The organism is Alteromonas oceanisediminis (genome assembly GCF_018474025.1).
GTDB lineage: Bacteria > Pseudomonadota > Gammaproteobacteria > Enterobacterales > Alteromonadaceae > Alteromonas_E > Alteromonas_E oceanisediminis.
The window spans coordinates 115,904-500,058 of the sequence record NZ_JAHCTA010000002.1 but is presented as its reverse complement, the minus strand read 5'-3'; the positions used below and the strand labels follow the sequence as shown (position 1 = coordinate 500,058).

At 48.3% G+C, this 384,155-nt stretch carries 333 protein-coding genes, 6 tRNA genes, 1 other RNA gene and 1 pseudogene; 142 read left to right on the top strand and 199 right to left on the bottom strand.

Annotation, left to right across the window (positions count from 1 at the left end):
* Nucleotides 1-353: 353 nt before the first annotated feature.
* Nucleotides 354-1,178 (bottom strand): CDP-diacylglycerol--serine O-phosphatidyltransferase, encoded by an 825-nt coding sequence (pssA, locus tag KIU71_RS05420; RefSeq protein ID WP_214130142.1) that lies wholly within the window; start codon nt 1,176-1,178, stop codon nt 354-356.
* A gap of 303 nt (nt 1,179-1,481) precedes the next feature.
* On the opposite strand from pssA, the gene xdp1 reads away from it, so the two are divergent.
* On the top strand, nt 1,482-2,402 hold the full coding sequence (gene xdp1 / locus KIU71_RS05415; RefSeq protein WP_214130141.1) for an exosortase-dependent surface protein XDP1: 921 nt from the start codon (nt 1,482-1,484) through the stop codon (nt 2,400-2,402).
* A 112-nt stretch (nt 2,403-2,514) separates the two neighbouring features.
* Nucleotides 2,515-5,313 carry an XrtA/PEP-CTERM system TPR-repeat protein PrsT gene (prsT, locus tag KIU71_RS05410; RefSeq protein WP_214130140.1) on the top strand — a complete coding sequence of 933 codons (2,799 nt, stop codon included), beginning with the start codon at nt 2,515-2,517 and terminating at the stop codon, nt 5,311-5,313.
* 33 nt (nt 5,314-5,346) lie between these two features.
* Here the strand turns inward: prsT (KIU71_RS05410) and clpB are convergent, their stop codons facing one another.
* The 3 genes from clpB to rluD all read right to left on the bottom strand — a co-directional run bounded on the left by clpB (nt 5,347) and on the right by rluD (nt 9,747).
* Nucleotides 5,347-7,917, bottom strand: coding sequence for an ATP-dependent chaperone ClpB (gene clpB / locus KIU71_RS05405; protein WP_214130139.1), 2,571 nt, complete (start codon nt 7,915-7,917; stop codon nt 5,347-5,349).
* 116 nt (nt 7,918-8,033) lie between these two features.
* Entirely contained in the window at nt 8,034-8,774 is a 741-nt protein-coding gene (pgeF, locus tag KIU71_RS05400) for a peptidoglycan editing factor PgeF (protein WP_214130138.1), read from the bottom strand.
* Nucleotides 8,767-9,747: a 23S rRNA pseudouridine(1911/1915/1917) synthase RluD gene (rluD, locus tag KIU71_RS05395; RefSeq protein WP_214130137.1), complete on the bottom strand. Its 981-nt coding sequence runs from the start codon at nt 9,745-9,747 to the stop codon at nt 8,767-8,769. The genes pgeF and rluD overlap by 8 nt, the downstream gene beginning before the upstream one ends.
* Before the next feature lie 185 nt (nt 9,748-9,932).
* Here rluD and KIU71_RS05390 point away from each other — a divergent pair, with 185 nt between their 5' ends.
* A complete protein-coding gene (locus tag KIU71_RS05390; protein ID WP_214130136.1) occupies nt 9,933-10,697 on the top strand; it encodes an outer membrane protein assembly factor BamD in 765 nt (254 codons plus the stop codon).
* A gap of 97 nt (nt 10,698-10,794) precedes the next feature.
* Here the strand turns inward: KIU71_RS05390 and KIU71_RS05385 are convergent, their stop codons facing one another.
* From KIU71_RS05385 to KIU71_RS05375, 3 genes are read right to left on the bottom strand one after another with little or no spacing between them, the layout of a single operon-like run.
* Nucleotides 10,795-11,457, bottom strand: coding sequence for a ChrR family anti-sigma-E factor (locus tag KIU71_RS05385; protein WP_214130135.1), 663 nt, complete (start codon nt 11,455-11,457; stop codon nt 10,795-10,797).
* A complete protein-coding gene (locus tag KIU71_RS05380; protein WP_214130134.1) occupies nt 11,450-12,064 on the bottom strand; it encodes a sigma-70 family RNA polymerase sigma factor in 615 nt (204 codons plus the stop codon). The genes KIU71_RS05385 and KIU71_RS05380 overlap by 8 nt, the downstream gene beginning before the upstream one ends.
* Nucleotides 12,065-12,122: 58 nt before the next feature.
* Nucleotides 12,123-12,689 (bottom strand): LON peptidase substrate-binding domain-containing protein, encoded by a 567-nt coding sequence (locus tag KIU71_RS05375; RefSeq protein WP_214130178.1) that lies wholly within the window; start codon nt 12,687-12,689, stop codon nt 12,123-12,125.
* Between the two features lie 182 nt (nt 12,690-12,871).
* Here KIU71_RS05375 and KIU71_RS05370 point away from each other — a divergent pair, with 182 nt between their 5' ends.
* From KIU71_RS05370 to KIU71_RS05345, 6 genes are read left to right on the top strand one after another with little or no spacing between them, the layout of a single operon-like run.
* A complete protein-coding gene (locus KIU71_RS05370) occupies nt 12,872-13,315 on the top strand; it encodes a nuclear transport factor 2 family protein (protein ID WP_214130133.1) in 444 nt (147 codons plus the stop codon).
* An 8-nt stretch (nt 13,316-13,323) separates the two neighbouring features.
* Entirely contained in the window at nt 13,324-14,046 is a 723-nt protein-coding gene (locus KIU71_RS05365; protein ID WP_214130177.1) for an SDR family NAD(P)-dependent oxidoreductase, read from the top strand.
* Nucleotides 14,047-14,051: 5 nt separating this feature from the next.
* A complete protein-coding gene (locus KIU71_RS05360; protein WP_214130176.1) occupies nt 14,052-15,317 on the top strand; it encodes an NAD(P)/FAD-dependent oxidoreductase in 1,266 nt (421 codons plus the stop codon).
* Nucleotides 15,314-16,069 (top strand): DUF1365 domain-containing protein, encoded by a 756-nt coding sequence (locus KIU71_RS05355; RefSeq protein WP_214130132.1) that lies wholly within the window; start codon nt 15,314-15,316, stop codon nt 16,067-16,069. The genes KIU71_RS05360 and KIU71_RS05355 overlap by 4 nt, the downstream gene beginning before the upstream one ends.
* 2 nt (nt 16,070-16,071) lie before the next feature.
* Nucleotides 16,072-17,325, top strand: coding sequence for an SAM-dependent methyltransferase (locus tag KIU71_RS05350; protein WP_214130131.1), 1,254 nt, complete (start codon nt 16,072-16,074; stop codon nt 17,323-17,325).
* Nucleotides 17,326-17,329: 4 nt separating this feature from the next.
* Nucleotides 17,330-17,794 carry an EVE domain-containing protein gene (locus tag KIU71_RS05345; protein ID WP_214130130.1) on the top strand — a complete coding sequence of 155 codons (465 nt, stop codon included), beginning with the start codon at nt 17,330-17,332 and terminating at the stop codon, nt 17,792-17,794.
* On the opposite strand, the gene KIU71_RS05340 is transcribed toward KIU71_RS05345, so the two are convergent.
* Nucleotides 17,795-18,745, bottom strand: a complete 951-nt coding sequence (locus tag KIU71_RS05340; RefSeq protein WP_214130129.1) for a flagellar motor protein MotB — start codon at nt 18,743-18,745, stop codon at nt 17,795-17,797. It abuts the gene before it with no gap.
* 3 nt (nt 18,746-18,748) lie between these two features.
* A complete protein-coding gene (gene pomA, locus KIU71_RS05335; RefSeq protein WP_214130128.1) occupies nt 18,749-19,513 on the bottom strand; it encodes a flagellar motor protein PomA in 765 nt (254 codons plus the stop codon).
* Nucleotides 19,514-19,719: 206 nt separating this feature from the next.
* Between pomA and xseB the strand changes: the two genes are divergently transcribed.
* From xseB to dxs, 3 genes are read left to right on the top strand one after another with little or no spacing between them, the layout of a single operon-like run.
* Nucleotides 19,720-19,968 carry an exodeoxyribonuclease VII small subunit gene (gene xseB, locus KIU71_RS05330; protein WP_214130127.1) on the top strand — a complete coding sequence of 83 codons (249 nt, stop codon included), beginning with the start codon at nt 19,720-19,722 and terminating at the stop codon, nt 19,966-19,968.
* A complete protein-coding gene (locus tag KIU71_RS05325) occupies nt 19,961-20,860 on the top strand; it encodes a polyprenyl synthetase family protein (protein WP_214130126.1) in 900 nt (299 codons plus the stop codon). The genes xseB and KIU71_RS05325 overlap by 8 nt, the downstream gene beginning before the upstream one ends.
* A gap of 4 nt (nt 20,861-20,864) precedes the next feature.
* Nucleotides 20,865-22,733, top strand: a complete 1,869-nt coding sequence (gene dxs, locus KIU71_RS05320) for a 1-deoxy-D-xylulose-5-phosphate synthase (RefSeq protein WP_214130125.1) — start codon at nt 20,865-20,867, stop codon at nt 22,731-22,733.
* Here dxs and KIU71_RS05315 read toward each other — a convergent pair.
* The 10 genes from KIU71_RS05315 to lpxD all read right to left on the bottom strand — a co-directional run bounded on the left by KIU71_RS05315 (nt 22,718) and on the right by lpxD (nt 31,012).
* Entirely contained in the window at nt 22,718-23,203 is a 486-nt protein-coding gene (locus KIU71_RS05315; protein ID WP_214130124.1) for a phosphatidylglycerophosphatase A family protein, read from the bottom strand. The two genes, dxs and KIU71_RS05315, sit on opposite strands and share 16 nt — an antisense overlap.
* Nucleotides 23,193-24,164, bottom strand: coding sequence for a thiamine-phosphate kinase (gene thiL / locus KIU71_RS05310; RefSeq protein ID WP_214130123.1), 972 nt, complete (start codon nt 24,162-24,164; stop codon nt 23,193-23,195). Before thiL ends, KIU71_RS05315 begins: the two co-directional genes overlap by 11 nt.
* Before the next feature lie 5 nt (nt 24,165-24,169).
* Complete coding sequence (gene nusB / locus KIU71_RS05305; RefSeq protein ID WP_214130122.1) at nt 24,170-24,592, bottom strand: transcription antitermination factor NusB; 423 nt, start codon at nt 24,590-24,592, stop codon at nt 24,170-24,172.
* Nucleotides 24,589-25,077 carry a 6,7-dimethyl-8-ribityllumazine synthase gene (gene ribH, locus KIU71_RS05300; RefSeq protein ID WP_214130121.1) on the bottom strand — a complete coding sequence of 163 codons (489 nt, stop codon included), beginning with the start codon at nt 25,075-25,077 and terminating at the stop codon, nt 24,589-24,591. Before ribH ends, nusB begins: the two co-directional genes overlap by 4 nt.
* A gap of 83 nt (nt 25,078-25,160) precedes the next feature.
* A complete protein-coding gene (gene ribBA / locus KIU71_RS05295) occupies nt 25,161-26,261 on the bottom strand; it encodes a bifunctional 3,4-dihydroxy-2-butanone-4-phosphate synthase/GTP cyclohydrolase II (protein ID WP_214130120.1) in 1,101 nt (366 codons plus the stop codon).
* A gap of 45 nt (nt 26,262-26,306) precedes the next feature.
* Complete coding sequence (locus KIU71_RS05290) at nt 26,307-26,972, bottom strand: riboflavin synthase (protein WP_214130119.1); 666 nt, start codon at nt 26,970-26,972, stop codon at nt 26,307-26,309.
* 28 nt (nt 26,973-27,000) lie between these two features.
* Nucleotides 27,001-28,149, bottom strand: coding sequence for a bifunctional diaminohydroxyphosphoribosylaminopyrimidine deaminase/5-amino-6-(5-phosphoribosylamino)uracil reductase RibD (gene ribD / locus KIU71_RS05285; RefSeq protein WP_250207264.1), 1,149 nt, complete (start codon nt 28,147-28,149; stop codon nt 27,001-27,003).
* Nucleotides 28,139-28,588 (bottom strand): transcriptional regulator NrdR, encoded by a 450-nt coding sequence (gene nrdR, locus KIU71_RS05280; RefSeq protein ID WP_214130118.1) that lies wholly within the window; start codon nt 28,586-28,588, stop codon nt 28,139-28,141. Before nrdR ends, ribD begins: the two co-directional genes overlap by 11 nt.
* Nucleotides 28,589-28,594: 6 nt before the next feature.
* A complete protein-coding gene (gene glyA, locus KIU71_RS05275; protein ID WP_214130117.1) occupies nt 28,595-29,854 on the bottom strand; it encodes a serine hydroxymethyltransferase in 1,260 nt (419 codons plus the stop codon).
* A gap of 123 nt (nt 29,855-29,977) precedes the next feature.
* The gene (gene lpxD, locus KIU71_RS05270) at nt 29,978-31,012 is read right to left on the bottom strand and encodes a UDP-3-O-(3-hydroxymyristoyl)glucosamine N-acyltransferase (RefSeq protein ID WP_214130116.1); all 1,035 of its coding nucleotides are present in this window, start codon (nt 31,010-31,012) and stop codon (nt 29,978-29,980) included.
* 130 nt (nt 31,013-31,142) lie between these two features.
* Between lpxD and ettA the strand changes: the two genes are divergently transcribed.
* Complete coding sequence (gene ettA, locus KIU71_RS05265) at nt 31,143-32,810, top strand: energy-dependent translational throttle protein EttA (protein WP_214130115.1); 1,668 nt, start codon at nt 31,143-31,145, stop codon at nt 32,808-32,810.
* A gap of 44 nt (nt 32,811-32,854) precedes the next feature.
* Here the strand turns inward: ettA and KIU71_RS05260 are convergent, their stop codons facing one another.
* Together KIU71_RS05260 and radA are read right to left on the bottom strand one after the other, a co-directional pair.
* Nucleotides 32,855-33,277, bottom strand: coding sequence for a hypothetical protein (locus KIU71_RS05260; RefSeq protein ID WP_214130114.1), 423 nt, complete (start codon nt 33,275-33,277; stop codon nt 32,855-32,857).
* Nucleotides 33,278-33,417: 140 nt separating this feature from the next.
* Nucleotides 33,418-34,788, bottom strand: a complete 1,371-nt coding sequence (gene radA / locus KIU71_RS05255) for a DNA repair protein RadA (RefSeq protein WP_214130113.1) — start codon at nt 34,786-34,788, stop codon at nt 33,418-33,420.
* Between the two features lie 184 nt (nt 34,789-34,972).
* Between radA and KIU71_RS05250 the strand changes: the two genes are divergently transcribed.
* Together KIU71_RS05250 and KIU71_RS05245 are read left to right on the top strand one after the other, a co-directional pair.
* Nucleotides 34,973-37,486 (top strand): PilZ domain-containing protein, encoded by a 2,514-nt coding sequence (locus KIU71_RS05250; protein ID WP_214130112.1) that lies wholly within the window; start codon nt 34,973-34,975, stop codon nt 37,484-37,486.
* 197 nt (nt 37,487-37,683) lie between these two features.
* A complete protein-coding gene (locus KIU71_RS05245; RefSeq protein ID WP_250207263.1) occupies nt 37,684-38,685 on the top strand; it encodes a catalase family peroxidase in 1,002 nt (333 codons plus the stop codon).
* Here KIU71_RS05245 and serB read toward each other — a convergent pair.
* A complete protein-coding gene (gene serB, locus KIU71_RS17785; RefSeq protein WP_250207262.1) occupies nt 38,671-39,795 on the bottom strand; it encodes a phosphoserine phosphatase SerB in 1,125 nt (374 codons plus the stop codon). The genes KIU71_RS05245 and serB overlap by 15 nt on opposite strands.
* Nucleotides 39,796-39,952: 157 nt before the next feature.
* Here serB and KIU71_RS05235 point away from each other — a divergent pair, with 157 nt between their 5' ends.
* Nucleotides 39,953-40,510: an AhpA/YtjB family protein gene (locus tag KIU71_RS05235; RefSeq protein WP_214130111.1), complete on the top strand. Its 558-nt coding sequence runs from the start codon at nt 39,953-39,955 to the stop codon at nt 40,508-40,510.
* A gap of 6 nt (nt 40,511-40,516) precedes the next feature.
* On the opposite strand, the gene KIU71_RS05230 is transcribed toward KIU71_RS05235, so the two are convergent.
* The 10 genes from KIU71_RS05230 to rpoE form a co-directional block, all read right to left on the bottom strand.
* Entirely contained in the window at nt 40,517-41,329 is an 813-nt protein-coding gene (locus KIU71_RS05230) for a TatD family hydrolase (protein WP_250207261.1), read from the bottom strand.
* A complete protein-coding gene (gene pdxH, locus KIU71_RS05225; protein ID WP_214130110.1) occupies nt 41,302-41,943 on the bottom strand; it encodes a pyridoxamine 5'-phosphate oxidase in 642 nt (213 codons plus the stop codon). Before pdxH ends, KIU71_RS05230 begins: the two co-directional genes overlap by 28 nt.
* A gap of 15 nt (nt 41,944-41,958) precedes the next feature.
* Nucleotides 41,959-42,858 (bottom strand): GTPase Era, encoded by a 900-nt coding sequence (gene era / locus KIU71_RS05220; RefSeq protein WP_214130109.1) that lies wholly within the window; start codon nt 42,856-42,858, stop codon nt 41,959-41,961.
* Nucleotides 42,855-43,550, bottom strand: coding sequence for a ribonuclease III (gene rnc / locus KIU71_RS05215; RefSeq protein ID WP_214130108.1), 696 nt, complete (start codon nt 43,548-43,550; stop codon nt 42,855-42,857). Before rnc ends, era begins: the two co-directional genes overlap by 4 nt.
* Complete coding sequence (gene lepB / locus KIU71_RS05210; RefSeq protein ID WP_214130107.1) at nt 43,550-44,461, bottom strand: signal peptidase I; 912 nt, start codon at nt 44,459-44,461, stop codon at nt 43,550-43,552. The genes rnc and lepB overlap by 1 nt, the downstream gene beginning before the upstream one ends.
* Complete coding sequence (lepA, locus tag KIU71_RS05205) at nt 44,461-46,257, bottom strand: translation elongation factor 4 (protein WP_214130106.1); 1,797 nt, start codon at nt 46,255-46,257, stop codon at nt 44,461-44,463. Before lepA ends, lepB begins: the two co-directional genes overlap by 1 nt.
* A 200-nt stretch (nt 46,258-46,457) precedes the next feature.
* Entirely contained in the window at nt 46,458-46,931 is a 474-nt protein-coding gene (locus KIU71_RS05200) for a SoxR reducing system RseC family protein (protein WP_214130105.1), read from the bottom strand.
* 2 nt (nt 46,932-46,933) lie between these two features.
* Complete coding sequence (locus KIU71_RS05195) at nt 46,934-47,974, bottom strand: MucB/RseB C-terminal domain-containing protein (RefSeq protein WP_214130104.1); 1,041 nt, start codon at nt 47,972-47,974, stop codon at nt 46,934-46,936.
* 21 nt (nt 47,975-47,995) lie between these two features.
* Nucleotides 47,996-48,601 (bottom strand): sigma-E factor negative regulatory protein, encoded by a 606-nt coding sequence (locus KIU71_RS05190; RefSeq protein ID WP_214130103.1) that lies wholly within the window; start codon nt 48,599-48,601, stop codon nt 47,996-47,998.
* 53 nt (nt 48,602-48,654) lie between these two features.
* Entirely contained in the window at nt 48,655-49,233 is a 579-nt protein-coding gene (rpoE, locus tag KIU71_RS05185) for an RNA polymerase sigma factor RpoE (RefSeq protein ID WP_214130102.1), read from the bottom strand.
* Nucleotides 49,234-49,429: 196 nt separating this feature from the next.
* On the opposite strand from rpoE, the gene nadB reads away from it, so the two are divergent.
* A complete protein-coding gene (gene nadB / locus KIU71_RS05180) occupies nt 49,430-51,094 on the top strand; it encodes an L-aspartate oxidase (RefSeq protein ID WP_214130101.1) in 1,665 nt (554 codons plus the stop codon).
* Nucleotides 51,095-51,131: 37 nt separating this feature from the next.
* On the opposite strand, the gene KIU71_RS05175 is transcribed toward nadB, so the two are convergent.
* Complete coding sequence (locus KIU71_RS05175; RefSeq protein WP_214130100.1) at nt 51,132-51,476, bottom strand: hypothetical protein; 345 nt, start codon at nt 51,474-51,476, stop codon at nt 51,132-51,134.
* Between the two features lie 103 nt (nt 51,477-51,579).
* Nucleotides 51,580-51,831: an FAD assembly factor SdhE gene (locus tag KIU71_RS05170; RefSeq protein ID WP_214130099.1), complete on the bottom strand. Its 252-nt coding sequence runs from the start codon at nt 51,829-51,831 to the stop codon at nt 51,580-51,582.
* A gap of 197 nt (nt 51,832-52,028) precedes the next feature.
* On the opposite strand from KIU71_RS05170, the gene ygfZ reads away from it, so the two are divergent.
* The gene (ygfZ, locus tag KIU71_RS05165) at nt 52,029-53,006 is read left to right on the top strand and encodes a tRNA-modifying protein YgfZ (RefSeq protein ID WP_214130098.1); all 978 of its coding nucleotides are present in this window, start codon (nt 52,029-52,031) and stop codon (nt 53,004-53,006) included.
* A 12-nt stretch (nt 53,007-53,018) separates the two neighbouring features.
* Nucleotides 53,019-53,495, top strand: a complete 477-nt coding sequence (locus KIU71_RS05160; RefSeq protein WP_214130097.1) for an FKBP-type peptidyl-prolyl cis-trans isomerase — start codon at nt 53,019-53,021, stop codon at nt 53,493-53,495.
* Between the two features lie 6 nt (nt 53,496-53,501).
* On the opposite strand, the gene KIU71_RS05155 is transcribed toward KIU71_RS05160, so the two are convergent.
* Entirely contained in the window at nt 53,502-54,047 is a 546-nt protein-coding gene (locus KIU71_RS05155; protein WP_250207260.1) for a GspH/FimT family pseudopilin, read from the bottom strand.
* A 145-nt stretch (nt 54,048-54,192) separates the two neighbouring features.
* Here KIU71_RS05155 and nadE point away from each other — a divergent pair, with 145 nt between their 5' ends.
* The gene (gene nadE / locus KIU71_RS05150; RefSeq protein WP_214130095.1) at nt 54,193-55,038 is read left to right on the top strand and encodes an ammonia-dependent NAD(+) synthetase; all 846 of its coding nucleotides are present in this window, start codon (nt 54,193-54,195) and stop codon (nt 55,036-55,038) included.
* Nucleotides 55,039-55,054: 16 nt separating this feature from the next.
* Complete coding sequence (locus KIU71_RS05145) at nt 55,055-55,393, top strand: P-II family nitrogen regulator (RefSeq protein ID WP_214130094.1); 339 nt, start codon at nt 55,055-55,057, stop codon at nt 55,391-55,393.
* A 30-nt stretch (nt 55,394-55,423) separates the two neighbouring features.
* Here the strand turns inward: KIU71_RS05145 and KIU71_RS05140 are convergent, their stop codons facing one another.
* The 11 genes from KIU71_RS05140 to murJ form a co-directional block, all read right to left on the bottom strand.
* Nucleotides 55,424-55,900, bottom strand: coding sequence for a type IV pilin protein (locus tag KIU71_RS05140; RefSeq protein ID WP_214130093.1), 477 nt, complete (start codon nt 55,898-55,900; stop codon nt 55,424-55,426).
* Nucleotide 55,901: 1 nt separating this feature from the next.
* Nucleotides 55,902-59,990: a PilC/PilY family type IV pilus protein gene (locus tag KIU71_RS05135; protein ID WP_250207259.1), complete on the bottom strand. Its 4,089-nt coding sequence runs from the start codon at nt 59,988-59,990 to the stop codon at nt 55,902-55,904.
* Nucleotides 59,991-60,027: 37 nt separating this feature from the next.
* Nucleotides 60,028-60,606, bottom strand: a complete 579-nt coding sequence (locus tag KIU71_RS05130) for a PilX N-terminal domain-containing pilus assembly protein (protein WP_250207258.1) — start codon at nt 60,604-60,606, stop codon at nt 60,028-60,030.
* Entirely contained in the window at nt 60,603-61,478 is an 876-nt protein-coding gene (locus KIU71_RS05125; protein ID WP_214130092.1) for a PilW family protein, read from the bottom strand. Before KIU71_RS05125 ends, KIU71_RS05130 begins: the two co-directional genes overlap by 4 nt.
* Complete coding sequence (locus tag KIU71_RS05120) at nt 61,475-62,131, bottom strand: pilus assembly protein PilV (RefSeq protein ID WP_390881770.1); 657 nt, start codon at nt 62,129-62,131, stop codon at nt 61,475-61,477. The genes KIU71_RS05125 and KIU71_RS05120 overlap by 4 nt, the downstream gene beginning before the upstream one ends.
* Nucleotides 62,132-62,315: 184 nt before the next feature.
* On the bottom strand, nt 62,316-63,260 hold the full coding sequence (ispH, locus tag KIU71_RS05115; RefSeq protein WP_214130091.1) for a 4-hydroxy-3-methylbut-2-enyl diphosphate reductase: 945 nt from the start codon (nt 63,258-63,260) through the stop codon (nt 62,316-62,318).
* A gap of 29 nt (nt 63,261-63,289) precedes the next feature.
* Complete coding sequence (gene fkpB, locus KIU71_RS05110; RefSeq protein ID WP_214130090.1) at nt 63,290-63,745, bottom strand: FKBP-type peptidyl-prolyl cis-trans isomerase; 456 nt, start codon at nt 63,743-63,745, stop codon at nt 63,290-63,292.
* 27 nt (nt 63,746-63,772) lie between these two features.
* The gene (gene lspA, locus KIU71_RS05105) at nt 63,773-64,276 is read right to left on the bottom strand and encodes a signal peptidase II (RefSeq protein WP_214130089.1); all 504 of its coding nucleotides are present in this window, start codon (nt 64,274-64,276) and stop codon (nt 63,773-63,775) included.
* Nucleotides 64,269-67,094 (bottom strand): isoleucine--tRNA ligase, encoded by a 2,826-nt coding sequence (gene ileS, locus KIU71_RS05100; RefSeq protein WP_214130088.1) that lies wholly within the window; start codon nt 67,092-67,094, stop codon nt 64,269-64,271. The genes lspA and ileS overlap by 8 nt, the downstream gene beginning before the upstream one ends.
* Nucleotides 67,095-67,113: 19 nt before the next feature.
* Complete coding sequence (gene ribF / locus KIU71_RS05095; protein ID WP_214130087.1) at nt 67,114-68,043, bottom strand: bifunctional riboflavin kinase/FAD synthetase; 930 nt, start codon at nt 68,041-68,043, stop codon at nt 67,114-67,116.
* A 119-nt stretch (nt 68,044-68,162) separates the two neighbouring features.
* Nucleotides 68,163-69,728 carry a murein biosynthesis integral membrane protein MurJ gene (murJ, locus tag KIU71_RS05090; protein WP_214130086.1) on the bottom strand — a complete coding sequence of 522 codons (1,566 nt, stop codon included), beginning with the start codon at nt 69,726-69,728 and terminating at the stop codon, nt 68,163-68,165.
* Between the two features lie 236 nt (nt 69,729-69,964).
* Between murJ and rpsT the strand changes: the two genes are divergently transcribed.
* The 5 genes from rpsT (at nt 69,965) to KIU71_RS05065 (ending at nt 76,721) form a co-directional block, all read left to right on the top strand.
* Nucleotides 69,965-70,228 (top strand): 30S ribosomal protein S20, encoded by a 264-nt coding sequence (gene rpsT / locus KIU71_RS05085; RefSeq protein WP_214130085.1) that lies wholly within the window; start codon nt 69,965-69,967, stop codon nt 70,226-70,228.
* 151 nt (nt 70,229-70,379) lie between these two features.
* Complete coding sequence (locus KIU71_RS05080) at nt 70,380-71,792, top strand: M20/M25/M40 family metallo-hydrolase (protein WP_315853242.1); 1,413 nt, start codon at nt 70,380-70,382, stop codon at nt 71,790-71,792.
* 153 nt (nt 71,793-71,945) lie between these two features.
* Nucleotides 71,946-72,758 carry a UDP-2,3-diacylglucosamine diphosphatase gene (locus KIU71_RS05075; protein ID WP_214130084.1) on the top strand — a complete coding sequence of 271 codons (813 nt, stop codon included), beginning with the start codon at nt 71,946-71,948 and terminating at the stop codon, nt 72,756-72,758.
* Nucleotides 72,759-72,781: 23 nt separating this feature from the next.
* Nucleotides 72,782-74,512: a GNAT family N-acyltransferase gene (locus tag KIU71_RS05070; protein ID WP_214130083.1), complete on the top strand. Its 1,731-nt coding sequence runs from the start codon at nt 72,782-72,784 to the stop codon at nt 74,510-74,512.
* A 106-nt stretch (nt 74,513-74,618) separates the two neighbouring features.
* A complete protein-coding gene (locus tag KIU71_RS05065) occupies nt 74,619-76,721 on the top strand; it encodes a TonB-dependent receptor (RefSeq protein WP_214130082.1) in 2,103 nt (700 codons plus the stop codon).
* Nucleotides 76,722-76,800: 79 nt separating this feature from the next.
* Here KIU71_RS05065 and dapE read toward each other — a convergent pair whose 3' ends face one another.
* Both dapE and KIU71_RS05055 read right to left on the bottom strand, forming a co-directional pair.
* Nucleotides 76,801-77,976 carry a succinyl-diaminopimelate desuccinylase gene (gene dapE, locus KIU71_RS05060; protein ID WP_214130081.1) on the bottom strand — a complete coding sequence of 392 codons (1,176 nt, stop codon included), beginning with the start codon at nt 77,974-77,976 and terminating at the stop codon, nt 76,801-76,803.
* Nucleotides 77,977-78,373: 397 nt separating this feature from the next.
* Nucleotides 78,374-80,263, bottom strand: a complete 1,890-nt coding sequence (locus tag KIU71_RS05055; RefSeq protein ID WP_214130080.1) for a SurA N-terminal domain-containing protein — start codon at nt 80,261-80,263, stop codon at nt 78,374-78,376.
* A 270-nt stretch (nt 80,264-80,533) separates the two neighbouring features.
* Here KIU71_RS05055 and KIU71_RS05050 point away from each other — a divergent pair, with 270 nt between their 5' ends.
* Nucleotides 80,534-81,127 carry a hypothetical protein gene (locus KIU71_RS05050; RefSeq protein WP_214130079.1) on the top strand — a complete coding sequence of 198 codons (594 nt, stop codon included), beginning with the start codon at nt 80,534-80,536 and terminating at the stop codon, nt 81,125-81,127.
* 150 nt (nt 81,128-81,277) lie between these two features.
* On the opposite strand, the gene hupB is transcribed toward KIU71_RS05050, so the two are convergent.
* From hupB to tig, 5 genes are all read right to left on the bottom strand, one after another.
* Nucleotides 81,278-81,550: a nucleoid-associated protein HU-beta gene (hupB, locus tag KIU71_RS05045; RefSeq protein WP_214130078.1), complete on the bottom strand. Its 273-nt coding sequence runs from the start codon at nt 81,548-81,550 to the stop codon at nt 81,278-81,280.
* A gap of 321 nt (nt 81,551-81,871) precedes the next feature.
* A complete protein-coding gene (gene lon / locus KIU71_RS05040; protein ID WP_214130077.1) occupies nt 81,872-84,247 on the bottom strand; it encodes an endopeptidase La in 2,376 nt (791 codons plus the stop codon).
* Nucleotides 84,248-84,380: 133 nt separating this feature from the next.
* Nucleotides 84,381-85,655 carry an ATP-dependent protease ATP-binding subunit ClpX gene (gene clpX / locus KIU71_RS05035; RefSeq protein ID WP_214130076.1) on the bottom strand — a complete coding sequence of 425 codons (1,275 nt, stop codon included), beginning with the start codon at nt 85,653-85,655 and terminating at the stop codon, nt 84,381-84,383.
* Nucleotides 85,656-85,718: 63 nt separating this feature from the next.
* A complete protein-coding gene (clpP, locus tag KIU71_RS05030; RefSeq protein WP_214130075.1) occupies nt 85,719-86,342 on the bottom strand; it encodes an ATP-dependent Clp endopeptidase proteolytic subunit ClpP in 624 nt (207 codons plus the stop codon).
* A gap of 105 nt (nt 86,343-86,447) precedes the next feature.
* Nucleotides 86,448-87,752: a trigger factor gene (tig, locus tag KIU71_RS05025; protein WP_214130074.1), complete on the bottom strand. Its 1,305-nt coding sequence runs from the start codon at nt 87,750-87,752 to the stop codon at nt 86,448-86,450.
* Nucleotides 87,753-88,029: 277 nt separating this feature from the next.
* Between tig and KIU71_RS05020 the strand changes: the two genes are divergently transcribed.
* The 3 genes from KIU71_RS05020 (at nt 88,030) to KIU71_RS05010 (ending at nt 90,205) form a co-directional block, all read left to right on the top strand.
* On the top strand, nt 88,030-88,371 hold the full coding sequence (locus tag KIU71_RS05020) for a tRNA-binding protein (protein WP_214130073.1): 342 nt from the start codon (nt 88,030-88,032) through the stop codon (nt 88,369-88,371).
* Nucleotides 88,372-89,627: 1,256 nt separating this feature from the next.
* Nucleotides 89,628-89,840, top strand: coding sequence for a type II toxin-antitoxin system VapB family antitoxin (locus KIU71_RS18095; RefSeq protein ID WP_214130072.1), 213 nt, complete (start codon nt 89,628-89,630; stop codon nt 89,838-89,840).
* Nucleotides 89,837-90,205 (top strand): VapC toxin family PIN domain ribonuclease, encoded by a 369-nt coding sequence (locus KIU71_RS05010; protein WP_214130071.1) that lies wholly within the window; start codon nt 89,837-89,839, stop codon nt 90,203-90,205. Before KIU71_RS18095 ends, KIU71_RS05010 begins: the two co-directional genes overlap by 4 nt.
* Nucleotides 90,206-91,194: 989 nt before the next feature.
* On the opposite strand, the gene KIU71_RS05005 is transcribed toward KIU71_RS05010, so the two are convergent.
* The 5 genes from KIU71_RS05005 to KIU71_RS04985 form a co-directional block, all read right to left on the bottom strand.
* A tRNA-Pro gene (locus KIU71_RS05005) sits at nt 91,195-91,271 on the bottom strand.
* 18 nt (nt 91,272-91,289) lie between these two features.
* Nucleotides 91,290-91,374 (bottom strand) — tRNA-Leu (locus KIU71_RS05000).
* Nucleotides 91,375-91,420: 46 nt separating this feature from the next.
* Nucleotides 91,421-91,496 (bottom strand) — tRNA-His (locus KIU71_RS04995).
* A gap of 55 nt (nt 91,497-91,551) precedes the next feature.
* Nucleotides 91,552-91,628 (bottom strand) — tRNA-Arg (locus KIU71_RS04990).
* Between the two features lie 25 nt (nt 91,629-91,653).
* Nucleotides 91,654-91,730: transfer RNA gene (locus tag KIU71_RS04985), tRNA-Pro, on the bottom strand.
* 244 nt (nt 91,731-91,974) lie between these two features.
* Here KIU71_RS04985 and KIU71_RS04980 point away from each other — a divergent pair.
* The 3 genes from KIU71_RS04980 to KIU71_RS04970 all read left to right on the top strand — a co-directional run bounded on the left by KIU71_RS04980 (nt 91,975) and on the right by KIU71_RS04970 (nt 94,033).
* Nucleotides 91,975-92,280: a hypothetical protein gene (locus KIU71_RS04980; protein ID WP_214130070.1), complete on the top strand. Its 306-nt coding sequence runs from the start codon at nt 91,975-91,977 to the stop codon at nt 92,278-92,280.
* Between the two features lie 306 nt (nt 92,281-92,586).
* Nucleotides 92,587-93,441 (top strand): bifunctional methylenetetrahydrofolate dehydrogenase/methenyltetrahydrofolate cyclohydrolase FolD, encoded by an 855-nt coding sequence (gene folD, locus KIU71_RS04975; protein ID WP_214130069.1) that lies wholly within the window; start codon nt 92,587-92,589, stop codon nt 93,439-93,441.
* Nucleotides 93,422-94,033 carry a DUF1415 domain-containing protein gene (locus tag KIU71_RS04970; RefSeq protein WP_214130068.1) on the top strand — a complete coding sequence of 204 codons (612 nt, stop codon included), beginning with the start codon at nt 93,422-93,424 and terminating at the stop codon, nt 94,031-94,033. The genes folD and KIU71_RS04970 overlap by 20 nt, the downstream gene beginning before the upstream one ends.
* A 7-nt stretch (nt 94,034-94,040) precedes the next feature.
* Here KIU71_RS04970 and KIU71_RS04965 read toward each other — a convergent pair whose 3' ends face one another.
* The 4 genes from KIU71_RS04965 to KIU71_RS04950 are packed head-to-tail and all read right to left on the bottom strand — an operon-like array spanning nt 94,041 to nt 98,562.
* A complete protein-coding gene (locus KIU71_RS04965; protein ID WP_214130067.1) occupies nt 94,041-95,081 on the bottom strand; it encodes a DUF4340 domain-containing protein in 1,041 nt (346 codons plus the stop codon).
* A gap of 3 nt (nt 95,082-95,084) precedes the next feature.
* Nucleotides 95,085-96,905, bottom strand: a complete 1,821-nt coding sequence (locus KIU71_RS04960; RefSeq protein ID WP_214130066.1) for a GldG family protein — start codon at nt 96,903-96,905, stop codon at nt 95,085-95,087.
* Nucleotides 96,906-96,907: 2 nt separating this feature from the next.
* On the bottom strand, nt 96,908-97,642 hold the full coding sequence (locus KIU71_RS04955; protein ID WP_214130065.1) for an ABC transporter permease subunit: 735 nt from the start codon (nt 97,640-97,642) through the stop codon (nt 96,908-96,910).
* The gene (locus tag KIU71_RS04950) at nt 97,639-98,562 is read right to left on the bottom strand and encodes an ABC transporter ATP-binding protein (RefSeq protein ID WP_214130064.1); all 924 of its coding nucleotides are present in this window, start codon (nt 98,560-98,562) and stop codon (nt 97,639-97,641) included. The genes KIU71_RS04955 and KIU71_RS04950 overlap by 4 nt, the downstream gene beginning before the upstream one ends.
* Nucleotides 98,563-98,847: 285 nt before the next feature.
* On the opposite strand from KIU71_RS04950, the gene tsaA reads away from it, so the two are divergent.
* The 4 genes from tsaA to KIU71_RS04930 all read left to right on the top strand — a co-directional run bounded on the left by tsaA (nt 98,848) and on the right by KIU71_RS04930 (nt 103,142).
* Nucleotides 98,848-99,549, top strand: a complete 702-nt coding sequence (gene tsaA / locus KIU71_RS04945) for a tRNA (N6-threonylcarbamoyladenosine(37)-N6)-methyltransferase TrmO (protein ID WP_214130063.1) — start codon at nt 98,848-98,850, stop codon at nt 99,547-99,549.
* Between the two features lie 87 nt (nt 99,550-99,636).
* Nucleotides 99,637-101,346, top strand: coding sequence for a proline--tRNA ligase (locus tag KIU71_RS04940; RefSeq protein WP_214130062.1), 1,710 nt, complete (start codon nt 99,637-99,639; stop codon nt 101,344-101,346).
* A gap of 27 nt (nt 101,347-101,373) precedes the next feature.
* Nucleotides 101,374-102,222: an MBL fold metallo-hydrolase gene (locus KIU71_RS04935; protein WP_214130061.1), complete on the top strand. Its 849-nt coding sequence runs from the start codon at nt 101,374-101,376 to the stop codon at nt 102,220-102,222.
* A 62-nt stretch (nt 102,223-102,284) separates the two neighbouring features.
* Nucleotides 102,285-103,142, top strand: a complete 858-nt coding sequence (locus KIU71_RS04930; protein ID WP_250207298.1) for a phospholipase A — start codon at nt 102,285-102,287, stop codon at nt 103,140-103,142.
* Here KIU71_RS04930 and KIU71_RS04925 read toward each other — a convergent pair.
* Nucleotides 103,137-104,036: a histone deacetylase family protein gene (locus KIU71_RS04925; protein ID WP_214130059.1), complete on the bottom strand. Its 900-nt coding sequence runs from the start codon at nt 104,034-104,036 to the stop codon at nt 103,137-103,139. The two genes, KIU71_RS04930 and KIU71_RS04925, sit on opposite strands and share 6 nt — an antisense overlap.
* A gap of 54 nt (nt 104,037-104,090) precedes the next feature.
* A complete protein-coding gene (locus KIU71_RS04920) occupies nt 104,091-105,710 on the bottom strand; it encodes a methyl-accepting chemotaxis protein (RefSeq protein ID WP_315853241.1) in 1,620 nt (539 codons plus the stop codon).
* Between the two features lie 550 nt (nt 105,711-106,260).
* Between KIU71_RS04920 and KIU71_RS04915 the strand changes: the two genes are divergently transcribed.
* Nucleotides 106,261-106,935, top strand: coding sequence for a nitroreductase family protein (locus KIU71_RS04915; RefSeq protein ID WP_214130058.1), 675 nt, complete (start codon nt 106,261-106,263; stop codon nt 106,933-106,935).
* Nucleotides 106,936-106,980: 45 nt separating this feature from the next.
* Here the strand turns inward: KIU71_RS04915 and guaA are convergent, their stop codons facing one another.
* Both guaA and guaB read right to left on the bottom strand, forming a co-directional pair.
* The gene (gene guaA, locus KIU71_RS04910; RefSeq protein ID WP_214130057.1) at nt 106,981-108,558 is read right to left on the bottom strand and encodes a glutamine-hydrolyzing GMP synthase; all 1,578 of its coding nucleotides are present in this window, start codon (nt 108,556-108,558) and stop codon (nt 106,981-106,983) included.
* A gap of 14 nt (nt 108,559-108,572) precedes the next feature.
* Nucleotides 108,573-110,042 (bottom strand): IMP dehydrogenase, encoded by a 1,470-nt coding sequence (gene guaB / locus KIU71_RS04905; protein WP_214130056.1) that lies wholly within the window; start codon nt 110,040-110,042, stop codon nt 108,573-108,575.
* Between the two features lie 104 nt (nt 110,043-110,146).
* Between guaB and xseA the strand changes: the two genes are divergently transcribed.
* The gene (gene xseA, locus KIU71_RS04900) at nt 110,147-111,514 is read left to right on the top strand and encodes an exodeoxyribonuclease VII large subunit (RefSeq protein WP_214130055.1); all 1,368 of its coding nucleotides are present in this window, start codon (nt 110,147-110,149) and stop codon (nt 111,512-111,514) included.
* 78 nt (nt 111,515-111,592) lie between these two features.
* Nucleotides 111,593-112,681 carry a hypothetical protein gene (locus tag KIU71_RS04895; protein ID WP_214130054.1) on the top strand — a complete coding sequence of 363 codons (1,089 nt, stop codon included), beginning with the start codon at nt 111,593-111,595 and terminating at the stop codon, nt 112,679-112,681.
* Nucleotides 112,682-112,686: 5 nt separating this feature from the next.
* Here the strand turns inward: KIU71_RS04895 and der are convergent, their stop codons facing one another.
* The 19 genes from der to trmJ form a co-directional block, all read right to left on the bottom strand.
* Entirely contained in the window at nt 112,687-114,132 is a 1,446-nt protein-coding gene (gene der, locus KIU71_RS04890) for a ribosome biogenesis GTPase Der (RefSeq protein WP_214130053.1), read from the bottom strand.
* A 17-nt stretch (nt 114,133-114,149) separates the two neighbouring features.
* Nucleotides 114,150-115,376 carry an outer membrane protein assembly factor BamB gene (bamB, locus tag KIU71_RS04885; RefSeq protein ID WP_214130166.1) on the bottom strand — a complete coding sequence of 409 codons (1,227 nt, stop codon included), beginning with the start codon at nt 115,374-115,376 and terminating at the stop codon, nt 114,150-114,152.
* A gap of 16 nt (nt 115,377-115,392) precedes the next feature.
* The gene (locus KIU71_RS04880) at nt 115,393-116,010 is read right to left on the bottom strand and encodes a YfgM family protein (protein WP_214130052.1); all 618 of its coding nucleotides are present in this window, start codon (nt 116,008-116,010) and stop codon (nt 115,393-115,395) included.
* A gap of 20 nt (nt 116,011-116,030) precedes the next feature.
* Nucleotides 116,031-117,341, bottom strand: a complete 1,311-nt coding sequence (hisS, locus tag KIU71_RS04875; protein ID WP_214130051.1) for a histidine--tRNA ligase — start codon at nt 117,339-117,341, stop codon at nt 116,031-116,033.
* A gap of 97 nt (nt 117,342-117,438) precedes the next feature.
* Nucleotides 117,439-118,560 carry a flavodoxin-dependent (E)-4-hydroxy-3-methylbut-2-enyl-diphosphate synthase gene (ispG, locus tag KIU71_RS04870; protein WP_214130050.1) on the bottom strand — a complete coding sequence of 374 codons (1,122 nt, stop codon included), beginning with the start codon at nt 118,558-118,560 and terminating at the stop codon, nt 117,439-117,441.
* A gap of 2 nt (nt 118,561-118,562) precedes the next feature.
* Nucleotides 118,563-119,531: a RodZ domain-containing protein gene (locus tag KIU71_RS04865; protein ID WP_214130049.1), complete on the bottom strand. Its 969-nt coding sequence runs from the start codon at nt 119,529-119,531 to the stop codon at nt 118,563-118,565.
* A gap of 33 nt (nt 119,532-119,564) precedes the next feature.
* Nucleotides 119,565-120,710: a type IV pilus biogenesis/stability protein PilW gene (pilW, locus tag KIU71_RS04860; RefSeq protein ID WP_250207257.1), complete on the bottom strand. Its 1,146-nt coding sequence runs from the start codon at nt 120,708-120,710 to the stop codon at nt 119,565-119,567.
* Between the two features lie 28 nt (nt 120,711-120,738).
* A complete protein-coding gene (locus KIU71_RS04855; protein ID WP_214130048.1) occupies nt 120,739-121,890 on the bottom strand; it encodes a bifunctional tRNA (adenosine(37)-C2)-methyltransferase TrmG/ribosomal RNA large subunit methyltransferase RlmN in 1,152 nt (383 codons plus the stop codon).
* An 82-nt stretch (nt 121,891-121,972) separates the two neighbouring features.
* A complete protein-coding gene (ndk, locus tag KIU71_RS04850) occupies nt 121,973-122,404 on the bottom strand; it encodes a nucleoside-diphosphate kinase (RefSeq protein ID WP_214130047.1) in 432 nt (143 codons plus the stop codon).
* A gap of 98 nt (nt 122,405-122,502) precedes the next feature.
* On the bottom strand, nt 122,503-123,066 hold the full coding sequence (locus KIU71_RS04845) for a lipid-binding SYLF domain-containing protein (protein WP_214130046.1): 564 nt from the start codon (nt 123,064-123,066) through the stop codon (nt 122,503-122,505).
* A gap of 13 nt (nt 123,067-123,079) precedes the next feature.
* Nucleotides 123,080-123,418, bottom strand: a complete 339-nt coding sequence (gene fdx / locus KIU71_RS04840; protein WP_214130045.1) for an ISC system 2Fe-2S type ferredoxin — start codon at nt 123,416-123,418, stop codon at nt 123,080-123,082.
* Nucleotides 123,419-123,436: 18 nt separating this feature from the next.
* The gene (gene hscA, locus KIU71_RS04835; RefSeq protein WP_214130044.1) at nt 123,437-125,296 is read right to left on the bottom strand and encodes a Fe-S protein assembly chaperone HscA; all 1,860 of its coding nucleotides are present in this window, start codon (nt 125,294-125,296) and stop codon (nt 123,437-123,439) included.
* A 27-nt stretch (nt 125,297-125,323) separates the two neighbouring features.
* Nucleotides 125,324-125,848, bottom strand: coding sequence for a co-chaperone HscB (gene hscB / locus KIU71_RS04830; RefSeq protein ID WP_214130164.1), 525 nt, complete (start codon nt 125,846-125,848; stop codon nt 125,324-125,326).
* An 11-nt stretch (nt 125,849-125,859) separates the two neighbouring features.
* A complete protein-coding gene (iscA, locus tag KIU71_RS04825) occupies nt 125,860-126,183 on the bottom strand; it encodes an iron-sulfur cluster assembly protein IscA (protein WP_214130043.1) in 324 nt (107 codons plus the stop codon).
* A 15-nt stretch (nt 126,184-126,198) separates the two neighbouring features.
* Nucleotides 126,199-126,591, bottom strand: coding sequence for a Fe-S cluster assembly scaffold IscU (gene iscU, locus KIU71_RS04820; protein ID WP_214130042.1), 393 nt, complete (start codon nt 126,589-126,591; stop codon nt 126,199-126,201).
* Nucleotides 126,592-126,625: 34 nt separating this feature from the next.
* Nucleotides 126,626-127,849: an IscS subfamily cysteine desulfurase gene (locus KIU71_RS04815; protein WP_214130041.1), complete on the bottom strand. Its 1,224-nt coding sequence runs from the start codon at nt 127,847-127,849 to the stop codon at nt 126,626-126,628.
* Nucleotides 127,850-127,862: 13 nt separating this feature from the next.
* Complete coding sequence (iscR, locus tag KIU71_RS04810; protein WP_214130040.1) at nt 127,863-128,351, bottom strand: Fe-S cluster assembly transcriptional regulator IscR; 489 nt, start codon at nt 128,349-128,351, stop codon at nt 127,863-127,865.
* 105 nt (nt 128,352-128,456) lie between these two features.
* The gene (cysE, locus tag KIU71_RS04805; protein WP_214130039.1) at nt 128,457-129,290 is read right to left on the bottom strand and encodes a serine O-acetyltransferase; all 834 of its coding nucleotides are present in this window, start codon (nt 129,288-129,290) and stop codon (nt 128,457-128,459) included.
* Between the two features lie 5 nt (nt 129,291-129,295).
* A complete protein-coding gene (gene trmJ, locus KIU71_RS04800; protein WP_214130038.1) occupies nt 129,296-130,069 on the bottom strand; it encodes a tRNA (cytosine(32)/uridine(32)-2'-O)-methyltransferase TrmJ in 774 nt (257 codons plus the stop codon).
* Nucleotides 130,070-130,285: 216 nt separating this feature from the next.
* Here trmJ and suhB point away from each other — a divergent pair, with 216 nt between their 5' ends.
* Complete coding sequence (gene suhB, locus KIU71_RS04795) at nt 130,286-131,059, top strand: inositol-1-monophosphatase (RefSeq protein WP_214130037.1); 774 nt, start codon at nt 130,286-130,288, stop codon at nt 131,057-131,059.
* A gap of 8 nt (nt 131,060-131,067) precedes the next feature.
* Here suhB and KIU71_RS04790 read toward each other — a convergent pair whose 3' ends face one another.
* The 7 genes from KIU71_RS04790 to KIU71_RS04760 form a co-directional block, all read right to left on the bottom strand.
* Nucleotides 131,068-132,075: a YihY/virulence factor BrkB family protein gene (locus KIU71_RS04790; RefSeq protein ID WP_250207255.1), complete on the bottom strand. Its 1,008-nt coding sequence runs from the start codon at nt 132,073-132,075 to the stop codon at nt 131,068-131,070.
* Nucleotides 132,076-132,263: 188 nt separating this feature from the next.
* Nucleotides 132,264-133,211: a protein translocase subunit SecF gene (gene secF / locus KIU71_RS04785; RefSeq protein ID WP_214130036.1), complete on the bottom strand. Its 948-nt coding sequence runs from the start codon at nt 133,209-133,211 to the stop codon at nt 132,264-132,266.
* Nucleotides 133,212-133,221: 10 nt separating this feature from the next.
* The gene (gene secD / locus KIU71_RS04780; protein WP_214130035.1) at nt 133,222-135,066 is read right to left on the bottom strand and encodes a protein translocase subunit SecD; all 1,845 of its coding nucleotides are present in this window, start codon (nt 135,064-135,066) and stop codon (nt 133,222-133,224) included.
* Nucleotides 135,067-135,117: 51 nt separating this feature from the next.
* Nucleotides 135,118-135,453: a preprotein translocase subunit YajC gene (yajC, locus tag KIU71_RS04775; RefSeq protein ID WP_214130034.1), complete on the bottom strand. Its 336-nt coding sequence runs from the start codon at nt 135,451-135,453 to the stop codon at nt 135,118-135,120.
* A gap of 22 nt (nt 135,454-135,475) precedes the next feature.
* On the bottom strand, nt 135,476-136,588 hold the full coding sequence (gene tgt, locus KIU71_RS04770; RefSeq protein WP_214130033.1) for a tRNA guanosine(34) transglycosylase Tgt: 1,113 nt from the start codon (nt 136,586-136,588) through the stop codon (nt 135,476-135,478).
* 73 nt (nt 136,589-136,661) lie between these two features.
* Entirely contained in the window at nt 136,662-137,702 is a 1,041-nt protein-coding gene (queA, locus tag KIU71_RS04765; protein WP_214130032.1) for a tRNA preQ1(34) S-adenosylmethionine ribosyltransferase-isomerase QueA, read from the bottom strand.
* 230 nt (nt 137,703-137,932) lie between these two features.
* A complete protein-coding gene (locus tag KIU71_RS04760) occupies nt 137,933-138,196 on the bottom strand; it encodes a DUF6471 domain-containing protein (protein ID WP_214130031.1) in 264 nt (87 codons plus the stop codon).
* Between the two features lie 201 nt (nt 138,197-138,397).
* Here KIU71_RS04760 and KIU71_RS04755 point away from each other — a divergent pair, with 201 nt between their 5' ends.
* From KIU71_RS04755 to KIU71_RS04700, 12 genes are all read left to right on the top strand, one after another.
* Complete coding sequence (locus KIU71_RS04755; protein ID WP_214130030.1) at nt 138,398-138,796, top strand: YjfI family protein; 399 nt, start codon at nt 138,398-138,400, stop codon at nt 138,794-138,796.
* Between the two features lie 19 nt (nt 138,797-138,815).
* On the top strand, nt 138,816-139,496 hold the full coding sequence (locus KIU71_RS04750; RefSeq protein ID WP_214130029.1) for a PspA/IM30 family protein: 681 nt from the start codon (nt 138,816-138,818) through the stop codon (nt 139,494-139,496).
* A 36-nt stretch (nt 139,497-139,532) separates the two neighbouring features.
* Nucleotides 139,533-140,603 (top strand): potassium channel family protein, encoded by a 1,071-nt coding sequence (locus KIU71_RS04745; protein ID WP_214130028.1) that lies wholly within the window; start codon nt 139,533-139,535, stop codon nt 140,601-140,603.
* Nucleotides 140,596-141,240, top strand: coding sequence for a YjfK family protein (locus KIU71_RS04740; protein WP_214130027.1), 645 nt, complete (start codon nt 140,596-140,598; stop codon nt 141,238-141,240). Before KIU71_RS04745 ends, KIU71_RS04740 begins: the two co-directional genes overlap by 8 nt.
* A 22-nt stretch (nt 141,241-141,262) precedes the next feature.
* Nucleotides 141,263-141,679, top strand: a complete 417-nt coding sequence (locus KIU71_RS04735) for a DUF350 domain-containing protein (protein WP_214130026.1) — start codon at nt 141,263-141,265, stop codon at nt 141,677-141,679.
* An 11-nt stretch (nt 141,680-141,690) separates the two neighbouring features.
* Nucleotides 141,691-142,308, top strand: a complete 618-nt coding sequence (locus tag KIU71_RS04730; RefSeq protein ID WP_214130025.1) for a DUF1190 domain-containing protein — start codon at nt 141,691-141,693, stop codon at nt 142,306-142,308.
* Nucleotide 142,309: 1 nt separating this feature from the next.
* Nucleotides 142,310-143,491 (top strand): glutathionylspermidine synthase family protein, encoded by a 1,182-nt coding sequence (locus KIU71_RS04725; RefSeq protein WP_214130162.1) that lies wholly within the window; start codon nt 142,310-142,312, stop codon nt 143,489-143,491.
* A 9-nt stretch (nt 143,492-143,500) separates the two neighbouring features.
* Complete coding sequence (locus KIU71_RS04720) at nt 143,501-144,046, top strand: rhomboid family intramembrane serine protease (protein ID WP_214130024.1); 546 nt, start codon at nt 143,501-143,503, stop codon at nt 144,044-144,046.
* 73 nt (nt 144,047-144,119) lie between these two features.
* Nucleotides 144,120-144,839 (top strand): VC0807 family protein, encoded by a 720-nt coding sequence (locus KIU71_RS04715; RefSeq protein WP_214130023.1) that lies wholly within the window; start codon nt 144,120-144,122, stop codon nt 144,837-144,839.
* Nucleotides 144,840-144,861: 22 nt separating this feature from the next.
* On the top strand, nt 144,862-145,545 hold the full coding sequence (locus tag KIU71_RS04710) for an ABC transporter ATP-binding protein (RefSeq protein WP_214130022.1): 684 nt from the start codon (nt 144,862-144,864) through the stop codon (nt 145,543-145,545).
* 6 nt (nt 145,546-145,551) lie between these two features.
* Nucleotides 145,552-148,095 (top strand): ABC transporter permease, encoded by a 2,544-nt coding sequence (locus tag KIU71_RS04705; RefSeq protein ID WP_214130021.1) that lies wholly within the window; start codon nt 145,552-145,554, stop codon nt 148,093-148,095.
* Nucleotides 148,083-149,186 carry a lipocalin-like domain-containing protein gene (locus KIU71_RS04700; RefSeq protein ID WP_214130020.1) on the top strand — a complete coding sequence of 368 codons (1,104 nt, stop codon included), beginning with the start codon at nt 148,083-148,085 and terminating at the stop codon, nt 149,184-149,186. Before KIU71_RS04705 ends, KIU71_RS04700 begins: the two co-directional genes overlap by 13 nt.
* Here the strand turns inward: KIU71_RS04700 and KIU71_RS04695 are convergent.
* Together KIU71_RS04695 and KIU71_RS04690 are read right to left on the bottom strand one after the other, a co-directional pair.
* Nucleotides 149,173-150,573: an alkaline phosphatase gene (locus tag KIU71_RS04695; RefSeq protein ID WP_214130019.1), complete on the bottom strand. Its 1,401-nt coding sequence runs from the start codon at nt 150,571-150,573 to the stop codon at nt 149,173-149,175. The two genes, KIU71_RS04700 and KIU71_RS04695, sit on opposite strands and share 14 nt — an antisense overlap.
* Before the next feature lie 60 nt (nt 150,574-150,633).
* Nucleotides 150,634-151,590, bottom strand: a complete 957-nt coding sequence (locus KIU71_RS04690) for a chemotaxis protein CheV (protein ID WP_214130018.1) — start codon at nt 151,588-151,590, stop codon at nt 150,634-150,636.
* Nucleotides 151,591-151,793: 203 nt separating this feature from the next.
* Here KIU71_RS04690 and KIU71_RS04685 point away from each other — a divergent pair, with 203 nt between their 5' ends.
* The 4 genes from KIU71_RS04685 (at nt 151,794) to KIU71_RS04670 (ending at nt 157,791) form a co-directional block, all read left to right on the top strand.
* The gene (locus tag KIU71_RS04685) at nt 151,794-153,389 is read left to right on the top strand and encodes an isocitrate lyase (RefSeq protein ID WP_214130017.1); all 1,596 of its coding nucleotides are present in this window, start codon (nt 151,794-151,796) and stop codon (nt 153,387-153,389) included.
* A gap of 141 nt (nt 153,390-153,530) precedes the next feature.
* Nucleotides 153,531-154,472, top strand: coding sequence for a LysR family transcriptional regulator (locus KIU71_RS04680; protein ID WP_214130016.1), 942 nt, complete (start codon nt 153,531-153,533; stop codon nt 154,470-154,472).
* 106 nt (nt 154,473-154,578) lie between these two features.
* Nucleotides 154,579-156,783, top strand: a complete 2,205-nt coding sequence (locus KIU71_RS04675) for a malate synthase G (RefSeq protein ID WP_214130015.1) — start codon at nt 154,579-154,581, stop codon at nt 156,781-156,783.
* Between the two features lie 138 nt (nt 156,784-156,921).
* Complete coding sequence (locus KIU71_RS04670) at nt 156,922-157,791, top strand: patatin-like phospholipase family protein (protein WP_250207254.1); 870 nt, start codon at nt 156,922-156,924, stop codon at nt 157,789-157,791.
* 3 nt (nt 157,792-157,794) lie between these two features.
* Here the strand turns inward: KIU71_RS04670 and rfbD are convergent, their stop codons facing one another.
* From rfbD to KIU71_RS04630, 8 genes are all read right to left on the bottom strand, one after another.
* Entirely contained in the window at nt 157,795-158,718 is a 924-nt protein-coding gene (gene rfbD, locus KIU71_RS04665; protein WP_214130014.1) for a dTDP-4-dehydrorhamnose reductase, read from the bottom strand.
* 1 nt (nt 158,719) lies between these two features.
* On the bottom strand, nt 158,720-159,799 hold the full coding sequence (gene rfbB, locus KIU71_RS04660; RefSeq protein ID WP_214130013.1) for a dTDP-glucose 4,6-dehydratase: 1,080 nt from the start codon (nt 159,797-159,799) through the stop codon (nt 158,720-158,722).
* Nucleotides 159,792-160,337, bottom strand: a complete 546-nt coding sequence (gene rfbC / locus KIU71_RS04655) for a dTDP-4-dehydrorhamnose 3,5-epimerase (protein WP_214130012.1) — start codon at nt 160,335-160,337, stop codon at nt 159,792-159,794. The genes rfbB and rfbC overlap by 8 nt, the downstream gene beginning before the upstream one ends.
* On the bottom strand, nt 160,337-161,218 hold the full coding sequence (gene rfbA, locus KIU71_RS04650; protein WP_214130011.1) for a glucose-1-phosphate thymidylyltransferase RfbA: 882 nt from the start codon (nt 161,216-161,218) through the stop codon (nt 160,337-160,339). The genes rfbC and rfbA overlap by 1 nt, the downstream gene beginning before the upstream one ends.
* A 32-nt stretch (nt 161,219-161,250) precedes the next feature.
* Nucleotides 161,251-162,267 carry an NAD-dependent epimerase gene (locus tag KIU71_RS04645; RefSeq protein ID WP_214130010.1) on the bottom strand — a complete coding sequence of 339 codons (1,017 nt, stop codon included), beginning with the start codon at nt 162,265-162,267 and terminating at the stop codon, nt 161,251-161,253.
* A 13-nt stretch (nt 162,268-162,280) separates the two neighbouring features.
* Nucleotides 162,281-163,561 carry a nucleotide sugar dehydrogenase gene (locus tag KIU71_RS04640; protein WP_214130009.1) on the bottom strand — a complete coding sequence of 427 codons (1,281 nt, stop codon included), beginning with the start codon at nt 163,559-163,561 and terminating at the stop codon, nt 162,281-162,283.
* 62 nt (nt 163,562-163,623) lie between these two features.
* The gene (locus KIU71_RS04635; protein ID WP_214130008.1) at nt 163,624-164,493 is read right to left on the bottom strand and encodes a ThiF family adenylyltransferase; all 870 of its coding nucleotides are present in this window, start codon (nt 164,491-164,493) and stop codon (nt 163,624-163,626) included.
* Nucleotides 164,486-165,313: a PEP-CTERM/exosortase system-associated acyltransferase gene (locus KIU71_RS04630; protein ID WP_390881769.1), complete on the bottom strand. Its 828-nt coding sequence runs from the start codon at nt 165,311-165,313 to the stop codon at nt 164,486-164,488. The genes KIU71_RS04635 and KIU71_RS04630 overlap by 8 nt, the downstream gene beginning before the upstream one ends.
* A 391-nt stretch (nt 165,314-165,704) precedes the next feature.
* Here KIU71_RS04630 and KIU71_RS04625 point away from each other — a divergent pair, with 391 nt between their 5' ends.
* Nucleotides 165,705-166,487: a S1 family peptidase gene (locus KIU71_RS04625; protein WP_214130007.1), complete on the top strand. Its 783-nt coding sequence runs from the start codon at nt 165,705-165,707 to the stop codon at nt 166,485-166,487.
* Between the two features lie 73 nt (nt 166,488-166,560).
* On the opposite strand, the gene KIU71_RS04620 is transcribed toward KIU71_RS04625, so the two are convergent.
* From KIU71_RS04620 to KIU71_RS04580, 9 genes are all read right to left on the bottom strand, one after another.
* A complete protein-coding gene (locus KIU71_RS04620; protein WP_214130006.1) occupies nt 166,561-167,412 on the bottom strand; it encodes a PEP-CTERM sorting domain-containing protein in 852 nt (283 codons plus the stop codon).
* A 128-nt stretch (nt 167,413-167,540) separates the two neighbouring features.
* Complete coding sequence (prsT, locus tag KIU71_RS04615; RefSeq protein ID WP_214130005.1) at nt 167,541-170,297, bottom strand: XrtA/PEP-CTERM system TPR-repeat protein PrsT; 2,757 nt, start codon at nt 170,295-170,297, stop codon at nt 167,541-167,543.
* 128 nt (nt 170,298-170,425) lie between these two features.
* Complete coding sequence (wecC, locus tag KIU71_RS04610; RefSeq protein ID WP_214130004.1) at nt 170,426-171,667, bottom strand: UDP-N-acetyl-D-mannosamine dehydrogenase; 1,242 nt, start codon at nt 171,665-171,667, stop codon at nt 170,426-170,428.
* The gene (gene wecB / locus KIU71_RS04605) at nt 171,668-172,786 is read right to left on the bottom strand and encodes a non-hydrolyzing UDP-N-acetylglucosamine 2-epimerase (protein ID WP_214130003.1); all 1,119 of its coding nucleotides are present in this window, start codon (nt 172,784-172,786) and stop codon (nt 171,668-171,670) included.
* A gap of 375 nt (nt 172,787-173,161) precedes the next feature.
* Nucleotides 173,162-174,052: a sulfotransferase family protein gene (locus KIU71_RS04600; protein ID WP_214130002.1), complete on the bottom strand. Its 891-nt coding sequence runs from the start codon at nt 174,050-174,052 to the stop codon at nt 173,162-173,164.
* A 60-nt stretch (nt 174,053-174,112) separates the two neighbouring features.
* On the bottom strand, nt 174,113-175,420 hold the full coding sequence (locus tag KIU71_RS04595; RefSeq protein WP_214130001.1) for a hypothetical protein: 1,308 nt from the start codon (nt 175,418-175,420) through the stop codon (nt 174,113-174,115).
* A gap of 122 nt (nt 175,421-175,542) precedes the next feature.
* The gene (locus KIU71_RS04590) at nt 175,543-177,051 is read right to left on the bottom strand and encodes a lipopolysaccharide biosynthesis protein (protein ID WP_214130000.1); all 1,509 of its coding nucleotides are present in this window, start codon (nt 177,049-177,051) and stop codon (nt 175,543-175,545) included.
* A gap of 1 nt (nt 177,052) precedes the next feature.
* Entirely contained in the window at nt 177,053-178,051 is a 999-nt protein-coding gene (locus KIU71_RS04585) for a glycosyltransferase family 2 protein (protein ID WP_214129999.1), read from the bottom strand.
* 10 nt (nt 178,052-178,061) lie between these two features.
* Entirely contained in the window at nt 178,062-179,024 is a 963-nt protein-coding gene (locus KIU71_RS04580) for a glycosyltransferase family 2 protein (RefSeq protein ID WP_214129998.1), read from the bottom strand.
* Nucleotides 179,025-179,351: 327 nt separating this feature from the next.
* On the opposite strand from KIU71_RS04580, the gene xrt reads away from it, so the two are divergent.
* On the top strand, nt 179,352-180,752 hold the full coding sequence (xrt, locus tag KIU71_RS04575) for an exosortase (RefSeq protein WP_214129997.1): 1,401 nt from the start codon (nt 179,352-179,354) through the stop codon (nt 180,750-180,752).
* Here xrt and KIU71_RS04570 read toward each other — a convergent pair.
* On the bottom strand, nt 180,749-181,705 hold the full coding sequence (locus KIU71_RS04570; protein ID WP_214129996.1) for an endonuclease/exonuclease/phosphatase family protein: 957 nt from the start codon (nt 181,703-181,705) through the stop codon (nt 180,749-180,751). The two genes, xrt and KIU71_RS04570, sit on opposite strands and share 4 nt — an antisense overlap.
* Nucleotides 181,706-181,783: 78 nt before the next feature.
* On the opposite strand from KIU71_RS04570, the gene KIU71_RS04565 reads away from it, so the two are divergent.
* A complete protein-coding gene (locus KIU71_RS04565) occupies nt 181,784-183,160 on the top strand; it encodes an alkaline phosphatase family protein (protein ID WP_315853240.1) in 1,377 nt (458 codons plus the stop codon).
* On the opposite strand, the gene KIU71_RS04560 is transcribed toward KIU71_RS04565, so the two are convergent.
* From KIU71_RS04560 to KIU71_RS04540, 5 genes are read right to left on the bottom strand one after another with little or no spacing between them, the layout of a single operon-like run.
* Entirely contained in the window at nt 183,150-184,214 is a 1,065-nt protein-coding gene (locus KIU71_RS04560; RefSeq protein WP_214129994.1) for a glycosyltransferase family 4 protein, read from the bottom strand. The two genes, KIU71_RS04565 and KIU71_RS04560, sit on opposite strands and share 11 nt — an antisense overlap.
* Before the next feature lies 1 nt (nt 184,215).
* Nucleotides 184,216-185,580, bottom strand: coding sequence for an O-antigen ligase family protein (locus KIU71_RS04555; RefSeq protein ID WP_250207253.1), 1,365 nt, complete (start codon nt 185,578-185,580; stop codon nt 184,216-184,218).
* Complete coding sequence (locus KIU71_RS04550; RefSeq protein ID WP_214129993.1) at nt 185,577-186,776, bottom strand: glycosyltransferase; 1,200 nt, start codon at nt 186,774-186,776, stop codon at nt 185,577-185,579. Before KIU71_RS04550 ends, KIU71_RS04555 begins: the two co-directional genes overlap by 4 nt.
* 40 nt (nt 186,777-186,816) lie before the next feature.
* Nucleotides 186,817-188,322, bottom strand: a complete 1,506-nt coding sequence (locus tag KIU71_RS04545; protein WP_214129992.1) for an oligosaccharide flippase family protein — start codon at nt 188,320-188,322, stop codon at nt 186,817-186,819.
* A 24-nt stretch (nt 188,323-188,346) separates the two neighbouring features.
* Nucleotides 188,347-190,335 carry an acyltransferase family protein gene (locus KIU71_RS04540; protein WP_214129991.1) on the bottom strand — a complete coding sequence of 663 codons (1,989 nt, stop codon included), beginning with the start codon at nt 190,333-190,335 and terminating at the stop codon, nt 188,347-188,349.
* A gap of 253 nt (nt 190,336-190,588) precedes the next feature.
* On the opposite strand from KIU71_RS04540, the gene KIU71_RS04535 reads away from it, so the two are divergent.
* A complete protein-coding gene (locus tag KIU71_RS04535; protein ID WP_214129990.1) occupies nt 190,589-192,892 on the top strand; it encodes a hypothetical protein in 2,304 nt (767 codons plus the stop codon).
* Here the strand turns inward: KIU71_RS04535 and KIU71_RS04530 are convergent.
* The 9 genes and pseudogenes from KIU71_RS04530 to KIU71_RS04490 all read right to left on the bottom strand — a co-directional run bounded on the left by KIU71_RS04530 (nt 192,889) and on the right by KIU71_RS04490 (nt 203,055).
* Nucleotides 192,889-194,361 (bottom strand): right-handed parallel beta-helix repeat-containing protein, encoded by a 1,473-nt coding sequence (locus KIU71_RS04530; protein WP_214129989.1) that lies wholly within the window; start codon nt 194,359-194,361, stop codon nt 192,889-192,891. The two genes, KIU71_RS04535 and KIU71_RS04530, sit on opposite strands and share 4 nt — an antisense overlap.
* Nucleotides 194,358-195,455: a GNAT family N-acetyltransferase gene (locus KIU71_RS04525; RefSeq protein ID WP_214129988.1), complete on the bottom strand. Its 1,098-nt coding sequence runs from the start codon at nt 195,453-195,455 to the stop codon at nt 194,358-194,360. Before KIU71_RS04525 ends, KIU71_RS04530 begins: the two co-directional genes overlap by 4 nt.
* Before the next feature lie 12 nt (nt 195,456-195,467).
* On the bottom strand, nt 195,468-196,460 hold the full coding sequence (locus tag KIU71_RS04520; RefSeq protein WP_214129987.1) for a polysaccharide deacetylase family protein: 993 nt from the start codon (nt 196,458-196,460) through the stop codon (nt 195,468-195,470).
* A 1-nt stretch (nt 196,461) separates the two neighbouring features.
* The gene (locus KIU71_RS04515; RefSeq protein ID WP_250207252.1) at nt 196,462-197,646 is read right to left on the bottom strand and encodes a hypothetical protein; all 1,185 of its coding nucleotides are present in this window, start codon (nt 197,644-197,646) and stop codon (nt 196,462-196,464) included.
* A 14-nt stretch (nt 197,647-197,660) separates the two neighbouring features.
* A complete protein-coding gene (locus tag KIU71_RS04510; RefSeq protein ID WP_214129986.1) occupies nt 197,661-198,791 on the bottom strand; it encodes a glycosyltransferase family 2 protein in 1,131 nt (376 codons plus the stop codon).
* Complete coding sequence (locus tag KIU71_RS18015; protein ID WP_214129985.1) at nt 198,791-199,216, bottom strand: serine O-acetyltransferase; 426 nt, start codon at nt 199,214-199,216, stop codon at nt 198,791-198,793. The genes KIU71_RS04510 and KIU71_RS18015 overlap by 1 nt, the downstream gene beginning before the upstream one ends.
* 70 nt (nt 199,217-199,286) lie before the next feature.
* Nucleotides 199,287-200,435: a glycosyltransferase gene (locus tag KIU71_RS04500; RefSeq protein ID WP_214129984.1), complete on the bottom strand. Its 1,149-nt coding sequence runs from the start codon at nt 200,433-200,435 to the stop codon at nt 199,287-199,289.
* Complete coding sequence (locus KIU71_RS04495) at nt 200,425-201,639, bottom strand: TIGR04063 family PEP-CTERM/XrtA system glycosyltransferase (RefSeq protein ID WP_214129983.1); 1,215 nt, start codon at nt 201,637-201,639, stop codon at nt 200,425-200,427. The genes KIU71_RS04500 and KIU71_RS04495 overlap by 11 nt, the downstream gene beginning before the upstream one ends.
* A gap of 3 nt (nt 201,640-201,642) precedes the next feature.
* Nucleotides 201,643-203,055, bottom strand: a pseudogene (locus KIU71_RS04490) (TIGR03013 family XrtA/PEP-CTERM system glycosyltransferase).
* A 151-nt stretch (nt 203,056-203,206) separates the two neighbouring features.
* Between KIU71_RS04490 and KIU71_RS04485 the strand changes: the two are divergent.
* From KIU71_RS04485 to KIU71_RS04470, 4 genes are read left to right on the top strand one after another with little or no spacing between them, the layout of a single operon-like run.
* On the top strand, nt 203,207-203,833 hold the full coding sequence (locus KIU71_RS04485) for an XrtA/PEP-CTERM system exopolysaccharide export protein (protein WP_214129982.1): 627 nt from the start codon (nt 203,207-203,209) through the stop codon (nt 203,831-203,833).
* A gap of 45 nt (nt 203,834-203,878) precedes the next feature.
* Nucleotides 203,879-205,477, top strand: a complete 1,599-nt coding sequence (locus KIU71_RS04480) for an XrtA system polysaccharide chain length determinant (protein ID WP_214129981.1) — start codon at nt 203,879-203,881, stop codon at nt 205,475-205,477.
* On the top strand, nt 205,477-206,406 hold the full coding sequence (locus KIU71_RS04475; RefSeq protein WP_214129980.1) for an XrtA-associated tyrosine autokinase: 930 nt from the start codon (nt 205,477-205,479) through the stop codon (nt 206,404-206,406). The genes KIU71_RS04480 and KIU71_RS04475 overlap by 1 nt, the downstream gene beginning before the upstream one ends.
* Before the next feature lie 5 nt (nt 206,407-206,411).
* Entirely contained in the window at nt 206,412-208,046 is a 1,635-nt protein-coding gene (locus tag KIU71_RS04470; protein ID WP_214129979.1) for a TIGR03016 family PEP-CTERM system-associated outer membrane protein, read from the top strand.
* Here KIU71_RS04470 and KIU71_RS04465 read toward each other — a convergent pair.
* Nucleotides 208,043-209,083 carry an XrtA/PEP-CTERM system-associated ATPase gene (locus tag KIU71_RS04465; RefSeq protein WP_214129978.1) on the bottom strand — a complete coding sequence of 347 codons (1,041 nt, stop codon included), beginning with the start codon at nt 209,081-209,083 and terminating at the stop codon, nt 208,043-208,045. The genes KIU71_RS04470 and KIU71_RS04465 overlap by 4 nt on opposite strands.
* 189 nt (nt 209,084-209,272) lie before the next feature.
* Nucleotides 209,273-210,697 carry a bifunctional D-glycero-beta-D-manno-heptose-7-phosphate kinase/D-glycero-beta-D-manno-heptose 1-phosphate adenylyltransferase HldE gene (hldE, locus tag KIU71_RS04460; protein ID WP_214129977.1) on the bottom strand — a complete coding sequence of 475 codons (1,425 nt, stop codon included), beginning with the start codon at nt 210,695-210,697 and terminating at the stop codon, nt 209,273-209,275.
* Nucleotides 210,698-210,829: 132 nt separating this feature from the next.
* Between hldE and KIU71_RS04455 the strand changes: the two genes are divergently transcribed.
* Nucleotides 210,830-211,162 carry a GIY-YIG nuclease family protein gene (locus KIU71_RS04455; RefSeq protein ID WP_214129976.1) on the top strand — a complete coding sequence of 111 codons (333 nt, stop codon included), beginning with the start codon at nt 210,830-210,832 and terminating at the stop codon, nt 211,160-211,162.
* Between the two features lie 10 nt (nt 211,163-211,172).
* On the opposite strand, the gene KIU71_RS04450 is transcribed toward KIU71_RS04455, so the two are convergent.
* On the bottom strand, nt 211,173-212,084 hold the full coding sequence (locus tag KIU71_RS04450; protein ID WP_214129975.1) for a DUF350 domain-containing protein: 912 nt from the start codon (nt 212,082-212,084) through the stop codon (nt 211,173-211,175).
* A gap of 123 nt (nt 212,085-212,207) precedes the next feature.
* On the opposite strand from KIU71_RS04450, the gene glnE reads away from it, so the two are divergent.
* A complete protein-coding gene (gene glnE, locus KIU71_RS04445; RefSeq protein WP_214129974.1) occupies nt 212,208-215,102 on the top strand; it encodes a bifunctional [glutamate--ammonia ligase]-adenylyl-L-tyrosine phosphorylase/[glutamate--ammonia-ligase] adenylyltransferase in 2,895 nt (964 codons plus the stop codon).
* Between the two features lie 61 nt (nt 215,103-215,163).
* Here the strand turns inward: glnE and KIU71_RS04440 are convergent, their stop codons facing one another.
* Both KIU71_RS04440 and lpxL read right to left on the bottom strand, forming a co-directional pair.
* The gene (locus KIU71_RS04440; RefSeq protein ID WP_214129973.1) at nt 215,164-215,778 is read right to left on the bottom strand and encodes a TcpQ domain-containing protein; all 615 of its coding nucleotides are present in this window, start codon (nt 215,776-215,778) and stop codon (nt 215,164-215,166) included.
* A gap of 23 nt (nt 215,779-215,801) precedes the next feature.
* Nucleotides 215,802-216,734: an LpxL/LpxP family Kdo(2)-lipid IV(A) lauroyl/palmitoleoyl acyltransferase gene (lpxL, locus tag KIU71_RS04435; RefSeq protein ID WP_214129972.1), complete on the bottom strand. Its 933-nt coding sequence runs from the start codon at nt 216,732-216,734 to the stop codon at nt 215,802-215,804.
* 153 nt (nt 216,735-216,887) lie between these two features.
* Here lpxL and KIU71_RS04430 point away from each other — a divergent pair, with 153 nt between their 5' ends.
* A complete protein-coding gene (locus KIU71_RS04430; protein WP_214129971.1) occupies nt 216,888-219,953 on the top strand; it encodes a PAS domain-containing hybrid sensor histidine kinase/response regulator in 3,066 nt (1,021 codons plus the stop codon).
* Here KIU71_RS04430 and KIU71_RS04425 read toward each other — a convergent pair.
* The 4 genes from KIU71_RS04425 to KIU71_RS04410 all read right to left on the bottom strand — a co-directional run bounded on the left by KIU71_RS04425 (nt 219,947) and on the right by KIU71_RS04410 (nt 222,989).
* Nucleotides 219,947-220,204 carry a DUF3081 domain-containing protein gene (locus KIU71_RS04425; RefSeq protein ID WP_214129970.1) on the bottom strand — a complete coding sequence of 86 codons (258 nt, stop codon included), beginning with the start codon at nt 220,202-220,204 and terminating at the stop codon, nt 219,947-219,949. The two genes, KIU71_RS04430 and KIU71_RS04425, sit on opposite strands and share 7 nt — an antisense overlap.
* 120 nt (nt 220,205-220,324) lie before the next feature.
* Nucleotides 220,325-220,885: an outer membrane beta-barrel protein gene (locus KIU71_RS04420; protein WP_214129969.1), complete on the bottom strand. Its 561-nt coding sequence runs from the start codon at nt 220,883-220,885 to the stop codon at nt 220,325-220,327.
* A gap of 13 nt (nt 220,886-220,898) precedes the next feature.
* A complete protein-coding gene (locus tag KIU71_RS04415) occupies nt 220,899-222,158 on the bottom strand; it encodes a hypothetical protein (RefSeq protein WP_250207251.1) in 1,260 nt (419 codons plus the stop codon).
* Nucleotides 222,159-222,185: 27 nt separating this feature from the next.
* On the bottom strand, nt 222,186-222,989 hold the full coding sequence (locus KIU71_RS04410) for an outer membrane lipoprotein-sorting protein (protein ID WP_214129968.1): 804 nt from the start codon (nt 222,987-222,989) through the stop codon (nt 222,186-222,188).
* Nucleotides 222,990-223,374: 385 nt separating this feature from the next.
* Between KIU71_RS04410 and KIU71_RS04405 the strand changes: the two genes are divergently transcribed.
* A complete protein-coding gene (locus KIU71_RS04405; RefSeq protein ID WP_315853245.1) occupies nt 223,375-225,678 on the top strand; it encodes an acyl-CoA dehydrogenase in 2,304 nt (767 codons plus the stop codon).
* Between the two features lie 201 nt (nt 225,679-225,879).
* Nucleotides 225,880-226,458 (top strand): thymidine kinase, encoded by a 579-nt coding sequence (locus KIU71_RS04400; protein WP_214129966.1) that lies wholly within the window; start codon nt 225,880-225,882, stop codon nt 226,456-226,458.
* A 17-nt stretch (nt 226,459-226,475) separates the two neighbouring features.
* Here the strand turns inward: KIU71_RS04400 and KIU71_RS04395 are convergent, their stop codons facing one another.
* On the bottom strand, nt 226,476-227,333 hold the full coding sequence (locus tag KIU71_RS04395; protein ID WP_214129965.1) for an alpha/beta hydrolase: 858 nt from the start codon (nt 227,331-227,333) through the stop codon (nt 226,476-226,478).
* A 139-nt stretch (nt 227,334-227,472) separates the two neighbouring features.
* Nucleotides 227,473-229,152: a protein adenylyltransferase SelO gene (locus KIU71_RS04390; RefSeq protein ID WP_214129964.1), complete on the bottom strand. Its 1,680-nt coding sequence runs from the start codon at nt 229,150-229,152 to the stop codon at nt 227,473-227,475.
* Nucleotides 229,153-229,398: 246 nt separating this feature from the next.
* Between KIU71_RS04390 and KIU71_RS04385 the strand changes: the two genes are divergently transcribed.
* From KIU71_RS04385 to KIU71_RS04375, 3 genes are read left to right on the top strand one after another with little or no spacing between them, the layout of a single operon-like run.
* Entirely contained in the window at nt 229,399-230,622 is a 1,224-nt protein-coding gene (locus tag KIU71_RS04385) for an acyl-CoA dehydrogenase family protein (RefSeq protein WP_214129963.1), read from the top strand.
* Complete coding sequence (locus tag KIU71_RS04380) at nt 230,612-231,373, top strand: SDR family oxidoreductase (RefSeq protein ID WP_214129962.1); 762 nt, start codon at nt 230,612-230,614, stop codon at nt 231,371-231,373. The genes KIU71_RS04385 and KIU71_RS04380 overlap by 11 nt, the downstream gene beginning before the upstream one ends.
* On the top strand, nt 231,373-232,242 hold the full coding sequence (locus KIU71_RS04375; RefSeq protein ID WP_214129961.1) for a bile acid:sodium symporter family protein: 870 nt from the start codon (nt 231,373-231,375) through the stop codon (nt 232,240-232,242). Before KIU71_RS04380 ends, KIU71_RS04375 begins: the two co-directional genes overlap by 1 nt.
* 8 nt (nt 232,243-232,250) lie before the next feature.
* On the opposite strand, the gene KIU71_RS04370 is transcribed toward KIU71_RS04375, so the two are convergent.
* Nucleotides 232,251-234,011 carry a monovalent cation:proton antiporter-2 (CPA2) family protein gene (locus KIU71_RS04370; protein ID WP_214129960.1) on the bottom strand — a complete coding sequence of 587 codons (1,761 nt, stop codon included), beginning with the start codon at nt 234,009-234,011 and terminating at the stop codon, nt 232,251-232,253.
* Between the two features lie 132 nt (nt 234,012-234,143).
* Between KIU71_RS04370 and KIU71_RS04365 the strand changes: the two genes are divergently transcribed.
* On the top strand, nt 234,144-234,578 hold the full coding sequence (locus KIU71_RS04365; protein ID WP_214129959.1) for a hypothetical protein: 435 nt from the start codon (nt 234,144-234,146) through the stop codon (nt 234,576-234,578).
* Between the two features lie 101 nt (nt 234,579-234,679).
* Here KIU71_RS04365 and KIU71_RS04360 read toward each other — a convergent pair whose 3' ends face one another.
* Nucleotides 234,680-236,494: a cyanophycinase gene (locus tag KIU71_RS04360; RefSeq protein WP_214129958.1), complete on the bottom strand. Its 1,815-nt coding sequence runs from the start codon at nt 236,492-236,494 to the stop codon at nt 234,680-234,682.
* 360 nt (nt 236,495-236,854) lie between these two features.
* Between KIU71_RS04360 and KIU71_RS04355 the strand changes: the two genes are divergently transcribed.
* Together KIU71_RS04355 and yfcC are read left to right on the top strand one after the other, a co-directional pair.
* Nucleotides 236,855-239,782 carry a TonB-dependent receptor domain-containing protein gene (locus KIU71_RS04355; protein WP_214129957.1) on the top strand — a complete coding sequence of 976 codons (2,928 nt, stop codon included), beginning with the start codon at nt 236,855-236,857 and terminating at the stop codon, nt 239,780-239,782.
* Nucleotides 239,783-239,956: 174 nt separating this feature from the next.
* Nucleotides 239,957-241,435: a putative basic amino acid antiporter YfcC gene (gene yfcC / locus KIU71_RS04350; RefSeq protein ID WP_214129956.1), complete on the top strand. Its 1,479-nt coding sequence runs from the start codon at nt 239,957-239,959 to the stop codon at nt 241,433-241,435.
* On the opposite strand, the gene KIU71_RS04345 is transcribed toward yfcC, so the two are convergent.
* Entirely contained in the window at nt 241,432-242,166 is a 735-nt protein-coding gene (locus KIU71_RS04345) for an outer membrane beta-barrel protein (RefSeq protein ID WP_214129955.1), read from the bottom strand. The two genes, yfcC and KIU71_RS04345, sit on opposite strands and share 4 nt — an antisense overlap.
* 10 nt (nt 242,167-242,176) lie before the next feature.
* Nucleotides 242,177-253,831 carry an Ig-like domain-containing protein gene (locus KIU71_RS04340; protein ID WP_214129954.1) on the bottom strand — a complete coding sequence of 3,885 codons (11,655 nt, stop codon included), beginning with the start codon at nt 253,829-253,831 and terminating at the stop codon, nt 242,177-242,179.
* Between the two features lie 346 nt (nt 253,832-254,177).
* On the opposite strand from KIU71_RS04340, the gene KIU71_RS04335 reads away from it, so the two are divergent.
* From KIU71_RS04335 to KIU71_RS04255, 17 genes are all read left to right on the top strand, one after another.
* The gene (locus tag KIU71_RS04335; RefSeq protein ID WP_214129953.1) at nt 254,178-255,797 is read left to right on the top strand and encodes a serine hydrolase; all 1,620 of its coding nucleotides are present in this window, start codon (nt 254,178-254,180) and stop codon (nt 255,795-255,797) included.
* 16 nt (nt 255,798-255,813) lie between these two features.
* Complete coding sequence (locus KIU71_RS18010; protein WP_214129952.1) at nt 255,814-257,691, top strand: HDOD domain-containing protein; 1,878 nt, start codon at nt 255,814-255,816, stop codon at nt 257,689-257,691.
* A 114-nt stretch (nt 257,692-257,805) separates the two neighbouring features.
* Nucleotides 257,806-258,582: a PEP-CTERM sorting domain-containing protein gene (locus tag KIU71_RS04325; protein ID WP_214129951.1), complete on the top strand. Its 777-nt coding sequence runs from the start codon at nt 257,806-257,808 to the stop codon at nt 258,580-258,582.
* A gap of 106 nt (nt 258,583-258,688) precedes the next feature.
* Nucleotides 258,689-259,999: a nucleotide sugar dehydrogenase gene (locus KIU71_RS04320; protein WP_214129950.1), complete on the top strand. Its 1,311-nt coding sequence runs from the start codon at nt 258,689-258,691 to the stop codon at nt 259,997-259,999.
* Nucleotides 259,999-261,486 carry a glycosyltransferase family 2 protein gene (locus tag KIU71_RS04315; RefSeq protein ID WP_214129949.1) on the top strand — a complete coding sequence of 496 codons (1,488 nt, stop codon included), beginning with the start codon at nt 259,999-260,001 and terminating at the stop codon, nt 261,484-261,486. Before KIU71_RS04320 ends, KIU71_RS04315 begins: the two co-directional genes overlap by 1 nt.
* 15 nt (nt 261,487-261,501) lie before the next feature.
* Nucleotides 261,502-262,650, top strand: a complete 1,149-nt coding sequence (locus KIU71_RS04310; protein WP_214129948.1) for a PilZ domain-containing protein — start codon at nt 261,502-261,504, stop codon at nt 262,648-262,650.
* A 6-nt stretch (nt 262,651-262,656) separates the two neighbouring features.
* Complete coding sequence (locus tag KIU71_RS04305) at nt 262,657-264,054, top strand: hypothetical protein (protein WP_214129947.1); 1,398 nt, start codon at nt 262,657-262,659, stop codon at nt 264,052-264,054.
* The gene (locus tag KIU71_RS04300) at nt 264,051-265,388 is read left to right on the top strand and encodes an alginate export family protein (protein WP_214129946.1); all 1,338 of its coding nucleotides are present in this window, start codon (nt 264,051-264,053) and stop codon (nt 265,386-265,388) included. The genes KIU71_RS04305 and KIU71_RS04300 overlap by 4 nt, the downstream gene beginning before the upstream one ends.
* The gene (locus KIU71_RS04295; protein WP_214129945.1) at nt 265,389-266,891 is read left to right on the top strand and encodes a NosD domain-containing protein; all 1,503 of its coding nucleotides are present in this window, start codon (nt 265,389-265,391) and stop codon (nt 266,889-266,891) included.
* Nucleotides 266,881-268,227 (top strand): alginate O-acetyltransferase AlgX-related protein, encoded by a 1,347-nt coding sequence (locus KIU71_RS04290; RefSeq protein WP_214129944.1) that lies wholly within the window; start codon nt 266,881-266,883, stop codon nt 268,225-268,227. The genes KIU71_RS04295 and KIU71_RS04290 overlap by 11 nt, the downstream gene beginning before the upstream one ends.
* Nucleotides 268,228-268,280: 53 nt before the next feature.
* Nucleotides 268,281-269,354: an alginate lyase family protein gene (locus KIU71_RS04285; protein ID WP_214129943.1), complete on the top strand. Its 1,074-nt coding sequence runs from the start codon at nt 268,281-268,283 to the stop codon at nt 269,352-269,354.
* Nucleotides 269,355-269,419: 65 nt separating this feature from the next.
* A complete protein-coding gene (locus KIU71_RS04280; protein ID WP_214129942.1) occupies nt 269,420-271,483 on the top strand; it encodes a S9 family peptidase in 2,064 nt (687 codons plus the stop codon).
* Between the two features lie 137 nt (nt 271,484-271,620).
* The gene (locus tag KIU71_RS04275) at nt 271,621-272,904 is read left to right on the top strand and encodes a mechanosensitive ion channel family protein (RefSeq protein ID WP_214130156.1); all 1,284 of its coding nucleotides are present in this window, start codon (nt 271,621-271,623) and stop codon (nt 272,902-272,904) included.
* A gap of 303 nt (nt 272,905-273,207) precedes the next feature.
* Entirely contained in the window at nt 273,208-275,235 is a 2,028-nt protein-coding gene (locus KIU71_RS04270) for a glycoside hydrolase family 97 protein (protein WP_250207249.1), read from the top strand.
* A 102-nt stretch (nt 275,236-275,337) separates the two neighbouring features.
* Entirely contained in the window at nt 275,338-275,670 is a 333-nt protein-coding gene (locus KIU71_RS04265) for a DUF3392 domain-containing protein (protein WP_214129940.1), read from the top strand.
* A gap of 282 nt (nt 275,671-275,952) precedes the next feature.
* Entirely contained in the window at nt 275,953-276,870 is a 918-nt protein-coding gene (gene cysD / locus KIU71_RS04260) for a sulfate adenylyltransferase subunit CysD (RefSeq protein WP_214129939.1), read from the top strand.
* 148 nt (nt 276,871-277,018) lie between these two features.
* Complete coding sequence (locus KIU71_RS04255; RefSeq protein WP_214129938.1) at nt 277,019-277,528, top strand: CreA family protein; 510 nt, start codon at nt 277,019-277,021, stop codon at nt 277,526-277,528.
* A 113-nt stretch (nt 277,529-277,641) separates the two neighbouring features.
* On the opposite strand, the gene KIU71_RS04250 is transcribed toward KIU71_RS04255, so the two are convergent.
* The gene (locus tag KIU71_RS04250; protein ID WP_214129937.1) at nt 277,642-279,405 is read right to left on the bottom strand and encodes a PAS domain-containing protein; all 1,764 of its coding nucleotides are present in this window, start codon (nt 279,403-279,405) and stop codon (nt 277,642-277,644) included.
* 79 nt (nt 279,406-279,484) lie between these two features.
* Nucleotides 279,485-280,837 carry an MFS transporter gene (locus tag KIU71_RS04245; RefSeq protein ID WP_390881777.1) on the bottom strand — a complete coding sequence of 451 codons (1,353 nt, stop codon included), beginning with the start codon at nt 280,835-280,837 and terminating at the stop codon, nt 279,485-279,487.
* Nucleotides 280,838-281,161: 324 nt separating this feature from the next.
* Between KIU71_RS04245 and KIU71_RS04240 the strand changes: the two genes are divergently transcribed.
* Together KIU71_RS04240 and KIU71_RS04235 are read left to right on the top strand one after the other, a co-directional pair.
* Nucleotides 281,162-283,075 (top strand): S9 family peptidase, encoded by a 1,914-nt coding sequence (locus KIU71_RS04240; RefSeq protein WP_214129935.1) that lies wholly within the window; start codon nt 281,162-281,164, stop codon nt 283,073-283,075.
* A 203-nt stretch (nt 283,076-283,278) separates the two neighbouring features.
* Nucleotides 283,279-283,932, top strand: coding sequence for a hypothetical protein (locus KIU71_RS04235; RefSeq protein ID WP_214129934.1), 654 nt, complete (start codon nt 283,279-283,281; stop codon nt 283,930-283,932).
* Here the strand turns inward: KIU71_RS04235 and KIU71_RS04230 are convergent.
* Entirely contained in the window at nt 283,892-284,341 is a 450-nt protein-coding gene (locus KIU71_RS04230) for a response regulator (protein WP_214129933.1), read from the bottom strand. The two genes, KIU71_RS04235 and KIU71_RS04230, sit on opposite strands and share 41 nt — an antisense overlap.
* A gap of 83 nt (nt 284,342-284,424) precedes the next feature.
* Between KIU71_RS04230 and KIU71_RS04225 the strand changes: the two genes are divergently transcribed.
* Nucleotides 284,425-285,318 carry an XRE family transcriptional regulator gene (locus KIU71_RS04225; RefSeq protein WP_214129932.1) on the top strand — a complete coding sequence of 298 codons (894 nt, stop codon included), beginning with the start codon at nt 284,425-284,427 and terminating at the stop codon, nt 285,316-285,318.
* Here the strand turns inward: KIU71_RS04225 and KIU71_RS04220 are convergent.
* Nucleotides 285,315-287,237 carry an extracellular catalytic domain type 1 short-chain-length polyhydroxyalkanoate depolymerase gene (locus KIU71_RS04220; protein ID WP_214129931.1) on the bottom strand — a complete coding sequence of 641 codons (1,923 nt, stop codon included), beginning with the start codon at nt 287,235-287,237 and terminating at the stop codon, nt 285,315-285,317. The two genes, KIU71_RS04225 and KIU71_RS04220, sit on opposite strands and share 4 nt — an antisense overlap.
* Before the next feature lie 163 nt (nt 287,238-287,400).
* Here KIU71_RS04220 and KIU71_RS04215 point away from each other — a divergent pair, with 163 nt between their 5' ends.
* The 4 genes from KIU71_RS04215 (at nt 287,401) to KIU71_RS04200 (ending at nt 290,326) form a co-directional block, all read left to right on the top strand.
* On the top strand, nt 287,401-288,660 hold the full coding sequence (locus KIU71_RS04215) for an MFS transporter (protein ID WP_214129930.1): 1,260 nt from the start codon (nt 287,401-287,403) through the stop codon (nt 288,658-288,660).
* Nucleotides 288,661-288,802: 142 nt separating this feature from the next.
* The gene (locus KIU71_RS04210; protein WP_214129929.1) at nt 288,803-289,255 is read left to right on the top strand and encodes a hypothetical protein; all 453 of its coding nucleotides are present in this window, start codon (nt 288,803-288,805) and stop codon (nt 289,253-289,255) included.
* 92 nt (nt 289,256-289,347) lie between these two features.
* On the top strand, nt 289,348-289,899 hold the full coding sequence (gene sodC, locus KIU71_RS04205) for a superoxide dismutase [Cu-Zn] SodC (protein WP_250207248.1): 552 nt from the start codon (nt 289,348-289,350) through the stop codon (nt 289,897-289,899).
* A 13-nt stretch (nt 289,900-289,912) separates the two neighbouring features.
* The gene (locus KIU71_RS04200) at nt 289,913-290,326 is read left to right on the top strand and encodes a hypothetical protein (protein ID WP_214129927.1); all 414 of its coding nucleotides are present in this window, start codon (nt 289,913-289,915) and stop codon (nt 290,324-290,326) included.
* A 126-nt stretch (nt 290,327-290,452) separates the two neighbouring features.
* Here KIU71_RS04200 and KIU71_RS04195 read toward each other — a convergent pair whose 3' ends face one another.
* The 5 genes from KIU71_RS04195 to KIU71_RS04175 form a co-directional block, all read right to left on the bottom strand.
* Nucleotides 290,453-290,887, bottom strand: coding sequence for a nuclear transport factor 2 family protein (locus tag KIU71_RS04195; protein ID WP_214129926.1), 435 nt, complete (start codon nt 290,885-290,887; stop codon nt 290,453-290,455).
* 223 nt (nt 290,888-291,110) lie between these two features.
* Nucleotides 291,111-291,338, bottom strand: coding sequence for a ChaB family protein (locus KIU71_RS04190; protein WP_214129925.1), 228 nt, complete (start codon nt 291,336-291,338; stop codon nt 291,111-291,113).
* 10 nt (nt 291,339-291,348) lie between these two features.
* On the bottom strand, nt 291,349-291,840 hold the full coding sequence (locus KIU71_RS04185) for a hypothetical protein (protein ID WP_214129924.1): 492 nt from the start codon (nt 291,838-291,840) through the stop codon (nt 291,349-291,351).
* A 200-nt stretch (nt 291,841-292,040) separates the two neighbouring features.
* Nucleotides 292,041-292,976, bottom strand: coding sequence for a mechanosensitive ion channel family protein (locus KIU71_RS04180; RefSeq protein WP_214129923.1), 936 nt, complete (start codon nt 292,974-292,976; stop codon nt 292,041-292,043).
* A gap of 169 nt (nt 292,977-293,145) precedes the next feature.
* Nucleotides 293,146-293,361, bottom strand: coding sequence for a hypothetical protein (locus tag KIU71_RS04175; protein ID WP_214129922.1), 216 nt, complete (start codon nt 293,359-293,361; stop codon nt 293,146-293,148).
* 436 nt (nt 293,362-293,797) lie between these two features.
* On the opposite strand from KIU71_RS04175, the gene KIU71_RS04170 reads away from it, so the two are divergent.
* Together KIU71_RS04170 and KIU71_RS04165 are read left to right on the top strand one after the other, a co-directional pair.
* Entirely contained in the window at nt 293,798-294,010 is a 213-nt protein-coding gene (locus tag KIU71_RS04170) for an XRE family transcriptional regulator (protein WP_214129921.1), read from the top strand.
* 36 nt (nt 294,011-294,046) lie between these two features.
* Nucleotides 294,047-294,122: transfer RNA gene (locus tag KIU71_RS04165), tRNA-Phe, on the top strand.
* A 58-nt stretch (nt 294,123-294,180) separates the two neighbouring features.
* Here KIU71_RS04165 and KIU71_RS04160 read toward each other — a convergent pair.
* Entirely contained in the window at nt 294,181-294,930 is a 750-nt protein-coding gene (locus KIU71_RS04160; protein WP_214129920.1) for an SDR family NAD(P)-dependent oxidoreductase, read from the bottom strand.
* 279 nt (nt 294,931-295,209) lie between these two features.
* Between KIU71_RS04160 and KIU71_RS04155 the strand changes: the two genes are divergently transcribed.
* From KIU71_RS04155 to KIU71_RS04085, 15 genes are all read left to right on the top strand, one after another.
* Entirely contained in the window at nt 295,210-296,256 is a 1,047-nt protein-coding gene (locus tag KIU71_RS04155) for a LacI family DNA-binding transcriptional regulator (protein ID WP_214129919.1), read from the top strand.
* 120 nt (nt 296,257-296,376) lie between these two features.
* Nucleotides 296,377-297,405, top strand: a complete 1,029-nt coding sequence (locus tag KIU71_RS04150; protein ID WP_214129918.1) for a cupin domain-containing protein — start codon at nt 296,377-296,379, stop codon at nt 297,403-297,405.
* A gap of 29 nt (nt 297,406-297,434) precedes the next feature.
* Entirely contained in the window at nt 297,435-298,724 is a 1,290-nt protein-coding gene (hisD, locus tag KIU71_RS04145; protein ID WP_214129917.1) for a histidinol dehydrogenase, read from the top strand.
* A 57-nt stretch (nt 298,725-298,781) separates the two neighbouring features.
* Entirely contained in the window at nt 298,782-299,498 is a 717-nt protein-coding gene (locus KIU71_RS04140) for an alpha/beta fold hydrolase (protein ID WP_214129916.1), read from the top strand.
* Nucleotide 299,499: 1 nt separating this feature from the next.
* Nucleotides 299,500-300,264: an HpcH/HpaI aldolase family protein gene (locus KIU71_RS04135; protein WP_214129915.1), complete on the top strand. Its 765-nt coding sequence runs from the start codon at nt 299,500-299,502 to the stop codon at nt 300,262-300,264.
* A gap of 353 nt (nt 300,265-300,617) precedes the next feature.
* Nucleotides 300,618-303,449, top strand: a complete 2,832-nt coding sequence (locus tag KIU71_RS04130) for a TonB-dependent receptor (RefSeq protein ID WP_214129914.1) — start codon at nt 300,618-300,620, stop codon at nt 303,447-303,449.
* A 121-nt stretch (nt 303,450-303,570) separates the two neighbouring features.
* Nucleotides 303,571-305,022 (top strand): MFS transporter, encoded by a 1,452-nt coding sequence (locus KIU71_RS04125; protein ID WP_214130155.1) that lies wholly within the window; start codon nt 303,571-303,573, stop codon nt 305,020-305,022.
* 31 nt (nt 305,023-305,053) lie between these two features.
* The gene (locus tag KIU71_RS18005) at nt 305,054-306,166 is read left to right on the top strand and encodes a nuclear transport factor 2 family protein (RefSeq protein WP_214129913.1); all 1,113 of its coding nucleotides are present in this window, start codon (nt 305,054-305,056) and stop codon (nt 306,164-306,166) included.
* On the top strand, nt 306,167-307,234 hold the full coding sequence (locus KIU71_RS04115) for a nuclear transport factor 2 family protein (RefSeq protein ID WP_214129912.1): 1,068 nt from the start codon (nt 306,167-306,169) through the stop codon (nt 307,232-307,234). It begins immediately after the preceding gene.
* Nucleotides 307,231-307,980, top strand: coding sequence for a hypothetical protein (locus KIU71_RS04110; protein WP_214129911.1), 750 nt, complete (start codon nt 307,231-307,233; stop codon nt 307,978-307,980). Before KIU71_RS04115 ends, KIU71_RS04110 begins: the two co-directional genes overlap by 4 nt.
* Before the next feature lie 72 nt (nt 307,981-308,052).
* Nucleotides 308,053-309,099, top strand: a complete 1,047-nt coding sequence (locus KIU71_RS04105) for an ornithine cyclodeaminase (protein ID WP_214129910.1) — start codon at nt 308,053-308,055, stop codon at nt 309,097-309,099.
* Nucleotides 309,100-309,101: 2 nt separating this feature from the next.
* The gene (locus tag KIU71_RS04100) at nt 309,102-310,133 is read left to right on the top strand and encodes a nuclear transport factor 2 family protein (RefSeq protein ID WP_214129909.1); all 1,032 of its coding nucleotides are present in this window, start codon (nt 309,102-309,104) and stop codon (nt 310,131-310,133) included.
* A gap of 124 nt (nt 310,134-310,257) precedes the next feature.
* Nucleotides 310,258-310,416, top strand: a complete 159-nt coding sequence (locus KIU71_RS04095; protein ID WP_214129908.1) for a hypothetical protein — start codon at nt 310,258-310,260, stop codon at nt 310,414-310,416.
* Between the two features lie 397 nt (nt 310,417-310,813).
* Nucleotides 310,814-311,137, top strand: coding sequence for a helix-turn-helix transcriptional regulator (locus KIU71_RS04090; protein WP_214129907.1), 324 nt, complete (start codon nt 310,814-310,816; stop codon nt 311,135-311,137).
* Nucleotides 311,131-312,447: a type II toxin-antitoxin system HipA family toxin gene (locus KIU71_RS04085; protein WP_214129906.1), complete on the top strand. Its 1,317-nt coding sequence runs from the start codon at nt 311,131-311,133 to the stop codon at nt 312,445-312,447. The genes KIU71_RS04090 and KIU71_RS04085 overlap by 7 nt, the downstream gene beginning before the upstream one ends.
* Before the next feature lie 242 nt (nt 312,448-312,689).
* On the opposite strand, the gene KIU71_RS04080 is transcribed toward KIU71_RS04085, so the two are convergent.
* Together KIU71_RS04080 and KIU71_RS04075 are read right to left on the bottom strand one after the other, a co-directional pair.
* Nucleotides 312,690-313,982, bottom strand: coding sequence for a DUF6575 domain-containing protein (locus KIU71_RS04080; RefSeq protein ID WP_214129905.1), 1,293 nt, complete (start codon nt 313,980-313,982; stop codon nt 312,690-312,692).
* Nucleotides 313,979-314,392 (bottom strand): hypothetical protein, encoded by a 414-nt coding sequence (locus KIU71_RS04075; protein WP_214129904.1) that lies wholly within the window; start codon nt 314,390-314,392, stop codon nt 313,979-313,981. Before KIU71_RS04075 ends, KIU71_RS04080 begins: the two co-directional genes overlap by 4 nt.
* A gap of 138 nt (nt 314,393-314,530) precedes the next feature.
* Between KIU71_RS04075 and KIU71_RS04070 the strand changes: the two genes are divergently transcribed.
* The gene (locus KIU71_RS04070; RefSeq protein WP_214129903.1) at nt 314,531-315,172 is read left to right on the top strand and encodes a hypothetical protein; all 642 of its coding nucleotides are present in this window, start codon (nt 314,531-314,533) and stop codon (nt 315,170-315,172) included.
* 244 nt (nt 315,173-315,416) lie between these two features.
* Here the strand turns inward: KIU71_RS04070 and gcvP are convergent, their stop codons facing one another.
* From gcvP to gcvT, 3 genes are all read right to left on the bottom strand, one after another.
* Nucleotides 315,417-318,320, bottom strand: a complete 2,904-nt coding sequence (gene gcvP / locus KIU71_RS04065; protein ID WP_214129902.1) for an aminomethyl-transferring glycine dehydrogenase — start codon at nt 318,318-318,320, stop codon at nt 315,417-315,419.
* 96 nt (nt 318,321-318,416) lie between these two features.
* Nucleotides 318,417-318,806: a glycine cleavage system protein GcvH gene (gene gcvH, locus KIU71_RS04060; protein ID WP_214129901.1), complete on the bottom strand. Its 390-nt coding sequence runs from the start codon at nt 318,804-318,806 to the stop codon at nt 318,417-318,419.
* A 30-nt stretch (nt 318,807-318,836) separates the two neighbouring features.
* Nucleotides 318,837-319,916: a glycine cleavage system aminomethyltransferase GcvT gene (gene gcvT / locus KIU71_RS04055; RefSeq protein WP_214129900.1), complete on the bottom strand. Its 1,080-nt coding sequence runs from the start codon at nt 319,914-319,916 to the stop codon at nt 318,837-318,839.
* Nucleotides 319,917-320,052: 136 nt separating this feature from the next.
* Between gcvT and KIU71_RS04050 the strand changes: the two genes are divergently transcribed.
* Together KIU71_RS04050 and KIU71_RS04045 are read left to right on the top strand one after the other, a co-directional pair.
* Nucleotides 320,053-320,919 carry a LysR family transcriptional regulator gene (locus KIU71_RS04050; RefSeq protein ID WP_214129899.1) on the top strand — a complete coding sequence of 289 codons (867 nt, stop codon included), beginning with the start codon at nt 320,053-320,055 and terminating at the stop codon, nt 320,917-320,919.
* Between the two features lie 130 nt (nt 320,920-321,049).
* On the top strand, nt 321,050-321,403 hold the full coding sequence (locus KIU71_RS04045) for a hypothetical protein (protein WP_214129898.1): 354 nt from the start codon (nt 321,050-321,052) through the stop codon (nt 321,401-321,403).
* Here the strand turns inward: KIU71_RS04045 and KIU71_RS17760 are convergent.
* Nucleotides 321,391-321,576: a hypothetical protein gene (locus tag KIU71_RS17760; protein ID WP_250207245.1), complete on the bottom strand. Its 186-nt coding sequence runs from the start codon at nt 321,574-321,576 to the stop codon at nt 321,391-321,393. The genes KIU71_RS04045 and KIU71_RS17760 overlap by 13 nt on opposite strands.
* Nucleotides 321,577-321,794: 218 nt before the next feature.
* Here KIU71_RS17760 and KIU71_RS04035 point away from each other — a divergent pair, with 218 nt between their 5' ends.
* The 4 genes from KIU71_RS04035 to KIU71_RS04020 all read left to right on the top strand — a co-directional run bounded on the left by KIU71_RS04035 (nt 321,795) and on the right by KIU71_RS04020 (nt 324,542).
* Nucleotides 321,795-322,100 (top strand): ArsR/SmtB family transcription factor, encoded by a 306-nt coding sequence (locus KIU71_RS04035; protein ID WP_214129897.1) that lies wholly within the window; start codon nt 321,795-321,797, stop codon nt 322,098-322,100.
* Nucleotides 322,101-322,146: 46 nt separating this feature from the next.
* Nucleotides 322,147-322,683, top strand: coding sequence for a rhodanese-like domain-containing protein (locus KIU71_RS04030; RefSeq protein ID WP_214129896.1), 537 nt, complete (start codon nt 322,147-322,149; stop codon nt 322,681-322,683).
* 68 nt (nt 322,684-322,751) lie between these two features.
* Nucleotides 322,752-324,320, top strand: a complete 1,569-nt coding sequence (locus tag KIU71_RS04025; RefSeq protein ID WP_214129895.1) for an amidohydrolase family protein — start codon at nt 322,752-322,754, stop codon at nt 324,318-324,320.
* Between the two features lie 3 nt (nt 324,321-324,323).
* Entirely contained in the window at nt 324,324-324,542 is a 219-nt protein-coding gene (locus KIU71_RS04020; protein ID WP_214129894.1) for a hypothetical protein, read from the top strand.
* 6 nt (nt 324,543-324,548) lie between these two features.
* Here the strand turns inward: KIU71_RS04020 and elbB are convergent, their stop codons facing one another.
* The 3 genes from elbB to KIU71_RS04005 form a co-directional block, all read right to left on the bottom strand.
* Complete coding sequence (gene elbB / locus KIU71_RS04015; RefSeq protein WP_214129893.1) at nt 324,549-325,202, bottom strand: isoprenoid biosynthesis glyoxalase ElbB; 654 nt, start codon at nt 325,200-325,202, stop codon at nt 324,549-324,551.
* 223 nt (nt 325,203-325,425) lie between these two features.
* Complete coding sequence (locus KIU71_RS04010; RefSeq protein WP_214129892.1) at nt 325,426-325,821, bottom strand: HVO_A0114 family putative DNA-binding protein; 396 nt, start codon at nt 325,819-325,821, stop codon at nt 325,426-325,428.
* On the bottom strand, nt 325,821-326,195 hold the full coding sequence (locus KIU71_RS04005; RefSeq protein ID WP_214129891.1) for a DUF6516 family protein: 375 nt from the start codon (nt 326,193-326,195) through the stop codon (nt 325,821-325,823). Before KIU71_RS04005 ends, KIU71_RS04010 begins: the two co-directional genes overlap by 1 nt.
* A gap of 165 nt (nt 326,196-326,360) precedes the next feature.
* On the opposite strand from KIU71_RS04005, the gene KIU71_RS04000 reads away from it, so the two are divergent.
* Nucleotides 326,361-326,849, top strand: a complete 489-nt coding sequence (locus tag KIU71_RS04000; RefSeq protein ID WP_214129890.1) for a hypothetical protein — start codon at nt 326,361-326,363, stop codon at nt 326,847-326,849.
* Here KIU71_RS04000 and KIU71_RS03995 read toward each other — a convergent pair whose 3' ends face one another.
* From KIU71_RS03995 to KIU71_RS03980, 4 genes are read right to left on the bottom strand one after another with little or no spacing between them, the layout of a single operon-like run.
* A complete protein-coding gene (locus KIU71_RS03995) occupies nt 326,850-328,010 on the bottom strand; it encodes an FAD-dependent monooxygenase (protein WP_214129889.1) in 1,161 nt (386 codons plus the stop codon).
* A complete protein-coding gene (locus tag KIU71_RS03990) occupies nt 328,007-329,305 on the bottom strand; it encodes an FAD-dependent monooxygenase (protein ID WP_214129888.1) in 1,299 nt (432 codons plus the stop codon). The genes KIU71_RS03995 and KIU71_RS03990 overlap by 4 nt, the downstream gene beginning before the upstream one ends.
* Nucleotides 329,306-330,625: a Xaa-Pro aminopeptidase gene (pepP, locus tag KIU71_RS03985; protein WP_214129887.1), complete on the bottom strand. Its 1,320-nt coding sequence runs from the start codon at nt 330,623-330,625 to the stop codon at nt 329,306-329,308.
* Between the two features lie 24 nt (nt 330,626-330,649).
* Nucleotides 330,650-331,213, bottom strand: coding sequence for a UPF0149 family protein (locus tag KIU71_RS03980; protein WP_214129886.1), 564 nt, complete (start codon nt 331,211-331,213; stop codon nt 330,650-330,652).
* A gap of 131 nt (nt 331,214-331,344) precedes the next feature.
* Here KIU71_RS03980 and ssrS point away from each other — a divergent pair.
* The 6 genes from ssrS to serA all read left to right on the top strand — a co-directional run bounded on the left by ssrS (nt 331,345) and on the right by serA (nt 336,154).
* Nucleotides 331,345-331,527: non-coding RNA, 6S RNA (gene ssrS, locus KIU71_RS03975), on the top strand.
* A 22-nt stretch (nt 331,528-331,549) separates the two neighbouring features.
* The gene (locus KIU71_RS03970; protein ID WP_214129885.1) at nt 331,550-332,443 is read left to right on the top strand and encodes a ribokinase; all 894 of its coding nucleotides are present in this window, start codon (nt 331,550-331,552) and stop codon (nt 332,441-332,443) included.
* 36 nt (nt 332,444-332,479) lie between these two features.
* A complete protein-coding gene (locus KIU71_RS03965; protein ID WP_214129884.1) occupies nt 332,480-333,421 on the top strand; it encodes a nucleoside hydrolase in 942 nt (313 codons plus the stop codon).
* 7 nt (nt 333,422-333,428) lie between these two features.
* Complete coding sequence (locus tag KIU71_RS03960; protein WP_214129883.1) at nt 333,429-334,037, top strand: 5-formyltetrahydrofolate cyclo-ligase; 609 nt, start codon at nt 333,429-333,431, stop codon at nt 334,035-334,037.
* Between the two features lie 125 nt (nt 334,038-334,162).
* The gene (gene rpiA, locus KIU71_RS03955) at nt 334,163-334,819 is read left to right on the top strand and encodes a ribose-5-phosphate isomerase RpiA (RefSeq protein ID WP_214129882.1); all 657 of its coding nucleotides are present in this window, start codon (nt 334,163-334,165) and stop codon (nt 334,817-334,819) included.
* A gap of 105 nt (nt 334,820-334,924) precedes the next feature.
* Nucleotides 334,925-336,154: a phosphoglycerate dehydrogenase gene (gene serA / locus KIU71_RS03950; protein ID WP_214129881.1), complete on the top strand. Its 1,230-nt coding sequence runs from the start codon at nt 334,925-334,927 to the stop codon at nt 336,152-336,154.
* A 79-nt stretch (nt 336,155-336,233) separates the two neighbouring features.
* Here serA and KIU71_RS03945 read toward each other — a convergent pair whose 3' ends face one another.
* From KIU71_RS03945 to ampD, 12 genes are all read right to left on the bottom strand, one after another.
* Nucleotides 336,234-336,986, bottom strand: coding sequence for a DUF481 domain-containing protein (locus tag KIU71_RS03945; RefSeq protein ID WP_214129880.1), 753 nt, complete (start codon nt 336,984-336,986; stop codon nt 336,234-336,236).
* Nucleotides 336,987-337,085: 99 nt separating this feature from the next.
* Nucleotides 337,086-337,823, bottom strand: coding sequence for a DUF481 domain-containing protein (locus tag KIU71_RS03940; protein WP_214129879.1), 738 nt, complete (start codon nt 337,821-337,823; stop codon nt 337,086-337,088).
* A gap of 85 nt (nt 337,824-337,908) precedes the next feature.
* A complete protein-coding gene (locus tag KIU71_RS03935) occupies nt 337,909-338,736 on the bottom strand; it encodes an HDOD domain-containing protein (RefSeq protein WP_214129878.1) in 828 nt (275 codons plus the stop codon).
* Between the two features lie 148 nt (nt 338,737-338,884).
* Complete coding sequence (locus KIU71_RS03930) at nt 338,885-339,148, bottom strand: DUF1289 domain-containing protein (RefSeq protein WP_214129877.1); 264 nt, start codon at nt 339,146-339,148, stop codon at nt 338,885-338,887.
* 17 nt (nt 339,149-339,165) lie between these two features.
* Entirely contained in the window at nt 339,166-339,906 is a 741-nt protein-coding gene (locus KIU71_RS03925; RefSeq protein ID WP_214129876.1) for a PepSY domain-containing protein, read from the bottom strand.
* The gene (locus KIU71_RS03920) at nt 339,906-340,616 is read right to left on the bottom strand and encodes an SIMPL domain-containing protein (protein WP_214129875.1); all 711 of its coding nucleotides are present in this window, start codon (nt 340,614-340,616) and stop codon (nt 339,906-339,908) included. The genes KIU71_RS03925 and KIU71_RS03920 overlap by 1 nt, the downstream gene beginning before the upstream one ends.
* Before the next feature lie 241 nt (nt 340,617-340,857).
* A complete protein-coding gene (gene lpdA, locus KIU71_RS03915) occupies nt 340,858-342,282 on the bottom strand; it encodes a dihydrolipoyl dehydrogenase (RefSeq protein WP_214129874.1) in 1,425 nt (474 codons plus the stop codon).
* A gap of 125 nt (nt 342,283-342,407) precedes the next feature.
* Nucleotides 342,408-344,474, bottom strand: coding sequence for a dihydrolipoyllysine-residue acetyltransferase (gene aceF / locus KIU71_RS03910; protein ID WP_214129873.1), 2,067 nt, complete (start codon nt 344,472-344,474; stop codon nt 342,408-342,410).
* Between the two features lie 21 nt (nt 344,475-344,495).
* Nucleotides 344,496-347,168, bottom strand: a complete 2,673-nt coding sequence (aceE, locus tag KIU71_RS03905; RefSeq protein ID WP_214129872.1) for a pyruvate dehydrogenase (acetyl-transferring), homodimeric type — start codon at nt 347,166-347,168, stop codon at nt 344,496-344,498.
* 77 nt (nt 347,169-347,245) lie between these two features.
* The gene (locus KIU71_RS03900) at nt 347,246-347,995 is read right to left on the bottom strand and encodes a GntR family transcriptional regulator (RefSeq protein ID WP_214129871.1); all 750 of its coding nucleotides are present in this window, start codon (nt 347,993-347,995) and stop codon (nt 347,246-347,248) included.
* A gap of 241 nt (nt 347,996-348,236) precedes the next feature.
* A complete protein-coding gene (gene ampE / locus KIU71_RS03895; RefSeq protein WP_214129870.1) occupies nt 348,237-349,133 on the bottom strand; it encodes a beta-lactamase regulator AmpE in 897 nt (298 codons plus the stop codon).
* Nucleotides 349,130-349,687 carry a 1,6-anhydro-N-acetylmuramyl-L-alanine amidase AmpD gene (gene ampD, locus KIU71_RS03890; RefSeq protein WP_214129869.1) on the bottom strand — a complete coding sequence of 186 codons (558 nt, stop codon included), beginning with the start codon at nt 349,685-349,687 and terminating at the stop codon, nt 349,130-349,132. Before ampD ends, ampE begins: the two co-directional genes overlap by 4 nt.
* Nucleotides 349,688-349,747: 60 nt before the next feature.
* Between ampD and KIU71_RS03885 the strand changes: the two genes are divergently transcribed.
* The 10 genes from KIU71_RS03885 to KIU71_RS03840 all read left to right on the top strand — a co-directional run bounded on the left by KIU71_RS03885 (nt 349,748) and on the right by KIU71_RS03840 (nt 357,484).
* Nucleotides 349,748-350,263 carry a retropepsin-like aspartic protease family protein gene (locus tag KIU71_RS03885; protein WP_250207244.1) on the top strand — a complete coding sequence of 172 codons (516 nt, stop codon included), beginning with the start codon at nt 349,748-349,750 and terminating at the stop codon, nt 350,261-350,263.
* A gap of 51 nt (nt 350,264-350,314) precedes the next feature.
* A complete protein-coding gene (gene nadC / locus KIU71_RS03880) occupies nt 350,315-351,196 on the top strand; it encodes a carboxylating nicotinate-nucleotide diphosphorylase (RefSeq protein WP_214129868.1) in 882 nt (293 codons plus the stop codon).
* Between the two features lie 216 nt (nt 351,197-351,412).
* Entirely contained in the window at nt 351,413-351,787 is a 375-nt protein-coding gene (locus tag KIU71_RS03875) for a pilin (protein ID WP_214129867.1), read from the top strand.
* 88 nt (nt 351,788-351,875) lie between these two features.
* On the top strand, nt 351,876-353,084 hold the full coding sequence (locus tag KIU71_RS03870; RefSeq protein WP_214129866.1) for a type II secretion system F family protein: 1,209 nt from the start codon (nt 351,876-351,878) through the stop codon (nt 353,082-353,084).
* A gap of 88 nt (nt 353,085-353,172) precedes the next feature.
* Nucleotides 353,173-354,069 carry a prepilin peptidase gene (locus KIU71_RS03865; RefSeq protein ID WP_214129865.1) on the top strand — a complete coding sequence of 299 codons (897 nt, stop codon included), beginning with the start codon at nt 353,173-353,175 and terminating at the stop codon, nt 354,067-354,069.
* Nucleotides 354,066-354,677, top strand: a complete 612-nt coding sequence (gene coaE, locus KIU71_RS03860; RefSeq protein ID WP_214129864.1) for a dephospho-CoA kinase — start codon at nt 354,066-354,068, stop codon at nt 354,675-354,677. Before KIU71_RS03865 ends, coaE begins: the two co-directional genes overlap by 4 nt.
* Nucleotides 354,678-354,768: 91 nt before the next feature.
* Complete coding sequence (zapD, locus tag KIU71_RS03855; protein ID WP_214129863.1) at nt 354,769-355,521, top strand: cell division protein ZapD; 753 nt, start codon at nt 354,769-354,771, stop codon at nt 355,519-355,521.
* Between the two features lie 2 nt (nt 355,522-355,523).
* Nucleotides 355,524-355,754, top strand: a complete 231-nt coding sequence (yacG, locus tag KIU71_RS03850; RefSeq protein WP_214129862.1) for a DNA gyrase inhibitor YacG — start codon at nt 355,524-355,526, stop codon at nt 355,752-355,754.
* Between the two features lie 12 nt (nt 355,755-355,766).
* Complete coding sequence (locus KIU71_RS03845) at nt 355,767-356,651, top strand: aspartoacylase (protein ID WP_214129861.1); 885 nt, start codon at nt 355,767-355,769, stop codon at nt 356,649-356,651.
* Between the two features lie 80 nt (nt 356,652-356,731).
* The gene (locus KIU71_RS03840; protein WP_214129860.1) at nt 356,732-357,484 is read left to right on the top strand and encodes a class I SAM-dependent methyltransferase; all 753 of its coding nucleotides are present in this window, start codon (nt 356,732-356,734) and stop codon (nt 357,482-357,484) included.
* Here KIU71_RS03840 and mutT read toward each other — a convergent pair.
* The 20 genes from mutT to KIU71_RS03740 form a co-directional block, all read right to left on the bottom strand.
* Nucleotides 357,481-357,870 (bottom strand): 8-oxo-dGTP diphosphatase MutT, encoded by a 390-nt coding sequence (gene mutT, locus KIU71_RS03835; RefSeq protein WP_214129859.1) that lies wholly within the window; start codon nt 357,868-357,870, stop codon nt 357,481-357,483. The two genes, KIU71_RS03840 and mutT, sit on opposite strands and share 4 nt — an antisense overlap.
* A complete protein-coding gene (gene secA / locus KIU71_RS03830) occupies nt 357,870-360,587 on the bottom strand; it encodes a preprotein translocase subunit SecA (protein ID WP_214129858.1) in 2,718 nt (905 codons plus the stop codon). Before secA ends, mutT begins: the two co-directional genes overlap by 1 nt.
* A gap of 58 nt (nt 360,588-360,645) precedes the next feature.
* Nucleotides 360,646-361,536 carry a M23 family metallopeptidase gene (locus tag KIU71_RS03825; protein ID WP_214129857.1) on the bottom strand — a complete coding sequence of 297 codons (891 nt, stop codon included), beginning with the start codon at nt 361,534-361,536 and terminating at the stop codon, nt 360,646-360,648.
* Between the two features lie 161 nt (nt 361,537-361,697).
* Nucleotides 361,698-362,609, bottom strand: coding sequence for a UDP-3-O-acyl-N-acetylglucosamine deacetylase (lpxC, locus tag KIU71_RS03820; RefSeq protein WP_214129856.1), 912 nt, complete (start codon nt 362,607-362,609; stop codon nt 361,698-361,700).
* Nucleotides 362,610-362,700: 91 nt separating this feature from the next.
* Entirely contained in the window at nt 362,701-363,861 is a 1,161-nt protein-coding gene (ftsZ, locus tag KIU71_RS03815) for a cell division protein FtsZ (protein ID WP_214129855.1), read from the bottom strand.
* 91 nt (nt 363,862-363,952) lie between these two features.
* Complete coding sequence (ftsA, locus tag KIU71_RS03810; RefSeq protein WP_214129854.1) at nt 363,953-365,182, bottom strand: cell division protein FtsA; 1,230 nt, start codon at nt 365,180-365,182, stop codon at nt 363,953-363,955.
* Between the two features lie 2 nt (nt 365,183-365,184).
* Nucleotides 365,185-365,922 (bottom strand): cell division protein FtsQ/DivIB, encoded by a 738-nt coding sequence (locus KIU71_RS03805; RefSeq protein WP_214129853.1) that lies wholly within the window; start codon nt 365,920-365,922, stop codon nt 365,185-365,187.
* The gene (locus tag KIU71_RS03800; protein ID WP_214129852.1) at nt 365,922-366,869 is read right to left on the bottom strand and encodes a D-alanine--D-alanine ligase; all 948 of its coding nucleotides are present in this window, start codon (nt 366,867-366,869) and stop codon (nt 365,922-365,924) included. The genes KIU71_RS03805 and KIU71_RS03800 overlap by 1 nt, the downstream gene beginning before the upstream one ends.
* Nucleotides 366,866-368,317, bottom strand: a complete 1,452-nt coding sequence (murC, locus tag KIU71_RS03795; protein WP_214129851.1) for a UDP-N-acetylmuramate--L-alanine ligase — start codon at nt 368,315-368,317, stop codon at nt 366,866-366,868. The genes KIU71_RS03800 and murC overlap by 4 nt, the downstream gene beginning before the upstream one ends.
* Entirely contained in the window at nt 368,314-369,441 is a 1,128-nt protein-coding gene (gene murG, locus KIU71_RS03790; RefSeq protein WP_214129850.1) for an undecaprenyldiphospho-muramoylpentapeptide beta-N-acetylglucosaminyltransferase, read from the bottom strand. The genes murC and murG overlap by 4 nt, the downstream gene beginning before the upstream one ends.
* Nucleotides 369,434-370,678, bottom strand: a complete 1,245-nt coding sequence (gene ftsW / locus KIU71_RS03785) for a cell division protein FtsW (RefSeq protein ID WP_214129849.1) — start codon at nt 370,676-370,678, stop codon at nt 369,434-369,436. The genes murG and ftsW overlap by 8 nt, the downstream gene beginning before the upstream one ends.
* On the bottom strand, nt 370,675-372,015 hold the full coding sequence (murD, locus tag KIU71_RS03780; protein ID WP_214129848.1) for a UDP-N-acetylmuramoyl-L-alanine--D-glutamate ligase: 1,341 nt from the start codon (nt 372,013-372,015) through the stop codon (nt 370,675-370,677). Before murD ends, ftsW begins: the two co-directional genes overlap by 4 nt.
* A 6-nt stretch (nt 372,016-372,021) precedes the next feature.
* The gene (mraY, locus tag KIU71_RS03775) at nt 372,022-373,104 is read right to left on the bottom strand and encodes a phospho-N-acetylmuramoyl-pentapeptide-transferase (RefSeq protein ID WP_214129847.1); all 1,083 of its coding nucleotides are present in this window, start codon (nt 373,102-373,104) and stop codon (nt 372,022-372,024) included.
* The gene (gene murF, locus KIU71_RS03770; protein ID WP_214129846.1) at nt 373,098-374,504 is read right to left on the bottom strand and encodes a UDP-N-acetylmuramoyl-tripeptide--D-alanyl-D-alanine ligase; all 1,407 of its coding nucleotides are present in this window, start codon (nt 374,502-374,504) and stop codon (nt 373,098-373,100) included. The genes mraY and murF overlap by 7 nt, the downstream gene beginning before the upstream one ends.
* Nucleotides 374,501-376,033, bottom strand: a complete 1,533-nt coding sequence (locus KIU71_RS03765; protein WP_214129845.1) for a UDP-N-acetylmuramoyl-L-alanyl-D-glutamate--2,6-diaminopimelate ligase — start codon at nt 376,031-376,033, stop codon at nt 374,501-374,503. Before KIU71_RS03765 ends, murF begins: the two co-directional genes overlap by 4 nt.
* On the bottom strand, nt 376,023-377,819 hold the full coding sequence (locus tag KIU71_RS03760; protein ID WP_214129844.1) for a peptidoglycan D,D-transpeptidase FtsI family protein: 1,797 nt from the start codon (nt 377,817-377,819) through the stop codon (nt 376,023-376,025). Before KIU71_RS03760 ends, KIU71_RS03765 begins: the two co-directional genes overlap by 11 nt.
* Nucleotides 377,816-378,136 (bottom strand): cell division protein FtsL, encoded by a 321-nt coding sequence (ftsL, locus tag KIU71_RS03755; RefSeq protein ID WP_214129843.1) that lies wholly within the window; start codon nt 378,134-378,136, stop codon nt 377,816-377,818. The genes KIU71_RS03760 and ftsL overlap by 4 nt, the downstream gene beginning before the upstream one ends.
* Entirely contained in the window at nt 378,133-379,071 is a 939-nt protein-coding gene (gene rsmH / locus KIU71_RS03750; RefSeq protein ID WP_214129842.1) for a 16S rRNA (cytosine(1402)-N(4))-methyltransferase RsmH, read from the bottom strand. Before rsmH ends, ftsL begins: the two co-directional genes overlap by 4 nt.
* On the bottom strand, nt 379,068-379,526 hold the full coding sequence (gene mraZ, locus KIU71_RS03745) for a division/cell wall cluster transcriptional repressor MraZ (protein WP_214129841.1): 459 nt from the start codon (nt 379,524-379,526) through the stop codon (nt 379,068-379,070). Before mraZ ends, rsmH begins: the two co-directional genes overlap by 4 nt.
* A gap of 310 nt (nt 379,527-379,836) precedes the next feature.
* Entirely contained in the window at nt 379,837-380,619 is a 783-nt protein-coding gene (locus KIU71_RS03740) for a SapC family protein (RefSeq protein WP_214129840.1), read from the bottom strand.
* A 201-nt stretch (nt 380,620-380,820) separates the two neighbouring features.
* Between KIU71_RS03740 and KIU71_RS03735 the strand changes: the two genes are divergently transcribed.
* Nucleotides 380,821-382,044 carry a dipeptidase gene (locus KIU71_RS03735; protein ID WP_214129839.1) on the top strand — a complete coding sequence of 408 codons (1,224 nt, stop codon included), beginning with the start codon at nt 380,821-380,823 and terminating at the stop codon, nt 382,042-382,044.
* A 7-nt stretch (nt 382,045-382,051) separates the two neighbouring features.
* Here KIU71_RS03735 and KIU71_RS03730 read toward each other — a convergent pair whose 3' ends face one another.
* From KIU71_RS03730 to KIU71_RS03720, 3 genes are read right to left on the bottom strand one after another with little or no spacing between them, the layout of a single operon-like run.
* Nucleotides 382,052-382,348 carry a hypothetical protein gene (locus tag KIU71_RS03730; protein ID WP_214129838.1) on the bottom strand — a complete coding sequence of 99 codons (297 nt, stop codon included), beginning with the start codon at nt 382,346-382,348 and terminating at the stop codon, nt 382,052-382,054.
* Nucleotides 382,345-383,415, bottom strand: a complete 1,071-nt coding sequence (locus tag KIU71_RS03725; protein ID WP_214129837.1) for an alpha/beta hydrolase — start codon at nt 383,413-383,415, stop codon at nt 382,345-382,347. The genes KIU71_RS03730 and KIU71_RS03725 overlap by 4 nt, the downstream gene beginning before the upstream one ends.
* Nucleotides 383,412-384,152, bottom strand: a complete 741-nt coding sequence (locus tag KIU71_RS03720; protein WP_214130153.1) for a glutathione peroxidase — start codon at nt 384,150-384,152, stop codon at nt 383,412-383,414. The genes KIU71_RS03725 and KIU71_RS03720 overlap by 4 nt, the downstream gene beginning before the upstream one ends.
* Nucleotides 384,153-384,155 lie beyond the last annotated feature (3 nt).

The following is a 384,155-nucleotide window of genomic DNA, read 5'->3' as shown; positions in this document are numbered from 1 at the left end:
AAGGCGGGCTAACAGTACTCTTTAGGAGCTGGTGCCTACCTTACTTCGCAAGGCGGTTTATCAAAACTCTTAGTGAGTCGATATCAACCTTGCTGCTTGAAGCGCCTCAGTGACTCTCCTCAAGCGGGACGCGCATTCTACATCTTCGCGCCAGGGTGTCAAGCATTTATTTGAAATTTTATTTTCTCATTTTCGCTTGAAACCCGCTTCGTTAAAGGGCTGCAGCAAATGAAGAAAGGTTAACTTTTTTCGTTTGCTTGGCTTGCTCCCCGAAGCGAGATGCGCATTGTACAGATAGGTTTTTCATCGTCAACCATGTTTTTTGCGTTTTTAGCGAAAACCGTACTAACCGGTTAATTTTCGCTCTCTTTGTTCTTTTTTTCGTCCGATTCAGCCTTTTCGGTTGTATTAGACTCTTCAACAAAGTCTGCATCATGTTCTTCATGGTCACCCACGACGTCATTTAATGTTACCTTATCAACGCTTCTGAATGTGTTGATAGGCCCTGCCAGTGCATACAAACTAAATACAATAAACAATACTAATGCAGGCTCAGTTGCAACAATGACAAATATGAGCATTATTATAAGCAGAGCAACGAATGGAACCTTGCCATGCCAATTCACTTCTTTAAATGAATTGTATTTGAAATTGCTGACCATTAATAAACCCGCAACGCCGGTTACCAAAGCGACAACAAAACCATAATCGTTACCATCTGCATTGTATTCAACACCTACCCAGACCAAACCAGCCACCAATGCGGCTGAGGCTGGACTCGCCAAGCCCTGAAAGAAGCGTTTGTCGGCGACACCTATTTGTGTATTGAAGCGCGCCAATCGCAGCGCAGCGCCAGCCACATAGATGAAAGCGGCGAGCCACCCCAGCTTGCCCATCTCTGACAAGCCCCAGTTATAAGCCACTAACGCCGGCGCCACACCGAATGACACCATATCGGCCATTGAGTCATACTCTGCACCGAAATCGCTTTGCGTATTGGTCATGCGCGCAACCCGACCGTCTAGCCCATCAAATATCATCGCGACAAAAATAGCGACTGCCGCCGCTTCGAAACGTCCATTCATAGAAGACACGACTGCAAAAAATCCAGAAAACAAACCTGCAGTGGTCAGAAGGTTAGGCAAAAGATAAATGCCTTTGCGTTTGTTAGTCGACATACGGTCTCCAATCACGAAATTACTTATACTATACAGAACTCAGTCGGCTTAACATAGCCGGTTCAATAACTTGCAGCCCTAACAATCATCACACCTATTGGTAAAGGTATACAAATGCGTACTTAGTGTAGGTTTCGTATACGTGTTGAATTAAATATAGCTGTTATTATGCTGTCAGTATTTTTTACACACAGTGTGCAATATTTGCAACACAACATTTTAACCCTATGATTTTAGTAGAAAATTAAAATTGGCTCAATTATTGTATATTCTGAGATAGAGCATTAACTAGGTAGTATCCACATGTACAAATATACAGCGGCAGTAGCCTTTGCGCTATTGACAGCACCAGCATTCGCCAGCGTTGACACTGAGTATGATCAGTCTTGGCGTTTCAACAATCGCGTGATTGATAGCGCGAATAGCACTAAAGTTGTCAATGGCGACAATCACGGCAACCACATTGCCTGGACAGGCGATGATGGTGTTTCTATTAACGTAACGGCTTGGTCTGAAACGGCTGGCAGCACGTCTATTTGTACCAGTGACCCTGCGGCACCTGAGTGTAATACATCAGGCACCTCGCCCGCTAATGGTTCCACTGAAAAAGACCCGTACATCAGAAATGCCAAGTTAAAATATTATGGCAACAGCCTAGGTATTGAGAACCAAGACGGTGAAGGTGGCGCGCCACAGCATTCGATTGACAATATTCCTAACTACTCTGGTGCTGGTTATAACGATTACGACGCCGTGTTAGTGCAATTTAGCCGTGCCGTGGCACTCGACAAAATTAAGCTTGGCTGGGCCACTCACGTAGGCACCAATAATAACACTAGAAAAGCTGATGTGAGCGTTATTGCTTACAACGGCGCTGCCAGCAGCGTGAGTTCATTTTTCTCAGCGAGCTCCACTTGGGGCACTTTCCTAAGCAACGGTTGGCAAAAAATTGGTGACTACCAAGACGCCCAAGGCATGTACAGCCTAAAAGGAAATGCGCAAACAGATTCAATGATTGAGTCACGCTTTTGGTTGATTAGTGCTTACAACCCCATTTTTGGTGGTTCGCTATCTAATGCAAATGACGGTTTTAAACTGGCTGGACTTGAAACAAGCTTTATCGTATCAACGCCAACAGCTGAAGTCAGCGAGCCTGGAACGCTGGCAATACTGTCACTGGGTTTTGCCGCTATTGCTTATACGCGTCGTCGCCGTAAGCAGTAAACGGGTTACCAAACACTTTTTGAAAAGCGGACTATGTCCGCTTTTTTTATTTTAGTGGTAATATAGAGCGGTTTTCTTCAACAAGTGATTTTACATCATGGTCGTATTCCCTATGCACAAAGCGAACTTCGCTTCTATCGCACTTGCGTTGCTTATCTCGTTAACACTTTTAATGAGCAAGTCTGCCCACGCAGACTCAACTTTCTATGAAAAAGCGCTGTCATCTTATGAACAAGGAAAGTTAGAAGACGCCTACTTACACCTTAAAAATAGTCTTCGTGATCAACCTGATAATCTGCCTGCAAAAATATTGATTGGCAAAGTGCTGCTTGAGTCTGGCTATGCGATGGATGCTGAGATCGAACTTGTTGAAGCATTGGAGCTGGGTGGCGATCCCAGCTTAATTGCTGAAACCTTAGCAACCACCCTCCTCTTGCAGAAAAAATACAACGAAGTCATCGAACTACAATTCGCACGGCTAACACCGCAAGCAGCAGTCGATCTTAAAGTCGTTAAAGCAACAGCTTATATGCTGTCTGACCAGCTCGATACGGCCGAAAACTTGCTTGAAACACTGATCACTCAGAACCACCAAAGCGTCGGTATTTATAACGTTTTAGCGGATGTAAATCTGAAACAGAAAGACATATCTACTGCCTCAAACTACGTTGACAAAGCACTGGCTCTCGCGCCGAATAACACCTCGTCTCTACGTATCAAGGCTGATGTTTACATCGCACAAGACAATGATGATGCGGCTGAAAACATTTATCTGAAGGGCCTCGAATTAACGCCTGATGATCCTATGCTGATCAGAAATTTAACCACCTTGTATGTACGACAAGATCGTCTTAATGAAGCAGAAAACTTGGTTGACAACATACTTGAAGATACTCCCATGGATCCGATGGGAATGCTGATTAAGAGTTGGATTAATGTAAAATCCAATCGCCCTGATGATGCTGAACAACTATTAAGTTCGCTCAGCAACGCAATCTCTGCAATGCCGCCATTGCTTGCGGCCGAAGCGCCTGAGTTCGTGTTTATTCAAGGTATTGCACAATTTGCGAAAGGTGAGTACGAGTCAGCCCGCGGCTATCTAGCAGAATATGTACAAATGTCTGATTCCCCAGAACAAGCTATCGTGTTTCTGGTCGATGTGCACATGAAGTTAGATGAGACCGGAGACGCGATCAAATTATTGGAGCGTTTTCCAGAAACCGTGGAAGAAAATCTTGAACTCGCGAGCATTGCGGTAGATGCCTATCTCAACAGTAATCGGATGCACCGCGCCATCTCACTTGTCGAGCGACTGTCGGAGCGCTACCCCACACTTGCCCTGATCAAACTGTTAGATGCCAGAGTGAGCAGTTACCGGGGCCGTTTTGACCAAGCAATAACGATACTGAACCAGCCCGATGTTCGCGACACAGAAGCGTTTATCATTGAGCGCAGTCGATTGCTTTTAGAGAACGGGCAGTTTGAACAAGCCATTGCGGAAATGGATACTCTGTTAAAAAATAGCCCTGACGACGCAGATTTCCTGAACTTGAAAGCAGCCGCATTGATAAAGAACGGCCAACATCGTGAGGCAAGGCCTCTGCTAGAGCGCAGTCTGCAGCAAATGCCTGACCATTTTTCTGCCAAATTTAATCTAGCCACAGTGTATGCCTCGATGGACAGTTTCGATAAAGCGGAGTCACTGTTAGTTGATTTGTTAGCGCAACTTCCTAGCCATGAACAAAGTGTAGTGTTAATGGCGCGATTAGAGGCTAATACACAGCGACCTGCAGCCGCACTTCGTCGGCTAAATGACTACTTAGCGAAATATCCGTCCGCAATTATCGCTCGAGAAAACTACATTGAGATTTTGATCAGAGCGGAGCGTTTTGCTCAAGCAGAACGTGAATTGAATACTCTCATCAAACGCACTGAAGTAACGCCAGAGAACACGTTATTGAAAGCCCGTATTTTAATAGGCTTGGAAGAAACCGACAAAGCCAAGGCTGAGTTCAAAAAGCTCGGTTTGTTATGGCAGGATGATCCGACAAGACTTTACAATTTGGCACTACGCCAAGCATCCATTGAAGATTACCGCGGTGCGCTCACCAGCTTAGAAGCTGCAGCCGAGCTCTCTCCCACCAGTCAACTCATTAGCTTTGAACGGATCAGAACTCATCTCGCACTGAACGAGATATCGAAAGCCGAGCAATTATTGAATGCGTTAGAAGAAAGCAGCGGTAAGACAGCCAACACGTATTTGCTGAGGGGCGACATTGCACAAAGTAAAGGTAACAGTGCGTCTGCCTATGAATTCTTCAAACTGGCCGTTGAAAGCGACATCACGTTCAACCGTGCGCTACTCAAAATGTTTCTCCTTGTGCCCACAACTGATCAACGTGATGACTTTTCCTCACTACTGGAGTCAGCGCTTAAAGAAAGTCCTGAGTTGTTGTTTCACCGCAATCTACTGGCAGACCACTACCTGAATTACTCGTCTTTCTCACTCGCCGAGCCTCATCTTGAATACTTGGCGATGCAAAAAGACTATGGCAACCGAGCGCGTGTGCTGAATAACCTGGCTAACGTTAAAATCTTTAACGCGCAACTCGATCAAGCGCTACAACTTGCCGCTGAAGCGTTTGAGTTAAACCCGGACAACCCGTCAATAGTTGATACCTACGGCTGGGCTCAAACCCTTAACGGTCAACATGAACAGGGATTGCAATTACTTCGCCGAGCGTACGCAATGAATTCAACCGACCCTAGCATCCAGTACCACTTAGGCTACACGCTATTGCAATTGGGTAATCAGGATGAAGGTAAGCGAGAAATCGAACGAGCGCTCAATAGCGGTCAAGACTTCATCGAAATAGCAGCAGCGAAAGCGCTCTTTGAATCGCTAAACTAAGGCCTGCGCTGATCATTGCAAAATTACTCGCCATCACTCGATGGCGAGCTCTCCATCTTTAATGCCTATTCTAATAGTACTTTCCGGCAAAACATCGCCGGACAACAACATATTCGCCAACGGGTTTTCTATGTAGGTTTGGATCGCACGTTTGAGTGGTCTTGCACCGTACACAGGATCAAAACCCGCATCCGCAATCTTGTCCAACGCAGCACCTGAAAGTTCCAGCTTGTAGCCTTTATCCACCAACCGCTGCCGCAGCGCAGTCATTTGAATTAATGCGATGGACTTAATTTGTTCTCTACCGAGCGGATGGAAAACCACAATATCGTCCACCCGATTAATAAATTCTGGACGGAAATGTTGCCCGACAACCGACATCACCATCGATTTCATTTCTTCATACTGGCTTTGTTCATGTTTGTCTTGTATCACGTCGGAGCCAAGATTCGACGTCATGATCACAACCGTATTTTTGAAGTCAACCGTTCTTCCCTGCCCATCCGTGAGCCGACCATCATCCAACACCTGCAACAAAATGTTGAATACATCTGGGTGCGCCTTTTCCACTTCATCCAGCAAAATAACTGAGTACGGCTTGCGTCGCACCGCTTCAGTCAAATAGCCGCCTTCCTCATAACCGACGTAGCCGGGAGGCGCCCCGACCAAACGAGATACGCTGTGCTTTTCCATAAACTCAGACATATCGATACGTACCATCGCTTGCTCAGTATCAAACATGAAACTGGCCAAAGATTTACATAACTCTGTTTTACCGACGCCGGTTGGCCCCAGAAAGAGGAATGAACCGATGGGGCGATTGGGATCGGCTAACCCCGCGCGTGTGCGCCGGATCGCATTCGCAACCGCCGCGACAGCTTCATCCTGACCAACAACGCGATGGTGCAACGCTTCCTCCATACGTATCAGTTTGTCGCGTTCACCTTCCAGCATCTTAGAGACCGGAATACCCGTCCAGCGAGACAGCACTTCGGCTATTTCAGCATCAGTCACCTTGTTTTTAAGCAACTGCGTTTCAATATTTTCATTCTCGGTTGCATGCTCGAGCTTTAGCTCAAGCTCAGGAATACGACCATATTGTAATTCGGACATGCGGCTCAGATCAGACGCCCGGCGCGCTATTTCCAAATCCAGTTTAGCCTGCTCAAGTTCAGACTTGATGGATTGAGTCCCCTGCATCGCGTCTTTCTCGCTGCGCCAGACTTTGTCTAGCTCAGCGTACTTCAGCTCAAGTTGCTCCCGCTCTAGCTCAATAATTTCAAGGCGCTTGTGACTGGCATCGTCAGTCTCCTTCGCCAACGCTTGCTCTTCTAACTTAAGTTGTATAATGCGACGTTCTAGGCGATCCATTTCCTCAGGCTTTGAATCAATTTGCAGACGAATACTGGACGCTGCTTCATCAATGAGATCAATGGCTTTATCCGGTAGCTGGCGATCACTGATATACCGTTGTGACAACGTGGCCGCTGCAACAATGGCAGGATCGGTGATATCAACTGAATGATGCAGTTCATAGCGTTCTTTGAGCCCACGCAATATCGCAATGGTATCTTCGACACTGGGCTGCTCAACTAACACTTTCTGAAAACGTCGCTCAAGCGCCGCGTCTTTTTCGATGTACTGACGGTATTCATCCAACGTGGTTGCACCAACGCAATGCAGCTCGCCGCGGGCAAGCGCAGGTTTCAACATGTTACCTGCATCCATTGCACCATCGCCTTTACCAGCGCCTACCATGGTATGCAACTCGTCAATAAACAGAATGACTCGCCCTTCCTCCTTTGATAGCTCATTGAGCACCGCTTTGAGACGTTCTTCAAATTCTCCACGAAACTTCGCACCCGCAACAAGCGCCCCCATGTCCAGAGACAGCACGCGCTTGTCCTTAAGCCCTTCAGGCACCTCGCCATTCACTATTCGCTGTGCAAGACCTTCAACAATCGCTGTTTTACCCACGCCTGGCTCACCAATGAGCACAGGGTTATTCTTTGTGCGGCGCTGCAAGACTTGAACAGTTCGACGAATTTCGTCATCTCTGCCAATGACGGGATCTAATTTCCCTTGCTCAGCACGTTCGGTCAGGTCGGTCGTGTATTTTTCGAGTGCCTGCCTAACATCTTCCGCATTGGGATCAGTCACTTTTTGCCCACCGCGCATCGACTCAATAGCCGCAGAGATGTTCTTCTCAGTCGCGCCGGCAGCGCGCAGCAATTCGCCCAACTTACCTTTATCCTGAAGCGCGGCCAGCACGAAAATTTCTGACGTGATGTAATCATCTTTGCGCTGCTGTGCAATTTTGTCACACAGGTTCAAAAGCACGACAGACTCTTTTGCTAATTGCACATCTCCGCCGATACCGTCAACACGTGGTAACCTTTCTACTGATTCAGCAAGCGCCGAACGTAGTGAATTGACTTTCACTCCAGCATGCTCAAAAAGCCCACGCAATGAACTCCCCTGCTGATTGAGTAAAGCAGTCATTAAATGCACGGGTTCAATGTATTGGTGATCTCGGCCTAATGCGATGGATTGTGCATCAGAAATGGCCACCTGAAATTTGCTGGTGAATCTGTCTAAACGCATAATGATATTCCTGATTACGTTTTACCCTAGTGCCTATGTGGGTATTTAATAAACGACATTCAAGCGTTGATAATCAAATTAACACCATGGCAAACAAACTCATGACACCCTATTTGCTAACCTAATTTACAGATGACACTGACCATGCGGCCGCAGTTGCTATCCCCTTGATGAGTCGCTCGCCGATAGGAAAAAAAACGCTGATCGTCGCAATATGTACACTGCTGACTCACAATAATCCTAGTCAGTCCAAGTTCAGTCAGTTGATGGGATGCGATTAATTTGAGGTCAAGCATACGCTTGGCTGAGCCCAGCGGAGACGCTTTCACTGCATTTGGTAACGGTAAGAAAGGTCCTGCCATGTCAACACTGACTTCATAATGACACACGCCGATGGCTGGCCCTATCCAAACATTGATGTTTGCTCGAGGCACTTGATCAAAGGCTTGGTTGATGGTTTTTGCGATAATGCCATTGCGCAACCCCTCGTATCCCGCATGTACCGCTGCCACGGTTGAGCCTGCACCGTCGGTCATCAGTAGGGGTAAGCAATCTGCCGTCATCACAGCACACGCCACGTTGACGGTAGAGGTGTAGCTCGCATCTGCAGTATGCTGATTGCTGGGTAAAGCAATACAACGACTACTGTGGGTTTGATTTAACCAGTGAATGTGCTGTGAGTACGGAACGCGATCGCGATTTGCTTCTACGCACTGAGGGTTGTCGCCGACGTGCAAACCCACATTGAGTGAAGAACAACTGCCCTCGCTCACGCCGCCTAATCGCGTTGTTGTGAACGCCTTAACATGTTGAGGAACATGCCATTCAGGATACACAACGGACGTTTGCTCAGTCATCAAAACCGTGCAATTGAGTATCGCTGGCGAGATGGCCGAGCAGTTCCTGTATGTCAGTCGGTAACGGCGCTTGCCATGTCATCCATTCTTCGGATACCGGATGAAACAATGAAAGCTGCGCAGCATGCAAGGCCTGACGTTTGAACGTGCGAAGCGATTGCAACAAATCCTCTGTGGCGTTTTTGGGAATACGAGGACGCCCGCCATACGCTGGGTCACCGACAATCGGATGCTTGATGTGGGCCATATGAACTCGGATTTGATGTGTTCGGCCTGACTCAAGTTTTAAACGCAAATGTGTGTGAGAGCGAAACTTTTTCATGACGCGATAATGTGTGACAGCAGGTTTACCTGTCTCTCGCACCGCCATCAAAGTCCGCTTTGTTTGGTGGCGACCGATAGGCTCGTCAACCAATCCGCCAGCAACCAAAGTGCCGGTCACAACGGCTTCGTACTCCCGACTCATGGTGCGCGATTGTAACTGCTCTACCAAGTGCGTCTGCGCACCCAGCGTTTTTGCCACTACCATAAGCCCAGTCGTGTCCTTATCCAAACGATGTACGATGCCAGCGCGCGGCACGGTATTAATCGTTGGAACATGAGCTAACAGGGCATTGAGCATCGTTCCCTGACTGTTACCTGCTCCCGGATGCACCACAAGATCTGTCGGCTTATTGATAACCAGAATATCATCGTCTTCATAAACAATATTCAGTGCAATTGATTGCGCTTGGTGCTCTACTTGAACTTCAGCAATCGCTTCGATGTCAATCTTTTCGAAACCAGATAGCTTATGACGCGGTGTAGTACATACATCGCCATCAATCGACACACACCCCTCAAGGATCCATGTTTTTAGCTTGGATCGCGAATATTCAGGGAACAAATTAGCAATTGCCTGATCTAAGCGTAAACCATGCACCTGAATGTCAGTCTCTGCCGTCAGCGAGATACGCGATTGATGTTGACTCATACTAGCCTTTCAGTAAATTTTTGCGGCAGTATAGCAAAAATATCGGTGTAGAAGATGGGTGCTTGGTATATTTACATGAGGAAAGTACGGTATTCAATTAGGAGAATACACCGGCGTTGCGTTAGAATACCGGGCAAACAATTAAAGACTGTCACCTCAATAATACTCCGACAGGATAGGGTTTAATGAAGTATCAACACATTTTTAGAACGGCATCGCTTGCCGTTGTTATCGCACTCTCAGGTTGCAGCTCTTCAGATGATGAAGAACGGGTTATTGCTGCAAATCAGGGCGCTCAAACGTTATATGACGACGCCAAGCGGCAAATGGATGCTGGCAACTTCGCGGGTGCTGCAGCGACACTGGGTGCATTAGATTCGCGCTATCCTTTTGGGCCGCTGTCGCATCAGGTTCAACTTGATCTCATTTACAGCCATTACAAATCCGGTAAGCCTGATCAAGCGCTGGCCACGATTGATCGTTTTATTCGTTTGAATCCCAATCATTCTGATGTCGACTATGCGTATTACATGCGTGGTTTGACCAACATGGAATCAGACAACAACCTGTTTCAGGATCTGCTGAATATTGACCGTTCCGACCGCGATCCCACCCGCTCCCGTGAGGCTTTTGAAGACTTTCGGCGGTTAATCGAAACCTATCCTGATAGCAAATATGCAGCAGATGCCCAGAAGCGCATGTTGTATATCAAAAATCGTCTGGCAAGTTATGAAATTGCTATTGCCCGTTTTTATATGCGGCGCGAAGCCTACGTTGCTGCGGCCAATAGGGGGAGGTATGTGTTAGAGCATTTTCCCGATACGGAGCATGTGCAGCAAGCACTTGAAATCATGGTGGCCTGCTATGACCAACTTGATTTGACTGAATTAAAGAACAACGCAATAAAGACGCTCAAAATCAATTATCCTGATAGCGATTTTATCAGTTAGTAGCAACATTTAAGCATTTGAGCATTCATACAAGAAAGCCGCTATGGCTAGCGGCTTTAAAATTACGCATTTCAGATTCTCTCGTCTCGCGTTCAGGCTACTTAAAAAACAAATGGCTAAACGGATTTAGCAATCTGGCAAGTCCTGATGTGAAATGTAGGGGTTTATCCACAATACTAAAGACTAGGCAACCTTCATCAGCATCTGACCCGGGCGCGTGAGTGTGGCTTCCATTCATCGCAATGAAATCGCCAGAATCATAGTCTGCAATTCCGTCACTAAACTCACCATTGATCACCAGCGTTAATTCAGATCCTTTATGCGTGTGCTCAGGCACCCGACCGCCTTTCTCCATATAAATGAAGTGAGCCATACCGATATCGCCAAGGTCGACTGGCGCTTGCCACAATTTTCCAACCAGCGACGACCAATTTCCCGTTTTGTGTATGTACCTGCGTAGGGCGCGAGGAACCGCAAATCTTCTACCATCTAACTCAATTGTCGACGGCGACGAATAATTTAATGACGGTCTTTCGGCTTCAGGTTGCTGAATAATATTGGCCAGCATCCTGTCCAGAGCAGGGTTATCCGCCTCATCATGCAGACTCGTTTTTGCCATATTTTCACTGTGATAGCGAAGACGTTCTTGGCACACTGTGCACATGTCACAATGCGCAGACAACATCAATGACTCTGCAGCAGGAAGTGTGCCCTCTGCAAATTGCAAAAGCTGTTGTTCAGATGGGTGGTACTTAATCATGGTCGTCAATCATATCCTTCAAACGCTGTAACGCTAACCGCGTTCGAGATTTAACAGTGCCTAACGGGATGGACAGTTCGTCCGCAACTTCTTGTTGTGACTTACCGTCAATATAAATCGCTTCGATGACTACGCGCTGCTTTACCGGTAACGCATCGAATAAATGACCTAATTGCTCTAAAGTAACCTGCTCTTCCAGTGATGTTTCATTCGCATCAGCGGTTTGCTCACACAACACGGGCCATAAATCGTCTGAACAGATGTCTTCTTTACGGTTCTGCAACTTACGCAACATGTCAAAGCGGATGTTGCGCGCGATGGTGAAAATCCATGTGGAGGGTGAGCCTTTCTCGGAATTAAACAGATGCGCTTTCTGCCACACATTGGACATCGTGTCTTGAACCAACTCCATCGCTAGCGCCTCATTGCCCATTTGCTTCAACGCATAGGAACGCAGACGCGGTGCGAAATAGCCAAAAATTTTTGAAAACGCCACTTTACTGCGATCAGAAGCCACCTCAACCAAATATCCCGACATTTCATCGGCGCACTCAATCGGCTTTACAGGTCTTGATTGGTTTGCTTCCACTGGAATCCCAACGAGCATAGTCACTATCCTTTCCGAACACAATTTAACATTGTTACGAGAGATAGGATGAATTAGATCACTCTATCAATTGTCGCAGAAAAGAAAGCGCTTGGCTGCAATCTTTTTCCTCCAAAAGCTTCTGCTTTTGCTGCGCGTCGACGGGAAGTAACTCTAACCAACGCCTAATTACCCAGATGGGGTTATCGAATTGAGGGGAAGAATATAGCCCGTTCACCTCTGGATATTTCTCAAAAATCTCTTTCAAGCGGCTATCCATCGGTTCAATGTTATCGTCGATGTCTATTTCCCAGTCAGTCAGCTTGTCGCATTGACCCACTCGTAAACCATCATTCTCTGTCGAAATTGCCGTCACTCGAACCGGCTCGACCCCTTCAACAGTGATACCAAGCAGGCCATCCTCCAAAATATCAAAGTCAATCACTTTGCTGCGCGTGCCGATGGAGTGAATGTGAGTATTGTTCTCTTTATTGCCTCTCGCGTTGAGCATGCAAATCACAAACGAGCCATCGCTCGCACACACTTCCTTGACCATTCGTGTATAGCGAGGCTCGAAAATTCGCAGTGCCATCCTCCCTCCAGGGAGAAGGTGTGCGGAGAGCGGAAACAACGGCAAAGTCTGCAATGGTAGACGGCTCAAATTATTCAACAGATGACTAAGTTACGTGGTAGTGCAGTATTTGGATCGTCACTGATTGGATTGTTGCTGATGAACTAGATGTCGATTCGATTAAAAATTTTTAACCACATGATCTAGACCACTCGATGTAAGGTATCCACATTATCAGAAATAATCGATGTGACTCAATGACGCCAATCGAGAAGTTTGAACGATTTTATTTACAGCTTCAGTCAAAAGACATAAGCAATATAGGTGATGTGTACGCTGACGATATTGAGTTAGTTGATCCTATTGCCACTCATCACGGCCTAGATACCGTAACTCAATACTTCGGCAAGTTACTGAAAGGGACTCGTGAGTGCGAATTTAAGATCCTCTCGATCTTGCCCACGTCAGCACAAGACGCTAACCATTCCACCTATGACTATGTTGTTGAATGGAAAATGTCTTTTTCTGCTAAAAAGCTCAAGGCAAATAAAGTGATTCAGGTCGATGGTGTGACATTACTGAAAACCAGTGACACCCATGTGATTTACCATCGGGATTATTACGACATGGGGCAACTTGTTTATGAGCATGTGCCACTATTAGGCCATATCGTTCGACGATTAAAGGAGCAACTACAGTGAGTAAGACCATGTTAATTACCGGCGCAACCTCAGGGATCGGTGAAGCCTTGTGTCAGTTAGCCAGTCAGCGCGGATATCGTGTCATCGCGTGTGGTAGAAATCAGGAAAAGCTGGATTCACTATCGACATTAGACAATGTGGATACCATCCGTTTTGACGTCACAGACGAAGAAGGAACCCGAGCCGCGTTGGCTAACGTGCAATGCGACATTGCGGTGCTCAATGCCGGTACGTGTGAATACGTAGACATTGACGCGATAGAGCCTGACATGTTTCATCGCGTATTCGCACCCAATTTTTTTGGCGTGGTGAATTGTGTTGCCGCTTTGAGAAAGCAACTTATGCCGGGTGATCAACTGGTGATCATTGACTCAATGGCGCGTTTGTTACCCTTTACACGCAGTCAAGCGTATGGCGCAAGCAAAGCGGCACTGCATTATTTTACAAAGTCACTTGACGTCGACTTAGCGAAGGACGACATCATTGTGCAAGCCGTTGCCCCTGGCTTTGTTGAGACGCCGCTGACAGACAAGAATGATTTTGATATGCCCATGAAAATCCCTGTGGACGAAGCTGCCCAAGACTTGCTTAAAGGTATTGAGAAGAAATCGCGAAACGTGTATTTCCCAACACTATTCGGTTTTATTCTCAGAACCTTAAATCTTCTTCCGTCTGCCGCACAGCGACATTTATGTGTCAAAATGAAAAAATCAATGAAGCGAGAGAATTAGTCACCATGTCCAAACGCCTTGCAATCATCGGGACGGGAATTTCCGGACTGACCTGTGCATACCTTCTGAATAAACGTCATGATATCACGGTGTTTGAAGCTAACGATTATATCGGTGGCCACACAGCAACCAAAGATGTCGTTGTCGACGGTTCAACCTATTCCATCGACACTGGCTTTATCGTCTTTAACGATTGGACATACCCTCATTTCAACCAGCTCATGGCGCAATTGAACGTGCCCATGCAGCCAACCGAAATGAGTTTTAGTGTTAAAAACCTTGCTGAAAACATCGAATACAATGGCAACACCATAAACAGTCTTTTTGCGCAGCGACGCAACATCTTGCGACCAAAATTCATTCGACTGGTGCGGGATATTTTAACGTTTAACAAAGCATGCAAAGCGTTAGATATCGACAAAGATGTCGCCGAGGACCAGACACTGATCGGTTTTATTGAATCACTGGGATTAAGTGACACCTTCATTCAAAACTATATATTGCCCATGTGCGCGGCAATTTGGTCCTCCTCAGTAGAAGACACTAAAGGCTTTCCCCTGCGTTTTTTCCTGCAGTTTTTCAACAATCATGGATTGTTGAACATCAGCGACAGACTGCAATGGTATACACTCATTGGTGGTTCTCGTGAGTACATAGCGCCACTGACAGCATCATTTCGAGAGAAGATATTACTTAACGCGCCTGTTACACGCGTGGTCAAAACATCAAAAGGGTATCAGGTTTCAGCCCAAGGGCAGCCCGATGCCCTATTTGATGACGTTATTTTTGCTTGCCATAGCGACCAGGCATTGTCTGTGATTGATACACCGACTTCTGCACAGGCTGCCATATTAGGTAGCATTCCCTACGCGATGAATGAAGTGGTTCTGCATACAGATACCTCAGTACTTCCTAAACGGCCACTCGCGTGGGCTAGTTGGAATTATTTACTCAAAGGCGAATCTGATGAGAGTCAACGCCCCGCCTCCGTTACCTATAATATGAATATACTGCAGCGTATTGAAGCACCGCACACGTTTTGTGTAACGCTCAACAACACGGCGCAAATTAATCCGCAAAAAGTGCTTGGCACTTATCACTATGCCCACCCACAATACAATGTAGACATGGTCGCTGCTCAAAACCGACGCGCCGAGATCTGCGGCATCGACGGCATGCATTTCTGTGGCGCCTATTGGTACAACGGGTTTCATGAAGATGGTGTTCGCAGTGCTTTGGATGTTTGCCAGCGGTTTGGAGAAACGTTGTGAGCCCAACGTCCTCAGATGACGCGCTTTATGTCGGCGACATTTTTCATCAGCGGGTCGTGCCGAAACATCATGAATTCACTTATCGAATTTTTTTGTTCTGGCTTAATCTGGATAATCTTGAAAATGTCGCGCGTGAGGTACGTGGGTTTTCGATAGACAAATTCGCCCCGGCGCGTTTCAAACGCAGTGATTATTTGGGCGACCCGTCTATTCGGTTAAAATCCGCCGTACTACAAAGGGTGAATGAGCTGGTTCCCGATAGCTCAGTCAATCCGGTCAAGGGCGATGTGTTTTTGCTTGGGCAGGTACGTACATTTGGGTTGTATTTTAGCCCAGTCAATTTTTATTTTATTCGCAATGAAAAGCAGCAATATACGCATATGCTTGCAGAAGTCAGCAATACTCCATGGAATAAGCGCCATCATTATCTGGTCGATCTTGACCGGCAAGAACCCTGCGATAAAGCGTTCCATGTATCACCTTTTAACCCCATTGATATGGTTTACCACTGGTCGGTTAAACAACCTGACGAACACCTACGCTTGTCGCTGAGCTGTTTTAAAGAACAACGGCATTTTACGGCTGCGTTAAAAATGACAAGAATGTCATTGAACTCAAAAACCCTTGTGCGCGTAATGTTATCCATTCCCAGTATGACGATTAAGACGGTATTTGGAATCTATTGGCAAGCGCTGAAGCTGTTTATCAAGCGTGTGCCATTTTATTCCTATCCTAAAAACAAGGAACTTTAAGCATGTCGCAAGGCGAACAAGCAGTTGTATTTGAAGAACAAATGAACGGTGTACACAAAGTATGCCGACACTTGTTTTTAAAGGTGCTTTCCTCATTGCCCTACGGACAAATCACCATCAAAGAGCGTGGCAGTGTCGTCGCGATCTACGGCGAGACAGAGACGGACCTTCGCGCCGAAGTGAACATTCTAGAGCCCGTTGCTTACAAGCATTTGCTTTTAGGCGGAAGCGTAGCATCTGGTGAGACGTTTACTGACCGCCTATGGACAAGCCCTAACCTCACCAACGTCATCCGTATTTTCGCCCGTAATATATCGATGCTGGATGCCTGGGAGGCCAAGTTCAAATGGCTGATGTTGCCAGTGTGGAAGGTCCAGCATTTTTTCCGTCGTAATTCGCAGCAACAAGCGAAGAAGAACATTTCTGCTCATTACGATCTGGGCAACACCTTGTATACTCGTTTTCTTGACCCAAACATGCAGTACTCTTCGGCGATTTACCCTCATTCAGGCGCCTCTCTGACCGATGCTCAAGCGCATAAGCTAAAAACAATTTGCGAAAAACTGCAACTAACGCCAGAGGATCACTTACTTGAAATCGGCACTGGCTGGGGTGGTCTGGCCATCTTTGCTGCCAAACATTATGGCTGTACAGTGACAACAACGACGATATCCGATGAGCAATATGATTACGCGCAGTCGTGGGTAGAAAAAGAAGGGTTATCGGATAAAATCACACTACTCAAAAAAGACTATCGGCTTCTTGAAGGCCAGTTCGACAAGCTCGTATCGATTGAGATGATTGAAGCAGTGGGTAAGGAATACCTCGGCAATTTTTTCGATAAATGCTCCTCACTGCTTAAGCGCAGCGGTTTGATGGTGTTACAGGCGATTACGATAGATGACCGGCGCTACGAAACTTACTCTCGAAGTGTCGATTTTATTCAAAAGCATATTTTCCCCGGCGGTTTTTTACCGTCACAACTTGAAATGAATAATGCATTGAAAAAACATACCGATATGATGATCAGAGATCTACACGATATTGGCTTGGATTATGCGCAAACCCTGCATGATTGGCATGAAAGCTTTCAATTGCATCGAGATGAATTGAAACAATTTGGCTATGATGATCGCTTTGCGCGCATGTGGCAATACTACATGAACTACTGTGAAGGCGGATTTCTCGAGAGAAGCATCAGTACAGTTCAACTGGTCATCTCAAAGCCGGGTTACACTGCCGATATTGTTCGGTAAAGCGATGGCACATTGGTTGTTTAAGACCGAACCCGATGTATTTAGCGTCACTGACCTAGCGCAACGCCCGAGCCAGCGCGAATGTTGGGACGGTGTCCGGAACTATCAAGCACGAAACTATCTGCGCGATCGCGTGCAAATAGACGACGATGTGTTTATTTACCACTCTAGCTGCTCGACTATCGGCATCGCTGGGCTTGCCAGAGTGTCGCAAGTTGGCGTTGTTGACCCCACTCAGTTTGATCCCGAAAGCCATTACTTTGACCCGAAATCGATGCCAGACAATCCGCGATGGATTACGGTTGAAGTAGAATGGAAAGAAACATTTCCCGATATCCTGTCGCTGAGTGACATTAAGCAGATGCCGAATCTCGATGAGCTGCCCCTGTTGAAAAAGGGGCACAGGTTGTCAATCATGCCGGTAGGAGCGAATGAGTATAAGACGCTACTCACCGCTGCGCGCCGTTAGCTACTCGTTTGAGTCATTTCCCTCGATAACTGAAATGGGTTTAGACATGAGCGGCTTGCCCTGATTAATGACGATTTCCACCCGCCGATTTCGTGACAACGCGTCAGCATCATCGCCGTCCAATAGAGGCGCAGTGTCGGCCTTGCCCACAACAGACATTCGTGCCTCATCGAAACCCTGCGCACGGCGCAACTCTTCCGCTACCGCCACGGCTCGTTGGGCTGATAGGTCCCAGTTTGAACGGTACAGTTCATTCGATATTTGTTGGCTGTCGCTGTGACCTGATACCTCTATTTCACCGGGCATGTCGGCAAGCAACTCACCGATAGTGCGGATCACTGGGATGAACTGGGGTTGCAAAAAGGCTGAACCCGCGGAAAACGAACCGTTTTCACGAATGCGTATGGTAATTTGCTGGCCTAGGGATTCCATCTCGATAGAGCCATCCACAATCTGTTTTTCCAACTGTTGAGCAACTTTCTTAATCAATTCATTAACCTGCTCCTGATTGGCTGCTTGTGTAGAGGCTGCCGAAGACTGGTCCGTCGCCGTTTGCTGCGCTTGCCCACCGCGTTGCGTGCCTCGTTGCTTCTGACGGCCACCGGCAGAATCCTCGTCACCAGCTTGGAATTCAAGCATCTGTTGCGTCATTTCAATCGTTTGCTGCTGTATATTCTCGATGGGTGTAGGGTCGGGTCGGCCAGGACGGAACTCCATTGCAATCACACTGGTCCCCTTGGGAATATCTTTAACTTCAATTTTGTTCTGAACACCGAATGCAAATTTCATCGAACCCGCTATCTGTTTAAACTTCAGAACATCCATTTCTGAAAAGGCCAATAGCAGTACGAAAAAGCACATTAATAGCGACATCAGGTCGGCAAAGGTCCCCATCCAAGGCGGCAACCCCTCCGGTGGACACTTCGGGCACTCTTCTTCTTGCTTCGCCATAGTTTAATCCTCTTCGGACGGCTCAGCACGTTTGCTGGCTGCGAGGTAGCTTTTTAATATACCTTCTATGACCCGTGGATTCTGGCCATCGGCGATGCCAACAATACCGTCCAGCACCAATGATTGATTCAGTTTCTCTTCTTCGGCTCGGTTTCCAAGCTTAATCGCGATAGGCAGGCATATAACGTTTGCGAAAAATGCGCCGTATAAGGTCGTTAGCAGCGCCACCGCCATGGCTGGGCCGATGGCTTTGGGGTCGTCCATGTTAGACAACATGGCGACCAAACCAATCAGGGTACCGATCATGCCCATCGCCGGAGCAACATCACCCATTCCCTTAAAGATAGTCGCCCCGAATTCGTGGCGTTGCGTGGTCATGCTGATATCTTTTGCCAAGGTCTCGCGCACCACGTCAATATCGTGCCCGTCGACCAACATGTCGACGCCCTTCTGCATAAATTTGTTTTCAATTTCAGCTTCTTCCAACGCGAGAAACCCACCTTTACGCGCCGCATCAGCCATTTCGACAATTTTCTGGATCAAGTCTTCGGGCGCTTCAATCTTAAACGCAAACGCCTTGCCAGCAATTTTACCTGCGCCAAAGAACTGACCAAGAGTGAACTGTGAAAGCACGACGAAAATCGTACCGCCGAACACGATCAAGAGTGAGGGCACATTAATAAACATGCCGAGATCACCGCCGAGCACCATAGCCATGAAGACAAAACCTATCGCACCGATAATGCCGATGATGGTTGCTAAATCCACTGGTAACTCCTCTATGAATCGGTGGGTTTTCGGTATATGGCGCAACGCCATGTAGTCATTGTATCGACCATTGGGACAAAATCTACACTCTCAGGCATCGCAAAACGAATTCGCTGAATTTGTGATTGACCCTATTATGCCCCTTAGGTAATGTGCAGCAAAGATCAACGTGCCCCAAATTAAGCACTGTTTCTAAGGATTTTGCATTGGCAACTGAAAAATCATCAGCCCCTTTAAGCTTTGAACAAACACTCGATGAACTTGAAAAAATCGTCGCCGAAATGGAACAGGGCGATATCCCGCTACAGACAGCTTTAGAAAAGTTTGAGCGCGGCGTCCATTTGACAAAAGAAGGCCAGGCAACCCTCCAAGCCGCTGAACAAAAAGTTCAGATTCTGATGGAAAAAAACGGTCAGCAATCGGTGAATACGTTTGACGCTTCAAGCGATGAGTGAACGCGAACTATCCGTCAGACAGGCGTCGACTAAAAAACAGATTGACGCGTTTCTTGCTAAGCAAATTCAAGCGCTGCCCGATCACGCTCCAAGACTAAAAAATGCCATGCAACACGCACTACTGGTAGGCGGCAAGCGTATGCGACCGCTGCTTGTTTGTCTGTGCGCAGATACGTTAGATGTCTCGCCCGATGACGCACTTGCCGTGGGTGCCGCTATAGAGTGTATTCATGCCTATTCGTTGGTTCACGACGATTTGCCCGCGATGGACGACGATGATACTCGGCGGGGTCAACCAACCTGTCATATTGCATTTGATGAAGCCTCGGCCATATTGGCTGGCGACGCGCTACAAACGTTGGCGTTTGATATTCTGACCACGCAGTTATCCATACACTGCACCTGCGAACAGCGTTTAGCGTTGATCCGTGCCACAGCCATCGCAGCGGGTTATAAAGGAATGTGCGGCGGACAGGCTATGGATTTAGCCGCCACGGGCCACACGATTAGCGAACCCACCTTAAAGCAACTACATCAGTTAAAAACTGGCGCGTTGTTACGTTTGTGCGTAGAGGCTGCTATCATTTTGGCAGAAAGCTTAAGCGTTGAATCGCACACCGCCTTACTCGCGTATGCCGACAACATCGGTATGGCATTTCAAGTTCGTGATGACATTATTGATGTGACAGAATCTTCGGAAACATTGGGCAAACCGAGTGGCTCTGACGAAAAGCTGCATAAAAGCACCTTTGTTTCTTTACTAGGCCTTGATGGCGCTCAGCAGGCCTTGAAAAATTACCATACACAAGCGCTTCAAGCTTTAGACACTTTGCCCTACAATACGGACCTATTGCGGCAGTTTGCCGACCTCATGACGCAACGAAAATATTAAAAGAATGACATTAGACTTAAACCAGTACCCTACATTGGCGCTTGCGAATACGCCGGAACAGTTGCGTAAACTGCCACAAGATAAGCTGAGAAAGCTTGCTGATGAATTGCGGCAGTATTTGCTGGCGAGTGTGAGCCAAAGCAGTGGGCACTTCGCGTCCGGTTTAGGCACCGTAGAACTGACGGTTGCGCTGCATTACGTTTATCGAACGCCGTTTGACCGGTTGGTGTGGGACGTTGGCCATCAAGCCTACCCACACAAAATCCTCACGGGTCGGCGTGATCGGATGTCAACCATCCGGCAAAAAAATGGCTTACATCCCTTCCCCTGGCCGCCCGAAAGTGATTACGACACGTTTGCCGTCGGCCATTCTTCAACGTCTATCAGTGCTGCACTGGGCATGGCGATTGCGGCCGATTATGAACGGAAAGATCGTAAAGTTGTCGCTGTTATTGGTGATGGCGCGATGACGGCGGGTATGGCGTTTGAGGCGTTAAATCATGGCGGTGATATGGACAAGGATCTGGTTGTCGTATTAAACGACAACGAAATGTCCATTTCAGAAAATGTGGGGGCGCTCAATAGTCACCTTGCTCGCTTGCTGACTGGCAATGTGTTTAATTCCATTCGTGATGGCGGCAAGAAGCTCCTCAGTAATGTTCCACCAATCAAGGAGTTTGCCAGCCGCGCTGAAGAACACATCAAGGGTATGGTGGTGCCCGGTACCATTTTTGAAGAACTGGGTTTTAATTATATAGGCCCAATTGACGGTCACGATGTCAATGGCATGGTCGACACGCTACGCAATATGCGCAAAATTAAGGGTCCTCAGATATTGCATGTGGTTACCCGCAAAGGTAAAGGCTACGACGTAGCCGAAAAAGATCCCATAAAATATCATGCGGTTCCTAAGTTCAATCCAGCGGATAACGCATTACCGGCAAGCCAACCTAGCGCGCCCTCCTTTTCAGCTATTTTTGGTGATTGGTTGTGTGACATGGCACAGCAAGATCCGAAGCTCATGGCGATCACGCCTGCCATGCGCGAAGGTTCTGGCATGGTTAAATTTTCACAACAATATCCTCAGCAATACTTCGATGTAGCGATTGCTGAACAGCATGCAGTAACGCTGGGCGCCGGTATGGCGCGCGATGGGTTACATGCTGTTGTTGCTATTTACTCTACGTTTTTACAACGTGCCTATGACCAGTTAATTCATGATGTGGCGATTCAAAACTTGCCGGTGTTATTTGCGATTGATCGCGCTGGCATCGTTGGCGCAGACGGGCCCACTCATCAAGGCGCATTTGATATCAGTTTTATGCGTTGTATACCCAATTTAATCATCATGACGCCCAGTGATGAAAATGAGTGCCGTCAGATGCTTTATACAGGCCATATTGCCCAAGCACCCGCCGCAGTGCGCTACCCCAGAGGCAGCGGCATGGGAACGGCGGTAGAAAAAGCAATGTCGGCATTGCCGCTAGGTCAATCAGTGACAAAGCGCCACGGAGAAAAGATTGCCATACTCAATTTTGGCACACTGTATCCGTTTGCTTATGAGGCGGCTGAGAAGTTGAACGCCACACTGGTCGATATGCGGTTTGTAAAACCTTTGGATACCCACGTTATTGATACCTTGGTCACTGATCACTCATTGCTGGTTAGCGTGGAAGATGGGGCGATTATGGGCGGTGCCGGCAGTGCAGTGGGTGAATACCTGCACGAAAACAAATTATCCACGCAATTGTTGAAAATCGGCCTGCCCGACCACTTCATTTTACAGGGAACGCAGGCACAGATGTATCAGGAACTAGGCTTAGACACTGCCGGTATCATGGCAAAGATCGCGGCGCATCAAAACGCCCCGTAATATAAGCCTAGGTGAAGACAAATGCAGGCCATTGCGCCTGCCACAATGTCATCTAACATGATCCCCAGTCCGCCGTGCATATGCTTATCTAGAAAACTGATAGGCCACGGCTTGAGGATGTCAAACAATCGGAACAATGCAAACCCGGCTATCACACTAGCCACGTTCAACGGTACGAATAAAAACGTCACTAACATACCGGCCACTTCATCCCACACGATGGAGCCATGGTCATGCACTCCCATGTCGACTGCGGTACGCTGGCATACGATAATACCTACTATAAAAGAGAGAAGCGTGATGAACGCGAAGCTCAGCGGTGAACCCATTGCGACGAGGATCACAAGCGGAATGGCGGCAATCGACCCCATTGTACCCGGCATAAAAGGGATCAGACCACTGCCAAACCCTAGTGCGAGAAAATGGTAAGGATTACGCAGCGATACCCTTTTACGTAACTCACTTTGCATTAAAGTGCTCGAAGCCGCCCGCACCTTCATACCGATAGGGCGAATTATTAAGCTTGAGTTCAACCTTGTTTACCGCCCCGGTGACTTGCCCAATGCATGTTGCGTTGACGTTGAAACTGGAGAAGGCGGTTTCAACCTGACTCTTGAAGTCTTCTGCCACCGTAAACAAAAGCTCGTAATCATCACCTGCGGTCAATGCGTACTCAATCGCGCGCTGCGGTGACACACTGCTACGCAGCGCCTCTGACAGAGGCAGTTTGTCCACATGCAGCAACGCGCCGCAATGAGAGCTGTGTAAGATATGTCTAAGATCACCCAGCACACCATCACTGACATCAATGCAGGCACTGGCTGCTCGACGTAACGCTGTTCCTGCCACCACTTGAGGTGAAGGGTATTGATGACGTTTAATCAGAAAATCAGCGGCAGCCTGCTCGGCTTCTAATTCACCTTTAAGAATGTCTAAGCCTGCGCCTGCATCGCCGACCGTTCCGGTGACATAGATCCAATCGCCGGGCTTGGCCCCGCTGCGCCTAAGTGCACTGTCGTGTGGTACAAACCCTTGCGCAGTAATCGTCAATGCCAGTGGGCCAGACACCGTATCGCCACCAATCAATTGCACCGAATAATACTGTGTTAACTCATATAAGCCCTCAGTGAAGGAGGCTAACCAATCTTGATTAATGTCAGGAATAGACAATGATAGGCTGATCCAAGCGGGTTCAGCTCCCATGGCCGCCAAATCGCTGAGGTTGACGGCTACGGCTTTGTACGCGACAGCTCTTGGATCGCTATCAGGCAAGAAATGAACACCGCTGACGAGCGTATCCGTTGTGGTGGCTAGATATTGGTTCGCGGGAATTTGAGTTATCGCCGCGTCGTCGCCAATCCCAATAATAACGTCTTTTCGTTGATGGCCGCCATGCTTGAAAAAGCGGTCAATGAGATCGAATTCTTTCACAACGCTTACTTGCGCTCGTGTTTGCGCAATGTTTTCACGGCTTTATCGAGTACACCATTGATAAATTTGTGACTATCTTGAGCGCCGTAGCTTTTGGCCACTTCAATCGCTTCATTGATGATCACTTTATAAGGCGTTTCCATGCATTGTACCAACTCAAAGGTAGCGATACGTAATATGGCTTTCTCAATCGGGTCCAACTCTTCTGGCAATCGCCCTAAGTATGGCTTGATTTGCGCATCAAGCTCTTCGCTGCGCGTGACTGCACCACGCAACAGCATCTGAAAAAAGCTCATGTCAACCGACTTCATGTCGTTTGTCGTTGCCAGCATCAATTCAATTTGCTCAACGTCATTGTTAGACAGTTGCCAAGAGTATACGCCTTGCAGCGCAAGCTCTCTGGATTTACGGCGGGGAGCTACTTTCACGCGTTGTCACCAAACTGCTCACCCATCGCACCCATTATGTTGACCATTTCAAGCGCACCCATTGCGGCTTCAGCGCCCTTATTCCCGGCCTTGGTTCCTGAGCGTTCGATGGCTTGCTCGATACTGTCGGTGGTGATTACGCCGAAAGATACCGGGACGGTATAGTCCAAAGACACCTGCGCGAGCCCCTTATTACATTCTCCGGCAACGAAATCAAAATGTGGAGTACCGCCACGGATAACGGCACCAAGCGCGATAATCGCATCGAATTGACCGCTTTGAGCCAATTTTTTTGCGGCAATCGGCAATTCATAGGCTCCCGGTACGCGCACTAAAGTAATATCAGTGTCGCTGACTTCACCAAAACGCTCTAATGTATCCAATGCGCCGTCAAGCAAACTCTCTACAACGAAGCTATTAAAGCGAGAAACTACGATGCCAAAACGCTTTCCGGTTGCGCGGATATTACCTTCGATTACTTTCATGCCAGTCACCTTCAAAAATTCGGCGCGCAGTATAGCACACCTTTTGCAAAAAATTGCCGTTTAAATAGCGTCGTATCGTGCCTTTATTCGTGAATATACTCTGTCACTTCCAGGCCGTAACCAGACAGAGCGTGGTATTTGACCGGCTTGCTCAACAGCTTCATCTTACGCACACCCAGCGTTGCCAGTATCTGACTCCCAACACCCACCGTACGTGAGCTACCTTTCCAGTCGGCTGACGTAGGCGATTCACCGCGATCCTCCATCTCAAATTGCTTCACTTGTTGTGCAATATCCTCTTCTTTACCCAGCAACACCAACACGCCGCCTTCATCAGCAATTCGCTGCATCGCCTGTGGCAGGGTCATCGAGCGATTAAGTGAGCGAGTTGAACCTAACAGATCAGAAAACGTGTTGTGCAAATGCACACGCACGAGTGTATCGCTATCGGGGTGAATATCGCCTTTCTTTAAAGCGAAGTGCAGTTGGTTGTCAATGACATCGCGAAAGGTGAACAATTCAAAGTCACCAAACTGCGTGGGTAGATGGCATTGGGCAACCTGTTCAATCGTCGTTTCATTCAGATTGCGATACTCAATCAAGTCGGCAATCGTGCCAATCTTAATACCGTGTTTTTCAGCAAACACTTCAAGCTGTGGTCGACGCGCCATGGTGCCATCATCATTCAGGATCTCTACGATAACGGCAGCGGGCTCTGCGCCTGCAAGACGCGCTAAATCAACACCGGCTTCAGTATGACCGGCTCGGTTCAACACGCCGCCTTCTTTCGCAATGAGTGGGAAAATATGCCCAGGTTGCACAATATCGCTGGCTTTTGCCTGTGGCGATGCCGCAGCCAAAATAGTGCGCGCACGATCGGCCGCCGAAATGCCTGTAGTCACGCCTTCTGCCGCTTCGATGGATACCGTAAAATTGGTTGAAAACTGTGCGCCATTGTTATTGACCATCAACGGCAAATTCAATCGACGACATCGCTCTGCCGTCATCGGCAGACAAACCAATCCACGAGCGTGTGTCACCATAAAGTTAATTGCTTCGGGAGTGACGTGCTCAGCCGCCATAATCAAATCCCCCTCGTTCTCGCGATCCTCGTCATCCATCAGAATGACCATACGACCATTGCGAATGTCGTCAATTAACTCTTGCGGTGTATTTAATGCCATAACTCTCTCTTTGTAGGGTCAAATGTCACGCGAAACGTTCATTCGTTATTTTTTATTCAGAAAACCATGCTCAGCCAAAAACGCTTCATCAATTGACGAACCCGTCGGCTTCGCTGCATGCTCACCTTGCAATAATCGCTCGAGGTAGCGTGCGATTAGATCAACTTCAAGATTGATTTTAGTTCCTACCTTGTAGTCACCAATAACCGTTTCTTCGAGTGTATGAGGTATCACCCACAGCATGAATTCAGCGCCGTTTACCTGATTCACGGTCAGACTCACTCCATCCGTGGTTATCGAACCTTTGTGCGCAATGTATTTCGCCAAACTGTCAGGCGCTTTGACCCAAATCTCTACGTATTTGGTGTGATCAATCACACGCGTTACAGTGCCAACACCATCTACATGACCACTGACAATGTGCCCACCTAATCGACCATTCGCGGCCAGTGCTTTTTCCAGGTTGACCCGACTACCGACGCGGTAATCAGCAAAGCCAGTATAACGCAGCGTTTCAGCTGATACGTCGGCACTGTAATGTGTTGAAGAATAGTCAACTACTGTTAAGCAAACGCCATTGGTGGCGATGCTATCGCCTAAGGCGACATCGTGCATGGGCAACTTGCCAACCGCTACCGTAACACGCATATCATCACCACGTTTTTCCAACGATTGTATATGCCCAACGGCTGAAATGATCCCTGTAAACATTGCGTTCTCTTGGTTTGATTCGATTTGACTAATACGACGCCACACGTAACACGGTTTTCACATCATCACCGACCCTGTGTACGCTGTCGACGGTCATTGACGGTAGACTCTCCATATCAGTATAAGCTTGCCCTTCCCCGGGCATCGTCACTAATTCTCTTGCTGCATGCCCCATCAATTTGGGCGCTTGGTAAATTATCAACTCATCCACCAGCTTTTGCGCAATTAAGGCGCCACTTAAGCTCGCCCCAGCTTCGACCCAAATCTGATTAAAGTCTCTGCCTAATCGGCTCATCAGGACATCGAGCGAAATATGCTTATCATTTGCCGGTAACTGCCACTGCTCAATCGGGGTCAGTTTCGATGATACCGCGTCCAGGCTGTGATTATGCCGTCGATTGACGATGATACAGCGGCCGGGTTCAGAAAAAAGACTGAGTTTTGCGTGCAAGCGATTTTGCCCGTCAATAATCACTCTAACAGGCTGACGCACAGCGTCACTAAAGAAGCCTTCTACAGACAAATCATGCGGACTAAGGCGCACATTCAACCGGGCGTTGTCCGTCAGCACCGTATCTGCACCGCTTAAGATTGCGCAACTCTGTGCGCGATGGTGTTGCACGTCCATCCGCGCGGATGAACCGGTGATCCACTGGCTTTTGCCATTGGCCAATGCTGTTCGCCCATCCAGGCTTGCGGCCAGCTTTACAGTGACCCAAGGGCGTTGCGTGTGCATTCGTTTAATAAAACCGCGATTCAGATTTGCCGCAGCTTCTGGCAGTACATCAACAGTCACATCAATGCCCTGTTGCTGCAGGCGTCGGATGCCTTGTCCAGACACTTGTGGATTCGGGTCTTGCATGCCTACCACAACGCGTGAAACACCCGCTTGAATCAAAGCATCGGCGCAAGGCGGAGTTCGCCCAAAATGACTGCAAGGTTCCAACGTTACATAAACCGTTGCCCCACGTGCCTGGTCGCCGGCGCCAGCGAGTGCGTTCACCTCGGCGTGCGGGCCCCCGGCATATTGATGAAAACCTTCACCGATGATGCGCTGATGCTGACTGACAATGACACAACCCACATTAGGGTTCGGCGACGTGGAAAAGCGCCCATTCGCAGCCAGTTCGATGGCACGGCGCATATAAGTTTCGTCGATAACTCGACTAATCGCCAAGTCTGGCAATTTCCTCTCCAAACTCACGAATGTCTTCAAACGAACGATAAACAGACGCAAATCGCACATACGCGACTTTATCGAGCTCTTTAAGTGCATCCATAATGAGATTACCGACCATCTCACTGGAAACTTCGCGCTCACCCGTGGCGCGCAGTGCCGATTTCAGTTTAACGATGCATTCCTCAATTTGCTCTGTACTGACAGGGCGTTTTTCCAGAGCACGCTGCATACCCGCACGCATTTTGTCTTCATTGAACGGATCGCGAGTACCGTCTCGTTTGACCACGCGCGGCATCACCAGCTCAGCAAACTCAAAGGTGGTAAACCGCTCGTGACAATCTACACACTCGCGACGACGCCGGATTTGGTGACCATCGGTCACCAAACGCGAGTCAATCACTTTAGTGTCTTGCGCACTGCAGAAAGGACAATGCATAAAATCTTAGTTCGGATAAACAGGGAAGCGCTCACACAGCGCAACCACTTCGGATTTCACTCGCTCAATCACACTGTCATCGCCCATGTTGTCCAGTACGTCGCAAATCCAGGTAGCCACCTGCTCCGCTTCATTCTGCTTAAATCCGCGCCGAGTGATGGCGGGCGTTCCAAGACGCAGGCCACTGGTGACAAAAGGAGAGCGTGGGTCTTTCGGCACTGAATTTTTGTTCACCGTAATATTCGCATGACCCAGCGCAGCGTCAGCGTCTTTACCGGTAATATCTTTATCAATCAAATCCAGTAGAAAAAGATGGTTGTCGGTGCCGTTAGAGACAATTTTATAGCCTCGCGACTGCATCACTGAGACCATCGCTTTCGCATTGTCCAGCACTTGCTGCTGGTAGGTCTTGAATTCAGGTTGCAATGCCTCTTTGAACGCCACGGCTTTTGCCGCGATAACATGACAAAGCGGGCCGCCTTGATTGCCAGGGAACACCGAGCTGTTAAATTTTTTATACAAAGCTTCATCACCGCACGATGAAAGGATTAATCCACCACGTGGCCCTGCAAGGGTTTTATGAGTCGTCGTGGTGACAACGTGCGCATGCGGAAGCGGATTAGGATACAAACCAGCGGCGACGAGCCCAGCAACGTGCGCCATGTCCACCAACAAGTAGGCGCCAACCTTATCGGCAATCGCTCTGAATCGTTGCCAATCAACAATACCTGAATACGCTGAAAAACCACCAATAATCATTTTCGGCTTATGTTCTTCTGCTAATGCCTCAACCTGCGCGTAATCAATTTCGCCGGTTTCTTCGTTCAGGCCATACTGAACAGCATTATAGGTTTTGCCTGAAAAGTTCACGTGAGAACCGTGTGTCAAATGACCACCATCAGACAAGCTCATTCCCAGCACCGTATCGCCCGCATTGATCAATGCCATAAACACAGCCGTGTTAGCCTGCGATCCTGAATGAGGCTGCACATTTGCGTAATCAGCGCCAAACAATTGCTTGGCCCGCTCAATAGCGAGTTCCTCAGCCACGTCTACATATTCGCATCCGCCGTAGTATCGCTTGCCGGGGTAGCCTTCTGCATACTTGTTTGTCAGTTGAGAACCCTGCGCCTCCAACACACGTGGGCTGCAATAGTTTTCAGAGGCGATCAGCTCGATGTGATGCTCCTGGCGTGTATTTTCATGGGCGATGGCTTGGGCTAATTCAGGATCAAAATCGGCGATATTCATAGTACGTGACAGCATGGCAGCTCCTTACAGCGGAATTTTGAGAAAACAACGAGCGCATATTTTAGTCATTTTGAGGGCTAAGTATACCTGTTTAGCCAGAAACTCACCCTCTGTCAGGAAAAACGCAAGGATTAGCGCTTATTTTTCGCTAATCACGCGCTTTTCTAACGCTTTTACTCGCCCAAACAAGTCATCCAATTGACGCACTCTTATCGTATTTTTACGCCAATCGCGATTCAGCGTGGCGGGTTGCCCAGAGGAATAGACGCCGGCTTCTTTGATGTCGCTGGTGACCATTGAAAAAGCCGTTATCTGAGTTTTATCTGCAATACTAATGTGGCCATTGATTCCACAACCGCCACCAATGATCACATACTTACCAATTTTACAGCTACCTGCGATCCCTGTTGTACCGCAGATGCAACTGTGGTCGCCAATTTCACTGTTGTGCCCGACATGCACCTGATCGTCAATGATCACATTTTTGCCAATGATGGTATCTTCCAAGGCTCCGCGGTCAATCGTGGTTCCGGCGCCAATATGGGTTTCATCGCCGATCACAACCCGACCAATTTGTGGTATCGGTAGCCATTGGCCTCGGTCGTTTGCATAGCCAAAGCCATCCGCGCCAATAATGCTATTGCTATGAATAACCACACGGCTGCCAATACGTATATTATGATAAATAGTCACATTGGGATGAATTTTACTGTCAGCTTCTACCACTGTATTTTCGCCAATGACGGTGTTTGCACCAATTTGAACGTTGTCGCCAAGGAAAACGCCTGCAGCAATAACCGCATTGTGGCCAATGCTCACGTTATCGCCCAAACGAACTGAAGGATCAATACTTGCCGACCCAGCCACGCCACGTGCAATAGCCGGTGTAACATCAAACCACTGAGCCACGCGCGCAAAAGCCGCATGCGGGTTTTTAACCACTAGCGCTTTCTCGCCCACTAAGTCTTGGTGGTCAGGGGCAATTAATATGGCCCCCGCCTGCGTGTCAACTAAGTCAGATTTATACTTAACGTTAGTAAAAAAAGACAGATGATGCGGTTGCGCGGATGCCAACGTACCAATACCTGAGATGCGTTGCTGCAAGAAAGCCTCGTCGCCGACGGCTTTTGCATCCAGCTTTTCGGCGATGTGTGCAATAGAAAAATCCTGCATGAGTGTCCTTTGTCTGCGTGTTTATCCTGTCAATTCTATTGCATTCGAATAAAAGGTGCTAATGCGGTAGCGCAACCTGTGTCGAATTAATTACAATAGCCATCTTATTTTTTCGACAAGAGTTCGCTTTATGGCGCAATACGTATATAGCATGCACCGGGTTGGCAAAATTGTGCCCCCGAATCGACATATTCTCAAAAACATATCGTTAAGCTTTTTTCCTGGCGCTAAAATTGGCGTGCTCGGTTTAAATGGTGCAGGTAAATCGACCCTGCTTCGTATAATGGCAGGCATTGACACCGATATCGAAGGTGAGGCACGCCCCCAACCCGGCATTAACATAGGCTACCTGCCACAAGAACCTAAGCTTGATGAAAGCAAGACTGTGCGCGGCAACATTGAGGAAGCGGTGCAAGACGTGGTGCACGCCTTGCAACGTATTGAAGAAGTTTATGCGGCGTATGCGGAAGAAGACGCTGATTTCGACGCGCTGGCCAAAGAGCAAGGTGAACTCGAAGCCATTATTCAGGCTAAAGATGGGCATAATTTAGACAACGCGCTAGAGCGCGCCGCTGATGCATTACGTTTACCGCCCTGGGACGCCGATGTAACTAAATTGTCTGGGGGTGAAAGACGCCGCGTGGCACTGTGCCGTTTGTTGTTAGAAAAACCAGACATGCTATTACTTGACGAACCAACCAACCACTTGGATGCTGAATCCGTGGCTTGGCTGGAACGCTTTTTACACGATTATGAAGGTACGGTCGTTGCGATTACCCACGACAGGTATTTCCTCGACAACGTTGCTGGATGGATTTTGGAGCTGGATCGCGGTGAAGGGATCCCTTGGGAAGGAAACTATTCTTCTTGGCTAGCGCAAAAAGAAGCTCGCTTAGCGCAAGAGGAACGCACTGAAAGCGCCCGTCAGAAATCGATTAAACAGGAATTAGAGTGGGTCAGGGCTAATCCTAAAGGACGACAAGCGAAGAGCAAAGCGCGTATGTCGCGTTTTGAAGAACTGAATACGGGCGACTACCAAAAACGCAATGAAACCAATGAATTGTTTATTCCTCCCGGCGAACGCTTGGGCGATAAAGTCATTGAAATTAATCATTTGAAAAAGTCTTACGGCGATCGGGTGTTGATCGACGACATGAACTTTACTGTGCCTAAAGGCGCCATCGTTGGCATCATAGGCCCCAATGGGGCAGGTAAATCGACGCTGTTTCGCATGTTAAACGACGAAGAGCAGCCCGATGCAGGCACCATCGAGCTGGGTGACACCGTTCAGCTTTCCAGCGTAGATCAGTTTCGCGACCACATGAACGAAAAAAATACGGTCTACAAAGAGATTTCCGACGATCAGGACATTATTCGCATTGGTACGTTTGAGATTAACAGTCGTGCGTATTGCAGCCGTTTTAATTTCAAAGGCACCGATCAGCAAAAATTTGTCAAAGACTTATCGGGTGGCGAGCGCAACCGACTCCATTTAGCCAAGTTGCTTAAAGCAGGCGGAAATGTTCTCTTGCTGGATGAGCCGACTAACGACCTTGATGTCGAAACCTTACGAGCCTTGGAAAATGCACTGCTGGAGTTTCCTGGTTGTGCCTTGGTAATTTCGCATGACCGTTGGTTTCTCGACCGTGTAGCAACCCACATTCTGGATTATCGTGATGAAGGTAAAACGAACTTCTTTGAAGGGAACTACAACGAGTACGAAGCATGGCTGAAAGATAACTTCGGTCAGGACGTTGTAGAGCCACACCGCTTGAAATACAAGCGGATGGCTAAATAAAAGAAACGGTTTGGTGACGACTCAGTGACACGTTACTCAGTCGCTTAACGCGGCTGAGTAAAATGCGCACATTGCGCGACGGTTTCTTCAGCAAGCTCGGTTAATTTGGTCGTCTGCCCTTCATCCCTCAAGCGATCAATGTTGCCTGACGCTTGGGCTTTAATCACGTTTAACCGTGTATCCACTGCTGCACCATCTTCACCGCGGTGTAACTTAGCCTGCTTACTTGCATTTTCCGCAATGGTAGCAAAAGTTTCCTGCCACTTTGCTAATGTATCGGTTTGCGTTGCGGCTTCGCCCAACACTGACGCAGTGCCAGTACAAAAAAGCGACTCAGCCAACGCCGACTCGCCCTTTTCATCAGTCAAACCGACGCCTTCCAATCGTTCATCCTGCGTCTTGTCAGAGCAGGCAGTGACTAACACCGATGTCATCACTAACGCTATCCACTGATTATTTTTTTTCATTCAGATCTCCTAGTATCGTATTTGCTTTGTATGAGTCTATTGCGTGCGATGCCGGTAAGCTCAGCGAGCACTAACCAAAGTCGCATTAATTCAGGTTGTAATATAAGCATAGCAATGTGCGGTGAGTTCTCCAGTTCAGCCTAAAACCCCAGCGCTTCTAACGCGTCGGACAAACGCTTAACGCCAACCACATCGATGCCACGGATGGCCGTCTTAGGCTTGTTGGCTAACGGCACAATGGCGCGCTTAAAACCGTGCTTTGCGGCCTCGGAAAGTCGTTCTGTGCCATTCGGTACGGGGCGAATTTCGCCAGCTAGCCCAACCTCTCCAAACACGATCAGGTCTTTAGCGAGTGCTTTGTTGCGGAAACTCGAAACCATGGCGACCAATAGCGCCAAATCGGCTCCTGTTTCCGTGATTTTTACCCCGCCAACCACATTAGCAAACACGTCCTGATCGTTCATTTGAATGTTACCGTGACGATGCAAAACCGCCAACAGCATGGCCATACGATTCTGTTCTAATCCTACTGCCACCCGACGGGGGTTGTTCAATTGTGTGTAATCCACCAGCGCTTGCAGTTCGACCAGCAGGGGTCGTGTTCCTTCCCACACCACCATCACACTGCTGCCGGGTGATTCAAGATCGTTCCGGTTTAAGAAAATTGCCGAAGGATTTTTGACTTCTTTTAATCCTTTCTCGGTCATTGCAAACACACCCAGCTCGTTGACCGCGCCAAACCGATTCTTGTTACTGCGCAAGGTGCGGTAACGACTGTCGCTATCACCGTCGAGCATCATGGAACAGTCGATACAGTGTTCCAGTACTTTAGGGCCGGCTAAATGCCCCTCTTTGGTCACATGACCGACGATAAACATCGCAATATGCTCCTGCTTGGCAAACCGAGTCAGATAAGCAGCACTCTCGCGCACCTGCGATACACTGCCCGGTGCAGATTGCACATCCGCTACGTGCATGACCTGAATAGAGTCAATCACCATCACCTGTGGCTTGTGTTGCAGGGCTAATTGGCAAATGGTTTCAACATTGGTTTCCGCCAACAGGGAAAGTTTGTCGTTCGGCAGACCTAACCGTTGCGCTCGCAGCGCAACCTGCTGGAGTGACTCCTCGCCGGTCACATAAAGTGTCGCGCTATGCTCAGCCAAAGCACACATGACTTGCAACAACAGCGTACTCTTGCCTGCGCCCGGAGAGCCACCAATTAACAGAGCAGACCCCGGAACAACACCACCACCCAAAACGCGATCCAATTCACTAAAGCTTGAGCTAAAGCGAGGCAATGCGCCTAACTCAATTTTGTTTAAGGGAGTGATTTCCGCTTTGGTATGCCCAGCGTAACCGGATAGGTTACGCGCTGTACTGCTATTAGCCGGTGCCAGAACAATTTCAGAGATAGTATTCCAGGCACCACAGTCGTTACACTGCCCTTGCCATCGTGGAAACTCTGCACCGCAGTCTGAACAAACAAAGGCAGTTTTGCGTTTAGCCATGTATTCTCTACTATAAAAAAAGTTTACGTTGCGTTTTCAACCCGTTATGCAGAATAATTGCGACGTGGCGGTGATGGGTAAATATGAACCGACACTACGGTTGAGGACAAATGTGCCGATAAAGGTTACACGATATCGTCAGCGCACTCCAAACTGGAATTACCGAAAAGCAATTCAAACCTCTATGACTCAAGATATACACGAATACCACGACCTGATTGAGCGGCTTAAGCCTATGATCAATGAGCCTGAATTTAATCAGGTGCTCAATCAAGTGGCTAGTCACCTTTCGCGGGATCGACGGTTTTTGTTGAAAATGGAGTTAAAACGGCTTGCGCGGCCCTGTATTCGAGTGATTGATCTACGGGGCAAAGTCGACGGCGAGTGCCGACTGTACGAACATGACGGGCGAAACCACTATCTTGATGATATCGCAATAGAAACCTTCGAAAAGCAACTCAGACTATTCGGTGAATACACTTTAGGTGTATATGAAGCAGTGCATCGCACCGAAAATAATTTACAACTCATGCGTAAAGCATTGGAAACTCAGCCTGATAGTACAACAAACGAAACGACCGAGCAGGACCCTCTCACACGATTTTCAATTCCAACCACCACCTTGTTAGATTACCCCAAGCGTGACAACGAACGCATGAACTACGCGGTGGCATTGGAGCTTTTTACGGAGCATAACAATTCGGTAATGGCGACCAGTATGGATATCTCTCGAACGGGTATGCGTGTGAAGCTGAATTCGAATTATCTGTTTAAGCCGGGTGAAAAGTTATCGGTTTATTTTCGTGGTATGGAGGCTGAATATGCGCTGGATAAAAAGCAAGGCATTGAGTACCAAATTCTTGATATTGAGCGTATCGATAGAGAACAACGCCTTCGTTTAGTTCGTGCTGAGGATGATGTGAATCCGGCATTTGATCATTTTCTTGAGAAATTTATCCACGGCAATAAACGCCGCTACAAAGTCAATATGGACAATACCGTTGACGCCATTAAAAGTAAAACCTGCGAGCAATTCTACACGCCTCGTTTCCCGTCTCTCCCGGTGTTCATCGACCTTGTAGACGAGCAATACATACCGCGGTATGCCATGGTAAATGATGCTAATCGCCAAATACTTCAGTACTGGCAGGATGAAACTGACGCTCAGCGCATTGGCTTTATGCTCAACCATGAGCGTATTGCGCAGATGGCGCGTATGCCACATGAGCAACGAGAAATGTTCGTCTATGTGTTTACCCATGTCAAAGACGCTAAAGTGTACTTTTATTCTGCCACACGACAGGAATTGAATTCTGAGCCTGACGTCAGCTCGGTGTATTTGGGGTTTGGTTCGCGGAAAGTGAGTTGGCGGGTATTTAAATTGCAACTGACTGATATGACACCCGAGCAAGCTTATTCACCACTGTCGATCCCGGACTCTGTCAGCGATACGGTCAAGCGCCAGAATCACCCACCCACACCGCGTTTGATGGCGCGCTTGAAACACCTGAAACATATTCTCTTGGTCACAGACATTACCTCTGAACTAGGCCAACAGCGCTATGAAAAACATGGCGTAAAACGCAGTGAGTTAGTCAAACTGAAACGCTTTGGACATCCACGCAACAAGTTACCGGAATTGGTCAAGGTATTCCGGTTTAAATATTTAGAGCAGCGATTAGAAAATCGCTATCAATTGCGCTCAAAAGTCAGTCTACGTTTCGAAGACATGGAACTGGAAGGCGTGAGTGAAGATGTGTCAGTTCAAGGTTTGCGCTTAGAGCTGGACAGCTTTTTTCATGGTCCCGTGAATAGTCGAGTCACCATCGCTTTTCCGCAGCTGCAGAAAATCACAAAAAAATACAAGCTGGTCAATTTGCAGTATCGCGTGGTAAACATCAGTGCTGATCGCAATGTGTTGCACTTAAAAGTCATCAATGAGTCGGGCAATGTTGCCAAACAGTTTTTTGAAGACCTAATTAAGCATAATCGTAACCGGTTAAAAACCTACCCTGATGAAGAAGAAATTCCCGGCATTGGTCATGCGTTGCGCTGCATTTACGCCAAAAACGTCGCCAACATTGCATTTTTTATTCGTAAAGATAATGGACGATTTGTGCCCGATAATGTGATCAACTACGGTCAAAACACGCGATTAGCACGCCTGGGGCAGCAATTTGCCGAACCAGGCGAGTTTAATCTGGAATTTCTGTACCGCGACCGAACCCGGCAGTACGCATTTATTCAAGAAGCGTTAAAACAACTTAAAGTAGAGCCAAACCCATTGGAAAGGGAACTTTTTATTGCGTTTGACCCCTCACAAGAGGATTTTAATGAAGCCATTAAACCTCGTTTTGCCGAACAGTTTTTGGACCACGAAGAAAGACGTACATTCATCAGCACGGCAATGAAAAACGGCCAGTTTATTGCTGTCTATGTGTATGTGTCGCTCACGGGAAGACCGGATTTAGACACACTGCAATCCGAGATTAACTACGTCAGCGTTTACGCCATTCATCGCGCAAAAGAGCTGGAGGAGCAGCTTTGGAATGTCTATGCCATGGGTAACCTGATTGATATAACCGACGATGTGTTGCACCGTTATAACATCCCTGACGAGCAAATCGCGGCCAACCATCAGGTGCCACATTCTCATGTGGTCGGCACTGACAATATTGAAGCGCTACTGAAGCATTAATCGCCACGTTGAAATAAGCCCTGTCGACAGGCGGTCCGAAATATCGACAGGAATGGCCTTTGCTGGCATTTTTACACTAAATGCCCCCGGGTTCGTGACACCTATAATTAACCATCAGCAATCGCAATGCAGATCGTGCAATCCGTTCTGCCATTGCGTGCATACTAAGACAATACTTCAACACAGGCTTATCGATAATGACCCATCAACTTCATCATGTGTTTGCCGCAGCCGTTGTGGCGCTAACCACTTCGTCAATGATTAACCCAGCGATGGCGCAGGACCCTCTTGCCAAACCACAAGCGACGGATTTCATTGAATTATTTGAAAAACTGAGTGGCAAGCACGCGGGGTTTCGAAAAGCACACGCGCGTGGCGTCTGTGCCACAGGGACATTTTCGCCTGAAGTCAGTGAGGCTTTTCGTGGAGCGCCACTACTGAATTCAGGTGAGCTGCCGGTAACGCTGAGGTTTTCTTTGGGCGGTGGCAATCCTCACAGCGATGAACGTATCGCCGGTGCACGCGGTGTAGGATTGCAAATAAAATTACCCGATGGCCGTATTCACAATTTCACCGGCAATAATTTCCCCGTGTTTGCAGGAAAAGATCCAGCCACCTTCTTCGGTTTTCTGTCGACATTGCTGCCAGACGACAATGGCCAACGCGATCCTGCCAAAACTGGCGCTTTCATTCAACAGCATCCCAGTGTACAAGCGCACGTAGCGTGGCAGGCGAGCGCAAAGCCAGCAGCCTCATACGCGAATACAGAATTCTTTGGTATTCATACATTTTATTATGATAAAACCAATGCACAGCGCACCAAGTTTCGTTGGCAGTTAACACCCACGCTGCCGGTTGAAATATTGGATGAGACACAGTTGGAAGGGAAGCCCGCTGACTTTCTGGCGGACAGACTCACCGCCCAACTTTCCGAGGGTGATGTATCGTTTGTGTTGCAGGCGGTGGTCGGCGAACCTCAGGATCCTGACATCGACCCGTCCATTCAATGGCCCAAAGACCGCCCTCGCGTGGCACTTGGCAAAATCACATTGCAGGATGCCGGCGATGAAGCCTGCGTGCCCATTAACTTCGACCCTAACGTCATGTCTGCAGGCTTTAAAGCCAGTGCCGATCCGGTGCTACAAATGCGCTCACCGGCGTACGCGGTGTCATTTGCGAAACGCTTAAGCAATCAATAATAACAGCCGGTCCAATCCGCCTCGTCGGACAGCAGCATCGGCTCGCTGTTCGACCACGGGTTTAGCATGAAAGGCCACACCCAACCCAGCAGCTTTCATCATCGCTAAGTCATTCGCGCCGTCACCCATGGCGATGGTTTGCGTAAGCTCAATATGCCATTGTTTCGACAGCAAGTTGACGGTATCGGCTTTTCGTTGCGCGTCCACAATCGCGCCATCAACTTCACCGGTCAGTTTCCCTTGTGTCATTGACAGCACATTGGCAACAGCGGCATCCAGTTGAAAGCGATGCATGAGATGATCAGCAAAAAAAGTGAAACCACCCGACGCGATGGCAATTTTCCAGCCGTGCGATTGCAACACGCTGACCAGTCGAGCCAGTCCGGGCATAGGCGGTAGTGCATCGCGAACTTGCACCAGCGCTTTTTCATCGAGGCCTTGCAGGCAAGCCACACGTGATCGCAAACTGTCAGCGAAATCCAGTTCTCCGCGCATGGCTCGTTCAGTGACTGCTGCGACGGCGTCACCGACGCCGGCTAATTTAGCAATCTCATCAATGCACTCAACCGCGATAATGGTACTGTCCATGTCCATCACAAGTAACCCGGATTGATGCAGTCTCGGCGCTCGAGTGATCAGTGCAGTTTCAATGTTGTATTGCTGCGCGAACGTTGCAAAATAGGACTTTATGGCCGCTAAGCTTTCCTCGTCCGCTTGCACGTGCTTGTCAAAAGGTAACACAATGCCGACTTGCCCCTGTACCCAGTCACTTTGCGGATGCACAATAAACCGTTCTATGTGGTATACACGTTCGATCTCAGACAATAAGGTCTGCACGAGCTCGATAGTGGGGCTATCGATGATTAAATGCACGCAAGTCTCATCTAATTCCTGCTGGGCATCCAACGGCTGCCATTGTCCTTCTGAGGTAATACCGATGGAGCGTGCCTGAGCAAGGCTTAGCCGATCGCCCTGCCCTGATTGAGTCAATTGAGTTTGCGCAAAGTGCGCAAAGCCGCGGTAATGTTGAGTGTCTATCGCATCAAAATGCAGTGGAATTGGCGTCACGGTGTTGATGATCGTAAATTGGCATACGTCGAAGTGTAACAAACCTTAGCCGTTAAAAAACAACTCTTGGCAAGTTAAGGTCGATGACTTATTGTGTTTGTCAGATTTTCCCCTCAGGTGTTGAACCATAAAAACACATAGCACTTACACGGTTTACAAGCGTATTGCCAATCTTATCCTTGTGTTGATAGGCGTCGCGGTGGGTATTAACCTGTGGTGGGTTGATCAACAACAATCGCAAGCCTGGTATGCCGTGCAAGCCGAACAATTAGGCCGCAGCCTTAGTCAGCAAAAAGCTCTGCAATTAGCGAGTTGGGTGCGCAACTATGATGAGCAGGAAAGCCAGCAGCGCATTCAATATGCGCTCGACCAGCTACTCACAGACCCACACACCGTCAGCGCGACACTGTATGATTTTCGGGGCCGATTTTTAGCCGGTGCTGGGCGTCACAACAGCGTTATCAATGCTGCGCGGAAGCAGTTTGAAAAACATCACTCGCTGACCGCCGAACGGCTTACGTTCGTCGCCGATGTTGTCGACGATAAGCAGGTTATCGGTTACCTACAAGTGCAACTAGCCACACCGCAACTCATGGCACACCACACCCAATATCAGCAACAATTGAATCAACAGCGATTAGTTTTCATGCTGCTAGCTGCACTGGGCGCTCTTTACATTACCCGCGGATTCTATAAATTACGCTTTAAATTTCAGCGCCAATGGCGTGCAAAGGCACGGCTATTGAGCAAGCGCTGAGCCTCACTATGTTGATGACACTAATTGTTGATAGTTCTGTGTAGTTTGTTGGATGACGCGCGCTACAGACACATCCAGCAACTGTGCTACGGCTTGCGCTACCTGACCCAGCCGTTCAGGGGTATTTCGCTGCCCCTGATAGCCACGCAATGGCATGTCTGGGGCGTCTGTCTCTAAAACAAGATGTTCCAGTCCAACGCATTTGATGGTTTCCTGAGTTTTTCGACCTCTCGGATAGGTGATGGTGCCGCCAATCCCAAGCAGCCAATCTCTATCAAGATATGGCTTTGCCACGTCTACTGGGCCACTAAATGCGTGGATGATTCCCCGGCCATGGTATTGCGTTGATTTAAGGTCTTGCATAATCAAATGGTGGGTCTTGCGCGCATGAACGATTAACGGTTTCTGGTGCTGTTGTGCGAGGGTTATCTGCGCCTGAAAAACACGATGCTGCAACGTCATTGGGATCGATATCATGCCGTCTAACCCGCACTCACCAACGGCAACAACCTGATGAGCGTGTTGTTTCAGAGCCACATCAAGCTGAACCAAATCGCGTTCGGCGCAGGTCGTATCCGTCAAAAAATAGGGGTGCAACCCTAGCGAAATATCAATCATCGGGTGTTGACTGAGTTTGACGAGTTCTGTCCATTTGTCTGCTGTCGTGCCCGGCACATGCAGAGTGCTAACACCGCGGCTTTTTGAACGTTCAAGCACCTGCTCGCAGTCATGAATAAACGCATCAGCGTCCAGATGGCAATGGCTGTCAATCATATCGCCGTGCGACATATTTATGGCATCAGACGTTGAGTGGTCCATTGCCCGTTAGTCTGCTTGTTGTATTCAAACCGATCATGCATGCGATGTTCGCCCCCATGCCAGAACTCGATTTGATGAGGTAACACGCGGTAGCCTCCCCAAAATTCTGGCACCGGGACCTCACCATTGGCAAATTTCTGTTTTAGCTGACTAAACTGTGTCATGAGTAATTCGCGCGTGGAGATGGGTTGGCTCTGCTTTGAGGCCCACGCAGCAAGTTGACTTTCTTTAGGGCGAGATAAGAAGTACGCCGCCACAGCTGAACGCGATAAACGCTCAGCGACGCCGCACACACGAACTTGCCGTTCGAGTAAATACCAAGGAAAGTGCAGTGACACTTTATTATTCAGTGCCAGCTCTTTGGCTTTTCGGCTCCCCAAGTTGGTGAAAAACACAAAGCTGTCCGCCTGTACATCTTTAAGCAGTACGATGCGCTGGCTAGGTTGGCCGTGCGCGTCGACTGTTGCCACGGTCATGGCGGTAGGGTCCGGCATCTGACTGTCAATCACCTCTGACAACCAACGATTGAACAACTCAAAAGGATTGGCGGTCAAGTCGTCTTCAGTCAGGTGACCCCGTGTGTAACTTTCACGAATATCAGCAAGACGTGTCATGCCCTCCTCCTTTGATTAATCTTCAGAGTAGCCCAGCGAACGAAGGGCTCGTTCGTCATCGGCCCAGCCAGATTTTACTTTGACCCACAATTCTAAAAACACTTTATTATCGAACAGGTTTTCCATGTCTTTGCGCGCTTCAGCACCTATCCGTTTGAGATGCGTACCACCTTTGCCAATCACCATGCGTTTCTGCGTTTCTCGCTCAACCAGTATCAATCCACCGATGCGCAGCATGCCTGTCTCTGTTTGCATAAACTGTTCAATTTCGACCGTCACCGAATACGGTAGCTCATCGCCAGTAAAACGCATCAACTTCTCACGAATAATTTCAGCCGCCATAAAACGGCTCGAACGATCGGTTATGTAGTCTTCAGGGAAATAAAACTCACTCACCGGCTGGGCCTGTATCACCAAGTTTCTTAACACGTCGATATTCTTCGCATTTTTTGCACACACGGGAATGGTATGCGCAAAATCGTGTTGTTCATTCAGCCAGCGCAGCTGATCAACCAGATCAGCTTGTTGAGCAATCTTGTCAATTTTATTCACTACCAGCCAGCAGGGTAGACCTGAATGCTTTATTTTGGTCAGTACCATGGCATCATCGTCGGTCCAACGTGTGCCCTCAACGATAAACAACACCAGATTAACTTCACCCAGCGAGCTTGATGCTGCACGATTCATCACTCGATTGATCGCTCGCTTCTCATCACTGTGTAACCCTGGCGTATCAACGTACACCGTCTGGCAGTCTTCACGCGTGTCTATGCCCAATATGCGGTGCCGGGTGGTTTGCGGTTTACGGCTAGTAATACTGACTTTCTGTTCCAACAATTGATTTAAAATAGTCGATTTACCGACGTTGGGCCGACCGACAATGGCAACCATGCCGCAATGTGTTTCTGTGCTCATGCGCTCAGCTCCGATTGAAGATGGGTAAAGGCCAGTTGAGCGGCCTCTTGCTCAGCCTTACGACGACTGACGCCGCGCCCTTCAATCGGCTGTTTCAGCCCAACGACACGGCATTCCACAACAAAGGTTTGATTATGATCCTGCCCATGAATGGCAAGCACTTCATATTCTGGAAGAGGCTGCTTGCGTGCCTGTAGGAACTCTTGCAAGCGAGTTTTATTGTCTTTTGGATGCTCATCGGGGTCGAGTTTTTTCATTCGTGGCGCGAGCACACTGAGGATCACTTCCTGGCACGTTTCAAAGCCCGCTTCCATGTAGATGGCGCCGAAAATCGCTTCAACCGCATCGGCAAGTATCGAAGCGCGTCGATGACCGCCACTCTTCATTTCGCCGGGACCAAGCAAAATAAAATCACCTAAAGAAATTTGCTTGGCGATAGCCGCAAGCGTGTCGCCTTTGACCAGCGAACTGCGCATCCGTGTCAATTTTCCTTCTGGACTTTTAGGAAAGTGCTCGTAAAGCCATTGTGCCGTCACCATGCCGAGTACGGCATCGCCCAGAAACTCTAAGCGCTCGTTGTGCTGCTTTGCAGCGCTACGATGAGTGAGCGCTAACGTGAGCGTATCGGGGTTCTGAAACGTATAACCAAAGTGCGTTTTCACATGCCGCACCGCAGCCTCAGCACCTGACATTAATCAATTCCGCCAAAGCGACTGAAGCGAATACCGGTGGGTACCCATGTTGGCAAAATATCATCTTTGTCGCGTTCGAATTCAAAACTGATCCAAATAGCCACCGCTTTACCCACGAGGTGTTCATCTTTGACGAACCCCCAAAAACGACTATCGCGGCTGTTGTCTCGGTTATCACCGAGCACAAAATAGGAGTCTTCAGGAACAATCCACTGGTTCATACGTGTGCCTGGCTGCGTGAAAAACTGCGAAGGATGCGCCTCTCGCACAGGGTGACGCAGGATATCGTGAGTCGCGTCGCCCATTTCCTCTGTGTATCGCTCCAGTTGTGCCATATTTTGCACAAACTCACCGCGATTCACGAATGTCAACGGTATCGCGTAAGGGTCGACACAGGTTTCGCCCGATACACAGGCAGGTTTTACAAACACCTGTTTGTTGCGGTACTCAATGACATCGCCAGGCAGGCCAACCACACGCTTAATATAATCAATCCGAGTGTCTTCGGGGTATTTGAAAACCACGATATCGCCACGCTCGGGCTGGCCCATTTCAACAAATTTGTGTCGCGCGACGGGGTCTTTCAAACCGTAAGCAAACTTCTCAACCAAAATGAAGTCGCCTACCAGCAAGGTAGGCATCATTGAACCGGATGGGATTTGAAACGGTTCGTACAAAAAAGAACGCAACACCAAAACAAACGCAATCACCGGGAAAATCTGTTTCGCCGTATCAACAATATACGGTTCTTTTGGCTCTACCACGCCAAGCGTTGCTGCGCCGCCTTCACTGGATGGCGCAGACGCCGCTTTCGCTTTGCGTTTTGGTGCCAGTACCAAGGCATCCAACAACCAGATAAGACCACTAACAGCCGTGACAATAACCAGAATCAGAGAAAAGTAATTTGCCATTATTTACCCACTTTCAATACAGCCAGGAACGCATCCTGCGGTAACTCGACGTTGCCGACCTGCTTCATACGCTTTTTACCTTCTTTTTGTTTCTGTAAGAGTTTTTTCTTACGGCTGACATCACCACCATAACACTTAGCGATAACGTTCTTACGCAGTTGCTTGACCGTACTACGGGCAATCACATGATTACCGATGGCGGCTTGAATGGCGATATCGAACATTTGGCGCGGGATCAGTTCGCGCAATTTATCAACCAGTTCACGGCCGCGATGCTGCGCATTATCACGGTGCGTGATCACGGCTAACGCGTCTACGCGCTCCCCGTTTATCATAATATCCAAACGCACCATGTCGGCGGTTTGGAAGCGCTTGAAATTATAGTCCAGTGAAGCAAAGCCACGGCTGGTTGACTTCAAACGATCAAAAAAGTCCATCACGACTTCCGCCATCGGTAAATCATAGGTCAAGCCAACTTGTTTACCGTGATACACCATATTCGTTTGATGCCCGCGCTTTTCGACGCATAGCGTTATGACGTTCCCCAGGTAATCCTGTGGTACCAGAATATTGGCTTGCACAATAGGCTCGCGAATTTCTTCAATGTCATTAACCGGAGGCAGTTTTGATGGGTTATCAACGCGCAGCGTTTCTCCCTTGGTAGTAACAACCTCGTAAACGACCGTGGGAGCGGTGGTAATCAAGTCCAGATCATACTCGCGCTCTAAACGCTCTTGAATGATCTCCATATGCAGCATGCCGAGGAAGCCAATCCGGAAACCGAAGCCCAATGCGGAAGAACTTTCCGGCTCATAAAACAGTGATGCATCGTTGAGGCTCAGTTTAGACAGCGCATCGCGAAAATCTTCATAATCATCCGAACTGACCGGAAACAAACCGGCATAAACCTGAGGCTTAATTTTCTTAAAACCGGGTAGCGGCTCCGTTGATGGCGCTTTTGCCAGCGTAATCGTATCACCGACCGGGGCACCATGAATTTCCTTGATGCCGGCAATGATAAACCCTACCTCGCCGGCTTTTAACATGCCGGTATCCAGGGCTTTGGGCGTGAACACACCAATTTTGTCAACCTGATGCACCTGACCATTCGACATGATCTGAATTTTATCTTTCGCAGTGAGAGAACCTTGGACAATACGCACCAGCGATACGACGCCCTGATAATTGTCAAACCAAGAGTCAACAATCAGCGCTTTCAGCGGTGCATCTATTTCACCGACTGGCGGCGGTATGCGCTTGACGATTTCTTCCAGCACAGCTTCAATGCCTACACCGGTTTTCGCCGAGCACCGCACGGCATCGACAGCGTCGATACCGACAATATCTTCAATCTCTTCCGCCACGCGTTCAGGCTCGGCTTGTGGCAAATCAATTTTGTTCAAAATTGGCACGACTTCCATGTCCATATCGATGGCGGTGTAACAGTTTGCCAATGTCTGCGCCTCAACCCCCTGACCCGCGTCAACCACAAGCAATGCTCCCTCGCAGGCGGCCAGAGAACGAGATACTTCATAAGTAAAGTCCACGTGCCCTGGGGTGTCGATAAAATTCAGTTGGTACGTTTCACCGTCATTGGCGGTGTAATTCAGTGTGACACTCTGCGCTTTGATGGTAATACCGCGTTCCCGCTCAATGTCCATTGAATCCAGCACTTGCGCAGCCATTTCACGTTCACTTAGCCCTCCACAATGCTGAATGAGTCGATCTGAAAGCGTCGATTTTCCGTGGTCAATGTGGGCGATGATGCTGAAGTTGCGAATGTGCTTATGCTGCATTGCGTTTGAAACTACCTGATAAAAATGTGAAAAAAAGGGGGTGCTGGAAATTCACACAGCACACTGTACCATTACGGTTTCGGTGACAATTTCGCTCATTTTGAGCGCGACATCCCATAACCGCAACCATTGAATTCAACCGCCGGATTTTACGCGGAAACACCTTAAAACGCGAATTTTTAAGCAAATGAACGGATCAATTAGGATGCAGGTGTTATACCTTGGGGTGGTTCAAGCAAGATACCGAGAATTTTGGGCTGATAGTGCGCCGTTTCACGTCGCTTCAACCGATTTGAGAGCACCACAAATCCCGCTAAGGTCGCAATCAATGTAAATAAAATCGTCCAGAACTCGTGTGACAGACCTACCCACGGTAACAACGCATTGAAGGTAACACTACTGATAACCAACACCATCAGTGGTACCAGGTAAAGCAACACGGACGCGCTTAACAGCGCCTCTTCGGGGATCCCCAAGCGCACACGCTGCCCTACATGCACAGGCAGGTCCGATATCAAATGGATCGTTTCAGCACGCGGCGTCAGAGCTCTAGCTATCGCCCCTGTGCCGCAATTCGATTGAGCCTGACAACTTCCGCAGGTCGACTTTATGGCCGTTTCAACCGTCACCGAATTGCCATTGACAGCAGTCACAACCCCCACTTCTTCAATCATAATTAACGCACTCGAGAAGCTAGCGACATGGCAATTTTATTTGCCGTCTGCGGTGGGATTTCACCAATAACAGAGACCTGAATATCACCATCGGTGCGCATCAGTAACGTCTTTGTCTCATGTCGAAAGATACTATTCTGATGATTATTGGTGACTGGCATAACATACACCGAGACCTCTACCAGTCCATCGGTCAACATCGCATATTCAACAACCTGACCCGTAATGTGAAGCCTATGGGTGTTACGCTTAACTTCTCGCATGCCGGTAGGCATGTAGGTGATACGCCATTGATGTTGATGCTGAGTACGACTCATCGCCGATACTGGCGGTAACACATCATGATTAATGCGCGCAAAGAATGGATCCGGTTTTTCCGACATCACCATCTGAGTTACCTGCACTTGCTTAATCAATTGTCCATTCCCATCCAGCATATTGAACTTTAACGGCATGCCGTTGTTTTCATCTACCCAAAGCTGGTAAGAAAAACGCGTGTTGTCGCGACTTACAATGCGTATCTGTTGTGCGGCACGCCCCGATACCCGGCCTCGTCCAACCGCAATGAATTCGTAAGCCGTTTGCAATGAAAGCGGGTCGGAAAGCAGTTGATTTGGGATTGGTCCATCAATCAGTTCTCCTGTCACACTATAGGGCGCGACATCTGGCTCGAACACACTGATTGTTTTATTGACGCGAATAAACTCTTTGCCCGGCCCATTCAGACTATTGAGCTGCTCCATAGTGACGCCATCGTCGAAAACACCGTGACGCCAGAGGTAGGGAACCGCATCAAGATTGGGCCTATGGACCACCATAGATATTTGATAATTGCGCTGCTGGATGCTCTGGTTCATCTTGAACAACCATTCGGTTCCGCTGCGCTTTACCGCCACATCCACTTGTGCATCGGCAGGTTGAGCGTCTGTTATTTGAGGTTCTGATGGCTGAGCAGCCCCTACATCAACCACGAAAAACGCCGCACTGCAAACGCAGGCGGCGGCTATTTTTAACTGTCGTAAAACAACACGTATTGAGTGCATTAAAATCCGAAGACTGTTCACTTACGGTTGTTGTGGAGGCTGTTGCACGTCCTTTTGCTCCACACGTTCTTCTTTGTCAAATTGATGTGACTGCTTCATTTGCAATTGACGTTGATGATCAGCAATCAGCGCATTAATCATTTTCCGCTGTTCCAGCAACTCGGCCATGTCATTACGTTGTACCGACCGCGTTTGCTCTAGACTTACCGGAGTCAGATTTCCCTGCGGACCCGAGATCGGTGTCGCAGTCATGAATGGCTCACTGTCACTGGGCTGATTGTAATTCTGCACGCCTAATATCAAGGCTGCGGCAACTGACGCTGCAACCAGATACTGCCCAGACTGCTTAAACAGTGGCACAACCGTCGAGACAACCGGCAAATCTTGCCAGGTGCGCTTAGGAGCAACAATTGCCGGCTCATCCTCGATAGCCGCAGCAATGGAAGCGGCGACGTCAAACCCTGTTGACTGCCCTAGCTCACCGCGCAAACCGTCTCTGATCAGATGATAACGCTGCCACTTTTGTTGCAGTTGCTCATCCTGTTTCAGTGCATTGACTAAATCACCATGGCCTTCATTGAGCTCACCATCGGTAAAAGCGGACAAATTTTCTTGCTGTTGCGTCATAAAACTCTCTTCTTTGACTGGCCCATACATACTAACCATTGATCAAACAATCATCAATTCTGCATTAATGGTTGAATAACCTTGTCGATCGCTTCCCTTGCTCTGAAGATCCGCGACCGTACCGTACCGACTGGGCAATCCATCACATCGGCGATTTCTTCGTAACTTAGCCCTTCAATCTCTCGCAGGGTAATAGCCATGCGCAAATCATCAGGCAACCGTTCTACCACCCTAAACAGAGTGTTTTCAATTTCATTCGACAACAGTGAACGCTCTGGCGTTGCTGTGTCATGTAGCGCTTGGCCGCCTTCGTAGTAGTCGGCCTCCTGCGCATCAATGTCGCTGCTGGGTGGCTTGCGCCCCTGCGACACTAGATAATTCTTCGCTGTGTTCACCGCAATACGGTAAAGCCAGGTATAAAATGCGCTGTCGCCCCGAAAACTCGGTAATGCACGATACGCTTTGATAAAGGCTTCCTGAGTAACATCAGCGACATCCCCAGAACTTTTCACGTAGCGACTCACTAAATGCATCACTTTATGCTGATAACGAGTAACCAGAAGATTAAACGCATTTTTATCGCCGCGCTGTACTTTCTCGACCAACTGCTGGTCGGTAATTTGCTCACTCATTCGAGCCTTTTCTCCATAACCTTTTCACCGCATGGCTCATGCAAGCAATACAATAGACTGGGGTGAATCGTAAAAGTTCGATATTAAAAAATTTTTCTTAATATAACCTGAACAATTTCTTTGATTTTAAAGAAATGATACCTTTCATAGCGTGCTTTTAGTAGCGCTAACCCTCAGTCTTACATTTGGAACTTCAATGTCGCAACCACGAACCGCCTCTCAGTCACTGCCCTCCACTGTGAGTGTAGAACATCAATGTGACGTGCTTGTTATTGGTAGCGGTGCCGCGGGCCTTAGTCTAGCGCTCAAGTTGGCCGATCATTGCCATGTTATCGTGCTCAGTAAGAGTGAAAGAAACGAGGGAGCAACCCGCTACGCACAAGGTGGTATCGCGGCAGTTTTTGATGAAGATGACTCGGTTGAGTCACATGTACAGGATACGCTCAATGCGGGTGCCGGACTGTGTGATGAATCGGTGGTACGGTACACTGCCGAACGTGGCAAGGAGTGTATGAAGTGGCTGATTAATTTTGGTATGCCGTTCGACACAGAAACGACGCCCAGTGGCGAGACAAGGTATCACCTAACGCGCGAAGGTGGCCATAGTCACCGGCGCATCCTGCATGCGGCTGATGCGACGGGTCAAGCCGTACAGTTAACACTCAACGACGCGGCAGCACAACATCCGAACATCCATATCTTTGAGCGTTATAATGCAATAGATCTGATTATGCAGAAGCCACACAGGAAGCGCTGTATCGGTGCCTATGTGTGGTCTCGAAATCAAGAACACGTTGAAGTGATCAGAGCCCGATTCGTGGTGTTGGCGTCTGGTGGCGCGAGTAAAGTCTATCAATACACATCTAATCCAGATGTGTCCAGTGGCGATGGCGTCGCGCTTGCGTGGCGAGCGGGTTGTCGGATTTCCAATATGGAGTTCAATCAGTTTCACCCTACCTGCCTGTATCACCCGGAAGCGCGTAACTTCCTGATCACCGAGGCCCTGCGCGGCGAAGGTGCTTTTCTATGTCATGCCGACGGCACCAAGTTTATGCATAAATTTGATGAGAGAGCCGACCTTGCGCCGCGTGACATCGTTGCACGCGCGATCGACTTTGAGATGAAACGACTGGGTGCCGATTGTATGTACCTCGACATCAGCCATAAGCCAGCGGATTTTATCGTCAAACACTTTCCGACAATCTATCGCAAATGCCGTTCGCTAGGTATCGATATTACTCGCCAGGCGATCCCCGTCGTGCCTGCCGCGCATTATAGTTGTGGTGGAGTAATGACCGATTTTGATGCGCGTACCGATCTTGAAAATGTCTATGCGATTGGTGAAGTCGCCTGCACCGGACTGCACGGTGCTAACCGTATGGCAAGTAACTCGCTACTGGAGTGCATCGTGTTTGCCCACGCGGCCGCCTCACATATTCAGACACACCTTGACCAACCTTTCAGTAGCCAGACAATCGCACCATGGGACGAAAGTCGGGTCACCAACTCAGATGAAGAGGTCATTATTCAACACAACTGGCACGAACTCAGGCTGTTTATGTGGGATTACGTTGGCATCGTACGCACCAACAAACGACTGGAAAGAGCGCTCAGGCGGATCCAACTGCTTGAGCAGGAAATTGATGAATATTACGCTAACTTTAAAATCAGCAACAACCTGCTTGAGCTACGAAACCTGGTTACTGTCGCTGAGCTTATGGTTCGCTGCGCTATTGAGCGCAAGGAAAGTCGGGGTTTGCACTACAACGTAGATTATCCGGACCAGCTCGACAAAGCTGAGCCCACCATATTAACACCGCCTCCACGCAGGCCCGGCCTGACAGGCTCACTGTATACGTAATGTGACATTGCGCTAGCAAGATGCCCGCACAGGTCTTTCATCGGCTCTGCACCACGTGTCGCGCCAATGCTCGCTGTGACGCTTCACTCAGTTTGGGTAAAAATAGCCACAAGTAGCGAACCTGACTCTTCGGTTCTTTGATATTTTGATGCTCAAGATCTCGCAACTGAAGCACTACAAACAGTCGGCTTACCAGTGAACCGTCACCCACTTGAAAGCGTTGCTCTTGGTTATCTTTGAGCAACCCCTCTATCAAGCTTACCTGATGGTTATCGATACAGCGCAAACGCAATACCCCTGAGCCCACCGAGCTGATAAGACACCCATAAACACGCAAAAACACCACACCGAACAGCAACATGAACCCCATTAGCGCGCTCATTGACAACGCCTGTGAGACGGTTACGACGATAATGGGCGGTAGGGAGGCCAATGCGGATAGCAGGGTCGCCCACAAAGGACTGAACCCCAGTGGATAAATTATTTCACACTTTGACACGAGACAATATGTGTTCAACCATACGCCTAAGTTCAGCATCCTCACAGCGTTGGTGACCCATAAACCACGCGAATAAATCTGGATCATCGCTGGTCAACAAGCGTTCAAACTCGACTTTGTCTGATTCATTTAACTCATGAAAACCACTCTCTACGAATGGCATGAGTAGTACATCCAATTCTAACATTCCACGGCGGCACGCCCATTTGAGACGAGCATAACGTTTCTCAGAAAACATACTATTCCTTAGAGCATTGTTCAGCGCGAAATATACCACGCAAATACACCCGTGTTTACTGTACTCATCGCACATTGGATTTTGAATTTTCGCTTGTTATCCTAAACAGCGACCGCATATTAAGTTAATCACCAAGAAAAGCGGGGGCGGCGCGGAGTTTTGCCTCTTAACTGAACCTCATCACACGACGAGATGTTATGCCTCATTCACTGAACATACCTAACAACTTTATCTGCGAACTCACGCAGCTCAGTGCTATTCGCCTCGAAGGGGAACAAGCTGAGAGCTACTTGCAAGGCCAAGTTACTATTAATGTGCAGCGCTTAGATGAAACCAATAGCCTGTTGGCCTGCCACTGTGACTTTAAAGGCAAGTTGTGGAATGTCGGTTTATTGCTGAAGCATCGTGGCGGGATAGAGTATTTAGTGCAGAAGTCTGCACAACCGACCTGTTTAGCCGAGCTGAAAAAATACGGGGTGTTTTCTAAAGTGGAAATAGGCGCAGTTCCACCGGATGAGCGGGTGTTTTTTGGCGCCGCCGGGGATGATGCAAAATCGCAGCTTCAGTCTTATTTTCCGTCGCTGTCTGCCGAGCACCACGGTACAACACACAGCGAATTGGGTTGGGTCATCACGCTTCTGGACCGCTATACTACGAAGCCTCGTTACCTGATCAGTCTCCAGCGCAGCAGTGAAGCTGCTCAAACGCTGTTAACACATAGTGAGCAGCATGATGAATCATTATGGCATGGGTTAAATATTGTTAATGGCTGGGCTTCCATTGAAGAGGCAACCAGTCATGAGTTTGTGCCACAGATGTTGAATATGCATTTGCTCAATGCTATCGACTTCAAAAAAGGGTGTTATATGGGTCAGGAGGTTGTGGCTCGTACTAAGTATCTGGGCAAAAACAAACGTGCGACTTATCTGTTACGTTCTCAGGATACGGAGGCCGCCCATTCGAAATCTGTCGAAGCAGGTGATATGCTTGAAAAAGCCGTCGGCGACAATTGGCGACGTGGTGGCACAGTGCTTCAATCAGCATTGGTGGACAATCAACTCTGGGTGCTTGCCGTGTTAAGTAACGATACACAAATGGGTGAAGAACTCCGTTTCAAGGCGGCCCCTGATTTGCATCTTGTTGTTGAACCGTTGCCCTACTCTTTCGATGAATAAACAGGAAATTGAATGATCCAACAAAATAACGTGGTGACTATGCACTACACAGTAAGCTCCCCTGACGCGGTCGAAATCGACTCGTCACGCAATGGTAAGCCATTGGTCTTTATGCATGGCCGTGGTTTTCTGGTGCAAGGGCTCGAAGAGGCACTATCGGACAAGTCGAAAGGTGATAGTTTCAATGTCACCATTCCACCGGAAAAGGCTTACGGTGAACGCCATGAAAATCTGATGCAAGCGGTTCCAAAGTCAATGTTTGAAGGTATGGACGTTGAAGTCGGCATGTCGTTTCGGGCGACGACAGATGGGGGCGACCAGTCGGTCACCATCATTGATGTGTCTGACGATGAAGTCGTTGTAGATGGTAATCACCCGCTCGCAGGCATTGAACTCACTTTCGACGTAGAAATCGTCGACGTGCGTGAGGCCACCGAAGAGGAAATTGCTCACGGACACGTGCATGGTGAAGGTGGCGTTAACCACTAAAGCGTCCTAATTACAATCAAGGGCAGCGCCGGTATCATCTTCGTGAATACCGTCGTTGTCATCATCACGACTCATTTTCACCCGGCCTTGTAAGCTTATCGTTAAGGCTCTAGCATACTCCGCTTCATCATTTTCATGGCATAATCGCAGGACTGCCGGTGCAGCAACCGCACCACTGGCTAAGAATCGCATTGACCCATTTGGCCCGGTTAATACATTAACAGGATGCGTGACGCCAGTCGCCGCCAAAATGGGTTCGTCGTTACCCCGCGAGCCATCACCATTTTCATCGGCGAAGACCATTTTTGCCTGCCCCCAATTTGTTGTGCACGATGAGAAATCATCTGACGGACAGACTAAGGTATCAATTTGCTGATCAATCGCATGATGCCGCGCGTATTGAATGACGCCGCTCAGTTCATTAATTTCAGCAGTAATGCGGTTTTGGATCAGAATGCTTTGAACATTGGGGGCAACCGTGGTCAACACAATAGCAACAATGGCTAATGTGATTAACATTTCCAGCAATGTGACACCGGTTTGGTTGCGCATTATTTCCTGCATGATGATAAAGTGACTGATAAAAGATACGCTAATTTTGTCTGAATTGGGTATCTTGTTTCACTGATAATTACCATAGACTATACGTCAATCATTTTCATTTTACTCAGGACACGACAGACAAATGGCAAACGCTATGACAAAACACCAGATTATCCAAGAGATGCGGGTTCTTCCTGTCATTGACGCAAACGCAGAGATTGCGCGACGCACCCGGTTTATCCAGTCACAGCTGCAAAAATCTGGAATGTGCGCATTGGTGCTTGGCATCAGTGGTGGTATTGATAGTTGTACGTTAGGCAAATTGGCTCAACGTGCCGTCGACGAACTAAATCAAACGCGCGATGCAAGCCAAGCGCCCTACCAGTTTATTGCCGTGCGTTTACCCTATCAGCAGCAAGCCGATGAACAAGACGCCCAAGATTCAATTCAGTTTATCAGCCCTTCACAATCTATTAATGTTAATGTTCAACCCGGTGCTGATGCTATTCATGCTGCCACTATTGAAGCACTTTCATCAGCCAATCTGTTGCCAGATAACGAACACAAACAAGACTTTGTCAAAGGTAATGTTAAGGCACGAACGCGTATGGTGATCCAGTACGAAATTGCTGGCATGTTAAACGCGCTGGTACTAGGCACTGATCATTCTGCTGAAAATATCACGGGTTTCTATACAAAGTACGGCGATGGCGCTTGTGACTTAGCCCCTCTTTTTGGTCTGAATAAACGCCAAGTACGTCAACTAGCGGCCGCATTGGGGGCACCAGCGCATATCATCGAAAAAGCACCGACGGCGGATTTAGAATCGCTGACACCGCAAAAGGCGGACGAGGAGGCTTTGGGGATCAGTTATGACCAGATTGACGATTTTTTAGAAGGTCGCGATGTTGATGCTGACGTGGAAAAAAAGCTGATGGCCATTTATCATAAAACACAACATAAGCGGGTTCCGATACCCACGATTTACGATGAAGCATAATTAGGAAACGAACAGCATGAGAAAGGTCGAGGCAATCATAAAGCCGTTTAAATTAGACGATGTGCGCGAAGCACTTTCCGAGATTGGTATTTCGGGTATGACAGTCACCGAAGTGAAAGGCTTTGGTCGACAAAAAGGCCACACTGAAATGTACCGGGGCGCAGAGTATCAAGTTGATTTTCTGCCTAAAATGAAGTTGGAGTTGATTATTGCTGATGATCTGGTTGACCAAGCCGTAGAAACCATCGTGTCTTGTGCGAAAACCGGCAAAATCGGTGATGGGAAAGTGTTTGTCTACCCTGTAGAACGTGCTATCCGTATCCGTACCGGCGAAGAAAACGACGACGCTATTTAAGCGTCGTCTAAACTGACCCTAGAGCACGCTCTAGCAGTTCCAGCAATATTCAGCGCTGGATAAGCTACCGCTTCCGTCTTTATCCCATGCTTTTCGGCCATCACTAAATACAAATAGATTGCCATCGCCGACTTGCTCAGTGCCCGATGCCGGGGAAGCTTTTAGGCGATAACTGACGCCGTTTGCGGAGACGACATCAATGGTGAGATCATAACGCTTGTTCACTGCAGGCTCAGACGCGGGTGAGTGAGATTGGAATATAGCCGGCTTACCCGTGTCTCCTCCGCCCTGTGCAGCGCCCTCATAAGTAAAGTTGGCTGCTTTATGGCGCTCCATCGCTGCCGCAAATGCCATGAGATCGGCTTGAGCAGTGCTGCGATGACTACTTTTTATCATGCCCTGATAGGACGGATAAGCGATGGCCGTAATGATGCCGACAATGGCAACTACGATCATAAGTTCAATCAGCGTAAAACCCGAAACTGCGTTTTGTGACGTTTTTGACATATTAATCTCTTTCAACTTCGGTTTCCCAACTACTACGTTGCACGCGTTCAAACCGACCATAAATGTTGCGTGCTAAACATTCAAAGTCAGACCCACAAGCGATTTCATTGCCATTGTTATCAACACTGATAACCGCAGACACGCACTCGGTACCTAAACACACCACCGGCTCGACGATATCCTCAATGAGAATCTTTGTATCCGGTGCAATACCCGTCTGTTTTAACTGCGCAAAGCGGTCATTACTGTCCAGTTCACCTGTCTGGTTAAGATCATCTACCGCATTCGCATTGAGGAGATTCACCAAATAAGCGCGGCTATTGCCTGTAGGCGGCGCACAAGAGCTAGTGCTAGAGCTGGCCGGAACGTAGGTTGTAAAAAAGATTTTGTAGTCCAAGATCAACGGTGACGACAAAACTTTTTCTCCTCCCGTGGTGAGCTGTAACATCCAGCCATCTTTATTCGCTAGCGCGTTAGACGCAATATCGCGCTCATTACTGTCTGAAGAGGTCAGTAAATGGTTAGTCGCGTCGTACAAATCTGACTGTTGATAAGGCGTTGTTGGCAAGGTGAAATCACCATTCGCATCGATACTAAATACGCCTGTGTCTTTAAGCATATAGAAGCGATCTTCAATGGTTGTATCTAGGGGCCCTGCTCTGAAACCGGTTCCCAATGCAACGGCGTAATACAATTCATCACCCAATGCCACTTCCGATACATCAGGGCCATAGTAAAAGCGACGGTTTTCTTCCGCAGTATTACCACCAAACTCCGCCATCAAAGCGCCTTTAATTAAATCACTTCCAGACTCACCATTGTAAATATCCAACCTGAACAGTTGACCGCCCGTGTCGGCGACATACATGTGATCGGCAAATCCATCATTATCACGATCTATCACAGAGATGCGTGCAGGCACGCTGTACTGCATTGCAGGTAAATTTAAATCAGCGCCAGCGTTACTCGCTGTCCATAGCAGTGCACCGGTATCGGCATCGACAATATACACAGCATTCCCTACGGCATCAGGTGAGCGCACCAGCTTGTCATCTTGATCATCATCGTAACCGCCACCGAAAATCATCACATTCCGTACCGAGCCACCCATGTTGATCTTGGTTATCGTGGGGCGTGACCAGGTTTGACCTAAGGATTCAAAGCCAGTGCTTCCGCCTTCAATAGTGAAAACCAGTTTTGGCGACGCTTTGCTGGTCACGTCAAATGCATAATAATTGTTACCACCGCGACGCATACCCACATATAAATAGGTTTTGCTACCCACGGTTCGCAGCACCATGTCACCGTCTAAGCCGTAAATATGGTTAAACGTAGAGGTATCGCGGTATAAATCGTGCAAGTTTGCTAACAATTCTTTGGGGATAATAGCCCAGTTCTCTGTGCCAGTTTGTGCATCGATGGAGTGCAAAAACCCGTGGTTAGTTGCAACCAGTATTGCACTATCGGTTGCTGAATAGTTGACGATCACCGGTTGACTGTGGATAGGGTCCCCCATTTGCAGACGCTCATCGGACGTCGAACCATCGCCATCATCATCACGCACATCGACACCGCGCGCCCACTTGAGTACGGTATCGCGAACCACACTTGAACCGGAAAGCGACTCGACGAGCAAATCCTGTTCAGTGATGGATGAATTGGATTCATGCAAGCGATTGCCACTGGTCGCAATATTACCTGGATTTTCAAACGCGTAGATATTGCGGCTGAGAGTCACTTTACTTGCTGCCCCGCCTTCTCGGACATCGTTTCCGTCCGATAGCGTAGACCAGTAAGAATGGCTGTTTTCCGCGAAGAAACCAGTCACACTGTCTACGGCATCAAGCCCGTTTTTATCCAAGACCTTGTCGCCATTGATCTTGTATTTCTTCAAGTTGCCGGGCCAAATGGTTCCTTCAGACGGCTTAAATAACGCGAAATACAGTTCATCACGGTGAGTTAAGCGATTCAGTTGGTTAACGGCAACCCCTGGAGACACGAAGGTTGCATTGACATCTTTTACGGAACGCAGAATGGTCTGAAATGCTTCGACCAAGTCGGCACTGTTATCTGCCGTGTAGAAGCCGCCACCGCTTTGGATAGCCAGATTATTGAGAAAGTTATTCGCCGTGCTGTTGGCAGCGAAACCAATGGTATGAGTAATAACCCGTGCATCGATTTTAGAATCATTCGAGTTGCTGATATTTTTAACTAAATCAATACCGCATTTTTCACCACCTGAGCCGGTACAACTTTTACCCAGCAGCGCTTCAATCTCGTCGACACTGTGATTGTTGTTCGCCTCACCATCAGACAGCAGCACAATGTGGTTATTTGTTTGGCACTGCAAATCGGTGATCGGTGAAATATACTCTGCGCCTGACGGGATGTATTCATTGATACAGTCTGAATCACTCAGGTTGTCTTCGGTACAGCCGAAAGGACGCACCGAGTCAGCGCCTACGTATGACGCTCGGTGGCTCACTCGGGTATTCTTGCGTACAGTGCTGCTAACGGAATTGGTTCCGCGCGCCAAGCCGTAATAAACATCGTCACCGCCATAATATTGAGACGCCTCGAACAATGTATCAACGATTGGAGTAAAGCCGCTCGCGCTGAGTTCATCCACTTTACTGACCAAATGCTGCCTAACGGTAGCTGTTGTGCCTGGTACTGCATTTCCCTGATACTCAACAATTAAACGCACAGAGCCCGATGGTTTTCCTTTGTAAGTGTAAGCACCTCGTGACCCATCAAAGTCAGAAAATACAAACATCATCTCGTAGTTTGGTCTCCACCCCGAGCGGTTGACAATTTGTTGCACAATCGCAGTTACAGGGGGGCTTGTGTACACATTGTTTTTGTAAAATGCTGGTATATTGGACCAATTGACGCCGACGGTTTTCGGCTTATTGCGCAACATGTAGCGGTAGTACGGCGAGAAGTCATTCGGATCATCTTCATTCACACCTTCTATTCGCATCGAAGCACTTCCCGTGCTGGTTTGATAGGCCGTAAACTCTAAAAAAGCGTTGGTAATGGTCGCACCTTGGGGCAGATTGATATTGTTGAAGCGAACACCCACATAGTCATTTGCGCTATCTCTGAAGGTCAGTTCACTACCGGTTGATTCATAACCATTGGAACGTTCTTCGGCGTTGTTTTGATTGGCATTGACCTGATAGGTAAGACGCCCTTTCACGCACCCTGTCGCACTGCTGTCGTCGTAGGACAATACCAGTTGCGGTGACAAACCAGTCCCCTCATCATTGGACAGTGCTCTGCGATTACTGCTGCCATCAGAGCTGGTCCCTTCGATCAAAATATTAAGACTGTTGCCTCCGCACCACGTGGATTGATCGACCACTTCCTGGATCACGTCCACCAAACTCGGACTCACAATACTCTCCTCACTTAACGGAAAGTCATTATCAGTGTCCCACACAACTTCATTGGTGGTCGTTGTGCGGTCAGAAATATCGCGATTGCTGGTACTAAACGCCGTCGAGTCTCCGGTTTTTTCGGCGCGGATCGTCAGTGTTGAGCTACTGGTGTTTAGCTGACCAGAGGTTAACCGAATAAACGCGTTTGTGATGGTGGCTCCGCGTGGAATGTTGAGATCCTGATAACGGAAACCGCTGTGTACGGTGTCGGTTCCCTGAGTCAGAATCAGTTGGTTGCTCGTCACATTCACAGCGCTGTTTATTTCATAAGCATCATCGTTGCTGGTAGCGGTTGAGGTAATAATTTCTGGCAGTACGGGATCATCAATACCGCGCACAGGATACAGCACTGGCCCACCAAAATCAGAGAAACGCATGAGGCCGGCATTAATATTGGTTGCCGAGTTCAGTGCATCCTTGAGTGCATTTTGCACGCGCAACATGCGTGACTCGCTAGTGCCATCTTTCGCCCCCATACTGCCGGAGGTGTCCATAATGAAAAGTACATTCGGGTTGTACGTAACCGCACTGCTGCCTGTTCCTAAATAAATTTCCAGATCATCAGCAAACGCCGTTAGTGCAATCATGCTCGATAGCACAATGCTGGCGCATCCGGTGAGAACGCTACGCTGAATTGTTGACATCATAGTACTACCTCTCATTGGGCTTTGTATCGCCCACACATTATTGCGACGCTGGCGCAAATACTGACGCAGTCAAGCTATTGGCTACGACATAACCGTTGTTATTAATTTGACCGCAGCCACGCACAACAAAAACATGACAATTGATATTGCTGCCACCGATAACATTACTTGAACCTCGACACGCCTGCTCGCGCACAAACGCCGTTCGCGACCAACTGTTCAGCGGAGGGGTATTATCGTAGCTACCGGCATTGTTATGATTTGAACCCGTTGAAAGACCAGCCTGAGTCACAGTACGGTTAGTCCAATTCGCATTTTCAAAGCAGCTAAGCTGTTGAGCAGTAGGATCAAAAACGTTCCCTTGCCGTGCTTGTGATAATGGGTCGAGTAAAAGCGGATCGGTCAATAGCACCTCGTCTTCAGATTCAAACACCACCCCGGCGATGGCGGCCTCAGCCGCATCAAAGGCTAAGGAGGATTGTTCCATCGACGTGGCCATCTTATTCTGTAATAAGCTGCTCGACACGGATGCGACACCCAGTATGGTCAGTGACAGTAGCACCAGCAGCGCAAACACCATCACCAAGCCCTGTTGCTGCGTAATTTGACTTTTCATCGACTAATACTCCGAACAAAATTCTTTACATTGCGCAACGCAATAGTGACTTCAAACTGTTTATAGATATGTTGATTGCCGGGTGTCACCGGATCGGCATCCAGCAATTTAAAAGTAGGAGCGGGATCTAGACTCACCTGACCATCACCACGCACTAATACAGCCAACCGTAGTGCGACCACTTGACCACCCGCAGCAAGTCGGGCGTTCAGTAAATTGGCATTGATGTATTGCACAGGTCGTGCTGAGTTGTCACCCGCAATGGCGCTGTCTGCGACACCATAAAGCACCTGAAAGCTCTCTACATCGTCCAGCAATGTAAACGCGGCATGACCGTTATGCCCAACGGCAGCGCGTTGCCCGCGTAAAAAACGCCCGTCAAATCCGCGACATTTTAGCTGCCGTCCATCCACAAAGTATTCATTCACAACGTAAAACTCTGCACCAGCCGGATACCCTAAGGTATACCCGCGACAGTCTCTTTGCGCCTGTAGGCTAACCACAAGCGTATCGCTGTCACCATTCGCTCCCTCCTGTGCGCCTAGTCCGGCACGAGAGACAAAGTCGCCTGGCAACGGGATTGGGTGGTTTTGCACAAAAGCGGCTTCACCAACAATATCAACGCTGCGATCTAGCGCGCCTGACATTGGGTTGTATAAGCCAGTTTCAATCACATCGCTGCGTAACCGATTGACGATAAATCGGCCACTTTCCTGCGCAGACGCAATCGCCCGATTGAGACGATCTGTGACGGAATTGCTGACCATAACTTGGATAACAGCGCCAGAAATCAATAACCCAAGCGCCAGCGTGATCATGATCTCGATCAGGGTAAATCCGCGCGCTTTTTTGACACTCTTAAGACGGCTCATAGCGTCACCTCTACAATAACGCAATCGTGATCACCCGTGCGCCCAGCATTGCATTCAGCATTATATTCCCTTGCATTACCTTGCCAGTTCTCAACGGGCCATGCCAGCACGATACGATGACGCGACCCGACACTGCACACGTCGGTATCGGTGCCGTCGTTGTCAGCACAGCTTAGTTCCATCTCGATAGTCGGATTGGTATTAACCGCGGCACAGGACATTTCATAGGCGTCAAATGCAGCAAACTGTGCTGCGGTGCAGGTGTTAGTTTTGCAATCAGGTACCGCCGCTGGGTGAGTTTGACAAAAACAATCGTAGGGCGATGCGCCTGTGACACAGGTCAAATTATTGAAGTTGTATAGGTTGGCATCGAAATATTCGTTGGCCACGACCATACCATCGCCCTCGGTGGAGGATACCGCACTGGCGCGCAAGCGTTCGCTCATTTGCTGTGCCACCAGTACTGATTGCGTGCGGCTGAGCGCATCAGCATTGGCAAAAGAGCCAATAAATTGGAGTGATGCAACCCCAAGTAAACCGACCGATAGGATAAATAGAGTGATGAGCACCTCGATCATACCCACGCCCATCTGGCGCGATAGTCGCGACGACGTTTTCGGGCATTGATGTCGATGTAATTTAAGCAAATTCATAACCTTCATATCGGCAAAGTTGTCATCTCACGATGGGCTAAAAACGCCCGCTGCAGCATGCGCTACAAACAATTTCATGACGATACTGTAGCGCAGTTTAGTGATACGAAGGTTATTATGGTTGAGGATTAGGTATTAAAAAACCTACCCTGTACTGAATAGTATCATCAGTACAGGCTGTAAATTAGGCGATCTGTTTGACACGTAGCTCTTTGGGCACGGCAAATTCTACGTTTTCTTCGCGGCCCTGACGTTCAGTCGCTGAGATTGCGCCCCACGACTGCAAACGTTCAACAACCTGCCGAACCAGAATATCCGGCGCAGAAGCTCCTGCGGTCACACCAACATGCTCAGCGCCGCTTAGCCAGCTCTGTTGAATACAATCGGCACTATCAATCAGGTAGGCAGTTGCTCCAATTTTGTCAGCAAGTTCACGCAAGCGATTTGAATTGGAGCTATTTTGCGCGCCCACAACCAAAACGACATCACAATCTTGGGCAAGATCACGTACCGCATCCTGACGATTTTGCGTTGCGTAGCAAATATCATCTTTACGCGGCCCTTCAATAGCAGGAAAGCGAGCGCGTAGTGCATCAATCACATCGGCGGTGTCATCGACCGACAACGTCGTCTGGCTACAATAATACAGATTTTGCGGGTCTTTAACGGTAAGAGACTCTACATCTTTCTCCGACTCCACAAGATAGATACCGCCCTTACTATTGCTGTACTGCCCCATAGTGCCTTCCACTTCAGGATGCCCAGCATGACCAATCAAAATACATTCTGTACCGCGTTTTGAAGCACGCGTCACTTCCATATGAACTTTGGTAACCAACGGACAGGTCGCGTCAAACACTTTGAGTCCTCGGCTATCAGCCTGATTGCGTACAGCCTGCGACACGCCATGCGCACTGAATATCACAATACTGTCATCAGGCACTTCTGCAATCTCATCCACAAAAACCGCGCCTCGGTCACGCAACCCATTCACTACAAACTTGTTATGAACAACTTCATGACGCACATAAATAGGGGGATTGAACAGCTCCAATGCCCGTTCAACAATAGTGATGGCTCGATCAACGCCAGCACAGAAACCGCGTGGATTGGCTAGGTGAATTTGCATGTAACTACTCTCTAGTAATGAACTGGCAATTAATGGACGGTAATGTTGTTCTTTACCGCTAAAATTTCAACATCAAAAATGACCGTTTGCCCAGCCAGTGGGTGATTAAAATCGACTGTCACCGAGTCGCCTGCAACACTGCGGATAATGCCAGGAAGCTCACTGCCATCAGGTTGAGCGAACCCCATGATCATGCCTTCTTTAAGCTCTTCATCATGGCTAAACTTGCTCCGGTCAACGTAGTATATGTTATCTGGGTTTGGCTGACCAAATGCATCCTCTGCCTTAAGCGTAAAGGCTTTCTTCTCGCCCTCCTTTAAACCCAGTAGGCACGCTTCAAAATTGGGGGTCAGGCTGCCATCACCCATGACTAATTTGGCAGGTTTGTTGTTCACCCGCGTACTATCAGCCGCAGATCCGTCTTCTAATTTCAAATCAAAGTGCATCAGCACTTCGCTGGTTTGATTGATCACATTGTTACTCATACGTATACCTTTAGGATTATCGCTGCACTATGACGCTGAAGCGGACTTTTCATCAGGCGCGAAAATCATATCGATGATAAGCAATGCTGCACCCACAAAAATCGCGCTGTCGGCTACATTGAACGCTGGCCAATGCCACTGCTGATAATAAAAGTCGAGAAAATCTATTACGTAACCATGTGCCAGACGATCATAAACGTTGCCAATCGCCCCGCCCAATATCAGACAAAACGCGACGGGCAAACGCACTTGCTCACGTGAGGTTTGACGTAACCAATACAGTATCAGTGCACTCACCACTGCACCAATCACCGTAAAAAACCACCGCTGCCACCCGCCTGCGTCATGCAGGAAACTAAAAGCGGCACCGTAATTATGCACATAGGTCAGGTTAAAAAAGCCGGTCAATTGTATCGACTCGTACAATTGCATCGCGTCAACAACAGCATACTTGGTCCACTGATCGAGAATAACAACAATCAGCGTCAACCATAAAAAGCGCAGGCCCGAAATCTTGAAAGTATTAAGCATATTGACGCTCTTCACCGTGACCATCGATATTATCAACGCAACGCCCACACAATTCAGGATGTGCCTCATGAGAACCCACGTCAGCAGTATGGTGCCAACAACGCACACACTTATCATTGCTGGTTTTCGATACGCTCACCCACAAGCCTTCTACATCCGTAGGCTCGACTCCGGTTGGAGCATCACTCGCTGGCGTTAACGTCACCGTTGAGCAAATTAGCACAAAGCGCAATTCATTCTCCAGTTGACTTAAAGTCTGCTGGAGTGAAGGCGACACATGCAAGGTCACATCGGCCTCCAGTGAGCCGCCCAGTTCACCCTGTTTACGCGCAGACTCCAACGCTTTGTTGACCGCCGTTTTCACTTTCATCACGCGCTGCCAGAATGCATTGTCCAATGTGTTATCAGTTGAACTATCCAGCGCATCATACCACTCGCCGGTAAACACAAACTCACTACGCTGACCGGGCATCGATTGCCAGACTTCCTGTGCAGTGAAACTCATGATTGGCGCCATCCAGCGAACCAAAGCCTCAACAATATGATACAACGCGGTTTGACACGAACGACGAGCAAGGCCATCCGTCTTGGCGGTGTATTGCCGATCTTTAATAATGTCTAGATAAAAACTGCCCATTTCGATGGAACAGAACTGCATGAGTGTCTGCGTAACATCGAGTAAGTCATACTTATCGTACGCGGCAATTATACTGCATTGAACCTCTGCGGCTCGCTGCACTGCCCACAGATCCAATGCGACCATTTTTTCGGCGGGGACCAGATCAGTAGCAGGATCGAACCCGTTTAGATTGGCCAGTAAAAAACGAGATGTATTGCGAATACGACGATACGCGTCTGCAGAGCGTTTCAAAATTTCGTCAGACACTGTCATTTCACTGCGATAATCAGTCGATGCCACCCATAACCGCAAAATGTCCGCGCCTAACTTGTTCGTGACGTCTTGAGGCGCAACCACATTACCAATCGATTTAGACATTTTCCGTCCGTGCGCATCAACCGTGAAACCATGCGTTAGCACTTGCTTGTAAGGTGCATGGTCATGCATCGCGACTGAGGTCATCAATGACGACATAAACCAGCCACGATGTTGGTCAGAGCCTTCCAGATATAAGTCGGCCGGAGCGGGAATATCATCCCGACAATCCACAACAAAATGATGAGTTACCCCTGAGTCAAACCACACATCCAGCGTATCGGTGACTTTCTCGTAATCTGCTGCGTCGCTACCAAGCAGTTCAGCATCGTCGATATCCCACCACGCTTGAATACCGATTTTTTCGATTTCCTGTGCCACTTTCTCCATCAATGCGCCGCAATCGGGATGAAGCTCACCAGTCACTTTATGAATATAAAGCGGGATCGGTACACCCCACGTGCGCTGACGCGATATACACCAGTCAGGGCGCCCTTCAACCATTTTTTCAATCCGGCTCTCACCCCAGGCAGGTATCCATTCCGTGTTGCGGATTTCAGTGATTGAATCTTGACGCAGCCCTTTTTTGTCCATACTGATAAACCACTGCGGCGTGGCGCGAAAAATTATGGGTGTTTTATGACGCCAGCAATGCGGATAGCTATGCTCGTATTCCACATGTAAGACAAGATTACCTGCATCACGCAGCGCTTCAGTGATACCGGCGTTGGCTTTGAAAACAAACTGGCCTTCAAACATCGGCGTGCCCGGTAAATAAACACCATTGCTGCCGACAGGGTTGTACACTTCAATACCATACTGTTTACCGACATTGAAATCGTCGACACCGTGAGCTGGCGCGGTGTGCACGCAACCGGTACCTGAATCAGTGGTAACGTGTTCCCCCAAAATGACCGGGACTTGCAGATCAAATAACGGATGTTGAAGTTGGCATTTATCCAACGCCTGACCTTCACACACTGCCACCACATCGTATGCCTGTGCATTGTAACGCGACATACAGCTCTCGATTAACTCTTCAGCCATCACCATTAACCGCTCTTCACCTTGCGCGCGCACGTTCACTAGCGCATAAGACAATGTAGGGTGTAGCGATACGGCGCGGTTCGCAGGGATGGTCCACGGCGTCGTCGTCCAAATAACTAATGCCGCTTTACCCTGAGTCAGGGTGGCTTCTTCAACACCGAAAGCAGTAGCAAAAGCATCGACATCGGCTAACGGGAATGCCACATCAATAGCGGGGGAAATTTTGTCTTTGTACTCAACTTCCGCTTCTGCCAATGCCGATCCACAATCTGTACACCAATGAACGGGTTTAAAACCTTTCTCAACATGACCGTTTTGAACAATTTTTGCTAAGGCACGCACGATGTTCGCCTCAGAACTAAAATCCATGGTTTTGTACGGATTAGCCCAATCGCCAAAAACACCTAAACGGATGAAATCCTGCATTTGTCCGTCGATTTGCTTCTGCGCATAATCGCGGCACTGCGCACGGAAAACCGCAGGCGTCACCTTGTGCCCGGGCTTACCGACTTTCTTCTCAACCATTAACTCGATGGGTAGACCGTGGCAGTCCCAACCGGGTACATAGGGAGCATCGAAGCCCGACAGTGTCTTTGACTTTACGATCACATCTTTAAGGATCTTATTGACCGCATGGCCAATGTGAATACTGCCATTCGCATAAGGAGGGCCATCGTGCAAAATAAAGGGTTTAGCGCCCTGCCTAGCTTCACGAATTTGTTGATAAAGCTTTTTTTCTTGCCATGCTTTGAGCATTTCTGGCTCACGCTGAGCTAGATTGCCTCGCATTGGGAATGCCGTATCAGGTAAATTAAGGGTGTCCTTATAATGGCTCATGAATTGCTTGTTCCAATGGTTAAGTTGCCGACTGCAGCAACACTTTAGCCTGCTGCGCGTCATTCACGATCTGCGCTTTAAGCAGATCGAATGACTCGAATTTTTGTTCTTCACGGATTTTCGCCGTAGGAATAACCGCGATGGTTTGCCCGTATAACCGTGCATCGAAATCAAACAGATGCACTTCAAGTTGCGAACGCGTGCCGTGCACCGTTGGCCTGTGACCGATGTTGGCAACACCGGCGTACTGCGAACCACTCACGTCAACACGCACCGCGAACACGCCGTTTATTGGCGTGTGCAACCGCTTCAGAAGCACATTTGCGGTCGGAAAGCCGATCGTTCTGCCGCGTTTTTCGCCATGAACCACTTTCCCTGTAATGGAAAAAGGCCGCCCCAACATTTGCTCAGCGTAGTCAAAATTACCGGCTTGCAGAGCCTGACGAATGGCTGTAGAACTGATGCGACAATCCTCAACACGAAAGCTTTGCGTGTTAACGACTGTGAAGCCAGCGCGCAACCCTGCTTTTGCCAACATGGCAAAATCGCCCTCACGCGCTTTCCCAAACCGAAAGTCATCGCCCACCACCAAAAACTCAACGCCCAATCGGTCAACCAACAGATCATCAATAAAATGCTGGGGAGACTGCTCAGCAAACGCTGCGTTGAATTTAACACACACAAGCCTATCAATTCCCAACGCTTGCAACGCCCGATACTTATCGCGCAGTGTGCTCAGCCGGGCGGGTGCTTTGTTGGGAAAAAAGACTTCTTCTGGCTGGGGCTCAAATACCATCACCGTTGCCGGCAGATTGCGCTCGCGTGCCTGCACGATGAGCTGCGAAAGCACGGCTTGGTGACCTAGGTGAACGCCATCGAATTTCCCAATGGTTAATACACATCCCCGATGCTTATCTCGCAGATTGTGTAAACCCTGAACAAGCTCCACGCTACCGATTCTCCAAACGTTCTGTGTCTATGATCAAATAACAAAGCTCGCGATTATAGACGACCTTAGGCTGAATACCAACGACAATGGCAGGTTTAGTGAGCGCCATTTCGCTGCACTTACGTCACAGGCTTGGCTTTTTGTAAGAGTTGCCACGGGCGCAGCCCCACAATCAGACTTGCGACGATAAATACCACTGCACTCCCGACGATGAGATACGTTAATTCAAGAACACGCTGAGGCTCAGACATCGTCTGCCAGTTTTGTGTGTTTTGGTGCAGTACAAAAGCCGCCATTGTGGCCGAGGCAATGACGACCTTAGCGATAAACACCAACGTTTGCCGCGATAGGTTGAAAACGCCCTGTTTTACCAACGCAACGTACAGTAGCCCAGCATTTAGCGTTGCTGACAGACTTGTCGCGATGGCAAGACCCACGTAACCGTAAGGTATCGCAAAGATGACATTCAACAACATGTTTGCCGCCATAGCCCAAATGCCAAATTTTACCGGTGTTTTGGTGTCCTGCCGCGAGAAAAATCCCGGCGCTAACACCTTGACCAGCATAAAACTCAATAGCCCGGTGCTGTACGCCATTAAGCTGTAAGACGCCATTTCAGCGGTTTGGTAGCTGAATTCACCACGCTGGAAAATAACGATTAAAATAGGCTTAGCTAATACGAATAAGCCCGTGGCAGCCGGGATCCCCAAAAAGCACACCATACGCACCGCCCAATCCATATTGCGTGCAAAACCGTGCGTATTTGCACTGACATGATCACGCGAAAGTGTGGGAAGGATCACAGTCGCAATAGCAATGCCAAACAGACCTAACGGAAACTCCAGCAGCCGATCAGAATAGTACAACCAACTGATCGAGCCGGTGACCAAGAAACTGGCGATAAAGGTGTCCAGCAACAAGTTTATTTGGCTGACACTCACACCAAAGAGTGCCGGTATCATTAGCTGGCGAACTTTAACAACTTGCGGATGGTGCCAGCCCCACTGCGGTTTAACTAGGCAACCGGCTTGCCACAAAAAAGGGATTTGGAATGCGAGTTGTACCACACCACCAAGAAAAACCCCCCAGGCTAGCGCAAACGCGGGTTGTTCAAAAACGGGCGCAAGATAGATTGCGCTACCGATGATACTCACATTGAGCAGTACTGGCGTGAACGCAGCGACAGCAAACCGGTTGAGTGTATTGAGCACGGCACCCGACACGCCCACTAAGGTGACAAAAGCCAGATACGGAAACGTTATCTTCAATAGAGTGGATGCGAGTTCAAACTTTGCCCCATCAGGCTCATCATTAAGATAATCAATAAACCAGCCGGTACCAAACAACGCGGTAATCACTGGTGAAGCGATGACACCGACCACTGTGACAACAAACACAATCGCACCGAGCGTGCCAGATATTTTCGCGATAAATTCACGCTGTTGCTGTTTCGTTTGGGAATGATGGACTTCGGTCAACACTGGCACAAAGGCCTGCGCAAAAGCGCCTTCCGCAAACAAGCGACGCAAAAAATTCGGTATTTTATTGGCAAAGAAGAACACATCCGCAGCGGCGCCTGCCCCCATCAAATTGGCAATTACCACATCTCGCACTAAGCCTAAAACTCTGGATATCAGCGTCATTGCACTGACTATCAACCCTGAACGCAGTAATTTACCCGACACCTGTCCTCCGCACTGCGGCAATGATTGTTGAAAAACGCTGGCCAATTATCCGCGATTTACTCGTTAACGCAACGCATCAATTTTCCTTTGCCCAATCCCAACTCTTCGGTACGAATGTGCTAATCTGGGTATGCTCATTTTATTCAACACCTAAAGCCTAAAAACAGTTGACTTTCGGATACCAAATAGGCACACTCCGCACCCTTAATTTTTACCTGTTTTTTGGGAGTTACACCTTGGCTAACATTAAGTCTGCTAAGAAACGTGCCATTCAGGCCGAGAAGCGTCGTCAGCACAACGCCAGCCGTCGCTCCATGACCCGTACTAGCTTGAAAAAAGTTGTTGCGGCTATTGAATCAGGCGACAAAGCTGCTGCGCAAACTGCTTTTACTGCAGCTCAGCCAGTGCTTGATCGTATGGCAACTCGCGGTTTGATCCACAAGAATAAAGCGGCACGTCACAAGAGCCGTCTTGCGGCACAGATTAAAGCGCTAGCGTAACCATTCAGGGAAACCTAACGGTTACGATAACGTGATTAATAGTGTAAAAAGCGCCTTTTCGGCGCTTTTTTTATGCCTCATCAGCGCTTTCACCCCAGTCTCTCTTCCGATACACTGATATTTAGGATCATAAATCAGCTCGGATAACGCAGTGAAATCAACCACTTCCCTTACCATTATTTTGGCGACGCTTGTTAGCATCGGCATTTCAGCGTGTAGCAGCACTTTACCTGCTGAAAACATGCCAGTCTCAGAGGCTCCTCAGGCCGATGAATTTAGTCAGCTATTAAGCGCTGCCAATGAGTCGGACTTGGCGTATGACATTGTAAAATCGCTGACCGTCGAGGTTGGCCCACGCATTCCCGGTAGCGAAGGCGATAAGCGTGCCGTTGCATGGGCAGAGAGCAAATTTAACCAACTGGGATTTGATCGTGTGTACAAAGAGCCAGTTCGGGTGCGCAATTGGTCTCGTGGTCTCGCTGACGCTTCGGTGGTCAGCCCATTTCCCCAATCTCTGGTGATCACAGCGCTAGGCGGCTCAATCGCCACACCCGAAGGTGGTCTACAAACTGACGTGGTGATGGTAAGTTCGCTGGAGCACCTCACTCAACTGTCACCCGAGCAGGTCAATGGCAAAATTGTGTTTATTAATCATCGTATGACGCGTGATAAAGCTGGCCGGGGCTATGGTCCTGTGGTTAGCGGCAGGGTACAAGGCGCGGTTGAGGCAGCAAAACTGGGGGCGCAAGCCGTGTTAATCCGCTCTGTTGGCACCGATAACTCGCGCTTTGCGCATACCGGTATTATGCGTTACGCAGACGATGTTGAAAAAATTCCTGCCGGTGCCCTATCTAATGCGGATGCCGACATTATCGAAGCAATGATTGCGCAAGGTCATACCGTCACATTAGACGTTGATATGCGGGCCAAAGAGCTTGGCTGGCAAACCACATACAATGTGATTGGTGAGTTTATCGGAACAGAGCAGCCCGACGACGTAGTGCTGATATCCGCACATCTTGATTCTTGGGATGAGGGCACAGGCGCCCTGGATGATGGTGCCGGTGTGGGTATCGTGATGGCCGCGGCTAAATTAATCAAAGATACAATCGGCCAACCAAAACGGACGATACGCGTCATTTTGTACGCGGCCGAAGAGATTGGTTTGGTGGGTGCTTTCGAATACGTTCGCGCGAATAAAGACCAACTTGATAACATCGTCGTTGCCGCAGAAAGTGATTTCGGCGCTGGCAAAATTTACCAGCTGGACACGCTGTTCAGTGAGCAGGGACTCTCGCAAGCAGGTAGATTATTCAGCATGCTCGCCCCGCTAGGCGTCGAACAGGGAAATAATCAGGCGACGGGTGGGCCCGATGTTTCGATGCTCCCCAAATATGATGTACCGGTAGTTAACCTTCGTCAGGATGGCACATACTACTTTGATTACCACCACACTCCCAATGACACATTGGATAAAATTGACCTCGACGATATCCGTCAGAATCAGGCAGTATGGGCCTTGTTTACGGCCTATATGGCAAACACCGACATCCAGACCCGGTAGCCTGATAACCCTGTGTTGATGATACGGTGGTTACCCTGACGCCGTTTCATCGACTTGCTGATATTGTCACAGCAACGTCATGATATGTTCACCTAACTGTCAATTCAGCACGCTAGCCTAAGTTTCCAAGTAACGTAAGGACTTGGACTTCACATGCACACTCAAACATTCGATGCGCGGACGATTTGGTTGTCGGACGTACACCTTGGCAATAAAGACTGTAAAGCAGAGCTTTTGCTCGACTTCCTAAACCGCCTCAATTGCGACACGCTATATCTGGTGGGGGATATCGTCGATATGTGGCAAATGTCCAAACAGTTCCGCTGGCCAAAAACGCACAATGATGTGATGCACAAACTGATTAGTCTGAGCCATTCAGGCACACGGGTGGTTTTTTTACCCGGCAATCATGATGAACCTCTGCAGAAATACAGCGGCATGCAATTTGGCGACATCGAAATAAAACGTGAAGTTTCGCATGTAACGGCCAATGGAAAACGCTATTTAGTTCTGCATGGCGACCAGTTCGATTCAGATGTCACACTCGGCTGGTTTCATCACTGGATGGGCGATAAAGGCTATGAATTGCTACTGCGTATTAACCGCTGGTACAACAGGCTGCGTCAATTACGCAATCGTCAGTATTGGTCGCTCGCAGGCTACATTAAACAGCACATCAAAGGCGCTAACAAAGCAATTAGTCGGTATCGGAATGCGGCCTGTCGACGTGCTCAGCAGCGCGGTTTCGATGGTGTTATCTGTGGCCACATACATCATCCTGAAAATTGCTACGTTGACGACATTCATTACGTCAACGACGGCGATTGGGTTGAAAACTGTTCCGCCGTCATTGAAGACGCTAGCGGCTCGCTGAGTTTAATCAATTGGACCCAGCTTGCCGTTGACGTACGCCGCTCTCAGCGAATACCGACTTCAGCACAAACCTCTCACAACAAGGCCGCATAACCGGCTAGGGAAATTACCAGACTATGTTCAGCGTAAATGAAGTACTGACTCAACATTACCCCAAGTTGGCAGAGCATCCAATACTGTTCAAATCAACCCATTTTTTGCTGCGCCATCTGCTGCATGAGCGAGAAATTCAGGCGTTTGGTGAAGCCTATCCACACCTGCATGGTCTTGATTTTATTGAGCAGGTTCTTGAATATTTCAATGTCAGTTTTTCGGTCCGCAGCAGCGAACGCGAGAACATTCCCACGCACGGTAAACTTGTCATCGTGGCTAATCATCCCATTGGTTCAATTGATGCGCTGGCATTGATCCAGTTTGTCAGCGAAATTCGCCGTGACGTGAAGGTAGTTGCTAACCAGTTATTGATGAGCATAAAGCCGCTCAACGATATGCTTCTACCAGTGAATAACATGCAGGGAGGGACGCCCAAGCAGCATTTAAAGCGCATCCAATCACATTTGCAATCCGACGGTGCTGTTCTGATTTTTCCGGCAGGTGAAGTGTCTCGGCTTCGGCCTGAAGGGGTGCGTGACACGCATTGGCACAGCGGCTTTTTACGTATGGCAAAAAGTGCCCAAGCGCCTATTTTACCGGTTTACATTGATGCTAAGAACTCGCCTGTCTTTTACGGGGTGTCGATGGTGTACAAGCCCCTTGCGACCGCCTTGTTGGTGAAAGAAATGTTCAAGCAGAAGCGCAAACACTTACCCATGCGCATTGGTGAAATCATTCCGCACAGCAGCTATGCGACCATGAATTTAGGTTTGCCTGAACTTTCAAAATTGTTCAAGCAGCACTTGTATCGCGTGGGGAGCGATCGAAAGCCCTTGTTTGCAACACAGGCACCGATTGCACTGCCTGAGGATCGCAAAACCTTAAGCATGGCGATCCACACACAGTGCGAAAAACTGGGCGCAACGCAGGATGGCAAGCATATCTACTTGTACAAGCATGTGGGCAGCTCTGCAATTATGCGTGAAATAGGTCGACTTAGAGAAGTTGCTTTTCGTGCCGTAGGCGAAGGCACACACCGCCGCCGTGACATCGACGCTTACGACAGCTATTACTATCACTTAATTCTATGGGATGAAAATGATCTTGAAATTGTCGGGGCTTACCGTTTTGGCGATGCGCAAAAGCTGTCCGCTCCGGATCACCCGACAGGGCTCTATTCAGCTAGCCTGTTTGATTACCGGGAACGGTGTGATGTGCTTTACAATCAAGGCTTAGAGTTAGGCAGAAGCTTTGTGCAACCGCGCTACTGGGGAAAACGTAGTCTCGATTACTTGTGGTTCGGTATTGGCGCATTTCTGCGTCGTTACCCGCGTTTTAAGTATCTATTCGGGCCCGTCAGTATCAGCAACAGTTTGCCAGTGCCAGCAGTTCAACTCATGGTTGAATTTTATCGTGCCCAGTTCCCTGCCCTTAAACAACTCAAGGATCCCGTGGTTGAAGCTCGACTTCCCTACACTAGCGCCTCACCGGAAGCGTCTGTTTTTTATGAAAAAGAATACAAGGTAGCGTTTAAGCAGTTTAAACATCAAATGGCCAACATGGGCGTTAATGTTCCCACCTTATATAAGCAATATACAGAATTCTGTCAGACAGGTGGTGTCGGTTTTCTGGGCTTTAACATCGATCCTGAATTTAATGACTGTGTCGACGGGTTGGTCGTAGCTGATATGCATAAAATTGTACCGAAAAAGAAAGCGCGCTATTTCGACGCCCATAAGGATGCGCGTGATTAGCAAGTTTAAGTGAATAACGTAAGAATCACCCACATTGAAGCCAAGATCTATTGCATTGCGAATAATAACCGTTATCATTAACGTAATTATTCGTATAAGGTTCCCCATGCAATTTAATCAGTGTCAATATGTGAAAATCAGCTTACTCACAGCCGCCATGTGTTTTGCAAACATGGGTTTCGCTCAAAATAATACAACGGACGAAAACGGTATTGAGCGTATCGTTATTCAGGCAACACGCAGCGAGCATCCTATCAGTACCGTTCCCAATACCATCGCGGTGATCGATCAGGAAGCGATCAGTCGGCAGCTTGCCATTGCGCCTGATTTATCCAGCCTTTTAGCCAGTTTGGTTCCAGGCTTCTCGCCCACTCGGCAAAAACTCAGTGGCGCGGGCGAAACGCTACGAGGGCGTGAGCCTCTGTATTTAATCGATGGTGTACCGCAGTCGAATCCATTGCGAAACGGATCACGAGATGGACACACCATTGACCCATTTTTGATTGAGCGCATTGAAATCATCAAAGGAGCGAATGCTATTCAGGGCTTGGGTGCATCTGGCGGTATCATCAATATTGTGACGAAACGTGCGCAAGATGCTCGTCACACCGTGCAAATGGGTGTGAATACCAGCGACGAATTCGATGGCGATACCAGTGGTTTTAATCTTGGTTATCTGTTTACTGCGGCAAGTGATACTACCGAGATAGTACTAGGTGCTACCGTGCGTGATAACGGCATGTTTATCGACGGCAACGGTGATTTTGTGGGTGTCGACAGCACTCAGGGTGACATCATGGATGCCCAAAGTGTTGATCTATTTGCTAAGCTCACAACTCAAATCGCGACAGAACAGCGAATTAGCTTCATGGTCAATCGTTTCGATTTTGAAGGGAATGGTGATTTCAGTGGTGTCCGAGGGGATGCGGATCAGGGCATCGTCGCTACGTCGATAAAACAGCCAATTCAAGGCCAACCGGCAAAAAATGAGGTGACAACCGCGTCAGTAGATTATCAACATGGCAATATCGCGGGCGGGCAACTAACGCTGCAGTTATTTTATCAGGATTTTTCCAGCCTGTTTGGCGGCGGTGTTTTTGGGGTTTTTCAAGACCCAGCTTTCGGTCCAGATCTGTTTGATCAGTCTGAGAATCAGTCAGAAAAGTTTGGATTTCGTTCAACCTTTTCTCAACAAAACATAGCACAAACTCAGGTTGATCTTGTCGTTGGCCTTGATTACCTCAGCGACTCAACATTTCAGTCTCTTGCCGCTACGGGCCGTAAATGGGTGCCTGAAACAGACTTCACTAATGTGGCACCGTTCGCTCAACTGCGCTATTCAGGTATCGAAAATCTGACCTTGGCAGCAGGTGTACGCTATGAAGACGCGGAGTTGGATGTAGACACATTTACCACGCTTGCGGGGTACGACAGTATCACAGTCAGTGGTGGAAGCCCGTCGTTTGACGAAACCTTGTTTAACGTCGGTGCAGTTTATCAATTCTCGCCAACGTTTCGCGCGTTCGTCAGCTTCAACGAAGGCTATAGTATGCCTGATGTGGGTCGTGTACTGCGCGGTATCAATCAACCCACCTCTGGCGTCGAGACATTTTTGGATTTGCAACCGATTGTCAGTGATAATCAGGAATTGGGCATAGAGTACAGTGCTAACGATCTCACGATGAATGCTAGCTATTTTACTTCGGATTCCGATTTCGGTTCACGCCTACAGGCAGATGCAGATGGTATCTTTTCAGTACAGCGCGAACGCACTGAAATTGATGGTGTTGAGGTTACGGCACGGTATTACTGGAACGCCAGCCAATTCGGGGTGCAGTATACTAAAACAAACGGTGAGTTCGATAGTGATGACGATGGCCGCGTCGATACCGACCTAGATGGCGCAAATATCCCACCGGAACGCTTCAATGTCTCATGGTCGCAACAGTGGAATAGTGCTCTGTCATCATGGCTGCAAGCGAATATTTTTCGGGATACTAACTTCTCCGATAGCGCAGATTTTTCGGGCTACACCACATTTGATGCAACATTGTCTTATACGCTTAATGAGGCTGTTGTCGCACTGGGGATTGAAAACCTCACGGATAAACAGTTCGTGACTTACTATTCACAAACCAATCCCCGTGATAATCGTTATTTTGCAGGGCGTGGGCGTACTTTCTCGCTGACTTACACGCAGACTTTTTAGATGAAATGGACGGCTAAGCCCGCGTAGATACGCGGGCGTCGGTTCAGATTCCCAAATATCAAAATAAGTTAAAACTCGCTCAGCGAAAAAGCAAGCTACTGAGCAGTTGCTGATATATCTTGGTTAACGATACGATATCGATGACGTCCACACACTCATTGACTTGATGAATCGTTCGATTTGGCACACCAACTTCAACAACTTGAGTTTCTGAGCCTGCGAAAAAGCGACCATCTGAAGTGCCTCCAGCAGTGCTCAGGAGAGGGTATCGCCCAGTCACATTGTGCACCGCCTGTTCCACATGCCTTACCAGACAATCGTGACCGGGCCGGGTATGGCTAAAATACGGCTCGCAGGGTCGCTCCCACGCGATGTCGTACTGACCCGCGTGCTGATCAACTATTTCGGTTAATTTTGCTTTTAGCGACGCCGCGCAATACTCATCAGCATACCTAACATTAAAACGTAAATGGCAACAACCAGGTACGATATTATCAGTGTGTTCTCCGCTATCCACGTGCGTTACTTGCAGCGTGGTGCCAGGAAAATCAGCACTCCCTGCCTCAAAGCTAATATCGCTTAAAGCGGTCGCAATTTTAGCCGCAATGTGCAGTGCATTGACGGTATTATGTGGGTAAGCCACATGGCCCTGTTTACCTCGCACCGTGATGGTTGCTGACAACGAGCCCCGTCGACCTACTTTTATGGCATCTCCCGCCTGAGCAATCGCTGTTGGCTCGCCTACAATCACTGCATTAAGTTGAATATCGCGTTCTGCAAGCCATTTTGCGATCCAGGCGCTACCAAATTCGGCTTCTCCCTCCTCATCACTGGTGATCAAAAACCAGAAACTGCAATCAGGGTTGAGCGCACGCCACTGAGTTGAATGGCAAGCAGCGAGCATGGCAGCAACGCCTGTTTTCATATCCGCAGCGCCCCGTCCATAAAGAACACCGCTATCAATGGTTGGCTGAAATGGCGGAAAATACCACTCATGATCCAATCCAGGAGAAACGACATCCGTGTGGCCGCTAAATGCCACATGCTGATCGCCCTCGCCTATACGTGCAATAAGATTACTGACGCCATTAACTTGCGTCTGCATACAATCGAAACCCAGCGACGACAGAACCCGTGCAAGAAAGTCCTGACAGCCCGAGTCCGTTGGCGTGACCGACTCGCGCGCCATAAGCTCGCAGGCATAATCAATACACAGTTCAGGAGTTTGTGATTGCGGTAACCGGTGAATAGGCATGGAAACACGCCCTACAGTTCGTTGTTTACAGCATTTAATCGATTGAAAATGACATAGCGATTACGCCAAAAAGACAATTTGATGACAGCGACTGACGCGCTTTTGTTCTTTCGTTCCCCGGTTTGCGTATATAATGGCTTGATTGATTGCTGTTGAGGATGAACAGGTGCTGAGATTCTTATTTATATTGCCACTGGCTTTAAGCCTGATCTGGTTTTTATACCTCCGCTCACGCGGTTACAGCGTGGCCCAAGGGAAACAGGGCTTTGCGTACATTTTAGCTTTTTCTGCCATCGTCGCCATTTTTTACACCCTGTTGATGTACTTAACCCAAATGCAATAAAGCTCTGACACCATCGGTATCAGAGCTTTATCATGTTTAGTACTAAGTTACCTGCTAGCGCGCAGAAATCACCACATCCGCTTCGCTACGCAATGCACTTACAAATGACTGATAATTTGACTGGCTAATGGATTGCGCTAAACGCTCTTTTAACGCATCAGACTGAGCGCTTTCAAGCGTCTGTGGAGCATGCACATCAACCAACTGAATCAAGGCGACATTACCATCCGCTTTCGCGACCGTTGTGGCGCTTTCGCCGCTGCCTAAGCCCAGCATAAAGGCTTGCTCAACGACATTGCTACCAATACTACTATCGAAGCGGTTGAGCTTTTCAACTTGCTCCCATGAGAGCGACTTCTCGGCGAGTTCATCGTCAATCTCAGACCCCTCTTTCACTTTCGCCAAGAGATTGTCGGCAAATTCTAGCGCTTGTTGCTGCGCTTTTTCGGCGGCCAACTGAGACTCAATTTGCTCTGAAACTTCATCCAACGACTTAGTACGCTCTGCCTCATGCTTGATCACACGAACAACCATGACCCGCTCATCGTTGATTTCTATCACATCAGAATTAACACGGTCTTCGATTAACTCTTCAGAAAACGCTATTGCAGTGACTTGAGGGAAGTTAACAATCGCAGGCGCGCTATCACGGGTAAATAAGGCTGTTTCTTGCACGGTGCCGCCCACTGCACCGGCAACATCAGTGAGTGTATCGGGAATTTCAAACGCCAGCTCGGCCATGCTTTGCTGACGAGCAAAATAAAGCTCCATCGCCTTATCACGTTTCAGCTCAGCAACAATCTCTGCTCTGACATCTTCCAATGGCGTAACAACTTCCGGTTTGATATCGGTAAGTTTAATGATGTGAAATCCGAACTCGCTTTCAACCACGTCGGAAACATCACCCACAGCGTTTAACTCGAAAGCTGCTGCTTCGAATGATTCATCCATGATCCCGCGGCTGATGAAATCAAGATCGCCGCCATTTTCTGCACTAAAAGTGTCAGCAGATTCAGCTTCAGCAATAGCGGCAAAATCTTCACCACCCTGCACTCTCTCCAGAAGCGCCTCGGCCTGTGCTTTGGCGGCAGACTCATCTTCACCAAACTCGACCAAAATATGTGATACTCGACGCTGTTCTTCCGACAGGTAGTTGCGTTCGTTTAACGCATAGTACTCGGTAACTTCTTCATCAGATACGCTGACTTCATCAACTAAATCATCAACGCGTAAATCGACGAAGGCCAACGCAACACGCTCTTGTGTATCATATTGGTTTAAATTCGCCTGATAGTAAGCATTAATTTCGTCAGCTGTTACCTCAACACCTTGGGCGAAATCATCAGCACTGATATTCACAAGCTGAATATCGCGTGTTTGCCCCTGAAGCTGATTAGTTCGGCTGACTTCTTCAGGCAAGGCAAATTCGCTGGCAGTCAACGCGCGGGCGAGTTGTTCGCGCGTCATCTCTGCGCGAAGGTAATCACGGAATGAATTTGGTTGGAAGCCCGCTTGTTGGACAATCGCCAGATAGCGGTCGTTGTTGAACTGACCACCCACCTGAAACTCGGGCATCATGCGAATGGCATCACGAATTTGCTGGTCGCTAACGCGCAAGCCAAGTTCACGCGCCTTCTGTTCCACCAGTTTGTCGCCAATCAGCTTGTCTAACACGCCGGCTCTGAACTCCTGCAGGTATTCAGGGTTGGCAAACAAGCCAGCAACGCCCTCACCGAATTGATTTTCGATACGGGCTCGCTCATTCTGATACGCTCTTTCTAACGTACTCACACTGATTGGATCGCCATTCACTACGGCGGCCGAATCATCCGTAGAACCGGTTAAGTAGCTACCGACCCCGGCAAACACGAAGCTCAGTACGATTAACGCAATCACGACCATGGCCCACGGCCCCTGAGCACTTTCTCTTATTTTTTCTAACATGGTCTACTATCACTCCATCAAACCATTGAAACTCGCCGCACCATTAGTTTTTTACTGCGGTCTACTTTTAAGGTGGCGAATTATAGCGCATTCACCTGTCGATGGGGTAGGTAAATTGCGTGCTCACTGACATCACTTGAGTCGACGGGTTTGCAGTGACAGTTGATCGCTGGCGTAGGGCCCGATCCGAAGGGCCTGCTCCTTATTTTTTACATCGCTTTTTTGTTAGGCTAATCTTAAGGTTCATTCGCACCCTAAAGGGACGTTACTATGGTTGTAAAATGTAAACAGGCGCTAGTGTTCACGGTCTTCGCGGCTATGTGCTCAAGCACCATGGCAATGCTGCAAAATGTGGAACATATCGACGTTCGATCCGAGAAGCTTGAAAGCCTCAGCAAAGACGTAATGTCTTATTCCTTGAATCGTGAAATAGGCATGAGCGCGCTCCATGCAAAAGACTATGAAGCCGCCTTCCGTCGACTGAGCGAAAGTGCAAAGCAAGGTGATAAAATGAGTCAGTTTTATTTGGCGTCCATGTACTTTAAAGGATTAGGCACTGACATCGACAACAAGCAAGGTTGGGTATGGCTTAATCTTGCGCTAGAACAACGTAATGCCGAATGGCGCTACGCCTATGAGAAGATTGCTGAGGTTATACCCACCGACGTCAAGACTGCTTGGCAAGGCGATGTGGAAGATTACAGGGATAAATACGGTGCGAAAGCGACCCAGCACAGTTGTCGAAAGGAAAAACCTTTAGGCTCAAATATCATTGAAGTTCGGTGTCATCGAGTCAACGATGGCAGCTACGATTTCAGGCAATGGCGAGATATTCAAAACTTATTTTTGCATGCCGGTGGCTAAGGCCTGTTGCTCGTACATTTGATGCATTCGCTGACCGGCACAGACTGGCGTTTGATTCTTTCATCAGCGAGGATTGTGGGTTGATTGATCCGAATTAAAGAAAAAAAAGGCGATGAATATTCATCGCCTTTTTTGTTTGGAAAACGTTGCTTAGTTACAAGCGTCTTTCAGTGCTTTACCTGCTTTGAAAGATGGTACTTTTGCAGCAGAAATTTGAATTGTTTGGCCAGTTTGTGGATTACGACCACTACGAGCAGCACGTTCTCTTACAGAGAATGTACCGAAACCAACAAGTGCTACTTGATCACCATCTTTCAAAGCTGCAGTAACAGCGTCCGTGAAAGCGTCTAGAGCACGTCCTGCTGCTGCTTTTGAGATATCTGCGCTAGCAGCAATGGTATCGATGAGTTGAGACTTGTTCACAATAAGATCCCCTTCGGTTGTTATTATTTGTATTGGCAAAACCGTTTTTGCCAAATGGTTATAACAAGCTTAATGAAATACATCAAGCAACTGTTTACATTTTATTAACTTCTGGTGAAACGCTGCCACCCCTTTGGTGGCAAAGGCTTGAAGCGAATACCTATTAAAGGTATCACAACTATTTGCAGTTTGAAGCCATAATCGTTAAAAAACTGAAAAAAATAGCCTATATTTGGTCGTTTTTTGCCCAATCAGTCGCAAACGCCCTAGTTTCCTCGCTTCAACGACAAAAAAATCGGCCCGAAAGCCGATTTTTTCCTGTTACTTTGTGTCCACTTTAAACGACTCGACTGGCTCCTGCAGAGCAATATCGAGTACATCGTCAATCCATTTTACCGGATGGATTTTTATGTCCTGCTTCACATTATCCGGAATTTCTTCCAGATCGCGTTCGTTTTCGTGTGGAATGATCACGGTTTTTATTCCTCCGCGATGGGCGGCTAGCAGCTTCTCTTTCAGCCCTCCAATCGCAAGCACTTCGCCCCGTAACGTGATTTCGCCCGTCATGGCTACGTCGCACTTCACCGGATTACCGGTTAACGACGAGACAAGGGCGGTGCACATGGCAATACCCGCACTCGGACCGTCTTTCGGTGTAGCCCCTTCAGGAACATGCACATGGATATCGCGCTTTTCATGAAAGTCATTGCTGATGCGTAACTTCTCGCTACGACTGCGCACTACAGTCATCGCCGTTTTGATCGACTCCTGCATCACATCACCCAAAGATCCGGTAAACGTAGTTTTACCCTTACCCGGTACAGACGTTGTTTCGATGGTGAGTAGATCGCCACCGACTTGAGTCCACGCGAGCCCCGTGACCTGACCAATTTGATTGTCTTTGTCCGCTTTACCATAATCAAATCGTTGAACACCCAAATAATCCTTGAGGTTTTCCTGAGTGACGATGACCTTATTTTTGTCCTTATTCAGCAAAATATGTTTAACCGCTTTGCGGCATACTTTTGAAATTTCGCGCTCAAGGCTTCGTACTCCGGCTTCGCGGGTGTAGTAGCGGATCATTCCAAGCACCGCAGAATCAGTGATCTCTAACTCACTGTCTTTAAGACCATTACGCTCAATCTGTTTTGAGACCAAGTGGCGCTGAGCAATATTGAGTTTTTCGTCTTCGGTATAGCCGGACAAACGGATCACTTCCATACGATCCAACAATGGACCCGGAATGTTCATTGAGTTTGACGTTGCCACAAACATCACGTCAGACAAGTCATAGTCCACCTCTAAATAGTGATCACTAAAGGTACTATTTTGCTCTGGATCTAACACTTCCAATAAGGCAGACGATGGATCGCCGCGCATGTCTGATGACATCTTATCGATCTCATCAAGCAGAAACAGTGGATTCTTAACGCCAACCTTTGTCATCTTTTGGATCAATTTGCCCGGCATCGAGCCAATATAGGTGCGCCGATGGCCTCTGATCTCCGCTTCGTCTCTCACACCGCCCAACGCCATTCGCACATACTTTCGACCAGTGGCTTTGGCAATTGATTGGCCAAGGGATGTTTTCCCCACGCCTGGCGGACCGACCAAGCACAAAATTGGCCCTTTAAGTTTCTTCACGCGCTGTTGCACCGCAAGATACTCAATGATCCGCTCTTTGACTTTGTCCAACCCATAATGGTCTTCATCTAGGATAGTTTCTGCTTTGGCAAGATCTTTCTTCACGCCTGAGCGTTTGAACCAAGGCACACCCGACAGCCAGTCGATGTAACTTCTTACCACGGTTGCTTCGGCAGACATCGGCGACATCATTTTGAGCTTTTTCAGCTCAGCTTGTGCCTTATCCTTCGCCTCTTCAGGCATTTTCGCTTCGTCAATTTTTTTCGCTAGCGCTTCGAACTCATCCGGTGCTTCGTCCAGCTCACCCAATTCTTTCTGGATCGCCTTCATCTGTTCATTGAGATAATACTCGCGCTGACTTTTTTCCATCTGCTTCTTAACACGCGTACGGATCTTTTTCTCAACCTGCAGAACGTCTATCTCACCTTCCATCAGTGCCATAAGATATTCAAGACGATCATTCACGCTCGCCATCTCTAACACTTTTTGTTTCTCACCCAGCTTCAACGGCATGTGTGCCGCCATGGTGTCGGCTAGGCGCGCAGCGTCTTCAATACCATTCAGTGAGGTGAGTACCTCGGGTGGAATTTTCTTATTCAGCTTCACATAGCCTTCAAATTGTGAAACGGCTGATCGAATCAATACTTCTTGTTCGGTCTCTTCAACACCTTCATCAAGCACATGCCGCACATCAGCAGCAAAATACGGATCGGTTTTACTCAATCCTTCAACCTGACCGCGTACATTCCCTTCAACTAACACCTTAACAGTGCCATCAGGTAGTTTAAGCAGCTGCAAAATGGTCGCTATAGTGCCTACGTGATAGATATCATCCTGCTCTGGTTCATCGACCCCAGCATCCTTCTGAGCGACCAGAAAAATTTGTTTATCATTTGCCATTGCAGCATCAAGGCAACGAATTGACTTCTCTCGCCCAACAAAAAGGGGGATAACCATGTGCGGATAAACAACAACATCACGCAAAGCGAGTACGGGCATCTCGACCCGCTGAGATGTCTGTTCATTTTTATCTGACGAACGCTCTTTAGACATACTATCTCTCTTAAAACTGTATTCGCGTTTATATGGGGTTAAGGATGAAAAGTTCAATCACTGCGGCGGCATTAGTTACCCGTGAAGCACAAAAAAGGCCCGCATGGGCCTTTTTCAAAATATGTGTGGCTGATTACTCAGAAGCCGCTTTCTTCTCCTGAGAATCGTAGATGAGTATGGGTTTTGATTCCCCATTAATAACCGACTCATCAATCACAACTTTGCTGACATCGTCCATCGACGGTAAGTCATACATGGTATCGAGCAACGTTGCCTCAACAATCGATCGCAATCCACGTGCACCGGTTTTACGATTCATTGCTTTCGTGGCGATCGCGTGTAACGCGTCATCACGGAACTCCAGCTCGGTGTCTTCCATAGCAAACAATGCAGCATACTGCTTGGTAATCGCATTTTTTGGCTCACGCAAAATTTGAATTAATGCATCTTCACTTAATTCTTCTAAACTGGTTACCACCGGCAATCGACCAATAAACTCTGGTATCAAACCATACTTCACCAAATCTTCTGGCTCGACCTGACGGAACAACTCGGTAAGTTTGCGCTTTTCTTCCGTGTTTTTCATTTTAGCGCCAAAGCCAATACCGGTACCGGTTTGTGCGCGCTGCTCAATGACTTTATCCAAGCCAGCGAATGCACCACCACAGATAAATAAGATTTTAGAAGTATCTACCTGCAAAAACTCTTGCTGTGGATGTTTACGACCGCCTTGCGGTGGAACCGATGCAACGGTACCTTCAATCAGTTTCAGCAACGCTTGCTGGACACCTTCTCCTGACACATCTCGTGTAATCGACGGGTTGTCTGACTTGCGCGAAATCTTGTCAATTTCATCAATATAAACAATACCACGCTGCGCTTTGTCGACGTCGTAATCACACTTCTGCAACAGCTTTTGTATGATGTTTTCAACGTCCTCGCCCACATAACCCGCTTCAGTGAGGGTGGTGGCGTCCGCCATGGTAAAAGGCACATCCAATAAACGAGCGAGCGTTTCTGCCAGCAAAGTCTTACCGCTTCCGGTTGGACCAATGAGCAAAATGTTACTCTTGCCTAGCTCAACGCCTTCATGAACATCACCATTGCGCAACCGCTTATAGTGATTATACACAGCAACAGATAAAACGCGTTTAGCGTGCTCTTGACCGATGACATAGTCATCGAGGTGCTTGTGGATTTCATGTGGTTTGGGTAAAGAATCTTGCTTCTGTTTCGGCGCAATTTCTTTGATTTCTTCACGAATAATGTCATTGCACAGCTCGACACATTCGTCACAAATAAACACAGAAGGACCAGCGATAAGCTTACGTACTTCGTGTTGGCTTTTTCCACAGAAAGAGCAGTACAGTAATTTGTTGTCGCTATCACCGTTTTGCTTATCAGTCATGTATAGATTGCCTCTACGGTATCAGGAGCAAGCCGTAAGGCTTGCGTATCAATTAACTAACGTTTAGTTGTTCAATGCATCAGCACGGTTAGTCAGGACTTTGTCAATTAAACCATATTCCAGAGCATCCGTCGCACTCAAAAAGTTATCACGGTCGGTATCTTTGGCTACTTTCTCATACGGCTGCCCTGTTTGCTCAGCATACAAGCGATTTAATTTTTCTTTAATCCCTAAAATTTCACGCGCATGGATTTCAAAATCAGAGGCCTGCCCCTGGAAACCCCCTAACGGTTGATGGATCATCACCCGAGCATTGGGTAGGCAGTAGCGCTTGCCTTTGGCCCCGGCTGAGAGTAAAAACGAGCCCATGCTTGCCGCCTGACCAACGCAAACCGTGCTGACATCTGGCTTAATAAAGTTCATGGTGTCATAGATGGCCATCCCCGCCGTGACCGAACCACCCGGCGAATTGATGTATAGGAAAATATCTTTTTCCGGATTTTCAGCTTCCAGAAACAACATCTGAGCGACAATAAGATTAGCCATATGATCTTCAACCTGACCCACTAAGAAAATGACATTTTCTTTAAGAAGGCGAGAATAAATATCGTAAGAACGTTCACCTTTAGAGGTTTGTTCAACCACCATAGGTACCAGTGCGTTCGTGGGTTCAAAAGCGTTCATCATGCAAGAATGGCCTTAGTAAAATTCAGGTGTATAAACAGAAATGCTCGGTATGTACCGAGCATTTAATCAAGAGGAGCGTGTAAAAGTCAATGCAAGACAGGTGTTTTAAGCCTGTTTGTTCATCACTTCGTCAAACTTCTTCTTCACTTCTTTTGTTTTAGCGTTGCTAACAATCCAATCAATCGCCTGCTCTTCTAATGCAACATTGTTCATTTGCTGCATTAATTCTTCATTTGATTTGTAGTAATTGATGACCTCGTTAGGGTCTTCGTAAGCAGAAGCCATTGACTCAATCAACGCATCAACACGGGCAGCGTCAGGCTTAAGCTCTTCTTTCTTAATGATTTCCCCTAACAACAAACCAACGGACACTCGACGCTTCGCGTTATCCATGAATAGATCCGCTGGAAGCTCAGGCAAGTTTTGGCCTTGACCTTGTTGTTCAAAACGCTGCTTCGCTTGTTCGCGCAATGCATTCACTTCTTGATCAACCAGTGCTTGTGGCAAATCAAGTTTATTCTTTTCAAGCAGTGCAGCGATGACATTTTCTTTAAGCTGCGATTTCAAGGTTTGGTCTAGCTCGCGCTGCATGTTCTTCTTCACTTCCGCTTGAAGCGCTTCAACACCACCTTCTTCCACACCGAACAATTTAGCAAATTCATCATCGACTTTCGGCAGAGACTGACCTTCAACTTTCTTCACGGTCATCGCGAAACTTGCCGCTTTACCTTTCAAGGCTTCAGCGTGGTAATCTTCAGGGAAAGTCACGTCGGCAACAACTTCTTCACCCTTTTTAGCGCCGACCAGATTATCTTCAAAACCTGGGATCATGCGGCCCTTGCCAAGTTCAAGTGTAAAGTCTTCTGCTTTTCCGCCTTCGAACTCTTCACCATCAATGGTGCCAACGAAATCGATAACCACACGGTCATCTTTCTTGGCTTTACGTTTAACTTCTTTCCATTCGGCGTGTTGCTTCTGCAGCGTCACCATCATCTCTTCCAAGTCTTTGTCTTGGATCTCAACCACAGGTTTCTCGATGGCAAGCTTATCAACGTCTTTCACTTCAACTTCAGGATAAACTTCGAACGCTGCAACAAATTCAAGATCTTCACCGTCTTTGTCGCTTTTCAGCTCAAACGTTGGCATACCTGCAGGCGTAATTTTTTCCTGCATGATGGCTTCATAGAAATTGCGTTGCATAACTTCACCAGCAACTTCTTGACGAACCGCCGTACCGTAACGCTTCTTAATGACTGAAACAGGCACTTTACCTGGACGGAAGCCGTTGATACGCTGGGTTTTTGCCAGCTGTTGTAGGCGCGATTTAACAGCACTGTCTACTGATTCAGCAGGAACAGTGATAGTAAGACGGCGTTGTAACCCTTCAGTCGTCTCGACAGAAACTTGCATTCTAATACCTCAACTATGCGCCGGATGACGCGCTAAAATGGCGCTATGATTGGCGTCGGTTAAAAAAAGACGCCGTAGTATACAGGGTGGGGTTTTCAGAGTCGAGATGTAATCGTCAAATTCGCGGAATCGCCTACATTTCTCGTAAAACTGGACATAAATTACATCCCAATGCTTAACCAAACCCGACGAATTTTCATCGAAACGTCCTTTTTTGAATCGCAAACTGGTGTATGTTTAATCAACTTTTTGTTTCCCAATCAACCTAGAGTGCGAAATGACTGAATTGATAAGCTGGCAAGATTTTAGCAAAGTAGCGCTGCACGCTGGCACTATTCTATCTGCTGAGAATTTTCCAGAAGCCCGTAACCCTGCCTATAAACTAACCATTGATTTTGGCGATACCATTGGTATCAAAAAATCAAGCGCACAGATCACCAAACACTATACCCCAGAGTCGCTGGTTGGTCGCCAAATACTCGCTGTCGTTAATTTTCCCAAGAAGCAAATCGGGCCAATGATGTCGGAGTGCCTTGTCACCGGATTTTATGATGATGACAATGAGGTCGTGTTACTAAGCCCAGATATGAAGGTACCTAATGGCGCAAAACTCGGATGAGTTTTGTTGCAAAGATCAGTGTGGCGACTACAAAAAATAGCACTTCGGACCGCCACCAATACATCAGATTATTTCTCACTCTCTGAAGTTAACATTCAAACAAAACTCAACCACAGCAACAATACTCCGCATAATCCCATTAACATGAACTTTCTATTGGTGACAGTGTACATGTCTCTAAATCTGCCTACCAGAATTTCAGCGTTAAATGTGAAAGCCATCGCGACAAATGCTAAACCTATCGTCGAAAAGAAGTTGCTTGCATCAAATTGATTAACTAAGCCCAATATAAAAAATGAAATTACTACAATTAGGCAAATTAAAACCCTTGCCCAAATCAGACTAGGTAGATTGTTATGCATTTTAATTTCCTTCGCAGTTTGAAACTTAATGCCACGTGGCTTTAATGGCGATTGCTTTTCTTGTCCCGTGGATACTTACATATCTAATTGGTCTTCCAAAATTTGGAGAATGCGTAACATGGCAGTTAAAAAAAGATCGCCATTCGAATCGTGATAATTTTTCATCTTGTTCAGAAACTGTAAATAAAAATAACGGTAATTCGTATCGTACTGAAAAGGTACTGACCTAAAGGCGTGTTTGAGAACATTGAATTGACTTCCCAGCCAACGCCGCTGATGGGACAACGCTTTTCAGCGCAAAAAGTAGCGCTTCGTAAGTTAGCAACGCCTGTTGACGCCGCGAGCCTATCTCTGCCCTCGACACGCTGTCACGTCCTGTGCGCTTGGACTCCGCCATCCATGGCTCCGACAGTCGATGTCATAGATACCCTCCCAACGTCGCGGCTACGTGACATGGCGAACCCTGTAAGTTTTTTCATCTTGGTAAATGATTCCTCCATTTTTCATGACCATTTACAGCATTTCGTTGCAAGAAAAAGGAGGCTTTCAATAAGCCTAGAGATTAATGAAAAAGTACCCGCATGTTAGTCAGCAATGTACTTGCTAGGTCCAGCGTTAAAGGCGACGAGAAGCCGATTCAGTGCTCGCAAACCGTCGCCCGCAAGGATGCGGGCGTCGAGCCTACATGGACGTATTCACGGCGTGTTTGAGAGTGCTGAATTGGCTTCCCAGCCAAAGCGGCTGAGGGGGCAACGCTTTTGTTGAGCAAGAAACAGCGCTTCGTAAGTTAGCAACGCCTGATAAAACGACGTATCGAGTTCTGGAAAAAAATGTATTAATAGCGCATCATCAATACTGTTACAGTTTGATGCAAATTATGATGAGGCTAAGCTTATGAGAACAACGGTCACTATTGATGATGACTTGTACAATGAAGCCGCTATGTTAGCGGATCCTCAAATCGAAAAATCGGAGTTATTTAAAGAGGCAATCAAGACCTACATTCGAGTGAAGTCTGCTAAGCGCCTCTCTAAGTTAGGGGGAGCTTCTCCTTGTATCCAGGATATCCCTCGACGGTCAATTGATCACGATGCATCATCAGTATGATCGTATTGGTGGATACATCCGTTTGGATAGAGTTTTTTCGCGGAAATTGTGCAAATTTGAAAAGTCTTCTCGTTACCGATTCTGTTGCGACACATCCCTTTATTATTGGTGAACTCGCCTGCGGAACACCACCGAATCGGATGCAAACACTAAGGGACATATCCAACTTAACCCTGTCTATTCAGCCAACCCAGAATGAAGTATTAGAGTTCATTAATCGTAATAAGCTTTTTGGTTTGGGCTGCGGCCTTATTGATTTAACATTGCTGGCTTCTGTCTTATTGACAGATGAATGCAAACTCTGGACGCTGGATAAACATCTTGCTCTGCAAGCGAATAAATTGAATGTTCTTTACGACACCTAACCACTTTCTTTCGCTTGGACACTACTAGCTCATTAGTCCCGTTAACGATCCCGATTAAGCCACGCGTTAAAGGCGACAAGAAGCCGATTCAGGGATCGCAAACCGTCGCCCGCAGGGATGCGGGCGTCGAGCCTACATGGACGTATTCACGGCGTGTTTGAGAGCACTGAATTGGCTTCCCAGCCAACGCCGCTGATGAGATAACGCTATGCAGAGCGAAAAGCAGCGCTTCGTAAGTTAGCAACGCCTGTTGACGCCGCAAGCCTATCCCTGCCTTCGACACACTGTCACCCAATTAACCTAATAGACGGTCCTGGCTAAGCCAAGCGTTAAAGGCGACAAGAAGCCGATTCAGGGATCGCAAACCGTCGCCCGCAGGGATGCGGGCGTCGAGCCTACATGGACGTATTCACGGCGTGTTTGAGAGCACTGAATTGGCTTCCCAGCCAACGCCGCTGATGAGATAACGCTATGCAGAGCGAAAAGCAGCGCTTCGTAAGTTAGCAACGCCTGTTGACGCCGCGAGCATATCGCTGCCTTCGACGCGCTGTCACCCAATTAACCTAATAGACGGTCCTGGCTAAGCCAAGCGTTAAAGGCGACAAGAAGCCGATACAGTGATCGCAAACCGTCGCCCGCAAGGAAGCGGGCATCGAGCCTACATGGACGTATTCACGGCATGTTTGAGAGCACTGAATTGGTTTCCCAGCCAACGCCGCTGATGGGACAACGCTTTGTTGAGCAAAAAACAGCGCTTCGTAAGTTAGCAACGCCTGTTGACGCCGGGAGCCTATCTCTGCCCTCGACACGCTGTCACGTCCTGTGCGCTTGGACTCCGCCATCCATGGCTCCGACAGTCGATGTCACAGATAGGCTCCCGACGTCGCGGCTACGTGGCATGGCGAACCCAGTAAGTTTTTTCATCTTGTAAAAAGCGGAAACGACAGAAAAATATCGAGATGAAACGTGGATTTAAAATTTTGAAAAAGTGGTCGGTGAGATAGGATTCGAACCTACGACCCCTTGGACCCAAACCAAGTGCGCTACCAAGCTGCGCCACTCACCGAACATTTGGTACTTAAGATGGTGCGGAAGGAGAGACTTGAACTCTCACGCCGTGAAGCACTGGAACCTAAATCCAGCGTGTCTACCAATTCCACCACTTCCGCTTGTAACTGTTGTTTTACGGGAGGAGCCGTAAAACTGAAAGAAAAGTGGGGTGGGCGATGGGGTTTGAACCCACGACCGCTGGAATCACAATCCAGAGCTCTACCAACTGAGCTACGCCCACCACTGATACTTTCAACTCATATTTTTACACATTAATCTCGGTTCTGCCATTCGCTTGGCGCGTCCGGCAGGATTCGAACCTGCGACCACCCGCTTAGAAGGCGGGTGCTCTATCCAGCTGAGCTACGGACGCTCGTCGAAACTGGTCGAGATTAAATTGGTCGGTGAGATAGGATTCGAACCTACGACCCCTTGGACCCAAACCAAGTGCGCTACCAAGCTGCGCCACTCACCGAACCGTGTAGACGTACAATTCAGTACCTCTACGGGGGGCGCATATTACCGACTTGCCCTACCCTCGTCAAACACTTTTAAATTTAATTTTTGCACGTGATAAAAGCTGATTAAATAGCGCGCAAACTGCGCAAATTTCGAAAGGTTTTGAGATTAAACAGGCATTTAGGTCAGCTGTGATTGAAAGGCGGAGTTGCTATGTTTGATGGGTGTCTATATCGGCACGGTTTTCAAAAGGAATGAAAATGCAAACGTTAACAGAAAATGAAGCAAATCAAGTGAGTGGTGGCGGAGAGCCTTGGGCGCAGAATGATGATTTCTGGCCGATGGTTTTCCAAGGTGCGGGCTTTGGGGCAATGACCGGGGCGATAGGCGGTCCAGGTGCAGCGGCCGCTGGTGCTGTATTGGGAGGACTAGCAGGCGCCAGCGCTCACCATGCAAGTAATAGTGGCTCAAGTAATGGGAGTAGTTCAGGTTTATCTCCTACAAGTTCTAGTTCCGGAAGTGGCGAAGATGAAATCATGTGCCCTGCTCCAACAACTGATGAGTGATACAGTCCAACCTGTCGAATCAATCGTAAATGACATCAGTTCGGGAAGTCTAAAGTGAAGATGAAGACCATTGTGAAGCAAGTTTTATGGCGTGGTAGTATCTCCTTTTGCCTTCTGGTTTCGGCGACTCATATCCCTGATTTGTATTTTGATATGAGTTGGCCTTACCTTCTAACAATGAGCTACGGTGCAATGCTAATCGGTAGTTTGTGGCAACACTTTTACACGTTGCGGCGCAAATCAAACGTTGATTAAACCTTAGCAACTATGGGATCATAACCGGACTTAAGAGTTAGTGAGAATCCCATGACCGCCCACCGAATTGATGGCAAAGTCATCGCTCAGCAAGTCAGAAATGATGTTGCAATCTACGTAAAATCACTTACGGAAGCCAACAAGCGCCCTCCCGGCTTGGCCGTTGTGCTGGTCGGCTCAGATCCTGCCTCTCAGGTATATGTATCGAACAAAACGAAAGCCTGTGATGAAGTCGGTCTGGTCTCGAAGTCTTACGATCTACCGGCTGACACGGAGCAGGATGAACTACTTGCGTTGGTAGATAGCCTGAATGCAGACGACGCGATTGACGGGATATTGGTGCAGTTGCCTTTACCTGCTGGACTTGATGCCGAGGAAGTGTTGGAGCGTATTCATCCTCATAAAGATGTCGACGGCTTTCATCCATACAACATTGGCCGTTTGGCGCAACGCATCCCTGCGTTACGACCTTGCACGCCTAAAGGTATCATGACCATGATCGAGGCAACTAAGCGTCCGATTAAAGGATTAGACGCAGTCATTGTGGGGGCTTCCAATATTGTCGGTCGACCAATGTCACTCGAATTGCTATTGGCGGGTTGCACCGTCACAACCTGCCACAAGTTCACCAAAAACTTGCGCGAACATGTTAAACGAGCTGACTTGCTGGTGGTTGCAGTGGGTAAGCCCAACTTTATTCCCGGCGACTGGATAAAACCGGGCGCGATCGTTATCGATGTTGGCATTAACCGCTTGGATGATGGTCGTCTGGTGGGCGACGTCGAATATGATAAAGCGGTTGACGTGGCTGGTTGGATTACGCCAGTTCCTGGCGGCGTGGGCCCAATGACTGTTGCGAGTTTGGTGGAAAACACGCTTGAGGCCTATGTCAAATTCCACTCATAAACACGATCCGCATTTGGCGATTCAATCGACTCAAATCTGGTTAAAAAACACGGTTATCGGTGAAAATTTCTGCCCGTTTGCCAAGCGTGAAGTTGAGCGAGATACCATCCGCTACGCGGTTGAACACAGTGTCGATGTGGCTGATCAAGCTGCGCGCGTGCTATCGGAGTGTCGCTGGCTTGACGACAACCCAGCGATACAAACGACATTGGTGATTTTTACTCCGCCCTTTGCCAGTGGGCACAAACCCTATGACATTCACCAATTTGATCACTTTCTGGCGTTGTATGATGAGTGTGTTTGGCATATGAAGCGACAGGATTACGAGGGCGTGTACCAACTTGCGACTTTTCACCCAAATTATGTATTCGCTCATGAGCCGCCCGAGAGCGCATCGCACTATACCAACCGCTCTCCCTTTCCGACATTGCATATTCTGCGCGAGGACAGCCTAGAACGAGCAATATCAAGCTACAAGCAACCTGAACGCATTCCTGAAAATAATATAATTCGTGCAGAGGCGCTAGGTGTGCAGTATTTCCAAGATTTACTGGCGAAAACCATGTTGGATTGCAAAGCCGATAAGCGGTAGCGACTCTCTATGGAGAGTCGCTTTCGTTGATGTCTTCTGACTCGTTATCGTCCTCGCCGTCAGGCGACAGATCGGGCATTTCAACAAAATCCGCGCGCACTTTGTCGAATTGCCCATAAGTAAAAGAGCTAATCTCAAACACCCAATCGCTTAACCACGCTTGTGAAGGCGATGTATAACGCACGTAACGTGTTTCAGGCATATCAAAAACTTCAATCTGAAGCGCTTCGCCAGACGGATCGGCCAGTACGACTTGCAATAAAATGGACGCTGCCTTTGGCAAGTCCACTGCCATATGAGGCACCGCCGTATCAAACTGGGCTTCCAACATATTGCCCACCAGATTACTTACGATGCTTGGGTATTTAAGTGGGTGTTGGCGATTTTCCAGTTGCCACTGCTGATCTGGGGTTTTCGATACAGCCCATTGCTCATCAACCTCATCAGATACCCGCTGCACACGCAGCACATTATCTAGAGAAACGCTTAATGCAGGGTTCTTAAGCCATGACCCACTGTCTTGGGGTAACGCAATAACCTGATCAATTAACCATGTTTGTGTTTCATTGTCGAAACGGACAAAGGAACCAAGACCACTGCTGGCATCATCACCGACTAACAACGTTCTCTGTCCTGAGGTACCGGATAATGAAACAGCATGGGCACGCGAATCTCCGTTCGTCACATTATCAAGGCCCAGTCGCTGGTGATTTTCAGGGCGATTGGTTTTTGCCTCTAACTTCACCGCCTGATTCAATGCTGACACTAACGACACCAGTGCTTCACGCTCCACAGGAAAACGTAAATCGCTGTCAAGGTGTGTAGCAAGCCACTGGGGTTCAGCGCCGTTAGTAAGCACGGCTGAAAACACAACCCCCTCACTGTTTTCAATCGACACTGCATCTAGCGATGCTAACAGCTCGGTGGCATTCTCCAGTAGAGGTTCACTGGCTGAGTATGATGTTGAGTCCTGCTTTAACAACCACAAACTGAGTCCAACGCTGCACACCAGCGCAATGACCAGCGCCAAAAACATTTTTGCTTTCATTCGTCAGACTCCCTTCTGTTGAGTCGCACTGCTGTGCTGATAACGGCCTTTAGCGGTGACACGGAACAACCTGAAAAGCCCCCATAACAAAAAGGCAAGTAGCATTGGCGCAACCGCAATGTTGATAAATTTAAGCCAATTGCCCAGCGTATCGATATCTCGATCCAGCTGGTATCGCACATCACGCAATGCCTTGCGAATATCAATTCGTTGCTGCACAAAATTGTCTATCGCTGCCTGCTGCTCTGGCGACACCACTAGTGCACCCGTGTCACCTTGCTGCGACTGCAATTCAGCTAATTGCGCTTCCGTTTCGGCTAATTGCTGCTGGAGCAACTCCTCCTGCTCACGGAATTTAGCTTCGGCAGCCACCTCCAGCGCTTGTACGCGTTCAAAAGGTCGTGCAAATGTGCCCCGGCTACGCACACTAATCAATGCATCACTACCGGCAAGGTTTTCAGTTGCATTCGTCAGCAAGTCCCCATTGTTGGCGAACGGTGTGAACACACTTTGACCAAAGAAGTTGCTTTGTTGAACCCAAAACCTGTCGGCTAGAAGGTCAGCGTCAGCAATCACAATCATATTCAATGACGCTTGCTCACCCACATTCCCTGAGATGCGGGCAGCGACAACATGCTGCTTGTCGTCAGATTCAAAATCACGCGCCAACGCTTGAGGGTCTTGCGTCATGGCGTAGACAGCAGAAGGTACCAGTTGGCTGTTTTGTGTGGTTCGGATTAATGGTTGCAGCGCGAGCTCACTGTTTTGTGCAAGCGTGATCGCGCCGACTGAAGCGGCATTGACACTGTCGAGATTGGCCGTGACAACGTCATCGCCGTCCATCATCGTCGCGTTAAACCCTAGAATACCGACATGCCGTGCGACACCACCTTGCGGTGTGCGAACTTCAAGACCCGCACTTGCATCAAGCAGAACGCTATCGGTCGTCACGGAAATGCCCCAGGATTCCAGTAAAGGAAAGGCCGACGCATTCGCTCCCATGCCGCCCATCATTGCCATAGCGTCTGATTCATAATGTGGATCAGCGAACACAATCATTCTTCCATCACCGGTCGCGAAGCGCTCTATACTGCTCAACAGCGTATCGTTAATTCCTTTTGGATGAGCGACCAACAGCACATCAGTGTCGACAGGAACCTCCGTAGCATCGGTATCGATTTTGGTCACATCGAACAACTGCTGCAACTGCGTATAGAACACCATAGGTTGTTCAAATTGCCCAGTCATCGGGTTTTGACCACCGTCTACGCCGATACTGGTCAACACGGCCACATTAACAGGTTCTGGGTCGCTGAGTTGGTATACCAGTTGACTGATATCATACTCTAAGAAGGTTTCTTTCTGTGGATCGAAAAAGCCAATAACCTGCTGGTCGTCAACTGCATTGGTGCCCGCTAGCCCAAAGTAAATAGACTCGCCTATCTGACCAATCGCGGCCCCTGTCAGACCATACTGTGCCGCTTGATCTTCTGCTTCAGAAAAGGGTACGGGGTCGATCACATGCAAGCGGATCTTGTCTTGAGAATACTTCGCATACTCGCGCAATAGACTTTCCACGCGGTTAGCGTAATTACGTAACCCAGTCATGCCCTTGCTGGTGCTATCAGAAAAGAAGAAATATAAGTTAATGGGTTCGTCCAGTTCATCAATGACCTGTTTGCTGCCATCAGATAACGAATACACCTGATTTTCAGTCAAATCGACGCGTACACTATCAAGCGCTTGGTTATTGATTACCACAAGGGCGAAAAATAATGCTGCCAGAACAACGCTGGCAAGTGTCAGGGAGAATGATTTATTCATAATTAATCCGCCTTCTTCTGACTGATGACCATATGATTTGCAACCAGCCATATCACCATAACAATCAAAAAATACGCCACATCGTTAAGGGCCAGTACGCCTTTCGCCATCGCCTCAAAATGCGTTAAAAAGCTAAACGACGCTACCGTATCCAAAACAATAGAGGGTGCCCACCCTTGAAAGGCGTCTAAAACCACACCACTGCCACTGAGTACAAAAATGAAACACACAACGATGGCTAAAATGAAGGCAACAACTTGATTTTTCGTCAATGCCGACATGCACAAACTGATTGCCAGGAAGCCACCAGCCATTAACCAGCTACCTAAGTAGGCAGCAACGATAATGCCGTTATCGGGGTTACCCAGGTAATTGACCGTGAGCCATAATGGAAAGGTTAGCAACAAAGAAAGCCCAAGCACCGCCCACGCCGCGAAAAATTTACCGAGGACCGCTTGAGTGGTTGTTACCGGCAACGTCATGAGTAACTCTATCGTGCCGGATTTTCGTTCTTCCGACCAACTTCTCATGGCAATTGCTGGCACCAAAAATAGATAAAGCCAGGGGTGAAAATTAAAAAACGGCAGCAGATCGGCTTGGCCGCGCTCATAAAGCTGACCAATAAAGAAACTGAACACACCGCTTAATACCAAAAAAATCGTGATAAATACGTAGGCTACTGGTGTTGCAAAGAAACTCGCAAATTCGCGCCTAAAAATAGTGCCAACCTGGCTCATGCGACCTCCTGCTGTGTGATTTGACGGAACACTTCATCCAAACGCCCCTGCTCTATATATAAAGTGTCGACGGGGAGTTTACGCAACTGAATGTACTCAGTGACAAGATGCAAAATATCCATGCCGGGTTCCGGAAAAAGCGTGACCTTTCCGGTAGGCCGGTCAACTTCCATATCGGCAACGCCAGCTAACTCAGCTAACCCAGAAATGTCAGATTGATAGCTCAAATGCAATGTAATGGCTTTATGATAGCGAGACTGCTTCAGCAATCCCTCCGGCGTATCATCAAAGCGTAACTTACCGTCAGCAATGACCATAACCCGATTGCAGACGGCTGTGACTTCTTCGAGAATATGGGTAGAAACAATCACCAGCTTATCTTTCGACAACTGCTGGATCAGCTCTCTGACCTGATGTTTTTGATTAGGGTCGAGTCCGTCGGTGGGTTCATCTAGGATCAGAATTTGTGGATCATGAATAATCGCCTGAGCAAGACCAACACGTCGCTTAAATCCTTTTGAAAGATTTTCGATAGGTCTGTCCAATACATCCGCCAAAGTGACCTTTTCTATTACGCTCTGAATGCTACGCGTCTTTGTATCGCCTTTCAGGCCTCGCACATCTGCAATAAAGTTGAGAAACTGAATCACGGTCATATCGCCGTAGGCAGGCGCGCCCTCCGGTAGATAACCAATTTTGGCTTGAATGGCTTTTGCATGTTCACTGATGCTAAGTCCGTCCACCGTGATGTCGCCGGACGTGGGGCGCAAAAACCCCGTTAGCATTTTCATGGTCGTCGATTTTCCCGCACCATTTGGCCCTAGAAACCCGACTATGTCGCCGGGCTTAACGCTAAACGACAAGTCGTCTACCGCCTTAAATGAATCGAAGTGTTTAGAAAGGTGAGAAACTGAGATCATAATTTTCCTATCGTGACTCAATAAATTATCCACTTAATTGAACGCTACGCTTGCTGAGCGCTATTCGCTGATGTTGGGCTATTTGCGATAGATTTCAACAGTTCTTTTTACATCGCAAAAAAATGGCCCGTCGAAACGGGCCTAAATGGATGGGATCTTTACAATACATGTCATAATATGACTCAGTAACGATAACCTACAGATGTGATTAAATTATGACAGACAACACCGAATGTGTTGCAGAATATGTCACCATCTTTTTGCGAAGGTTAGACAAGACGTAGCATGCATGTTGAACCCATTGGTTTTATCACCACGCCCTACTCACAGAAATTTGGCATCCCTCGTCAGCCCGCGCTCGCCCGATCCGTTGAAGGCACCATACACTTTACTGCGACCTTCAACGATACTGATTATCTGCGCGGCATCGACCAATTTAGCCACTTATGGCTCTTATTTGCGTTTCATGAACACCTCGACCGCCCCCCAACAGCATTAGTTCGTCCTCCTCGTCTAGGCGGGAACAGTAAAATTGGCGTATTCGCCAGCCGCAGTTCTTTTCGGCCCAATCCGATAGGACAATCACTGGTTGAATACAAACATCACCGAGTTAATAACGGTGCGCTGCAACTGACCGTTGCCGGTATCGATTTACTTGATGGAACACCCATTTTGGATATCAAGCCTTATATACCCTATGCCGATAGTGTAGCGAACGCACAAGCAGGGTATGCAGACACCCCACCTGGCGAGTCGCTATCGGTGGCTTTCAGTGACGCAGCGCAGCAGGATTTGCTCACACATCAAGCCCGTTACCCATCGCTAAAGTCCGTGATCGAATTATCAATTGCACAGGATCCAAGACCTGCCTACAAAGCCCGCGTGCATGACGATAAAATCTATACCTTGCGCCTGTACCACATTGATATCCGTTGGCACGTTGATGGCACTACCGCGACGGTCATTTCTTTAAAACACGTGAGCTAGTCTGGATCCGGGAATAAGGTTTTGCCATCTGTAAGGCGACTGCTAGAATACGCGTGTTTTTGATTTTACCACGGAATTGCACAATCAATGCGCACCAGCCAGTACTTACTCTCGACCCAAAAAGAAACGCCAGCCGACGCTGAAGTCGTCAGTCATCAACTCATGCTGCGGGCGGGTATGATCCGCAAACTGGCATCGGGTCTTTATACTTGGCTACCCACGGGCTTACGCGTATTAAATAAGGTAGCCGATATTGTGCGCTCAGAGATGAACAAAGCGCGCGCGATCGAAGTGATGATGCCGGTGGTGCAGCCTGGCGATTTATGGGAAGAGTCTGGACGATGGGAAGAATACGGCCCGGAGTTGTTGCGCATCAAGGATCGTCACGACAGAGATTTCGTACTCGGCCCAACGCACGAAGAAGTGATTACGGCATTGGTCCGCAACGAGGTTAGCAGCTACAAACAACTTCCACTCAACCTGTTTCAGATTCAAACCAAATTTCGCGACGAAGTCCGTCCACGCTTTGGGATAATGCGCAGCCGCGAATTTATCATGAAAGACGCTTACTCTTTTCACCTCGACCAAACCTCACTGCAAAACACCTATGATGAAATGCACCGTGCATACTGTAATGTATTTGAGCGCTGCGGTTTAGAGTATCGCCCTGTTATCGCCGACTCTGGCGCAATCGGTGGCAGTGTAAGCCACGAGTTTCACGTATTGGCAGACTCAGGCGAAGACGATATTGTTTTCAGCGATGGTTCTGATTATGCCGCCAACATTGAAACGGCAGAGGCGCTTCCCAAAGAGGAACAACAAACCGCCAGTGCCAATCGAGAACGGCTCGGCCTGCCTGAGCTTGAAACACTTGAACAACTGTGCGAACAGCAAGAAACGCCTGTCGAGCAAGCAGTCAAAGTGGTAGTGGCAATCGCACACACCGATGAGCCTGGCGCCGTTGATGCTCCGCTAGTCGCTTTGGCATTGCGAGCTGATCATACCCTGAACGAAATCAAAGCTGAAAAACTGAACGGTGTCTTTTCACCGTTTACACTCGCTAACGAGAAGCAATTACAGCATACATTATCGTGCCCCGCTGGCAGTGTCGGTCCTATTGACCTGAACATTTCTCTGGTTGTTGACCGCAGCGCTGCGCGTTTAGCGAACTTTACCTGTGCAGGAAACGAAAAAGGCGTGTTTTTCACGGGCGCAAACTGGCCAGAGGCGATCCACATTGAAGATATTCGTAACGTCGTAAAAGGTGATCCATCGCCTTGTGGTAATGGCCGCTTGGATATTCGCCGTGGGATTGAAGTAGGACATATTTTCCAGCTCGGTGATAAATACTCTAAAGCGATGAATTGTGGCGTGTTGAGTGAATCAGGCAAGCACGAAACCTTGTTGATGGGATGCTACGGGATCGGCGTCTCGCGGATTGTAGCTGCCGCCATTGAACAAAATCACGACAAATACGGCATTATCTGGCCCGACGCATTAGCGCCCTTCAAGGTTGTGCTTATTCCCATGAATATGCATAAAAGCCACCGCATTAAAGAAGCCGCCGAGACGCTGTACCAGGCATTGACAGAGCGAGGCATCGACGTTCTTTTCGATGACCGCAAAGAGCGACCCGGCGTCATGTTTGCCGATATGGAGCTCATTGGCATTCCGCACAGTATTGTGATTGGAGAGCGAAACCTTGACAATCAGCAGGTCGAGTACAAGAATCGACGTAGCGGTGAAAAGCAATTGTTGAACTTAGATAGTGTGGTGGAGTTTACCACCACGTTATAAAGGTTGTTGCTTAGCTTTGGGGAAAGCATGCAAATTACGTTTTACGGGGTAAGAGGTTCGATACCGACGCCGGGCAAAGAGTTCGTGCGCTATGGTGGAAATACCGCGTGCGTGCACGTGGCGCTAAATGACGGCACAGATATCATTCTTGATGCGGGAACCGGTATACGCTTACTTGGTAAAAAGTTGCTGTCGAAAACCACGCCCGTTCACGTGTTGTTGTCTCACAATCATTGGGATCACATTCAGGGCTTTCCGTTTTTTGCACCAATTTTTCAGCCTGACCGGGAGATATTTATCACACCCGGCATCGTTCACGACGGCAACACGCACGCCGTTCTGGAACAAATGAATGGTTCGTTGTTTCCTGTTCCGGCCAGTGCGTTAGCGTCAATAATCCAAATTACGGCCAAGCCTGTCCAGACCTGCCAATGGGCTTGTGGGGATGCCGTGATCAAACGAATGCCTATCAATCATCCCGGTGGAGGTGTGGCTTACGCTATTCAAACGTCGAATGCCAAGGTTGTTTACCTCACCGACAATGAGCTGTATCCCCCCTACAAGAAAAGCAGCGATTTTCTCACCTTTGTGGAATTTTGCCGCGATGCTGATCTGTTGATCCATGATGCGCAGTATATGTTAAGTGACATGCCCGCAAAATCTGGCTGGGGTCACTCTGTAGCAGAAGAAGCGGTAAAACTTGCCATGGCGAGTAACAGTAAACAGTTAGCGTTGTATAGCCATGATCCTGAACGCACCGACAACGACGTTGATGCGATCATTGAACACTGTAAAATATTTATCGAAGCAGCCGGTTCACCGCTCTCAATATTTGCATCAGCGGAAGAGCAATCGCTGTCGCTTCCCAACCATTAACACTGGAATTAACTGATACGATGAAATGGATACTGCCGAGTGCCATGGCGGCACTATTTGCCATGCCGGTGTTGGCGCAAAACATGATTCAGAAAAATGCTGAATCTCCGACGCCCTCGTTGTTGGATACGCGCGGTAAAGCCGACAAAGAGGCCAATACTAATCCATTTTCGATTAGCCAACATCGCCGTAACTACCTATTACCGGTAACGCATATCACTAACCCCAACACGCTTGGCGACACCACCTTGACGAGCGAAAATGTCGACAACGCCGAGGCCAAATTTCAAGTGAGTGTCAAAGTGCCACTGTATATTCAAAGCGATGAATCCAGTGGTGTCTACTTTGGTTTCACTGCCGTTTCGTACTGGCAGGTCTATAACGATGCAGCCTCAAAACCGTTTCGTGAGACCAATTATGAGCCCGAAGTTTTTTATCAATGGGACGCCGATTTGAATGTGCTTGGTTATCGCTTTAATGCGGTCCAGCTTGGCTTGAATCATCAAAGTAACGGGCAAAGTGGGCTTCGTTCACGCAGTTGGAACCGGATAATTGCGTCAGCGCTGTTTAGTGATGAAGATTCGCTTTATTACGTAAAAACCTGGTTGAGGCTACCGGAAGACGATAAGACAGATCCGATGGATCCGACAGGCGATGATAACCCTGATATCAATGATTTCTATGGTCGCATGGAAATTGGCTATGGGGTCAACTGGGGGCCAGTAGATTTATTGGTGATCCTTCGCAACAACCTTCGATTTGACAACAATCGCGGCGGCATTGAATTTAATGTCAATTACCCGTTAAACGAACGTTACGATTTGCTCTTTCAGTATTTCAACGGCTACGGGGATTCGTTGATCGATTATAATCGAGCCCAAGAACGCATTGGTCTGGGGATACAGTTACGCTTTTTATAGCACTACCCCAGCGGCGATGAAAAGCTGTAAATGCACACTGACTAAAGCCTCAATATCGCGCTGATATCCACCGCCAATGACCGCAGCAATGGGTAATGAATGCTGTCTGCACGTATCAAACACAAGGCGGTCTCGAGCAAGAATGCCAGCCGTTGATATAGCAAGATGGCCTAAATCATCATTCTGATGAATATCTACACCGGCATCATAAATAACTGCGTCAGGCGCTGCTGTTCGTAACGCTAAACTCAGCGCATCATCAACAACACTAAGATACTCGTCATCCTGCATGCCTTTACCCAAGGCAAAATCAAGGTCGGAGCATTGCTTTCGGTACGGAAAGTTTTTCTCGCCATGCAATGAAACCGTAAACACTTGTGCATTGTTTGACGCTAATTTGGCCGTTCCATCACCTTGGTGCACATCGCAATCAAAGATTAAAACACGATCGATGCCGGGCTGTTTTAACATCTGCAACGCCGCAAGATAAAGGTCATTTATCATGCAAAAACCCGAACCGTAATTGGCAAACGCATGGTGATATCCGCCGGTGAGATTCAGGGCCTTACCGTGCGTCAAAGCAAGCTGAGCGGTGAGTACCGTACCTGCGGCAGCGGTCAACGTCCGATCAATTAATTGGCTAGACCATGGAAAGCCAATACGCCGCATGGCTTTTGGATCCAGCGTACCGCCGCTGAGCTGAGTCAAATAGTTGGGCTCAAATACGCGGCTAAGCTCACTGAGTGTTAACGGTGTAGGCTCATGAAACCAATCATCAGGCACACCAAGCTGCGCCAACCGGTCGCGGATCCCCTGATATTTTTCAATCGGAAAACGATGCCGCGTGGGCAGCTCTAATTGACTGTAAATCGGGTGAAATACCAATGGGATCATAAGGTATAGAGCAAGCACATCATGATTGTATTACTCGCTCTGAATTCAAATCGATCAGTGCGTTAACGATCTCACTACGGCATCCACACGCCCGGAAGCGAGTGTCATGTGCTCCTCAATATCTTTACGCTCTGAGAGTGCACGATACTGTTCAGCCAGTGCCACGATACGGTCAGTAATACCCGTTACCTGCTCGACTACCGCTGTCTGGCCTGACGTGACGTTATTAAGCTTTACTACCGCTTTGTGGGTCACTTCAATATCGCCTACCACAGCATGTAACGTTTGTAACGCGTCGTTTGCTTCCTTAGCGTTTGCATCTGACAATTGCTTTCCTTGTTGCATTGCACTGACCGCGCTTTGCGCCTCCTTTTCAAACGCCGTGAGAATCGCATTGATCTCCCGTGTGGATTGCTGCGTTTTGGCGGCAAGCGCACGCACTTCGTCAGCAACCACGGCAAAGCCCCGCCCATGTTCGCCAGCCCGGGCAGCTTCAATCGCCGCGTTTAAGGCGAGTAAATTGGTTTGATCCGCAATTTCATTGATCACATTAACCACATTTAAAATGTTCGCGCTTCGACTCTGTAACGCTTCAACAATACCACTGGATTCATTGACTGTGTCCGCCAACGCGCCGAATCCCTTATTGGCATTTTCAAATGTCGTGTAACATTCGCTCACGTTGTTTTTTGCAGAGTCAGACGCTTTACTCACTTGCGCCGCAATCGCAACTAACTGTTCAACGCTATTAGATAAAGACTCTGTTGATTCTCCCAGTGTCACAGAGGCGTTGGCCTGCTCTTCTGAGCCACTACGAATATCATGTGTCACACCCACTAACGTGCCGCTCGCAGCTTTAACATGCGCTTCTGCATCAACCAGAGAAGCAACAGACTGAGAAAGCTTTTGCTGGAGCGTTCGCGCAGCATCTGCTAACACACCAAGCTCGTTCTGACTCTGGTAATTCAGCTCCTGTGCGTAGTCTGAACGCGCAAGTCCATCAATTCGTTGCGCGATATGCTTGATGGGCTTAATCAATTGAGTGCGTAAACGTCGCGTCACGTAGAACACCGTTAAGATAAACATGGCTACGATAGCAACAGAGATGAATAGCATAGTTTGTCGTGTCGTGGACTTTAGCTCTTCTACCGCTGTTGATGCACGCAATGCCATTTTCTCAGCCAACCCAGACAACAGTTTGGCGGGTTCCCGATCAATCCCTCGCACCGCGGCGTCACCCACCTTTGGGTCAAAACCAGATTGCACGAATTGTTCATAGCCTTCGCGATATTGCTGCGCCATCAATTGATGAGAGGCTAAGAACGCTTCTATGGTAGAGGCGGTATCCGGCCCTAGGCTGCGATCTGTCAACAAGCTACTCAGCGTCGATTGAATATGCTGTTCTTTGTCTTTAAATCGCTGCCAGTATTTGTCTCGATCAGATGGTTCATACCCTCGTAGCAACACGTTCTTCCATTCCTGAACCTGTGTCTTAAAATCATTCAATACCTGAGATACGTCGCGCTCGGCATCAACGACCGTCTCTTCAAGTCGGTCAAATTGATTGAGCAGCCAAAAGGTTTTATAAAGGCTGAACCCGCTAAGTGAAATCAGCAACAGCAGGCTGACAATGACAGGTGCCATCACCACGGTATTAATACTTTTATATCGCACGAAGATATGCCTCTTTTTCAAAGGGTTGCATATTACATACTGAAGTCATTGCAGATTTATGACTGTCTGAACACGGCGGCGTATGGAATACAATACGCAAGTATTGGGCCTGATAACTTTTCATTTTATACAACGTCGAGCGTCCAATATTTCACAATTGAGGCGTGAATGCCGAAGTTTAGTCACTCTAAATAAGGAATTCGCAACAAAAAGTGTGGAATATTGGGACTCGACCCGAGGGCTGGGCCTGATTCTTTCACCAACTTCGTCATTTGTCGCTAATTTGGATTAACCAAACGACGCTCCTCATTCCTCGCTGGTGAAAGAATCAGACTCCAGCCTGTGCCGGTCACCGGTTGTATAAAATGAAAAATTAACAGGCCCTAGTTTAAATACGCTTTTGTCTGCGCTGCCGCTAAATATGGTAATTGTATATTTTTACGGTTATGCGCTTATTTTCTAAAGGCTACAGTATCGCAAGTCAATGGTATTTGATGGCCTGTATTTTTTACGAAAATGTGTAGTATGTAGCTTAAAAAGAGGTGATTTTATGCAAGCACACGATGCGACCCCGCTACAAGACTATATTGAGTATTCCCCTGAGGAAATGGCATCTCGGGCCGAAGCGTTTTACACCCTCATGAAACGTCGACACAGTATCCGACAATTCAGCGACCGTACGGTGGATAAGTCGGTTATTGAGCATTGCCTTCGTGCCGCAGGCACGGCCCCCAGTGGGGCCAATCATCAACCCTGGCACTTCGTTGCCATTCACTCTGATGAGATCAAGCAACAGGTTCGTGAACAAGCCGAAGCGCACGAGAGAGGCTTTTATGAGGGTCGCGCTGGCGAAGAGTGGTTAAACGCCCTAAAGCCGCTGGGCACCGACGCGCAAAAACCTTACTTAGCGCACGCGCCTTGGCTGATTGCCATCTTTAGTCAAAAGAAAGGGGGTGTCAGCAGTGACGACAAACAAACTAACTATTACGTGCATGAGTCGGTGGGTATCGCCACCGGTATGTTGATTACCGCGCTGCACACTGCAGGGTTGGTTACGTTAACGCATACGCCGAAGCCAATGTCATTTTTATCCAAAATCTGCAACCGGCCAGATGACGAACGCCCTTACATGCTGCTCATCGCCGGATACCCTGCAGACGATGCCAGTGTTCCGCTGCACGCACAACAAAAAAAGTCGCTATCTGAAATAGCGACTTTTCTGTGACCCCGGGTTAGCCTCTGGCAACAGGTAAAACGGATTGCCAGATAATCATTCCCACTCAATGGTCGCCGGTGGCTTACCCGAAATGTCGTAAACGACGCGGGAAATCCCGTCAATTTCATTGATAATACGGTTGGATACATGGCCTAGGAAATCATACGGCAAATGTGCCCAGTGCGCTGTCATAAAGTCAATGGTTTCGACGGCGCGTAACGACACAACCCAATCATATTTGCGTGCATCGCCCATGACCCCTACAGAGCGTACGGGTAAGAACACAGTGAAGGCTTGGCTGACTTTATGATAGAGCTCGGCTCGATGCAGTTCTTCAATGAAAATGGCATCGGCGCGGCGCAATAGGTCACAGTATTCCTTTTTGATTTCACCCAGCACACGCACACCCAGCCCGGGCCCCGGAAATGGGTGACGGTAGAGCATATCGTAGGGCAAACCCAGCTCAAGACCAATCTTACGTACTTCGTCTTTGAACAGCTCACGCAATGGTTCAACCAGGCCCATTTTCATGTCTTTAGGCAATCCACCGACGTTATGGTGAGACTTAATCACATGAGCTTTGCCGGTAGCCGAACCGGCAGACTCGATGACATCAGGGTAGATAGTGCCCTGCGCCAGCCATTTCGCGTCTTCGAGCAAACTGGCTTGTTCATCAAACACCTTAACAAACTCACCGCCAATGATTTTGCGTTTAGCTTCCGGCTCATCTTCACCGGCCAGCGCAGCCAGAAAACGCGCTTCGGCGTCTACTTTGATAATGTTCAGACCGAAATGGTTGCCAAACATATCCATCACCTGCTGCCCTTCATTGAGGCGCAGTAAGCCGTTGTCTACAAAGACACAGGTAAGATTCTTGCCGATGGCCCGGTGCAGTAGCATCGCGGTGACTGATGAGTCAACACCGCCTGACAATCCGAGGATAACACGGTCATTACCAATCTGTGCTTTCATGCGCTCAATCGCATCATCAATAATCGCCGCGGGTGTCCACAGCTTTTCACAGCCGCATATGTCCATAACAAAATGTTGAAGTATGCGTTGCCCTTGGCGAGTGTGTGTCACTTCCGGGTGGAACTGCACGCCGTAAAAACGTTTTTCCACATTCACCATCGCCGCGTGCGGGCAGCTCGGCGTTTTCGCAACCGTGGTAAAACCTTGCGGAATATCCATGACTTTGTCGCCATGGCTCATCCAGACATCGATCAGTGCATTGCCGTTTGCCCCGATGAGATCTTCAATGTTTTCGAACAAACTCGTGGGCGTCGTCAACTCAACTTGTGCGTAGCCGAACTCACGTAAGTTTGAACATTGCACACGCCCACCCAGTTGTTCCGCCATGGTTTGCATGCCGTAACAAATGCCAAATACAGGCACACCCGCAGTAAACACATACTCTGGTGCACGCGGTGAATCAGGCTCAGATACTGACTCCGGGCCACCAGAAAGAATAATACCATCGGGATTAAACTCGCGAATTTGTGCTTCGCTCACGTCCCAGGCCCATAGTTCACAGTAGACGCCGATTTCGCGCACACGGCGCGCAATAAGTTGCGTGTACTGAGAACCAAAATCAAGGATGAGTATGCGTTGGTCGTGAATATTTGCGGTCATTATAATTTCCTAAACTAGCCTAAGCGATAATTGGGAGCTTCTTTGGTGATGCTCACATCGTGTACATGAGACTCACCCATACCCGCCGCTGTCACTTTGACAAATTCAGGTTTTGTACGTAATTCATCAATCGTTGCGCAACCGGTTAGCCCCATAGCAGAACGTAATCCGCCCATTTGTTGATGAATAATATTGGCGATTGGCCCTTTATAGGCAACCCGCCCTTCGATGCCTTCTGGCACCAGTTTTTCAGCATTGTTACTTTCCTGGAAATAACGATCAGATGAGCCGTGGCTTTGGTTCATCGCCCCTAAAGACCCCATACCGCGATAAGATTTGTAATAACGTCCTTGATACAGTTCTACCTCGCCAGGCGCTTCCTCGGTGCCAGCTAGCATACTACCTACCATGACACAGCTGGCACCCGCGGCGATCGCCTTGGCCACGTCACCGCTAAAGCGAATACCACCATCGGCGATCACTGGAATACCACGGCCTTGCAATGCTTCAACCGCGTCGCTAACGGCTGTAATTTGAGGCACGCCACAGCCCGTAACGATCCGCGTTGTACAAATGGAGCCCGGACCTATACCCACCTTAACGGCATCAACACCGGCGTCGGCCAGCGCGAGCGCGCCTTCACCGGTTGCCACGTTTCCTGCGATCAATTGCACCTGGGGGTAGTCTTCTCGTATTTTCTTAACGCGATCAATGACGCCTTGAGAATGGCCATGAGAGGTATCAATCAGTAATACATCAACGTCTGCTTCAACCAACGCTTTAATGCGCTCGTCTGTACCTGGCCCTACGCTTACTGCTGCGCCCACGCGCAAACGACCCAACTCGTCTTTGCACGCATTAGGTTTGCTCTCAGCTTTTTGGAAATCTTTAACCGTGATCAAGCCAGACAGTTTGAAATCGTCATCAACCACCAGAATTTTCTCAATCCGGTGTTCATGCATTAATTCCAGTACGGTCTCTGAACTCGCGCCGGCTTTTACCGTCACCAAACGTTCTTTGGGCGTCATCACTTGGCTAATTGCCTGATCATGGCGATTTTCAAAGCGCAGGTCACGCCCCGTCACAAGCCCGACAAGCTTATTGTCTTTGTCGATGACGGGAAAGCCGGAATAGCCCAGCTTTTTGCTCAATGCGTTAACTTCCCCGATTGTCGCGGTGGGCATCACCGTGACTGGATCAGATACTACACCGCTTTCGTATTTTTTAACCTGACGAACGTGCTCGGCTTGCTGCTCTGCCGTCATGTTCTTATGAATAAAACCTATACCGCCTTCTTGCGCTAGCGCAATGGCTAGCCGAGCTTCAGACACCGTGTCCATAGCCGCAGATACCATCGGGATATTGAGCGAAACTTTTCGGGTCAGCTGGGTTTTGAGATTCGCCATGTGAGGCAGTACTTGGGAGTGACCGGGAACGAGTAAAACGTCGTCAAAAGTCAGGGCTTCTTTAGCGATTCGCAACATGCAATAGCACCTACATAAACAGGTTTTAGTTGCGGCGCAATTGTAGTGTTTTTTAGAATTGAGGTAAACTGACTTTCGCACTAATCAGCAGAAAAACTTATCGCATGCCTCACAACCCATTTCGTCCTGCCGCCTCCGGTTCTTTCGGCCAGCGCCAAATCTATTCAGTATCCAAGCTAAATCGTTGGGTAAGAAACCTTTTGGAGGGAGAAGTCGGCAGTGTGTGGATATCAGCTGAAATATCAAATTTTACAGCGGCATCCAGTGGGCACTGGTACTTCACTCTGAAAGACGCTAAAGCGCAGATTAAAGCAGCCATGTTTCGTGGCGCCAATACGCGCGTTAAGATACGTCCGAAAGAAGGCGACAAAGTGCTCGTACGCGGTAACCTTTCACTGTACGAAGCGCGCGGCGATTACCAGTTGATTTGTGAACATCTGGAGTTGGATGGTAGCGGCGCATTGCAAGCGGCTTTCGAACAGTTAAAGATGAAATTGAACGGGCTGGGCCTGTTCAGCAATGAACTTAAGCGCCCGTTGCCAACGCACATTGCGCGCGTGGGCGTAATCACATCACCCACTGGCGCAGCGTTACACGATATATTAACCGTGCTGAAACGCCGTAGCCCCGCAACGCAAGTGATGGTATATCCCGCGCAGGTGCAGGGAGACGCAGCCGCTGAGCAATTGATGCATGCGATCAGAGTCGCCAATCAGCGTAACGAAGTCGATGTGTTGATCGTGGGCCGAGGGGGCGGCTCGATTGAGGACCTGTGGTGTTTTAATGATGAGGCATTAGCCTACGCGATACGTGAGTCGGCGATCCCTATCGTGAGCGCTGTGGGCCACGAAGTGGATATCACCATTGCAGATTATGTCGCCGATGTTCGGGCCCCTACTCCCAGCGCTGCGGCCGAGCTGATCAGCCAAGATGTTCAACACCAAGGGGTCCAGCTGGGCACTCATCAGCGGGCTTTGCGCCAGCACATGCTACGTATTCTGCAACAAGCGAAGCATGCTATTGGGGTTGTTGACCAGCGCTTAAACAGAAACCACCCTAGCACGCGTTTACAAGCGCAAGCACAACGGTTAGACGAATTAAATGTGCGTTTAGTCTCGACGATCCTTCGCCGTTGCGATGTTGCGAAACATCACTGGCAACGCACGTCAGACCGCCTCAACGCTCTTGCACCGCGCCGAGATTTAGTGAGGCATCAGCAAAGTCTCGACAAACAAAAACACCGGTTAAGTGCTGCGATGCAAAATCATATTAAACATAGTCAACGTGCTTTACAAAACCAAGTGCAATTATTGAATTCGGTCAGTCCATTAGGAACGCTTGCCAGAGGCTACAGCATTACACTGAAAGATGACGTTGTTATCCACTCAAATGACGCGGTGTCAGTTGGCGATACGGTTGTGACTAAATTGCACCAAGGCGAAATACACAGTCGCGTTACAAAGCTCAGTTAATTGTCGCGTATTGATTGAAGTGAAGCTCGTTGTGCGCGATCATTAGCGGGTGATTATTTTCGGTGTAGAGATACCTGTTTGCTGACTCAGTTTTCCTCCGTCTGGACCACGCTTTCGCAAGCAGGCTGGTTTCGCTTTGCGTGCACTAGCTTGCTCCTGTCGCTACCCTACCGCGTGGATGCCGCGTTGGACTATACCGAAAGCAAATTGCCTCCGGCGAGTATATTCTCCTCCTATTCCAGTGAAAAAGTGCTGCAACCCTGTGCACAGCAAGCGAATGGGACTAGGGTTTCTGACTGCGTTGAGGACTTTATCGAACCCTCGCTGTTTCTCGAACAAATAAGAGCAGACGCGATTTTTTCAGAGGCGGCAGCAAGCGCAGACGGCTACGACTATGAAGTACTGATTGCCAATGTGTTGGTTAAACCCAATGCAACGTTGGTCACGGAAATCGATGTCACGTGGCGCAATATTCCACTTGGCCATTATATCTACCAACATGACGATGTTAGCGAGCAAGCCGATGCGAATATCAAACGTTCACTCGCAGGTGATGCAATTGCTCAGTTTATGCTTGATGTGCAGCGCGATGCTATTTTCACCGCTCGACATCTTTTCACGGTGTTAAATGCGAGTGATTACCCAAAGGATTTAAAACTTCCGCAGGCGATTGGGCAATTTTCGCTTTACGATATGCAGCTCTATCATGACCCGCTAAAAGGTGCTGTCGCACGCTACACCAACCCACAATTCGAGCGCGAAGTGCTGGATATCTTCGTTTACCCTATTTTTTCGCAGCACGCTTCCACTTCCCTCGACGCAGCGCAAAGGCTGGACAATGAATTGGCGCGTGATATCAGTGATATTCAGGTCGTTGCCAATGCACGCAACATTGACGACATTGACATTGGCAGAGTGCGCACGATTGACTGGCACATTGGCAACACAGTGTATCAGGGGGCTTTCTTTGACGTTGAAGCTCAAGATGAGCAAGGTGAACCGTTATACACCAGCACCTATCTATTTGAATCGAAAGACAAATTCATTAAGTTCAGCGCCAATTTTCCAGCGCGTATTGCTGATGACATGGTTAAAAACGCACTCCCCCAGATTACCGTACCAGACGCATCACAGATGATGCAGACACTGCGGCATATCGATGGATAAGCGCGCTACGATTTTTTATGGAAAGTCATCACGCGCTTTTTACGGCGTTGCTGAGCCAACGTTAGCTGATTCTTTTTACCTTCAAAAGGATTAGCGCCTTCACGGAACTCGATTCTGATCGGCGTTCCCATCGTTTTTAATGACTTACGAAAATAGTTCATCAGGTAGCGCTTATACGATGAGGGCAAGTCCTGAACTTGATTACCATGGATAACGATAACCGGCGGGTTATACCCTCCTGCGTGGGCATACTTCATTTTAACGCGGCGACCGCGCACCAAGGGAGGAAGGTGATCTTCTTGTGCCATCTCCATGATGCGCGTCAGCATTGATGTGTTGATACGTTGCGTAGCTGACGCGTAAGCTTCCTGTACTGACTCGAAAAGATGCCCTACACCGGTACCATGCAAAGCAGAAATAAAGTGTAAGCGAGCAAAATCGATAAAACCTAGACGGCGATCCAGTTCACGCTTGAGTTCGTCTTTTACGTCGCTGTCGAGCCCATCCCATTTGTTCACAGCTAATACTAGCGAACGTCCGGAATTGAGTACGAAGCCGAGCAAGCTTAAGTCTTGATCACTGATCCCTTCGCGAGCGTCGATCACCATGAGTACCACATTGGCAGCCTCAATGGCCTGAAGGGTTTTGACGATAGAGAATTTTTCCACCGCCTCAGTCACTTTCTTACGTTTGCGAACCCCGGCCGTATCAATCAACACGTACTCACGACCATCGCGCTCCATATCAATAAAGATACTGTCACGAGTCGTACCCGGCTGGTCGTAGACAACAACGCGCTCCTCGCCAAGGATCCGATTAGTGAGGGTCGACTTCCCTACATTCGGTTTACCTACAATTGCCAACTTAATAGGCAGCGCTTGCAATCGTTCCAATTGAGCATCAGCATCTTCTTCTGACGCTGGCGCAGCTTCTTCTACCACCATCATCGCTGGGAAATCTTGCTCTAGTGGGCGAATAGAACTATCCAGCAACTGGCTCACTCCGCGGCCATGCGCAGCCGCTATCTGATAAACCTGACCTAAGCCCAACGCGTAAAAGTCCGCGCTTTCACTGTCACCGTCGATGCCATCCACTTTATTAGCAACCACGTAGGTCTTCTTTTCAGATTTGCGCAGATGTTCTGCAATGGCTTGATCCGCCGGCGTGAGTCCTGCGCGCGCATCGACCAGAAAAAACACCACGTCAGCTTCAACAATCGCTAACAGTGATTGTTCCGCCATGGCGGCATCAATCCCGTCCTCATCCCCTGAAATGCCCCCGGTATCGACCACGATGAAGGCCAGGTCGTCTACTTTGGCCTGACCGTACTTACGATCTCGTGTCAGGCCAGGAAAGTCAGCAACCAACGCATCGCGAGTTTTGGTCATACGATTAAAGAGCGTTGATTTTCCAACATTCGGTCGGCCCACAAGGGCAATAACAGGTAACATTCAAATATTCCAATAAACTAAGGAGCGACGCGAAGAGCAGCAATAACACCATCTCGAGTGGTCGCGTAGACGGTGTTTCCATCCGCAACGGGCGTCACGTAGACCGCTTCATCTTCGTCGTCATCGCCAAGCTCAAAGCGGGCAACAATGGTACCGGTGGCTTGTTCCAGCCAGTGCAAGTAACCATAATTGTCTCCGATCACGATATACTCGCCCATCGGCTCAGCGCCGGTCAGATTACGACCTTTTAATCGCCCTTGCGACCAGAGCTCAACGCCGTTACGACGGTCAATGGCATACACATTACTGCCATTGTCTACTACGAAAAGTGCGTTTCCAACTAATGCAACTGATTGATAAGACGCATATTCCCGCTTCCACACAACCCGACCGCTGCGCAGCTCAACCGCTGCAAGCGTTCCGTCGTAACTGATGGTATACACTGTTCCGCCAAATACGATTGGCTGAGAGTCAATATCTACGATGCGTTCTAGCTCGGTCGCACCACTGGGTGTTGCAATAACCTGTTCCCATGCCACTAAACCGGATTCTAAAATGTTCACTTGGAGCTTACCGGTAGGCGTACCAACAATAGCACCGCCATTGGTTGCCACCGGGTTTGAAATACCGCGCAATGACAATGGGGGTACTTCGGTATCATAGCGCCAAAGTTCTTGTCCATCAGCGGCACTGAGTCCAAGCAGAGAACCCGCACCCGTGTTAATCACAACGATACCACTATCAACCGCTGGCGCTGACAGGACTTCACCGCGCACATCAGTCTGCCATTTGGTCTCTCCAGTCTCCGCGTTGAGCGCATAGACTAAACCATCTTCAGTACCAAGATAAGCGGTGTCTGCTACGACTGTCATGCCGCCAGAAATCTTGGCCGAGATACCGCTTGTCCAGAAAAGAAAAATACTGCCGAGAAAGCCGCGATCACGCTCAATTGAAAAGTCACGTGCCCACACGCGCTTTCCGGTTTCTTTGTCCAGAGCGCGCACATCACCGTGGCGATTAGCCACATAGACTTTATCGTAAGCCACAGCCGGGCGAAGCCTTGAGAAGTAATGGTCAACGCCATGGCCGATATCACGATCCCAAATTAGCTCCGGCTGAAATTGCGCATCGATCGGCTCCAAACGACGAATCTCAAGCTCTTCTTCATCCGCAAACCAATCAGAAATGGTAGAGCAACCCGCTAAAGTAACTATCGCACTGACTAAAGCCAGCTGTTTAAGCATATTCACTGTGTGCACCTTAGCTACCCGAGGCAACCGCTAGATTGTCTAACTTCATTTTTACAACGCGATTGTTCGCATCGGCTGCAACGGCCTCACTATAAGCTAACCGCGCCTTATCAAAATCAGCAAGCACCACATAGGCATCACCTTTAATCGCTTCTACTTGAGCGTCGAACGCTTCGTCAGACACAGTTAGCAGAGTATCCAACGCTTGTTGTGCTTCATTTTGTGCGAGAAGCACCCGAGCCAGGCGTAGTTTAGCCACGTCTGAAACAGCACCATCGGTGCTATCAGCGGCGTTGCGCAAATGTTCACTGGCTTGCGCAAAGTCGCCGGCATCAACGGCTTGCTGTGCGAGCACTAACGCGGCGAGTGGCGCATAACCCGTGCCAGCGTTTTCGCGAATAAAGGCCGCAGCTTCATCCATGTTGCCGTTCGCTTGCAAATTTTCAACGACGTTTTGGTATTGTAAAGACGTTGCTTCTTTGGCGCTGATTTGACTCTCTGAGTAGTAACGCCACCCCCATAAACCACCCAGACCGATAACTGCGCCCACGATGATGGCGATGCCATTGTCCTTCCAAAATCGCTTAATCGCTTCAACTTGTTGTTCTTCTGTTGCGAATTGTTCCACTTCTCTACCTCTTTACGTCGTTAAGCTTGCGCTGCTGCGAAGCCCGAATCGTCCAAATCAAAAAATTGTGCTACGTGAGCGTTTAATAGCGCGTGCTCAAGGGTGTGCTGTGCACCTTCACCACGCAATGGTTTAACGCTGACCTGCTGCTCCTGCCTTTCTTGCTCACCAACAATGATTGCAAGCTGTGCTCCTATCTTGTCCGCGCGCTTCATCTGTTTCTTCATATTGCCGCCGCCGCAGTGCATCTGCACTCGCAGCGCCGTAAAGCTTTCACGCAATTGCTCAGCAACCTGCGTCGCGTAAACGGCGCAATCCTCGCTCATCGCAATGACATACACGTCGGCCGCTGCATCAGAAACCGTGACGGTCTGGCGTGTTTCAATAAGCAAAACCAAACGCTCAAGCCCCATTGCGAAACCGACAGCAGGTGTTGCTTTACCCCCTAACTGCTCGACAAGGCCATCATAACGCCCACCGGCTAACACGGTGCCTTGCGCGCCTAAACTCTCTGTCACCCATTCAAACACAGTGCGATTGTAATAATCTAAACCACGAACCAAACGAGGGTTAACCTCGAATTCGATTCCTAATTGTGTCAATCGTTCACACAGAGTGTCAAAATGTTGCTTCGACTCTACGTCTAAATGATCAAGCAGCTGCGGCGCGTTCGCCACGACAGCTTGCACCTGAGGGTTCTTGCTATCCAAAACGCGCAGTGGGTTGGTCTGCATACGGCGCAAACTGTCTTCATCTAACGAGTCACGGTGGTTGTCGAGATAGCGAACTAACTTTTCACGATAAGCTGAACGCGCTTGTGCGGAGCCCAGCGAGTTAATTTCCAACCTGACACAGTCGCTCAAACCAAACTCGCGCCATAACCGTGCGCTCATCAGAATCAACTCGAGGTCGATATCGGGGCCATCCAATCCGTAGGTTTCTACGCCGAATTGATGGAACTGACGATATCGGCCTTTTTGCGGGCGTTCATGCCTAAACATCGGCCCCATATACCACAATCGCTGTTGTTGATTGTACAGCAAACCATGTTGATTGCCTGCGCGAACACAACTTGCGGTCCCTTCTGGTCGCAGAGTCAGGCTGTCGCCATTGCGATCATCAAAGGTGTACATTTCCTTTTCAACAATATCTGTGACTTCACCGATGGAACGTTTGAACAAGTCAGTACTTTCAACGATAGGGGTACGGATTTCTTGGTAACCGTAATTGGCGACCACAGTTCGGATTTTATTCTCAACCCACTGCCAAAGTTTGGTTTGGTCTGGTAGCCCATCGTTCATACCGCGGACTGCCTGAAGTTGTTTTGACACGGCCAATCTCTACATGTTTGGTGATAAAAAAGCCCCGTATTATAGGGGCTAAGTGCGCAAACAACAAACCACTTCTGCGCGAAATCTCGGCGTCGGGTTACGCGTCTTCGCTGCGCACAGCAATTCGATTCCTTTCATCCAGCATCGCTGCCTTAGCACGGATCCTTTTCTCAAGTTGATCCACTAAATCATCGTTACGTAGTCGTTCTTTCTGACGCTTGCCGTCCAGATAAAAACCGCTCATATTGCGCGCACCCGTCAGCCCCAGGTCGGAAACCTCAGCTTCACCTGGCCCATTCACGACACAGCCAATAATGGATACATCCATGGGTGTGAGAATATCTTCGACACGCTGTTCTAACGCATTCACTGTGCCAATCACATCGAACTCCTGCCGAGAACAACTCGGGCAGGCAATGAAATTAATTCCACGGGAGCGGATGCGGAGTGACTTGAGGATATCGAAACCCACCTTTATCTCTTCAACCGGATCAGCCGCCAATGAGATCCGGATGGTATCGCCGATACCCTCTGCCAGAAGCATGCCCAAACCAACGGCACTTTTTACCGCACCAGCGCGGAAGCCACCGGCTTCAGTAATGCCTAAATGCAATGGGTTATCAATTTGCTTGGCAAGCAGGCGATATGCGCCAACAGCCAAAAATACATCTGAGGCCTTCACGCTGACTTTGTATTGATTGAAATTCAGTTTCTCAAGAATATCAACATGCCGCATCGCCGATTCAACCAGCGCTTCTGGGGTTGGCTCGCCGTATTTTTCCTGCAAATCTTTTTCCAGAGATCCACCGTTAACGCCAATACGGATGGGAATATTTTTATCTTTAGCGCAATCAACCACCGCACGAACACGATCCATGTTACCGATATTACCGGGGTTAATACGCAAGCAATCAACACCGTACTCAGCAACTTTCAGTGCAATGCGATAATCAAAGTGAATATCAGCCACCAATGGCACGGTCACCTGCTGCTTGATGTGCTTAAACGCCTCAGCTGCATCCATGGTCGGCACTGAGACGCGTACAATTTCTCCACCAACAGCCTGAATACGCTTAATCTGCGCCACCGTCGCTTGCACATCGGTTGTTTCGGTATTGGTCATCGATTGCACAGCAATGGGCGCACCGTCGCCAATGGGGACATTGCCTACATGGATCCGGCGACTGGGCCGGCGCGTAATTGGAGATTCAGAAAACATGATCAACCCTGCATCGGTAATGTGAAACGCGCCGTTTGTCCAGCCGGGATACCCGACATATCCACGGCTTCTCCGGCGTAAAGAATAGAAACGTGTTGAGGAGCACCTAGCGTGACCTCAAATGGTGCGACACCGCTGACAGACATCACTCGGCCTTTCACTTTCACACCATAGGCAATTGCTTCACCGGTGCTGTCAACAATGTTAACCCAACAATCATCACTGAACGTAAAGACCAACGGGGTCAACGCAGCGTTTTCATCACCTTCTGATAACGGCTCCTCATTCAAAGTGGGCTCTTCATTCAGAGCGGGCTGGTCATTCAGAATAGATTGTTCAGCGGGCAACGCATTTACCGGTGTGGTGTCTGTCTCAGAGTTACTTGCATTAGTCGCCTCAAACTCATCGGGCGTTGCGGTTGTTTCCGGTAACACAGCATCAGGTTGATTGCTCATCGGCACTGATTCGGTTTCGCTTTCATCGGCCTTAGACTCCGTGCCCATCGTCGCTTCAAGGGTTGGGTTGACGCGGTCATTTCGGGAAAGGTCCGTATTATCGGACTGCTGATACCACCACCAAACTACCAGCGCGACAACCACGGCAAGTATCGCATAAGTCACCATCATCCAGCGGTCATCATTTGCTTGTTTGGAGACTCTTCGCGAAAAGCTATGTAACTTTTGTGGCGGTTCACCCGCTTTGTGAAAAGCGTCAAAGCTTGCCATTACTGGCGCAGGATCAATGCCCACATGTTTGGCGTACAACCTTACGTAACCTTTTGTGAATGTTAACGAGGTTTTAGGCGTTATTTCATCCGCCTCTAATTGCTGAATAATCGACACTTTAAGAAACAGTTTATCGGCCAATGCCTGTTGCGTCAGCCCAGCAGCTTCCCTTGCTGTACGTAGCGTCTGGCCCGGAGAATCACTCCAGCTTTGTTCAACTGATGGTTCGTTTTGCTCTTCGGTCATGTAACTTCAATGCCCTTGCACGCTAGTGCGCCATTAATCATTAACGGTGGTCGGATCAACAACCCACAAAGTCATGCCTTGTTTGATTGCGCCGGAAGGATCTAACTGGTTCCATTCGATTAAACGCTGCAGTTTCACATTGTGCTGCAACGAAATTCGGTATAGGTTTTCGCCCGCTTTGACAACATGTTGTGTCTCGCGCTCAGTGGGCGACTTTTCTGTTTTAGAAACTGGCGCAACGTCCGGACGCGTTGTTGACGTTGCTGGCTGTGTGGATGATTTTTCCACCACGACTACAGGCTTTTCAATAACAACGCTATCAACAGGCTGCTGTTGTTCCACCGGCTGTGTTTTCGCTTTCTGAGTAACTTGTTTGGCTGGGCTCTTCACCGGTTCAAGCGCTAAATAGCGAGCAGTCAACGGGTGACCCGGATACAGTTGCAATAGCATGTCACCATACCCCTTTGCACTCATCTCATCGCCTAATCCATTTTCAATTTGAACGGCTAACCATAATGATTCAGCGCTCACTCTGGCAACGCGTAAATACCGTTTCAGTGTATCTTTGGCATTCTGATACTCGCCCGTTTCGATATACACTTCACTCAACAGAAACAAACTTTTCGCGCGCGTTGGCTGGTGGTTCAACGCGGTATTGAGATACTTCACAGCGTCTTCCATTGCGCCCTGACTTAGGCTACACAATGCCATATTCTCGTAGGTCTCCGCGGAATTTGCGTAGGTTTGACTGTTAACGGCCTTATCAAAAAAAGATTTTGCTTTAGGGTAGTCGCCTTGTTGGCACAAAAAAGCGCCATAACTATTGGCGATATCGGGATTGCGCGGATCCAGACTCAATGCATTTTCATAATATTCTTGCGCCCGCTTAACTTCCCCGACGAGCTGATAGTAATACGCCATACTATAATGCGCGTCGGCATGACGAGGCGCAAACTCCAGCGCTCGGTCGAGATTAACCTTCGCTTGAGAATAGTTGCCGTTCTTTAGGTAGGTAAGTCCTAGCGAAATACGTGTTTTGGCTGCTTCAACCTGATCGAAATCATCACTGCGTTCAAAACCCTCAGGCATTGGTTCGCTGACACAGCCGGTCAACACCAGCAGGCACACCAAAATTAACCGTCTTGCCATCGTAAACTGCCCTTTCAAAAATTCATACATGAGAGACTTCATTCGCTAAAGGGTTTGATTAGTTAGCTATTTTTACCGAAATCGGCTCTCCCTTCACCTGTTTTTTCAATAATCTTTTGGTTCTGTCCACCACATCACCCACCAATTGTCCGCAAGCCGCATCAATATCGTCACCGCGCGTTTTACGGACCACCACGGTAAAACCATATTCCATCAACACCTTGGCAAATCGGTCAATGCGCGAGTTGCTTGAGCAGGTGTAAGGCGAACCCGGATAGGGGTTAAAAGGTATCAAGTTAATTTTACTGGGTGTTTCCTTCAACACCTGAGCCAATTGGTGCGCTTGATCCGTACTATCGTTGATATGATTTAACATCACATACTCAACCGTGACGCGCCCCTGATTCGCTTTTGACTTTGCCAGATAGCGACGCACTCCGGCTAAAAACGTTTCAATATTGTATTTTTTGTTTACCGGCACAATTTCATCGCGCAGATCGTCAGTCGGTGCATGTAACGATATTGCCAATGCCACGTCAATTTGATCGCCCAACATATCCAGTGCTGGCACAACGCCCGACGTACTTAACGTGACACGGCGTTTAGATAAACCAAAGCCAAAGTCATCCAGCATAATTTCCATCGCTGGAACAACATTCTTCAAATTAAGCAGCGGCTCACCCATTCCCATCATGACCACATTAGTGATCGGACGTTTGCTCGTATCGTTGGATAATCCTAGCGCAGTGGCGACACGCCACACCTGACCGATAATCTCACTAACCGACAAATTACGGTTGAAGCCCTGCTGCGCCGTGGAACAAAAAGTACATTCCAGCGCGCAACCTACCTGCGACGATACACATAAGGTTGCGCGATCTGACTCAGGGATCCAGACGGTTTCGACTTCCTGACCACCTTCGAGTTTTAATGCAAATTTTATCGTGCCGTCACTGGCCTGTTGATGATAAGCAATCTCTGGTGCTTTAACCTCACATTGCGCAATCAATTTAGCACGCAGGTCTTTGTTCAGATTGGTCATTTTGGCAAAGTCACTCTCACCCTGCTGATAAATCCACTTCATCAATTGGTCGGCGCGAAACGTCTTTTCGCCAATCGAAGCAAAATACTCACGCAGCGCCTTGCGATTAAAATTTAGCAGGTTCACTTTTTTAGCGATAGGTGCCTGCACTGTCTGAACGTCTGTCATACTAAATCCGTCGGATTTCCCGTGTCGTAGAATACGCAAAAAGGGAGCATGATGCTCCCTTTATCAATTCGTTAAGTCAGCCTTAGCGTGTGCGAGGGCAGATTTCTTCTTCAGAGAAGAAATACGCGATTTCGCGCGCTGCTGATTCTGGCGCATCCGAACCGTGTACCGCATTTTCGTCAATCGACGCTGCGTAGTCTGCACGTAAAGTACCGGCTGTCGCATCCGCAGGGTTCGTTGCACCCATGATTTCCCGATTGCGAACAACCGCATTTTCACCTTCAAGAACCTGTACCATTACCGGCCCAGACGTCATAAAGTTGACCAACGCGCCAAAGAAAGGACGTTCTTTATGCTCTGCATAAAAACCTTCCGCCTGCTCTTTACTGAGGTGAACCATTTTAGACGCAACGATGCGCAAACCTGCAGTTTCAAAGCGGTTGTAAATTGCACCGATAACGTTTTTTGCTACCGCGTCAGGCTTAATGATTGAAAAAGTACGCTCGAGAGCCATGCCCTATCTCCGTAAATTTGGATGAATTAAATTTTGGTCGCGGATTATATGCAATAACGCACGAAAAACCTAGCCCAGTATTCCAGATAAGCGCAGAATTAATTTAACTGCTTATCTTTCCAGAACTTAGTGCCTTTAACGGTGGCTTGCAGCGCTAAACCACTTTGCGTCAAAGTGTATACACTTACATCGCCGTAGTAGGCTTCCGCTTGCGCTGAGCCGCCTTTTGCACCCGCTTTCGCTGCGGCATCTGCATTGCCACCGAACGTCCAACCTGACTCAATAAACTGATTGAGTGAATCCTGCGTGTGAAACACCATAACAAGACGATAATCTTTAACGCCTAACCCAAGCCCGATGCCGCCTTCAGCCATGTTCATAAAGGTCGTTTTACCTGTGGCATTGTTCTTAACCACGCCATAACCGGTGCCGGCCGCCACGAAAAAGACGTTCACATTAGCATTGCTGAACACTGCGTAGCCTTCCGCACTGCTGATCTGAGCCTCGGTATCAGGCTTTTCAGCGTAGAGCATTTCAAGCGTGTCAGCGCGCATCTCGAAGATAGCATTCCGTTTCTCGGCATTGCTGCCGTCGCCCATGGATGCACAGCCAGACAACACTAGCATAACAACAGCAGAGGTAACCCAGAGTAAACGCGGCATATCCGCTCCTTATTTAATGGCCTTCGCTAGCATGATTAATCGTGTAGCGTGGTATTTCAACAACTAAATCTTCATCTTTAATGATGGCTTGGCACCCCAAACGAGATTCAGGCTCCAGTCCCCACGCTTTATCCAACAAGTCATCTTCCAATTCGTCACTTTCATCAAGTGAATCAAAACCCTCACGAATAACCAGATGGCACGTCGTGCATGCGCAGGATTTCTCACAAGCATGTTCAATACCAATACCGTTTGCCAAGGCAACATCCAATACAGATGTTCCTGTATCCCCTTCTAATACAGCACCATCAGGGCATAACTCAGCGTGCGGTAGAAATATAACTTGTGGCATAGCGTGTGGCCCTCTTTTTTACAATTGCTCAACCGATTGGCCGGCTAAGGCAAGATTAATTGATTTATCCATGCGGCGTTCCGCAAACACTTGACTTGCTTTGTCTACCGCATCAATGGCTGCTTTGATATCGTCGGTGCTGTCAGCTTTCGCTGCCGCGTCCAAGTCAGCCATCGTGTTCTCAAGTACCGCCAGCTCGCGGTCATCTAGCAAGGCTTTATCTACCGCAAGTGCTGATTGCAAGGCCTCAAGCACTCTGGCGGCTTCCACCTGCTGCTCTTTCAGCATACGCGCTTGCATATCACCTTTTGCGTGCGACATGGATGCCTTCAACATATCGGCAATTTCGTTTTCTTCAAGGCCGTAACTCGGTTTAACCTGAATATCGGCTTGTACACCGGACGATTTTTCCATCGCGCTAACGCTGAGTAATCCATCCGCATCAACCTGAAAGGTTACCCGAATATGCGCGGCACCTGCGGCCATCGGAGGTATTCCGGTCAATTCAAATCGAGCTAACGAGCGACAGTCTTCAACAAGTTCTCGTTCACCTTGCACCACGTGGATCATCATCGCGGTTTGACCGTCTTTGAAAGTAGTAAACTCTTGCGCCTTCGCTACCGGTATGGTTGTGTTGCGCGCAACAATTTTTTCAGCAAGCCCACCCATGGTTTCAATACCAAGTGATAAAGGCAGAACATCCAACAACAGCATCTCATTGTCTGGTTTGTTACCAACCAAAACATCGGCTTGAATGGCCGCCCCCACGGCAACCACCTTATCGGGATCGATTGAGGACAACGGCGCTCGACCAAAGAAGCTTTCCACTTGATCCCGTACGAAAGGTACGCGTGTCGAACCACCCACCAAGACCACCTCGACCACATCGTCTTTGCCAATTTCGGCATCTTTCAACGCGCGTCGGCAGGCTCGCAGCGTTTGTTTGATAAACGGCTCGATTAACAGATTGAGTTGTTCGCGGGCAATCTCAATTTCACCCATGTTGCCAAACGCCAGATCAAGTCTCGCGGTTGGGGAGTCACTCAACTGTTCTTTTACCGTTTTTGCTGCTGAGACCAAATGCCGGTAATACTGCTTTCTCTGCGTCGCATCAAAGCCAACATTGTCGGCAATCGCATTGGCCAGTGCGTGATCAAAATCATCACCCCCTAACGCAGAATCCCCACCGGTACTCAACACCTCAAACACACCTTTGTTAAGGCGAAGGATAGAAATATCAAAGGTTCCTCCACCGAGATCGTAAACGGCAATCACGCCTTCCTGACCAGAGTCCAAGCCATACGCCAGCGCTGCTGCGGTTGGTTCATTCAACAAACGCATCACGTTCAGGCCCGCTAGCGCTGCGGCATCTTTGGTTCCCTGACGTTGCGCATCGTCGAAATAAGCCGGTACGGTGATAACGGCGTTGGTCACTTCATCGCCAAGACTTGCCTCGGCACGCCCTCGCAACTCAGTGAGGATATCGGCAGAGACTTGAACGGGGTTTTTAATCCCTTGGGCGGTATTAAATGAAACTGATTTAGCGTCTTCGTTAACGAATTCATACGGCAGACTTGGCCAGTTGTGGCGAATATCAGCGACGCTTCGGCCTAAAAACCGTTTAACAGATACAATGGTATTTGCAGCATCTTTGGATGCGTCTTGATAGGCCTCATACCCCACGCGATGCCCTTGTGTCGTATAGTGCACAACTGAAGGTAATAAATGCTGCCCGTTTTCATCTACCAGTGTTTCAGCAACCCCACTGCGCACAGACGCAACCAGTGAATGTGTGGTTCCTAAATCGATCCCAATCGCCAATTTTCGCTCATGAGGTGCTGCGCTGAGGCCGGGTTCGGAAATTTGTAATAAAGCCATAGTCGATACAAAACTTTTGGTTAAGGTTTACGCTTCGAGACGCTCTTCTGTTTCGGCTATCTCTCGTTGTAACTTATTGATAAATTTTAATTTTCGCACGGACTCAGCGGCCTCTTGAAGATTTCCTTGTGAGGGCTGGCCCAACAAGCTGCTTAAGCGCTGCTTCAGCGCCGCTTGTTGTTCATCTACAGTGTCGTTCAATTCGTCCAGCACATCCATGGGTTGCTCTGCACTGTCTACTTCAGCTAGCGCTTCGCGCCACTCCATCTGCTGCATCAAGAAATCCGTGTCCCGCATGGTTTGCGTTTCATGCGCCAGTTCGACGCCACGCAGGGCGAGCAAATGTTCCGCCCGACTCACCGGCGCTTTGAGTACCTGATAACCATCGTTCACTTGAGAGTTTCGTTGCAGAGCAACGCGCTTTTGTTGCTCGCTGCCGCCGGCAAATTTATCGGGGTGAGTGAGCTTTTGAAGCTCTTGGTAGGTGCGTGATAACGACGCTAGATCGATATCAAAGGATTCAGTTAACGAAAACAGAGAGAAATAATTCACCATGTGCGACGCTAAACGTTAAAACTTTCGCCACAACCACACTCGCCGTTGGCGTTAGGGTTGTTGAACTGGAAGCCTTCGTTTAGCCCTTCTTTGGCAAAATCAAGTTCAGTGCCATCGAGGTAGACAAGGCTTTTGCCATCAATAATGATTTTAACGCCATTATCTTCAAACACCTCGTCATCTTCATTTAGGTCATCAACGAATTCGAGCACGTACGCTAAACCTGAGCAGCCCGTGGTTTTGACACCCAAGCGAATACCAAGGCCTGAACCTCGATTTTGTAAAAATGTTTTCGCGCGCGTTGCCGCCGCATCAGACACTTTAATACCCACAAACTGCTCCTAAATTTAGTTCGTTACTGCTTTTTGACGCGATTTGTAATCTTCCACTGCTGCTTTAATGGCATCTTCAGCCAAAATAGAGCAGTGAATTTTGACAGGAGGCAAAGCCAGCTCAGCAGCAATATCAGTGTTTTTGATACTGGTTGCTTCATCAATTGACTTGCCCTTAACCCACTCGGTCACGAGCGAGCTTGATGCAATCGCTGAACCACAGCCATAGGTCTTGAATTTGGCATCTTCGATGATCCCATTTTCACCCACTTTGAGCTGAAGTTTCATCACGTCGCCACACGCTGGTGCACCCACCATTCCGGTTGCAATGCTAGGGTCGTTCTTGTCGAACGCACCGACGTTGCGCGGATTTTCATAATGATCAATTACTTTTTCACTGTAAGCCATAACGCTTGCCTCTTAATAATGTTTAAATCAACGACTAGTGGTGAACCCACTCAACTTTGGTTAAGTCAACACCGTCTTTGAACATATCCCATAGCGGCGACATCTCGCGCAGCTTGTCGATCGCATTGCGAACAACGCTGATGACATAGTCTATTTCTTCTTCCGTTGTGAAGCGCCCCATGCTGAAGCGAATCGAGCTGTGTGCTAACTCGTCTGAAAGCCCAAGTGCTCGCAATACATACGACGGCTCAAGACTTGCCGATGTGCACGCAGAACCTGACGATACCGCCATATCTTTCAGCGCCATAATCAACGACTCACCTTCAACATAATTGAAGCTGACGTTCAAATTAGCCGCCACACGCTGCTCCATATCGCCATTCACGGTCACTTCTTCAATATCTTTAATACCGTTCCACAACTTGTTGCGTAGCATCAGCAGTCGCTCATTTTCCGTAGCCATTTCTTCTTTTGCTAAACGGAATGCCTCACCCATACCAACAATTTGATGCGTTGCCAGCGTACCTGAGCGCATTCCTCTCTCATGCCCACCACCGTGTATTTGAGCTTCAATGCGAACGCGCGGTTTACGACGCACGTACAGCGCACCAATACCTTTCGGACCATAGGTTTTATGTGCAGAAAATGACATCAAGTCAACTTTCATCGACTGCAAATCGATAGGCACTTTGCCCGTACTCTGAGCCGCATCAACATGGAATAAAATTTTTCGAGAACGACACAATTCACCAATCGCGGTTATGTCTTGGATCACACCAATCTCGTTATTCACGTGCATGATCGACACCAACACCGTGTCATCGCGCATTTCAGCTTCAAGCTTTTTCAAATCAACTAAGCCGTTCGGCTCAGGTTGCATGTAAGTGACTTCGAAGCCTTCACGCTCTAGTTGGCGCGTCGTGTCAAGGACGGCTTTGTGCTCAGTTTTGAGCGTTATAATATGCTTGCCTCTTTTCGAGTAAAAATGCGCAGCACCTTTAATAGCGAGGTTATTAGACTCGGTTGCACCGCTGGTAAAGACAATCTCACGAGGGTCGGCATTCACTAAATCAGCGATATGATTACGCGCTTCGTCGACCGCTTCTTCAGCGACCCAACCAAAGCGATGTGAGCGCGAAGCCGGGTTTCCAAAATTGCCTTCATGGGTCAGGCATTCTGACATTTTTGCCGCAACACGCGGGTCAACAGGTGTTGTTGACGAATAATCAAGATAAATAGGAAGTTGAACCTTACTCATTACAATGCTCCGATTACAGCTGTAAGCTGACTTCAATTTCATTCATTAATGTGGATGCTTTCGATTTACAATGGTCTTGTCGTGTTGCAACGCGTTTAACGTCGCGTTTATCCATCAAATCGCCGAGGCTAATACCATTTAAAAACAAGCTAATCCGCTCGCTCAGATCCTGCCATAAACTGTGTGTAAGACATTGCTCACCACCTTGGCAATCGGACTGCCCCTGACAGCGCGTAGCATCGACTGACTCATCAACCGCACGGATCACTTCACCAATTGGAATATCGCCAGCACTACGGCCCAGTAAGTACCCACCACCGGGACCTCGCACACTATCGACAAGCTTTTCTTTACGCAAACGGGCGAAGAGCTGCTCTAAATACGACAGTGAAATTTCTTGCCGTTCAGAGATATCAGCAAGAGGCACAGGGCCCTTCGCTGAGTGAAGCGCGACATCCAGCATCGCAGTCACCGCATAACGCCCTTTTGATGTCAATTTCATGCGCTTTCCAAACCTTTCCAGCTACGTTTTCAATGCGTTGAATACTGACATAACCTACTAATTTAGTCAAGTATTTACCCGACTAAATTACTCAGGTATTATTCGCTAAATTTTGGGGTCGAATGCCTCATTGCTTTCTTCAGCACTCATACTCACCGTAGGTTTGAGCCCCGTATCAGCAAAGTCTTCTATACTTAACGAGTGCAGTGACTTGGTACAGACGTTGCCTCCCATGGCTTGGATAGCCGTGCACATTTCTTCCACTTTGGCATCCATCACGTGAACATGATCGAGTAACACCCCCATCGCATTGGCCACCGGATCAGGATTATCTATCGAGACAGCGTAAGCATCAAAACCATATTTCTCAGCGATTTTATGCCGACGTTTACTGTCTAATGCAGATGTCTGCGCTTTGTTGTTGGCAGGCGCTTGCACAATACGCCCCGGTATACCCACTGCGGTTGCGTGCGCAGGCACATCTTTAACCACCACGGAGTTTGAGCCGACCTTTGCGCCCTCATGGATCGTAATGGGGCCCAGCACCTTTGCGCCCGCCCCGATAACCACATTATTCGCCAATGTTGGATGACGCTTACCTGCTTTCCACGTGGTTCCCCCCAAAGTAACACCGTGGTACAGAGTCACATCATCACCGATGATGGCAGTTTCGCCGATCACCACACCCATGCCATGATCAATAAAAAAACGCCGCCCTAATTGAGCGCCCGGATGAATTTCAATGCCGGTTAACCATCGTGAAAATGTAGATACTGAACGCCCCAACCACTTCCAGTTCTTGCGCCATAGTTTGTGAGCCAGCCGGTGCAACCAAATCGCATGCAACCCCGGATAATTCGTTAATACCTCAAAAGTAGTGCGTGCTGCGGGGTCTCGATGAAATACGCTACGAATATCTTCTTTGATGCGTTTTAGCATTCACTCTACTCCTTTACTGGGTGTTCTTCACTGCTGGCAGGTTTCGCCGTATGAGTAGACCGGTCGATAGATGACAGAATTCCACGCAAAATATTCAATTCTTGAGACTCTGGTCGGGCGCGGTTGAACAGGCGTCGCAACTTCATCATGACGTGACCGGGATGGTTTTTGACGATAAACCCTGTGTTCAATAAGGTCGTTTCCAAATGTGCATAGAATCGTTCTAAGTCGGCCGACAAAGGGTACTCGGCGGCCGTGTTCGCACTAGCCTGCACATTGTTGGTCTGCTCGCGTTGCAAATGAGCCATGCGAACTTCGTAACACAGAGTTTGAACAGCGGCAGCAAGGTTCAGCGAGCTATATTCAGGGTTGGCGGGAATGCACACATGAAAGTGACATTGCTGCAATTCTTCGTTGGACAACCCATTGTTTTCTCGACCGAACACCAGTGCTACCGGGTAGTGAGTGACTTCTTCGACCAACTTAACGCCACATTCACGCGGGTCTAGCATTGGCCAAGAATGCGTTCTGGAGCGTGCTGAAGTACCAACGACTAAACCGCAATCTTGTACTGCTTCTTCCAATGTCGCCACAGTTTTTGCGTTTGCTAACACATCGCCAGCGCCGGCTGCCAATGCGCTGGATTTGCCGTCTGGTGGTGAAACCGGATCGACCAAAACGAGTTGACTGAGCCCCATGGTTTTCATGGCGCGCGCCGCCGAGCCGATATTGCCGGTGTGGGAGGTATTAACCAATACAATTCGAATATTGTCTAACATGATAAATGGCGCGCTCTGAAGAATGAAAAAACGCCGCGCAGTTTATCACAAACCGCACACGCTGACAGGGGCTTTTGACGCGTGTAATCGGATTATCGATTGCAAAAAGACACCAGTCTGATAGCATGCGCCGCTGATAATCGTAGCGTCTGTTTTTTGAACAGCCGCACGATCGTTCTGACGACCTTGTTCTTTGACAACTGATGGTGGAAATACATGCATCCAATGCTTAACATTGCGGTGCGCGCAGCGCGCGTGGCCGGTAATATCATTGCCCGTGGTTTTGAAAACCGCGACGATTTGGAAACTCAAGCCAAAGGCGCTAATGATTTTGTGACAAAAATCGACAAAGAAGCGGAACAGGCCATCATCAGTAAAATCAAACAATCCTACCCGGATCATGCTTTCCACGGTGAAGAAAGTGGCAAGCAGGGCGCTGATGAAACCTTTACCTGGATCATAGATCCGCTTGACGGCACCACTAACTTTATTAAAGGCATACCGCATTTTTGCGTGTCGATTGCTTTAATGCATAAAGGTAGGCTCGATCAAGCGGTGGTGTTTGACCCCATTCGTGGTGAGTTATTCACCGCCAGTCGTGGCGCAGGTGCCCAGCTTAATGGCTATCGCATCCGCACATCGAAAAGCAAAGACTTAAACCAAACCATTTTGGCGACGGCTTTTCCGTTTAAGCAAAAAGACACATTAGCAACGTACACAGAGCAATTTTCACAGATATTTTTAGCCTGTGGTGATGTTCGCCGCACAGGCTCTGCTGCGTTAGATATGGCGTATGTTGCATCTGGCCGCTTTGACGGTTATTGGGAGCGTGGCATCAAACCGTGGGATATTGCGGCGGGCGAACTTCTTGTGCGTGAATCTGGCGGTCTTGTGACCGATTTTAAAGGCAACAATGACCCGCTATTTTCAGGCGAAATTGTGGCGGGAAGTCCACGCGTCGTGCAAAATCTGGTCAAATACCTGAAGTAATAACTTCTTTATTCGTGCGGCGTGTTGTCAGCAACATAGGCGCCGCGCTTTCCAATCGGCCTGTCTGGGCCGATGGTACTATCTCCTTCGGTGTGAAACTCCAGTGACGCGTTCATGGCGGCACCGAGTAAAATGATAAACGCACTCAGATAAAACCACATCAACAAGATGACGATACTGCCCATCGAACCGTAAGTCTGGTTATAACTGGCATACTCGCTAACGTATTCAGAAAATCCGTACGAGGCAATCAACCATAGCAGCGTCGCCACCACTGAGCCTAACGACACCCAGCGCCATTTAGGTGCCCGCCGGTGCGGCCCATAGCGGTACAACGTCGCTAGGCCCAGATTAAAGATAACCATCAACAATAACCAGCTCAGCCAATCGGTCACAAACGACGGCATAATGTCGCCAAAAACAAGAGTGATCAATTCTGGCAAAAAGGTGATCAGCAATAATGCAAAAATGATCACGGCAATGGTTGAAAGCGTCAATACGATGCGGGCAACCAGTGCACTTAAGAAACTTCGATTCTCAGATTCTCGATAGCTGATGTTGCAGGCGATTAGCAGCGCCTGCGCGCCTTTGCTGCCGCCCCAGACCGTCAATGCAACACTCACGACCAAACTGAAACTGAGCGCCTGATCCGACTTTTCTATTAACTTGAGCAGTTGCTGCTCCAACATAAACCGACTGTCTTGTGGCAGTACGCTAATCAAAAAATTCATGTGTTGCGTCAATTCAGCCGGCGAAATCAGTAATCCATACAAAGAAATGACACCAGCGAAAAGAGGAAAAACAGCCAAGAGGAAATAAAATGCCACACCGGCAGCGACCAGCGATAAGTTATTACTCTGCACGGTATGCGCAATATTCTTTGCCACAGACCACCATTGCTTTAGTGAAAACCGGTGTGGCCCCCTTATCCCCTCTCGCTGACTTACTGACACATTATCCACTCTGATCGAAAAGCCTAAGTCAACATGGTAAGCAATATCTGCGCCTTTGAGCAATAGCGCCCCATGTTATGCCTAGACAGGCCTACGGCCACATAGTGTTGATTGCCCACAGTGACAGGATGAGCCGAAATTCACTGATGTGTTGCGGGAGTGTGAAAGTTTTACTCATTTGCGGCCTTCAATTTGGCCTAAAAAAACCCGCCGAAGCGGGTTGACTATGACTTAAAAAACGCACTGACTCATCAGGGCATCGGTTCTAAATCTTCGCCTTCCTTTTCAACCTGAGGAGGCATCAAGTCTTCCTTGCTGATCCCCAAGAACAACGCCACTGAGCTGGCAACGTAAATCGATGAATAAGTTCCGATCACCACACCAAATAACAACGCCGTGGCAAAACCATGGATCAGGGCACCACCTTTATAGAACAGTGCCAAGAGCACAAGTACCGTGGTGAGTGACGTGATGATGGTTCTATTTAGAGTCTGCGTCAGCGAAATATTGATAATTTCTTCTGGCGTGCCTTTACGCACCTTGCGGAAGTTTTCTCGAATACGGTCCGAAACAACAATGGTGTCATTGAGCGAGTAACCTATCACCGCCAGCACAGCAGCCAAAATGGTGAGATCGAATTCCAGTTGCAGCACAGCAAACAAGCCAAGGGTGATGATAACGTCATGCGCCAACGCGCCCACTGACCCCAGCGCAAAGCGCCACTCGAAGCGCATCGCCACGTAAATCAAAATACAAATCAGCGCTACCAGCATCGCTAGGCCGCCTTGCTCTGTGAGTTCTTCACCCACATTAGGTCCGACAAACTCAATTCGGCGCATCTCCACGTTCGGATTGCCCGCTTTAAGTGCTGCAAGCACCTGGTCGCCAATCACCGCCGCCTCAATACCCTCTCGCGGTGCGATGCGAATAAGTACATCCTGACTACTGCCGAAGTTCTGTACGATTGCATCACCAAAATCAGCGGCATCCAGTTCCTGTCGGATACTGCTTAAATCCGCTGCCTGCGTATAGCCCACTTCAATTAGCGTACCGCCGGTGAAGTCTAACCCCCAATTGAGTTTATTGAACGTCAGCGCCGCAATGGAACCGATGATCAATAAGGTCGATAGGATCATCGCCGGAAACCTCAACTTCATGAAGTTGACGGTGTCGTTAAGTTTTAAAAGTTGAAACTGCATATGATTCTCCTTAAATCGCCAGTTTCTCAACACGTCGTCCGCCCCAAATGAGGTTGACCAGTGTGCGAGTCACAATAATTGCAGTGAACATTGACGTGGCGATACCAATCATCAACGTAATGGAGAACCCTTTGATTGGACCTGTGCCGACGGCAAACAAGATCAACCCCGCAATAAAGGTTGTAATATTTGCGTCCAAAATGGTTGAAAATGCGCTATCAAAGCCATGATGAATTGCTTGCTGCGGACTGCGGCCATCACGAATTTCTTCGCGTATCCGCTCAAAAATAAGCACGTTTGCGTCAACCGCCATACCCACGGTTAGGACGATACCCGCCATACCGGGAAGGGTCAGCGTTGCACCCGGGATCATCGACATGATTCCCACAATCATAATGACGTTTGATACCAACGCAATATTGGCGACGATGCCAAACGCTTTATAGTAAATCAGCATGAAAAACAGCACCAACGCCATGCCCCACATGATGGCTTGCATGCCCAGTTCGATATTCTCTTTACCCAGGCTTGGCCCCACCGTGCGTTCTTCCACTATTTGGATAGGCGCGATAAGTGCTCCGGCACGCAAAAGCAATGAGAGGTCTCGCGCTTCTTGCGGAGAATCAATACCGGTTATCTGGAAATTACTGCCCAGTTGTGCACGAATAGTCGCGACGTTAATCACTTCCTCGTGCTTTTCAAAGACCAATTTGCCGTCTGCATCACGTTCATCAGTGGCTTTGTATTCAATAAACACGGTAGCCATTGGCTTACCGATGTTGCCCCGCGTATTGCGCGACATCTTATTCCCGCCATCTGAATCCAAGGATATACTGACTTGTGGCAAGCCGTATTCATCCACGCCACTATTCGCGTCAATAATGTGGTTACCCGTCAGCATGATGCGTTTTTCAAGTAACTGCGGCACACCATTACGATCGTCAATCAGCTGAGAGCCTGGCGGCACACGCCCATTCATCGCATCACGAATATCGTTCTTTTGATCAACCATGCGAAACTCAAGTGTCGCCGTCGCATTCAATATCTCTTTCGCTTTGGCGGTATCCTGAATACCCGGCAGTTGAACAACGATGCGGTCAGCACCTTGTTTCTGAACTAATGGCTCTGCAACACCGAGTTGATTCACCCGATTACGGATAATCGTAATGTTTTGCTTAACGGCATAGTCACGAATTTCGAGTAGGCGTGCTTCACTGAATGTGGCTTCTAACACCAAATCGTCTTTCTCATCAAACACCAGATCGCGATTACGATTGCGCAAGAAGAACTCGGCTTTATCCAGTGCTTCCTGATCGCGGAACTGGATATCCACGGCGTTTTCTTTAGCACGTACGGTGCGATAACGAATACCTTCTTCGCGTAGCGCCGTTCTGAAATCGCCTTGCGCATCTTCCAGCGCTTTCTCCAGCGCAGAGTTCATATCAACTTCCATCAGGAAGTGAACACCACCACGCAGGTCTAGACCGAGTTTCATAGGCGAACCACCGAGATTAGCAAGCCACTCCGGTGTGTCCGGCGCTAAGTTCATTGCAACGAAATATTCATCGCCTAATGCGGTTTCCAAATGTTCACGTGCAAGTAATTGAGTATCTGAATCGGGCACGCGCACCAGTATTTGATCGTTAGCGTATTCGATACGCTTTATCGCAATATTTGCCTTGGTTAATTCATCGTTAACCTGATCAAGCAACTGTTCGGTCACTTGAGCATTGCGGCCAGCAGAAATCTGCACGGCATGGTCTTCACCATAAATATTCGGCAGAGCATACAACCCGCACCCGAACACTACGATAAGTACCAGCAGGGTTTTCCAAAGAGGATTTTGATTTAACACAACAACATTCCTTTGCAGTAAAGCCGCTAATTTAGCGGCTTTACCGACAGATTATATGGCTTTCATGGTGCCTTTGGGCAATACGGCAGTGACAGCGGCTTTTTGAACCACAATGTTATTGGTTTCATTCAGCGCAATTTCGATAAAGTCTTTGTCATCAGACACTTTGGTGATTTTTCCAACTAATCCACCCTGAGTCAGCACTTCATCGCCTTTGCCCAATGATGACACCAGATTTTTATGCTCTTTGACACGCTTTGCTTGTGGGCGATACAGCAAAAAGTAAAAAATCAGGCCGAAAACCGCCAACATAATAATCATTTCAAAGCCGCCACCCTGTGGGCTGCCAGCTGCCTGCGCATGTGCGTCAGAAATAAAAAAACTCATAATTTTCCCCTGTTACTTATTGTTATAGTGCCGGTACCGGCATGTTTTTCTTGGCATAAAAATCAGCGACAAAGGCATCTAACTGATTATTCTCTATCGCGTCGCGTAACCCTTGCATTACACGTTGATAATAGCGCAGGTTATGTATTGTATTCAGCCGTGCGCCGAGTATTTCATTGCACTTATCTAAGTGGTGTAAGTATGCACGCGAATAATTTTTACAAGTGTAGCAATCACAATTTTCATCTAACGGTGCTGTATCCGTCTTGTGCACGGCGTTGCGGATTTTAACCACCCCCTCCGTCACAAATAAGTGGCCATTTCTGGCGTTACGCGTCGGCATCACACAGTCGAACATATCTACACCGCGTCGTACCGCTTCCACGATATCTTCTGGTTTACCCACGCCCATCAGGTAACGTGGCTTATCAGCGGGTATTTTGTGTGCGGTATGATCCAAAATTCGGATCATGTCTTCTTTGGGCTCTCCCACCGACAATCCACCGATGGCATAGCCGTCAAAATCTATTTCCAGCAAACCCGCTAATGACACATCGCGAAGGCTTTCATACATGCCACCCTGTACAATACCGAAAAGCGCCGAACGACTGCTGCCATGCTCATCTTTACTGCGTTTGGCCCAACGCAAAGATAATTCCATCGATAGACGCGCTTCCTGCTCCGTCGCGGGATAAGGCGTGCACTCATCAAAAATCATCACGATGTCTGAACCAAGATCGCGCTGTACCTGAATCGACTTTTCGGGTGTTAATAGGATTTTTTCACCGTTAATCGGCGAGCGGAAGGTGACACCCTCTTCGGTGATTTTGCGTAAATCCCCCAGAGAGAACACCTGAAAACCACCCGAGTCCGTAAGGATGGGTTTTTGCCAGTGCATAAAGTCATGCAGATCACCGTGCTGCTTGATAATGCCCGTGCCAGGACGAAGCATTAAATGAAATGTGTTACCGAGACAGATATGTGCACCGGATTCATCCAGTTCCTCTGGGGTCATGCCTTTCACTGTGCCGTAGGTGCCCACGGGCATAAACGCGGGGGTCTCCACCACTCCGCGCTCAAACACGAGCTGGCCACGGCGCGCGCCGTTGTCGGTGTTTAACAGATTAAACTGCATGTTAATTCAGCCGCCTTAGGTCGTTAATTGTTGCGATTTTTGCGGCGCGATTATACCAGCTAAATTGAGAAGGTCATGTGATATCGCGTTTTTCAATGAACATGGCGTCACCATAGCTGAAAAAGCGGTACTTTTCGTCAATCGCTTGCGCGTATGCCTGCATGACGTTATCACGACCCGCAAACGCACTGATCAGCATCATTAGCGTGGATTCGGGTAAGTGAAAGTTAGTGACCATCGCATCCACCACTTTAAAGCGGTAGCCGGGGTAGATGAATATGCTGGTATCATCGAACAACGGTGCAATGTTTCCTTGCGGATTTGCACAGGCTGATTCCAACGAGCGCACCGACGTAGTGCCAACAGCAATGACACGCCCGCCCGCGGCTTTCGTTTTCACAACCGCATCAACGACGCTTTGCGGCACCTCGGCATATTCAGCGTGCATTTGATGCTCTTCAATATTTTCAACACGCACCGGTTGAAACGTTCCGGCTCCCACATGCAAGGTCACAAAAGCCAGTTGCACTCCACTCTCTTTAAGCTTTGCCATTATCGCATCATCAAAATGCAAACCCGCGGTCGGTGCGGCCACCGCACCGGGCTTTTCGTTATAAACGGTTTGATACCGGCTACGATCAGCGTCTTCATCAGGGCGGTCTATATAGGGTGGCAATGGCATATGGCCGTACTGCTCTAGTTGGCTCAGCACCGGCACATCGCCTAAGAAAGTGATTTCAAATAACGCACCGTGCCGTCCCGTCACTTCAACCTCAACCGCGTTTTCCAGTAACAGCCGACTGCCAGGCTTTGGCGATTTACTGGCCCGCACATGCGCCAGCACCTGAGACTCACTGATGATGCGCTCCACCAATATCTCAACTTGACCACCGGTGGACTTTTGACCCAGCAAGCGCGCTGGAATGACGCGCGTATTGTTAAAAATCAGCAGGTCATTTGGCTTTACAATAGACAGAATGTCTGTGAACTTTCTGTGTGCGACTGCGCCGGTGTTTCCGTCCAGGCACAATAAACGGCTAGCGGTCCGCTCCGGCGTAGGGTATTTCGCAATCAGCGATTCAGGTAATTCAAAGTGAAAATCAGATAGTTTCATTCCGGTATGCTACAGCAATAAAATAATCGGCGTAGTTTACGTATATAAACGCATACCAGCAATGCGATTGTTATACCCCAATGTGTTAGGTAATTCCGAATAATGCGGTTAAATTATAACCACTGGCGCTGAGCACGTGCAAACACCTCAGCCCACCATGTTGTTTTCCTTAAGTCTGTTGTTGTTCAAACAACCTTTAACCCGACCGTGTCATCACGCGTCGGGTTTTTTTATCCTTCGACATCAGCCAACATTTCGTGAATGTCGTCAAAACTCAACTGCTTCACATTCAGTACCGACAACATTTGTAACAATAAATCTGCCCCCAAAATCCCTTTATTCACTTTGTTACGCAGATTGTCGGCACTTTGCATAACACCAATGGCGGCAAGGCGTTCGCTCAATTCCTGGTAGCGAATATCGCGGCGAGACATCTCTGTTTTCACTACTCTTTGAACCACGTTACGCCAGTTTTTAGTCGCATTTCCGGACATAATTAAAACCTACTTTTGTGAATTATAATTTACAAAAGTGATTAATAAGACACTTTTGTTGCAATAATAGTTTGACAAACAATCTTCCTTATAGCTACACTTTTCCGGCATCAAGCGATAAATCGTCGTGGTGTCATAGTTTTATCAAGCAAACAAGGTTAGAGTGATAACGTCAAGTGATTCGCATTTAGGAGAATGTACATGAGCTGGAATTTGCAACAACTTTCAAGCCTGCTATCGGCGCAGGACCAATACGTAGTGACCGTTGAAGATCACTGCTTGTTGATTGCCAATGAAGATGGTTTGGATGCCTGGTTGGCCCTGAGTGGCGAGCAAATTTTAGTCGAGAGCTTGCTCTTTTCAGTGACTGACGTGAAAGACACTGCTGCATTGAATGATGAAATTTTACGCACTCACATGGTGTTCCCACTCACCACGGTCGGCATTTCCAGCGTGGGTGGCGAAGACTATTACACGGCATTTGGCGCATTGAGCGCGCAATCGAAGGAAGAAAGCGTGTTGATTGAAATAGACACCTTATTCCAGAACGTTGCCGCCTTTATTGATGCTTATCAAACGCATTTAAACGCCTCGTTGTAATTCGGGTAGGAGAATAGTTATGTCAGTATGGCAAAAGTTGGTCACCGCGGTAAAAGGTGGTGCAAATGAAGCGGCTCAATCAGTGGTCGACAGTCAGGCAATTCGTATACTCGAGCAAGAGATCCGCGAAGCGAAAGAAGAATTGCGCAAATCGGATCATGCACGTACGCAAATATTAGCAAAGTGCAAACTCGCACAGCAAAAAATTGACAGCTTAAATAGCAGCATTGCGCAATACGAAGAGCATGCGCGCAAAGCGGTAGAAACTGATCGTCAGTTGGCACTGGATTGCGCACAGAAAGTGTCTGATCTCAGCGAAGAGCGAGATGCCGAACAGAGCTATTTGGACCAGTTCAAAAAATCTGAGGTTCAGCTAGCCGGAAATATCAGTCAGGCGAAAGCCAACTTACGTCGCTTAGAGCAACAAGTTGATATGGTAAAAGCCACTGAATCTGTACAGAAAGCGCAAGTGGCAGTGTCCTCACGCCACATGGGTGCAAACAGTAAAATGAAAACTGCCACTGAGTCGTTATCGCGCATTCAGGAGAAACAAAAGTTACGCAATGCCGAACTTGAAGCCGCTGAAGAGTTAGCCAGTTCTGAGTCGAACGATGACTTAGAATCTCGCTTAGCACAAGCTGGCATTAAAGGCGGAAAGTCATCGGCTGATGACGAACTGAGCCGCATTTTGGGCAAGTAAGCCTTGCCTCCGGCTCGTCAACATCAGGTTGAACGCATGAACGTGTGGGTCAAAGTCCGCAAAGTCATGCTGCAACATTTTTCCGAAGCGCGCTGGTACACTATTGTACTGGCGCTTTTGTTTTACGCCATTACCAGTTGGTTATTACTGCTCGTTGCGAACGAAACAGCCCTGCTCTCCCTGAGCGAATTTGTTTATTGGCTGGCTGTTACCGGTTCGACAGTGGGCTACGGCGATTTGTCGCCCACCACACCGGCAGGGAAAATGATCGTTGCGTTTTACATCATTCCCTTGGGGCTGAGCATTTTTGCACTGGTGGTCGGACGGATTGCTGGCTGGGTAACGCGCCAATGGCAACGAGGAGTTCTCGGTTTGAAAACACTAACGGTAAATGATCACATTTTAGTCATCGGCTGGAACGAAGCCCGCACATTACAGTTGCTCAAACTGCTATTGCAGGAGCGCGCCGACTCATCGGATAAACCCGATATCGTTCTGTGCGTGCGCGCCGAAATCACAAACCCCCTTCCCGGCGATATTGAATTTGTTAAAGTGACCTCGTTTAACGATGACGACCACATGGAGCGAGCTGGAGTGAAAGACGCTCGAACCATTATTATCGACAATCCTCTTGACGACGTAACAATGACAACCGCGTTATACTGTTCACATCAAAACACCACAGCACACATTGTTGCCTATTTTCAGGATGAGAGCTTATCCAAGCTATTGGTAAAACATTGCCCCAACGTTGAGTGTACACCCAGTGTAGCCGTTGAAATGTTGGCAAAATCTGCCTTTGACCCGGGTTCCAGTGTGTTACACCACGATTTATTGGATGTTCAGGAAGGACAAGCACAGTACTCCGTGTTGATCCCAAACGATATCAACAGCCTGCCTATCAGCGCGTTATTTAGTAATTTTAAAACACACTATGATGCGATATTGATTGGCTACGCCCCCAAAGGCGATTACCGGCTTATGCGCGTTAATCCACCGCTGTCGGATACAGTGCAAGGCGGTGACAAGTTATTTTACATTGCGGAACATCGCGTGAATAACATCGATTGGTCGCGTTTAGCTCACAAGGAGGCTCGTGATGTTTAAAAAATGGTTTGGCGAAAAGCCTGCACAGCCCCCCAAAGCACCGGAAATCATGGGTCTGTATCTGGGAGGATCATTTGAGTTGGATGAACTCAAGTTGCGTCTAATTGTGCCACAACTCACCATCGAGAATCCGGCCAGTAAGCACATCATTCAGGCCGTGGGAGAAGCGGAGCTAGACAGTGGTGGAAAGATGTTACGCTTCTACACAGACGATGACGCATTTCTGCAGGTGATCCTTGACGGCGGGGAGACCGAATCGCACATTACTGACGTCAAACTCTGGTACTTTTACGACACCAAAACGGTGGGCGATGAAGCGCAGTGGCAGGCACAACTCAACGGTGGTATCTCGCAGCCGGTTTTTGATCTTGATGGCACTTCATTTCATCGCGTGTGGGAAGCCGTCGGAGAAACATCACCTCCCGTGGCCGTGACGGAAAAAACCTATGAAGAAGATGGTGACACTAGCAGCACAGATCAGTTTATGATGCTCTACGAGCGTGAAATCAACGCCGATATGACAGAATCGTTGTTGGTTTCCGGAGAGGAAAAAGTGGTTGGCTATAACGCTGACCGCTGTGTTGTGTATAGCACTGGGTTTGATATTCAGCCCAGCGACATTAAGATAAATGGCTAAACGCCGATTATAAGGAACTCAAATGGACGCACTATTGACTTCAATTTCGGGACTGGACAACTTTGCCGTGTACTTTGCGCTGAGCATTGTGTTCTTATTCGTGTTCAAAATTGTTTATGCTTTTGTCACGCCGCACGATGAGTGGAAACTGGTCAAAGAGCAAAAAAGCGTTGCAGCAGCGGCCGGATTTGGCGGCGCGATGGTGGGTTTTGCGATTGCCCTCAGTGGCGCTGTTGCCAACTCGCAATCGTTGATTGATTTTGCCGTATGGGGAGTGGTTGCCATCGTCGCGCAAGCATTGGCTTTTGCTATTTTACGCTTCACCTTTATGCCTAAAATTGCTGAGCGCATCAATAATAATGAAGTGTCTGCCGGCGTGATGTTAGCTGCAGTTTCAATTGCGGTGGGCTTGCTTAACGCGGCCTGCATGACCTATTAGGAGGCGCTGCTATGACAGTTCGTAAACGCACAGCGTCAATTAATCTCGCGCGTATGCGCAAAAGTTTTGCGCTAAAACCGCTGGCCATTGGCATTGCCGGTGTTTTTCTGACCGGCTGTGGAGAAGAGCGCAAAGAAGGCATTATTTACACCTCATTGCAGGAGTGCCTGAACGATAACCCGGCTTCCGCCGCTGAGACCTGTCGCAGTGCCTTTCAGGAAGCACAGGATGAAGCACTGAGAACCGGCCCCAAATTCAGCTCTGAGTACGATTGCGAGTACGAATTTGGCCCGAACCAATGTCGCACGGTCAATACCTCAAGCGGTTCGTTTTTTATGCCATTTATGGCGGGCTACATGGTCAGTAGTTTATTATCGCCTTCACGCTATTACTCACAACCCATGTTTACCTCCTACTCACGCCACTCACCTTTCCGCTCCCGCTGGGTTATGGCTGACGGCTATGTGTTTGACGGCGACATCCGCAATCGTAAGTATCGCGTTAGAGACTCAACCTTAGCCAAAAAACCGGAAGTCAATCGCACCATTAAGCGCGGTGGGTTTGGCAGTAGTGTCCGCGCTAAATCGAGCTGGGGCACTTCGTCGCGCAAATCTGGCTGGGGCGGCTAATTTGCTGCGACTGCCCATTGCGGAAAGAAAGCATTGGCGCCAACGCGCCAGTGAATTCGGTTTTCACTTCCATACAATGCATGGTGAGCCTTATTGGGACGAAACCGCCTACTACCAGTTTACGTTAACGCAAATAGAGCAACATCTGGAAGATCCAACTGCAGAGCTTCATGCGATGTGTTTAGATGCTGTCGAACAGGTAGTCAACAGCGAAGAGCTGCTGGCAAAATTCAAAATACCGCCGGCATTTTGGGACAGTGTGCATCGCAGTTGGCAACAACGTGAACCGTCGTTATATTCCCGTCTGGATTTGATTTACGATGGTGCCTCTCCGGCAAAATTATTAGAAAACAATGCTGATACGCCAACATCCTTGTATGAAAGCGGATTCTGGCAGTGGCTGTGGCTGGAAGACAATGTGAACAATGGCCGCCTTTCTCGTGCTGCCGATCAATTCAACTCTCTGCAAGAAAAGCTCATCAACCGATTCGCTGAGATCCGCCAGTATTATCAGATGCCTTCAGATGCACAAATGCATTTTAGCTGCTGTAAAGACACGGATGAAGATCGCGGCACGGTGCAATATCTTCAAGATTGCGCCAGCGAAGCACACATCAATAATGGGTTTGTGTACATTGAAGATATTGGTATTGCCGATACAGGCGTTTTTACTGACCTCAATGATGAGCCTTTGCAGTGGTGTTTCAAACTGTATCCCTGGGAGTTTATGCTGCGCGAATCCTTTTCCGATGCATTATTAACTTCACCCACGCAATGGGTTGAACCGCTATGGAAAAGCGTATTGTCGAACAAGGCATTGTTGCCGTTATTGTGGAAGATGTTTCCCAGTCATCCCAACTTGTTACCGGCGTTTTTTGCCGATGAAACGCACAAAATCAGCCAAGCTGACGTGAAGAAATGGGTTTACAAGCCCTTGTTCTCACGCGAAGGCGCAAACATTCGCGTCGTTGAAAACGGGCAAACTTTACTCGATACCGGTGGCCCGTATGGCGAAGAAGGCAGTATTGTACAGGCCTTTCATCAGTTACCTAAATTTGAACAAAACTACACGCTCATCGGATCCTGGTTGGTTGACGACCAACCGGCTGGCATCTCAATTCGTGAAGATCACTCTGCGGTTACGGAAGACCTCTCACGTTATCTCCCCCACGTGATTTTGTAGGGCAACCGTATGAACTGGCAACCGATCAAGGCGCAGTGGCGTTGGTTAGTAGGGATAACGCTCGTTTTAGTTATTTTGGAAATGATTAACCTGCTGACAGGGCGCGCACTCAATAGCTTTGGGCTGATTCCACGTCAAATGCATTCTTTGCCGATGATGTTTTCCAGCCCATTCTTACATGGTAGTCCACAGCATTTATTCGCCAATTTAACCGTGTTGTGGTTGTTCGTTGCGTTAATGGGTTTTCAAGGACAGCGCCGCTTTGTGTGGATCACATTGTGGCTCATTTTGTTTACTGGAACGATGGTGTGGCTGTTTGGACGCTTTGCTGTTCATGTCGGGGCGAGTGGTCTTATCTATGGTTACTTTGGTTTTCTCGTGTTGGCAGGTTGGCGCAGCAAGCGTAAACGCATGCTGCTGATTTCTCTCGCCATCGCATTAGTTTATGGCACCATGATTTTTGGGGCGCTTCCTCAAGCGGGGTTTGTTTCCTGGGAGTCTCACTTTTTCGGTTTCATTGGTGGCCTTATCGCGGCATGGTATTGGGCAAAATGATACTGCGCGATGCGATTAGCTTAGGTATACTGGCGCTCTCTTTTTCGGGCAGTATTGAAGAGGCCCTTTATTCATGACAGACAACAACGCATCACCCTCATCGACGCCACCCGCGCAACAGAATGGCGGTTTTTTTGGTAACTTAATTTTTAATATTATTATTCCTGTTGTGATCATGAGCTATGGCGCATCTGAGGAATATCTTGGACCTGCATGGAGCATTGTTGCTGCGCTGAGCTTTCCAATCGGTTACGGTCTTTGGGACTTGAAACAGTCAGGTAAGGTCAACGCATTTTCTGTTTTAGGGATTGTTAGCGTCATGCTGACAGGTGGGTTTAGCCTCCTAAAACTACCCGCCGAATACATTGCCATCAAAGAAGCGGCCATTCCTGCGATTATTGGCCTTGCCGTTATCATTACCCAGTATACGCACAAGCCGCTGGTCAAAATTCTGGTATTGAATGAACAGATTATAAACTGGCCGCATTTAAATGCGGTGTTAGCGGAAAAAGGCCGTACAAAGTTGTTTGATCGGAAGGTGGCTGTCAGCTCGTATATTGTGGCGAGTTCATTTTTTCTGTCGGCGGCGCTAAATTACATCTTGGCTAAAGTGATACTGGTTAGCCCACCGGGAACAACCGAATACACCGAAGAGCTAGGCCGAATGACGGCGCTCAGCTACCCAGTTATTGTGATCCCTAGCATGATTTTGTTGATTACTGCACTGTGGTATTTGTTCAGTCAAATCAAAAAGATTACCGGTGAAGATATTGAGGACTTTCTAAACCAATAAACTGCGCTCAGGAGCGACCATCATGATCAGGGCAAGTGGTATCGTCAAGCACTACACATTGCCCGATGGGCGTTCTCGGCCCGTCATTGAAGGGGCAGACTTTTCGCTACACCAAGGTCAAAGCGCGTCAATTCAGGGCCCCTCCGGATGTGGGAAATCCACTTTCTTATACCTACTCGCGGGTCTGGCTCCGTGTGACGGCGGAACCATTCAGGTTGCTGACCTGAATGTCAGTACGCTGTCTGAATCTCAAAGCGACCAGTTTCGACGTCAGCACATCGGCATTGTTTTCCAGCAGTTTCATCTCATTGACTGTTTAAGCGCCCACGACAATATTCTCTTCACAGCCAGATTGGCTGGTGCTGTCGATCCCGTTCACATCAAGCATCTCGTCAACACACTGGGTCTCAGCGAACTTGTCGATAAACCGATACAACAACTCTCTGGCGGAGAACAACAGCGTGTTGCTCTAGCACGGGCGCTAGCGCACAAACCCAACGTAGTGCTGGCTGATGAACCCACAGGCAACCTGGATGAAGATACCAGCCAGATCGTTAGTCATATGCTCTACAGCACGTGCAGAGCGTTAAATACTACCCTAATCGTGGTGACCCACAGTGCGCACGTAGCCCAACTCGCCGACGTTCAGTGGACAATGCAACAAGGTCGCTTGTACCGTGTAAACCGCGACAGTCAAGACGAGTAGCCAAGCATGGTTGCGGTCATCCTTTCCCTACTACGCAAACAGGCCAAACACGACGCGCTGCAAGTCATCTGGGTGATTTTGGCAATCATGTTAGGCTGTGCTGGGTTATCATCAGTATTGATCTTGAATGATGCTGCGCGTAGCGATTATCAGAATGTGGCTTCACACCCCCTCGCCAAACTGGTTCAGCAGCAGCCGTCACTGTCCATCCTAGGCGAAATCAGCAAAACGGCACTCCCTCTCACACGGGACGACTATCACCTACTGCGAATGCGTGGCCTGACTCACGCCATCGCGTTGTCGAAAACAACGCTTCCGGTGTCGAGCGACAGCAACGCCAGTGCGGTGACTTTGTATGGTATTGACGCACCGGCTTTAGCCAGCCTTGTTCAGCCACAGCGTCTTGGCGCGTTAGATCCGCTCGGCCTTCTAACCAGCGGCGTCGCCACTCACCGAGACGTAATCCTCGCCATTGAGCACTACGCTTATGCCAATACCAACGCCGAGGTTACACCGCTGCAAATCATCGAAAACAGTCATCCGCAGACTCGCGACGCTCAGCCGATGGGTCTGCTCGATATGCACGCGTATTTTGCCTTGTTTCAGGCCAACAGCGTAGAAGTGCCACTGCGTGTTGTACTGGTGTCGTTTGACATGCAATCTGCGGCACAAGACACGTTAATCCGGCAGGTAAAAGCGCAACTGCCGCCTGACTATCAGTTAACCGAGTGGAGTGCTCCGATTGACGCCGTTGCCGTGACACAGAGTTTTCATCTCAACCTACTGGCGATGGCCATGGTCATGTTTGTGGTGTGTCTGTTTATTGTCATCAATGCACTCAATCTACTGATAGCGGGCCGACTCACCCTCTATCGAACCTTGCGCCAATTGGGCGTAGGACGCTTAGTTTTAGTTAAATGTACGTTAATTGAGTTACTCGTTTATTGCTTGATCGCCACCACTATCGGGGTCATTGCTGGTCACTTCATTGCGGTGCTGTTAGCGCCGACACTGTCTCTTACGTTGGCGGGATTATTCAATATCGATATCGGTCTAACCCAAATCGACGGTTTACCCCTGTTTCTGCCGGTGCTGCTTGTCACTCTGCTCGCCACAGCAGCGAGCGCGATAATGCCGCTGCGCCAACTGACTCAACATTTGTCTCGCCGGCAATATTTCAGCGAGTCAACGTTTAACGGCACATCAACTCGCGCCAATCGACCACACTTACTGCTTTTTACAGCGCTGGTGCTCGCTGCCGTCACATTCACTCTGGTGATGATGGGCCAGTCTTTGCCCGTTGTTTTTGTGGCAATTGCCAGCTTGTTGTTAACTGGCATCGTCAGTTTGTTTTGGCTATATCCTCGCGTACTAACCAGACTGCAGAAATGTACTCGCTCGTGTCATCCTCTGATGCAGTGGAGTGTGGCGCATGCACGACAAATAGGCTTTAAAACCAAGTTGGCGAGCGCTGCATTCTTCATCGCTTTAGCCACACACATCGGCATGAACTTAATGGTCGACAGTTTTCGCACAGCAACCCTGCATTGGCTCGACTCACGCCTGGTGGCCAGCGACTACGTGTACGGCGACAAAGACAGCTTGGTCGAACTGCATCGCTACTTAAGCCAACAAAACCGTGACAGTATATTGCGTTATCGCGTGGAGGCCGAGATCACGCCCTCCCCTTTGCCACAGAGTTCACAACAATCTGGCCCGATCCGGGTTTACTCTTATCCCACCAACGCTGAATACCGTCGCGCGTTAGCTGATAGCGCATTAACCGATGAAAACTGGGCATTATTTGAATCTGGCCAAGGACTATTGGTTAATCAACAGTATGCTATTCGCAGCCAGTTGAATGCTGGTGACGACGTTGTCGTGACCATTAATGAGGTATCAACGACGTTTCGAATCGCCGGTATCTACATGGATTATGGCAATCCTTTTGCTCAAGCCATGTTGCCATTAAGCGCATTCGTCTCTTCGCAGTCAGCAGCCAGTGGGCTGATACGGCTGGCTGAAGCAGATATCAGTGTCATGGCCACTGCGCTCAGCGGAACCGATATTCAACTGCCTGACACCGTGACTCACTACAGCCGCGATGAAATCCTTGCACTCAGTTTACAGGCTTTTGATCGCACCTTTGTGATCACTCACGCACTCAACATTGTTACCTTATTGGTCGCGGTATTCTCGTTAACCACATCTATCTTGCTGCTTGAGCGCGATAATCGCCATGTCAGCGGTCTTTTGCGTAGCCTGGGTGTGCGGCAATGGCAGTTAACGGCGAGTTTATTTAGCCAGTATGGATTGCTGTGTGTGGTGACAGCCCTCTGGGCAACACCCTTTGGTGTCATACTGGCGTGGCTTTTAACCCATAAAGTTAACCTGTTTGCGTTCCAATGGCAGTTTCCCCTCGTGCTCTCTGCCAGCCAAATCGCACAAGCCATTGTCATCAGCTTAGCCATTGTTTGTCTGCTATCGTTAGTGCCTATTTTGCGTGGTCAGCGCTATTCCATCAGAGAGAGGCTCCAGTGCAACGATTGATTAGAATTTTTTCCGTCTGTTTACTCGCTGTGCTCGCGGGGTGCTCGCCCGCGCCCGAAACACACACGGAGGACACGGAGGACGTTGCTTTGTTCGGTGGTTTAACCGCGTCGGACAAACTCTCGTCACCCCTTGCACAAGTTACGAAAGGCGTACGCCTGCACTTTCCCGCAGACCATCAAGCCCATCCCGACTTTGCTATTGAATGGTGGTATTTCACAGCGAATCTTGTTGATGCTGACAATCCCAAACGTCATTACAGCCTCCAATACACCTTGTTCCGTTTCAACACCGGTGATGCAGTATCCAACGCATGGTCAGATGGCCAGATATTTATGGCGCATGCTGCGTTACACAATGCCGAGCAACATTGGTTTGAAGAGCGTTTTGCGCGCGCCGGTGCTGCAGGCGTTTTCCAACAACCGTTCAGTATTCGGCTAGATGATTGGTTATGGCGTGCAGAAGGAGATTCGCTGCTCCCCGCTGAGCTGAATTTGGCTTGGGCAGATGTTTCGGTAAACCTCACACTAAGCTCACATGGGCCCTTGGTGTTACATGGTGAGAAAGGTTACAGTGAAAAGTCTGCCAACGGCAGCCATGCTTCCTACTACTATAGTCAGCCCTTTATTCAGGTGAGCGGAACAGCGCAAATTGCTGGAGAACCAGTCTCTTTGTCCGGACAGGGATGGTACGACCATGAGTGGACGTCACAATTATTGGATGAAAATACGCTAGGCTGGGACTGGTTTTCAATACACTTAGAGGACGGGAGAAAACTGATGGCGTTTCGCATGCAGTTACGCAATCAGTTAGACCATGTAACGGGCACTTTAGTCAGTGCCGAGGGTGAGACACGCACCTTAGCGCCCTCGTCGATAACGTTGACTCCGACTACGTACAGCGAAGGACCGTCTTCAAACCGTTATCCCAGCGAATGGCGCATTCACATTCCAGAACACGGCATCGATATCAGCACGCAACCGATGAAAGATGATCAATGGAATCGTGGACGCTTTAGTTACTACGAGGGTGCCATTCGTGTTTCTGGCACCCATAACGGCGTCGGGTTTATGGAGCTTACCGGTTACTGATGGCAGGCGTGTTGGAAGTGTCGTTGGGTACGCTTGTGCCCAACAATTCGAATAGCTTGTGCGCAATGTCGGTATTGTCCTGAGCCCCACGAAACTGCTCATAACCTTGCCCAATGGCAAACACGTCGACATCCACTCCAGTATGACCAGAGGTTGTCCAGCCGGTGTTCGTGCGCGCATCCACCAGCGCTTTTATAGGCTTTTCCTGTTCGCGTACATCGATAGACAAATCAATCGCGTTGATCGTCGCCCGCTCTGTCTCATTCAAGCTAAACCCTAGACCGGCTTCTACAACGGCAACGCGGTCCTCGGAGTCAGCCATGTCCTTAACAATCGTTGATATTGACGACTGCATGTTGTGCAGCCATTCAGGACTCCAGCGATATTCGCCGTGCGCACCAATCGTCAAACCCCCAGTGCTGTGGTCAGCCGTTAGAACGACCAGAGTGTCAGGGTGAGCAACAACGTACTCTTTCAGATAGGTCATCGTTTGTGCCAAATCATGCATCTCTGCCATGGCCGAACCAATATCGTTGCCATGACCGGCCCAGTCTACCTGACTCGCTTCAACGAGCAGAAAAAACCCCTCGGGGTTTTCAAGATGTTTGATCGCATGGCGAGTGAGGTGTTCCAAACGATTATCACGAGAATCATCCAGCACCCATGGCAACCCAACCGGCGCAAACAACCCTAACACGCGAGCAGACTGTTGCAGTGACGCTAAACCGTCATAGGTATCAACATACTGGTAACCTGCATCAATAAATTCACCGGTAATATTGCGGTCATCACGCTCAAAATAGGATTGCCCCCCACCCAGCATTACATCGACTAGAAAGTCGCCGTTAAGTTTGTCATCAAAGAAGCTGTCGGCTATCTGATTATAATTGCGACGGCTTTCATTGGCGACAACGTAGGCTGCCGGTGTGGCATGCACGATTTGTGAAGTAACGGCCAAACCCGTTTTCTTGCCATTTAACTTCGCTTGATGCAGCACCGTTTTCACCGGCTGTTTATTCACATCAACGCCGATAGCGCCGTTGTAGCTTTTGACACCGGCCGCAAGCGCTGTGGCACTGGCGGCGGAGTCTGTCACGTAGCCTGAAACCTGATCCGGATACGTGCTGGCCGTACCCACCAGCATGTCATCAAAAATCACAGTTTCCACTCGTTTGGTTTGAGGATCGTCTCGGAAGTTGCGATAGGCAGTGACGTAAGCGGGGCCCATGCCATCGGCCACCACCATGATGATATTCTTGGGGTTATTGGGTGCAACACGAATGGGCGTTGGCTTATCCGGAGAGGCTGCAGTATGACTGCAACCCGCCATGATTAAACTAAGGGTTGCCGCTACGCCAATGCGCGTGAACAGTCGAAGGCGATCCATGTGGTTTTCCTGTATCCAAAATCGCCTTGATTGTAAATCAGCAGCGTGGTGAGGGGAACGCTAATTATCGAGAATTTCGCGCATTCGCTCTTGAACCACATCAACCAGAAGGTCAGGTTGAAACTTGGAGATGAAGCGATTACAGCCGACTTTTTTCACCATGGCTTCATTGAAGCTGCCACTCAGTGATGTGTTCAGCGCTATAAAAAGGTCGCTCATTCGCGGATCTTCACGCACTTCCGCCGTGAGCCGGTAGCCATCCATCTCTGGCATTTCCGCATCAGTGAACATCATGAGAATTTCATCCGTGACCTTTTTACCGTCGTCAGCCCACTGCCTAAGTCGTTTTAAGGCTTTTAAACCATCATTTTCTTCGAGCACGTTAATGCCCAGTTGAGCCAACGTATCTCTGATTTGCTTACGTGCGGTACCACTGTCATCAACAATCAGTACAGTTTGCCCTTTAAGGTGTTCAACCACATTGTGATCAAGCGCCTCTTCGGAGATTTGAATGTCGTAGTCAATAATCTCGGCCAGCACTTTTTCTACATCAATGATTTCAACCAACTCAGACTTTCCGTTCACGTCAATTTGCGTGATGGCGGTGAGATAGTTGGCTTTGCCGATTGTACTGGGCGGTGGCTGAATATTACTCCATGACGTGTTCACAATGTTCAACACATCGCCAATCAGGAAGCCTTGCACACTGCGATTATATTCGGTAATGATGACGTTAACATGTTGTTTTTTCGCCGCATCCCCTTTTAGGGCAGGCATCTTTATCGATTGGCGCAAGTCAATGATGGGGATCGAGGAGCCGCGATAGTTGGTGACCCCTTTCAAATTTTTATGCGAGCCCGGCATCTGACTGACTCTGGGCACCGTAATCACTTCTTTAACTTTAAACACATTGATGGCGAAGACATGTCGTGTGCCTAACTTAAACATCAACAGCTCTAGCCGATTCTCGCCGACTAACTGCGTGCGCTGATCAACTGACGCCAAAATGCTGGACATGCTTTCTCACTGAATGCTTGTAATCTCCTTTGAATAATAGACATAGACGTCGGCATTGACAACGGATGTTAATAATCCACACCTCGAACATTCACAAAATTTATATCGAAGATGATAAATATACTGTTTAGTTATTGGAGAGTATTGCATAGGATGTTCCCACACCTAGCAAAAACCCTACACCAAAACGTAAGGAGAGCATCATGGCTCAATATCAACAAGACATCGATAATATCGCCAAACTTAAAGACAGCTACAAAGGTACATGGAACAATATCAGCCCTGATTTTGCGGCACGAATGAAAGTACAGAACCGTTTCAAAACCGGTCTGGACATCGCTAAGTACACCGCAGCTATTATGCGCAAAGACATGGCTGAGTATGATGCAGACTCCAGCCAGTACACGCAATCCTTAGGTTGCTGGCACGGTTTTATCGGCCAACAAAAGATGTTGGCGGTCAAGAAGCATCAAGGCACCACAAATAAAAGCTACTTGTACCTGTCGGGTTGGATGGTCGCTGCGTTGCGTTCAGAGTTTGGCCCACTACCCGATCAGTCGATGCATGAAAAAACGTCAGTATCTTCTCTGATTGCTGAACTCTACACGTTTCTACGTCAAGCCGATGCGCGTGAGCTTGGCGATTTGTTTCATCAGCTTGATGATGCAAAAGCGAATGGCGGTGACGTTGCCGCCATTCAGGAAAAAATTGATAATTATGAAACGCATGTGGTTCCGATTATCGCTGACATCGATGCAGGCTTCGGGAATGAAGAAGCAACGTATTTATTAGCGAAACAAATGATTGAAGCGGGCGCTTGCTGTATACAAATTGAAAATCAGGTGTCTGATGCGAAGCAGTGTGGTCACCAAGACGGCAAAGTCACGGTTCCTCATGAAGACTTTCTCGCCAAGATCAACGCGGTACGCTACGCGTTTCTTGAACTAGGCGTTGATGAAGGGGTTATTGTCGCGCGTACCGATAGTTTAGGCGCAGGCCTGACTCAGAAAATTCCAGTATCGACCAGCGCAGGTGATTTAGCGGCACAGTACAACGCGTTCTTAGACACATCTCCCGTTGCATCGGCGGATGATTTAAATGACGGTGAACTGGTGATAAAGCAGAATGGGCAGCTTGTGAAGCCTGTGCGTCTTCCGAATGGTCTGTTCAAGTTTAAGGCGAACACAGGTTTTGACCGTGTTGTGCTTGATTGTGTGACCTCTTTGCAACACGGTGCTGACTTATTGTGGATTGAGACCGAAAAACCACACGTACGCCAAATTGCAGATATGGTTGACGCGATCCGTCAGGAAGTACCGAATGCCAAACTGGTTTACAACAACTCGCCGTCGTTTAACTGGACGCTCAATTTCCGTCAGCAGGTGTTTGATGCATGGCAGGAAGCGGGTAAAGATGTCAGTGCGTATCAACGTGATAAACTCATGAGCGTTGATTATGATGAGACTGAGTTGGCGCGAGAAGCGGACGCGAAGATCCAATCGTTCCAGGCAGATGCTGCACGTGAGGCGGGTATCTTCCATCACCTGATTACACTACCAACGTATCATACAGCGGCCTTGTCCACGGATAACCTGGCAAAAGGCTACTTTGGCGAAGAAGGTATGCTGGCTTATGTACGTGGTGTTCAGCGTAAAGAGCTACGTGAAGGGTTAGCCTGTGTTAAACACCAGGCCATGGCGGGTTCTGATTTAGGCGATACTCACAAGGAGTATTTCTCTGGCGAACAAGCACTGAAAGCCAGTGGTGAAGATAACACCATGAATCAGTTCGACGTGTAAATCGCACCAAATTACACACCTGTTCCAACCGGCCCCTGAGCGCTGATTTAGGCTCAGGGGTTTTTTTAACCTCCCTTTCAATGCCCTCGATTATGGTTATAATCATGTAACCGAATGGTATTACTCACGGTCATTACAAATATGAATATAGCGAAAGTCGATTTGAACCTGCTTGTGTATTTAGATGTGCTGCTGCGCGAGGGAAGTGTCACTAAAGCAGCCAATCAACTCAGTATCACACAACCGGCGATGAGCAATGGTTTGAAGCGCTTACGCGATTTGTTCAAAGATCCACTGCTGGTGCGAACCAGTGATGGAATGACACCCACAAAGCGCGCGATGGAATTGCAGCCTGTTATCCGAGACGTGTTAGGGCGGTTGGAAAGTTCTATTCAACCCGAAACCGATTTTGACCCTAAAACCAGCGACCGTACCTTTCGGATCATGACCTCTGATTACGCTGAATCGACACTTTTACTGGAGTTAGTCGGTCGCCTGTCAGAGCAAGCTCCGAATATTACGCTCGACTTGATCACCCCCAGTGATGTCACGTTTTATGATGTTGAGCAAGGCAAAGTGGACATGGCGATCAACCGCTTTGAGGAACTTCCCTTGTCGTTTCATCAAAAGGTGATTTGGTATGACACATTTTCCTGTGCAATCAGCAGCAAGAATCCACATAAACACAAATTTGACCTGAATGCTTATTTAAGTGGTCAGCACATCTGGGTGAGTAAAACCGGGTTTGGTGTCGGTGTTGGTATCGACCCAAATGAAGTACAAAAACTCGGGTGGGTCGACGCTGAATTAACTAAACTGGGCAAACAGCGTGATATTCGTGTATTTACACGCCATTACCATGCCGCCTTACAGATGGCAAAAACGCAAAATCTGATCGCGACATTACCCAGTCGCGCCGCCAAGATTTTTGTTGATGACCCCGGCATTTCTATCGTTGAACCGCCGTTTGACATTCCCCCTATCGCGTTAAAAATGGCGTGGAGCGCGCTATTGCATCACGACGCCGGCCATATTTGGTTACGCCGGTTGATAGGCGATGTGGGTAACGATATTGCCAACTAACCACCATTCACCAAATTTATGTCAGCAATCGTAAGCATAAATCCGCATCGTAGGGCTTAATTCGCTACACTGATTGCAGAGATGATTTAAAAACATTGAGGTTTCTATGCAGCATGCCAGCCATAATCACACATCCGCACAACGTGTTACCCGCGGTAAGTTAGCCATCGCACAATCACTTTATGATTTCATTGAGCAAAGCGCTCTCCCCGGCAGTGCTATTTCATCGGATGATTTCTGGACGGGTTTCGAGTCTGTGCTGTCAGAATTCACGCCGCAAAACAAAGCGCTGTTAGCCAAACGTGATGATCTTCAGCAGCGTATCGATGACTATCACCAACAACGCGATACCATTGAGCCCAATGCATACAAACAGTTTCTTATCGATATCGGCTACTTGGTTCCCAGCCCCGACGACGTTGAGATCACAACGGCGAACGTGGATGACGAAATTGCCACGATTGCCGGCCCACAACTCGTTGTGCCTATCAACAATGCACGTTACGCGCTCAACGCGGTGAATGCCCGCTGGGGTAGCCTATACGACGCACTGTACGGCAGTGATATCATCGACGAGAACGATGGCAAAACTAAAGGTGGTCAATACAACCCTAAGCGCGGCGCCGCAGTGGTACAAAAAGCGCGCGAGTGGCTGGACACTATTGCACCACTGGCCGACGGCACACATCAGGATGCCACGGCTTATGAGATAATCGATGGCAAGCTTGTGGTGGTACTTGAACATGGTGGTACCACCGAACTCAAGCCAGTATCAGCCTTAGTCGGCTATGAAGGTGACATCGCACAACCCATTGCGATACTCATTGAGCATCATGGCCTGCATGCCGAATTGCAATTCGATCCAGACCACCCAGTAGCGAAAGATGACCCAACTGGGCTTAAAGATATTCTACTGGAATCTGCGCTCACTACCATTATGGATTGCGAAGATTCCGTTGCCGCTGTCGATGCTGAAGATAAGACCGTGGTGTACGCTAATTGGCTTGGACTGATGCAAGGAACGCTATCTGTCGACGTCGCCAAAGGCGATAAAACATTCACCCGCGACATGAATCCAGATCGTGCCTATACAACAAGCAATGGTGAACGCAAATCGCTTTCAGGTCGAAGCCTGATGTTTGTGCGTAATGTGGGTCACTTGATGCAAAATGATGCTATTCTTTTCGATGGTGAACCCGTGTTTGAAGGTTTAATGGATGGTGTGATCACGAGTTTAATCGGTACGCATGATGTTAATCACACCCACGACAATGCCGTGCGCAATTCCAGACACGGTAGCATTTACATTGTTAAACCGAAAATGCATGGCCCCGAAGAAGTCGCAATGACTAACGCACTGTTCGAACGTATCGAATCACTGCTCAAGCTACCTGCCAATACCATCAAAATGGGCATTATGGACGAAGAGCGTCGCACCAGCGTTAATTTGAAAGCGTGCATCGCGGCAGCGGCTACGCGCGTGGTGTTCATCAACACGGGTTTTCTGGATCGCACGGGTGACGAAATCCACACCTCCATGCACGCCGGGGCGTTTGCGGATAAAGCCAGCCTCAAGAAGATGCCATGGATCACCGCCTATGAAAAAGCCAATGTAGTGACAGGACTGACGTGTGGATTATCTGGTAAAGCCCAAATTGGTAAAGGCATGTGGCCTATTCCTGATCAAATGGCAAGTATGATGAGCGCAAAAATAGGCCACCCGCAATCTGGTGCGAATACCGCTTGGGTCCCCTCTCCGACAGCGGCAACATTGCATGCGTATCACTATCATCAGTGTGACGTATTCAAAGTGCAACAACAATTGATGAACGATGCCTTTGACGGACTGGATGACCTCTTACGTATTCCATTGGCGACTAACCTGAGTGAAATGACTGAAGACGCCATTCAGCGCGAAGTAGATAATAATGTTCAGGGTATTCTCGGCTATGTGGTGCGCTGGGTTCATCAGGGTATTGGTTGCTCCAAAGTGCCTGACATCAACGACGTTGGGTTGATGGAAGATCGCGCCACATTGCGAATTTCCAGTCAGCACCTTGCCAACTGGTTGCTACAGGGTGTCATCAGCAAGTCACAGGTGCAAGCCTCGCTGGATCGCATGGCTTTGTTGGTGGATGAACAAAATCAAAACGATCCTAATTACATTCCCATGGGGCCTGATCTGTCCGAATCGATTGGTTTTAATGCAGCCTGCGAGCTCATCTTTAACGGCTGTGAACAACCCAGCGGTTACACCGAGCCGTTGCTACACGCAAAACGCCTTGAGATGAAAGCAAAACTGGCGAACTAAGCCACGTTCTGGTGCGGCCGCCGATTATCTGATGCTGATAGTTGGCGGTTAGTCAGACCTCACGCTATGCTAATCCATAGCGTAGTGCCAACCGATAACTACCTGTAATTAACTTTTGACTCAGGTGTCTATCTATTCATGTCAGACGAAATGCACACAGGCTCAACCCCAGACATACCGCAACAGATTGTACCCATTCTCTCCGGTGGAGGAACCCGCCTGCCAGCTCATATTGGGATCTTAAAAGCACTGCAGGAGTTAGATATTCAGTTCGACACCATCGTGGGCGTTTCTGGCGGATCTATCGTTGCGGCTTTGTATGCTGCGGGTTGCTCACTAGATGACATCTACGCGTTGTCGGTAAAAACCAACTTTAAACAATTCCGCGAGTTCAGCTTGTGGCGTTTGTTTTACAAGGGAGGTCTGGCATCGGGTGACCGGTTCGAATCATGGATGGATGCTCAGCTTAAAGGCGCGCGGTTCGGCGACTTACCGATGGATCTGAGTGTATTGGCTACGGATATCAACGGCGGAGGGCCGGTCGTGTTCAACCGCACCCTGACACCTGAAATCAAAGTGTCAAAAGCGATACGCTATTCCATGTCGATTCCGTTGATTTTCAGCTTTCAAATATACAAAGAACATATCATGGTGGATGGTGCCATTTTGGCAGAAGACGCCTTGTTTGAAGACTGGCGAGGTGATGGCACGCCGAGTATTTGTTTTCGCCTCAAAAGCGAATTACTTGAAAAACCACTCAACCTGAAACACCGGCTGATGCTACCGCAATACATTGGGCTGCTGATCAAAACCTTTATGGCGGCTATTTCACGAGAATATGTACACGCTGACTACTGGCACAACACGCTTGTGATAAATACAGGTGATGCTTCTGCCGTTGACTTTGATATCTCAGAAGAGAAAAAACAAGCACTATTTGACGCCGGGTATAGCACGGTAAAACAATTTCTGCCAATCAAGTTGCTGCGCGCGTTTGCGGCGCGCTAGTGATCAGTTACGCGGCGCACCTTGGACTTTGAGCACCTTAAGCATATTGGATAAGTTATGCTGCCATGCTGAGCCGGGCCAAATTTCATAGGCAGTATTACAATTCATCACGCTATAAGCAGGCCGTGGTGCGGGTGCATTGTAAGCTTGCGTCGTGGTTTTCTTAACCAATGGAGGTTCGCGCAATAAATCGAGCGCAATGGCTTGCCGAGCGATTTCCTCTGCAAAACCAAACCAGCTGGTATGCCCTTGATCTGACCAATGATAAGTTGCATCGAGTGGCTGCCTGATAGCATGCCTCGCAACGATTGCCCAAATAAATTGCGCGAGTCCTTTGGCGTAAGTGGGTGAGCCAATCTGATCGTCAACAACGGCAAGCTCTGGACGCTGTTGCATCACTTTTAGCATCGTCTTCACAAAGTTTGCACCATGAGTGGAGTAGAGCCAAGACGTTCTGATCAGTACACTGGAATCTGGGCAGTGCGCGCGCAAAGCCACTTCTCCAGCGAGCTTAGACTTACCGTACACGCTCTGCGGCTGAAGAAATTCTTCACTACCTTCTGGCAAGAACGGCGAATTTGCTGTGCTATTAAACACAAAATCGGTCGAAACATGAATCAATAAAGCCCCGGCTGCGCCACACGCTACCGCCAAATGCCTCACTGCCGTCTCATTCAATGCGTAGGCAGCGTCGGGCTCGCTTTCAGCTTTATCAACGGCAGTATAAGCGGCTGTATTAATAACTACGTCATATCGATTGTTTTTCACAAGCTCAGACACGCCGGCTTGGTCCAGCACATCGACATCATCACGACCGGCATAGGTCACATCGAATGGCACTGACTCTTTCACAGACAGCGATGAAGGCTGTGTGTCTTTCAGTTCGTTAGCAAGTTGACCTGAACGGCCGACAACTAGAATATTCATGTTAACTCCCTGCACCAAGGCGCTCTCGCTGATACGAGCCGTCAAGTACGCGGTTGCACCACGCTCGGTTACTCAGAAACCATTCAACGGTTTTAGCAATCCCTGACTCAAAGGTTTCTTCAGGACGCCAGCCCAACTCGCGCTCGATTTTGCTTGCATCGATAGCATAGCGTAAGTCGTGGCCTGGACGGTCTTTAACGAACGTGATCAGGGAACTGAAATCAGTAATGCCTTGGGGTTTTTCATCAACTTTTTCATTTAATATAGTACAAATCGTTCGTACGACGTCAATGTTTTGCTTTTCATTGAACCCGCCAATATTGTAAGTCTCACCAATCTCGCCTCTGGTAGCCACCAAATACAGTGCTCTTGCGTGATCGTCGACAAACAACCAGTCGCGTATCTGCTTTCCATCACCATAAACCGGTAGCGGCTTACCTTCCAACGCATTCAAAATCACCAGCGGAATTAACTTTTCAGGGAAGTGGTATGGCCCGTAGTTATTCGAACAATTCGTGATCACGCACGGCAATCCATAGGTTCGTTGCCACGCCCGAACAAGGTGGTCGGAACTGGCTTTGCTGGCTGAATACGGTGAGCTTGGTGCATAGGATGTGGTTTCAGTAAACAAGCCGCCGTCGTCTAAATCGCCATAAACCTCATCGGTGCTCACATGGTGAAAGCGAAAATTATCTCGCGATAGCGCGGGGTCTTCGGCAATTCGCCCATCCAAATACGCTCTGAAAGCCTCCAGCAGAACGTAGGTGCCGACAATATTGGTTTGAATAAAATCAGCAGGACCATCAATAGAACGGTCGACGTGAGACTCTGCCGCGAGATGCATAACCATGTCAGGCTGAAATGCCGCAAAGCAAGCCGCCATCGTTTCGGCATCGCCAATATCTGCCTGAGCAAATTGGTAGCGGTCACTGCCTGAAATACTTTCCAGTGACTCTAAATTACCCGCATAGGTTAACTTATCAATATTCAATACAGTATTGTCAGTTTCATTGATTAAGAAACGAACCAGCGCGGAACCAATGAAGCCAGCACCGCCGGTGACTAAAATACGCTTACTCATAACTGGCCGCCTGTTTGAATGGTTTTGCCTGCGCATCTTTGTCAGAAAGGCGTGGCTGAATATCCCCTAACTGCCAGTTGATATTTAAATCAGCATCATCCCACTGCATCGAATGCTCATCCTGTGGAGCGTAGTAATCTGTGCAGCGGTAAACAAATTCAGCACTGTCACTTAACACCGCAAAGCCGTGAGCAAAGCCGGCAGGAACCCAGAGTTGTCGTTTGTTTTCAGCACTCAACTCAACGGCCACATGCTGACCAAAGGAAGCGCTTGAGCGCCGCATATCGACAGCAACATCGATAACGCGGCCTGATACACAACGCACTAGTTTGCCTTGTGGCTGTGACAACTGATAATGCAAACCTCTTAAAATGCCTTTTCCAGACATGCTGTGATTATCCTGAACGAAGTCCACATCACAGACATTGGCCTTAAACCAGTCTTCACGAAACGTTTCCATAAAAAAACCGCGCTCATCACCAAAGACACGCGGCTCGATGATTTTGACCGCTGCGATGGCGGTATCCACTACTTGCATTAAAATACTCGTTTATTGGTTAGGCTGATCAAATACTCGCCATAGCCGCTTTTCAACAATGGCTCCGCCAATGAAAGCAACTGCTGTTTAGTAATATAATTAAGTCGAAACGCAATCTCCTCTGGGCAGTTAACCTTCAACCCCTGACGCTTCTCAATGGTCTCAATAAATTGTGCGGCTTGCAGCAGGCTATCGTGCGTGCCCGTATCCAGCCATGCAGTGCCTCTCCCCATGATCTCAACTTTTAGAGACTTTTGTTCAAGAAAATGCTGAATAACGTCAGTGATCTCAAGTTCTCCGCGCGGCGAAGGCTGAACAGATTTCGCCACATCAACAACCGTATTGTCAAAAAAGTAGATGCCGGGCACCGCATAATGACTCTTTGGCTGCTTGGGTTTTTCTTCAATAGAAATCGCATGCCCCTGCTCATCAAAATCAACCACACCATAGGCGCTAGGGTTACTGACATGATATCCAAACACCGTTGCCCCTTGTGTTTGTGCGGCTGCACTTTTAAGTGACTTAACGAGATCATGGCCGTAAAAGAGATTGTCACCCAGCACAAGCGCAGCAGCCGCCCCGGCTAAAAATGTTTCGGCTAAAATAAAAGCCTGAGCCAATCCGTCAGGTGACGGCTGAACCACGTAGTCAAAAGTAATGCCCCACTGTGAACCATCACCAAGCAGTTCGATAAACCGCGATTGTTCTTCAGATGTGGTAATAATCAAAATTTCACGAATATCGGCTTGCATGAGGGTTGCAATGGGGTAATAGATCATGGGTTTATCGTAAACTGGCATCAACTGCTTGCTTACGACTTTAGTCAGGGGATGCAGGCGGCTACCGGTGCCACCTGCGAGTACAATGCCTTTTCTGCTCACAAAAGCCTTCCATCTATCTAACGATGGCGGGATTATACCTGATAGAAATCTTTATACCATTTCACAAAGTTGCCAATACCTTCTTTGATAGTCGTTTTCGGGCGATAGCCAACATCATCAACTAAGGCTTCAACATCGGCATAGGTATCCGGAACATCGCCCAGTTGCAATGGTAGAAGGTTCTTTTCAGCTTTTTTGCCCAACGCATTTTCCAAGGTTTCGATGTAATCCAGCAATTGCACCGGCGTTTGCGCGCCAATGTTGTACACGCGCCAAGGCGCTTTGCTCGTGCCAGAGTCAGGGGTTTTACCACTCCACTCGGGATTAGATTCTGCGGTGTGATCGAGTGTTCGAATAATGCCTTCAACGATATCGTCAATGTAGGTAAAATCACGGCGGTGATTACCGTAGTTAAATACATCGATCGGCTTACCGGCTAATATCGCTTTAGTAAACAGAAACAACGCCATGTCTGGGCGACCCCATGGGCCGTAAACGGTAAAGAAGCGCAAGCCGGTTGTCGGTAATCCGTATAGGTGGCTATAGGTATGCGCCATCAATTCATTGGCCTTTTTACTGGCAGCATAGAGTGATACCGGATGGTCTACGTTATCATGCACTGAAAAAGGCATGCTTTCATTCGCGCCGTATACCGAGCTACTTGAAGCGTACACAAGATGCTTGACTTGATTGTGACGGCAACCTTCCAATATATTCATAAAGCCAACAATGTTGGCGTCAATATAAGCGTGTGGATTTTCCAGAGAATAACGTACGCCGGCTTGAGCGGCTAGGTGAACAACCTTGTCAAACTTGTGCTCAGCAAACAAATCCGCCATGCCATCACGCTCTTCAACAGCCAGTTTCACAAACGTAAAGTTAGAGGCGTTTTCATGACTTTGTACCCGATCTAGTCGCGCTTCTTTAAGCGTAACATCGTAATAATCATTGAGGTTGTCTATACCCACCACCTCATCACCACGCGACAAAAGATACAGTGAGACATGAGAACCGATAAAGCCGGCAGCGCCGGTGACTAAAACTTTCATGGTAATTCCTTGCTTAGAGTCGAATGTCGACGGCGTTCTTATCGAACATGTATTTCAAGTCAAAAATCACTGACTGTTCTTTGCCCAGTGCTTTGAGCTCGTCCACCGTCCACGCTCTGAATTGATCGTGCGCCACGGCGCCGATGATGGCATCGTATTTACCCAGTTCAGGCTTATCAATCAACGACAGACCGTATTCGTGCTGAACCTCTGCGTTTTCAGCCCATGGATCATAGATATCCAAGTTCACGTGGTAGCTCTCTAGCTCGTGGGCAATATCGACCACTTTGGTGTTCCGAATATCCGGGCAATTTTCTTTAAACGTGATCCCCAATAACAGGATATTGGCACCATTCACCATGATCTGACTGTTTAGCATGGCCTTCACCAGCCGAGACACAACATATTCGCCCATACGGTCATTAATGCGACGACCGGCAAGAATAACATCAGGATGATGACCTAATTCTTCGGCTTTGTGGGTTAAATAGTAGGGATCGACGCCAATGCAATGCCCGCCAACTAAACCCGGGCGAAATGGCAAGAAGTTCCACTTACTCCCGGCTGCTTCTAACACTTCTTCGGTATCAATACCAACACGTTCAAAAATCATCGCCAGCTCATTGATCAGCGCAATGTTTAAATCACGCTGCGTATTTTCAATCACTTTGGCGGCCTCGGCGACTTTAATCGATGATGCCTTGTGAGTTCCCGCGGTGATGATGGAGCGGTAAAGTTCATCAACCTTTTCCGCAACTTCCGGTGTGCTTCCCGACGTGACTTTAACGATAGTCTCCAAGCGGTGTTTCTTATCACCCGGATTAATGCGTTCAGGACTGTAACCGGCGAAGAAATCTTGATTAAACACCAAACCAGAATGCTGCTCGATAATCGGAATACACACTTCTTCTGTGGCACCTGGATACACCGTGGACTCATAAATAACCGTAGTGTCTTTGGTGATCACTTTACCAATCATTTCACTGGCTTTGCGCAGTGGTGTCATATCAGGCTGTTTGTTTTTGTCGATAGGCGTTGGCACCGTTACAATAATGTAATCGCTACCGGCTAAATCAGAAGGGTTGTCACTGAACGTCAACTTATCCGCGGCTTGCAGTTCTTCGCTACTCACTTCCAGCGTGTGATCTTTACCGGAACGCAATTCTTTAACGCGCGCAGGATTGATGTCGAAGCCTAGGGTTTTAAACTTCTTACTCAGACTGACAGCTAATGGTAAACCGACGTAACCTAAGCCAATAATGGCAACTCTTGCGGATTCTAACGTGACAGACACCGATATTCCCTTCTAATGATTTTAAACCCTGTAACTTTACCCTAAAATCATCACGGTTTAACCTATTTCTTGTCTTTGAGTAGCCTTCGCAGATACCAAATCATAAAACGTTGGCGTGGGTTCTTATTTCCGCCGGGGCGCCATGTTTTGATCAGCTTGTTTCGATACGCATCGAAATGCATACCGCGTGGCGCGCAAATCACCTCTCCCCGGCCTAAAATAAGCTTGAGTACGTTAGTGCACAGCACACCCGCCGCCATGGAAATACCCATTCGGGTTGACGGGACTTTGCTTTCTTCTTTGGTAAAATTAACACTGGTTTTTTCTACCAGATAATGGCGCTGCTGCAAGGAAGGGGAAACCCCGACGACAAATCGAATAATTTGTTCTTCCTGCTCAAAACCCTCTAAACAGAAGTAATCTTCAAAACTCATTTGACCAGGCATAAAGCATAGCATCGAGGTGCCCATCCCCATCGGCGCAGCGGTTATCGCCGGGATACCTTTTTCATAGCAGGTCTGAAACACCTTACGACGGATATCAACCGCAAAAATATCCAAACTATCGACATACACGGTCGCGCCGTCTAAAAACTCTTCAACGTTGTCAAGTGTAATGCCGTTTTTGTAGTTTGTTACAGTCGCTTCGGGATTGATCCCCCTAATCATCTCTTCCATGACTTCCGACTTAGGTCGACCGATAGTCTGCATACTGGCACCGGCTTGCCGATTAAAATTCGCCAGATCATAGTCATCCATATCAGAGATACGAAAATGGCCCACGCCCAAGCGTGCCAGATCGATCATATGGTCACCACCCACTCCGCCTAACCCCGCGCAAGCGATAACGGCATCACGCAATTGGTGCTGTTCTTGTTGAGTTACCCACCCAATATTGCGAGAAAATGCCTCATCGTAGTTAAATTCACGCATAAACAACTTGGCCTCCGTGTTGATCTGCCAAACTCTCTTCAATCGCAAACAGCATGTTCTTAAAGTGAGGTGGTAGGTTTTTCATCAGCAATGCGACATTGATGTAATAAGGTGCGCGTTTACCGTGATAATCGACAACAGGGCCGATTTGCTCGAATTTAATGCCCACAAAGCCCATGCTTCTCGCCAACCTAGGCTCCATCATCACATACGTATGCTCTACTTGCTCGAGGATCACGGTCGATGCTGCGCAGAAATAAAGGCCGATGGCAATGAACGGAAAGCAGCGTAACTCTTTTTCAGAATACACCACTTCATTAATACCACCGGTTGCCGCGCCAGCGAATTTATCCATTTCACGTCGACGAAACTTTGAGGGTACAGCAAGCCGAGAGATCTCACACACCTGATGGGGTTCAAAATTGTCAGGGTCGAGTGCCGTGTTAGTGATTGCGCCTTTACAATATTTCTGGATCGGTAAAATTTCGCCCGGCACTTTAGGTCTTACAATGCGGACCGTGCCAGCAAAAGACTCAGACGACTTATGTTTGATCAAGCAATGTAATGAGAAGGGGTCAAACTCGTCACGCTCCAACTTTTCATTATTCTCAGGCTCAAACTTAAGCTCTTCGCAATACACATTGTGACGTACGTTATATACCGCATGTTTGAGTTCTGTAGAATCAGCCAACACCGGTTGAAGAAATTGTGAAAAATGCGACGAGATAGAGTTGATCTGGCGATTCACAAAAAAATCGACGCCCTTCTTCACTACCGGACCAATAATTGGCTTACTCATCAGCCATTTAGTTTTCTTCACTCTGTTGTTCCCCACCGCAGTTATATCTTCCTGGCCATCATCTAAACATTAGCATCATATTCAATTTGACGTTAGCTTCACAGGCAATTAAATGTGTTCAATGCCTAACTAACCTGAATTCGGAACAAGCAACTCCGTCCAGCAGCGACTTAAACCTTGATATTACATTACGTAAGAGCCTCTATCTCAAGCGTTTGGTCAACATTGGAAAGCTAAATTGGGAATCGGTAATAGATTCATAACTTTGCACATCGTCTTATCCCGAGTTCAGATTAGCGAGCATATTAATTTATATCAATAAGTCTTGCACAAACGAAACATCATGTCTTTTTTACCCGCTTTACAGGTATGCTAACGCATAAGCTTAACGCTCATTCATAAGGAAACTGCTTTGAAACAACATGCTAAACGATGGATAGGTGCGATTTTACTCTCGCATACACTAGTCTACCCCGCCGCATCGTCAGAAAAAACGTTTGTTGATACGGTGGCAACCATTAAGCAATCGGTGGTCGGTGTGGGATTATTCTCCCCACTTTCCAGTCCTAGAAATCAATTACTCGGTACGGGCTTTGTGTTTGGCGATGGGTTTCATGTCGCAACCAACTATCACGTCGTCAGTGAACCCCTTGATCCCGAAATCGTGCAACACCATGTGGTGTTTGAAGGTAGCGGCGCGGTATCTGAAATCGTGAAAGGTACTATTGTGGCAATAGCGCCCGCCAAAGACATAGCTATTCTTAAGATTGATAAAAAACTCACGCCCGTTGTGCTAGCGAGCGACGAACTCTTACCCGACGGCACATCACTGGCGTTTACCGGCTTTCCGATTGGTGCTGTGTTAGGCCTCTATCCGGCAACCCATCGTGGATACGTTGCAGCAGTTACGCCTGATTTTGTACCACAAGCTACCTCACAATCGTTAAGCGCGCGTGTGTTAAGACGGGTTGATAACAGCTTTTTAGTGTATCAGTTGGACGCTACGGCATACCCCGGCAATAGTGGTAGTCCGGTGTATGAAATCGGCAGTGGCGACGTGTTTGGTATCATCAACAAAGTCTTTGTTAAAGAAACTAAAGAAAACGTTTTGTCTAAACCCAGTGGGATAACGTATGCCATTCCCGTACGGCATCTAAAAATGCTTGCCAAAGAAAATAACATCGCCGTGAATTAGTAGTGTTAAGAATTTTGACACAAAAAAAAGCCGAGACTGAAGTCTCGGCTTTTTTGTAGAACGTAATTAGCGATTAAGCTTTACGACGTCTGCCCGCTGCAGCAAAACCTAGAAGGCTTAAACCGAAGATAGCAAGCGTTGAAGGCTCTGGTACGCTCAATGCGAAACGACCAGTGTGATTAGCTGCTACAAGCGCAGTGCCACCAGCAGTATCAAACGTCAAGTCAGCTGAAGGAGGAGCAACGCCACCGATACCAGCGTCAACTGTTTGGTTACTTCTGAAGTAAACTTTACCTTCTGCTAACCAATCAGCTAGCGATTGAGTGTCTAGACCTTCAGTGATTGAGAAGTTTGCACCAGCGCCGTTTGCTGTAGCAGTTACATCGCCACGGAAGATTTGCTTCTGCTGACCACCAACGTTTTCTGGGCCACCTTTAGCTACGTCAACAGTAAACAAGCTGTTGAATGTATTCGCAGCGAAACCGCCGAATGCGCCAAACGTGTAAACACCGAAATCAATTGTGCCGCTAGTATATGCGAAGTCACCATTGTTCCACTCACCCATCAAGTTATTGAAAGAGAAAGTGAAAATGTAGTTGCTTGCATAACCGCTGGGGAACGGAATGTTCGGGTTGAAGCTACCAATGTTGTTTTGGTTGAAAGAATCGAAACCTTGACCTGTCAAAGGCGTCGCGATTGAATCAAAACCAGCAGTACCGAAACCACCAACAGACATGATTTGGTCACCGTTAGAGATAACGCCGTTACCGTCTGAGTCAGTTACGATAGACTGTGAGTTGTAAGCAAAAATAAATTCTTGCACTGGCTGAGCTGAATCACCGAAAGGGAAGCTCCACTCAACTTCTGAAGCACTAGCAGAACTTGCTGCGGTTAGGATTGCACCTGCAATAAGTAGTTTTTTCATGGTTAATCTCCGTTTAAAAAAATTGGGTTACGTAAAAGATAATACATTTAGCGTGCCAACTTTTATATCATTGAAATTTAAAGGTTTTTTAAAACACTTAAAACGCAGTGTAAAAAAAATCGACACCCTTAAACCTTTTCTCGCAACTGCAACGCTCGCGACGTCAGATTCGCATCGTCAGAGTTAAACCCTTTTAACAAACTCGCTGCGGTTTCTTTTTCACCGGCTAGTATGGCGGCCTCCGCATAATTTAATAGGTGCTCTTCGCCAAACGAGGGCAAATTGCTCGCCACGCGGTATAAGCGCATTGATTCAGCAAATCGCCCTTGCTTAGCTAGACTATAGGCTAAGGTATCAGCCACTTCAGCATTGTCCGGCACTAAATCATAGGCTAACTGCGCATAATTGGCAGCTTGTTGATACGCCTCTTCTTTAACCAGTATTTGCGCCAGATTATTCAACGCAAAAACATTTTTCTGGTTCATATCAATTAGGCGCTCGTACAACGCCTTAGCTTGTTCAGGATCGGATTGCCCCGACAATGACGCAAGGATGGTCAGGATTTTTTGATCATTCGGGAAGCGCTCCAAGTGATTTTCAAGCACATTCAGCGATTTCTCTGGCTGCCCCAACTGGCGATAAGTAAACGCCAATACTTCGGTACTCAATGGATTGTCATATTCCTCATGAAATGCCTTTAATAGCGGTAATGCTTGTTCGAATTGACCAGAGCTTGCCAGACTAATGCCTGAAATTCCTTTGCCCAGAGGCGCTTCACGGAACGACACTGGCAACGCAGATAGTGTCGACATCGCTTTTGCTACCTGATTCTGTCTCAATTGGAAGTAAGCTGACAATAACTTAAACGAAGGCTCCTCTGGATGTCGCTGAACTGCCTTGTTAGCCAACTCTTCAGCACGCTTGAAATTTTCATTCACATCAAGTGCGTTGATCAGTCTGAAAGTAGCGGTAAGGCTACCTTTATCCTTTTCGTACCAGCGATTAAATACCGGTATCGCTGCTTCACGTTTCCCCTGATAAATGAGACTATCGCCGTAGAGCATATAATACGTACCAGGTAATGACTGCGTGCTATCGATTGGCGCCAATACCGCTTCGACTTTAGCGAATTCTCCCTCTACCGCGTGCGTATACGCAGCCAATATATGTAGCGGAATATTATTATCATTGTCATCAAGTGCGGATAAGACACGATCTTGAACCTGCTGTCTCGCCTTTTCGCTTTTCTCTAACGCCAAGCGATAACGCTGCATCAGCGCTGTGGTATTCGCAGGCGCAATAGCGATCACGCGGTCAAGCAACTCAGTCATCAACTTTTCATCATTCTGCCGCTGAGCGACTTTGGATAAAAGTAAAAGGCTTTGCACGTTATTCTCGTCAAGCGTGAGTGCTTGCTCATAAAGTGCTTTAGCTCTATCCAAATCCCCGACCTGCGAAAACACCCCACCCGCAAAATTAAGCATTTGCGCATCAGGCGAATCCGCTGCAAGCATTTCTTCTGTTAATGCAACAGCCTTGTCGTTTTCACCCGCGGCCAACTCGCCAGTGATCAACGCTTGCTCAGCAATAGCCATATCAGGCGCAAGCGTGAGTGCTTCTCTCAGGTCAGGCAAACCGCCTTCCTCATTCAAGCGTAATTTCAGAATCCCCTGTTGAGTCAACTGAACGGCTGACTTATCCGATACTTCGGTGAGTTTATCAAGTGAACGCTTGGCAAGCGCGGTGTTACCCTGATTGATCAACTGATAGGTGTTAGATGCCAAAAATGTCGCATCTTCGGCAGAGAGATCACTTAACGCGAGGTAACTTTCAGTGGCTTCTGCACTGCGCCCCAGCATGGATTGCGTCACGGCTAACAAACGCAGAATAGTGGCGTCATCCGGCCTTTTGTTCTGCGCATTCACAAAGTGCTTGTGCGCCTGTTCAATTTGTTGAAGCTGTAAGCTGCTCAATCCAACGAGCACGCGGTTGTAAGCATTGTCATAACCACCTTGTATCGCTTTATCAAATGATTGCTTCGCTTGCTGATACTCTTCGTTTTCAAAAAACCACACGCCTTTCACCTGATTCAGCATGGGGTTGTTCGGAAAATCTTTCATTAAGTCCGTCGCTAGGGTATTGGCGATTTCAAAATCCCCATTGCGCGAATGCGCCGTAATCAAACTTAGCTTGGCTTGCGGATTGTGTGGATAGATATCCAAGAACGCTTCAAAGCTACTAATTGCTTGGGGTAAATCATTGCTAGACAGCGCGATTTGCCCACGTAGTAAATGTGCATCGGCGAAATCCGGTGCGATGGCAATCAGTTCATCCACCAATTCAGCGGCCACCGACTCTCCGGTTTCTTTCAACACCACATATGCCGTACCCAGCTGCCGATAAATCGATTCATTAGCAATGTCGGCTGCTGCGTTCACTGCTGTTTTGGCGCTTTCCATATCATTCTGCGTTAACTGCGCAAAAGCCACATAGGCCTGATATTGCGTGGCCAGTTCGGCAGACAGTGGCTCGAATTTCTCAGTCGGATAATCTAGCAGTTGCTGTATTTCGTACTGCTGTTTCAGCGCTTGTAAATGCAACGACATCAATTCGGGTGTAGTCACACCGCGCTCAATTGCTTTTTCGAACTCCTTAATCGCTAAATCCATTGCGCCGACACCAAAATAGGCCTGACCCAACATAAAGCGCGCTTCGCCGATACTCGGGTCGTTCACCACAACATTTTTTAGGGTAATGGTCGCTTCGTCATACTTCTCATTGGCTAATTGAGTCTTGGCCGTCGCAATCTGCTCTTCCACACTCTGTTTGGCACACCCGCCTAACACAACCATCGATAGTAAAACGGTCGCTGCTAAAATTCTCATATCCTTGTCCTTTGGCACACTATTGGCTTATGCGCGAGCATAGCAAATTTATTGGTTTTAAAGAAATATCAAAAAAGGGCGCCACTAAAGCGCCCTTTCGGTTTTCACACGTAGTCAGTGACTACATGTTAAATAATGCCGCGTGTATCGATGACCACTTTATTCTTAATGACTTCAAGGGGCATAGATTTAAACTCGGTATGATCAACCAACACCACAATCACGTTACAACGCTCCATGGCTTCCGACAGTGACACTAAGCTCACGTCTTCCGTTACGCTGGCAGGCAACTGCTTAATATTCGGTTCAACGGCCAAAATTTCACCCACCCCCTGCGCCGCAAGGTCACGCGTAATGGCCAGTGCCGGGCTCTCACGCAAATCATCAATATTGGCCTTAAATGCTAAACCTAAGCAGCCAATAACCGGGCGCTTAAATTCATCTGCTGCGGCTTTCACCTGACGTTTGACATACTCGGGTTTGCCGTCATTGATTTCGCGTGCAGTGCGAATTATCCGTGCTTCGTCAGGCGCGCTGTCGACAATAAACCACGGGTCAACGGCAATACAGTGGCCGCCCACACCCGGGCCCGGGCTAAGAATATTCACCCGTGGATGACGGTTCGCCAGCGAAATCAGTTCCCACACATTGATTTTAAGCGAGTCACAGATAATCGATAACTCATTGGCAAATGCGATATTCACATCACGAAACGCGTTTTCTGTAAGCTTAGCCATTTCCGCCGTGCGCGCGTTGGTTAGCAAGCACTCACCGCGAACAAAGGTTTTGTACAGGGCCAATGCCTTTTCAGAACACGCCGTGCTGATACCACCTATGATCCGGTCATTTGACACTAGCTCTTCAAGCACGCGCCCCGGCAATACCCTCTCAGGGCAATGGGCAATATACAGGTCGCTACCGTTCACGTTAGTAATCGGGTTGGTCAAATCGGGGCGCATCTCGCTTAACCAGTTAGCCACTTTTTCCGTCGCCCCCACCGGCGAGGTCGACTCCAAGATCACCAGGTTACCCTTGGCAAGCACTGGCGCGATCGTTTTACACGCGGCCTCGATATAGGATAAATCTGGCGTGTGGCCTTCTTTAAACGGCGTTGGTACCGCGATGATAAATACATCGGCTGGCTCGGCTTCAAGCGTCGCCTTCAACTTACCGGTCGTTACCGCTGCCTGAACAACCATGTCGAGGTCTGGCTCAACAATATGAATTTTGCCCTGATTGATAGTATTGACCGCATGCTCAGATACGTCGATACCCACAACCTCAATACCACGAGAGGCAATGATTGCAGCAGTCGGTAGACCGATATAACCCAGTCCGATCACCGCGACCCGTTGAAATCCATTACTCATTTATACTTCCTCTAAAAATTGTCGAATTCGTTCGCACGCTTTTCCATCACCATAAGGGTTATGAGAATAACTCATTTCCTGATAAGCGTCTTCATCATCAAGTAGTGTTGTGGCCAGCGAAACGATACGATCGGTATCTGTGCCAACCAACTTAACCGTACCCGCATCCACCGCTTCCGGGCGCTCGGTAGTATCGCGCATACATAATACCGGTTTACCCAAAGACGGAGCCTCCTCTTGAATACCGCCAGAGTCGGTTAAAATAAGGTGCGCACGCGACATCAGGTAAACAAAGGGTAAATAATCTTGTGGGGCGATCAGGTGCACGTTGTTGGACTCGCCCAAAATTCTCTTCACAGGCTCTTGCACATTCGGATTTAAGTGTACCGGGTAAACCACCTGTACGTCATCTCGGTCGGCCAACACTTTAAGCGACTCACAGATGCGTTCAAATCCACCGCCAAAGCTTTCCCGCCGATGCCCCGTTACCAAAATCAGCTTTTTGTTCGGATCTAACATCGCAAACTGCTTTTCAAATTGCTGCGATAACGATGCATCGCTATCAATCTTGGCGGTTACCCACAATAATGCATCGATCACAGTATTCCCGGTAACAACAATATCCTTCTCTGAGACATTCTCACGCAGCAATGCTTTTTCCGACGTTGCGGTGGGTGCAAAATGATAATTGGTGAGCGCCCCAGTGAGCTTTCTGTTCGCTTCTTCCGGCCACGGGCTGTAAAGATCGCCTGTGCGTAGCCCAGCTTCAACATGCCCGACCTTAATCTTTTGGTAAAACGCAGCCACCGATGTCGCAAAGGTAGTGGTTGTATCACCGTGTACCAGCACGACATCCGGCGCAAAATCGGCCAACACCGGTTTGATATTCAGCATCACGTTGGCCGTAATATCGTACAAATCCTGACCCGGTTTCATAATATCTAAGTCATAATCTGGCGTGATCTCGAACAAATTCAGTACTTGATCAAGCATTTCGCGATGCTGCGCCGTGACACAAACTCGCACATCCAAGAGCGATGATTTTTTCAGTTCCAACACCAAAGGTGCCATTTTTATTGCTTCCGGTCGCGTGCCGAAAACGAGAAGTATTTTTTTCACTTTTTCTTCCTAATTAATCTAAATGGCAGTTATGGTTGCGCTTTCATAAGCAAACTTAAATTTATCTACGCACTATTTACCCGAAAATATAATCTGAAATAATGCTTGCAAGCTTCTACAAATGCAATAATAGATATTCTCCTATCAAGTTAATGAGATAGCAAATCTTGAGTCTACGAGTATCAATTGACGTATCAACTTAGTGCCAATAACGTTTTCGTTAGTTAAATACGATTTACGTGTCGAAAGTTAAGTGAAAACTAGCGAGCAGCCAAAAATTTTAATCGACTATATCAACTGAAATTTACTAACTTCGCGTCTTCACACTGCCACTCACTCTGACTATGGAGCTTCACTATTAAATAGATTTTCTGTTTACTCGAACTTACTTTTTAATATTTTGTAAATTTTGACCAATTTTAATTTAATGCTAGGTTTGTATTTTAAAATTTCATACTCAAAAAGCTCTAAAGAGGATTTTGCGTAATCTTGAAAAATTTTTATATCATAGTCTTTCAACTTTGATTTCCATTCATTGATTTTTTCCACCTGGGGTTTGGACACTGAATTTTTGTGCCATTTTAAACTTTCTTGGGGAACTTCTTTACTGGCCGACTCGTGATAATTTAGCATACCGCTCTGGTAATCAAGGCTTAAGAATCTGGATATTGAAAGCAACGTTTTTTCAGGATCTTTAACTAAGGTCTCATAGCGAACTTCTAAGTAGTTATTTGGAATCATCGCTCCCATTCTGTGAGCCATCTCAATATCGTGCGACCAATTCTTGGCGATTCGAATAATATCTTTATCTCCCCACGAGATATTTTGCTGGGATGCAGCAACTGCCCGGCCATCGCGAACAATATGAACTATTTTACAGTCAGGGAAGAGTCGCCACAATTGATCCATTTTGGTATGGTAGCCTGGTGTTTTTATTGCCCAATATTGCTTTCCCTTGATTTTGGCTGCGGCATCCATCGATGAACAAAAAAGTTCTGAAAAGCTTAGAGAAACATCACGGCTCTCCCAATTGACTTCATCCAGAACCCCACCTTTTTTAGCATAATATTCGTTTTTCAAAGCATTGAATGCTTCCACTTGCTCACTCGAGTTCAACATTTTGTCGGAGTAGGTTTTTGCAACCGACAAAAAGTCAAATTCGAATGGCACAAGTAAATCCGAATGTGAATTTAACATGAGTCTTAGCATCGTCGTACCAGACCGTTGCGACCCGACGATAAATACTGGCGCAATTTTTTTCACCATGCTGAGATTCCTTTACATACAGTTAAAGTGGGTCTAGTGCACCCAATAATCCAATGTGTATCAATTCATTAAGTTTTCAATGAGGTTGAGTATTTTTTTCGAAAGCACTACACGTTTGTGTTGTTCCAACCAATCTTGAGCAGAGTTATTGTAGTTTTGGCCTTTAGTGAGAAGAATATCTTCATAGCATTGAGGGTAAAGTGGATCAATATTAATCCCAGCATCAAGCTCCTTTAATATATTTGCTGCAGCTCCTTTACATCCGAAATTTATGATTCGTGTGCCCGATTTTAGATAGTCAAACAGCTTTCCTGGCAAGTATCTTTCCATATTTTTATTTGTAAAAAGCAATAAGAAGTCAGCATATTTTAAAGACTCAATGGCAACGTTCTTTTGTACTTGAGGCTGCACAATGATTTCGATTTTCGTCGAGTAATTTTCAAGCAGAGGGAGATAAGATTTTTCTACATGACCTACAAAAACTATTGCTGTTTGTTGCAGCGTCTCAACCTTTGCATTTTCAATGAGATAATCGAGAAATTCAAAAGGAGGAGTGGCAACACCTAAACCACCGACATACAAAAGTACATTCTTTGATTTACCGAGTTCTTTGAGCAGGGAAATTGTTGGATGTTTTGTGATTTCAGATGAGTTTGATTCATCGAGTGACTCATCCCAACCATTTCTAACCAATGAATACTTTTCTTTAGGCTGATTAAAACTTGAAATGTGCTTGGCTATCATTCCCTCAGTTGTCATGATTATCTTGGTTGCGTAGTTCACAATCGCTTTTTCTAATCTACGCGAGAAAGGACTTTTTGTGACAAAAGCAAATGGGCAATCAGTCCACTCATCTCGATAGTCTATTATCAGGGGAGCGTTGACTTTGACCGCGTACAGATATGCCGCTACGACGTAATTAAAACTCGGTCCGGAAGCAAACACCACATCTGTTTCAGGTTGATGAGAAAGCGCTTCATAGTAAGCCGCTACTGCTGATTGTATACCGCCATCTACTTTAGGAATAACTGCATTAATGGTTTTAAAATGACTGGTTCCAGTTCTAATAATCTCAGCGTTTGCAGGCAGCGTAGACTGCATAAACTTTTCAGATTCTGTCAGGCGGTCACTGCGAGGATGCTTACGAGTATAATAAATACACTGATTATCACTTTCCTCTATCGCCTTAATTAAAGGAACTAGTCGATGCACGCCGCCAGACTCAAACGGTGGAAGGAAAGCGCTGAAAAATGCGATCCTTCTATGCTTTCCCAACGGTCTACATTCTGATTTTTTAGAGTTGAATGTAGCAACACCAAGCAAATATAAAAGCTTCAATGTATTAGTAACGGTTCTTATTTTGCTCATTCTCAAGCCGTCAGTTTTGCGCTAGTTTTTTAAGTGTATCGTGGCTATACCTAATTTACCACGCAACAAAGTAAACCAAGGCACTAGCCTGTCTCGAGTAATTTCAATTTAATGAATGAAAATTAGCTTTTATCTATAACCATTCTGATTTTACTCGCCAGATAGCGTCTTGATTTGCTATCAAAGATGAAGAAAAAAGCTGAGATAGCGTAAATAAGGAACAATGAAATGAAGACGGTGATAATTTCGATATTTAAAGTTCTAGTTTTATTAAAACCAGTAAGCTCCCACACGTAAAAGCAAACCGCAGTTAATGAAACTGCGATTAAAATTTTTGAATAGTAATACTTTGCATCTGTCTTGAGCAGATTTGTGGTGTATGGGATAAGGAAAAAAAGTTTGAACAAGACCGCTGGAATAACCGTCCCCATGGCAACGCCAGCGATCCCAAATTTACTTCCGAGGAAAATGCTTAGTCCCACATTTATTGCCGCTTCGATAACTGTTACCTGTGCATTTTTCTTATGCATTGCTGCTGCATTTAAATAAGTCTGCAGAGGCATAGTCGACATCCCAACAAAACTCCCCAAAGAAAAGAGTACCAAGCAGAAATAAGCGAGCTGAAATTGGTCACCCACCCACCAAAAAATCAGTGAATCACCAGCGAGCAAAAAAACAAAGCTGCTCAACGAAATCAAGAATAAAGCGGCTTGGAATGTTTGCCTTATCTTTTCACCTAAGTATGTTTCGCTACCTTGAACTTGTAGTTTTGTGAAAGTAGGTTGAAACATGCCAATCACAGCATTAAACGCATTGTTCCTATACCGGTTTAACGCCACAGCAACCGCATAAATGGAAACCGCATCCAGCCCGATGATTTTGCCGATGACTAAATTGTCGACTTGAAACCGAAACGTGTTGGCGATGTTGAGTATGAAGCTGTATTTACCGTAATTAAAGAACGATTTCAGCTCAGACAGTGATGAATCAGATGGCTTGATCGTGAGGTTATGATCAAGTCTTTTTGCCACAAACATCATGGCTAGACTGCCTATTAGCTCGGTCAACAGCATCGATAGCGCCACACCAATAACGCCGTAACCGTTTTCAATCGCGACGACAAACAGGGTTGTGCGACCAACGAGTTTGGCTAATTCGACTTTGGCGGCTAAATCATGGCGGATAAAGGCGGTGACCACGCCGTTATAGGCTGCCAACGGCATGGTTAGCACAAATTTGACGGACATAATCAAGATAAGAATATCGAACAGCCGATTGAGTTCTTTATCGTCAAAAAACCATCCGCTGGCGGCATAAACGCCCGCGGCTATGGTCAATAAAAAGAGCGCCAGCAAACAATTCGCCATTATACTGGTATTCAGTGCGCGATTAATTTCATGTCGATGTTTGTTCGCGTAAGCTGCGCTTAGAAAGCGCTGTGCAGCCGCCAGCAAACCAAAATCCATGATACCGAAATAGCCAATCACCGAACCAACAATAAGCCACAACCCGTACACTTCTAAACCCAAATTATGGATCAGGTACGGCAGCATAAAGAAACCAACAACCACGTTACCAATCAATAAGATGGTTCTAACGCTTGCCCCTCTCAGTAAGTGATTAAACTCCATGTTATATTCTAGCTCCGGCTCGGGAAGTCTTTACAACCCTGGCAACAAAACGCGCCGACTCCTTGAACCCGAAAACAAACGAGCCAGACATCGTGGGTTGATGCAACAATAGCGAGAGTTCTGAATAGAAGGTCGAAAACGCACGCTGCTGTGCACACACAAGGGCAAACTTACTAAAGTCACGCTGGTATTTTTTACTGATTGCAGGTCGATAGTCGGCAAATTGCGCGTCATTCAGCAGCAATCGCCTGAAATACAACATGCCGCGAAATTTCTTCAGCGGCGCTGAGCTGGCGCTGACCGCCCGCATGCGGTAGCCGGTGGTCACGGCTTTGTAAAAGTGCAGCGTACGCCCGAAACAGGCTCGATACCAAAAATCGTCATCTTCAGAATTGGCTAGCGCTGTATTAAATTGGAGTTGCTCCTGTTCGATTAACGCGCGGCGGATAAACACGCAACCGGTCCAAATTAAACAGCCCGTGTCTAAAAACACGGCAATGGGATCCTTAATAGTTTCGCAAGGTCCTTCTGATGAAAAGTAGCGCTGATAGTCAGGGTTATTGGCGAAGTTTGCATGGGCTGCAGTCAGTGTTTCACCGTCTTCAAAGCGCACGAAGTCACTGGTGATAACCTCTACTGCGTGCGTGACAGCGTAATCAAGTTTGCGTTGAGACTCAGGCCCGAAGAGCACATCGTCAGCATCGAGAAACCCAATATACTGACCAGAGGCGCGCTGCATGCCAAAATTACGCGCAGCTGAGACCCCTTTGCCTGCGCCATTTTTGACCAACTGTATGCAAGGGTTCTGTTGAAGCATCTTTTCAACACGAGCTGGGCCATCGTCTGTCGACCCGTCATCAACCACAATGACTTCAATTTGCTCAGTCTGAAAACAGGCCAGCACAGAGTGCAACGTTTCCTCAATGTAGTCTGCGCAGTTATACAAAGGCACAATGATAGATAAATTCGGCGACTCTTCCGTGTTCAGCGCTTCTGTCATTACGTTACCTCTACTTGCGGGTTAACACTGGACTGACGCAGACTTTCGCCAGTTCAACACACTGTTTGGAAGACCACTGCGTAGCAAGCCCAGCCAATGAATAATGAAATGCAGCCTTGAGCTCGCCAATTTGACGCAGTTGGTATGAAAGCTCATAGCATGCGGCGGCTTTATGTCGTCGCAAGGTTTGCTGGATACCCGTATTTCCTGTCTGCTTCATTTCGTTCAGATGCTTATCGTAAAAGGCAATAAGTGCCTTCTCCGTTTTCACCAGAGAATCGTGCGTTTTCGACGTTAAACTGCTTTCATGCAGAAAATAGGTGCCCGTCACGGTATTGCATAAATAGAGATTGTAGGCCCTAACTTGAAACAAACGGATGAAGAAATCCCGATCTTCCGCACGTGTTAACGTTTCATCAAACAATACCGGATCGGACGGCGTTTTTAGCACCACCGCCTGTAAGTGCAAAAACGAATTTGTAAACAGTGTTTCTGCAGCATTTAAAGCTGCGGGGCGCGTTGATGAGGCGTCATCCCATGCCCCGAACAGAGTTTGCTTCTTTTCAAACCACGTGCCAACGAACTGTGCCTGCACCACGTCATAAATATCGAAGTTTAATAGCAGCACGTCCGCATCAGGCGAATTCGCAAATACGCCTAACGCAGTACTTAAGTGATTGTCATACCAGGTATCATCGGCATCTAAAAACGCGAGGTACTCGCCTCGTGCTGAGAGTAAACCAGAATTTCGCGCCCCAGATGGCCCTTTGGAACGCTGGTTATGCAGTAATGTAATACGGTTATCTTTTTCAGCCAGTGCTTGAACAACGGATACGGTATTGTCAGTACTGGCGTCATCCACGACAAAAAGTTCCAGTTGTGCATTTTGCGCCATTACGCTACCAATGGCTTTTTCAATGGTGTTTTCTGCATTAAAAGCAGGCATGATGACTGAAATTAACGGGGATGACATAGTATTTTAATCGTTTTAAACTTGGCGCTATGATGACACATCAAGTGTCAATGTCTATTGGCAAAAGCCGTGTACATGCTAATTCGCTCAGATTTAAACGCTGACACAATCGATAACGTTCATCTCTCGGTGTGTTTGTAAAAGGAAATTTATGCAGTATCGCCCAGAGATAGATGGCCTTCGCACCGTTGCTGTTGTGCCAGTAATCCTTTTTCATGCGGGGTTTTCCAATTTGCTTGGTGGCGTGAAGAAATAAGCATACAGCAATACGGCGCTTGTAAAAATCGCAAGCATGTTGCAACATCAAGTGGCTAACAAGGAGTCCACGTGCAGTCATCTTTACATAAAATCATGGTTCAAGTGGTACTCGTTCTCTGTGTGTTTGCCGCCGTATTTCTAGCCAATCCGAATACGCTTGCCGACCTCGCCAGTTATAGTTTTGACGATGGAACTTACTCACACGCCTATTTAATCCCATTCGTGATTGTATATTTGCTGTATCACGCGACGCGTTACGGCGATATTCAGTATCGCTGGCAGCCATTATTCCTTGTGCCGCTACTGTTAAGCTTGGTGGTATTTATGCTTGCACAGTTGGTTCAGTACCCGCTGGCGTTTCGTTTTATGATACCGGTGGTTATAGGGTTTGCGCTTCTGTCGCTGTTTAGATTGTCGATAGGGCTGGTGGTTCCTATTGCGCTGATTTGGTTTATCACACCAGTGTGGGGGCCACTACAGGCGATCTTGCAGCAAATTTCCGTTGTCGCTGTCACAGAAATCATGTCGTGGACCAGTATCCCAGCGTTTGTTGAAGGCAATACCGTACATATCGCCGTGGGTTCATTTGAAATTGCCGGTGGTTGTAGCGGGCTGCGTTACTTTATTACGTCGATGGCGTTGTCGTTGATTTACTCTTATCTTAATTTTACTCGCGCTAAGAGCATCATTATTTTCTTTTTGCTGGCCATTATCGGCTCGCTGATCACGAATTGGATACGCATATTCGCAATTATTCTTATCGGTCACTATACCGATATGCAGTCGAGTATTGTGGAAGATCACAATACGTTGGGCTGGTACATTTTCATTCCGTTTATTTTTGCCCTATTCTACTTCGGCGGGCGGTTAGAGAGGCCTAAGCCTTTAACTGAAAAGCCATTTAGCACACCTCAAGGCAAAGACTGGGTTCAACCGCTCGTGGTGATTGCATTGGTGATTAGTGTGTCGATGCTATCAGTTAATATTCTGAAACAGCGCACTCCTCTCTGGGCCGTTAATGTGGTCGATGTTGATGCTGAACCCATGACAGACTCCCTCGCCGATCCACACCCGACTATCCCTCGATATTCGTCTGTTTCTGAAAATGACCAATTTAACGTTATCGAAAATGCCGTGGGTTATCAGTTTACCTTTAACGGCGACAGTGGCGCTCACCGGGCTGACTACTTTTTTAATCAACTGGTGCCCGAAGATTACATTGAGTTAGCACATGACCGCTTTGACAGATTCGGGGTCATTGAAGTGAAGTCACCGCGAAACCAACGTGCATTGATATTTTATTCCTATGCCGCGCATGGTGTGCAAACGCCACGCCAAAACGCGTTATTGCTCACCCGAGTCAAGCACGCCCACACACTGGATATGCAAACTCAAATCACCTGGCACTATTTACCCTGTGCCAATACATGCGAGCAAGTCAGCCAGCAAGTATTGCGCCTCAACCCTTAAGGCGCGCATTCCCGTGGCAGCGAGAAATCGGCGGCCAACGGCCTGTGCGTAGTACCGGTATCGTCTAATACGCGGGCATCCAGTGCTGTGAGTTTCGGGTTAAACAGCACATGGTCAATCCGCGTCGCGAAGCCTTTCTCTCGATACGTTGTGCCAAAACCCGTGCCGACTTGGTCAAACGCATTGTCATAAGTATTCCAATAGCGGCTGAGCATGGGCCCCACAGCGGTGCTGTTAAAGTCACCAGCAATAACATCGATGGCTTCACCGTTAAGCCATGCTTGCAATCGCATATGATCCAACTCCCGTTTCGCATATAGGGCCTGAGCCTCCGCATAGCCTCCTAACGGGTTTTTCAAAAGCGCCAGTAATGTAAAACGGGGCGTATCAGGGTGTACATTAACGATATTTACGACGCACTGAGCAAGGTTGATTGAATAGCGTGCACCGAAGGTTCCCCAACTACCCGTATCTCGGCGAGTTATGGCATTCTGAAAGGTAAATTTATGGCGCGTTAATAAACAGAGCGCCTTATGGCAATGCAGTTGCACATCGTCTGGCATAACGGAACGCAGCGCATTCTCTTCGCTTTCTTGCACTAGCATCACATCTGGCGCTTGGCTTAAAAATACCAGAGCAACCTGCTTGGCCTGAGCGATATCGGTGCCCATATTAAATGTTATCAGTGAAAAATCGGCTTCAATCTCATCCGGTCGCCACGGATTAAGTTCCAAATCGGCCACCCACCCCACGTTGAGTAAAGTGATGGTAATAATGACCAGAAAACGTTTAACCGTGAATCGTGTCCATCGAATCAATAGCAGGGGTAAAAACACCACCCAACGTGGCATAAATTCCAATACCAATAATACAGGTTGTGCAAACTCCGGCGGCGGTACCCGCAGAAGCACCAGATAAGCCAGTGAGAATATCGCGTAAATGAAAACGCCCAAGCCGTTTCTCCTGTATCAAATTCAACATAACGTTTTACTTTCTAGCTGCGCCATCAGTATACTTTGTGCAGCTTATTAATGACTAACGTGAGTTTTGACGCAATGGACAGTAAAAATAAAGTAATCTTACTGGAGTTCAACGAACTATGCCCTCCTTTATTAGAGAAGTTCATGGCCCAGGGAGAACTCCCTAATTTTTCAAAACTATACGCCAACGCGGCGGTGCACACCACCGACGCAAACTGTGATGTAGAGTATCTGGAGCCTTGGATCCAGTGGGTTACGCTCCATACTGGCCTGCCTTTTGAGCAACATAAAGTGTTTCGTTTGGGTCAGGCGCAAAATCTTAATCACGAGTCAATCTGGGATGTCCTTTCCGCGCACGGTAAAGCCAGTTGGTTGTGCGGTAGTATGAACACTAAATGGCAACCCGGTGATAACAACATCACTGCCCTGCCCGACCCATGGAGTATCGATGTAGAGGCATCACCCGGCGAACTGCAGGAATTCTACCGCTTTGTACGTGCTAATGTTCAGGAGCACACGAACGACAATTTTACGTTGTCGATAGGTGACTATATGAGCTTTTTGGTTTTCATGCTGCGCCATGGGCTAAGTTTTAGTTCTATCAAACGCATTACCAGCGCAGTTTGGAAGCAAGCGATTAAAAGTGACGACCGCTGGAAGAAGGCCACGCTGCTCGACTGGCTCCAGTTTGATGTATTCAGGCACGTGTACAAGCGCAAGCAACCCGCTTTTGCGACCTATTTTTCTAATAGCACTGCCCATTTCCAACACAAATTCTGGCGTTACATGGAGCCGGAGCGTTTTCCAATGAAATCTTCTGAAGAAGATATTCAGCGCTATGGCGATGCCATTTTATATGCGTACAAAAACCACGATGCGCTGATTGGTAAAGTGTTCGATATGGCCGATGACGACACCACCATTATTCTGTCCTCTGCGCTCAGTCAGCAACCTTACACGGCAAAAGATGAGGATGGCGGGCGACGTTTCTACCGTCCGCACGACATGAACAAGTTGCCAGAATGGTTTGGTCTTACTGGCGTAGAGAAAGTTGGTCCGGTCATGTCTCATCAATTCCATCTTTTATGTGATTCGCCTGAGGCTGCGCAGAGCAACTTTGAGCGACTTAAGCAGTTTACGTTTCAGGATAGCCCACTGTTTTCATTGCGGTTGGAAGGCAAAGATGTCTTCGGCGGTTGCACGGTTTCACATGAGGTTGACATGAATACGCCGCTTACCATCGACGGCAAACAGGTCACCTTTGGTGAACTATTTTATCTGGCGGACAACATTAAAAGTGGCATGCATCATCCACATGGCGTTTTCTGGGCATATCGTCCGAAACGCGCCAATACGATTGCCTCCACCCCGATACCGCTGGAAAGCACCATGGGTATGATCTTAAACGAGTTTGGTATCAGCCGTTAGTACATGCTTGTTGGTAAACGCGCGCATACTGTTGCGCGCACGTTTGCATCGAAAACGCATCAATATAGCGGGCATAACTGGCTTTTCCCATTGACTCAAGCAAGGCAGGGTCATTGATCAACCTCTTAATTTGCTCTGCCAGTTTTTCGGCGTCTGCATACGGGTATAAGTAGCCGTTATTGCCCGAACTCACTAACTCAGGATTGCCTCCGACTTCCGATGCAATGACAGGCATTTTCGCAGCCATGGCTTCGAGTATTGCCAGCGAGAGCCCTTCGGTTTCAGACGTTACTATCAGCACATCGAATTGGCTATATATGTTGACGCGATCCGATTCATGTCCGTGAAAAATGGTGCTGAATCGCGCGGCCGGATCGTTAGCGAGTGCGCGAACCTTATCTTGTTCAGGGCCTGTACCGAAAAAATGCAGTGTCACTTTCGGTTGAATATCTATGGGTAGGAGCGCCGCCGCGTTAACTAAAACATGCTGTGATTTCAGCGGAACAAATCGTCCGACATGACCGAGGTGTAACCCCGCTTTTTCGCGAGCCTCGCGTTGCACCGGAAGAACACCGTTTAACACGGTTTCGCAACGTGATGCCATGTTGCTGTATTGCTGCAAAAAATTAGCGCGCGCCTTTTCAGCAACAAACACAAACTTTGCCACCCAGCGTCGCGATAACCAATACACTAAACGCCACTTTATGCTGTTGTGTACTCGCTCATTGTGCCGGGTGTAAACAACCTTCGGCGCGTTTTGTAAAAAGCGGGTTGCAAGCAATATTCGCGGTAATGCAAAGCTGCTGTGTACATGCACAATATCCACTGTTTTGCAGTGCGCTCTAAGCTGCCGTAGTTGAGATAGTGCGCCTTGGTTAGGCACGCAGTGAACGGGAATATGATAAGCGCGAGCCTCTTGCTCAAGCGGCTCACCGGATCCACTCATCGATAATATTGATACGCTATGATCACTGGCCTGCTCACTGGCTAAATCGATCACGAAGCGTTCAGCCCCACCCACATTTAAGCTACTGACTATGTGCAGAATACGCATATTACAAGGCGACCTTAAGAGTGATGTACACCATGATCACCATCACCCACGAATACATGCTGCACATCGCCACATTTTTCATGGAAAAGATGGATTTAAGCTCTGGCACCAGGGCCACCATTCGATAGAGAGAGGCGACCATCATGCCAAGAAAAATATACATCAATAAGGTGTACGAGCGGCTTAAGAAAAATGCGGTGACCACAAAACCGACCATGGCAAAAAACAGAGCAGTATTCACTTTCATCTCAGCAATAATGGCCTCGCGTTTAGGGTGATCATCAAACTGTTCCGTTTTCATTTTGAAGATCTTGAAACCGGCCAGCATAGTTACCGTCAGCGCGCCCCCCCACAAGGTGTAACCGATAATTCCCAACTCCGATGCAACCAAAATGTAGGAGTTGTGCGCAGCCCTACCGTGCCAGTCGGTGAAGTTTCCTTTGCCTATACCCCAAATCGGGTTGCCAATTAAATAATGAATGCCGTCATACCAAGCTTCGAGGCGACTGTTGGCCGATGAGTCGTCAGAGCCTAATCCGCCAAATTTAGACATTAAAGTCGCCAGCATAGGGCCCGCAACAACAGCTGCGATTATTAACCGCGTACCGCCGTATTTAAACAATAAATACAGGCCAATAACCGCCGCAGCCCCCAAAATGGTACCGCGAGATCCGGTAAGATAGATGCCATAACCAAACCACGCTAATATACCGAGACAAATGAGCTTGCCAAGAAACTTCGCTTTCCCGTAAAAGTAAAATACAAACGCGATGTTCATGACTATCAGCATACCTAAATCATTCGGATCGTTAAAAAATCCGAGGTATCGAATCCGTACTTCATTGGCGTATCGCAAAAATATCGCTGGAGTGCCTGACCAGCCGAACACGTTAACGGTCTGCATGTAGCCGTTGTGGATCATCAACACAGACGCGAGAATACTGAGTGCCATGAGCTTTGTTTGCCGCGACACCGTGCTCACTACCGTCACGTAAAGGAACAGTGGAATATTGGTCGCAATCAACATCGACTGCGCTTCCATGATCCCGCCCGTACCCCAACCATTGAGGATCCCGGATATCGCCACCACGGGCAACATGGCCAGCAGCATACCTTGCTGAGGCCCCCAACGCAGCGGACGTTGACCGGCTAACACTCCTAGTAAACATAAAATCGCACTGAATTGGATCACGGGTATGTTGTTCAGTGCGACAAAAATTTCCTGCGGCCGGATAAAAACTAACGCGGTGTAGAGAAATAGGAAAAAGAACGCGATGGGCGAGTTGCGCTGTTCCGAACCAGCCACTGGCGGCGCGGCGTGATTCGTCTGAATACCGACGGAAGACGGGTGAGTTCGCTGATTCATCTAACACTTTCCCCGGCGCGACTGCCACGCGCTTCATCTAAGGTTTTAGCCACTAACGCGGCATATTCTTGTAGGGTTGCATGTCGCGTGTACTGTGTTCTATCGACGGGCTGTACTGCATGCTGCATCACTTTTTGCAACCCCTCGCGGATACTAGCTTCATCATCATACTCGGCAAAAATAACGTTTGCTTCACCGTGCGCAATCTCGTAGGTCGCGCTGCCTTTATTAGTGATCACCAAAACAGGTTTCTGCAACGCCAAATACTCAAATATTTTCCCGGGCACCTGGTTTTCGAACAGTTGCCCTTGGATAACCAGCAGTGCGCTACTGCGTGCGGACTCTTTCAGCACCGCATCAGACGGCATAAAGTCATCAAAGGTGACGCGTGCGTGCGTATCCAGTGATTTGACGAATTCTAATGTATCGGCGCCGGGCGGATCACCAATAAAGCGCAAGTGAATCGGCTTTTCCAGCCGTGAAGCCGCTTTTATAAGGGGCCTGATATCTCGCCCCTCAGGATAAAACGAACCGGTATGCAGTATTTCAAATGGGTCACATGCATCTGCTGGAATAGTCAGTTGTGCAGCAAGGTCATCACAACCGTTGCGCAGCACCGTTATCTCATTGTGATCTAATTGCAGTTCTCGTGCGATCAAGCGCTGGGTCCGAGAGGTTGTCACCACATGATGTTTGGCTCGCTGTGCAAACGCAAAAAAAGCCTTTTGACGTTTATGCCCATCAATGTACATCCACCGTGGCGGGTCGCGATAGTCAGCAATCCAGGGAATGTCGAATTGCTTCGACAAGCGAAAGGCGACAGCATGGTTTGAGTAACAGGGGTAAGTGCTCAACACCAGATCAAAAGGCTTACGCTGATGCAACCGTTTAGCGGCCTTGTGAGCTAAAAAACGCCACGGTAAATACCGATCGGCGGGTGCAAACTGAGGCAAAAAACGTGATAACCTGATAAACATTTTTTCAAAATTAGGCGCATCCACACGATGAACGTTAACATCAATACTGCTGGGATCGAGCGCTTTATTCTGGATCCGATAAAGGTTCTCTGCGGCGGTCAGTACGGTCACCTGATAGCCATGTTGCGATAGCGTGGCCGCAAGGTGATAAGGGCGACCAACTCCGCCGCCGCCGCATGGCGGAAATTCAGCGGCAATCAATAAAATACGTTTCGACATGACTGTATTTATCATTCCAATTTACGTTAAGCCTGTGATCTTAGCTACCTAAAGACACCGGGAGTAGCGCTTTGCACTTTGAGGCCAGCAACGCGCGCAGCGACGTATCCAGTAAAACAAACCAACTGATACTAGCCACCAGTAAAGTACAAAGCCCTGCCACACCTATAAACATAAGCCAGGAAAGCTGAGTAGCTATCAGCGAAGCCATCTCATTCAGCCAATAAAAAGCGGCGTACAGCCCGCAGATTCTGGCCAATTTCAACAATAACACGCTTCGCTGAATGCCGGGTACGGCTTGCGCTAGAAAGCAATACACTATGCCCTCAAATAGCATTTGAGCGATAAGAAATGACAGCGCAACGCCAATCAATCCAAGCTCAGGTGCGAACCACAGTGCCAGAAGCACATTGGCTATTGCGCCAACCACGGTACTCAACGACGCCAGTTTGTGCTCAGCACTGGCAATCAAACCGTCCATGATCGGTATGGAAACTGTTTTTGCCATCAGCGCGAGACATAATACATGAATAATATCAGCAGACTGAGCAAATTCAGGACCGACCCAGAGATTAAGAAAAGGGGTACTGAGTAACATCAGTGGAATAAACAGAACCGCTGAAAAAAAACAATACAGATCGATAATGCGATAGAGCTTACTGGCAAGCGCGTTATGGCTGGCGGCTGCGCGTACGAGGTAGGGCTGGAAAATTCCCAACAGTGACGCGAGCGCCGTCTCTATCTGGCGCGCCAGGCGCTCTGCGACATTAAAAATGGCGACAGCTGATAAATTGAAAAAATAACTGATCAGCAGTGGGGCTGATTTGGTGTTTAAAATAGCCGCAGCATCGTAGGCGATGATAAATTTTGAAAAATGGAAAAAGTGTTGTAAGTCGGCCAACCGAACCAGTGAGAACGAAAAACGAAGCGGTTTGTGCAATCGAAATGCGTAAGCTGCTTTGATAACTTGCATGGCCCCGTCGCACACCATGGTGCTAACAACCACACCTAGTAGGCCAACATATTGGGCGCTGACAATCATAGCAACCGACTTGATCAACGTGAAAACCACATTGAGTTTGGCGTCCAGGTCAAAGCGTAAGTGCCCACTGTAAATGCCATGCGTCGCATTAGCGAAGATATCCAGCAACACTTTTAACATCAGTCCGGCAAGCGCCATGCTGGCAAGCGTCTGGTGATCGCTGGATACGCCCAAAATGCCAGGAAAGCTTGCTAGCAACAAAACCCCGGCACACGCCAAAATACTTAACCCCAAGAACAGGCAGGTGGCGGTGGAAAAAATCTGGTTTACGCGCAGGTCATCACCTTTTTCAATAGCGATAGCCATGTCACGCTGAACCGCCGTAGGGCAACCCAGTTCGAATAGATTAAACCATCCCAATGACGCTAACAGCAAGATCCACAGCCCGTAGTGTTCACTGCCAAGATAGGTGATCAGGATTGGTGTGAGCACCAGTGCCGTTGCGATTAGAATCAGCTTTTCAACGACGCGAAAAAAAGAACTCGCTATTAACCGGTTGATCACGTTTTCAGCTCCTCCGCGCTATGGCTAGAACAAAAACGCTGGACGCGATGTTAAAAACTTCACACCTAGCAGTTCAGAAGCTTGATGATTTAAATGATCATTGTCTCGATACAATGGCACACCGTCCAGCGAGGTTTCACACACATCATCCGCGCAATATAGAGGTTTAACATCAATCACTTCTAATCGGCCAAAGGAGGCTTTCAGGCGAGCATAAATAGCCTGCATCATGTCATTTTGACTGCGCGGTAACTGGCAGGCCATGTCGCTGCCAAACATGGCGTTTTTCAGCGAACATTTTGGGTCGTGCTGACCGGCATAGACGATATCCTGAATAATCACCGGAGTCGCACCGGCTGCTATTATTGCTTCGAGAGTATTGTAAAGCTTTGCGTAAACTAATTGCTCGATGCTATCGGCATTGCGAACGCTCTCGCCATTTTGGTAAAGCAGTTTCGTACTGATGTTGGGCCAGCTTGCGGCTAAGAACACGATATCAGGCTGCTGTTCTTGGATAAACTCTCTCGCCGCTTGATTTCGCGCGACACAACCGTTAGCGCGCAGGGCAGATGCGCCCCACTCAAGATCAAAAATGGGTGGGCATTGATCCATGGTGAAATCGGTGATGGCTAGGTCTCGTTGTTGGCCCACCACATCCAAAAATCCAGTAAAATGATTTGCGTGAGAATCTCCAAAAAGGAAACCTGAACGCTGGCCACTCTTCTCACCAAGCATACAGTCAACTGACGGTCGTGACGTTCGTTGACTGAAAGACGCATGGCAGTCCCCTCTTATTTCATTGGAATGGCTGAGCAGCGCTGCCTCAATCTGTTTCACATCGCTGGTAAATCGCTGTGGAAACCCATCGTTGACGTTGATAAGGATGAGGGTGCTCCCAGCAACGCACAGCGGCGCAAAAAACCACACTGATGCCAGTTTTCTAAGAGACCATTGGTTATGCCGAAATGGTTGTTCAACAAAACGCCATGAAAACCAGGCGGCGAATAACATCAGAACAAAAACAATCATTAAGCCGATTTCAGATAACGCGATACCGCGGTAATTTAGCCAAACCAGCATTGGCCAGTGCCACAAATACAGTGAATAGGATATTAAACCTACAAAGACCATGGGGCGCAGTGACAGCAGCTTCGTCACCGGACTGTTGGCTTGTTGTCCGCAATACAGCAAGCAGGCAGTTGCCAGACAGACATACAGCGCGTTCAGCCCCGGGAAGCGACTTGCCGAGGTAAGCGATGTTGCTAAGTAGAAGAGAACGATTAAGGCGATAACGGACAGTAACGCGGCAACCCAGCGATTAGGCTTCGGCACGTAGCGCCATGACAGTGCCAGCACCGCCCCCACCAGCAATTCGAAAAAGCGCGTGGGTAGCAAATAATACGAAGCGCCTGCTGAATAATTCAATGCCCACTCAGAAAACGCCGCTAATGCCAGCAACGCCACGCCCGATAAGCTCAGCAACACGCGCGGCGGAAGCCACCTGACCATCAAAACCAGTATTATCGGCCAGACAAAGTAGAACTGCTCCTCAATTGCCAGTGACCAGGTGTGCAATAGAGGCGCTTCTTTGGCATTCTCGCTGAAGTAACCGCCATGATGTATCCAAAAAAAGAAATTTCCCGCAAACAACGTCACCCAAATGAGACTGGCTGCAAATTTTTGCAAGTCGGCAGGCGATAGCGTGGTCGAGAAAGCGATCACACAGCAAAATAACAGGAACGCAAGCGCTGGCAGTAAGCGGCGTATACGGCGCACATAAAAATGCGCGAAAGAAAATGTGCCAGTACTGATTTCTCGATGAATAATGCTGGTGATCAGGAAACCTGAAAGCACAAAAAATATGTCAACACCGATAAAGCCGCCGGAGAATAGCGCGATCTCCATGTGGCAAAGGATCACCAGCAAAACGGCGATGGCGCGCAAGCCATCAATATCAGCTCTGTATTTCGATTTCCCAACGCCCGGTGCTTTATTCTTGGCTTTGAAATTCATGATTTTCTCTGTTTATTTTTATCGGCACGAACGTTCTCTGCGTGGGTATTTTCTGCTAAGTGCTTAAGTGATTCAACTTAATCTCTCATGCATTTTCCAGATTGAACGTTATATGAGTATATTGCTGCATACAGGTTGATAAAAAAACTTGTCACACACTAGCAACTATTCAGGTAATTTACTGCCCAATGTTAAATAAGCTGTACTGTTACCGCGTTAATCTTACTCGATGTCCATTTATGGTGATTTCCTAATGAAAAATTCTCTTTTCGTCACGTGGTTAGCGGCTTCTACGCTGATTGCCTCTTTTACTGCGCAGGCCACTCCTCTGTTACTGTCTGATGAACGTTTGGCACTGATTGAAGCAAAGCAAAATGCCAATACAGAAGGTTGGCGTTACTTTATCAGTAGCGTGAATGACAGTATCGGCAAAAAACCGTATAACAGCGGCAAGTTTGCAGCATCCTCCGCGCTGGCCTTTGCCGTGACCGGCGAACAGCGCTACTACGATAACGCACTGCGACTGTATCAAAATGTATTTTTAACCACACCCAATATAGGATGGAAAGCCTACAATGACCGCAACGGCTTTCGCACGGGTGGCCGCTGGGCGTTGCTTACTTTCGACTGGCTAAAGCCGGCAATGCCCACTGATGTTCGCCATGAGATTGAAGACACGTATGCCGTATGGGCAAATTTTTGGTTGAAGCATACCGACCATATGAACGACTTTAAGAAATTGCGCTTGGGTGATACCGATGATGTGACTTCTCTCGCAGATAACCTGACGCTGCTAGGTTATACCCTGGCACAGAGTGAAAAGCATCAGGCGCTAGGCACACAGACGCTGGCGGTGGCTGACCGTTTGTTTCACGAAGTGATCCTCGACCGCTATATGAGTAATCTCATGGCTGGCGGTGTTTGGGCTGAAGGCAATGATTACAGCCCACAAACTCAGCTGCACTGGGTGACCAATTTCCTGGTCAATCGTGAAAACCGCGACATGACATTTGAGACCGACTATCCGTTGCAAAGCGCCAAAGCTCTGCGCTATATGACACTCAGTGGCTATTCTGATGTTTACCGTTATGGCTCAGGCGAGCGGGTTAATAATTACTCCCCCATCGCTGCCGACGGGCGTTATAACTTCGTAATGGGCCTGTATACGCTATTATCCGAAGAGGAAAATGCACAGTGGCTACTGCCCTGGTGGCAAGCACTGATGGAAAAAGAAGGCCATGTAGAAGGCTCTATCTACACGGGTATCTGGCGATTACTTTTCGAGCCTCTCGCCTCGGATTTGAACCAGCTAAATGTGGCTGACGAGTTTCTTTCACCGGATGAAACGCTTTACCATGCGCCAGGCGTCGGCTTGGTTGTCGCACGCTCAGGCTGGGAAGAGGATGACAGTGTGTTGTTTATGATGAATCGGCGCACGCGGGTTGATCATGAGCAGCGCGATGCGCTTAGCCTTGATTTTGCGTACGAGGGCACGTGGGTTACAAAAGAAATGACCGGCTACTCGGGTGTTTCGGCCCAATCTATCGCACACAATACGCTGTTGATAGAAAACGCTGAAGGCGGTTCGTCAAGCCCTACCGGTAGAGCTGCTGGCGATCCGTTCTATTACGCAATATCAGATCATCCTGAAGTGTCAGTGATCAATGCGGAAGCTGCACCGGCTTATAACATGTCGGGTTATTTCAGTACCGACTACGCCGAACAGGTTTCCAGACAGGTCGCGTTTTTCAAACCGGGGATTGTGGCTGTGTACGATCGCGTCACCACCAATCCAAAGAGAAATCGCGACTTACAACGCTATAAGAAAAATTTCTCAACCGATGCCGACGGCAACTATTTTCGACGGGTTACCTTGAATCAACATCTAATGGGCACGCCACAACGTGATTATGACGCCGCAAATGCTCTGTCATATTCCTCCAAAGACATTGATGTACACTACGCGGTTGCGTGGCCAGAAAACGCGGAAGTGCAATTGGTTGATGGAAAAGAAAAATGGGCAGATTACCCGGAGTATCATTCCCCCAAGTCACAGCGCAACTGGATGGCGCAAACTCGGGTCAAAGAACAAACCGCAGACACGGAGTTTGTCAGTTTCTTTGCGGCAAGCAGTGCGCCTGAAATTAAGCAGTCTGAAAAATGCACCAAACTCGGTATCGGCTGCATTATTCAGTGGAATATGCTTCCTGCCAAGGCGCCTGAATATGAAATGCTGACAGAGGAAAAAGGCAATATTGTTGCTGGAAATGCGATTGGTATCGCGTTTGATGCGCGTGATGGCGATTACGTGACGATTTGGAACCGTAATCCAAACGAGCCGTTGGAAGTGGTTGCTTTTGAAGTTGCTAAACAGGGTGAGCGATTATATACATTGAGTGGTCTATTGCCAGATCAGCAATACGACGTTCATTTCAGTTCGTCTAAAAACTTAACCACAGTGCAGCTTAACGCGGCGGGCGATGTTGATGAGTCATCCACCGAAAACGAACAGACCCTGCACACTAATGCACAGGGTGTTCTTGTTTTCAGACGTTAATAATTTACGGCAGCGTTAGCGCAAGGTTCGCTGGCGCTGCCAGTATTGATTGAATACACAGCACCTAATGTAACGCCATTCTGCCCCGCCATTTGCAAACAAAAATCCTTAGCTGATGACGCGCTGATTTGAATTACCGGTATCGTCGACGGTAATTCGAATGCATCAGACAAGCTTTGATCCAATAGTATAGAGGCATCATCCTCAGGTAATTGCTCTGCATGAATATGCTGCAACCATTGCTGGAGTTGGCCGGTATATTTGGTTGTCGCAGGCCGATTGTCTGAAAACCGGGCTTGCTGCTCAGAGGCAAACGCATTGTTTAGCATGAAGGGCATGCCATTGAGGCTCGACAAGCCTGCTTTGTTGTCATACCGAATGTTAACAAAGCGGCCGCGTGGCGTAGCCACGATATTATTTTCAATGACGATATTTTCACTGGCCGGACGCTGTGCGTTGTTAGCATTATCCTGATAGGAAATGCCAAACAGAATAGCGGATTGCGCGCGGTTCGCGACATTTAATAGCGTATTCGCGTTGACACGCACCTGCTGAGCGGCGTACACCCCAATCCCCGCGAATGCAACGTCATCGAGTATATTGAACTCGGCGACACTGTCACGGATTTCAAACATTTGCGGGTTCTGCTCAAGATTGAAAAACTGCGGACTTGTATCAAAGCCCATCAAGATACCTGAACCACGAATATTGGCCAAATAGTTTCGCGCAATCACAACACTAGACGCACCGCCTTTAGCATATACACCTGTGGTTGCGGTGTTGGTGATGCGGTTTTGCATTATTGAGATATGGTGGCCGTTGACAATATCTATCCCTTCAGCGTTGCTGCCATCGCGCCGTCCGGAGGTGTGAATGTGATTGCTTTCAATAAGTACATTAGCAACGTATGGCTTGATCTTGATTGTATCTCGACCGCTGTAGGAAATTTCGTTGTTACGGATAATAATGTTCCGTGAGGATCGCGAAGGATCGGTCGAAGGCCAGCCACTTTCAGCGGATACTGTGTAGAAATAGCCGCCGGAGAGTTGAAGGTTTTCCAGTGTTGTGCAACGGACACCTGCGGCAATTTTAACCGTAAAGGGTATGGATTTATTATCGTAAGGCACCGCGATACGAGCAGGTTGACCCGATGATGGCCCCTTGAGCGTTAACCCTGAGCGAGAAATAGAGACGGGTTGGTGATAATTCCCGCCAGCTAATAAAATATAGTCGCCCGGTTTGGCATTGGATAGCGCTTCAGACAATGTCACTTGACTAGTGCCACCGCCCGACTGCGCCTCAGCGTTGGGAACCACTTGCCATTGTGTATGGTTCGCAGCATTGGTGGTATCGTTAAACTCTGCACACGCGTTTTCAATCCTTGATTGAACATCGGCCTGCACTGCGGTTGCCAGACTTAACAACACCACGGATGTCATGATGGGTTGAATTTTGTTAATCGCCTTCATCTAAACCTCCTCCTGTACCAGAGCCGACAGCGGGCCAACCATTTGGCAAACCCGCGATACGCATTTAGCTGCACCATCGTTTGGCCTGATGACGCAAAATCACCTTTGTAACTGGTTTCATCACCTATCATTAGATCATAGTCGAAAATGCTGGATTTGCGAGCGATGTTCAGTGCAGCGAGGTGCATCGCAATCCCGGCAGCAGGCCCACTATCAAGACGCTTGACACCACTTTGGTAGTAATAGAGGGTTTGCTTGAACGTCCATCCATAGAAAACAGCAATCAATTCATGGTGATGGTGCAGCGTAAACAACACTAAGCGTTGTTGTTGAATTAGGCGCTTGGCTAAGTTGAGGTGGAAATCGACAAAGTCTGCTTGACTCATCGCCGTGGTTTGGCCACGTTTGGCCCATTCGCTCTGATGTAATTGCTTCAGGCTATCAAAAAAGAGCGGTAACGCGTGTTCATCGTGACACTGCCTGACTTGCAGTGATGAGTCGTTGTTTAACCATTTACGCGCTTGCCGACGTACGCGACTGCCGGGAAAAGCACTGACTTGAGCCGCTTTACTGGGTGCTACCTGAATACGATACCGACTACCCAATACGCGGCTTGATGCGCGCCAAGTCACTGGCAAGTATCGCGTTAACCATTGTTCAACGTGAGCGCCAGAAAGCACATTTTTGAATACGAGTGAGTTAAGCGAACTAAGATGAGTGACTGAGTCGGCCAATATCGACAAGCATGCAGCTGCGAATGGCGGCAAGATCACAATATCCTGATACTCACTGGAAACCTCTACTGCTTCCGGCTCACCTTCGCCAATAAAATGTAACTCTTCGCCAAGCAGGCGTGATTTGGACTTACGATAAAACGGTGCAAAGCCAATCAGCTGGTCGCCACACGTGAAGGCATGGCACCAAATCAAATCGCCGGGTTTTAAATAAGTTTCACACCATTGAATTAACCACACACTGGTGTTGAAAAACTCACTTTGCTCACAGGATTGCAAAAGTTCATCAAGACGAGGCTGCCACTCACGCAGCGCGTCAAGCGAAGTTAACGTAACGGCGCGAACGGGTGAGCTTGACATCAGGAGGCCGCGTTAACTTGAACCCATCGTGTTTAAGACCACTTTCGCGAGATCGTCATCGTTAACGGAAAATCGATTGATGTCGTACGGGTCAATAGGGCTCGCGTTATAATGCGGCTCATTATTGAACCCTAGCTGGTAGCCACTTTCTTTAACGATAGATTTGGTTAAGTCGTCAAAACAATGATGCCGTCCAACGGGATAAGCAATCACGGTTACAGGCACCTGTAATTCTTCTTCGATGATTGCTTTGGAATCGGCTATTTCATGGCGTTGTTCTTCCTCTGACAGTCGCGCCAGAATGTGGTGATTGATCGTGTGTGAACCAATTTCCATTCCACCATCGGCCATGTCTTTGACCTGCTGCCAGCTCATAAACAGTTGATCCTGCGCGGCTTGTGATTTGGGGTCAACATCAGGAAATTGTTGTCGTACGTGCTCCAAAACGTCCTGAGCACTGTAATCTTCGAGCCGTTTTGCGCGGTAGATAAATTGCCGAATATCTTTATCGATAGAGTTTTCATGCAACATCACTGAGTCAGGCTCACCCGGCAAGGTTACCGAATTGCCTACGTTACTACGCAGTATAAATGCCATTTCATCCCACCAGGGTATGTCCATGCCGCTGATAAGGCTGGTAGGCAGAAAAAATACGCCGGCAACGTTTTGCTCACGCATCGCCGGGTAAGCCAGCGTATAGTTGTCTAAATACCCGTCATCAAATGTGACCATTGCGTATTTTCGCGTGAGTTTAGGTAGCTTCGCAATGCGCGCCAGTTCACGTGTATCCACCAGCGTAAAATGCTGACTGATGGTTTCTAGGTGTTGCTTAAACACATCCTGCCGACAGGAAAATATATCGCGGTCAAAATCAGTAAGCGCACTGTCGCCAATGCGGTGATAATTAAATACATACACACCCTTGGGTAAGAAAAACCACATGTACCTGCGTAGGAAGGTTGATGCGAGCAGTCTTCGTGCCAGCCGCTTTAATTTTTTGAACATCTTACCTTGCCGCCTCACGCATCAACTTAAATGGCGGTCTCGCCAATTCAAAATCCCTGTACGCATTCGGGTTGCCAGACTTTCCAGCCTCCGCTGCCTTGGCAATATTGTACATTTCGCGTGCAGACACATAATGCAGCGCGTACTTTTCTCCATCATTAAAGTGCGTTTCAAGGTACGTGTGCATATCATGACGGGGCTGACCTAACAGCGTCTCCATGTCTTCTTCTTGCGCGCCATGCGTGTGCACTTTGATAAAGGTCCACTCGGGGCGCCCTTGCACGTGAATATTGGTGTTGACCCATTGATCGATTCGGATCGGCAAAGGTGGTGCGGTGCGTCTTACATCGGCGTTCTCAATATGTGGCATCCCTGAGGCCGTTTTCCACTTAAAGTTCAACCCGATAGGGCCCTGTATTAACATCAAGTCGCCTGATGCTTTCCCGCCGACTTTTACATCAACACCGGTATTGTGTGACTTCGATTTACCATCACGCCCCTGAGCGTAGTAAATCGCATTAATTTTACTGGTTTGCGCTGCGCTTGGAGCGCAGGGCAATGTCATATCAACATAACAGCCCGTTTCGCGGAGCAGTTTAAGTTCGTTGTTAATGCCGCAATGGATACCACCCGGCAAGGAATTGTCCAATGCCCAGTTACCGTGAATAAATGCGTATTGTACCTGCCCCGTGGTGGGATGAACGGGCAACGCGCCATGATCCTGATGCAAGGTTGCAGCAAAGTCAGAGATGACCTTGGTAAAGTTTTCTGGCGTGTCATCTTCGTGGTGTAAATGAATTTCAATTTCACCAAACCCTTTCGCACAAATATCTGACAACTTTTCCAGATGTTCATAACGATATTCTTCTTCGGGATAGAAAAAGCAATGCTTGGGATGACAACCATCTGCATCGACGTGCTGCTGTGCCATGAGCGGATAGTCTTTAACCCATCGGTCGACCCGGGCGCGCTCGATATCTAAATCATCATTGCGCCATTGCGGTTCAAAATGGTCAACGAAACAAAACAGAATGTGCTGTGTGCCCTGCACTTTCGCTTTGGGTGTTAACAACTGTTTGACGTACGGCCACAACCAGCTGTCCATATTTTTTTTCTTTACTGCTGTGACAAACAAGACCAGCACAAATAGAAATGCTGCCAAGCCCGTAATCAATAACCAGGTCATTTATTTTACTCTCCTTATCGAGCAGTTCGTTTCCAACTGCCCTGCTGACCACCTTTTAAAAACCTCAAGAACCCGTGCCCCAAAGCGACATTCATCGACACAAAGAAACTCACTATTGCCACCAGTGCATTGACCTTCTTGTGTTGCTTTTCTGCCGACAATCCATATAGGGCAACAGCATAAAAAACTAACTGCAACACGGCAAACAGGAAATACATTGGCTGCTGTGCAAGCATCCAACTTGATACGAACACAATAAGCATTAGGTGCGGCGCAAACCAGCGTAGCACCTTGTGCGACCAGTAGCACCATGCAAGGATGCCATGGTGAGGTGACAACGCCCACATATTGGCTAGAAAAGCGCGGTAATTACCCAATCCAATTCGCACCCTACGACCGTACTCGTCCGAAAGGGTAGGAGCAACTTCCTCATGCGCGACCGCAGCATCAGTGTAAACCACATCAAATCCCTGCTTTTTAATATTCATCACAATACAGAAATCGTCGACCACTGTTGAAGTCGGGAGCGGGCGATACAATGAGCGTCGAATTGCATAAACAGCACCATTAGCACCGAGTAACGCTCCCAGCGAGGATTCATGTTTTTTGAGAAATTGCTCATAACGCCAATACAAGCTATCACGGTTCTCGTTGTTTTGCGGGTTATAAAGTTTCAGTTCGCCGCACACTGCACCGGTGCTGGCTGTGAAGGATGAGATTAAGTGTTGCACCGTGTCAGCTTCAAATTCGGTATTCGCGTCGGTAAACACCACAAAATCTGCACTACAATGTGCCACCAATTCATTCAGCACGGTCACTTTGCCGCGATTCTCAGAATGTATCATCGCTGTGACCGCAGGATTATCCGAGAACGTCTGGAGCAAACTGGCGGTTTGATCGGTGCTGCCGTCAGAGGCAACGTAGATATGCAACGTGCCGGGATAATTGAGCGAGAGCAAATTATCGATACGTGCGGTGATACAGGATTCTTCATTATAAGCCGACAGCACCACATCTACCGATGGCCATGTTGTGAGCGCTTGCTGTGTAGGCGCTCGAGGTGAGGTGACCAACATGAGTAAAAATGGATAGAGGGCATAGGTATACACGACCAGAAACGCCCCGCCCCAAAACAGCCATTCCATCAGTGCTTGCTCCCTATTTCACGGGCAGGAATACCTACTACGGTGGCACCATCGCGCACATCTTTGACCACGACTGCGTTTGCACCGATTTTCACATTGCTGCCAATGGTAATACCACCAATGACTTTAGCCCCTGAACCAATAAACACGTTGTCACCCATCACCGGCGCTGCGCCCTTTTCATCGCCAATCACCACGCCACTTTCAATAACGAGATTGCACCCACCGCGCACTTTTGAATTAATCACCACACCCACGGGATGCATCAGGATCAGGCCCTCGCCAAATCGCGCTCCTGCACCAATCACACAACCATTTAGCCACTTATTCAGGGTGAGCGTGATGAACGCCAGTGGCGACAACCGTTTATCCACTAACCACGAGGTTATACGATAAATTATGTTCGCGCTTGTACCATCACTCATGAAAACGCGTATTGAACTTGTTTCAAAACCCTGCTGCGCTAGGAATTCTCGTTTATATTGTAAATCGCGTTTAATTTTCACAGTGACCTTCTACTGACTCTATGCATTTCATCACCGTTTGAGCATTGCGGTACCAATCAAACTGTGTCGCATGGGTAATAATGTAGGCGCGATCCCATCTCTGCGCTATCGCATGGGCCAAGCCGTCAGCAAGAGACTGAGCTGACTCAGGTTCAACCAGTACACCGCAACGTTCATTAATAACTTCTGGAATGCCACCCACCCGAGTAGCAACCACAGGAGTGCCACTTGCCAAAGCTTCCAGCACGACATTGGGCAATCCTTCCCGGTAGCTTGGTAACACCAACACATCGCTTTCGCGCATTAATCGCGCCACTTCCACCAGCGGTTGGCTGCCGAGCAGGGTCACCTTTGACGAAACACCAGTTTGTTCAATACACTTGCGCAAGGCGTGTTCATCATCACCAGCACCGACAATCGACAAATGACAGGGAGCTGCTAACTGACTAAAAGCCTCGATGAGCTCGAATATTCCTTTCGCTTTTATCAGACTCCCGACGAACAATAATTTAGTGGGAGTATCTTCTGAAACAGCGATTTCGCTGCGCACATCGCTGGGGTAAAAAATTTGCTTGTCAACACCATTGTAATTAACGCTGATTTTATCGGCGTTCACCCCGCGATCAATTAACACTTGCCTTAGCGCGTGGCTGGGGCAAAACGCATGCTTTACTGAGGTAAGCATACGTTGCATTTGAGTTAATTTACGCTTGTCCTGCGTATGAAAGTTCACGTCGGTACCGTGAGCTTTTACAATACAGGGGATGCGCCATTTTTCAGCCAGACGAGCCACTCCTACCGCATCGGGATATAGCCAACACGCATAAAATACGGCAGGATTGTCGGCCAGCAGCCACTGCTTGATGCGACCCAACGCTAATCGTTGAAAAAAGGGCGTAAAGTAACGACCAACACTGGGTAAATTTAAAAACGGAACATAGTGAATGTTATTTGTGTTGGAGGCGCTATCACGATTTTTTATCCACACGCGCCAGGGCACCAACACCGCCACCTTAACCCGCCGAAACTGCCCAAGAGCCTCAAATTGCTGGCGATTGAAAGCAGCACGAGTGGGTTCCCACGGTAGCGGATACAGATTGGTCACTGCCACAATTGGCTGGGTGTGGTCAGTTGCCATTCAATAGTTCTCGGTAGGCCATGTCGTATTGTTTAGCGGTATTGTCCCACGTTCGAACCGTTTGCACGAACGTCAGGCCTTGCGACACAATACGTTCAAGCAATTCATCATTATCTATGTGTTTCAGCACTGATTCAGCCAAGGCATTAGGGTCATCTGGCGCGAACAACAAGCCCGTTTCGCCATCTTCAATTAATTCGCGATGCCCGCCGATATCCGATGCAAACACCGGCTTGCCTTGCGCCATTGATTCCAGCGGCTTTAACGGTGTGACTAATTCAGTTAATCGAATGCTCTCGCGTGGAAACAACAACGCGTCAGCAACACTGTAGTAGCGAGGCACTTCGTCAAACGGAACTCGTGCAATAAAGGTGACACATTGCTGCAGTTTCAATTCGGTCACCATCGCTTTTAATCGGGCTTCTTCGTTACCGCCACCGACGAGCAATAAATGAATGTCCTGGCGCTGCTGGTGAATCGCCTGCATGGCCTGCACTGCAATGGCTAATCCCTCGTATTTGAAGAATGTACCAATAAAGGCAATCACTTTTTTGCCTTGCAATTGATACTTTTGTACCAACTCCGGGTCACGCGTTTCACTCACGGTAAACTTTTCTATATCAACCGCATTGGGGGTGACGAACATCTTTTGTTCGGGGATACCGCGCTGACGGATATCGTGTTTTAAGCCATCACAAATACAACTGACTTTATCCACGCTATTGAACGCATGCTGCTCAATTGCTTTGATTAATCGGTAGCGAATGCTGCCTTCTTTGGTTTTGCCCGTATCGACTGCCGCATCTTCCCATAGCGCACGGACCTCGTAGGTCACGGGTACATTGTATTTTCGGGCGACTTTATGGGCGGCCAACGCATTGAACATCGGTGAATGGGCCTGAATGATATCTGGCTTTTCTTTCAGAAATACCGTTTCTATACGCTCAGCTAAATGATTAATATAAGCAAAGTAGCCAAGTAACGGCACTTTACCCAGTAACGATGTGCTCGGTTGCGTGCGGTAAAATAGAAATTCACCGACCTGCTCTTCGTCTTTTTCAAAATCCTGAAAACGCTGGCTGGTCATCTGCGCAGTGTCAATACCCAGTTTACGCTGATGAGTCAAAATAGCTTGGGAGCGCAGCGAATAACCGCTGATGTTGGGCGGTGAATATTCCAGCACATGCAATACTTTAATTGACATTCTCTATCGCCCCTTGCCAAATAATACAACTTCCGTTGTACGGATGAGAATCAGCACATCCAGAAGAAGACTCTGATGTTTTACGTAATACAGATCAAACTTAAGTTTTTCCAAGCTGTCTTCGACGCTGGCGCCATAGGGGTAATTAAGCTGCGCCCACCCAGCAAGCCCAGGCTTTACGTTGTGGCGCTGATTATAGTAAGGCACTTCCTGTATTAACTTTTCTACGAATTCGGGTCGCTCAGGTCTTGGTCCGATAAACGCCATTTCACCGCGGAAAATATTGAATAATTGAGGTAACTCATCAATGCGGTATTTTCGAATAAAATTACCAAAGCGGGTAACGCGATTATCATTCTTGCTCGCCCATTGCGCGCCATCTTTCTCTGCGTCAGGGCGCATACTACGAAACTTCACAATTTCGAATAACTCGCCATTCAGGCCCACCCGCTCCTGTTTATAGAAAACCGACGTTTTGGTTTTTCGCCCATCATCAAAATAGATGATCAAAGCGGTAATCAACATAAATGGCCACACGAACAGCAAGACCATAAACGCTAACGTCGCATTAAGAATGTAGTCCAGGCCATCTCGCAAATAGTTTTGCGACGAAAAACCATTGGAATAAATTACCCAGCTTGGGTACATCAAATTAACCACGATTTACCCGGTTTCTCGCTCCATAAAGTCGAGCAGGTCCGTGACTTCAACCCCTCTAAAGCGGCATTCGAACAGAACATCAATTGGCAGCGTTCCACGACGTTGATCACAGGCAATCACAATCTCGTCAATTTCATTTTCCTGTACAAAGCGGCGAAAATTCTGATCGACCCGCACATGAATAATTTTTTCTTTCACGATGCCTGATTCACGATTATCACCGGGGATGGGTACAAACCCCACGAGTTCAAAACCGGTTCTGTCGACGTCTCTGCGCATACGCCGTTCAATAATTGAGGCTCTTTCACCAGCACCTAGAATGATGATTCTGGACTTACCCAGACCAAGTAGCCCTAGCCGATTAGTAAAGTAACGAAACAGGACTAATGAAACGATAATCAGTGTTGTTGCCGTCGGCAGATAATAGGGATGCAGCTGAAGAGACTGAAATGCCGTACTGGTGAGCGTTTCAATCACAAAATAGGCTAAACCGACACTGACGAAGATGCGCCGTATAATGCCGCGAAACGTTTCACGCAATTTAGTTTCATAAAGACCGACGGAAAGCGCGCAGGTTTGCACAAATAAAATCAACAGCCCGATATTGATGGCGAGGACATTGATCGATGGATTGGCTAAATCAAACGCTTCAACCGAGATGAAACTGGCCAAGTAACTGACATACCCAATAATTATGGTTTCAGTAAGCACTAAGGCGTTTGAACGACTATTCTGTTTATTCCTCGACTGAGCCACTTCGTTTCCTTGACGTTAATTGCACATAAATAGCATAGGATTATGCAATTTTTTCGGGTAGACTTCGAAAATAATGTAGCATTATATGCAATCAGAGTATTGGGTAAACAACAACTTTTGCTTGCTTTCTTTGTCTTTGGGGTAATTTAGGATGATTAGAAGACTTCAGATTATTGCAGTAGCGATAATTTCAATCTCGTTATTTGGTGGCTGCAGCTCAAACACACTCCCACCAGCAACATCGGTTGCATCGTTAACCACCTCTGTAGACAATTATGATTATTTAATTGGTCCGGGTGATTCGCTGAGCATTTTTGTATGGCGGAATCCCGAGGTGTCCGGGTCATTTTTGGTTCGTCCAGATGGTAAAATAACCACGTCTTTGGTTGAAGATCTCGAAGTATCTGGCAAAACACCGACTCAACTCGCTAGATTAGTCGAAGAAGAGCTCGCTAAATATATTCGTGACCCCATTGTGACTGTGAGCGTTACCGGCTTTGTCGGACCGTTTAGTGAGCAAGTGAGAGTGATTGGCGAAGCCGTCAATCCTCGCTCCATCAATTATCGTGAACGCATGACACTGCTTGACCTCATTATCGAGGTGGGTGGTTTAACTGAGTTTGCTGATGGCAATGGCGCAAAATTAATCCGTGTTGTAGACAATCAACAGAAAGAATTCGATATCAACATCGACGATCTGGTTCGACGCGGTGACATTTCCGCCAACGTCGACGTACTTCCTGGCGACATTATCATTATTCCTGAGGCATGGTTCTAGACATTAGACACCGCGACTGTCCCACGAAGTAGGATTGAGTAATATATGGATGATTTACAAAAAACTCTTGAAGCCATAAAAGAGTACATCGAAGGCGTTTGGATCAAGAAACGCTACATCATAATCTGTACTTGGTTATTTTGCCCTGCGCTGATGGGCTACGTGTTCTTTATGCCTGACGAGTACGAGTCGGAAACCAGCGTGTATGTTGATACACGTTCGGCGTTGCGTCCTTTACTGCAAGGTGTAGCGGTTCAATCTAATCCGGGTGCTGAGGTCGCGGTCATCGTGCGCACGCTGTTGAGTCGAGTCAATCTGGAAAAGCTGGCGCGCGAAACCGACCTTGATGTGACAGTGACCTCGGATAAAGAATACGAAGACCTGCTTGATTCACTAGAGTCTGGGATTAATGTTTCATCCAAAGGCGGGCGCAGTAGCGATCGCATTTATACCATCACTTACTCAAATGAAAACCCTGTGATTGCACAGCGTGTTGTCCAGGAAACATTGGATCTGTTTATTGAGGGAACTCTCGGCGAAACCCGTGAAGGTACCGACACAGCCAACCGTTTTTTGGATGATCAAATCGCTGAATACGAGCAGCGCCTCACCGAAGGCGAGCAACGTTTGGCCAATTTCAAACGGCGTTATTCTAACCTGTTACCGGTACAGGGCACGTTTTATTCGAATCTGTCCGAGCGACGAGCGATGCGTAAGCAAATTGAGTTGCAAATTGCCGAAGTTCAACAACAAATCAATGCTTTGAAAGAACGTTTAGAGGCGATAAATTCTGCGACTAACCTAACCGATGGTTTGAATCAGGACAACAGCCGGATTGTACAGACCCAATTTGATTCGCGTATTGATTCACTGCGTGCCAAGCTGGATGAACTACAGATCCGCTACACTGATTTGCATCCCGATGTGATCAAAACACGCAATCTGCTTGAAACACTTGAGAAGCAGCGTGATGCTGAAGTAAAAAGCTACATTGATAAAATCTCTAATGATCCTGCTGCCATCAGTTCAGATAACCCGTTCGCTCAACAACTGGCCCTAGAGCTTAGTCGACTTGAAGGTGAACTTGTGTCTTTGCAGGTGCGGAAAACCGACATAGACGCCATTATCAGTGACCTGACTGACAAAATCGATCAGGTGCCCTTGGTTGAAGCAGAGTTGACAGCCTTAAATCGCGACTACGGTATTACCAAAGATAAGTACGAACAATTGCTGAGCCGACGCGAGTCTGCTGCCATCTCGCGCAGTGCCGATGTTTCAAACGATGACATCAAATTCCGGGTTATTGTGCCACCACGCCTGCCCACCTCGCCATCTGGACCTAAGCGCTTGTTGTTTTATACCGCTGCGCTATTATTTGGCTTTGGCTCTGGCTTTGGACTGGCGCTACTCATTAGTCAGCTTTCCCCAGTGGTATTGAGTGCCAACACCCTAAATCGCGTTACCGATATACCGATTCTGGGGCATGTGACCCATACCGAAATCGACGCGATAAAGAAAGACGACCGGCTCAGGATCTTTATTTTTGCACTATCGTGTTTAACAATCTTTTCGCTGTACATTGCGCTGATGGCTATCGAGCTGCTTAACATTGATGTCGTTGCGTACATTGAGAGGTTATTGTAATGAATACCATCGAAAAAGCCCTAGCGCGCGAAAGACAAAAGAAACGTCAACAGGCCGATAAAGACTCTGCAAGCTTTCCCGTAGCCGAAGACGCTATTGCCAATGCGGATACCGCAGCCGATGCACCTGCTGTTCAGGTCCAGCCCGAAGAGCAGCATCAGCATGAAACCCATGGGAATACGTCGTCTAATTTTTTCAATATTGACGTTGATCACTTAGATAGAAACGGCTTCCTGTCGCTTATCAATACACGTTCGCGCAAAAATGATGAGTATCGCGCCATCAAGCGTAAATTACTAAAGACCGCGTTTGGTCCGTTATCGAGCACGCTAACCAACAGCAATGTTATCATGGTGTCCAGCGCACGACCGAATGAAGGAAAAACCTATACAGCGATTAACCTCGCCCTCAGCATTGCCCTAGAGCAAGATAAAACGGTGCTGTTAGTCGATGCCGACGTGCTACGACCGTCTATCGCCCGTGAACTGGGCTTGGATAGTGGTAACGGTTTGATGGAATATTTGCTTGGCGAGTGCCCGTCGCTCACTGATGTCATTTATCATACTAATATTGATAAATTGCGTATCATACCGGCCGGAAAGTCGCATCACCTGTCCACAGAGCTACTGTCGAGCGAGAAAATGCTCAAAACAGTGGGTGAGTTTTCCAGTCGCTACAGTGACCGTGTGGTGATTATTGATACGCCACCGCTGTTGGGGATAAACGAAACCGCCGTGTTGGCGAACTTAGCTGGTCAAGCTGTGATTGTAGTTGAAGAAAACCAGTCAAAACTTCAAGTTGTTAAAGATGCGGTCAATTTATTGTCTCCTGACATGGCGAAAGGCTTTGTTATCAATAAGTCGGTTCGAAACAGCGGAGCAAGTAGCGACTATTATTATGGATACTACTACGGTAATCCGTCGGAATAATGGCTATGTATTTAAGCAAACGCAGCGCTAAATATTCTCTTGCCAGCGTCGGATTAACGTTGATAGCGACTACGATGTGGCACACAGGTGTGAGTGCCAATATCGAGAGCGAAGTTGGACTCAGAACCTCTATTGTCGCGACCGATGGGCGTTCTGATGGCACAAGACGGATTAACGGTGAAACGACCGCCTTGAATATCAACCCATCGATTTTGTTGAGTTATCAAGGCCCCATCGCCAGCGCAGTGTGGAATATTGACCATTCTTATATTTATCAGGATATTGATGCCACTGACCGCTCCACAGAGCGTTCGTTTACAGAATACAACTTTGATAGCAACGTCAATATTATCGACAACTATTTACAGTTTTCCTATAACTCACAATTGCGTTTTAGAAACACCGATCCCTCTCAGGTTTTTGCCAATGATTTCATCTCGGGATCAGACAGTTTAAGTCGAATACGCACCAACTCAGCCTCGCTACAATTTGTGACACCCAATCCTCGCTGGGTTGCCATTAACTGGCAACTATCGGGCGCAAAGGTCGAAAGTGACCGCAATATTAATAGCGAAAGAAATCTGGATAACAACAATTTGGCGACATTCTTCACTTTGCGTCAAGGTGAGGAATTTAGACGGGTTCGTTGGGCAGTGAATAATCAATGGCAGAAAACGGAAGGCAACCGTACACGCGGCGATATAACCTCTCGCTCTGTAGCCGGCGAACTCAGTGTCGGCCTGTTTAGCAAGGTCTCACTGATCACCAATGTTCAAGATGAGCGCAATCAATATTCTAATACAATTACTAATGACAGTGCCGGTAGTAGAGAATTTACTTCGTATGGTGCGGGATTGGAGTGGTACGCGTCTGACAACCGGCGCATTTCAGTACAGTACAACGAAACTGAAAGCGACGATGCCGAGCAAGATAACGAAAGCTTTATTTCATTCGATGTAATCTGGGCATTTAGCCAACGCACGCGTTTAGAGGCTAGCTACGGTCGACGTTTCTTTGGTGAAGCTGGTGACTTTCTCTTCGTTTATAATACCCGACATTTGCGCCTGTCAGCGTCCTACAATGAAGAGCTTACTACGTTCACGCGTCTGGTCAGCAATTTTGAAAACCTGGGTGTGTTTGTATGCCCGGTAGGTAGTAACCAAGCGTCCGACTGTTTCTTGCCGAACACCCTTGCGTACGAATTGCAACCAGATGAACAGTTTAATGCATTTTTCCAGAATATCCCTGAAATCAGCGAAGAACTGATTTTACGTAGAACCGGCTCCCTTAACTTTGGCTTCGAAACCCGCAAAGTAACCGTCTCCACGTCAATTGGTGGTGGTGTGACGGAGTTTTTGGAGACCGACCGGGAGCAGAACAACCTGACTGCCAGTGTAAACATCGACTATCGAGTTGGGGTTAAGACCTCTATTTTTTCAAACAACAATTTTAACCGTACCGACTTTGTAGACCGCGATGATCGTAACGATGTTATTCGCGCTGATTTAGGCATAAGACATTCGTGGTCGCGTCATTTGTCGACATCAACTGAAATCAGTTATATCGACAGAGACTCAGACAATGAATCAAACCAATATCAGGAAAGACGCTTAACGTTGGCTTTAGATTATCAATTCTAATCATCCTTCAACCGCACATACGCCTTGTATTTCTTTTTCAGCAGCTTATCAATATATTGGGTCAATTTGACCTTATGACTGATAGCGCTGTCCAAGGCGTCCACTAACTCGTTAAGCATGGTTTTGTAGTACTCAACATCGCGTACCTCACCATCGTGCTCAGGCAATTCTCCACTGACTTGTTGCTTAATCGAGCGACTTTGTTCCGGTGCGGTTACCACCGGTTCGAACATTTCTTCTTTGACTTCACTAACAACGGCGTTCACCGCATCGCCATCCAGTTGCTCAAGCTCTTCGAGAAACCCATAGAGCAGGATACGATCCATCAACGTATTGATTTTACGCGGAATGCCCGTGGTAAAGTCATGAATACGTTTGAACGCGTCATCTGAAAACAACGAGGTGCCGTTCCAACCCGCATTGTGCATGCGGTACTCGATATACTCGCGACATTCTTCCACCGACAGCGGGGCCAGATGGCAAGATGCCACAATACGTTGACGAAATTGTTCCATATTAGGCGCACGCAGTATTGGCTGCAATTCTTCCTGACCTAACAAAAAGCTTTGCAGCAGTGGCTTACCTGCCTGTTGAAAGTTGCTTAACATACGCAGCTCTTCAATGGTTTCCAACGGCAAGTTTTGCGCTTCATCCACCAACAGTAAAGCGCGCTTTCCCTGCTTACTGAGTCCATACAGAAAGGCTTCCAACGCTTCCAATAAATCTGTTTTGGTTTTATTCGCAACGTCAATATTAAATTTAGACGCTACCATTTTAACCAATTCATCTGGGTTCAGTTTTGGCGTCACAATTTGGGCTGCGACAATATCATCTTCGATATCCGCCAAGAGGCTGTTGGCGATGGTTGTTTTACCCGTACCGATGCCGCCGGTGATGACAATAAACCCTTCAGCTTGCGACAGTCCATATTGCAGGTAAGACATGGCCCGTTTGTGCCATTTACTGGCGAAGAAAAAGGCCGGATCAGGCGTTAACTGAAAAGGCTTGGAATTGAGGCCGTAATGACTTTCGTACATGCGTAACACACCCTGTTAGAACGCAAACAATTTCGGACAGCCACTTTAGCCGCTTAGCCCTTCGCTGACAATGCTTAAGGCTCAATCATATTGAAATCAATCCGCACTTTATCGCGCATAAACCACATTGGCTGGCGATACACATTTGTTACGCGTGCTGAGCCCCCTTAAGCGTCGAAGGCCAACGGCTTAGTTCGTCTCAACGATTTGCCTGATAATGGCTGTCGTTGATACGCCCTCTTCGAATAGCAGTACTTTAACCTCACCGCCATTCGCCATGACTTCCTTGCCGCCCGCAATATCTTCGATTTTGTAATCGCCGCCCTTCACTAAAACATCAGGTAACACTGCGGCGATTAAGTCTCTGGGCGTCTCCTCGGCGAAGGGCACTACCCAGTCGACAGAAGCCAGCCCAGCTAGTACCGCCATGCGTCGGTCAATTGAATTGATGGGTCGCCCAGCGCCTTTCAGTGCCCGCACAGATTCATCGGTATTCACAGCAACAATCAGACGCTGGCCAAGTTTGGCGGCCTCATTCAGATAGGCGACGTGGCCTGCATGTAAAATGTCAAAACACCCGTTTGTCATAACCACTTTTTCACCGCGTACTTGCGCATTTCGCACTGCTGAGATTAATTGCGAGCGTGACATAACACCACCATCCGGGTGATGATCATCACGTAACGCTAGCGCAAGTTCAGTGGTCGTGACCGTGGATGTACCCAGTTTACCGACGACAATGCTGGCGGCGATATTCGCTAGCACACAGGCGGTGGGCAGTGTTTCTCCTGCAGCGAGACACGCCGCTAGGGTAGAAACGACCGTATCGCCAGCGCCGGTCACATCGTACACTTCGCGGGCCTTGGCAGGTAGATGCAATGTATGGCTAGCGTTTTGTGTAAATAACGACATACCTTTTTCAGAGCGTGTGATGAGGAGCGCATCCAGCGACAACTGTTGGCTCACCTGCGCGGCGCTTGCTGTCAGTGTTGGCTCATCCACAAAGGTACGGGTCACGGCCTCAAACTCACTCATATTGGGCGTCAGTAACGTGGCACCACGGTAGCGGTCAAAATCAGTGCCTTTCGGGTCTACTACCACGGGAATGTTGCGTTCACGCGCCAATTGAATGAAGGCCTGAGGGTCGCTCAGGCAGCCCTTGGCGTAGTCCGACAGAACCACAACATCCGTTTGTGCGAGCGCGGCAGAGAACTGCGCATACAATGTTTGCTTGTCTACGCTGCTGAAATCTTTTTCGAAATCCAGACGCAATAATTGTTGATTGCGACTCACAATTCGCAGTTTGGTAATTGTGTCGAAACCAGCAACTGCGCTGAAGCAGCAATCAACGCTCATGGCTTCTAATCGCTGTTGTAATGTTGCCGCAGCCTCATCTTCACCCACTAATCCCATCAAAGTGACTTGAGCGCCCAACGTGGCAGCATTGATGGCCACATTGGCTGCACCGCCGGGGCGATCTTCTGTTTCGCCAACTTTCACCACGGGTACAGGCGCTTCAGGTGAGATCCGCGCAGTGCTGCCCTTCCAGTAGCGGTCAAGCATCAGATCGCCTACGATTAATAAGCGGGTTTGGCTAAAGTCAGGTAAGTTCATAAGCGCGTAGAATGTCCTTTGCAGCATCTGGTTTTTATCAGCGCGGCGCGTCATAATCGATACACTTGCATGTATTGATCGGCTCGCTATCGCACAATGGCAGCGCCCAGCACAAATAAGATATCGAGAGTTATGCCACGAAGTATATCAGCCACGCCAGAAAAAGCAGCCACTGACAACAGTCAACCGTCGGTTTGGTCGGTGTACATTATTGAGAATCGCTTCGGCCAGCTGTATACCGGCATTACTACCGACGTTAACCGTCGCGTCACCGAGCACGCGCACCACCCCACCAAAGGCGCTAAAGCATTGCGTGGGAAAGGCCCATTGCGACTTAAATTTGAGCAGTGCGTTGGTGATCACTCTCAGGCATTACGCTGTGAGCGGTGGATTAAAGCACTGCGACGCGAAAAGAAGCTGGCCGTTATTGCAGGTACACAGCCGTTACCCGATTTACCACTGTAACATCAACCGTTTACGACGCGTGGGTTAATACACCCAGTACAATCATTGCAATCCCGACACTGAGTACCCACTGAATAGATGCCACACCCACGTTCACTTGTTGATCAACTTCCTGCTTCCAATCACAGCCTGCTAAGACCAGTCTTTTGGCGATAGCCACTAACAGCAATAGCACGCCAGCCAGCGCAATGCTTGAAAACAACCAACCGGTGATGTTGCTGACATAGGTTTCCGGGTTGTAACGCAATAATGATGCGGCAGCCGACACCATCAGTGCGGTTCCAATCAGGTTACCTGAATGCGCAATGGCCAAGGCGACTTGCCCCTTACACAAGGTCTTCTGGAATGAATCGTTCTGGTTGTGTGAAGCAAAACGGGCTTCGTAAATTCGGGTCATGATCAGGAGTACCAAGAGTACAACACTGAAGCCACTGGTGATGGCGACTAACGCATTCATGTCGGTACCTTCGACCCACAGCAGCATACTACGCAGCATAATGGCGGCAGCGATGGCGCTGGCTGCATCCACTATCGCCACACTGATGTTTTTATCGTCGATCATTTGCTCTTTGTCGAGCCGGTTAAGGACCAACTTGTCGTGCGCGACGCGACCGAGCTTGACCAATATAATACTGACCAGACCAAACAACAGCATACCCAATGCCGCGGTTTGATAGCCTTCGCCCACATGCCGCCCCACCACCGAGCCCATCACAATACACAGTGACAGCATTCGGCCTGCTACGCTGATCCCAAAGGCAAAATTGTCGCGTACGCTCAACTCTTTCGACACACTAATATTTGAGTAACGCCCCGCTAGCCAACGCACACCAAAAAGCAGGCACAGCGCAATACCAATATCTATCGACAGATAAATCCATAATTGGGGGTGCAGCGCATTGAGCTGAACAAGAGTGTCCATGCGGGAAGTTCCTTTTAAATCATCTCAAAGTGCGCTTCTGTGGGTGGTAGCCTACAGCTAGTTATGCACCAACAGGTATGCGACACTTAAATACGACATGGTTTTATTGTTAAGTTATCTATTATGCCAAGCACATCGACAATTACCAACGAATTAAGCGCGGCCGCAGAGGAAGTTTGGTCTGAGCTTGATAACCCTCCTGAACACCTTCAGGAAGACATGCTGACCCTCTTCAGCATGAGTGAATTTGCACAGCGGGTGTGCCAGCGCCACGGCAATACCCTGACTGATTTATCGGAGCGAGGATTGCTCAGTAACCTGCCCTGCGAATCAACGACGATAAATTCGTTGTTTACGGAAATGATAGTACCCGACATTGATGACTGTGACAGCGAAGAGGCCTTGAACTCCACGTTACGGCGCTGGCGAAATCAGCTTCTGTTTGCTATCGCGTATCATGACATCGTGAAACAACAGCCTATCGAGTCGTCGCTTCGCCAAGTGTCTGCATTGGCAGATACACTCATTGTCGCGGCGTATGAGTGGCAATACAACAAACTCAGTGCGCGTCATGGTGCACCCGTGCATGACAGCAAGCCGCAACCACTGTGTATTATCGCCATGGGTAAACTAGGCGGCCGAGAACTTAACTTTTCGTCAGATATCGATCTTATTTTTGCTTATCCGGAAAAGGGCGACACTCAAACCGACCCGGAGAAACGCCAGAAATCGATTGAGAATCAGCAGTTTTTTACGCGCCTGGCACAACGACTCATTCATTGCCTGGATACGGTCACCGCCGATGGATTTGTTTTTCGCGTGGATATGCGTTTGCGCCCGTTTGGCGACAGTGGTCCGCTGGTAACGCATTTTGACGCACTGGAGATATATTATCAGGAGCAAGGCCGCGAGTGGGAAAGGTATGCCATGCTCAAAGGACGCATCATCAACCCACCCTCACCTCACACTGACGCTTTGTATAAAATGCTCCAACCCTTTGTGTACAAGCGTTATATCGACTTCACCGCACTTGAAGCGCTGCGCAGCATGAAAATGCTCATTGAAAAAGAAGTGCGCCGGAAAGGATTGGTCGACAATATCAAACTGGGCAAGGGCGGTATTCGCGAAGTGGAGTTTTTCGTGCAGAGTATGCAGCTTATCCATGCGGGCAAGCATCGTACGTTACAGACTCCCTCATTGCACGATGCGCTGGCAGCCTTAGTGGACGCAGAACTGATTGACTCCGAGGATGCGCAGACGCTGATTGAGGATTATCATTTACTGCGCAAAGCTGAGCATTGTCTGCAACAGTTTAATGATGAGCAAACTCAGCAACTACCCGACACACCACGCGATCAATACCGTCTCACTACGCTGCTGAATCAGCCTGATTGGGATGACACGCGGAAGCTGATTGATCAGGCAATGGCGCGCATCCATGCCCAATTCAACCAATTGATTGAAACGCCAGAACAAGAGTCCGACGCGGACAATCCTTTACTACAGAGTTGTGATGACTTATGGAATTTGTCACTCAGTGAAGCTGATTGGCAGGGAGTCCTGTCTGACACGCTCACACCTGAGGCAGCCAGCGATTTGTTTGAACTGGCCAGCGAACTGCGTCAGAAAATGCTTAAATCTCATATGGGCCAACGCGGGCAATCCATTGTCAATCGCTTGCTGCCGCAGTTGCTGTTTGATCTGCTATCGCGCGATGATGACTTACGTGTCGACCTGTTTGCCCGCGTATCGCCTTTGTTGGCGAAAATCGCCGGCAGAACACCTTATTTAGATTTACTCTTGGAAAACTACCCTGCACGCGTACAGCTACTCACGTTGTGCGCGCAAAGCCCGTGGATTGCCAATCAACTCGCTGAGTTTCCGCTTTTGCTGGATGAGTTGCTTAGCTTGCGCTACCTAGAAAAGCAGCACCTGAATATCGACGATATGCGTGCTTCGCTACAGGCTGATCTGCAACAAGCATTGCTGCGCATCGACCCTGACGATTTGGAATCGATGATGAATGCATGGCGTCAGTTCAAGCTATGTCAGCAGCTCACCATTGCGGCGGCCGATGTAATGGGAACGCTACCCACCAATCAGGTCAGTGATTATTTGACTGCGCTAGCAGAAGTGTTGCTTGATAGTGTCGTTCGTTATGCATGGAAAGACATGCAGCGCCGGTTTGGCGAGCCCAGTGGAAATAATGTCGATCAACCCGACTTGGTGATTATTGCCTATGGAAAATTTGGTGGTTATGAGCTGGGTTATGGATCTGATCTTGATTTGGTTTTTCTACACGGTGCTCACCGTGATCAATATACCGATGGTGCAAAAGAAGTCAGTGCACAACAGTTCTACGTGAAACTGGTGCAGCGCTTTATGCATTTAATGACAACCAACACCCAATTAGGCGATATCTACGACATTGACCTGAGACTGCGCCCGGATGGAAGCGCTGGTATGCTGTGTAGCCATATTGATGGCTTTGATGACTATCAACAGCAGCAAGCCTGGACATGGGAGCATCAAGCCTTGGTTAGAGCTCGCCCGGTGTGGGGTAGTTCAGCGTTGACGGACAAGTTTGCACGGATCCGGCATGATATCTTGGCGTACCCACGCGACCCGTCGGAATTGAGTAAACGCGTCACAGAAATGCGTGAAAAGATGCGCCAGCATCTGCTTAAGACACAAACGGGGTACGTTGACCTAAAACAATCTGAGGGGGGTATAACGGATATTGAGTTTATGGTGCAATTTTGGGTACTGGCGTTCGCCGCAGACTGCCCCGAGTTACTCAAATACCCTGATAATTTACGTATTCTGGATGCTGTGTCAGCGGCTCAAATCACACCGGATAAAAACGTTAAAGCGCTGCAGGCGAGTTATCTGAGTTTACGTCAATCGATACATCGCGCTAATTTACAGAATCAGGAGGTCAACGCTGTGTCTGATGAAATATCTGCCCATCTGGATGTGGTCAAAACATTGTATTGCGATCTGTTCGACGCACTTTAACCAACCTGATAGTTCCATGGGACTATCAACCCATCGTCAAAGCCTGACGGCACGCTGGACGCTAGCGTGCCACTACGCAATTGTCTTTGAGATACCGCGTGTTGTTGGTAGTGAGCACTAGCGAACGTTGCTGTGGGCAAACGTAGCCTCTGACATCACCCTGAAAATTGCTATTGATCGCACTGGCAATTTGCTTCACTGATTCAGCGATAGTCGTATCCAACTGAAATTGGTGCTTCACGACAAAATCCTGATCCAAATCCCAAATCACCTGCATACCTTCCTGCTGCGCATAGGTCGACAAAGACTCGCGTAACGTACCACCCGCTTTAAACGTACGATATTTTTTCTCACCCACCCAGCGACCACTGACCGGGCGAACATCGCTAGCCATGGATTGAAGGCGTTCTTCCAGCGGCTTTTCACTGACGCTTAACTCCATCACAAAATCACCGATTTCGTCACGAATGGGATCGACTGAACTCAGCCGAAATTCTTCGTAGAATGCACTGAGCCCGCTAGCGACAGAGCGTTTCTCGGGCGCACCAGCCGGACTCGGTGTTTCGACGTTCTCTTGTCGAACTTGCACCACAATCACGGCGATGACGATTAACGCCAACGCCAAGCCTAAATGGCGCGCCCAAAATAATGATGAAGACACTTTTTTGTTTCTCATATAACCACGATATTCCTGCGCCGCTAATCGTACAGGCTGGGATCACTTTCCTGCGGTCGCGTTTTAAAGCGTTTATGCATCCAAAGGTAACTCTCTGGCTGCTCCTTGACGATAGACTCAATGTCTTTATTCAAGTCGGTTAATGCCTGTGTATCTTCTTTATCGGCAAAGGTTAACAAAGGTGGATAAAATTTCACTTTATAGCCTGAACGGGTGTATTGCGAGGTGACAATCAGCGGTATGCAGTTTGCTCGGCGCGCAAACATCAGCGTGGCTCCTGTGGTCGCCGTTTCAGCAACGCCACCAAAAGGCACAAAGACACTTTGCGCTCGCCCATAGTCCTGATCTGGCAAATAAAGGCATAATTCACCTTGGTCCAGCGCGTTGATCAACGCTCTCGCATTGCGTTTGTGGATCATGTATTTATTTGAGCGATTTCGACCATGGTACTGCATATAGTCGATTAACGGGTTGTTGTGCTTTCGGTAGAACGCAATACTGGGGTGATGATAGCCGAGTATTCGACAGGCCAGCTCTAAGTTCATATTGTGCAGTGCCAGCGCGAATACGCCTTTTCCCTGAGCGATAATCCGCTCAACATGCTCAAAACCCTCAACTTCGCCCAATCGACGAATACGCCATGCCGGCGCCCACCAACCAATGGCCAGCTCAAAAACGGCCATGCCGGCACACTCCAAGTGGCGTTGCAACAGCACTTCCCGCTCACTGTGGGGCATGTCTGGAAAGGTTAAAGCCAGATTTCGTCGCGCCACATTAACGCGCTTTTTCACCAACTTTCTCAGTAGCCATGCGATACCTTTAGCAAACACACGTAAAACCCGGATGGGTAGCCAACTGAATATGTACAGCAAGGCAATGCCCAGCCACGTTGGCCAGAAAGTTGGCGCCAAAAATCGTTTTTCAAATGAGGGTGGTTGAATTGCTGGTGAAGTCACTCGAATTGCTTGCAGTGTGCTGAATCATGACAGAGTAACATGCTTACTTTGCCGAATGCTATGTTGTGTACAATTGGCGACAGTGCAAAGCTGTGTCATAGTAGCGCTATGACGATGATGTGATGTTGATCACTGCTTAGGTGTGGTTCCAATTTGCTCACAAACGCTTTACTCCATGAACTGCTAGACAAATCCGCCAATGGCATTTTATTGGTGGACGAAAATAGCATCATTCATTACGCCAACGAAAAGATAACATCACTTTTTGGCTACTCGCTCGACGCCCTTATTGGCGCGTCGATTGAAACACTTATTCCGGTAGAGTACAGGGCTCACCATGCTCAGCATGTGACGCGAACCTTTGCCGACAAAGCCGCACGAACCATGGGCAAAGGCGAAAGCTTTTTAGGATTACGCCAGAACGGCGAAACCATTTCAGTGCGGATTGATTTTTCGCCCACCGACGATAATCAATATCGCGTGGTATCGGTCAGTGAAACTACCCGCTACGCAGAGCGCGAGCAACAGATCCTCAACGAAAAACAGGCAGTGTCCAACGCTTACCGACAGGTAATGGCGTTTACCACACAAACGACTAATGCGCTGGCAATGACAGATTCCTCGTTTAATTTGGTCTGGGCAAATGATGCGTTTACCACACACACTGGTTATCATTTCAGTGAGGTCAAACACAAAACGCTTTACACCCTGAAAGGGCCAGAGACGCAAGAGGCTGAGATTGCACGTATCGAAAACGCCTTGATTGAACAGACTCACTACGAAGGCGAGCTTCGCTTCCATGCGCGAAACGGCAGTTCTTTTTGGGTTCGCCTCAGTCTGCAACCTTACGTTGAAGCACAGAAATTTATTGGCTACATGATATTGATGACCGATATCAATGAGCAAAAGCGGCTTGAATCGCGTTTGACGCAAAGCAGCCAATTCCAACAAGCGATGCTCGACAGTGCGCCGCTACTGCTAATGGGGATGACAACTGAAGGGCGCATTACTCTATTCAATCAATTCGCTTCCGAGCTGTTAGGATACTCAGCGGATGATGTGGTAGGCAAATTATCTCCCTTTGCTTTCCTGCCTGATGATGCGATGCTCATGTTGTGTGAAAAGTTAAGCCTGCCGGCATCAAGCGAAAGCCAAGAGATGATGGCTGCTGTACTGAAAGCCGCTCAAGAAAAACCGTTTCGCGTGGAACTTCGCCATATCACATCGACCGGCGAGGCACTTTTTATTGCTATTGTTGTCACGCCGATCACCTCCGACTACTCAGACGATTTAGGTTATCTATGGTTAGGCCAAGATATCACTCAGCAACGTATTGCCGAACGAGATAACTTACGTACGCAACAAATTCTTTTAGCCACTGGAGAAATTTCTCAAGTCGGTGGTTGGGTGCTTGATTTAGTCACACAAGAGGTGGTGTGGAGCGATGAGGTCTACCGAATCCATGAACTGCCCATTGGAACGCCGGTTGTATTAGAAGATGCGTTGAATTACTACGCGCCAGAAGCTCGTGCCGTGATCACGGCCGCAGTTGAAACAGCGGTGGCAAATGGCACAAGCTGGGATGAACAGTTACCGTTTGTCACCGCAAAAGGCAACCACATCTGGGTACGTGCTATCGGTTATGCTGAATATGAAAATGATAAACCGGTTAGGCTATTTGGCGCGTTTCAAAATATATCCTCACTCAAGGCTGCTGAGCAGGAAGCGTTAGCCGCCAGTGCCGCAAAGAGCGAGTTTTTGGCCAACATGAGCCACGAAATGCGTACGCCACTGAATGGTGTATTGGGCCTTAATCAGTTATTACAGAAAACGCCATTGACTGAGCAGCAACAAAAATACACGCAATTGATTAACGCCAGCGGCAACAAACTTTTGCGTATTATTAACGATGTGCTGGATATTGCAAAAATTGAAGCCGGAAAGCTTTCAATCGCACTTGATAGCTGTCCGATCCGCTCGCTCATCGACAAAACAATAGAATCTCTCTCGGCACAGGTTGAACAATTAAACCGCCCCATTCTTATTGAGGCGAATGTTGATGACGATGTCGGCGACTTATTACTCACCGACGCAGGAAGGTTGCAGCAAATATTGGATAATCTGTGCGGTAATGCGATTAAATTCACGCTCGATGGAACCATCACGCTGCGCGTTACTCGCCAAGATGAATGTCTGCTTTTCGCCATCAGTGATACCGGTGCTGGTATTGAAGCTCATCAGCAGGCAAAACTGTTTGAAAAATTCACACAAGTGGATGCCAGCCATTCGCGGGCACAAGAAGGCACTGGCCTGGGGCTTGCTATCTGCAAGCAACTGGTCACGCTGCTCGGCGGGGAAATCGGTGTAAAAAGTACGCTACATCAAGGCTCCACGTTTTGGTTCACTCACCCATTACACGATCAGATAGCCAGTGAAGTGACTAATCATGGTACTGCGCAGGTCGATCGTCAGGTCGATGGCTCAGAATCGCCAAACCTGATCTTGGCGACTATTAACAATACCTTTATTCAGCAATGGAAAGACGCCTGCACTCGGGTAGGTATGCCGTTAGTCAGTGTTAGCTCAGCGCGACAAGCCATGGCACAAATGCGTGTCCAGGCACCACTTGCTATCATTATATACGATCGCCTAAATGGCATGACCGGGCCAGACTTTGCGCAGCACCTTCGCCATCACCCACAGTGTCGTGGTGTTAAAATTATACGCATGACTGATTCGACTCCTGAAAACGATGTACGCGATCAGACTGATTATTTATTCTCGACGCAGGACATAACGGCAGCGTTGAATACTGCAGTGAGCCGAGCCGATACCTCATTATCAGTGTTGCTAGTGGAAGATAACAGCATCAATCAGATCGTCGCGAACGACATGCTGACACAATGCGGCTGTCGTGTAGAAGTTGCAGTTAATGGTGCGGAAGCAGTCGCCATTGCCACTGAACGGCTTGAAGAGTTTGACCTTATTTTAATGGATTGTCAGATGCCAGTCATGGACGGCTATGAGGCAACCCGATGCATTAGAGCATTACCATCACCGCGTGCTCAGACTATTCCCATCATTGCATTGACTGCCAATGCGCTTGAAGAAGATAAACAACGTGGTGTGGCAGCGGGTATGAACGCACATTTAATCAAGCCTATTTTGCTAAGCGATTTGGAGCGTGCACTTTTCACATTCAACGCTGAACATCAATAATCCGCGTCGATTTGCTTAAGCTTCTTTTCGAATGCTTCTAAGTGATCTTTTGAGTCATACTCAAAATGATATTGATTGTGAAAGCCAAAGCGCAACTTCACCAACGCATCTTCGATAAACACCGTATAACCATCAAAATCAGTATAGGCTTTTACGCCGCCGAGGTGATATTCAGATTCCTTCGCTTCGCCATGTTGCCGAATTTTTTCAAAAATTTTCAGAATGTAGCGACTGTCAAACTCGTTTTTCATAATCCCTCCTGGATGCGTATTGCCATGGGCGGTCATTTGGGTGCTCACTGTCATGATATGGATAGCCGACTGCCATCATTCAAGATCACCTTGCAGGTGAAAAACTAGGGCGGACTTTTCTTAATTAAAGTTGTAACGGAACCCGATTGTGGCCGCGTTAACCTTAAGGTCGTCTTCACCAAAAATATGCTCAAATTCGAACCGTATCATACTGTTGAGCCCTACGTACCAATCAAAGCCTAACCCGACCGTGCCAGCCACAACGCTATCATTGTAATACACTAAACCATCAACACCGTCCTGAGTCACGGTTTGGTAACCCTCAAGGTCGCCGCGCAATATACCCAGACGGTAAAACAGTTCTCCCTCACGAGATCCTGCTTTACCCAATACGCTAAGCGAAAGGGCATCACCCGCGAGGGCATCTGATTCATTGCTCTGTGGCGGAACATCCACTGAGCCGTCGGCAATTCGCTGATACCCTGCTTCGAGATACCACTGCGCATCTAGCTGATAACCGATCGCCGCCTTATAGCTTAAACCGTCCTGCTCGCCCTGGCGAAACTCAGACTGCGAATACCCCGCGCCAATCACACCGTACAGGCGTTCTGTTGCCGCGGCTTGATGTGTAGCAAAGAGCCCCGACACCATAAGTGCGACGGCGATTGATTTATTCTGCATGAACAACATCCTGTTAAAAGTAATATTCAAGGGTGAACTCTATATGATCTTCTCTGCGCATAAAATACAGCGGATCAGCAGCAACATCACTGCTAAAGAAATACGCGTCTAAGCTCCAGCGCCACTGATCGGTTATCCGGCTGGAACTCTCAAAAAAGCCGCTGTAGCTATCCGAGCGCTCCAAGTCCTGCACCATACCGAACAACACAGTGGTACCATCAATATCGTTAAAGGCAACGCGTAAACCCATCATCAAATCGTTTTGACCAAAGACGAAGGCGGTATCGTCACGTTCGTCAAATTGATACTCCATCAATACCCCGAGATCGTACTGGCTGTCGAATACCCCCACCTGAGTATATTCAAAGCCCGCGACCGCCGCAAAAAAGTCTTCTTCAATCACTGAATTGAGTGAAACAGGCACATTCTCAAGGTCATCCTGACGGTAGATCCCTTCAAACTTTAGCAACCACGACCCAGTGACGGCCAATACATCCAAGCCAACCTGCGTGATCTGTGAATAATAGGGTTGTAGGCGAAGGTTCGCTGTTTCGGGGTCAAAACGTTGTGCGAAATACGGTTCGCGGTTTGTCCCATCAAAATAGCTTAGGCCAAGATCCCAACTGCCTAGAGTATGCTGCCAGCGCAGGGCATAGTCGAGATGAGTTTGCTCTTGGCTCGACGCATACAGCGGGTTATCGGTATCGATAAGAAACGGCGGTACGACTCGGCCGTCTAATCCGGGGAAGGTTCGCTCTCGGAAGTAAGGTAAGGCAAAGGCTGATAAACGCCCAAAGTCCGTAAAATAAGAAAAGCTGACCATGGGTTGACCGAGCTTGTCTTCCCCATCGACAGACTCAACAGCATCCGTTTGATTGATAACATCGACCAGATGCAGCGATTCTGTCTGCCCCCAGAACACTTTGCTGATGCCCGCGAGTAATTCCCAGTCAGAAGCAAGGTGCAGCCAATGCATCTCTCGTATATCAAGGTGCGTGCGTTCGCTATCAATTTGATCCAAACGGGCGAAAGGCTTGATCACTAGCCTATCGTCTCCCCCGTTCCAACTGTAAAAAAACTCAGGCTGCAGGTAAACAGAGGCCTGTGTTCGCTCTTGTTGTGGCAGTAGTGCATCTTCAAAAAAATAACGCATTTGAATACCTGCTTCACCACTGATTTCCAAATCATTTGCAGCCGCAGATGCGCTTCCCAGAACACAGGCCAGCCCTGCACACACCGGTGCAAAGCGTCGAATGAACTTGTTTGCTATCAATCTACTATCCTTACTGTTGCGCGGTGCTTAGCGCACGTTACGCAATTTGTTTTCATCAAAATCATCGTCACTAAGACCGGTATCGAATACCAACTCATCGACAATTAACACGGTACTTTTACCGGTTTGCTCATTAAACATTTCAGAGCGGTGAGCGCGCCAGTATTGATCTTTATATTGCCGGTAATCATCCAGCTCAAGCGTCTTCAAGAGAGAGTCCTTTCGATCATAAAATTCAATCTTACGCACATAATAGTGCTCTTTATCAACCCAAACGACCTGACGCGTGTAGCCAGAATATTCATCTATTGGCACCTGCTCGACCACGTACGTTTCGGCACCATCCAGCGTTTCATCGCGTAGATAATTGAACCTGTACTTCTCAAGCTCAAATGATGTCATGTCTTCAAACGCAAACTCACTGCCCATGAAAGGGCCAGACTTATTTCGTGAGTTGATACGCTTTACACGCTTCAACGCTGGTAGATAAATCCACTGATCGTCTGCGCCAACCGCTTTCGAGAAACTCAAAAATGCAGTTCCACTCACATCTCTTGGCTGGTCAAAAATCGTCAGGGCCTTATCGCCATCATCGATAACCTCAAGCGACTTAACGCGCATTTTTCGTTCTGATTCCTGCCCTTGTGCATTACGCAAGATCATGCGCATTTCGGCTTCAGTATCGCCCCACCCTGTATCGGCGGTTTTGCGTGCTTGTGCGATTTCGTCACCTCGCTGCTCATCGGCCAGAGTGGTAAAAGACAGACACGCGATAATCAGCCCAGCGATGCACCACCGGCTGGTGTTAAGAAAATGACCTATTCGCTTCATGATTGGCGCTCCATAGTGAAATTGAACATTGTCGGCTAATAAACCTGCGTTCATTCCCGTAATAATAACGGCTAAAGCTAAATTCTGCTTAGCAATTATATCGTAATCACCAAATTAGTTTGTACCGGATAGGGATTTTTAGAGCAAAAACGGGGCCGTTGCTAGCCGGTTACGATGACACCTGTATCGGATAAAATACGTTACGTTTTTTGCTCGCCGCGGTTTTCAGCACGTGAAACACGCAGAAAAGTCATTTAATAGGTATGAAAATCAACACGTGCGTATCTTAATCAATACAGCCTAAATCCATTATAAACAAAGGCTTAGCCTATTTTTTAACCAGAACGGTACTCACATTTCCTCAACATTTCGTTAGCTTATTTTGATCTTTAGCCAATTTGCAGTAGTATATATTCACAACTGGTCAGATGAGCGGATGAGTACAATGAGTATCAGAACAAGTCTTAAAAAAGTTTTACCCCCAATTTCGATTACCGAGCAAGAAGCGCTCGACGCGGGTGACGTGTGGATTGAATCGTCTATTTACCGCGGTAAACCTGACATGCAGGTGCTGCGCAATATTCCTAAGGCGACGTTAACCGCTGATGAACAGGCATTTTTAGATGGCCCTGTTAAGCAGTTGCTGTCTATGGTTGACGATTTTGAATTGCAAAACAGCGATCATATTCCGCAAAACGTATTAAATTTTCTAGGCGAGAATAAATTTTTCTCGATGATCATTCCCAAGAAATTTGGTGGCCTAGAGTTCAGCGCGTACGCTAACTCGACCATCGTTGCAACGATTGCAGCAAAAAGCGGTGCGATTGCAGTAACCGTCATGGTGCCTAACTCATTAGGCCCGGGTGAGCTATTGATGCACTACGGCACTGAAGAGCAGCAAAATTACTGGTTGCCACGTCTCGCGGTCGGTCAGGATATCCCTTGTTTTGCATTAACTAGCCCAGAAGCTGGGTCAGACGCAGGTTCAATTCCTGACGCCGCGATTGTCACCAAAGGTGAGTGGAATGGTGAAGAAGTTGTTGGGCTGTCTGTCACATGGGACAAGCGCTACATTACGCTTGCGCCGATTGCTACCGTATTGGGTCTAGCCTTTAAAGTATTTGATCCCGACGGTTTGCTGGGTGATAAAGTAGAACGTGGCATTACCTGTGCGTTGTTGCCAAAGTCGCATCCAGGGGTTGAGTTAGGTAACCGCCACGATCCGATGGGCGTGCGTTTCTATAACGGAACAACACGCGGTAATAACGTTTTCATTCCAATGGATTTCATCATTGGTGGTGAAAAGAACATTGGTCGTGGTTGGCAGATGCTCGTGAGCTGCCTTGGCGCAGGTCGCGGTATTTCATTGCCAGCAATGGGTGTTGCTTCTGCACAATCAGCCTTTAAATCGACTGCGGAATATTCTTTCGTGCGTGAACAGTTCGGTGTTCCAATTGGCCGTTTTGAAGGGATCCAAGACAAACTGGCAGACATCGCTGGTAAAACCTTTTTGCTTGAATCGATGCGTGTTTTGACGACTGAAGCATTGAGCTTGGGCTTAAAGCCGTCTGTGATTACAGCGATTGCTAAGTATCACATGACTGAGCTAGGTCGCGACGTATTGAACTCAGCCATGGATGTTCAGGCAGGTAAAGCGATTCAGCGTGGTCCACAAAACACGCTGGCTAACGGTTACTCGGCTCTGCCGATTGCGATCACCGTTGAGGGCGCTAATATCTTAACGCGGTCATTGATGATTTTTGGTCAGGGCGCCATGCGCTGTCATCCGCACCTGAAAGAAATGGTTGATTTGATCCACAGCGATGACAAATCAGCGGATGCTGCCTTTAACAAGGTATTGGCAAAAACGGTTAAGTTCAGTGTCAAGAATGCGCTACGCAGTAAGGTCAATGCGTACCTACCGTTCTTACGCAGCACCGAATCGGCGCTTCCGGAAGTACGTCCGTATGAAAAACGTTTGAATGCGCTGTCTGCCAAATTAGCACCTTTAGCGGATTTATCGCTTCTGGTTCTGGGCGGCGATTTGAAAAAAGCTGAATTACTGTCTGCGCGTTTAGGCGACATGATGAGCTACTTGTACGGTGCCATGGCAGCTATTCGTTTTTACGAGCAGCGTGTTGAAGACCGTAAATTGGCGCAGCCGTACTTTGAATATGCAATCCAGTGGTCGCTCCAGCAGGCTGAACAAGCTTTGGTGAACTTCGTGAGTAACTTCCCGAATACGCCAACGCGTTGGCTGATGCGCGCACTCACCAACACGTATACGTCGTCAGTATCGCAAATTTCTGACGATCTCGTGCGTGAACTGGCAACCGCGTCATTGCAGGATAACTCGATTAAAGCGCAGCTAACGCACCTCGTTGTGACTGAGCCGGGTGACGGCAATGATATCAATGAGCAGGCATTTAAAGCCAAGCATGCAGTGATGCCATTGTTAAGCAAAGTTCAAAAAGCATTGCGTAAAGCGCCAGTTGTTCCTTTCGTTTCATTTGAAAATGCAGTGAACAAGCTACTTGAGCAAGGCAAAATTACACCAGATGAGCACAGTAAGTTACTCAGCTACGATGCTAAGCGTAAACTGTCGGTGCGAGTTGATGAGTTTGATTTTGATTTGAACTTACTTTCAGTGGAAGAAACTGAGCCAACACAGACTGCTAGTGCTGCCTAGTTAAAAAACTTGCGTGCCTGACATCAGGCACGATGCAAAGTATCAAACATCCGACATCAGCCATGGTGTCGGATGTTTTTTTATTTAGGCTCTGAGTTATCCCGGCGAGTTATTCTAAGCGAATCTCTCAACGCCGGATTTCGACAAAGGGTCATTTGCAGTATACTGCGCTGAGTCAGTTTTCACTCGGGTTCGCCATTGATGGCTCAACTTTACTTTTACTACTCTGCCATGAACGCGGGTAAGTCCACATCTTTGCTGCAGTCTGCATACAACTATAAAGAGCGAGGTATGCACACGCTGATTTACACCGCAGCGTTTGATGATCGCTATGGAATAGGAAAGGTCAGCAGTCGTATCGGCTTGCATGCCGAAGCTCAGCTGTTTTCTGACGCGATCAACTTGTTCGAGGATATTCAACAACATCATGCTCAACAACCCATCGATTGCATTTTTATCGATGAATCTCAATTTCTGACTAAAGCACAAGTTCGTCAGTTGATTGACGTGGTGGATGATCTCGATATTCCCGTTCTAGCCTATGGCTTGCGTACCGATTTCGCCGGTGAAACCTTTGATGGCAGTCATTACTTACTGGCGTGGGCAGACAAGCTGTTTGAATTGAAAACCGTCTGTCATTGTGGCCGCAAAGCCACCTTTGTCGTGCGATGGGATGAACATGGCAACGCCGTGCGTGCCGGCGCCCAAGTTGAGATTGGCGGTAATGATCGATATGAATCAATGTGCCGCAAACACTTTAAAGAACTCATCTGGGATTGATTCGCTGCCGTGGTCGTTCAGCGAGACAATACGGATTGAAAAAACGCGTTAAGGTCATTTGCCACCGGTAATCCCGCCGGATTTGCCCAACTCAGTGCAGCTACAGTACCGGCATGGCCTCCGCCCTCATAGATAATGGTTTTGACGGTGCCATCATGCTGCTTAATGGCCGATTCCAGCTTGCGCAGGTTAGTAATATGCACGGTTTCATCATTATTAGAGTACATCAATAGCATCGGCGGTTCGTCGCCCGAAATAAAGGTGGTCACCGCCATTTCAGGGTAGCGTTCAGGTGGACCAAACATGTCTTTCAAATCATCTTCCTTGGGCTCAAAGTCGTACGGCCCGGCCATACCGGCAAAGCCGGAAATTCGATGACTACTGATATCATGAGCTTCTAGGTAAGCGGGATTGGCAGTGACCAGTGCCGCAATGTGAGCGCCGGAGGAATGTCCTGTGAGGAACACTTCGCCGTTACCACCGTACTGGCCGGTTTGTTCAAAGGCCCACGCCACTGCCTTTGCCGCATCTTCGACAAAGGTTGGAAATTTGACCTCAGGGTAAAGCCGAGTATTTGGAATGACTACCACATAACCCATTTCAGCCAGACGAGTACCCACAAACTGGTACTGAGACTTATCGCCAAAAGTCCAGCGACCGCCGTGGAAAAAGACCACTACCGGAAATTCGCGGTTGTCGAGATCCTGCTTCGCTGGCACAAACATGTCTAATGTTTGACGGGGCATATCACCATAGGCGATATCTTCAACAATTTCACCATCAAACCCAAGCGTTGCTGTGTTGGCTGTGGTGAACAACACCTTGGCACATCCGCTCATCAAAACTATACACGCAACAAGTCCAATTAATTTCACGCTGGCAATATCCTATTTGCTGATTCAGTTAATGTTTACCGTTGAAAGGCTCGAAGAGTTCAATCGCCGTTGAATTTGTTAGCGGTGTGGATTTGCCTTACGCCTACCTGCTCGCACGATTGATTTAGTGCGCTGCGCATCATGACGAGCAACTGTAATGGCTGACGCCCCCTCTTTCTGCAAATTTATCAGGCTGACGCTGATAATATTTATCATCAATCGCCTGACCTTGTTGCGCATAGGGTTGCGTGAGCATTTTTTGCAAGTCATGAATGAGTCCATAATCGCCTGCCTGCGCCTGCTCGTAAGCCGGTACAATAAACCATTCTCGCCAAGTGTACCTTGGATTGACAGCAGTCATACTGCGCGAGACGGCGTCGATATCTGTGTGTTTCTGCAGCTTTTGTCTCCAGTCGGAAAACCACGCCTGCCATTGCCTGTATAGGCTTTCTTCTGGCTGGCGATAAAAACTGCGACGAATGCCGTCCACACTCTCGGGCAACTGTGAAAGCTCGCTGAAAAACAACGTGAAATCTACCGGCGTTTCGGTCATTAGTTTCAAAAGCTGCATAAATAAAGGACTGTCATACTCAGCAAGACCCAGTTTAGATGCCCACATGGCCTGCAATTTCTTCTCCATCACAGTGGCAAACGTTTGGTGGGTTTCCTTAAGTTGTGCAACGCACTGCTCATCATGCGCAAGCAGTGGCATCAGGGCACTCAGAAAACTGGCAAAATTACGTTCCGCGGCCTGCGGCTGATTTAAAAATGAAAAATGCTGTCCGCCACCGATCCACGGCTGATAGAACGGGTCAAACCGTTCACAAAAACCAAATGGGCCATAGTCAAGCGTAAACCCGCCTGCTGCACAATTGTCACTGTTAAAATTGCCCTGACAATAACCGACCCGCAACCAACCAGTTACCAGGCTGGTAAGACGATCACAAAACACTTCGGCGAGCTGCAACACCTGTGATGTGAAAGGTTGTTGTCTGTCAATGTCGTTAGCGTACTCGCGCTCAATGAGATGCGAAACAATCATTCGCAGTTCGGGTAACGCTTCGGCGTGCGCGTTGCGCCTTACCCGGCGAGCGAAAAGTTCAAGCTGCCCCACCCGCAAAAAAGAGGGCGCGACACGGGTGGTGATGGCAACAGGGTTAGACACCATGACTTCCGGCTCAGCGCTGGTGGAATTGTCGATATACCATGGACGGTCCACTCGCTCAGATCCAGACACAAAGAGGCTCAACGAACGGGAGGTTGGCACGCCCAGGGCATGCATATGCTCCTGAGCCAGAAACTCCCTGACGCTCGAGCGGAGCACGGCGCGGCCATCGGCTCCCCGACAGTAAGGAGTGGGGCCGGCGCCTTTGAGCTGCATTTCCCAGCGTTTTCCCTGCCGCAGTACTTCAAGCACAGAGATTGCCCGACCGTCGCCATACCCGTTGCCGGTCCGAAACGGGCATTGCTGATCATACTCAGTGCCATAAATTGACAGTGCGTAGCCGGTGGCCCAGCCAGTCGGGCGTATTGGATCGGGAAGATTGTTCAAATCCCCTGAAAAAAGTTGCATAAACTGTGGCGACCGAGCGAGATCATCATCCAGCCCCAGTTCTGCAAACAATTTCTGGCTGTGCGTCACATATTGTGGATCCGCGATCGGTGTCGGCGTAACTGGCACATAGTGGCCTGACGTTACCTGACGGGGACGGTGGTCATTGCCTGCGCTATCGGCCTCAGGATCCGGACGAAGCGTTTTTATCAACGAATAATCCGCGCTGGCGGCAAGATCGTCAAATGAAGCCTGAGAAGCAGCCATTGGGTGTCCCTCTTTAATGTGAAATAGTAAACGTGGGGGTAAAACTGTCCGGTTAAAGTGACCAACGCGATTATTTTTAATACGTTTGACTGCATTGCGGGTCGTGTCCTTTTTACATTGCCACTGTGTCACAGGGGTGCTCTTCAAAAAACAGGTTTTGAATACCAATCTATTGATAAAGGTTATTTAACTCGATATTTTCTATAGGTTACTCTTATACCGTACAACATCATGAGTGAGGCGGGTATGGATTTCAGTTACAGTGCGCGTTGCCAGGATTATCTGGCACAGGTGAAACATTTCTTGGCCGAATACATCGAGCCTATAGAGAATGATGTTTACACCTTTATGCATGAAAATAACAACCATGGCGATTGGCGAACGTGGCAATTGCACCCTGAGGTTGAAGCACTGAAAAACAAAGCCAAGTCGGCGGGTTTATGGAATCTATTTTTGCCAGACGATAAACTCGCCCCCGGTTTAACCTGCCTTGAGTACGCGCCACTGGCGGAACAAATGGGCCGCTGTTTGTTTGCCCCCGAAATTTTCAATTGCAATGCGCCAGACACCGGCAACATGGAAGTGTTGTATCACTTCGGCAGCGAAGAACAGCAGCGACGTTGGCTAACGCCGTTATTGAATGGTGAGATCCGTTCGGTATTCGGGATGACTGAGCCAGATGTGGCATCTTCTGACGCCACCAATATGCAGGCACGTATTGAGATTAGCGATGACGACATTGTGATTAATGGCCGCAAATGGTGGTCAACTGGCCTGGGGCATCCAAACGCCAAATTTACCATCTTCATGGGCTTATCCAATCCCGAAAATGATCGGCATAGTCAACACAGTATGGTGATTGTGCCGCTTGATACCGCTGGTATAACAATCAATCGTATGCTTACTGCCTACGGCGATTTTGATGCACCCTATGGTCATGGAGAGATGACCTTCGATAATGTCAGGGTGCCTCGCGATCACTTATTGGTTGGCCCGGGTAAGGGCTTTGCCATTGCTCAGGGAAGATTGGGCCCCGGCCGCATTCACCACTGCATGCGTGCCATTGGAATGGCGGAAAAGTCGCTTGAATTAGCGGTTAAACGTGGGCTCGAACGGGTTGCGTTTGGAAAGCCACTGGTCAAGCTCGGCGGTAACGCTGAGCGTATCGCCGATGCGCGTATGTTGATTGAGCAAGCCCGTTTGCTCACCCTGAATGCCGCATGGAAAATTGATAACCTAGGGGTAAAAAACGCCATGGTGGACATTTCAGCCATTAAAGTGGTTGTGCCGAATATGCTACAACAGGTGGTAGACATGGCGGTACAAATGCATGGGGGTGCAGGCATGTGCAACGACTTCCCATTAGCTCGGTTTGCCGCCGGTGCACGAGCACTGCGATTGGCAGATGGGCCAGACGAAGTACACAGAGCCATGGTGACCCGATTGGAACTGAAACGCTATGAATCCTAAGCGCCTGCGACAGAATATTGTGATCACGGGTGCCAGTTCTGGTCTGGGTAAAGGCATGGCGATTGAGTTCGCTAAAATGGGACGCAACTTGGGCTTGTGCGCGCGCCGAGTTGACCGCCTTGAATACCTCAAGGACGAATTGTTACGTATTAACCCGAACATTAGTGTGGTGATTAAAGCCTTGGATGTTGATGACCATGATGCAGTGTTTAACTGCGTTAGCGAGTTCGCCGAGGAAATGGGCGGTATCGACCGCTTTATCGTTAATGCTGGTATGGGTAAAGGAGCCTCGGTGGGTACGGGGTACTTTCATGCCAATAAGCAAACCGCCGTGACTAATTTTGTTTCTGCACTGGCGCAGTGTGAAGCCGCTGTGGCCATTTTTCGCGCTCAAAATAGTGGGCATCTGGTCACTGTCTCCTCAATTTCTGCCGTTCGCGGCTTTCGTCGCGCACTGACTGTCTATGCGGCAACCAAATCTGCACTAACCACCCTGACCGAAGGTATCCGCATCGACTTGCGCAAAACACCGATTACCGTTTCGACCGTGCATCCTGGATTTATTCGCAGTGAAATTAACGAGAAAGTTGAAAAAGTGCCTTTTATGGTGGATACCGAAACCGGTTGCAAGGCCATCGTCGCGGCGATAGAAAAGGAGGGTGCGAATAGCTATGTGCCACGCTGGCCTTGGGCATTGCTGGTACGAATGATGAAAATAGCGCCGTTGTCTCTGCTAGCGAAAATGAGCTGATGCAAGGGTCTGCGCTGTCTGAGATCATACTGCCACTGGTGCTGGCACTGATCATGTTTGGCATGGGCCTGAGCCTGACCCGCACCGACTTTGTACGTCTGTTTAAATTACCGATGCCAGTATTCGCTGGCTTGTTTGGCCAGCTGATTGCCCTACCATTGCTCGCATTTTGCTTAGTGCTTGTGCTGTCTTTACCCGCACATCTGGCGATTGGTATTATGGTGCTGTCAGCCTGCCCCGGCGGCACCACGTCAAATCTGATCAGTCACATTGCCAGAGCCAATCTCGCGCTTTCTATCTCACTCACTGCCATTACTACGGTTATTTGTGTCTTTACCACCCCCTTGATCATTCGATTTGCTCTGGGCTATTTTGAGGTCGAGAGTTCACATTTTTCATTATTGAATACGACCTTGGGATTAATCGCTATTTCATTGTTTCCAGTCATGCTGGGATTATGGATTCGACACAAAGCTGACTATCTGGCACAGCGCCTTGAGCCAGTGTTCAGGCATCTCGCGGTAATATTTATGCTGTTGTTAATTGTGGGTATTGCATGGCAGGAGCGCGACATGATGATAGCGTCATTCCCAGATGTCTTCGTGCTGACCTTTGCACTGAATGTGCTTGCTACCGTCTTAGGCGTTGCAATCGCGAAGCTGGTTGTGCTCTCACGACGAGACGCCGTGACGCTCGGTATTGAAATCGGCACGCAGAATGCGTCAATGGCAATACTGATCACACTCGCTTTTCTAAACGAACCAAGCTACGCCATCGCCTGTGGGGTTTATGGCGTAACGATGTACATCGGTGCATTTGCGCTCGTGTGGTGGAACAAGCTTCGCGACAACGCCATGGCGTCGCAATAACGCATTGCCTACCCCGCTGCGATCTCACGTTTATCATCAGCAAACAGTTGGCGAAGTTCTTCGCGGCCCTGCTCACTGTTTTTAATTAACTCCGGCAGCGACATATCATCTTCAATCGCCTTGCGTAACAGTTTAGCGTCATGTTCGGCGAAAACGCGCGCCATGTAATCAGTTTGCCCTTCGGTATAGCCTATCGCCCCCAAGACCTGTTTTGAGGCAACGATGGCACTTTCAAAGACTTCACGCACGCACACTTCAATGCCCGCACGCGCAAGTTGCATTGCGTGGGTTCGGTTCCTGGCGCGGGCAATAATTCTAACCTCTGGATAGGCATCGCTGACCAGCGTTGCTAACCGAGTGGTAGCATCGGCGTCATCAATGGCAATTAACAAGGTGCGAGCGTGCTGAATACCCGCCGTGCGCAGCAAGTCCAAACGTGTCGCATCCCCGTAGAACACTTTATTGCCGAACTGGCTTACAAATTCTATATGTTCAGCATCTTTATCCATGGCGGTGAAGGCAATGCTATTGGCTGCCAGAATACGGCCGGTGATCTGACCGAAGCGACCGAATCCAGCGATTAATACCTGTGGTTCAGGTGAATCGCTGTGCGAGTCGTACACGGCAGGACAATTTCGGCTGTTATACGACAGGCTATACAAAATCACCAAGGGCGATGTGAGCGCCATCGACAGACCCACTACCAGATTAACCATCGCGGCAATCTCGGCGTCGAGTACCTGTGAACTGACCGCCAGAGTCATCACCACGAAAGCAAATTCCCCCCCTTGCGATAACATCAGGGATACCCGCATGCTGTCGGTTTTGCTTTGCTTATTGGCTTTGAGAACCGCAAAAATCACTGCCGTTTTAATCGCGACCAGTGCCACAGTTGCGGCGAAAATATGCACGGGTTTCTCTACCAACAGTTGCAGGTTGAGGTTCATGCCAATAGCGATAAAAAATAAGCCTAGCAATAAGCCTTTGAACGGTTCGATTTCCGTTTCTAGTTGATGCTTGAACGATGAGTCTGCCAACAGGATTCCCGCAATAAAAGCGCCCATGCCCATCGATAAACCAGCATGCTGCATGGCGACGGCGGTCAATAGAACGATCAATAAGGCCGCTGCGGTCATCACCTCGGTACTGCCATAGCGCGATACGATCCGCAGAAAAGGGTTGATTAAAAACCGGCCAGCAATAAGCACACCCAAGACCGCCAATACGGCAACCCACCAAGGTGCCTGATCCAACGCCTCAATCGGTGACAAGCTTGCCACCAGCAACAATATCGGAATAACCGCCACATCCTGCATCAACAGAATAGAGAACCCTTGCTGACCGGGAGGCGTGTGCAGAATACGCTGTTCGTTCATTAGCTGGATGGCAAACGCCGTGGAAGATAAAGCGACCGCCAGGCCTATCACCATCGACACCTGCCAGCTAAAGCCTAGCCAATAAATGATACCGCCCAATAAAAGTGTGCTGCCAATCAATTGCGAGCCACCGCTAAAAACAATGTGGTTGCGCATCCGCCACAACGTTTTCGGCTCAAGCTCTAACCCGATCACGAAGAGTAGCAACACCACGCCCATCTCGGCGAAATGCAAAATCGTTTCCGGATCACTAATGGCATTCAATGCGAAGGGGCCAATTACAATACCCGCCACTAAGTAGCCTAAAATAGCGCCGAGCTTAAGCCGTTTGAACAGAGGCACTGCCACCACCGTCGCGGCGAGAAAAACTAATGTTGAACCAATTAGGGTCATTTGCAATATCCATTAGACGCGTGGCAATGTATTTGCGCAGCTGAAAATGTAGTATAACTGCTTCACGAGGTGCTGTCAGAAATGCTAGCTCGTGAAATATACGGAATGTTTTTGATTAATGGAGCAATGCCCTTGAATAACCGTCAATTCCCTGCACACGGCGACGTGCGCTTACATATTGAAGGCCGACTGTTAGTGATTGAAGGTTATGGCCCAGCCAATCTAGAAGCGGTGTTGTATTATCAGCGCAGCGTACAAGGCTTCCGAAATCAGTTGAACAGTGGGCCGTGGGCGAGCCTTGTGCTCTTGCGGGAGGAGCCGTTGTTAGTACCTGAGGCCAAAAACCTGCTGATATCTTCCATTCAACGCGCCACGCAACAAAACTTGGTTGCCACCGCAGTAGTAATACAAGACACCCAATATGAAAGCACGGTCAGAATGTTCTGGGAGTCAATCTATGCGCAGGTTGATTTAACGCAGGCATTCTTTGAGCAAGAGGCAGACGCTCGCGCGTGGCTTCAGCGCCATATCGATATTGCAAGCAATGGCGTGAGCATTAGCAAATAAATACCCTATTCTCGCGACGGTGCGCCGGCTGAACTCATATCGAGTTATAGACTGATATTCGCCAAAGGGCACCGAAAGGTGACAGCGCGCCATCACGACACTCAGCTACCCGTTGAAATCAGTACAAAAGGAAGACCAATGTAGCTGCAATGACGACGGTCGTATGCGCTGCTGACAAAGAACTGAGTCGCCTCACTGGCTTGAGTGATCACTTCATATCCTGTCTGCTGCCAAGTCAACTGTTTTGAACTGCCGCACCATGTGCGAGTTTGGTTGCGCCACTCCCCGTCGTCAAGTAAACGTAGCTTTTTCCGAGAATCGGCTTTCTCTCCTGCTAGAGAGAATCGCCACTCGCCGCTGGCGAGATCACGTTGAGCCGTTGAACCGCTGGCGAGGTAATGAGACAGACCCGAAAGCTGCCGTTGAGATAATCTGAAATCTGCTGTATGAGCTTCGCCATATTGACCACTTGCTCGGTCAAGCATAAACACCCCGTTTTCACCGACAACGCGTAAACGCGTTTTATCAGCATCAAACCCAACCATGAGCGCAGTCGTTTCGTCCACACCGAAACCAAACTGCAATCCCGTTTCGGCAATCAGTACAGCTAGCCGTGCTTCTCTGTCTCGTTCTGAAAAATGGGTATCTACCACGCCGAGCGAGAAAAGGCCGCTGCCGCCCTGAGCACGATAGGTCAGATCGCCTGGCAGTAACCTATCATTACAATCAGTGCACTCACTGCGAATACTGGGCGCTTGCTGCGCAAACGCGCCGCGCTGCATTGCCCCCTGACTGTCACCACTACTGATCATTGGGACGGGACGATTCGCATGAAACCCACCACTCTGTACAGCAGTACCTGCGCTGGTGCCGCCTACAATGAGTTCCTGCGCTAGCATCCGACGATGGATAATCTGTAAAGATTCACTCGCTTGACCGGAAGGCGTCAACAAAGCGGCCAGCGTGCGGCTTTGGTCGCCGCCATTGAAAAACACACCCTCAACATTCGACAAAATATCGTGCAATAACGCTGGCTGACGACAGTATTGCTGTTGTAGCGCGGTGCGTAGCGGGTAGATACGCTCTCGGTCAAAACTATCACTGCGTTGGCGTAACGCAGCCAGACGCGAGCAACCTTTCGCGCCTGCTTGCTCCAAAAATCGAGCTTGTTGAAAGGTCGCATCAAGCGGCAGCCATACCACGTCAGCTCCCAGCGAAGAAAAAGCTGACAGATAAAAATCGGCTGATTCAAAAGGGTCGCGTGACGAGGCTGTCACAATGGCTATGCGGGGTAACGCACCATTTTTCGTACGCAGTTTGGCCTGATCGACAAACTGTCGATAGACTGATTGTGCTGCCAAACTTGTGTTCCAGTTGACGTTTGCTCGTTCTTGCTTGCGAAGTCCTCCTTCACCGTGCTGCTTAACTTCATGCGTATCTAATAAGGCGAAATATAATGTGTCGGGCAGCGCTCGTACTTGGTCACTATCCAATCCGGCATCACTGAGTTCGGCGAAAAACTGCTGCTGACTGAGTGTCGCAATTTCGCGTGTTGAACCGTTATCCTGCGCTGCATAAGCGGTCGCTAAAACTGCATTAAGTTGCGCAACCTGTGCACTGTGTTGCGACTCAGATGACAAGGCCTGAGTCAATCGCGCGGCCGCATCCGGCGAAATTTCGTACAACAAACCGTTCAAATCGTTATCATTGAAATCATTTTGTTGACAATTTTTTAACGACAAACTGGAGCATGTTTTCAAAGAGCCGCCCGCCAGCATCATATCATAACGTTCAATGTGACCGGGGATCGGTTGAGCGGAAACCTTTAAAACACAAAAGGTTACACTTAAAAACCATACCAGAGTAAAGAAGATTGAGCGCGAAATTCGCGCCGATGAGCGATTGAGATACATCATTTTAGACACTATTGACCGAATTGACTTTTTTTTACCCTAGTGGTACCAAAGAAGAGTTGTCAATCGCTTTGTTTTTATTAAACTGTCATAGCAACGCGTATTGAAATGAATAAAACCGCATTTGGCGTTTTAGGAAGAATATGTTGAAAAAAGCCGCCAATCTTGGCGCCTATCGTTATCAAAATTATTATTTGTCGGAGTGGTTCGACGAATAAAATCTACCTGTCTATTTTACTGTCCGACTCGCAGCTTTCTGGCTGCTCACGCGGCAGCATTCTATTGCTTTCATTTGTACCAATAAAAATATAATAACAGCAAGTTAATCCGCCAGCGTTTGCGGATCAGTGTGAGGAAAAAACCATGAAAATTAATCCACTCGCGTATGCAGTGTGCGCCGCTTTGACGGCGTTTGCCCCATCGGTATTCGCTCAATCAGCACAGAATACACAAACGGAAGAAGAGAGCATTGAGGTGATTAACGTTACCGGCTCGCTCATCAAAGGCGTCGATGTCGCTGGTGCGCAACCGCTCACGGTGATCACCGCAGAAGATATTGCCAAAACCGGTGCGAATACTATCGCCGACCTAATGCGTACGATCAGCCAGACTCGCGGCGGCGTTGGCAGCTTTACCACTGCGCAAAGCGGCGCCACCTCTACCTCTACCCCTCCAGGTCAGGCAGCAGCATCACTGCGTGGTGTCGGGCCATCATCCACATTGACGCTGGTCAATGGCCGCCGAATTGCTGCTAGTTCCTTTGCATCCGGTACAGAAAACTTTGTCGATATCAACAGTATTCCAGCCTCGGCGATTGAACGGATCGACATTCTCGCCAATGGCGCGAGTGCAACCTACGGTGCCGATGCGGTGGCAGGTGTAATCAATTACGTGCTTCGCGACGATTACGAGGGCCTTGAGCTTAGCGCGAACTATGAAAATACGTTTGATTCTCCTGATGATGGTAAAGTGGGCTTTCAAGTACTCTGGGGTACTGAGGTGGGTGACGGGAATCTAACGGTATTTGCTGATTATTATGATCGCCAACCTAGCCGCGCCATCGATAGAGCGCTTACCCGTGACCCTATTTTGCAAAGCAACTACTCTTACCTACCGAAGAACACGCCCAATATTTATTTTTTCTCCGCACGTGACGGAAATGAGATTGGTAACCCTGAATGTGCGACGCCATTAGTGACGACTGAATTCGGCGAGCAAATTTGTGCGTATTACGCTAATCAGGATGATTATTTAGAAACGCCGCTGGAAACCCTGTCGGCAGGCTTTAGTTTTGTGCAGGAGTATGAAGACCTTACCTGGAAAACCGACGTGTTTTACAGCCATGCGGATTCAACCTCTTATTCGACGCCTGCACCGATAAACCAGATTAATGATGATGAAGGCCCGTTCGTTGATGAGTCTGCGTTATTTATTTTCGATGAGGCGACTCAAGATGAACTGTTTGACAACCTGTTTATCGACCCATTCTTCACGCAAGCAGGGCAACGACTATTTGGCTTTGGCTATGACGCTCGCTTCTCCGATCCACGCACCGTCGAAGTTGAGACAGATTCCTTCCGTTTGGTCTCGGCACTGAGTGGCGTGATTGGCGACTGGGACTGGGAATCAGCCGTGCTTCTCTCGCGTTCTGAAAGTTCCCAAACGGCCGTGGCTGGCATCTATAATCGCTACCAATACACTGCCGCCGCTGACGGTGAACTGTGTAGTGACGGTTCCATTGCGAATTACAACCCCGATACAGACACCTTAAGCTGCGCAGGTGGAAGCTTGCTGCCTATGTACAATCCGTTTTTGGTGGGTGATGACGCCAATGATGCCGTTTTAGCACAAGCGCAAGCCCGGCCAACGCGCGAAGGTGAAAGTACCGTGTACGGATGGGATATTCGTGCCAGCGGCGACCTCATGGAATTTAATGACCGCATGATCCGCGCCGCCGTGGGCGCAGAAGTGCGCCGTGAAGAGATTACGGATATTCCGTCTGAAGATTCGCGAGCTCGGGTCGAAAACGGCTACTTGGTTGACGTATTTGGCTTTGGTTCCAGTTTGTCGGAAGCGGATCGTACACAATACGGGGCGTTTGCTGAATTTAACGTGCCATTGACCGAAGCGGTTGAAATGAGCCTCGCAGGCCGTTTTGATGATTACAATGACTTCGGTAGCAGCTTTAACCCCAAAGTGGGTCTGACGTATCGCCCCGTCGAGGAACTGGTCTTACGCGCATCCTGGTCTACCGCATTCAGAGCGCCGTCATTGACGCAGGCCGGTGTAAAACTGCGTACTACTCGCGCCTCGTTTGATTGTTCTGCTAATCAAGCCGTGGCTGATTTGTACTGTGAAGGAGATGGTTCAGTACGTGGGAACAATGTGCTTGAGCTGGGCAACCCAGCGCTACGCGCAGAGGAGTCAGAGAGCATTTCGGCAGGATTTGTGTGGAGCCCGACGAAAAACACCGATATTAAAGTAGATTATTGGCAGTTTGAACATGACGATTTGGTTGATACCAACATGACCGGCGTACTGGCAGCGGCGATTAACGATGCAAGTTTACGCCATTGTGGTCTGGTACCCGATGGCGAGATTGGTATTTCTTATGATCCGGCAGTCTGTACCGTGACCGATAACAATGGTCTGTTCATTGATGAAGAAGGCGCTAATTTAACTGAAATCCTAGAAGCCTTTAACGAGACTGGTATTTCACGTTTTGAAGAAATCCCCTTGTTCCGCGACCACGTGCTCTTACTCGACAACACGGGTACTCAAGATGTTAGCGGTATCGATTTCGACTTTTTCCACCAAATCGAGTTTGACAGCGGAAACTTGGAACTGGCGTTAAATGGTACGCATTACCTGAAGTATGAGCGCAACAAACCGGGTTCTGATGAAATTGAAGAACTGATCGGCCAGTTTAGCTACCCGGAAACGATTGCAACGGCAGAAATTTTCTGGGATACCGAAGATTGGTATGTTGGCGCTTATGTATTTTACACCGACGGCTATCAGGATGATATTGAACGCCTACGCGGACGTAACATTGATGAACTTAATGATTTAGGCGTACTCGATGCAAACGAAGAGCGTGACGTTTCCTCATGGACCACCGTACGATTAAGCGCAGGCTATTATTTCGAGAACGCGACCTTACGCTTCGCCGTAGATAATGTATTTGATCGCGATCCACCGGTTGCCTATGGTTCGGGCCGCGGGTATGACTCGTTCAATAGTAATCCTTACGGGGCTATTTACTCCGTGTCAGTAGACTACTTCTTCTAACGAAGCCGTCTGTCTGCGCCGGTGCGCCAATGAGCGCATCGGTGCAGCCGTTTTTTTTGCTACCCACCGTTTCTGTACTTCGCCGATACCGGTACACTACTTCGCCGATACCGGTACACTGTGCTATGGCGATAATTTGTACTCTGCTTCCTCTTTAGTGATTAGGTAACCTTTATGCAGCCCAATAATCTCAGCAGTAAAATGCCCGACGCTTTTGTCATTCTGTTTTTCGTCATTGTGTTGGCGGCAGCACTTTCGTATGCCGTGCCACCCGGTCAGTTCGAATTGGAATCGGTTACCAAAGTAGTTGATGGGCAAACGCAAACACGCGAGCTGATCAAAGAAGACAGTTTTCGGTACGCCAGCGACAATGCTCAAGGCGTGAGTCTATTTGCAGCAGGCGGCGACATTGGCATGCTCAACTATGCATTTGAGGGTTTGGTGTCCGGCGATAAATGGGGCTCGGCCGTTGGCGTTGTGGCATTTATTCTGATTGTTGGCGGCGCGTTTGGGATTATCATGGCGTCAGGCGCTATCAACAACGGGGTGCTCGCACTGATTGCACGCTTTCAGAGAGCAGACAACGTCATTCTACCGCTGCTGTTTCTCTTATTCGCACTCGGTGGTGCTATTTTTGGCATGGGTGAAGAGGCGATCGCTTTCTGCATTGTGCTGGTACCGCTTTTTATTGCACTGGGCTATGACAGCATTACTGCCGTGCTAGTCACCTATGTGGCGACTCAAATTGGCTTTGCCACCAGTTGGATGAACCCGTTCTCCGTTGCCATCGCCCAAGGTATAGCGGATGTTCCATTAATGTCAGGGCAAGGCTTTCGAATGGCTGCCTGGTGCTTGTTTACCGCACTCGGGCTTGGTTTTACCCTCTGGTATGCCAAAAAGATTAAGCGCACCCCCAGCGCGTCGTTGAGTCACACGACCGATGCCTATTTTCGCGATAAACAAACGGCGATTGATGCAACCTTCAGTCGAGTCGACAGCGCGATTTTGCTCACGTTCTTTGCGGGGATCGCGTGGGTTATTTGGGGCGTTACAGCACATCAATACTATATTCCTGAAATCGCCAGCCAATTTTTCGCGCTCGGCATTGCCGTTGCGGCCATTGGTAAACTCACTGGGCGCATGAGCTTAAATCAGGCGTCGGCTGCGTTCCAACAGGGAGCGAAAGACTTGTTACCGGCAGCGCTTATTGTCGGCATGGCGAAAGGCATTGTGTTGATCCTGGGAGGCGATAACGTGGCTACGCCGTCTGTACTGAATACGCTGCTATTCCATGCCAGCGAAGCCATTGGTGGCTTTAATGCTACGGTGAGCGCCCTATTTATGCTTGGATTTCAAAGTGTATTTAACTTCTTTGTCGCGTCAGGTTCGGGGCAGGCTGCCATCACGATGCCGTTAATGGCGCCATTAGGCGATTTAGTTGGCGTGACACGGCAAACCGCTGTACTGGCCTTTCAACTCGGTGATGGGCTAACCAATATTATCATTCCTACCTCGGCATCGCTGATCGGTTGCTTAGGCGTCGCACGGGTGGACTGGTCGGTTTGGATCCGCTTCGTATGGCCGTTGGCGCTGCTGCTCGGCAGCGCCGCAGCGGCAACCGTTGTGGTTGCCGTGCTAATCAATTTTAGCTAGAACTGATAGGACACACCAAATGAGAAAAGGTCAACATCATCATTCTCAAACATGAATCGCTCCCATTCCAACACCAGTTGAATGTCGTCATCGAGGACGATGTTTGCCCCTAATCCGACGTACAGGTCTGTGCCGCTGTCATCAGAAAAATTGTTCACCGACGTATCCGCGAATACGTCGAGTGAATCAAAATCGCCATTCCAGAAGTACGCGCCAGCACGCGCATGCAGATACCAGTCTTCCTGACGTAAGAATTGATACAGCACGCTCGCTGTGAAGCCCTGAGCTGAGGTTGGATGTAATGCAGAGGTGAGATCAAAAAAACCATCTGGATTATTAGTTTCAGCACTAAACGCCGCAGACACTTCGCCTAAATCGGTGTAACCAACCTCAACCATCCAGTTTTCTGAAAGCGCCGTGCCCACGGCAAACTTTCCGCCAACGCGCCCATCGTCAACATCAATATCAAATACGTTAAAGCCGAGATCCTGCGCCCCTTGTGCAATATCGCCTTCGCTTAGGCCACCTGTCACATAACCAACAGATAGGACTACGTACCAATGCTCAAAGAAACATGCACTGCTATCACTGCGAGTTTGCTGTGCAGCCACACAAGCGGTTTTTCCTGCCAGCCCGTAACCACTCTCAGACTGCTGCGCATGTGCTGGCAATGCAAATGCAGCGCCCAATAAACCTGCACTCAGTGCCAGTTGATTAAATGAAAATTTCATTAAAGTTCCTCTATAAACGATTGAAAGCGTTCGAATCGCGATTACGCATTGTTCTGCGCCACAACACCAACAGACTCAAGCAGAGCAACAGAGGTAATTGCACACTACCGCCGCCGCTATTTTGAATTCTCACCGTGACAGGCTCTACCGTGACACGCAGTTGCGCTTCGGCCTGACCACCACGACCATCGACTATCACGTAAGTCACAACGATGTCACCCACAAACTCCGTCGGCGGCGTTACCGTCAAAGACTGTATGTTTGCATCGCTGGTAATGGCCACCTGCCCTCCGGACGTTTGCGCATCAATAATGCGCAACACGTCGCCATCTGGGTCGCTGTCATTCTCGAGTACTGTCACGCTGACTGAGTTATTCACTTTTACACTGGCAAAGTCATCAATGGCCACCGGCGGGCTGTTCCCTTCAATAGAAATAACAACTGATGCCACTGCACTGCCACCGTTTCCATCTGAGATGCCATAGTTCGCCTCTACCGCGCCGATGAAATCAAGCGGCGGTGTATACACCAACATGTCATCTATGATCTCGACCGTACCGAAGCCGACATTGGCCGAGGTGATGGTGAGTCTATCGCCATCAGCGTCACTGTCGTTGGCTAATACATCAACGCTTACAGCAAGATTAACTTGCGTGCTGGCAACGTCATCCTCTGCCACAGGCAAGCGATTGTTGCTTAGCATGACGCCCACGCCGCCTGGGTCGACAATCGAGCCATTGGCGATACCGTCATCGTCATTAGGCCCCCCATCGACAATCTCTACCTGCACACACCAGTCACCCGGCGTTAGCCCCGGCGTCCATATATCACCGCCCGGTGGTGGGCAATAGCCAGGCTCCCCTGCCGTTGACCATAAGCGGTTCAAACCTTCTTCAACGAAGGTGACCCACTCACCGTTTGGCGTGAATTTGCGGTATACTGCATTTTCTGGAACGGGCCGCAGTTGTGGCATCGCAATCCGATAGTTTTGGCCCGGAACGGGCAATCCGTAGGCGATGAAATCAAAGATCCCGCCGACATTCTGCACCTCCGGATCGGTGAACAATACCGGGTTATTGGCAATATCATTTGCGGTTATTTTGGCGCCTCCCAACTCACTTTGAATCGCATAGTCACCTAAACGCAAGCACACGCCGGGGTCGCCCTCAACCAGATACCCGTCGACGAATAAGACTTCTTCGGGAAGCACATTACACTCCGGAATAGGATCCAGATAATCTGGTATACCGTCCCGGTCACGATCGCCTAAGCCTTCCACCGAGTCAGGGATACCATCTTTGTCGGTATCTGCACTTCCCAAGGTAGGCAGTGAATCAACCACTTGCAAATACAATACCTCGGTATCGAAGAAGTCCGTGTCATCACTGTCTACCACTCTCGCCCGTAAACGATATACGCCAGCGACTAGCGAGCTTGGGTCGAAGGTGAATTGATCATCCAACGTGTCGATATCAACAATTTGACCATCAAAGCTGGTCCACTCGTAATCGTATTCATTCAGAATATCGGGGTGCTCGATACGCGAGGTAACCACAACGGTTCCCATTGACGGCGCAATAATCAAACGCTGTTCCGCGTTCTGCTGCGCAAATATGGACAACTGCGGATTGACGTTGTCTTCACGGACCGTCACCACATGCTCAAATTTGTTGCCACGATTTTGCCCCGCAGATAGCGTTTTTATAACGGTTTCAATCCCTTCCTCATCAGCATCTGGGAAGATTTCATAGTCAAGAAAGATATCGCTCCCGGACTCAATCAAAGCCACACGTTCGTTGAAGCTGTAGTCCATATCATCCGCGCTTCCGCTGACTTCAAAAGGAATTTCCAGCGGATAAATCGGTGATGTTCCGTTCAGGAAAATACCAAAACGCACCGGAAAGCCTTCCAAAACCGTTTGATCTTTCTGAATTGAAATCAAAGGTCGAACTCGCACTGCCTGGCTGGCGATAGTTCGATTACCCTCTGCATCTTCAGCGACCCAAAATGCGGTATTATTTCCAGGCTCATAGAAAGTGATCCCGTCGACCAGTGAGACAGGCAACGGATTCCCAAAGCGATCAACCGCGGATGCGACACCAAGGTCAACTTTGGTAAACAACGCCGTGGCATCAATAAACACGTCATCGGGTACGCTGATCACCGGCCGAAGCGCTGCATCATCGGGGATTACGTTCACCACCACAACCGCGCTCGCGACTTCGCCATTGCCGTCGTCAATGGTGTACTCAATCACGATACTGCCAATAAACCCGTCTGCCGGCGTGTATGTCAAACCGTCACCTGTCCAGCTGACATCACCGAGTCTTACTCGCGCACCGATGATTGTCAGTGTATCCAAATCAGGGTCGCTGTCGTTGACCAACACATCGATTTGTACAGGGTCATAATTGGTTAGCGTGACTTCATCATCCCTCGCAATAGGAGGGTCATTCAAAGGATTGATAACAATAGTCACTGTTCCTACCGTTGAATCAACTTCACCGTCGTTCGCTACGTAGGTGAACACAATAGTGCCATTGGCGTTGGCCTCAGGTACGTATAAGACATCCGGCAGTTCCCCCACAAACTCTCCATCAGGCGAGGTCACCAGACGATAAGTCAGTTCATCGTCATCCTCGTCTGTACCGGTGAGGTTAATCGGGAGCGTTTCATCTTCATCCATGACAAAACTCAGATCGCGCACTTGCGGTGGTGTGTTTACGTCAATCACGCTGACCACAAAGGTCTGGCACGTTTCACCGTCATTGTCGTCACTGACGCACACGGTAACCGAAGCTTCACCGATAAAGCCTTCGTCAGGTGTAAAGGTAATGGTGCCATCACTATTGATTGTGACACTGCCTTGCGTTGATTCCGCCCGACTGATGGAGATTGGGTCAAAATCCACGTCAGACGATACACTGAGTACATCAATGAAAACAGGTACTTCAAGCTGGGTGCTTGCGCTTATCGGTTGTATTACGGGCAAGTCATTCACCGGAGCAACAGACACCAGAACACTAGCGGTCGCGGTTGCTCCATTGCTGTCTATAATAGAATAAACAATGGTAGCAAGTCCGTTAAAATCTGTATTAGGTGTGAAGGTTAATCCATCATTTGCATTTATTACTACAGTACCATCGGCACTGTCAGCCTGTGTCACTGTTAGAACATCATCGTCATCATCACTGTCATTTAAAAGTACATTAATAATAACACTTTGGTCTTCATCTACCTCAGCTACATCATCGAGCGCAACCGGGGCGTCATTAACAAATAAAACATTAGCCGTTACAAAGCTTGAAGAAACACCTCCGTTCCCATCAGAAATGGTATAGTTAATCGTCGCTGTCCCGTTAAAGTTTCGACTTGGTTCATAACGTAGTTGAAAATTTGGCTCAATCGTAACAGCTCCCTGATCGACTGTTGCAGAGGTCACTGTCAGAGTCTCATTATCACCATCGGTATCATTCGCCAACACTGAAATAAGCCCGATCGTATTTTCATTTATAATAATGCTGTCTGGGTTCGCAACGGGTGCATCAGGTACGCTGGTTACGGTGAAGGTGACGCTCGCAGTGTCTACCCCCCCAGCACCATCCGAAATCTGATAGTTTAGCGTTTCAGTACCGAAAAAATTTGCCGCTGGCGTATATGTAATGGTTGTCGCGCCGTTGTCAATCGACGCTGTTCCCCCTGAATTTAGCGAGCTCACATTACTGATAAACAGCACTTGCCCATTATCCAAGTCGGTATCATCACTCAACAGCGCTAATCCAGCACTTGTTGAATCTTCGGCAACGGTAAATTCATCGTCTCCAGCAATTGGCGCACGGTTGAGTAGCTTTATAGTCAGTGGAGCCGCATCAACCTGTTTTGGCTGTGCAGAGGCATCCTTATAAGCAACGCTTGCTGTGATAAATAAATCATTTTCGTTCGATACCGGAACCGCCATATTGGTGTTCGCATCAAGTACCAGAATATAACTTTCGATGTTTGCATCATTGTCTGAATTGATGACATCACCCAAGTGCAAGGTAATTTGGCTGCCGACGCGTTCGATAGTTGAGTCTACGTTGACGGACACCGAGCTGTTGGCATTATTCACGTCATTCGGGTTGAACGCACTCTGCAAGCCATTCTCAAAAATACGAGCTAACGTTGCACTGCCTGTCACGTAGCCAAATCCAGAGGGCAACGTAATCACAACAGAAACATTTTCGGTCACACCAGCAGGTATGGGGATGGTCAATGAAGTGGTGACGACTTCACTCTGCACGATGTTATTTGCGGTGGTACTAGGATCACTGGTATCGACCAACAAAAGCGAGGGTGCATTAAGTAAGTTGTTACTGGTGGCCACGGTTATCAAAGTCGCTTGAATGCCGTCCGATGAATTACCGTTATCATCACTTGCCGTGGTGGCGAAGTTGCTCCCGGCGACCGAAGATTGTGAAGAAATAATGGTGTTGTCAGCTGTCATAGCGTCAACAGTGACATTAATTGCACTGGTAATTGTCACACCAGGAGCAATGGTGCCGATATTGACAGTAAATGGAACTTGATTAGACACGGCGCCTTGACTCGTGACACCAGAATTTGCAACGACGGTAGTGTCAGTGGGGATAGGTTGAGAAAGCGTTACATCTTCAGCCGCCGCAGCTCCTTGATTCAAAATGCGGGTTAACAATTGGATTTGGTCGCCCGGATCCACAACGCCGTCACCATCTGCATCATTGACAAGTACCCACGAATGAGTCACGAGCAAGTCTGGTGCGCCTCCCGACTCAGAGACGGCAAATGTGAGCGCCTGATTACCATCGCTGGGGTTACCGTTACTATCACCCTGTGAAGAGGCGGTTTGGTCACTGGCAATATCAGCCTGTAACGTAAAGGTTTCATTGTCAGCATCAGCATTGTTATCAATCAGTGGGCTGTCTATGGTGACATTGAACTGTAGCGTTACCGCCTGACCAATAGCCAGGTTTGCAATTTGTGCATCAACATCGCTACCAACTACGCTGGCGGTATTTCCCCCATCAATACTGACCGAGTTGGTTTGGTACGTTAAACCGCTGGGCACTGTGTCACTGATGACAATGCCAGACAGCGCGGTACCACCGGTGTTCTCAATTGTATAAGTTAATGTCAACGTATCACCAGCGCTCATGACGCCATCTGCATCGCTGTCAGAACTTAAGGTTACCTGCTGACTCACATACAACTCTGCATCTGCCGAAGGCTCTCCTGTACGCAGCGTGTTAGCCTGATCGCCATTGGTATCATCGGCATCAGCATCGGTTGGCTCACTGACAGTGTCATCAGAATCCACAATGCCTTGGGCGCTAATAAGCGTGCCGTCTGCAATGCCACTGGCAACAACAACTTCAAACGAGATTGTCGCGCTCGCGTTTGGCGCAAACGTGCCAATGGTGGCAACAATATCACTGGCGTCAGAAACCGTGCCTACATCTGTTGATGCAGATGAAGCAACGTAGGCAGTATTATTCGGAATGGCCTCAGAGAACACCACGCCATTCGCTGTGGCACTGTTGCTCAGGTTCGTCAACGTGGCGCTGATAGCAAGCGTGTCACCCGGATCAGCAAAACCATTACTGTTCACGTCATTCAACAGCGTTAACGTTTGCACTGCATCAATAAAGCTAGCATCATCACTGGTGACAATAACGCTGTCGGTAAAGGTGTAAGCGCGTTCATCACTGTTTGTCCCATTGGTTGAGCTGTATTGACCATTTTGTAACTGGATACTAAGCGCATTATCGATGGCCGCGTCATTGTCTACGCGCAATTTGAGCATAAATGCTTTGCCGCTCTCGGCCAATGTCACTGTGCCCATGTCCAACGCCAATGCTGATGGATCGCTGTCATCCAATGTGCCTTGCCCGGTGAAGCTACTGGCAACGTAGGTTAACCCATCGGGAATGACTAATGTAAATGTGGTGTCAAAAGCGTCTGCAAAGCTGGATAAGTGATCGATATCAACGCTCAGTGTCACCTCATCACCCAGCGTGACCCGAGCTTTGTCTAACGTGAGTGTCGAACTCAGATTAGGTTCGACAATATCGATATCCAGCGTGTTTGGCCCGGCTGAAACGCCGCCCCCACTGGCGGTTACGCTATTTTGTAATGTTGCCCCATTAGCATTGGCGGCTTCGTCTTCAACGATGGCGTTGATGGTCACCACCACGAAGTCGTTGGTCGAATCGGTATCCGCCGTATTGGTGACTGTACCCAGCGCAACCGAGACCACATTGCTACTATTGACCGATCCGGTGCCTGTACCAGTGATACTCATATTGCTCGACAAACTTGTGCTGGCGCTAACAAAGCGAAAATTAGCGGGTAAGCTGTTGCTAACATTGACGTTACTAACTTCACCTTCAATCACGTCTAATCGAATATCGATAGACACTGTATCGCCTATGGCGAAATCATTGTCTGCATGCACCGCATTTAAACTGCTCTGCAAGGCTAAGGAGTTATCTACACTCAGAGTTGAAGTGGCAGTATCGCGGTAGTTATTCAAACTGCTGTCGTCGTCATCATCCCCGCCATCGCTTGCATCTCGGCCGGTTTGGCTGAGGAGGCTGTTATAAGTGCCGGTGACACTGTTGGTGAGATCATCGCCAGCCCCCGCGCCATTAGCAATCACCACATCATACACAAACACGATTTGAGTGGATGGCGGAATATCAAAAGCCGTAAATGACAGGGTATCACCTGCATTGGTGGTTGTGCTTTGTATCGCATCGCTGGCACTAATAGCCGTGGCGGTGCCAGATTGGACGACCGTACCACTGGTATTGGTTACCGAGATGTTCGAAAACACCGCGCCGCTGCCAGATCCATCAGGCGCACCGAGCAGATCACTGGGCATGACGTCGGTCAAACTCACTGCAAACGCCGTCGCATTGTTCGCCGTGTTACTCACGGTGGTTTGGTATCGTACGGTGTCGCCACTATCGCTGCCGGTAGCGCCTGAAATGATGGTTTGCGCAATGGATAGATTCGGCTCAACAACCGTGATACTCGTGCTATCCGAAGGCACGGGTGAAGTGACGCCACTGTAAGATAGCGACGCGGTGCTGGCGCGTGAAACGCTGGCTTGGTTCGCCAACACATTGCTCACCACCACAGGAATGGTGACCGTGATAGTTTGGGCACCTGAGGCACTATTGGTAATAGTGCCGAAATCTAATGCTATCGGATCAGATCCGCTACCCGGTTGCGTGCTAGGCGACAGGCTACTGGTAAAATCAGTACTCGGTGTATCAATACCGATAACCGCATTCTCGTAAGACAACCCGGTCGGCAAATCAAGCGTATAAATAAAATTATCTGTTGAGCCTGTGGGGACGGCAAAGGTTGCGACAAGATCAACTTCGCCTCGTACAGGCACTTCATCCGTTGACGCAGTGAGCGATAAAGACGGTGCATCACTGGTCACCGATGCCATTGCGGAGGTCACATTATCGTTAACGGCTTGTCCGGAAGTATTGGTAACACCACTGCCGGTTCTCTCGCCTGTATCACTGTCTGGCGCGCCGCTGGTCGCGCCAGCGGTACCATTATCACCCGGCAGAGAGGTTGCAGACGCCTGTACCGTGTTAGTGATGGTTTGCTCAAATCCGATCGAGGTATCAACCTCAGCCGTATAAATGATGGTAATGCTTTCGCCGCTGGCAATGTAGTCTTCGCCTGAACCGGGGCAGCTCGCATCGTCGGGCGACACTGTCAACGTGTTGCCTGAAATATCAACGCACCCACTGATGTCTAAACTGCCTCTGGACAACACAGCGCTGGTTAATGCCACGGAATTGAATTCGCTCGGCACGTCATCTGTGATCATCCAGTCATACCCCCGAGTGGCGCGCGCAGCGGTGCTGTTTGAGAGAACGACGGTGAAAGTTGCCGTTGAGCCACCTGAAACCGTGGTTGGTGAGGCGGCTTTGGTTACGCTCAAGTCAGGCTCAGCAATGCGAATATTTTGACTGGTTGAAGACGACTGAGCGGTATTCGCCTGATTGTTGTAGTTTACCTTACCCAGCACCGTTTTTAGGTCATTGCGATTGTTGTCGGTTGTGTTTAACGTCAGCACGTCAACGGTGACGGTGATTGTTTCATCATTAGCATCATCGTCGCTGTTAGTGATATCACCCAGATCAAATACGATTGTCTGCTGATTTAGCGTCGGCGTGATACTCGTGTCTGTTCCTGACAGTGTGACACTGTTTGAGGTGGATATTGCCGAATCAAAGCTGGCTTTAATCAACGCTGTACCCGTAACGAATTGCATGCCATCTGGCAGTTCAATGGTAATGATATTGCCATCCGTGGTTTCGCGACTGATCCCTTCGGGTACTGCCACTTCAAACGCATAGGTAAGTACTTCACCGATTGCACTGGTGCGCGTGCCGGTGCTTGACGTAAAGGATTCAGACGAATCAATCAAGTCAATTGATGAGGCGGCAATTGCACCTGTCGACGCACTGTCACTGCCCGTGGCAGAGTCACTGCGTTGTTCAGCTGCTGCGCCTGATTGACTATCGCCAGTGGCGGTTGCATCAATGTCGAAACTTGCACCGCTGTCGACTTCGGTTTTAACGGTAGCAGTATAAGTGAATGTCACGCTAGCGCCTGCCGCAAGCGTGGCGCCGCTGTACTCAACCCGCGGTGTGTTTGCTCCCCCTGATGACATCGGGGTATTTAGCGTCGAAAATGAAAATCCGCTGGGCGTTGTACCCTCAGCAATGCTATTGAAATCAAACAAGTCAGTATTGACCACACTGACAACCGCCATATCAAAAGCGTCGGCAGTACCCGTATTTTCGACCAAAATCGTCACGGTGACTGAATCCCCAACTTCCAAATCCGTATCCGGTGCAACCGTTGTTGTGACCGCCAGTTGGTGTTCAGCGAAATTGTTGCTGGTAACCGATGTTTGTGCGCCGCCAGATTGCCCGGAATACGTTGCTGATGTCGCGAGCTGTTTCTGCTGGACGTTGGTTGAACCACTATTTGAGGCATCATCCTTGACTAAACCGGTAAAGCTTAGCGTGAAGGTATTGTTGGCAGGATTGTTATCGTCAGTGGTTGTTGTGGTGCCGCTGAACACGACTTCAATATCCTGACCGGTAGCCACGCTGCCGCTGGCAGTCACCGTTGGTGAACTGCTTACGCTCCCTGAAAAACTTGATGCGTCGACACTCACTGAATTCGCAGTATATTCAATCCCGTTGGGCAATCCTAAATCGAGCGTTAGCGTTTGCACGTCACCCTCTGGCAATGTCACGTCAACGGCATAAGTCACTGTGTCGCCCACGACGACATTTCCGGTTGGTGACACAATGCGCGCAGCAATACTGATATCATCCGCTGTAATACTGCTATCGCTGGTTTGCGCCGGAAACGCGGTTTGATTGTCATTTGACGCCCATGTCACGCTCGCTTGAGAGGTCAGTTCAGTCGCTGGGTTCACATCATCGGCCACGGTCTGGGTGAAGGTGACAATGTAAGTTTCGCCCGCCGCTAGCGGCCCGGCCAACTCATAAGTTCCAGCCGAAAGCGAACCCGATGGGCTAACTGAACTACCCTCCACTTCGGCACTGGTGACCGTGAGATTGGTTAAGCCGGTGATACTAGGAAGGTCAGCGATAATATCGAACGCACTGGCACCACCCTCGTTATCGACTGTCAACGTGTAAGTGACGACATCACCGGCATCGACATTGCCAACAACATCGTTTTCCAACAGCACCGAAAGTACCGGCGCTCGCACCAAAATGGGCGCATTTTTTAAGCCTGTATTAGTGGTTAGCAGCGTGTTGTTGGTCTGTACTTGCAATAGGTTAACCTGACGCAAATTATCGGCAAACGGTTCGTTTGACACCGTCACGGTTAAATCGACGGCGATGGTAGACGCGGTTGACGTGCTCACATCGGGCCAATTAATCGTGACGCGATTGGTGGCCGCATCGGTCGTGATGGACGTGGGAACCAACCCCAGCGTGTCGCTGCTACTGAGTGAGATATTCGGGTTGCTTGCTAACGTGGTATTGGTTGAAACCTGTGTGGCATCAAACACCGGTAACGGTAAGTAGTCTTCAAACACAATAGATTGGGTGTCACCTGAGGGGATCTCAAGCGTCAGCTGGTAGGTCACCGTTTCGCCCGGCATGTATTCACTGCTGCCGGTGAGAACAGTTTTGCTGGAGGTGACCTGGCGGATTGTCACCGAACTACCCGATCCTTCATTACATGCTGACGCGCCACTGTCGATACTGTATAGCGTGGATTGATCAATGGGTAAGCCATCATTTGCGCGCAATGGTTCATTGTCGCTGTTGTAGGTTTGGTTGACAGTTACCGAGTATGAAATGGTTAATGTTGTACCGCGGGTTAGCGTACCGGTAACCGCTGTCACGTCGTACACTACCTCGGTTGTACTGTCACCCTGCACCGTAACCGCTGGCGTAATCGCTACTGCACCATTCACGTTCATCGCACCATGCGCGTTAAATGTCAGGCCGTCAGGCAGAGTATCGGTCAGCACTAATGCGCTCACATCGGCAAATGCGCTTATTTGAACAGTGTCGGTGATGGTAATCGTGTCGTTTGGTACTCCCGAACCATTGGACACACCTTGCTGGACCGCGACATGTTTTGCGGTGACTGTGTTGGTATCGAATGCGGATGGTAACGCCGCCCCTGAAAAGCTGGCGTCAAAGTCAACTCGGTTTGTCACCGTAGAGGTTGAACATGTCAGAGGATCCAACACGTCAACAAAATGGAACGGGTAACTGACCACAACGTCGGAATCACTTCCCGTGCCGGTAGCGTTGGCACAGTCAACATCCAGATTTCCCCCGGATACGCTGGTGGAGGGTTCGGTTGTTGCGGAGCAATTAGTCCCACCAGTAATCGTTGCCGAATTGGCGTATTGAATGGCGCTGTCTAGGGCATCGGCAAAAGCCAGAGAATTTAACGTCGGCCCGGTAGCAATATCCACCGTATGTGACATCGTAGCCTGGAATGCGCTACCCGGGACGAGTTCAGCTTCGGCGCTAGAATTACTCGAAGTGACGCGAAACAATGTTGCCGTTACGCTATCGCTGATTGGCGTGCCGACTTCAGGGCCATTTGCGCCCGTCGCAGAATCACCAAATTCATACACCGGCTCTAATGAAATGGCTGAAGCATCACCAATTGTGGTGGCACTGTCGAGACTGAAACACAGTTGGGTTACCAGTGCGGGCCCATTGGTAACCACGGAGCCAATTGGCAAGGGGACCGTATACAATTGGTCACCGGCGGTACCTGAGACGTCTTCGTCAATAACAGGGTCGGTTAACACGTTAGTCGGCGAACTAAACGTACCCACATCAGTAATCGTGAGCGCACTGCCCAAAAATGCAGCACTCTCGAGTGTTAAGGTTGGATTTGTTCTGACTCGTAAATACGGGCCATACCCGGTTGCACCGGAATTAGTGAGTGATGCGTTATAACAAAACTGCTCGCCAACAAAAGCATCGGAAGGAACAGGGTTGGTAATCACCGGCGTTGCCGCCAAGGCATTCGCAGTTATCAGAGTGCCCAGTAAAGCAGCGCGTGTCGAAAAGCGCGAGAAGATCGAATTTTTCATGCAGGAGTCCAAAACGGTTAATCAACCCAAATCCGTTTTAGGTGCAAGTTTTTATAATTATATTTGGCGCTTAACGCGTAATGCGGAAACGCGTGCAACGATGTTTTGCAGCAGAATATTGCACTTGGCATGAAGGTTAAATTATTTTTAACGCATTATGCAATCCAAATAGTCAAAAAATGTCACTTTTTTCAGAAAAATGCCGAGTCATGCGCTGCGTTGAACGAACTTTGTACAGCGACGAATGACGGATTCAAATCCAGAGTGCACTTGGCGTCAATTTACGTCACTATACCAATGGCAACACCATGTCTTTTCCGCACACCAGTCAAGTAGGAGTTCACCGATGAAAAGGTCCACAGGGACAAAACCATTTCAAACTCATTTAGCCATCGCCCTGTTAGCTTTGCAGGGCTTAGCAACGGGCGCCAGTTTCGCGGAAACCTTCAACACAGAACACGTTGAATCAGTCGTCCATCGCGCACTACAAACTTTCCATACACCCGGCATGGCGGTGGCGGTGGTACACGGTGACAACGTGGTAATGAGTGAAGGGTTTGGCGTACGCAACCTGGCGACAAACGCACCGGTGACCAATCAAACGTATTTTCGCTTAGCCTCGACCAGTAAAGCATTTACGGCCGCCAGTGTTGCGATGTTGGTCGAGCGCGACGACCTTGACTGGGACGATCGTGTGATTGATTATCTTCCCCAATTTCGTCTTTACGATGCTTATGCCACCCGAGAAATGACGCTACGCGACTTACTCACGCACCGCAGTGGACTGGGCAGTGGTGCCGGTGACGCTATGTTGTGGCCTGAGCCTGCCGGATTTAGCCGCGAGGAGATTGTCAGTAATCTGCGCTATTTAACACCCCAATCAAGTTTTCGTAGCCGCTATGCTTACAGTAACGTGATGTACATTACCGCTGCCGAAGTGGTCTCTGCTGTAGTCGGAAAACCGTGGGATGAATACATTGATGATGCGTTGTTCGGACCGCTTGGCATGTCGTGTTTCGCCGGTGATATGCCCAAAACAGCCATGAAGAATATCGCTGATGCGTACGGGCACAATGATGAGCGCGGCATCTACGCCATTCCACGCAACGGTATCCACGGTAAGGCGCTGGCCTCAGCGGCTGCTGGCGGTATAGTCTGCAACGCTGAGGGCATGGCAAAGTGGCTACAACACTTGCTGGCTCTCTACTCACAGCGTAACGATGACACAGCGCAGGCTGAAGACACTCATTTTCCTTTGTTTAGCCCAGCACAGTTGACACATATGTGGTCTGCTAACACCGTTCTGGGTGTCAGTGATACCGACGAGGAATGGGATGGGACGGTGCTAAAATCCTATGGATTGGGATGGCGTTTAAGCAACTTTCTCGGTCATAAAATGGTATCGCACACAGGAACCCTGTCGGGTTACCAAGCGTATGCGGCGCTTTTACCGGATTTGAACGTAGGTTTTGTGCTACTGAACAATGGCTCAAACTACGGTGCGCGCGGCGCTGTGATGCAAACCTTGTTGCGTCAGTTTGTTGATGAGGCACCCAGAAAAGATTGGATTGAAGCCTACGTTGACTATCAGGCCGAGCGCGAACAGCGCTATCTTGCCCGCCATACTGAACCGCAAGGCACTAACAGCGTTAGTTTACCAGCGAGTGCGTACACCGGGGAATTTACCGATAAATGGTTTGGCAGCATGACGGTGTCTCAGCATCAGGATAGCTTGCGTATTCATGCGCAAAAAATGCCGATGTTAACCGGTGAGCTGAAACCCTTTCGCGACCATACCTGGGTGATAGAATGGGATAATCAGAATGCCGCTTCCAACGCGTTCATTCACTTTTCAGTGAATGCAAATGGCAATGTTACCGGCTTTCGACTCCATCCCTATGATGTGGATGAAATCGAAAACCATGAGTGGCGGGATATGGTGTTTGCGATCACTGAACTTAACTAGCTAAGGTGTAACAATTGTGCAGTATTTAAACGGATTTCCTAGCTTAATCTACAAAAATATTGTCGAAATCATCGAAGGCGAGTTTCACGAATACGATAAATTAGATAGTCACCTACGAAAGGTCAACTTATCTAAACTCAACGACGAAATTACCTTCGTGAAATATGAGTATGTGCAAGACCTGTTCGAGCGGGTATGTGCGATAAAGGACAGCCGAGCGACTATTGCGTGGATAATAAGCAGGTTATCTGCTCAGTCGTTCGGTGTGCTTGGTTATTTGTTAGTCAGCGCTCAAAACGCATCAGAATGGCGCGCTATTTATGCTAAATACGCTAAGTCATTTGGTTGGCATACAGGACTCATTAAAGCCCAGAACAATCAATTAGTTTTCTCACATGAGCTGCCCGCCGAAAACAATCATTTAGAATGCTCATTGCCGATCTGCCTCTGCCTACGACTCTGGCACATTTCCAATCCATATAACGCGACATCGCTTACGCTTAGTACAAGCCCAACTGTTCGAGATGAGGTCGAATCTGGATTTCAAATTCGTCGTGGGAGTCAATTGGATCCAGCTTACACAATCATCGAGTTTTCACCCCATTCAGAGAAAAAGTTTCTTTTGGGATCAAATGACCGATTCCGGCGCTTGTTTCAAGAAGAAGTGGACTTGCAACTAAAGGTCAGCGGAAAGAACGTTGGTGTAGTAGCCAAAGTGCGCGAGATTTTACGCCAGCAAGAAAGTCTTCAAGCAATCTCTCTGCGATCTACGGCCGAAGCCTTGCATATGAGTGAACGAACGCTAAACCGCCAATTGACCGAGCAAAATACGACTTACAAAGAGGTTGTCAGCGCGTTTAGAAATAAACTGTCGCTGGAGTTATTGTTTTCAGGAAAGCCGATTGCAACAGTGGCCGAACGTGTCGGGTTCTCTGAGCGTTCGACGTTTGAACGTGCATTTAAAAAATGGCAGGGGTTTACTCCAGCACAAATGCAAGCAAGTTACTCACTACTCGCCTGTGAACGCAAAGTAACGGATATCATTCACCCTGATAACATACCTAATTTACCAGTAACTGCCACACGACTTTTGAAGGTATTAAACCAAGATGAAAGTCATCTAGACGAACTGGTGAACATTGTTTCACAGGACTCTGGTTTAGTCGCTAAAGTGATGCAAATCGCGGGTAGCGCCATGTATGCGAATAGCCATGTGAGTACGTTAAAGCAAGCCATTTTAGGGGTCTTTGGTACAGAAAAGCTCAAGGCACTTGCATTAATGTTGCTGTCGTCCCGACTCTTTAGCCTTGATAAAGAAATATTCGATACACAGGAATTTTGGCTTAGTAGCCTCGCCACTGCAGAATTGTGCGAAGACTTGGGAAAAACAGGAGCATTTGGCAAGCAGTCTGGTGGCGAGCTTTACTTTACTGGATTGTTTTACGATATTGGCTCTTTATTTATTGCTCATTGCTTACCCTCAAAGTTTGCGTCTCTACGCGCCGACACTCCCGTTGAATTCACACTGGTCCAAGCGCATGAGCTTCAATTGAACCGGCTTGGGATCAGCAGTCCTCAGGCAAGTGCTTTTTTGTCTTCATACTGGAATCTACCAAATCACCTTACGCAATCTCTTAAGGCATTGGCGGAATTCTCTAAAGTTCGCGAACAGAGCCCCGTCGCCGTCAGAGGAATTATCAGTGTCGCGTCATCGATACGCCTACACTTAAAAAATCGGGCTAATTTACCAGAAAGTCGAGTTCCTTTTTGTGCTATTCTTCAGCAACACATGAAGGGTTTGAACATCAAATGGAGTCTTGCTGCAGAAGATGTGGCGCGTAAATGTGCTGATAGAATTGAAGTATTAAGCAACGATCCAGAGGGGCTGCGCTAAACGATAAGGCTCGTTGTCACAAAATTTTCTAAATTTTGACGCGTTTTGCCATATCCCAGCATCTTTTTTGCATAGAGAATACAGAAATTAAATACAACGCCTTGGAGTGTCAAAATGTTGTTACGAGTATTGTTGTTAGCGGTTAGCGCATTCGCGATGAATGCCAACGCAAATTTGATCTTAACTAACTCTCCGACCAGTGCGGGTGCTCTACCCGGTGACATACCTAAGTTCGGTGGCGCAGTTATTGACATCATCACTGCAGATAATCAACGTTTGGTAAACTATATTTCCAGAGACGACTTATTTCACGGTCATGTTAATAGTGAGCGATTAGACTTTGCTTCGCAGCAACTCGGGGCCTTATCGTTTTCGTCATCAATGCTTGATGCGATAGGTTCAGGCATTGCTGAACTTGCTATCCGTTTATCACTGTACGATGGTGACAATGCTGTCGGTGCCGATGTTGTCGCAAAAGAAGAGTATCAAGCTGGCAAAAACTTTCTTGAAGTCAATGGCGTCGAGTTTGGTAACTTTTCGGACGTGGAGACGCTAACCAGTTCGCGCAAAGGCGAAGAATATTTTGAAGATTTCAAAGCAACAGGTTTTGCCAATAAGAAATCAGCAACCGGTTGGTTTTATTCTAACAACAGTTCAGTGCTGGGGCTAATCCAGAGCTCGGTCATATCATCCTCAGTACTTGGACTAGATTTTGTGATCAGAAACGCTCGGTCGGAAAACTGGATTAGTTTCCATGAACGAGACGCTTCGCCTCAGCCTCAGGTTCAGCCTCCAGGTGTGGTAAATGTGTCAGAGCCGTCAACCATTGGAATAATGTTGGCTGCTGTTGCCCTACTCCTGTTCAGAAAACGAGTTGGCTTAATAAAATAATGTAAATAACGCTAAGGCGCTTTTCGAAGCGCCTTTTTTCTATATTGTTTCTCCCCTAAATTGCTGTCACACTAAACAAAAAATAATCATAAAAAGATAAAGTGACATGGCTGACATTAGTATTATTGGATTGGGGTACGTTGGATTAGTTTGTGCGGCCTGCCAATCCAATGATGGCCATACGGTAATTGGTATTGACGTCGATCCTCAAAAGCGAGCGCTGGTATCCTCGGGAGTTTCTCCCATTGTTGAGAAAGACCTTGACCGATATTTAGCCAAAAGTATCAGTAATAAGCGCCTGACAGTAAGTGCCGACATTGCTTCAAGTATTGCTAAAACAAATATTACGTTTGTATGCGTGGGCACGCCCAGTGACAGTCAGGGCGGTCTGGAGCTCAAATACATTGAGCAAGCTTGTTTGGAAATTGCGCAAGGGTTAAAAGCGATCTCCCATTTCCATGTAGTGGTTATCCGCAGCACCGTGTTACCCGGCACTGTGTTGAATGTTGTCAAGCCACTGTTAGAGAAGTGCTCAGGCAAACGCGTTGGCATTGACTTTGGATTAGCAACTAATCCTGAGTTTTTGCGGGAAGGCACTGCGATACACGACTACAATCATCCTCCCATGACCGTGATAGGAACATCAGACAGCCAGTCTGAGGCTATTTTATCCGACTTATACTCATCACTTCCGTGTGAACTCGTATCGCTGGATATCGAAACCGCAGAGCTGGTTAAATACTCATGCAACGCGTGGCATGCTACTAAAGTCGCGTTTGCCAATGAAATAGGTAGTCTGGCGAAATCCATAGGTGTCGATGGCCGAAAGGTGATGAAGACTGTCTGCATGGACAAAGTACTCAATATTTCGGAATACTACATGCGCCCTGGCTTTGCATTCGGTGGTTCTTGTCTTCCCAAGGATCTTCGCGCTTTAAATCATGAGGCGAGGAAGCGGCATATGCAACTACCTCTGCTCAGTGCTGTTCTTGAGAGCAATCGAAAACATATTTATAAGGTATTCACTCAAATTAAAGCATTGGGGCAGACACGTATCGGCTTGCTGGGATTAAGTTTTAAAGCGGGCACAGATGATCTTCGTGAAAGCCCGTTAGTCGAGTTAGCAAGTCTGTTAACATCTAAAGGTTTTGATGTTCAGATATATGATCCGAACCTGAATGAAATGTTGTCCAATGATAACGGCGTCGACCCTCGTATTCCTTATCCCTATTTATTACGCTTACTCTCCGAAGACATGGACGAAGTCATCGATTTCGCCGAAGTTGTCATTATTGGTAACAATGAGGCCGAATTTTCAGAAGTCGAATCAACCCTTCCTCATCATAAACATCTTCTCGACTTAGTCGGGTTTATGCCTGGCACGTCTGGCGACAACAAACATGGTGTGTGCTGGTGATGAGCCTGCATAACCAGTCTTCGGGCCTGCACGCATTCGCGGGCTGGCTGCTTTGGTTTGCTTTCATTGGTGGGCTTCTCTTGATTGTGCCAGCAGGCACATTGAACGCCGATCACCCTAACTTTATCTTCATTATCGGCGCACTAGGCATTTGGCGTTATGGTGTGGGTGTGATGCACTTTATTCGAGGGATGATATTTTTACACATCGTTTTCCCCCACCAGCGGCGGCTTGCACATCAGGCACTTGAGCGTTTAAAGCCCTCTCATATTTATTTAATGGTCACCAGCTTTCGCATTGATTCTATGACTACAGCAAAAGTGTATAGCTCCATTATTAAAGAAGCTGCATCCTGTGGTTATCCTGCCACGGTAGTTGCCTCTGTTGTTGAAATGTCCGATGAAATCTTAATCAAAAACCTCTGGGAAAATTTTGCGCCGCCAGCACATGTGTCGTTGAAAATAGTACGCATTCCGGGTACGGGAAAGCGCGATGGTCTAGCCAATGGATTTCGCTGTATTGCCAAAGATTTACCTGACGATACGGCACTAGTGGCGGTGATAGACGGCGATACCGAACTAAAACCAGGCGTAGTGGGTAAAAGTGCTCCGTATTTTTCTCTCTATCCTAACGTGGGCGCTTTAACCACTAACGAGACGTGTCAGGTGCTTGGATCGCATGTTATGAGCCAATGGCATAAATTGCGCTTTGCACAACGTCACGTCAACATGTGTTCAATGGGGCTGGCTAAGCGAGTCCTGACATTAACCGGCCGTATGTCATTTTTTAGAGCATCAGTCGTCACCCAGTCATCCTTTATCAATGATGTGGAGAATGACCACTTAAAACATTGGCGTTTAGGTACGTTTCGATTTCTCACCGGGGATGACAAGAGCAGTTGGTTTTCGTTAATGCAACGAGGCTGGGATACTTACTATGTGCCAGATGCCGTGATCGATACGTGGGAACATCCACCTGATAAAAACTTTTTTCGCGCGGCTAGGCAGCTCATGTTCCGATGGACCGGGAATTCGCTAAGACAAAATCATCGCGCTACAAAATTGGGTATTAGACGGCTTGGCGTTTTGACCTATTATGTGTTGTGGGATCAGCGAATTTCAATGTGGACAAGTTTAGTCGGCCTTGCGGCAGCCATTGTAGCGGCATTTAAATTTGGTTTCGCCATCCTAGTCATGTACTTACTGTGGATTGCGCTGACGCGGTCTATTATCACAGCGTTACTGATTTTCACGGGCCATCAGATAGGTCCGATGTATCCCATCTTATTGTATTTCAATCAAATATTTGGCGCATTAATGAAGATCTATGTCACATTTAGATTAGATCGCCAGTCATGGACACGTCAGAAAACGGCAGCGAAACAGAGTGATGACCTGTTCCAACGACACTTTAATATTTATTCTGCGCGCTTAATGACGTTTGGTGCGTTTTGTTTATTTTTTGCATTTATCATGCGACTTGTTTAATGGGTAGGATTAAGAATGACCAATGATTCGAATAACACCAACATTGTTCATGAGTCGGAGACGCAACGTCGTCATTCTCGTGTCAAGTTGCCAAGCTCTCTTATCGTTACATCAGACAACGGGCAGAAGGCGCGCCTTCCAATATTAGATCTTTCTGCGACCGGTTTTGCCTTTTCGTCCGACAAAGTGAAATTTAACGTCGGCGAATTTAGTCAAGGCACATTAGTTTTCAAGTTCGACTCACTTGAAATTGGTTTGGACGTTAAGTTTCAGATTGTTGGCGTTCATGAAGACAAAACCACGCGCTATGGCTGCGAGTTTCATGAGTTAGGACGAGAAGAAATTGCAACATTACGTACCATTATCACCAAGTTTCTCAGCGGTGAAGTAACTAATGTCAACGATATTCTGTCTACGCTAAGCCGAGATAACTTTGCCAAGCAAAGACAGGACGCAGTAAGCAAGGCATTGACCGGATCGGAAAAATTTCGCGCATTATTGTTTACGGCGGCTTTTGTTTTCCTCAGCTTGCTAGCGTTTTCCTATGTGCTTTATTCAATTCACCAGAACTTTTTTGTGGTTAAAGCAACCACCGCGGTTGTCAGCTCGGAGTCGAACGCACTGGTAGCATCGCGCAATGGACAATTTGAGCTGTTGGTTGATGTGGGCGACACTGTGTCGGTAGGACAACCAATAGGAACCATAGAGTCGCCGCTATTATCAGATCTCTCCACAGTGGCAAGTGCTGCGAATATGAGTGAGAATGAATTAAACCAGTTAGTTGAACGGACCATTTCAAGCGCAGTCTTGAGTCCCTGTGATTGCGTTGTTGCCTCTTTGGAAGTTACATCAGGTCAATTTGTCACACAAGCACAATCGCTTGTTACCCTTCGCGGTGCTCAAAGTCCGTCTAGCGTATTGGCGCGATTCAATTTTGAAGATGTCACTGAAGTTGGGATTGGAACGCGTGTATTGATTGACTTGATCGATGGCAGCAAACCCGTGGAAGGTAAAATTACGATGCTCACTGTGCCGGAAAACATAACGGAAGAGGAACATCGTGTGCAAACGGTGCTTGCTACAATACAACCAGATACGCCTTTGCCTGCCACGTTGTCGAATCACCCAGCAGTGGTAAAAGTAGGCGATTTTGTATTGGAGTAAGTACTCATGCTTACGATAGCTTTGCGACTATTCATCGCTCTAAGCGCAACCGCTATCACGAGCGGCTGTGCAGGGCCTTCCGATATGCAAAGGGCCGAATCAGACATCGAAAACGGCTATCAGCAAAGTGGCATCAGCCAGTTAATGTTTCTGGCTGATAAAGGCTATAGCGAGGCAAGCCTTGCCTTGGGCAACTTCTATTTAATGGAGAAAAACGAGGGAGAATTACTTAATGCACAGCGTTGGTATTCACCGCTTCTCCCATACTCTGATGAGGCAAGGCTCGGCTATAGTCGCTGGTTGGCAAAAGTAAGCCATATCGATCCATCCATTCGCCCGATAACTAAGCACGTGCTGATGTATCGTCAACGCACTAGCGGTGATGTTTCCGTTGAGTTAAGCCGATTTATTGTCGATTATTCGCCCGCAGATACTCACCTTATCAACGCTATGTTGATTGATATGCAGGAAAATCCGGACGTCGACAGAAAGGATGTTCTTCGCGTGATTGATGCCCTGCCAGATCCAGTGGGTTACCAAAAATTGCTTTCCGAATTGTGTGCCTCACCTTCCGTAGATTTCCATTTTTACTGCATCAGGGCACATCTTCGGCTGGTCAAGTTATACAATATCAGTGACTACGACACCTGGATAGCTACCAGTCACGCTGCTTTTGAAAATGAACAAATTACTGTCCGACAGCTGGTTTCGATTGCTGAGCTTTTAGCTTCAGATGATGTTGGGCTGGCACAGCCAGCTCTTGCAAAGCAAGTGACTGAACCTTGGTTAGAAACCAATGAAGCTGTGTTGCTCGGCGTGGCAAAACTCGCTTTACAATACCCGGCCATGTCAGATCCAGAGGTTATTTTACCAAAACTAGAGACGCTCCACGATAGAGCAAACCCGACCGCAAGCCTGTTACTCGGTAAGTTTTATCTTGATGGGGTGTGGGTTGCAGAGCGTCCGAACATTGCTGCACAATATTTTGAAGCCGCGCTTTCTGAGGCAGAAGCAAAGTACCGACTTGGTATTTTGATTCTTTCGGGTAAGCTTGTCGGGGATCAGGCCCAGAAATCAGCACAGTATGGGGTTGATTTGCTCGTCAGTGCCGGGAGAGATTACTATCTAAACGCCTACGAATATCTGGCTAGGCTATTTTCAGACGCCGACAGCTATTTATTCAATCCCGTCTACGCGCATATTTTCGCGGCGGTTCACGAACGATTGGGTGGTACCTTGTCGGAAGAAGACCAACAGCAAGTGTTCTCTCACACCTTAGGTATCAATGAAAGTGATACTGTTGCTGCTATGACGGATTCAGAGCTTGCTGATGGTGTTAAAGGTTGGCGTAAAATAACGGTGCGCTCGGAAGATATTGCCTTTCTGCTAGGTGAGAAGTCGTGATAAATCGTTACCTGATAACTCTGTTTTTACTCTCTTTGTCTTCACCTATTATTGCTCAACAGTGGGATCCGTGGCTGCAGCCTGGTGTTACCTTGCGAGAGCTCAACCATCGCCCCGGCGGTGATCTGCTAGAGTCAGAGAATATATTTTTAGAAGCGCGAATGGGTGTTTCCGATGAGTATTCAAATCAGTGGTCTTGGTTTATTGATGGCCGAGCTCGCGTGTTTAGCGAAGGTGGCTCTCTGACGGACGAAAATGAACTTGAACGAACTATCGACAATGATGAGTTCTACTATTTACAACTCCGTGAAGCATGGATCCGATATTCTGGTCTAACACGTTATCCTAATGAGTACATTACCTTTGGCTTGCAGAGGTTAAGGGAAAGAACGGGTTTATGGTGGGATGTCGATATCGAATCGGTTTCATGGTACGGCGATACAACGCAACTCGATTGGTTAGTTGCAATAGGACAAGAGTTTGACACCTACCGAACGTCATCTGAACTTTTGCGACAAAATGAAGACGTGTTCCGCGTAATGGCCGAAGTCAACTATGATTGGATTGCCTATCATTCCGTCGATTTCAGGTTTTCGCATGCCGACCAACATACTCAAGATGAGCAAAATGCCCTTGCGGAAACGGCTATTGGGGCGAACGCAAATGTGCGATGGCTGTCAATCGGATTATCGTTCGACTGGACTGAGGCTCGCTCTTATAGCCCGTGGGCGTATCACCTCGAATGGGCAATTCAACGCGGTAAAACGAATTTACGGGCCGATGGTGGCGCTGTTGAGTTCCGAGATATTGATGCTCACGCTTTAGATGCCGGTGTTCGCTATGATTTCAGACGGTTGCCTCTATCAGTTGGCGCAACATTCGTTCGCGGCTCTGGCGGCGCTGATAGAAGTAGCACAAAAAACTTCAGTCAGACAGGCTTACACACGAACAGAGCGAGGCATTATGGTAATAGGCAGTATTTACATCGATTTAATGAGGCTTTACGTGCTGACATTACCAATTTACAACAGATTAGCCTATTCGCTGCATGGAACCCCTCTGAATCCTTTGAATCGGTAGTTCTCGTGTCTAAATATACTAAATCGGATGACCAACAACCGATTTATGTTGCAGGACGTCCCGTCGACGTCATTAACGGCGAAAGCGCGGTCGGTACGAGCATTGATATTAACGCAACCTATTATCCGCAAAGCACCACGCTGTGGAATTTAAATGTGCTACGTTTACGCGCTGGTTTTTTCCAGCCCGATAACGGGCTCAGCGATGATGCGACAGACTACCGGGTAACACTTGAGGCGCAATTTAGGTATTAAATGATGAATAAACTGTGTCTCGCAACGTTGTGCTTACTCTACTTGTTCTCTCACCCGCTGAGTTTAGCGACCGAAGTGACGTTAATGTCTGGAGTAAATACTGCACAGCCGGATTTACCTGATTTATCTAGATACACTGAAACAGCGCTACGTCAGCGCGCTAATAAAATTACAATCCAAGGCTCTGTCAGGGTCGCGGAGCTTTCAGAATTCAGAGAACAAACTCGGATTTTTTACTCTGACAAATTTGCTCAGCTCACACGCTTACAAGGATCTCTTCCTCGCGTCATCGTTATTGAAAATGGGCGAACCAGTATGGCTTTGGTCAGCGAAGTGGCACAAGAATATGTTCAGATATCTAATCAAGACACTTACACCGTATCCGTTCCTATCATTATTAGTCATGGTGCATCACTACACGTATCTTCCGGTGAAACGCTGAGACTGTCAGCAGCTTCAGGGAGCTTTGTTTTCAACAGCGGTATTCTGTCTGTCGACAATGCCGAGGTCATCGGCTGGCAACCAAGCACACAATCAATTGCAAGTTTTTCAGGCAACGCGGCGAGTTTTCGTCCATTCATCATGACATATAGTGGTGGCGAACTGTATTTTAACAAAAGTCGGTTCGCGTCATTAGGTTACGACGCGCCCTCTGCTTTTGGTATCAGCTTTAAGTCTGTCAGTGAAACTGGCCTGATTCGGGCTGAAGAGAAGCAGCGAGCCGCGCTGAAAAATCCGCCTACAGGATGGATTATTGATTCGCATTTCGACGACCTGTATTTTGGCTTTTACAGTTATGAAGCCGAAAATATTGTGCTGCTGCGAAACTCATATACGAATAATGTTGTTTACGGCATTGATCCGCACGATTATTCGAAAAACTTAATTATTGCGCACAACCGAGTGAGCGGTACGCAAAAGCTACATGGAATAATTGGTTCACGATACGTCTCTGACAGCTACATTATCTATAACAACGTTTCGGGAAGCGGACGCTCAGGTATCATGCTTGACAGACAGAGCAACAATAACATTGTTGCATATAATACCTCGTCGCATAACGGCGGTGACGGGATAACGATATACGAGTCGCAAAATAATACAGTTATCGGTAATCAGGTTTATCGAAATCAGGACCATGGCATACGGCTGAGAAACAGCACTGAAACAGTAATACAGAGCAATATCATTCTTGGAAATCGCGGTAGTGGTGTGTATTTTCACACTCAGGATCTCGCAGAGCAGACTTACCGAGATCTCACGCGCGACCCCTATGAGCAAAAAACCGGTGGCAGTATAATCGGCGGGCTTATTGCGGGGAATCAGACCGGGGGTATTTTTGCGGAAAACTTTGACTCGATTATTCTAAGTGAGCTGCGAATTGAACAAAATGGCAATGCTAAACAACAGTTTAGGGGAGATTTAGCTGCTGTTGAAGCGGAAGTAACCATCAAGCTGTGGCAACACGGCGATGCGGTAAAGGTGACTCGTGATGCAAAGTAACCTTGGGAATGTTTTAGCAATATTTGCTGTACTTAGCCTGTTTCTGCCGGCCACTGAAGCTGCTGCAGGTACACCGCCTACCTACCCTATCAATCAATTTTTTCCATTGTGCGACGCATTAACGTCGCCACAACACCCCGAGAGTGATCGATTTGGAAACATCGTTAAAACCCGATCCGGTTGGCTTGCCAGCGACAAACTCGATACGAATATTCAGTATGAGCCACTCTCTCCATTGGACGTGTCTGCGCATCGTCGCTTCAGACATATCCTAGATGAACGCGGTATCGAACTTTTCCTGTTGCCTATCGCGCCTAGAGCTTATTTTTATCCCACACAATTTTCCGAGATGTTTCCGCATTTTGATAAAGCTTTACTTGAGCGTAACGTAGCTCAGCTAACTCATGCTCTTGCCTCGCTAGGCTCTGTGATCACCCCCCAAACAGAAGGGCTAAAAAGGCCTGAGCCGCTGTTTTATGAGTCGAGCACTGATTGGACACCAACCGGCGCAAAGTGGTTTGCTGAAAACGTCAGTCAACACCTCATTGGTACGGTCGAACCCCCCCGCATTCCTTTTGTCTTTGACGGTGTCGCAGCGGGTGGCGGAGGGCTACGAAGTTATGTTGAAACACTCTGTGGCAGAGCGTTAGCTCCGGAGTATGCCCGCAGCTATGCGATTGAGTTGGGTACCGAACATTTGCAGGGTGACCCAGTGATTTTGCTCGGTGATCGGTTTGCCGCAGAATCTCGCTTTCAATTTGCAAGCTTGCTCGCTGCCACAACAAACTTGCCCATTAGAAATTATGCGAGTTCGAGCAGTGATGAGCAGTGGGGCTGGTATTCATTCATTGAGGATCTCGATAAAAAGCGGGTTACCCCTCGCCAGGTCGTATGGCAAATTGAAGCGCGTGATGGGAGATTTCCAAGTCAAATGTGGCATCAATTAATCCCTGCGTTGCAAGGTGGGTGTGATGGCTTACCCTCATCTGACTATGACATTAAACCTGCATTGATGGATAAACCGACCGAAATTCTTATGCACCCAAACATTAGAAATACAGACGCCAATAAACTCACTGCTCAGCTGACCTTTCGCAATATGGATGTAAGCTCTGTCGAGCTCAGTCTCTGGTTTGACGAAGGGAGTCAAAAGCGTATGACCCTAACCCGTCCTCAGAAAACAGATAATGAAGCGCGTCTTCACATTGATCTTGCATCTGTTTCAAAAAAACGTGATGCCAAATTACTCGCAGTCGAAATTCATGAAGTTATCTCTATGGAGCTACCATCCATCGCGACCGCATCGGCGACTCTGGGTTTATGCACAATCGATTAAGCGTTTATCGTACAAAATATAGAAGCTTAATTCTTCTTTGCTTGGCGTTGATAATGACCTCTTGCGCCACGCGAGCACCGCGTAATCAGATAAACCTGCCTTTTGAACCCATTTCCGTTTCTCGCAGTAACTCGACTGACTTTGGCAACTGTCAATATTTCAGCCCCTTTACTGATGACTTAAACGTTCCCAGTAAATACAGTCAATCCGAGCGGTCTAAGGATACCATAAATAATGAAAGCCACGCCCGTTACCGTGAAGCAACTGAATCAATCTATGCTTACACAACCTACATGGTTTCTTTGGTAGATGACATAAGTTCTGATTTAACTTCCACCCAGAGTATACGCTGTTACTCTGAGAACTTGCTTCAGTGGGCTGATCGCGGCGCCCTCTCAACGACATTGACCTCAAAGACGGGTAAGGCAGTAAGAAAGTGGGCATTGGCCAGCTTAGCTGCCAGTTATGTGCGACTGAATTTATCAAACCAACTCACACAAAAACAACAATTAGCTATTCAAAATTGGTTGGTGCAATTGGCAGAGCTTGTCATATCTGACTACTCTGACCGTGCGGAGCGTTTAAGAAATAATCATGATTATTGGGCTGCGTGGGCAGTCATGAATGTTGCTGCAATATCGCACAATACAAGTATGTATAACTGGGCTAAAAAAGTGTGGCTACTTGCAATGAGCGACGTTCAATCAACCGGATTATTGCACAACGAAATGAAACGAGGTAAGAGAGCCCGAGAGTATCAGAATTTTGCCACCATGCCCTTGGTAGGGCTGGCCGCTTTTATTGCCGCCAATGAAGACTCAAGTGATATGAGCGTTGAGTGGCAGAGCTACTACCGGCTTGTCAGTACTACCGTGAAGACCATAACCGACTCTTCTGGTATTGAAGAACTGGCTGGTAAGCAGAATAGCTATAAACCGCTTCAAGGTGGGCGAATAGCATGGGTACCTATCCATTTATCATTTGCTAATGGATCATCGCCAGCGGTGCTTTGTTCAATGAGCGAATTAGTCGCCTCACGTTACACTCAGGGTTATTCACGTTTAGGTGGCAAAACAGGTACATATTATGCGTGGCGTAAGGCTTGTAAGTCAGACGTGGTCTACTAACCAACTGTAGGCAAGCCTCTCGTTTTAAGGTACCGTTATTAAAAGAACTATTTAGCGGGATCTCTATGCGTTTACTGTCACTTCCACGCCGCCTCTGCGCTTTGATTAATGCATCCTTGTTAGCAGCGTTGTCGACATTTACTGCGTCAGCGCAGTTGCCTGACACATTCGACTATGCTGACGTGTTTCAGCTCGAATATGCCACATCAATGCAAGCTGTGCCTGACAGCGATGATGTTATCTATGTTCGCCAGTCAATGGACATCATGACGGATAGTGTGCGCTCCAACCTGTGGACTATCAATGTCAGAACGGGCGCCCATCGCCCCGTGTTGTCGGGCAAAGACAACTATCTGTCACCTCGCATCAGCCGCGATGGTAGCCGGCTCGCCTACGTATCCAACAAAGAAGGTAACCACCAGTTGTATGTACGCTACCTCAGCGACGGTGCAACGGTAAAAGTAACCAACTTGTCAGAGTTTCCCAGTAATATCAGTTGGTCTCCCGATGGCAAATGGCTAGCGTTTAGCGCATTTGTGCCGTCGCAACCTGACACACTGTTTACTGACATGCCAGCGAAACCCGACAACGCCACGTGGGCGGAACCCGCCAAGACCATTACGACCACCGCATACCGTAGTGATTCCGGCGGTTACAATGATATGGGCTACACGCATATTTTTGTGGTTCCCAGCGAAGGCGGTACACCGCGCCAATTAACCCAGGGTGATTACGATCACGATGCTCAGATCAGTTGGAGCGCAGACAGTCAATCACTGTATTTCAGTGCCAACCGACAGAGTGACGCGATTTTTAACCCACTCGCAGCAGACCTCTATCGCTTAACCATGGCGACCGGCGCTATTGAAGAGATTACCAATGAGAATGGCAGTGAAAGCGCACCGGTGCTTAGCCCTGACGGCGAGCGTTTAGCCTACTTGTGGGTAGACGACAACAAAATGGCCTATCAAATCCCTAAACTGATGGTCATGAACCTCAACGACAGCACCACGCAGGTACTGACGCCGCAGCTAGATCGCGCCATTACTGATCTGCAATGGGCGAATGACCGGTCACTTTATATCAGTTATTTGGACAGTGGTGATCACCGCGTTGCACAGTACGACTTGAATGAAACGCATGTTGTTACGGATATCAAGCTTGGCGGTCAATCATTGGGTCGGCCTTACACCTCCGGTGAGTTTGCGCTCTTGTCTGGTCAGCGCATCGTGTTCACCGCTAACAATCCTCAGCGCCCTGCAGACTTATTTTTACGCGATAACAAACAAACTCGCCAATTAACGCACCTCAATGACGATTTATTGGCTCATAAAGCATTGGCGAGCGTTGAAGCCATCACGGTTAAGTCCAGTGTCGACGAGCGCGAAGTTGAAGGCTGGATTGCTCTGCCTCCCAACTTTAACCCTCAACAACGATACCCGATGATCCTTGAAATTCATGGCGGCCCTCATGCCGCTTACGGCCCTGCCTTCTCAACTGAAGTTCAGCTGATGGCGGCGAAGGGATATGTGGTGGTATGGTCAAACCCACGTGGCAGCTCTTCTTATGGTACTGAGTTCGCGAATCTCATCCACCACAATTACCCGTCAGAAGACTACAATGATTTGATTGATATCGTTGATGCGGTGGTGGCTAAAGGCTATGTCGACAGTGAGCAGTTGTTTATTACAGGTGGCTCTGGCGGTGGTGTGTTGACCGCGTGGAGCATTGGCAAAACGGATCGTTTCGCTGCCGCCGTGGTTGCCAAACCAGTGATCAACTGGATGAGCTTTGCGCTCACAGCAGACGCCTATCCGTTCTTCACCCAATATTGGATGGAAGACATGCCATGGAACATTGCTGACAAGTTATGGGCGCGTTCTCCGCTGTCACTGGTGGGCAATGTTAACACCCCGACTATGCTACTGACCGGTGAAGCAGATTATCGCACGCCAATCAGTGAAACTGAGCAGTACTATCAGGCACTGCAATTACGCCAAATTGATTCAGCAATGGTTCGAATTCCCGGTGCGTCACACGGCATCGCAAGCCGCCCAAGCCGATTGATCCAAAAAGTCGGGCATATTGTGGCGTGGTTTGAAAAATACCGCACGCAAGAAGCCGAATAAATCATAAAAACTGCTGGATTTTAGGTCGCAGTCGACGTAAAACCGGCTTGAAGATTGTCCTTTAGGGCACAATAGCTAAGACGGTAATAATTAGAATGATAAATTTTGAAGCGCTTAAGCAATCAGCAACTGACGCAATGAATGCGTCGATTGACGTGATCAGCAGCCCACATACCTTATTTCAGTTCGTGGAAATTGGCGCCATCTATTTAGTCGCTTTTTTACTGGCTAAGCGCCTACGCAAGGCCATTGGCTTAACGCATAACGACCCCGGCGACGGCGCGCATACGTTGCGACAATTAGCGTATCGTTTAGGCGATATTCTCTTCCCGTTGCTAGCAATTGTTTTTCTCAAACTCACCACGGAGCTGAGTGAGCAGTTTCAGTTTCCTGGGTGGATCTTAAACGCAGCACTTGTGATTGCTTTGATGCTGTTTTTTAACAGTTGTATCAAAGCCTTTGTCACCAACCCGGTTGCCGCATCACTATTTCGCTGGTTAGGCTTACCCATTCTCTTTTTGCACTTGACCGGTGTATTGCCACTGGTGGTGTCTTCGCTGAGCGAGATTTCTTTAAGTGTTGGCAACGTTGAAGTCTCGGCCTACGGAGTGGCACGCGTGCTCATCTTCGGCATCTTTTTATTCTGGTTGGGACGTGCTTCAAACACCGTAGGTAAAGATATTATTCGCAACCAGAAGTCACTGGATGTCAGCACCAAAGAAGTGTTTTCAAAGATTTTTGAAGTTGCACTGTTCTGTATCATCTTTATTCTGTTGCTTAATATTATGGGTATCAACCTCACCGCACTCGCCGTATTTGGCGGCGCATTGGGTGTGGGTTTGGGCCTGGGTTTACAAACCATCGCATCCAACTTTATCTCTGGCATGATCATTCTACTCGACCGCTCATTGACCATCGGTGATTTTGTTGAATTGAGCGATGGGCAAAAAGGCTTTGTACGCGAATTTAGAATGCGTTACACCATTCTAGAGACTTACGATGGCAAAGATATTCTAGTGCCTAACGAGAAGTTTATTTCAGACCTCATGGTCAACTGGACGCACAAGGATCCCAAGCAACGTTACCGCGTAGACTTCTCAGTACCGTATGAAACCGACATTCGAAGCATGGTCGAATTTATCAAAGAAGCCGTGTGCGAGCACCCGCAAGTTATCAGCGGCGAAGAAGTACCATTTGAAGAACGCCCCGACTGTGAGATCGATAGTTTTGGGGATTCCGGCGTGAATATGTTTGTGGAATTTTGGATGGAAGGCGTTGATGATGGCAAAAACCGCGTGGGCGGCGATTTGATGCTGATCATCTTTGAGACCTTACGTAAAAATGGTATCGAAATTCCGTTCCCGCAGCGCGAAGTTCGAGTACTCAACGACCGGATCAACATCGACAACCCTTCGAAGTAATAGAGATAAGCGGGTACGCAAGCCTTGGTGGAGTGATTTAGCACCAAGGCTTGTTGAACGAGAATGCGCTGTTAGCTGACGGCATTTCGCAGTTTTTAACGGCCGCTTACCGGGTTTCTGCCAATAAAAGACGGTGGCAAAACACGTCAAATACACGGCAGCGCCAGCAACGCTAGCCTGTTTTTTTCTGCCTTTTCATTTTGGCATCTTTACTCTATATTGACTTTACCAATCTACGCACCTTAAGTCCTTATGCGCCAAACAATCCCCGTGCTCGCACTACTTATCACAGCAATCGTTATCATGAGCGATGCAAACGCCGAAACGGTGGCGTTAACATCGCCGAACAAAGCGCTTTCGCTGACTTTCAGCGATGATGAACAGTTAGCTCGCTATACCCTGACGCGCAAAGGAAAACCGATTGTGGCACCGAGCAAACTGGGGTTTACTTTTGAGAAAGCACGGCCCATGTACCGCGACTTTCTGCTTAGCGAAGTCAGTAGAGATCAGCATGATAGCGAGTGGGAGCAACCCTGGGGTGAGCAGCGCATTATCCGTAATCATTACAACGAAGTGGTCGTCAAATTTAGCCATGTTTCTGATAAAACGCGCTTTTTCACTATCCGTGCTCGCGCATTCAACGAAGGCGTGGCATTTCGCTATGAATTAGCAGGGCAAGGGGATTTAACGATTACCCGAGAACTGACAGAGTTTACTTTGCCCGACTCTCATCTCGCCACGGCTTATTGGATACCCGGCCAAGGCCGTGAACGTTATGAATATTTGTATCGAAAAACGCCGCTACAGCAGGTTGCCAAAGCTCATACGCCCTTCACGGTCAGTTATAAAGATGGCTCGTATATCGCGATCCATGAAGCCGCTTTGGTCGATTATGCGGGAATGAGTCTGGATAAGCAGGAGGTCGGGCGTTTCGTCGCCTCGCTTGCACCGCGCGCTGATGGCACGCTGGTGCGTAAACAGGGCGACTTTGTTACGCCGTGGCGTACCATCACGGTGGGCGATGAGGCTGTCGATTTGGTTAACTCATTGATGGCGTTGAATCTCAACGAGCCGAATGCTCTGGGCAACGTTGATTGGGTTGTGCCCGGCAAATATATCGGTATTTGGTGGGGCATGCATATTGGTAAATTCACGTGGGGAGCGGGTGAAAAGCACGGTGCAACCACTGAGCGCACCCTCGATTACATTAATTTTGCTGCCAAGTACGGTTTCGATGGTGTGTTGGTTGAGGGCTGGAACACCGGCTGGGATGGTAACTGGATCGCAAATTCTGAGCTATTCTCTTTTACTGAGAGCTACGCTGACTTTGATATCAATAAAGTCGCTGAACACGCTAAATCCAAAGGGGTAAAACTCGTTGGTCATCATGAGACGTCGGGCGGCATAACCAATTATGAAGCACAAATGGAAGACGGTTTCGCGTTGTATCAACAACTGGGCGTTAGCCAAATTAAAACGGGTTACGTTGCACACGGGCAAAACCTTAAACGTCGAGATGAAAATGGCATCATGCGGTATGAGTTTACCGACAGCCAAGACGTGGTAAATCATTTTATCCACAATGTCAAAACAGCGGCGAAATATGAATTATCAATTAACACTCATGAATCGGTGAAAGACACTGGCCTACGCCGCACTTATCCGAACTGGATTTCTCGAGAAAGCGCGCGCGGTCAGGAATACAATTCTGGCTGGGCAAAACCAAATCCACCTGAACATATTCCCATGCTTGCGTTTACGCGGATGTTAGCGGGGCCGATGGACTTTACGCCGGGTATTTTCGATTTCGATTACCCCGACCTCAATACGGGTGGCGGCCCAGAATGGGGCGAGCACAGCTACATGCGCCCTCACAGCACACTCGCACGTCAACTCGCGCAATATGTGGTGATTTACAGCCCTATTCAGATGGCTGCTGATTTACCCGAAAATTACTTGGATAAACCTGACGCGTTTACATTTATTCAAGACGTACCCACCGATTGGGAGCAATCGATTGCGCTTCAGGGAGAGGTGGGTGATTTCATTGTTTTTGCTCGTCAGGAAAAGCAGCACAAACATTATTCCGGTGAAGACTGGTATTTAGGTGCGATCACCGATGAACACGCGCGCGAGATAAGTGTGCCACTGACATTTCTCAGCGAAGGTGCAGCGTACGAAGCGCAGATTTATCGTGACGCTGATGAGACGAATTGGCAAACCAACCCTTATGCGATGGTGATTGAGCAGCGCCGCGTTACCCGAGACGACACTATCAACGTTAAACTGTCTGCGGCAGGGGGCTTGGCCGTACGTTTTAAAAAGTTATAGGCTTGTCGCCGACCCGCTCGGCTCGGTATACTGTTTGCCTATTGTAACGGCCCGCCCATCAGGCGGGTCTTTTATTCGTACTACGCTCGGCTCTCACTACCCATGCAAACAATCCACGCTTTACTGCTGCAACTGACCCACTGGGTTTCGCCCTACTACACCGAAATTGCCCTAACCATACTCGCGACACTGTTGGTGATATACGGTGATGTCGTGAACAAAAATATCAAACGGCAATTACAATCCTTGCACTTTATTTTACGCACACTGGTGTTTGTACTCATCTGCGCGTTTGGCTATGGCTTATTGGTCATTTTTTTGACGCCTGTGGTGAAACAGGGCCTGCTAATGATCCCATCGCTGTATCGCGGTACTTCCATCGTGGCGATTTTTTTACTCTTAGGATACCTTGCCGAACACCGTCGTTATATTTAGACAGCGTCGATTCTTAAGATACGTCATTGTGGCAGGTTGGTGACAATTCAAACAAAACTGAGCGCGTATCATCTAGCATTTCCCTGTAAGTGTGCAAGAACGCTGCGTAAATTGTCATCAGATGCTGCCTACAGGGTTTAATGCTGCGCGCGAGGTCTATACAGCCATACCTCCAAAAAAACTGAGGGTAGTCCTGAAAATATCGAGTTTCACTAACAATCATTACGTCGTACTCTTTCAAATATAGGCCATCACACTCATACCACAGGGAATAGATGAATTATGTTGCTGAACAATCTCGAAATGTTAGAGGCTGAAGCGATTCACATACTGCGTGAGGTTGCTGCGAGTTTCGAGAACCCGTGTATGTTCTATTCTATTGGCAAAGATTCTACTGTGATGTTGCATCTCGCCCGCAAAGCATTTTGGCCAGATAAAATTCCCTTTCCACTTTTGCATATTGATACCACGTGGGAATTCAATGAGATGGCAACGTTTCGCGACAACCTGCAGCGCAAACTGGGGTTTGAGCTGATTGTTCATACGAATCAGGAAGCCTTAGATGCTGGCGTTCACCCCATTACATCGGGCTCGGTAAAGTACAACGATTTTATGAAGACCATTGCGCTCAAACAGGCACTGGATACCCATCGCTTTGACGCCGCGTTGGGTGGCGCACGTCGCGATGAAGAAAAATCACGAGCGAAAGAACGTGTGTTTTCAGTGCGCAGTGCCAACCATCAATGGGATCCAAAAATGCAGCGCCCTGAATTATGGTCTTTGTATAACACGCAAATTAATAAGGGTGATTCAGTACGCGTTTTCCCGTTATCCAACTGGACAGAGCTCGACATCTGGATGTATATCCTTAAAGAACGAATCGATATTGTGCCTTTGTACTTTGCCAAGCCGCGTATGAGTTGGATTGACCAAGACAGCGGACAGATTTTAGGCTTGGACGATGAAAGGATGCTGCCATTTTTAACTCAATCAGAAAAAGCCAGCTTGAAAGAGCGGTGGATACGCTTTCGAACCCTAGGCTGCTATCCACAAACAGGTGCCGTACTCAGTAAAGCAGATTCGTTGGAAAAAATCGTCACGGAAATGATTGTGAGCAAAACCAGCGAGCGCGAAGGCCGCTTGTTGGACAAAGACCAAACCGGGTCGATGGAAAAGAAAAAACGTGAGGGATACTTTTAGAACGCACACACTACACGATCTCAATTTCAGCGGATTAATGCAGCATACTCTGAGGTTTCTAACTCAGGGTTGCTAAACTCATTCTCGTCGCCCATAACAGCATGGTAAGCTGTCACTCTTTGTCATTGAATTAAAACGCGAGCTTTGTATGTTTAGCATCATCTCACCCTTTTTGAAGCGGATCAGTCTGCGAACAATCACATCATTGAGTATCGTATTGACGTTGGTCGGATGCAGCGATAGTGAAGTAGGCGATGTGTCTTTGGGCTTGTTTACCACCAAGGATATAAAAATCGATGCCTTGCAAGACCCCATTGTCACGGGAGTAACATGCCATATTTCCAGTATCGAAGCGAACCTCGATTTGGCTGATCCGTCAGACTCGTCGATTGCGTGCCGCCAGACGGGTAATATCACTGCGCAAATGATTGCCAACATCGATAAGTCTGCGTCAGGCGAAATTGTATTTCGCAAATCAAAAAGCATTTTTTTCAAAAATATGAAAGTGCGCCGTATTTACGACGCACAATCTCAAACATTGATGTACGTGTCTTATTCCACAAAGGAAACATCGGGTAGTTTCAAACATGCGCTTTCTACTGTGCCGCTTTATAACACTCAGGCCTACAGCTTAGCTCCGCCGTCAACAGGGAGCTAAGTAACCTGAATTCGCGCCAAGGAAATCTGCAAAGTTTTGAATCTACTGCCTATTTTAATTACAACCATTCAATAGTGGCCTAAAGCTAGAGGCTAAGTTAACAAAGCGCGCTGCTAGGAACTTGCTTGTTGCAGGCGGTTAAGCGTATCTGATAGTTTGGTCAATAGTTGCTGATTATTGGAAATAACCTTATCGATTTCCTTGGCAGACTCACCGGCTTTCGACGCAAGATTGCGCACTTCATCGGCGACAACGGAAAATCCGCGCCCTGCCTCACCTGCTCGTGCAGCCTCAATCGCAGCATTTAGCGCAAGCAAGTTCGTTTGATCGGCAATGGCATTGATACTCGACACCATACGATTAATATCTTGCCCCGATGTGACCAGTTCTTTCATCACAGTCTCACTGGTGTCGGTGACAGATCTGCGCTGTGAAATGTCAATTCCGTAACTGACGATGTGTTTTATTGACTTATCGGCATTGAAAATCGGGAACACCGAGCCAGAGAAATACACTGACTTGTCGTTTGCGTTTCGGATGATGAATTCACCGTTAATTTGATGACCCGACATGATCCTCTGAAAAGCTTCCTCTCCTATAATGGTCAAGAGATCGCGCGATCGCTCGCACGCTTCCTGCTCACTCTTGAAGCCTAAGTGACTCACAATGTAATCATTGGCTTTGACTAATTGACCTGCTTTAGACCACTCACCAACCGCGTTATTCAAACCAATCGCTGCAAAGCGCTTTTCATGTTCCAAAGACTCTTCCTTCATTTCGGTGATATTGGCTTGTATCGAAATAAAGTTAACGAGCTTTCCCTCGTCATCGAATACAGGATTGATGGCAAGGGATATCCAGTAGGGTGTACCGTCTTTATGATAATTCAATATTTCGTTGTAGAACGCTTCCTGCTTAGCAAGCTTACGACGAATTTCCTGCACTGTTCTAGGGCTGGTTTCCTCACCTTGCAGAAAGTCGCCGGGTTTTCTGCCCATTACCTCGTCTGCCTCATAACCCGTTAATGACGTGAAACCGGCGTTGACGAAAGTGATTTTACCCTGCGGGTCAGAAATAATAATAGCATTGTCCGTTTCATCAGCAACCAGAGATAGCATCCTAAAACGCTCACGTTGCTGCTTTTCAGCAGTAATATCCGTGGCGAATTTTACAATTTTGATCAGTTCGCCCTCTGGGTTTTTGATTGGGTTGTATGTGGCTTGTATCCACACCGAGTCACCTGATTTGGTGAAGCGTTCATATTCGGCAGTCTGATACTCGCCTTCTCTCAGGCGCTCCCAAAATGCCTTATATCCCTCACTATTGGCCTGATCTGCAGCAACGAATATGCGGTGATGCTGACCACGGATTTCATCCAGTGTGTAACCCATGAGATCCAGAAAATTTTTATTGGCGGTTAAAATCGTTCCGTCCGTTGCAAACTCAATGACCGCTTGAGAGCGATGTAATGCCTGCATCTGAGAAAGCAGGTTTGCCCGTTCCAATACTTGTTGAGTCACGTCAGTCGCGAATTTGATGACCTTAGTCACTTTACCACCGCGCACTATCGGGGTGTACGACGCTTGAATGTATACAGGATCTCCCGATTTGGTTATTCTTTTAAATTCAGCAGTTTGTGATTCACCTCTCGCCAATGCCGCCCAAAAAGCCCCGTATTCTTTTGATTTTGCCTCGCCTGGCGCTAGAAACACGCGGTGATGTTGACCAACAACTTCACTGAGTGAATACTCCATCAATGACAGAAACTGATCGTTTGCGTCCAGAATGTTGCCATCCAAAGAAAAATGAATGACGGCCTGACTCTCATTTAACGCTTTAACAACATCTTTAGAATCATTTACGAAGAATCGCTTCATACCAACAACCACCTTTTCAATCGTTACTCTTCAAAATAGCCGAAAATGACAATCTCGTTAATAAATTTATGTTTCAAGTTCACTGGCGCCCTCTTATTGCTGACGTCACACAGGCCACCATGACAAACACCAGCGACATGGTAAAAGCCAGTGAAATGGTGGTCATCAGCTCTGCATTTTTCGCGCTGGTCAATGAGGCATCGCCGAGATAGTGGTGCATCATCAGATTAACCAGGCTCATACCGAACAAGTTCCCAATCGTGCGAGACAGATTCATTGAGGCCGATGCAACCCCCACTTCATCGCGTGAGGCCGCTCCCATAATGGCATTATTATTGGGCGTGGAAAATAGCCCAAAGCCAATGCCAATCAGTAGTAAAGACCCGCTTATGTATGCCGTAGAGGTGCTCGGACTGATACCGTTAAGCAGTGCAAAACCCGCCCCCACGATCACGCAGCCTGTCGTTGCTATGACGCGGGGCTCAAAACGGTCGGCGAGTTTACCAGCGAACGGAGCAACAATCGCCATCGATAACGCTTGCAAGAGTAAAATCTGACCGGTGTGCGCTGGGCTAGAGCCTTGAATAAACTGGAGGTACAGACTCATTAGAAAGATGATCGCAAAATTGCTGGCGTACATAAAAAACGACGTTGTCAGCGACAGACTGAACACGCGACTTTCTTTAAACATCTGCATGCGGATCAGCGGTGAACGGTGGTGACGTTGGTGTTGAACGAATCCGACAAGACTCGCACCTGACAGTGCCAATATGGCAACACCCTCTCCATCTGGCAAACGACTGAGGCCATACACTAAGGTCACTGAAAATACTGCAAAAATAGCTGACCCCCACCAATCAAAAGCGGAAAACCGGTCATTCTTCCACTCACCACGAAGGAAAAAGTGCATAAACCCCAACAGCGCGATGATCAACGGTACCTGAAAGTAAAAGACCGAGCGCCAGCCCCAGTTCTCGGTTAACCATCCGCCAATGGCCGGCGCAACTGTCAACCCAACATACACGCAGGCGGCGGTGATGCCGAGCGCGGCACCGCGTTTATGGTCTGGTGTAACTGAGGTAATAATTGCGACTCCTGTGCCGAAAATCATCGCGCCCGCGGCACCTTGAATGAATCGCCACACGAGCACCCATTCAATACTGGTGCCGATGGCACACATCAGCGCAGCAAACGCGTTCAATCCTAACCCATACGCGTACACACGCTTACGGCCAAAATTATCAGCCCATTTGCCGCACGGCAGCATGAAAGCAACGTTGCTGAGCAAATAAATGGTGGGTATCCAACCGACTTGACTGGCACTGGCATCGAGGTCACTCGCCATCGTTGGAATCGCAACATTGACGGCCGCCATGCCCATCGGTCCGATGACATAACCAAAACAAACGGCAATCAGCGCTATTGTGGTCACGGGCAATGCAGAAAGTGAAAATGATTTACGCACTTATTGACTCATCAGAATAGTAACGGTTATGGGGCTTCTCCTAAAAACGGATGACTAGGGCACGCCCGAGGGCGCAAGAATAAAGATATGCGATGATATCGCAACGTCATTTTACACAAACACAGCAGGATGCTGTAGGAATGCACCACATTAAACGCTACAAACAATTCCAATACGCTTAAGCAGCACTGATCCTTGCTGAACAAATTTTGTTTTGGCAAATTTTCCGATTTCTAGCTATGGTTTATTCGGCATTTGTTATCCACTTCACTCACATTACAAGGACTGAGTATGCAATCCATAGGTAAGCTATTTTTAACCATCGGTGTGTTGAGCAGTTTCATCAACCTCACCGGTTGCGGTACTACAGAGTCGACACGAACAGAGGAGCCATCCCGATCCGTACCGACTTACACGGCAGAAACATTTTTTGAGACCACTACGGTGTTTGGTAGCGATCTGAATGATGATGGTGACGCAGTGTTAGTATCAAGTGACGCTTCCGGCGTGTTCAACGCGTACAAATACCCGGTAGATGGCAGTGAACCTATTCAGTTAACGCAATCGACTGAGGATGCAATTTGGGTACAAAGTTGGCTTCCTGGTGAAGATCGCATCCTGTATTCATCAGATCAAGGTGGAAATGAGCTAAATCACCTGTACGTAAGAGAGTCTGATGGCAGTATTACCGACATTACTCCAGGCGAGAATCTCAAAGCCCAATTTCTGGGCTGGCACGACAACAAAGAGTATTTTTATGTCGCTACCAATGAACGTGACCCCCAGTTTTTCGACTTGTACCAATATCAAGTTGATGATTTCTCACGCGAGTTGTTGTTCACCAACAAAGACGGCCTTAACACCGCCAGTATCAGCGGTGACGGGCGCTATGTCGCTCTGACGAAAACCGTGAACAACAAGAAAACGGATTTGTATCTGCTCGATCTTCACAGCGACGACAACACCCCTACCTTGATCACGCCGGCACAAGGTAATGTCGCACATCAGGCCTTTTCGTTTACACCCGATAACAGCGCTTTGATCTATGGCAGTAATGCTGATGGCGAGTTTGTCGTTGCGAAAGCGTATCAGCTTAGCGATGGCACCGTATCCAATGTGTATGAAGCGCCTTGGGATGTTAGCTTTTTGTACTATTCCGATTCAGGTCGGTATCGCGTTGTTGGGGTTAATCAAGACGCGCAAACGCGCTTAACCATTGTTGACCAAAAAACCAACAGCGAACTGAACCTTCCAACCTTGCCAGCAGGTGATTTACGCGGTGTCAATTTTACCGATGATGATAGTGCAATGGTGTTCTACATTAATTCCGATACATCACCAAATAATCTCTATTATCACAAAATTGGCTCAACTCAGGTCACGGCACTAACCGACACGCTCAACCCTAAAATTGACAGTGAAAATCTCGTCACCAGTACGGTCGAACGATTCAAAAGTTTCGATGAATTGGTCATTCCGGGACTGCTATACAAGCCTCACCAAGCCAGTGCATCCAATAAAGTACCTGCCATCGTACTTGTGCATGGCGGGCCGGGTGGTCAGGCACGTAAAGGCTACTCGCCTCTTATCCAACATTTAGTCAATAACGGCTATGCGATATTTGATGTGAATAACCGGGGTTCATCGGGCTATGGGAAAACATTCTTTCATTTGGACGACAAACGCCATGGAGAAGATGACTTACAAGACATCGTATATGGCAAGAAGTACCTGCAAAGCCTCGACTGGGTTGATGGCGAGCGGATTGCTGTGATGGGCGGCAGCTACGGAGGCTACATGACCATGGCGGCAATGGCGTTCACTGATGAATTTGAACTTGGCATTAACATTTTTGGCGTCACCAACTGGGTGAGAACGCTGGAGAGTATTCCGCCATGGTGGGAAAGTTTTCGCCAAGCTTTGTATGATGAGTTAGGCGACCCAGCGACCGACAAAGACCGCTTGTATCGTATTTCTCCCCTGTTTCATGCCGACAAAATCACTAAACCGGTTCTGGTTGTTCAAGGCGCGAATGACCCTCGCGTACTCCAAGTCGAAAGTGACGAGATGGTAGAGAACATTCGTGCCAATGGCACTCCCGTTGAGTACGTGCTGTTCGATGATGAAGGTCATGGCTTTAGCAAGAAGGAAAACCGGATCACGGCGCAAAAAGCCTACGTGGATTTTCTGAATAAATACTTGTAACTAGGTGCCACTTAAAAGTGCGGTGATTCCCATTGGGTTGCCGCGCTTTAAAGAATTTGAAGATATTAGTGAACTAATATAACATTATTGCAACATTAGGGACGTGTTGTCTGTTGTTTATTATTATCAAGGATGTTTTTATTTCTTCTCTATCGAAACATATACCATCAAAACGTGCGCTGACCTTTCTTGTCACAGTCTACATGGGAACTCTACTTTTTCTGACGACCGTTTATTTCTTCAGTGTCTCAAGAAAAATCCCTTTTGAACTGTTGGTGAGAGATACCAATGCGATTTCGCAACTGCCGTTCTATTTTGGCTCGTTAAGTACCATAGGCATTATTTTGTGGGCAATGACTGCCTCCGTGTGCTTCATCACAGCAACGGTACTACTTACCGGCTCTCGTAGCGGAAATCAATCTTGTTTCTTTTTTATCTGCGCAGGTTTGTTGTCATCGCTATTACTGGTCGATGATGCATTTATGTTGCATGAATCGGTTTTCCCGCGGTTCCTGCTCATTTCGAACAGTATTGTATTAGGGATTTATGCACTGTCAGCATTGCTATTTTTCACCCTGTTTTTTCGCTTTATGTGGCAACGCAGCATTGTGCCATTGATGGTTTCAGGGACCTGTCTTGCGCTGTCCATTATATTTGACAAGGTCCACGATAACCATTTATTCGACGCAGTGGGCATCAGTGGTCACCAAATCCCATTCTTACTGGAGGATGGCTTTAAACTGCTAGGCATTGTGGGTTGGTTCGGCTATTTCTTTATGATGAGTGCCATAGAACTTCGCAAAGTAAGGGCAGTGGCTAATCCTGCACAACCTGAGAATGCCCCACCCAGAATGTGATCAACGCCTGCATCGCCTCAACCAGTTCTGAATATTGAAACGGTTTCGTCATATAAGCGCTGGCGCCAAGTTGGAAGCAGTCATGTACGTCGGAACTTAATGATGAGGTTGAGAACATAATCACGGGAACGTGCTTGAGCTTTTCGCTTACACGAATATTCGACAGCACCTCTTTACCGCCTTTTCTCGGCATATTGAGATCAAGCAGGATCAGATTAGGTAGCACGCGGGCACAATTGAGTGCGCTGAGTAGCTCTTCGCCATCGCCAACGAATCGGATCTGAGTCTCTAACAAGCCCGTCTGCATCAATGCTTCTTTGACCAATTCTTGATCATCGGTATCATCGTCCGCCACTAGAATATAATCTAGGGCGCGAACACGTTTTTGCAGCCTATCCGCTGAGCTCATGGTAGTTTTTCCTTGTTTTAACGGACTTCTGCTGTTCTTACTCAGCCAAAATCGCCTATACTGCGCTGACCGTTCGAAACCCGATGGCGCTTGCACTTTTTGCTTCGCCGACTATCTGCATGACATTAGCCTACTTATATCATGCGTTCAACATTAGTTTAGTGATATTTATGTCAGAAGATGATTTAACTGCTCAACGTGTGAAACATATTCGAGAAAAGCTGTGTTTGTCTCAAAGTGATTTTGCAAAGCGAATAGGCATTACGCAAGGTGCGCTGTCTCAACTTGAATCAGGAAAGTCGCAATTGTCTTTGCCGACCATGGTAAAAATTCATGAGGAATATCAAACTGATCTTAATTGGCTATTGTTAGGTGAGCCAATGCCGTCCTCCGCGCCAGAAAAAGGGCGTCCTCATTCGAAAATTTCGGTTGAAATGCTGATCCCGTTAATCGACCAAGAGGCCCATGCTGGGTACATTAAACAGTGCCATGAGCCCGACCATGTGTCGTCACTGAATGTCTATCGGATACCGGGATTTGAAACAGGCAATTACCGTATGTTCGAGATTGAAGGCGATAGCATGCTGCCCACCATCCATCCCAGAGAGATTGTTGTCACGGAAGTGGTTCAAGATTGGGAAACCCTCGAAAATGGCACCCTCTGTGTGGTGATATCCGAAGATGGCGTGGTAGCAAAAAGACTGTACCAGTATAAAGAAGACCCGGACCTGATCATTTGCAAAAGCGATAATACAGAATACAAAACGTACTCACTGGCGCTGGGGGATATCAAGGAAGTTTGGGCAGTAAAAGCTAAAATAACCAGCGTTTTGGATGGGCATCACAACGACAACTCGAAACGCTTAGAATCAATTGAGTCGGAAATAGCACAGCTTAAAAAACATATTATCGGATTAAATACGGCTGCGGCCGGAGACACTACTCCACAGCCACAACCGCCTTCCGATAAAACTTAGGGGCACACTCCCACATTCCAGGTTTCACCGTCGGTCGAGTAAAGTTGGCTTACTCCCCAGGTGGAACCGCTTAGCGGTGTATTGCTGCCTTGTGCGAAGTAATCTGGCGCGAAGTAATTACCCGTGCTGTAGGCACGACCTGCGACCTTGTGATAGTAATTTGCTGTACTGAATTCAGCACAATCATTGTGTGTATCACCGCCATTGTCGCCGCCGTTATCTCCACCACCATTATTACCGCCATTGTTAGTACTGCATGCCTGCTGAGGGCCCACGCACGAAGCATCGTTATCCTGCCACTGGCATTGCGACGCAGACACGACAACTTCATCTAATTTAAACGGTGCACTGCTGTATTCCAGGTAACAGTTTGAATAATTGGTGTAGTCTAGCCGCCCGGCTGAAATGTGCTCGTCGAGCGTGGCCGTCTGCCCTGCATCAATAACAAAAGCTACCGGATCAGAAGACGCTAGATTGGTCGTATCTGTCGCGGTAACCGTGGCGGTTTGCGAGCCCCCCGGCAAATTACACCCTTCAGCGGAAAATAAGTTACCCGATATCGATGCCGTTACCGTCGCGTTGCTAAAGGCCACAGTCACCGAGGCTAAGTTCTGATTAATATCAAACACTTCACCTGTTACCGTGGCGCACTGTGCGGCAGTCGTCACCTGCAGATTATCCAATTCCGGTGCGGTATCTGGCGGAGCCGGTCCGACTCTGACTGACGTGGTGACCGTTTCTGAAATTGCACCATCAACATCGCTTGCATTGACGCTAACAAAGTACAGCGCATCAGGCAGCGGCTGAGACGTCACGCTGAACGTGCCGCTAGCCACAGCAGTGGTGTTTAAATGCACTTGGTTGTCGTCGGTATCGCGAATGTGCACATCAAGTCGCTGTACCGCGTTATCAGCATCAGACACATTCCCAGTCACTGTCAGTACACCGTTACTCTCCTGCACAGATACGTTACTTAACTCTGGCGGCGTGTTTCGATCAATTCGTGGGTTGTTGTCCCGAAAATATTGCCCTAAATAATTTGCGTAGTTAATATTCGACCCATTGATGTACGAGCCAGAAGCGCCTACACCACCCGACCAAGCGTGGTCAACACCGTTAAACCATAACATGGATACTCGGTTATCTTCCCACAGGTACTCATCTGCTGTGCGACCGTTTTCCGTCACGACATTGCTGCCCGGCAGCTCATCGACACCGTAAACATCGGCCATGCCCTCTGCATTCTGGCGGTTATAGCACTGATCGACAGTCGTGTCGGCGTCACCAAATGCGATTGAAGCAACCTGCGTATCTAAAAATCCACTGTAACTGCCAGCGTATTGTTCACAGCGCAACGCTACATTGGCGGATTCACACGAACCAATCGCCCCACTGGAGCTCGTACCGATACTGGGGCCTGCGCTGATCCCCATACCAGCAAAGACATCTGGCGCGATGCAAGCGGCGGTGTTAGCAAACGCCGCCCCCGATGATAAACCTGCGATATAGACCTGATCGGCATCGATATTATAAGCAGAGTTACCAGAAAGTGACGTCGCCAGTGATATTAAGTTTTTGTAATCGCCCGCAGTGCGCGAACGTGTTCCCTGCCAATATGACCAACAGCTAAAGCCGGCTTTATTCATTGCATCAGGAACAGCGATTACCATACCGTATTCTTCGGCGGCATCTTCTAAATTTGCCGTTAAGTACGCATCAATAGACTGGGTGCATCCATGCAGCACCACCAACAGCGCACGGCCATTGCCAACACTCGACTGAGTATCAGGCGTGTAAATATGAACTTTGTTGAAACCACCCACACTGACGTTGTTTTGCCAGCTACCTGCCATCGCGGCGCCAGATAGCAGCATAAGTGCCACCAACACCACGGTATTGATTCGATTGAACTGATTCATGTCTTCACCCACTTGTTAATGAAACGTTAAACAAGTGTGAGTGTTTTTTAAACGATTGGCTGTAGGACTTTAGTGCTATAAATTGGTGTAGCCGCGAAATTTCTATTCTTATTGAGGTCAGGTATACTCAAAAAGTATTCGAATCCTAACTGACCGACACTACATGCGTTCAATCTTGCTATCAATCATGGCGCTGTTTATCGGCCTGTTTCTGTTGTTGCTAGGCAATAGTTTGCTGACCACCCTGCTCGTGTTACGCGGTGTGGCTGAAGATTTTTCGGGAAAATTTCTTGGTCTGCTAACGTCTGTCTATTTTCTCGGTGCCTTCGTCGCCACACTGGTTGCGTCAAAACTCATCAAACGCATGGGTCATATTCGCTGCTTTACTTTTTGTACCGCACTGCTGGGCTTTGCGGCACTGGCGTATGTGATGTTGCTGTCGCCACTCGCGTGGCTTGTGATCCGATTTCTAACCGGGTTTGGCATTTTTGTCGTTTATACCGTAGTGGAAAGCTGGCTGAATGGGCAAACACAAGATGCGTATCGCAGCCGCGTGTTTTCGATTTACACACTGATAAACCTGATTGCCGTCGCCGCTTCTCAGCAACTGCTATTGATTGATAACGCAACGGGTTACACCCTCTTCATTCTCGCTGGCATGTTAGTCACTGCCGCCATCATGCCGATTTCATGGACACGACTGCAACAACCTCATGTGGCTGTGGATATGCCGTCCATGAGCATCCGTAAAGTTTATGATGCAGCGCCCGTTGCTGTTCTTGGTTGCCTAGTATCTGGACTAATTATGGGCCCCTTTTGGGGCCTGACGCCACTGTTTGTCAGCGATCTCGGATACAGTGAAAACCAGTTAGCGGCGTTTATCTCATTATCTATCCTGGGCGGTGCAGCGATACAGTATCCTGTCGGCAGGTGGTCAGACACCATGGACCGCCGGCGGGTCATCCTCTTTGCTTTTACCGGCGCGGCTCTCATTGCCTTGGCGATGGCTATCGGCGCTATGTACTTTGCGGCAGAACGGTACGTGATCACCGCGCTTTCTGCGATCTTCTGCGGTTTGGTGTTAGCGGTGTACCCAATCTCGGTAGTGCACTTAGTCGATAGAATTCACAAGGATCATTTGGTTGGCGGCTCTAGTGCACTCTTAATGGTTTATGGGCTCGGCTCGTTCATCGGACCTGCGTTGGCGGGACTCTCACTTGAGTATGTGGGCGTCGCTGCGTTGCCGACCTACTATGTGATGGTGCTTATTGTGTTTAGTGGGTTGCTGACTGCGCAACTGGTCCGTTCACGGATCGTGGAGAAACCAGAAGAACACGAAAGTCATTATGTTGCCATGGTTCGCACATCGCAAAACGTGTTGCCACTGCACCCTGATTCAGAAGAAGTGATTCCGAAGAACTGATTACACAGAAGAGAACATTCGTTATTTAACTCAAGTGTAATATTGACGGCAGGTTCACTATTTTTTACACACTGACCGGATCACGCAGCGCTACCCCGCTGTTCCCTCAGCAAGTCTTAGAAATGTGCCATGGACTGGTAATTTGAAAAAGGTCGACCATACTGTAACGAGTCTTTCGGATACAAATCACATTATGCAGATGTTTTCAGGAAAGAAAGGAAGCTTTCAACTTAATCGCAATGGTAATGTTGTTGAGCTCATCGCACTAGGACAATGGGATGAGGCGCTCGCCAGAGCCTTCCTAAGCGGTGTCGAACAGCTTGTAAAACCGTTAAACGGCCGTAGCTGGGCAACTATTGTTGATGTGCGTGAATGGGAATTAGGCACACCTGAATTCCAGGAAATCATCACCGACGGCACCCAATTACAGGTGGCCATGGGATTGCGCAGAGAAGCATACATTATTGATGCGAGCCAAGTAAAAATCTTCCAGATTGATGCGATGATGCCGCCCGATCCACTCTACTCTGCCCGCTATTTTCAACAGTACGGTGATGGCTTAGCGTGGCTTGCTGACGAGGGTTTTGGCGGCTAAATCATTGTTTAAACCCAGACTTTGAAATAATGGTGCGAAATGTGCTACCCACCCGTTACGGAACTCTTACATTAAACCGTAATGGAGGTATTATGATCCGCCGCAAATTTACAGGTCTATTATTGTGCTCCGCATTTGCAATGTCATGCGCGCACGCTGAATCGTCACAGACAAAAACCATTACTCTGCAAGATTTGTCAACTGAGCAATCGGTTGGCCATGTGACTGTGTCAGAGTCCGATCACGGGCTCGTCTTCACCCCCAATTTATCAGGGTTAACGCCCGGCATTCATGGTTTTCATGTACATGAAAATCCAGACTGCGGAACTGCTGTGAAAGAGGGAGAAACCATTATTGGCGGTGCCGCTGGAAGTCACTACGATCCTGAAAACACCAATAACCATGGTTATCCATGGTCAGAAGACGCTCACCTTGGCGATTTACCAGCCTTGTATGTCGCACAGGATGGCACCGCAGCCACACCCGTATTGGCGCCACGACTTTCTCTCGACGACATCGATGCGCGAGCGCTGATAATACACGCTCACGGTGACAACTATTCCGATACACCAAAGCCACTCGGTGGTGGCGGAAAGCGTGTCGCCTGTGGCGTCATTGACTTCGATAAACAATCTCATTCGTAATAAGGGAAATACTATGAACACATTAAAAATTGGCTTTATATCACTGGGTTTTGCGCTGCTCACAGCATGCGCGAGTAGCAGCAGTTGGAACGCTGTTACCGATCTTGAACAGGCGCGTTGGGAGTCACTCAATATCAACGAACGTACTGCCATGGAATACATCGACAATGGACTGGATGCAAACGATGTCGAGCGCTGGATGAACAAAGGTTTTGTTGAACAAGAAGATATTATTCGCTGGTCCAAATCCCAGTTTACCGTTTTTGAGGCGAGCAATTGGCGCATGAACGGTTTTGAAGCGGACGAAGCCAGAGCATGGGCACAAGAAAACTTTACGCCTGAAGATGCCGGCGCGTGGAAACAGAAAAACTTTGATTTGGAAGACGCCATTGAAGAGCGCGCAAAAGGGTTAGCACCTACAAAGTAATGGCTGCGTATGGAGCAGGTCGTCTTAGGTTGGTAAAACTAAAGAACTGCGACGGCCTGCAACAATCCATGTTGCCTAGGTGACTTAGGCGATAGCCATTAATCGCACCAGAAGCTCACGCCATTTTTATTTGCGTTTCACGTAGTTAGCAACCTTATCCGTGATCTGCCAACGGCTACCGTCGTATATCAAGTTTAGGTAATCAACGTAACCATGCTGTTCGTCAGCTCCCCATGTGAATTCTACCGTCGCGCTCGCGGCATTGCCTGTTTTTCTGAGTTCGACGATGTTAATTTTTGCGTCCCATGTATTGCCTGTATCGACTAACGTAGAAAACGCGTGCCGTGTATAACGTTTGAACGTATTTTCATCATCATAATATTGAATCGACGCAGATTCAGAAAAAGCCTTAACGATATGCTCACCAGATCCGGTTGATACCGCGGTGATGTACACGTTGATGGCGTCTTCGGGTGTGCTGTGGTCATGCGCAGATACCTGATGACTTAGCGTAAATAGAACAACAAAGGATAGTGCGACTTTGGTGAGTAAGTTCGACATGGTTCGTTCGATATAAAAATTGGGTTTCTTAGCCTATCCCTTCCCCGACCTATGTGCAATTGGTTGAATACTATCTTATAGTGATTTGACCAACGTTTGGGTGATGCAGAATAAGTACAGCGAAGATATAGATGGCAACTCCAGAAGAAATGGCGCAAAGCATGATTGCAAATCTGCCGGAGAAAACGGGGTGCAGTTTAGAACAGTGGATAAGCGCGCGCTGTCAATCAGCTTTTACCCACTTCCCATCAGATTTCTTATATTTTTCCTTGACCGCTGACCAAGCGACCCGATGTGCAACCTCTTCGCGATCCGCATCACCTCTTCTGTCGTCAGGGTCTTTGTAAGTCTCCCACGCGCTATTGAAGGCGGCGAGATAGATTTCCTGCGCATGCTTGGGCAGGTTATCCGAAACGCCATCGGGAAGGTCGCTTAATGAATCATAGGGCATGGTCGGCGTCCTATTCGATTGTGCCAGACTTTACGCTGCTAAAACGCTTTGCAACCTGCTCTCTTTGCGATGCGTCAAGCTCGCAGAAAATTAAGGTTTTATCATCATCTAAAGCTTGTTCAAACTGTTCAACCAGCTCGCTATTCTCACTGACGCCAATCATACTGGCAGACCATGCGCCTGCTGCCGCGCCGCCTGCTGTCATACCAAGAATAGCCGCTCCGCCCACGGTAAATCCCACGACAGGAAATGTGGCCATTAGTACACCAGCAAACAGCCCTGAACCAGAGCCTAACATCGCACCGCGTTTGAGTGCTTCTGGTAACTGAGATTTCTCAGTTAGATCGGCTTCGGGCAAATCAGCCTTTGCAATATCCTTATCCTTACTCACAACACCGATGTCGTTTTCAGGTATTCCTAACGACTTGAGCTGATCAATGACGTCTGTCGCTGTTTCTACCGTATCGGTTATAAAGTACGAATTAAAATGTGTATCGCTCATGAGATATTCCCTCGATGTCCGTTTAAGCAGTAGCGCTGCATATTCAATGCCGAAAATTTAACCAACAGATTATACAACCTTTTACTTAATTATCAGTTAGTTAGACTTAAACAGTATCGCCAACTTGCCATTAAATCGCGCGTACGACTGACATAACTTCACACCCCTGTAAATTGTACGCGCCGCCTTCATTCGAAAGATTAACGTTGCTGTTGTATGGTTAACGGCTCCTTGAACGTCATGGTTCGGTATGGGAATGGGATTTCGATACCCGCGTCGTCCAAAGCGCGTTTTACAGCACCGACGATCTCGCCTCTTGACTTACGATGAGCGAGTGGCGTCGGCTCTGTCCACCACGTCACCTCAATATCTATGCTGCTAGCGCCAAATCCGGCTAAAAAGACTTCCACCGGTTTGGAATTATCCACCGTGTCGCACTGCGCGAGTGCATTTTCAATCACCGTGACCGCCGCGTCAGCATCTTCATCATAAGCAACCCCGGTCATAATGGTGATCCGCCTTAGGTCAAGATCAGTTAGCACACGCACCGGGTTTTTAAACAAAAAGGAATTTGGCGTTGCTACCAACTCGCCATCGGTTTTACGAATGGTGGTCATGCGCACCGAAATGTTCTCGACCTTTCCCATAATCGATTCACATTCGATAAAATCGCCTTTTTCAAATGGGTACTTCCACAACAACAAAATGCCCGCGAAGAAGTTTTCAAAAATTTCTTTAAACGCAAAACCAATTGCCACTGAGAGTAGCCCAAGCCCGCCCAGCGCTTTTGCAGGCGTTAAGCCGGGAAACATCACCAAAGCCGCGAGTAAAAGACCCAGCGTCCATACGGCGATGTTGGTCAATCGTACAAGTAACTCACGCACTGAATCCCGTGAATTTCGACGGTCGGCTAACTTCTTTACCGTATTGCCAATCACTGACGAAAGCAGCCACGTCAGTAAAACGACAGCAAAACCCACAGCCATGTACGGCAGGTGCTCGAAGAACCCTTGCGCGATACCAACCAATGTGGACTCCAGCGTTTCTAACGGCGACAGTTTTTCCAGCGATTCGCCACCGCTTTGTGCATCATTCGCTTGAGAAAATGTGTTGAGGGGGATTCGGGAATGGGTCATTCAAAGGCTCCAGATAGTCATTATCCACCCCATCCACGTAAAAATTACACGCATTGGGTGTGCTAAGCGGCTGTTTCAGTGCACCTTCCAGCGCGTAACAGCCAATTATCTAAGAGCTAAGCAAATATAGCACCAGCGTGAAACCGTTGAATGGCGATAGCGCTGGTGATTAAGCTACCTTTTCCGGTTTTTCTACATCGCTTTTCACCACCAGCACAATGAAAAAGATCAGTGCAACGGGTGGAACAAACGCACTAAAAAAAGCCAACACGGCCGTCAGGATCGGTGTCTGCGTTTTGCGCTTGCCTAGGTAATAGCCAAGCAGTGTTATGGGGATTACCAGCAGAAAGATGATTTGGCCAATGAGCGTTGCATTCATGTTCATACTAAAATTCCTTTTTTAATTGATGTTTGGCTTCACGCGGTGGTGAAACTACGACGATGCCTATGTTTTCACTCGCGAGCGCCACATGCAAGTTGCGTTGCACGAGCGGCGGCGCTATTTTCAAGAAACCACAGCAGTCTGATGTGTTAAAAACTGCTGATGACCGTTTCAACACATGGGTTTGAATACTTTCCAAATGGGAAAGCTTTTTTGCTAGCGACTTAGACGTAACGTTGCTAGCATCGAATGACTGAAATCACACACTGATAAACTTTAAAGGCGAGCAGCATGATGAACTGTTTTCGATTTACGCACTTCTTTTCTGGATCATAACGCTGCCCGACTCAGCTCAGGAGCGTTAACGCTGCTGGGCCATTTTCAAGAAGAGCCCAGATACATTCTGGGCTTTTTTATGCCCAACCGCTGGGAGAAGAAAATGCAAACACTGAAACAATTACGCCAACGCAGTGCCGTTAAACAAGAAATTATCGCACTGTCACTGAATGTCAGCAGTTCAGCAGTCAGTAAGCTGGAAGCAAAAGAAATGGCAGATATCTCCGTTCACAAGCTATCGAAATACATAAAATCGCTTGGTGGAGAACTCGCTGTGGTGATCACACTGCCCGATGGGGAGATAATTGATCTGTAGTGCACGTCACGTCAACGTCTCGTTGTTCGCCTTTATGCCAAGGCAGCTCCAAAGGTAGAGCGGAAGAATGAAAATCTTTGCGTTGATGGTTCGAATCCATCTCTTGGCACCATTTTTCAAGGTGTTTACCTAATACGTAGGTGACACTCCATTCCCAGTGGATAGGTAACTTATTCGGCAGTCCAGCCGCCATCTACTTTCAGGCTGGTTCCAGTCACTAAACCGCTCAGTTCAGACGCTAAATAAACAACTGCATTTGCCACATCCACTGGCTGTCCTATGCGCCCCATGGGTATCTTCGACAACACGAATTCTTTAAACGTTGAATCTTCGAGCATCGGTGCTGTAAGTGGCGTTTCAATAAACGTAGGAGCAACTGAATTCACTCTGATGTTTCGCTTAGCACACTCGACTGCGAGCGCTTTTGTCAAACCTTCTATGGCGTGTTTAGTCATGCAGTAAACGGTACGATTGGGAGAACCAATATGGCCCATCTGCGATGTGATGTTAATAATATTTCCCGGCTGCTTGCATTCATCGAACTTTTTCACAGCTGCTTGGCTGCTTAAAAAGACCGACCGGACATTCAGGTTCAGGAGCCTATCGAGCGTAGCGGTTTCGACATCATTGATGGGCTCAGGTTGGTTGCCGCCCACATTATTGACTAGCACATCCAACTGCTTTAGCGCATTTATTCTGTGTATAAACGCTTCGCTGGTGGCATCCATTGCCCAAGCATCCACGGCGCCACTACTTTCCTCCACCAGACGCTTTAAATCCTTTTCTGTTCGAGCTACGGCAATCACGTGCGCTCCCGCTTGGACACATGCTTGGACGCATGCGCGGCCGATGCCTTTTCCTGCACCGGTAACTAAAACGACCTTGTTTTTTAGAAGTGAGCTGGAATATAAAGTACTCATTCGCTAAACCTATTCCTTCGACATCCTCATCAGTGTAAATGCATTCGAATGCATTTAGCAATAAGTTTGTGGTAGTAGGTTCCCCTCAAATGCTAGGGCGTGCTTACGGATGTAGCGGAGATTAGAGAATATCACCTAGTTCTATTTTATGGTTTTAGGCTTTTATCAGCAGTTCTTTGGCGTTGATATACATGCTATGATTTATGATCAACGATAGTAGTGCAAATAGCATGTTTACTGCGCGTTTTGCATTTGAAGGCAACGATAATATTGGTTTATATGAAAGATTTTGAGAAGCAAGTTAGCGCTGTAAAACAAGAGCTTGAAGACAATAAGCAACGAGCAACCTCCTATGATGTTGCCAGAGCGGCGGGCGTTTCTCAATCAGCTGTCTCACGCTGCTTTAAACAGGGCGGAAGCATTTCAAAGAAGATGCGTGAAAGAGTTCAGAAAGTGGCTGTGGAGTTGGGTTATCAACCCAACGCTATTGCACGATCACTGATAACTCGGCGATCGAATATCGTTGCTGTGGTAATCAACAACAACACAAATCTTTATTATCCCGAATTACTTGTTGAATTATCACGAGATTTTAATAAACGCGGCGTTCATATGCTCTTGTTTACACTCGAAAATGAAAGTGATGTCACTAACATGCTTGACCAGGTTTGGCAGTATCAAGTGGACGGCGTTATTTTGGCTGCACAGCTAAAAGACACTCAACTGAACTTTTTCAGTGAGCGCAGCATTCCTTTCGTGTACTACAACAGAACGACGGAATCGGGGCCTTGCAACAGCGTAACCTGTGATGTTGCCGAGGGTGAAAGGATGCTGGTCGATCATCTATTCAAATCCAAGCACAAGCGTTTCTGCCTGTTGACTGGGCCTGCAGATTCAGCGGTCTCAAAGAAACGTATGCAAGGTGCGCTTGAGCGTTTGCACGAGCTCGACGTTGACGATATTCAAATTGTAGCGGGCAATTATAGTTATTCGAGCGGATATCAACAAATAAAGACCCTTATCCTCGAGCACCAATGGCAGCCCGATGCCATTATCTGCGCGAACGATATAATGGCTTTAGGTGCTTACGACGCGGCGATCAAAGAGTGCAATCTTTCCGTGCCCAAAGATATCAGTATCGTCGGGTTTGATGGTGCAGAACCTGCTAGCTGGCAATCCTATCAATTGACTACCGTATCGCAACCACTGGAACGGATGGCCGACGCTGCGGTTGACATCTTAATGCAACGCATTGAAAACTCTGCACTTCCCCCAGAAAAACGTGTATTTAGTGGCGTTTTTATCAAAGGTAAAACGTGTAAATAATACAGTCCCCCTGTCTGTCAGCTCACTTATTTTGTAACAAAAATCTAAATTACTTATTGCAAACCCCAAGAATAAAACCTACCATTTTTGAATTCGAAGTCAAAATTATGGTTTTTTCTGATGCAAACTCTGACATTAGCGCAGCGAGTTGTTAAAAAAGATGATTACGTTCCGTGCGCAGAAGCTTTCGTTGACACGCGTTTGCCCAATCGTGATGGGAAATTGAATTATTGCATTATCGGCCCAGGCGTTGCCGAAAATAGTAAACAGCATATCAACATTGTCGAGCCACACGGCTTCAATGTCGGCGGGGTCTCGCTACCAACGGGCAAATACAACTCGCTGCATGCGCATGAAACTGCCGAAGTGTTTTTAATTTGTCGGGGAGACTGGCGATTCTTCTGGGGGCATGATGGTTCCGATGGGGAAGTTGTCTTGAGCCCTGGCGATGTCATTACCGTCCCGGTCGGATGTTTTCGAGCCTTTGAAAGCGTTGGTTCCGACGACAACTTCATGATTTCGTTTCTAGGTGAAGATGATTCCGGCAACGTTATTTGGGAAAACGCTGTTATTGAAGGTGCCGCAGAGTTTCGTTTCTACTTGACGAAAGACTCCAAGCTTATTGATACCAATGCCGGTCAGGAGCTCCCTCCTAAAGATGAATTAATGCAAACTTTATCTGAAGACCAATTACTCCAGTTTCATCGTGTGAGCCCCCTAGAGATGGCAGCTCGGGTCTATAATGTCAGTAAAATGACAGGCCACAATAACGTTTTCGGTGATGAATCAATAGACGGCGGAGAAAAGACGTTTCATGCCATCATCGGTGAAAATTTTACGGACACGAAACAAGTTAAATCACATGTTTTGAACCCGCATTCCTTTGCGCTGGGCGCCATAGTGGCTCCACCCAATAACGGATTCAACGCGCATCAAGTCGATGCAGTACAAGTCTATGTTGTGGAGTCGGGAAACTGGTTAATCACACTTGAACACAATGATGACCGACTGGTGCGAGAGCTAGGCCCAGAAGATACGGTATCGATTCCCGCCAATGCGATACGCCAGATTAAAAACACAGGCGACAGCGATGGCATATTGCACATAGTGACGGCTGGGAACACAGCAGCTCAGCTTACTTGGATCTAAACTTTATTATTCGTTGGAGTAGACTAATCATGGCGCGTTATTTAAAAAATGGGATTGATGTAGAAGTGGCTGTTCAGAACAGTCAACAAGTTCGCGAAACGGTTGAGGGTATCTTGGCAGATATTGGCGAGCGAGGTGATTCCGCCGTTCGCAACTTATCCGAAAAGTTTGACAATTGGTCTCCTGAATCATTCAGGCTGTCTGATAGTGAAATTGAAGCTTGTATTAGCCGCCTCGATGAACAGACGTTAAACGACATCAAGTTCGCGCAAGAGCAGGTAAAGAACTTTGCCCGTATTCAACGTGATTCAATGCAGGATGTGGAGGTTGAAACGCGTCCGGGTGTTATTTTGGGGCATAAGAATATCCCGATGAACTCCGTAGGGTGCTATATCCCTGGCGGGAAATACCCTTTAGTTGCATCAGCGCATATGTCAGTTGCAACCGCCAAAGTTGCCGGCGTCAAACGTGTTATTGCTTGTGCTCCTCCATTCAATGGCAAGCCAAATGACGCCATTGTCGCCACGATGTCACTGGCAGGTGCTGACGAAATTTATTGCTTTGGTGGCGTACAAGCCGTTGGCGCAATGGCGCTTGGGACTGAAACCATTGACGCAGTTGACTTTATTGTTGGCCCGGGGAACGCTTTTGTCGCCGAAGCTAAACGACAATTATTTGGACGTGTAGGAATTGATTTACTCGCCGGCCCGACGGAAACCCTGATTATTGCAGATGACATAGGCTGCGATCCAGAATTGGCAGCGGCAGATTTGCTTGGCCAAGCTGAACATGGCATTAATTCTCCTGCGGTATTGCTGACGAATTCGGAGTCGTTCGCGAAGGCAACAATGAGAGAAGTGGAGCGCCAGCTTACCGTATTACCAACCGCAAAAATTGCTGGAAAAGCATGGGAGGACTATGGCCAGGTTATTGTTGCAGATTCATACGAGGAAATGGTCGAGGTCGCCGACTACATCGCCTCAGAACACGTTCAAGTTATGACGAAAGATCCCGACTACTTTTTGAAAAATATGACGAATTATGGCGCCTTGTTTTTAGGCAGAGAAACCAACGTATCCTATGGTGACAAAGTTGTCGGCACCAATCACACCCTTCCGACCAACAAGGCGGCTCGCTACACAGGGGGTTTATGGGTAGGTAAATTTATTAAAACCTGCACCTATCAGAAGCTGACCGAACAGGCTTCTCTGGAGATCGGAGAGTACTGCTCGCGTTTGTGTGCGCTAGAAGGCTTTGCAGGCCACAAAGAGCAGGCAGACATCAGAGTCCGTCGATACAAAGAGAAGCTTGGGAAGTAAACAGGCTGACAACCTGTGAGTACCGGATTAAACCTTTTCTATTGACAGAGGGCTAGCATGCAAACTGTACTTTTTGTGCCAGGCACTTTCTGCGACCAACGATTGTTTAGCCCGCAACAGGCCTTTCTGAGAGAAAGAGGAATTAACTCTCAGGTGGCTGAACTTGAAGGCGGGAACACCTTCGCTGATATGTCGCGCACAATATTAGCGAAAGCCCCCTCACGCTTTGCATTGTGCGGTTTGTCGATGGGTGGAATATTGGCCTTTGAGTTGTGGCGACAAGCACCCGACAGAATCAGTCGCTTAGCGCTGCTCGACACAAACCCGTTTGCAGAAACGCAGGAGAAGCGCAATGCGCGTAACGGCGTTGTGCGCACCCTCGATGCAAAATCAGGTAACGCAGACGAAAACTTAGCAGACTTTGTTAAATCCACCTTATTCCCTCAGTACATTTTTAAGCCGTCTGACAATGAGAAAACGCTTGAGACCATTGTCGAGAACATGGCTAGGTCTACCGGCTGGACGCGCGGAAGATCTCAACTGCAAGCTCTTAACTCCCGGGTAGATAGCTTTGCCACCCTAAATACTATTTCCGTGCCATCCATAATCATTTGTGGGGAACAAGACACACTATGCCCCGTGGAGCGTCATACCGTAATGGCAGAACACATTCCCGAGTCTGAACTGCATATTTTGCCGCAATGCGGCCACTTAAGCACTTTAGAACAGCCCAAGCAGGTTAATGAATTACTACTACATTGGTTAAACATATAATATGAAAACGGCAGCTGGCGAGTTCAAATCGGCGCTTTCGCGAAAGACTCTTCAAATTGGCACCTTTATGAAAACACCATCAATGATGATCGCAGAAGTACTGGCGTTGACTCAACTCGATGTGTGCTGCATCGATGCGGAGCATTCTCCCTTCGACCGAAAGGACATCGATGCGGCCGTATTGGCTTTCAGGGCGCATGATAAACCCGTACTGGTTCGACTCAGAGACAGCTCTGACAGTGAGATACTTAATGCATTGGATTGTGGTGCTTCTGGTATTGTTGTTCCGCATGTTGACAGCCCTGACATAGCGCGGCAGATTGTAAAGAAAAGCTATTATGGTGCTGCTGGACGAGGCTACGCTGGGTCATCTCGATTCGCAAAGTACACACACTCTCCCTTAATGGAAAACATCCAAAACAGTCATTTCCAAACCACCATAATTGCGCAAATAGAAGATTTAGCCGCATTAGCCTGCATCGACGCAATCATGGAGGTTGGCGGGATTGACTGTTTCTTCATTGGAGTAATGGACCTCACTGTCGCGCTAGGTGCTACCGATGTTAACGAGCCAGAAGTCCAATCAGCTGTTGAAAAAATTGTAAACAGTGCAAAAGCATTCAATCGCACGCTAGGCATGTTCGTACCCTCAATAGAGGCTGTGCCGTTCTGGCAGGACAAAGGCGTATCACTATTTTTGTTAAATTCGGATCACGGTTTTATCAAACAAGGCGTAGCACAACTCTTAAGCACGCTTAAAAAGTAAGGCCCAACACAAGATTAAATACTTCGAATGCATTTAACGCATTCGCACGGATTTCAAGCCACGCAATTCAAAGCCTATTCGCCATGAACGGGCTACCCTCTCTCGAAACCCAAAGACTAAACCAAACAATTTGCTATGCAAAAAAATGATATTTTTCAGCAAATTAGGTCTACACCCCCTATTTTCACCGCCGGCCTTGCGAAGCTAATTGAACGACAGCCAACCCAATTGAAGTGATAAAAACCCGCAGATTGAGTATTTACGCGAGAAAAATTGTAATAAATATGTGAAAAAACTTGCGCAATGACTTCGAATGCAATATTTTAAACTTAAGACAGCCTAGAGATAACATCATGAATAACATATTTAAGTTGAAAAAAGTGGCTTTAGCCGCCAGTTTTGCTCCAATGGTTTTCGCTCTTCCAGGTGCCGCACAAGATGCAAGTGGCAGTTCTAATGAACCGCCTGAAGCGTCAAGCACGGTTGAAAGGATCATCGTTACTGCGCAGCGTAGAGAAGAAAATTTGCAGGAGGTCCCTGTTTCTGTAGCGGTACTCACAGCAAAGGAAATTAGAGAGCAGGACATCAGCGATGTCAGTCGTTTAGAACAAGTCATTCCAGGTCTTCGTCTCAACCGCACAGGGGCAGCACAAAGACCTGCTATCCGCGGTGTTTACACAGAGGCCATCGGCCTGAATTCTGATCCGAGAATCGGATTTTATATTGATGAAATTTATCAGGCTCGCCCACAGCAAGCGACAGCAGCGTTGGTCGATTTAGCGCGAGTAGAAGTACAGAAAGGGCCACAGGGAACACTGTTTGGCCGCAATAGTTATGGCGGCAATATCTCGTTGACCACGGCGCCGCCAACCGAATATTTTGAAGCGGGGTTCGACGTTACGTTAGGTAACTACAATCGAACACGCGCTGAAGGTTTTGTTAATCTACCGGTTAATTCTGACTTGGCGTTGCGCTTCGCAGGTGCGACAGAGAGACGTGATGGTTTTCTTGAAAGCATTGTCACTGATGATGCCGACTTACAAGATAAAGAAGAAGACTATATTCGAGGCGCAGTCAGATGGGTTCCGTCATCTTTCAACGATGACCTTGAAGTTTTGGTACGGGGTAGCTATTTCAAACGGGGTGGCGCAGGATTTAATGTCGCAAACGGTAAGGTGATCGGCGTTGCTATCGATCCAAACCTGATTACACCTCCCGGCGGGTCAGTCGTTTTTAACGGGGTCACTGCCAACTTTTTTGGCACGGCGCCAGGCCTTGGCGGCTTCAATGGATTGAACGTAGGTACCGGAACGCTCTACCCGTTTTCAAATGCACTACGCGACGGTATACCTGACGTGAATGGTGCCGATGTCGGTATACCCGTTCCCGGTCCTTATGAGTCCATCTATGATGCGGTTCCTTATGAAGATCTTGAGCAAACACAGTATAGTGCGGTCGTCAATTATGACATCAGTCAAAGTTTACGCTTCCGCTCAATTACGTCGTATACCGACTTTGACACAACGGCAGGTGGTGATGGAGATGGTACTCCCCTACCCCTACGATATTTTGCTGGGGGTACGCAATCGGAAGTCTTCACACAAGAATTTCAATTGCAATCGACCAACTCAGACAGCCCGTTACAATATACGGTGGGTGCTTTTTATCTTGAGGAAGAAGGTCGAGATGGCACTTCCTTTTATTACCTTAACCGTAACTACTCGACGGAAACGGCTGAATCACTTGGGCTACCGGTGTATTTTGGCGCAGGCGGCGGTTTAGGTGGTTCGGCAAACGGATGCCAATTTAGCTTCACGACGCCCGCAGATTGTAATGTTGATTTCACCACGGGAAATCTGTTTGACTTCCTCTCCCTAGCAGAAGCAAAAACAAAGTCGTTTGCGGTATATGCACAGGGAACCTACGATCTCTCTGATACGCTTGCGTTAACCCTAGGTGTTCGCTATACCAAAGATGACAAGGAATATAAAACAATAACGCAATCGCCTTCTAACGGTACGTTGTTCGCCGGTCAGTATGCTGAGCAACAAGGTTTTACCGACCCGCAAAACTACTACGCGGTCAATCCATTTTTTACCTACGACTTCAATCCAACATGTGGTGGCTTTACCTCGCAAGGTATATCGACCGATCAAAGCGATCAGCCGGTTGCTGAAGTCCCCAATTATTTTTATACGCTATGTGGCGAACGCACCTTTGACTTTTTCACCTATCGGATTGCTCTCGACTATCAAGTCACGAAAGATAATATGGTGTATGCGAGTTTTAATACGGGTCGCCACTCAGGCGGTTTTGGTGCAGGTCTTACCGCTGCCAATTCGCCCGGGTTAATCACAACGTTTGATTCGGAAGGTGTAAAAGCATTTGAGGTGGGATCTAAAAACGAGTTTCTTGATGGAAAATTACGTGTAAATGCGGCAGCATTTTTTAATAAATACACTGATCTACAAGAGCAAGGCACTCAAATCGTCACGGTTGACGGGCAAGCTCGAAATGTCTCCACTATTTTCAATGTGGGTGAGCAGGACACACCAGGAGCGGAAGTTTCGTTCACAGCGGTTCCTGCAGAAGGATTGAAGGTCAGTGGTTCACTCACCTACTTAAGAGCGAGATATGATGAGTTTCCTCGTTATAACCCTGCCAACTTCAGTTGCTTTTACTACAGCATGGAGCCCGGCTGTGGATCGGGCGCGTTTCCTCCAACAGCACCTCAGAACTATGGTGTAGGCGGTGGCTATTTCCCTAATGCGGTGACTAACCCTGAAGACTTTATTGAAACGGGCATTGATGGGTTTAACTTTGCCTATATACCCACTGATTTACGCGTACAGAATACGCCGGATTGGCAAGGCAATATTTCGGTAGCATACGAGATGGATTTTGGTCAATACGGCACGGTCACGCCGCAGTTTAATACACATTGGACAGGTTCATACCTACTCTCCCCTTCTGCTCCTAACATAGAGCAAGACAGCTACTTCAAAACGGATTTGAGAGTGATTTGGGAATCTGAAGATAGAGCTTGGAGTGCTCAAGCCTTTGTGCAAAACCTAGAAAATGAAGCAACGCTAGGCCGAATCACCGTAAGAAGTAACGGTGAGATACAAGGAACCTACAGTGATCCGCGCACTTACGGTATTAGAGTGAGCTATCGTTACTACTAGATAGTGGTGAGTTGGTAACACGGGTTTGCGGCAAGTGTTCGCAAATCCGTTTTCATTCTTAACAATAATGTCAACTCACACTCAGCAGCTTATCGCAGCTGTTCAGAAAAGATGAGGAGAAATAAACATCGAAAACAGTACCGCTTCGGCGCCCCCCATTACGCGTACTTTAAAAGTTGCCTATGCCTCTGGTAGTACAGCCGAAGCTGTCATTTTATCAACGGTCAATATGTTTCTTCTCCTCTACTACAATCAAGTGCGAGGCGCACCGGCTGATTTAGTTGGAATGGCTATTGCGGCAGGTCTAGTCATCAATGCTTTCTGGGATCCTATTGTCGGTTCGTGGTCAGACAGAACACGATCTCGGTTTGGGCGAAGACACCCTTTTATGTTCGGCTCAATGTTACCAATTGTGTTTTCATTTTATGCGGTGTTCAATCCACCTGATGGTTTAAGTCAAACAGTCGAACTCTTGTGGTTGGCCGGGTTCAACATTTTGTTACAGCAAGCAATGAGTGTGTATCACACGCCGCATATGGCCTTTGGCGGTGAGTTATCCAGCAGCTACACCGAACGCTCCAAGGTAATGGCTTACAATACATTCTTTCTCTGGATGGGTGACACCGCTATCTGGGTACTATCGTTCGGCTGGATGTTTAAATCCAGCCCCGGATACCCCAATGGCGCGCTGGACCCCGAGCGATGGCCAACATTCTCAATGACTATTGCTATCGCCGTGCTTGTCATTCTATTTATGTCGAGTTGGTTTACCAAGTCACGCATCCCCTACTTAACCACACCGAAAGAAGAAACGCCTAAATTCGGTTTTCTTGAGTTCTTCAGAGACATCAAGCGAGCCTTAACAAATAGGAGCTATGTCATGCTTCTTATCGGGTATTTCTTTATGTCGATGATGGTGGGCATTCGTTCAGGTCTGTGGCTCTACACCGCCACATTCTTCTGGCAATTGACCAATGACCAGATTGCCTTTTTTGTCATTGGAAGCTTAGTGAGTTACGTGTTTGGATCTTCCATGGTGACTCGATTCCATAAACGATTTGATAAGCGGAAAACAGCCGCGGTGGCGTGTGTGGTGTATTGCGTAGGCCCAGCGATCCCACTGCTATTGGGGTATTACGGTATTCTGTCGCACAACACGCCTTATTTGCTCGCTATTCTTATTCTATTTTCAATGCTACAGCATGCCCCCTACAGCATACTTACCACCACAGTTTACTCAGTATTGGCTGATATTGCGGATGAAAGTGAGTTAAAGCACGGTATTCGGCAAGAAGGTATTTTGTATTCGACACGAACCTTTTTCGCCCGACTTGACCAAGCCATCGGCGCTGCGCTAGCAGGCTGGGTATTGGCCTTTATCGCTTTTCCTGAAAAAGCGGTCCCAGGCGAAGTTTCAGAACCGATTCTCATGGGGTTAGCCCTGGCATTTGTCCTCTCAACCATTCCAGGTTTAATAACGACATTTTTCTATGGGCGCATCACAGTGACAAAACAAAGTTATGAAGCAACACAATCTGCGTTAGCAGAACAGAAAGCTGCAGCAAGTGCGTAATTGATTCAACAGAGATTTTTGGAGATAAGTAGTGGCTGATAAAAAAATTGCTGATAAGAGTCGTTCGGGGCTCCCTTTCCCCGTTGAGGAGCGTGAGCAAGTGACTAAGGTGCGCAAGCGCGATGCGCACTCCTTACGGCACCCTAACGGTAAACGAACTCAGGCGATGAAAGGGTTTGAAGAGCAATATCTGGACATTGTTGATTACATCGTTCGGATAACGGACGAGATTTGGGTCGATCGCGCTATGGGGCGCATTTACGACACCTATGATCACAGTTGTACTATCTATTCGTCGTACGGGGTCGTTCGGTCTGTAGAAGAGGTGATGGCCTCTACGGCAGCAACATTGAACGGGTTTCCAGATGGTGAGGCACATTTTTTAAATGTCGCGTGGGCTGGAAATGAAACAGAAGGGTTTTACACGTCACATTTAGGTTTTAGCCGCTCAACCAATCTAGGTGCGTCTATGTTTGGACCCGCTACAGGTAAACGGGTCAATATCCGTTTTTGCGCAGACTGCATTAGCCTTGAAAATCGAATTCATACGGAGTGGCTGGTGCGTGACAACGGCGCCTTAGTGCGTCAATTAGGCTTCAATATTCATGACGTTGCCCAAAAGATTGCGCAACACCCATTACAGGAAAGCCAAGTTGTTTCAGTTCCCACACGCATGATAGGACAAGTTCCCCGCCGAGCGCTGGAGACCCCAGAAAATTCGCTACAGGGCTATTTCCTCAATCTTTACCATAACATCTGGAATTTACGTCGATTTGACTTGATCGATAAATACTATTCGTCTGACATGGTATGCCATTCGAGTGGCGGTAGAGTGGCGATTGGGAAACGAAACTACTCTGCGCTGTTACTGCTTATGCTAACCGCGTTGCCCGATGCCACTATTTCTGTTGAGAAAATTACCTATTCAGAAGAAACCGATGGACTCATTGTCGCCGTCCGCTGGGTGCTGTCAGGCAGTACACGAAAAGGCGGTATGCTGGGCGATGTACCTGAATTAAGGCCCATTAACATGATGGGCATGAGTCACCATCGGTTTGTGGGCGACAAAATTGTCGAGGAATGGATGCTTTTTGATGAAGTGGGTGTTTTAGCTTCGGCCTATCGCCAAGATGGAGATCACTAAATGAAGTGGAATGACAACCCTGAAGTTTTGTCACCCGTTGGACAGACCATCAAAGAATTGCTTAAACCGAAACCGCGTCGTCAAACACTGAACAACTTTGACCCAATCTATTGCGATATCGTCGATTACATTATTCGTTGCACTCACCGGATATGGGAAGAAAAAAATATTGGGCTTTGCTATACGCATTACTCTGAAGACTGCCAATTACATACCTTGAGTGGACCTACTGTCGGCAGCAAAGCGGTAGTACGGGGCACGATTGGTGCGCTCGCCGCCTTTTCTGATCGCGCGGTGGTTGGTGAGGATGTCATTTGGAGCGAAGATGAGCCAGGCTTATTTTACAGCTCTCATCGGATCAGAAGTGATGGAACTCATATGGGTGATGACGCAATGGGAATGGCATCGATGAACCCTAGCGGTGTAATGACGATTGCTGACTGCGTGGTTAAAGAAAACCTTATTATTGAAGAATGGCTGGTGAGAGACAATCTTCTCGCTGCGGCTCAACTCGGTCATAACCCTTGGGATATCGCTAGATCGCAAGCCAGTTCAGATCAGCAAGGCGATCTATCTCGGCACAGCTGGCGAGAAGAATGGATCGAAAGTGTTAAGCGCAACGCTGCGACATTACCCCCCAACGACCATCCCGCTAGAATCTATGCTGATGCGCTGATACTGGCCTTCCGTGAGAGTTTATTTGGCGATGCCGTACAGCATTTGTCGCCTGCTGTAGAAGTTCAATGGCCCACGCAACGTCACGGTTTTGGCGAGGGTTATTGGATAGGGTGTGTACTGCAAATATGCGCAGCACTCAGCGATTTGAGTCTCAGCATCGATCATTGGGCGGCACGACCGCTCCCGAATGGTGACATCGCCGTGGCTATTCGTTGGACGTTAACAGGCAAGCACACAGGCTCTGGCGTGTGGGGCCAGCCGTCAGGCAGAGAAATTCTCCTGCTAAACGTCAGTCATCTAAGAATGCGCGGAGACAAAGTTGTTGAAGATATAACGCTGTTTGACGAATTGGCCGTGCTCAGACAAATAGCAGGAGGATTAGGCGCATGAACGAAGTAGTCTCCCAATTACAATCATTAGTGACTGGAACATTGTCGAATCAAAACAATGTGTTGAATACCTGCAGGCTTGAAGTTTTTGGACAATCAATCTGGGGACATAGAGCAATTGTTGAGTACTTTCGACGTCATCCTCTTACCGATGCATTTGCTTCGCCTCACATTGTTTCATCAGGCGATATGGTAGCCATGTTAGGCGTCAGCCAACAGGGCGAAACGATGGGAGTTTTCTGTGAAACGGTAAACAATAATATTCTGCGGCTTTGGGTGACTGGCCCAAAGCGCGGTGCGCCCAAAAAGAAGAACCAATATGTGTCGGTTGCTTTTGATCCTATGCTATCTCAAGTGCCATCCGCTGTTGCAATGAACCCATCGGAACACGCCTCACTAGACGCTTCTGCGGCGCAGCATATACGCACCCTGGCCGAATCATTCAGCACAATGAAAACCCAAACCGCCGAGTGCCATGACTCTCGACGAAAGGTATTCGTACTGCGAGCGTTCTCTAATGAAGACCAAGCTGCCGCCCTGCTCGCCATTCATGATCTACAGCTGGGTAAGTCAAGGCAATCAAGCTTTCATTATCTAATCACAACGTTTCGATTTGATGATGAGCAAATACTGCATCGCTCTTATTCTGAGGATTTAAGCACAGCAAATGAGTGGATCCCTCGGATTGCTGAGCCTGAGCCAGCAGAAGAAGTTGACGAGTCAAGCATCGAAGCTAAATTTGCTTAGTGGTGACTGAGCAGACTTAAGCGCTACTGTTAGATAAAAAATTGAGCATAACGTTTTTGTGGAGTAAGTAAGGTGACCAAGTTTATTGATGTTTCGGATTTAGTGACGTTGGTGAGTAAAGTGGGTGTGGAAACTTTTTTGCAGGAAATGCATGACTACATTCGCGCTGATTTTCTAAAATGGCCTGATTTTGACAAATGTGCAAGGACGGCGGCACACTCAGATGTAGGTGTTATCGAGCTTATGCCCGTCGCAAACAATGAACGATACTCGTTCAAATACGTCAACGGCCATCCGGCAAACACGAAGTTTGGTTTATCCACCGTGATGGCATTTGGCGCGCTTGCCGACACCGAAACCGGTTATCCCTTGCTACTTTCGGAACTCACGTTGACCACAGCTTTTCGAACTGCCGCGACCTCAGCAATGGCCGCAAAGGCGCTTGCTCGGCCCAACGCTAACATCATGGGAATGATTGGATGCGGGGCGCAAAGCGAATTTCAGGCCATCGCGTTTAAAGAGATCGTTGGTATTCAAGAGCTACGCATTTTTGATATCGACAAAGAAGCAGTACAGAAATTGAAAAGGCAGTTGAGAATGGTAGCGCCCACGTTAAACGTAGCGACATCTGACTCACCCGAAGACTGCGTTCGTGGTGCAGACATTGTTACTACCGTCACTGCCGACAAAGCCTGGGCAACGATAATGCATCCAGATATGGTTGAGCCAGGTATGCACATCAATGCAATAGGCGGTGACTGCCCGGGGAAAACAGAGTTACATGAAGATGTGCTAAAAGCCGGCAGTATCTTTGTGGAATACGAACCACAAACCCGTGTGGAAGGAGACATTCAGCAGTTGCCTGCAGATCACCCCGTTGAAGCGTTGTGGAAGGTACTCGCCGGAACTGCTCAGGGGCGCGAACGAGAAGACGAAGTGACTATATTCGACTCGGTTGGGTTTGCGCTAGAAGATTATTCAGCGCTGCGCTATTTATTGGACAAGGCAACTGAGCATAATATAGGTAGCGACATCGAGCTTGTACCCAAACTGGATGATCCCAAAAATTTGTATGCGCTTCTCACAGCACGCCAATTAACAAATGCAATAGCAGTATGACGATGGCTATGTTCGATAGAGACTTTAGTGCTGAAAAATCGCTGGTCCGGGAATTCCATCAGGCGTTGTTTGCTGAGCCATTAGCCTCGACTAAAGAAGTACTTTCTCGCTACACCTCGCCTCAATGGAAGTGGCGAGGCATGCATCCGTTTAACGAAAAAACGGGATGCGACGCTGTGGCTGAGGAATTTTGGGTTCCGTTAAAACAGGCGTTCTCTCGCATACAAAGGCGCCCTGATATTTTTATGGCTGGCTGCAATGAGATCGACGGATTTGAGTCAGTATGGGTGGTTTCGATGGGCCATTTGATGGGGCTGTTTGACAATCCATGGCTGGGTATTCGACCGACTGGGCGAATAGTCATGATGCGATATGTCGAATTTAACCGTGTTGAAAACGGTAAAATCACTGAATCAGCCATGTTCTTCGATATACCTCAAGTGATGATACAAGCAGGCCAGAATCCATTTCCTCCGCAAACAGGGGCGCATCTCATTCAACCGGGGCCATTGACTCACGAAGGGTTGATGTGGTCTCGACAAAATCCAGAAATCAGTCAAAACACCTTGAATACCATCAATGCCATGTTAACGGGGATGGGCAAAAATAAAAGAACGAGTAAAGAGCGCTTAACCTATGCCGATGAACTGGCCGAAAGTTGGCATGATGATATGCTTTGGTGGGGGCCTCACGGGATTGGTGCGACCTATTCGATTGAACGCTACATTAAGCAACATGCCCGCCCCTTTGGTCAGTCGTTAAACGATGGATATCGATTTAACGGCCACATTTGCCGCCTTGCAGAAGGTCGTTTTGGCGGCTTTTTCGGTTGGGCAAACCTGACTGTGCGAAACTCCGGCGGCTATATGGGAATGCCCGCGGGTTTAACTGGCGCAGATATGCGCGTTGTCGATATTTACAGAGAGCATGAGGGGAAACTCGCTGAAAACTGGGTGTTTATCGACCTACTGCATTTCTTAAACATGCAGGGGCTTGATGTGTTGCAAAGAAACATTGAGGTCAACGCGATTTAATCCTTTGTGCTTAAATCGGTCAATCGTATTGCTATTATCTTTTTCAAACTATAGCAACTTGATGCGACTTCTTTCGCAGAAGATTTCTGTGTTTATTTGGATATCATTATCTCGGTAAATGACCATGCACGTATATTCGTATAACGACAACAGACCATCCACGCAATTAGCGGCTTATGGCTTTGCAATGATTGTGGGGATTGTGTACATCCCCATTTTTACGATGAGCACTCCGCTCATCTTGTTGTCAGCGCAGGGATATCGACGCTATTTTGTGCATTAATGCTTGTGATACTGCTGAAGAAATCTAAAAAGCGTAGAAATAGTCAATTAGTTATCACGGATGCTGGTATTCAATCGGGTAGTCACCACTCTGGGATACTTCCATGGTCTAAAATAACTAAAATCGATTTGTTCGATCACAATATTTCTGCATTAAGTGAAGTCAAAGTCATTAGGATTACAGCCCGTGGTGCATTTCCAGTAGAGATTATTTTGTCAGACTGAAAGATACAAACCCCATAATGTCCCACTTTATACACCTTAACTATGAAAAATCGCAGTATCATCCCATTTTAGACACATTAAAATTACACATTGACACACCCCCTATTAAGGTTCTAAGTTAGTAACATAAACCCATTCAGATTGCATAAAGTGCCTAAATAAGAACTTTAATCATGAAAGAGAAGACAGCGGCAGCGTTGGCTGAGGAACTCGGTGAAAGATTAAAACAAGCTCGATTGAATCGAGATTTGACGCAATCTGAGGTTGCCGCGTTGGCTGGCGTCGCTCGCAAAACGGTGCTCAACGCCGAGAAAGGCAAAGTGCAACTGGATATCCTGATCGCAATTTTGATGGCGCTGGATTTAACCGAACAACTCGACCTTTTCCTTCCCAAACAACCAGTCTCTCCCCTTCAGTTGGCCAAGCTGCAAGGCAAAAAACGGCAGAGAGCTTCTGGGAAACGTCGCAAGGATAGTGAGGACACCCCAGAATGGTGATGGAGGTTATCAACGTCACCTACCACAACAAAGCCGTGGGTGCCGTCAGTTTCGACACAGAGAAAGGTCTGGGTGCCTTTGAATACGAGCCTGACTTTGTAAAAAACGGTGTTGAGCTGTCGCCCATCAAAATGCCTTTATCAGAGCAGATCTATAGCTTCCCAGAGCTGAATTTCGCCACCTTCAAAGGGCTACCGGGACTAATTGCAGATTCGTTGCCGGATGATTTTGGTAACGCGGTTCTTAATGCCTGGGTGGCAGGGCAAGGTCGTTCACCCAGCGATATCACACCACTGCAACGCCTGCAATACACTGGGAAGCGCGGCATGGGCGCCTTGGAGTATGCGCCAGCGACCCAGCTAAAAAGCCTGAATGCTTCGCAGCAAGTGGAAATCGAATCGCTGGTGTCCATCGCACAAGATATCTTAGATTCACGAAACAGTTTCAAAGTCGAGCTAAAGCAACAGGGGCAAGCAGACCGCGAAGCGATGATGTCATTACTGTCTGTTGGTATGAGTGCAGGAGGCGCGAGGCCCAAGGCGGTATTGGCATTCAATCAAGATTTTACGCAAGTGCGTTCCGGTCAGGCTCATGTACCATCCGATTTTACCCACTATCTGTTGAAGTTTGACGGGGTGAGTGAACATAACCGCAATAAGGAGACTTTTGGCGATCCCTTAGGCTATTGCGCTATGGAATATGTTTACTACTTAATGGCTCAACAATGCGGTATCGACATGATGCCATGCCATTTATTGACGGAAGGCAATCGACGACATTTTATTACGCAGCGATTTGACCGAATTCAAAATAAGAAATTGCATGTTCAGACCCTCAATGGTCTTGCTCACGTTGATTATAAAAAACCGGGTTCGTTTTCTTACGCGGAACTCTTTGGTATCGCCAGACAGTTGAAACTGTCTGCACTCGACGCCGAGCAGCTTTTTAAACGTCTTACCTTCAATATTATTGCGCGAAATCACGACGACCACGCAAAGAACTTTGCGTTTATCCTGAAAAACGATAAGTGGTCTCTCGCCCCCGCTTACGACCTAGCCTACAGCTACAAACCCGGCAGTCAGTGGGTTAATCGTCATTGGATGAGTTTACAGGGTAAACGAGATCAATTTACGCGAAGTGATTTCTACAGCTTAGAAAAGCTCAGCCCTCTTTTTAGCAAAAGAAAAGTCGACGACATCATCGATACGACGATAGAGCATGTGTCCCACTGGCCAACGCTTGCCAAGCAATGGGAAGTACCCGGATCACTGGTCGATGAAATACAGGATAACCTTCGTCTGAATATTTAACTCGGTTTTGCATGGGCGATGCTGTGTGGGTAATTGCACCTTTGTTGGAATTGAGGACTATTACTGGGTTATAGTACAGTGCCTGCATATAAATTAGTACAAACTAAAACTCATAAGAAGGCTCCAGTGTTTCGTTGCAAACTAGTCTTAGTTGAGGACAGAAAGCTAGAGAGATAAAGCCCGCAAAGCGGGCTGAGACTGATTGATTAGAATAGAAAGTAGTTTTAACCTTACATTATTATCTATTGCGAATAATCGCGCCTATATGATTTAAGTAACTTCACCCAAGCAGTTAGACTACTTGCTCGTCTATTGATACTGGAACCCTTTAAACCTTTCACACACTTCAAAACGAACTCTCTTGAAGAATACGGATCGAGATCAGCTAGAGACTTCACGCCAGCCCATTGCATCCAAGCCCATCCAAAATCGCTGGATTCAACTCTGTCTGCAAGGAACTCATACTGTGCTTCTTTATTGTTCTTTTGGGCTAGTACTCTTCCAGCAGTAGTTACAGTATTATCGTTATTCAACAAGCCAAGACAACGTGCTGCATGAGCGTGATACTGCACTTGCCTTTGAGAACTAATACCATCTATAAATTGATGCTTTAATTCTCCACCTTCTATTCTGTGTTTTACGATAATAACAACTCGATCCAAGCGATTTGCCTGAGGAACCTTTAGTGAATCAATTATAGTTAGGGATACTTCTTCAAGCTTTTCGATAATTGGTTTTAGCCGAACAGCGTTGATTGAGATTGGTCTACTAAGTATGTTGGACGTTTTAGATTTCAAAGTTAAATCGAGCTTATTGATACTTACAATATCGAGTAAATTTTTCAATCTGTAAGGGTCTACATTGTATTCTTCTAACTTAGCTTCAAGTTCATTTACATCTTCCAACAAGGTCTCAAGCAACTCAATTGCCACAGCAGCACGTTCCTGGTTACTAGAACCTAGTTTCACATCAAATGAACCATAATCCGCCGTTAGTGGATGCAACGATGGATGTTGGTTTTTAGGATCCCTCATCATGCCTCTAACAACTTCACTAAAAGTATCTAGCGTATCAATAACTGCGTTATCAGAAGGTGAATCATTCCCTGACTTTTTTGCAATTCGAAGGTTGAAGTCCCACTTTGCTTCTGGTGCAAATGATTGAATATCTTCAGGGTCTATTGAGAAGTCCTTTGGGGGGAGGTTAACTGAACCAATATTTACCTCAGATATCGGCTCAATTGTAGTATATCTATTTCGGTCAGAATACGTTGATACTAGCATCAAACGCTTTGACTTAGTAAAGGACTCATAAAATGTGTACTCCTCACGAACCAACTCGTCCAATATTTTGGTAGATACTGGCATGTATACCCATTTTTTACATTCTCCGTTGTCATAATCTCCGCTCCAATACACAAGATAAAGGTGCTGAAGTTCATCTCTCACTGAAAAGCACTTTGGGCCATAGAATTCGTCGTATATTTCGAAAACTTTCAGTTTTCCTAAGATAGTGTCTTTGGGAAGAATATTCATGCTTCTATTGCCTCTTCATTTATATATTGATGAGGCAGCGCTCCCTCTTGAGCCCAAAGAGTGACATGACCAGACTTTTCTTTTATGACACCAAGCTCTGGTACGAGTTCGCCACAAACCGTTTGCCAGAGTTTGTACTGTTCAGGCGCTGGATAATTTCTAGTTTTGCGCTTCAATTTTGCCAACGAAGTAAAGAAAGACATACCAAACGATAATGGTTTATCTTTAGTGACATACACATAATCAGGATGTTCATCTCTATGTTTTTGGAAATCTATTTCGGTTGGAGGAATCGTTCTAACTAAACGATAAACGACGCCTTCCGCTGGAGAAGGTTCACAATTTTCAGGGATTCCTTCGGGAAAGTCACTAGGCCAAGTATATTGGATTTCGGTTTTATTTTGACTCATAGTTTATTCTTTTCGCATCCATTGCTCATGCAGTCGACAGATTTAGTATTGTTTTAACTTTAATAAAGTAACCTACTGCACATTTACTAATGATATTATGTGCAGTAGATAAGGAAATAGCAACAATATGAGATGGTTATGGGCGATAAAAACGGAACTACACCTGAATCAGGACAACTCATGAAAACCTTGCAAGAAGGCCAAGACAAAACTTTCGGAACCACTAAAAAAGCAGCAGATGCTGAAGACTTAACAGATACTCAAGTGGTCGTGGAGTCAGATTTAGGACTAGCTATATGGCTCGTACCTATCTATGTCCTCGTATATTCATTACTAGCTTTGTGGCTATTGGTAGATGGCTGGTTGTCGGGTTTTTCTTCTTTATTGAAATTTTGGGAAGTGGGTCACGATGTTGAGATTCCTGCTCAAATACCTTTTTTGTTTTTTACTATAGTGGGTTCTTTACTTGGAAGCGCTATTTTAGGAATTACATCTTTCCATCGTCACTATGCGATAAGTCATTCATTCAATAGAAAACATATTTGGGGTTTCTATTTTGCGCCATTGCTAGCGACAACTGTCGGTTGTTTGATTTTTGCTATCGTTCAAAGTGGTCTTCTAGTTTTGACTGGGGATATTGCAAATGAGAAAGATCCTGTGCGGGCCACTTTAGGCTACGTAGCAATAGGCGGAATAGCTGGTTATAATTGGGATGTTTTTGTGAAAAAGTTAGAAAGTTTGTCACAAGATCTACTTAACTCGAGTGATAAATCAAACTAACTGAATCACCACTAGTTTCCTAGACACCTGGTCTTTCACATAGGTTTAAAAACTTTGAGATTCTTTTCCCTGGAGTGAGCGAAATCCAAATCGCTGTGGTAGATGGTGAGCAACGGAAGCTGTAATTAGCTTTTTAACAATCAAATCTGAAAGCGCCCTTCAAGAATGAAAGGCGCTGTAGGTAAACTTAATTCCCACGGGGTAGCCCGTTATTTCCATGGGGGAACTTAGTTGTTCCACACAACTACTCCCCCATCTCCCGATAACTATCCAGGTCGGGGCAGCTGCATATCAGGTTGCGGTCGCCGTATACATCATCGATCCGGTTAACACTTGGCCAGAACTTATTGCGTGCGACCGCTGGTACTGGGTACGCGGCTAGCTTGCGGTCGTAGCTACGGTTCCAGTCGTTGTCGCAAATGTCCAGCAGGGTGTGTGGTGCATTGTGCAGCGGGTTGTCGGTAGCGTCCCACTCGCCGCTTTCCACTTTGGCGATTTCCTCACGGATGTGGATCATGGCTTCAATAAAGCGGTCTAGCTCCACTTGCGCTTCTGATTCGGTCGGCTCGATCATAAGCGTACCCGCCACGGGGAAACTCATTGTGGGGGCGTGGAAGCCATAATCATTCAGGCGTTTGGCAATATCCATTTCACTCACACCGCTGGCTTCTTTTAACGGACGCAAGTCGATAATGCACTCGTGCGCAACGCGGCCGTTGCGGCCTTTGTACAATATCGGGTAATGCCCTTCCAATTTGCGCGCAATGTAGTTGGCGTTCAAAATCGCCACTTCAGTGGCTTTTTTCAAGCCTTCGCCGCCCATCATTTTAATATACATGTAGCTGATAGGAAGGATCGATGCACTGCCCCACGGTGCCGCAGAAACAGCGCCGTTATCGTCACCAGTATTGTCTATCTTGATCACGGTGTGATTAGGCAAAAACGGTTCGAGGTGCTTTTTGACTCCGATAGGGCCCATGCCTGGGCCACCGCCGCCATGCGGAATACAGAAGGTTTTGTGCAAGTTCAGGTGGGATACGTCTGCACCAATAAAACCGGGCGATGTGATCCCAACCTGCGCGTTCATGTTGGCACCGTCTAAATAAACCTGGCCACCAAATTCATGCATAATATCGCAAATTTCACGTATCGTTTCTTCATAAACACCGTGTGTTGAAGGGTAGGTGATCATGGCGCAAGAGAGGTTTTCAGCAACATCAGCGGCCTTTTTACGCAAATCTGCTAAATCGACGTTGCCGTCTTTGTCACAGTTTACCACTACCACTTTAAGGCTAACCATTTGCGCCGATGCTGGGTTAGTACCGTGCGCAGAACTGGGGATCAAGCAAACATTGCGGTGCGCTTCTCCACGGCTAGCGTGGTAACGCTGGATAGCCAACAGACCTGCATATTCACCTTGCGCACCAGAGTTAGGTTGCATGGAAAGCGCATCGTAGCCAGTGATGTTGATGAGCCATTCACTCAGCTCAGCAATCATCTCAGCATAACCTTGCGCTTGATCCAGTGGTGCGAACGGGTGCAGTTTGCCAAATTCTGGCCATGTCACGGGTATCATTTCAGCCGTTGCATTTAGCTTCATGGTGCATGAGCCCAATGAAATCATCGAGTGATTGAGCGCTAAATCTTTATCTTCTAATGACTTAATGTAACGCAACATCTCGGTTTCAGAATGATATTTGTTGAAGACTTCGTGGGTTAAAATCGGCGTCGTGCGGTTTAGATCTGCCGGGATCGATTGTGAACCCTGTGTAGTCACAATCGCATCAATATCATCTACCGCGATACCATGGTCATCACCGAGGAAAACTTTTAGCAACGCATCGATATCGTTACGCGTGGTGGTTTCATCCATCGTTACGCCAACAGCACCGTTAAGATCGGCGCGCAAATTCAAGCCCATATCGATGGCGCGTTTTAGTACGGCTTCTTTATCGTCAACCACAACTCCAACGGTATCAAACCACGTGTTATGTAGTAGGCCAATTTCTTTTTGCTGCAATGCTTTTGCAAAAATATCGGCCATGCGATGAATGCGCTGAGCAATAACCTTCAAACCCACAGGGCCATGGTAAACCGCGTAAAACGACGCCATGTTCGCCAATAGCACCTGCGCCGTACAAATGTTGGAGTTCGCCTTTTCGCGGCGAATATGTTGTTCACGCGTTTGCAATGCCATGCGCAGTGCTGGATTGCCGCGCGTGTCTTTACTCACGCCAATAATGCGCCCCGGTAGTGAACGCTTATACTCGTCGCGCGTGGCGAAGAACGCCGCGTGTGGACCACCGTAGCCCATGGGCACACCAAAGCGCTGCGCACTACCCAGCACAACGTCGGCACCGAGTTCACCGGGTGACTTGAGTAACACTAAACTCATGATGTCGGCGGCAACAGCCACAATCCCTTTGTTCGACTGCACAGCAGCGATGATGTCACTGATATCAGTGATTTCACCGGTGGTGCCCGGATACTGGAGTAACGCACCAAAAATGTCGTGATCCGGCGCTTCCGCAGCCGGTCCGGTAATGATCTCGAAACCAAACATTTCTGCGCGTGTTTCTACAACGTCGCGTGTTTGCGGGTGCACATTATCCGCAATGAAAAAGGCATTGGCCTTTTTATTTTTACTCACGCGTTTGGCCAAACCCATCGCCTCAGCGGCAGCGGTCGCTTCATCAAGCAATGATGCCGATGCCAACGGTAAACCGGTTAAATCGATCGTGACCTGTTGAAAATTCAAAATAGCTTGTAATCGGCCTTGCGCGATTTCAGGCTGATACGGCGTGTACGCTGTGTACCAACCGGGATTCTCCAGCACATTGCGTAAAATCACATTGGGCGTATGCGTGTCGGTATAGCCCATGCCGATGAACGAACGCATGACTTTGTTTTTGCTGGCTACCGCCTTTAACTGCGTGAGTGCATCAACTTCCGTTTCTGCCTTGCCGACATTGAGCGGCTCCGGTAATCGGATTTTGGCCGGTACGGTTTGTTCCATCAAATCGTCAAGTGAGGTTGCGCCGATGGTATCGAGCATCGCGGCGATTTCAGGTTGACCTGGGCCGATATGGCGGCGCACAAAATCAAAGGGTTGCTCTAGTTGGGCAAGGGTCGGTGTTTGATTCGACATAATGATAAGTCACTCGTGTTCGCAATGATAAAGAAAAAAGCACCGCGTGAATAACGACGCGATGCTTTAAGCGGTCCAGCTAAATCAGTTGGAAGATCAATCTTCTTCGATGGTGCTTTCGTAACCTTCGGCGTCAAGAAGCCCTTCCACTTCAGCAGGATCTTCGGCTTTGATTTTAAACATCCAGCCATCACCATACGGGTCAGAATTGACCAATTCTGGTGAGTCTTCCAAATCGCCGTTAATCGCTAGAATTTCACCGCTGATAGGGGCGTAAACATCAGAAGCCGCCTTGACTGATTCAGCCACGACGATGTCATCGCCAGTACTCACTTCGTCGCCCACGTCAGGCAATTCAACAAACACCATATCGCCAAGTAGATCTTGCGCATGCTCGGTAATACCAACAGTAAAGGTGCCATCACCTTCGGGGCGAACCCATTCGTGGGTGGCGGTGTAACGTAATTCTTTAGGGATATTGCTCATAACGGTTCCTGATGTAGTCTTTGGGTTAATTTATAAAACGCTTTTGCCATTGCGAACAAAGCTGGGTTTTACCACGTTAACTGTAACCCACTTTTTACGCATTTCCACTTCAACCGTATCACCCACATTGGCAGGGACACGCGCCATGGCGATAGAGTGACCAAGCGTAGGCGAGAACGTGCCAGAGGTAATCACGCCATCGCCGGCTTCACAGCGGACAGCCTGGCCTGCGCGCAATACGCCTTTGTCTTTCATCACCAGGCCCACTAACTTCGCGGTGCCCTGCGCTTTGTGCTGCTCCAGTGCTTTACGCCCAACAAAATCACGGTCAGCCGGTTCCCATGTAATGGTCCAGCCCATGTTGGCTGCCAATGGCGAGGTGTTTTCATCCATGTCTTGGCCGTACAAATTCATTCCGGCTTCTAACCGGAGGGTATCGCGAGCGCCCAGACCGCAGGGCTTCACGCCCGCATCGAGCAACTGCTGCCACAGGCTCCCAGCATCAGATTTGTTCACGATAATTTCGTAACCGGCTTCGCCTGTATACCCCGTTGTGGCGATAAACAGGTCTTCTGCCTGTACGCCGAAAAACGGCTTCATGCCAGCAACCGCTTCTTGCTGCGCAGCACTGAATACGCTACCGGCTTTTTCCTTGGCGTTGGGGCCCTGCACGGCAATCATGGCAAATTCGTCACGCGGATTAATTGATACATCAAAGCCATCGGCTTGCTTATTCAGCCAATCGAGATCTTTCTGACGAGTGGCGGAGTTAACCACCACACGGTAGTTGGTGTCGTCAAAGTGATAAACAATCAAGTCATCAATCACGCCACCCTCTTCATTCAACATACCAGAATAGAGCGCTTTGCCTTTCACGGTGAGCTTGGCCACATCGTTGGCGAGCAGATGTTGAAGGTACGCTTTCGCCTGCGCGCCCTGCACATCAACAATGGTCATGTGAGACACGTCGAACATGCCCGCATCTTGGCGTACCGCATGATGTTCTTCAATTTGAGAGCCATAATTGATTGGCATATCCCAGCCGAAAAAATCGACGAGTTTGGCGCCTAATTTTACATGCTCTGGATGCAGTGCAGTTTGCTTGTTCATAATCGCTGATCACTCACTGTGAGAAAATATTACTAAGCAGTATAGAAAGGCGACCTCTGAGTCTCAAATTTGTATTTCAAATCATTACATTTACTTTTATTATGTATTAACCGCCCAAGGATAATATTTACAAATCATGAAGCAGCTTTCGATGGACACCTTACGCACCTTCGTGGCGATTATAAATGAAGGAGGCTTTGCTAAGGCGGGCAACCGGCTTGGGCGCTCTCAACCCGCCATCAGCTTACAGATTAAGAAAATCGAGGAACAACTGGGGCAACGCTTGTTTCGCAAGGTGGGCCAGCGTTACGAAGCGACTGCGGTTGGCCGCTGGGTATTTGATAAAGCTGTACAAATACTGCAATTGAATGATGAGGTATTTCGTTACGTCGAGCAGGATCCACTGCGTGGTCGAATGCGATTGGGTATTCCCAGTGAGTTTGCGTCGATTTTGCTGCCCTCCATCATCGGAGAGTTTTCAGCGCTCTACCCAGATGTTTCGTTGGAGGTAACCTCCGCGTTGAGTTACGAGTTGCTCAGCGATGAAAAGCGAGATGCCTTTGACGTGGTTTTAGCTCTGGCAAACAGTCAGGTCGCCAAATTGGCTGATTATGCGGTGAAAGACGATGTTGTTTGGATTGGAGACACGGCGGTCAAGCCCAGTAAGCAAGCAATATCGCTGGTACTGGCACCGGAGGGCTGCGTGTATCGAACCCGCGTGATCGAGCGCTTAAAATCGCAAACAGTGCCGTGGCGTATTGCCTACACCAATGCGGATCTCAGTGGATTAAATGCTGCGATCACACAGGGTATTGGCATCACCGCGCTTGCCAGACGCAGTGTGCCCGCCAATTTAAGTGTGATTTCTGGCCGGCATCTACCCCATCTCGGCAATATTCACGTTTGCCTGTTTGACCGCGCAAAACATCGCGAACAACGCAATCAGTCAACCATCAGCGCTACGTTGGTTAAGTTTATTGCAGGTCGGTTACCCACGGCCTAAATTAGCGTCAACGGATAAACTTGCAGAATCGGAATTCTGGCATAAGCTGATTATGCGGGACGCTGAGGTGCAGTGCAGAAAAGACACCTTCACTATTCGACAGGAAGTTTCACACAGCTTGGAAAGAACTATGAAAATTCGTTTACCTATAAAGCGCAGCGTGTTGATATTAGCGCCACTCACGGCAATGTTCAGTGCTACGCTGCAAGCGCACGACCATGATAAAGACAATGATGTTTACTCCACAGAAGCCTACTGCTTGCTGCAAAAGGAAAATGTGGATCATCGCTACCTTGAAGCCTATGCCAAGAAACTGGGGATGGTGCCCTCTCGTAAAACATGTCGCTCGTTCCTTGAGTTTGCTGAGTCGGTGACACCCAAAGAATGGGATTACCCGCAAGGTAAACCTTATCCCGGCAGTGTTATCCGGCTCACTCCTGCGCAAATCGAAAAAATCAAAGGCGCTAAGAATCAAAACGACTGAAGTGACAGCGTAAAGGGCGCTCGATAAATGAGCGCCACGCGTCTCACCGCTAGGTACCATTTCTGTTCGTCAAACTGCAAGCGTCTCTTAACTTCTTGCTTCGTTGCACCAAGCCTTACAAGCGCTTTTACGTGAAAGCCGATTCCCCCATCGCACTGTGTCGATACATCCATCGCCAACGCAATCAGTTCTTTTGTTTTTTTGTCCTCAAAGAACACCGTCGTTAGTGGCTGCTTTGGCCTTAGCAGAAAAACCTGGCAGGGTTTCGCCGATGTTTGCGCGAAGATCGTGCAATATAAATATTAACAAGGCGTAATACCAACCCAGTGTTGACATTACTGCTCTAGGTCAATAACATTAGAAATATCTAATGTATTGAGTAAATAAATAGATGCTGAGTGTAGACCAAAAGCACGCCATGGCCGACAATGCCGTCAAAGCAGAAGCGATGATGAAACTACTGGCTAACCAGTATCGCTTGCGGGTTTTGTGTGCGCTTGTGGATGGTGAAAAGTCGGTATCTGAATTAGAAGCTATCGTCGGCTTGAGCCAATCTGCGCTTTCACAGCACTTAGCGAAATTACGTAGTGCTGATGTGGTGATCACGGAAAAGCGAGGTCAAATGGTGCTTTACAAACTGGCCAGCGTAGAAGTGAACGCTATTTTGTCTACGTTGTATCTGATTTATTGCCGTTAAGCGCTTCCAATATCAACGACGTTGACTGACTCCAGAGGCTAACCCTATGCTTATTCAACCTGTAACCCCAGCCACTGCCGCTCAGTGGCACCGAGAAGGTTCTGCCGTTTTTATTGACGTGCGCGAACCGGCTGAGTTTTCCTCGCGCCATATCAAAGGCGCACTGCTTAAACCTGTGGGCAATATCAGTGTCGAGGACCTGCCTCGCACTAACAAGAAAATCGTACTGTACTGCCAAAAAGGAGTGCGGGGCCAAACAGCCTGCACCAAGGTCACCAGTGGTGAAGATGACATTACAGTGTTTAATTTGACCGGTGGTATTGCCGCGTGGCAAGCAGATGACTTACTTGAGACAGGCGAAGCATCGATACTGCCGCTGGATAGACAAGTACAAATCACGATTGGAGCAGGCGTTTTACTCAGTAGCTTAGCGGCCTACTTTTTCCATCCAGCCTACGTGGGTATCGCCGGCTTCTTTGGCGCTGGCTTGTTGTTTGCTGGGGTATCTGGCACCTGTGGGCTCGCCGTTTTACTCGCCAAAATGCCATGGAATCAAAAGATTGGACAAGGGGCGAAGCACTGATCAGAGTGTACAAGTGTGTGCGATACCGCTAACGTATACTAAAAAGTCACGCTACTAGAGAGCTTTTCATGAAACGCACACTCTTTGCCACGCTCATTTGCCTATGTTTACACTCAGTTGCCGCCGCGAAACCCGGCGAGAAAGCGCCAGATAAGCAATCCTTTGAAGGCGATGGTCCGCATAGCCAACTCATTCTGCGCGGCGTTACCGTGATCACCGGCGAAGGTGCGCCCGCACGAGGTCCAGTGGACATCGTGATTGAAAACGATCGCATCGTGAATATTGTTAATGTGGGTCACCCTGATGTGCCAATTGTGGCGGAACGCCCTGAGCTAAAACGCGGTGGCAAGGAAATGGATTTAGCCGGTCGCTATGTGTTGCCAGGATTTGTTGATATGCATGGTCATATTGGTGGTTCAGCGGACAACATTCCGGCTGAGTATGTGTTTAAGTTGTGGATGGGACACGGGATCACCACCGTGCGCGAACCGGGCAGTTTTAATGGCATCGACTGGGTCATGGATCACGTTGAGCGCAGCCAGAAGAACCAGATTGTTGCACCGCGTATCATTCCCTACCTTGGCTTTGGAATGGGTTCAACATCGCCGATAGCGACTCCCAAACAGGCGAGAGAGTGGATGCGTTCAGCAAAACAGCAAGGCGCGCAGGGAGTGAAGTTTTTTGGCGCATCACCCGCCATTATGAAGGCAGCCCTTGATGAAGCTGAAAAACAAGGCTTGGGTACCATGATGCATCATGCCCAGTTGAATGTCATGAGTATGAACGCGTTGGATTCTGCGCGCTTGGGCCTAACGACCATGGAACATTGGTACGGGTTACCTGAAGCCTTGTTTGATGATGAGGTGATACAAGATTATCCCGCCGATTATAACTATAACAACGAGCAACACCGTTTTGCTGAGGCTGGAAAGCTATGGTTGCAAGCCGCTGAGCCGGGCTCCGAACGCTGGCAGCGTGTGCGCGACGAGCTGATTGAGCTTGATTTCACCATTAACCCCACCATGACCATTTACGAAGCAAGCCGCGATCTCATGCGGGAGCGCTTTGCCGAATGGCACGACGATTACACCCTGCCAACGCTATGGGACTTCTTTACACCCAGTCGCTATGCACACGGCTCATACTGGTTCGATTGGACCACCCAGCAAGAAATTGACTGGAAACACAACTTCGCACGCTGGATGACCTTTCTCAACGATTTCAAAAATCACGGTGGGCGTGTCACAACCGGATCGGATTCTGGTTACATTTATAAAATCTACGGCTTTGGCTACATTCGTGAATTCGAACTACTGCAAGAAGCGGGCTTTCATCCGCTGGAAGTGGTTCAATCTGCCACGCTCAACGGCGCCGAGGCGCTGGGGCTGAGTGAAGAGATTGGTTCTATCACCATTGGTAAGAAAGCCGATTTAGTTGTGGTCGGTGAAAACCCACTGCACAATTTCAAGGTATTGTACGGCACAGGGCATTATCGGCTGAATGACGACAACGAACCGGTACAAACCACGGGTATCGAATATACGATTAAAGACGGTATCGTATACGACGCCCAGCGCCTATTGAGCGACGTGCGAAGCATCGTGGAGCGTGCAAAGCAGGCAGAAAAAGGCGAATAGCGCATGACCTCTCAGAAGATTTCGACCCAACAACGTCGTAAAACAGCCAAGCGGCTTTTGCTTAACGCCGCGCTTTTAGTGTTGATGTTTATCGTGATGTTGAATCTCGACGACGGCAGCGAGCAAATCGCCACCATCCTGAGCATTGGCTACGTCGCTGTGCCAGCGGTCGTAGCTCTGCTCGTTTTGATGGCCTTTGCACTGTGGCGCCGCAAAGATTGACAGGCATCAATCACACAGTTGGATGACTTCCTTCACCAGCTTAGCAATGCCCGCGTCAGCGTCTAGTATGGACTGCGCCAGCATATAAGCCGGGGTTGATACCAACTTATGCTCAGCATCAACGACAATATCTTCCACTGCGCAGTTCATATGCTCTGCGCCCATCTTTTCAATTGCGCTGGCCGTGTCTTCATCGTTGCCGATAGTGCATTTCGCTGTATTACCGTACACCCGTGGCACAAGCGCCGGTGCGATACACACATACCCAGCAGGCTTACCCAATTGTGCGAAGGCTTTCAGTGCCTTCAAGGTTGTTGGCTCGACTTCACAGTCTGCGCCGGCTTGCGCAAAATTCGATAAATTCTTCGCAGCGCCAAACCCGCCGGGCAAAATCACCGCGTCAAAATCTGCCGCATTCAGCTCACTAACGGGCTTTATCTCGCCACGCGCGATACGAGCGGCCTCGGTTAACACATGGCGAGTCTCATCAGTGGCGTCGCCCGTGACATGATTAACCGTGTGCATTTGTTCAACGTCCGGCGCAAAACACTGATAACTTGCGCCGGCTTTAGCGACGTATAAGAGGGTCAATACCGCTTCCTGAATTTCGCTGCCATCAAAAACACCGCAGCCGGAAAGAATAATAGCGATTTTTTTCATGTGTACTCCTACGTTAGTGAAACTGAGGCACACGGCTAACGCGTATGATTAACGAAGCAATGTGACTTACATTTTATGAATGTCATTTAGCGCCTAGATAGCTATTTTTTCTATCTCGAGTTCAGATTAAGTAATGAAGATGAAGGGGAATAAATCAAGTCTGGGGCTTGCTGATTGTTGAAATACCGTCACAATATGATAGATATATCATATTAATAACAGGCTATGCAGCTTGCTGTCGTAGCTCTGCGAGTGAATCCTCAATTTCTCGAGTAATTACAATCTCAAAGTCAGTAAAAATCGCCACTGGCTTTAGGTTTCGTCCTTGCCCTTTTTCAAGGCGTACAAACCCTTTGTCGCTCAATGCTTTTAAAGTATTGGAGAGATTAGACTTTTTTCGACCAGATAGCTCTGCAAGTGCAGAGACGCTATCGGGACGTTCAGTGTCAATTAACCTTAGTAGCGCTATGTTGTCTGGATTCAAAATTTGAGAAATAGCGTTAAGAGAGGTATACCAAACCTTCGGTTCATCTTCACTTGGTGTATATTTTCCCTGAGCTATAGCTAGGACTCGTATACGTATAAGCTGCTCAGACATGATGCCGATTCTGGCTTTCATCACTTTTTACCTTCTATTGCTTCAATAGTACTATCTATGCCTGTGAAAAAATCATTAAGTAGCGTAGCAGAGTCTTTAAACTCATAAGGTGTGCCTTTATCACTAGCTGACTTATGTACATGGTCATAATCATAGCGCTTCGCTGAGAAGCCCTTCTTCTTCAAGGGCTTTACTGCGTGAGCATTGTCCATGCCAAGAACGCGTTTATTGTACTTGTTGTGTAATGTTAGGTTGTAGCGGATGCCGTGAGGTCTTTCTTTAGTTGGTCGCACTTCCCAAGCTTCAATCTTCCACCAGTAACCATCATCTCTATGTGCCTCAGTATCATGCAGCGCAAGAAGGTTGGCTAATCCACTATCCAAATCATAATTCACACAATTAAGTTATGACCTGAGTATAACTAACAAGCGCTTGTTCGTCTACTACGTTACTCTTTTCATATTGAAAAAGTCGGTGGCTTTCTTTAATTGCAAAGCATTGGTCATACTGGCAGAGATTTTTTCACAACGGAGCAAAATCTTTCCTTGATTGACGCACTGATGACTGTCTCAACAGAATCTGGCGTACCGATTTACAACGAAACGCACCGTCAACGATTTAACTTTGCCGCTCACGTGTGTGCTGACTATGTGAAAAAGCGACCTGAACTGAAGCAAACTGCGGATTACAGTCATTTTTGCTGTGTAGCCTTTACTTTGCTTGATGATCAACAAGCAGCTTTGGACATCATCTTGCCAACGATTGAGCATATTCACGCACGCGTTGGCCATACTGAGAGCCCACAAGTGTCAGCGCCCGACGCCCCCGAATATGCCGATGCACTGAATGCTCATACACATTGGTGGCTAGAGATCTTGCGACGAGCCGCCGCTGAGCGACGAGAGCATTTCACCATTACCTGTGAGTTTGGCCCCTCACCTTATATGCCGACGGTTCCGTTTACACAGCAAGCAATCAATAACCAATGGAAACTAAACGTGTGGATGAAAGATTACATCAAACGGCAATGTGCGTCGTTTAGCGCCTGACTAACCTTGCATGGCCTGCGCGATGAGGCTGCGTTTGATACCGCCAGCGTGGTTGAACAGCTGCATACCGGTGCCCCGCACCCATTTTTTTAATGGGTTTGCGCCACTGAAAAGCTGTTTAAAACCTTCCATGGTTGCAATCATTTTGACGGTTTGCGCCTTACGTTCGCGCTCGAATGCGCGCAAAGCACTGCGCTGCCCTAATGCATCGGCGGATACGCTTCGCAACGCTTGTGCCAACGCAATAGCGTCCTGAAAACCGAGGTTAACACCCTGCCCGGCTAACGGGTGAATGGTGTGCGCCGCATCGCCTATCAGTACCACGCGTTCGCCAACCCATTGCCGCGCATAACGCATGCTTAGTGGCACCGATACGCGCTCTGATAACAGCTCGCACGGGCCCAACTGCATGTCTATCGCAACCGCCAACTCACGCTCGAAGTCGGCGGCAGGGAGTTGCATCAGCCGGTTTGCCTCATCAGTATCTTGTGACCACACAATGGAACAGTGATTTTGGTCATTCAGCGGTAAAAACGCCAGAGGTCCTGTTGGTGTGAAGGCTTGGCGGGCAGCGTGCTCGTGGGGTTTAGACGTTTGCACCGTGGAAACGATCGCAGTGTGATCGTAATGCCAGAACGAAATAGGTAATTGGGCAGCCTTGCGCACAATAGAATTGGCACCGTCTGCGCCAATCAGCAGTTTACCTGCCAGCAGCTGTTTACTGGTGTGCACTAGCGCAAGTTGGTCGCTAATGTCGATGCGCTCAATAGATGTATGCTCAAGCACCGTCAGATTGTTTGTCGACACAGCGGCTAGGGCATTCACTATGTTTTGGTTTTCGATAATGTGCCCCAGTTGTGCATGCTCTGTCTCTGATGCCGCAAAATCAATCCGACCGAAGCTGTCTTTTTCCCACACCTGCATGTGGGTGTAGGCGCATAGGCGATCGGCTTGAATATGCTGCCAAGCCCCCACACTATTCAACATCTGTTGCGATTGTGCATTGATGGCAGACACCCGTGGCTCAGTAATGTCAGTCAGCGCTTTGCTGATGGGCCCCTGGTCGATTAAACACACCGTACACGCGTGCTCGCTCAACAGCTTAGCCATCGCCAAACCGACCATACCGCCGCCCACGATGATGATGTCAAAATGCTTCATAAATCTCCTTGCAGCGGCTGTGCCCGTTCGCGATACCCCATCGCACGCCGCGCCATTTGGCGCTTAATCATCGGAATATGGTCGAGTAACACCAGCGCGGCGTTCCGCCCCATGACCAATGGCCAGTGATGGTTAGAGAACGTGTGTACCAAGGTATCGGTCGCGGAGATGACCGCGCTGCGATCGTCGGCTCTACGTGCCTGGTAAGCCTGCAAATGCCGCCACTCACCTATGTCGATTGAGTCATCGGTGTGAGCCAACGAAGCCTGCTCGGTCGCTTGACACTGCATGACCCAGTCGTAAACATCGCGTAAGCCCAGATTAAAACCCTGGCCGGCAATAGGGTGCAGTGTTTGCGCGGCATTACCGAAAAGCACACTGCGATGCGCAATGACTCGCTCAGCACAATTGAGCTGCAATGGGTACACGTGTCTTTCACTAACCGTCGTAAAACGACCATGATGGGCGCCGACTAACTCGTGTAGCGAGGCCAGAAAAAATGCATCATCCTCTTGCAGGCGCTGGACAAATTCAGTGGCATGTTGATCAAGGGTCCAAACCAGTGAATACAAACCGCCTGAATGCGCAGGGGATAAATCCGCTGCCAACGGTAACAACGCTAATGGGCCATGTTGAGTAAAACGCTCAAACGCTTGGTTCGCATGAGGTTGTTCGCAGGATACGTTGGCAATAATTGCTGTCTGCGCATAATCGGTTGAGGAAAAGCTGAAGCCTAGCGCCTGCGAGAGCGGTGAACGCCCGCCATCCGCTACAGCCACACATCGACAGGATAATTGTTTACCCGACGAGAGCGTTAAACAGACCTGTGACTGATGTTGCCTAGCCGCCTCCACGGAATCCGGCGCAAACACAATCAGTCTGTCAGGCTGTTCGTCGCGCCACTGACTAAATCGCGACGCCAATGCCTGATTTAAATGCGATATCGGCGTAACAATCCCTAGCCTAGCCATGTTTAGCTGACCTGCACGTAGATAGGTTTTGCCAATAAACCCGGCATCAGACACTTGAATATCGTGAATATCACACGCCGATAACTGCTTTACACTCACATCCAGTGCTGCTAGAAAATCTACGCTGTGACCCGCCAAGGCAAGGCAGCGTGCGTCGAACTGAGGTGTATTGTGCTCAAGATCACTTTCAGCGCCTGAGCGCAGTAACTGCGGATCGATAACGGCCACCTTAAGCGACGTAAACGTCATCATTCCCAGCGCTAAGGTGAGGCCCACCGTACCGCCCCCCACAATGGCGATGTCACACTCCGCCACCTCACCCATTTAGGAACCCTGCTGCATTAAGCGTTCAATAGCGTCAATGGTTTTCGGCACACCGTTAGTGAGAATGTCATGGCCATCTGGTGTGATAACGATGTCATCTTCAATCCGAATACCAATACCACGATACATTTCAGGCACGGGAGCATCTTCCGGTATATACAAGCCCGGCTCCACGGTGAGCACCATATTGGGTTCAAGCAGCCGGTCGTTACCATTGCGTTTATAATCACCCACATCGTGAACGTCCAGACCAATCCAATGCCCTAATCCATGCATAAAAAAGCGCTGATAAGCTTTTTTGGCAATGAGATGCTCTACGTCACCTTCAAGCATATTAAGTTTGATCAAGCCGTCCACCAGCACACGCAAACATGCCAGCATTGCCTGACCTATAGTGGCGCCAGGTTTGAGGATATTCAGCGCAGCATACTGGCTATCCAGAACCAACTGATACAAGGTTGCCTGAGGCTGCGTGAAGCGCCCACCAATCGGAAACGTTCGCGTAATATCAGCAGCATAGCCCAAATATTCTGCGCCAGCGTCGATCAGCACGAGTTCATCGTCGTGCAGCGGATCACGGTTTTCGGTGTAATGCAATATACACGCATTTTTGCCGCTACCCACAATACTGCTGTAAGCAGCGCTTCGAGCGCCACGATAGGCGAACTCGTGCAGGATGTCGGCCTCAAGCTGATATTCATAACGTGCAGTTGCGGCAGCGCGCATGGCGCGGCAATGAGCATCTGCTGAAATAGACGCGGCGGTACGCATAACGTCTAACTCTTCCGGTGTTTTGAAAAGCCGCATTTCATGTAATATCGTGCGGATATCCTGCACCGTGTGTGGCGCTTTTTTGGATTGCTTTGGCGCCTTGCGTAACTGATCAAGCACCTCAAACACCAATGTCTCAGCTTCGCCGTGTTCGCCCAGCGCAAAATACAAGTGATCATGCTGATTGAGTAAGTCGGCTAGCACCCATTCTATTTCAACTTGGCTGCACGCCTCATCGACACCAAACGCCTGAATCGCGGCATCAGGCCCTACGCGGCGACCCTGCCAAACTTCTTTCTCAGGATCTTTCGGCAAACACGCCAATACACTGAAGCTGCCACCGTATTGCTCACTATTCGATAAGATTAGCCAGGCGTCAGGCTCGGCAAAACCGGTCAGATAATAAAAATCGCTGTTCTGTCGAAACGTAAACTCAGTATCACGGCTGCGGCTTTGCAGTCGATTTCCCGGAACCACACAAACACTGTTAGGCAACAGTTGCTCAATCAGCCTGTCGCGACGCTGTTGGTGAAACTCAATGGATAACATAGACAACCGGCCCTTACATCAGCGTTAGTGAACTGTTGGTGGTGCTTCGGCGTCATCCAGTGGTGACTGACCGAGCTCGTTAAAGCACAACATTGACGAAATACGTACGTATTCTTCCACTTCGAAAAGTGCCTGTTCGGATTCTTCATCATCGTTCATCGCATCTTCCATTTTAGCGATTTCAGCAAAGTCTTCGAGCGCTTCTTTGACATCAACCGAGCACTGGCTCAAGTCATTCTGATACAATCCAAACCCCGTCATGAAGCCTTGCACATAATTGATCAACGCGGCGCCTCGGTCATTGATGGGCGCATTGTCATCAGGTAAACACAACGCCAGTGCAAAATCACTATCGAGTAACTGCTGGCTCAGTTGCGCATAAAGTGCTTCAGCCTGCTCTTTAACTTCAGTTGGTAGTGGCTCTCCAGCATTGAGCATATCGGCTATCGCATTTGGCCATTCGCGGTCGCTCAATGACATGCCCCCTGCCAACATGCCCGTCAGTAAACCTTGCAACTCGGCGGCATCACTACTCACCTGATGTCGAGACAGGGTGGATGAAAGGATTTCATAGGTCAATTCAGACAACGGATAGGTTCCTTATGATAGTCTGTCGGTTTCCCGATTTATAAGCTCCTATGCTAGCAAATTTGCAAAAAACTGCCTAGCGTGGGTTACGCATTTACGTTACCCTTTAAGCAGAAAACATCAACGCTTTATGCCTCCTGTGATATTTGCCAGTTTATTTTTGTCCCTGGCCGATGCTATTAAACTAGGAAGTTGATTCGACTGCTATTGTGCAAGCTCAGCTCGTACTGAGAAGCCTACGGCAGTGATGATATTTCCGCCCTGAACTTTCGGTTCACGGGCGTACTAATAAACAGCGGTATTGTGGGAGGCACCCCTCATTATGATAGGAAAACGATGGCGGTCATAAATTTCGGTTCGATCAATATCGACCACGTGTATCAGGTTGAGCACTTTGTGCAACCCGGTGAAACCATTGCTTCTACTGATTATCAGTTGCTGCTGGGTGGCAAGGGTGCCAATCAGTCGATAGCCTTGGCGAAAGCCGGTGCGGATGTTCGCCACGTTGGCCGAATCAATAACAATGACGCTCACATCAAGCAAACCCTGATCAAGCACGGTATTGATTGTAAGCATGTGCAATGCACCGACACTGCCTCGGGCCACGCCATGATCCAAGTGGCTCCCAACGGAGAAAATGCCATTGTATTATTCGGAGGCGCCAATCACGAATTAGACGCAAAAACCGTGATGGCTGCGTTGGATGCTGCAAAATCAACAGACTGGGTGCTTATTCAAAACGAAACCTCTGCGATTGAAGATGTGCTCACTCAGTCAAAAGAAGCCGGCTTGAAGCTCGCGTTTAATCCAGCGCCCATGACTGCCTCAGTAAAGGATTTACCTGCCGATTGTATTGATTTGCTTATCGTTAACGAAGTTGAAGCGTCTGAATTTGCCGCTACATCTAAACTTGATGACATAGAAGCCTTTTTTCATCAACACTGGTCTCACGCCGAAGTGATCATTACCCTTGGCAAGCAAGGAGTCGTTATGCTGCGCAAAGGTAGCCGTATTGAAGTGCCAGCATTCAGTGTTGAAGCTGTCGATACAACGGCCGCCGGCGACACCTTTATTGGCTATTTTCTCGCAGCCTACGCCGCGCACACAGAAGCAAAGCAAGCCCTGATACGTGCATGCGCTGCATCTGCAATAGCAGTAACAGTAGAGGGTGCTGCGCAATCTATTCCTGATCAGGATTCGGTCAATCGATTCCTGGCAAAATTCAGCTAGGCTGACTCAGCCTCACTTTTTCGGACACATTCGTATATGGCTCATAAAATAATTTTAGATACCGATCCGGGTATCGATGATGCAATGGCAATTTTCTTCGCTTTCCAATCTCCCGATATCGACGTACTCGGGCTGACGACGGTTTATGGCAACGTACCGGTCACGATGGCCGCGCGCAATGCAATGACATTGTGCGAGCTTGCTGGCCAAGACATCCCTGTTACGCAGGGCGTTGGAATGCCGTGGGTGGGTCCTGAGTCTGGCTATGCACACTTTGTTCATGGTGATGATGGTTTTGGTGACATCAATTTCCCTGCGTCAGACAAGCCACTCGACCCGCGCAGTTCCGCTCAATACATCGTTGATACGGTACGAGAACATCCTGGCGAAGTCACGTTGGTTGCTATCGGTCCATTGGGAAATCTCGCCTTAGCGCTCAGGCTGGACCCTGAGTTACCGAAGTTAGTGAAAGGAGTCAAAATTATGGGCGGCGCGGCATTCGTGAAAGGCAACGTTACCCCCGTGGCTGAAGCGAATATCTGGAATGATGCGTTCGCCGCTGAAATTGTTTTTGCTGCCGATTGGGATATTACGATGTTCGGTCTGGACGTGACCAACAATGTACCGTTCGATCCTAACTTTGTGGATATTCTTGCCGAAAAGAACGCTAAGTTGGGCGGCTTTGTGCAGCAATCAGCGCAGTTTTACATTGATTTCTACTCGCAAGGTCGTGATGATCGCGTATGCTTCTTTCACGACGCATTTCCGCTTGCCTACCTCATCGATGAGAGCTTGTTCGAGCTCACAGAAGGGCATATTCGCATTTCGACCGATCCATTGAATCGCGGCCAAACCTCTGTCGCACCAGTGGGTACAACCGCCAGCCCACTGTGGCTTGATGCGAAGAAAATCAAAGTCGCCACCAAGGTAGATCACGCGCGCCTGACTTCACTATTTATCGATACCTACGCTCAGTAGTACACTGATGGTGGAATCAGTCGCACAACAAAAGGCGTCGCTTAGGCGCCTTTTTCGTCAGCGCCGAAACGCGCTGTCTCAGCAGGCTCAGAGGGATGCGGCCCAAGGGGTTTGTGCGCAGTTTTTTGACCATGTTGCACCACCAGAAAACGCCAAAATCGCCGTGTTCATCAGCCATGATGGGGAAATTGATTTATCGGCGCTTTGCCATGCGTGCTGGGACAACGCGATAACCACTTATTTGCCCATCGTTGACCCGCAACGTGCGGGCCACTTGCGCTTTTTTCCTTACCGTGTAAATACCATTTTTACGCCCAACCGATATGGCATTCCGGAACCCACCTTGAACGATGCGGCAGAACCCAGTCTTCAGCCTATCGCCATCACAGAGCTGGACTACCTATTGATGCCGCTTGTGGCTTTTGATAAGCAAGGCAATCGGCTTGGCATGGGGGGTGGGTACTACGATCGGACTCTTGTTGATGTGACCACACTGCAATTAATCGGGGTCGCGCACGATTGCCAGCAGGCGGACACATTACCCACAGAGCCGTGGGACATCCCACTGAACAGTATCCTCACGCCAACGCGCTACTGGCAGTTTGAGAAAGCATAATCCCTATACCATTTCTTGCGCACAAACCCGTGCGCCAAAGGCCGTCATCGGATTGACTTTTAGCAGCGATAGCGCAATTTGTACGCTACACTATCGCTTCCTTGCAGAACAATGGATGAATGCTTATGAATCAAGATGACAAGAAGAAAGCTGCCGCTCAGGCTGCATTAGACTATGTGACTGATGACTGTATTGTCGGCGTCGGCACGGGCTCAACAGTAAATTACTTTATTGATGCATTAGCATCAGTCAGCGATAGGATCCAGGGCGCAGTGTCCAGCTCAGATGCGTCCACGGCCAAGTTGAAAAATTTGGGCATTGAAGTACTCGATTTAAACAGTGTCAGTGATTTCGACATCTACGTCGATGGCGCTGACGAAATTACCGAACATAAGCACATGATCAAGGGCGGCGGCGCGGCACTCACGCGCGAAAAAATTGTGGCCGCTGTCGCAAAAACCTTTATTTGCATCATTGATGATTCAAAACAAGTTCCGGTACTCGGAAAGTTTCCTTTGCCGGTGGAAGTGATCCCCATGGCACGTTCCTATGTCGCACGGCAAATCGTCAAATTGGGCGGCGACCCTGTTTATCGGCAAGGTGTGGTAACAGATAACGGCAATGTGATTTTAGATGTTCACAATATGAGCATCGTCGATCCTGTTGACTTAGAAGCAAAGCTCAATGGCATCGTTGGGGTTGTTACCAATGGCCTATTTGCCCATCGTGGGGCTGATATTGTGCTTGTTGGTGGCGATCAGGGTGTAAAAACGTACAAGTAAGCAATTTTCGCTTCCTTGTCGCGGAAACATCTGCTATTTTTCAACTTTATTTAGACGTCCAGATGTCTACTTTTATAACCAAGTGCGTGGAGAGAAGTCAGTATTATGAGTAAAGTGTCGCTGCCAAAAGATAAAATTAAAATATTGCTTTTAGAAGGGCTTCACCCCAGTGCAGTAGAAACGCTTCAAAGTAACGGCTACCACAATATTGAAAGTGTAAAAACGTCTTTGCCAGAAGATGAACTGATTGAGAAAATTCAGGATGTCCATTTTATCGGTATTCGTTCACGCACACAGTTAACTGAAAACGTGATTGCCGCAGCGTCTAAATTAGTCGCGGTAGGATGTTTTTGTATCGGCACCAATCAAGTTGATTTAGAAGCGACTGGGAAGCGCGGAATTCCGGTGTTTAACGCCCCATTTTCAAATACGCGCTCGGTGGCTGAGCTGGTGCTTGGCCAGATCATTTTGCTACTTCGTGGCATTCCTGCGAAAAATGCCAAAGCACACCGTGGCGAATGGGACAAAAGTGCTGTTGGCTCTTACGAGGCACGCGGTAAAACGTTGGGTATTATCGGTTATGGCCACATTGGTACACAGCTGAGTATTCTGGCTGAGCACTTGGGTATGCGCGTACAGTTTTACGATATCGAAGACAAACTGGTGCTGGGTAACTCTACTCAGGTAAAAAGCTTGAAAAAGCTGCTCAACACATCTGACATTGTAACTCTACATGTGCCAGAAACGAAACAAACCAAAAACATGATCGGTGAAAAAGAACTCGCGCAAATGAAAGACGGTGCGATTCTTATCAACGCCGCACGCGGCACGATCATCCAGATCGACGCTTTGGTGCAAGCACTGAAAAACAATAAACTCAATGGTGCAGCAATCGATGTGTTTCCGGTCGAGCCTAAATCAAATAGCGAAACCTTTGAATCGCCATTGCGTGCATTCGACAATGTGATTCTTACACCCCACGTGGGCGGGAGTACGCAAGAGGCGCAGGAAAATATTGGTATTGAGGTGGCAGGAAAATTAGCGAAGTACAGCGATAATGGCTCGACGCTGTCGGCGGTTAATTTTCCTGAGGTGTCGTTACCGGCGCATACGGATTCGTCACGCCTGTTGCACATTCACGAAAACCGCCCTGGGGTGCTCACTCAAATCAACAGAGCGTTTGCCGATAAACAAATTAATATTCTTGCGCAATACCTGCAAACCAAAGAGTCTGTTGGTTATGTGGTGATTGATGTTGAAGCAAACCGCGCGTTGGATGCGTTTGCTGAGCTTTCTCAAATTGAGGGCACGATTAAATCACGCGTTCTGCATTAGGGTTTGTTGATCTTAGGTTTACAAATCAATAAGGAGAGCTCTCGCTCTCCTTATTGGCTAACAATACACATACCGAGGCTTAAAAGAAGCTGTAAACCAAAGTCACTGAGGTTTCAGTATCAAGGTTATCGCGGTCTTCTGCCACTTCACTGTTGTGGTCAAGTTTCACTGACAGCTTCATCGACAAGCCACCTGTTAACTTCGCCGTCAGCGCGCTCTCTGCACGCGATTTAGTATTTTCCGAACCAACTTCGGTACTGAACGTTTGGGTAAACTTCGCATTGTCCGACAGCGTGTAACGGTAATTTAATGCGCCACGCAAAATAGCACCATCAAACGATTCACCATCCTGAGTCTCAGCGAATGAATAACCCGGACCCACACTGTAGTCAAAGCTGCTGGTCTTATTATCCCAAACCTTTTGGTTCCAACCTGCTGCAATGGTGCCTTGATATTTAAAGTTGCTGAAGCGATCATCTTCGTATGACGCAAATCCAAAGACACGGTGGTTCGGGTTGTCTAACTTGTAATTTGCCTGCCCGGATGCGAAGAATTTTTGTGCTGAGGTTTGATCCACTTCTTCAGTCTGACCCTGCTCATTAGTGATTTCAACTTGATCTTGTTTATAAAGCCCCTCAATCAAGTATTCATTGCTCCAGTCTCTTAGCTCGTGTTTAGCATTCAAGCCGGCTGTTACTGAAGTGGTTTCTGTGTTACCGGTTGTAAAAATCATGCCGAACTCACCGTCTAAGGTAAATCCAAGTTCAGGTTGGTCCTGAGCCGTTGCGGAAAATGTAGTCAGCAACGCAGTCGCTAATACGAGTTTCTTCATGTGTTGTCCTTATAGAGTTTTTTCGCATCGAGTGAACGATGCCTGATTCTGAGCGGGCGCGTAAAAAATCAGCGACCCGCTAAATGCAATTAATTTCGGTTAAAAAAATTGGTAAACGAGTGCAATGGACGTTTCAGTATCCAGCGCCTCAGTAGCACCTTTCGCGCCACTATTGTAATTCATAATAAATGACAGTTTCATCGCAAGCGAGCCCATTATTTTCGCCGAAATCGAGGTCTCTGAGCGAGATTGCGTAACCGATTCACCTGCTTCAGTACTGATGTACTGTCTTAATTTAGCACCCGCTGACAGTTGCTGTTTGTATTCAAGCGAGGCGCGCACGATAAAACCGTGTCTGTCTCGATCTTCCTGGCCGTCATGAGTCACCGCAAAACCGTATCCAGGACCGACACTGTAGCGCAGCTCATAATTCTCTTCATCCAACGCTTTTTGCGCCCAGCCTGCAGCGATAGCGGCTTCATAATCATAATCGCTGAAACGATTGTTATCGTATTGACCAAACAGGAAAAGCCGGTGATTGGGGTTGTCTAATTTGTAATCGAACTGCGCGTTAGTGTACAAGCGCTGCGCAGTGACATCAGACTGCTCTCGCCCCTCGACCATCACATCACTTTGCTGGTATAGCATCTCTAAATGAAACCGATTGCTCCAGTCAAACGTTTCGTGATCGGCATCAAGACCCGCCTTGATACTTGTTGCCTCGGTATTTCCGGTTGCTAATAAAACGCCCAGCTGCGCTTCCATCGTAAAAATTTCGTCTTCAATTTCTTGATAAGGCTCAAAATCCGGATAATACACTGACTTAATGATACTCATTCGTGCCCAACAATTTGGTGCCACAACCAGCAGGAGTAAAAGTGTACTTAGCAAGAGACGGTTCATAGACTTTTCCGATCTTTTTTTAATGTAAAAGAATACTGGCAACGCGGGCCGTGTCCGATTCAGCGTGTTCAGACACACTGACTATCGTTTCATCGGTTAAGCCGAGCGCGGGTTGCGTGCTATTCTGCCACAATGCAATCGACTGATACTTTGCCTTGTCTGATTGCACCAAAGCGATTTGATCAGCCAGCGTCATGATTGCAATATCGGTATCACGCTCCACAAAGTGACTCTGATGCATATGCTGTACGGGGAAATACAGCGACACTGGCATGCGCCACTGCTCCATAATCAAACCACTACACTGTGCAAACGTGAAACCAAAACAGGATTGCTGCCGCTCCCACGGTAACCCACTCAGGGCTTGCGCCTTGTATGCACTAAACTGTTCAGGCTGCTGCTGTGCAATCACTAACGTCGACAGGCCTTGCAAAATACCCATGACAAAAAACCGCTCAGGTGCCCGCTTTTTCAATTGTTTAGCAAACCCTTTGGCCGCCATACCGCAGTACACTGAGTAATGCCAGTGACGCTGAACATCAATGAGGTCATTGTCAAAATGCTGAAACGCTGATGATGCCGTCTCTGCCATAACAATGTTATACAATGCCTCACCACCGACTACGCTGATTGCTTTGGTCAAAGAATCAATTTGATTCGGAAAACGAAATAACGCGCTGTTGGCAAGGCGTAAAACCTTTGCGCTTAGATTGGCATCGACTGCAATCAAGCCCCCCACGTCATCCAAGTGATGTTTACCACTATCAAGCATCGTTCTCAATCGCAGACACACGTCTGGCATTGTGAATGACGAAGTTGCGTATTGTGCAATGGACTCAATCGGCATGCCGCACTCTCTGACTTGAATTCGGAAAATTATAACCTTAAATAGCGCGTGTATTAACCCTCTAGCGCGAATTAGACCGAAATCTCTTGCTAGTTTGTCGTTAATTTACGACAGCCTATCGTATGAGTGACGCTGTTTGACAACAGCGTTAGAACAAATCCTGCTGTCGATCGTCATTTTGGGTTGAGCCAGGCGTTTTATTTGACGACCGTTTAGCGCGACGCTGACATGCCTGAATGATAATTCGTTTAGTGGCGTCATCTACCTTGGCCCAATATAAACGTTCCTCGCGGCTTCGGTAACATCCTTGGCAGAAACCCTTTGTATTCACCTGGCAAACGCCGATACATGGGCTCGGGATTGCAAAAAACTCCAGTTGCTGGAGTTCCGGGAAATCGGACTTTGTGCTCATCGCGTCGTTCCCATCGTCTAACCCGTCGACCGGCGTTGCCGGAACCACCTATGACGAAGCCAATGTAACACCAGTGCAAGGCCAGAGGCGGTGAAAAACAGCGTGACGATAGCAAAAATGATCAGCAGTGGGTTATTGAAGTCGCTTCTTTCATCATAGTCCATAATATGTAACATCCAGAAAATATCAAAGAGACGCCATATATCGCTTCGCACCTTCAGCACTTCACCCGTCATCGGGTGGAGATAGAATGTCGCGTGACTCCAGTCGTCGAAAACAACCTGATAAACTGGCTCCGTCAGTCCTGAAGCCTCCGCAGGCGGCACCGGCAAGTACGCAATCGAGTCGATATCAGCAGTGCCTGAAAAGCGTGCTCGGGCGGCAAAGGCAATATTTTGCTCAGACAGCGGCGACGCGGGTTTCAAGTTACCCTGCTCTACAACAAAGTAGTGTATAGAATTTGCTCCGCCAGCCTTGTCGGTCGTTTTGACCAGTGTACGCACAGCGCTGTGCGTCCACGCTACGGAGTCGAAGCGGGTGATATCAAGCATCAACGGCAATTGGCTGCGATGTACGTTAGTGCTCTGAGACCACTCGGGGGCATGATCGGTTTGTGTAACGGCTTGATGAATCAAATGTTTTCCATGCACAAGGTCAAGCGGCATTGCGCTCATATAAACGCCACCTGCAACCCACATCAGCACTTGCAAACCAACTATTAACCCTAACCAACGATGAACTTGTCGAAAAATACGCATTAGTCAACCAGATAGTAATTGAGCGTAGTCACCACTCTGACTTTCTTAATGTGTGGGGTGTTTTGGTCGCGCGACCCTACGCTGAACTGCCCTTGTGACGCATACCGTATTTGGCCCAGTTTGCTATCAGAATCCTGAGCAAATTTCTGGGCCACCTCGCGCGCATTTTTGGTTGCCTCTTCAATCATGTCAGGTTTGACATCATTCAAGCGCGTAAACAAATATTCAGTTTGATCGTAGTAAGCGTCACCTCCCAGCGCGATGCCTTGCTTGATCAAGCTACTGATTTTTCCCATAACAGCACGAATGTGCTGCACTTCTTCTGAATACACAGTAACGGTTTGTGCTGCCGTGTAGCGCAGTTCAGGCATTGGCCCGCCACCGTATTGATTTGCCCATTTATCCGTAATTTGGGGCCGTGATAGGGAAATGGCGTCGCCAGCCACGCCTTGTTCTTCCAAAAACGCCGTGATCGCGTTCGCGGTTGCGTCCATTTGCGCATACAAGGTCGACAACTCGTTACTGGCTTCGACAAATTGAATTGGCCAGATGACCTTATCGGCCGGATATTCGCGCTCAGAAAGGCCTTTGACCACCACATTGCGGTCGATGGTTTTGAAGCGAACAATGGCGTTGGAAAGTTGATAACCCAAGCCGAGTATGGCAATCAATATAACGATACTGAACAACAGTGACGGTGTTTGTTTCATTCTGCGCCTATCCGCATGAGATATGTTGACTTCGTTTTACCATGACCGTGCACAGAGTAAAAGCAACACGTGTGTAACCCCTATCGTTCGATCCGATACGCAATGTATGGCCAACGGCATTCAGTCGAGGCTTAAAGCGCTGCTGGACGATCGCGCCGAATAATCTGATGATGAAGCGAAGGTATAAAAAAACGGCTACTGACAGAGTCAGTAACCGTTTTGATCGTATTCACTAAGAGAACTATTTTTTCTTTTTAGCCTTGGGGTTAGGCATGTCGGTAATACTGCCTTCATAAATTTCAGCCGCTAAGCCAATAGACTCATTCAACGTTGGATGCGCATGAATAGTCAACGCGATATCTTCCGCGTCAGCACCCATTTCAATCGCCAACCCAATTTCGCCTAACATCTCACCCGCGTTCGTACCCACCATAGCACCACCAATAACGCGGCCTGAATCTTTGTCAAAAATCAGTTTAGTCAAACCGTCAGTTGCTGCTGATGCAATCGCACGCCCGGATGCTGCCCACGGAAAAGATGCCGTTTCGAAGCTAACGCCCTGCTCTTTAGCTTCTTTTTCAGTTAAACCAACCCAAGCCACTTCTGGCTCAGTGTACGCAACCGAAGGAATACACTTAGGATCGAAGTAATGCTTCTTGCCGGAAATCACTTCTGCAGCAACATGGCCTTCATGTACCGCCTTGTGCGCTAGCATGGGTTGCCCAATTACATCACCAATCGCGTGAATATGCTTTACATTGGTACGTAATTGTTTATCGACATTGATAAAGCCTTTGTCGTCAACGTTCACACCGGCCTTATCTGCATCAAACATCTTACCATTGGGCTTGCGCCCTACAGCCACTAACACCTTGTCATAACGAACCGGATCAGACGGGGCGTTTTTACCTTCAAAGGTCACGTAAAGTCCGTCGTCTTTCGCTTCGACGTCAGTTACTTTAGTTTCCACCATCACGTTCATTTTGCCTTTTAACGTTTTGGTGTAAACCTTAACAATATCTTTGTCTGCGGCAGGAATGAGCTGATCCAAAAACTCAACGACGTCAATCTCACTGCCCAGCGCGTTGTAAACCGTGCCCATCTCCAGACCGATAATACCGCCACCCAGCACAAGCATTTTTTTGGGAATATCCGCCATTTCAAGCGCGCCGGTTGAGTCGATCACACGCTCATCATCTTTTGGAATGAAAGGAAGGCTTACTGGCTCAGAGCCAGCCGCAATAATGGCGTGTTCAAAAGTGATAGTGGTTTTACCGTCATTACCTTCGACTTCCAGCGTATTGGCACCGGTAAATTTACCGTAGCCTTGTACATGCTTGACTTTGCGCATTTTTGACATGCCTGACAAGCCTTTGGTCAGCTGGTTTACCACACTGTCTTTCCAGTCACGAATTTTGTCGAGATCAAATTCAGGCTCGCCGAAGGTTACGCCGTGCGCCGACAAGTGCTTGGCTTCCTGAATCACTTTAGCCACGTGTAGCAACGCTTTCGAAGGAATACAGCCCACGTTCAGACACACGCCACCTAATGTTTCACGCGCATCTACCAAAACGGCTTCTAAACCTAAATCAGCCGCCCGAAATGCCGCCGAATACCCACCAGGGCCTGCACCTAACACGACTACCTGAGTTTTAATTTCGCTCATTATGACCTCAAATCAATTTCGAAAAACACCAATTGCACAGAGTCTAAATGGCTGTGCAAGGGAGTGCAAAAATTATCAGCCTGATCTTAGCAGAATCACGATAAAATACAGGCTGAATTGTGCATTTACAGCAGTATTTGACGCAAATCGCCCAATACATTACTTAAATGCACTGCGAAGCGCGCCGCGACCGCGCCATCAATAACCCGATGGTCATACGATAGTGACAATGGCAGCATTAAGCGTGGCTCAAAGTCTTTGCCATTCCACTTAGGTTTCATCTCGCTCTTGGAAACCCCCAAAATAGCCACATCCGGGGCATTGACGATGGGGGTAAAGGCCGTTCCGCCGATACCACCAAGGCTGGAAATAGTGAAACAGCTACCCTGCATATCGGCAGATTTAAGCTTGCCGTCGCGGGCTTTGATACTGATTTCAGTCAGCTCTTTGGACAGCTCCATGATGCCTTTTTTGTCGACATCACGAACCACCGGCACAACCAGACCTCCCGGAGTGTCGACCGCAATACCAATATGGTAGTACTTCTTCTGTATCAGCGACTCACCCGACTCAGATAACGAAGTATTAAAGATCGGATAAGCCTTTAGAGCGTCCGCACAAGCTTTCATCATAAACACAAGTGGCGTGATCTTAACGCCCAACTTACGCTTTTCAGCAATCGCGTTTTGTTCTTTCCTGAACGCTTCTAAATCGGTGATATCCGCTTCTTCAAATTGCGTCACATGAGGAATGGTGACCCAGTTGCGGTGCAGATTCGGCCCCGAAATTTTTTGAATACGTGTTAACGGTTTCTCTTCCACCTCACCGAATTTACTAAAGTCGACTTTCGGTGGAGCAAGTACTTGTAACCCGCCACCGCCGCTAGACACGTTTGACCCTGCGGTCATTTTGGGACGCGATAATTCATACTTAACGAACGACTGCACATCCTCTTTGAGAATGCGAGTCTTAGGCCCCGTCGCCGTGACCTGTGTTAGGTCAACACCAAATTCACGTGCCAACCTACGCACTGAGGGTGATGCATGCACAGAGCCGCTAGGCTTGCGCTCACCGGCCGACGGGTGATGTGGTACCGGGGGCGGCTTTTGCGCAGAACCGGCACTGTCGCCAGACTGGCTCGATGACTCAGGCTGGGCCTTTTTGTCTGACTGTTTATCCTCTGATGACGTTTTTGAAGACGACTCAGACTCTTCAGCGGCCGTTTCTAGTAACAGGACCAAACTGCCCTTAGACACTTTATCGCCCACTTTCACTTTCAACGATTTCACCGTACCCGCTTCTGGGGCCGGCACATCCATCGTGGCCTTATCGGTTTCCAGCGTAATGAGACCGTCTTCCGCATTGATAGAGTCACCTTCCGCCACTAACACTTCGATCACCTCAACATCTGAGGCATCGCCAATGTCAGGGACGTTGACTTCAACCGTTTGGCTGCTGCCTTTCGAGCTTTGGCTGTCGCTGCGGTCTTTGCTGCCGCTGTCGTCAGCGCTTTCGGCTTTATCAGCCGAAGATTGCTCGTTTGAGCTATTCCCTTCACCTTCCAGTTCAAGCACAACAGAGCCTTTGGAAACCTTGTCGCCCACTTTGACTTCAATGGATTTGACGGTACCGGCCTGCGATGCAGGTACATCCATGGTCGCTTTATCGGTTTCCAAGGTGATTAGGCCATCTTCTTCGGCGACGGTGTCGCCCACCTTAACCAACACTTCAATCACCTCGACATCACTGGCGTCACCGATATCGGGAACCGTGACAGTGACACTATCTCCTGTTTTCGACGTGTTGTCGCCCGATGACTCAGTAGCCTCTTTGTCAGCGGTTTCAGTCGAACTACTATCACTCTCAGCCGTGTCACTACGACTTTCATCGTCGGCACCGCCATCGCTGGAGTCGCCTCCTGAATCAGCCTCTTTATCTGAGTCGTCGCTATCGTCTGAATCGATATCCATTAGCGCCAGCAAATCGCCTTGCTTAATTTTATCGCCGACGGCAATTTTAAATTCACTTAATTTGCCCGCAAACGGCGCAGGAATATCCATGCTGGCTTTATCACTTTCTACCGTGACTAACGAGTCATCTTCCGCTACCGAGTCGCCCGGCGATACGCACAACTCGATAACTTCAGCTTCTTCGTCACCAATATCGGGTACTAGAACGTCTTTAGTCGTCATTCAATTACTCTCCGTCGCTGCTTATGCGTATAAAGGGTTGGGTTTGTCGGCATCGATATCTAAGTCTTTTGCCGCCTGGCTTAAGACTTTGGCATCAATACTGCCCGCTTTGTAGAGCTCATACAGCGAGGCATAAACTATATGCGCGGCATCAACTTCAAAATGGCGGCGCAAATTAGCGCGACTGTCCGAGCGCCCAAACCCATCGGTACCTAACACGCGATACGCGCCGGGCACAAAGGTGCGCACCTGATCAGCGTAGTTTTTAATGTAATCAGTGGCGGCAATCGTCGGTCCTTCAAAGCCTTCTTCTAACACCTGAGTAATATACGGCACACCTTGCTTACCGTCAGGCTTACGCATATTCGCACGTTCGACACTATGGCCCTCGCGCGCCAACTCGTTGAAAGAGGTCACACTGTACACTTGCGCGGCAACGCCGTAGTCGTCGTGCAGCATTTTAGCCGCTTGTTGAACTTGCAGTAGGATGGTGCCTGACCCTAACAGTTTGACTTTCTTCTTGCTGCGCGCCGTGCCCTCTGCACCAAGTTCGTAAATACCTTTGATAATCCCTTCTTCACAGCCTTTGGGCATTTCCGGCTGCACGTAGTTTTCATTCATCACCGTGAGGTAGTAAAACACGTTTTCCTGCTCTTCCAGCATTCGGCGAATGCCGTCCTGCACAATCACCGCCACTTCGTAGCCAAAGGTGGGATCATAGCTGATGCAATTAGGGATTAAGCCAGCCTGAACGTGGCTGTGGCCGTCCTGGTGTTGCAAACCTTCGCCATTCAGGGTGGTTCGCCCTGCCGTACCACCGACTAAGAATCCGCGAGTTTGCGAGTCACCTGCGGCCCATGCCATATCGCCAACGCGCTGGAATCCAAACATGGAATAATAGATATACACCGGTAACATGGGCAGGTCGTTCAATGAATAAGAAGTACCCGCCGCTACAAAAGACGACATCGCGCCCAGCTCATTAATCCCCTCTTGCAGAACCTGACCTTTCTTATCCTCACGATAGTAAGCAACCTGGTCTTTATCCTGTGGGATATATTTCTGCCCAGAGTTGCTGTAAATACCAACCTGTCGGAACAAGCCTTCCATACCGAAGGTGCGCGCCTCATCGGGAATAATCGGCACCACACGTGAACCAATTTGTTTATCTTTAAGCATGACCGTCAGCACGCGTACAAATGCCATGGTTGTAGAGATTTCGCGGTCGCCTGAGCCTTTGGTCACAGACTCAAAAGCTTTCAATGGCGGCGCTGGCAGTTCTTCCGAACTGTTTGCCCGACGCACTGGCATGTAACCTTTTAGCGCCTCGCGCTTCTCGCGCAGATATTTCATTTCAGGGCTGTCTTCGTCGAACTTGTAATAACTGAGGTCCGCGCAATCACTGTCTGATAGGGGAATGTTGAAACGATCACGGTATTTTTTTACCGACTCAGTGTCCATTTTCTTCACGTTATGAGCGATGTTTTTCCCTTCACCGGCTTCGCCTAACCCATACCCTTTCACGGTTTTAGCCAAAATGACCTGCGGACGACCTTCTGTTTCCGTGGCTCGTTTATACGCAGCATATACCTTGACAGGATCGTGACCACCGCGGTTCAAACGCCAAATGTCTTCGTCAGACATGTTCGCAACCATGTCTTTCAATTCAGGGTATTTACCAAAGAAATTCTCGCGCGTGTACTGACCGCCTTTGGCCTTATAATTTTGGTACTCACCGTCTACCGTTTCGTTCATCACATCCAACAGTTTGCCCGATGAATCTCGCGCCAATAATGGATCCCAATAGCGCCCCCATATGACTTTCAACACTTCCCAGCCGGCGCCACGGAAAGTACCTTCAAGTTCTTGAATGATCTTACCATTGCCACGCACCGGGCCATCGAGTCGTTGCAAGTTGCAGTTGATCACAAAGGTTAAGTTATCCAGGTTTTCGCGTGACGCTAAACCAATCGCGCCCAAGCTCTCTGGCTCATCCACCTCGCCATCGCCCATAAAACACCACACGCGCTGATTCGAACAGTCTTTGAGGCCGCGATTAGTGAGATATTTCAGGAAGCGAGCGAGATAGATCGCTTGCATTGGACCCAGGCCCATCGATACCGTAGGAAACTGCCAGAAATCCGGCATTAACTTAGGGTGTGGGTACGACGATACGCCTTTGCCATCGACTTCTTGGCGAAACATATCTAACTGATCAGCACTTAAACGCCCTTCAATGAAGGCGCGAGAATAAATACCGGGCGACACGTGCCCTTGCACAAATAGAAAATCACCACCGTCCTGATCGTTAGGGGCGCGGAAGAAGTGGTTGAAGCCCACATCATAGAGCATCGCTGACGAAGCAAAACTGGATATATGCCCGCCCAATTCAAGATCTTTTTTCGAACCGCGCAATACCATCATCAACGCGTTCCAGCGGATCGCATTGCGAATTTTGGCTTCAATGGACTGGTCGCCAGGCATCGTAGGCTCTTGGCCCGCAGGGATACTGTTGATGTAAGCAGTTGTCGCATCGTAAGGTAAATGCGCACCGTTACGCCGTGCTTTTTCAATCAACGACTCGAGTAAAAAGTGTGCGCGCTCAACGCCCTCATTTTCAAGGACTGACTCCAGCGAGTCGAGCCATTCCTGCGTTTCCTGAGGGTCGTTGTCGTTTTGCATCATTTCTGCCATGGTGCCTTCCTATGTTTAGTAAGCCTTACCCGAATAAGCCTAGCGCAAACTGTCGCGTAATCTAGGCTAATTCGACGTTATTCGGTTTCGATTCTTCTCAGCGCTCGCTGCATTCTCAGGTCGCGCTGATTAATTTTTAACAAGGTTGATTCTATAAACGCTAAATGTGTATTACTTGCCGTTCTGGCCAATCCTGGATCACCTTTTTCGATGGCAGCGACAATTTTTTCGCGTTGTTGGTGTATTTCGTTATTCACGTCGGCATGCAGTGAAAGCATTTCTAAGTTACGTCTTATATTGTCAATCAGCATGGATTGCATGGTACGCATGACGTGCATCAACACCATGTTGTGTGAAGCCTTCGCCATGGTCAAATAAAACGCCCCAAGCGCGTGTGCTTGTGCTTCATGATCAGGTTGTTCGGGACATTCGGCCACCGCAGTGAGTGCCACACGCAACGCTTGCCTATCTTCTTTCTGACCGCGAAGTGCCGCGTAATAGGCTGCCATGCCTTCAAGCGCATGGCGAAACTCAAGCAAATCGAACTGGGTTTCAGGGCGTTGCGCGACTAAGCGCAGTAGCGGATCGGTCATGGCCGCATTGAGTTCGCGGCTGACGAAAGTGCCACCACCTTGCTTACGGGTGACCAACCCGCGCGCCTGCAAGTTTTGAATCGCTTCTCGCAATGAAGGACGAGAAACGTCGAAACGCTGCGCCAACTCACGTTCTGAGGGGAGTTGTTCACCGGCCAGCCAAGAGCCATCTAAAATCATAGACTCCAGCTTTTCAGTGATAACATCAGACAACTTTTGACGCGCCGCTAACATAAATTCACTACATCAATCCGATCGATACGACAATACGCTGGCTATGTTGTAAACAAACCGCTAACAACATCGCCAATTGGTATTACCATTTAACCTTTTGTGTTACAAGTGTAGGCGAGATATGCAATAAGGTAAACTAATTTGAAGGAGTTGCGCGGTGCTTTGTTGCCCTATTCCAATGCAGCGCACGTGGATCTGGCGCTGCCAACAGATCCGACCACGTGCGTTTCAGGCAATGTGTTTAGTGGAGAACGCCCGAAACCGTGAGAATAGATACTGTCACCATCAAGAAAATAATGTTTCGTTTGGCAAGTTTAACCAGTATCTTCGGCTCGGACAGCAAGCGCTGTTGCTTGCGTGTGTGTTCGCTGTCGTGCGGTAAATCTTCCTCAGTGACATCTTCAGCGGCGTGGGTGACATCACACAACAGCTGTTTGGTGGATACATCAAGTGAGAAAGTGTGGTTTAACCATACCGGCAGAGCACGGCCAAAATGCCCTACCATTAAAAAGCCTAACGCCGTTATTCGCACGGGTAAGAAGTCCACTGCGTACATCAGTTGTTGGGCATTTTGCTGAGCGTCATCGTCAGCGTCGTCGGCTTCAGCTACCCGAGTTAACGCCCCGCTGATGCCATAACAAAGCACATAAAATACCGCACCCGCACCACCGAAAAGAATAAAAGCAACAATCACGGCGGCGTAGTGAGTGTAGTTTAACCACACCAAATGCTGCGCGAAGGTGCCACAATGCCCAGTTGCACCTTGCGCGTCTTGCTCCACATGCCCAAGGGCCTCAGTGTACAACTCGCACGCTTCAATATCGCCGCGATCGGCTGCCTGTAAATAGCATTTATAGGTTGCGCGGAGTTGCGGGCAGCCCAAGCACACGAACAATAACAAGGTGTTAGCAATCAAGCCAATGATGCCATGACCCAGCCAGTGCAACACAACAAAACACAAGACACTCGGGATCAGCGCCGTGAGCAACAATGTCAATCTGTCGGTGCGCTTCCCTATGTAGCCTTTTTTCACTAACCACTGGGTATAAAGCTGCACATAGTGCGTCGCACGCCAATGCTCTGTTTTAGCCGTAACTCGTTCAATCAGTAACGCAATAAGCAAACTCAGTAGCATCATTGTCCAACAGTCCTCATTATTGTTTGTCGAAAGCGCGCCCAATCAAAGCTGGCCCCGGGATCAGTTTTTCGCCCGGGCGCAATATCATTGTGCCCCACTATACGCCCTAAAGAGATGGCGGGGTACGCCGCCTGAATGGCTTGGGTGACTGCCGTCAACACCTCATATTGGGTATCAGTGTAAGGGGTAACATCAGTACCCTCAAGCTCAATACCAATGGAAAAATCGTTGCATTTCACCTGTCCCTGAAAACTTGAAACGCCGGCGTGCCAAGCTCGCCGCGTAAGCGGTACAAACTGGATCAATTCACCGTCACGTCGAATAAACAGGTGAGCAGACACCGTTAAATGTGCGATTTCCGCGAAAAATGGATGTTTTTTCGCATCCAGCGTCCCTAGAAAAAGACGCTCTACATCATCACCGCCAAACTCGCCCGGTGGTAGTGATATGTTGTGTACCACCAGCAGGTTGGGCTCGGTGCTGGATGCTCTTTCATCGGCGAAGGGTGATGGCTTTCGAACAGCACCAGATACCCAGCCTTGCTCAATTTTCATCGAACTCTCTCGTTCACGCGTATAGACTATGGCGTAAAACTGTATAGTGAATTGAAACAGATGCAACCAGAAGATAATACACACACTGTCGGAAAAGGCATGGTCATCCTGGCATGGATTTGTGGTTTAGGGCTTATCACTTGGGTATTCTCGGGTTTGCTAGAGGCGCAGTTCAACCCAAATCAATCACCTGAATCACGCCGTAGCGGTGAGCAGATTGAGGTTATTTTAGAACAAAACCGAGCTGGGCATTACGTAGCTACGGGCTCAATCAATCGCGTCCCCGTGGTTTTTCTCATCGATACGGGCGCGACTGATGTGTCCATTCCCGCCCATTTGGCGTCTACATTGAATTTAACCGCTGGCCGGCCAGCGTTGGCGCGCACGGCAAACGGTACCGTGCGAATTGCCGAAACCACCCTTGATCGCATTGCAGTCGGCGACATAGAGCTTCAAAATGTTGATGCGAATCTCAACCCCGGTATGCAGGGCGATCATATATTGCTCGGCATGAGCTTCTTAAAACAGTTAGAATTCACGCAGCGAGGCAACGCGCTTATTTTGCGCTCACTGTAACGCCAATAAGTGTAGCCTCTTTCCTTTTTCACAATTCGACGATCAGACTGAATGACTACGACACCACATTTTACGTTTCCTGAATACCTAACACCTGCAATCATAGAACACGCCGTTGATGCCGCGCTAACAGAAGATCTTGGTGGTTCGCTCGACGCTACGGCAGATATCACTGCCAACTTGATCCCCGAATCATATGCTGCAACCGCAACCCTGATCACGCGCGACGACATGGTTTTATGTGGGCGCGCCTGGGTTGAGCGCACCTTTTTGCGCCTTGATGCAAGCATCACATTAGACTGGAATTTTACTGACCGTGATGCAGTACCAAAGCAATCCACCATCGTGACGCTGCATGGCAATGCCAGAGCAATATTAACTGCGGAAAGGACAGCGCTGAATTTTTTGCAAACACTCAGTGCAACGGCGACCGAAACACGGCGCTGTGTCGATCTACTCGGCGACAGCAAAACCACATTGTTAGACACACGCAAAACGCTGCCACTGCACCGTTTGGCGCAAAAATATGCCGTGCTCTGCGGCGGCGGCGCCAACCACCGGATTGGTTTGTATGATGCGTTTTTGATCAAAGAAAATCACATCATGGCCTGCGGTGGAATTGGCAAGGCGATTGAAGCCGCTCGCACCCAAGCGCCCGGCAAACCGATTGAAGTGGAAGTGGAGTCGATTGACGAATTGCAACAAGCATTAAACGCTGGCGTAGACATCGTCATGCTGGATAACTTTCCTTTGCATCTGATCCATCAGGCAGTTGAGATAACTGCTGGGCGGTGTAAGCTGGAAGTCTCTGGCAATATCACCAGCGAAGAATTACAAGTACTTTCCCTCGCAGGCGTAGACTATATATCCAGTGGCGCCTTAACCAAACACGTACGCGCCATCGATCTATCGCTTCGCTTGGCATTCAATTAGGGTAAAGTATTTCACATTCGTTACGATATGAATGAGCAGAGAAGGCTTTATCGCAAAAGCAACACACAGGTATAAGTTTGCATACTTGTCTGTTTGACAACTCTGACTATACTGAGCATCAAGTACCAAGGCGCAACATGTTATCGACTAGGTACCCTTTAAACTAACTTGACTAAAGCGTTTGACGGCGCGCGGAGATATACCATGCAGAACTCAATGACCAACAAAAAAGGTTTTACACTTATCGAATTGATGATTGTTGTAGCAATCATCGGTATTTTGGCAGCCATCGCGCTTCCAGCGTACCAAAACTACACTCGCAAAGCAGAGTTTACTGAGACCATCAACTCAACAGCAGCAGTGAAATCAGCCGTTGAAGTGTGTGTTCAAATTGAAGGTGCTGCGAATATCGCCGAATGTGACGGTGGTAAAAATGGTATCCCAAATGACATCACTGGTACATTAACCACAACTGATGGTGTTATTGTAGCAACAAACGGTGATGGTCTAGGTACTTATACTTTGACTCCAGCTATCGCGGGCGGCGCTGTAACGTGGACTGCAGCTTGTTCAGACCAGCAACTGTGCTAAGTAGCTAACGCCAAGTAACACCCTAAATTAGCCCAGTTTTACTGGGCTTTTTTTCAGTCATTATCAGTACCAACACGAGTGCACCCCAATGGCAAAAGCATTAACGACTTTCACCTATCAAGGCGCTGATCGGCAAGGAAATGCCAAAAAAGGCGAAATCAATGCTGTATCGTTAAGTGAAGCGAAGAATCTTCTGCGCCGTCAAGGTGTCTCGGCCACGAAAGTTAAAAAGCTGGCCAAACCGCTGTTTGGCGGCAACAGCAAAATCAATGCTGCCGATATCAGTATACTGTCTCGTCAGATTGCCACCATGCTGGGAGCGGGCGTCACCCTTATCCAATCATTAGAAATGATTGCGCAAGGGCATTCTAAACCGTCAATGCGTAAAATGCTTGGCGAAGTCGTACACGAAGTCAAAGCGGGTACGCCATTGTCAACGGCATTACGTAAACACCCAGATCACTTCGATGATTTGTATTGCGACCTGGTAGAAACCGGTGAGCAGTCTGGTGCACTTGAAACGATTTACGATCGTATCGCGGTCTATAAGGAAAAAGCCGAAGCCCTCAAATCAAAAATTAAGAAAGCCATGTTTTACCCTATCGCGGTTGTCGTGGTTGCCTTTATCGTTACTACCATACTGTTGGTGTTTGTGGTGCCGCAGTTTGAAGAGATTTTCAGCAGCTTCGGCGCTGAGCTGCCAGCATTTACGCAATTCGTGCTGGGCATTTCTCGCTTTGTGCAAGATTATGGTGTCTACATTGCGGCGGCGGCCGGATTTGGTGCCTGGGCATTTATGCGCGCCCACAAAAAGTCAGCGGCACTGCGTGACAAAGTAGACGCGCAAATACTCAAAATTCCGGTGATCGGCGAAATTCTTAAGAAGGCTTCGATAGCCCGCTTTACCCGTACATTATCGACAACATTCGCCGCGGGTGTGCCCTTGATCGGCGCCCTTGAATCAGCCGCAGGCGCGTCGGGTAATGCAGTGTATCGAAACGCGATATTATTTATTCGAAAAGAGGTTGCTGGCGGTATGCAAATGCATACAGCGATGCGCGCCACCGCCGTGTTCCCAGATATGGTCACACAAATGATTGCTATTGGTGAAGAGTCCGGCGCAGTCGATGACATGCTGAGCAAAATCGCGTCAATCTACGAAGCCGAAGTCGACGATATGGTGGATGGCCTCACCAGCTTACTGGAGCCTATGATCATGGCAGTACTGGGCGTCGTCATTGGTGGCCTGATTGTCGCCATGTACCTCCCTATCTTCCAAATGGGCAACGTGGTTTAAAACACGCATTTGGGCGTGCAAAAATCAGCGCTTACAATGGGTTAAATTCTGGTACGCTACCGCTATTACTGAACAATAATAATTTACTATGTCTGCTATGTTTGATTTGCTGGCGCAGTCGCCGCTGTTTTTTTACATTTTTGTGTTTGTCATCAGTTTGATGGTGGGTAGCTTCCTGAATGTGGTGATTTACCGGCTGCCTATCATGATGGAAAAGTCGTGGCAGCGTGAATACCAAAGCTACTTCTCACAAGCAACAACACAACACGCTGAAGAGCCGCAAACAGCATCTGTCGAGCCGTTTAATCTGGTCAAGCCTGATTCTACCTGCCCGGCCTGTGGTCATCGTATTCGCGCTTGGGAAAACATTCCTGTCGTCAGTTGGTTACTGTTGCGCGGAAAATGCACAAGCTGTCAAACGCGTATCAGTCTACGTTATCCGCTGGTTGAGCTGACAACCGCATTGTTATCGGTTTGGGTTGCGGTTCACTTCGGCTATGGCAGTGCTGCACTCTGCGCGATTGTGCTTACCTGGTTGCTCATCGCCATGACAGGCATTGATATTGATAAGATGTTGCTTCCCGATGAGTTGACCTTACCCCTGCTGTGGTTTGGTTTATTGATCAGTCTCGACTCTGTATTTGTGTCACCTGCAGAAGCGATCATCGGAGCGGCTGCAGGATATTTATCTTTGTGGAGCGTCTATTGGAGCTTCAAGCTGCTAACTGGCAAGGAAGGTATGGGCTACGGAGACTTCAAATTGCTCGCTGCCTTAGGTGCTTTCACAGGGTGGCAAGGGCTGCCGATCATTGTGATATTGTCCTCATTAGTTGGCGCAATTGTTGGCATCAGCCTGATTGCATTGCGTAAAAATGACGCTACGCAAGCTATTCCGTTTGGACCCTATTTGGCAGTGGCTGGTTGGTTAACCCTGATGTACGGCAGCGACATACGCGAATTTTATCTGCAATGGGCATTGGGATGAGTGATTTTGTGGTCGGGCTAACGGGCGGGATAGGCTCTGGCAAAACGGCAGTAAGCGACCGATTTGCGCAATTGGGCATTGATGTTGTGGATGCTGATGTTTGTGCGCGTCAGGTGGTTCAAAAAGGTAGCCACGCATTGGCAAGTATACGACAGCGCTTTGGCAACGCGATGCTGCAGCCCGATGGCACGCTGGATCGCGCCGCGCTGCGTCAGGTGATATTTACCCAGCCGGAGCAGAAAAAGTGGCTGAATGAACTGTTACACCCATTGATACGCGAGCAGATGATGCAAGACATTGCTACAGCAACCTCGGCATATTGTGTATTGAGCGTGCCATTATTACTGGAAAACAAACTGAACACGTTGGTACATCGGGTGTTGGTTGTCGATGTACCTGAAACTACCCAAATTGCCCGTGTTACCCGCCGTGATGGCTCTGATGAGTCGCTGGTAAAATCAATTATGGATGCTCAAATGAGCCGCGCTGAACGCTTAGCCGCCGCCGACGATGTGATTGACAACAGCCTACCGTTGGAATCGCTCGATCAACGCGTGAGTGAGCTACATCAAACCTACCTGACACTGAGCCAAGCCAGCTCACTTTAAAACTATCGCTGTTCTGCGTTGTCTGAGCATCTAGTACTTGAAATTAAGCGCTTTTTGCTGTGTAGTGCCGTCATACAAATGAGGGAGAAATATGTCGACAACAGTTTATGAGTTTCCACTCAACGAGAAAGTGCGAAACTACTTACGCATCGAGCAACTGTTGAAGCAAATAGATTCATCAGCACACAGCGGAACGCCGACGGCTAATGTTCACTTTTTCGAAGATTTATTCACCCTATTGGATTTACTGGAGCGCCTAGATATTCGCTCCGATGTCATCAAAGATATTGATGCGCATGAGCGTAATTTGCTGCATTGGTCGCAACACCCGAATATCAACAATGATGCGTTGCAGCTTACGCTGAAAAAAATCATTCAGCTGCGCGAAGCCCTCAAACTTAACAAGCGGATAGGGAGCGATCTAAAGGATGATCCGTTTTTAGCCACCATTCGTCAACGTTTTGCCATTCCCGGCGGTGCCTGTGCTTTTGATTTGCCCAATTTGCATTATTGGATGAGCCTTGGCGAAGCAACGCGCGAGAAAAGCCAAGCGACGTGGCGAGAAAGCTTTACTGTCATTGATGAAGCAATAAATTTGACGCTATCGTTCTTGCGTGAGCGGGGCCGGTTCAAATCTGTCAGCGCTGCAAAAGGTTTTTTCCCAGGCTTAGCGGACGAGCGTGGCGAACTGGTGAGAGTAAAGCTTGATCCCGCCACTGGCTGTTACCCCACATTGTCAGGCAATAAATACCGATATGCCCTCAGGTTTATGAATTTTTCTCAAACGGAAGTATCGTCAAAGCCCATCGATACCGACATTACATTTGAAATCGCGAGCTGTTAATTATGACTACCGTAAACTGTCCTTCTTGCGCCAAGCCCGTTGAATGGTCCGAAACGTCCGAGTTTCGCCCTTTTTGTAGTAAAAAATGTCAGCTAATTGACTTGGGGGACTGGGCGACCGAAGCGCATAGTATCCCTGCCGCACCCTCAGGAAATATGGCTGATCACATTGACGAAGAAGCCATTGCGGAACAATTCGAACAACAACAAAAATCTTTTTTCAACAATGATTAACAAGGCGGTTGCGTGAAGCAGGTCAATTCAGTCCTCTTAGTGGGGGGAACCCACGGCAACGAACTCACCGGTGTACGCTTAGTTGAACAGTGGTCAACGTTGGCAGAATCGATGCAATTACATGGGTTGTTTCTCGATACACTGATGGCAAATCCGACCGCCGTTGCCCAACGTGTGCGGTTTGTGGAGCAAGACTTAAACCGCCAATTTGCCCAGCATACGCTGGCGCAGAATCGACATGCAGACCAACTCAGTATCGAAGCTTCGCGTGCGCAAGAACTGGCATTGCATTATTCGGCTGATCAAAATACCAGACCCGATGTGATCATCGATATTCACAACACCACGAGTAATATGGGAGCAACACTCATTCTGGTGGAAAATGATGAATTCAACCGCACAATGGCGCGTTTCGTGAAGCATAAGCTGCCGCAGTGCAACGTGCTGTTGGAAGACGAGAAAGCCGTTTCGGAGCATCCGTATCTATGCACACTGGGGCGACACGGCGTGATGCTTGAGATGGGAGCACAACCTCAAGGTGTGTGTCGAGCGTCGCTGTTTCACGACACATTAACGCTACTTCAAATCGTATTGGATTTTTGTCACGCCTGGGGGCGCGATGATTTGTCCGCGTTACCACCCTGTGACGTGTTTCGATTTGTCGAAAACATTGAGTTTCCGCTCACCGCGTCAGGTCAGGTTGCCGCCATGATCCACCCCGCCCTACAAGACGCTGATTTTATCGAGTTATCACCGGGTAAGCCGATTTTTACTGGCTTTGATGGCACACTGCATTATTGGCAGGGCAGCATGTCAGTGTATCCGCATTTCATCAATGAAGCCGCCTATCAGGCAGGTCATGTGGCTTTTGCCACTGCCGTAAAAGCGCAGTTGTAACCTTTACACTGAGTCAGAGTGCCAGTGTGGCGCATAATCTGCTTATTCCTTGAAACGAGCTATTGGTACAGGGAATTCGGATGGCAAAATTACAGCCCATCACGCTATTACGTAGTGCGCAGCAGGAGCGCACCATCATCGAAACGGCCATTCGTAAACAAGCAACTTACCACGGCGCTGTGCGCGTGTTGGAAGCCGGATGCGGTCGCCATTGGCCGTTCCAATTAAACGACGTTAACCTCAGTATCACTGGGGTCGATAGTGACAGTGATGCCATTGCAGCCCGTCAAGATCGTCATGATGATCTCACCCGCAGTATTGTGAGTTCATTGTTCGATGTCACTTTTCCGCCCAATAGCTTTGATGTTGTGTATTGCTCGTTCGTACTGGAACATGTGGAAGATGCTGAAACATTGATGCGGCGGTTTGTTCGCTGGCTAGCGCCGGGTGGGATTATTATTCTTCGCGTGCCAGATCCATTCTCAGTGTATGGCTTTATCGCCAAATACACACCACACTGGTTTCACGTCAGTTATTACCGCTACGTGTTGGGTAAGAAACAGGCCGGCGCCAATGGCCACGGTCCATACCCTACGCATTACTCCGCGCTTCTCTCGCGTCATGGTATGCAGGATTTTTGTCAACGCTATTGTGTTGATGTCTCTTTAACTGCCGAGTATGCGGAAGGTTTTCGGCAACATGGCAAAGGATGGAAAGCCTATGTTGTGCAGTGTGTAAAGCGTGTGGTGAGTTGGGTATCGCTCGGGCGATTAAGCTATCGCCACTCAAACCTGACCTACATATTACAGCGCAACGGACCCCTTCGGTACTAAAAATTGCCCTGCTGTAGCCGTTCAATAATCGGTTGATTAGCCTCAGGAAACGTATACTGTGGCAGCGTGTCGATAGGAGCCCAGCGTAATGGCTGCCCCTCTCGGCCTTCTGGTTCACCAGTGAAATCTGTCACTCCCCAGATATGCAGATTGACCGATTTGTCGGGGTAGTCAAAGCTTAACGAAAACCAATGTGCACACTCAGTTACCTGAATGCAAACCTCTTCTTCAAGCTCTCGGCACAGCGCCTGCTGTTGGGATTCTCCTGGCTCAATCTTGCCGCCAGGAAACTCCCATTTATCGCCCTGATGCAGGTGTTTGGCACGCTGGGCAATCAATACAGAGCTACGATGTACGATAACCCCGACGGCAACATCTATACGCACTAATTAAGCTTACCGTGACACTGCTTGTATTTTTTACCCGAGCCACACGGACAAGGCTCGTTACGACCCACTTTAGGCCCCTGGCGGACAGGTGACTGCGCCTGACCTGCCTGCTCCGGTTTCGCAGGTGACGACTGTTGTGCAGACTCATGCTCGTAGGTTTTTTGTACGTCATCGGCTTCACGGCGTTGTTGCTCTACCGCCTCGACATCAGACTCCGCTTTCACCTGCACTTTACTTAGGATCGAAATCACTTCAACTTTCAGCGCTTCAAGCATGCCAGAGAACAGCTCAAATGACTCACGTTTGTATTCCTGCTTTGGATTTTTCTGGGCATAACCACGTAAATGGATACCTTGGCGCAAGTGATCCATAGCGGCCAAATGCTCTTTCCAGTGACTATCGAGATTTTGTAGCATCACCGCCTTTTCAAATTGGCGCAGTACATCTGGCCCAACAATCGCTTCTTTCGCTTTATAGGCATCGGTGATTTCAGTATGAATGCGCTCGCGCAATTTTTCTTCATACAATTTGTCATCGCTATCTAGCCATTTCTGCAACGGTAAATCCACCGCAAAGTCGCCTTTCAATCGAACTTCAAGACCGGCCACATCCCACATTTCTTCAAGTGACTGGGGTGGAATATATTCATCAATAACACTGGATACCACATCTTCCCGAATAGCAGATATCGTGTCGCTAATGTCGCCTTCATCGAGCAACTCATTACGTTGTTCGTAAATGACTTTGCGCTGGTCATTCGCTACATCATCGTATTCAAGCAACTGTTTACGAATATCGAAGTTACGCCCTTCTACTTTACGTTGGGCATTTTCAATCGCACGAGTCACCCACGGATGTTCGATGGCTTCGCCCTTCTCCATGCCCAGGCGTTTCATCATATTACCCATTTTTTCAGAGGCGAAAATACGCATTAAGGCATCGTCTAGGGACAAGTAGAAACGAGATGAACCTGGATCGCCCTGACGTCCAGAGCGACCACGGAGCTGGTTATCAATACGGCGAGACTCATGACGCTCTGTACCAATAATGTGCAAACCGCCCGCGTCTAAAACAGCCTTGTGGCGCGCTTTCCATTCTTCTTTAAGTTTCTCAACCGTGCCCGGCTTAGGATCGTTAATGCTATCCAGTTCAACTTGCAGGTTACCACCTAACACAATATCAGTACCACGACCAGCCATGTTGGTGGCGATTGTGACAGCACCGGGCTTACCGGCTTGCGCAACGATATCCGCTTCCTGTTCATGGAATTTTGCGTTGAGCACTTTATGCTTTATTTTTTCTTTCGTTAAAATGCGTGAAAGCAGTTCAGAGTTCTCGATTGACACCGTGCCAACCAATGTCGGCTGCCCTCGTTTCACACAATCTTTGATGTCTTCAACAATGGCGTCATACTTCTCTTGCGCAGTGAGATAGATGAGATCGGCTTTGTCATCGCGGATCATGGGACGGTTAGTGGGAATAACGACCGTTTCAAGGCTGTAAATATGATTGAATTCAAATGCTTCTGTGTCGGCGGTACCTGTCATGCCACCCAGTTTGTCAAACAAACGGAAGTAGTTTTGGAAGGTGATTGATGCGAGCGTCTGATTCTCATTTTGGATCTTAACGCCTTCTTTCGCTTCAACCGCCTGGTGTAACCCTTCAGACCACCGGCGGCCTTCCATGGTGCGCCCGGTATGCTCATCGACGATAACGATTTCATCGCCTTTGACAATATAATCAACATCTTTACTGAAGAGTTTATGTGCGCGCAGCGCGGCATTGACGTGATGAAGTAATGAGATATTAGCCGCGGCAAAAAGTGATTCGCCCTCGGGCAACACACCTTCACGCTGGAGTATTTCCTCGACATGAACTTGACCATTTTCAGTCAGATGTATCTGCTTGCCTTTCTCATCGATGGTGTAATCACCATCGCCCATCTGACCTTCTTCATCTTCTTTTTCCTGACGTACCAGCTCAGGAATAATCTTGTTAATGGCCCGGTACAGCTCAGAGCTGTCTTCGGCAGCGCCCGAAATAATCAGCGGCGTTCGGGCTTCATCGATTAGGATAGAATCCACTTCATCAATAACCGCATAATACAGTTCTTTTTGCACGCGATCCTGCGGGCTAAAGGCCATATTGTCGCGCAAATAATCAAAACCAAATTCGTTATTGGTGCCGTAAATCACGTCACAGCTGTAAGCTTCTTTTTTCTGTTGCTGACTCATACCAGGAACATTACAGCCAACGGTTAACCCCAAATATTCAAATAATGGGCGGCTCCAGTCTGCGTCTCGACGCGCCAGATAATCATTGACCGTGATGACATAAACACCTTTGCCGGTGATGGCGTTGAGATAGGTCGGTAACGTCGCGGTTAATGTTTTACCTTCACCGGTACGCATTTCGGCGATTTTGCCTTGATGAAGTACCTGACCACCAAGCATTTGCACATCGAAATGGCGCATGTTGAAAACACGCTTGCTGGCCTCTCGAACGACCGCGAAGGCCTCGACTAATAGAGCATCCAGCCCTTCATTATTCTCAAGTCGCTGTTTGAACTCAGCGGTCTTCGCTTTGAGTTGTTCGTCACTGAGACTTTCATATTCAGGTTCCAATGCATTGATGGCTTCAACCGTTTTGCCCATTTTTTTAAGCAGTCGATCATTTCGGCTGCCGAAGAGTTTTCTTGCAATGCTTGAGAACATATCAGTACTGATTCCAACGTAATGTAAATTATTTTATAAGAAAGTGGTGTGCTTATACCTAATACACAAAGGGCAACGGGTCAATTTGCTTACCTTGCCGGAGCACTTCGTAGTGCACATGTGCGCCTGTCGAGCGCCCCGTGCTGCCCATACTGGCTATCACTTGGCCTTTAGTTACCACGTCGCCCATCGCCACATTTAAGTCGGCGTTGTGACCATAGCGCGAAACCAACCCATTGCCGTGATCAATTTCAACCAAATTTCCATAACCGTAGCGCTCTCCCGCCCAGGTCACTAAACCCGCTGCAGTCGCCACGACCGGATCTCCGTCTTTCCCTGCAAAGTCTATCCCTTTATGCATGGCTGGTTTGCCATTGAAAGGATCTTTTCGCATACCGTAGTAAGACGACAACCAACCCGTCTGGATTGGCTTACCCGCGACTTCACTAATATCCTGAATATGGTGGCCAAGCATCACAGATTCAAGCGCTGTGAGCTGTTTAACTTTTTGATCGAGCCTTTCTTCCAACTGCAGGATACTTTGTACCAGTGGTACCGCGTCAAACGAGGCCACGGTATCTTCAGTGTGGGGAGTACCCTGTGCTGACACACCACTAACGTTGGTGTACTCGATACCCGCCTGCGTTGCCACGTGCTGACTTAAGACATCAACCTCACGCAGTTTTGCTTCCATACTGGCAAGCTGCCGTTTAAGGACGCTGAGTTCGTCTTTCGCCTGCTGCGCAATATCCATAGCGCGGGCTTTTTCTTGTTCTAAACCGGATTTCGTGACGTGAATGCGCGCCAGCGTTTCGTCCAAACTGCTGGTTGAGCGACTGGAAATCAACATCAACAGGCTCGCTAAAACGGCGGTGCTAACGAGTGTTCTTGCCCCCACCTGCTTTGCGAAGCGGAAGCGTTTACTTCGAATTAAAATGGTAAACTTCATAAATCGCCGACGTTATTTAAACCTGTTCATTCTACCTGTAACGCCAAGTCCCACAAACCCCTTTTTTATATCAGGGTATAACGTGAGTGACGTTGATGCTTTTTTTCAATGCCAGAAATGAAAACGCCGCTAAAGTAGCGGCATTTTACATAAATTATCAGTTACACGAGCGCAGGTTCTGTGAACCTGATCGGTGCTTTCTCAGCTGATTCAAAGGTGGTGTACTCCCAACAGTTCTGGTCAGCGAGCATTGCATTTAACAGTTTATTATTCAAACCGTGCCCTGTTTTAAAGGCTCTAAGCTCACCGACAATACTGTGCCCACACAGATACAAATCGCCGACCGCATCGAGGACCTTGTGCTTCAAAAACTCGTCATCATAGCGCAAACCCTCTGGGTTCAGTACACGGAATTCATCCAGCGCTACCGCATTTTCCATGCTACCACCCAACGCCAGATTGTGTGCGTTCATATATTCTAAATCACGCATAAAGCCAAAAGTGCGCGCGCGGCTGACTTCATTCACATAAGATGCCGAATCAAAATCCATGACCATGTGTTGGCGCGTCTGGCTGATAACGGGATGATCAAAATCGATAGCAAAATCGACTTTAAAACCATCGAAAGGACGCAGCTCGGCCCATTTATCACCGTCTTCGACCCGAATCGTTTTCTTGACGCGAATAAAACGCTTCGGCGCGGTCAATTCTTCAATGCCAGCAGACTGCAACAGGAACACAAACGGGCTTGCACTGCCATCCATGATCGGCAGTTCGTGGCTATCAACTTCAACCAGTATGTTGTCAATGCCAAGCCCGGCTAACGCTGAGGCTAAGTGCTCCACCGTGTGAATAGTGACACCGTCAGCATTGCTTAAACAGGTACACAACATCGTGTCACCCACCGCGTTCGCACGAGATGGAATATCAACATGAGGGTGAAGGTCAACACGCCTGAACACAATTCCTGTATTCGCAGGCGCAGGCCGGAGAGTCATCGTGACCTTCTCTCCTTTGTGCAAGCCGATACCAGTTTCCTGAACCGCTTGTTTAATTGTACGTTGAAATATCATAATGTTATGTACCCAAAAAACGGCCGCATATTATACATGTGCCTGTCAAACCTGTCAAAACAGGTCGGACAAGCCGGTGCCGCCCGATTTGTCAGTCTGCCTGTTTGCGCAAAAACGCTGGAATATCTAAATATTCCCCGAACTCTTCTTCTGATTGCGCAGCTTCATCAGACTTCAACGCCTGATTGCCACCGCTTGACTGACGCACAGTGTTGTCGCGCTGGCCACTGAAGTTGCGTGCCGAGCTGGTCAAACGTGACCCCTCATTACTGACCAAAGCAATATCAGGTTTGCGCTCAGCGCCGATACCTGTGGCAACAACGGTAACACGAAGTTCATCTTTCATGTCCATATCGATGACGGTACCAACAACCACGGTAGCATTTTCAGACGCAAAGGCCTTCACTGCGTTACCCACAGTTTCGAACTCATCAATGGCAAAGTCAGGACCCGCCGTGATATTGACCAAAATTCCACGCGCACCAGACAAATCGATGTCTTCCAATAACGGACAAGCGATAGCGGCTTCTGCTGCTTCTTCGGCACGATCTTCGCCAGATGCAGCGCCACTGCCCATCATCGCAGTGCCCATTTCAGACATGACGGTTTTGACATCGGCGAAATCCACGTTAATCAAACCAGGTCGAGTAATCAGCTCTGCAATGCCTTGCACCGCACCACGTAATACGTCATTGGCCGCACTGAATGCCTGCAACAGTGGCGTACGTGGCCCCATGACCTTAAGCAGCTTTTCGTTCGGGATGGTGATCAGAGAGTCAACATGCTTTGATAACTCCTCAATACCTTGATTGGCAAAATCGCTGCGCTTGCGGCCTTCGAAGGGAAACGGCTTGGTCACGACCGCAACCGTCAAAATACCCATTTCGCGTGCAATCTTTGCCACTTCAGGGGCTGCGCCTGTGCCAGTACCACCGCCCATTCCGGCAGTGATAAACACCATGTCAGCGCCATCTAAGCTTTGACGGATGGTTTCACGATCTTCATGCGCTGCCTCGCGACCTACATTGGGATCCGCGCCTGCACCTAAGCCTTTGGTCACATTGGTGCCAATTTGCAGCGTCACATTGGCAGAAGAGCTTCTCAGCACTTGCGCATCCGTATTCACTGCAATGAACTCAACACCTTCAATGCTTTGTTTAACCATGTGCTCAATGGCGTTGCCGCCACCACCACCAACTCCGATCACTTTGATGACTGCGTCTTCGCCGTGACTATTCATTAATTCAAACATACTTACTCTCCGGTTATGTACGTTCATTCTATTTGCCTGCAAACCACTAAGCTGGCATCAGCTCAACGACTCACTACAAATCAGTTAACGCTTAAAATTCACCCTTAAACCAGCTTTTGACACGTGTAAACATGTCTTCGCCGGGCTTTTTCTTACTCGCTTTTTTATTATCTACGTGCAACTTCCCATACTGCAGTAGACCGATGACGGTAGCGAAACTGGCGTCATCGACATATTCGGCTAACCCTTTCACTGCCAGTGGCTTACCCACTCTCACTGGCATTTGAAATATTTCCTCAGCAAACTCGACGGCACCTTCCATTTTTGCAGTGCCACCAGTCAATACCAAGCCTGCTGCGATTTGTTCATTCAAACCGCAGGATTGGATTTCTTCATAGATCAATTCAAATAATTCCTGATACCGCGGCTCAATCACTTCTGCGAGCGTGTGACGCGACATGGCTCGTGCAGGGCGTCCACCCACGCTAGGCACTTCAATCGTTTCTTCCATGCTCACCATGTCTTTTAATGCGCAGGCATAATTGACCTTAATCTCTTCCGCATTACTGATCGGCGTTCTAAAAATTTTCGCAATATCGCTGGTGATCTGGTTGCCCGCAACGGGGATAACTGCCGTGTGGCGAATAGCACCATCGGTGTAGATCACTATATCAATGGTGCCACCACCAATATCGACCACACACACGCCTAGTTCACGCTCATCATCCGTAAGCACGGCGTAACTTGACGCCAATGCTGAAAAAATCAATTGGTCTGCGTGTAAATCGCAGCGCTCAACCGACTTCACAATGTTTTTCGCCATGTCATCGGCGCAGGTGATGATGTGTGCATCAGCCTCCATACGCACGCCCGACATACCAATCGGATTCTTAATCCCTTCTTGAACATCAATCGTGAACTCTTGTGGTAACACGTGCAACAACCTGCGCTCCGCCGCGATAGGTACTGACCGTGCGGCGTGAATAACGTTGTCGACATCTTCCTGTGTCACTTCCTGGTTATTTATCGGAACCATGCCATTTTCATTTTGACACTGCACATGACGCCCTGATATCGCCAGAAAAACTGATGACACACGGCAATCCGCCATTAACTCCATCTCGTTAATCGCCCGTTGTACCGACTGCACCACTAAATTGAGATCGTTAACACCGGCCTTGTCCATGCCTTTAGACGCATGCGTGCCCACGCCAACTACGCTAATTGTGTTGTCATCGAGCAACTCACCCACCACCGCTTTCACCTTGCTGGTGCCGATGTCTAGGCCGACGATTAAATTTCTATCCACCGCTTTGGACATACTTATACGTTCTCACTTCGCTTTTCATTGCCTGACCAGCCCACGGCTAACCCAGTATCGTACCGCAGATCAACATAATCGACGGCTCGTTCATCTTGTTTCAACAACGGATACACATCGACAAACCGTTGTAATCTATCAATAAATTCTTGGCGCCCCAGATTCAAGCGGACTTGATTCTGTAACGTAATCTGCCACGCAAAGCGCTCGCTCAAAAACAACTCATGGATCGGTAACGCAGCGCCTGTCAGTATGGTTTGCATCGCATTGTAGCCTTGCAATGCCGTCTTCTCGCTACCGCTAGGGCCGTACAAGCGCGGCAACCGCTCAACATGCCCACCCGAAAACGTTTCGCCATACGGGTTCAACAGTAAATCATCGTTCCACTGTGCAACCGCTTGTTGCTCAACGATAAACACGGTCAACTTGTTCGGCCATTGTTTACGCACGGAGGCTCGGTAAACCCATGGCTGCGCTTCCAGCAACCGATACACTTCGTTGACATCCAACGCAAAAAAACTGCCTTGCTGAGACTGTCTAACCAGCGCCTCAAGCCGAGCCGTATCAATGTGCTGTTGCTCACCCAAAAACGCGATCTGTTGCACAGGCAACTGTTGCGCATCATGCAACCAGCGATACACAGAAAACCCTGACGCCACCAGCCCAGCTATGACGACCAGCAGAAACGCCATACCAGCAATAGTATGGGTAGACGGTGGCACGCGTGATCCCGTCGTCATCAGTCACGCCCTTGTAAACTGGTTGCCAAAACCTGCAACACTAAGTCTTCAAAACTTAGCCCAGCCGCCTTTGCCGCCTTAGGTACCAAACTTTTCTGAGTCATGCCGGGTACCGTGTTGGCTTCAAGCAGGAAAAACTCACCGTGAGTGTCCTGCATCAAATCAACGCGCCCCCAGCCGTCACACGACAATGCTTCAAACGCCTGTAATGACAATGCTGCGATGCGTTGTTCCCACTCAGCGGAAAGACCGCTGGGGCAAAAATACTCCGTTGTACTGTCCTGATACTTCGCCGAATAATCATAAAATACGTGAGGGGTAGACATACGAATAGACGGGAGTGCCACACCGTTCAACACGGTTACGGTATACTCCGGCCCATCAATGAACTGCTCTATCAGTACATGTCGATCGTAATCGAATGCCTGTTTAACGGCAGTTTCTAATAATTTAGCGCTTGTCACTTTGGCCATACCGATGCTCGAACCTTCGCGCGCCGGTTTCACCATCACTACATTCCCCAACTCATGCATTATAGCGCCGCATGATCCTGCGTCAAAGCGCCTTTTGTCGGCAATTCTATATTTTGCGGTAGGTAAACCCAAACACTGCCAAATTTGCTTGGTGTGTACTTTATCCATCGCGAGCGCCGATCCCAAAACACCGCTTCCGGTATAGGGAATATTCAGTTGCTGAAGAGCACCTTGTAGCGAGCCATCTTCACCACCTCGACCATGTAACATGATCATAACTCTATCGGCGCCCTGCTCGACCAGCGCGGTAATCGGCTGCTCAGCGGGATCAAATTTATAGGCATCGACGCCTTTTGAATGCAGTGCGTCCAACACGGCCTGCCCAGAATTCAACGAGACCTCGCGTTCGGCAGAATTCCCGCCAAACATCACTGCCACTTTGCCGAATTGTTGCGCACTGAAATCGGGTTTCATACACTCACCTCTCGTAGCCACGCCTGTGCATCAAGCCTCGCGGCCTGCAACTGTTTGGCGAGACTCCCCACGTTGCCTGCACCTTGTGTCAATACAATATCGCCGTCCTTCAACAGATTCGGCAATATCGTCGCGACATTAGGCACATCTCCCACATAAACAGGTTCAACTTGCCCCCGCATGCGAATGGATCTGCACAACGATTTGCTGTCAGCCCCGTCAATTGGCGCTTCACTCGCGGCATACACGTCAAGCACCAGCAACACATCGACAGCCGACAACACATCGACGAAATCTTCGTACAGGTCGCGTGTTCGAGTGTAACGGTGTGGTTGAAATATCATCACTATGCGCTGTTCCGGCCAATTCGCGCGAGCGGCTTCGAGCGTCGCTTTGACTTCGGTCGGATGGTGGCCATAATCGTCCACTAAGGTGACAGAGCCCCCCTTGGCTAAGGAAAACTGGCCTAAGGTTTCAAAGCGTCGTCCGATACCGCCAAAATTGGCTAATGCTTGCTGAATGGCGCTGTCCTCAATGCCTTCATCTGTGGCGACAGCAATGGCAGCTAGCGTGTTTAACACATTGTGTTTGCCACTCAGCTTGACCGTGACTGGAAGTTGAGGAAGATTTGGCCGATGCACTACAAATGACATCTGCCCAAAACTGGCCGTGATCTGACTGGCGCGAATATCATTGTTTTCCCCCACGCCATAAGTCAGCGTATTGCGACCGATGCGACCCAGCAAGCCGATAATCACCTCATCATCACCACATACGACTGCCCGCCCGTAGAAGGGTAGGTTGTGCAAGAACTGGATGTAGGTATCCTGCATTTTGTCGAAATCGCCGCCATAAGTTTCCATGTGATCAGCCTCAATATTGGTGACCACAGAAATCATTGGTTGCAGATGTAAAAACGACGCGTCTGACTCATCAGCTTCGGCAATCAAATAGCGGCTGCTGCCCAATTTGGCATTGGTGCCCGCGCCGTTGAGCAATCCACCGATAACATAGGTAGGATCGTAGCCCGCCTCAGCGAATATGGTTGCCAACAAACTGGTCGTGGTGGTTTTACCGTGTGTACCTGATACTGCGATGCCGTGGCGGAAGCGCATAATTTCAGCCAGCATTTCAGCGCGTCGGATAATGGGTAAGCGCTGTGCCTTCGCAGCAATAATTTCAGGATTGCTGGCATCGATTGCACTGGATACCACCAGCACGTTAACGGTAGCAATATTGGTCGCGGCATGCCCGATATGTACCATCGCGCCCAATCCGCGCAGTCGTTGCGTCATTGCGTTGTCCTGAATGTCAGAACCCGATACCTGATAGCCTTCATTCAGCAAAACTTCGGCAATGCCGCCCATCCCTGCGCCACCGATACCAACAAAAAAGATATGTTTAATTTGGCGCATCTGCGGATTTTTAAATGACGCTAAACCACTCATGAAGGCACCTCATTCTTACTCGCACCGCCAGTCCCTCGTGCCAGATCCACACACGCGGCCGCAACGCGCTCAGCAGCGTCACCAATTGCGCACTCCAATGCTTTGCTGCGTAACGCTTTTAGCTGGCCGGGCGCGCGCAGTAAGTCAGAGATAAGTGCAGGTAACTGAGTGTTAAGCATTGGTTGTGGGACAAGCAATGCGCCGCCACGTTCAACCAGTGTATTCGCGTTCGCGGTTTGGTGATCATCTACGGCATGCGGCAAAGGAACAAAAATCGCCGCGACACCAGCAAGGGCAATTTCGGTCACAGTAATCGCACCGGCGCGGCAAATCACCACGTCGGCCCAATCATAGGCAGCACTTATATCGTGAACAAATTCTTCAATGCGCAATGAATCCGCACTTTCCTGTCGACCTTCTGCCAGATAAAGATCTCTGACCGGACCATGATTGTTTTTGCCACACTGATGAAAAATAGCGACATTTTGCAGGCTTGCTAACAGTGCGGGTAATTGCTGATTAAAGGGACGAGCACCTAAGCTTCCACCCACGATAAGAATGCGTAAACCGGCGCTTGCGGGATCGCGCACGGTAGCTTTCAGCTGATGGGTAATCGCGCTTCGCACCGGATTGCCGGTCACTTCAATTTTGTCTTTATTGCGCAGTCTTGTTGCCGCGCTGGCGAAACCCAGCAAAACGCGATCGGCGAATGTTGCCAACCAACGATTGGTCAATCCAGCTACAGCATTCTGTTCATGTATTGCCAACGGTAGACCTTTCAACTTTGCTGCAATGCCGCCAGGTCCACTGGCATAGCCGCCCATTCCCAATACCACCTGAGGTTGAATGTCTTTAATAATGCGATAGGTGCGCACAATCGCCTTAAACAAGGCAACCAGCGCGCTGACTTTGGCAACCAGCCCGCGCCCGCGCAAGCCGGTTACATGAATGAAGTGGATAGGATAACCATGCGCCGGCACAATCTCAGCTTCCATCCGCTCTGCCGTTCCGAGCCATTGTATATCCCAGCCTTGGGTACGAAGCACATCAGCAACCGCGATACCGGGGAAGATGTGCCCGCCTGTTCCGCCGGCCATGATTAAAATGCGTTTCGCATTACTCATGATCGACCTCGCCGTTCTCTTTTCGTGGTGCTTTGCGATTGGGCTTGCGCTTATTAGCGGTGAGTGCCTGTACACCATCGACGCGCATCTCAAAATCGATCCGCAGCAACAAAGCCGTCGCGACGGTCATGATAATTAGGCTCGATCCCCCGTAGCTGACAAGGGGTAACGTCAACCCTTTCGTCGGCAGTATACCCGCGCTGGCGCCCACATTAATTGCCGTTTGGAAACTGAACCAAATCCCAATGGCATAAGCCAGGAAACCATCGAACGGACGTTGATTGCTCAACGCTGCATTGCCGATTTTCAATGCCTTGATGACAAGGACTAATATCAAGGCGAGCACGCACAGAACCCCCACAAACCCAGTCTCTTCGGCAAGGATTGCCACAATAAAATCGGTGTGCGCTTCGGGCAGAAAATCAAGTTTTTGTAAGCTATTGCCTAATCCCTGTCCAAACCAGTCGCCACGGCCGTAAGCCATCAGTGATTGTGTGAGCTGATAGCCACTGCCAAAAGGGTCTGCCCAAGGGTCAAGAAACGACGTAATACGTCGCATGCGATATTCTTCAAAGATGATCAATGCAACAACGGCGAGCAAACCAACAAATACCAGCGCAAAAAACTGCCACAATTTAGCGCCCGCTAAGAACAATAAGCCAATAGTCGTCGCCAGCATGACCACAACCGTGCCTAAATCGGGCTGTAACAACAGCAACAGCGCCAGCGCAAAAAATACCACCAGCGGCTTGATGAATCCTTTAAGATTTTCGGTGACTTCCTCATAGCGCCGCACCAGATATCCTGCCAGATAACAGAAGAAAAACAGCTTGGCAGGTTCGGCGGCTTGCACCGTTATCGGCCCTACGACCAACCAACGCGTGCTGCCGTTTACATTGCGACCGAACACTAATACAGCTAATAGCAAGCCGATGGCGACAAACAACAAGTACGGATTGGTGACCCGCCAAAACTGCATTGGCACCTGCAGTACCACAATGGCACCTATTAATGCCAGCCCCATGTAAATGGCATGCCGAATGGTAAAGTGAAACGGGTTATCAAAAATCCGCGAGGCCTCAGGCATCGAGGCAGAACTGACGGTCACAAAGCCGATAGACATTAGCGATAGTGCAACCAACACCACGGTGAGATCGTAGTAACGCTTGGGCGCTTCATCATGCTGAGCAGAGAAGATTTGCGCCAGAGAAGCGCTTTTGCTGGACAGTAACGTCATGCTGCTACCTCGGCAACGGCCGCTGCGAAACTGTCGCCACGATGCGCATAATTGCGGAACATATCAATACTGGCACAAGCCGGTGATAAGAGCACCGTATCGCCAGAGCAAGCCACGCGTTTAGCCACGTTAACCGCCTGCTGCATGTTATCGACGTAGACACTGTTGTCGACCAGTGCCATGATCACCTTGCCATCCACACCCAGCGTAATGAGATAGTCAACCGCGTCCTCCAATAACGGTTTCAGCGCAGACAAATCGGCCCCTTTGCCGTCTCCGCCCATGACCACAATCAGCTTGCCCTGGGTTTGCGCTCTCGCTCCCATGATACTCACGCGAGCGGCACCCGGATTTGTGGCTTTCGAGTCGTTTATCCAGCGCACTCCCGCTTGTTGGACAACGGTTTGATAACGATGTGACAGGCCATCGAATGCGCATACAGCATTCTCAATGACGTTGGCATCTATACCCACTGCCAATGCTAAAAGCGCCGCTGCCTGAATATTCAGAACATTGTGCAGGCCTTCCAGTTTGCATTTTGCAAAGTCTATGAAAGGCTGGCCGTGATACAGAATAGTTTGATCGGTCTCGCGCCACGCCATGCCTCGAGACGAGTAATCCAAGCCAAAAGTATCGTCAGGCGATGCTCCACTGGCAATGGTGTGGTTGTCTTGTCGATTGGACACAATCCGTTTTGCCCCATTCCAGATACGCTGCTTGGCAGCAGTGTAGTTGGCCATGTTGTGGTGGCGGTCGAGATGGTCTTCACTCACGTTTAGCACAGCGGCTACGTCAAGCGCCAAGGACGTTGTGGATTCCAACTGAAAGCTCGACAACTCTAGCACGTAAAAGTCGTAGTCTTTTGCGCTAGGGTGCGTGTCACTCGCTGAGCATAACAACGTATCCAGCACTGGTGTACCGATATTGCCCGACACACAGGGGTGTTTCCCTGCGGCAGATAAAATAGCGCCGAGTAACGAGACCACCGTCGATTTGCCATTCGAACCGGTCACACCAATCGTTGGCACCTGATTAAAGCGTGCAAATAGTTCAATATCGCCGATAACATCAATACCACGTTCCATCGCGTTAACTAACGCAGGCAATGTCAAACTCACCCCAGGGCTAACCACAACGATGTCAAAATTAAGCAGAGCTTCTGGTGGCAAAGGCCCCCACTGCACCTCGGTTTGAATGTCGACATCAAACGCACTGCGCGTATCGAACACGCTTACATTGACGTTGTGCTGGGTTAAAAAGCGCACGCAAGAGATACCGGTCATTCCGGCACCGATGATGGCCACTTTTTTATCCTGTAATGCAGCAACGCTATGCATGATTCTTTACCGAAGCTTGAGGGTTGCTAACCCGACCAATACTAAAATTAACGAGATGATCCAAAAGCGTACGATCACTCGTGGCTCTGGCCAGCCCTTTAGCTCATAATGGTGATGTATGGGTGCCATACGGAAGATGCGCTGCCCTCTGAGCTTAAAGGAGCCTACCTGTAAAATGACGGATAAGGTTTCGATGACAAACACGCCGCCCATAATGATCAGCACAATTTCCTGGCGCACTAGTACGGCCAGAATGCCTAGCGTTCCTCCCAGTGCCAGCGAACCTACATCACCCATAAAGACCTGTGCCGGATAGGTGTTAAACCACAGAAAACCCAGCCCTGCTCCAACAATGGCGGTGCAAACAATCACTAACTCACTGGTGAGCGGAATAAATGGAATGTTTAAGTAACTGGAAAAATTCGCATTGCCCGTCACATAGGCAAATATTGCAAACGCCCCCGCCACCAATATGGTCGGCACGATGGCCAGCCCGTCGAGCCCATCGGTCAAGTTCACCGCATTACTCGTGCCCACAATCGCAAAGTAGGCGATGGCCATATACAAAACACCTAACTGGGGCATCACGTCCTTAAAGAACGGCACAATCAATGCCGTTTCGCTTGGCGCTTGCGCGCTGCTGTACAGGTAGAATGCGACAAGCAGCGCCACGGCGGACTGCCAGAAATACTTCCATCGAGCGATTAAACCTTTTGGATCCTTGCGGATCACTTTTCGATAGTCGTCAACAAAGCCAATGAGCCCGTAGCTCACGACAATCGCCAATGTCGCCAATACATAACGATTAGTTAAATCGGCCCACAAGATGGTGCTTGCCATGATCGCCGCAAGGATCAGCAAACCGCCCATCGTCGGCGTGCCTGATTTAGATAAATGAGACTGAGGTCCATCCGTGCGCACCGTTTGACCAATCTGCATACGCTGCAACCACCGGATCATCGCCGGACCAATCAAAATCGCTATCAGTAGAGCCGTCAATGTGCTTAAAATGGCGCGCAGCGTGAGATACGAGAAAACATTGAATCCCGCATCAAACTGCGTTAACCACTCCGATAACCAAATCAGCATGCGATGCGCTCCCGGCGGCGCTCAAACTTTCCCACAGGCGATTCCTCTATAGCAGTGACAACACGTTCCATTTTTGAACTGCGCGATCCCTTGACTAAAATCGTGATGTCGCGCTGCTCAAAAACCAGCGCTTCGGATAATGATTCGATCAGTTTTTCAATCTCGCTGAAATGAGCACCGGCGCTGCCCATCGCAGAACTGGCATGCTGACTTAAGACACCCAGCGTAAGTACACGGTCAATGCCTTTTTCCAACGCATGCTCCCCTACGATCTGATGATAGTGGCGCGCTTTTTCGCCCAATTCAGCCATGTCGCCAAGCACGAGCACACGCAGACCTGAGAAAGTAGACAGCAAATCAATACCGGCTTTAACCGACGCAACATTTGCATTGTAGGTGTCGTCTAAAATACGCACCTGAGTACTGATTTGTTTAACATTCAAGCGCCCTTTAACTTGCTGCATACTTGCCAGGCCTTCTCGCACATCTTCAAGCGACGCCCCCACATTGACGGCTAATGCCGCGGCAGCCAGCGCATTGGCGATGTTATGCACGCCGGGTATGTTCAGGTTCACGCTCACCGTACCCTGTGGCGTATTCAATACGAAGGCAGCGCAACCATCTAATCCCAGACTCACATCCGTGGCATAAAAGTCCGCACCTTGATCAGCGTCCTGACTGAAGGTTAAGACAGTGTCGCGCTTCAGTTTTCCCTGCCAATACTGCAAAAACTGACTGTCTGCATTTAAGACAGCAATACCCTCAGCGCTTAAACACTTAAAAATCTCGCTTTTGGCGCGCGCAACACCAAATAAGCTTCCAAACCCTTCAAGGTGCGACGCTGCTGCGTTGATGATAGTTGCCACATCAGGCTGCACCAGGTTGACGGTGTAGGCGATTTCGCCCAGATGATTGGCCCCTAATTCCATGACGGCGAATTCGTGATGTTTTTCCAATCTAAGTAAGGTCAGTGGTACGCCAATATCGTTATTAAAGTTACCGGCGGTCGATAGCACACTGCCACGTCGCTGCAGAATTGCAGCGACCATTTCTTTCACTGTGGTTTTGCCGCTACTGCCGGTAATTGCTACGGTTTTTGGTGCGACTTCACGTTTCACAGCGGCAGCCAATTGACCCAGCGCTGTGTGAGTATCTTCCACGAGAATGTAAGGGATACCAAGCTGCGTAGGTGGTTGCGATACGATGACAGCGCTCGCACCGGCTGCTTCCGCCTGTGACACAAAACCATGACCATCAAAATTGGCCCCGCTCAGTGCAAGAAACAGATCGCCTTTTTCCAGCTGTCGCGAGTCGGTGGTCACTGAATTGATTAGCAGATCATCACCAACCAGTGTGCCATTTGTCTGTTCAGCAACCCATGTTAGATAGACTGGTATCATGCGGTTAGCTCCTTCAGTAAAGCGGGGATATAGGCGCGCTCATCGTATGCAATACGCTGCCCTTGTATGTCTTGGTAGTTTTCGTGCCCTTTACCTGCCAGCAACACAATATCGTTCGTTTTTGCGTGCTTTAGCGCATAGGCAATGGCTTCTTTTCGATCCGTAATCATCGTCACGGAAGCATGTTCATCGATGCCTGAACGAATATCCTGTGAAATTGACTCGACAGTCTCTGTGCGTGCATTGTCGGCGGTGAGCACAACATGGTCTGCGCCCTGTGCGGCAACTTTACCCATGTGCGGGCGTTTACCTTTATCTCGTTCGCCGCCGCAACCAAATACGCACCACAGATCGCCCATTTTGTGCGCAGACGCAGCGGCGAGCGCGTGCTCCAAGGCGTCAGGGGTGTGTGCGTAATCAACGATGACACTAGGGCCTGTACCACTGCGGAACAATTCCATACGTCCCGGCACTGGCTGCAATTGTTTAAGTGACGCTAATAAGTCTGAGAATCGCGTGCCTAAACTCAGTACGACACCCGCTGCTGCAAGCGCGTTATAGGCATTGAACTTGCCAACAAGGCCTAGTTGCACGGGGCTGCTTCCCCATGACGTTGCCAACTCAAAAGACAACCCTTGCGGCGTTGTCCGAATCGCATTCGCAGAACAATACTTTGCGCCATCAGGAAGCGATGAAGGGTCGAGATCAATACCAAACCAAACGATTTGCGCTGTTTCTGGGCTGTGTTTTGCCCAATTCATACTCTCTGCATCATCAGCGTTCAGCACCACATGACGCAGTGCCGGTTGCTCAAGTAAGCGGCGCTTCGCTTTAGCATAAGCTTCCATGCTGCCGTGGTAATCAAGATGATCGTGCGTTAGATTGGTAAAGACGGCGACATCGGTTTTGACTTGATTCAAACGCCCTTGCACCAGTGCATGCGATGACGCCTCGAAGGCGACTTGATGCACATCTTGCTGGGCTAGATCCGCGAGAATGTAATGCATTTTCACCGCATCGGGCGTGGTATTGCGCGTCTCATCTAATTCGCTGATGTCGAACGGCTCTTGATACAACCCACTGCCTAAGGTACCGATCATGCCGCACTTAACGCCCAAAGCAGTACGCAACTGGCTGAGCAATTGCACTACAGAGGTTTTTCCGTTCGTGCCGGTAACTGCGATGGTGGTCATTTTTGTGGCTGGGTAATCGTAAAACGCCGCGGCCAATGCGGACAACGATTGGTTTAAATCGTAAAATTCAACAATCACGCTGTTGTGACGCATGGTGCAGTGGCCATGCGCTTTGGGATCGTCAGTTTCAGCTATAATAGCGGGCGCGCCCAGGCTGATCGCTTGCGGGATAAATTCACGACCATCCAGAGCATGTCCCTTGACCGCGATAAATGCGGTTTTTGAAGACACATCACGGCTATCCAGTACCAAACGCTCCACGCGCACATCAGGTGCGAAGATGCCGAACTTGGCTAATAAGGGTTCGATACTTTGGATGAAGCGACTAATGACCATGACTATTCGCCTCCGTCCATTTTACTGATGTCACACGCTCGCCGTCTGGTGCGATATTCAACAGGCGCAATGCGCCTCCCATGATTTGTGCAAAGACAGGGGCTGCCGTATCGCTGGAATGATACAAATCGCCACCGGGTTCATTGATCAACACAACGGTCACCAGTTGTGGGTTGCTCACCGGCGCCAAACCAGCAAAGATATTCACGTACTGTTCGCCATAGCCACCGGCGACGGCTTTACGGCTGGTCCCGGTTTTACCGGCAATTCGGTAACCGGGAACGCTGGCTTTGGTACCTGAACCACCTTCCTGAGTCACGCTTTCCATCATCTCAATCAGCGCCGCAACGTTTTTTGCTGATACTACGCGTTCACCGTGACCATAAGTTTGATGCTCCTGACCCAGCACGATATTAAGATTTTTCTTTAACCCACCATTGGCAATGATGGTGTACATACGCGCTAACTGGGCGGTTGTTACGGAAATTCCGTAACCGAACGACAACGTCGCCAGTTCAAACTCCGACCAACGATTTCGCTCATGGAAAATACCGCTGCTTTCGCCTGCCAAAAGCGTGCCAGTATCCGACATCAATCCCATGTTGTAATACGTATCCAGCAAGAACGGTTTGGGCACGCTCAGTGCTAATTTTGACGTTCCCATATTGCTGGACTTTTGAATAATCGTCGTCAGGTCAATTTCACCCAGATTACGTGGATCTTGCACCATGCTGCCGCCCAGGCGCATCCAGCCGGGTGATGTATTAACCTTACTGGTAGGTGTGACTTCACCAAACTCCAGCGCAGCAAGAACAGCCAATGGCTTAAGCGACGAACCCGGTTCAAAAGCATCGGTAATCACACGATTTCGCACACGGTGCGGGGCGACCGTGTCGCGATTGTTCGGATTAAAAGAAGGACTGTTGACCATCGCCAAAATGTCACCACTGGCAACATCAATCACAATCGCCGATGCGGACGCTGCTGCATAGGTTTCAGTGGCTTGCTTTATCGCCTTATAAGCGACAGCTTGAACGCGTTGATCCACCGTAAGTACAAGGTCTTTAGCGGTTTCACCATGGGTTTTTTCGAGGATTTCGACTTGTCGGCCTTTCGCGTCGCGGCGAATGGTTCGCTTATCAGGGGTTCCGGTGAGAAGGTCGTTATAAATGCGCTCTAACCCTTCAATTCCGCGATCATCGACATCGGTGAAGCCGATCAGGTGCGCGGCCACCTCACCGGTGGGATAATATCGGCGTGACTCATTACGCAATCCAACGCCGGGAATATCCAATTGCTCCACATAGTCTGCCATTGCCGGAGAAACCTGACGCTGCAAATACACGAAACGTCGTTTGGGGTTATCCACTTTCGCTAACAATGCGCTAATATCTGTACCAAGAACCTCAGCCAGCGCTAACCAGCGACGTCGTTGAACCAACGCGTTTTCCTGATGAATGATCTTAGGGTCGGCCCACACTGCCCGCACGGGAACGCTCACCGCAAGCTCTTCACCATTGCGATCAAGAATTAAACCACGATGAACCAATGAATTGCGCGTACGCAGCGTGCGATTATCACCTTGCTCAATCAGTGCATCTGGCGCAATGACTTGAATGTACGCGGCTCGAATCGCCAACGCACAGAATACGGAGATGACCGCTATTAACACCACAATGAAGCGCCAATTGATCATATCTGGGGCTTTGTTCTGCTTAGCGCCCTGCTGCCCGCGGCGCGGCCGCTTCGCAACAGTCGTGTCATCAATTACGTTCAAAACACTCATTTCAGACGCACCACAATTTCGTCGTCCGGTGTCGGGCGACGCATGTCCAGATCACGTTTTACCAAACTTTCAATTCGGTTGTGTTCGGTCAAAGCGCCCTGCTCAAGCAGTAAGTGCCGCCATTCAATGTCCAGACGATCTTTTTCCTGCATCAGTTGTTCATTAGCAATGATCACCTGCCGATTCATGTGCGCACTCAAGATAACGCCCACCGCACTGCCGATTACCAATAAAAACAACAAAACCCGCAATGGATGGCGGGTCGCGTCGGCAAGCATTATGGCGACGGGATTGAAGGTGGTGGTTTGTCGGATCATAGTTTTTCCGCCACCCTAAGCACCGAACTGCGAGCTCGATTGTTGTCCTCTAATTCTGCGTGACCGGGTTTTATGGCCTTGCCAATAAGGCGAAGTACTTTATCCGCATCAATTTCGGCTTGCGGAATCGGCATGCCATGCGGCACGTCTTTACCTTTACTTTGCTCGCGCATAAACCGCTTGACCAATCTGTCTTCAAGCGAATGAAAGCTGATAACAGCAAGACGACCTTCGCTGGCAAGCGCATAAACCGCTGCCTTTAGGCCGTCACGTAACTGTTCTAATTCAGAATTCACATAGATACGGATACCTTGGAAACTGCGCGTGGCCGGGTGTTTGAATTTGTCCTTAACGGGAACGGCTTTGTCGATCAAATCAGCGAGTTGCTTGGTTGTTGTCAGTGGCGTATGTTGGCGTTCAGCAACGATGGCATGTGCGATACGTTTACCGAACTTTTCTTCGCCGAATTCCTTGATCACTTGTGTGATGTCCTGTTCATCAGCATTGGCCAGCCATTCGGCAGCACTAAACCCGCGCGTGGTATCCATACGCATGTCTAATGGACCTTCTCGCATAAAGCTGAAACCACGTGATGCGTCATCAAGCTGTGGTGACGAGACGCCAAGATCCATGAGTACACCGTTGACCTGACCGGCTAAGTCCAATTGGTCAATGACGTCAGCGATATCGGCAAAAGGCTGATGTATAATTTGAAAACGCGCGTCGGCGGCAAATTGCTGTGCAGAAGCAATGGCTGCTGGATCGCGGTCAAAGGCAATCAGACGGCCTTGGCTATTTAATTTATTGAGTATCGCCGCCGAATGCCCACCGCGCCCAAAAGTGGCGTCGATATAAATCCCATCAGGGTTGATATTGAGTGCATCAATAGACTCATTCAACAGCACTGAGCGATGCGCAAATGAGCTTGCACTCACAGTGAGAAGTCCTGTAAACGTTCAGTGAGTTCGAAGCCACCACCTTGCTCGGCTTCCAGATCGCTGTCGATTTGTGATGCCCAAACCTCTGAATCCCAGATTTCAAAACGATTGAGTTGGCCCACAAGCATAATCTGTTTGTCCAGTTTTGCATGTGCGCGCAGAGGAGGAGGCAGAAGGAAACGACCGCTCTTGTCCATCTCACCTTCGGTAGCGTGTCCCAATAACAGACGCTGTAAGCGACGCTCTTGGGGGATCATACTAGAAAGCTTGATTAGCTTAAGTTCAATTTCTTCCCATTCAGACAGTGGGTAAAGCAGCAAACAGGACTGCTGGGTATCAACCGTACAAACCAGATTTCCGCCGCAATCATCAAGCAGCGCTTGGCGGTATTTAGTGGGGATAGCCACCCTGCCTTTACTGTCAAGATTGATTGCGTTAGCGCCGCGGAACATTCCCCTAGCCTTCTATGTTGTTTTTTATTTTTGATAGTAACGAGCTCTGTTTTGCAAACCGGTGTCTCAACGATAGTATTATTTGATCCACAATTTGCCACTTTTACCCACATTTATGAGTTTAGGTACGCAATACCCCCACTGTCAAGCTTAATTCGGTCGAAAACGGTGAGTGACACACACGGCGACATCAGGTGAAAAGTGATTAATTCACAAGTAGGAAATACGGCAGTGACGAAGTCGTTGATAAGGTTAAAAAAAAGCCGCTGAGATTGCTCTCAGCGGCTTTTCACCCTTTCGCAAATTTGATTTAAGCTTGAGGAGCCTGAGTGGGTTGAGCTTGGCTGGCTTTCGCTGCATCCGCAGCAGCGCGGATTTGCAAATTACGGATCGGCATATCGGTTTTGTTGGATAATTCGATCAAGCGATTTAATTGCCCTAGGCTCACCATTGTTGCGTAGATTGCACCTAAGAAACCATTTTTGTGCATTTCGAGCACTTGCGCATCATCCAGCTCGCGCAGCTTCTTCTCATTGATTGATTGCATGCCAGTCACATTGCGCTGCTGGCCATTTTCGTAAGTGAGTTGCACTTGAATCTCTTCCAACAAATCCAGTTCAACCACTTTTTTGACAAAGCGTTGCGTTAGCATCTCGCTGTTCGCCAGCTCAGAAAGGAACTGTTGGCGTTTATTTAAAAATTCAGTCGCTTCACCGTCTTCGGTAAATAACGCTTCACCGGTATCACCAACCACATCGCTATTTTCGTCGAAGAAAACACCGAGCTTGTCACCGTCAGGACGAACGTCAAACGGATAACGTTGAATGTTCATGGGGACATACGGACCTTGCCACTTGCCATCTACCACATAAAAGTTGGTGTTCTGCTCGGTTCCCAACATCGCCACCACATGATAATTGCCTGACTGTGGATCTTTAATAAATACAATCGGCATTGAACCGGCCAATTGAGCGAACTCCCGAATGGTAGCAGCCGCCAGATGACTGCCCTTTGCAAACTCAAAACCGGCTTGCGCGCTGACCTTTAATTCTTTGTGTTTGTTTTTGTCTAGCGGTACGTAATTAATTGCCATGTATCTCTTCTCATCTTTTGAATTAACGAATTTGGAACTCACCACCTATGTTTGAAAGCATGGGGAGGATATGAAGACCAACGAGTAGCCGCCAAGTATCGGTGATCTTGTACTCAATGTCGACTATCGATTGCCACATTTCTGGGCTTAAGCTACTGTACGGGCGCAACAATCATTATAGAAAGATGTAAAAGGACCCTTATGAAGATTTCTCGGCCATTATTGCCCTTCGCAGTGTGCTCTCTTGTTGTTACGCTAAGTGCCTGCCAAACCATGTCATCAACGGCGCCCGCGGCAGCGAAAGTTAAACGAACTGCAGATCAAATTGCACAGCAGACTATCATTGTTGACGGCCATATAGACGTGCCGTACCGAATAAAGAACCGATGGGCCGACGTCACGAAAGCCACTGATGATGGCGATTTTGACTACCCTCGCGCCGTGTCTGGCGGACTCAACGCGCCTTTTATGTCTATCTATGTGCCTGCGTCGCTCGACAATAGTCCTCAGTCAACACAACTGGCACATGAACTTATTGATTCAGTCGAAGCAATTGTGTACCGAGCACCGGACAAATTTGCCATTGCAAAAAGCGTTGCTGATGTTAAGCGTCAATTTGCAGCGGGAGTGATCTCTTTGCCAATGGGCATGGAAAACGGCTCCCCTATACAAGGTGATCTCGCAAATCTTCACCATTTTTACGAACGCGGTATTCGCTACATTACGTTGGCGCACTCACAGAGTAATCATATTAGTGACTCATCTTACGATATCCGTCGCCAGTGGAATGGCTTAAGTCCGTTTGGCAAAACCCTGGTTGCTGAAATGAACAAGATTGGCGTTATCGTGGATATCTCTCATGTGTCAGATGCCGCTTTTTACCAAGCACTTGAAGTGTCTCAGGTGCCGGTGATCGCATCTCACTCTTCATTGCGTCGATTCACGCCTGGGTTTGAGCGCAATATGGACGATGCGATGCTCAAAGCGCTGGCCGACAATGGTGGCGTGATTATGATCAATTTTGGTTCAGGTTTTGTCAGCCCAATCGCTCGGCAGTGGCGCGATCGGCTGTCAGAAGAACAGCTCGCCATTGAACAGGAGTTTGGTGAAGATAGTGAGCAAGCCCGAGCCTTCGGTGAACGCTATAGAACGCAAAACCCTTACCCCTTTTCAACCCTTGAAATGGTGCTTGATCATATTGACCACGTGGTAGAACTGGTCGGAATAGACTATGTGGGCATTGGTTCAGATTACGACGGTGTAGGTGATTCCTTGCCGGAAGGTTTGAAAGACGTTTCTACCTTTCCAAATTTGATTGCGGGACTTTTGCAGCGCGGTTACAGCGAGGCTGATATTGAGAAAATTCTCAGCGGTAACGTACTAAGAGTATGGCAGCAGGTTGAAGATTATGCGGCTAAGCACTAACGCGAACTTAGCCCCACTGACTCGCCACAATCACACAAGCAACGATGAGGATCATGTAGGGTAGCGGTGATCGCCACATCGAAATGGGCGAAGCATCCGGTGCGGCTACCCGTTGTGTTTCTTCGCTCACATCTTGTTTCGCGATATTTTGCTTTTGCTTCCGTTTGCGCCACCAGAAAAGGTGTGCGCAAACGGCTATAAACACCGCGGTCGCAAAGCCTAGATTAAAACCATCGTATAGCCAAGCCGCGTAGAAATACAGTAAAACATAAACGGCTATAATCGCCCAAAAAAACTCTTTCACCGCGTATTTTCTCCCAACACGTCAGAGCGCATAAATTCATTCAGCATAAACATCATTTGCCGGTGCAGTGGATTTGCCTCTGGCACAACGCACAACTCAATGACTTCCAACAAAGCGACATCAAATTGGATTTCTGCCACCTGTTGCCGGTCTAACGCCAAGTTACCATGGCATACCTCAAAACTGTCGTCGATTAAAAACGTTGTATTGGTAGATTGATTTTCCTCAAGCAGAGATTCTACGCCATGAAAAGGGGTAGTCTCATCGCTCATTGAGTGTGCGGCAAACAATTTAACATTCACGCCTTTGGTTCGCATCAGTGCGCGCGTTTCCCGGATCACTTCCATCAGTTCCAATGCGGCAAACAGTGATATATCGGGATATTTAAACGGGTTCGGTCCGTTACTCTGATAATCACCGTCTATCCATTTGGCAACTGTTTGCATCCCCCATATGCGGCTCATTTTCTCGGCATTGTCGGAAAGCGCGAGTGCGCCTGAAAATAACAGTAACGCATCAACCTCATCAGGCTGACTCAATGCGTAATGAGTGGCTAATGTGGCGCCGGAGGAAAACCCGCCAACCACCAACGTTCTTCCAAGGGGGCGTGCAAGCTGCGTGACCGCCTTAAACTCAGATTTCCAGCGCTCTGATAATCGCGTGTCCTGCATATCAGCATCAGCTTGAATGAGCCCATGGCCTGGCAGTAACCCAACCACTACCGTATGCCCCGATTGGTGCAGCGCGGTCGCAACTGAACGCAAATAAAAGGGTGAATCACTTAGTCCGTGAAACAACACGACCACCGCTTCTGAGGGCGTAGCATGGTGCAAAATGAATGGCGCGTTGCCGTCATTACGCAAGTTAGCCGAACACACGCTAACTTCATTCCTCTGCTGCTGTAAACAACGCTGCGTTAACCCCAACTGTTTACGGTAGTGCTGAGTAAAAGCGTGTAGTGCCTCAGAAAAAGTAGACGCCCCATTACCGCTGGTCATTTCAGCCTGTAATTGGGGGCTAAAAAAAGCGCTGCTTAGCAGCGCAATGATAACGACTTGCTTGATCAATTAAAATGAGCCTCTAAATCATCGCTTCCGCCAATGTGACGACCACCAATAAACACTTGTGGCACAGTTTCACGGCCACTGATTGCTTTTAGGGACGTTAAGCTTGCGTCTTTGCCCATCACTATCTCTTCATAGTCGTAACCTTTCTCGGTCAGGAGTGCTTTTGCTTTTGCACAGAAAGGACACCCAGGCTTAGTGATAATAGACACCGGTTCATTGGTGGCGGCATCGGGAGCGAAATAGGCCAGCATTGTGTCCGCATCAGACACCTCAAACGGGTCGCCCGGCACATTTGGCTCAATAAACATCTTCTCGACGACACCGTCCTTAACCAGCATCGAATAGCGCCAGCTGCGTTTCCCAAAGCCCAAATCTGACTTATCTACCAACATGCCCATGCCGTCGGTAAACTGGCCATTTCCATCAGCGATGAGCGTGACATTTGACGACTCTTGGTCGGCAGCCCATGCATTCATAACAAAGGTGTCATTCACAGAAATACAAATAATGTCGTCCACACCATTGGCTTTAAACACTGGCGCTAGCTCGTTATAGCGCGGTAAGTGGGTCGAGGAGCACGTGGGCGTGAACGCACCCGGTAATGAGAATACAACCACTGTTTTGTTCGCAAACAACTCATCCGTTGTGCGTTTAACCCACTCATCACCCTGTCTTAATGGAAATTCTACCGACGGTATTCTAGCGCCTTCTTTGTTCTCCAGTGTTGCATTTGTCATCAT

Bases quoted from the DNA above. Each gene is read 5' to 3' on its own strand.
- pssA (WP_214130142.1), bottom strand. From the start codon at position 1,178: ATGTCGACTAACAAACGCAAAGGCATTTATCTTTTGCCTAACCTTCTG.
- cysE (WP_214130039.1), bottom strand. From the start codon at position 129,290: ATGCTAAAACGCATCAAAGAAGATATTCGTAGCGTATTTCATCGAGAC.
- KIU71_RS03740 (WP_214129840.1), bottom strand. From the start codon at position 380,619: ATGGCAATTAATTACGTACCGCTAGACAAAAACAAACACAAAGAATTA.
- ampD (WP_214129869.1), bottom strand. From the start codon at position 349,687: ATGAAAATTGAGCAAGGCTGGGTATCTGGTGCTGTTCGAAAGCCATCA.
- KIU71_RS03965 (WP_214129884.1), top strand. From the start codon at position 332,480: ATGGCTCATAAAATAATTTTAGATACCGATCCGGGTATCGATGATGCA.
- lpdA (WP_214129874.1), bottom strand. From the start codon at position 342,282: ATGAGCGAAATTAAAACTCAGGTAGTCGTGTTAGGTGCAGGCCCTGGT.
- rpoE (WP_214130102.1), bottom strand. From the start codon at position 49,233: ATGAGTGAGCAAATTACCGACCAGCAGTTGGTCGAGAAAGTACAGCGC.
- ftsZ (WP_214129855.1), bottom strand. From the start codon at position 363,861: ATGTTTGAATTAATGAATAGTCACGGCGAAGACGCAGTCATCAAAGTG.
- KIU71_RS04255 (WP_214129938.1), top strand. From the start codon at position 277,019: ATGTTTAGCATCATCTCACCCTTTTTGAAGCGGATCAGTCTGCGAACA.
- KIU71_RS05055 (WP_214130080.1), bottom strand. From the start codon at position 80,263: ATGTTAGAAAAAATAAGAGAAAGTGCTCAGGGGCCGTGGGCCATGGTC.
- mraZ (WP_214129841.1), bottom strand. From the start codon at position 379,526: ATGTTCCGCGGCGCTAACGCAATCAATCTTGACAGTAAAGGCAGGGTG.
- KIU71_RS05195 (WP_214130104.1), bottom strand. From the start codon at position 47,974: ATGCACTCAATACGTGTTGTTTTACGACAGTTAAAAATAGCCGCCGCC.
- KIU71_RS04090 (WP_214129907.1), top strand. From the start codon at position 310,814: ATGAAAGAGAAGACAGCGGCAGCGTTGGCTGAGGAACTCGGTGAAAGA.
- KIU71_RS04310 (WP_214129948.1), top strand. From the start codon at position 261,502: ATGACCAATGATTCGAATAACACCAACATTGTTCATGAGTCGGAGACG.
- KIU71_RS05380 (WP_214130134.1), bottom strand. From the start codon at position 12,064: ATGCTCGTTGGGATTCCAGTGGAAGCAAACCAATCAAGACCTGTAAAG.
- KIU71_RS04400 (WP_214129966.1), top strand. From the start codon at position 225,880: ATGGCTCAACTTTACTTTTACTACTCTGCCATGAACGCGGGTAAGTCC.
- KIU71_RS04580 (WP_214129998.1), bottom strand. From the start codon at position 179,024: ATGTCATCCCCGTTAATTTCAGTCATCATGCCTGCTTTTAATGCAGAA.
- KIU71_RS03990 (WP_214129888.1), bottom strand. From the start codon at position 329,305: ATGGGTGAGGTGGCGGAGTGTGACATCGCCATTGTGGGGGGCGGTACG.
- KIU71_RS05325 (WP_214130126.1), top strand. From the start codon at position 19,961: ATGAGTGAACGCGAACTATCCGTCAGACAGGCGTCGACTAAAAAACAG.
- hscA (WP_214130044.1), bottom strand. From the start codon at position 125,296: ATGGCTTTATTACAAATTTCCGAACCCGGCCTCAGCGCAGCACCTCAT.
- KIU71_RS03945 (WP_214129880.1), bottom strand. From the start codon at position 336,986: ATGAAGAAACTCGTATTAGCGACTGCGTTGCTGACTACATTTTCCGCA.
- KIU71_RS04645 (WP_214130010.1), bottom strand. From the start codon at position 162,267: ATGAAAGTTTTAGTCACCGGCGCTGCCGGCTTTATCGGTTCTCATGTC.
- clpP (WP_214130075.1), bottom strand. From the start codon at position 86,342: ATGATGAACGCTTTTGAACCCACGAACGCACTGGTACCTATGGTGGTT.
- KIU71_RS05290 (WP_214130119.1), bottom strand. From the start codon at position 26,972: ATGTTTACAGGGATCATTTCAGCCGTTGGGCATATACAATCGTTGGAA.
- KIU71_RS03920 (WP_214129875.1), bottom strand. From the start codon at position 340,616: ATGAAACAAACACCGTCACTGTTGTTCAGTATCGTTATATTGATTGCC.
- KIU71_RS04195 (WP_214129926.1), bottom strand. From the start codon at position 290,887: ATGTCGAACTTACTCACCAAAGTCGCACTATCCTTTGTTGTTCTATTT.
- KIU71_RS04010 (WP_214129892.1), bottom strand. From the start codon at position 325,821: ATGAAAGCCAGAATCGGCATCATGTCTGAGCAGCTTATACGTATACGA.
- KIU71_RS03930 (WP_214129877.1), bottom strand. From the start codon at position 339,148: ATGAGCACAAAGTCCGATTTCCCGGAACTCCAGCAACTGGAGTTTTTT.
- KIU71_RS05245 (WP_250207263.1), top strand. From the start codon at position 37,684: ATGACCCATCAACTTCATCATGTGTTTGCCGCAGCCGTTGTGGCGCTA.
- KIU71_RS05175 (WP_214130100.1), bottom strand. From the start codon at position 51,476: ATGAGCGCGCTAATGGGGTTCATGTTGCTGTTCGGTGTGGTGTTTTTG.
- KIU71_RS03805 (WP_214129853.1), bottom strand. From the start codon at position 365,922: ATGACGACGGGATCACGCGTGCCACCGTCTACCCATACTATTGCTGGT.
- KIU71_RS04730 (WP_214130025.1), top strand. From the start codon at position 141,691: ATGACAGTTCGTAAACGCACAGCGTCAATTAATCTCGCGCGTATGCGC.
- KIU71_RS05050 (WP_214130079.1), top strand. From the start codon at position 80,534: ATGGTTGTAAAATGTAAACAGGCGCTAGTGTTCACGGTCTTCGCGGCT.
- KIU71_RS04185 (WP_214129924.1), bottom strand. From the start codon at position 291,840: ATGAGCGATACACATTTTAATTCGTACTTTATAACCGATACGGTAGAA.
- KIU71_RS04980 (WP_214130070.1), top strand. From the start codon at position 91,975: ATGCAAACGTTAACAGAAAATGAAGCAAATCAAGTGAGTGGTGGCGGA.
- KIU71_RS04250 (WP_214129937.1), bottom strand. From the start codon at position 279,405: ATGAAGCGATTCTTCGTAAATGATTCTAAAGATGTTGTTAAAGCGTTA.
- dapE (WP_214130081.1), bottom strand. From the start codon at position 77,976: ATGCCTATTCACCGGTTACCGCAATCACAAACTCCTGAACTGTGTATT.
- lpxD (WP_214130116.1), bottom strand. From the start codon at position 31,012: ATGCAGGATTTTTCTATTGCACACATCGCCGAAAAGCTGGATGCAAAA.
- KIU71_RS04325 (WP_214129951.1), top strand. From the start codon at position 257,806: ATGTTGTTACGAGTATTGTTGTTAGCGGTTAGCGCATTCGCGATGAAT.
- lon (WP_214130077.1), bottom strand. From the start codon at position 84,247: ATGTCTAAAGAGCGTTCGTCAGATAAAAATGAACAGACATCTCAGCGG.
- KIU71_RS05170 (WP_214130099.1), bottom strand. From the start codon at position 51,831: ATGTTTTCTGAGAAACGTTATGCTCGTCTCAAATGGGCGTGCCGCCGT.
- KIU71_RS04865 (WP_214130049.1), bottom strand. From the start codon at position 119,531: ATGACCGAAGAGCAAAACGAACCATCAGTTGAACAAAGCTGGAGTGAT.
- KIU71_RS04230 (WP_214129933.1), bottom strand. From the start codon at position 284,341: ATGAGCTCAGCGGATAGGCTGCAAAAACGTGTTCGCGCCCTAGATTAT.
- KIU71_RS04500 (WP_214129984.1), bottom strand. From the start codon at position 200,435: ATGGCAACTGACCACACCCAGCCAATTGTGGCAGTGACCAATCTGTAT.
- yfcC (WP_214129956.1), top strand. From the start codon at position 239,957: ATGCAGCCCAATAATCTCAGCAGTAAAATGCCCGACGCTTTTGTCATT.
- gcvP (WP_214129902.1), bottom strand. From the start codon at position 318,320: ATGTCGAATCAAACACCGACCCTTGCCCAACTAGAGCAACCCTTTGAT.
- KIU71_RS05065 (WP_214130082.1), top strand. From the start codon at position 74,619: ATGCAATTTAATCAGTGTCAATATGTGAAAATCAGCTTACTCACAGCC.
- KIU71_RS04485 (WP_214129982.1), top strand. From the start codon at position 203,207: ATGATTAGAAGACTTCAGATTATTGCAGTAGCGATAATTTCAATCTCG.
- murD (WP_214129848.1), bottom strand. From the start codon at position 372,015: ATGCATAGCGTTGCTGCATTACAGGATAAAAAAGTGGCCATCATCGGT.
- KIU71_RS03935 (WP_214129878.1), bottom strand. From the start codon at position 338,736: ATGCCGATTGAGTCCATTGCACAATACGCAACTTCGTCATTCACAATG.
- KIU71_RS05315 (WP_214130124.1), bottom strand. From the start codon at position 23,203: ATGCAAAGTGAGTTACGTAAAAGGGTATCGCTGCGTAATCCTTACCAT.
- KIU71_RS04930 (WP_250207298.1), top strand. From the start codon at position 102,285: ATGCCGGTGTTGGCGCAAAACATGATTCAGAAAAATGCTGAATCTCCG.
- KIU71_RS04970 (WP_214130068.1), top strand. From the start codon at position 93,422: ATGTCAAATTCCACTCATAAACACGATCCGCATTTGGCGATTCAATCG.
- KIU71_RS04450 (WP_214129975.1), bottom strand. From the start codon at position 212,084: ATGGACACTCTTGTTCAGCTCAATGCGCTGCACCCCCAATTATGGATT.
- KIU71_RS04390 (WP_214129964.1), bottom strand. From the start codon at position 229,152: ATGGCTGCTTCTCAGGCTTCATTTGACGATCTTGCCGCCAGCGCGGAT.
- KIU71_RS05120 (WP_390881770.1), bottom strand. From the start codon at position 62,131: ATGAATTTGCTTAAATTACATCGACATCAATGCCCGAAAACGTCGTCG.
- lpxC (WP_214129856.1), bottom strand. From the start codon at position 362,609: ATGATATTTCAACGTACAATTAAACAAGCGGTTCAGGAAACTGGTATC.
- trmJ (WP_214130038.1), bottom strand. From the start codon at position 130,069: ATGTTAGACAATATTCGAATTGTATTGGTTAATACCTCCCACACCGGC.
- KIU71_RS04855 (WP_214130048.1), bottom strand. From the start codon at position 121,890: ATGACAGACGTTCAGACAGTGCAGGCACCTATCGCTAAAAAAGTGAAC.
- ftsL (WP_214129843.1), bottom strand. From the start codon at position 378,136: ATGATCCGACAAACCACCACCTTCAATCCCGTCGCCATAATGCTTGCC.
- KIU71_RS04815 (WP_214130041.1), bottom strand. From the start codon at position 127,849: ATGAGTAAGGTTCAACTTCCTATTTATCTTGATTATTCGTCAACAACA.
- ampE (WP_214129870.1), bottom strand. From the start codon at position 349,133: ATGATGCTACTGAGTTTGCTTATTGCGTTACTGATTGAACGAGTTACG.
- KIU71_RS04045 (WP_214129898.1), top strand. From the start codon at position 321,050: ATGAAAATTCGTTTACCTATAAAGCGCAGCGTGTTGATATTAGCGCCA.
- KIU71_RS04465 (WP_214129978.1), bottom strand. From the start codon at position 209,083: ATGTACGAAAGTCATTACGGCCTCAATTCCAAGCCTTTTCAGTTAACG.
- KIU71_RS03940 (WP_214129879.1), bottom strand. From the start codon at position 337,823: ATGAGTATCATTAAGTCAGTGTATTATCCGGATTTTGAGCCTTATCAA.
- ribH (WP_214130121.1), bottom strand. From the start codon at position 25,077: ATGAAAGTAATCGAAGGTAATATCCGCGCAACCGGAAAGCGTTTTGGC.
- secF (WP_214130036.1), bottom strand. From the start codon at position 133,211: ATGCAGTTTCAACTTTTAAAACTTAACGACACCGTCAACTTCATGAAG.
- KIU71_RS04130 (WP_214129914.1), top strand. From the start codon at position 300,618: ATGAATAACATATTTAAGTTGAAAAAAGTGGCTTTAGCCGCCAGTTTT.
- KIU71_RS05020 (WP_214130073.1), top strand. From the start codon at position 88,030: ATGACTGAATTGATAAGCTGGCAAGATTTTAGCAAAGTAGCGCTGCAC.
- KIU71_RS04540 (WP_214129991.1), bottom strand. From the start codon at position 190,335: ATGAATTTCAAAGCCAAGAATAAAGCACCGGGCGTTGGGAAATCGAAA.
- ftsW (WP_214129849.1), bottom strand. From the start codon at position 370,678: ATGACGTTACTGTCCAGCAAAAGCGCTTCTCTGGCGCAAATCTTCTCT.
- KIU71_RS04965 (WP_214130067.1), bottom strand. From the start codon at position 95,081: ATGAAAGCAAAAATGTTTTTGGCGCTGGTCATTGCGCTGGTGTGCAGC.
- KIU71_RS04190 (WP_214129925.1), bottom strand. From the start codon at position 291,338: ATGCCCTATGATTCATTAAGCGACCTTCCCGATGGCGTTTCGGATAAC.
- KIU71_RS03995 (WP_214129889.1), bottom strand. From the start codon at position 328,010: ATGAAGCATTTTGACATCATCATCGTGGGCGGCGGTATGGTCGGTTTG.
- pgeF (WP_214130138.1), bottom strand. From the start codon at position 8,774: ATGACTGAGCAAACGTCCGTTGTGTATCCTGAATGGCATGTTCCTCAA.
- KIU71_RS05370 (WP_214130133.1), top strand. From the start codon at position 12,872: ATGACGCCAATCGAGAAGTTTGAACGATTTTATTTACAGCTTCAGTCA.
- KIU71_RS04535 (WP_214129990.1), top strand. From the start codon at position 190,589: ATGAAAAATTCTCTTTTCGTCACGTGGTTAGCGGCTTCTACGCTGATT.
- KIU71_RS04030 (WP_214129896.1), top strand. From the start codon at position 322,147: ATGCTTATTCAACCTGTAACCCCAGCCACTGCCGCTCAGTGGCACCGA.
- pilW (WP_250207257.1), bottom strand. From the start codon at position 120,710: ATGTATGAATTTTTGAAAGGGCAGTTTACGATGGCAAGACGGTTAATT.
- cysD (WP_214129939.1), top strand. From the start codon at position 275,953: ATGTTGCTGAACAATCTCGAAATGTTAGAGGCTGAAGCGATTCACATA.
- KIU71_RS04560 (WP_214129994.1), bottom strand. From the start codon at position 184,214: ATGCGTATTCTGCACATAGTCAGTAGCTTAAATGTGGGTGGGGCTGAA.
- era (WP_214130109.1), bottom strand. From the start codon at position 42,858: ATGAGCACAGAAACACATTGCGGCATGGTTGCCATTGTCGGTCGGCCC.
- gcvT (WP_214129900.1), bottom strand. From the start codon at position 319,916: ATGAACAAGCAAACTGCACTGCATCCAGAGCATGTAAAATTAGGCGCC.
- KIU71_RS04420 (WP_214129969.1), bottom strand. From the start codon at position 220,885: ATGCAGAATAAATCAATCGCCGTCGCACTTATGGTGTCGGGGCTCTTT.
- ispG (WP_214130050.1), bottom strand. From the start codon at position 118,560: ATGTTTTCTGAATCTCCAATTACGCGCCGGCCCAGTCGCCGGATCCAT.
- KIU71_RS04555 (WP_250207253.1), bottom strand. From the start codon at position 185,580: ATGAATCAGCGAACTCACCCGTCTTCCGTCGGTATTCAGACGAATCAC.
- KIU71_RS04150 (WP_214129918.1), top strand. From the start codon at position 296,377: ATGCAAACTCTGACATTAGCGCAGCGAGTTGTTAAAAAAGATGATTAC.
- KIU71_RS04510 (WP_214129986.1), bottom strand. From the start codon at position 198,791: ATGGAATGGCTGTTTTGGGGCGGGGCGTTTCTGGTCGTGTATACCTAT.
- ispH (WP_214130091.1), bottom strand. From the start codon at position 63,260: ATGCAAATTCACCTAGCCAATCCACGCGGTTTCTGTGCTGGCGTTGAT.
- rpiA (WP_214129882.1), top strand. From the start codon at position 334,163: ATGAATCAAGATGACAAGAAGAAAGCTGCCGCTCAGGCTGCATTAGAC.
- KIU71_RS04305 (WP_214129947.1), top strand. From the start codon at position 262,657: ATGCTTACGATAGCTTTGCGACTATTCATCGCTCTAAGCGCAACCGCT.
- KIU71_RS04370 (WP_214129960.1), bottom strand. From the start codon at position 234,011: ATGACCCTAATTGGTTCAACATTAGTTTTTCTCGCCGCGACGGTGGTG.
- hisD (WP_214129917.1), top strand. From the start codon at position 297,435: ATGGCGCGTTATTTAAAAAATGGGATTGATGTAGAAGTGGCTGTTCAG.
- KIU71_RS05135 (WP_250207259.1), bottom strand. From the start codon at position 59,990: ATGATGTCAACAATTCAGCGTAGCGTTCTCACCGGATGCGCCAGCATT.
- KIU71_RS04020 (WP_214129894.1), top strand. From the start codon at position 324,324: ATGACCTCTCAGAAGATTTCGACCCAACAACGTCGTAAAACAGCCAAG.
- KIU71_RS04095 (WP_214129908.1), top strand. From the start codon at position 310,258: ATGCACGTATATTCGTATAACGACAACAGACCATCCACGCAATTAGCG.
- KIU71_RS05160 (WP_214130097.1), top strand. From the start codon at position 53,019: ATGATCCAACAAAATAACGTGGTGACTATGCACTACACAGTAAGCTCC.
- KIU71_RS03865 (WP_214129865.1), top strand. From the start codon at position 353,173: ATGTCTGCTATGTTTGATTTGCTGGCGCAGTCGCCGCTGTTTTTTTAC.
- KIU71_RS04475 (WP_214129980.1), top strand. From the start codon at position 205,477: ATGAATACCATCGAAAAAGCCCTAGCGCGCGAAAGACAAAAGAAACGT.
- KIU71_RS04495 (WP_214129983.1), bottom strand. From the start codon at position 201,639: ATGTCAATTAAAGTATTGCATGTGCTGGAATATTCACCGCCCAACATC.
- KIU71_RS05365 (WP_214130177.1), top strand. From the start codon at position 13,324: ATGTTAATTACCGGCGCAACCTCAGGGATCGGTGAAGCCTTGTGTCAG.
- KIU71_RS04220 (WP_214129931.1), bottom strand. From the start codon at position 287,237: ATGAATCAGTTCAATCGAATCAATACCGTGGTGTTGGTGGCACTTATG.
- KIU71_RS04070 (WP_214129903.1), top strand. From the start codon at position 314,531: ATGGGCGATAAAAACGGAACTACACCTGAATCAGGACAACTCATGAAA.
- KIU71_RS03900 (WP_214129871.1), bottom strand. From the start codon at position 347,995: ATGTTAGCGGCGCGTCAAAAGTTGTCTGATGTTATCACTGAAAAGCTG.
- KIU71_RS05385 (WP_214130135.1), bottom strand. From the start codon at position 11,457: ATGATTAAGTACCACCCATCTGAACAACAGCTTTTGCAATTTGCAGAG.
- KIU71_RS04950 (WP_214130064.1), bottom strand. From the start codon at position 98,562: ATGATCTCAGTTTCTCACCTTTCTAAACACTTCGATTCATTTAAGGCG.
- ileS (WP_214130088.1), bottom strand. From the start codon at position 67,094: ATGAGCCATTATAAGGACACCCTTAATTTACCTGATACGGCATTCCCA.
- KIU71_RS04690 (WP_214130018.1), bottom strand. From the start codon at position 151,590: ATGTCCAGCATTTTGGCGTCAGTTGATCAGCGCACGCAGTTAGTCGGC.
- KIU71_RS04745 (WP_214130028.1), top strand. From the start codon at position 139,533: ATGAACGTGTGGGTCAAAGTCCGCAAAGTCATGCTGCAACATTTTTCC.
- KIU71_RS04100 (WP_214129909.1), top strand. From the start codon at position 309,102: ATGGCTATGTTCGATAGAGACTTTAGTGCTGAAAAATCGCTGGTCCGG.
- KIU71_RS04515 (WP_250207252.1), bottom strand. From the start codon at position 197,646: ATGACCTGGTTATTGATTACGGGCTTGGCAGCATTTCTATTTGTGCTG.
- lepA (WP_214130106.1), bottom strand. From the start codon at position 46,257: ATGCAGCATAAGCACATTCGCAACTTCAGCATCATCGCCCACATTGAC.
- KIU71_RS04600 (WP_214130002.1), bottom strand. From the start codon at position 174,052: ATGGTGAAAAAAATTGCGCCAGTATTTATCGTCGGGTCGCAACGGTCT.
- KIU71_RS04200 (WP_214129927.1), top strand. From the start codon at position 289,913: ATGAACACATTAAAAATTGGCTTTATATCACTGGGTTTTGCGCTGCTC.
- KIU71_RS04035 (WP_214129897.1), top strand. From the start codon at position 321,795: ATGCTGAGTGTAGACCAAAAGCACGCCATGGCCGACAATGCCGTCAAA.
- xdp1 (WP_214130141.1), top strand. From the start codon at position 1,482: ATGTACAAATATACAGCGGCAGTAGCCTTTGCGCTATTGACAGCACCA.
- KIU71_RS04270 (WP_250207249.1), top strand. From the start codon at position 273,208: ATGAGCGATGCAAACGCCGAAACGGTGGCGTTAACATCGCCGAACAAA.
- coaE (WP_214129864.1), top strand. From the start codon at position 354,066: ATGAGTGATTTTGTGGTCGGGCTAACGGGCGGGATAGGCTCTGGCAAA.
- KIU71_RS04180 (WP_214129923.1), bottom strand. From the start codon at position 292,976: ATGACCCATTCCCGAATCCCCCTCAACACATTTTCTCAAGCGAATGAT.
- KIU71_RS04425 (WP_214129970.1), bottom strand. From the start codon at position 220,204: ATGAAAAACGAGTTTGACAGTCGCTACATTCTGAAAATTTTTGAAAAA.
- gcvH (WP_214129901.1), bottom strand. From the start codon at position 318,806: ATGAGCAATATCCCTAAAGAATTACGTTACACCGCCACCCACGAATGG.
- KIU71_RS04740 (WP_214130027.1), top strand. From the start codon at position 140,596: ATGTTTAAAAAATGGTTTGGCGAAAAGCCTGCACAGCCCCCCAAAGCA.
- KIU71_RS04525 (WP_214129988.1), bottom strand. From the start codon at position 195,455: ATGTCAAGCTCACCCGTTCGCGCCGTTACGTTAACTTCGCTTGACGCG.
- KIU71_RS03840 (WP_214129860.1), top strand. From the start codon at position 356,732: ATGGCAAAATTACAGCCCATCACGCTATTACGTAGTGCGCAGCAGGAG.
- KIU71_RS03885 (WP_250207244.1), top strand. From the start codon at position 349,748: ATGCAACCAGAAGATAATACACACACTGTCGGAAAAGGCATGGTCATC.
- KIU71_RS04025 (WP_214129895.1), top strand. From the start codon at position 322,752: ATGAAACGCACACTCTTTGCCACGCTCATTTGCCTATGTTTACACTCA.
- KIU71_RS04960 (WP_214130066.1), bottom strand. From the start codon at position 96,905: ATGAATAAATCATTCTCCCTGACACTTGCCAGCGTTGTTCTGGCAGCA.
- sodC (WP_250207248.1), top strand. From the start codon at position 289,348: ATGATCCGCCGCAAATTTACAGGTCTATTATTGTGCTCCGCATTTGCA.
- KIU71_RS05340 (WP_214130129.1), bottom strand. From the start codon at position 18,745: ATGGCGAAGCAAGAAGAAGAGTGCCCGAAGTGTCCACCGGAGGGGTTG.
- KIU71_RS04135 (WP_214129915.1), top strand. From the start codon at position 299,500: ATGAAAACGGCAGCTGGCGAGTTCAAATCGGCGCTTTCGCGAAAGACT.
- KIU71_RS04275 (WP_214130156.1), top strand. From the start codon at position 271,621: ATGAATGCGTCGATTGACGTGATCAGCAGCCCACATACCTTATTTCAG.
- clpB (WP_214130139.1), bottom strand. From the start codon at position 7,917: ATGCGTTTAGACAGATTCACCAGCAAATTTCAGGTGGCCATTTCTGAT.
- KIU71_RS04940 (WP_214130062.1), top strand. From the start codon at position 99,637: ATGCGCACCAGCCAGTACTTACTCTCGACCCAAAAAGAAACGCCAGCC.
- mraY (WP_214129847.1), bottom strand. From the start codon at position 373,104: ATGCTGATTTGGTTATCGGAGTGGTTAACGCAGTTTGATGCGGGATTC.
- KIU71_RS04235 (WP_214129934.1), top strand. From the start codon at position 283,279: ATGGGAACTCTACTTTTTCTGACGACCGTTTATTTCTTCAGTGTCTCA.
- KIU71_RS05075 (WP_214130084.1), top strand. From the start codon at position 71,946: ATGCACACTCAAACATTCGATGCGCGGACGATTTGGTTGTCGGACGTA.
- rnc (WP_214130108.1), bottom strand. From the start codon at position 43,550: ATGTCAGGTGCTGAGGCTGCGGTGCGGCATGTGAAAACGCACTTTGGT.
- KIU71_RS04760 (WP_214130031.1), bottom strand. From the start codon at position 138,196: ATGTCCGGAAATGCGACTAAAAACTGGCGTAACGTGGTTCAAAGAGTA.
- KIU71_RS18095 (WP_214130072.1), top strand. From the start codon at position 89,628: ATGAGAACAACGGTCACTATTGATGATGACTTGTACAATGAAGCCGCT.
- dxs (WP_214130125.1), top strand. From the start codon at position 20,865: ATGACATTAGACTTAAACCAGTACCCTACATTGGCGCTTGCGAATACG.
- KIU71_RS17760 (WP_250207245.1), bottom strand. From the start codon at position 321,576: ATGGATGTATCGACACAGTGCGATGGGGGAATCGGCTTTCACGTAAAA.
- nadC (WP_214129868.1), top strand. From the start codon at position 350,315: ATGACTACGACACCACATTTTACGTTTCCTGAATACCTAACACCTGCA.
- KIU71_RS04215 (WP_214129930.1), top strand. From the start codon at position 287,401: ATGCGTTCAATCTTGCTATCAATCATGGCGCTGTTTATCGGCCTGTTT.
- KIU71_RS05010 (WP_214130071.1), top strand. From the start codon at position 89,837: ATGATCGTATTGGTGGATACATCCGTTTGGATAGAGTTTTTTCGCGGA.
- ygfZ (WP_214130098.1), top strand. From the start codon at position 52,029: ATGCCTCATTCACTGAACATACCTAACAACTTTATCTGCGAACTCACG.
- KIU71_RS04695 (WP_214130019.1), bottom strand. From the start codon at position 150,573: ATGGATCGCCTTCGACTGTTCACGCGCATTGGCGTAGCGGCAACCCTT.
- rfbC (WP_214130012.1), bottom strand. From the start codon at position 160,337: ATGCAAGTAGTGGATACCGCCATCGCAGCGGTCAAAATCATCGAGCCG.
- xseA (WP_214130055.1), top strand. From the start codon at position 110,147: ATGCCTCACAACCCATTTCGTCCTGCCGCCTCCGGTTCTTTCGGCCAG.
- tgt (WP_214130033.1), bottom strand. From the start codon at position 136,588: ATGCAGTTTAATCTGTTAAACACCGACAACGGCGCGCGCCGTGGCCAG.
- KIU71_RS03760 (WP_214129844.1), bottom strand. From the start codon at position 377,819: ATGAGTGTTTTGAACGTAATTGATGACACGACTGTTGCGAAGCGGCCG.
- fkpB (WP_214130090.1), bottom strand. From the start codon at position 63,745: ATGAGTAACAATGTGATCAATCAAACCAGCGAAGTGCTGATGCACTTT.
- rluD (WP_214130137.1), bottom strand. From the start codon at position 9,747: ATGAGTCAACATCAATCGCGTATCTCGCTGACGGCAGAGACTGACATT.
- guaA (WP_214130057.1), bottom strand. From the start codon at position 108,558: ATGACCGCAAATATTCACGACCAACGCATACTCATCCTTGATTTTGGT.
- KIU71_RS04720 (WP_214130024.1), top strand. From the start codon at position 143,501: ATGAACTGGCAACCGATCAAGGCGCAGTGGCGTTGGTTAGTAGGGATA.
- KIU71_RS18015 (WP_214129985.1), bottom strand. From the start codon at position 199,216: ATGAGTGATGGTACAAGCGCGAACATAATTTATCGTATAACCTCGTGG.
- guaB (WP_214130056.1), bottom strand. From the start codon at position 110,042: ATGTTGCGAATCGCTAAAGAAGCCCTGACTTTTGACGACGTTTTACTC.
- prsT (WP_214130140.1), top strand. From the start codon at position 2,515: ATGCACAAAGCGAACTTCGCTTCTATCGCACTTGCGTTGCTTATCTCG.
- KIU71_RS04470 (WP_214129979.1), top strand. From the start codon at position 206,412: ATGTATTTAAGCAAACGCAGCGCTAAATATTCTCTTGCCAGCGTCGGA.
- KIU71_RS03825 (WP_214129857.1), bottom strand. From the start codon at position 361,536: ATGAAGTTTACCATTTTAATTCGAAGTAAACGCTTCCGCTTCGCAAAG.
- KIU71_RS04170 (WP_214129921.1), top strand. From the start codon at position 293,798: ATGCAAACACTGAAACAATTACGCCAACGCAGTGCCGTTAAACAAGAA.
- KIU71_RS05360 (WP_214130176.1), top strand. From the start codon at position 14,052: ATGTCCAAACGCCTTGCAATCATCGGGACGGGAATTTCCGGACTGACC.
- ndk (WP_214130047.1), bottom strand. From the start codon at position 122,404: ATGGCTCTCGAGCGTACTTTTTCAATCATTAAGCCTGACGCGGTAGCA.
- KIU71_RS05125 (WP_214130092.1), bottom strand. From the start codon at position 61,478: ATGAGCCGTCTTAAGAGTGTCAAAAAAGCGCGCGGATTTACCCTGATC.
- murC (WP_214129851.1), bottom strand. From the start codon at position 368,317: ATGAGTGGTTTAGCGTCATTTAAAAATCCGCAGATGCGCCAAATTAAA.
- KIU71_RS04410 (WP_214129968.1), bottom strand. From the start codon at position 222,989: ATGAAGCGAATAGGTCATTTTCTTAACACCAGCCGGTGGTGCATCGCT.
- KIU71_RS04715 (WP_214130023.1), top strand. From the start codon at position 144,120: ATGACAGACAACAACGCATCACCCTCATCGACGCCACCCGCGCAACAG.
- KIU71_RS04710 (WP_214130022.1), top strand. From the start codon at position 144,862: ATGATCAGGGCAAGTGGTATCGTCAAGCACTACACATTGCCCGATGGG.
- KIU71_RS04345 (WP_214129955.1), bottom strand. From the start codon at position 242,166: ATGAAATTTTCATTTAATCAACTGGCACTGAGTGCAGGTTTATTGGGC.
- nadE (WP_214130095.1), top strand. From the start codon at position 54,193: ATGACAAAACACCAGATTATCCAAGAGATGCGGGTTCTTCCTGTCATT.
- KIU71_RS05345 (WP_214130130.1), top strand. From the start codon at position 17,330: ATGGCACATTGGTTGTTTAAGACCGAACCCGATGTATTTAGCGTCACT.
- KIU71_RS04115 (WP_214129912.1), top strand. From the start codon at position 306,167: ATGAAGTGGAATGACAACCCTGAAGTTTTGTCACCCGTTGGACAGACC.
- tsaA (WP_214130063.1), top strand. From the start codon at position 98,848: ATGCATGTTGAACCCATTGGTTTTATCACCACGCCCTACTCACAGAAA.
- ribBA (WP_214130120.1), bottom strand. From the start codon at position 26,261: ATGGCATTAAATACACCGCAAGAGTTAATTGACGACATTCGCAATGGT.
- KIU71_RS05070 (WP_214130083.1), top strand. From the start codon at position 72,782: ATGTTCAGCGTAAATGAAGTACTGACTCAACATTACCCCAAGTTGGCA.
- glyA (WP_214130117.1), bottom strand. From the start codon at position 29,854: ATGCTGTCACGTACTATGAATATCGCCGATTTTGATCCTGAATTAGCC.
- suhB (WP_214130037.1), top strand. From the start codon at position 130,286: ATGCATCCAATGCTTAACATTGCGGTGCGCGCAGCGCGCGTGGCCGGT.
- KIU71_RS04160 (WP_214129920.1), bottom strand. From the start codon at position 294,930: ATGAGTACTTTATATTCCAGCTCACTTCTAAAAAACAAGGTCGTTTTA.
- KIU71_RS04935 (WP_214130061.1), top strand. From the start codon at position 101,374: ATGCAAATTACGTTTTACGGGGTAAGAGGTTCGATACCGACGCCGGGC.
- KIU71_RS04380 (WP_214129962.1), top strand. From the start codon at position 230,612: ATGAATCCTAAGCGCCTGCGACAGAATATTGTGATCACGGGTGCCAGT.
- KIU71_RS04680 (WP_214130016.1), top strand. From the start codon at position 153,531: ATGAATATAGCGAAAGTCGATTTGAACCTGCTTGTGTATTTAGATGTG.
- KIU71_RS04480 (WP_214129981.1), top strand. From the start codon at position 203,879: ATGGATGATTTACAAAAAACTCTTGAAGCCATAAAAGAGTACATCGAA.
- KIU71_RS04595 (WP_214130001.1), bottom strand. From the start codon at position 175,420: ATGAGCAAAATAAGAACCGTTACTAATACATTGAAGCTTTTATATTTG.
- iscR (WP_214130040.1), bottom strand. From the start codon at position 128,351: ATGAAATTGACATCAAAAGGGCGTTATGCGGTGACTGCGATGCTGGAT.
- KIU71_RS04265 (WP_214129940.1), top strand. From the start codon at position 275,338: ATGCAAACAATCCACGCTTTACTGCTGCAACTGACCCACTGGGTTTCG.
- KIU71_RS05260 (WP_214130114.1), bottom strand. From the start codon at position 33,277: ATGAAAAAAAATAATCAGTGGATAGCGTTAGTGATGACATCGGTGTTA.
- KIU71_RS04520 (WP_214129987.1), bottom strand. From the start codon at position 196,460: ATGTTCAAAAAATTAAAGCGGCTGGCACGAAGACTGCTCGCATCAACC.
- KIU71_RS05390 (WP_214130136.1), top strand. From the start codon at position 9,933: ATGAAGTATCAACACATTTTTAGAACGGCATCGCTTGCCGTTGTTATC.
- rfbD (WP_214130014.1), bottom strand. From the start codon at position 158,718: ATGAATATTCTAGTTGTCGGCCGTTCAGGTCAACTTGCTAACGAACTG.
- KIU71_RS04455 (WP_214129976.1), top strand. From the start codon at position 210,830: ATGCCACGAAGTATATCAGCCACGCCAGAAAAAGCAGCCACTGACAAC.
- KIU71_RS04440 (WP_214129973.1), bottom strand. From the start codon at position 215,778: ATGAGAAACAAAAAAGTGTCTTCATCATTATTTTGGGCGCGCCATTTA.
- ftsA (WP_214129854.1), bottom strand. From the start codon at position 365,182: ATGTCCAAAGCGGTGGATAGAAATTTAATCGTCGGCCTAGACATCGGC.
- KIU71_RS04050 (WP_214129899.1), top strand. From the start codon at position 320,053: ATGAAGCAGCTTTCGATGGACACCTTACGCACCTTCGTGGCGATTATA.
- pepP (WP_214129887.1), bottom strand. From the start codon at position 330,625: ATGTTATCCATTGAGTTTCACCAACAGCGTCGCGACAGGCTGATTGAG.
- iscU (WP_214130042.1), bottom strand. From the start codon at position 126,591: ATGGCTTACAGTGAAAAAGTAATTGATCATTATGAAAATCCGCGCAAC.
- KIU71_RS04565 (WP_315853240.1), top strand. From the start codon at position 181,784: ATGACTAACGTGAGTTTTGACGCAATGGACAGTAAAAATAAAGTAATC.
- fdx (WP_214130045.1), bottom strand. From the start codon at position 123,418: ATGCCACAAGTTATATTTCTACCGCACGCTGAGTTATGCCCTGATGGT.
- KIU71_RS04240 (WP_214129935.1), top strand. From the start codon at position 281,162: ATGCAATCCATAGGTAAGCTATTTTTAACCATCGGTGTGTTGAGCAGT.
- KIU71_RS04845 (WP_214130046.1), bottom strand. From the start codon at position 123,066: ATGCCGCGTTTACTCTGGGTTACCTCTGCTGTTGTTATGCTAGTGTTG.
- KIU71_RS03960 (WP_214129883.1), top strand. From the start codon at position 333,429: ATGGTGGAATCAGTCGCACAACAAAAGGCGTCGCTTAGGCGCCTTTTT.
- KIU71_RS04080 (WP_214129905.1), bottom strand. From the start codon at position 313,982: ATGAATATTCTTCCCAAAGACACTATCTTAGGAAAACTGAAAGTTTTC.
- KIU71_RS04335 (WP_214129953.1), top strand. From the start codon at position 254,178: ATGAAAAGGTCCACAGGGACAAAACCATTTCAAACTCATTTAGCCATC.
- prsT (WP_214130005.1), bottom strand. From the start codon at position 170,297: ATGAGAATTTTAGCAGCGACCGTTTTACTATCGATGGTTGTGTTAGGC.
- serA (WP_214129881.1), top strand. From the start codon at position 334,925: ATGAGTAAAGTGTCGCTGCCAAAAGATAAAATTAAAATATTGCTTTTA.
- KIU71_RS04290 (WP_214129944.1), top strand. From the start codon at position 266,881: ATGCAAAGTAACCTTGGGAATGTTTTAGCAATATTTGCTGTACTTAGC.
- KIU71_RS05350 (WP_214130131.1), top strand. From the start codon at position 16,072: ATGTCGCAAGGCGAACAAGCAGTTGTATTTGAAGAACAAATGAACGGT.
- bamB (WP_214130166.1), bottom strand. From the start codon at position 115,376: ATGCTTAAACAGCTGGCTTTAGTCAGTGCGATAGTTACTTTAGCGGGT.
- KIU71_RS04175 (WP_214129922.1), bottom strand. From the start codon at position 293,361: ATGAACATGAATGCAACGCTCATTGGCCAAATCATCTTTCTGCTGGTA.
- KIU71_RS03800 (WP_214129852.1), bottom strand. From the start codon at position 366,869: ATGAAACCCGATTTCAGTGCGCAACAATTCGGCAAAGTGGCAGTGATG.
- KIU71_RS04110 (WP_214129911.1), top strand. From the start codon at position 307,231: ATGAACGAAGTAGTCTCCCAATTACAATCATTAGTGACTGGAACATTG.
- KIU71_RS04915 (WP_214130058.1), top strand. From the start codon at position 106,261: ATGCAAGCACACGATGCGACCCCGCTACAAGACTATATTGAGTATTCC.
- KIU71_RS04685 (WP_214130017.1), top strand. From the start codon at position 151,794: ATGGCTCAATATCAACAAGACATCGATAATATCGCCAAACTTAAAGAC.
- KIU71_RS04140 (WP_214129916.1), top strand. From the start codon at position 298,782: ATGCAAACTGTACTTTTTGTGCCAGGCACTTTCTGCGACCAACGATTG.
- elbB (WP_214129893.1), bottom strand. From the start codon at position 325,202: ATGAAAAAAATCGCTATTATTCTTTCCGGCTGCGGTGTTTTTGATGGC.
- KIU71_RS04670 (WP_250207254.1), top strand. From the start codon at position 156,922: ATGTCAGACGAAATGCACACAGGCTCAACCCCAGACATACCGCAACAG.
- KIU71_RS04955 (WP_214130065.1), bottom strand. From the start codon at position 97,642: ATGAGCCAGGTTGGCACTATTTTTAGGCGCGAATTTGCGAGTTTCTTT.
- radA (WP_214130113.1), bottom strand. From the start codon at position 34,788: ATGGCTAAACGCAAAACTGCCTTTGTTTGTTCAGACTGCGGTGCAGAG.
- KIU71_RS03875 (WP_214129867.1), top strand. From the start codon at position 351,413: ATGACCAACAAAAAAGGTTTTACACTTATCGAATTGATGATTGTTGTA.
- KIU71_RS04735 (WP_214130026.1), top strand. From the start codon at position 141,263: ATGGACGCACTATTGACTTCAATTTCGGGACTGGACAACTTTGCCGTG.
- KIU71_RS04155 (WP_214129919.1), top strand. From the start codon at position 295,210: ATGAAAGATTTTGAGAAGCAAGTTAGCGCTGTAAAACAAGAGCTTGAA.
- yacG (WP_214129862.1), top strand. From the start codon at position 355,524: ATGACTACCGTAAACTGTCCTTCTTGCGCCAAGCCCGTTGAATGGTCC.
- der (WP_214130053.1), bottom strand. From the start codon at position 114,132: ATGTTACCTGTTATTGCCCTTGTGGGCCGACCGAATGTTGGAAAATCA.
- KIU71_RS05130 (WP_250207258.1), bottom strand. From the start codon at position 60,606: ATGAAAAGTCAAATTACGCAGCAACAGGGCTTGGTGATGGTGTTTGCG.
- KIU71_RS04315 (WP_214129949.1), top strand. From the start codon at position 259,999: ATGAGCCTGCATAACCAGTCTTCGGGCCTGCACGCATTCGCGGGCTGG.
- KIU71_RS04925 (WP_214130059.1), bottom strand. From the start codon at position 104,036: ATGATCCCATTGGTATTTCACCCGATTTACAGTCAATTAGAGCTGCCC.
- KIU71_RS05250 (WP_214130112.1), top strand. From the start codon at position 34,973: ATGACTCAAGATATACACGAATACCACGACCTGATTGAGCGGCTTAAG.
- KIU71_RS04295 (WP_214129945.1), top strand. From the start codon at position 265,389: ATGATGAATAAACTGTGTCTCGCAACGTTGTGCTTACTCTACTTGTTC.
- nrdR (WP_214130118.1), bottom strand. From the start codon at position 28,588: ATGCATTGTCCTTTCTGCAGTGCGCAAGACACTAAAGTGATTGACTCG.
- KIU71_RS05140 (WP_214130093.1), bottom strand. From the start codon at position 55,900: ATGTCAAAAACGTCACAAAACGCAGTTTCGGGTTTTACGCTGATTGAA.
- KIU71_RS04585 (WP_214129999.1), bottom strand. From the start codon at position 178,051: ATGACAGAAGCGCTGAACACGGAAGAGTCGCCGAATTTATCTATCATT.
- KIU71_RS03720 (WP_214130153.1), bottom strand. From the start codon at position 384,152: ATGACAAATGCAACACTGGAGAACAAAGAAGGCGCTAGAATACCGTCG.
- KIU71_RS04530 (WP_214129989.1), bottom strand. From the start codon at position 194,361: ATGAAGGCGATTAACAAAATTCAACCCATCATGACATCCGTGGTGTTG.
- ettA (WP_214130115.1), top strand. From the start codon at position 31,143: ATGGCGCAATACGTATATAGCATGCACCGGGTTGGCAAAATTGTGCCC.
- KIU71_RS04675 (WP_214130015.1), top strand. From the start codon at position 154,579: ATGCAGCATGCCAGCCATAATCACACATCCGCACAACGTGTTACCCGC.
- murG (WP_214129850.1), bottom strand. From the start codon at position 369,441: ATGAGTAATGCGAAACGCATTTTAATCATGGCCGGCGGAACAGGCGGG.
- queA (WP_214130032.1), bottom strand. From the start codon at position 137,702: ATGAAACTATCTGATTTTCACTTTGAATTACCTGAATCGCTGATTGCG.
- KIU71_RS03870 (WP_214129866.1), top strand. From the start codon at position 351,876: ATGGCAAAAGCATTAACGACTTTCACCTATCAAGGCGCTGATCGGCAA.
- KIU71_RS04225 (WP_214129932.1), top strand. From the start codon at position 284,425: ATGGCGCTTGCACTTTTTGCTTCGCCGACTATCTGCATGACATTAGCC.
- murF (WP_214129846.1), bottom strand. From the start codon at position 374,504: ATGATACCAGTCTATCTAACATGGGTTGCTGAACAGACAAATGGCACA.
- secA (WP_214129858.1), bottom strand. From the start codon at position 360,587: ATGTTCTCAAGCATTGCAAGAAAACTCTTCGGCAGCCGAAATGATCGA.
- KIU71_RS04360 (WP_214129958.1), bottom strand. From the start codon at position 236,494: ATGATGTATCTCAATCGCTCATCGGCGCGAATTTCGCGCTCAATCTTC.
- KIU71_RS04280 (WP_214129942.1), top strand. From the start codon at position 269,420: ATGCGTTTACTGTCACTTCCACGCCGCCTCTGCGCTTTGATTAATGCA.
- KIU71_RS04750 (WP_214130029.1), top strand. From the start codon at position 138,816: ATGTCAGTATGGCAAAAGTTGGTCACCGCGGTAAAAGGTGGTGCAAAT.
- KIU71_RS03765 (WP_214129845.1), bottom strand. From the start codon at position 376,033: ATGGTCATTAGTCGCTTCATCCAAAGTATCGAACCCTTATTAGCCAAG.
- KIU71_RS04590 (WP_214130000.1), bottom strand. From the start codon at position 177,051: ATGGAGTTTAATCACTTACTGAGAGGGGCAAGCGTTAGAACCATCTTA.
- KIU71_RS03970 (WP_214129885.1), top strand. From the start codon at position 331,550: ATGGCGGTCATAAATTTCGGTTCGATCAATATCGACCACGTGTATCAG.
- KIU71_RS04285 (WP_214129943.1), top strand. From the start codon at position 268,281: ATGACCTCTTGCGCCACGCGAGCACCGCGTAATCAGATAAACCTGCCT.
- KIU71_RS03735 (WP_214129839.1), top strand. From the start codon at position 380,821: ATGAAGATTTCTCGGCCATTATTGCCCTTCGCAGTGTGCTCTCTTGTT.
- lspA (WP_214130089.1), bottom strand. From the start codon at position 64,276: ATGCTTAATACTTTCAAGATTTCGGGCCTGCGCTTTTTATGGTTGACG.
- KIU71_RS04355 (WP_214129957.1), top strand. From the start codon at position 236,855: ATGAAAATTAATCCACTCGCGTATGCAGTGTGCGCCGCTTTGACGGCG.
- KIU71_RS04320 (WP_214129950.1), top strand. From the start codon at position 258,689: ATGGCTGACATTAGTATTATTGGATTGGGGTACGTTGGATTAGTTTGT.
- KIU71_RS04755 (WP_214130030.1), top strand. From the start codon at position 138,398: ATGAGCTGGAATTTGCAACAACTTTCAAGCCTGCTATCGGCGCAGGAC.
- KIU71_RS04375 (WP_214129961.1), top strand. From the start codon at position 231,373: ATGCAAGGGTCTGCGCTGTCTGAGATCATACTGCCACTGGTGCTGGCA.
- KIU71_RS04085 (WP_214129906.1), top strand. From the start codon at position 311,131: ATGGTGATGGAGGTTATCAACGTCACCTACCACAACAAAGCCGTGGGT.
- KIU71_RS04000 (WP_214129890.1), top strand. From the start codon at position 326,361: ATGACTGTCTCAACAGAATCTGGCGTACCGATTTACAACGAAACGCAC.
- lepB (WP_214130107.1), bottom strand. From the start codon at position 44,461: ATGGCAAATTACTTTTCTCTGATTCTGGTTATTGTCACGGCTGTTAGT.
- KIU71_RS04385 (WP_214129963.1), top strand. From the start codon at position 229,399: ATGGATTTCAGTTACAGTGCGCGTTGCCAGGATTATCTGGCACAGGTG.
- wecC (WP_214130004.1), bottom strand. From the start codon at position 171,667: ATGAGTAATGGATTTCAACGGGTCGCGGTGATCGGACTGGGTTATATC.
- zapD (WP_214129863.1), top strand. From the start codon at position 354,769: ATGTCGACAACAGTTTATGAGTTTCCACTCAACGAGAAAGTGCGAAAC.
- folD (WP_214130069.1), top strand. From the start codon at position 92,587: ATGACCGCCCACCGAATTGATGGCAAAGTCATCGCTCAGCAAGTCAGA.
- KIU71_RS05155 (WP_250207260.1), bottom strand. From the start codon at position 54,047: ATGCGCAACCAAACCGGTGTCACATTGCTGGAAATGTTAATCACATTA.
- aceE (WP_214129872.1), bottom strand. From the start codon at position 347,168: ATGGCAGAAATGATGCAAAACGACAACGACCCTCAGGAAACGCAGGAA.
- KIU71_RS04635 (WP_214130008.1), bottom strand. From the start codon at position 164,493: ATGCGTGAATTTAACTACGATGAGGCATTTTCTCGCAATATTGGGTGG.
- hldE (WP_214129977.1), bottom strand. From the start codon at position 210,697: ATGAACTTACCTGACTTTAGCCAAACCCGCTTATTAATCGTAGGCGAT.
- KIU71_RS05200 (WP_214130105.1), bottom strand. From the start codon at position 46,931: ATGATTGAAGAAGTGGGGGTTGTGACTGCTGTCAATGGCAATTCGGTG.
- KIU71_RS05230 (WP_250207261.1), bottom strand. From the start codon at position 41,329: ATGGACCACTCAACGTCTGATGCCATAAATATGTCGCACGGCGATATG.
- pdxH (WP_214130110.1), bottom strand. From the start codon at position 41,943: ATGACACGTCTTGCTGATATTCGTGAAAGTTACACACGGGGTCACCTG.
- KIU71_RS05190 (WP_214130103.1), bottom strand. From the start codon at position 48,601: ATGACGCAACAGCAAGAAAATTTGTCCGCTTTTACCGATGGTGAGCTC.
- KIU71_RS04075 (WP_214129904.1), bottom strand. From the start codon at position 314,392: ATGAGTCAAAATAAAACCGAAATCCAATATACTTGGCCTAGTGACTTT.
- KIU71_RS04620 (WP_214130006.1), bottom strand. From the start codon at position 167,412: ATGAAAAAACTACTTATTGCAGGTGCAATCCTAACCGCAGCAAGTTCT.
- KIU71_RS04340 (WP_214129954.1), bottom strand. From the start codon at position 253,831: ATGAAAAATTCGATCTTCTCGCGCTTTTCGACACGCGCTGCTTTACTG.
- KIU71_RS05145 (WP_214130094.1), top strand. From the start codon at position 55,055: ATGAGAAAGGTCGAGGCAATCATAAAGCCGTTTAAATTAGACGATGTG.
- glnE (WP_214129974.1), top strand. From the start codon at position 212,208: ATGCCAAGCACATCGACAATTACCAACGAATTAAGCGCGGCCGCAGAG.
- yajC (WP_214130034.1), bottom strand. From the start codon at position 135,453: ATGAGTTTTTTTATTTCTGACGCACATGCGCAGGCAGCTGGCAGCCCA.
- KIU71_RS03925 (WP_214129876.1), bottom strand. From the start codon at position 339,906: ATGCGTATTTTTCGACAAGTTCATCGTTGGTTAGGGTTAATAGTTGGT.
- KIU71_RS04705 (WP_214130021.1), top strand. From the start codon at position 145,552: ATGGTTGCGGTCATCCTTTCCCTACTACGCAAACAGGCCAAACACGAC.
- KIU71_RS04550 (WP_214129993.1), bottom strand. From the start codon at position 186,776: ATGTCGAAACGTATTTTATTGATTGCCGCTGAATTTCCGCCATGCGGC.
- nadB (WP_214130101.1), top strand. From the start codon at position 49,430: ATGTCGCAACCACGAACCGCCTCTCAGTCACTGCCCTCCACTGTGAGT.
- aceF (WP_214129873.1), bottom strand. From the start codon at position 344,474: ATGACGACTAAAGACGTTCTAGTACCCGATATTGGTGACGAAGAAGCT.
- rfbB (WP_214130013.1), bottom strand. From the start codon at position 159,799: ATGAGTAAGCGTATTTTAGTCACCGGCGGTGCTGGCTTCATTGGTTCC.
- clpX (WP_214130076.1), bottom strand. From the start codon at position 85,655: ATGACTGATAAGCAAAACGGTGATAGCGACAACAAATTACTGTACTGC.
- tig (WP_214130074.1), bottom strand. From the start codon at position 87,752: ATGCAAGTTTCTGTCGAGACGACTGAAGGGTTACAACGCCGTCTTACT.